Source organism: Pseudomonas sp. LBUM1659 (assembly GCF_059716045.1).
In genome coordinates, this window is sequence record NZ_CP166797.1 from 4217280 (window position 1) to 4678652 (window position 461373).

At 58.0% G+C, this 461373-nt stretch carries 400 protein-coding genes, 5 tRNA genes, 1 other RNA gene, 12 pseudogenes and 1 riboswitch (2 of these 419 running past the window's edge); of the genes and pseudogenes, 174 read left to right on the top strand and 244 right to left on the bottom strand.

The window, feature by feature from the left end; genetic code table 11:
• On the bottom strand, positions 1–851 hold the 5' portion of the coding sequence (locus ACA048_RS19115; protein ID WP_497625801.1) for a nucleobase:cation symporter-2 family protein. 667 nt of this gene lie to the left of the window's left edge; only the first 851 of its 1518 coding nucleotides appear in the window; it begins with the start codon at positions 849–851; the stop codon falls past the left edge of the window.
• 255 nt (positions 852–1106) lie between these two features.
• On the opposite strand from ACA048_RS19115, the gene ACA048_RS19120 reads away from it, so the two are divergent.
• Both ACA048_RS19120 and ACA048_RS19125 read left to right on the top strand, forming a co-directional pair.
• The gene (locus ACA048_RS19120) at positions 1107–1388 is read left to right on the top strand and encodes a BrnT family toxin (protein ID WP_497625802.1); all 282 of its coding nucleotides are present in this window, start codon (positions 1107–1109) and stop codon (positions 1386–1388) included.
• 3 nt (positions 1389–1391) lie between these two features.
• On the top strand, positions 1392–1724 hold the full coding sequence (locus ACA048_RS19125) for a BrnA antitoxin family protein (protein WP_497625803.1): 333 nt from the start codon (positions 1392–1394) through the stop codon (positions 1722–1724).
• Positions 1725–1758: 34 nt separating this feature from the next.
• On the opposite strand, the gene ACA048_RS19130 is transcribed toward ACA048_RS19125, so the two are convergent.
• The 3 genes from ACA048_RS19130 to ACA048_RS19140 form a co-directional block, all read right to left on the bottom strand.
• A complete protein-coding gene (locus ACA048_RS19130; RefSeq protein WP_497625804.1) occupies positions 1759–2586 on the bottom strand; it encodes an arylamine N-acetyltransferase family protein in 828 nt (275 codons plus the stop codon).
• Between the two features lie 111 nt (positions 2587–2697).
• A complete protein-coding gene (xth, locus tag ACA048_RS19135; protein WP_497625805.1) occupies positions 2698–3492 on the bottom strand; it encodes an exodeoxyribonuclease III in 795 nt (264 codons plus the stop codon).
• A 350-nt stretch (positions 3493–3842) separates the two neighbouring features.
• Entirely contained in the window at positions 3843–5249 is a 1407-nt protein-coding gene (locus ACA048_RS19140; RefSeq protein ID WP_497625806.1) for a DUF1254 domain-containing protein, read from the bottom strand.
• A 251-nt stretch (positions 5250–5500) separates the two neighbouring features.
• Between ACA048_RS19140 and ACA048_RS19145 the strand changes: the two genes are divergently transcribed.
• Together ACA048_RS19145 and ACA048_RS19150 are read left to right on the top strand one after the other, a co-directional pair.
• A complete protein-coding gene (locus ACA048_RS19145) occupies positions 5501–5968 on the top strand; it encodes a hypothetical protein (protein WP_497625807.1) in 468 nt (155 codons plus the stop codon).
• A 57-nt stretch (positions 5969–6025) separates the two neighbouring features.
• A complete protein-coding gene (locus ACA048_RS19150; RefSeq protein WP_497625808.1) occupies positions 6026–7000 on the top strand; it encodes an alpha/beta hydrolase in 975 nt (324 codons plus the stop codon).
• On the opposite strand, the gene ACA048_RS19155 is transcribed toward ACA048_RS19150, so the two are convergent.
• Positions 7001–8731, bottom strand: coding sequence for a L,D-transpeptidase family protein (locus ACA048_RS19155; RefSeq protein ID WP_497625809.1), 1731 nt, complete (start codon positions 8729–8731; stop codon positions 7001–7003). It lies immediately after the preceding gene.
• An 81-nt stretch (positions 8732–8812) separates the two neighbouring features.
• Between ACA048_RS19155 and ACA048_RS19160 the strand changes: the two genes are divergently transcribed.
• Together ACA048_RS19160 and ACA048_RS19165 are read left to right on the top strand one after the other, a co-directional pair.
• Positions 8813–9517, top strand: coding sequence for a murein L,D-transpeptidase catalytic domain family protein (locus tag ACA048_RS19160; RefSeq protein ID WP_497625810.1), 705 nt, complete (start codon positions 8813–8815; stop codon positions 9515–9517).
• A gap of 190 nt (positions 9518–9707) precedes the next feature.
• Positions 9708–10493 carry a transporter substrate-binding domain-containing protein gene (locus ACA048_RS19165; RefSeq protein ID WP_497625811.1) on the top strand — a complete coding sequence of 262 codons (786 nt, stop codon included), beginning with the start codon at positions 9708–9710 and terminating at the stop codon, positions 10491–10493.
• A 117-nt stretch (positions 10494–10610) separates the two neighbouring features.
• On the opposite strand, the gene ACA048_RS19170 is transcribed toward ACA048_RS19165, so the two are convergent.
• The 3 genes and pseudogenes from ACA048_RS19170 to ACA048_RS19180 all read right to left on the bottom strand — a co-directional run.
• Positions 10611–10829: a hypothetical protein gene (locus tag ACA048_RS19170; RefSeq protein ID WP_497625812.1), complete on the bottom strand. Its 219-nt coding sequence runs from the start codon at positions 10827–10829 to the stop codon at positions 10611–10613.
• A 143-nt stretch (positions 10830–10972) separates the two neighbouring features.
• Positions 10973–11276, bottom strand: a pseudogene (locus ACA048_RS19175) (hypothetical protein).
• A 36-nt stretch (positions 11277–11312) separates the two neighbouring features.
• A pseudogene (locus tag ACA048_RS19180) lies at positions 11313–11477 on the bottom strand (DUF6124 family protein); the annotation flags it as partial.
• Positions 11478–11490: 13 nt separating this feature from the next.
• On the opposite strand from ACA048_RS19180, the gene ACA048_RS19185 reads away from it, so the two are divergent.
• Together ACA048_RS19185 and ACA048_RS19190 are read left to right on the top strand one after the other, a co-directional pair.
• Positions 11491–11745, top strand: coding sequence for a DUF4145 domain-containing protein (locus ACA048_RS19185; RefSeq protein WP_497629898.1), 255 nt, complete (start codon positions 11491–11493; stop codon positions 11743–11745).
• 37 nt (positions 11746–11782) lie between these two features.
• Positions 11783–11944 (top strand): hypothetical protein, encoded by a 162-nt coding sequence (locus ACA048_RS19190; RefSeq protein WP_497625813.1) that lies wholly within the window; start codon positions 11783–11785, stop codon positions 11942–11944.
• A 3-nt stretch (positions 11945–11947) separates the two neighbouring features.
• On the opposite strand, the gene ACA048_RS19195 is transcribed toward ACA048_RS19190, so the two are convergent.
• A complete protein-coding gene (locus ACA048_RS19195) occupies positions 11948–13387 on the bottom strand; it encodes a serralysin family metalloprotease (protein WP_497625814.1) in 1440 nt (479 codons plus the stop codon).
• A gap of 1085 nt (positions 13388–14472) precedes the next feature.
• Between ACA048_RS19195 and ACA048_RS19200 the strand changes: the two genes are divergently transcribed.
• From ACA048_RS19200 to ACA048_RS19220, 5 genes are all read left to right on the top strand, one after another.
• Positions 14473–15396 carry a hypothetical protein gene (locus tag ACA048_RS19200; protein ID WP_497625815.1) on the top strand — a complete coding sequence of 308 codons (924 nt, stop codon included), beginning with the start codon at positions 14473–14475 and terminating at the stop codon, positions 15394–15396.
• A gap of 3 nt (positions 15397–15399) precedes the next feature.
• Complete coding sequence (locus ACA048_RS19205) at positions 15400–15828, top strand: hypothetical protein (RefSeq protein ID WP_497625816.1); 429 nt, start codon at positions 15400–15402, stop codon at positions 15826–15828.
• Complete coding sequence (locus ACA048_RS19210; protein ID WP_497625817.1) at positions 15825–16826, top strand: hypothetical protein; 1002 nt, start codon at positions 15825–15827, stop codon at positions 16824–16826. Before ACA048_RS19205 ends, ACA048_RS19210 begins: the two co-directional genes overlap by 4 nt.
• Before the next feature lie 783 nt (positions 16827–17609).
• Positions 17610–18629, top strand: a complete 1020-nt coding sequence (locus tag ACA048_RS19215) for a hypothetical protein (RefSeq protein ID WP_497625818.1) — start codon at positions 17610–17612, stop codon at positions 18627–18629.
• Between the two features lie 154 nt (positions 18630–18783).
• Entirely contained in the window at positions 18784–19584 is an 801-nt protein-coding gene (locus tag ACA048_RS19220) for an RHS repeat-associated core domain-containing protein (protein WP_497625819.1), read from the top strand.
• A 106-nt stretch (positions 19585–19690) separates the two neighbouring features.
• Here the strand turns inward: ACA048_RS19220 and ACA048_RS19225 are convergent.
• Positions 19691–19795 (bottom strand): annotated as a pseudogene (locus tag ACA048_RS19225) (integrase); the annotation flags it as partial.
• A 102-nt stretch (positions 19796–19897) separates the two neighbouring features.
• Between ACA048_RS19225 and dusA the strand changes: the two are divergent.
• A complete protein-coding gene (gene dusA / locus ACA048_RS19230) occupies positions 19898–20917 on the top strand; it encodes a tRNA dihydrouridine(20/20a) synthase DusA (protein WP_497625820.1) in 1020 nt (339 codons plus the stop codon).
• 178 nt (positions 20918–21095) lie between these two features.
• Entirely contained in the window at positions 21096–22022 is a 927-nt protein-coding gene (gene tal, locus ACA048_RS19235) for a transaldolase (RefSeq protein WP_497625821.1), read from the top strand.
• 247 nt (positions 22023–22269) lie between these two features.
• Here the strand turns inward: tal and rssC are convergent, their stop codons facing one another.
• Positions 22270–22752 carry an anti-sigma factor antagonist RssC gene (gene rssC, locus ACA048_RS19240; protein ID WP_046026968.1) on the bottom strand — a complete coding sequence of 161 codons (483 nt, stop codon included), beginning with the start codon at positions 22750–22752 and terminating at the stop codon, positions 22270–22272.
• Positions 22749–23933, bottom strand: coding sequence for a two-component system response regulator RssB (gene rssB, locus ACA048_RS19245; RefSeq protein ID WP_497625823.1), 1185 nt, complete (start codon positions 23931–23933; stop codon positions 22749–22751). Before rssB ends, rssC begins: the two co-directional genes overlap by 4 nt.
• A 267-nt stretch (positions 23934–24200) precedes the next feature.
• On the opposite strand from rssB, the gene ACA048_RS19250 reads away from it, so the two are divergent.
• A complete protein-coding gene (locus tag ACA048_RS19250) occupies positions 24201–24509 on the top strand; it encodes a PilZ domain-containing protein (protein ID WP_497629899.1) in 309 nt (102 codons plus the stop codon).
• Between the two features lie 60 nt (positions 24510–24569).
• On the opposite strand, the gene ACA048_RS19255 is transcribed toward ACA048_RS19250, so the two are convergent.
• Positions 24570–25259 (bottom strand): MlaA family lipoprotein, encoded by a 690-nt coding sequence (locus tag ACA048_RS19255; protein WP_497625824.1) that lies wholly within the window; start codon positions 25257–25259, stop codon positions 24570–24572.
• Positions 25260–25461: 202 nt separating this feature from the next.
• On the opposite strand from ACA048_RS19255, the gene pcrP reads away from it, so the two are divergent.
• A complete protein-coding gene (gene pcrP, locus ACA048_RS19260) occupies positions 25462–26082 on the top strand; it encodes an HAD superfamily inactivated hydrolase PcrP (RefSeq protein WP_497625825.1) in 621 nt (206 codons plus the stop codon).
• Between the two features lie 109 nt (positions 26083–26191).
• Positions 26192–26455, top strand: a complete 264-nt coding sequence (locus ACA048_RS19265) for a DUF4404 family protein (protein ID WP_497625826.1) — start codon at positions 26192–26194, stop codon at positions 26453–26455.
• Between the two features lie 171 nt (positions 26456–26626).
• Here ACA048_RS19265 and queF read toward each other — a convergent pair whose 3' ends face one another.
• Both queF and copI read right to left on the bottom strand, forming a co-directional pair.
• Entirely contained in the window at positions 26627–27457 is an 831-nt protein-coding gene (queF, locus tag ACA048_RS19270) for an NADPH-dependent 7-cyano-7-deazaguanine reductase QueF (RefSeq protein WP_497625827.1), read from the bottom strand.
• Positions 27458–27518: 61 nt separating this feature from the next.
• On the bottom strand, positions 27519–28043 hold the full coding sequence (gene copI, locus ACA048_RS19275; RefSeq protein WP_497625828.1) for a copper-resistant cuproprotein CopI: 525 nt from the start codon (positions 28041–28043) through the stop codon (positions 27519–27521).
• Between the two features lie 155 nt (positions 28044–28198).
• On the opposite strand from copI, the gene ACA048_RS19280 reads away from it, so the two are divergent.
• Together ACA048_RS19280 and ACA048_RS19285 are read left to right on the top strand one after the other, a co-directional pair.
• Positions 28199–28879, top strand: a complete 681-nt coding sequence (locus ACA048_RS19280; protein WP_497625830.1) for a heavy metal response regulator transcription factor — start codon at positions 28199–28201, stop codon at positions 28877–28879.
• On the top strand, positions 28879–30228 hold the full coding sequence (locus tag ACA048_RS19285; RefSeq protein WP_497625831.1) for a heavy metal sensor histidine kinase: 1350 nt from the start codon (positions 28879–28881) through the stop codon (positions 30226–30228). The genes ACA048_RS19280 and ACA048_RS19285 overlap by 1 nt, the downstream gene beginning before the upstream one ends.
• A gap of 124 nt (positions 30229–30352) precedes the next feature.
• On the opposite strand, the gene ACA048_RS19290 is transcribed toward ACA048_RS19285, so the two are convergent.
• The 3 genes from ACA048_RS19290 to ACA048_RS19300 form a co-directional block, all read right to left on the bottom strand.
• On the bottom strand, positions 30353–31597 hold the full coding sequence (locus tag ACA048_RS19290) for a lipoprotein-releasing ABC transporter permease subunit (RefSeq protein WP_223511657.1): 1245 nt from the start codon (positions 31595–31597) through the stop codon (positions 30353–30355).
• 65 nt (positions 31598–31662) lie between these two features.
• Positions 31663–32346, bottom strand: coding sequence for a lipoprotein-releasing ABC transporter ATP-binding protein LolD (gene lolD, locus ACA048_RS19295; RefSeq protein ID WP_167360488.1), 684 nt, complete (start codon positions 32344–32346; stop codon positions 31663–31665).
• Between the two features lie 7 nt (positions 32347–32353).
• Complete coding sequence (locus ACA048_RS19300; RefSeq protein WP_497625832.1) at positions 32354–33604, bottom strand: lipoprotein-releasing ABC transporter permease subunit; 1251 nt, start codon at positions 33602–33604, stop codon at positions 32354–32356.
• Between the two features lie 94 nt (positions 33605–33698).
• Between ACA048_RS19300 and ACA048_RS19305 the strand changes: the two genes are divergently transcribed.
• Entirely contained in the window at positions 33699–34277 is a 579-nt protein-coding gene (locus tag ACA048_RS19305) for a PilZ domain-containing protein (RefSeq protein ID WP_497625833.1), read from the top strand.
• 14 nt (positions 34278–34291) lie between these two features.
• Positions 34292–35014: a glycerophosphodiester phosphodiesterase gene (locus ACA048_RS19310; protein WP_497625835.1), complete on the top strand. Its 723-nt coding sequence runs from the start codon at positions 34292–34294 to the stop codon at positions 35012–35014.
• Between the two features lie 42 nt (positions 35015–35056).
• Here ACA048_RS19310 and sthA read toward each other — a convergent pair whose 3' ends face one another.
• Positions 35057–36451 carry a Si-specific NAD(P)(+) transhydrogenase gene (sthA, locus tag ACA048_RS19315; protein WP_007984277.1) on the bottom strand — a complete coding sequence of 465 codons (1395 nt, stop codon included), beginning with the start codon at positions 36449–36451 and terminating at the stop codon, positions 35057–35059.
• Between the two features lie 208 nt (positions 36452–36659).
• Positions 36660–37646 carry an FAD:protein FMN transferase gene (locus ACA048_RS19320; protein ID WP_497629900.1) on the bottom strand — a complete coding sequence of 329 codons (987 nt, stop codon included), beginning with the start codon at positions 37644–37646 and terminating at the stop codon, positions 36660–36662.
• A 118-nt stretch (positions 37647–37764) separates the two neighbouring features.
• On the opposite strand from ACA048_RS19320, the pseudogene ACA048_RS19325 reads away from it, so the two are divergent.
• A pseudogene (locus tag ACA048_RS19325) lies at positions 37765–37929 on the top strand (citrate-proton symporter); the annotation flags it as partial.
• A 105-nt stretch (positions 37930–38034) separates the two neighbouring features.
• Here ACA048_RS19325 and ACA048_RS19330 read toward each other — a convergent pair.
• From ACA048_RS19330 to ACA048_RS19350, 5 genes are all read right to left on the bottom strand, one after another.
• Positions 38035–39444 carry an efflux transporter outer membrane subunit gene (locus tag ACA048_RS19330; protein ID WP_497625836.1) on the bottom strand — a complete coding sequence of 470 codons (1410 nt, stop codon included), beginning with the start codon at positions 39442–39444 and terminating at the stop codon, positions 38035–38037.
• Positions 39445–39483: 39 nt separating this feature from the next.
• A complete protein-coding gene (locus ACA048_RS19335) occupies positions 39484–41634 on the bottom strand; it encodes a glycosyltransferase family 2 protein (RefSeq protein WP_497625837.1) in 2151 nt (716 codons plus the stop codon).
• 1 nt (position 41635) lies between these two features.
• The gene (locus ACA048_RS19340; RefSeq protein ID WP_497625838.1) at positions 41636–42880 is read right to left on the bottom strand and encodes a hypothetical protein; all 1245 of its coding nucleotides are present in this window, start codon (positions 42878–42880) and stop codon (positions 41636–41638) included.
• Entirely contained in the window at positions 42877–44082 is a 1206-nt protein-coding gene (locus ACA048_RS19345; RefSeq protein WP_497625839.1) for an HlyD family secretion protein, read from the bottom strand. Before ACA048_RS19345 ends, ACA048_RS19340 begins: the two co-directional genes overlap by 4 nt.
• Positions 44083–44609: 527 nt before the next feature.
• Positions 44610–46073 (bottom strand): glyceraldehyde-3-phosphate dehydrogenase, encoded by a 1464-nt coding sequence (locus ACA048_RS19350; RefSeq protein WP_223511665.1) that lies wholly within the window; start codon positions 46071–46073, stop codon positions 44610–44612.
• A 363-nt stretch (positions 46074–46436) separates the two neighbouring features.
• Here ACA048_RS19350 and mfd point away from each other — a divergent pair, with 363 nt between their 5' ends.
• The 3 genes from mfd to ACA048_RS19365 are packed head-to-tail and all read left to right on the top strand — an operon-like array spanning position 46437 to position 53168.
• Positions 46437–49886: a transcription-repair coupling factor gene (gene mfd / locus ACA048_RS19355; RefSeq protein ID WP_007943657.1), complete on the top strand. Its 3450-nt coding sequence runs from the start codon at positions 46437–46439 to the stop codon at positions 49884–49886.
• 10 nt (positions 49887–49896) lie between these two features.
• Complete coding sequence (locus ACA048_RS19360; RefSeq protein ID WP_497625840.1) at positions 49897–50463, top strand: CsiV family protein; 567 nt, start codon at positions 49897–49899, stop codon at positions 50461–50463.
• An 11-nt stretch (positions 50464–50474) separates the two neighbouring features.
• Positions 50475–53168: an SNF2-related protein gene (locus ACA048_RS19365; protein WP_497625841.1), complete on the top strand. Its 2694-nt coding sequence runs from the start codon at positions 50475–50477 to the stop codon at positions 53166–53168.
• Between the two features lie 145 nt (positions 53169–53313).
• Here ACA048_RS19365 and ACA048_RS19370 read toward each other — a convergent pair.
• From ACA048_RS19370 to ACA048_RS19385, 4 genes and pseudogenes are all read right to left on the bottom strand, one after another.
• A pseudogene (locus tag ACA048_RS19370) lies at positions 53314–56609 on the bottom strand (DEAD/DEAH box helicase).
• 44 nt (positions 56610–56653) lie between these two features.
• Positions 56654–57391 (bottom strand): S-methyl-5'-thioinosine phosphorylase, encoded by a 738-nt coding sequence (locus ACA048_RS19375; protein WP_497625843.1) that lies wholly within the window; start codon positions 57389–57391, stop codon positions 56654–56656.
• A 13-nt stretch (positions 57392–57404) separates the two neighbouring features.
• The gene (nagZ, locus tag ACA048_RS19380; protein WP_497625844.1) at positions 57405–58415 is read right to left on the bottom strand and encodes a beta-N-acetylhexosaminidase; all 1011 of its coding nucleotides are present in this window, start codon (positions 58413–58415) and stop codon (positions 57405–57407) included.
• 158 nt (positions 58416–58573) lie between these two features.
• Positions 58574–59281: a TetR/AcrR family transcriptional regulator gene (locus tag ACA048_RS19385; RefSeq protein ID WP_489333371.1), complete on the bottom strand. Its 708-nt coding sequence runs from the start codon at positions 59279–59281 to the stop codon at positions 58574–58576.
• Positions 59282–59510: 229 nt separating this feature from the next.
• Here ACA048_RS19385 and lexA point away from each other — a divergent pair, with 229 nt between their 5' ends.
• Positions 59511–60119, top strand: a complete 609-nt coding sequence (gene lexA, locus ACA048_RS19390) for a transcriptional repressor LexA (protein WP_007944149.1) — start codon at positions 59511–59513, stop codon at positions 60117–60119.
• A gap of 10 nt (positions 60120–60129) precedes the next feature.
• Positions 60130–60603: an SOS-induced cell division inhibitor SulA gene (gene sulA / locus ACA048_RS19395; protein WP_497625846.1), complete on the top strand. Its 474-nt coding sequence runs from the start codon at positions 60130–60132 to the stop codon at positions 60601–60603.
• A 91-nt stretch (positions 60604–60694) separates the two neighbouring features.
• Here sulA and ACA048_RS19400 read toward each other — a convergent pair whose 3' ends face one another.
• The 7 genes from ACA048_RS19400 to ACA048_RS19430 all read right to left on the bottom strand — a co-directional run bounded on the left by ACA048_RS19400 (position 60695) and on the right by ACA048_RS19430 (position 69150).
• A complete protein-coding gene (locus ACA048_RS19400; protein WP_497629901.1) occupies positions 60695–60928 on the bottom strand; it encodes a hypothetical protein in 234 nt (77 codons plus the stop codon).
• A 152-nt stretch (positions 60929–61080) separates the two neighbouring features.
• Positions 61081–61605: a DUF6586 family protein gene (locus tag ACA048_RS19405; RefSeq protein WP_497625847.1), complete on the bottom strand. Its 525-nt coding sequence runs from the start codon at positions 61603–61605 to the stop codon at positions 61081–61083.
• 139 nt (positions 61606–61744) lie between these two features.
• Positions 61745–64372 carry a type I DNA topoisomerase gene (gene topA / locus ACA048_RS19410; RefSeq protein WP_497625848.1) on the bottom strand — a complete coding sequence of 876 codons (2628 nt, stop codon included), beginning with the start codon at positions 64370–64372 and terminating at the stop codon, positions 61745–61747.
• Positions 64373–64486: 114 nt separating this feature from the next.
• Entirely contained in the window at positions 64487–64723 is a 237-nt protein-coding gene (locus ACA048_RS19415) for a DUF1653 domain-containing protein (protein WP_497625849.1), read from the bottom strand.
• A 99-nt stretch (positions 64724–64822) separates the two neighbouring features.
• Complete coding sequence (gene fadA, locus ACA048_RS19420; RefSeq protein ID WP_008007076.1) at positions 64823–65998, bottom strand: acetyl-CoA C-acyltransferase FadA; 1176 nt, start codon at positions 65996–65998, stop codon at positions 64823–64825.
• 29 nt (positions 65999–66027) lie between these two features.
• Complete coding sequence (gene fadB / locus ACA048_RS19425) at positions 66028–68175, bottom strand: fatty acid oxidation complex subunit alpha FadB (RefSeq protein ID WP_497625850.1); 2148 nt, start codon at positions 68173–68175, stop codon at positions 66028–66030.
• Between the two features lie 537 nt (positions 68176–68712).
• Positions 68713–69150, bottom strand: coding sequence for a hypothetical protein (locus ACA048_RS19430; protein ID WP_497625851.1), 438 nt, complete (start codon positions 69148–69150; stop codon positions 68713–68715).
• Between the two features lie 104 nt (positions 69151–69254).
• Between ACA048_RS19430 and ACA048_RS19435 the strand changes: the two genes are divergently transcribed.
• Positions 69255–69692 carry a universal stress protein gene (locus ACA048_RS19435; RefSeq protein WP_497625852.1) on the top strand — a complete coding sequence of 146 codons (438 nt, stop codon included), beginning with the start codon at positions 69255–69257 and terminating at the stop codon, positions 69690–69692.
• A 191-nt stretch (positions 69693–69883) separates the two neighbouring features.
• Here the strand turns inward: ACA048_RS19435 and ACA048_RS19440 are convergent, their stop codons facing one another.
• Complete coding sequence (locus tag ACA048_RS19440; RefSeq protein WP_497625853.1) at positions 69884–71803, bottom strand: ATP-binding cassette domain-containing protein; 1920 nt, start codon at positions 71801–71803, stop codon at positions 69884–69886.
• A 213-nt stretch (positions 71804–72016) separates the two neighbouring features.
• Here ACA048_RS19440 and ACA048_RS19445 point away from each other — a divergent pair, with 213 nt between their 5' ends.
• On the top strand, positions 72017–73945 hold the full coding sequence (locus tag ACA048_RS19445; RefSeq protein ID WP_497625855.1) for a transglycosylase SLT domain-containing protein: 1929 nt from the start codon (positions 72017–72019) through the stop codon (positions 73943–73945).
• Between the two features lie 70 nt (positions 73946–74015).
• On the opposite strand, the pseudogene ACA048_RS19450 reads toward ACA048_RS19445, so the two are convergent.
• Both ACA048_RS19450 and ACA048_RS19455 read right to left on the bottom strand, forming a co-directional pair.
• Positions 74016–75049 (bottom strand): annotated as a pseudogene (locus ACA048_RS19450) (Fic family protein).
• A 67-nt stretch (positions 75050–75116) separates the two neighbouring features.
• Positions 75117–76892 carry an ABC transporter transmembrane domain-containing protein gene (locus ACA048_RS19455; protein WP_497629902.1) on the bottom strand — a complete coding sequence of 592 codons (1776 nt, stop codon included), beginning with the start codon at positions 76890–76892 and terminating at the stop codon, positions 75117–75119.
• Between the two features lie 246 nt (positions 76893–77138).
• Here ACA048_RS19455 and ACA048_RS19460 point away from each other — a divergent pair, with 246 nt between their 5' ends.
• Entirely contained in the window at positions 77139–77318 is a 180-nt protein-coding gene (locus tag ACA048_RS19460; RefSeq protein WP_497625856.1) for a PA1571 family protein, read from the top strand.
• Positions 77319–77484: 166 nt separating this feature from the next.
• Here ACA048_RS19460 and pdxB read toward each other — a convergent pair whose 3' ends face one another.
• On the bottom strand, positions 77485–78627 hold the full coding sequence (gene pdxB / locus ACA048_RS19465) for a 4-phosphoerythronate dehydrogenase PdxB (RefSeq protein ID WP_497625857.1): 1143 nt from the start codon (positions 78625–78627) through the stop codon (positions 77485–77487).
• Positions 78628–78837: 210 nt separating this feature from the next.
• Here pdxB and ACA048_RS19470 point away from each other — a divergent pair, with 210 nt between their 5' ends.
• Positions 78838–80247, top strand: a complete 1410-nt coding sequence (locus ACA048_RS19470; RefSeq protein WP_497625858.1) for an MATE family efflux transporter — start codon at positions 78838–78840, stop codon at positions 80245–80247.
• Here ACA048_RS19470 and tusA read toward each other — a convergent pair.
• Positions 80244–80495: a sulfurtransferase TusA gene (gene tusA, locus ACA048_RS19475; RefSeq protein WP_007945068.1), complete on the bottom strand. Its 252-nt coding sequence runs from the start codon at positions 80493–80495 to the stop codon at positions 80244–80246. The two genes, ACA048_RS19470 and tusA, sit on opposite strands and share 4 nt — an antisense overlap.
• Before the next feature lie 191 nt (positions 80496–80686).
• Positions 80687–81760: a 23S rRNA (cytidine(2498)-2'-O)-methyltransferase RlmM gene (gene rlmM, locus ACA048_RS19480; protein WP_223511694.1), complete on the bottom strand. Its 1074-nt coding sequence runs from the start codon at positions 81758–81760 to the stop codon at positions 80687–80689.
• Positions 81761–81982: 222 nt separating this feature from the next.
• On the opposite strand from rlmM, the gene acnA reads away from it, so the two are divergent.
• From acnA to ACA048_RS19515, 7 genes are all read left to right on the top strand, one after another.
• Positions 81983–84724 (top strand): aconitate hydratase AcnA, encoded by a 2742-nt coding sequence (gene acnA / locus ACA048_RS19485; RefSeq protein ID WP_497625860.1) that lies wholly within the window; start codon positions 81983–81985, stop codon positions 84722–84724.
• A gap of 2216 nt (positions 84725–86940) precedes the next feature.
• Positions 86941–87732, top strand: coding sequence for a CPBP family intramembrane glutamic endopeptidase (locus ACA048_RS19490; protein ID WP_497625861.1), 792 nt, complete (start codon positions 86941–86943; stop codon positions 87730–87732).
• 241 nt (positions 87733–87973) lie between these two features.
• Positions 87974–88768, top strand: a complete 795-nt coding sequence (locus ACA048_RS19495) for an ABC transporter permease (protein ID WP_497625862.1) — start codon at positions 87974–87976, stop codon at positions 88766–88768.
• A gap of 13 nt (positions 88769–88781) precedes the next feature.
• The gene (locus ACA048_RS19500; RefSeq protein ID WP_497625863.1) at positions 88782–89435 is read left to right on the top strand and encodes an ABC transporter ATP-binding protein; all 654 of its coding nucleotides are present in this window, start codon (positions 88782–88784) and stop codon (positions 89433–89435) included.
• Between the two features lie 47 nt (positions 89436–89482).
• Entirely contained in the window at positions 89483–90589 is a 1107-nt protein-coding gene (locus tag ACA048_RS19505) for a KpsE/RkpR family capsule polysaccharide export protein (RefSeq protein WP_497625864.1), read from the top strand.
• A gap of 40 nt (positions 90590–90629) precedes the next feature.
• A complete protein-coding gene (locus ACA048_RS19510) occupies positions 90630–91697 on the top strand; it encodes a polysaccharide biosynthesis/export family protein (RefSeq protein ID WP_497625865.1) in 1068 nt (355 codons plus the stop codon).
• Between the two features lie 80 nt (positions 91698–91777).
• Positions 91778–95491, top strand: a complete 3714-nt coding sequence (locus tag ACA048_RS19515; protein ID WP_497625866.1) for a CDP-glycerol glycerophosphotransferase family protein — start codon at positions 91778–91780, stop codon at positions 95489–95491.
• A 1638-nt stretch (positions 95492–97129) separates the two neighbouring features.
• On the opposite strand, the gene ACA048_RS19520 is transcribed toward ACA048_RS19515, so the two are convergent.
• The 9 genes and pseudogenes from ACA048_RS19520 to ACA048_RS19560 all read right to left on the bottom strand — a co-directional run bounded on the left by ACA048_RS19520 (position 97130) and on the right by ACA048_RS19560 (position 106411).
• Complete coding sequence (locus ACA048_RS19520; RefSeq protein ID WP_497625867.1) at positions 97130–97843, bottom strand: acyltransferase; 714 nt, start codon at positions 97841–97843, stop codon at positions 97130–97132.
• Between the two features lie 364 nt (positions 97844–98207).
• Positions 98208–98917: pseudogene (locus ACA048_RS19525) on the bottom strand (transposase); the annotation flags it as partial.
• Positions 98918–98975: 58 nt separating this feature from the next.
• Positions 98976–99179 (bottom strand): IS66 family insertion sequence element accessory protein TnpB, encoded by a 204-nt coding sequence (gene tnpB / locus ACA048_RS19530; protein ID WP_497629903.1) that lies wholly within the window; start codon positions 99177–99179, stop codon positions 98976–98978.
• A gap of 372 nt (positions 99180–99551) precedes the next feature.
• On the bottom strand, positions 99552–100391 hold the full coding sequence (galU, locus tag ACA048_RS19535) for a UTP--glucose-1-phosphate uridylyltransferase GalU (RefSeq protein WP_497625868.1): 840 nt from the start codon (positions 100389–100391) through the stop codon (positions 99552–99554).
• Positions 100392–100535: 144 nt separating this feature from the next.
• The gene (locus ACA048_RS19540) at positions 100536–101939 is read right to left on the bottom strand and encodes a glycosyltransferase family 2 protein (RefSeq protein WP_497625869.1); all 1404 of its coding nucleotides are present in this window, start codon (positions 101937–101939) and stop codon (positions 100536–100538) included.
• Positions 101940–102031: 92 nt separating this feature from the next.
• On the bottom strand, positions 102032–103549 hold the full coding sequence (locus ACA048_RS19545; protein WP_497625870.1) for a stealth conserved region 3 domain-containing protein: 1518 nt from the start codon (positions 103547–103549) through the stop codon (positions 102032–102034).
• The gene (locus tag ACA048_RS19550) at positions 103542–104555 is read right to left on the bottom strand and encodes a galactosyltransferase-related protein (RefSeq protein ID WP_497625871.1); all 1014 of its coding nucleotides are present in this window, start codon (positions 104553–104555) and stop codon (positions 103542–103544) included. The genes ACA048_RS19545 and ACA048_RS19550 overlap by 8 nt, the downstream gene beginning before the upstream one ends.
• An 89-nt stretch (positions 104556–104644) precedes the next feature.
• On the bottom strand, positions 104645–105580 hold the full coding sequence (locus tag ACA048_RS19555) for a KpsF/GutQ family sugar-phosphate isomerase (RefSeq protein WP_497625872.1): 936 nt from the start codon (positions 105578–105580) through the stop codon (positions 104645–104647).
• 33 nt (positions 105581–105613) lie between these two features.
• Positions 105614–106411, bottom strand: coding sequence for a S1/P1 nuclease (locus ACA048_RS19560; protein ID WP_497625873.1), 798 nt, complete (start codon positions 106409–106411; stop codon positions 105614–105616).
• A gap of 331 nt (positions 106412–106742) precedes the next feature.
• Between ACA048_RS19560 and ACA048_RS19565 the strand changes: the two genes are divergently transcribed.
• The 8 genes from ACA048_RS19565 (at position 106743) to ACA048_RS19600 (ending at position 117850) form a co-directional block, all read left to right on the top strand.
• Entirely contained in the window at positions 106743–107804 is a 1062-nt protein-coding gene (locus tag ACA048_RS19565) for a phosphotransferase family protein (RefSeq protein WP_497625874.1), read from the top strand.
• Positions 107805–108098: 294 nt separating this feature from the next.
• On the top strand, positions 108099–110126 hold the full coding sequence (locus ACA048_RS19570) for a capsule polysaccharide biogenesis protein (protein ID WP_497625875.1): 2028 nt from the start codon (positions 108099–108101) through the stop codon (positions 110124–110126).
• A 32-nt stretch (positions 110127–110158) separates the two neighbouring features.
• Positions 110159–111385 (top strand): capsule polysaccharide biogenesis protein, encoded by a 1227-nt coding sequence (locus ACA048_RS19575; RefSeq protein WP_497625876.1) that lies wholly within the window; start codon positions 110159–110161, stop codon positions 111383–111385.
• Complete coding sequence (locus tag ACA048_RS19580) at positions 111382–112158, top strand: SDR family NAD(P)-dependent oxidoreductase (protein WP_497625877.1); 777 nt, start codon at positions 111382–111384, stop codon at positions 112156–112158. Before ACA048_RS19575 ends, ACA048_RS19580 begins: the two co-directional genes overlap by 4 nt.
• Positions 112151–113704 (top strand): LTA synthase family protein, encoded by a 1554-nt coding sequence (locus ACA048_RS19585; protein WP_497625879.1) that lies wholly within the window; start codon positions 112151–112153, stop codon positions 113702–113704. The genes ACA048_RS19580 and ACA048_RS19585 overlap by 8 nt, the downstream gene beginning before the upstream one ends.
• Positions 113701–114306, top strand: a complete 606-nt coding sequence (locus ACA048_RS19590; protein WP_497625880.1) for a GNAT family N-acetyltransferase — start codon at positions 113701–113703, stop codon at positions 114304–114306. The genes ACA048_RS19585 and ACA048_RS19590 overlap by 4 nt, the downstream gene beginning before the upstream one ends.
• 11 nt (positions 114307–114317) lie before the next feature.
• Entirely contained in the window at positions 114318–115769 is a 1452-nt protein-coding gene (locus ACA048_RS19595; RefSeq protein WP_497625881.1) for a capsular polysaccharide export protein, LipB/KpsS family, read from the top strand.
• A 1622-nt stretch (positions 115770–117391) separates the two neighbouring features.
• Positions 117392–117850 carry an REP-associated tyrosine transposase gene (locus tag ACA048_RS19600; RefSeq protein WP_497625882.1) on the top strand — a complete coding sequence of 153 codons (459 nt, stop codon included), beginning with the start codon at positions 117392–117394 and terminating at the stop codon, positions 117848–117850.
• A gap of 51 nt (positions 117851–117901) precedes the next feature.
• On the opposite strand, the gene ACA048_RS19605 is transcribed toward ACA048_RS19600, so the two are convergent.
• Together ACA048_RS19605 and ACA048_RS19610 are read right to left on the bottom strand one after the other, a co-directional pair.
• Positions 117902–119251, bottom strand: coding sequence for an aminotransferase class I/II-fold pyridoxal phosphate-dependent enzyme (locus ACA048_RS19605; RefSeq protein WP_497625884.1), 1350 nt, complete (start codon positions 119249–119251; stop codon positions 117902–117904).
• Positions 119252–119259: 8 nt separating this feature from the next.
• Entirely contained in the window at positions 119260–126822 is a 7563-nt protein-coding gene (locus ACA048_RS19610) for an SDR family NAD(P)-dependent oxidoreductase (protein WP_497625885.1), read from the bottom strand.
• Positions 126823–127143: 321 nt separating this feature from the next.
• On the opposite strand from ACA048_RS19610, the gene ACA048_RS19615 reads away from it, so the two are divergent.
• Positions 127144–128709, top strand: coding sequence for a methyl-accepting chemotaxis protein (locus tag ACA048_RS19615; RefSeq protein ID WP_497625886.1), 1566 nt, complete (start codon positions 127144–127146; stop codon positions 128707–128709).
• A gap of 203 nt (positions 128710–128912) precedes the next feature.
• Here the strand turns inward: ACA048_RS19615 and ACA048_RS19620 are convergent, their stop codons facing one another.
• Entirely contained in the window at positions 128913–129590 is a 678-nt protein-coding gene (locus tag ACA048_RS19620) for an alpha/beta family hydrolase (RefSeq protein ID WP_497625887.1), read from the bottom strand.
• A 111-nt stretch (positions 129591–129701) separates the two neighbouring features.
• Here ACA048_RS19620 and ccoN (ACA048_RS19625) point away from each other — a divergent pair, with 111 nt between their 5' ends.
• The 18 genes from ccoN (ACA048_RS19625) (at position 129702) to ACA048_RS19710 (ending at position 146241) form a co-directional block, all read left to right on the top strand.
• Positions 129702–131126, top strand: coding sequence for a cytochrome-c oxidase, cbb3-type subunit I (ccoN, locus tag ACA048_RS19625; RefSeq protein ID WP_497625888.1), 1425 nt, complete (start codon positions 129702–129704; stop codon positions 131124–131126).
• A gap of 10 nt (positions 131127–131136) precedes the next feature.
• Complete coding sequence (ccoO, locus tag ACA048_RS19630) at positions 131137–131745, top strand: cytochrome-c oxidase, cbb3-type subunit II (protein WP_027921705.1); 609 nt, start codon at positions 131137–131139, stop codon at positions 131743–131745.
• A gap of 3 nt (positions 131746–131748) precedes the next feature.
• The gene (locus ACA048_RS19635; protein ID WP_497625889.1) at positions 131749–131964 is read left to right on the top strand and encodes a cbb3-type cytochrome oxidase subunit 3; all 216 of its coding nucleotides are present in this window, start codon (positions 131749–131751) and stop codon (positions 131962–131964) included.
• Positions 131961–132914 (top strand): cytochrome-c oxidase, cbb3-type subunit III, encoded by a 954-nt coding sequence (gene ccoP, locus ACA048_RS19640; protein WP_497625891.1) that lies wholly within the window; start codon positions 131961–131963, stop codon positions 132912–132914. Before ACA048_RS19635 ends, ccoP (ACA048_RS19640) begins: the two co-directional genes overlap by 4 nt.
• Before the next feature lie 480 nt (positions 132915–133394).
• Positions 133395–134837, top strand: a complete 1443-nt coding sequence (ccoN, locus tag ACA048_RS19645; RefSeq protein ID WP_497625892.1) for a cytochrome-c oxidase, cbb3-type subunit I — start codon at positions 133395–133397, stop codon at positions 134835–134837.
• On the top strand, positions 134837–135445 hold the full coding sequence (gene ccoO / locus ACA048_RS19650; RefSeq protein WP_497625894.1) for a cytochrome-c oxidase, cbb3-type subunit II: 609 nt from the start codon (positions 134837–134839) through the stop codon (positions 135443–135445). The genes ccoN (ACA048_RS19645) and ccoO (ACA048_RS19650) overlap by 1 nt, the downstream gene beginning before the upstream one ends.
• A 5-nt stretch (positions 135446–135450) precedes the next feature.
• A complete protein-coding gene (locus ACA048_RS19655) occupies positions 135451–135636 on the top strand; it encodes a CcoQ/FixQ family Cbb3-type cytochrome c oxidase assembly chaperone (RefSeq protein WP_003175465.1) in 186 nt (61 codons plus the stop codon).
• On the top strand, positions 135633–136616 hold the full coding sequence (gene ccoP, locus ACA048_RS19660) for a cytochrome-c oxidase, cbb3-type subunit III (protein WP_497625896.1): 984 nt from the start codon (positions 135633–135635) through the stop codon (positions 136614–136616). Before ACA048_RS19655 ends, ccoP (ACA048_RS19660) begins: the two co-directional genes overlap by 4 nt.
• A 176-nt stretch (positions 136617–136792) precedes the next feature.
• Entirely contained in the window at positions 136793–137047 is a 255-nt protein-coding gene (locus ACA048_RS19665) for a type II toxin-antitoxin system Phd/YefM family antitoxin (protein ID WP_497629904.1), read from the top strand.
• On the top strand, positions 137047–137457 hold the full coding sequence (locus ACA048_RS19670; protein ID WP_497625898.1) for a type II toxin-antitoxin system VapC family toxin: 411 nt from the start codon (positions 137047–137049) through the stop codon (positions 137455–137457). The genes ACA048_RS19665 and ACA048_RS19670 overlap by 1 nt, the downstream gene beginning before the upstream one ends.
• A 205-nt stretch (positions 137458–137662) precedes the next feature.
• On the top strand, positions 137663–139078 hold the full coding sequence (gene ccoG, locus ACA048_RS19675; protein WP_497625900.1) for a cytochrome c oxidase accessory protein CcoG: 1416 nt from the start codon (positions 137663–137665) through the stop codon (positions 139076–139078).
• 11 nt (positions 139079–139089) lie between these two features.
• Positions 139090–139629: a FixH family protein gene (locus tag ACA048_RS19680; protein ID WP_497625902.1), complete on the top strand. Its 540-nt coding sequence runs from the start codon at positions 139090–139092 to the stop codon at positions 139627–139629.
• A 147-nt stretch (positions 139630–139776) separates the two neighbouring features.
• Positions 139777–142227, top strand: a complete 2451-nt coding sequence (locus ACA048_RS19685) for a heavy metal translocating P-type ATPase (RefSeq protein WP_497625903.1) — start codon at positions 139777–139779, stop codon at positions 142225–142227.
• A gap of 25 nt (positions 142228–142252) precedes the next feature.
• Positions 142253–142471 (top strand): cbb3-type cytochrome oxidase assembly protein CcoS, encoded by a 219-nt coding sequence (gene ccoS, locus ACA048_RS19690; protein ID WP_497625904.1) that lies wholly within the window; start codon positions 142253–142255, stop codon positions 142469–142471.
• The gene (locus ACA048_RS19695; protein WP_497625906.1) at positions 142464–143147 is read left to right on the top strand and encodes a sulfite exporter TauE/SafE family protein; all 684 of its coding nucleotides are present in this window, start codon (positions 142464–142466) and stop codon (positions 143145–143147) included. Before ccoS ends, ACA048_RS19695 begins: the two co-directional genes overlap by 8 nt.
• Before the next feature lie 192 nt (positions 143148–143339).
• Positions 143340–144722 carry an oxygen-independent coproporphyrinogen III oxidase gene (gene hemN, locus ACA048_RS19700; RefSeq protein WP_497629905.1) on the top strand — a complete coding sequence of 461 codons (1383 nt, stop codon included), beginning with the start codon at positions 143340–143342 and terminating at the stop codon, positions 144720–144722.
• A gap of 156 nt (positions 144723–144878) precedes the next feature.
• Entirely contained in the window at positions 144879–145613 is a 735-nt protein-coding gene (gene fnr / locus ACA048_RS19705) for a fumarate/nitrate reduction transcriptional regulator Fnr (RefSeq protein ID WP_223511748.1), read from the top strand.
• Between the two features lie 79 nt (positions 145614–145692).
• Entirely contained in the window at positions 145693–146241 is a 549-nt protein-coding gene (locus tag ACA048_RS19710; protein ID WP_449644301.1) for an adenine phosphoribosyltransferase, read from the top strand.
• A 138-nt stretch (positions 146242–146379) separates the two neighbouring features.
• Here ACA048_RS19710 and ACA048_RS19715 read toward each other — a convergent pair whose 3' ends face one another.
• The 5 genes from ACA048_RS19715 to dnaX all read right to left on the bottom strand — a co-directional run bounded on the left by ACA048_RS19715 (position 146380) and on the right by dnaX (position 152143).
• Positions 146380–147528 carry an acyl-CoA dehydrogenase family protein gene (locus ACA048_RS19715; protein ID WP_497625909.1) on the bottom strand — a complete coding sequence of 383 codons (1149 nt, stop codon included), beginning with the start codon at positions 147526–147528 and terminating at the stop codon, positions 146380–146382.
• 183 nt (positions 147529–147711) lie between these two features.
• Positions 147712–148314, bottom strand: coding sequence for a recombination mediator RecR (gene recR / locus ACA048_RS19720; RefSeq protein WP_497625910.1), 603 nt, complete (start codon positions 148312–148314; stop codon positions 147712–147714).
• A 65-nt stretch (positions 148315–148379) separates the two neighbouring features.
• Entirely contained in the window at positions 148380–149414 is a 1035-nt protein-coding gene (curA, locus tag ACA048_RS19725) for an NADPH-dependent curcumin/dihydrocurcumin reductase (protein WP_497625911.1), read from the bottom strand.
• 263 nt (positions 149415–149677) lie between these two features.
• Positions 149678–150016 carry a YbaB/EbfC family nucleoid-associated protein gene (locus ACA048_RS19730; protein ID WP_497625912.1) on the bottom strand — a complete coding sequence of 113 codons (339 nt, stop codon included), beginning with the start codon at positions 150014–150016 and terminating at the stop codon, positions 149678–149680.
• A gap of 66 nt (positions 150017–150082) precedes the next feature.
• Complete coding sequence (gene dnaX, locus ACA048_RS19735) at positions 150083–152143, bottom strand: DNA polymerase III subunit gamma/tau (protein ID WP_497625913.1); 2061 nt, start codon at positions 152141–152143, stop codon at positions 150083–150085.
• 143 nt (positions 152144–152286) lie between these two features.
• On the opposite strand from dnaX, the gene ACA048_RS19740 reads away from it, so the two are divergent.
• Entirely contained in the window at positions 152287–153054 is a 768-nt protein-coding gene (locus ACA048_RS19740; RefSeq protein ID WP_497625914.1) for a substrate-binding periplasmic protein, read from the top strand.
• A 121-nt stretch (positions 153055–153175) separates the two neighbouring features.
• Here ACA048_RS19740 and ffs read toward each other — a convergent pair.
• The 6 genes from ffs to ACA048_RS19770 form a co-directional block, all read right to left on the bottom strand.
• Positions 153176–153272, bottom strand: an RNA gene (gene ffs, locus ACA048_RS19745) — signal recognition particle sRNA small type.
• Between the two features lie 134 nt (positions 153273–153406).
• Positions 153407–154573, bottom strand: a complete 1167-nt coding sequence (locus ACA048_RS19750; protein WP_497625915.1) for a zinc-binding metallopeptidase family protein — start codon at positions 154571–154573, stop codon at positions 153407–153409.
• A 154-nt stretch (positions 154574–154727) separates the two neighbouring features.
• The gene (gene ligA / locus ACA048_RS19755; RefSeq protein WP_497625916.1) at positions 154728–157085 is read right to left on the bottom strand and encodes an NAD-dependent DNA ligase LigA; all 2358 of its coding nucleotides are present in this window, start codon (positions 157083–157085) and stop codon (positions 154728–154730) included.
• Positions 157086–157251: 166 nt separating this feature from the next.
• Entirely contained in the window at positions 157252–158106 is an 855-nt protein-coding gene (gene zipA, locus ACA048_RS19760) for a cell division protein ZipA (RefSeq protein WP_497625917.1), read from the bottom strand.
• A 258-nt stretch (positions 158107–158364) separates the two neighbouring features.
• Positions 158365–161853, bottom strand: a complete 3489-nt coding sequence (gene smc, locus ACA048_RS19765; protein ID WP_497625918.1) for a chromosome segregation protein SMC — start codon at positions 161851–161853, stop codon at positions 158365–158367.
• 2 nt (positions 161854–161855) lie between these two features.
• Positions 161856–162515: a GntR family transcriptional regulator gene (locus tag ACA048_RS19770; RefSeq protein WP_497625919.1), complete on the bottom strand. Its 660-nt coding sequence runs from the start codon at positions 162513–162515 to the stop codon at positions 161856–161858.
• Positions 162516–162781: 266 nt separating this feature from the next.
• Between ACA048_RS19770 and xdhA the strand changes: the two genes are divergently transcribed.
• From xdhA to guaD, 4 genes are all read left to right on the top strand, one after another.
• Positions 162782–164236 carry a xanthine dehydrogenase small subunit gene (gene xdhA, locus ACA048_RS19775; RefSeq protein ID WP_497625920.1) on the top strand — a complete coding sequence of 485 codons (1455 nt, stop codon included), beginning with the start codon at positions 162782–162784 and terminating at the stop codon, positions 164234–164236.
• Positions 164229–166628 (top strand): xanthine dehydrogenase molybdopterin binding subunit, encoded by a 2400-nt coding sequence (gene xdhB, locus ACA048_RS19780; protein WP_497625921.1) that lies wholly within the window; start codon positions 164229–164231, stop codon positions 166626–166628. Before xdhA ends, xdhB begins: the two co-directional genes overlap by 8 nt.
• A gap of 140 nt (positions 166629–166768) precedes the next feature.
• Positions 166769–167614 carry a xanthine dehydrogenase accessory protein XdhC gene (gene xdhC, locus ACA048_RS19785; RefSeq protein WP_497625922.1) on the top strand — a complete coding sequence of 282 codons (846 nt, stop codon included), beginning with the start codon at positions 166769–166771 and terminating at the stop codon, positions 167612–167614.
• Positions 167615–167622: 8 nt separating this feature from the next.
• Positions 167623–168927: a guanine deaminase gene (guaD, locus tag ACA048_RS19790; RefSeq protein ID WP_497625923.1), complete on the top strand. Its 1305-nt coding sequence runs from the start codon at positions 167623–167625 to the stop codon at positions 168925–168927.
• Positions 168928–169018: 91 nt separating this feature from the next.
• Here the strand turns inward: guaD and ACA048_RS19795 are convergent, their stop codons facing one another.
• A complete protein-coding gene (locus ACA048_RS19795; RefSeq protein WP_497625924.1) occupies positions 169019–169783 on the bottom strand; it encodes a GntR family transcriptional regulator in 765 nt (254 codons plus the stop codon).
• Positions 169784–170138: 355 nt separating this feature from the next.
• On the opposite strand from ACA048_RS19795, the gene ACA048_RS19800 reads away from it, so the two are divergent.
• A complete protein-coding gene (locus ACA048_RS19800; protein WP_497625925.1) occupies positions 170139–171332 on the top strand; it encodes a benzoate/H(+) symporter BenE family transporter in 1194 nt (397 codons plus the stop codon).
• A 127-nt stretch (positions 171333–171459) separates the two neighbouring features.
• On the opposite strand, the gene ACA048_RS19805 is transcribed toward ACA048_RS19800, so the two are convergent.
• Entirely contained in the window at positions 171460–171804 is a 345-nt protein-coding gene (locus ACA048_RS19805; protein WP_007896965.1) for a YggL family protein, read from the bottom strand.
• A 234-nt stretch (positions 171805–172038) separates the two neighbouring features.
• On the opposite strand from ACA048_RS19805, the gene dacB reads away from it, so the two are divergent.
• Positions 172039–173499, top strand: coding sequence for a D-alanyl-D-alanine carboxypeptidase/D-alanyl-D-alanine endopeptidase (gene dacB / locus ACA048_RS19810; RefSeq protein WP_497625926.1), 1461 nt, complete (start codon positions 172039–172041; stop codon positions 173497–173499).
• Between the two features lie 88 nt (positions 173500–173587).
• Here the strand turns inward: dacB and ACA048_RS19815 are convergent, their stop codons facing one another.
• Complete coding sequence (locus tag ACA048_RS19815) at positions 173588–175987, bottom strand: sensor domain-containing diguanylate cyclase (RefSeq protein ID WP_497625927.1); 2400 nt, start codon at positions 175985–175987, stop codon at positions 173588–173590.
• A gap of 140 nt (positions 175988–176127) precedes the next feature.
• Positions 176128–178398, bottom strand: a complete 2271-nt coding sequence (gene rlmKL / locus ACA048_RS19820; RefSeq protein ID WP_497625928.1) for a bifunctional 23S rRNA (guanine(2069)-N(7))-methyltransferase RlmK/23S rRNA (guanine(2445)-N(2))-methyltransferase RlmL — start codon at positions 178396–178398, stop codon at positions 176128–176130.
• A gap of 528 nt (positions 178399–178926) precedes the next feature.
• Between rlmKL and rmf the strand changes: the two genes are divergently transcribed.
• On the top strand, positions 178927–179145 hold the full coding sequence (gene rmf, locus ACA048_RS19825; protein ID WP_007948532.1) for a ribosome modulation factor: 219 nt from the start codon (positions 178927–178929) through the stop codon (positions 179143–179145).
• A 479-nt stretch (positions 179146–179624) separates the two neighbouring features.
• Here rmf and ACA048_RS19830 read toward each other — a convergent pair whose 3' ends face one another.
• Positions 179625–180644 (bottom strand): quinone-dependent dihydroorotate dehydrogenase, encoded by a 1020-nt coding sequence (locus ACA048_RS19830; protein ID WP_497625929.1) that lies wholly within the window; start codon positions 180642–180644, stop codon positions 179625–179627.
• 226 nt (positions 180645–180870) lie between these two features.
• Between ACA048_RS19830 and ACA048_RS19835 the strand changes: the two genes are divergently transcribed.
• The 8 genes from ACA048_RS19835 (at position 180871) to cobA (ending at position 192476) form a co-directional block, all read left to right on the top strand.
• Positions 180871–182082 carry a CmpA/NrtA family ABC transporter substrate-binding protein gene (locus tag ACA048_RS19835; protein WP_497625930.1) on the top strand — a complete coding sequence of 404 codons (1212 nt, stop codon included), beginning with the start codon at positions 180871–180873 and terminating at the stop codon, positions 182080–182082.
• A gap of 14 nt (positions 182083–182096) precedes the next feature.
• A complete protein-coding gene (locus ACA048_RS19840) occupies positions 182097–182672 on the top strand; it encodes an ANTAR domain-containing response regulator (RefSeq protein ID WP_497625931.1) in 576 nt (191 codons plus the stop codon).
• Positions 182673–183005: 333 nt separating this feature from the next.
• Positions 183006–184217: a nitrate/nitrite transporter gene (locus tag ACA048_RS19845; protein WP_497625932.1), complete on the top strand. Its 1212-nt coding sequence runs from the start codon at positions 183006–183008 to the stop codon at positions 184215–184217.
• A 7-nt stretch (positions 184218–184224) separates the two neighbouring features.
• Positions 184225–185895 carry a bifunctional protein-serine/threonine kinase/phosphatase gene (locus ACA048_RS19850; RefSeq protein ID WP_497625933.1) on the top strand — a complete coding sequence of 557 codons (1671 nt, stop codon included), beginning with the start codon at positions 184225–184227 and terminating at the stop codon, positions 185893–185895.
• A gap of 321 nt (positions 185896–186216) precedes the next feature.
• The gene (gene nirB, locus ACA048_RS19855; protein WP_497625934.1) at positions 186217–188670 is read left to right on the top strand and encodes a nitrite reductase large subunit NirB; all 2454 of its coding nucleotides are present in this window, start codon (positions 186217–186219) and stop codon (positions 188668–188670) included.
• Positions 188667–188984 (top strand): nitrite reductase small subunit NirD, encoded by a 318-nt coding sequence (gene nirD, locus ACA048_RS19860; protein ID WP_223516719.1) that lies wholly within the window; start codon positions 188667–188669, stop codon positions 188982–188984. The genes nirB and nirD overlap by 4 nt, the downstream gene beginning before the upstream one ends.
• Complete coding sequence (locus ACA048_RS19865) at positions 188984–191701, top strand: nitrate reductase (protein ID WP_497625935.1); 2718 nt, start codon at positions 188984–188986, stop codon at positions 191699–191701. The genes nirD and ACA048_RS19865 overlap by 1 nt, the downstream gene beginning before the upstream one ends.
• A 10-nt stretch (positions 191702–191711) precedes the next feature.
• Positions 191712–192476, top strand: a complete 765-nt coding sequence (gene cobA, locus ACA048_RS19870; RefSeq protein WP_497625936.1) for a uroporphyrinogen-III C-methyltransferase — start codon at positions 191712–191714, stop codon at positions 192474–192476.
• Between the two features lie 85 nt (positions 192477–192561).
• Here the strand turns inward: cobA and ACA048_RS19875 are convergent, their stop codons facing one another.
• The 8 genes from ACA048_RS19875 to ppsA form a co-directional block, all read right to left on the bottom strand.
• Positions 192562–193605 (bottom strand): OmpA family protein, encoded by a 1044-nt coding sequence (locus tag ACA048_RS19875; RefSeq protein ID WP_497625937.1) that lies wholly within the window; start codon positions 193603–193605, stop codon positions 192562–192564.
• A 107-nt stretch (positions 193606–193712) separates the two neighbouring features.
• Positions 193713–194303 carry an RNA polymerase sigma factor SigX gene (gene sigX / locus ACA048_RS19880; RefSeq protein ID WP_477805146.1) on the bottom strand — a complete coding sequence of 197 codons (591 nt, stop codon included), beginning with the start codon at positions 194301–194303 and terminating at the stop codon, positions 193713–193715.
• Between the two features lie 87 nt (positions 194304–194390).
• Positions 194391–195215 carry a mechanosensitive ion channel family protein gene (locus ACA048_RS19885; protein WP_128606861.1) on the bottom strand — a complete coding sequence of 275 codons (825 nt, stop codon included), beginning with the start codon at positions 195213–195215 and terminating at the stop codon, positions 194391–194393.
• A 1-nt stretch (position 195216) separates the two neighbouring features.
• Positions 195217–195465 (bottom strand): hypothetical protein, encoded by a 249-nt coding sequence (locus ACA048_RS19890; RefSeq protein WP_007944521.1) that lies wholly within the window; start codon positions 195463–195465, stop codon positions 195217–195219.
• A gap of 63 nt (positions 195466–195528) precedes the next feature.
• Complete coding sequence (gene cmaX, locus ACA048_RS19895; RefSeq protein WP_497625938.1) at positions 195529–196524, bottom strand: divalent cation transporter CmaX; 996 nt, start codon at positions 196522–196524, stop codon at positions 195529–195531.
• A gap of 24 nt (positions 196525–196548) precedes the next feature.
• Positions 196549–197040, bottom strand: coding sequence for a ribonuclease E activity regulator RraA (gene rraA / locus ACA048_RS19900; RefSeq protein WP_497625939.1), 492 nt, complete (start codon positions 197038–197040; stop codon positions 196549–196551).
• Positions 197041–197160: 120 nt separating this feature from the next.
• Positions 197161–198150 (bottom strand): alpha/beta fold hydrolase, encoded by a 990-nt coding sequence (locus tag ACA048_RS19905; RefSeq protein ID WP_497625940.1) that lies wholly within the window; start codon positions 198148–198150, stop codon positions 197161–197163.
• Positions 198151–198242: 92 nt separating this feature from the next.
• Complete coding sequence (gene ppsA, locus ACA048_RS19910) at positions 198243–200618, bottom strand: phosphoenolpyruvate synthase (protein ID WP_497625941.1); 2376 nt, start codon at positions 200616–200618, stop codon at positions 198243–198245.
• 174 nt (positions 200619–200792) lie between these two features.
• Between ppsA and ppsR the strand changes: the two genes are divergently transcribed.
• Entirely contained in the window at positions 200793–201611 is an 819-nt protein-coding gene (gene ppsR, locus ACA048_RS19915) for a posphoenolpyruvate synthetase regulatory kinase/phosphorylase PpsR (protein ID WP_223516734.1), read from the top strand.
• 154 nt (positions 201612–201765) lie between these two features.
• Here ppsR and prpF read toward each other — a convergent pair whose 3' ends face one another.
• From prpF to ACA048_RS19940, 5 genes are all read right to left on the bottom strand, one after another.
• A complete protein-coding gene (gene prpF / locus ACA048_RS19920) occupies positions 201766–202956 on the bottom strand; it encodes a 2-methylaconitate cis-trans isomerase PrpF (RefSeq protein WP_497625942.1) in 1191 nt (396 codons plus the stop codon).
• Positions 202957–203022: 66 nt separating this feature from the next.
• A complete protein-coding gene (gene acnD, locus ACA048_RS19925) occupies positions 203023–205617 on the bottom strand; it encodes a Fe/S-dependent 2-methylisocitrate dehydratase AcnD (protein ID WP_497625943.1) in 2595 nt (864 codons plus the stop codon).
• A 204-nt stretch (positions 205618–205821) separates the two neighbouring features.
• Positions 205822–206949, bottom strand: a complete 1128-nt coding sequence (prpC, locus tag ACA048_RS19930) for a bifunctional 2-methylcitrate synthase/citrate synthase (RefSeq protein WP_497625944.1) — start codon at positions 206947–206949, stop codon at positions 205822–205824.
• A gap of 42 nt (positions 206950–206991) precedes the next feature.
• Positions 206992–207882 (bottom strand): methylisocitrate lyase, encoded by an 891-nt coding sequence (prpB, locus tag ACA048_RS19935; protein WP_027922545.1) that lies wholly within the window; start codon positions 207880–207882, stop codon positions 206992–206994.
• Complete coding sequence (locus tag ACA048_RS19940) at positions 207879–208595, bottom strand: FCD domain-containing protein (protein ID WP_494378030.1); 717 nt, start codon at positions 208593–208595, stop codon at positions 207879–207881. Before ACA048_RS19940 ends, prpB begins: the two co-directional genes overlap by 4 nt.
• Before the next feature lie 302 nt (positions 208596–208897).
• On the opposite strand from ACA048_RS19940, the gene rloA reads away from it, so the two are divergent.
• The 4 genes from rloA (at position 208898) to pabB (ending at position 213514) form a co-directional block, all read left to right on the top strand.
• Positions 208898–209434 carry a retropepsin-like aspartic peptidase RloA gene (gene rloA / locus ACA048_RS19945; protein ID WP_497625945.1) on the top strand — a complete coding sequence of 179 codons (537 nt, stop codon included), beginning with the start codon at positions 208898–208900 and terminating at the stop codon, positions 209432–209434.
• 5 nt (positions 209435–209439) lie between these two features.
• Complete coding sequence (rloB, locus tag ACA048_RS19950; protein ID WP_497625946.1) at positions 209440–210975, top strand: osmotic stress tolerance membrane protein RloB; 1536 nt, start codon at positions 209440–209442, stop codon at positions 210973–210975.
• Positions 210975–211961, top strand: coding sequence for an alpha-L-glutamate ligase-like protein (locus tag ACA048_RS19955; RefSeq protein WP_497625947.1), 987 nt, complete (start codon positions 210975–210977; stop codon positions 211959–211961). The genes rloB and ACA048_RS19955 overlap by 1 nt, the downstream gene beginning before the upstream one ends.
• A 215-nt stretch (positions 211962–212176) precedes the next feature.
• A complete protein-coding gene (pabB, locus tag ACA048_RS19960) occupies positions 212177–213514 on the top strand; it encodes an aminodeoxychorismate synthase component I (RefSeq protein WP_497625948.1) in 1338 nt (445 codons plus the stop codon).
• Between the two features lie 114 nt (positions 213515–213628).
• Here the strand turns inward: pabB and thrH are convergent, their stop codons facing one another.
• Positions 213629–214246, bottom strand: a complete 618-nt coding sequence (gene thrH / locus ACA048_RS19965; RefSeq protein ID WP_483840292.1) for a bifunctional phosphoserine phosphatase/homoserine phosphotransferase ThrH — start codon at positions 214244–214246, stop codon at positions 213629–213631.
• A 173-nt stretch (positions 214247–214419) separates the two neighbouring features.
• Between thrH and ACA048_RS19970 the strand changes: the two genes are divergently transcribed.
• On the top strand, positions 214420–215160 hold the full coding sequence (locus ACA048_RS19970) for a phosphoadenylyl-sulfate reductase (RefSeq protein ID WP_008027340.1): 741 nt from the start codon (positions 214420–214422) through the stop codon (positions 215158–215160).
• 182 nt (positions 215161–215342) lie between these two features.
• On the opposite strand, the gene ACA048_RS19975 is transcribed toward ACA048_RS19970, so the two are convergent.
• A complete protein-coding gene (locus tag ACA048_RS19975; RefSeq protein ID WP_497625949.1) occupies positions 215343–216266 on the bottom strand; it encodes a LysR family transcriptional regulator in 924 nt (307 codons plus the stop codon).
• A 124-nt stretch (positions 216267–216390) separates the two neighbouring features.
• On the opposite strand from ACA048_RS19975, the gene ACA048_RS19980 reads away from it, so the two are divergent.
• Complete coding sequence (locus ACA048_RS19980) at positions 216391–217137, top strand: 3-oxoacyl-ACP reductase family protein (protein WP_497625950.1); 747 nt, start codon at positions 216391–216393, stop codon at positions 217135–217137.
• A 114-nt stretch (positions 217138–217251) separates the two neighbouring features.
• On the opposite strand, the gene ACA048_RS19985 is transcribed toward ACA048_RS19980, so the two are convergent.
• Entirely contained in the window at positions 217252–217959 is a 708-nt protein-coding gene (locus tag ACA048_RS19985) for an HAD-IA family hydrolase (RefSeq protein ID WP_497625951.1), read from the bottom strand.
• Positions 217960–218210: 251 nt separating this feature from the next.
• On the opposite strand from ACA048_RS19985, the gene ACA048_RS19990 reads away from it, so the two are divergent.
• Together ACA048_RS19990 and ACA048_RS19995 are read left to right on the top strand one after the other, a co-directional pair.
• Entirely contained in the window at positions 218211–219560 is a 1350-nt protein-coding gene (locus ACA048_RS19990) for a hypothetical protein (RefSeq protein ID WP_497625952.1), read from the top strand.
• Positions 219561–219563: 3 nt separating this feature from the next.
• A pseudogene (locus ACA048_RS19995) lies at positions 219564–222832 on the top strand (RHS repeat-associated core domain-containing protein); the annotation flags it as partial.
• Between the two features lie 447 nt (positions 222833–223279).
• Here the strand turns inward: ACA048_RS19995 and ACA048_RS20000 are convergent.
• From ACA048_RS20000 to ACA048_RS20040, 9 genes are all read right to left on the bottom strand, one after another.
• Positions 223280–223492 (bottom strand): hypothetical protein, encoded by a 213-nt coding sequence (locus tag ACA048_RS20000; RefSeq protein ID WP_497625953.1) that lies wholly within the window; start codon positions 223490–223492, stop codon positions 223280–223282.
• A 105-nt stretch (positions 223493–223597) separates the two neighbouring features.
• Entirely contained in the window at positions 223598–223786 is a 189-nt protein-coding gene (locus ACA048_RS20005; protein WP_497625954.1) for a hypothetical protein, read from the bottom strand.
• Positions 223787–223910: 124 nt separating this feature from the next.
• The gene (locus tag ACA048_RS20010) at positions 223911–224387 is read right to left on the bottom strand and encodes a glycine zipper domain-containing protein (protein ID WP_497625955.1); all 477 of its coding nucleotides are present in this window, start codon (positions 224385–224387) and stop codon (positions 223911–223913) included.
• Between the two features lie 112 nt (positions 224388–224499).
• Positions 224500–224871 (bottom strand): bacteriocin, encoded by a 372-nt coding sequence (locus tag ACA048_RS20015; RefSeq protein ID WP_223516780.1) that lies wholly within the window; start codon positions 224869–224871, stop codon positions 224500–224502.
• Positions 224872–225206: 335 nt separating this feature from the next.
• Positions 225207–225395: a hypothetical protein gene (locus ACA048_RS20020; protein ID WP_452627509.1), complete on the bottom strand. Its 189-nt coding sequence runs from the start codon at positions 225393–225395 to the stop codon at positions 225207–225209.
• Positions 225396–225557: 162 nt separating this feature from the next.
• Positions 225558–225878: a YbjQ family protein gene (locus tag ACA048_RS20025; RefSeq protein ID WP_497625956.1), complete on the bottom strand. Its 321-nt coding sequence runs from the start codon at positions 225876–225878 to the stop codon at positions 225558–225560.
• Between the two features lie 27 nt (positions 225879–225905).
• Positions 225906–227198 carry a serine hydrolase domain-containing protein gene (locus ACA048_RS20030; RefSeq protein ID WP_497629906.1) on the bottom strand — a complete coding sequence of 431 codons (1293 nt, stop codon included), beginning with the start codon at positions 227196–227198 and terminating at the stop codon, positions 225906–225908.
• Between the two features lie 147 nt (positions 227199–227345).
• Positions 227346–227549: a hypothetical protein gene (locus ACA048_RS20035; protein ID WP_497625957.1), complete on the bottom strand. Its 204-nt coding sequence runs from the start codon at positions 227547–227549 to the stop codon at positions 227346–227348.
• Positions 227550–227850: 301 nt separating this feature from the next.
• A tRNA-Ser gene (locus ACA048_RS20040) sits at positions 227851–227940 on the bottom strand.
• A 478-nt stretch (positions 227941–228418) separates the two neighbouring features.
• Between ACA048_RS20040 and ACA048_RS20045 the strand changes: the two genes are divergently transcribed.
• On the top strand, positions 228419–229075 hold the full coding sequence (locus ACA048_RS20045; protein ID WP_497625958.1) for a hypothetical protein: 657 nt from the start codon (positions 228419–228421) through the stop codon (positions 229073–229075).
• Positions 229076–229328: 253 nt separating this feature from the next.
• Here the strand turns inward: ACA048_RS20045 and ACA048_RS20050 are convergent, their stop codons facing one another.
• The 3 genes from ACA048_RS20050 to ACA048_RS20060 form a co-directional block, all read right to left on the bottom strand.
• Positions 229329–229955, bottom strand: coding sequence for a hypothetical protein (locus ACA048_RS20050; protein WP_497625959.1), 627 nt, complete (start codon positions 229953–229955; stop codon positions 229329–229331).
• A gap of 77 nt (positions 229956–230032) precedes the next feature.
• On the bottom strand, positions 230033–231130 hold the full coding sequence (locus ACA048_RS20055; RefSeq protein ID WP_497625960.1) for a hypothetical protein: 1098 nt from the start codon (positions 231128–231130) through the stop codon (positions 230033–230035).
• Positions 231131–231212: 82 nt separating this feature from the next.
• Positions 231213–231797 carry a hypothetical protein gene (locus ACA048_RS20060; protein ID WP_497625961.1) on the bottom strand — a complete coding sequence of 195 codons (585 nt, stop codon included), beginning with the start codon at positions 231795–231797 and terminating at the stop codon, positions 231213–231215.
• A 14-nt stretch (positions 231798–231811) separates the two neighbouring features.
• Between ACA048_RS20060 and ACA048_RS20065 the strand changes: the two genes are divergently transcribed.
• The 3 genes from ACA048_RS20065 to ACA048_RS20075 all read left to right on the top strand — a co-directional run bounded on the left by ACA048_RS20065 (position 231812) and on the right by ACA048_RS20075 (position 235043).
• Positions 231812–232111 carry a hypothetical protein gene (locus ACA048_RS20065; protein WP_497625962.1) on the top strand — a complete coding sequence of 100 codons (300 nt, stop codon included), beginning with the start codon at positions 231812–231814 and terminating at the stop codon, positions 232109–232111.
• Between the two features lie 410 nt (positions 232112–232521).
• Positions 232522–234375: a PAAR domain-containing protein gene (locus ACA048_RS20070; protein WP_497625963.1), complete on the top strand. Its 1854-nt coding sequence runs from the start codon at positions 232522–232524 to the stop codon at positions 234373–234375.
• 11 nt (positions 234376–234386) lie between these two features.
• Complete coding sequence (locus tag ACA048_RS20075; RefSeq protein ID WP_497625964.1) at positions 234387–235043, top strand: DUF2931 family protein; 657 nt, start codon at positions 234387–234389, stop codon at positions 235041–235043.
• 114 nt (positions 235044–235157) lie between these two features.
• Here the strand turns inward: ACA048_RS20075 and ACA048_RS20080 are convergent, their stop codons facing one another.
• Positions 235158–235391 carry a hypothetical protein gene (locus tag ACA048_RS20080; RefSeq protein ID WP_497625965.1) on the bottom strand — a complete coding sequence of 78 codons (234 nt, stop codon included), beginning with the start codon at positions 235389–235391 and terminating at the stop codon, positions 235158–235160.
• Positions 235391–235627 (bottom strand): hypothetical protein, encoded by a 237-nt coding sequence (locus ACA048_RS20085; RefSeq protein WP_497625966.1) that lies wholly within the window; start codon positions 235625–235627, stop codon positions 235391–235393. Before ACA048_RS20085 ends, ACA048_RS20080 begins: the two co-directional genes overlap by 1 nt.
• An 87-nt stretch (positions 235628–235714) precedes the next feature.
• Between ACA048_RS20085 and ACA048_RS20090 the strand changes: the two genes are divergently transcribed.
• The 5 genes from ACA048_RS20090 (at position 235715) to ACA048_RS20110 (ending at position 239861) form a co-directional block, all read left to right on the top strand.
• A complete protein-coding gene (locus ACA048_RS20090; protein WP_497625967.1) occupies positions 235715–235954 on the top strand; it encodes a helix-turn-helix domain-containing protein in 240 nt (79 codons plus the stop codon).
• 8 nt (positions 235955–235962) lie between these two features.
• The gene (locus ACA048_RS20095) at positions 235963–237075 is read left to right on the top strand and encodes a phage integrase (protein ID WP_497625968.1); all 1113 of its coding nucleotides are present in this window, start codon (positions 235963–235965) and stop codon (positions 237073–237075) included.
• A gap of 41 nt (positions 237076–237116) precedes the next feature.
• On the top strand, positions 237117–237806 hold the full coding sequence (locus tag ACA048_RS20100; protein ID WP_497625969.1) for a crotonase/enoyl-CoA hydratase family protein: 690 nt from the start codon (positions 237117–237119) through the stop codon (positions 237804–237806).
• Positions 237807–238019: 213 nt separating this feature from the next.
• Positions 238020–238742, top strand: a complete 723-nt coding sequence (locus ACA048_RS20105; protein WP_497625970.1) for a lysophospholipid acyltransferase family protein — start codon at positions 238020–238022, stop codon at positions 238740–238742.
• Positions 238743–238889: 147 nt separating this feature from the next.
• Positions 238890–239861 (top strand): magnesium and cobalt transport protein CorA, encoded by a 972-nt coding sequence (locus ACA048_RS20110; protein ID WP_497625971.1) that lies wholly within the window; start codon positions 238890–238892, stop codon positions 239859–239861.
• 96 nt (positions 239862–239957) lie between these two features.
• Here the strand turns inward: ACA048_RS20110 and ACA048_RS20115 are convergent, their stop codons facing one another.
• The 3 genes from ACA048_RS20115 to ACA048_RS20125 all read right to left on the bottom strand — a co-directional run bounded on the left by ACA048_RS20115 (position 239958) and on the right by ACA048_RS20125 (position 244154).
• Positions 239958–240680, bottom strand: coding sequence for an amidotransferase (locus ACA048_RS20115; RefSeq protein WP_497625972.1), 723 nt, complete (start codon positions 240678–240680; stop codon positions 239958–239960).
• Between the two features lie 95 nt (positions 240681–240775).
• Entirely contained in the window at positions 240776–242920 is a 2145-nt protein-coding gene (locus tag ACA048_RS20120; protein ID WP_497625973.1) for a 3-hydroxyacyl-CoA dehydrogenase NAD-binding domain-containing protein, read from the bottom strand.
• 28 nt (positions 242921–242948) lie between these two features.
• The gene (locus ACA048_RS20125; RefSeq protein WP_497625974.1) at positions 242949–244154 is read right to left on the bottom strand and encodes an acetyl-CoA C-acetyltransferase; all 1206 of its coding nucleotides are present in this window, start codon (positions 244152–244154) and stop codon (positions 242949–242951) included.
• A gap of 595 nt (positions 244155–244749) precedes the next feature.
• Here ACA048_RS20125 and ACA048_RS20130 point away from each other — a divergent pair.
• Complete coding sequence (locus tag ACA048_RS20130) at positions 244750–245571, top strand: c-type cytochrome (protein ID WP_497625975.1); 822 nt, start codon at positions 244750–244752, stop codon at positions 245569–245571.
• Between the two features lie 119 nt (positions 245572–245690).
• Here ACA048_RS20130 and ACA048_RS20135 read toward each other — a convergent pair whose 3' ends face one another.
• The 9 genes from ACA048_RS20135 to ACA048_RS20175 form a co-directional block, all read right to left on the bottom strand.
• A complete protein-coding gene (locus ACA048_RS20135) occupies positions 245691–246500 on the bottom strand; it encodes a transglutaminase family protein (RefSeq protein ID WP_497625976.1) in 810 nt (269 codons plus the stop codon).
• Positions 246497–247447 (bottom strand): alpha-E domain-containing protein, encoded by a 951-nt coding sequence (locus tag ACA048_RS20140; protein WP_497625977.1) that lies wholly within the window; start codon positions 247445–247447, stop codon positions 246497–246499. Before ACA048_RS20140 ends, ACA048_RS20135 begins: the two co-directional genes overlap by 4 nt.
• 12 nt (positions 247448–247459) lie before the next feature.
• Entirely contained in the window at positions 247460–248869 is a 1410-nt protein-coding gene (locus ACA048_RS20145; protein WP_027922514.1) for a circularly permuted type 2 ATP-grasp protein, read from the bottom strand.
• A 393-nt stretch (positions 248870–249262) separates the two neighbouring features.
• On the bottom strand, positions 249263–249604 hold the full coding sequence (locus ACA048_RS20150; RefSeq protein ID WP_223518717.1) for a ribonuclease E inhibitor RraB: 342 nt from the start codon (positions 249602–249604) through the stop codon (positions 249263–249265).
• 213 nt (positions 249605–249817) lie between these two features.
• Positions 249818–250051, bottom strand: a complete 234-nt coding sequence (locus ACA048_RS20155) for a hypothetical protein (RefSeq protein WP_497625978.1) — start codon at positions 250049–250051, stop codon at positions 249818–249820.
• Between the two features lie 238 nt (positions 250052–250289).
• The gene (locus tag ACA048_RS20160; RefSeq protein ID WP_497625979.1) at positions 250290–250481 is read right to left on the bottom strand and encodes a PLDc N-terminal domain-containing protein; all 192 of its coding nucleotides are present in this window, start codon (positions 250479–250481) and stop codon (positions 250290–250292) included.
• Between the two features lie 79 nt (positions 250482–250560).
• On the bottom strand, positions 250561–251091 hold the full coding sequence (locus tag ACA048_RS20165; RefSeq protein ID WP_497625980.1) for a hypothetical protein: 531 nt from the start codon (positions 251089–251091) through the stop codon (positions 250561–250563).
• Between the two features lie 180 nt (positions 251092–251271).
• Positions 251272–251790, bottom strand: coding sequence for an ankyrin repeat domain-containing protein (locus ACA048_RS20170; RefSeq protein WP_497625981.1), 519 nt, complete (start codon positions 251788–251790; stop codon positions 251272–251274).
• Positions 251791–251886: 96 nt separating this feature from the next.
• The gene (locus tag ACA048_RS20175) at positions 251887–253725 is read right to left on the bottom strand and encodes a long-chain-acyl-CoA synthetase (protein ID WP_497625982.1); all 1839 of its coding nucleotides are present in this window, start codon (positions 253723–253725) and stop codon (positions 251887–251889) included.
• Positions 253726–254066: 341 nt separating this feature from the next.
• On the opposite strand from ACA048_RS20175, the gene ACA048_RS20180 reads away from it, so the two are divergent.
• Complete coding sequence (locus ACA048_RS20180) at positions 254067–254345, top strand: DUF3509 domain-containing protein (RefSeq protein ID WP_223518706.1); 279 nt, start codon at positions 254067–254069, stop codon at positions 254343–254345.
• Positions 254346–254469: 124 nt separating this feature from the next.
• On the opposite strand, the pseudogene ACA048_RS20185 reads toward ACA048_RS20180, so the two are convergent.
• The 4 genes and pseudogenes from ACA048_RS20185 to aroC form a co-directional block, all read right to left on the bottom strand.
• Positions 254470–254547 (bottom strand): annotated as a pseudogene (locus ACA048_RS20185) (acireductone synthase); the annotation flags it as partial.
• A 1-nt stretch (position 254548) separates the two neighbouring features.
• Positions 254549–255094, bottom strand: coding sequence for a 1,2-dihydroxy-3-keto-5-methylthiopentene dioxygenase (locus ACA048_RS20190; RefSeq protein ID WP_497625983.1), 546 nt, complete (start codon positions 255092–255094; stop codon positions 254549–254551).
• 118 nt (positions 255095–255212) lie between these two features.
• Positions 255213–256364, bottom strand: coding sequence for an MFS transporter (locus tag ACA048_RS20195; protein ID WP_497625984.1), 1152 nt, complete (start codon positions 256362–256364; stop codon positions 255213–255215).
• A gap of 28 nt (positions 256365–256392) precedes the next feature.
• Positions 256393–257484: a chorismate synthase gene (gene aroC / locus ACA048_RS20200; protein WP_497625985.1), complete on the bottom strand. Its 1092-nt coding sequence runs from the start codon at positions 257482–257484 to the stop codon at positions 256393–256395.
• A gap of 84 nt (positions 257485–257568) precedes the next feature.
• Here aroC and ACA048_RS20205 point away from each other — a divergent pair.
• Positions 257569–258568 (top strand): annotated as a pseudogene (locus tag ACA048_RS20205) (alpha/beta hydrolase).
• A 148-nt stretch (positions 258569–258716) separates the two neighbouring features.
• Positions 258717–259508 (top strand): hypothetical protein, encoded by a 792-nt coding sequence (locus ACA048_RS20210; protein ID WP_497625986.1) that lies wholly within the window; start codon positions 258717–258719, stop codon positions 259506–259508.
• Positions 259509–259550: 42 nt separating this feature from the next.
• On the opposite strand, the gene prmB is transcribed toward ACA048_RS20210, so the two are convergent.
• The gene (prmB, locus tag ACA048_RS20215) at positions 259551–260459 is read right to left on the bottom strand and encodes a 50S ribosomal protein L3 N(5)-glutamine methyltransferase (RefSeq protein ID WP_497625987.1); all 909 of its coding nucleotides are present in this window, start codon (positions 260457–260459) and stop codon (positions 259551–259553) included.
• 239 nt (positions 260460–260698) lie between these two features.
• On the opposite strand from prmB, the gene ACA048_RS20220 reads away from it, so the two are divergent.
• The 11 genes from ACA048_RS20220 to ACA048_RS20270 all read left to right on the top strand — a co-directional run bounded on the left by ACA048_RS20220 (position 260699) and on the right by ACA048_RS20270 (position 275710).
• Positions 260699–261289, top strand: coding sequence for a cysteine hydrolase family protein (locus ACA048_RS20220; RefSeq protein ID WP_497625988.1), 591 nt, complete (start codon positions 260699–260701; stop codon positions 261287–261289).
• Positions 261290–261419: 130 nt separating this feature from the next.
• Entirely contained in the window at positions 261420–261740 is a 321-nt protein-coding gene (locus tag ACA048_RS20225; RefSeq protein ID WP_497625989.1) for a hypothetical protein, read from the top strand.
• Between the two features lie 86 nt (positions 261741–261826).
• Positions 261827–262384 (top strand): Smr/MutS family protein, encoded by a 558-nt coding sequence (locus ACA048_RS20230; protein WP_497625990.1) that lies wholly within the window; start codon positions 261827–261829, stop codon positions 262382–262384.
• Positions 262385–262461: 77 nt separating this feature from the next.
• Entirely contained in the window at positions 262462–263007 is a 546-nt protein-coding gene (gene folE / locus ACA048_RS20235; RefSeq protein ID WP_003204506.1) for a GTP cyclohydrolase I FolE, read from the top strand.
• 104 nt (positions 263008–263111) lie between these two features.
• Positions 263112–263483: a glutathione S-transferase N-terminal domain-containing protein gene (locus ACA048_RS20240; protein ID WP_497625991.1), complete on the top strand. Its 372-nt coding sequence runs from the start codon at positions 263112–263114 to the stop codon at positions 263481–263483.
• A 537-nt stretch (positions 263484–264020) separates the two neighbouring features.
• Entirely contained in the window at positions 264021–265370 is a 1350-nt protein-coding gene (locus ACA048_RS20245; RefSeq protein WP_497625992.1) for an NCS2 family permease, read from the top strand.
• 65 nt (positions 265371–265435) lie between these two features.
• On the top strand, positions 265436–266065 hold the full coding sequence (locus ACA048_RS20250; RefSeq protein WP_497625993.1) for a LysE family translocator: 630 nt from the start codon (positions 265436–265438) through the stop codon (positions 266063–266065).
• 205 nt (positions 266066–266270) lie between these two features.
• Complete coding sequence (locus ACA048_RS20255; RefSeq protein WP_497625994.1) at positions 266271–269867, top strand: calcium-binding protein; 3597 nt, start codon at positions 266271–266273, stop codon at positions 269865–269867.
• Between the two features lie 242 nt (positions 269868–270109).
• On the top strand, positions 270110–271966 hold the full coding sequence (locus tag ACA048_RS20260; RefSeq protein ID WP_497625995.1) for a hypothetical protein: 1857 nt from the start codon (positions 270110–270112) through the stop codon (positions 271964–271966).
• A gap of 196 nt (positions 271967–272162) precedes the next feature.
• Positions 272163–274055 carry a hypothetical protein gene (locus ACA048_RS20265; protein ID WP_497625996.1) on the top strand — a complete coding sequence of 631 codons (1893 nt, stop codon included), beginning with the start codon at positions 272163–272165 and terminating at the stop codon, positions 274053–274055.
• Positions 274056–274105: 50 nt separating this feature from the next.
• The gene (locus tag ACA048_RS20270; protein WP_497625997.1) at positions 274106–275710 is read left to right on the top strand and encodes a hypothetical protein; all 1605 of its coding nucleotides are present in this window, start codon (positions 274106–274108) and stop codon (positions 275708–275710) included.
• Positions 275711–275862: 152 nt separating this feature from the next.
• On the opposite strand, the gene uraH is transcribed toward ACA048_RS20270, so the two are convergent.
• A complete protein-coding gene (uraH, locus tag ACA048_RS20275) occupies positions 275863–276216 on the bottom strand; it encodes a hydroxyisourate hydrolase (protein ID WP_497625998.1) in 354 nt (117 codons plus the stop codon).
• Between the two features lie 419 nt (positions 276217–276635).
• Here uraH and puuE point away from each other — a divergent pair, with 419 nt between their 5' ends.
• The 7 genes from puuE (at position 276636) to ACA048_RS20310 (ending at position 284026) form a co-directional block, all read left to right on the top strand.
• Entirely contained in the window at positions 276636–277562 is a 927-nt protein-coding gene (gene puuE / locus ACA048_RS20280) for an allantoinase PuuE (protein WP_452627548.1), read from the top strand.
• Positions 277559–278074 carry a 2-oxo-4-hydroxy-4-carboxy-5-ureidoimidazoline decarboxylase gene (uraD, locus tag ACA048_RS20285; protein WP_497625999.1) on the top strand — a complete coding sequence of 172 codons (516 nt, stop codon included), beginning with the start codon at positions 277559–277561 and terminating at the stop codon, positions 278072–278074. The genes puuE and uraD overlap by 4 nt, the downstream gene beginning before the upstream one ends.
• Positions 278075–278162: 88 nt before the next feature.
• Complete coding sequence (gene alc, locus ACA048_RS20290) at positions 278163–279158, top strand: allantoicase (RefSeq protein ID WP_223513943.1); 996 nt, start codon at positions 278163–278165, stop codon at positions 279156–279158.
• Positions 279159–279278: 120 nt separating this feature from the next.
• On the top strand, positions 279279–279782 hold the full coding sequence (locus ACA048_RS20295; protein ID WP_007944440.1) for an ureidoglycolate lyase: 504 nt from the start codon (positions 279279–279281) through the stop codon (positions 279780–279782).
• A 50-nt stretch (positions 279783–279832) separates the two neighbouring features.
• Complete coding sequence (locus tag ACA048_RS20300; protein ID WP_497626000.1) at positions 279833–281140, top strand: urate hydroxylase PuuD; 1308 nt, start codon at positions 279833–279835, stop codon at positions 281138–281140.
• 167 nt (positions 281141–281307) lie between these two features.
• A complete protein-coding gene (locus ACA048_RS20305; protein WP_497626001.1) occupies positions 281308–282666 on the top strand; it encodes a nucleobase:cation symporter-2 family protein in 1359 nt (452 codons plus the stop codon).
• A 574-nt stretch (positions 282667–283240) separates the two neighbouring features.
• Entirely contained in the window at positions 283241–284026 is a 786-nt protein-coding gene (locus tag ACA048_RS20310) for an outer membrane protein OmpK (protein ID WP_497626002.1), read from the top strand.
• A gap of 124 nt (positions 284027–284150) precedes the next feature.
• Here ACA048_RS20310 and ACA048_RS20315 read toward each other — a convergent pair whose 3' ends face one another.
• Positions 284151–285323 carry a patatin-like phospholipase family protein gene (locus tag ACA048_RS20315; RefSeq protein WP_497626003.1) on the bottom strand — a complete coding sequence of 391 codons (1173 nt, stop codon included), beginning with the start codon at positions 285321–285323 and terminating at the stop codon, positions 284151–284153.
• Between the two features lie 35 nt (positions 285324–285358).
• The gene (locus ACA048_RS20320) at positions 285359–286291 is read right to left on the bottom strand and encodes a lipid A biosynthesis lauroyl acyltransferase (RefSeq protein ID WP_497626004.1); all 933 of its coding nucleotides are present in this window, start codon (positions 286289–286291) and stop codon (positions 285359–285361) included.
• A 118-nt stretch (positions 286292–286409) separates the two neighbouring features.
• On the opposite strand from ACA048_RS20320, the gene minC reads away from it, so the two are divergent.
• From minC to ACA048_RS20355, 7 genes are all read left to right on the top strand, one after another.
• Entirely contained in the window at positions 286410–287147 is a 738-nt protein-coding gene (gene minC / locus ACA048_RS20325) for a septum site-determining protein MinC (protein WP_123434623.1), read from the top strand.
• Between the two features lie 200 nt (positions 287148–287347).
• Positions 287348–288160 (top strand): septum site-determining protein MinD, encoded by an 813-nt coding sequence (gene minD, locus ACA048_RS20330; RefSeq protein ID WP_497626005.1) that lies wholly within the window; start codon positions 287348–287350, stop codon positions 288158–288160.
• Entirely contained in the window at positions 288160–288414 is a 255-nt protein-coding gene (gene minE, locus ACA048_RS20335) for a cell division topological specificity factor MinE (protein ID WP_007944431.1), read from the top strand. The genes minD and minE overlap by 1 nt, the downstream gene beginning before the upstream one ends.
• A gap of 180 nt (positions 288415–288594) precedes the next feature.
• Positions 288595–289230 (top strand): RluA family pseudouridine synthase, encoded by a 636-nt coding sequence (locus ACA048_RS20340; RefSeq protein WP_497626006.1) that lies wholly within the window; start codon positions 288595–288597, stop codon positions 289228–289230.
• 187 nt (positions 289231–289417) lie between these two features.
• Positions 289418–290707, top strand: a complete 1290-nt coding sequence (locus ACA048_RS20345; RefSeq protein ID WP_497626007.1) for a M18 family aminopeptidase — start codon at positions 289418–289420, stop codon at positions 290705–290707.
• Positions 290708–290929: 222 nt separating this feature from the next.
• The gene (locus tag ACA048_RS20350) at positions 290930–291097 is read left to right on the top strand and encodes a hypothetical protein (protein WP_497629951.1); all 168 of its coding nucleotides are present in this window, start codon (positions 290930–290932) and stop codon (positions 291095–291097) included.
• A 77-nt stretch (positions 291098–291174) separates the two neighbouring features.
• Positions 291175–293331, top strand: a complete 2157-nt coding sequence (locus tag ACA048_RS20355; RefSeq protein WP_497626008.1) for a mechanosensitive ion channel family protein — start codon at positions 291175–291177, stop codon at positions 293329–293331.
• A gap of 33 nt (positions 293332–293364) precedes the next feature.
• Here the strand turns inward: ACA048_RS20355 and ACA048_RS20360 are convergent, their stop codons facing one another.
• Positions 293365–294078, bottom strand: coding sequence for a UTRA domain-containing protein (locus ACA048_RS20360; protein WP_497626009.1), 714 nt, complete (start codon positions 294076–294078; stop codon positions 293365–293367).
• Between the two features lie 361 nt (positions 294079–294439).
• Between ACA048_RS20360 and ACA048_RS20365 the strand changes: the two genes are divergently transcribed.
• From ACA048_RS20365 to ACA048_RS20390, 6 genes are all read left to right on the top strand, one after another.
• Entirely contained in the window at positions 294440–295504 is a 1065-nt protein-coding gene (locus ACA048_RS20365) for an ABC transporter substrate-binding protein (RefSeq protein ID WP_497626010.1), read from the top strand.
• Positions 295505–295641: 137 nt separating this feature from the next.
• On the top strand, positions 295642–296448 hold the full coding sequence (locus ACA048_RS20370) for an alkaline phosphatase family protein (RefSeq protein ID WP_497626011.1): 807 nt from the start codon (positions 295642–295644) through the stop codon (positions 296446–296448).
• Complete coding sequence (locus ACA048_RS20375; RefSeq protein ID WP_497626012.1) at positions 296445–297290, top strand: ABC transporter permease; 846 nt, start codon at positions 296445–296447, stop codon at positions 297288–297290. Before ACA048_RS20370 ends, ACA048_RS20375 begins: the two co-directional genes overlap by 4 nt.
• Positions 297277–298077: an ABC transporter permease gene (locus ACA048_RS20380; RefSeq protein WP_497626013.1), complete on the top strand. Its 801-nt coding sequence runs from the start codon at positions 297277–297279 to the stop codon at positions 298075–298077. Before ACA048_RS20375 ends, ACA048_RS20380 begins: the two co-directional genes overlap by 14 nt.
• A complete protein-coding gene (locus tag ACA048_RS20385; RefSeq protein WP_497626014.1) occupies positions 298074–299063 on the top strand; it encodes an ABC transporter ATP-binding protein in 990 nt (329 codons plus the stop codon). Before ACA048_RS20380 ends, ACA048_RS20385 begins: the two co-directional genes overlap by 4 nt.
• Positions 299064–299097: 34 nt before the next feature.
• On the top strand, positions 299098–299751 hold the full coding sequence (locus ACA048_RS20390; RefSeq protein ID WP_497626015.1) for an HAD family hydrolase: 654 nt from the start codon (positions 299098–299100) through the stop codon (positions 299749–299751).
• Positions 299752–299860: 109 nt separating this feature from the next.
• Here ACA048_RS20390 and ACA048_RS20395 read toward each other — a convergent pair whose 3' ends face one another.
• Positions 299861–300823 carry a zinc-binding dehydrogenase gene (locus tag ACA048_RS20395; RefSeq protein ID WP_497626016.1) on the bottom strand — a complete coding sequence of 321 codons (963 nt, stop codon included), beginning with the start codon at positions 300821–300823 and terminating at the stop codon, positions 299861–299863.
• A gap of 139 nt (positions 300824–300962) precedes the next feature.
• Here ACA048_RS20395 and ACA048_RS20400 point away from each other — a divergent pair, with 139 nt between their 5' ends.
• On the top strand, positions 300963–303044 hold the full coding sequence (locus ACA048_RS20400; protein ID WP_497629907.1) for a carboxy terminal-processing peptidase: 2082 nt from the start codon (positions 300963–300965) through the stop codon (positions 303042–303044).
• A 148-nt stretch (positions 303045–303192) separates the two neighbouring features.
• A complete protein-coding gene (locus ACA048_RS20405; RefSeq protein ID WP_497626017.1) occupies positions 303193–304983 on the top strand; it encodes a bifunctional diguanylate cyclase/phosphodiesterase in 1791 nt (596 codons plus the stop codon).
• Between the two features lie 139 nt (positions 304984–305122).
• Here the strand turns inward: ACA048_RS20405 and ACA048_RS20410 are convergent, their stop codons facing one another.
• From ACA048_RS20410 to bamJ, 10 genes and pseudogenes are all read right to left on the bottom strand, one after another.
• A complete protein-coding gene (locus ACA048_RS20410; protein ID WP_497626018.1) occupies positions 305123–305449 on the bottom strand; it encodes a hypothetical protein in 327 nt (108 codons plus the stop codon).
• Positions 305450–305806: 357 nt separating this feature from the next.
• Positions 305807–306073: a hypothetical protein gene (locus ACA048_RS20415; RefSeq protein WP_497626019.1), complete on the bottom strand. Its 267-nt coding sequence runs from the start codon at positions 306071–306073 to the stop codon at positions 305807–305809.
• Between the two features lie 145 nt (positions 306074–306218).
• Positions 306219–306563: pseudogene (locus tag ACA048_RS20420) on the bottom strand (UCP019853 family protein); the annotation flags it as partial.
• Between the two features lie 163 nt (positions 306564–306726).
• Positions 306727–307044 (bottom strand): hypothetical protein, encoded by a 318-nt coding sequence (locus ACA048_RS20425; protein ID WP_497626020.1) that lies wholly within the window; start codon positions 307042–307044, stop codon positions 306727–306729.
• Positions 307041–311693, bottom strand: a complete 4653-nt coding sequence (locus ACA048_RS20430; RefSeq protein ID WP_497626021.1) for an RHS repeat-associated core domain-containing protein — start codon at positions 311691–311693, stop codon at positions 307041–307043. The genes ACA048_RS20425 and ACA048_RS20430 overlap by 4 nt, the downstream gene beginning before the upstream one ends.
• A 239-nt stretch (positions 311694–311932) precedes the next feature.
• Complete coding sequence (locus ACA048_RS20435) at positions 311933–312340, bottom strand: SEL1-like repeat protein (RefSeq protein ID WP_497626022.1); 408 nt, start codon at positions 312338–312340, stop codon at positions 311933–311935.
• Positions 312341–312712: a hypothetical protein gene (locus tag ACA048_RS20440; protein WP_347911314.1), complete on the bottom strand. Its 372-nt coding sequence runs from the start codon at positions 312710–312712 to the stop codon at positions 312341–312343.
• On the bottom strand, positions 312709–313050 hold the full coding sequence (locus ACA048_RS20445) for a helix-turn-helix domain-containing protein (protein WP_497626023.1): 342 nt from the start codon (positions 313048–313050) through the stop codon (positions 312709–312711). Before ACA048_RS20445 ends, ACA048_RS20440 begins: the two co-directional genes overlap by 4 nt.
• A gap of 104 nt (positions 313051–313154) precedes the next feature.
• Entirely contained in the window at positions 313155–313619 is a 465-nt protein-coding gene (locus tag ACA048_RS20450; RefSeq protein ID WP_497626024.1) for a YkvA family protein, read from the bottom strand.
• A 293-nt stretch (positions 313620–313912) separates the two neighbouring features.
• On the bottom strand, positions 313913–314626 hold the full coding sequence (bamJ, locus tag ACA048_RS20455; protein ID WP_497626025.1) for a BamJ family beta-barrel-assembly machinery protein: 714 nt from the start codon (positions 314624–314626) through the stop codon (positions 313913–313915).
• A 270-nt stretch (positions 314627–314896) separates the two neighbouring features.
• Here bamJ and ACA048_RS20460 point away from each other — a divergent pair, with 270 nt between their 5' ends.
• A complete protein-coding gene (locus ACA048_RS20460; protein ID WP_497626026.1) occupies positions 314897–316705 on the top strand; it encodes a di-heme-cytochrome C peroxidase in 1809 nt (602 codons plus the stop codon).
• Entirely contained in the window at positions 316702–317835 is a 1134-nt protein-coding gene (locus ACA048_RS20465) for a catalase family protein (RefSeq protein WP_497626027.1), read from the top strand. Before ACA048_RS20460 ends, ACA048_RS20465 begins: the two co-directional genes overlap by 4 nt.
• 143 nt (positions 317836–317978) lie before the next feature.
• On the opposite strand, the gene ACA048_RS20470 is transcribed toward ACA048_RS20465, so the two are convergent.
• The 4 genes from ACA048_RS20470 to ACA048_RS20485 form a co-directional block, all read right to left on the bottom strand.
• Positions 317979–318055, bottom strand: a tRNA-Asp gene (locus ACA048_RS20470).
• Between the two features lie 15 nt (positions 318056–318070).
• Positions 318071–318146 (bottom strand) — tRNA-Val (locus tag ACA048_RS20475).
• A gap of 199 nt (positions 318147–318345) precedes the next feature.
• Positions 318346–318422 (bottom strand) — tRNA-Asp (locus ACA048_RS20480).
• Positions 318423–318441: 19 nt separating this feature from the next.
• Positions 318442–318517, bottom strand: a tRNA-Val gene (locus tag ACA048_RS20485).
• Between the two features lie 161 nt (positions 318518–318678).
• On the opposite strand from ACA048_RS20485, the gene rdgC reads away from it, so the two are divergent.
• From rdgC to sugE, 3 genes are all read left to right on the top strand, one after another.
• Positions 318679–319599, top strand: a complete 921-nt coding sequence (gene rdgC, locus ACA048_RS20490; protein WP_497626028.1) for a recombination-associated protein RdgC — start codon at positions 318679–318681, stop codon at positions 319597–319599.
• A 145-nt stretch (positions 319600–319744) separates the two neighbouring features.
• Complete coding sequence (locus tag ACA048_RS20495; RefSeq protein WP_497626029.1) at positions 319745–320710, top strand: bile acid:sodium symporter family protein; 966 nt, start codon at positions 319745–319747, stop codon at positions 320708–320710.
• Between the two features lie 119 nt (positions 320711–320829).
• A complete protein-coding gene (gene sugE / locus ACA048_RS20500) occupies positions 320830–321144 on the top strand; it encodes a quaternary ammonium compound efflux SMR transporter SugE (protein ID WP_007945200.1) in 315 nt (104 codons plus the stop codon).
• Positions 321145–321307: 163 nt separating this feature from the next.
• Here sugE and ACA048_RS20505 read toward each other — a convergent pair whose 3' ends face one another.
• The 4 genes from ACA048_RS20505 to ACA048_RS20520 form a co-directional block, all read right to left on the bottom strand.
• Positions 321308–323182 (bottom strand): MFS transporter, encoded by a 1875-nt coding sequence (locus ACA048_RS20505; RefSeq protein ID WP_497626030.1) that lies wholly within the window; start codon positions 323180–323182, stop codon positions 321308–321310.
• 98 nt (positions 323183–323280) lie between these two features.
• Positions 323281–324432 carry a TDT family transporter gene (locus ACA048_RS20510; protein ID WP_497626031.1) on the bottom strand — a complete coding sequence of 384 codons (1152 nt, stop codon included), beginning with the start codon at positions 324430–324432 and terminating at the stop codon, positions 323281–323283.
• A gap of 76 nt (positions 324433–324508) precedes the next feature.
• Complete coding sequence (locus tag ACA048_RS20515; RefSeq protein WP_497626032.1) at positions 324509–324850, bottom strand: cupin domain-containing protein; 342 nt, start codon at positions 324848–324850, stop codon at positions 324509–324511.
• Between the two features lie 42 nt (positions 324851–324892).
• Positions 324893–326086 (bottom strand): MFS transporter, encoded by a 1194-nt coding sequence (locus ACA048_RS20520; RefSeq protein ID WP_497626033.1) that lies wholly within the window; start codon positions 326084–326086, stop codon positions 324893–324895.
• Positions 326087–326239: 153 nt separating this feature from the next.
• Here ACA048_RS20520 and ACA048_RS20525 point away from each other — a divergent pair, with 153 nt between their 5' ends.
• Positions 326240–326776 (top strand): TetR/AcrR family transcriptional regulator, encoded by a 537-nt coding sequence (locus tag ACA048_RS20525; protein ID WP_497626034.1) that lies wholly within the window; start codon positions 326240–326242, stop codon positions 326774–326776.
• Between the two features lie 136 nt (positions 326777–326912).
• Positions 326913–330383, top strand: a complete 3471-nt coding sequence (locus ACA048_RS20530; RefSeq protein ID WP_497626035.1) for a hybrid sensor histidine kinase/response regulator — start codon at positions 326913–326915, stop codon at positions 330381–330383.
• A gap of 114 nt (positions 330384–330497) precedes the next feature.
• Here the strand turns inward: ACA048_RS20530 and ACA048_RS20535 are convergent, their stop codons facing one another.
• Both ACA048_RS20535 and ACA048_RS20540 read right to left on the bottom strand, forming a co-directional pair.
• Complete coding sequence (locus tag ACA048_RS20535) at positions 330498–331841, bottom strand: DNA recombination protein RmuC (protein WP_497629908.1); 1344 nt, start codon at positions 331839–331841, stop codon at positions 330498–330500.
• Positions 331842–332037: 196 nt separating this feature from the next.
• Positions 332038–332361: a sel1 repeat family protein gene (locus tag ACA048_RS20540; RefSeq protein ID WP_497626036.1), complete on the bottom strand. Its 324-nt coding sequence runs from the start codon at positions 332359–332361 to the stop codon at positions 332038–332040.
• Positions 332362–333313: 952 nt separating this feature from the next.
• Here ACA048_RS20540 and ACA048_RS20545 point away from each other — a divergent pair.
• The 3 genes from ACA048_RS20545 to ACA048_RS20555 all read left to right on the top strand — a co-directional run bounded on the left by ACA048_RS20545 (position 333314) and on the right by ACA048_RS20555 (position 335714).
• Positions 333314–333538, top strand: a complete 225-nt coding sequence (locus ACA048_RS20545) for a hypothetical protein (RefSeq protein WP_007945191.1) — start codon at positions 333314–333316, stop codon at positions 333536–333538.
• A 276-nt stretch (positions 333539–333814) separates the two neighbouring features.
• Complete coding sequence (locus tag ACA048_RS20550; protein WP_150778613.1) at positions 333815–334297, top strand: hypothetical protein; 483 nt, start codon at positions 333815–333817, stop codon at positions 334295–334297.
• A gap of 145 nt (positions 334298–334442) precedes the next feature.
• Positions 334443–335714, top strand: a complete 1272-nt coding sequence (locus ACA048_RS20555) for an OmpP1/FadL family transporter (RefSeq protein ID WP_497626037.1) — start codon at positions 334443–334445, stop codon at positions 335712–335714.
• Positions 335715–335803: 89 nt separating this feature from the next.
• On the opposite strand, the gene ACA048_RS20560 is transcribed toward ACA048_RS20555, so the two are convergent.
• The 14 genes from ACA048_RS20560 to cobO all read right to left on the bottom strand — a co-directional run bounded on the left by ACA048_RS20560 (position 335804) and on the right by cobO (position 347368).
• Positions 335804–336355 carry a glutathione peroxidase gene (locus ACA048_RS20560; RefSeq protein WP_497626038.1) on the bottom strand — a complete coding sequence of 184 codons (552 nt, stop codon included), beginning with the start codon at positions 336353–336355 and terminating at the stop codon, positions 335804–335806.
• Between the two features lie 55 nt (positions 336356–336410).
• A complete protein-coding gene (locus ACA048_RS20565; protein ID WP_497626039.1) occupies positions 336411–336533 on the bottom strand; it encodes a hypothetical protein in 123 nt (40 codons plus the stop codon).
• Complete coding sequence (locus tag ACA048_RS20570; protein ID WP_497626040.1) at positions 336530–337738, bottom strand: MFS transporter; 1209 nt, start codon at positions 337736–337738, stop codon at positions 336530–336532. The genes ACA048_RS20565 and ACA048_RS20570 overlap by 4 nt, the downstream gene beginning before the upstream one ends.
• Before the next feature lie 53 nt (positions 337739–337791).
• Positions 337792–338196 carry a MarR family winged helix-turn-helix transcriptional regulator gene (locus ACA048_RS20575; protein WP_140670571.1) on the bottom strand — a complete coding sequence of 135 codons (405 nt, stop codon included), beginning with the start codon at positions 338194–338196 and terminating at the stop codon, positions 337792–337794.
• Between the two features lie 193 nt (positions 338197–338389).
• Complete coding sequence (locus tag ACA048_RS20580) at positions 338390–339121, bottom strand: adenosylcobinamide-GDP ribazoletransferase (RefSeq protein ID WP_497626041.1); 732 nt, start codon at positions 339119–339121, stop codon at positions 338390–338392.
• Positions 339122–339123: 2 nt separating this feature from the next.
• Positions 339124–339699 (bottom strand): alpha-ribazole phosphatase family protein, encoded by a 576-nt coding sequence (cobC, locus tag ACA048_RS20585; protein ID WP_497626042.1) that lies wholly within the window; start codon positions 339697–339699, stop codon positions 339124–339126.
• Positions 339696–340751, bottom strand: coding sequence for a nicotinate-nucleotide--dimethylbenzimidazole phosphoribosyltransferase (gene cobT, locus ACA048_RS20590; protein ID WP_497626043.1), 1056 nt, complete (start codon positions 340749–340751; stop codon positions 339696–339698). Before cobT ends, cobC begins: the two co-directional genes overlap by 4 nt.
• The gene (gene cobU / locus ACA048_RS20595; RefSeq protein WP_497626044.1) at positions 340748–341269 is read right to left on the bottom strand and encodes a bifunctional adenosylcobinamide kinase/adenosylcobinamide-phosphate guanylyltransferase; all 522 of its coding nucleotides are present in this window, start codon (positions 341267–341269) and stop codon (positions 340748–340750) included. Before cobU ends, cobT begins: the two co-directional genes overlap by 4 nt.
• A 123-nt stretch (positions 341270–341392) precedes the next feature.
• On the bottom strand, positions 341393–342844 hold the full coding sequence (locus tag ACA048_RS20600; protein ID WP_497626045.1) for a cobyric acid synthase: 1452 nt from the start codon (positions 342842–342844) through the stop codon (positions 341393–341395).
• Positions 342841–343833, bottom strand: a complete 993-nt coding sequence (gene cobD, locus ACA048_RS20605) for a threonine-phosphate decarboxylase CobD (RefSeq protein ID WP_497626046.1) — start codon at positions 343831–343833, stop codon at positions 342841–342843. Before cobD ends, ACA048_RS20600 begins: the two co-directional genes overlap by 4 nt.
• A complete protein-coding gene (gene cbiB, locus ACA048_RS20610; protein ID WP_497626047.1) occupies positions 343826–344734 on the bottom strand; it encodes an adenosylcobinamide-phosphate synthase CbiB in 909 nt (302 codons plus the stop codon). The genes cobD and cbiB overlap by 8 nt, the downstream gene beginning before the upstream one ends.
• Positions 344731–345381 (bottom strand): 5,6-dimethylbenzimidazole synthase, encoded by a 651-nt coding sequence (gene bluB, locus ACA048_RS20615; protein ID WP_497626048.1) that lies wholly within the window; start codon positions 345379–345381, stop codon positions 344731–344733. Before bluB ends, cbiB begins: the two co-directional genes overlap by 4 nt.
• Positions 345378–346760 carry a cobyrinic acid a,c-diamide synthase CobB gene (locus ACA048_RS20620; RefSeq protein WP_497626049.1) on the bottom strand — a complete coding sequence of 461 codons (1383 nt, stop codon included), beginning with the start codon at positions 346758–346760 and terminating at the stop codon, positions 345378–345380. Before ACA048_RS20620 ends, bluB begins: the two co-directional genes overlap by 4 nt.
• Positions 346757–347368: a cob(I)yrinic acid a,c-diamide adenosyltransferase gene (gene cobO / locus ACA048_RS20625; protein WP_497626050.1), complete on the bottom strand. Its 612-nt coding sequence runs from the start codon at positions 347366–347368 to the stop codon at positions 346757–346759. Before cobO ends, ACA048_RS20620 begins: the two co-directional genes overlap by 4 nt.
• 81 nt (positions 347369–347449) lie before the next feature.
• Positions 347450–347684: riboswitch (cobalamin riboswitch) on the bottom strand.
• A 157-nt stretch (positions 347685–347841) separates the two neighbouring features.
• On the opposite strand from cobO, the gene ACA048_RS20630 reads away from it, so the two are divergent.
• Both ACA048_RS20630 and ACA048_RS20635 read left to right on the top strand, forming a co-directional pair.
• The gene (locus ACA048_RS20630) at positions 347842–348426 is read left to right on the top strand and encodes a hypothetical protein (RefSeq protein ID WP_497626051.1); all 585 of its coding nucleotides are present in this window, start codon (positions 347842–347844) and stop codon (positions 348424–348426) included.
• A 67-nt stretch (positions 348427–348493) separates the two neighbouring features.
• The gene (locus ACA048_RS20635; protein ID WP_497626052.1) at positions 348494–349807 is read left to right on the top strand and encodes a PQQ-dependent sugar dehydrogenase; all 1314 of its coding nucleotides are present in this window, start codon (positions 348494–348496) and stop codon (positions 349805–349807) included.
• Between the two features lie 79 nt (positions 349808–349886).
• On the opposite strand, the gene ACA048_RS20640 is transcribed toward ACA048_RS20635, so the two are convergent.
• The 5 genes from ACA048_RS20640 to ACA048_RS20660 all read right to left on the bottom strand — a co-directional run bounded on the left by ACA048_RS20640 (position 349887) and on the right by ACA048_RS20660 (position 354563).
• Positions 349887–350420, bottom strand: coding sequence for a C40 family peptidase (locus tag ACA048_RS20640; RefSeq protein WP_497626053.1), 534 nt, complete (start codon positions 350418–350420; stop codon positions 349887–349889).
• A gap of 165 nt (positions 350421–350585) precedes the next feature.
• Positions 350586–351212 (bottom strand): C40 family peptidase, encoded by a 627-nt coding sequence (locus ACA048_RS20645; RefSeq protein ID WP_497626054.1) that lies wholly within the window; start codon positions 351210–351212, stop codon positions 350586–350588.
• A 242-nt stretch (positions 351213–351454) separates the two neighbouring features.
• Positions 351455–352159, bottom strand: coding sequence for a DnaA regulatory inactivator Hda (gene hda, locus ACA048_RS20650; RefSeq protein WP_010456804.1), 705 nt, complete (start codon positions 352157–352159; stop codon positions 351455–351457).
• 242 nt (positions 352160–352401) lie between these two features.
• Positions 352402–353463, bottom strand: a complete 1062-nt coding sequence (locus ACA048_RS20655; RefSeq protein ID WP_497626055.1) for an AI-2E family transporter — start codon at positions 353461–353463, stop codon at positions 352402–352404.
• A 38-nt stretch (positions 353464–353501) separates the two neighbouring features.
• Positions 353502–354563 carry a DUF2066 domain-containing protein gene (locus ACA048_RS20660; protein ID WP_497626056.1) on the bottom strand — a complete coding sequence of 354 codons (1062 nt, stop codon included), beginning with the start codon at positions 354561–354563 and terminating at the stop codon, positions 353502–353504.
• A gap of 371 nt (positions 354564–354934) precedes the next feature.
• On the opposite strand from ACA048_RS20660, the gene purM reads away from it, so the two are divergent.
• The 3 genes from purM to ACA048_RS20675 are packed head-to-tail and all read left to right on the top strand — an operon-like array spanning position 354935 to position 357377.
• Positions 354935–355993, top strand: a complete 1059-nt coding sequence (purM, locus tag ACA048_RS20665) for a phosphoribosylformylglycinamidine cyclo-ligase (RefSeq protein ID WP_008013877.1) — start codon at positions 354935–354937, stop codon at positions 355991–355993.
• Between the two features lie 11 nt (positions 355994–356004).
• Positions 356005–356655: a phosphoribosylglycinamide formyltransferase gene (gene purN / locus ACA048_RS20670; RefSeq protein WP_497626057.1), complete on the top strand. Its 651-nt coding sequence runs from the start codon at positions 356005–356007 to the stop codon at positions 356653–356655.
• 8 nt (positions 356656–356663) lie between these two features.
• Positions 356664–357377: a DUF3108 domain-containing protein gene (locus ACA048_RS20675; protein WP_497626058.1), complete on the top strand. Its 714-nt coding sequence runs from the start codon at positions 356664–356666 to the stop codon at positions 357375–357377.
• Between the two features lie 64 nt (positions 357378–357441).
• Here the strand turns inward: ACA048_RS20675 and ACA048_RS20680 are convergent, their stop codons facing one another.
• Complete coding sequence (locus tag ACA048_RS20680) at positions 357442–358617, bottom strand: trans-sulfuration enzyme family protein (protein ID WP_497626059.1); 1176 nt, start codon at positions 358615–358617, stop codon at positions 357442–357444.
• Positions 358614–359990, bottom strand: coding sequence for a pyridoxal-phosphate dependent enzyme (locus tag ACA048_RS20685; protein ID WP_497626060.1), 1377 nt, complete (start codon positions 359988–359990; stop codon positions 358614–358616). The genes ACA048_RS20680 and ACA048_RS20685 overlap by 4 nt, the downstream gene beginning before the upstream one ends.
• A 261-nt stretch (positions 359991–360251) precedes the next feature.
• On the opposite strand from ACA048_RS20685, the gene ACA048_RS20690 reads away from it, so the two are divergent.
• Both ACA048_RS20690 and ACA048_RS20695 read left to right on the top strand, forming a co-directional pair.
• The gene (locus ACA048_RS20690; protein ID WP_497626061.1) at positions 360252–360668 is read left to right on the top strand and encodes an OsmC family protein; all 417 of its coding nucleotides are present in this window, start codon (positions 360252–360254) and stop codon (positions 360666–360668) included.
• Between the two features lie 61 nt (positions 360669–360729).
• Complete coding sequence (locus ACA048_RS20695; RefSeq protein ID WP_497626062.1) at positions 360730–361593, top strand: pirin family protein; 864 nt, start codon at positions 360730–360732, stop codon at positions 361591–361593.
• Between the two features lie 88 nt (positions 361594–361681).
• On the opposite strand, the gene htpG is transcribed toward ACA048_RS20695, so the two are convergent.
• From htpG to ACA048_RS20710, 3 genes are all read right to left on the bottom strand, one after another.
• A complete protein-coding gene (htpG, locus tag ACA048_RS20700) occupies positions 361682–363586 on the bottom strand; it encodes a molecular chaperone HtpG (RefSeq protein ID WP_497626063.1) in 1905 nt (634 codons plus the stop codon).
• 81 nt (positions 363587–363667) lie between these two features.
• Positions 363668–364120: a PaaI family thioesterase gene (locus ACA048_RS20705; protein ID WP_497626064.1), complete on the bottom strand. Its 453-nt coding sequence runs from the start codon at positions 364118–364120 to the stop codon at positions 363668–363670.
• Positions 364117–364593 (bottom strand): PaaI family thioesterase, encoded by a 477-nt coding sequence (locus ACA048_RS20710; RefSeq protein WP_497626065.1) that lies wholly within the window; start codon positions 364591–364593, stop codon positions 364117–364119. Before ACA048_RS20710 ends, ACA048_RS20705 begins: the two co-directional genes overlap by 4 nt.
• 156 nt (positions 364594–364749) lie before the next feature.
• On the opposite strand from ACA048_RS20710, the gene ACA048_RS20715 reads away from it, so the two are divergent.
• A complete protein-coding gene (locus ACA048_RS20715) occupies positions 364750–365007 on the top strand; it encodes a hypothetical protein (protein WP_223514140.1) in 258 nt (85 codons plus the stop codon).
• A 67-nt stretch (positions 365008–365074) separates the two neighbouring features.
• Here ACA048_RS20715 and ACA048_RS20720 read toward each other — a convergent pair whose 3' ends face one another.
• The 12 genes from ACA048_RS20720 to sdhC all read right to left on the bottom strand — a co-directional run bounded on the left by ACA048_RS20720 (position 365075) and on the right by sdhC (position 379479).
• Positions 365075–365476, bottom strand: coding sequence for an MAPEG family protein (locus ACA048_RS20720; RefSeq protein WP_497626066.1), 402 nt, complete (start codon positions 365474–365476; stop codon positions 365075–365077).
• On the bottom strand, positions 365476–366213 hold the full coding sequence (locus ACA048_RS20725) for a DUF599 domain-containing protein (protein WP_497626067.1): 738 nt from the start codon (positions 366211–366213) through the stop codon (positions 365476–365478). Before ACA048_RS20725 ends, ACA048_RS20720 begins: the two co-directional genes overlap by 1 nt.
• A 234-nt stretch (positions 366214–366447) precedes the next feature.
• Positions 366448–367761, bottom strand: coding sequence for a branched-chain amino acid transport system II carrier protein (brnQ, locus tag ACA048_RS20730; RefSeq protein WP_007945145.1), 1314 nt, complete (start codon positions 367759–367761; stop codon positions 366448–366450).
• Between the two features lie 338 nt (positions 367762–368099).
• Complete coding sequence (gene sucD / locus ACA048_RS20735) at positions 368100–368981, bottom strand: succinate--CoA ligase subunit alpha (RefSeq protein WP_223514145.1); 882 nt, start codon at positions 368979–368981, stop codon at positions 368100–368102.
• Positions 368981–370147, bottom strand: coding sequence for an ADP-forming succinate--CoA ligase subunit beta (sucC, locus tag ACA048_RS20740; RefSeq protein ID WP_007898980.1), 1167 nt, complete (start codon positions 370145–370147; stop codon positions 368981–368983). The genes sucD and sucC overlap by 1 nt, the downstream gene beginning before the upstream one ends.
• Positions 370148–370343: 196 nt before the next feature.
• Entirely contained in the window at positions 370344–371780 is a 1437-nt protein-coding gene (gene lpdA, locus ACA048_RS20745; protein WP_497626068.1) for a dihydrolipoyl dehydrogenase, read from the bottom strand.
• Positions 371781–371876: 96 nt separating this feature from the next.
• Positions 371877–373097 carry a 2-oxoglutarate dehydrogenase complex dihydrolipoyllysine-residue succinyltransferase gene (gene odhB / locus ACA048_RS20750; protein WP_497626069.1) on the bottom strand — a complete coding sequence of 407 codons (1221 nt, stop codon included), beginning with the start codon at positions 373095–373097 and terminating at the stop codon, positions 371877–371879.
• A gap of 42 nt (positions 373098–373139) precedes the next feature.
• A complete protein-coding gene (locus ACA048_RS20755; RefSeq protein ID WP_497626070.1) occupies positions 373140–375971 on the bottom strand; it encodes a 2-oxoglutarate dehydrogenase E1 component in 2832 nt (943 codons plus the stop codon).
• A 276-nt stretch (positions 375972–376247) separates the two neighbouring features.
• Positions 376248–376952 (bottom strand): succinate dehydrogenase iron-sulfur subunit, encoded by a 705-nt coding sequence (locus ACA048_RS20760; protein ID WP_223514152.1) that lies wholly within the window; start codon positions 376950–376952, stop codon positions 376248–376250.
• Between the two features lie 11 nt (positions 376953–376963).
• Positions 376964–378739 (bottom strand): succinate dehydrogenase flavoprotein subunit, encoded by a 1776-nt coding sequence (gene sdhA / locus ACA048_RS20765; protein ID WP_452627609.1) that lies wholly within the window; start codon positions 378737–378739, stop codon positions 376964–376966.
• A 3-nt stretch (positions 378740–378742) separates the two neighbouring features.
• Positions 378743–379111 carry a succinate dehydrogenase, hydrophobic membrane anchor protein gene (sdhD, locus tag ACA048_RS20770; RefSeq protein WP_497626071.1) on the bottom strand — a complete coding sequence of 123 codons (369 nt, stop codon included), beginning with the start codon at positions 379109–379111 and terminating at the stop codon, positions 378743–378745.
• Positions 379105–379479 (bottom strand): succinate dehydrogenase, cytochrome b556 subunit, encoded by a 375-nt coding sequence (gene sdhC, locus ACA048_RS20775; protein WP_477804218.1) that lies wholly within the window; start codon positions 379477–379479, stop codon positions 379105–379107. The genes sdhD and sdhC overlap by 7 nt, the downstream gene beginning before the upstream one ends.
• 363 nt (positions 379480–379842) lie before the next feature.
• Between sdhC and gltA the strand changes: the two genes are divergently transcribed.
• Positions 379843–381132: a citrate synthase gene (gene gltA / locus ACA048_RS20780; protein WP_017337241.1), complete on the top strand. Its 1290-nt coding sequence runs from the start codon at positions 379843–379845 to the stop codon at positions 381130–381132.
• A gap of 224 nt (positions 381133–381356) precedes the next feature.
• On the opposite strand, the gene ACA048_RS20785 is transcribed toward gltA, so the two are convergent.
• From ACA048_RS20785 to ACA048_RS20795, 3 genes are all read right to left on the bottom strand, one after another.
• Positions 381357–383015, bottom strand: coding sequence for a cation acetate symporter (locus ACA048_RS20785; protein WP_497626072.1), 1659 nt, complete (start codon positions 383013–383015; stop codon positions 381357–381359).
• Positions 383012–383323, bottom strand: a complete 312-nt coding sequence (locus ACA048_RS20790) for a DUF485 domain-containing protein (RefSeq protein WP_497626073.1) — start codon at positions 383321–383323, stop codon at positions 383012–383014. The genes ACA048_RS20785 and ACA048_RS20790 overlap by 4 nt, the downstream gene beginning before the upstream one ends.
• 251 nt (positions 383324–383574) lie before the next feature.
• Entirely contained in the window at positions 383575–384426 is an 852-nt protein-coding gene (locus ACA048_RS20795) for a glycine betaine ABC transporter substrate-binding protein (RefSeq protein WP_497626074.1), read from the bottom strand.
• 299 nt (positions 384427–384725) lie between these two features.
• On the opposite strand from ACA048_RS20795, the gene ACA048_RS20800 reads away from it, so the two are divergent.
• A complete protein-coding gene (locus ACA048_RS20800) occupies positions 384726–386321 on the top strand; it encodes a glycoside hydrolase family 17 protein (RefSeq protein ID WP_497626075.1) in 1596 nt (531 codons plus the stop codon).
• A 114-nt stretch (positions 386322–386435) separates the two neighbouring features.
• Here the strand turns inward: ACA048_RS20800 and ACA048_RS20805 are convergent, their stop codons facing one another.
• Positions 386436–386804: a hypothetical protein gene (locus ACA048_RS20805; RefSeq protein ID WP_497626076.1), complete on the bottom strand. Its 369-nt coding sequence runs from the start codon at positions 386802–386804 to the stop codon at positions 386436–386438.
• A gap of 223 nt (positions 386805–387027) precedes the next feature.
• Here ACA048_RS20805 and ACA048_RS20810 point away from each other — a divergent pair, with 223 nt between their 5' ends.
• Together ACA048_RS20810 and ACA048_RS20815 are read left to right on the top strand one after the other, a co-directional pair.
• Positions 387028–388326 carry a serine/threonine protein kinase gene (locus ACA048_RS20810; RefSeq protein WP_497626077.1) on the top strand — a complete coding sequence of 433 codons (1299 nt, stop codon included), beginning with the start codon at positions 387028–387030 and terminating at the stop codon, positions 388324–388326.
• Complete coding sequence (locus ACA048_RS20815) at positions 388319–389107, top strand: MlaA family lipoprotein (RefSeq protein ID WP_497626078.1); 789 nt, start codon at positions 388319–388321, stop codon at positions 389105–389107. Before ACA048_RS20810 ends, ACA048_RS20815 begins: the two co-directional genes overlap by 8 nt.
• Before the next feature lie 178 nt (positions 389108–389285).
• Here the strand turns inward: ACA048_RS20815 and ACA048_RS20820 are convergent, their stop codons facing one another.
• On the bottom strand, positions 389286–390200 hold the full coding sequence (locus ACA048_RS20820) for a DUF808 domain-containing protein (protein ID WP_497626079.1): 915 nt from the start codon (positions 390198–390200) through the stop codon (positions 389286–389288).
• A gap of 134 nt (positions 390201–390334) precedes the next feature.
• Between ACA048_RS20820 and ACA048_RS20825 the strand changes: the two genes are divergently transcribed.
• On the top strand, positions 390335–390943 hold the full coding sequence (locus ACA048_RS20825; protein ID WP_497626080.1) for a TetR/AcrR family transcriptional regulator: 609 nt from the start codon (positions 390335–390337) through the stop codon (positions 390941–390943).
• Between the two features lie 116 nt (positions 390944–391059).
• On the opposite strand, the pseudogene ACA048_RS20830 reads toward ACA048_RS20825, so the two are convergent.
• Together ACA048_RS20830 and ACA048_RS20835 are read right to left on the bottom strand one after the other, a co-directional pair.
• Positions 391060–391518, bottom strand: a pseudogene (locus tag ACA048_RS20830) (REP-associated tyrosine transposase).
• Between the two features lie 197 nt (positions 391519–391715).
• Positions 391716–392156, bottom strand: a complete 441-nt coding sequence (locus tag ACA048_RS20835; protein WP_497626081.1) for a GlcG/HbpS family heme-binding protein — start codon at positions 392154–392156, stop codon at positions 391716–391718.
• 267 nt (positions 392157–392423) lie between these two features.
• Here ACA048_RS20835 and gcl point away from each other — a divergent pair, with 267 nt between their 5' ends.
• The 8 genes from gcl (at position 392424) to ACA048_RS20875 (ending at position 401985) form a co-directional block, all read left to right on the top strand.
• On the top strand, positions 392424–394199 hold the full coding sequence (gene gcl, locus ACA048_RS20840) for a glyoxylate carboligase (RefSeq protein WP_497626082.1): 1776 nt from the start codon (positions 392424–392426) through the stop codon (positions 394197–394199).
• A 126-nt stretch (positions 394200–394325) separates the two neighbouring features.
• Positions 394326–395108 carry a hydroxypyruvate isomerase gene (gene hyi, locus ACA048_RS20845; protein WP_497626083.1) on the top strand — a complete coding sequence of 261 codons (783 nt, stop codon included), beginning with the start codon at positions 394326–394328 and terminating at the stop codon, positions 395106–395108.
• A gap of 156 nt (positions 395109–395264) precedes the next feature.
• Entirely contained in the window at positions 395265–396155 is an 891-nt protein-coding gene (locus ACA048_RS20850; RefSeq protein ID WP_497626084.1) for a 2-hydroxy-3-oxopropionate reductase, read from the top strand.
• A gap of 174 nt (positions 396156–396329) precedes the next feature.
• Entirely contained in the window at positions 396330–397610 is a 1281-nt protein-coding gene (locus ACA048_RS20855) for a glycerate kinase type-2 family protein (protein WP_497629909.1), read from the top strand.
• Positions 397600–399015: a pyruvate kinase gene (gene pyk, locus ACA048_RS20860; RefSeq protein WP_497626085.1), complete on the top strand. Its 1416-nt coding sequence runs from the start codon at positions 397600–397602 to the stop codon at positions 399013–399015. Before ACA048_RS20855 ends, pyk begins: the two co-directional genes overlap by 11 nt.
• A gap of 117 nt (positions 399016–399132) precedes the next feature.
• On the top strand, positions 399133–400047 hold the full coding sequence (locus ACA048_RS20865; protein WP_497626086.1) for an urea transporter: 915 nt from the start codon (positions 399133–399135) through the stop codon (positions 400045–400047).
• A 21-nt stretch (positions 400048–400068) separates the two neighbouring features.
• On the top strand, positions 400069–400893 hold the full coding sequence (locus ACA048_RS20870; protein WP_497626087.1) for an ion transporter: 825 nt from the start codon (positions 400069–400071) through the stop codon (positions 400891–400893).
• A gap of 93 nt (positions 400894–400986) precedes the next feature.
• The gene (locus ACA048_RS20875) at positions 400987–401985 is read left to right on the top strand and encodes a sulfate ABC transporter substrate-binding protein (RefSeq protein ID WP_497626088.1); all 999 of its coding nucleotides are present in this window, start codon (positions 400987–400989) and stop codon (positions 401983–401985) included.
• Between the two features lie 193 nt (positions 401986–402178).
• On the opposite strand, the gene ACA048_RS20880 is transcribed toward ACA048_RS20875, so the two are convergent.
• On the bottom strand, positions 402179–402808 hold the full coding sequence (locus ACA048_RS20880) for a hypothetical protein (RefSeq protein WP_497626089.1): 630 nt from the start codon (positions 402806–402808) through the stop codon (positions 402179–402181).
• A 226-nt stretch (positions 402809–403034) separates the two neighbouring features.
• Here ACA048_RS20880 and ACA048_RS20885 point away from each other — a divergent pair, with 226 nt between their 5' ends.
• Positions 403035–404240, top strand: coding sequence for an MFS transporter (locus ACA048_RS20885; protein WP_497626090.1), 1206 nt, complete (start codon positions 403035–403037; stop codon positions 404238–404240).
• Between the two features lie 67 nt (positions 404241–404307).
• On the opposite strand, the gene ACA048_RS20890 is transcribed toward ACA048_RS20885, so the two are convergent.
• Together ACA048_RS20890 and ACA048_RS20895 are read right to left on the bottom strand one after the other, a co-directional pair.
• Positions 404308–404712: a type II toxin-antitoxin system HicB family antitoxin gene (locus tag ACA048_RS20890; RefSeq protein ID WP_497626091.1), complete on the bottom strand. Its 405-nt coding sequence runs from the start codon at positions 404710–404712 to the stop codon at positions 404308–404310.
• Positions 404712–404924 carry a type II toxin-antitoxin system HicA family toxin gene (locus ACA048_RS20895; protein WP_497626092.1) on the bottom strand — a complete coding sequence of 71 codons (213 nt, stop codon included), beginning with the start codon at positions 404922–404924 and terminating at the stop codon, positions 404712–404714. The genes ACA048_RS20890 and ACA048_RS20895 overlap by 1 nt, the downstream gene beginning before the upstream one ends.
• A gap of 277 nt (positions 404925–405201) precedes the next feature.
• On the opposite strand from ACA048_RS20895, the gene ACA048_RS20900 reads away from it, so the two are divergent.
• Positions 405202–405921 carry an SDR family oxidoreductase gene (locus tag ACA048_RS20900; RefSeq protein WP_497626093.1) on the top strand — a complete coding sequence of 240 codons (720 nt, stop codon included), beginning with the start codon at positions 405202–405204 and terminating at the stop codon, positions 405919–405921.
• A gap of 85 nt (positions 405922–406006) precedes the next feature.
• Here the strand turns inward: ACA048_RS20900 and ACA048_RS20905 are convergent, their stop codons facing one another.
• From ACA048_RS20905 to ccmA, 10 genes are all read right to left on the bottom strand, one after another.
• Positions 406007–406411 (bottom strand): hypothetical protein, encoded by a 405-nt coding sequence (locus ACA048_RS20905; protein ID WP_497626094.1) that lies wholly within the window; start codon positions 406409–406411, stop codon positions 406007–406009.
• Positions 406412–406425: 14 nt separating this feature from the next.
• A complete protein-coding gene (gene ccmI, locus ACA048_RS20910; RefSeq protein WP_497626095.1) occupies positions 406426–407628 on the bottom strand; it encodes a c-type cytochrome biogenesis protein CcmI in 1203 nt (400 codons plus the stop codon).
• Positions 407621–408094 (bottom strand): cytochrome c-type biogenesis protein, encoded by a 474-nt coding sequence (locus tag ACA048_RS20915; protein ID WP_477790894.1) that lies wholly within the window; start codon positions 408092–408094, stop codon positions 407621–407623. Before ACA048_RS20915 ends, ccmI begins: the two co-directional genes overlap by 8 nt.
• Entirely contained in the window at positions 408091–408627 is a 537-nt protein-coding gene (locus ACA048_RS20920; RefSeq protein ID WP_497626096.1) for a DsbE family thiol:disulfide interchange protein, read from the bottom strand. The genes ACA048_RS20915 and ACA048_RS20920 overlap by 4 nt, the downstream gene beginning before the upstream one ends.
• Positions 408624–410612 carry a heme lyase CcmF/NrfE family subunit gene (locus tag ACA048_RS20925; RefSeq protein WP_497626097.1) on the bottom strand — a complete coding sequence of 663 codons (1989 nt, stop codon included), beginning with the start codon at positions 410610–410612 and terminating at the stop codon, positions 408624–408626. The genes ACA048_RS20920 and ACA048_RS20925 overlap by 4 nt, the downstream gene beginning before the upstream one ends.
• 3 nt (positions 410613–410615) lie before the next feature.
• Positions 410616–411071 (bottom strand): cytochrome c maturation protein CcmE, encoded by a 456-nt coding sequence (gene ccmE / locus ACA048_RS20930; RefSeq protein WP_489333609.1) that lies wholly within the window; start codon positions 411069–411071, stop codon positions 410616–410618.
• A complete protein-coding gene (ccmD, locus tag ACA048_RS20935) occupies positions 411068–411244 on the bottom strand; it encodes a heme exporter protein CcmD (RefSeq protein WP_008145547.1) in 177 nt (58 codons plus the stop codon). Before ccmD ends, ccmE begins: the two co-directional genes overlap by 4 nt.
• Positions 411241–411996 carry a heme ABC transporter permease gene (locus tag ACA048_RS20940; RefSeq protein ID WP_007946756.1) on the bottom strand — a complete coding sequence of 252 codons (756 nt, stop codon included), beginning with the start codon at positions 411994–411996 and terminating at the stop codon, positions 411241–411243. The genes ccmD and ACA048_RS20940 overlap by 4 nt, the downstream gene beginning before the upstream one ends.
• A 72-nt stretch (positions 411997–412068) precedes the next feature.
• Entirely contained in the window at positions 412069–412737 is a 669-nt protein-coding gene (gene ccmB / locus ACA048_RS20945; protein WP_007946758.1) for a heme exporter protein CcmB, read from the bottom strand.
• Positions 412734–413369 carry a cytochrome c biogenesis heme-transporting ATPase CcmA gene (gene ccmA / locus ACA048_RS20950; RefSeq protein WP_497626098.1) on the bottom strand — a complete coding sequence of 212 codons (636 nt, stop codon included), beginning with the start codon at positions 413367–413369 and terminating at the stop codon, positions 412734–412736. Before ccmA ends, ccmB begins: the two co-directional genes overlap by 4 nt.
• Positions 413370–413566: 197 nt before the next feature.
• On the opposite strand from ccmA, the gene fliK reads away from it, so the two are divergent.
• On the top strand, positions 413567–415150 hold the full coding sequence (gene fliK / locus ACA048_RS20955) for a flagellar hook-length control protein FliK (protein WP_497626099.1): 1584 nt from the start codon (positions 413567–413569) through the stop codon (positions 415148–415150).
• On the top strand, positions 415147–415476 hold the full coding sequence (locus ACA048_RS20960) for an EscU/YscU/HrcU family type III secretion system export apparatus switch protein (RefSeq protein ID WP_497626100.1): 330 nt from the start codon (positions 415147–415149) through the stop codon (positions 415474–415476). The genes fliK and ACA048_RS20960 overlap by 4 nt, the downstream gene beginning before the upstream one ends.
• 146 nt (positions 415477–415622) lie before the next feature.
• Here the strand turns inward: ACA048_RS20960 and ACA048_RS20965 are convergent, their stop codons facing one another.
• The 15 genes from ACA048_RS20965 to ACA048_RS21035 all read right to left on the bottom strand — a co-directional run bounded on the left by ACA048_RS20965 (position 415623) and on the right by ACA048_RS21035 (position 430794).
• Positions 415623–416015 carry a DUF2802 domain-containing protein gene (locus ACA048_RS20965; RefSeq protein ID WP_223517105.1) on the bottom strand — a complete coding sequence of 131 codons (393 nt, stop codon included), beginning with the start codon at positions 416013–416015 and terminating at the stop codon, positions 415623–415625.
• Entirely contained in the window at positions 416016–416501 is a 486-nt protein-coding gene (locus ACA048_RS20970) for a chemotaxis protein CheW (RefSeq protein WP_007946765.1), read from the bottom strand. It lies immediately after the preceding gene.
• A 72-nt stretch (positions 416502–416573) separates the two neighbouring features.
• A complete protein-coding gene (locus ACA048_RS20975) occupies positions 416574–417455 on the bottom strand; it encodes a CheW domain-containing protein (RefSeq protein ID WP_497626101.1) in 882 nt (293 codons plus the stop codon).
• A 27-nt stretch (positions 417456–417482) separates the two neighbouring features.
• A complete protein-coding gene (locus tag ACA048_RS20980; protein WP_497626102.1) occupies positions 417483–418271 on the bottom strand; it encodes a ParA family protein in 789 nt (262 codons plus the stop codon).
• A gap of 43 nt (positions 418272–418314) precedes the next feature.
• Positions 418315–419205 carry a flagellar motor protein MotD gene (gene motD, locus ACA048_RS20985; RefSeq protein ID WP_477795271.1) on the bottom strand — a complete coding sequence of 297 codons (891 nt, stop codon included), beginning with the start codon at positions 419203–419205 and terminating at the stop codon, positions 418315–418317.
• Between the two features lie 15 nt (positions 419206–419220).
• Positions 419221–419961: a flagellar motor protein gene (locus ACA048_RS20990; RefSeq protein WP_223517097.1), complete on the bottom strand. Its 741-nt coding sequence runs from the start codon at positions 419959–419961 to the stop codon at positions 419221–419223.
• Positions 419961–421106, bottom strand: coding sequence for a protein-glutamate methylesterase/protein-glutamine glutaminase (locus tag ACA048_RS20995; RefSeq protein WP_497626103.1), 1146 nt, complete (start codon positions 421104–421106; stop codon positions 419961–419963). The genes ACA048_RS20990 and ACA048_RS20995 overlap by 1 nt, the downstream gene beginning before the upstream one ends.
• A 49-nt stretch (positions 421107–421155) precedes the next feature.
• Entirely contained in the window at positions 421156–423408 is a 2253-nt protein-coding gene (locus ACA048_RS21000) for a chemotaxis protein CheA (RefSeq protein ID WP_497626104.1), read from the bottom strand.
• A gap of 62 nt (positions 423409–423470) precedes the next feature.
• Positions 423471–424259, bottom strand: coding sequence for a protein phosphatase CheZ (locus ACA048_RS21005; RefSeq protein WP_497626105.1), 789 nt, complete (start codon positions 424257–424259; stop codon positions 423471–423473).
• Positions 424260–424278: 19 nt separating this feature from the next.
• Entirely contained in the window at positions 424279–424650 is a 372-nt protein-coding gene (locus ACA048_RS21010) for a chemotaxis response regulator CheY (protein WP_024012118.1), read from the bottom strand.
• A gap of 167 nt (positions 424651–424817) precedes the next feature.
• Positions 424818–425558 (bottom strand): RNA polymerase sigma factor FliA, encoded by a 741-nt coding sequence (gene fliA, locus ACA048_RS21015; RefSeq protein ID WP_223517089.1) that lies wholly within the window; start codon positions 425556–425558, stop codon positions 424818–424820.
• Positions 425555–426385, bottom strand: a complete 831-nt coding sequence (fleN, locus tag ACA048_RS21020) for a flagellar synthesis regulator FleN (protein ID WP_003222917.1) — start codon at positions 426383–426385, stop codon at positions 425555–425557. The genes fliA and fleN overlap by 4 nt, the downstream gene beginning before the upstream one ends.
• Before the next feature lie 116 nt (positions 426386–426501).
• The gene (gene flhF, locus ACA048_RS21025) at positions 426502–427836 is read right to left on the bottom strand and encodes a flagellar biosynthesis GTPase FlhF (RefSeq protein ID WP_497626106.1); all 1335 of its coding nucleotides are present in this window, start codon (positions 427834–427836) and stop codon (positions 426502–426504) included.
• An 11-nt stretch (positions 427837–427847) separates the two neighbouring features.
• Complete coding sequence (flhA, locus tag ACA048_RS21030) at positions 427848–429977, bottom strand: flagellar biosynthesis protein FlhA (protein ID WP_497626107.1); 2130 nt, start codon at positions 429975–429977, stop codon at positions 427848–427850.
• Between the two features lie 151 nt (positions 429978–430128).
• On the bottom strand, positions 430129–430794 hold the full coding sequence (locus tag ACA048_RS21035) for a hypothetical protein (protein WP_497626108.1): 666 nt from the start codon (positions 430792–430794) through the stop codon (positions 430129–430131).
• Between the two features lie 340 nt (positions 430795–431134).
• Between ACA048_RS21035 and ACA048_RS21040 the strand changes: the two genes are divergently transcribed.
• Together ACA048_RS21040 and ACA048_RS21045 are read left to right on the top strand one after the other, a co-directional pair.
• Entirely contained in the window at positions 431135–431707 is a 573-nt protein-coding gene (locus tag ACA048_RS21040; protein ID WP_497626109.1) for a hypothetical protein, read from the top strand.
• 27 nt (positions 431708–431734) lie between these two features.
• Positions 431735–432208 carry a hypothetical protein gene (locus ACA048_RS21045; protein WP_497626110.1) on the top strand — a complete coding sequence of 158 codons (474 nt, stop codon included), beginning with the start codon at positions 431735–431737 and terminating at the stop codon, positions 432206–432208.
• A gap of 46 nt (positions 432209–432254) precedes the next feature.
• On the opposite strand, the gene flhB is transcribed toward ACA048_RS21045, so the two are convergent.
• From flhB to pseG, 31 genes are all read right to left on the bottom strand, one after another.
• Complete coding sequence (gene flhB, locus ACA048_RS21050; protein ID WP_497626111.1) at positions 432255–433394, bottom strand: flagellar biosynthesis protein FlhB; 1140 nt, start codon at positions 433392–433394, stop codon at positions 432255–432257.
• Between the two features lie 3 nt (positions 433395–433397).
• Positions 433398–434183: a flagellar biosynthetic protein FliR gene (fliR, locus tag ACA048_RS21055; protein ID WP_497626112.1), complete on the bottom strand. Its 786-nt coding sequence runs from the start codon at positions 434181–434183 to the stop codon at positions 433398–433400.
• Between the two features lie 3 nt (positions 434184–434186).
• Positions 434187–434456: a flagellar biosynthesis protein FliQ gene (fliQ, locus tag ACA048_RS21060; protein WP_007948918.1), complete on the bottom strand. Its 270-nt coding sequence runs from the start codon at positions 434454–434456 to the stop codon at positions 434187–434189.
• Complete coding sequence (fliP, locus tag ACA048_RS21065) at positions 434453–435211, bottom strand: flagellar type III secretion system pore protein FliP (RefSeq protein WP_027922366.1); 759 nt, start codon at positions 435209–435211, stop codon at positions 434453–434455. Before fliP ends, fliQ begins: the two co-directional genes overlap by 4 nt.
• A complete protein-coding gene (fliO, locus tag ACA048_RS21070; protein WP_497626113.1) occupies positions 435211–435657 on the bottom strand; it encodes a flagellar biosynthetic protein FliO in 447 nt (148 codons plus the stop codon). The genes fliP and fliO overlap by 1 nt, the downstream gene beginning before the upstream one ends.
• Complete coding sequence (gene fliN, locus ACA048_RS21075) at positions 435658–436116, bottom strand: flagellar motor switch protein FliN (protein ID WP_411741852.1); 459 nt, start codon at positions 436114–436116, stop codon at positions 435658–435660.
• A gap of 68 nt (positions 436117–436184) precedes the next feature.
• Positions 436185–437153 carry a flagellar motor switch protein FliM gene (gene fliM, locus ACA048_RS21080; RefSeq protein WP_452627671.1) on the bottom strand — a complete coding sequence of 323 codons (969 nt, stop codon included), beginning with the start codon at positions 437151–437153 and terminating at the stop codon, positions 436185–436187.
• A gap of 9 nt (positions 437154–437162) precedes the next feature.
• Complete coding sequence (gene fliL / locus ACA048_RS21085; protein WP_497626114.1) at positions 437163–437660, bottom strand: flagellar basal body-associated protein FliL; 498 nt, start codon at positions 437658–437660, stop codon at positions 437163–437165.
• Positions 437661–437885: 225 nt separating this feature from the next.
• On the bottom strand, positions 437886–439175 hold the full coding sequence (locus tag ACA048_RS21090; RefSeq protein WP_497626115.1) for a flagellar hook-length control protein FliK: 1290 nt from the start codon (positions 439173–439175) through the stop codon (positions 437886–437888).
• A gap of 105 nt (positions 439176–439280) precedes the next feature.
• A complete protein-coding gene (locus ACA048_RS21095) occupies positions 439281–439628 on the bottom strand; it encodes an Hpt domain-containing protein (protein WP_497626116.1) in 348 nt (115 codons plus the stop codon).
• Positions 439629–439659: 31 nt separating this feature from the next.
• Positions 439660–441366, bottom strand: a complete 1707-nt coding sequence (locus ACA048_RS21100) for an ATP-binding SpoIIE family protein phosphatase (RefSeq protein WP_497626117.1) — start codon at positions 441364–441366, stop codon at positions 439660–439662.
• A 5-nt stretch (positions 441367–441371) separates the two neighbouring features.
• Positions 441372–441677, bottom strand: a complete 306-nt coding sequence (locus tag ACA048_RS21105; RefSeq protein WP_497626118.1) for an STAS domain-containing protein — start codon at positions 441675–441677, stop codon at positions 441372–441374.
• Between the two features lie 81 nt (positions 441678–441758).
• Positions 441759–442208 (bottom strand): flagellar export protein FliJ, encoded by a 450-nt coding sequence (gene fliJ / locus ACA048_RS21110; RefSeq protein ID WP_497626119.1) that lies wholly within the window; start codon positions 442206–442208, stop codon positions 441759–441761.
• Between the two features lie 6 nt (positions 442209–442214).
• Positions 442215–443573: a flagellar protein export ATPase FliI gene (gene fliI, locus ACA048_RS21115; protein WP_497626120.1), complete on the bottom strand. Its 1359-nt coding sequence runs from the start codon at positions 443571–443573 to the stop codon at positions 442215–442217.
• A complete protein-coding gene (fliH, locus tag ACA048_RS21120; protein ID WP_497626121.1) occupies positions 443563–444372 on the bottom strand; it encodes a flagellar assembly protein FliH in 810 nt (269 codons plus the stop codon). The genes fliI and fliH overlap by 11 nt, the downstream gene beginning before the upstream one ends.
• Before the next feature lie 7 nt (positions 444373–444379).
• Positions 444380–445399 carry a flagellar motor switch protein FliG gene (gene fliG / locus ACA048_RS21125; protein WP_497626122.1) on the bottom strand — a complete coding sequence of 340 codons (1020 nt, stop codon included), beginning with the start codon at positions 445397–445399 and terminating at the stop codon, positions 444380–444382.
• Positions 445392–447173, bottom strand: a complete 1782-nt coding sequence (gene fliF, locus ACA048_RS21130) for a flagellar basal-body MS-ring/collar protein FliF (protein WP_497626123.1) — start codon at positions 447171–447173, stop codon at positions 445392–445394. The genes fliG and fliF overlap by 8 nt, the downstream gene beginning before the upstream one ends.
• Before the next feature lie 14 nt (positions 447174–447187).
• Entirely contained in the window at positions 447188–447517 is a 330-nt protein-coding gene (gene fliE, locus ACA048_RS21135) for a flagellar hook-basal body complex protein FliE (protein ID WP_007948901.1), read from the bottom strand.
• A gap of 236 nt (positions 447518–447753) precedes the next feature.
• Positions 447754–449139, bottom strand: a complete 1386-nt coding sequence (locus ACA048_RS21140) for a sigma-54-dependent transcriptional regulator (protein WP_497626124.1) — start codon at positions 449137–449139, stop codon at positions 447754–447756.
• A 5-nt stretch (positions 449140–449144) separates the two neighbouring features.
• Positions 449145–450368, bottom strand: coding sequence for a sensor histidine kinase (locus tag ACA048_RS21145; RefSeq protein WP_497626125.1), 1224 nt, complete (start codon positions 450366–450368; stop codon positions 449145–449147).
• A 110-nt stretch (positions 450369–450478) separates the two neighbouring features.
• A complete protein-coding gene (locus tag ACA048_RS21150) occupies positions 450479–451954 on the bottom strand; it encodes a sigma-54 dependent transcriptional regulator (protein WP_497626126.1) in 1476 nt (491 codons plus the stop codon).
• A gap of 173 nt (positions 451955–452127) precedes the next feature.
• Positions 452128–452424, bottom strand: coding sequence for a flagellar protein FliT (gene fliT / locus ACA048_RS21155; RefSeq protein ID WP_497626127.1), 297 nt, complete (start codon positions 452422–452424; stop codon positions 452128–452130).
• Positions 452425–452434: 10 nt separating this feature from the next.
• Positions 452435–452830 (bottom strand): flagellar export chaperone FliS, encoded by a 396-nt coding sequence (gene fliS, locus ACA048_RS21160; protein WP_497626128.1) that lies wholly within the window; start codon positions 452828–452830, stop codon positions 452435–452437.
• Positions 452831–452956: 126 nt separating this feature from the next.
• Positions 452957–454405 (bottom strand): flagellar filament capping protein FliD, encoded by a 1449-nt coding sequence (gene fliD / locus ACA048_RS21165; RefSeq protein WP_497626129.1) that lies wholly within the window; start codon positions 454403–454405, stop codon positions 452957–452959.
• An 82-nt stretch (positions 454406–454487) separates the two neighbouring features.
• The gene (locus ACA048_RS21170; RefSeq protein WP_497626130.1) at positions 454488–454856 is read right to left on the bottom strand and encodes a flagellar protein FlaG; all 369 of its coding nucleotides are present in this window, start codon (positions 454854–454856) and stop codon (positions 454488–454490) included.
• A gap of 71 nt (positions 454857–454927) precedes the next feature.
• Positions 454928–455773, bottom strand: coding sequence for a flagellin domain-containing protein (locus tag ACA048_RS21175; RefSeq protein WP_497626131.1), 846 nt, complete (start codon positions 455771–455773; stop codon positions 454928–454930).
• A 253-nt stretch (positions 455774–456026) separates the two neighbouring features.
• On the bottom strand, positions 456027–456296 hold the full coding sequence (locus tag ACA048_RS21180) for a hypothetical protein (RefSeq protein ID WP_497626132.1): 270 nt from the start codon (positions 456294–456296) through the stop codon (positions 456027–456029).
• Positions 456293–457585 carry a motility associated factor glycosyltransferase family protein gene (locus tag ACA048_RS21185; protein ID WP_497626133.1) on the bottom strand — a complete coding sequence of 431 codons (1293 nt, stop codon included), beginning with the start codon at positions 457583–457585 and terminating at the stop codon, positions 456293–456295. Before ACA048_RS21185 ends, ACA048_RS21180 begins: the two co-directional genes overlap by 4 nt.
• 96 nt (positions 457586–457681) lie before the next feature.
• Positions 457682–458608: a ketoacyl-ACP synthase III gene (locus ACA048_RS21190; protein ID WP_497626134.1), complete on the bottom strand. Its 927-nt coding sequence runs from the start codon at positions 458606–458608 to the stop codon at positions 457682–457684.
• A gap of 228 nt (positions 458609–458836) precedes the next feature.
• Positions 458837–459889 (bottom strand): pseudaminic acid synthase, encoded by a 1053-nt coding sequence (pseI, locus tag ACA048_RS21195; RefSeq protein ID WP_497626135.1) that lies wholly within the window; start codon positions 459887–459889, stop codon positions 458837–458839.
• Positions 459882–461373, bottom strand: the 3' portion of a protein-coding gene (gene pseG / locus ACA048_RS21200; protein WP_497626136.1) for a UDP-2,4-diacetamido-2,4,6-trideoxy-beta-L-altropyranose hydrolase. Its footprint extends 14 nt past the window's final position; the window shows 1492 of its 1506 coding nt (coding positions 15–1506); the start codon falls outside the window, past its right edge; it ends in the stop codon at positions 459882–459884. The genes pseI and pseG overlap by 8 nt, the downstream gene beginning before the upstream one ends.

Below are 461373 nucleotides of genomic sequence, written 5' to 3' on the forward strand. Positions count from 1 at the left end.
CCCAGGCGTTTGGAGTCGACTTTGGTGCCGATGATTTCACCGACGGCGAGGATGTCCGCCGAGGTTTCCACCAGCGTCACCATCACCACGATGCACATCGACAGGATGGCGGCGAAGTGGAAGGTCGGCATGCCGAAATGGAACGGCGTCGGGAAGCCGAACATCGGGCCCTGGGTGACAGACGAGAAGTCTGCCATGCCGAGGAACACCGCGATGATTGTGCCGATGACCATCGCCAGCAGGATCGACAATCGAGAGATGGTCGCGCTGCCGATCTTGCTCAATAGCAGGACCAACACCAGCGTCACCGCCGCCAAGCCGATGTTCGCCATACTGCCGAAGTCCGGCGCATGACTGTTGCCGCCCATGGCCCAGCGCGCGGCCACCGGCATGAGCGTCAGGCCGATGGTGGTGATCACAATGCCCGTGACCAGCGGCGGGAAGAACTTGGTGATGCGCGAGAACACCGGCGTGATCAACAAGCCAATCAACGATGCGGCAATCACCGCCCCGAGAATCGACTGAAACCCGCCCTCCCCACCACTGCTGACAATCGCCACCATGGTCGCGACACCAGAGAACGATACGCCCTGTACCAGCGGCAACTGACAACCGAAAAACGGTAAACCAAGGGTCTGGAGTAACGTCGCCAGCCCCCCTGCAAACAATGAAGCAGCAATCAACAAACCGATGTCCGCCGGCGAGAGCCCGGCCGCCTGACCGATGATCAAAGGCACCGCGACGATGCCGCCGTACATGGTCAGAACATGTTGCAGGCCGTAAGCCATATTCGCGCCGATTCCAAGGTTTTCATCCTCAGGCCGTTGGTGTGAAACATGGGGCGTTTTCATGGTTGGGGGGTTCCCTGGTTTTTGTTATGCGCACACTGTATTCAAGACCGAGGACAAATGTCTATAGAGTTGTATACAACTTATCATTCAGATTATGACCAGTTGTTCATTTCGCCCTTGGCTGTGCGGCTTTCCTCCCCTCAAAACTTTTGAAATACATCCTGACGCGGCCCTTCCACATTCCCCACTAGGCTTTGGCATTCCCAGCGACCGCCGGTACGGTCGCCTCTCGCTTATACATATAAAGTATGCATAATGAAGCCATTCGAAATTCAGTTTCACAAGGCAAAAAACGCAGCCAACAAATTAAAGCGCCAGGGCATTAGCCTTTCAGAAACAGAGCCGGTTTTCTGGGACGAGCGAGCGCTTACGCTCCAAGACCACCACCATGATGAAGAGCGGTGGATCATCATGGGGATGGATGCCAAGGGTCGCTTGTTGGTCGTTGCGTATACCTATCGAGATCCGAATTTCGTTCGAATCATTTCCGCGCGCATCGCTACCAAAAACGAGCGCCGACGGTACATGGAGGATTGACCGATGAAAGACGAATACGACTTCAGCAATGCCAAGCGTGGGGCTGTTGCCTCCAGCAAAGGCAAAACCAGAATCACCATCATGCTCGATGATGCCGTCATAGAGGCGGCTCGCTCACTCGCCGAAAGCGAGGGATTTGGCTATCAGACAGTGATCAATAACACCTTGCGTCAGGCGCTGCTCAATCACAGGGAAACAACCGCCGAGCTCGACCCGCGTGCCGCTTTCGCGAATGCCGGACATTTCAAAGAAGGGATAACCGCCTCAGAGCTGAAGAACCTCGAAAAAAAATTATCCGAGGTGCTCAGTGAAATTCATCGAGTGATGGCGCCTTGAGTTCTCCCCCTGTGGAGTCTCAAAAAACGCGGGCTCAGTCTGGGCGGACCAACCGCTCAAGCACCTGCTTCAAACCCTCATGTTCCGGCACCCGGATCCCGAACTCATCCTTCAGCAACCCGATCAGCTCACCCACATCCACCACCTGCCGCCGTTCGCTTTCGCGACCGACCCGATGTATTGCAAAACTGCCGTTGTTCAGCGTACGGCGCCAGCCCTCCCCGGTCCGGGCAACCATCAGTTGCCGAGCAAACGACGACTCGGGATGGGTCGAGACGTACCAGTTGCCGACGGTGTAATCGATGTCTTCCTGGCGTTGCAGGTCGAAGATGTACATTGCCCGCCACTCGCCACCGACATTGGCCCGCAGGGTGTAACCATCTTCGTGCCGTTCAATGCGATACGGTTCATGGGGTGTGAGTTGCTCGGCTTCGGTATCGAGTATCAGCGGTGCGGTGGGGACCATGCCGCCGAAGCCGACGTCAGTGATGTAGCGCACGCCGTCCAGAGTGACCAGGCTCAAGCGGTGCGTGCGAGCGGTCCACGCGCCTTCGGGCTGGCCCATCACTACCCGGCCGGTGATGCCGCGAGCGTCGAACCCTAATGCCTGAAGCAACGCCAGGAACAGGTTGTTGAGCTCATAGCAGTAACCACCTCGACCGTCGTACAGGACTTTTTGCTCGATGGATGGCAAGTCAATCAGCACCGGTTCGCCCGACAACGTGGTTAGGTTTTCGAACGCGAATTCACCGGTGTGGCGCAGTTGCAGCTGGCGCAGGGTTTCCAGGGTCGGCGCCGGGGGCGCGTCGAAGCCCAGACGCTGTAAATATAACGAAAGGCGGGTCAGGCGTGGCTCGCTCATTGCTCAGTCCTTATGCATGGGCCGCGGATCTCTCCGCCGATGGTCGCCATGTATAAGGGATAAAGCAGTACAACTGACAATTGATTTCGCCAATCACCGCTCTCATCAATGTCAATGTCGCTTGCGCGAGCTCACGCGAATCCACGTCGGCGCGTGATCACTGGCATGCGGCTCATTGCGCACCCAGGCATCGACCCCCGCCTCTTGCAGATACGGACTCAGCGCCGGGTTCAACAACAGGTGATCGATGCGCAGCCCGGAATTTTTCTGCCAGTGTTGTCGGAAATAATCCCAGAACGTGTAAAGCCGATCCTGCGGGTACAGATGGCGCAGGGAGTCAGTCCAGCCCTGATCCAGCAAGCGCTGATAACACTCGCGGCTTTGCGGTTGCAGCAACGCATCCTTGAGCCAGGAACGTGTGTTGTAGATGTCCAGATCAGTGGGCACCACGTTGTAGTCACCCGCCAGCACCACCGGATGCTCGCTGCTTTGCAGATCCTTGGCATAAGCGATCAGCCGCTCGAACCACGCCAGTTTGTAATCGAACTTCGGCCCCGGCTGCGGGTTGCCATTGGGCAGGTACAGACACCCCTCCAGCACGCCGTGCACCGCCGCTTCCAGATAGCGACTGTGGGTATCCGTGTCGTCACCCGGCAAACCGCGTCGACTCTCCAAAGGTTGCGCATCTCGCGCCAGAATCGCCACCCCGTTCCATGACGACTGGCCCTGCCAGATGGCGCCGTAACCGGCCGCTTCAAGTTCTGCGACTGGAAAGGCCGTGTCGACCGACTTGAGCTCCTGCAAACACGCGATGTCCGGTTTCTCCTGTTCTAGCCACGCCAGCAGATTGGGAAGACGCGCTCGCAGGCCGTTGACATTGAAGGTGGCGATTTTCAGGTTCTTCATGGTCCGACGCTCGCTTCGGATTGGCGGTATCCAGTTGTGACCGAAGTGCGTGACGACAGTTGCCGTGGCGAACGCAGCAGGCGATTAAAGGCGTCGGGGCGGGCCGACTACCACATTGAATGGGGCCATCGTTTGAAGCCACCGACCACTCGTCATCCAACCGGCACCAACCACCCCGCCCTTCCAACAGCGGTTCGAACATGTCAACCGACCACACTCCCGGCACGCCTCCGGCCGGTAATAACTCGGGCGCAGGCGGAAGAACCGGAGGTGCCGGGGGTGGAACCGGCAGCTGAATGAATAAAAACAGGCCATTAAGCAGTTCATGGCCTGCTTTCGCTACAAGTCCATCACACTCGTTTGACCGCGGGCGGGTTCCACTTACCGGTCAACGCCTCGGATTTCGGGCCGTACAAGCGCATGGTCAGGTTGAACGCACCTTTGGGTGCGGGAAGCCAATTGGCCTCAAGGTCTTTGCCGGGGCTTTCGTTCTGGAAATAGAGGTCCAGGGAACCGTCGGCGTTGGTCTTGAACGGCATCCAGCTACTGACCGCAAAACGGTTGAGTGTATTGCCCACCTGGAACCCTTCCGGATCGTACAACGTGATCGACCAGAAAGCGTTCACCGGTGGTACCTCACTTTTATCGAAATGCAGCACGTATTTGTTTGCGCCATCGAGTGGCTTGCCCTGCTCATCGCCCATGTTCAGCGGATAAATGGCATCCTCGGGTAAGTTCGCCCCCAACCCGACCTGCGCCAGGATCGCGCGCTTAAGGTAGTAGTTGCCATAGACGCCCATGGTGTCGGTGTTCATCGACCAGCCGTTGACCACAGGAGCGAGCGTGGCAACCTTCCATTTCATCAGCGTTTGCGCTTCCGCGGGCACGGTTTGCAGCGCGGCTTTAACGGCCGAATCCAGTGCCTCGATGTTGAACGATTTGCCCACCTCGATACCGATGCGTTGCATCTGCGCCAGAATCGGCTGGTCGGTAAGATGAGGCGGATGCATTTTGAGCAACTCGGCGGCGTAGGCAAAGTAATTGGCGGCCGACATCGTATCGACCTGAATCTTCGGCGGCGTTTTCATGTCCACCGTCGGGTCGATTTTCACAGTGACCGGTTCAGCTTTTTTACCCAGCTGCGACAACGGCGTCACGGTGTAGCCCGCCTGAATGGTGTGCACCGCTGCGTAGTCGGCTTCCCCGTCAGTCTGGGTCCGACCGATGATCCAGACGAAAGGCGTCGGTGCCGGCAAATGGCTCAATCCGGCCGGCACCGTTCCGGTCCAGCCCGGCGGTGTCACCAGAAACTGACTGGCCTGCGTGCCAGTCGTGCGCCAACCAGGCGACGCGAAAACGTCGCTCCACATGTCGAGCATCGGCAACAGATAAAAGCGCCCCGCCGTGTCCGGCGCGGAAATCACCAATGGCTCTTTAGTCAAGTCGAGCCAGGCGATGGAATACAGCGTATCGAAGTTCGGTCGCACCACACCTCTGAAACTCGCGGATGGGTACTGCGGCACACTCACAAACATGTTCATCGGGCCTTTACCGAATTCCTTGCCGGGTTCGATATTGGTGAACTGCTTGCGGGTGATGTCCATGGTCAGCAGCGGATAAAAATACAGGTAGGCCTCAACGCCAATGGCATGCGCCTCTTCGGGCGTGACTTTCGGTTGAGCCTGACTGGCCAGGGGAAAAACGGCCGCGGCCGCAAGCGTTAGAGCAACGGCTGTCAATGCTTGAGTAATCAACATTTAGGCGATCGTCCTTGCGATGGGGAGCGCTGCCGGGGTCGGCAGAGCTAACGGAACTCTAGACGATCGATTCAGTAAGAACTGACAGGCGGACGACCGGTTGTCGGGGTGTGGCCAGTCTGAAATAGCACTGAATAGTCGTTAATGCGCTTGGACACCGCAATGAATGGACCTGTGGATATGATCCAAGGCAAAACCCGGATAGCGCTGAAAGAGCTACGATTACTCTTACATCATGATAAGGAATCGACATGAGTAAGGCAGACGAGCTCGCCACGAAGTTGAAACACACCGGGGCTACCCGCGCCGAACAGGCAATCGACAGCTGGCCGAGCCAGGTTTACGAACTGTATCGCCAAATCGAGCACTGGCTGCTGCCGCTGACCGAGGTCGGTCTGGTCTTGCGGCACAATCCCACACACGTATTCGAGAGCGATCCGGAAGGGGAAACGTTCGACTATGCCATCGACCAACTGGTGATCGAAGGCAATGACCACAACCTGACTTTCGACCCGGTCGCGCGCTTCACCGACGATGGTGAGGGCCGTGTAGAGATTCATTCCAAAGGCCAAGAGCTCGCATTGCTGCGTACTGTCGGCGAGCATGGCGAGACGCATTGGTGGTTACAGGTCATCGAGCAGGCAGGACAACAACTGGATGCGGTGGCGATGACGGAGAACAATTTGCTTTCGGTCGTGCAGGAAGGTTTGGAGCTTTGAGGCTAACCTCCTATTCGACCCTCGACTGTGTTCGACCAACAGCACAGGACAACATGCATGGACAGTTTTGTTTTGGGCACACGCGCCAAGGTTTCTGGTCAGAGCAGGTTTGGTAATCGCACCGGCGCCGTTTCATATTTGAAAGTGCCCAGTGGCGCCACCGAGCCCGCCCCCTCAGACCAGGTAAGTACCGTCAAACAGTGGCTGGATCTGATCGTCCAACAAGCGAACCCTCCAGGCACCAAACCCGGAAAAGAACTGGATATTGTTTTTTTCGTCCATGGCTACAACACCGATTCAAAAGAAGCACTCAGGCGTCAGCGACTGGTCGAGAGCGAACTGAAAAAACGCAAATACAACTGCATGGTTATCGGCTTCGACTGGCCAAGTGCAGGCAGCGCTGAACTGTATCTATATGACCGTTCGCAAGCTCAGGAAGCAGCCACGCTGTTAGTGACCGGTGGCATCATCCCGTTTGCCAACTACACGCTAAAAGACTGCCCCATAAACATCCATATCATGGCGCACTCCATGGGTGCCTTCGTGGTGCGTGAGGCGGTACGCGCGGTCGATAAAACTCGCAATGCGGAACTGGCCAATGACTGGCGCATCGGTCAACTGGTGTTGTTTGCGGCGGATATCTCCTCCGAGTGCTTTGAGCTCAACAACTCGGACATGATTCCGATCTTTAACCACTGCGGCCGACTGACAAACTACTTCAGTGGTTACGATGAAGCGCTGGCCGTTTCAAATGTCAAAAACATAGACATCAGCTCGCGCGTCGGACGCGTTGGCATGCCGACTGATACGCCGGCGCACGAAAAGGCCGTCGATGTTGATTGCGGACCGCGTTACAAGGCTGTCCCGAAAAGAAAATTCAAGATCATCGACGGCATGATTTCCCACTCCTGGTATCTGGAGGATCCGGTCTGGTACGACGATCTCGCCTATACCCTGCAAGGGCAAGTTGACCGTAACTCCATCCCGACTCGGATCTGGGTCAGTAAAAATGACTTTATCTTGAAAACCTGACTACCCGCCCGCCCCCAAAGCCGCATGCAAATCCAGCACCGGCAATGTCGAAGGCCGGTTCAACGCCCGCAACACTGGCGCATCGTAGCCATACACATCTGGCTTGAATGCCACTCGCCCGCCACTCTCCAGATCCACCGTCCAGTACGCCAACAACACCGGCACTTTCACCGGAAGCGAGATGTTCTGGGTCTTGCCATTGGCCAATTGTTTTTGAATGCCGGCGCTGTTCCATTTAACCGGGTCGTTGAACAACAGTTCCACCAATTGCAGCGGGTTCTCTACGCGGATGCAGCCCGAACTGGTCGCGCGCACAGTTTTGGCAAACAACTCGCGGTGCGGTGTGTCGTGGAGGTAAATCGCATAGTCGTTGGGGAAGCGGATCACTACCTGGCCCAACGAGCTGTCAGGGCCGGCATCCTGGCGCAGGGTAAGCCCGCGCGGATTGCTCCAGTCAACGGATGACGGGTCGAGCGCATTGCCTTCTCGATCAAGTACTCGTATGCGGTTGTTGGCCAGGTAGCCGGGATTGGCCTGAACTTTGGGCAGCACGTCTTCCTTGAGGATCGTCGGCGGCACAGTCCAGGTCGGGTTAAACGTGATGTAGGTGATCTGTGCCTGAAAAATCGGTGTATTTCGAGCTGTTTTACCCACTTGCACTCGGGAGCGCCAGATCGGCTGGCCATCGCGGTACATCGCCACCTTGTAGCCGGCGATATCGACGATCACGAATGTGCCCTGCAGTTTATAAAGCAGCCAGCGCGCCCGCTCCATGTTCACCCGTACCTGGTCGATGCGCGCCTCAACAGGCACATTCAGCGCCTCCAGCGTAGTTGCCCCCGCCACACCATCCGCGCCAAGGTATTGCTCGGTCTGATACTTCTTCACCGCAGCGGTGACGGCGCCGTCGTACTTCGTGCCGCGGCCTAATCGCGGATCAAGAAAGCCTGCCGCGACCATCCTCGCGCGCAGCTGTGCGACAGCGGGTTCGTCCATGCCGGGCTTGAGCGAATGGTCTACAGCAACTTTCGGCCAGCCGCCTCTGTCCCGAACACCGCGCAGTTGCGCCAATGCCTGACGCAGACGCTCGTACACCGCTTCTTGCGGCGGTGCCAGTGCAAAAGCACTCGCCACGTCGTGATTGTCGAGTGCCGCGAAGAAGGCGTTGAAGTCGTCACGGGGGTCGACGCCGTTCGAGTCAAAATTCCAGTGATTGTCGAGCCGCGAAGGGTCGACCTTGCCGCGCCGCAACTGCTGCAGCGCGGTAATAAAGGTGTGGGTGGTTGCGATATCAAACGCTGCCCGCTGCTCAGTCGTGGCGGTCAAAGCGAGTACTGAAGGCTGTGTCCGGACAATTTCTTCAATATGGAAATCCGCCGGGTTCAAACCGTCGGCCTGCGTGTCGTTCAAGCTTTTGATCAACTGCGCGACATCGCTGTCATTCGTCCACGCCGCGCGATAGGCGCGATGGGTATAAAAATCCATGACAAGACGGCTGACATCCACCCGCCGATTGCGCTTTGAAGTGAGCAATGGCGGAAACGCGGTTTTCAGAGGCGCAAGCGAGGCCTGAATCGTTTGAGCGACGTTGTCGCCCGGTGCAGCGCCCATAACGGCGTTCGGCGCAGTTGCCGGCTCAATCGGCGAAGTTTCGGCAACCGCTGCACCGCTGATCAGAAAGCCCATAAAAAGAATGCGGCTTATGACGAATAACCTTGTTAATTGCACCATAGATAATCCCTAATCTCCCGCATTCACCAGCTAGCTTCCCACGCACTGCTAGACTCGAACTTAACATGATGAGACATCTATATGGCGTTACTACGTTTTGGCCTTCCAATCGCGGCCCTGTTACTGACTGCAATGTCCGTACCATCAGCTTACGCCGATTCGCTTGCCGCCGCCCTCGTCAAAGCAGCGCCCACTGCCGACGCCAAGGTCATTGACCTGGCGGTCCGCGCTTCAAAATGCAGCATCGCTCAAGGCGCAGCCCCTGTCCAAAGGCTTGCTGTCATCGACTATTCCCTGCCTTCGACCGAACAACGGTTGTGGGTGTTCGATCTGAAGAAACGCAAATTACTGTTCCATGAACTGGTAGCCCACGGGCGCAACACCGGCGAGAACATGGCCGTTAACTTCTCTAATAAAAACGAAAGCTTTGCCACCAGCCTCGGCTTGTACCGCACGCAGTCAAGTTATGTCGGGCAAAACGGCTACTCGCTGCGCATGGAAGGGCTGGAACCGGGCTTCAACGACAACGCGTTTGACCGGGCGATCGTGATTCACGGAGCACCGTATGTCAGCCCGATGCTGGCCCGCGTGAATGGACGGATTGGCAGAAGCCTCGGTTGTCCGGCAGTCAGGCCGGCGATTGCGCATCGGCTGATTGATTCGATGAAAGATGGGCAGCTGTTGTTCTCCTACTACCCGGATCAGCGTTGGTTGAAGACTTCTTCTTATATCAATTGTGGAAGTGAGACCGTTGCGTCGGCGTCCAAACAAACTATTCGCAAGTAAGTAGCGCATGGACCTGTAAAAGCCGTAATCCCTACCTCGTCTTCTGAAAGGTTGCTCTCGTTAGCCTCGCCGTCAACTTCGTAGCGGCGAGACTCAAGCCCCTGGACGCATTTAGTGTTTATTATCCGTTCGGGGACGGCTCTGCATTACCGATTAGCCGATGGGATTCCATCTAAAAAGTCCGAGAACAATGAAGAATATCAAAATCACAATAATGCTCGGTGGTCTGCTCGCTTTATCGTTTGGCGTTGAGGCGGAACCATCACATCTGGACAGCGTCATCCAGCAGAGCCAACTTCGCGTGTGCACCACAGGCGACTACAAACCCTACACTTACAAAGCCGAAAACGGCGAATACTCAGGCATCGACATCGCCATGGCCCAGTCACTGGCGGACAGCCTGGGCGTCAAGGTTGAATGGGTGCAGACCACCTGGAAAACCCTGATGCCTGACATGCTGGCGGGTAAGTGCGACATCGGCATGGGCGGGATCTCCGTCACCTTGGAGCGCCAGAAAAAAGCCTTCTTCAGCACCACGCTAGACGTCGATGGCAAAATCCCGCTAGTGCGCTGTGAAGAGCAAGCGCTGTACCAAACCGTCGAACAAATTAACCAGCCCTCGGTGCGCCTGGTTGAACCGGCGGGCGGTACTAACGAAGCGTTTGTCCACGCCTTCTTGCCCAAGGCACAACTTAGCCTTCACGACAACGTGACCATCTTTCAGCAGCTGCTGGATAAAAAGGCTGACGTGATGATTACCGATGCGTCGGAAGCGCTGTACCAGCAGAAACTCAAACCCGGCTTGTGCGCGGTTAACCCGAGTCAGTTTATGCAGTATGGGGAAAAGGCTTACCTGCTGCCGCGCGACGACATGACTTGGAAGTTGTATGTCGATCAGTGGCTGCATTTGGCCAAGGTGACGGGCAAATATCAAAAAGTCCTGAGTCAATGGATAGCGACGCCCGAGACTAAATAGCCGCTAGATTGTCCCCCGTACCAGCTGGCGAAGCCTGCGTCCGACTGCGCAGCAGTCGCCACCCCAAAGTGCACGGCACATCAGGCAAAACGCAAGACGGCGGAAACACTTCCGCCGTTAATCGCCGTGCAACAAACCCGAACTGTACTCGCCGAAACTGTTACCGAGCGCACTGCCATGAAAATTCAACTTACTAGGGCTGTTGGTGGGCCCTGGACCAAAGCCGGCAGACGGCAGGGTGGCTTCCGAGTAATCGTTATAGGGGCTCACACCCGAACAGGCGCTCAGCAGCAACGCACCACCGATTAGTACGACTTTGACGAGATTCGAGATCATTTGTCAGTTCCCTGTGGGATGGAAGCTCGGTGATACGCGCTTGAGTCGTGATCTTAGGCGGCGATTTCGGGGGACATTGTGAAACTTTGCGGGGTGACAGCATTGGTTCAGCTAGGGCGGTTTCTGGATGAGAAAAAAGGGCGTTACCTCAGGAACGCCCTTTTCTGTTTAGAGCCGCGACGCCTAAACCTGCGCCTGCAATCGCCGCCCACTACATCCATCAAATCACAGCCATCACGCAACGGAATCGCCAGCACCCGCGCGAAGTCTTGCAGTGCAACGCGTCGCGACTGAGGCCGTCGCCTAGGGAAAGGTTTCCAGCAGTTGCGTCACCGTGCGGATGCGGTACGCGGCGGTGTCGTGCAACACGTCGATGGGTGCTTCGGTGTCGATCAGCAACGACGGGATGGTGCAGTCGATGCCGGTGATCGGCATATATCGAGCCATGGTTTGGAGCTCCAATAGATAAACGAGCGTGACCGCTTAGGCGTTGCTGGCGGATGGAACTTCAGACGCGCCCTCGGGCGGGTCGAGATCGTCCAGTGCTCGATTTATCAATAGCTCACCGATGACTGCCAGTTGCTGGATTGAGAGAGCCAGGCTGCGGTTTGAGCCTTCGAGTTTGCATGCAAGATCAGTGGTTATGCCCGCCAATCCTGATATGCCTGAGGACATTCGCAGAGACTACGATGAAGCCAGCGCGATTTTTGAGTTATCTCCACGCGATGCAGCCGCACGGATCCACTTAGGAATTCAAAAGCTGTGCAAGGATCTCGGTCAACCGAGGGAGAACATAAACAAGGACATTGGTGCACTCGTGGCTGGTGATTTAGATGCACGACTTCAACAGGCACTCGACGCCATCAGGGTCATCGGGAACAATGCGGTCCACCCCGGACAGATCGAAATCAGATGAACGAAATCCAAGAACTGAAAGACCGTAGGGGGAAACGGTGTCCTGTCTTTCATGGGGCTCGTTCATCGCCGGCGTGAACCTGGTGGTGGGGATGTTGTGCCTGCATGAAACCAAGGATGTGGACAAAAAAGGTCCGTCCATGTTGGCCATGGAGGGACCTTCCTTACAAGAGAGCGAAGTGGTTGCTCTCTTGTATTGAGGCTTACGCCACGATATCCATCATCGCAGCCTGGCCCACCGTGCCCACGGCAAAGCCCGCAACACCCATGCCGTCAAGGTCGACATACAGGCTTGTCTGGTTGGTTTCAGCGAAGTAAGTCAGGACCGCATCACCCGCATTGCCGGTGAAGCCGCTGACGAAGTTCAGCATTGCACCACCTGAAGCGAACTGCGCGAGGCCTGACAGATCGATCTTGTCCTGACCACTGGTGAAGTCCATGATCCAGTCTGGTGCGTTGTAGTGTGTATCGCTGACAGCACCAAACACAAAGGTGTCCGCCCCCGCACCACCCCACAAGGTATCGCCACCACCACCGCCGTAGAGAATGTCGTTACCGGCTCCGCCTTCCAGCAGGTTGGCCACCGCGTTGCCGATCAGCAGATCATTTCCTGAACCGCCGAGAGCGGCTTCCACCGTCACGCCCTGAGCAATCGAGACGTTGCCCACCAGGCCGCCAACATCGGAAAACGAGCCCTCGTTGAGGTTGATCTTCTGGTTCTGGGTGAAACCGGAGAAATCCAGCGTGTCGTTGCCACCGCCATCCCACACCGAGAACACCACTTTGGAGGCCGCCGACGTCGCGCTGTAGAAGTCGCGATCGGCGTTGGAATTAAAGCCGTACACGGTGTTATCGGCACGGGTCTCCATATTGGCCCCGTAGAGTTTTTGCACGGCGGCGATGTCGTCCATCAACGGTGCCGAGGCATAGGCGCCGCTGCCGTCCTTGCTGAAGTTCTGGTTGGTGTTGCTTTCGCTCCAGTAGCTCATCAAGCTGTAGCCGCGCGTGTCTTGCGCGTAGGTTACGTCGTTATAGGTCGGGTTACCGTTACCCGCGTTATAAACGCCAGGATGGGACAGGCCCAGGCTGTGGCCGATTTCATGGGTCAGTGTCTGCCGACCATAGTTGCCATGGTCCGGGGTCTTGTTGACCTGATACTGATCGTTGATCAGGTACCACGACTGACCGTCGTAGCTGCTGCCCGACGGTAGATACGCAAAGGCGGCGCCACCGGTGCTGACGTTGTAGTTGCCGAAACTCAGGTTACCGTCACCGTGCCCCGCGCCTTGCGTGAACGTCACGTTGGCCACGTCCGACCACGATTGCAATGCGAGTATTGCCTGGGCTTTCTGCTGCGCGCTGAACTCGCTGAAATCCCCCAGTCGCGAGTCGTAATTGGAGGGCGCGGAGGTCATGAAACTGAAATCCAGCTCGATCTTGCCATTGCCGTCCTTGTCGTGCCAGGACATGTTTTTGCGCAGGATCGAATCGGCCGCCTGGTCGGCAGTGAACGACGGTTTGCCGTTGATCAGCTCCGAGCCACCACGGTCGTACAAATGGCTGAAGGCATCGACCTGGCTCGAGGCCGAACTGACCTGGCTCGAGGCCTCCATCACTGTTTCTTTTGCTTTTGCCTGTGACATTGCTCACATCCTTGCTTCAAGTAGTCAATTGCGACAGACCACGACAACCCCTTCGCGAGATCGTCCTATCACTCGCCCTGTTGAAGGCGAAACCAAACTGACACAGTTTCAAGCAGCACAGCAATTGAATTTTTAGATGGTGCTACAGACACGGAGAGCCTGACGCGACGGATGAGTGAAGTGGGCCTGACCATCAACGAAGAAAAGTCGAAGATTGTCTACATCGACGAGCTTCACCTTTCTCGGATAGACGTCAAAGTGCGAACCCTTAGAAGTTCAAAGGACGAACTTTTTCGCAAGTGCATACCGGTGGCGTCGATGAAGGTAGCGCGCAGAACAGTAGGGTCGATCACACACTGACGCATCCATCTATCTAACGCTATTTTTCTGCAACGATCGAATTTAAACTTGTTATCCAGAAGCCATAAAAATCAGCACAAAAAGCCAATATTATGAGCGTTTTTTACAATCAAAAAATTCGCACCCCTGATATAAATAAAGTGTTAGTTGTCACCCAGAACATCTATTGAATAGCTCCTTCAATCAGCGAAACCAGTTAAAAGGTCTATCCAGAGTGATTCCTCACAGCAATCAAGCGCTAAAACAACATAAAGGAAAAGATAGTAAGCCGCGCAACCTAGGGGGGCATTCGATGAGACCTCGGACAAAGGAGTATATCCATTGAAGAAAGACTGACGCGGGTAGCACTTCCTTAAGCAGAGTGTTGTTAAGCCTTTTTCGGAAGGTCTTTCTGACGTACTTACCAATCATTCTTGGGTTGCCAGCAGACACTTGAGCACTACGGCCTTCGCGTTTACTGATGGTGGCCGAGCGTACTCGACTCTCAGTTCGGCTTATCCTTCAGAAAAGTTATTATAAGAGCGACGCACAAATAGATTAAGGTCAACCATGCACACTTGCACAGCCTACCACATTAAAAACACTTCGACTTAGAGAAAGTCTGAACCCACTATCAATCGACTCGAGGCATTCTGACAAACAATTATTACATACTGCAAGCCATGTCGGCTGGATGGCGCTCTCGAACCGTTACTCTTAATGCAAACCAATTAAAAGGTATTTAAATGAGCAATCAAAACAACATCTTACCACGACCAAATTTATACACGCCTGCCAACAAGCTATCACACTTAAAATCCGGAGTTGACAGCCGAACAGGCAATTTTCAGGCTTCGGTAGTTCTAGGAACCGTTGTTAGCGGGATTCAGGAGCCTGCAGCATTCAGCCTTACTTTGCTCTTGGGAACATCAGTCCACATTACGAGCAAGCTCATATCAGGAGCGACCTCACAAAACGCAATTGAGTTCGGATTCAATATTCCTAAAATAGTTATAGACACTGAAACCCCTACCTTGTCAAAAATCTATTTCTCAAGCGGAGAAGTAGATGAACTGGTTTATAACGCAACGCAAAACACATTAACAACACGCTACCACAAAGCCAATACTCTAAAAATAGAGCGTTATCGCCACACCACAGATACAGACCGTACTCAGGGGTACAAAGTCTCTTACAAGGATGGGCGCATTGAATACTATAACAGTGCGTGGCGTATTACCCACATGTACTCAGCCTCTGGGGCTGGTCTGTGGTTCGAATATGGCGAGGGATTGATTCCCCTGCAAAAGGTTCGCAATGAAGACAACAGCAATTATATTGAGTGGAGCGCCCGAGACCTCCCTGGAGGAGGCGTGGGTGAAAAACCAGTAACAGTAACCGAACTCATGGATGGCATCTCTACGATCACAAAATACGACTTAAAGTTGCGAGAGGAAAGCTCTATTCCATTCAATCAAATTTACTATATTTCACGAGTAAGCATGCCCAACGACTTTGGGCGCTGGATAGAGTTTGAATATCGTAAGCCGCCCTCGTGTAACTATTATGTGTTTTCAGGTATTAGCACCCCTCTGGGGCTATATCAAGTGGTTGCGCATTTTGGTACACCTCGTCGATTCAGCGATGAAATAAATTATCCTGTCGTATAGCGTTTGCAGGAGCAAAATATTTTTGGATTTAGAGTTAACACCTACGACATCGCCGAAATAAACTACGAATACAGCGCCAATGCAAATTACACTGGTTACTTTTCCGGAGACACGCAGACAGCGGGCATTGACAATTGCGTACAACGAAGTGACGAATATCGTTATTCCAGCTGGGAGAACTATTCGGACAGGTGCATAAAACGCACTTACAACAGATTCCACTTATTGGTTGAAGAGGTTATGACTGCCAAGCCGGAAAGTTTGAGCACCAGTATTACCACCACTTACACCTATCCCTTGACTGTCGGAAACATTGACAGCCAACCCGCTAATTTTTCATTTTGGACTCAAAAAACCACCCGCTATGCGAAGGGTGATTCCAGCCGTACCGTCACAGAGGCTCGTGAGCACGACAGTTATGGAAAAATTTGATATCTGAAACACAAGACTCTGGCATTAAGCAGACAAATTCATATTACCCAGGCGACTCAACAGAAAGCCAAGGCTGCCCACCAAGCCCAGTTTTTATCCGTCATTTAAAAAAATCTACAACCACACCCGACCCGTCCGCAGAACATCAGTCCAACGCTAAAACACTTGAGTATTCCTACACTCAGATCAATGGACGCACACATTCAAACCCCATAACCGGATCATTGACATCTCCGTATATGGCGTTGCTATCTAAAGAAAAAACAAATGGTCTCGTTATTAGAGAAAACACATACCGAACAGCGATTGACAACCTATCGTTACTTGGGGTATTGATTAGCAGTCGAGCGTCATCACCCAATCTTACAAATACAACAAATTACAACTGGGACCTAAATGACCATCGCGTACTAGTAACCACTTCGCAGGTTGTTCAATCCGCGGGAGAAAGCCAAATTTCATCGGGTGGAAGTATCAAGTATAGCCCTTCGTCCGGACGAGTGTATCAAGAAGTATCTCCCTTTGGTGCAATCACCAGATACACCTATAACGACAAAGGTTTTTTGACTCAGAAAACCAGTTATGCCGATACAGCCCAGCAAGAAACAGAAACCTATCAATTCACCTACTGGACAACCCCTTTTAGAGATAATCCGGAAACCTTAAATACCGAAAACACTATCTGGGCGAATGTTATGACCACACGCAATAGTGTGGGCATGGTGAAACACGATTTTTTAAATCGAGACGGACTAATCATCTATGAAGGCTATGCGATACCTGGAGGCATTGATACCGAGATCGGGAATTTAGATTTTTCTAAAATTTCCCGAGTCGTTGAGTATGATCGGACCGGACCCGCGATAGTAATGGCAGTCGATGCTTACTATGACTTTATAGAGGGCGACGAAGAAACCTCTTCCATAACAGAGATCACCGAATTCGAATACATTTTGGGTCAATTGACGCGAACTGTGCATCCGAACGGAGACATATGATTTTGCTGAAACCCCTCCAGGCATTCAGAAAAGCTCAAACAACAGCGATATGGTCTATCGAGAGCGCCATGACAAATACGGGCAAGTAAAAGATCAATTCGTACTTTATCCAACTATCCCGAACGCATTGAACACATCGCTTAAACAAAACACTTACGATGGCTTGGGTCGCTTGGTAATGACGATAGCAGCCTTTGATCAGAGTTTTACGCGCTTTCAGCTGGACGACCTTGATCGCGTAACAAGCAGCACATTCAAAAATGATGTTACTACCTATGAATATAGCTCTCACCTCCCCACTATGGATATGCCGGTACGTGTGAGTGGAGCCGTTAATGGTGTATCTGCCGTCGTGGCCTCACGAACTTTGACGGGTTCGGTCGGATAACCACTCAGGTTGCCCCGGGTGCTGACTCCGTTATAAATACCGTAACCGAACAATATACCTATGACTCTAATATGGCAGAGCAACCGTCGGTGATTACGCTAAATTCAGGTCGCATTGACAATAGCTACGATCCTTTAACCCGGGCGTTGTTGAGTTCGAGCAACACGGGAATTGCCAACTCAAACAGTGCCTGCTCGTATGTGTTTGATCCAGTTACCAAACAACTACAGTCGAGCACAAGCACTATATTCGGCAATCTGTGGTGCACTCACACCTATAGTCACAACGTGTTTGGGGCCCCGACCGGAGAGGACATAACTTACACTCAAGGCCAAAATGTACTGCGCGCATCCACAACAAAAACGTACTCGGCATTTTCAAAGTGTCTGAAAAGCATGGAGTTTAGCTTTCGCTTCAACAACGTGCTGGCATCGGTGTTCTACAAGTACGATAGTATCGGGAGAGTGAACCAGCTAGATTGCCAACTGGGCTCATTTGGTACAGTCAAAGCAAAAATTCAATATAGCAGCTCGGCACTGGGAGGAGGTAAAATAAGTCAAATTGAACTTAAGGTCGATCGTTTCCTAGATCCTGCTCTGGAGATGAAACTGAACATTGAGTACGGAAGTTCTGGCTTTGAGCAGCTCAGAACTTACCTTGTCAATCAAACCACCATATTGCAGCATAGCGAGCAGCACTTTTCCAGTGGGTTCCTGTCCAGCACTGAAATGACGCGCCCTCTCTCACCGGCGGTAAACAAGGATTATGCATATAGAAATAAGAGTTTAAGGACATCAGAGACGGTCATTTCGGACAACTCCAGCGAAATCCAATATGACACTAACGGCTTTTTTCGGTTCGGCTCTATTACTGCGCCTTCCTCCGTCACGAATTACAGCTATCAGAGTGATCGGGTTCAGTCAGTAACGGAAACCTCTCTGGCAGGTTCGCCATTGAGCAGTCAGCGCTATACCTACAACGCCAATGGCAACGTCTCTAAAATCAACGATATTGAAACGCTGACGTACAACGCTTCCAATCAGCTAACCAAATTTTCAACCACCTCGGATCCCACCCCTTCAACTGAATACAAATACTTCTACAATCCAGATGGTCAACTCGCGCAGGTATTATCTGAGAACGAAAGTATTACGTATATTTATGATGATGACGTATTGACGGGAGAAATTTTCATCATCGGCACTACAAAAGTAGAGACGCTTTACCTTCGGGCCAATGGCGTGCTGTTGGGGCGTTATATCAAAAAGGCAAATACTGAAGAATTGGAACTCTTTGGTGTTGATCCATCAAGCACGGTTCTCTGTGCGCATACGTACTCGGACCAAGGTATTGAACTTCGTCATGAGCACTATGACTATACGGACTTTGGCGAACGCAGCATACGGAGCTCATGATAATCAATCATCAGTCCGCTTGATTGACTGATGCTTTGCCGCGAACGTAGTTGCTTGGCTGCACACACAGATCATTAGCTTCTCGATTTCACGCGCTTGTGTGCCAGCCTTACTTTATTCGATAACACTATTACCGAATTCTTCTGGAGACACCATGAACAATAACTCGACACCTCCTTCTTCGTTACTCAACTCAGCAACCGTCACCACAGTGACTCAATCGCCCCTTTCGGCGGCAAAAAGTTCAATTGGGTTCAAGGGATATTTATTGGACCACGTCAGTCGTTGTTATTATTTGGGTAACGGCTATCGGTTGTATGATCCACGGATGAGGGTATTTTACTCTCCAGACAGCTTGAGCCCGTTTGGAGTGGCAGGGATCAATCGTTACCAATATTGCAACCTTGATCCGGTTAACTTTAAAGACCCTTCTGGACATGTGCCTATTTTAATTGTCGCATTGATTGCTACCGCCATTAGCGCGGCGTTATCGGCAAGTGCAATTGGGGTTAATTTGGGGGCAAAGTACTATCGTACTTCGGACTTGGAATACGCTGATAAACTGGATCGTGTTGCTCTCGGCCTGGATGTTGCTGCAGTTCTATTTGGTTTGGTCGGGATTGGAGCTGCATTAAAAGCCCCTCGCGCATTGCAAGTTGCCCATCGAGCAAGTCGAGCGGGCGTTTCAGCTTATTATACTACTCGCCGAGGCGTTGTAACCTTTCGTGCTGGAGCCCGTGCTTTTACACAAAATTCCCGTATTTCAGGGCCAGGAGTCAGTGCGATAAATTTCAACTATCAGAGCGGACTTCCTGCATTATTGAATGGCCTCTTTGCAAGGGCGCCCGGCGTTTCTCCGTTGATTAAGGTAGGGGGTATTGTGACAGGGAAGTCTATCCTGTCTGCAGCAGTAGGAGGATACTTTGTCGGAAAGCACCGACTGTCCGACAACTAGTATTTTATTTTTATAATAACTTTCCCGCCAGCCCTGTGAGACCATCGCCTCACAGGGCTGGCGGTGTTTTGTTCAAGATTCCCCCTTTCAACGAGGAACATCCGCATGTTTGGCTTTCCTGATAAACTGTCTTCCCGTCCCGATTGATCCGTATCTGCGCCGTGTAGGCCGTCGAGTTGTCCTTGCGCTTACGTGAAGTGATCGTGCCCATTTCCAGTTGCTACATTGCTGAAGTCGATTGCTACATTGTAGCAACCGACTTCGAAAAACAAGGAAAAATGGGTAAAAACCGCTGTATAAAAGATCAGTATCAATGAATTTCGAAAAACCTGAAGCGCCCGTAAATAATAGCCATGCCCGTTCTGAGCCGTCTCGCCGCTTCAGTGTGGCCCCGATGATGGATTGGACTGATAGACATTGCCGTTTTTTCCTACGCCTATTGTCGAAAAACGCCCTCCTCTACACCGAAATGGTCACTACCGGCGCGCTGCTCAACGGTGATCACGACCGTTTCCTGCGTCACAACGAAGCCGAACACCCGCTCGCCCTGCAACTCGGTGGCAGTGTCCCCCTCGACCTGGCCGCCTGCGCCCGCATGGCCCAGGACCACGGCTACGACGAGGTGAACCTCAACGTCGGCTGCCCCAGTGATCGTGTTCAGAACAATATGATCGGCGCGTGCCTGATGGGGCATCCGCAGTTGGTGGCTGATTGTGTGAAGGCGATGCGTGATGCGGTGTCGATTCAGGTGACGGTGAAGCACCGTATCGGGATTAATGGGCGGGACAGTTACGAGCAGTTGTGTGATTTCGTCGGTACGGTTCGGGATGCCGGGTGTACGAGTTTTACGGTGCATGCGCGGATTGCGATTCTGGAGGGGTTGTCGCCGAAGGAGAACCGCGACATTCCGCCCCTGCGTTATGACGTGGCGGCGCAATTGAAGACTGATTTTCCGGACCTGGAGATTATTCTCAACGGTGGGATCAAGACGCTGGAGGCCTGTCACGAGCATTTGCAGACGTTTGACGGTGTGATGTTGGGCCGTGAGGCGTATCACAATCCTTATGTGATGGCTGAGGTGGATCAGCAGCTGTTCGGCAGCACGGCACCGGTGATCACTCGGGCCGAGGCGCTGGCGCAGTTGCGGCCTTATATCGCCGCGCACATCGATGCGGGTGGTTCGATGCACCATATCACCCGGCATGTGCTGGGACTGGGCACCGGTTTCCCGGGGGCGCGCAAGTTTCGGCAGTTATTGTCGGTGGATATTCATAAGGCTAAAGAGCCTTTGGTGTTGCTGGATCAGGCGGCGGAGTTGTTGGAGGGGCGCTAACAGTCGCCCGGGTTGAACCTGTGCGCTGATTTGGCATCGTATTTACCGATACCCCGCCCCGCCATTCAAACAGCCGTTTTCAGGTTGTTGCCGCTGGGGCCATCGATACGTACATGCGCCCTTGAGTGGCTGTCAGCGCTCGGGTAATGTCATTAGACCCACAGGACAGAGCACGCCCATGACTTCCAAGCTGGAACAACTTAAACAAATGACCACCGTGGTTGCCGATACAGGCGACTTCGAAGCGATCGCTCGCGTGAAACCGGTGGACGCCACCACCAACCCTTCCCTGCTGCTCAAAGCCGCAGCTATCCCTGCGTATGCGGAGTTGCTGAATGCTTGCGTTCACGACTGCAAAGGCGATGTGGGCCTGGCCAGCGACCGTTTTGGTGTTGCGGTCGGGCAAGAGATCTTGAAGGTTGTACCGGGCCGTATTTCCACCGAAGTGGATGCACGCCTGTCGTTCGACACTGACGCCGTATTGAAGCGTGCGCACCGTCTGATCGAGTTGTACGACAAGGCCGGCATTGGCCATGACCGCGTGCTGATCAAGATCGCCTCCACCTGGGAAGGTATCCGCGCAGCAGAGACGCTGGAAAAAGAAGGCATCCAGACCAACCTGACTCTGTTGTTCTCATTTGCTCAGGCGGCGGCGTGTGCGGATGCGGGTGTGTTCCTGATTTCGCCGTTTGTGGGCAGGATTTACGACTGGTACAAGAAAGCCAACGGCAACGACTACATCGGCGCGGATGATCCGGGCGTGCAGTCGGTGACGCGGATTTACAACTACTACAAGGCCAATGACTACAAGACTGTGGTGATGGGCGCCAGCTTCCGTAACCTGAGCCAGATCGAGCAGTTGGCGGGTTGTGATCGCCTGACCATCAGCCCGGACCTGCTGGAGAAGCTGGCGGCCGATTCTGGCAAACTGGAGCGCAAGCTGGCGCCTGGGCATGCCGGTGAAGCGCGCCTGAGCTTGAATGAAGCGCAGTTCCGTTGGTTGTCCAACGAGGATGCGATGGCGACTGAGAAACTGGCTGAGGGTATTCGTCAGTTTTCTCGGGATCAGGAGAAGCTTGAGGCGTTGTTGCAGGCCAAGCTGTGATCTAGTTCAAGGCAATGCAATGCAAAAAAGGGCAAACCTTGGTGGGTTCGCCCTTTTTTACGCGTTGAATTTGGGTTTGGACGGCTGCTCGCGTAGGGATGTGGCGGATCTGAGGGCCCCATCGCGGGCAAGCCCGGCTCCTACAGGGGTTCTGTGGTGGGTCGCGATAGTGTTTACGACTGAGGCTTATGTGGGAGCTGGCTTGCCTGCGATGGGGCCCGCAAGACCCACATCACTTTAAGCCTAATCAGTGTCGCTCGAGCGCATTCACCAGGTCATGGAACGCTTCACGATTGGAATCGTTCAGGCCCATGAGGATTTTGTGTGCTTCGAGGACTTTGATCCGCACCACTTCTTCGGACTGGTCCTGGTCTGGCAGGTCGTCCAGGCATTCCGGGCACGGCACAGGCTGGTCAACAATGTTGAACACTTGCTCGAAACCCATGGATTCCAGCAGACGGGTGATGTCTTCGTGGGTGGTGACGACGGTCGGCAGCAGGCCGACCTTCTGCCGCGACAGGATCGACAATTTGGCCAGCAGGCCAAGGGTGGTGCTGTCGATGCTGCGGGTTTCGGTCAGATCGATCACGATCGCGTTGAAGTTCAACGCGGTGAAGATCCGATCAATAGTCGCATCCAACGCCGAACACAGGGTCAGGCGAACTTCACCGACGAATTTCAGGACGAAGGTGCCGTCCTGCTCGGCGAACTGGATTCTACCGGTACTCATTGAAGATTCCTGCTCAACACCAACAGGGCGATATCATCCGGCATCTCCCCAAGCGTGGCCAATCCAAAAACCTGCCGCAGCCCATCCAGGGTGCCGCCCGCAGCCTTGACCCGTTGGGGCAACGCCGCTTCTTTTTCTTTGAGTGTGGGTTCTGGCAAAAGGTCCAGAATGCCATCAGACATCAGCGTCAGGCTGAACGTCGGCGGCAGCTCCAGCACGTGGTCTTCGTAGGTGGCTTCATTAAAGAGGCCCACCGGCAGACCGCGCCCTTCCAGATAACGAACACTGTCTGGCGTGTACAACACAGGCAACGGCAAATGACCACCGATGCTATAGGTCAACAAACCTGTCTCCTCGTCGATGACTCCACCGACCATTGTGACGTGTTTACCCAGCTTACAACTGATCAGGCCTCGGTTGATATGACCAAGGACCTCTGAAGGCTTGAATTCCGGCAATGTGCCGCTGCGCTTGGATTCGAACAGCAAGCGTGTGGTCATGAACTTCAGCAGCACGGTAACGAAGGCTGAAGAGGCGCCATGCCCGGAAACGTCTGCCAGGTAGAACGCTACCCGACGCTCGTCGACCCGAAAGTAGTCAACAAAATCACCCGACAGGTACAGCGACGGGATGATCTGGTGCGCAAATTGGAACTCGTCGATGGTCCAGGGGCTGACCGGCAGCATGTTCATCTGCACTTGGCGACCGGCGTTCTGGTCTTCCTGGAGCAGGTTCAGGCTGGCGGCGAGTTCACGGTTGGCCTTCTCCAGCTTCTCGCGGTAGCGCTGGTTTTCCAGCAGCAGACGCGCGCGATCCAGGGCTCGGCGCACAGAATGCTCGAGCACAGCCAGATCTTCGAGAGGCTTGATCAGGTAATCCGCAGCTCCCAGGCGCAGCGCCTCGACCGCGTCGTTCATCACGCCGGCACCCGAGACCACAATCACAGGGGTTTGCGGAGACCGCTCAGTGACCTGGCGGATAAGTTCGAGTCCGCCCATCTGCGGCATGCGCAGATCGCAGATGACCAAGTCGGGCTTGTCTTGCTCGAATACCTGAAGACCCTGCTGGCCATTGCTGGCCTGCAGGACACTGAAACCACTGTCTTCCAAATAGGCCGCGAGACTCGCGCGCACTACTTCGTCATCATCGATTATCAGCAGCGTGGCACTGGTTTTTGGCATGTGGGCAAACGGCGCCAGAATTAGGTTGGCGTAGCAGGCAGGGGCTTTAGCCCGGCTCACACTACTGGATTCGCTTTCTAGCCACTCTGTTGCACCGTTTTCGAGCGTCTGCCCTACTCACACGTACATCAGAGGTGCCCTTCTAAGGCGCAGACGGTACTCCCATCCGCGGGGCGTTTCAAGCTCACGCCGATGGTCGCTTGGCGTCTTTATTTGTCAAATCACCGAGAGTTATAAGAACAGACAAATCCGTAACCCAATGGAAGGATCGAGCCCACGAGTCAAACCGGTCGGGACTACAACGAAAAGCGCGACTTCTTCCGCATGCGAGTCGATGCCGAGGTGTCGTTGATTCATGAGGGCGATGAGGTTTCAGCCGTCTGCATCGACCTTTCCAGCAGTGGCATGCGGGTTGAAGCGAAGCGTGAATTCAACGTCGGCGACCGGCTCAACGTGCGCATCGACTCTGATCACGCCGCATTAAAAGCCCTTGAGGCCGACACCGAGGTGGTGTGGGTGAAGTCAGTGGACCGTGATGTTCAGAAACTCGGGCTTACAATCTTGAAGATGAAATAAGCCGGATCCATACGAAAGAAGGCGGCTCAATGGCCGCCTTCTTCGTATTACTGATCGAGATTAAAAATCGTCTTCGACCTGGCCGTCTTTGACTTTGAATTCGCGGTTCTGCAAGTACGCATTACGAATGAAGGTGTATTTGTCACCGGTGATCAGTTTCTCGCTCGACAGCAAGCTGGCGCGCGTGTCGACGACGTTCAGGCCGAAGACCGAGTTACGCACTGGTACGTCATTGATGTACGGGTACGGACTGGTGTAGCTGTCGACGACCTTGGAAGGCGCATCACGCACGGTACTAGGGCCCAGCAATGGCAGCACCACGTAAGGACCGCTACCGACCCCCCAATAGCCGAGGGTTTGACCGAAGTCTTCGTCGTTGCGGTGCAGTCCCATCTTGGTGCCCACATCGAAAAAGCCCAGCAGGCCGAACGTGGTGTTGAAGATGATGCGTGCCGTATCAGTACCTGCGGCGGTCGGTTTAACCTGCAAAATGTTGTTCACCAGGTTGGTGACATCACCGACGTTGCGGAACATGTTGTGGATGCCGTCTTCCAGAAACTGCGGCGTTATGAACTCATAGCCCTGAGCAACAGGCTTGAGTGCATAAGTGTCGATCACATCATTGAACTTGAAGATCGGACGGTTAACGCTTTCCCAAGGGTCATCTTCCGAAGCAGCCTGAGCCACAAACGGAACCAGCAGCACGCTGGCACACACACAAAGCTGAGCGAGATGATTGCTCCAGCGCATAGAAAAACTCCTTGGCTTTTTACTGGCGCGGGCACTCGGCCCGGGCGTTAAGCTAGTTAGTATAAGACGGAAAAGCCGCTTAATGCAGCATCGCGCGCATTCGCCTACAGATGAATCTGTCCTATTTGAGAGCGTTTCACATCAATGTCACTCAACTGTCACTGACGCGGCATAGCCTTGTCACTATTTCAGGGACGTTGATATGCCAAACGCTGAAGCCATGCCCATTGCAGCACCCAGTTTGACCGCCATCTTGTTCGGCCTCAGTGGTTGCCTGGTGGATTTCGGCGCCCGGACGCGCCAATACGGGGTTTATTCTGCGGAGCACGCCGAGGCCACTCCCGGTGCGCTGGACAGCCTGCGCAGTTTGCAGCGCCAGCAAATTCCCTGCGCCTGGCTCGATGAATTACCCCCCGCCCTCAGCCAATCCCTGGCCGTGACCCTGCCTTCCTGGATCAGCTCTTCGCAACACCCTGCAACAATCAACCCATGGCCCGCTCCGAACGCTTGTTGGCAAGCCCTGATGGCGATGAATGTAGAACGTCTGGATGGCTGCGTGCTGGTCAGCGGCGAACCGCGGTTGCTGCAATCGGGCCTGAATGCCGGGTTGTGGACGATTGGCCTGGCGTCCTGCGGCTCGCTCTGCGGCCTCGCGCCCAGCGAATGGCATGCGTTAAGTCAAAAGGAACGCGAGCATTTGCGCGGCAAGGCGACGGTGCAGCTATTCGGTTTGGGCGTGCATTCGGTGATCGATCATCTGGGCGAACTCGACACCTGCCTGGCCGATATCAGCCTGCGCCGGCTCAAGGGCGAAAAGCCCTGACCGAGATCATGCAGGTTGCGCGCAAGTGGATTAATCTAAAGGTCAGCCATAGACCTTTGGCGCGAGGCTGCGGTCTATGCCAGTGCCTATCGATAAAAGGAAGAACGCCATGCCTGCCCGCGAACTGCAAGAACAGCTCAATACTCTGCGCGAGCAATTGGAACAGAACCCACCGCTCTCCGAAGCCGAGCGCGAAGATCTGCACGCACTGATGAAACAGATCGAACTGGAACTTGAACTGGAAACTAAAACCCAGAATGTCAACCTCGCCGACAATGTGAACCGGGCCGTCGAGCGCTTCGAGATTGAACACCCGACCCTTGCCGGCACTTTGCGCAACATAGTGCAAGCCTTGGGCAACATGGGGATCTGAACCCGCCAGATACGAAAAAGCCCCGCTATCACTAGCGGGGCTTTTTCATATCCGGGATTTGTATGCAATCCCCTGTGGGGGCGAGCCTGCTCGCGATAGCTGAGTGTCAGGCGACATCAATGTTGAATGATTCACCGCATTCGCGAACAAGCTCGCTCCTACAAGGGTTCTTTATTGACGGACCAGGCGGTGGTTCGGAAGCTGAACAGTCTCGGTGCTGCGATATGGATTGATATCCAATCCGCCACGGCGCACATAACGCGCATACACCGTCAATTTCTCCGGTTTCAACAACCGCTGCAAGTCGAGGAAAATCCGCTCCACGCACTGTTCATGAAAATCCGAGTGCTGACGGAAGCTCACGATGTATTCCAACAAACTCGCGTGATCCAACGCCGAGCCGCGGTATTCCACCGCCACGCTGCCCCAGTCCGGCTGACTGGTGACCGGGCAGTTGGATTTGAGCAAATGGCTGTGCACGCTCTCTTCGACAATGCGCGACTCATCGCAACGCAGCAATTGCGGACTCGGATGCTCGTAGTTGCTGACGCTGATGTCCAGATCATCGATGCATACGCCCGGCAACGCCACGACGCCTTCGGCTTCAACGTCTTTGAGACTGCGAATGAGCACGCCGACCGGTTTGCCGGCGGCGGCCGACAGGTCTTTCGCCAACGTCGCTTCAAGGCTCGCGGTATCGGCAAACGGCGTCTGATTCAGCGAGTTCAGGTACAGCTTGAACGACTTCGATTCGATGATGTTCGGCGAGTCCGCCGGGATGCTGAACTCGCCAATCGCCACCACGGGCTTGCCGGACGGCAACAGCCACGACAGCTCGAAGCAGTTCCAGAAATCCACGCCTTTATACGGCAGGGTTTCAGCCGTCAGGCCCAGTTCGGCCCATTTCGCAGTGCGCGGAATCGGGAACAGCAAGGACGGCGTGTAAGTGGCGATGTATTCGCTGGATTTGCCCAGCGGCGAGTGTTCGGCTGCGGGATGCATGGCGGAAACCTGACTGAAGAATCAGCGGATTCTACCAGCCTTTGCGCCCGCCATTGAGTGCTTACTGACTGACAGTCAACTTACCGACCATGCCAGCCTGATAATGGCCAGGGATGTTGCAGGCAAATTCCAGGCTGGTGGCCTTGGTGAAGGTCCAGGTCAGTTCTGCTGTTTTGCCCGGCTCGACGAGAACGCTATTCGGATCGTCGTGTTTCATCGATCCATGATCCATGCCAGCCATCGAACCGTGGTCCATTTCCTTCATGCCTGTAGGCGTCAGCATGCCGCTCTGCTGCATTTGCAACATTTCTTGCTGGTGTTTGGCATGCATCGCCGGGTCCCCCAGGTTGAATTCGTGCAACAACTGGCCTTTATTCACCAGCACAAAGCGAACCGTCTCACCGGCCTTGATCTCGATGGCCTTGGGAGCGAACGACATATCACCCATCACCACTTCAATACTGCGAGTCGCCTTGGCTGCCGTAGCGGGTTGGCCGAAGTCGTAGGTCTGCGCCGGGGCAGCCCACACCGGCGAACTCAACACCAACAAACACACCACCCGCAGCAAAGATTTGCGCAAAAACATCGTCGTACTCCAACAAGATAAGGTTCAGCCTGTGGAAAACTCTAAACTGCTGCCACTGCCCGCAACCTGACAGCCAGATTACAACTTTGTCAGGTTGATCTGTATTCACGCTGCCCACGGTATAAATCGTTCGTTCCATTTACCTAGAGTTGCCCATGAAACTGCTGATCGTCGAAGACCAACCGAAAACCGGCCACTACCTGCGCCAAGGCCTGAGCGAGGCCGGTTTCAACGCCGAACTGGTGGCCGACGGCAGCACCGGGCAACAACTGGCGCTGAGCGGTGACTACGCGCTGTTGATTCTCGACGTGATGTTGCCCGGCCGCGATGGCTGGCAGATTCTGCAAGCGGTGCGCGGCGCCGGTCTCGACACGCCGGTACTTTTTCTGACCGCGCGAGACGCCGTGGAAGACCGCGTTCATGGTCTGGAACTGGGTGCCGATGATTACCTGGTCAAACCGTTCGCCTTCTCCGAACTGCTGGCCCGGGTCCGCAGTCTCTTGCGTCGCGGCAGCACCACGCCACAGGAAACCAGTTTGCTACTGGCTGATTTGCGCCTGGACTTGATCCGCCGTCGAGTTGAGCGCAGCGGTCAACGCATCGACCTGACCGCCAAGGAATTCGCCCTGCTGGAAATGCTCCTGCGTCGCCAGGGCGAAGTCTTGCCCAAATCGCTGATCGCCTCTCAGGTCTGGGACATGAATTTCGACAGCGACACCAATGTGATCGAAGTCGCGATCCGTCGTTTGCGCCTGAAGATCGACGATGAATTCCCCAACAAATTGATCCACACCGTGCGCGGCATGGGTTACGTCCTTGAAGAGCGCTCAGCCTGATGCGGAGTCTTTCGTTAAGCAGCCGTCTGGCGTTGCTGTTTGCGGCCTGTACGGCGGTGGTTTCGCTGTTCGCCGGGGTGTTGTTCAGCCGCGCCAGTGAAGCGCACTTCGTCGAACTCGATCAGCAGCTGCTGGACGGCAAGTTGATTGGTTTACGCCGGGCACTTCACGATATTCAATCCAGTGACAGCCAAATCAGACTCGCGGAGGAATTGAGCCGCCAGGCCGATTTGTCGCTGCGCATTACCGGCAGCGATGGCCAGCGCTGGTACGACAGTTCGGCGCAGCTGCCGGACAAACTCCCGCAAAAACCGGGTTTATCGACCCTGAACGACGACGGCACCGACTACCGCGTGTTGAATGCGCCGTTGTTCGTCGACAAACCTGACTCCCCACAACTGACCTTGTTGCTGGACATCACCCATCACCAGCACTTTCTGCAACGCATGCAGCATCTGATCTGGCTGACCGTTGGGTTGTCAGCCTTGGCCACGGCCCTGCTCGGGGCTTGGGCGGCGCGCAGCGGGTTGCGTCCGTTGCGACGCATGAGTGCGATCGCCCGCGGTGTTTCGGCGCAATCACTGAATGCGCGTCTGCCCGAAGAGAACATGCCGCCAGAGCTCGCAGAAATGTCCCATAGCTTCAATGCCATGCTCGGACGCCTTGACGACTCTTTTCAACGACTCTCGGCGTTCTCCGCTGACATCGCCCATGAACTGCGCACGCCGCTGTCCAACCTGCTGACCCACACACAGGTCACCCTCACCCGCCCCCGGCCCATCGAGGATTACCGCGAGGCGCTGCACAGTAACCTCGAAGAGCTGCAATGGATGGCGCAACTGGTCAACGACATGTTGTACCTGGCCAAGGCGGATCACGGGCTACTGACGCCCAAGCGTGAACCGCTGGAACTGGCGGCAGAAGCGGATGTGTTGCTGGAGTTTTTTGCGCCATTGGCGGAAGACGCTCGGGTGACGCTAAGTCGGGAAGGTCATGCCCGGATTGGGGGTGACCGCAGCATGTTGCGGCGGGCGCTTTCCAATTTGCTGGATAACGCGTTGCGGTTTACGCCGGCCGAGGGTGTGGTTCGGGTGCTGATTGTTGATCAGGTTAAAGGGTTGCATTTGACGGTTGAAAACAGCGGCGATGGAATTGACGGAGCATTGCTGCCGCGATTGTTTGACCGGTTTTATCGAGCCGATCCGGCGCGCCAGGAAGGCAGCAGTGAGCATGCAGGGTTGGGGCTGGCGATTACTCAGTCGATTGTTCGTGCCCATGGTGGGCAGATTCGTTGCGAATCGGAGAATGGGTGGACGCGGTTTGTGATTGAATTGCCAAAGATAGATTGAGGCCAGCAGTTTCGGCCTCATCGCGAGCAGGCTCGCTCCCACAATGTCCGAGTTGAATCACACATTTTGTGATCGACTCCAAACCCTGTGGGAGTGAGCCTGCTCGCGATAGCGGTGTAACGGCTTACGAATACCGCAATGCGTGCGCCGGCTCGATCTTCGCCGCACGCCACGCCGGATACACGGTGGCAAGGAAGCTCAAGATAAACCCCGCCGAGCAAATCAACAGCACATCCGCGCCCTGCAATTCCGAAGGCAGGTTGCTGACGAAATACACATCAGAACTGAAGATGTGCTGCCCACTCACCCGCTCAATCCAGCCCACCAGTTCACTGACGTTCAACGCCGCAATCACCCCAAGCACGCCGCCGATCAAGGTCCCGACAACCCCGATCACTGTCCCCTGGACCATGAAGATCGCCATGATCTGCCCCGGCGTGGCGCCGATGGTGCGCAGGATCGCGATGTCCGCGCCCTTGTCGTTCACCACCATGATCAAGGTCGCGATGATGTTGAACGCCGCCACCGCGACAATCATCAGCAACAGCAGACCGATCATGGTTTTTTCCATTTTCATGGCGCTGAACAGACTGCCTTGGGTATGGGTCCAGTCGTCAGCCTTGTATGCGGCGCCCAAACTGCTGGCGATGTCGCTCGATACTTGCGGCGCGGCGTACAAATCTTTCACTGCCAGACGCACGCTCTGTACCTGATTCGGTTCCCAATGCTGCATCTGCGCGGCATCGGCGACGTGGATCAACGCCATCGAACCGTCCAGTTCAGCACCGACCTTGAACACACCAACAACGTTGAGGCGCTGCATGCGCGGGGTAATCCCGCCCGGTGCGGTACTGACTTCCGGCACGATCAGGGTGAGCTTGTCGCCGACGTTCAAACGAAAACGGCGCGCCGTGATCTCTCCGATCACCACACCGAATTCACCAGGTTTCAAGGCATCAAGACGCCCCTGAACAATGTGCTGGGCAACGATCGACACCTTGCCTTCCTGTGCCGGGTCGACGCCGCTGACCTGGATCGGCTGCATCGTGCCCTTGTAAGACAGCATGCCTTCCATCTCGGTGAACGGCACAGCCGCCGTCACTTGCGGGTTTTTCATCGCGGCCGCTGCGACAGGCTGCCAATCGTCGATCGGGTTCACGCCGACGATGGTCGCGTGCGGCACCATGCCGAGGATGCGCGAGCTCATTTCGCGCTGAAAACCGTTCATGACCGACAACACCACAATCATTGCCAGCACGCCGAGGGCGAGGCCGATCATCGAAGTCATCGAGATGAAGGAAACAAAGCGATTGCGGCGCTTGGCGCGGGTATAGCGCGCGCCGATGAAGATCGATAACGGTCTGAACATTCGCTGGGGCACCGTATAAAAATAAAAGACCCGGCGTACCGTCTGGTACGTCGGGTTTTGCTCAATCAGATGGGCGTCAGGCAACCTTCCTGCAAATGCAGGACGCGATCCATCTGGCGGGCCAGGTTCATGTCGTGGGTCACCACCAGGAACGCGGTGCGCATCGACGTGCTGAGTTCCAGCATCAAATCCTGAATGCCTTGGGCGGTATGGGAGTCGAGGTTGCCGGTCGGCTCGTCGAGCATCACCAGGCCCGGCTTGTTCACCAGGGCACGGGCAATGGCCACGCGCTGACGTTCGCCACCGGACAATTCAGACGGTTTGTGCTCCAGACGATGACCCAGCCCTACCCGCTCCAGCAATGCCGTGGCGCGCTGACGCGCTTCCGGGATCGCAGTTTTGCCGATCAGCAACGGCATGCAGACGTTTTCCAGCGCGGTGAATTCCGGCAGCAAGTGGTGGAACTGGTACACGAACCCGAGGGAACGGTTACGGAGCAAGCCGCGATTTTTCTCACTCAATGCCGAAAGCTCTTCGCCGTCGAGCCAGACGCTGCCCTTGGTCGGCGTATCGAGACCGCCCAACAGGTTGAGCAAGGTACTTTTGCCCGAACCCGAGGTGCCGACAATGGCCACGCGCTCGCCTGGGTGTAACTCCAGTTGCAGACCGGCCAGGACTTCAACCGACTCCGGGCCTTCCTCATAGGATTTGCCCAGGTTGCGGCAGCTCAAGATTGCTTTATCACTCATGCCCGACTCACTCATAACGTAGCGCCTCCGCAGGCTGGGTGCGCGCGGCACGCCAGGCTGGATACAGGGTGGCGAGGAAACTCAGGACCAACGCGGCGCCGCAGACCATCAAGACGTCCTGGCTCTGCACTTGCGACGGCAGGTAATCAATGAAGTACACGTCGGCGTTGAGAAATTTATGGCCGATCAGGCCTTCGAGGGCCGAGATCGCGGCACTGACGTTCAACGCAGCGAAAATCCCGACCACGGCGCCAATCAGCGTCCCGACCACCCCGATGACGGTGCCCTGCACCATGAAGATCGCCATGATCGTGCGCGGCGTGGCGCCCAGGGTACGCAATATTGCGATGTCGCCCTTCTTGTCGTTCACCACCATCACCAGTGTGGAAATGATGTTGAACGCGGCAACGGCGACGATCAGCAGCAACAGCAGACCGATCATGGCTTTTTCCATGCGGATCGCCTGATATAGATTGCCATGGGTGCGCGTCCAGTCGCGGGCGTAGAAATGGTCTTCGCCGAGCTGCTGGGCGATGCTCCATGCGGTGCGCGGCGCCTGGAACAGGTCGTCGAACTTCAGGCGAATGCCCTGCACCTGATCCGGCTTCCAGCGGTGCAGCCTGGCCAGATCCTGCAAGTTGGTGATGCCCAGATAACCATCCAGCTCACCGGCGCCGACATGGAAGATGCCGACCACGGTAAAGCGTTTTATGCGCGGGAACATGCCGGCCGGGGTCACGGTGACTTCCGGGGCGACAAACGTCAGCTTGTCGCCGATGACGGCGCCGAGCTTGGCTGCTGCCTTGTCGCCGATGACGATACCGAACTCACCCGGGACCAGATCGTCGAGTTTGCCCTGCTGCATGAAGTTATCAATGATCGAGACGTTGCGCTCCAGCGCAGGATCGATGGCATTGAGCAGGACTTTGGAGACTTTGCCGTTATTGGTCAGCAAACCCTGCATCTGAGTGAACGGCGCCACGGCCGTCACTTGCGAGTTCTTCTTGACCTTGGCAGCCAGGCTTTGCCAGTCACTGATCGGCTCACCGGACTCGATGGTCGCGTGGGGCACCATGCCCAGCACGCGGGTGCGCATCTCATGATCGAAGCCGTTCATGACCGACAGCACGACAATCATCACCACCACGCCGAGGGCGAGTCCGATCATCGAAGTCAGGGAAATGAACGACACAAAATGATTGCGACGCTTTGCACGGGTATAACGCGTGCCAATAAATACGAAGAGAGGTCTGAACATGTCGGGGCTTGTTCGGAGGGAAAAGGAACGTCCTTGTGGCGGGGGTCGATAACCAGCTTTACACTCAGACCACCGCCGCTACCATGGGTTCGCCATGTCGACATTAGATGAAGAAGATCGCCGCGAATACTACCGTATCGAGGACACGATCGCACTGGAAATTCGGACCCTGTCAGCTCCCGAGGCCGCAGGCCAGGAAGTGTTGCAGGATGCTTCTCCACTGTTCAATTTGCTCAGCGAGCTGCACCTGAGCGAATTCGAGTCGCAACACCTGTTACGCCAGATCAGTGAACGCGACCGGAACCTCGCGGCGTTCCTGAAATCCCAGAACAAACGCATCGATTTACTGAGCCAGGTGATCGCAATTACTGTGCTTGGGCAGATCGACGAGCCGCAGCCGGTGGTCATTTCCGAAGGCGGCATCGAGTTCCTGCATCCGACGCCTATTGCCGTGGGCGCGCACCTGTCGGTCAAGCTGGTGCTGATGCCGCAAGCCCTCGGCCTGTTGCTGCGAGCCCGCGTCATCCATTGCGACCGCAAGGCTGACAGTTTTGATGTCGGCACCGAGTTCGAACGCCCGACCGATGCTCAGCGGCAGTTGCTGGCCCGTTACATTTTGCAGAAGCAGGCCCAGGAACGACGACTGGCCCGTGTAAACGAATCAGGCATTTAATTTAAGGAAGAACCGTGACCCTCATCTACGGCCATCGCGGCGCCAAGGGCGAAGCACCGGAAAACACCCTGACCAGCTTTCAGGAATGCCTCAAGCACGGCGTTCGTCGTTGCGAGCTGGACCTGCACCTGTCCATGGACAACGAGTTGATGGTCATCCACGACCCGACACTCAAGCGCACCACCGACCGGCGCGGCAAGGTCGTCGAGCATACGACGGCCGAACTGGTGACTTATGACGCGCGCAACGGCGGCCCAGGCTGGATCAAACCCTGCCCGATCCCGACGCTGGAAGCATTGTTCGAGAAGTGCGACTTCGATCACTGGCAACTGGAAGTCAAAAGCGCCTCACGCACCCGAGCTGCCACTACCGTGCTGGCGATTCGTGAAATGGCTCAGCGTTTCGGCCTGCTCGACAAGGTCACGATCACCTCAAGTTCACGCGAAGTGCTCAAAGCTGCGCTGGACCTGGTGCCGGACGTGTCTCGCGGACTGGTGGCCGAATACGCCTGGCTCGACCCGCTGAAGGTCGCGCAAAGCTATGGCTGTGAAATTCTGGCGTTGAACTGGACCCTGTGTACGCCAGAACGCCTGCAGAAGGCGCAGCGTCAGGGGCTGCATGTGTCGGTGTGGACAGTCAACGAGCCCGCGCTAATGCGCAGACTCGCCGACTTCGGCGTTGACAGCCTGATTACAGACTTTCCCGGTTTGGCCAGCGCCACGCTCGAGAATTGCTGAAATCGGTCTCCCCGGCCGGCTCAGGCCACCGGCCGGAGCCGCTCAAAAAAGCCGGTTGAGGCCATCGTATGCCGCTACCCGATAGGCTTCGGCCATGGTCGGGTAGTTGAACGTCGTGTTGACGAAATACTTCAACGTATTCAGCTCGCCCGGCTGGTTCATGATCGCCTGACCGATGTGCACGATCTCCGACGCCTGATAACCGAAGCAGTGTACGCCCAGCACTTCCAGGGTTTCGCGGTGGAACAGGATCTTCAGCATGCCTTGCGGCTCGCCTGCGATTTGTGCACGCGCCATGCTCTTGAAGAACGCCTTGCCCACTTCGTACGGCACCTTGGCCTGGGTCAGCTCCTGCTCGTTCTTGCCGATCGAGCTGATCTCCGGAATGGTGTAGATGCCGGTCGGCACATCATTCACGAAGCGCCAGCTACCGTTATCCACGATGCTGCCAGCGGCGGAACGACCCTGGTCATGCGCGGCACTCGCCAGGCTCGGCCAGCCAATCACGTCACCGGCACCGTAAATATTCGGTACGCAGGTGCGGTAGGCTTCATCCACTTCGATCTGGCCACGGCTGTTGACCTTCACGCCGATGTTTTCCAGACCCAACTGATCGGTGTTACCGGTACGGCCGTTGCACCAGAGCAAGGCATCGGCCTTGATCTTCTTGCCGGACTTGAGGTGCAGGATCACACCGTTGTCCACGCCTTCGACGCGGTCGTAGTCTTCGTTGTGACGGACCGTGATGTTGTTGTTGCTGAAGTGGTAGCTCAACGCCTGGGAAATTTCCGAGTCGAGGAAGCTCAGCAACTGACCGCGGTTATCCACCAGCTCAACCAGAACACCCAGACCACTGAAGATCGAGGCGTACTCGCAACCGATCACGCCAGCGCCGTAAACGATGAGTTTGCGCGGAGTGTGGCCGAGGCTGAGGATGGTGTCGCTATCGTAGATACGCGGGTGGTGGAAATCGATGTCCGCCGGGCGATAAGGACGCGAGCCGGTGGCGATGATAATGTGCTTGGCGACCAGCTTTTCGACCACTCCGTTGGCGCAGACCACTTCGATGGTTTGCTCGTCGGCGAAACTGCCGGTGCCGAAAAATACGTCGACACGGTTACGGGCGTAGTAGCCAGTGCGCGAAGCGACTTGTTTGGAAATGACTTTCTCGGCGCTTTTCAGTACGTCCGGGAACGAGAACCAGCGCGGCTCACCAATGGCCCGGAACATCGGGTTGGTGTTGAACTGCATGATCTGCCGGACCGAGTGACGCAGTGCCTTGGACGGGATGGTACCCAAGTGAGTGCAGTTGCCGCCGACCTGACGACGGCTATCGACCATCGCCACCTTGCGCCCTGCTTTGGCGGCGTTCATTGCCGCGCCTTCTCCCGCCGGGCCGGAACCCAGCACCACCACGTCGTAGTTGTAGACAGCCATGCGTACTCCTCAGAACAGGCCGCGGCGCCATCGGCACCCTGCGGCTAAATCACGCCGATCTGTGGCGTGAAGGAACAATTTGGGGTCAATGCAGAACCCGGACACAGTCTATAGAAGCGTCAACGCCGCGCACATTAACCCTTGGTCGCGTCGTAGGCTAGTTTTGCCTGCACTACAACGCCAGTCTTCAGCGCTTGAATCGCTGCCATCACTCGGTTTTACCGCCACTGAGGCGTTCAAAAGCCTGATTGGTTCGTGTGACGAAACCTGTATCGGCACGAATCACAAAGAATGCACCGATGTCATGCGCCTGGGCATAGTCCCAACCCCGTTCAGGGCCGAGAATCAGCAGCAGCGTCGATAGTCCATCGGCCATCAGCGCTGAAGGATGAATCACCGTGACTGACGTCAGGGTGTGTAGGACAGGCGCACCGGTACGGGCATCGAAGGTGTGGGAATAACGCCGCCCGCCTTGCTCGAAATAATTGCGATAGTCGCCGGACGTGGACAGTCCAAAACCGTCGACCGCAATGATGCGCTCGGCCACTTGCCGGTCATCCCGAGGCTCTTCCAGGGCAATACGCCACGGCGAGCCGTCAAGCTTCCGGCCGGCAGCCTTGAGTTCGCCGGTGACTTCGACCAGATAGTCGTGGATGCCCGCTTGATCAAGTTTTGCGGCAATAGTGTCGACGGTATATCCGGCAGCAATGCTGTTGAAGTCAACCTCGACGGCGGCGTCCTTACACAGCTGATCACCGTCGATACGCAGATGGCCATGACCGACACGCTGCCGTACTTCGGCAAGCGCTTCGGCTGTCGGGACTTTTTCTTCACGGGCCTGCGGACCAAAGCCCCAGAGATTGAGCAACGGCTCTACCGTCAAATCGTAGGAACCTTCACTTTGTTTGGACAGCTGTTCACCGACGCGGACCAATTCGAGGATCGGCGCGGGCATTGCCAGACAGCGGTTAGCGGGTAAATCGTTGAAGCGCTCGATGTCCGAGTCGCTGCGGTAAGTCGACATTTGCTGGTCGACGTCAGCGAGGATCCTTTCGACCTGCGCGCGGACATCTGTCGGGGCAGGCAGACCCACGTGGTGCAGGTATTTGATCGAATAAGTGCTGCCCATGGTCGGGCCGCCGAAGCTTTCCATGGAATTGCCGCTGCCGCAGCCGGACAACATACCAATCAACATCGCGAGCCCCACACGCTGCCAATTCAAACCCACACTCCTTGAAAAGTCTCCTGACACAACGCCAAGGCCGGCCATTATGCGATAGAAATGTGGTCTGCCCGTAAATCGTAATTCGCTGTGCACTTATCTGATTCACGTGCCGGACAACAAGGCAGCACCGGGGATCTGGCTGAGTGGCGCAGCGGTGTTGGGGTTGGGGTTGATCGCGACGCTGGTGCTGTTCCGGGGCAACAAGCATGAGTTGCGGACTGCGCAAGCGGCAGTCGTCGGCGGCACTCGATAGATCGCCATCGCGAGCAGGCTCGCTCCCCCATTTGATCTGTGCCGTTCACAGAATCCCTGTGGGAGCGAGCCTGCTCGCGATGAGGCCCGCAAAATCACCACAACTCTAACGATCCGCCATCTTCAACGACTGACTCCACCCGCCCCCCAGCGCCTTGTACAGCGTCACCTGATTAATCTCCCGCGCCAATTCCAGCTGCGCCCATTTCTGCTGCGCATCGAACAACGAACGCTGGGCATCCATGGTGGAAAAATAGCTGTCCAGCCCCGCCTCGAAGCGCAGGCGCGATTGCCGGTAGGCTTCCTGATAATCGCCCACCAGTTTTTTCTGGAACTCGACTTGCGTGAGCATTTCCTGCCGCGCATTCAGCGCATCGGCCGCCTCGCGAAAGGCATTCTGCACCGTGGCTTCATACGCCGCTGCCCGCCCATCGAAACGCGCATGACTGGCATCTACCTGCGCCCTGCGCCCTCCACCATCGATCAACGGCAATGAACCCGCCAGAGCCACCGACCAGAACTCGGCCGGGCCACTGAGCAATCGGGAAAAATCGCCGGTCAGGCTGCCCAGCGCCGAGGTCAGGGAAAAGGTCGGGAAGTACGCGGTCCGCGCCGCGCCGATATCGGCGTTGGCGGCGCGCAACTGGGCCTCGGCGGACATGATGTCAGGCCGCCGCTCAACCAGCGCCGACGGTAACCCCGCCGGCACGTCCAGCGTCGCCAATTGCTCCCCCAACACACCCGTGGGTAACAAGCCCAGCGGCACCGGTTGGCCGACCAGCACGCGCAAAGCGTTGGTGTTCTGCGCCACTTGCATGCGATAGGTGTTGACCTGCACCGCCGCCGTGTTGGTTTGCGCATCGGCCTGGTGAACGTCGATTCGGGCACTGGAGCCGAGGTTGTAGCTCTTGCGCAACAGTTGTCCGTAGCGGTCTTGGGATTGGTAAGTGTTCTGCGCGAGATCAAGCAGATGTTGATTGGCCTTGAGGCTCAACCAGGTACTGGCGACTTCGCCGATCAGCGCCAGGCGCGCCGTTTGGTAATCCGCTTCGGAGGCCTCGAAACGCGCCCCTGCGGCATTGCGTTGACTGCGCAGGCGGCCGAACAGGTCCAACTCGTACGAGGTAAAACCACCGGTGGCCTGAAAAGTGTTGGCGATGCTGCCGGCCGTATCGCCACCGCCCGGCGTGCGCACCAATGGCGGCAGTTTGCTGCGCCCGGCGTACGTGTCGATGCCAATCGTAGGAAAAAGCCCGGACTGCGCACTGTCATAACCGGCCCGCGCTTCTTCCACGCTGGCCGCGAACTGACGCAGACTTCGGTTGTTGGCCAACGCCATTTCGATCAGTTGGCGCAGGCGGTCATCGACCACAAAACCGCGCCAGTCTTTATCGAACGCCTGCTTGCCGCTGCAACACTCACCCGCCGTATTGGCCGGCCACTGTTGATCGATCGGCGCATCGGGTTTTTCGTAGGTCGGCTCCAGCGAACAACCACCGAGCAACAGCAAAGACATGAAACATGACGTGGATAAGCAACTGTTCATAGCGCGCACCTAAAAACGCTGGCCGAGCAAAGCTCGCAAGGGAGAAAGAAGCAACGTCCACAGGCCTGAGCGACCGACACTGATGTACGGCAGTGGTTGTTTGCGCGCGCGGACACTGACCGGCCGCCAACGAGGTGGCGAGACGTAGGACGGAGCCTTGACCGGCGTGGGAGCGCGCGGCGCCAGGCGTTTTTCCCCGAGTAACGATCGCTGCAGCAAGGTGCTGAAGGCTTGGCCCGGCTCGGCTTTGCTGACGACGTTGATCGTTGCATCACTGAACAGTCGCGCAATCAGACGCCGCCGCAGCGCTTCATCGAGATCGGCAAACCGCAAGCCCAAACGGTCGTCGCCGTGATTGCGCATGACTTCCACGTCTAGCCAACCTAGCTTGTCGATCCACACTTGGCCGCACAGCCCCGGTTTGATTGAGGAGGCGAAGGCACAAGTCAAGGACATGCCACTGAGGGAAATGTCCACCAGGCGACCGGGCAGGACTTTGCCCCCGAAGCGAAACCCGGTGGGTTTGTCGAACGGAAAACGCTCCTCGCCGTGCAACCGTGGCCGGTCGACGCACGTCACCAGCGTCGCCAGGTTGTAGATCAGCGCAACCACAGTCCAGCAGAGGTTGAACAGCATGTTGCCGTCGAACGCAGCCGCCGTGCTGATGGCGATGTAAGCGCCAATCTGCGAAAACAGGGTCAAGGCAAAAAAGAACCCGAACAACTTCCAGTGGACCATCGTTTTCGTCCGGTCCAGGCCCTTGGCGGTGACTTTGAACGGCCGCCCGAACGGCCGGATCATGGCGCTGGCAATGGTGGCCGTCACGGCCAGTGAAGCAACGATCTGCGTGACCTCGGTGAAAATCGGCAAGGTGCGCCGGTCCGTCACCCACGTCCCGTAACCCCAGAACGCAATCAGCGCCGGCATGCCGAAGGCGAGGAAGTCCATCGGGTTGGCGTAGAACCCGGCGATGCCGAAGTACCAATACAGCACCGGCGACACCAGCATCATCAAAATGAACGGCTTGGAAAACCAGTGCATCAGCCCATGCAGGTAGTGCAAGCGGTCATTGAGCGTGTACCCGCCGCCGCGCAACGGCCCATCCTTGAGCAGCGCCACCTGGATCGTTCCCAGGCACCAGCGCCCGCGCTGATTGATGTACTCGGTCAAGCCTTCGGCAGACAGACCGATCGACAAACGCTCGTTCAGCCAACGGGTGACGTAGCCTTTTTGCAACAGTCGGTAGGTGGTGTAGATGTCTTCGCAGACTGAACCTGTAGGAAAACCGCCGATTTCGTTGATCAAATCGCGCCGCACCACAAAGGACGTACCGACGCAGAACGCCGCATCCCAGCCATCCTTCGCCGGTTGAAACACATCGAAGAACACCCGTTGCTCATCCACCCAGCAGGCAGACGTGCCGAGGTTGTGCTGAATCGGATCGGGGTTGTAGTAGAACTGCGGCGTCTGTACCAGGCCGACCTTCGGGTCGTCGAACAACCCCAGGGTGCGCATGAGGATGGGTTGCTGCGGCGCAAAGTCGGCATCAAGCACCAGAATGTACGGCGAATTGCTGCCGGCCGCCGACTGGCGCAAACCGTTGTTCAGATTGCCGGCCTTGGCGTGGGCATTGTCGGGACGACGCGCGTACTGCACGCCGACCTCGGCGCAGTAGTCGCGCAACCAGTCGCGGCGAGTATCGTCGAGCACCCAAATGGTGAAATTCGGGTAATCGATGGCCTGGGCGGCAATAATGGTTTTTTCGAGGATTTCCAGGCCCTCGTTATAGGTAGCGATGAACACATCCACTCCCGGCACGTTCGCGCCTTGCGCACGCAACCGTCGCTCACCGGCATCCGCGTCCTTGCTGTGGTCCGAGCGACAGAGCATGACGACGATGGAAAATAGCGTGTAACCAATCGCCAGCATTTCAAAAAACAAAAAGGCATACGCCCAGACCGTGGCAAACCCGGAATGGCCGTCGGGCAAGGTGTCGCGAATTCGCCAGGCGGCGTAGTTGACCAGCAACAACGCCGTGATGCCGCCGAACCCCGCACGCGCAGCCCATTGGTCCCGATGCGTCAGGCAGGTGAACAAAATCACCGCCGCCAGCGTCCAGAAATTGATTTGCAACAGTTGCAGCGAGTCCAGTGCCTGCATGTCAGTCAACCTCTAGCGAACCGGTAAAGGGATTGACGCCGGTGGCCGCAATCGCCGCCCACGCCGTGGCGCCCAAGTGAGGCAGGTGGTAATAGAAAAAGTCATTGGTGAGCGAGTCCGGGCCGATGGCCAATCCTGTACTGATGCGCGGTGCCGGGGTTGCAAACAGCCAACCGTTGCCGGCCTCCTGGGCGAGCAGCACGCTCCACAGGGGCTGGGCCTTGTCGCCCAAGCCACTCAATTGCGCGACGGCCGCCGCCTGGGCGGTGCCTTCGGTCCATAGGCCATCGGGGTCGCGGTTGAAGCCGTAGCCGTCACCCGACCTGTGGGCGCGATCAATGAACGCGAAGACCCGGCGCCAATCCTTCGGTGGATCGTGCAAGGCAATCAACGGCCAGATCTGCGCGTCCAGCCCGGAGCGCACCCGATCAGAGGTTTGGCCGTCCGCGCCGGTACCGATCAGGAAGCGCCCTTCCCCGGTATCCCACTGGCTCGACACAAACTGCCGGGCAATCCGTGCCTGCTTCGCCGACTCCTGATCCGGCGCCGCCGCATCGAGCGCCGACCAGGCGGCCGCCAGATCGACGTTGTGCTCGGTGGACTTCCAGTTCTGCTGGACCTGTTTGGAAAAGTATCCGTAGAAGCCACCACTGAACCCGGCCGGGGATTGACCGCCGTAGGTGTTTTTCTGCGACCACTGCAGGACTTTTCGTGCCGCCTCAAGGTAGGACGCCTCGCCGCTTTGGCGAAAAGCCTCAAGCAACGCCAACGCCGCCCACGCCTGATTACCGGTGGCGCTGCTGACTTGATAGGCATCCTGATTCCAGGCGTTGCGTTCGATGCTCCAATACCCCGGCAACTTCATCGACGGCGCCTTCACCGGCCCCGCAGCATAGGCATTGCGCAGCCGCCCGTCCTGATACTCCGGATCGTGCTGAGTGGCGAACGCCAGCGCATCGGCAATCCGCCGCGCCGATTCGGCCTTGCCACAGGCAAACAAGGCGATGCTCGCCAAGGCATTGTCGTAAGTAAACGCCACGCCTTGCAGGGCGAGGATCGGTACCGGATGCCCTTGCAGCGGTGGATAACTGGCCACCAATACCGGACCTGCCGGCTGTGACGTCACCGCCTGATCCAGCGCCGCGCAGGTCATCGCCGCCAATTGCGGCCGGGCTTGCGCCGCCAGTGCGCACGCCCCGCTACCGATCAGCATCAGCCCCACCACCCCTCGCAAAAAAAATCTCATGGTCGCGACACCTCGGCGCTGGCCCACAATCCAGGATTGCAGGTCATGGCTCGCTGGCTCTGCGTGAGGTCAGCGGCAAAGGTCCCGACCACGTATACCGAGTTTTGCTCGGCATACGGGAACGGCACGCTGTAGGTGTTGGCGCGAATGTCCGAAGCGCTGGACAACAACTGCACCACGTTGGCCTTGAGCGGCTCATTCAAGCCGCGGATCTTCACGGTGAGCACGCTGTCGCGGTCAATCTTGCTCGCCATGCGTTCGGGGAACACCGCAATCACATAGCTTTGCGCGCAATCGGTGGCACGCAGCAAAGTCGAGCCGGCCTGCACCAGCGTGCCCTGAGGCGCCAGCAACTCCTGAACGGTACCGGGCGAAAATGCCACGACGTCGTAGCCGGCCATCAAGTTGACCCGGCTCTGCTCGGTGTCAATCAGTTGGTTGAGGTTGTCGAGCTCCTGTTGATAAGTCGCCCGGTTGCGCGCCTGGTTCTCCAGACTGAGTTTCAGTGTGGTCATCTGCGCGCTGAGGTCGAACATGCGCAATTGATCAGGGTCGAGGTACACCTGTTTGTTCGCTGCACTGACGTCGCCATCAGTGATCCGCAACTGCGAGCGCACGGACTCGGCGGCGCCTTGCAACGAAGCCAACTGCGCTTTCGACGAAGCAACCACCGCACCACTCACCGCGCCCTGGACGAACAACTCCAGATTGCGCTCGACCGTTTCCTGGGCATCCATCAAGCGTGCGCTGGCGGCGCTGTTTTCGGCTTTCAGGGCTTTTTGGGTGAAGAGCTGACGGGTATGAAACGCCGCCTGGTATTGCTCACTGGTTTTCTCCAGTTCCTCGTAATAGCGCTGATCGTGTTCAGCCTGGCTGGCCGAGGACGACAGCTGTTGCTCCAGGGTCAGGCGTCGGGTTTGCAGGGTGAGTAAGGTTTCCTGATTCGCTCGCGGGTTTTCCACCACCGCGATTTTCTCCCCTTGGGTGAACGTCGCGCCGGGTTTGACCGCCAACGAACTCACCACACCATCGATCGGTGTGGTCAGCAAAATCACTGGCGCATTCAAAATCGCCCGTGTGGCAGAGGCCGATACCAGTGGCATAAGCAGGGTCGACAGCAACAACCAGACGATGAATCCAAGGACCCCCAAACCCACCAGGCGTGGCAACAATGACAATAACTTCGAGCGTTCTTCTGCCATGTTTGGCTCTCCCTATAAACCAACCGCAAATAAGTCAGGCAAGCGCTGGCCGTGACCACGAAACACTTTTGGCAGGGTGAGCAAAACAAATTGATTCTACGGCCGACAACTAAGCCGACAGCGTTTATTGGGCTTTTATAGTGATGTGAGCAGGAATGGGATTCCTGTCTTTTTGGAGAGTTGCTATGTAACGCAGTAATGACAAGACTACAAAGCCCGATGCAGAGCGGGCGTTGTCATTGGCGACACTAGATTCAGCGCCGAAGAGTGTCAAGCATTCGGCTCAAACAATTAAATGACGTCAAATATGTACCGCACGACAAATTGGATCCAGATCAACTACCGAGCATCCTTCAGCAGACAACTTGTTATTTTATTGGAGTTTTTTATTTTTAATAATTAAATGAACTTTGTATCTATTTTTAGATAATTATTAATTTTCGACAAGACAGATTAAAAAGATATAAGTAACCCGCAAACAAAAACGCCCCGACCAAAGTCGGGGCGTTTTCATGTGTAGCTAACGCTTAGCGCGGGAATGCTGGCGGGTTTACACCGGCCATGTCTTCCATCACGCGTACAACCTGGCAGCTGTAACCGAATTCGTTGTCGTACCAAACGTACAGAACAACGCGGTTGTCTTGGCTGATGGTCGCTTCAGCGTCCACAACGCCTGCGTGGCGCGAGCCAACGAAGTCGGTGGAAACCACTTCCTGCGAGTTGACGTAATCGATTTGCTTATGCAGATCGGAGTGCAACGCCATGTAGCGCAGGTACTCGTTCATCTCTTCGCGGGTAGCGGCTTTCTCAAGGTTCAGGTTGAGAATGGCCATCGACACGTTTGGCGTCGGAACGCGGATCGCGTTACCGGTCAACTTGCCGGCCAGCTCAGGCAGTGCCTTGGCAGCAGCAGTGGCAGCACCGGTTTCGGTGATTACCATGTTCAGCGCGGCGCTACGGCCACGGCGATCGCCTTTGTGGAAGTTGTCGATCAGGTTCTGGTCGTTGGTGTACGAGTGAACGGTTTCAACGTGACCATTAATGATGCCGAACTTGTCGTTCACAGCTTTCAGCACCGGCACGATGGCGTTGGTGGTGCAGGAAGCGGCAGAAACGATCTTGTCGTCAGCGGTGATTTCACCGTGGTTGATGCCGTGAACGATGTTCTTCAGCTTGCCTTTACCCGGCGCGGTCAGAACAACGCGGTCGATACCCGGGCAAGCCAGGTGTTGGCCCAGGCCATCGGCGTCACGCCATACACCAGTGTTGTCCACCAGCAGTGCGTCTTTGATGCCGTACTGGGTGTAATCCACCTCAGTCGGGTTTTTCGCGTAGATAACCTGGATCAGGTTGCCGTTGGCGGTGATGGTGCTGTTGGCTTCATCAATGGTGATGGTGCCATCGAACGGACCATGAACCGAGTCACGACGCAGCAGGCTTGCACGCTTGACCAGATCGTTCTCGGCGCCCTTGCGGACAACGATGGCGCGCAGACGCAGGCCGTCGCCACCACCGGTTTTCTCGATCAGGATGCGCGCCAGCAGACGGCCGATACGACCGAAGCCGTACAGGACAACGTCGGTGCCTTTGCGAGCGGCAACGTTCTGCTGACCAACCACGTCAGCCAGTTCTTCACGGACGAACTGCTCGGCAGTACGACCTTTGCCTTCGGCCTTGAACTTGACCGCAAGCTTGCCCAGGTCTACCGAAGCGGCGCCGAGCTTGAGCTCGCTCATCGCTTTGAGCAGCGGGAATGTTTCGTGGACGGACAATTCACTGTCATCGGACTGACGATGACGAGCAAAGCGGTGAGCTTTGAGAATCGCAATGACTGAACGGTTGATCAGGCTGCGGCCATAGATCGAGCTCACCACGTTGTTATTGCGGTAGAGCTGACCGATAAGCGGAATCATCGCTTCTGCGAGTGCTTCACGGTCGATCCATTCACCAAGACACTGGTCGGGCTTCTGAGTCACGGGAACCTTCCACATGTAGGGGCAGAAAAAAGGGGCTACATTATGCCGCCGACTCCCTCCCGTAGCAATGCGCGCTTGTCGTGCGATCCGTAACAATTTTCTGTTCAAAAAAATTACGCCCCGCTAAAGCCCAATAAAACCGGGGCTTGCAGCGCAGTCAATTTTTTGGAGACAACGCTACCTTGTCCGAAACCCTCCGTAACACCGGTTGGTTTTACCACTACATATCCAGCCATTTTCAGTAAAAAACCGGCGGATCTTGTCTTTACCACTACATTTCGTCAAACCTGCGTAATAGACACAGTCTGCAACTGACAGGCGGCACCCGGGACCGCTACAATTACCGACTTTGTCGCAACGCTTGGAGCTCAACCTTCCGTGCCCGTTCTGCGTCTACCGCTTCTCCCTGCCGCGGCAGGTAAACAGCACTGGGGCAACCTGCCCGGTGCCGCCCTCAGCCTGGCCATCGCCGAGGCTGCCAGCGCTGCCAAGCGCTTTACCCTGCTGCTGACCGCCGACAGCCAAAGTGCCGAACGGCTGGAACAGGAGCTGAGTTTCTTCGCCCCGGATTTGCCCGTGTTGCACTTCCCGGACTGGGAAACCCTGCCCTACGATTTGTTTTCGCCGCACCAGGACATTATTTCCCAGCGCATCGCCGCCCTTTACAGGCTGCCGGAACTGAGCCATGGCGTGCTGGTGGTGCCGATCACCACGGCCCTGCATCGCCTGGCGCCGACCAAGTTCCTGCTGGGCAGCAGCCTGGTGCTAGACGTTGGCCAGAAGCTCGATGTCGAACAAATGCGCACCCGGCTCGAAGCCAGCGGCTATCGCTACGTCGACACGGTGTACGAGCATGGCGAGTTCACTGTGCGCGGTTCGCTGATCGATCTGTTCCCGATGGGCAGCAAACTGCCCTTCCGCATCGACCTGTTCGATGACGAAATCGAGACGCTGCGGACATTCGATCCGGAAAACCAGCGCTCTATCGATAAAGTCGACACCGTCCGCTTGCTGCCAGCGCGTGAATTCCCACTGCAAAAAGACGCGGTCACCCGCTTCAAGGCACGCTTTCGCGAGCGCTTCGACGTCGACTTCCGCCGCTGCCCGATCTTTCAGGATCTGAGCAGCGGGATTACACCGGCCGGCATCGAGTACTACCTGCCGCTGTTCTTCGACGAAACCTCCACGCTGTTCGATTACCTGCCGCAGGACACGCAAGTGTTTTCCCTGCCGGGCATCGAGCAGGCGGCGGAGAATTTCTGGAACGACGTGCGCAATCGTTATGAAGAACGCCGTGTCGACCCGTCCCGTCCTTTATTACCGCCTGCCGAGTTGTTCCTGCCGGTGGAGGATTGCTTTGCCCGCCTGAAAAGCTGGCCGCGTGTGGTTGCCAGCCAACAGGACGTGGAAACCGGTGTCGGCCGCGAACGTTTCCCGGCGCGGGAACTGCCGAACCTGGCCATCGAAGCCAAGGCCACTCAGCCACTGGCAGCGCTGGCCGGCTTCCTCGACGAATTCCCCGGACGTGTGCTATTCACCGCCGAGTCAGCGGGTCGTCGCGAAGTGCTGCTGGAATTGCTCGAACGCCTGAAGCTGCGGCCGAAAACCGTCGACAGCTGGCCAGACTTCGTCGCGAGCAAGGAGCGTCTGGCAATCACCATCGCCCCGCTCGATGAAGGCCTGGTACTCGATAATCCGGCCTTGGCGCTGGTGGCCGAAAGCCCGTTGTTTGGTCAACGCGTGATGCAGCGTCGTCGCCGCGAAAAACGCGCCGACGCCAACAATGATGCAGTCATCAAGAACCTCACCGAACTGCGCGAAGGCGCGCCGGTGGTGCACATCGATCACGGCGTCGGTCGCTACCTCGGGCTGGCGACACTGGAAATCGACGATCAGGCCGCCGAATTCCTCACGCTGCAATACGCCGAAGGCGCCAAGCTGTACGTGCCGGTGGCCAACCTGCACCTGATCGCGCGTTACACCGGCAGCGACGATGCCTTGGCCCCGCTGCACCGCCTCGGTTCCGAAACCTGGCAAAAAGCCAAACGCAAAGCCGCCGAACAGGTGCGCGACGTCGCCGCAGAATTGCTCGACATTTATGCCCGTCGCGCCGCCCGCGAAGGCTATGCCTTCGAAGATCCGAAAGCTGACTACGCGACGTTCAGCGCCGGTTTCCCGTTCGAAGAAACCCCGGACCAGCAAACCACCATCGATGCGGTACGCGCCGACATGCTCGCGCCGAAGCCTATGGACCGGCTGGTTTGCGGCGACGTCGGTTTCGGCAAGACCGAAGTAGCGATGCGCGCAGCTTTCATTGCGGTGCATGGCGGTCGTCAGGTGGCGATTCTGGTGCCGACCACCCTGCTCGCCCAACAGCATTACAACAGCTTCCGCGACCGTTTCGCCGACTGGCCGGTGACTGTGGAAGTGATGAGCCGCTTCAAGTCGACCAAGGAAGTGAACGCCGCCGTCGCGGACCTCGCCGAAGGCAAGATCGACATCGTGATCGGTACGCATAAGCTGCTGCAAGACGACGTGAAGATAAAAAACCTCGGGCTGGTGATCATCGACGAAGAGCACCGTTTTGGTGTACGTCAGAAGGAACAACTCAAGGCGCTGCGCAGTGAAGTCGACATTCTCACCCTGACTGCCACGCCAATTCCGCGCACGCTGAACATGGCGGTGTCGGGCATGCGTGACCTATCGATTATCGCCACCCCGCCGGCCCGTCGCCTGTCGGTGCGGACCTTCGTCATGGAGCAGAACAAGAGCACGGTCAAAGAGGCCCTGCTGCGTGAGTTGCTGCGTGGCGGCCAGGTTTACTACCTGCACAACGACGTGAAAACCATCGAGAAATGCGCCGCCGACCTCGCCGAACTGGTGCCGGAAGCGCGGATCGGCATCGGCCACGGGCAGATGCGCGAGCGTGAGCTCGAACAGGTGATGAGCGACTTCTACCACAAGCGCTTTAACGTGTTGATCGCCTCGACCATCATCGAGACCGGCATCGACGTGCCGAGCGCCAACACCATCATCATCGAGCGTGCCGACAAGTTCGGCCTGGCGCAGTTGCACCAGTTGCGCGGTCGTGTCGGTCGCAGTCACCACCAGGCTTATGCGTACCTGCTGACACCGCCGCGCCAGCAAATCACCCCGGATGCGGAAAAGCGTCTGGAAGCGATCGCCAACACCCAGGACCTCGGCGCAGGCTTCGTGCTGGCGACCAACGACCTGGAAATCCGTGGCGCTGGCGAGCTGTTGGGCGATGGTCAGAGCGGGCAGATCCAGGCGGTTGGCTTTACGCTGTACATGGAAATGCTCGAGCGCGCGGTGAAGTCGATCCGCAAGGGCGAGCAGCCGAACCTTGATCAGCCGCTGGGCGGTGGTCCGGAAGTCAACCTGCGCGTACCGGCGTTGATTCCCGAAGACTATTTGCCAGACGTTCACGCTCGATTGATTCTCTACAAACGCATCGCGTCGGCCACCGATGAAGACGGCCTCAAAGATCTGCAAGTAGAAATGATCGACCGTTTCGGCCTGCTACCAGAGCCGACCAAGAACCTGATCCGCATCACGGCGCTGAAGTTGCAGGCTGAATTGCTGGGCATCAAGAAAGTCGACGGCGGCCCGCAAGGTGGCCGCATCGAGTTTGCGGCACAGACGCCGGTCGACCCGCTGACACTGATCAAACTGATTCAGGGCCAGCCCAAACGCTATAAATTCGAAGGCGCCACGATGTTTAAATTCATGGTGCCGATGGAGCGTTCGGAAGAACGCTTTAATACTGTAGAGGCGCTGCTTGAGCTCCTTATCCCGAAAACTGCTTGAAGGACGCCGCATGCGCCTGTTTCGCTCATTGCCCCTGCTTATAACGCTGCTCGCACCCACGGCGTTTGCCGATGATCTGTATCAGATTGAAATGATTCTGGTCCGGCAAAACGCCGTGCCCGCCATCGTCAGTCGCGCGGCACCGGAAGACTGGGCCGCCGGCGCCCAACCCATCAGCAAGGACAGCCTGCGCACGCCAAGCCTGAATGGCGAGGTGGAAAAATTGACCGCCAGCAATGAATACACCGTATTGCTGCACAAGGCCTGGCAACAGAACCTGGGCGAAGAAACCAGCAAAGTCGCGATCAGCGATGGCACGGAACAGTTCGGCCAGTTCCCGATCGAGGGTACTTTGAACCTGAAACTGGGGCGTTTCACCGACGTCGACGCCGATTTCTGGGTCAACCAGATCGACGCCAACGGCATGGTCACCGCCAGCGAGCGCCTCAAGCAAGAAAGCCACACCAAGAACGGCCAGCTGAACTTCCTCGACAACGGCCATCTCGGCCTGTTGATCAAGATCACCTCGCTCACCGCCCCTGCGCCTCGGCCAGTCCCCGATGAAATTCCGGACTGATTGAAGTCCCTATGCCCCCGACCCTGAGCAAACCCCTGGCACCTTCATGGGTCAGCCGATTCAAGGAACAAAGCCTGGAGCGTGGCCGCCGCTACGCGCTGGAGAATCGCGTCAGGATCGTCGAGGTCGGTGACGCTACGATCACCGCTGCGTGCGAAGGCTCGGGCGGTAATGTTTACCGTCAGACCATTCGCCTGCGTGAGTCGGCCAAAGCCACCTTGCTGATGGTCGACGCGACCTGCACCTGCCCGGTTCACAGCAACTGCAAACATTGCGCGGCGGTGTTGCTGAAGGTGCAAGACACGCTGGCCTACCCCGCGGCTGCGCAAGATGCCGATCTTCTGGAAAAACTTCAGGCCGTACTGGAAAACCGCGGTCCGAAAGCACCGCCGCAAGTGCTTGTGGATAACGTTCAACCGGTGCCGCGCCTGTGGTTGGCGAGCATCGAGTTCAGCGCCTTTGAACCGCGCAACGGCAAGATGCAGCGCTACATTCAGCATCGTGCGGCACTGTCTTTCAGCTATCTGGATGAATACGTTTCTGGACAAAAGAACGCCGACATTCTGATCCGCCAGGAAACCCAGACCCTGCGGATAAAACGTCACCCGGATATCGAACAGACCTACAGGGAACAGTTACGAATCCTCGGCTTCAAGATTGCCACCCGACAAAGCAAAGCCTTGCCGGAAAGCGCCGGCGAACTTTACGAGATGGTCAACGACAGTGCGTGGCTGACGTTCACCCTTAATGAATTGCCGAAGTTGCGCACCCAGGGCTGGGAGTTGCAGATCGACGAAGAATTCGGTTTCGACCTGACCGCCGTGGACGATTGGTACGCCACTGTCGAGCAGGTTCCGGAGCGCGACTGGTTTGATCTGGAACTGGGGATCATCGTCAACGGCGAGCGCCTGAGTTTGCTGCCGATCCTGTTGAACCTGATGCGCTCGCACACTGAAATTCTCAATCCGGAACGCCTCGCCCGACGTCGCGACGACGAGTTGATTCTGGTGAACATCCCCAATCGCCCGAACTCCGAGTACGGCCCGCTGCAAGTCGCCCTGCCCTTCGGCCGCTTAAAGCCCGTGCTAGCAACGCTCGGCGAGTTCTATCTGCAGGCGCCCGGCGAAACCACGTTGCGCCTGAGCAAGGCCGACGCCACGCGCCTGAATCCGCTGGAAGACTTGCCGCTGCTCTGGGAAGGTGGCGAACAGATCCGCACTTTTGCCCAGCGCTTGCGCGACATCAAGGACTACACCGCAACCGCACCCGAAGGCCTGAACGCAATCCTGCGCCCCTATCAGCTCGAGGGCTTGAGCTGGATGCAGTCGTTGCGGCAACTGGAGGTCGGCGGGATTCTCGCGGACGACATGGGCCTGGGTAAAACCCTACAAACCCTGGCGCATGTTCTCACTGAGAAAGCGGCTGGACGCCTCGATCGGCCGTGCATGGTGGTGATGCCCACCAGCCTGATTCCGAACTGGCTCGACGAAGCAGCGCACTTCACGCCGCAACTCAAAGTGCTGGCGCTGTACGGCGCCAGTCGCAAAAAACACTTCGATAATCTGGCCGACTACGACTTGATCCTGACCACCTATGCGCTGCTGCCCAAGGATGTCGAACGCCTAGCCGCGCAGCCTTTGCATGTGCTGGTGCTGGATGAAGCGCAATACATCAAAAACCCCAACAGCAAGGCGGCACAGGCGGCGCGCGAACTGAATGCGCGCCAGCGCCTATGCCTGAGTGGTACGCCGCTGGAAAACCACCTGGGTGAGTTGTGGTCATTGTTTCACTTCCTGCTGCCGGGCTGGCTTGGCGATGTGAAAAGCTTCAACCGCGATTACCGTGTGCCGATTGAAAAGCGCGCCAGCGAAGTCAGACTTCAACACCTCAACGGTCGGATCAAACCGTTTCTGCTGCGCAGGACCAAGGAACAGGTCGCGACGGAATTGCCGCCGAAGACTGAAATCATTCACTGGGTCGAACTCAACGAAGCGCAGCGCGACGTGTACGAAACCATGCGCCTGGCGATGGACAAGAAAGTCCGCGACGAGATCACCCGCAAAGGCGTGGCGCGCAGCCAGATCATCATTCTTGAGGCGCTATTGAAACTGCGTCAGGTGTGCTGTGATTTGCGCTTGGTCAACGATGCCGTCCTGCCGACTCGCGGCAGCACCTCGGGCAAGCTCGACAGCTTGATGGAAATGCTTGATGAGTTGTTCGAGGAGGGTCGGCGGATTCTGTTGTTCTCGCAATTCACGTCGATGTTGGCGTTAATCGAGGTTGAACTGAAGAAACGTGGCGTTGAGTACGCACTGCTGACCGGACAGACCCGCGATCGACGCGCACCGGTGAAAGACTTTCAGAGCGGCAAGCGTCAGATTTTTCTCATCAGTTTGAAGGCCGGCGGTGTTGGATTGAACCTGACCGAAGCGGATACGGTGATTCATTACGATCCGTGGTGGAACCCGGCGACGGAGAATCAGGCAACTGACCGGGCATACCGTATCGGGCAGGAGAAGCCGGTATTCGTCTACAAGATGATTGCCCGGGGCACGGTCGAAGAGAAGATTCAGCATCTTCAAAAAGAAAAATCCGACCTGGCCGCCGGTGTTCTGGATGGACGCAAGACCGGGGACTGGAAGTTGCAGAGTGATGATATTGAAGCGCTGTTTGCGCCGTTGCCGGATAAGCTGGAAAAAGGCTGAGGCTTTTGTTGCCAGATACATTGCCATCGCGAGCAGGCTCGCTCCCACATTTGGATCTGTGTTTGCCCACCCTGATGGGAACGCCATAGACCTACTGTGGGAGCGAGCCTGCTCGCGAAAGGGCCATCACTGAAGAAACCCACTGTCAGGACTTGGAGTTGGGCAGCGGCGCAAACAGCGCCTCAATTTCAGTCTGCTCAAGCTTCCATCCTCCGGTCGTCCCACCTTCAAGCACAGCACCCGCCAGAGCGGCCTTCTCCTGCTGCAAAGCCTGAATTTTCTCCTCCACTGTGCCCCGAGCAATAAGCTTGTAAACAAACACCGGTTTGTTTTGCCCAATCCTGTAGGCACGATCGGTCGCCTGATTCTCCACCGCAGGGTTCCACCATGGATCGAAATGGATCACCGTGTCCGCCGCTGTCAGATTCAGACCTGTACCGCCGGCTTTCAGACTGATCAGAAACAGCGGTACTTTACCGCTCTGGAAGTCTTTGACCGGCGTGCGCCGATCCGTCGTATCACCGGTCAACAACGAGTAACCGAGACCACGCGGCGCAACTCCTCCTCAATCAATGCGAGCATCGAAGTAAACTGCGAAAACAGTAAAATCTTGCGGCCTTCACTGAGCAACTCTTCCAGCATCTCCATCAAGCTGACCAGTTTCCCACTGCCAGAACGGAGGACCTTTGCCGTGAGCGGCGTTTTGATCAGGCGCAGATCGCAGCACACCTGACGCAGCTTGAGTAACGCGTCAAGGATGATGATTTGACTACGTCCAACGCCATTGAGGGCTATTTCGTCACGCACCTTCTTGTCCATCGCGACGCGAACGGTTTCATACACATCCCGCTGCCCATCGCTGAGATCAACCCAATGCACAATCTCGGTTTTTGGCGGTAATTCGGTTGCTACCTGGTCTTTCTTGCGACGAAGCAGAAAGGGTTTTATCCGAGCCGTCAGATGTTGCATCCGCTCACTATTTGCGTGTTTCTCGATCGGCGTGCGGTAGTCGCGATTGAAGGTTTTGCTGTCGCCAAGCCAACCTGGCAGTAAAAAGTGAAACTGGGACCACAGTTCGCCGAGGTGGTTTTCCAGCGGCGTGCCAGATAAACACAGTCGCTGACGGGCCTGTAGGTCGCGGGCTGCCTGAGCAGCTTTACTGACCGGGTTCTTGATGTTCTGCGCCTCATCGAGAATCAGCACACTCCAGACTTGTTGATGCAAAACTTCTAGATCCCTAGGCAGCAGCGCGTAGGTGGTCAACACCAAATCGTATTCAGCAAGACTGGCGAAATCTTTTTGCCGGGCGGAGCCATGCAGCGCCAGAACCTTCAATTGCGGGGTAAAGCGCGCCGCTTCGTCGAGCCAGTTCGGAATCAGGCTGGTTGGCATTACGGCCAGCGCCGGAAGATCAAGTCGCCCGGCCTGCTTTTCCGTCAGCAAATGCGCCAGGGTTTGCAGGGTTTTCCCCAGCCCCATGTCGTCGCCCAGGATGCCGCCGACCTCTAACTCGCGAAGGGTTTGCATCCAGTTCAGGCCTTCGAGCTGATACGGTCGCAGTGTCGCCTTGAGACCCACAGGCGCCGGGACTTGAACATGGGTCGACTCGCGCAATCGTTGCGCAAAACTGCGCAGTCGCTCGCCGCCCTGCCAGACCAGCGGAACGCCTTCCAGCAAACTCAGGCGCGCGGCATCCGGAGCACTCAAGCGCAACGAATCGCCCTGATGCGATCCCAGATACAACTCGCCCAGGGTGGCCATCAGCGGCTTGATCCGGCCATAGGGCAGCGCGACTTTGCTTCGGAGCTTGCCACCTGAATTTCCGACGCCAAGTTCGATCAGCAGTTGTTCATCATCGTTACGTTGAGCCAGGCTTTCGGGGTCCATCAACTGTGGCTGGCTACGCAGCAAATGCAGCAGTATCGGCAGCAGGCTGTGACGCTCGCCATTGACGACGATCCCCAATTGCAGATCGAACCACTGGTGCCCCGACTCTTCCTCGACCTCGGCATACCACTCTTCCACTGGCTGCAAGTTGAAGTGAAAGTTATCGCTGATATCGATCAGCCAGTTTTTCGCCCGCAGTGCCGGGACCCCGTCCTGCGCAAAGGCAAGCCAGGCGGTATCATCCGGCAGGGTGAACATTTCGCCTGGACGGTCCAGGCTGCTTTTACGCGTAGCCTTTCTAAAACCGTGTTTTTGCAGGGCCTGGCGCAAGGCTTTTTCGGCGGCGGGGTTGCGCTGGATACGCTGGGTTTCCGTCCCGGAAAGGATCAACACTTCCGGGTTCCGGTCCGACGTCTGATGGCCGTTGTAGGTAAACACCAATGCCGCACGGTGCTCTGGCTCGTGCTGCCAGCGGATGTAGCGCTTGCCGCTGGCGAGGGTCAGGTGAGCCTCAGGAAAAATGCCGTCGATGATCCGCTCTGTCAGCGCATGGGGTGCCGGAGCTACCCGCGTCGCGGCGCTCATCCGAAGGCTGAACTGCATCGCCTGCCGCGCCGGAATATCGGGAGCCAAGGACAAGTGGCAAGCCAGCTTTTCGTCGAGTTCACTGAACAGTGGTCCAATTTGCAGACGCTCGCGGTCCAGGTAGTACAAGGGTTCCAGGGCCAGGATCGTTTCCACCGAGGCTTCGTCGCTACCCCATTGCGGGCGAAAACTGCCGTTGGCCTGTTCGGCCCAGATAAATTGGCCGGTTCTTCTCATTCCTGGCGTTAAAGGTTGTGGCTGTTCGAGATCGAGGAATAGGCGCGAAGTTCGCAACAGCATTTCAATAAGTTCAGCGCCACTGCTGCCTTCCAGGGGATAGCCGGCGTAATAGGCATGATGGGAGTGAACAGCGACCAACAGCCTGGCGATGCGCAGATCCAGTTCAGTCAAGTAACCGGGTTGCCGAATAAGCGTATCCGACAGCGAGTACACCGATTTGATGTCTTGCAGGTGGCTGTCCTTGAGCTGACGGGCCTTGAAAATTTCCAGCGTCCATTTCCTGGCAGTGGGCGTTGCCCGAAGTTTGTAAAACAGGCGCGTACTCGTTACCTGCGCCGGCTTATCGGAGGCATTGCTTGCAGAAGGAATTCCGTCAAGCCAGCGCTCCAGTTCACGGTTCAGGTGAACAGGGTCAGAACTGTCAGGCGCCACGACCGGTAGGTCCTGCAAGTGATAAATAACGGTTGCGCAATGTTTGCAATCAATCACTACGGGGCATGAGCAAGAGCAGTCCAGCTCAAAATCGCCATTGGCATCTTCAATCAGTTCGATGTGCTGTTCGTAGACGTTGCCTTCAGAGCCCCTGCAGGTCGCCCGAACCAACACATCATCAAGCTCGAGGATTTTCACCCGATGCTCATGGGCGTATCTACGCGCTTTGTCGAGGGCACGATGACTGAACTCATCCGCCCATGGCAGCTGTTGAAGTTTCTCGATGATTGCCGACATACACTCGATGCTTATTAAAATGAATCAATGATGGTCTTGTACACTTAGCCTTTTAGCATTCGCGCCAACGTCGACTTAACCTTCCCCATCCCATCATGCAGCGCCTGCTCGATCTCGGCCATGGTAATCACTGCTGTGGACTTGCCCGCCGCCGGGTTCACCACTAGCGCCAGACACGCATAATCCAGTCCCAGTTCACGCGCCAGTGCCGCTTCCGGCATGCCGGTCATGCCCACGATGTCGCAGCCGTCACGCTCAAGACGCGCGATTTCAGCGACGGTTTCCAGCCGAGGGCCCTGGGTGCAGGCGTACACGCCATGACTGCTGTAACCCACGCCTTCAGCGGCCAGCGCCGCGATCAGCTGCTGACGCAGCGGCTCGCTGTAGGGATAGCTGAAATCGATGTGGGTGACGTGTTCCAGATCTTCGGCGAAATAGGTGTGTTCGCGACCGCTGGTGTAATCGATCAGTTGATGTGGCACGCAGAAATGCCCGGTGCCCATCGCCGTATGAATCCCGCCAACGGCGTTGACGGCCAGAATCGCTTTCGCGCCGGCCTGCTTCAATGCCCAGAGGTTGGCGCGATAGTTCACCTGATGCGGCGGGAAACGGTGCGGATGACCATGACGCGCGAGGAACAGCACTTCCTTGCCAGCGTATTCACCGATCTGCACTACAGCCGAGGGTGCACCGTAAGGCGTGTCCACAACCAGTGACTGGCGAATGCTCAGGCCTTCGAGTTGAGTCAGGCCGGTGCCACCGATAATCGCGTAAACCGTCATGACTCCAAAGTCCTTATTCGATCAGTTGAGCGTCTTTGAGCGCGCCGACAGCCGCCAGCCAGCGTGGGTTTTGACGGTATTCGATATTGGCGTATGACTGGCCGCGCATCCGCGCAATACGCTCGGACGGTTTGATCTTCAGGCGCTGGGCTGCGCTCAGCGCCAGTTCCGCAGCGGCGCGGTCGTTGCACACCAGACCCATGTCGCAGCCGGCGGTCAGTGCGGCTTCGATACGGCTGGCGGCATCGCCGACCACATGAGCACCCGCCATCGACAGGTCATCGCTGAAGATCACGCCATCGAATTGCAGCTCGCCGCGAAGGATGTCCTGCAACCAGCGGCGGGAGAAGCCGGCAGGCTGGGAGTCGACTTGCGGGTAAATAACGTGGGCCGGCATGACGGCGGCCAGTTGCTTGCTCAGCTTGGCGAACGGCACCAAGTCGTTGGCGCGGATTTCGTCGAGACTACGCTCGTCATTCGGAATGGCTACGTGGGAATCCGCCTCAGCCCAGCCATGACCGGGGAAATGTTTGCCGGTGGCGGCCATGCCGGCAATGTTCATGCCACGGATGAATGCACCGGCCAGCAGCGCTGCGCGCTCCGGATCACCTTCGAACGAACGGGTCCCGACAACAGCGCTGCGCTGGTAATCCAGATCCAGCACCGGAGCGAAACTGAGGTCGAGACCGACGGCCAGCACTTCGGTGGCCATGATCCAGCCACACTGCTCAGCCAGGTATTCGGCGTTCGGATTGTCAGCGATGGCGCGCATGGCTGGCAGTCGCACGAAGCCTTGGCGCAAACGCTGAACGCGGCCGCCTTCCTGGTCCACCGCGAGCAACAGATCCGGACGAATGGCGCGAATCGCGGCGCTCAACTCGCGCACTTGGCGCGGGTTTTCAATGTTGCGGGCAAAAATGATCAAGCCGCCCACTTCAGGCTGGCGCAACAATTGGCGATCTTCGGCCGTCAACCAAGTACCGGCGACGTCCACCATCAACGAGCCTTGCAGGCCAGCAGTCATAGAGATTCCTTGAGAACGAGAAACCCGGCCCGCGCGCATGCACCACCTTGGGCAATGCCCGGCAGGTCGGCGATACAAATGGGGGACGGGTTCAGAACGAGAGTCGGCATGGGCGGCTAGCTTAGCGGATGTCAGCAGCCGCGCCCACCCGTGCGCGGTTAAACCTTGGCGGCAGCCGAGGCGGACTTGCTACGTGGACGCAGCTGCGCGGTGGCCATGGTCGTGTCGGTCACGCCGGTTTCAGCACGCATGCCCGCGGCCAGGAACGGCACCATCAAGCGCATCACCTGCTCAATGGAGGTGTTGACGCCGAAATCGGTCTCGGCAATCGCGCGCAGGGCCTTGATCCCCGACATGCTGAACGCCGCAGCACCCAGCATGAAGTGCACGCGCCAGAACAACTCGATCGGAGGGATACGTGGCGCGGCTTCGTTGACCAGCATCATGTACCGGCGGAACACTTTGCCGTACATGTCTTCCAGATAACGACGCAAGTGGCCCTGGCTCTGACTGAACGCCAGACCCAGCAGACGCATAAAGATGGAAAGGTCGTTGCCACTACGCGGCTGCACGACAAGGGCTTGCTCGACGAGGATTTCCAGCAGCTCTTCAAGTGTCGGCTTGTTTTCAGGCTTGGCCTGACGCCGCTCCAGCTCTTTATCGAGGCTAATGCAGAAAGGCCCGAGAAAGCGCGAAAAGACGGCTTGAATCAATGCCTTCTTGGAGCCGAAGTGATAGTTCACCGCCGCCAGATTCACACCGGCCTTGCTGGTGATCAGACGCAACGAGGTTTCAGCGAAACCTTTTTCCGCGAACAACTGCTCGGCAGCATCGAGAATGCGTTCAACGGTTTCCGACTGGGCCATGACTACTCCGCCTGACAAACACTTGTTTGAAACATACGTTTCAGCCTGTGTATTGTCAAGCTTGGCCGTTTGTTTTGGGAATGGTCGGTCAGCTATTTAACCACACAACGACAAAGCTTCAAGCGGCAGACAGATCGACCGTCCGGCGGCCTGCAAAAAAAGGGGCATTGCCAAGAAGTTTTCACTGTATATAATCCCAGTCACTGTATAAAAAGACAGAGCGATCAAAATGCTAAAGCTGACGCCACGCCAAGCAGAGATTCTGGCCTTCATCAAACGCTGCCTCGAAGACAACGGCTACCCGCCGACCCGCGCGGAAATCGCTCAGGAACTGGGTTTCAAGTCGCCCAACGCGGCAGAAGAACACCTGAAGGCGCTGGCCCGCAAAGGCGCCATCGAGATGACCCCGGGCGCTTCCCGCGGTATTCGTATTCCAGGCTTCGAAGCCAAGGCCGACGAGTCCACCCTGCCGATCATTGGCCGAGTGGCGGCGGGTGCTCCAATTCTGGCCCAACAGCACATCGAAGAGTCCTGCAACATCAACCCTGCTTTCTTCCATCCGCGCGCCGACTATTTACTGCGTGTTCATGGCATGAGCATGAAGGACGTCGGTATTTTCGACGGAGACCTTCTGGCCGTGCACACCACGCGTGAAGCCCGTAACGGCCAGATCGTGGTCGCGCGAATCGGCGACGAAGTGACGGTCAAGCGCTTCAAGCGTGATGGCAGCAAGGTCTGGTTGATTGCCGAAAACCCTGAATTTGCCCCTATCGAAGTTAACCTGAAAGATCAGGAACTGGTGATTGAAGGCTTGAGCGTCGGCGTGATTCGCCGCTAAAGGAGGCTTTATGCAGTTCCCACACACATCACAGCAAGCCCAACTGCCGCTGTTCGAGGCGTTCATGGCGCAACCCCTGGCGCCGATTCTGAAAGACGTGGTCGAGTCGCCGTGGAGCGCCGAGCCCGAAGTCTTCAGTGAGCTGTCGCTACGAGGTGCAGCCGGGAACTGCCTGAACCTTCTGGCACCGATTCTCAGAGAGCTGAGTCAGGACCAGGACGCACGCTGGCTGACATTGATTGCTCCACCCGCGAGCTTGACCCAAACCTGGCTACGGGACGCCGGCCTTAACCGCGAACGCATTTTGCTGCTGCAACCTCGCGGCACTCAGAGCGCCCAACAGTTGACTTGCGAAGCCTTGCGCCTGGGCCGCAGCCACACGGTGGTCAGCTGGCTGAACCCATTGAACACGACTTCACGGCAACAGCTGATCAGCGCCGCCCGAACCGGGGACGCACAGAGCTTGAATATTCGATTGGGCTAACTGAGTAACAATGCGCGCATTGAACTGCGCAGGGCTTCTCCAAGGATAGAGAAGCCGGCCTGTAGCGATTCCCATAAACCGATGGGCGGGATCAGTGAAGGACGCGAGAACCCTGATCGTTATCAAATTCGCCTTCAACCAGGCGTCCTGCCATCTGAACGCCGACGCTCAACATCGCCTTGGCGACTTCCACGTACTGACCTTGCAGGAACGCTTTGGCATCCTCGGAGAAATCCAAAGTAACCAGAGAACCCTCGTCCTCGGCCCTGCGTAGCTCGATACGGCCGTCTGGTAACTCGACAATTTCTAGAAAGGACGTTGGCATAAAGGTTTGTTCTCCACGAAAGGCGGGGATTATATAGGCATCGGTCAGGCTTCGCTCGGCAACTTGACCAGATGTCATGGCAAGTAAATATCTTTTTGCACTCATCCCTGATCGGACACCCCGTCGGGGCATCCGCCCTACCGCTTAATCCTTCAGCACTCGTTCAACCCTTCGCGAAACCGGATCGCCAGCCCCTTGAGGTTCTGGCGCCAGCTTTCCAACTCTTCCCGACTTAACTCTGCAGGCGCTTCCTCGTCATCCAGGTTAACGGCAAGGATCAGCGGCTGTGTCACGTCGCCTTTAGGTTTGTGCGGGATGCGGGGTGGATGAAACAGCGCCGCATGGGCCGCCAACAGCTTGGCCAGCCAGGTTTCAGGGTTTTGCGCGAGCTCGACCATCTCAGCCATTTCAGGAATCGCGATGGCTTCGAGGGCTTCACGAGTCAGCAACAACTCAACCCGAGGTGCATTGGCCTGCGGTAGCCGATAGAACCCGGCGATTTCATGACACAACCCCAGTAGGGCACCGTACAGGTGAAACAACGCCGATTCGCGACCCGCCTGGATCAGCGCCAGAGAGTTCATTGCCCGCCCCTCTTCGGCCCTGGCGAGCGCCTCCAGCGACAGACCGGCGAAATAAATCTTCTGATTGGTACGGGTATAGAGTTCGTGGGCCATGACGGCAGCCTCCACAACGAAATAATTGCTTCACACAGGTCGGACAGTGTCGTGGATCACCTCCACCTCCCGCAAGCACAAAACAAAAAGGCCGCATGAAAACCCGAGGGTTGTCATGCGGCCTTTTGTGTACAGCGCTTTAAGCTTTGGCTGCAGGGCGCTTGTCTTCAACCTTCCACTTGCCGCCGTCGTAGTACGCCTTCCAGCCAGTCGGCTTACCGTCGACTTCTGTCTGCACATACTGCTCTTTGGTCTTGCGGCTATAACGGATCACCGCAGGGAGACCGTCCGGATCTTTCTTCGGCGCTTCGCAGAGGAAGTGGTACTTCGGATCGATCTCATCCTTGTGCGGCACAATTTCCATGACCAGCGGAGCACGGGTCTCGCGGTTTTTCGGGAATTGGCTGGCCGCCAGGAACAGGCCAGAAGCACCGTCGCGCAGGATGTAGGTGTCGTTGACCTTTTCGCATTTCAGCTCAGGCATCTTCACCGGGTCCATTTTCGGCGGCGCTGCGTCACCGCTCTTCAGCAGCTTGCGGGTGTTCTTGCACGTCGCGTTGGTGCAACCGAAGAACTTGCCGAAACGGCCGGTCTTGAGCTGCATCTCGCTGCCGCACTTGTCACATTCCAGGCTGGGACCTTCATAGCCTTTGATGCGATAGGTTCCCTCTTCGATTTCGTAGCCAGAGCAATCCGGGTTGTTACCGCAGATGTGCAGCTTGCGCTTCTCGTCGAGCAGGTAAGCGTCCATCGCCGTGCTGCAAATCGGGCAGCGGTGCTTGCCACGCAGAACCAGCGACTCGGACTCACCTTCGTCGTCCGCGGCGATTTCATCACCCGGCACCAGATTGACGGTGGCCTTGCAGCGCTCTTTCGGCGGCAGGCTATAGCCCGAACAGCCGAGGAACACGCCCGTCGAGGCCGTACGAATCTGCATCGGACGGCCGCAGGTCAGGCACGGAATGTCGGTCATGACCGGCTGGTTGGCGCGCATGCCATTTTCTGCACTTTCGGCGACTTCGAGTTTCTTCTTGAAGTCACCGTAGAACTCGTCCAGCACGTTTTTCCAGTCGCGCTCGCCTTGGGCTACGTCATCGAGGTTCTCTTCCATGCCGGCGGTGAAGCCGTAGTCCATGAGGTTGGAGAAGCTCTCGGACAGACGCTCGGTGACGATGTCACCCATCTTTTCCGAATAGAAACGACGGTTGTGCAGCGCAACGTAGCCGCGATCCTGGATGGTCGAAATGATCGCCGCGTAGGTCGAAGGACGACCGATGCCGCGTTTTTCCATTTCTTTAACCAGGCTCGCTTCCGAGTAGCGCGCAGGCGGTTTGGTGAAGTGCTGGGTCGGATCAAGCTTGATCAGCTTCATCGCATCGCCCTGAGCCATGTCCGGCAACACATCGTCGTCGCCCGGCTTGGCAATTTGCGGCATGACGCGGGTATAACCGTCGAACTTGAGGATGCGGCCCTTGGCGCGCAGCTCGAAATCGCCAGCGCCGACGGTGACGGTGGTCGACAGGTATTGCGCCGGCAGCATCTGGCAAGCGAGGAACTGGCGCCAGATCAGCTCGTAGAGCCGCTCTGCATCACGCTCCATACCCGACAGCTTGCTTGGCTCGGTGTTGGCGTCGGAGGGACGAATCGCTTCGTGAGCCTCTTGTGCGCCTTCCTTGCTGCTGTAGACGTTCGGGGTTTCCGGCAGGTACTTCTTGCCGAATTCGCCTTCAATATAAGTACGCGCCATCGTCACGGCATCGGCCGAGAGGTTGGTGGAGTCAGTACGCATGTAAGTGATGTAGCCGGCCTCGTACAGACGCTGGGCCATCATCATGGTTTTCTTCACGCCGAAGCCCAGGCGATTGCTCGCAGCCTGTTGCAACGTGGAGGTGATGAATGGGGCCGACGGCTTGCTGCTGGTCGGCTTGTCTTCACGCTTGACGATGCTGTAGCTGGAAGCCTTGAGCTTTTCCAGCGCGGCCATGGCCTGGGTTTCGTTGAGCGGCTTGAAGGCTTCGCCTTTCTCGCGAGCCACGTCAAAGCGCACAGTCGCGCCCTTGGCGGTACCGAGGTCAGCGTGGACTTCCCAGTATTCTTCCGGGTTGAAAGCGCGGATTTCACGTTCGCGCTCAACCACCAGTTTTACCGCCACCGACTGCACGCGACCGGCGGACAGACCCCGGGCGATCTTGGCCCACAGCAGCGGTGAAACCATGTAACCCACAACGCGGTCGAGGAAACGACGCGCCTGTTGGGCGTTTACACGGTCGATGTCCAGCTCGCCCGGCTTGGAGAAAGCTTCCTGAATCGCCTTCTTGGTGATTTCGTTGAACACCACGCGCTTGTAGCGGCTGTCGTCACCACCGATGGCTTCGCGCAGGTGCCAGGCAATGGCTTCCCCCTCGCGATCCAAGTCGGTTGCGAGATAGATGGTGTCAGCATCTTTGGCGAGCCGGCGCAGCTCCTCGATGACTTTTTCCTTACCCGGGAGGATCTCGTACTTGGCTTTCCAGCCATGATCGGGATCGACGCCCATGCGCGAGACCAGCTGCTTGCGCGCTTTCTCCTTCGGCGTGAGCACCGGACCTTCACCCGCGGCGGCCTTGCCGCGCTTGGCGGCTGGCTCTTTGCTGGCGCTAGCCGAACCGCTGGTGGGCAGGTCTCGGATATGGCCGATACTCGACTTCACCACGTATTGGTTACCCAGATACTTGTTGATGGTCTTGGCCTTAGCCGGGGATTCCACAATGACCAGCGATTTGCCCATGGATCAGAAAATTCCTGAATTCTAGAAGTGAAAGGCGGTTGGCGCCTGACGCGGCACCGCTATATATAGTGGCTACAAGGTGAGGTCAAGCGCAGGGTTTTGCGCGCACTCAGCTTAAGCCTTGGAAAAAAGGCTCGGTTCGGCTTGCACCAAAGCAAAGCGTGGCACCTGTTCGCCGTCAACCTCGACCGACTCCAGGAACATGCTCAAGGGGCGCACCCAAAAGCCGTAATCGCCATACAGGGCTTGGTAGAAGACCACTTCCTCTTCGGTTTCCGAATGCCGCGCAACAGCGAATACGCGGTACTGCGGACCTTTGTAATGTTCGTAGAGCCCAGGTTGTATCGGCATGCTTTGGCCCTCACTCAAATCTTTTCAAAATAAAAACAAAAATAAATTCAGAAAAACAAAAACCGGGGCACTTGGCCCCGGCTTCCGTCAACGGAACGCTTAAACGCGTTCGAAGACGGTGGAGATGCCTTGGCCGAGACCAATGCACATGGTAGCCACCCCGAAGGTGCCGCCATTTTGCTTCATCACGTTCAACAGCGTGCCGGAGATACGTGCACCGGAGCAACCGAATGGGTGACCCAGGGCGATCGCGCCGCCGTGCAGGTTAACCTTCTCGTTCATCTTGTCGAGCACTTTCAGATCTTTCAGCACTGGCAGGGCCTGTGCGGCGAAAGCTTCGTTGAGCTCAAAGAAGTCGATATCGTTAATACCAAGGCCCGCGCGCTTCAGTGCTTTTTGTGTAGCCGGTACTGGACCATAGCCCATGATTGCCGGATCCACACCTGCCACTGCCATCGAACGAATCACCGCCATAGGCTGGATGCCCAGGTCCTGTGCACGCTGCGCCGACATCACGATCATGCACGAAGCACCGTCAGTGATCTGCGACGAGGTACCGGCTGTCACGGTGCCGCCCTTCGGATTAAAAGCCGGCTTCAAAGCCGCCAGGCTTTCCAGGGTGGTTTCCGGACGAATGGTCTCGTCGTAGTCGAACAGTTTCAGGAAACCATTCTCATCGTAGCCCTGCATCGGGATGATTTCGTCTTTGAACTTGCCCTCCAGCGTCGCTTTATGAGCGAGCTGGTGGGAGCGCACGCCGAAAGCGTCCTGTTGTTCGCGAGTGATGCCGTGCATTTTGCCCAGCATTTCAGCGGTCAAGCCCATCATGCCCGAGGCTTTCGCCGCGTACAGGGACATGTGCGGGTTCGGATCGACACCGTGCATCATGCTCACGTGGCCCATGTGCTCGACGCCGCCGACGACGAACACGTCACCGTTGCCGGTCATGATCGCTTGCGCAGCAGTGTGCAATGCGCTCATCGACGACCCACACAGGCGGCTGACGGTCTGACCGGCAGCCGTGTGCGGGATCTGAGTCATCAGGGACGCCATGCGGGCGATGTTCCAGCCCTGCTCCAGGGTCTGGTTTACACAGCCCCAGATCACATCTTCGACTTCGCTCGGGTCGACCTTGACGTTGCGTTCCAGCAATTTGCTGATCAGGTGCGCCGACATATCTTCGGCGCGGGTGTTGCGGTGCATGCCGCCCTTGGAGCGGCCCATCGGAGTACGACCGAAGTCGACAATCACGACGTCTCTAGGATTCAAGCTCATAAGTTCACTCTCACTCTAGTTGGGGGCGCTTAACCGAAGAAGCTCTGGCCGTTTTTGGCCATTTCGCGCAGCTTCGCGGTCGGGTGGTACAGCGCGCCCAAATCAGCGTACTGGTCAGCCAGGGCAACGAACTCGGCAACACCGATCGAATCGATGTAGCGCAGTGCACCGCCACGGAATGGAGGGAAACCAATACCGTAGACCAGACCCATGTCGGCTTCGGCAGCGGTTTCAACAATGCCGTCTTCCAGGCAACGCACGGTTTCCAGGCACAGCGGGATCATCATCCAGTTGATGATGTCTTCGTCAGTGACTTCACGCTGCTCGTAAACGATCGGCTTGAGCACTTCCAGTACCGAAGGATCGACGACTTTTTTCTGCTTGCCGCGCTTGTCGGTCTCGTAGGCGTAGAAGCCCTTGCCATTTTTCTGGCCCAGGCGCTTGGCTTCGTAGAGCACGTCGACAGCCGAACGACGGTCGTCTTTCATGCGGTCCGGGAAGCCTTCAGCCATGACGTCACGACCGTGGTGACCGGTGTCGATGCCGACCACGTCCATCAGGTATGCCGGGCCCATTGGCCAGCCGAATTTTTCCATGATCTTGTCGATACGGACAAAGTCCACACCGGCGCTGACCAGCTTGGCGAAACCGCCGAAGTACGGGAACAGAACGCGGTTGACCAGGAAGCCCGGGCAGTCGTTGACGACGATCGGGTTCTTGCCCATTTTCTTGGCGTAGGCAACGGTGGTAGCAACGGCCACATCGCTGGACTTCTCGCCACGAATCACTTCAACCAGCGGCATCATGTGCACCGGGTTGAAGAAGTGCATGCCGACGAAGTTTTCCGGGCGCTTGAGGGCTTTGGCCAGCAAGGTGATGGAAATGGTCGAGGTGTTGGACGCGAGGATGGTGTCCTCTTTGACCTTGTCTTCCACTTCTGCCAGCACGGCTTGCTTGACCTTAGGGTTCTCGACGACTGCTTCAACCACCAGATCCACGTGACCGAAATCACCGTAGGAGAGGGTCGGACGAATGCCGTTGAGCACTTCAGCCATTTTCGCGGCGGTCATACGACCTTTATCAACGCGACCGACCAGCAGCTTGGCGGCTTCAGCCAGGCCTTGCTCGATGCCGTGCTCGTTGATGTCCTTCATCAGGATCGGCGTACCTTTGGAGGCCGACTGATAAGCGATACCGCCACCCATGATGCCGGCGCCCAATACGGCAGCCTGCTTCACGTCTTTAGCGATTTCGTCGTAGGCCTTGGCCTTTTTCTTCAGTTCCTGATCGTTCAGGAACAGACCGATCAAGCTCTGCGCGGCAGAGGTCTTGGCCAGTTTGACGAAACCTGCAGCTTCGACTTCCAGCGCTTTGTCGCGACCGAAGTTCGCGGCTTTCTGGATGGCCTTGATCGCTTCAACCGGCGCCGGGTAGTTCGGGCCAGCTTGACCGGCCACGAAACCTTTGGCGGTTTCGAAAGCCATCATTTGCTCGATGGCATTCAGCTTCAGCTTTTCCAGCTTCGGTTGACGCTTGGCCTTGTAATCAAATTCGCCGGAAATGGCGCGCTTGATCAGCTCCAGAGCTGCTTCTTGCAGCTTTTCAGGAGCAACCACTGCGTCCACTGCGCCGACTTTCAGCGCGTCTTCAGGACGATTTTCCTTGCCGGCGGCAATCCACTCGATGGCATTGTCGGCACCGATGAGACGCGGCAGACGCACAGTACCGCCGAAGCCTGGGTAGATGCCCAGTTTGACTTCCGGCAGACCAATCTTGGCATTGGTGGACATGACGCGGTAGTCCGCTGCCAGGCACATTTCCAGACCACCACCCAGGGCGATGCCGTTGATTGCCGCGACAGTCGGGACGTTGAGGTCTTCGAAATCGCTGAAAATCTTGTTGGCTTCCAGATTGCCAGCAACGAGCTCGGCATCAGGCAGCTTGAAGTTTTCGACAAATTCGGTGATGTCGGCGCCGACGATGAACACGTCCTTGCCACTGCTGACGATCACGCCCTTGATCGAAGCATCTGCCTTGATGGTGTCAACAGCCTGACGCAGTTCGTTCAGGGTTAGACGGTTGAACTTGTTGACGGACTCACCCTTGAGGTCGAATTTCAATTCGACGATGCCACTTTCAAGAGCCTTAACCGTGATGGCTTTACCTTCGTAAATCATCAACTGATCTCCACGATATGGAAGCTGAACAGTACACGTCGGACGCAGGCGAATGGCTCGGCAGGACGTTAAACGTCAATGCTACGCCAATCCACCCGGCACACCCGCCAACGCGATAGTCGGGATTCTGTAGGAGCGGTCTGAAATACAAACGCTCAATTCATACGCCCGTTTGATTTGGGTACGCCACCTTCACGGAATTTCCGACAATTGTCAATCGCCCAAAATACGGGTTGAAACGCGACTTTGCGGTCACTTCCGTACTGCGAAGATCTACAACACACGAATGGATGCAAGTTCATTCATAGAATCAATAGTTAGAAAATTCGCCCTAATTCGCTGCAGCCCGCGTTTAACAAGCTACGCTGGCACGAACCCGAAGAAAAAATATGAACGCGTTTGGCGAATGCCCTGCGTAAGAACAGCCCTACAGCGAATTACCGGCCTGCCTGGCCAACCCCAGCCCGATGATGATGTCGGGCTTTTTATTGTCTGTCTGCGCCATTACGTGCCATTGCAGCGCGAAATATCCTCGGCTTACGCCAGCGCTTTCAGCACCGAGTCAATGTCTTGCAAAACCGAAGCCTCGCCCTTCTCGCCCCAATACAGGGTGATCATCTGCTTGTCCGCCTCGACCTTGTAGACGTTGGCTGGCAACTTTTCGAAATGATTGAGTAGCGATCGATCCTCGCAAACCTCCTGCCACTGATTCACCCATACACCCGGCGATTTTTGCCAGTAACTCCAGCACGCAGGCTGATTGCCACGGCGCGGCCGATGGTACTGCGCGCAAGGGCTCGGCGGCTCCTGACTCAGCCAATGCGGCCACTCTTGAGGCGCCAACTGCATGGCCAGGCCGATACGTCGCGCCTCCATGCGCAGGGCCATTCGCCCGCTCTGACCACGAGACGGCCGCAACCATACCAGCGGGCTCAGCACCACCAGCAGGATTGACACCACTATCCAGACCGTCATATCTGTACTCCCGATTCTTGATGGGCGCTTTGGGTCACTTTGAAACCAATGCGCTTGAAACCAGCCATACTTACCAATATTGCAATCCTCAGGAGGAGCACCTCATGCCCTACAACCATATCCTGGTCGCTGTAGATCTAACCGAAGAGTGCGACCCTGTAATCCACCGCGCTCGCGAGTTGTCGGTGAGCAACGGGGCGAAGTTGTCCCTGGTGCACATTGTCGAGCCAATGGCCATGGCCTTTGGCGGCGACGTCCCCATGGACCTGTCACAACTGCAACAACAGCAGTTCGATCAGGCCAAGGAGCGACTGGACCGGCTGATCGTGAAATATCCGGAATTCACCAAGGAATACAGTCACCTCACCTACGGCCAGCCGCGCCAGGAGATTCATCACCTGGCCAAGGAACAGACTTGCGACCTGATCGTGGTGGGCAGCCATGGTCGACACGGCCTGGCATTGCTGCTGGGCTCGACCGCCAATGACGTACTGCACGGCGCGCCTTGCGACGTGCTCGCGGTGCACCTCATAAAACGCTGAAACACGGAACCTGTGGGAGCCGAGCTTGCTCGCGATGGCGGCCTGTCAGTCCCATAGATATTGACTGACAGGGCCTCATCGCGAGCAAGCTCGGCTCCTACAGGAGATCTACAGCGACCAGTAGATTGCATTCCATACGAAAAGCCCGGCGCCCATCTCTGGACGCCGGGCTTTTTTTGTTACTGGATCAATCAGGCATCCAGTTCGGCCCAACGCTCGACCATCACGTCGAGCTCAGCCTGCAACTGCTCCAACTGAGTAATCACAGCAGCCGACTCGGCAGCAGGTCGCTGATAGAAACCGGCATCAGCCATTTGCGCTTCAACCGCAGCAATCTGCTGTTCCATGGCTTCGATCTGGCCCGGCAACATTTCCAGCTCACGCTGCAACTTGTAGCTGAGCTTCTTCTTTGCCACTGGCGCTTCAACAGCCGCAACGACAGGCGCAGCTTCAGCTGTCACAACTGCGGAGGTCAGGTCGGCTTTACCGGACTTGCTCTCGGTCACGCCCAGCAGGCGCGGCGAGCCGCCCTGACGCAACCAGTCCTGATAACCACCGACGTATTCACGAACCTTGCCTTCACCTTCAAAGACCAAGGTGCTGGTGACCACGTTGTCGAGGAACGCCCGGTCGTGACTGACCATCAGCACGGTGCCGTTGAAGGTCAGCAGCACCTCTTCCAGCAGCTCGAGGGTTTCAACGTCGAGGTCGTTGGTCGGTTCGTCGAGGACCAGCAGGTTCGCCGGCTTGCTGAACAGTTTGGCCAGCAACAGACGGGCACGCTCACCACCGGACAGCGCCTTGACCGGTGTTCGGGCACGCTGCGGACTGAACAGGAAGTCGCCGAGGTAGCTCAGCACGTGACGGCTCTGCCCATCGATATCGATGAAGTCGCGACCTTCGGCGACGTTGTCGATGACGGTTTTTTCCAGGTCCAGCTGATGGCGCAATTGGTCGAAGTAGGCCACGTCGATGCGCGTCCCCTCTTCCACTGTGCCGCTGGTTGGCTGCAGACCGCTGAGCATCAGCTTCAGCAGTGTGGTCTTGCCGGTACCGTTGGCGCCGAGCAGACCGATGCGGTCGCCGCGCGTCAGGACCATGGAGAAATCCTTGATCAGGAACGGGCCGCCCGGGTGAGCAAAGCTCACATTCTCGAGGACCATTACCTGCTTGCCGGACTTGTCTGCGGTGTCCAGCTGAATGTTGGCCTTGCCGGTGCGCTCGCGACGCTCGCTACGCTCTACGCGCAACGCTTTCAGTGCGCGAACACGGCCTTCGTTACGGGTGCGACGCGCCTTGATGCCCTGGCGGATCCAGACTTCTTCCTGGGCCAGCTTCTTGTCGAACAGCGCATTGGCGGTTTCTTCAGCCGCCAGCGACGCTTCTTTGTGCACGAGGAAACTGGCGTAGTCGCCGTTCCAGTCGATCAGGCCGCCGCGATCCAGTTCGAGGATGCGGGTCGCGAGGTTTTGCAGGAATGAACGGTCGTGCGTGATGAACAGCACGGCGCCCTGGAAATCCTTCAGCGCTTCTTCGAGCCAGGCGATTGCACCGATGTCCAGGTGGTTGGTCGGTTCGTCGAGCAGCAGCAGGTCCGGTTCGGAAACCAGCGCCTGAGCCAGCAGGACGCGACGACGCCAGCCGCCGGACAATTCGGCGAGGGTCTTGTCGGCGGGCAACTGCAGACGGCTCAGCGTGCTGTCGACCAATTGCTGCAAACGCCAGCCATCGCGGGCTTCGAGGTCGTGCTGGACGTGCATCAGCTTGTCCAGGTCGGCGTCGGTGACGATGTTCTGGCTCAGGTGGTGATACTGCGCGAGCAGCTCGCCCACACCGTCCAGGCCTTCGGCAACCACGTCGAATACGGTCCGCTCGTCGGCTACCGGCAATTCTTGCGGCAATTCGCCAATCTTGAGGCCGGGTGCGCGCCAAACGGAGCCCTCATCGGGCTTCTGGTCGCCCTTGACGAGCTTCATCATGCTGGACTTGCCAGTGCCATTACGGCCGATGATGCACACCCGCTCACCACGGGCGATCTGCCAGGACACCTTGTCCAACAACGGCATAGCGCCGAAAGCAAGGGACACATCGCTGAATTTGAGCAGGGTCATGAGCTTCTCCAAAAACCGGGCGCGCATTCTACCTGACTTGAGGCTTCAGAAGGCCGGCAATTTCACTCTCGAAGCACTCTGCATAACAAATGTTGCGAACTTATGCCGACGGGCCCGCAAAGCTTTCGCCCGTTGCTGGCAAAAGGCTAAGCTACAGATTATTCAGTGCGGGCATTGCCCGCACTTGTCATGATTTCTCTGCCCGGATGTCTCATGCGCAGTCGCCTTTTCAGTCTTTTATCTTGTCTGCTTCTTTCTGCCACTGCCTTTCAGTCAGCCCAGGCAGTGGACCTGTCCACCCAACGCCAGTATTACGATGAAGCCAAGCGTGCCTTGGCCAAGGGCGATTCCGGTCCTTATTTTCGTTACAGCCAGGCCCTCAGTGATTACCCGTTGGAGCCGTACCTGGCCTATGACGAGTTGACTGCTCGCCTGAAAACCGCCAGCAATGCCGAAATCGAGAAATTCCTCGCCGAACACGGTGACCTGCCGCAAGCCAACTGGATGAAATTGCGTTGGCTGCGGTGGCTGGCAGAGCGTGGCGACTGGGCGACCTTCGTCAAGTATTACGACCCCAAGCTCAACTTCACCGAACTGGACTGCCTGAATGCGCAGTACCAGATCACCCACAATCAGAAGGCCGAGGGTTATGCCAACGCCAACAAACTGTGGCTGACTGGCAAATCCCAACCGGAAGCTTGCGACGCGCTGTTCGGACTATGGGCTGCCGAAGGTCAACTGACCGAGCAAAAACGTTGGGAACGCACCAAACTCGCCGCCCAGGCTCGCAATTATCCGCTGGCAAACAGCCTCGTTAACGGTCTGACCACCCTCGCCCCGCGCGGTCGGCTGCTGATTGATGTGGCGCAAAAACCCGAACTGCTCAACCAGCCTTCGCGCTTCACCCCGGCTGACGAACCGATGTCCGACGTGGTCAGCCTCGGCCTGCGCCGCCTGGCCAAACAAGACCCGGACAAGGCCATGGCCCTCCTCGACGGTTATGCCAGCAGCATGCACTTCTCCCGCGATGAAAAAGTGGCGATCGCCCGGGAAATAGGACTGACCCTCGCACGACGTTTCGACAGCCGCGCACTGGACGTGATGATCAAGTACGACCCGGAACTGCGCGACAACACCGTGTCCGAATGGCGTCTGCGGTTGTTGTTGCGCCTGGGCCGTTGGGACGATGCCAATCAGTTGACCCGGCGCGTGCCGCAGGACCTGGCGACCACCAATCGCTGGCGCTACTGGCAGGCACGCAGCCTTGAACTGGCCCAGCCGCAGAGCACGGAAGTGCAAGCACTTTATAAAAACCTCGCTCGCGAGCGTGACTTCTATGGTTTCCTCGCCGCTGATCGCTCGCAATCCCCGTATTCGCTGGTCAATAAACCGCTGGTGTTAAGCCAGGCGCTGATCAACAAAGTGCGCAACACACCGGGCGTTCGCCGCGCCCTGGAATTCCACGCTCGCGGGCAGATCGTCGATGGTCGCCGCGAGTGGTATCACGTCAGCCGACACTTCAGCCGTGACGAAATGGTTGCCCAGGCAAAACTGGCCTATGACCTGAAATGGTATTTCCCGGCGATCCGCACTATCAGCCAGGCACAGTACTGGGACGATCTGGACATCCGCTTCCCGATGGCCTACCGCGAACCGATGGTCCGTGAAGCCAAAATCCGCGGCCTGCATCCAAGCTGGGTGTTCGCCATCACTCGCCAGGAAAGCGCCTTCATGGCTGACGCCCGTTCTGGCGTCGGCGCCAGTGGCCTGATGCAACTGATGCCCGCCACCGCCAAGGAAACCGCACGCAAGTTCAGCATCCCGCTGGCCTCGCCGCAGCAAGTGCTGGACCCGGATAAAAACATTCAGCTTGGCGCCGCGTACCTGAGCCAGGTCCACGCCCAGTTCAACGGCAACCGCGTCCTCGCCTCCGCTGCCTACAACGCCGGCCCCGGCCGCGTGCGCCAGTGGCTGCGCGGCGCAGACCATCTGAGCTTCGACGTCTGGGTGGAAAGCATCCCGTTCGACGAAACCCGTCAATATGTGCAGAACGTGCTGTCGTATTCGGTGATTTACGGCCAGAAGCTCAACTCGCCACAGCCTCTGGTGGATTGGCATGAGCGGTATTTTGACGATCAGTGATCGGATGTTGAAGCACTAAAAAATGCCCGCATCGGTTGATGTGGGCATTTTTTATTCGAGTCCGGAACATCTACGTCGATTTGAGCTGGGCGGCAGTTTGTTTGCCATGCTGAGTCAGACGATATTTTTGAGCCGGACTGCTTGGCGACTCTGGGTTGGTCATTTCAATTAAGTCGGCAGTCAATGCGGGCCTGAGATAGTTTGCGCGAAAGGTCGCCTTATGAGCCAAACCGACCTCCGCCATTAAGGCGCTGATTTTAAGCGGACCCTTAACATGTAGCGCAGAAAGCAACTTCCCTACTGGGTCGGTTACTGGGTCGGTTACTGGGTCGGTTACTGACTCAGCCAAGGCTGCTTCCTCAAGCGCAAGAATCAGCGCTTGCAACATGAACTCGACAAAGGCGTCGATTCAGCCAACTGATCAGCTGCCGACAATGCGGCGTAATAGGCGTCCTGCTGCTCTCGTATTACTGCCTCGACGGGCAAATAAGCCAATACCGGTCGCCACTGGCTGAGTATCAAGGTTTGCCAGAGTCGCCCCATCCGCCCATTCCCGTCCGCGAAGGGATGGATAAACTCGAACTCGTAGTGGAACACGCAGCTGACGATCAATGGATGCCAATCCGATTCGCCAAGCCATGCCAGCAAATCGTCCAACAAGTGGGAAACGCGACTCGGCGGCGGCGCCATGTGGACCAACTTCTCGCCACGGTAAATGCCCACACCGGCTCGGCGAATCTGCCCGCAGTCGTCAATCAATCCGCACATTACCAACTTATGCGCCCGAAGCAGGTCGGACCGGCTGCTTGACTGCCACTGCGGCATGGCTTCATAAGCCGCAAATGCGTTACGCACTTCCTGGATTTCTCGCGGCAAGCCAAGTACCCGTCGCCCCGCCAGAACAGCAGTCACCTGCTCAATACTAAGCGTGTTGTTCTCGATCGCCAAAGAAGCCTGAATCGTACGAATTCGATTACCACGGCGCAACTGAGGCGTCTGCGGTTGCTCATCCACAGCCGTAAGCTGACCAATTAGCTCACTGATTTCAGCGACCAATGCCAGCATTCTGGTGGTCAGGGTCAAGGGTGGTTGATAACGACTCATATCCTTACCAGACTCGCAACTGAGGTCGACATAATGCCCGAATACGCACGTATTCAGCAGTGATCATTCACGCAGCCTCATGCCCATCACTAAACTGCAACGCCGCCAGCCTTGCATACAATGCATTGCTCGCAATCAACGCTTGATGCGTCCCCACCGCCACCAACTTCCCCTGATCCATCACCGCTATCCGGTCAGCGTTTTTCACGGTGGCCAAACGGTGGGCGATGACCAGCGTGGTGCGGTTTTTCATCAGGCTTGGCAGGGCCTGCTGGATCAAGTGTTCGCTTTGAGCATCGAGGGCGCTGGTGGCTTCGTCGAGCAACAGGATCGGCGCGTCCACCAACAACGCCCGGGCGATGGCCAGGCGTTGACGCTGACCGCCGGATAGACCGAGGCCACCGTCGCCCAGATGCGTCTGGTAACCGTTGGGCATTTGCTCGATGAAGTCGTGGGCGTAGGCGATTTTTGCCGCTTCCTGAACCTGGGCCAAGGTGGCGCTCGGGTTGCCGTAGCGGATGTTCTCTTCGATGCTGCCGAAAAACAGCGCCGGGTTTTGCGAGACCAATGCGAAGCAGCGGCGCAGATCGAGCGGATCAAGGTGAGTCAGCGGCACGCCATCCAGCAGAATCTGTCCGGCGGCCGGATCATAAAAGCGCAGCAGCAGGTCATACACCGTGGATTTTCCGGCCCCGGAGGGCCCCACCAGCGCGAGGGTTTCACCCGCATTAATGGTCAGACTCAAGCCATTGACGGCGAAGCTTTCCGGCCGCGAGGGGTAGAAAAAACGTACGTCTTGCAGAACCAGATCGCCCTTCACCCGCTCCGGCAAGGTCACCAGACCGGTGGTCGGCGACTGGATGATGTTTTCCGAACGCAGCAATTCGGCAATCCGCTCGGCCGCGCCCGCTGCGCGCTGCAACTCGCCGATCACTTCGCTCAAGGTGCCGAAGGCGCTGCCGACGATCAGGCTGTAGAAGACAAACGCCGCCAGTTCACCCGCCGAGATCCGCCCGGCAATCACATCCATGCCGCCGACCCACAGCATGACGCCCACCGCGCCCAGCACCAGCACGATCACCAGCGTAATCAGCCAGGCGCGCTGGAAGATGCGTTTACGCGCAGTGTTGAACGCTTCTTCCACCGTCACGGCAAAACGCTGCTCATCCTGAACCTGATGGTTGTAGGCCTGCACGGTCTTGATCTGACTGAGGGTTTCGGAGACGTAGCTGCCGATATCAGCGATCCGGTCTTGACTGAGACGCGACAGGTTGCGCACCCGGCGGCCGAAAATCAGGATCGGAGCGATGACCAACGGCAAGGCGACGACCACGATGCTGGTGAGTTTGGGATTGGTGATAAACAGCAACACAATCCCCCCGATGACCATCAGCAAATTGCGCAAAAACAGCGACAACGAAGAGCCGATCACCGATTGCAGCAACGTTGTATCGGCGGTCAGCCGCGACTGGATCTCGGAGCTGCGATTGTTTTCGTAGAAGCCCGGATGCAGGTAGACAAGGTGGTTGAACACTTGTCGGCGGATGTCCGCGACCACGCGTTCGCCGATCCACGACACCAGATAAAAACGCGCGAAGGTGCCAATCGCCAGTCCCACCACCAGCACCATGAACAAGCCGATGGACTGATTGAGCAAGTGCGGTGACTGGGTCATGAACCCCTGATCTACCAGCAGGCGAATGCCCTGCCCCATCGACAAGGTAATGCCGGCGGTGACAATCAACGCGAGCAAGGCGCCAAAGGCTTGCCAGCGATAGGGCGCAAGAAAGCGCAGGGTCAGGCGGATCGCGCGGCGGTGACGGGCAGAGAGCATCGCAGTTATCCAGGTATGCCAATGAAAGGGCCAGCCTACACTGTCAGACGCAAAACCCTGTAAATCACAATGAGTCAGGTTAATTATGACCGCGACGACTAGTCTCTAGACGCTATTGGTCTAAAGTCCGGGTAGCAAGGTTTTTAAATTTCTGGTGGACTGACGTTACCGCCTGGGAAAGATCGCAGGGAGTTGTCATAGCCCGGTCACCTGGCGGTTGTAAAGTAGGCACACAACCTGATGAGGAGACAGGCCATGTCCTTGCAAAACAGCAGCGTAGACAAGATTCAAGTGATCCGCACACAGCCCGACCAGTCTCTGGGTTGCTCGATTATCGATGCCGATGGGCGTGAAGTACCGATCACTGAAGATATGATCCAGTGCGCTTGCCGCGAATTGGAACAGCGATTGGTCCAGCCTGCCGAACAAAAGTGATATAGCCACCGTCTTCTTGACCCGGCCCCCGTTGGCCGGGTTTTTTATGGGTGCTTAACCGGAAATTGCGGTGAGGCCATCGCTGGCAAGCCAGGCTCCTACAGGTTTTGAGTCGCTCAAAACCTGTAGGAGCCTGGCTTGCCAGCGATTGGGGCCGACTCGCTCTCTATACAGCCGAAGCCCCCAGCGCCGCCACAATCCTCTGCAACTGAGCCGACTCCCCCTCAATCCGCACCTGCAACCCATCAATCTCTCGCCGCTGCGGATAATGCTTGCGCAGCGCATCAAACGCCGCACGCTGCTCATTCACATTGCCTACCAGGCTGCGCCGAAAATCCGCATCGTCACGGCGCGGGTCGTACACGCCACGGCACAACATGGCCAACGCCCACGCCGGATCAGTCTGCGCATGCAGAGTCACGTGCGACAACCACGGCGCCGGCAATAAATCACTGAGGCTGATGTCGGCCGGGTGCCCGAGAAAATCGCAATACGCCTGATAAATTTGCGCCGTCCCGCGCTGTCTCCCTTCAAGGCTGTACCCGGCAATGTGCGGTGTCGCCAGCACACACAACTCAGCCAGCGCCACGTCGACCTCAGGTTCGCCTTCCCACACGTCGAGCACCGCTTGCAGGTCTTCGCGCTCAAGCAGCACCTGACGCAGGGCGGCGTTATCGACCACCGGGCCACGACTGGCATTGATCAGCCACGTGCCAGGCTTGAGCTGGTTCAAGCGTTTTTTATCGAGCAGATGCCAGGTCGACTGCGCGCCGTGCTTCTTTAAAGGGGTGTGCAGACTGATAACGTCGCATTGCTCAATGATCTGTTCGAGGCTGACAAAATCACCGCCTTCAGCTGCTTGCCGGGGCGGATCGCACACCAGTACTTTCCAGCCAAGGCCTTGCAGGGCCTTGACGAGACGACCGCCGACTTGGCCAGCACCGACCACGCCATACGTGCGTTGAGTCAGGTCGGCGCCTTCGATTTCAGCCAGGGTCAGCAGGCTGCCGAGCACGTAATCGACAACGCCCCGGGCATTGCAGCCGGGTGCGCTGGACCAGCTGATTCCATTTTGTTGAAAGTAATCCAGGTCCAGGTGATCAGTGCCGATGGTGCAAGTGCCGACAAAACGCACGTTGCTGCCTTCGAGCAAGGCACGATTGACGTTGGTCACTGAGCGGACCAGCAGCACATCGGCGTGTTCGACGGTGGCGCGATCGATGGAACGTCCCGATACCCGGCGGATTTCACCGAAACCTGAGAAGAAGGCATCGAGCAGCGGGATATTTTCGTCGGCAACAATCAGCATGGCAGGCTCCTTTGGGGGATCGGCAGTGTAGGCGCAGATGCCTATAGTGAGCCAGTGAGCATTAACACCACCAAGCCCCCTCGCCACAATGGTGCCTGGCGTGACATTGGATTGTTGATTACAAATCCCTAACACAGGACTTTTCCTGACCACTGCGTCAGCGCGTAGAATGCGTCGCCTTGCGCATTAACACCTTTGGACGTTTCGCCTTTGAATTCCGTGACTGACCGCCCTGCCGCTACCGCCCTCACCCGCCCGGCCCGGGTTCGCCTTGAGCTGAAAAACCTGCTCACCCTGGCGCTGCCGATCATGATCGCGCAACTGGCCACCACCGCCATGGGCTTCGTCGATGCGGTGATGGCGGGCCGGGTCGGGCCTCGCGATCTGGCGGCGGTCGCGCTGGGCAACTCAATCTGGGTGCCGGTGTTTCTGCTGATGACCGGCACCTTGCTGGCCACCACGCCAAAAGTCGCCCAGCGTTTTGGCGCCGGTACTCACAGTGAAATCGGCCCGATTGTGCGTCAGGCCCTTTGGCTGGCCCTGGTGGTAGGTTTGCTGGCAACCTTCATGCTGTTTAGCGCCGAGCCGATCCTGCACTTCATGAAGGTTGATCCCGAATTGATCGGCCCGTGCATGCAGTACCTGCACGGCATCGCCAGCGGTTTGCCCGCCGTCGCCCTCTACCATGTGTTGCGCTGTTTCAGTGATGGCCTGGGCCGTACGCGCCCGGCGATGGTGCTTGGCCTGTGTGGGCTGGCGCTGAACATTCCACTGAATTACATCTTCATCTATGGCCACTTCGGCGTACCCGCCATGGGCGGTGTCGGCTGCGGCTGGGCCACGGCGATTGTGATGTGGGTGATGGCTTTGGGCATGGCCGGCTGGGAACGCTGGGCGCCGGCTTATCAGTCGAGTCAGTTGTTCAGCCGTTTTGACTGGCCACAATGGTCGGTGATCAAACGCTTGCTGGGCATTGGCCTGCCGATCGGCATCGCGGTGTTCGCCGAGTCGAGCATCTTTGCGGTGATCGCGCTGCTGATCGGCAGCCTCGGCGCCACGGTGGTAGCCGGGCACCAGATTGCCCTGAACTTCAGTTCGCTGGTGTTCATGATCCCTTACTCCCTCGGCATGGCAGTGACCGTGCGGGTCGGCCAGGCCCTCGGTCGTCAGGAGCCACGCGAGGCACGTTTCGCCGCAGGTGTCGGCATGGGCACGGCGCTGGCTTATGCCTGCCTTTCCGCGAGCTTGATGCTGATGCTGCGTGAGCCGATTGCAGCGATCTACACGGCTGACCCGACGGTGATTCAAGTGGCCGCGATGCTGATCGTGTACTCGGCGCTGTTCCAGTTTTCCGATGCCATTCAGGTGACGGCAGCCGGCGCATTGCGCGGTTACCAGGACACACGAGTGACGATGATCCTGACGCTGTTCGCTTACTGGGGGATTGGTTTGCCGGTGGGTTACGCGCTGGGCATGACCGATTGGTTCGGCGCGCCAAGCGGCCCGAGCGGGCTGTGGCAAGGTTTGATCGTGGGCTTGAGCTGCGCGGCGCTGATGCTGTCGATCCGCCTGGCACGCAGTGCACGCAAACGGATCCGCATCAGTCATTCGGCGGGTTAAGCGAGCTTCTTGCGAATCCAGTACAGGTAGGTGCCCGCCTCTTCGTGCTGCGCCACCAGTTCGTGGTCAAGAAACACGCAGAACTTGGGAATGTCGCGACGGGTCGACGGGTCGGTCGCGATCACCTTGAGCAGGCCGCCGGGCACCAGGTCACGGATGTGCTGGTGCAGCATCATGACCGGTTCCGGGCAGTTGAGGCCGGTGGCGTCGAGGGTGCCGTCTACCGGCGTATCAAGCATTTCACTCATGATTAACTCCTGAAACTGGCCGGCATTGTCGCGCATTGCCGGGTTTAACGTCATCTGTGGTGGACACCGTACCTGTGGGAGCGCGCTTGCTCCGGGCGGCGTTCCGACGATTGCAATCGATCAGCCAGCACAGATGCTGAATGTGATGACCCCATCGCGAGCAGGCTCGCTCCTACAGGGGGTCGCGTCAATCAGCGGGATTTCGGTTTTTTTACGTCGAGCCGGCGCAGGTGGCAGGTCACTTCTTCACGGTCGTGATACAGCTGCTTGCAGCCAATCTCGACCCGGATGCCGCGCTCCTTGAAGCCGTCGGCGATGCGTTCCAGCAATCGTTTCACTTCGGCGTAACGCTGTTTCATCGGCAGTTTGAGGTTGACCACCGCTTCTCGGCAATGGCCCTCGCCAATCCACTCTTCCAGCATCGCGGCGTTACGCGCTGGCTTTTCGACGATGTCGCAGACCATCCAGTCCACCGGCTGCCGGGGCTTGAAGGTAAAACCGTCCGCCATCAAGTGTTGCACCAAACCGGTGTCCATCAGGCTTTCAGCCATCGGGCCGTTGTCGATGGCCGTCACCAGCATGCCCCGATTGACCAGTTGCCAGGTCCAGCCGCCGGGTGCAGCGCCCAAGTCTACGCCGGTCATGTCACTGTGCAGACGCTCATCCCACTGATCACGCGGGATGAAGTGATGCCAGGCCTCTTCCAGTTTCAGCGTCGAGCGGCTTGGCGCCTCACGCGGGAACTTCAGGCGTGGAATGCCCATCGGCCACATCGCCGAGTTATTCGACTCGGCCAGGCCCATGAACACTTCGCGACCGCTCTTGAAGGTCAGCAGCAGACGCGGTTTGTGCGCATCTTCCACCAGTTTGCCGGCGGCCATCAGCGCCTTGCGCAGGTGACCTTCAAACTTCTTGCAGAAGTTCGACAGCTCCTTGCCATCATTGGTATCGACCATTTCCAGCCACAGGCTGCCGCACAGCGGAAAGTCCGCCATGTGCGCGAGGATCACACTGATGCGATCGGTTTCCGGCAGATCGATGAAGATCCCGCGCGCCCATTGGCGCGGGAAGATCAGGTCGGCGAAACGTTGGCCACGCATCAGGCGCTCGGCGCCGTCTTCTTCAGTGCAGATAAACTCGGCGCAGGCACTGGCGGTTTTGGCCTTGGCATAACCGGCCACGTTCAGACGTGCAGCGTGTTCGGCTATCTCGGAACAGACTTCGCCTTCGAAGCCCGGCCGGCAATGCATAAAGAGGGTGTTCATTCTTACTCCTGGGCAGATGGCGAGACATTCAACCACTGCGCGATGCCCAGACTTGCGTTGAAGCAAAGCCTGTCACGAAAACCGGCGCATGATAGCCGAGTTCGCAACGTTGGACTTAACCATAGAGTCCAGTAATTAGCCTTAACGTCCAAACAGGACTAGGTTAAATGCTCTATCTGTCCCGCCAGTCCGCAGTCGTGCGGACCCAAAGGAGTCATTTCAATGCCGTCTCTCGATAGCCTGAAAACCCTTAAAACCCTGCAAGTCGACGACAAGACCTACCACTATTTCAGTCTGCCCGAGGCGGCCAAGAGCCTCGGTGATCTCGACCCATTGCCCATGTCGTTGAAAGTGCTGCTGGAAAACCTGCTGCGCTGGGAGGACGAAAAAACCGTCACCGGCGCCGACCTCAAGGCGATTGCCGCGTGGCTCAAGGAGCGTCGCTCCGACCGGGAAATTCAGTACCGTCCCGCTCGCGTATTAATGCAGGACTTTACCGGGGTTCCCGCCGTGGTCGACCTGGCCGCCATGCGCGCCGCCATGGCCAAGGCCGGCGGCGATCCGCAACGCATCAATCCGCTGTCGCCGGTGGATTTGGTGATCGACCATTCGGTGATGGTCGACAAGTTTGCCAGTTCAAGCGCCTTCGAACAGAACGTCGACATCGAAATGCAGCGCAACGGTGAGCGTTACGCCTTTTTGCGCTGGGGCCAGAGCGCCTTTCACAACTTCTGCGTCGTGCCGCCGGGCACCGGGATTTGCCATCAGGTCAACCTCGAATACCTTGGCCGCACGGTCTGGACCAAGGACGAGGACGGCCGCACCTATGCCTTCCCCGACACCCTGGTCGGCACTGATTCCCACACCACCATGATCAACGGCCTCGGCGTGCTCGGCTGGGGTGTCGGCGGGATCGAAGCGGAAGCGGCGATGCTCGGCCAACCGGTGTCGATGCTGATCCCCGAAGTGATCGGTTTCAAACTCACCGGCAAGCTCAAGGAAGGCATCACCGCCACCGACCTGGTGCTGACCGTCACGCAGATGCTGCGCAAGAAAGGCGTGGTCGGCAAATTTGTCGAATTCTACGGCGACGGCCTCGCCGACCTGCCGCTGGCCGACCGCGCGACCATCGCCAACATGGCCCCGGAATATGGCGCCACCTGCGGCTTCTTCCCGGTGGACGACGTGACGCTGGAGTATTTGCGCCTGTCCGGCCGGCCGGCCGAAGTGGTCAAACTGGTCGAGGCCTATACCAAAGCCCAAGGCTTGTGGCGCTTGCCAGGCAAGGAACCAGTGTTCACCGACAGCCTCGCACTGGACATGGCCACAGTCGAAGCCAGCCTTGCCGGGCCAAAGCGCCCACAAGATCGGGTGTCGTTGCCGAATGTCGCGCAGGCGTTCAGCGACTTTCTGGGCCTGCAATTCAAACCCACCAGCAAGGAAGAGGGCCGCCTGGAAAGTGAGGGCGGTGGCGGCGTCGCCGTGGGCAACGCCGATCTGGCCGGTGAAATCGACTTCGAGTCCGAAGGCCATACCTATCGCCTGAAAAACGGCGCGGTGGTGATTGCCGCGATCACGTCCTGCACCAACACCTCCAACCCGAGCGTGATGATGGCGGCAGGTCTGGTGGCGAAAAAGGCTGTGGAAAAAGGCCTGAAACGCAAACCGTGGGTCAAGACGTCCCTGGCCCCCGGTTCAAAAGTCGTCACCGACTATTACAAGGCGGCCGGCCTGACTCAGTACCTCGATGAACTCGGCTTTGCCTTGGTCGGCTACGGTTGCACCACCTGCATCGGTAACTCCGGGCCTTTACCTGAACCGATCGAAAAAGCCATCCAGAAAGCCGATCTCGCCGTGGCCTCGGTGTTGTCCGGCAACCGCAACTTTGAAGGCCGCGTACATCCGTTGGTGAAAACCAACTGGCTGGCCTCCCCGCCCTTGGTCGTCGCCTATGCGCTGGCCGGCACGGTGCGCATCGACATCAGCAGTGAACCGCTGGGCAACGACAAGGAAGGCAACCCGGTGTACTTGCGCGACATCTGGCCGAGCAGCAAAGAAATTGCCGACTCGGTGAATCAGGTCAACACCGCCATGTTCCACAAGGAGTACGCCGAAGTGTTTGCCGGCGACGAGCAATGGCAAGCCATCCAGGTGCCGCAAGCGGCGACCTACGTGTGGCAGGACGATTCGACCTACATCCAGCATCCGCCCTTCTTCGATGACATCGGCGGCCCACCGCCTGTGGTCAAGGACGTCGTCGGGGCCAGAGTGCTTGCGCTGCTGGGCGACTCGGTGACCACCGACCACATCTCCCCCGCCGGCAATATCAAGGCCGACAGCCCGGCCGGCCAGTACTTGCGCGACAAAGGGGTGGAACCGCGCGACTTCAACTCCTACGGCTCGCGTCGTGGCAACCATGAAGTGATGATGCGCGGCACCTTCGCCAACATCCGTATCCGCAATGAAATGCTCGGCGGCGAGGAAGGCGGCAACACCTTCTATATGCCCACTATGGAGAAAATGTCGATCTATGACGCGGCCATGCGATATCAAGCCTCGGGCACGCCGCTGGTGGTGATTGCCGGCCAGGAATACGGCACCGGCTCAAGCCGCGACTGGGCGGCCAAGGGCACCAATCTGCTGGGCGTGAAAGCGGTCATCGCCGAAAGCTTCGAACGCATCCACCGCTCCAACCTGGTCGGCATGGGCGTGTTGCCGCTGCAGTTCAAACTGGATCAGAACCGCAAAAGCCTGAACCTGACAGGCAAGGAAACGCTGGATATCCTCGGTTTGACCGGCGTAGCGCTGACGCCGAGGATGAACCTGACACTTGTGATCACCCGTGAAGATGGCAGCCGCGAGAAAATCGAGGTGCTGTGCCGGATCGATACGCTCAATGAAGTGGAGTACTTCAAGTCAGGCGGGATCCTGCATTACGTGTTGCGGCAGCTAATCGCGTCCTGACGAACAGCAAACTTGTAGGAGCTGGCTTGCCAGCGAAGGCGGCCTCGCGACGTGCGGCGTCAATGAGAACGCCTTCGCCGGCAAGCCGGCTCCTACGGGGTTTGTGTGGTCCACAAAATCAAGGTGAGTACACGTTTTTTGTAGGAGCTGGCTTGCCAGCGAAGGCGGCCTCGCGACGTACTGCGTCAATGAGGACGCCTTCGCCGGCAAGCCGGCTCCTACGGGTTTTGTGTGGTCCACAAAATCAAGGTGAGTACACGTTTTTGTAGGAGCTGGCTTGCCAGCGAAGGCGGCCTCGCGACGTACTGCGTCAATGAGGACGCCTTCGCCGGCAAGCCGGCTCCTACGGGTTTTGTGTGGTCCACAAAATCAGGGTGAGTACACGTTTTTTGTAGGAGCTGGCTTGCCAGCGAAGGGGGCCGTGCGACGTGCGGCGGTAATGAGGACGCCTTCGCCGGCAAGCCGGCTCCTACGGGGTTTGTGTGGTCCACAAAATCAAGGTGAGTACACGTTTTTTGTAGGAGCTGGCTTGCCAGCGAAGGGGGCCGTGCGACGTGCAGCGGTAATGAGGACGCCTTCGCCGGCAAGCCGGCTCCTACGGGGTTTGTGTGGTCCACAAAATCAAGGTGAGTACACGTTTTTTGTAGGAGCTGGCTTGCCAGCGAAGGCGGCCTCGCGACGTACTGCGTCAATGAGGACGCCTTCGCCGGCAAGCCGGCTCCTACGGGGTTTGTGTGGTCCACAAAATCAAGGTGCGTACGGATTTTTGTAGGAGCTGGCTTGCCAGCGAAGGGGGCCGTGCGACGTGCGGCGGTAATGAGGACGCCTTCGCCGGCAAGCCGGCTCCTACGGGGTTTGTGTGGTCCACAAAATCAAGGTGCGTACGGATTTTTGTAGGAGCTGGCTTGCCAGCGAAGGCGGCCTCGCGACGTGCGGCGGCAATGAGGACGCCTTCGCCGGCAAGCCGGCTCCTACGGGTTTTGTGTGGTCCACAAAATCAAGGTGAGTACACGTTTTTGTAGGAGCTGGCTTGCCAGCGAAGGCGGCCTCGCGACGTACTGCGTCAATGAGGACGCCTTCGCCGGCAAGCCGGCTCCTACGGGGTTTGTGTGGTCCACAAAATCAAGGTGCGTACGGATTTTTGTAGGAGCTGGCTTGCCAGCGAAGGGGGCCGTGCGACGTGCAGCGGTAATGAGAACGCCTTCGCCGGCAAGCCGGCTCCTACGGGTTTTGTGTGGTCCACAAAATCAAGGTGCGTACGGATTTTTGTAGGAGCTGGCTTGCCAGCGAAGGCGGCCTCGCGACGTGCCGCGGTAATGAGGACGCCTTCGCCGGCAAGCCGGCTCCTACGGGGTTTGTGTGGTCCACAAAATCAGGGTGAGTACACGTTTTTTGTAGGAGCTGGCTTGCCAGCGAAGGCGGCCTCGCGACGTGCCGCGGTAATGAGGACGCCTTCGCCGGCAAGCCGGCTCCTACGGGGTTTGTGTGGTCCACAAAATCAAGGTGAGTACACGTTTTTTGTAGGAGCTGGCTTGCCAGCGAAGGCGGCCGTGCGACGTGCGGCGTCAATGAGAACGCCTTCGCCGGCAAGCCGGCTCCTACGGGGTTTGTGTGGTCCACAAAATCAAGGTGAGTACACGTTTTTTGTAGGAGCTGGCTTGCCAGCGAAGGCGGCCGTGCGACGTGCGGCGTCAATGAGAACGCCTTCGCCGGCAAGCCGGCTCCTACGGGGTTTGTGTGGTCCACAAAATCAGGGTGAGTACACGTTTTTTGTAGGAGCTGGCTTGCCAGCGAAGGTCTCTAACGATAACGCGCGCCTACAGACAGAACGCAGCGCTGTTAAGTCTATCGCCGGCACGCCGCCCTTTGTATAAAGAGCCGGAATCTCGCGGTACCGAGACTAGCACTCGGTATCCCCTACAATCCTGAAATGCTCAACCCAGCCATTGATCGAAGTCACAACAACCATAAGCGCCGCCAGTATCAACAACGTCACGCCAACAACAGGCCAATTCATCATGCGCATCCCCAGGGTCAGGAAAATCCGGCAGAGCGCCATTCAAGTGAATGTCAGGCACCTGTAAAAAATATTCACAAGTTCAGTTCTACACACCGCATGTTATGGAAAAAAGTCAGTTCCTTTATTGCTGATCCACGGGCATTCCTGCCTAAATGCCCTGCATAAGGTAGTCTCGCCAGTCAATCAGGATGACCCCATGCTCGTACTGCCCTGGCCGTACCTGACCCTCCTCTCTGCCGGCTATGTCCTGGCACTCACCTACGGACAACTAACGGCACAGGCGATCATTGCGATCATTCTGCTGCTACTCGCCGGTTTTGCCACCCGGCAACACCACTACCGCTACGGCCGCTATGTCGGTCATATCCTTTTCATCCTCCTGGCACTCGCTTTGGCACTCCATTGGTGGCCGGGGTTTTACAACGCCAGGATGATCGACAACGAGCGCTTTACCGAGGACGCCGTAGCGTTCTCGATGAACCTCAACCTGGACAAACCACTGATAGGCTTCTGGCTGCTACTCGTCTGCCCGTGGATCGTCGCCCCCCATTCGTTAACACAGACATTAAAGACCAGCGCGCTGGCCATCAGCCTGACAGCACTCGCCACACTTGGTGGAGCCTGGCTGCTGGGGATCGTCGAGTGGTCACCGAAATGGCCGGAACAGTCATGGCTGTGGATAAACAACAACCTGCTGCTGGTGACATTAGTAGAAGAGGCCCTGTTTCGTGGCTACCTGCAAGGCGGCCTGAGCTGGCGCCTCCAACACCTGGCCTATGGCGAACACCTTGCCCTGCTGATCGCTTCGCTCCTGTTCGGGCTGGCCCATTGGGGTGCGGGCTGGGAATGGGTATTGCTGGCAAGCCTGGCCGGTGCCGGTTATGGACTGGCCTATCGCTCCGGCGGATTGGCGGCGGCCATCGCCACCCACTTCGGAATTAATTTGTTGCACTTCGGACTGTTTACCTACCCGATGCTGGCCGGCTGATTCACCGCGGGAGCGCACCTCCCCCAGCACCTGACCGAGTGGGGACCCCCTTCAAAATGTCCTGAACGTTGGCAAAATCAGCCGATCATCGGTAGGGAACTACGCAGCTTGACTCCTGTCATCCCCAGCGTTTAACCTCCCGCCCCACGAATGGAAGCGATTTGTCCTACAGCGACAGATAGTCCTCTAAAAATGAATTGAAGCAACGCGTTTACCGCGCCGTTGTGCTGTGCGGTAAATCATGCTCAAGCCCCGCTCCCCCCTGCAAATCAAAAAATCCGTCATTTTTGCGTTGGTGTTGCGTGAAGCGCGTTCGCGTTTTGGCGAACGTCGTATGGGCGCTATCTGGACGCTGATCGAGCCGATTTCTCACCTGTTGATTCTTAGTTTGCTGTTCGGCCTGCTCCGTGGCCGCACTGTGGCCAGCATCGACTACCCCGTTTTTGTACTGGTCGGTCTCGCCCCCTTCCTGCTGTTCCGCAACACCGCCTTGCGTCTGATGAACAGTCCCAAGGAAAACCGCTCGCTATTTGCTTATAAACAAATCAAGCCTCTTGACACTTTTATTGCCCGAGTACTGGTGGAATTCAGCATTTCAGCGACTGTGTACGCCATTCTGGTGTTCGGTTTCGCCTGGTATGGTTTCGATGTGTCGATCAAATCGCCCATCGAGTGGATGCTAACCATTCTGTTGGGGTTATTGTTTTCTTTTGGCCTGGGCATGCTGTTGTCGCTGATCGCCCATGCCATGCCCAGCAGCACGCTGTTTCTACGGATGATGTTTTTCCCGCTGTATTTTATATCCGGCGTACTCATCCCCGCCGCCTACCTGCCGCAAGCCATGCTGCCGCTGCTGCTGCTCAATCCCTTCCTGCACCTGCTGGAATTGATTCGCGCCGAAATCTTCCCGCACTACGTTCCAGTCGACGGCGTTTCGGTGCACTACGTGATCGCCTTCACCCTGGTCTTGCTGTTCGTCTCCCTGGGCACGTATCGGGTTCGTCGACTGCATTTGATCTCCACCAAGAACGGCTAACCGCAGGCTTCCCGTGTTCGAGCTCAGAAATCTCACCAAGTCGTACCTGACCCCCAAGGGTCGCCGCCACGTGTTTCGTGACCTGTCACTGAAGATCCCCGCCGGCAAGAACATCGGCCTGATCGGCCGCAACGGCGCAGGCAAGTCGACCTTGATGCGCTTGCTGGGCGGCGCCGACGTGCCGGACTCCGGCACCATCGTCACCGATAAAAGTGTTTCCTGGCCCGTGGGCTTGTCCGGCGGTTTCCAGGGCAGCATGACCGGCCGGGAAAACATCAAGTTTGTCAGCCGGGTCTACGGTGCGGTAGGCGATGCCATGCGTCAGAAAGTCAGCTATGTCGAAGACTTTGCAGAAATCGGCAGCTGGATCGACGAACCGGTCAAGACCTACTCCTCCGGCATGCGCTCGCGCCTGGCCTTTGGCCTGAGCATGGCCTTCGACTTCGACTACTACCTGATCGACGAAGTGATGTCGGTGGGTGATGCCCAGTTCAAGCGCAAATGCGCTGACGTGTTTGAAGCACGCCTGCAGAAATCCAAGGTGGTGCTGGTTTCCCACAGCATGCCCGAAATCAAAAAGCTCTGTGACGTCGTACTGCTGGTACGCGATGGCGGGGTACAGATCTATGACGATGTCGATGAAGGCATCAAGGCCTACAACACCTGATCACCTGACCGTGGCGTGATTGTTTTATTTCAAGGATGCAAGTGCATATGAGCAGTACGGGTAAATTCAAGGGCTGGCGCCTGACGCTGGGGCTAATCGTAGTACCGATGGTACTGGCCATCGTCTACTACAGCTTTTTTGCCGTGGACCGCTATGTCAGCTCCGCGCAAGTCGTGGTGCGTCAGGAGGGCAACAATTCTGGCGCTCAACTCCCAGGCTTGAGCATGCTGCTCAGCGGCACCAATCCGGCGTCCCGGGAAGAGACCCTGTACCTGCGCGAATACATTGTGTCGATGGACATGATGCAACTGCTGGAAGATCGCCTGCACTGGGTCGAGCAATACAGCAAGCAACGCAACGACCCTTTCTTCTGGCTGGACAAAGACACCGAGCGTGAGGATTTGCTCAAGTACTACCAGCGCATGGTGTCGGCTCATTACGACGAAACTACTGGCCTGCTGAAAGTGGAAGTACAAGCTTTCAGCCCGGAACTGGCTGAGCAGATGGTCAAGACCATTTTGGAAGCCAGCGAGCACTTCGTGAACGAAGTTTCCCACAGCATCGCCCGCGAGCAGATGCGCTTTGCCCAAGGCGAACTGGAAGGCGCTAAAAAGAATTACACCAAACGCAAAGAAGAACTGCTGAGCTTCCAGAACCGCAACAAGGTACTGGACGGTAAAAGCTCGGCTCTCGGCCGCGCCAGCATCATCGACACGCTGGAAGGCGAGCACTCCAAAGAGCGCGCCGTACTCACCCAAATGCTCTACAAACTTCGCCCGGATTCACCGCAGGTCAAGCAACAACAGCAACGCGTAGACGCCATTCGCGAACAGCTGAGTGCCGAAAAACGCCTGCTGGTCTCCGCGCCTGACGGCGACCAGCTCAACGTCGTAGCCTCGCGCTTCCAGCAACTGACCTTGGACGCCGGCATCGCCGAAGAAACCTACAAGACCGCCGTTGCCGCACTCGACAACGCACGCATCGAAGCCAGCAAGAAAATCCGCACCCTGGTCACCGTGGTCAGCCCGAACACCCCGCAGATGGCCCTGTACCCAGAGCGCCTGTACAACCTTGCAACCATCTTCCTGGCCCTGCTGCTGCTCTACGGTATTGCCCGCTTCCTTATTGCATCGATCGAGGATCATCGTGATTAAATCCATTTCTGGCCTGCCCCTTCGCCCCCTGAACGTGAGCATGCGAAACAGCGCTGTTGCGGGTTTGATGCTGGTGACTCTGACACTGGCAGGGTGCGGTGGCACCTTGTCCGGCGCGGGCCCGTACAAAGGCGATATCGAAAGCAAAAGCCAAAGCACTGCGTATGACTTGGTGGACATCAACGCCAACACCATTGCGCCGTTCATGCGCCCAGCCGCCAAACCGGCCAAAGCTCAAATCTCCAGCCCGCTGGCGCAAAGTGTGCGCCTGATGGGCGGTGACGTAATCAACGTCCTGATCACCGACAACGCTCCGGAAGGCAGCGGCCTGTTCGCCCCGCTCTCGACGGGCGGCACTCAGCTCAAAGTGCGCATCGACGACAAGGGGATGATCTCCTTGCCGTACGTTGGTCATCAATTTGTTGCTGGTATGACTTTGATTCAGGTCGAAGACATGATTCGCCAGAAGCTCAAAGGTGTGACCACTGACGTGCAAGTGCACGTTGATCTGGTTGGCGATCTGTCTGGCTCGGTGCTGGTAGCGGGCGCAGTAAAAGCCCCTGGGCGCTTTTCCACCCTGCAAGGCCCCTTGACCTTGCTTGACGCTGTTAACCAGGCTGGTGGTCCAGTGATGGAACCGCACTTGGTCAATGTGACCGTGCGCAATGGATCTCAAACCGACACCTTCAACTACGAAGATGTGCTGGCCGGTAATAACTTTGTTCTGAAGCCTAATTCTGAAGTGGTTCTGGACCGTGCGCGTCAACGCTTTGTTGCGATGGGTGCCGTGGGTGAGCCCGGCCTGCACGACCTACCCTCTCAGAACGCGAGTCTGTTGGATGCACTGGGCTCCGTTGGTGGGTTGAAAGAGTCCAACGCAAACCCACAAGGCGTATTCGTATTCCGTATGGGTGAAGGGGCAAATGCCAAACCTACCGTTATGCGTATTGATATGCGTGACCCGGCCGCTATCTTCTACGCCCGCCAAGTCATGGTGAAACCGGACGACACTATCTATGTGACAAATGCTGCGGTGTATGAATGGCAAAAAATTATTGGGCCTATAGTACAGACGATGGTGTTGGGTCGTGCAGTAGACGCTTACTAAGCATTTTTTAATTTCACCAAGGTAGGTTAATACCTTGGCTTTTTTATGGCAGAAAAAAATTGAAATCACGAAAAAACAGCTTGGCAAGGTTTGCCAGTAAAAAAGCCGAAATCAATACGCCCGAACCAGAAAGCACTGAAGTGATCCCTCCGACACTCAAGAAAAATGCTACACGCAAATACTCTATTGTAACAGCCGCTTACAACGTCGAAGCGTATCTTGACGAATTCCTTACTAGCGTCTCAGAACAGTCTGTCGATTTTGAAAATTGCATTGAAGTCATCCTTGTTGACGATGGATCACAAGATGAAACTGCAAATATCGCAGCGACGTGGACAAGTCGCCACCCAAAAAATATTAGATACATCTATCAACCGAACGCTGGACAAGGTGCCGCGCGAAACAATGGGCTGACCTACGCCACAAATGAGTGGGTCACCTTTATAGATTCCGACGATCTTTTGTCCATCGACTATTTCGAATCCATCGATAAATTTATTGACTCCAACACCACAGAACTTAAAGCAATTTGCGCCAACTTCATTTTTTATTATGAGGATAAAAAAGAACTTAGCGACACTCACCCACTGAAGTTCAGATTTGCAAACGGCAACGTAACGCTGCCAATTTCCGAACCTGGCAGAAATATCGCGCTAAACGTCAACGCCGTATTCTTCAAGCGCGCAAGACTCATCAAAAGCGGTCTTCAATTCAATCCCCTAGTGAAACCTGGTTTTGAGGACAGCTTATTTGTAAACAGCTACCTACTTGGAGCTTTCAAGGGGAAAGTTGGCTACTGCGCAGACGCCAAGTACATTTACAGAAAACGCGATAATGGCACGTCGACGTTAGATACCGCGTGGCAGCATCCAGGCCGTTATGATCATCAACTGCGCCTAGGTTCTCTTGGGCTGATCGAAAAAAGTATCGCACTTCTGGGGCGCGTCCCAACTTTTATCCAGCGCGTAGCGATGTATGACATCGCCTGGCATATCAATAAAATCATCAGGTTCGACTCCGACATTCGCAGTCTGAGCCAGTCTCAACTTGATAATTATAAGTTGTTGATACGCCAGATATTCAGCCATATCGAACAAGATACGCTGATGAATTTCGAACTGGCTGGGATGTGGTTCTTCCAAAAACTTGGCCTAGTTGCTAAATACAAGGGATACGTCCCGAACTTCAACATTAGCTACATTGATGACTACGACAAAACTAAAAACCTTGTCAAAATCAAATACTTCACGCCCATTGAAAATATTGACGAACAAGTATTCCTAGATAATGAAATCGTCGTTCCTACTTACAGCAAAACGCGAATCCACCGCTTCTTCGACGAACCATTTCTCCACGAAAGAATTCTATGGTTGCAACTGGGGGACGGGAACAAATTTCGCATCACCACCCAAAATAAACCAACAAGGATTACGTTACGAGGAAAACAGTTCAAAGACGACGTTCCAGTCGAGTTAATTTATCGCGCATTCGACAAAAAACCTTTGGACGAGTCCGGTTTTTCCGAAGAAACCATGGAGATTCGCAGAATAGCTTGCGAACCGACTATGGTTAACAAGTTTGGTGGCAGTTGGCTTTTGATGGACCGGGATCATCATGCGGATGATAATGCGGAACACTTGTACCGCCATCTTGCAAAACATCATCCAGAGATAAAAGTATTCTTCGTACTACATGAAGACAGCGCCGACTTCGAGCGCCTGACTCTCGAAGGCTTTAACTTAATTGCATTCGATAGCATTGAGCATAAAGCGGCCTTGATCAACTGTGCACATTTTATCTCTTCCCACGCAGACAATTATATTTTCTCAGAAATCACAAAAAAGAATTTTGGTGATCTGCTGAACTATAAGTTCACGTTCTTGCAGCACGGCGTAATCCATAATGATTTGTCAGTCTGGCTAAACTCTAAAACAATCGACTGCTTTATTACCTCGACTCGAGACGAGTTCAACTCCATTTCCGGCACTGGCCCTTACCAGTTCTCCAGAAAAGAAGTGGCCCTCACTGGACTCCCACGTCACGATATGTTTTACGACGACAAGAACTCCAACAGTTCAACAATTTTGATTATGCCAACCTGGCGAAACAACATCGTCGGCGCCCCTATCGGCAATAGTAACATCAGAGAGATCAACCCAGCGTTCTCCGAAACTGAGTATCTCCGCCACTGGAAGAACCTACTAAACTGCCAAACACTCAAAGATCTCGCTCACAATGGCAAAAACAAAATAGTTTTTGCGCCACACGTCAACATCAAACCTTACGTCCTGAATTTTGAGTGCCCCGAGCACATTGAAGTTTGGAAAAGCGATGAATCCGATTCGATTCAAACGCTATTCAAAACCTCGAAAATAATGATCACTGACTATTCATCTGTTGCTTTTGATATGGCAGCTATGAACAAACCAGTGATCTACTATCAATTTGACGAATCAGAGTTCTTGTCCAGCCATACAAGTCGGCCAGGTTACTTTGACTACCGCAGGGACGGATTCGGTCCTGTATGTTCAAGTCAGATGGAAGTAGAGGGCTATATTGAGAATCTGCTCAACCCTAGCAGCGAAGAATCCAAACTCTATACTGCTCGATGCGAAAGCACTTTCGTCTTTGATGATGGCAACAACTGTCTTCGCACCGTAGAGGCAATTAAGAAACTTGACCGCAACGTCATCGAGAAAACCCACGAGTACGCTGCCCACATTGAAACGGGTATGTCTGCCATGGCCATCAACAACTGGAATTTGGCTGTGCACTGCCTGGAGGAAGCCATCGCCCCCCCATCGCAACCAGACGTCAGTGTATTTGTTGGACTGATAAAGTCACTTCAGGAACTAGGTCACTACCAACGATCCCTGGAGGTCTTGGAGTATGCAGCGACTATCCACGAAAGCAGTGAAGAACTCAACAGCTTCAAATTGCAAACCATTTTCATGGTGCTCCCAATCAGCGAAGCGATCACCATATATGAAGAAACTATAAATACGGCACCACCCAAAAGCCTACCAACTCCGATGGTCGCAAACGCTGTAAACTATTACCTCGCACAAGGTTTACGCGCAAAGGCAATGGAGCAGTTTGGCTTCGCCGACAACGAATCTCATCCAGATTTAATCCGTTGCAAAGCAACCATTGCAACGGAAGATGGCGACTGGGAAAATGCCGCAGGCCTTTGGAATGAAGTAACCCGAACGCATTCGACCGAAGAGCATCGCCGAAATCTGTTTGAAGCGCAGTTTAACTCTGGCTTTTTCCAAGAGTGTATGGTCACGCTTAAACAAATGCGGGACACCCAAGATCTAGGAGAGCTTAACCTCATTGCCGGGGAAGTGTTTTACCAAAATTCCAAATGGGCAGATGCTTGCAAATACTGGACGCTAGCCATCCAATCTAACCGGCTGCAACCGGATACATGGTTGAAACTAGCGAGAGCACAACGTCGCGCTGGCAGTCCAGAACTAGCCAAAGAAGCCTTGATGAATGGATTGGAATCCACAGATGAGCGCTTCAAGCTGCAAGAGACCTCTTTGGTACATCTCGCGCTGGGTAACTGGGATGAAGCCATCGATAGTTTCAATCATTTCCTTTCGAGAAAAGACCTTAAGCCTAACAAGGATGCCCGACTGGATCTGGCTTATGCATTGCACCGATCAGGGAACACCCTAGCTGCCGAAAAAAAACTTGCTGAGTACAATAATAGATTTGGTGAAGATAGTCGCAGCATCAAAATACTGTCCGACATTAAGCAGGGTCACTTTGGACAAGTAGCGCGTTAAACTATCAAAGGCGCGGGAAGTGACTCTTCCCGCGTCCTGGATAGTTATTAAAGCCTATCAACGTAGTTTCCGTGGGAATCGACGCTTTTATGTAAGCATAAAACGTCACTGAATATTTTATCTACTATAGTTTCGTTGGATTTTTCCCAACGGCCACTCGATATTTTGTTTAAGTCCATTCATTTATGTAAAGCTGCCCCACAGGCTGCAGGATAATTTTTGGCCATGCTGATCGCGGAACCTTGGCTGATCGACTGGTCTACAAAGCCCTTAGCTCTTTTTCTCACAGCCATGTTGTAGGCGAGAAAATCAGTAGCACAGCAATCACTAATTCATCACTTATAAATATTGTTTTTGAAAGAGCTAAGACGAAGTTATTGCTTCTTCTGGATACTGTTATATGGCCCAGACTTCGAGTCTACTCTCAAAGCACTTGACACTTCTCGCTAACGACAAGTCGCCGCGGTACTTTATTTATTGCATATACTTAACAGCAATCGATTCCAAAAGACTCAATAAAAAACAAGTTATACCCCGTGAACTCAGCAAAGAATATTTGCTTTTTCGCAAGAACTTTTTGCATATCTCAATTCTTTCTTCAACAACCTTTATGCATAATCAGGCGGATTCGAGCCTTGAAGGGCATGATTACGAAGACTTTGACTTTATGATCTAACTTGCTCGGCATCATAAATCAATATCACCAAACCGTTCATTTTTCCCTAATTAACCATCTCAATCACCGCTGTTTGCATCTGGATACCGGCGAGAGCTGGGCAGATAGTGCCTGCCCATTTTATTAAAATAAGATTTTGAATATCATCTACACCACACAAAACCCAAGACATCAAATTATTATGAAGCCCGGACAAAAAAACTCGAAATTGTCAAAAATAAACATCAAGAATTAGCTATCGGCGGTGAAGAGACCGCTACATTAATTGAAGACTTCATCAGATTGCGCTCAAACAACAATCAACTGATTTCACATATTTCCGCACTGCTCTAAAACAAACTAGGACACGTGGACAGATACGAAATATTTAAACACCGATTAAGGTTTTTAATCAATAACCAAGAAGCCTAAAGCTACAAAAAGTTGAAAAAGTTGAAAAAGTTGAAAAAGTTTATTAGCTATCCCTATTTTTCTATGACATGTTTCGCAAGTGCGTATTCAAAGGAGTATCGCCGGCGGTGCTTCAAAAGACTGCGCAGACTACCATTGGCACCGCTAACACCATTATTACGACACTGTTCGGGTCTGTTCTGTCTTCGGCACCTATGCCCATATTCAGATGCTTACGAATGTAAGCTGGTAGGCCCACTCGGTTGGGCGCAGCAACCGCTAATGCCTTGTCCAGTAACGTAGCCTTGCAGTTTCAGGTCGCTGAGTTGTTATGGCATTGACGGAGCATTTGGCGGTGCTGTAACAGCAGCTAGGCGGCGCTGATACTGGTAAAGCCATTTCTATGGCATTCGCTATGAGGAAGCCATGGCGCTATAGGCTGCGTTGTGCCGCCGAGCCGGCGCCAAGATGACTAAGAATTCAGCGATAAATTAGCCTCGCTTGAAGCTAGCCTGAAACTTTTGGAAAGCGACGAATATTCGGGTATTTAGAGAGGAGGCTAGAGGTATTGACTACTCTTTCACCTCGCTGCACAACCCGAGAGGAGGGTTATCAATTGTTTCATGCCAAAAAGCAGATTTTTTTATCGTCGAGGCATCCGGTTTGAAGTATGGCTTCGCCAGATTCAAGTGCGGGCGCTCCCATGCGATATCTTTCCGGACAACTTTCGCCGGCGTTCCAGCTATGATGCAGTTGTTAGGGAATACACCTTTGACTACGCTCGCATAACCCACTACCGAGCCATCACCTATTTCGGTCCCACCTAGAATTGCTGCGCGAACACCCAGCCAAACGTGCTTGCCAATACGGATAGATTTCGGCATGTTGATACGTTCCCCCGTTTTTACATTGAAAATAGGGTGTGCGTCATCTGCTCTGATTTCATTGTGAGAGGCGATCATACAGTCTTCGCCGATTTCCACAGTGGAATATTCCGCTGTGGATATATAACAACCATACGTGCAAGTTACTCCATCTGCAATTACTACCTTGCAATGATGGCCGATACGAATATTACCCTTATAATAGTTTTTCCCGAATTCGCAATACCCACTGTCGCAATCGAACATTATTGTTAGCGCGGTTGGTCTTGCGCCATCTTTCAGAACTAGCTTGTTGTTGCTGCCACGGAATATAACCTTGACATTATTATCGAGCGGTTGAACACATTCGATTACATTTCCGTTTTCGTCTGAATAGTTAAAAATTTTGTCGAGCTCTACCATGACCTGCCTCAATTTAAGTTTGCATATCGGGTAGGATACGACAATCATAAAAGCATCTCAAGGCGGGCAACTTTTGCCCAATTTATGATGTTTTACCTGGAAATAAAGCACATGCGCATCACTCGTGGGCAGTTTTAAGCAGTTTTGGAAAATGCGCCGCAATGGCGTGCGAGGGAGGGTGCTACTCTGGCGGCACTTCCACCCCGAACAGCCGACGGTTCACTCCATACCAAGCCTTCGCCAGACTTTCCCGATGGATTTACCCCCTTCCGAAATGAACGCTTACCGCGTTTGCGAGTGGTTCCAGGTGAGTGACGTGACTGGCGCCACTCAGCGCGCCGTGTCCGCTCTCTTTTTGCCTGGCCAACAGGCTGTCGCGCATTAAATTCAGCAGCGGCTGGAAGTGCTCGCCGCACTGGATAACCCAGCGAGCTAGGGTCTGACGCGGGATATCGATGCCATGGCGAGCTAGTACTTTTCCAAAGCGGTGAAGCGGTAAGCTTTCCACGTACTTGGTCATTAGCATCGCCAGAACGCTTTGGCTGACCATGCTTTTTTCAATCAGCTGAGCCGGCTTGACCGCAGTGACCGATGCCGATTCGCAGTCGCGGCAGCCGTAGACTTTACGAACGTGCTTGACCACCCGGACTGCATCGGCACGATTTCAAGATGCTCGCTGACTTCCTCGCTAATGGCGTGTTTGCGGCAGCCGCAGCCGTAGACGCAAATCAGTTCATGCTCGAGAAGTTCGTGGATGACTTCGATACGTGGTAGGTCAGCGGGCAGCAGCTTGCGTTTGCCACGGTGCTTGGCGGGTGCGAAAAGCTCTTCTTCAGCGTCTTCGCCGACAGGCTCGGCGATGCTTTCCGCTTCGTTGAAAAGGGTTAGCTGTGGCGTGGCCGGATCGGCTGTTTGCTCGGACTTGCGCCCGAACAGACGCTGGCGCAGCAGTACGTTCTCTTCTTCAAGATAAACAATACTGCCCTTGCTGGACTCGCGCTCAAGCAACATTTGCTCTAGCAATTGCTTGAGCAGCGCAGGGTCGTCAGGAAGATCTTTGGGCATCGATATCATGCCCTGGATTATACCGAATCAGGCCACGAATCGCGGCGTCAAAACCTGATGCGGACGGTTACGCCAGAGATCGAAACCGTCGAGCATCCAGTTGAGTTCCTGAACAGTAAGGACGAGCCTCGTCGCCAGCATTAGGCGATGTTTTGAATCGTTCGGACTCTAGGCGTTTGAGCCAAAGGTAGAAGCCGTTGCGCTCCCAGTTCAAAATCTTCACGCGGTTGCGCGGTTTATTGAGGAAAACGAAAAGTACGGAGTCAAACACGGCGACCTTGATGTCCAACTCGACCAGTGCACCAAGACCATCAATTTATTTTCGGAAGTCGACGGATTTAGGGTAGAGATAGACTTTTTCGACTTTGGCGTCGGGTCGTATCATGGCGGATGGGCACCGGAAAGAAATTGGAAGCACACCATCCGGCAGTAGCTAAGCGCTTTGAATGTGGGGTTCAGGGAGCGCTTACGTTTGTTCGAAGCAGTCAAGTGCCCTATGCATGGCTGCACCACGCACTTGAACGCTTCCCGCTGGCGATCCTCGGTAAAAGATTACGAGGTGCTGCGGCCGTGGAACTGCCCGTCGGCTTGGTCAACTAAGCGCCCTGCCCACTTTTCGGTTGGCAGGCTCCATGGAGTATTATCAATACGCCTTGCCAGTCTTATAAAAGTTCTCAAAGCAGAAGTTGGTCGCATCGATGTAACCTTCAGCGCCACCGCAGTCGAAACGCTTGCCCTTGAACTTGTAGGCAATCACGCAACCGTTTTTCGCCTGCTTCATCAGCGCATCGGTGATTTGAATCTCGCCACCTTTGCCAGGCTCGGTTTGCTTGATCAGCTCGAAGATGTCAGGCGTCAGGATGTAACGACCGATAATCGCCAGGTTCGACGGAGCGTCTTCCGGGGCCGGCTTCTCGACCATGTTGCGTACACGGTACAGGTCATCAGCGATCAACTCGCCGGCGATCACGCCGTACTTGTTGGTTTCCTGCGGATCCACTTCCTGAATCGCGACGATGGTGCAGCGGTACTGCTCGTACAGCTTGACCATCTGGGTCAGTACGCCGTCGCCTTCGAGGTTGACGCACAAGTCGTCCGCCAGCACCACGGCAAACGGCTCGTCACCGATCAGCGGGCGGCCAGTCAGGATCGCGTGGCCAAGGCCTTTCATTTCGGTCTGACGGGTGTAGGAGAACGAGCACTCGTCTAGCAGCTTGCGGATGCCAACCAGGTATTTTTCCTTGTCGGTGCCCTTGATCTGGTTTTCCAGCTCATAGCTGATGTCGAAGTGGTCTTCGAGGGCGCGCTTGCCGCGACCGGTGACGATGGAGATTTCGTTCAGGCCAGCGTCCAGTGCTTCTTCGACGCCGTACTGGATCAGTGGCTTGTTCACCACCGGCAGCATTTCTTTGGGCATGGCTTTAGTCGCTGGCAGGAAGCGAGTACCGTATCCGGCTGCAGGGAACAAACATTTTTTAATCATAAAAATCCTTTAACGAACAATCAATACGGACACTATGCATCTTAACTATCAGACTAAAACTTAACAACATCAAAACCAAACCAAAAACCCAACAATTCGAATTCAAAAACAAAAACAGTTGCACCCACACTCAATAAAACTTAATTAAGCACGAAGAGCATCGGAAACAAACTTTCTTCGTTTATTTGCAGAGTCCGCCACCCTTTTCAAAAAATCAGCATCGCAAGACTCCGCGAAAACTTTCAGGTAATCACTTTTTGGTGATACCAAGTGAGCATACAGGGCATCAAGGAACTGTTTATAAATTTTGTACTTTGAAAATTTTAAACTACCAATCACCCTCACCACTTCCAACGACGGGGCTTTGGCTAAAGTATCAATAAATATTGAAAAGACATGCTCCTCAGCTTCCGGACAGTACTTAACCAGCAGCTCTACAGATTTATTGCCACAGGGCCAATCCACCTTAGAGAACACATGAGAGGAGCGCGAGCCCACTACTGACAACCTGAACTCCTCAGAAAACAAATCTCGCCACTTCGTTTTGACTATAAACACATGAGCCCCATGGCTACCAGGCTTAGTATCAACCATCGTTTCCTTTTGCGAAGAGTTGGTAACTCGAATCTTACAGCTTGAATCCGATCTTAGACCATGGACAACTCCAAAAATCCAGTCTTTATTTACTGCAATCAACTCGATTTTCGCGCTATCAACTATTTTTTCAACAGCCGATAATTTCCCCTGAGCCTCACTCAAGTAGCGTTGAACAGCAACAACTTGCATATTCGCGCCGGAATGCTCATGTACCTGGCTGTGATACCTATCGAATTCAGCTATGTTTTTCAGTTCTTGCTGAGCACGATCCGCTTTCGGCAAGGAGCGTCTCCGAACCCACTCCTCTCTAGACTTAGTGTAATAGTGATGCATAACTGCACGACCAAAAGAAGATGATTTAAATTTGATCGGCATCGACTGATTCCAGTCAGCAACGGATAAAGTATTGTCTAGATAAACACCGGAAAACAAATCGCAAATATGTGTTCGCATATTATAGGTGTTTTTTGGGGAAAACATTGTCTTTACCACAGGAGATGTTTTTTTCTCACACTTTTTAAACCGTTCAACAACCAAATTTTTCGATGGAACTTCACATCCACTGGAACCAAACACAAGCCAAGGAAACGCAATAGCACCAACATTATCATGTAGGCGTTCGGCATCAACAAGCAGTTCTTTTACCGTAGCATCTTTGACGACTAGAAACTCATCCAGATCGCAAATCAACACATAATCAAACTCTGCCGAAAAGTTCTCTATGAAATGTCCATACGCATCTCTTTGTGGTGGAATCCCTTCTCGCCTAGGCCAATGGACCCGGGTTATCTCACCGATACAGTCAAGGGCCGCCAATAGTTCCGAGGTTCCATCATCGCTAACGTTGTCATAAATAAATACCGAATCAAAGCCAGCAGTCTTATAATAAGAAACCCACTCCTCAACATAATCAACTTCATTTCTACAAATCGCACAAACCGCAATCTTCAAAATACTTACCTTATTCAGATAGGACCTCAAAAGAATTATTCAAAACTTTTGCACCTAAAACTTATTTGCCGCTTCGAAAGGTTGATCACACACTAGCGATCAACCTTCCGCTCCCAAGCGGCTGATTCAGTCAATCGTAAATTAAAAAATCTGGATGTTTTTTCTTTGTAATGCTCATTCGTTGCGCTACCGTCGCCATCGTTAAAGCACAAAACCTTATACTTATAGGCATGTTTCCCTACAATTTTCTCAACATTGGTCGGGCGGACTATCAGACTTGAAAATTCACCTTTAACTGCACGACCACTGGCAAAAGCATAATGATGATAAAAAAACGAAGTCACATTAACATCGCTTAACGAACGACGTTTAGCATTTCGCGTTAACTCGATGATCTCCGGAAACTTATCTTCGATCTCTTGCAAGATTGTCTTTTTTAGCGCATAGGGCACATGGCGATGCAAACACCTGGCCTCATAGTCCGAGAAAACCGTCTTCAACAACTCTTTGGAGTTGTTGGCGGCCGCAAGGTAATCCAGTGACTTATCCCTTCCCGCTTTTGAATCAACCATCCCATAGGGCTCCAGATAAGCCACGGAACGCCCTATCTCATCAAAAAAATCGCGAGGCAAACAAGGCTGATTGAGCACAAAATCATCGTTCAGATAAAGGAAATTCTCTGAGAGTTCAGGAATACGGTGTAAGCACGCCTCGATGGCATGGGAGTTAAACGTCGGAAGCATCGACTCAGTTGGAAATATCTCTTCGTGCTTTATCCAGACAATTTTAGAGTGTTCCTTCATCCATTCAGGCTGACTGCAATTTGAAACAACAAATATCCGATTTATCCACGGCGCGAATTTATTCAGCGACCTCAATGAATATCGTAATTCATCGTTTGATGTATATCTATCCGGGTCAAATTTATCGGAAGGATATGTTGACGCCCACAAAGCTTGCCAGTCTGCATCTGCATGACTTACCCATGTATAAACAGCATCTACGGGGGTCGTATAACCGCAACCTAATGGAGCGCCACTGTAAATCGCATCAAGCTCTTTAGCCTGAAATTTTCTAATCAATGCAGAGGAGGAGCGAACGTTTGCCAACCCATCGCCATCAATGTCGTATTGATATATGCGCAACACATATAACACACCGAACTGATTACTCATTTCCAATACAAAATCTGGCCGGGAACATAGGTCGCCCCCTACAACTCGGACGTCAAGTTTCTCCCCGACCCCACATCTAGAGTTATAAGAGCCGTTCACTGTATAGATAGTCACACTCATTGACAGTGACTCTTTCAAGAGACTCACGACATCAAGTAGCCCATACAAATGACCAGACCAAATCAGCAGGCTGTTTTTATCGCTACCATCCTCCGCCCCATACCCTGCTCCCATTGTAAGGCGCAAATACTCTTGCACCCCAATCTTTTGAACCATCTCTATATCGACGACGGCAGACGATACAAAAATTTCTGTTTTTTCTCGAACAGTCTGCTCGGCCTCTTTGAACACGCGCTTTCGAAACATGTCATAAAAAAACAGATTCGGGTCCTTGATGAACTTACGAATTTTCTTGAACCGCTGAACTTTACTCATTTAATAAAAACCTTAACCGCCGCCGAAAAGTGTCAAATCGATCGACATGACCTGGCTTATTATCAAAAAGGATTCCGTAATCGCTTACGTCGATATATTTTTCTGCGCACAATTGGCTAAAACCCGATATCAAAGTCGGATCGCCGACTGTCGTTCCTAAAACTTTATGTTTATGCAGCGAGACGAAAAGTTCGTAATTCTTCTTGCGCGCAGCCTGATATCCCTCGACATCGGGACGCTCATGAAAAATGTGAAATGCAAGGTCTTTTTCAAGCAGAGCCTCAAAACAGGTCTCGCCAAGATAGCGTCGAAACCCACGGGCAAACAGAGGGGACCTGGCGGTTTTGTCTAGCAGCATGTCCGGGGATTTTTCCAGAGCACCGTGAAGATCAGCGAGGCGCATCATGAAGTCAAAATCTTCATACCCATGTCCCGAGAAAGCTTCATTGAAGCCCTTCAGGAGGGAGTAGTCCTTGCTACGCATGACAATTACAGACGAAGGGCTGGCGAGGTGTAAAAATTCCTTCCGCGAAAAATTAAAAAACCGCTTTCTTAGCTGTTTTACATCAATTTTTGATCGCGTCAGATCGCGGGACCCTTTCTTCGTTAGATAAAGGCACGGCAACATGTAAAACGGTCGCTCTTGCGAATCAACCTTGTCTCTGTATTTTTCGATCAGCGCGAAATCGGGCCAGATATCAACGTCCAACAGTGTCAAAAACTCATCCGTCACGTGCTTGAATGCTTCATTACGAAGCAAAGCCGCATTCACATTTCCCGTGTAAAAGGGCTTCGAGACGGTGAAGGCGCCTTTGCACTTTCTGATAACAAGCTTGAACAGCCTGTCCACCCACATGCCGCGATCATTGTGAGCAAAGATGATTTTGACGTTTGCACGGTTTGCAGCCACGGCCATCTGACGCGCCTTGGAGATGATATCCAAGGGGCGGTGCACCAAATCCAGCGGCACGATAGCGGTAATGTTGCGCTTGGTTGTCTCTGACAATGTTCAACACTCTTTGGTCTTGCTTGACCGACTAAATCCAACACCCCTGCCCTCATTAGTGCAGTGAGCAGGGTTAAATATCTGTTAATTCAGTCAAATATCTCGACAATCCCAACCACTTCGCCGCTTTCATCATCCATCACTGGCAAAGCCCGGATCTTGTGAGCCAGCATATAAGCCTCTGCCTCGGACAATTGTGCAGACGCTTTTACCGTGTGTGGGCTTGATGTCAGGAACGCCTCGACATTCTCATTGACGACACCTGGATTGCCCAGCAATGCACGGCGAAGGTCACCATCGGTGACAATGCCGTCGAGTTTGTCGTTTTCCATGACCAGGGTAAGCCCAAGGCGGCTTGACGTCATGACCAACAGGCAGTCATGGAACGAGGTGTTGCGGGTCACCTTAGGGATATTGGTGTGCATCACATCACTGACGCGGGTCAGAAGTTTTCGGCCGAGGCTGCCACCCGGGTGGTAGCGAGCGAAGTCCATCGGCTTGAAGTCGAGTGCGGCGATCAGCGCTACGGCAAGCGCATCTCCCATGGCCATGGTCGCGAGTGTCGAAGTCGTTGGGGCGAGGTTGTTCGGACAAACTTCGCGCTCCACGGAAATATCGAGCCAGATGTCGGCATGCCTGGCCAGGGTTGATTGGCCGTTACCGGTCATGGCGATAATTTTGTTGCCGAAAGACTTCAGGCTCGGGATCAGCTTGACGACCTCTTCGGTTTCGCCACTGTATGAGATCAGGATCAGCACATCACTCGGCTTGAGCATGCCGAGATCACCATGAAAGGCTTCAGCCGGGTGCAGGAAGAGACTAGGCGTACCGGTTGAGGCAAACGTAGCGACCATTTTCTTGCCGATAAGACCGGACTTACCCATGCCGCAGACTGCCGCACGCCCCTTGCAACCCAGAATGAGCTCCACTGCACGCTGAAATTCACCGTCCAGGCGTTCTGCAAGTTGGCTGATAGCTTGCGCCTGAGCGCTGAGTGCATCTTTAGCAATTGGGAGGTGATTCATGGAAAACCATTGGTCCTTGGTTAGGTGGCACGCCTACATGGATGTGTGCGGAGCGTCCAACACCTGATTCAGTAATTTGCCCAACCGAAGTCCGGCATCGGTGAGTCTAGTTTTGACCACCGGAGAGATATCTTTCAAATAGCTCTTTGGCAACGTCATCATCGACGTCGAGTCGGCACGCTGTAGGTTGTCGCCATAGATGTAGGTCTTGGCAATATCATGACTTTCCATTGCCCATTGTTCAGGCGTGCGCTGGGGAACACTCGGGTTGCCAGCCAGGAGAGAAGATGCCAACTCCGCAGGAGGCATTTTCAATGATCGGACAGAAATGGTGTCCCAGACCTTATGAAGCGTGTACTCACGCGTTCCAAGCTGGACCTTCACTCCGCCGGTTTCCTTGATGGCATGTAATGGTTGGTGGATGTCACCGACATAGTGCACTAAGAATTTCAGCGCCCTCAATCGATCAGCTGCTGGCGCGTCTTTCTGACCAAGGATGGCTTCAAATCGCTCTATCCCATAAACCACGCACTTGCCTTTGCGATCGCAGTCACGCTTTGGGTCATAAGCCGTGGCGTCAAAAGGAATACGGACGGCGTGACTGATCAGCCCAGGCTCAGTGCCCTTGATTTGATCCGCCCAAGAGGCGACGTCCGCCAGACTTGTTGCGCCTTCCAGAGCCAATAACTGCCGAACCTCGGCTTTAGCTACCGGGTCCAGCCTGGACTCAGCGATCATGGCTACTGTTCTATGCCCTTCGACACCCCAGGCCAATACGCTTGACGCATGAATAGTCAGGAGGGCGAAAACGATGTGCTTGATTCTCAACATTGACCTCCCTTGACTCCTGCGCAGGATCGACGAGGCAATTGACTTGCCAGCGGGCCGATTCATGACGGCAGCGATCGCTCCTTGATTCGAGTGGCGCGTATGTTAACGGTTGAGTGGCCAGCATGGAACGTTGATGTGTGAGCTTTCCGATTAACGCAAAGCAATGATCCTGATTTCTGTGCCGCCACATCCATGACCATGGCAATCAGCAGGCAGAGTCCGTAATATCGCGCCTCGTTTGATCGGTCCTTACGCTTTTGGGCACAGCCTGCTCTGGGTACGGCTTACCTTATCCGATCAAGATTCAAGCGGTTGTTGACAGTTGGAGCCCATGAATACCGAATCAAAGAACCAAGAAATATTGGGTCGCAACAATGTCTTCTGGTGGAGCCAGGCCAGCCTGAAAAAACGCTTGAGGCATGTACTCGGTCACGCGCTGGATGATTACAGCATTACCACCTCGGACATGGACTCCAACGCCTCGTTCGTCAACTATGTACATCATCACCGCCTGACTCATCGACAGACTGGCGTCACGCTGGATGTAGTCGAAAAATCGATTCGCAAATTACTCGGCATCTCTAGCCTGGAATCGCGCTTCCATCGCGAGGGCAACGTGCTGGCTAACAGTAACCACTTCCAACACCCGCAATGCCTGGGAGTTATCGAAACACCTTGGGAAAGCCTGATCTACACTCGCTTTGTCCGGGGGAAAGCACCACGCATGGGCAAAATTGCGACGCAAATTGGCCAAGGCATCGCAGAAATTGAGCATCTCACCAATCTGCACCTGGAACCTGAGAACTGGCAACAACGCTATCGGTTTTGGGAAATGGATTTTTTTCGTCCGTGGTATTTGTTGCGTTGGCGCTTCAATTTTGTGCGTTACCTGCCCTCCCTCAGCGAGCTGCCCACCGACGATGCGCGCTTTCAAGGCCTCAAAGAGCGGCTATTAAGTTTGCAACCAGCGCTGAACCTCGCAAAAAACCGTGCCAACAATAGCCCCCGCTGCTTTTGCCACATGGATTACCTGGCCAAGAATTTCTTTTCTTCGCACGGTAGATTCCAGATGATCGACTGGAGTGAGGTGAAAGTCGGCCGGATCGGGTTTGATGGGGGCGCGTACCTGAGTGCCATTTTCCGACAGGAAGACATGGCACGCTTCACAAGAATCCGCATGTATTTCCTGCGCTCCTATATAGCAGCGCTGGACGAGCGCTTCGATGCGCAGATCGCCTTACACAATATGGATTACTTTTTCCTGCAAAACTCTCTCTGGCACTTCTTGCGCCCCAAGACGATTGCCGACTATCAGCAACGGGGCAAACTGGATCTGCTGCACGAGAAATATGAGTACTTGCTGGAAAAAGGGACCCTCGCCGGCGACGCATGACGTGAAATCGTTATCGCTGGCGAGCTAGCTGTTAATAACAAAGCAAAGCAATTGTCAATCTCGCCGACACCCAGGAAGAAAGCCGCTCATCGGACTATTTACACGGTTACAGGCGTCGAAAATATGCGCTCACACAAGATGTGAAAAAACCGTACTGTTTGTCATATTTTTGTGAATCGCAACGTGCCATTTGTATTATCATCCGCTGCAAATTCTACTAAGCATCATCGTCAGGTTCGCATTGATTTGCGCCTGACGGACTAGTGCGCCCGTTATGGATATCCGCTGTCTTTTATGGACAATGTCGCTTCAAACCGCCGGACTTTGCTGATTCTGTCCAAAGGCGCGCAACAGATCCCCACACTCCCTGCCCTGCTGCCTGAGTATCGGCTGCTGTGTGGCGCGGTGCGCGACATTGCCCAGGCCGATGAGGTTCTCGCGTGGGGCCGCAAACCCAGTGCGATGCGTGCCCAAGAGGCCGCTGAAACTGCCGGTTTGCCGCTGCTCACCGTCGAAGACGGCTTTCTGCGCTCGGTGGGCCTGGGCGCCGAAGACCCGCCGCTGTCGTTGATCGTCGACCCGCTGGGCATCTACTACGACGCCACCGCTCCTTCTCGCCTGGAACAACTGGTTCCCGTGCCGCTCACAGAAGCACAGATACTGCGCGCCCGCGCCTTGCAAGCAAGCTGGTGTGAAGAGCGCGTGTCCAAATACAACGGCGCCCGCATCGAAGCCTGCACATTGCCGCAGCCGTGCGTGCTGGTGGCGGATCAGACCCGCGGTGATGCCTCACTGCAAGGCGCCACCGTTGCCGATTTCGAGCGCATGCTCGAAGCCGCGCTTGCCCGACACCCGCAAAGCACGGTGGTGGTCAAGGTTCACCCGGACGTGGTGGCCGGTCGCAAGCAAGGTCACTTTGACTTGGCGGCGCTGCGCAAGCACCCACGGGTTCACCTGATCAGCCATAACGTTCACCCGGCCGAACTGCTGCCCGCCGTGCAGGCTGCGTACGTGATGACTTCGCAACTGGGTTTCGATGCCTTGCTGTGGGGGGTGCAGGTGTACACCTTTGGCATGCCGTTCTATGCCGGCTGGGGTCTGACCGATGATGCCCTGCCCGCTCCCGAGCGACGCCAACCCGTCAGCCTTGAACAATTGCTGCATGCCGCGCTGGTGGAATACCCGCGCTACGTCGACCCGGAAACGGGCGCGCCCTGCCAACCCGAGACCGTGCTGGCCTGGCTCGGCCTGCAACGGCGGATGCGCAGTCGGCTGCCGCAAGATTTGCAAATGGTCGGTTTCAGCAAGTGGAAGCAACCGCTGGTGTTGGACTTTTTCAATGGTTCATCGATTCGGTTCCTCGGTCGCTTTTCCCGTCGTCGCATTGCGCCGGTCATCACTTGGGGTTGCCAGCACGATGCGCCGTTGACCCAAAAAGTCGGTAGCCACCTCGGCCGAGTCGAAGACGGCTTCCTGCGCTCCGTCGGCCTGGGCGCGAAGAAAACCCGTCCATTGTCCTGGGTGTTCGATGACCTGGGCATTTACTACGACGCCACCCGTCCTTCGCGCCTGGAACATCTCTTGCAGCACGAACCGTGCAGTCCGGGTTTATTGCAACGGGCAGCGGCCCTGCGCGAAGCGATCTGCGCTGCCGGAGTGACCAAATACAACCTGCCCGGCACCACGTGGAAACGTCCCGCCGGTGTCGAGCGGGTGATTCTGGTAGCGGGTCAGGTCGAGTCCGACGCCTCGATTCGCTACGGCGCGCACCGTATCCGACGCAACATTGATTTGCTCAAGGCGGTGCGCGAGCACCATCCGCTGGCATGGCTGTTGTACAAGCCACACCCGGAAGTGCTGGCCGGCACACGCGAAGCAGGCATTGATGAAGAGCGCACCAGTGATTGGTGCAATCAGGTGGTGGGCGATGTGCCGTTCCATGAGCTGTTGACTGAAGTGGATGAAGTGCATGTGCTGACCTCGCAATCGGGTTTCGAAGCCTTGTTGCGCGGCGTGCCCGTGACCACCTACGGCCAGCCGTTTTATGCCGGCTGGGGTTTGACCCGGGACAAGGGCCTGAGCCCGGACGTCCAGGCGCGCCGCACCCGGCGCCTGAGCCTGGACGAACTGGTGGCCGCGACCCTGATCCGCTACCCGACCTATGTCAGTCGCATTACTAAAAAATTCACGACTCCCGAACGTACGTTAGTCGAGATTCAAAATTGGGATGAAGTACCTACACATGGAAAACGTCCAACATGGCGAGAGATGATCCAGCGTTTGCTCCTCACCGCTTTGAGACCACGCCCAAAAAACTCGTAGTTCCTGTCGAGCGCTCCCCACGCCCGGTATCGGTGAAACCGCGCAACTCGTTCCTGTTCCTGCAGGGCGTCAGTTCGCCGTTTTTTGCGCGCCTGGTACAGGCTCTGCGGTCCGAGGGACAGTTGGTCAAGTCGGTCAACTTCAACATGGGCGACACCCTGTACGGCAGCGGCGCGCGCGTATTTTATTCGGCGCGCCCCGAGCAGCTGATGGATTTCTACAGCCAATGCTTCAGGGCGGACCACATTACCGACGTGGTGCTGTTTGGCGACTGCCGTCCGGTGCATCAGCCGGCGGTGGAGCTGGCCAGGTCGCTGGGCATTCGCGTGCACGTGTTCGAAGAAGGTTACTTCCGCCCCTACTGGATCACCCTTGAGCGCAACGGTGTGAACAATCACTCGCTGCTGCCGCGTGATCCGGACTGGTATCGGGAAGTGGGCAAGTACATCCCCCGCTATCACAACGGCAATTCGTTCCGCCTGTCCTTTGCCTCAAGGGCCCTGCACGATGTGATGTACCACGTCGGTGGCGCACTGAACAAAGTGGTGTTTCCCCACTACAAAACCCACGCGCCGTACAACGCGGCGGTGGAGTATGCGGGCTACATTCGCCAGGGCCTTCGCCTGGTCAGTGCCAAGGGCCGCGATTCCGAGGTGATCAGTCAAGTGGCGCACAATCGCTATCGCACGTTCCTGTTGCCTCTGCAGCTGGACAGCGACGCGCAGATCCGTGATCACTCGCCGTTCAAACACATGAAGGATGTGCTGAAGCATGTATTGGGTTCCTTCGCCCGCCATGCCGGCAGTGACGCGCGCCTGGTGGTCAAGAACCATCCGTTGACCCCGGGCATCATCAACTACCACCGAATCACCCGGCGCATTGCCCACAAATACGGCATTGCCGATCGGGTGGACTTCCTCGAAAGCGGTCACATGCCGACATTGCTGTCGCATGTCGCGGGCGTGGTCACCGTCAACAGCACCGTGGGCGGTTCGTCGCTGATGCACAGCGTGCCAACCATCGCCCTCAGCGACCCGATCTACAACCTCAAGGGACTCACCCACCAGGGCAGCCTCGACGATTTCTGGCACACTCCGGAACCGCCTGACCCTACGCTGTTCCAGCGTTTTCGCAGCACGGTGATTCACACCACTCAGGTCAATGGCGGCTTCTATACGCGCTGCGGTATCGACATGGCCGTGAACAACTCGCTGGAAGTACTGATGGCCAAAACCTCGCGGATTGAACGCTACTTATGACGCTGCAAAAAAACCCTCGCTGCATCCTGATCACCGGTGCCACAGGTGGCATCGGCGGCGCACTGGCGCCCGCCTATGCAGCGCCCGGCGTGACATTGATTTTGCAAGGCCGGCGCACCGAGCGCCTGGAAGAAATGGCCGAGCAGTGTCGCACTGCCGGCGCCCGGGTCATCCTCCACGCCCTGGACGTGCAGGACCTGGAGGCCGTGCGTGAATGGATCAGCCGGATCAGCGAAACCGAGCAGCCGGACCTGATCATTGTCGGAGCCGGGCTCAACACCGCGAGCGGCCCGAATGCCGAGGATGAAGATTGGGCGTTGTCTCAGGCGGTGATCGAAGTCAACGTCATGGCCGCCATTGCCACCGTACAAGCGGCGTTGCCGGCGATGCGCGCACGCAAGCACGGGCAGATCGCGCTGTTCAGCTCCCTCGCCGGCTGGCGCGGGCTGCCGGCCACGCCGAGCTACAGCGCCAGTAAAGCGGCAATAAAGGCATACGGCGAATCCATGCGCGACCTGGTGGCCGCTGACGGCGTGCGGATCAATGTGATCATGCCCGGTTATGTTGAATCGAAAATGTGCTTTGAAATGCCGGGACCGAAACCGCTGCTGTGGAACCCGGACAAAGCCGCGCAGCGGATTCGCCGGGGCCTGGCAGCCAATCAGGCGCGAATCAGTTTCCCCTTCCCTTTGAACCTCGGATGCTGGGCCCTGGGCGTGATTCCCCCACGGATGTCTTCTGTAATTTTGCGATGGCTGGACTACGGTGCCTGACTTTTTTCACAGCGCTTTCACCTGGGTCATCCTGGGTGGATTTTTGCTCTCCTGCGCCATCGAAGCGCTGCTGGTTCCCAGGCCCGCCTTGCGCCGACCGCTGCGCAGCTGGCTGCTGCATGCCGGGGCATGGTTATTCTCGGTTGCCCTGCTTTATGGCCTGACCGGACGCCCGTATTTCAGTGCTGTGAATGTGCTGGCCATCTGGACGCTGATCGTGCTGGTGAGCAATTCGAAGTATCACTCGTTGCGCGAACCCTTTGTGTGCGCGGACTTTGAGTATTTCAGCGACGCCGTGCGTTTCCCGCGTCTGTACCTGCCCTTCTTCGGCATCGGCAAAACCATTGTGCTGGCGTTGGCCTTTGTCGCCTACCTGGCCTGCGGATTGTATTTCGAGGCCGCCGCCAGTGATGCGTTGGCAACCGCGGCCATGGCACTGGTCTGTGCCGTGGTGGTACTGACCATCGGCGCATTGAAACCACTTCAACCGAGCTACGATGCCAGCCTGGATTTACGCCGCTGGGGATTGGCCGCCAGTTTGTGGACTTACTTTTGCGCAGCCCGGCGCAAGGTGCCCATCGACACACTGGACTCGCCTTTTGCGATCAGTGCGCAATCGATTCGTAACCCTTCTGGCGAGGCCCTGCCTGACCTGGTCTCGGTGCAAAGCGAATCGTTTTTCGATGTTCGCAAATTGTGGCCCGGCATCCGCGAGCAGGTACTGAGCCAATACGATGTGCTGCGCAACGAAGCCAGGGCCCATGGGCGCCTGAAAGTCGCGGCCTGGGGTGCGAATACCGTACGCACCGAGTTCGCCTTCCTGACCGGGATTGCCGGCGACAGGCTGGGCGTTCATCGCTTCAATCCTTATCGCCACCTGGCCCGCCAGGGGTTGCCAAGCATCGCCGCCGAAATGAAGCGCCGGGGTTATCGCACCGTGTGCGTTCACCCTTACGCGGGTAGCTTTTATGGCCGTGACCGCGTTCTGCCGGCACTGGGTTTCGATGAGTTCATCGATGTGCGCAGCTTCAATGACGGGCAAAAGGCCGGACCTTTTATTGGCGATTGTGCCGTGGCAGACAAGATCATCGAACTGCTCGACGACAGCGCGCGCACCCAGCCCTTGTATATCCACGCCGTAACAATGGAGAACCATGGACCGCTGCAGCTGGAGCAGGTTGAAGCGGCCGAGTTGCCAAACTGGTTCGATCGTCCGCTGCCCGACGGCCTGCGAGACTTGGCGCCTTATCTGCGTCACCTGAGCAATGCTGATCGGATGCTCGGCAAGTTGCGCGAATACCTGCTGGCCAGCCCGACATCTACCGGGCTGTGTTTCTTCGGCGACCATGTGCCTATTCTCCCGGATGTGTATACCGCCTTGGGCGCACCCGATGGCGATACTGATTACTTCATCTGGTCCAATCAGGCTCTGTCTTCCAACGCGCCCCGGCCAATAGGCGTGGAACAGTTGGCCAAGGCCTTCGTCGACCATCTGAACAGCCGCCAGCAATCCGTCGGGAAAGCGAGCCCGGACTGCAACCCATGACTGACATCGCCCCCTTGCAGATTGCCCTCGGTTCCAGCTTGCCGGAACCTGATGAGTCAATCGCGCAGATGATCACTTCGGGCCGCAATTCGCTGGCCTTCTTTCTCGGCGATGAAGCTTGCCGCTATCGGCTGCTGGCCGATTCAATCAACTGGGACCGGATCCTGATCGCCCGCCGCGATTGCACCACCGTTGGCTATGCCGCCTTCAAACATCATCGACGCGGGCCATTTTCACCCGGTCTCAGGCCTTTTTTGCGCGAATTTGGCCGGTGTCAGGGCGTATTGCGCTACCTGCTGTTTGCGATTACCGAAGGTCGCGAGTGGTACTACGGCTTTTATCTCTATGGCCTGCATGTGATCAAGCATGCACGTCATCAGGGCATTGCCAGTTCACTGCTGGCCGCGACCTTTGATCAGGCCCGGCAAGCCGGCTATGACCGGGTAGAGCTGGAGGTTCAGGTGAAAAATGTGAGGGCCCAGCGGCTCTATGCGCATATGGGATTCACCCGGATCCGGACCACTCCGGTGAATTGGCTTGGCCGCCTGCTGCCCTTCCCCGCCGTGATCAACATGCGTCGCTCGATGACATCCCAGCCATGAGCGGTAACGAAATGAGTCGATCAGTTCCCCTTGAGTCATTGGTGGAAGGCCCCGGCTGGGTGGGCATCATGTCGCAGTGGGTGATGTGGAAAGTCCATCACTTGGGTGAGTTTCTCGACCCCGAAGGACCACCCTACTGGTTGTGGAGTCGCGGCCAACAACGGCCCGAAGGTTTGAAGGCGATTTCGGGGATCGGCTACAAAAGCTCGTCCGACCATGCCCGGGTATTGTGCAAACGCTGGGGCATTCCTTATGTGGCGCTGGAGGACGGCTTTCTGCGCTCCTCTTCGCTGGGGGTGGAAGGCGATACGCCGATGTCGATGGTGGTTGATCCCATCGGCATCCACTACCTGTCCGATCGTCCGTCACTGCTGGAAAACATTCTACAAACCCCGCACACCTTGACGGCTGCGGAGTTGGCAACCGCCCAAGCGTTGATTGCCCTGATGCGCAGCAGCGGGATAGGCAAATACAACAACGCCCCGGATTTGAGCGATGACGACGCCCTTGGCCGCGACAAACCGCTCATCCTGGTGGTGGACCAGACCTACGGTGACTTTTCCATTCCTGGCGGCGGACTTTGCGAAGCGGACTTTATCCGCATGCTCGATGCGGCGCTGGCGGAAAACCCCGATGCGGACGTGCGGGTGCGGATTCACCCTGACTGCATCAACGGCCACAAGAAAAGCTGCCTGCTCGACGCCGCCCTTGCACGGGGCGTAGCGCTGGAGAACCGCCACGTATCCTGGGCCTCACTGGCGGGCCGGGCCCGACGCGTGTATGTCGGCACCAGCCAGGCCGGACTGGAAGCGTTGATTCAGGGTGTACCGGTGACTTGTTTCGGGCTGCCGTTCTACGCCGGCTGGGGGCTGACCGATGATCGCTTACCGATCCCGCGACGCCAGGCCCGGCCCACGCTGGAGCAACTGGTGGCCGCCGCCTACATTCGCTACTGCCGCTATGTGGACCCATTGACCGATCAGCGCTGCGACGTGATGACCGTGGCCCGGCAACTGGCCCGGCAAAAACAACACGACAGCCAGTTCGCCGGCGCATTGACCGTGCTTGGCGTGCCTCGGCGCCGGCAACCGGCAATCCGCCGCTTGCTCGACAGCCGTTGGGGCCGCGTGAAATTCACCCAAAATAGCGCCGACCTGATGACGGCCGTGGCGCGCGAAGACGGCAAGGTGTTGGTGTGGAGCCCCCATGAACCCAGCGATCTGTCATCACGTGCCGCAGCACGGGGCGTACCGCTGTGGCGAATCCGCCCGGATAACGCAACAGCCAGCTTGATCCTCGAGCGTTACGATGGCGATGTACAACAACTGGTGCAAGTCCGTGGCATGCCCTGTAGCCAACAGCAGGCGCTGGAACACCGCGCGCAAAACACTCCAGGCCTGATCGAAAACTGCCCGCGTTATCGGCAAATTCGCCGCTACCTCAAAGGCATGTTCCCGCTATAACCCCTGTAGGAGCCGGCTTGCCGGCGAAGGCGTCCCCATTGGCGCCGCACGTCGCAAGACCGCCTTCGCTGGCAAGCCAGCTCCTACAAAATCACCGTGCAGGCCATCATTTTTCGGACGCCACCAACCCCGTGCACATCCTCATTTTGTGGACGACACAAGCCCCGTGCACACCCTCATTTTGTGGATGACACAAAACCCGTAGGAGCCGGCTTGCCGGCGAAGGCGTCCCCATTGGCGCCGCACGTCGCAAGACCGCCTTCGCTGGCAAGCCAGCTCCTACAAAATCACCGTGCAGGCCATCATTTTTCGGACGCCACCAACCCCGTGCACATCCTCATTTTGTGGACGACACAAGCCCCGTGCACACCCTCATTTTGTGGATGACACAAAACCCGTAGGAGCCGGCTTGCCGGCGAAGGCGTCCCCATTGGCGCCGCACGTCGCAAGACCGCCTTCGCTGGCAAGCCAGCTCCTACAAAATCACCGTGCAGGCCATCATTTTTCGGACGCCACCAACCCCGTGCACATCCTCATTTTGTGGACGACACAAGCCCCGTGCACGCCCTCATTTTGTGGATGACACAAAACCCGTAGGAGCCGGCTTGCCGGCGAAGGCGTCCCCATTGGCGCCGCACGTCGCAAGACCGCCTTCGCTGGCAAGCCAGCTCCTACAAAATCACCGTGCAGGCCATCATTTTTCGGACGCCACCAACCCCGTGCACATCCTCATTTTGTGGACGACACAAGCCCCGTGCACGCCCTCATTTTGTGGATGACACAAAACCCGTAGGAGCTGGCTTGCCGGCGAAGGCGTCCCCATTGGCGCCGCACGTCGCAAGGCCGCCTTCGCTGGCAAGCCAGCTCCTACAAAATCACCGCGCATGCCAACATTTTTCGGACGCCACCAACCCCGTGCACATCCTCATTTTGTGGACGACACAAGCCCCGTGCACACCCTCATTTTGTGGATGACACAAAACCCGTGGGAGCCGGCTTGCCGGCGAAGGCGTCCCCATTGGCGCCGCACGTCGCAAGACCGCCTTCGCTGGCAAGCCAGCTCCTACAAAATCACCGTGCAGGCCATCATTTTTCGGACGCCACCAACCCCGTGCACATCCTCATTTTGTGGACGACACAAGCCCCGTGCACACCCTCATTTTGTGGATGACACAAAACCCGTGGGAGCCGGCTTGCCGGCGAAGGCGTCCCCATTGGCGCCGCACGTCGCAAGACCGCCTTCGCTGGCAAGCCAGCTCCTACAAAATCACCGCGCATGCCAACATTTTTCGGACGCCACCAACCCCGTGCACATCCTCATTTTGTGGACGACACAAGCCCCGTGCACGCCCTCATTTTGTGGATGACACAAAACCCGTAGGAGCTGGCTTGCCGGCGAAGGCGTCCCCATTGGCGCCGCACGTCGCAAGGCCGCCTTCGCTGGCAAGCCAGCTCCTACAAAAAACGTGTACTCACCCTGATTTTGTGGACCACACCAACCCCGTAGGAGCCGGCTTGCCGGCGAAGGCGGTGGCCTGTACACATCCGGTTCCAAACTTTTACGACGTTCCATCAGCTACGCCCTAGCCTTACCCTTTCAACCTATACAGGAGGGCAAAGGATTGCCTACTCGTTCCCACGCCAACCATCTGCGCACCGGTCGCCATTCCCAGGCCGGACAAATCTACCTGCTCACTGCCGTGACCCACCTGCGTGAACCTGTGTTCAGCGACTGGCGAGCGGGACGTTTGGTGGTGGATCAGTTTCGTCTGGCCATGAAAGAAGGACGGGCAGATTCCCTTGCCTGGGTGGTAATGCCCGACCATTTTCACTGGCTGGTCGAACTCCAGAACAGCACGCTGCCGGAGTTGATGCTTGCAACCAAATCTCGCAGCGCGAGAGAGATCAATGCCTACCTGGGTCGCTCAGGCCGATTTTGGCAAAAAGGCTTCCATGATCGCGCCATCCGCCACGAAGAAAATCTGTTGACGGTGGCCCGTTACATCATCGCCAACCCATTGCGCGCCGACCTGGTCAGGCGCGTTCATGATTATCCGCTGTGGGATGCTATATGGCTGTAGAGGTTGACTCGCCGGCGAAGGCACGCCGCATCGATCTTCTGGCTGCTCGTCTTAGAGCTTTCGCAGTTCCTGCGCAACGATGGCGACGGTTTCGGCTATTTGCTCCGAGGTGTGCAGGCATGACACGAAAAAGCGCACGCGCGCCGACTTCTCGGGCACCGCCGGATGCAAGATGGGTTGGGCATTGATTCCACGACGGGACAACGCGCTGGACAATTGGGTCGCCTTGAGCGAACTGCCGGTGATGACCGGAACTACCGCCAGACCGGTGCTGGTGCCGGTGTCCAGGCCTGCTTCCCTGGCAAGTTCGAGGAATTGCCTGCCACGCGCCTGCAAGGTGGCGACGCGCTCGCCATCTTCTGGCAGGCAACGCAGCGCCGCTAATGCTGCCGCCGCCACCGATGGCGGCATGCCGACACTGTAGAGAAAGCCCGGGGCCAGGAATTTGAGATGTTCCACCAGCGCCGACTCACCGGCGATGTAACCACCGCAACTGGCCAGGCTTTTACTCAAGGTGCCCATCCAGATATCCACGTCACTGCCGGCCAGGCCGAAATGCTCACGGATGCCTTTGCCGGTCTGCCCCATGACGCCCAGCGAATGAGCTTCATCGACCATCAGCAATACCTGATGCTTGTTCCTGAGTTCGACGAAACGAGGCAAATCCGGGAAATCACCATCCATGCTGTAGATGCCTTCAAGCACCACCAACACCCGCTCGAAATGCTGGCGCTGATCGCTCAGCACACGATCGACCGCTTCCCAATCGTTATGGGCAAAACTCAGGCGCCGGGCACCGGACAACTGAATGCCCTGCAGCACGCTGTTATGAATCAGCTCATCATGCAGAATCAGGTCCCGCGGACCGAACAAGTAGCCAATGGTCGTCACGTTCGTCGCATGACCACTGACGAAGGTAATGGCGTCGTCCACTTCATAGAGGCGAGCCAGTTCCTGCTCCAGCTCGCGATGAATCGGACGATCGCCCGACACCGGACGACTGGCCGATACCGACGTTCCATATTGATCAATGGCGGCCTTGGCGGCCTCGGCGACAACCGGGTGTCCTGAGTAGCCCAGGTAGTTATAGCTCGCGAAGTTCACGTAACGGTTACCGTCCATGACGGTTTCGGCTCCCGCCAACCCTTCGTGCAACTTGAAGAACGGATTGGCCAGGCCAAAACGCGCGGCGCCGTCGAGCATGATCCGTAACTGCTGATAGCCGGGGAACTGGTCAAATCGGCAGAATTGCCCGAACCCCTCGCGCTGAGCGCTTTTGAGACCCTCCAGCGATGGGCTTGGTACGCCATCGCCGGTCTTGCGCAGACGCCGTTCCAGAGCCTGTTGGATCAGCTTGTCTTTCATCGAAGCGGCAAGCTTGGGCGAGGTTTTATGGGTCATGGTCCGGATCAATTAATCAAGCGTGAAAGTTTGGAATCCTGAGCGTCGAGACCCGCGCTCAACTGCGCGACTTCGTCACGGGAAATGTCGACGCCATGACGTGAAAACGTTTCGCTCGCCAGAGGCTGCAGTTTATTGTCGGCATCCGGTTGCGCATCGCCTTGCTGATTACCGCGCAGGAGTTCAAGGATTCGAACGGTGATCTTGCCGATGTTCGACGCTTCACTCAGCTCCATGACCGGCAGACGAACACCAAAGCGCTCCTCGACCGCCACCACCAGTTCGACACTCATCAACGAGTCCAGACCCAATTCTTGAAGCGGTCGGGTGGCGTCCAGTTTACTGGTGGGTAAACGAAGGATTTCGCTGATTTCCTGCTTGAGCATTTCACTGAACAGCTCGATCAGCTCAGGGTCATCCATTTCGGCCAATAGCCGCTGAATATCGTCGGCATCGCTTTCTTCGTCCTGCTCACCACCGTGCAACCTGGCCAGTTCATTGAACTTGGGCGAGCCGGCTGCCGGCAGGAAGCGCGACAGCGCCTTCCAGTCCAGCTCCAGCACGCCTAGCCCCGAACGACGCTGCAACAGCAAACGCTCCAGGGTCTGCAGCGCCGCTTGCGATTGCAAGGCTGCACCGCCCATGCGACTTTGCAGAGCGTCCTTGATGTCCTGATTGCGAGCTAGGAAGCCCGCGTCATCGATGGCCCCCCAGAGCACGCTAGTGGCCGGCAACCCCAGCGCCAGGCGATGGCGCGCCAGTGCTTCGAGCCAATGGTTGGCGGCAACGTAGTTGGCCTGCCCCGGATTACCGAACAGGGTGGTTGCCGAGGAGAACAGCACGAAAAAGTCCAGTGGCAAACGGGCCGTCAACTCATGCAGGTACTGCGCACCCTTGGCCTTGGGCTCCAGGACGCGCTGCAGTTGTTCGCGGGTCAAATTGCGGATCAAACCGTCATCGAACACCGTTGCCGCATGCACCACGCCACGCAATGGCTGACCGCTGGCGTCAATGCGCGCCATGACAGACGCCAGTTGCGCGCGGTCGGTGATGTCACAGGCCAGCGCCTGGACCTCGATACCTTGCTCGCGCCACAGCGCCAACAAGGGTTGCGCCTCCTCCGTCGCGGCGCCACGACGACCTAGCAGGACCAGATGACGAGCGCCTTTTTCCACCAGCCATTGCGCGCTGCGCAGGCCAAAACCGCTGAGGCCGCCGGTAATCAGGTAGCTGGCGTTCGCGGCCAGGGTCAACTCCGCTGCTGGCGCGACCGACGTCGCGACAACGCCCTGGATCGGCGTGCGATACGTCACGACAATCTTGCCGATCTGACGTGCCTGCTGCATGTAGCGGAACGCTTCGACCACTTCATTGGCATCGAAGGCGCGGTAGGGCAACGGGCTCAGAACGCCCTCGCCGAACAGCTCCATCATTTCGCCGAACAGCCGACGGGTCAGCTGCGGACGCTCGCTCATCAGTTGGTCGGCGTCGATACCGAAGTAGCTGATGTTATTGCGGAAAGGTCGCAGACCGATTTTGGTGTTCTGGTAGAAGTCGCGCTTGCCCAGTTCGAGGAACCGGCCAAACGGCTTGAGTACCCGAAGATTGCGATTGATCGCCTCGCCCGCCAGCGAGTTGAGTACCACATCCACGCCGCGGCCATCGGTGATGGCCAGGATGTCTTCGGCATACGCCAACGAACGCGAGTCAAAGATATGCTCGACGCCCATCAGCCGCAGGAAATCGCGCTTTTCGTCGCTGCCCGCGGTGGCATAGATTTCGGCACCGCACCATTTGGCAATCTGGATCGCGGCAATACCCACGCCGCCCGCTGCACCGTGAATCAGGATCTTTTCTCCCGGCTCAAGGCGCGCCAAGTGATGCACCGCGTAGTACACAGTGAAGAAGGTACTCGGGATGGTCGCCGCTGCCTCGAAAGACATACCGTCAGGAATGCGTGCCACCGCATTGGCGTTGGTGACCAGACGATTGGCGAAGCTTGACGGTCCGAAGCCGACGACTCGGTCGCCCGGCTGGAAATCGCCTTCGACCAGCGCGCCTTTATCCCGCACCACGCCAGCAAACTCGAAGCCAAGCGTCGGTCCCGAGAAGCCGTTTTCGATCGCTTCATCGGACAGCAGGCCCAACGCGTACATGACATCGCGGAAGTTGAGACCCGTCGCCTGAACCTCAATATCCAGTTCGTCGTCAGCCGGCACCCGTGGCGCTCGTGCTTCCCAGCGCAAGTGGCGCAACTGCCCCGGCAAATCGAACCCGAGCTTGACCTGCGTCGGCGTATCCAGCGCGGCATTAAGCGACACCTCATCGGGCTGGATTCGCAGCCGTGCGACATAACGATCGCCCGCCGCACTGATCGCCAGTTCGGTTTCTTGATCAGCGTTGAGCAGTGCCTCAGCCAGATGCTCGACACCGGCACCCATCGCCAGATCGAGTAGACGGACACGGCAGCCGACAGCTTCGTTACTCAGGGTCCGACCGAAGCCCCACAAGGCCGCGTCGGCGATGTCCGGCACAGTCGCTTCCGGCCGGGCGCCTTGCGGCAGCAGATGAACAGCGGCGCCGGAGGTCAGCAACCAGCAATCGGCGGCGATGCCGGCCGACTCACAGGCCTGAGTGATGGCTGCAGCGAGCATGCACCGATCCGCCTGCGCATCCAGCCCTTGGGAGGCGAACAAACCAGCGAGCATCACAATGTGCTGAGGCGCCGCCGCCTCCTCAATCAACTGTTGCGCCAGCACCACTGCCGAGCCCGGTGCGAGCACTGCGGCGTCCTGGCCTTGCTCGCGCAAGACCGACGCCAGTGCCTGGGCAAATGGCCCTTCCGGCCCTTGCTCGTCGGCAACCAGCAACCAGCGATGACGCGGATACTCGGTAGCAACCGCGAGGGTCTTCATCTCATTTTTGGCGGCCACCAATAGATAACTGCCGGATGCCGAATCCGGAATAAACTCCAGCGGCCCGGATACCGTCAGGCCATGGCGCCGCAGTTCCTGCTGCCAGAAGCCCGGCGTCTGTTGCACCGATAGCGCCTGCTGCCCCTGGCGGGCCAGCCACCAGGAAGGTTCGGCGCCGAAGGTGAAGTCGGCCCAACGTGCAGGATGTTGCGCGAGCAGCAGCACTTCGCCATTGGCACACAACCTTGCGGCACCCTGTTGCAGGCCTTGACTGAGCGCTTCCAGCGGTGCCAGATCAGTGGCAACGAGGACCAGATCGAAACAGTTCGCCGGCACCCGGGGGACTTTTTCCGCATCTTCCAGGTTCAGCACCTGTAGATCCGGGAAGTCAGTCTGGAGCATCGACGACGCTTCAATGTTCTGTGCCACGTACTGATAATCGACCCGATCAAAATCCAGCCCGACACACAGATCAGCCGCCAAAGGCGCGCCCTCGAAGCCAAGCTCGAGAATACGCAAGCGCTGCCCGTCAGGCAGAGCGCTCAAGCGTTGCGCAATGTGCTCTCGCAGACCGCCCAGCAATGCGTAGTGGCCGGACGCTCCGAGCACCAGGCGGGTCAATACGGCAGGCGTGGTTTCCCTCGGCAAAAGTTGCGCAAGACTCATCTGCCCGCTGATCAGCTCCAGCAGGTGCATGCCGATGCGGCCAACCGAATGAATGATCTGGAAGTGCTCGGGATAACTGCGGAACAGTTCCTGCCAGATGTCCTGTGCACTTGAGCGTTCACCCTGGTCGGCCAATTGCCAGGCGTCGTTGCCGACCGTGACCAGGCTGCCATCCTCTATGGCTTGATCCAGCAAATGGTCAAGATAACTGCCGGATTCCCAAGTGGCGTACTGCTGCCGCGTCAGTTGACCGCCGAGTTTCTCGACGGCTTCGAGCAGGAAGCTGCCGCACAGGCCTTCAAGCAATGGGTCGATTTCATTGGCATACCGGACCAACCCGTGATCACCCGCAAGAGTGCCAAGGTGCTGCTGCAGCTTCACCTGCAGCTGTGAACCGGCCATTGGCATGGCACGCTCATTGGCGGGATAGGGTTTGGCAACCCCGACAAAGTCCGCCAGCTTGATGTCGCCACTGCGATCCTTGTGCAGTCGTACCCCACGAAAACGCGCGTCCTTGATGCAGATGACCGCATGGCCTTGGGCATCGAACAGCGTGAAATCCGCCAGCAACGAATGCTCTGAGCGTTTCACCAGGGTGACCTGGGCCAGGCAAGGCGCAAGACTGCCGGCAGCAAAGCAGATGCGCCCCAGTTTCACCGGGATAAAGGCCAGGTCTTTACGGCACCCGGCATCCTGGCTCAATAGTTGGGTGATCAATTGGAAAGCACCGTCCAGCAGCGCCGGGTGCAGATTCAGAGTGTTCAGTTCGGCCTCGATCAGCGCCGGGACCGTCAAGCGCGCCAATACCTGGTTGCCCTCGATCCAGCCAGCCTCGACCACTTGATAAGCCGGACCATAATTCAGGCCGACGGCCCGGGTCAGCGCCAGGTGCCCGGACGCATTGAAATCCGGCGCACGCGTCGGCAGGGCCGGGGCGGCGCAGGCCAGCATGCTGCCGCGTGCTTCACCCGGAAGCCTGGCAATTACATGCTGCGCCCACGGCTCAGCCTGGGCGGTGGTGCGCGACACGATGGAAACCGTTCCGTCACTGCTATCGATAGTTACGCGGACTTTTTTGCTGAAATCCGGATGCAGCAAGAGTGGGCTGTGAATTTCCAGCTCTTCGATTTCAACAAACTCGCCGGGTTGATACTGCAATGCGGCTGCCAGCGCGAGTTCGGTGAAACCCGCCCCCGGGAACAACACCGAATCGCCCACCCGGTGGTCACCGAGCGACGGGAACAGTTGCGTATCCAGACGGTTGTCCCAGGTGAACTCGTGCTCGGGCAGCGGGTAACCCAACAGCGGGTGGACGCGTTCACGGTGCAGGTTGCCGCTTGACTCGGGCGAGTCGGCAAGCCAGTGACGTTCGCGCTGCCAGGCGTAATTGGGCAGTTGCACGAAACGCCCGACCTCGGGAAACACGCATTGCAGATCGATGTCGACACCGGCGATCAGCACTTTCGCCAGCGTGCGATCGATCAAGTGTGAGGTTTGCTCACCGCGCAGCACCGTCGGGATCACGACACCGTCCAGTTCCTGACGGGTCAGTGCGTCGGCCACATAGGCGCGCAGGATCGGATGCGGCCCGACCTCCACGAAGACGTTGTAGCCCTGCTCGACGAGGGCCTCACTGGCAGACTGGAACAGCACCGGACAACGAATGTTTTTCCACCAGTATTCGGCGTCCAGATATTCGCCAGCCAACAGGTCGCCGGTCACGGTCGAATACATTGGAATACGAGCAGGCCCCGGGACGATGCTGCTCAAGGCTTCGACCACCTGATCGGCAATCACATCCATCGCCGGCGAGTGGAACGCGTAATCGAGTCCCAGGCGACGAGCAAAAACCTGACGCTCGGTCAGTGCATGCTCCAGGCGCTCCAATGCAGCCGGTAGACCGGCGACGGTTGCCCCTTTGAAACTGTTGTCGCCGGCGACCACCAGCTCGTTGTCCAGGCCAAGCGTCTGCAACAGGTTCGCGGTCTCTGCACCCGACAAGCCGACCGCCGACATATTGCCGCAGCCCTTGGTCAAGCCTTGCAGGCGACTGCGATGGTAGATCACGGCGGTGGCGTCGCTCAGCGTCAGCGCCCCGCACGCCCAGGCGGCAGCGACTTCACCCACGCTGTGGCCAATGACGGCCACCGGCACGACGCCTTTTTCGGCCAGCATGCGGGTAACCCCCACCTGCAATGCAAACAGCGCTGGCTGTGCAAATTCAGTCAGTTGATAACGGTCTTCGCCCAGCTCCCCCGCCAGTTCGGCGATCAACGAATAACCGGCCAGCGGTTGGAAAATCGCGTCCAGATCGGCAACTGCCTGATGGAACAGCGGGTCGGCCAGCAATGACTTGCCCATGCCCTGCCACTGCGATCCATTACCGGAGAAAACAAACACAGGTCCTTTGGCCTGATCCAGGGCGCGACCACTTTCCAGCACCGTCGACAACGCCGGAACACCGGGTTCCGTGGCGAAATCCAGGAGTGCCTGAGCGCTGTCCTGAGCCTGCGCACCGAACACCACAACCCGTTGCGGGTGCAGTTCGCGGCGCACCAGCGACTGATAGGCAACATCATAAAGGCTTGCCGCGTCCGGCACGGACATGAATTGCGCGAGCTGTTCACACTGGGCCGCCAGGGCGGTGCTGTCCTTGGCAGAAACCACCAGCGGCACGAAGTGTTGCGTTGGGCTCGGGGCTTGTGTTGCCTGCGGCGGGCTTTCCAGAATCACGTGGGCGTTGGCCCCGCCGAAACCGAAGGAGTTAACCCCGACCACCAGTTTTCCACTGGATTTGAGGGCCAGGGTTTCGGTGACCACACTCAGGTTGAGATCGGCGAAAGGAATATTCGGATTGAGCTTCTTGATGCCAATGGTGGCCGGCACCTTGCGTTCGATCACACAGTGCAGCGCTTTCATCAGGCCGGCGACGCCGGAGGCAGCCTCAAGGTGGCCGATGTTGCTTTTGATCGAGCCGATCAGGAGTGGCTGATCCGCCGGGCGTTGCTGACCCAGTGCCTCACCGATGGCCTGGCTCTCGATTGGATCGCCGACTGGCGTACCCGTGCCGTGAGCCTCCAGGTAATCGATATCTGCCGCATCAATGCCCGCTGTGTCGTAGGCCTGTTTCATCAGGGCAATCTGCGCATCTGCACTCGGCAGGGTCAGAGTCGATTTGCGCCCATCGGTATTGGCCGCACTGCCGGCAACGACCGCGAGGATCTGGTTGCCACACTCGATCGCTTTGTCGTAATCCTTCAGATAGAACAGCCCGGCGCCCTCGGAACGGACATAGCCGTCCGCAGACTCATCGAACACATGGCATTGCCCGGTGCGCGACAGCATTGAAGCCTTGGAAAAGATCAGGAAGCCGAAAGGATGCAGGTGCAGGCTGACCCCACCGGTAATCGCCTGTTCGATATCGCCGTTCTGAATGGCCTGGCAAGCCTGGTGAAAAGCGATCAGGGAAGAAGAGCACGCCGTGTCGATGGCCATGCTCGGACCTTGCAGGTCATAGAAAAAAGACAACCGGTTGGCCGCGATGCTGTTGGTATTACCGGTGGCGGTGGCGGCGTCGATCATCGACAGGTCATGGGCCAGACGGTAGCCGTAGTCGACACTGGCAATGCCCAGGTAAACACCGCAATTGCTACCACGCAGGCTCGACGGTTTGACGCCGGCGTTCTCGAACACTTCCCAGCCTAGCTCCAGCAACAATCGTTGCTGAGGGTCCATGACCGCCGCTTCACGAGGCGAGATATTGAAGAATCCGGCGTCGAACGTCGAAATATCGCCCAGGGATCCGGAAGCAAAGGTGTAGGACGTTGCAGGGTTTGCTTTGTCCGGGTGCAGGTATTCGTCTTTAGACCAGCGCGAAGAATCCACCTGGGTAATAAAGCTCTGCCTATCTAGCAGGTGCGGCCAAAAAGTTGCAGAAGTAGAGCCTGGAAACCGGAGAGACGTCCCTATGATTGCAACTTTTTTACGCATTGAAGCAAATCCTTTAATCCCCAGCCCTTTTCCAAGCTGAACAACAAACAAATTCTATTAATGTAAATGCTGGAAATCCGGCTGCACCTTGAGTGCTATCTACTGATCCAACCGCGAACGTAGGAATAATCCTACACAAAAGCGCGACAGATCATACGCATGCATCGCCTCAAGGGGAACCTGAAAGCCCAATTTCCGGACGGATCGACCTTCACCCACGCTGCGAAGTTGCAACACCCGAGGTCAGGTTCTGCAAAAAAATCCTCATCAAATTCGCGACGCGGCCGACAACGCTTGAAAGCCTTGCGGATTGACATAGCCATGCGTAACAACCAGCCCATTACCCAACGCGAACGAACCTTTCCGGCTCAGCAACGGTTGATTTCCACCACCGATGCCAAGGGCGTGATCACCTACTGCAACGACGCGTTCGTCGAAATCAGCGGGTTTTCTCGTGAGGAGCTGATCCGTGCACCGCACAACCTGGTCCGCCACCCCGACGTTCCTGCGGCGGTGTTCGCGCACATGTGGGGCATGCTGAAACAAGGCTTGCCATGGATGGGCATCGTCAAGAATCGCTGCAAGAGCGGTGATTACTATTGGGTGAACGCCTACGTGACACCGGTTTTCGATGGCAACCAGGTGATCGGTTACGAGTCGGTGCGGATCAAACCCACCGCCGAACAGATCCAGCGTGCCGAAGCACTCTACCAACGCATCAACCAGGGCAAGTCCGCCATTCCATCGACTGATAAATGGCTGCCGGTGCTTCAGGATTGGCTGCCGTTCATTCTGGTCAGCCAGGTGAGTTTCATGATCGGCGCCTCGCTTTCGTCGCAGTGGGGCTTTGCCCTGGCCGCAGGCCTGTCGGTGCCATTGGGCCTGATAGGCTTGAGCTGGCAACAGCGTGGACTCAAGCGTCTGCTGCGCCTGGCCGAACAGACCACGTCCGACCCGCTGATCGCGCAGATGTACACCGACAGCCGTGGCGCCCAGGCGCAACTGGAAATGTCGATCCTCAGCCAGGAAGCCCGCCTGAAAACCTGCCTGACCCGTCTGCAGGACACCGCCGAGCACCTGACCGAGCAAGCGAAGCAATCCGACGCCCTGGCGCACAACAGCTCCAGCGGCCTGGAACGTCAGCGCGTCGAAACCGAACAAGTGGCCACCGCCGTCAACCAGATGGCCGCTACCACTCAGGAAGTCGCCAGCCACGTACAGCGCACCGCCGACGCCACCCAGGAAGCCAATCGCCTGACCGGTCGCGGCCGCGACATCGCCGGGGAAACCCGCGAAGCCATTCAGCGCCTGTCGGTGGTGGTGGGTGAAACCGGCCTGACCGTGACCCAACTGGCCAAGGACAGCGACGAAATCGGCGGCGTGGTCGATGTGATCAAAGGCATCGCCGACCAGACCAACCTGCTGGCCTTGAACGCCGCCATCGAAGCGGCCCGCGCTGGAGAAATGGGCCGTGGTTTTGCGGTGGTGGCGGACGAAGTTCGCCAACTGGCGCAGCGCACCAGCGAATCCACCGGACAGATCCACGCCCTGATCGCCAAGCTGCAGCAAACGGCGAGTACGGCGGTGCAAACCATGGAAGCCGGGCATCGTCAGGCGGAAGAAGGCGTGGCGCGGGTACTGGAAGCGGATCAGGCATTGGTGGGCATCAGCGAAGCGGTGGCCAACATCACCGACATGACCACCCAGATCGCTGCGGCGACTGAAGAGCAAAGTGCGGTGGCCGAGGAAATCAGCCGCAACATCAGCAACATCTCGCACTTGGCGGATCAGACGTCAGAACAGGCTCAACACTCGGCGTTGTTGAGTGAAGAGCTGACCAAAACCGCGAATACCCAGTATTCGTTGGTGGAGCGGTTTAACCGCTGATTGTTGCTGGATAGAAAAAACCCGGACAGTGAAAGCTTCCGGGTTTTTTATTGCCAATATGAAAGCTATGTCGCCTGCCATGGCTCTTCGCGGGCAAGCCCGCTCCTACAGGGGGCTTGCTGTGAACACAAATTCGGGGGCTCCAGAGATCTAATGTAGGAGCGGGCTTGCCCGCGAAGAGGCCGGGACTGGCACTGCAATTCTCACTGAAGGAAGGAAGCAACCTTGCGCGCCGCAGCCGCCAAATGCTGCTCATGCGTAAACCCCGAAACCTTCAACGGCTTCAAGTCATGATCCCCCGCCGCCAGCCAGAACACCTCGATCCCCGGTGCCAACGTGTAAGCCTCCACCGCCTCACGGTTGCCTAGCGCATCGCGCTCACCTTGCACAATCAGCGTCCGCGTCTTCAACCTGGCCAAATGCTCAACCCGAGGCTTTTCCGGTTTGCCGACGGCATAAAACGGATACCCCAGACACACCAGCGCATCAGCGCCCAACTCATCCGCCAGCAAACTCGCCATCCGCCCGCCCATGGACTTGCCGCCGATGGCCAGAGGCCCAGTGACATGGCGTCGCACCTGGGCATACACCTCACGCCAGCACTCCAGCAGTTTCGGGGCTGGATTGGGTGGTCGTTTACCCCCATCAATGCGCCGTTGCGCCATGTACGGAAACTCGAAGCGCACCACGTTGACGCCTTGATCGGCAAGGCGTGCAGCCATGTCGTTCATCCAGCCACTGTCCATCGGCGCGCCGGCACCGTGCGCGAGGATCAGCGTCGCCGATGCCGGCGCTCCAGCTGCATTCCACAACCATCCGTGATCCCGCACGCACTGCGCCCATTGATCCCCGTCAATACTGGCCTTGTGCTGTTTGTCCATGCTTGCCTCGCTTTTAGTCTGCCTATAACTCCAGGCGAAGGGAGCGTCTGCCTTGCGCGGCTAACTCGCGAAGGCGGGCCTTCACTTCGGCTGAACCGTGGATGGGGAACCATGAACACTTCTATCAGTACCGCCTACAACTACAAGGTGGTCCGCCAATTCGCCATTATGACGGTGGTGTGGGGCATCGTCGGCATGGGGCTCGGGGTTTTTCTCGCGGCCCAGTTGGTCTGGCCCGAACTCAACTTCAATTTGCCGTGGACCAGTTTCGGGCGGTTGCGCCCGCTGCACACCAACGCCGTGATCTTCGCGTTCGGCGGTTGCGCCTTGTTTGCCAGTTCGTTCTATTCGGTGCAACGCACCTGCCAGTCCCAACTGTTTGCACCGAAAATCGCCGCGTTCTGCTTCTGGGGATGGCAGTTGGTGATCCTGTTGGCGGCCATCACCTTGCCCCTGGGTTACACCAGTTCCAAGGAATACGCCGAGCTGGAATGGCCGATCGACATCCTGATCACCATCGTCTGGGTCGCCTACGCCATCGTGTTCTTCGGCACACTGGTCAAGCGCAAGACCAAACACATCTATGTCGGTAACTGGTTCTTCGGTGCGTTCATCGTCACCGTGGCGATTCTGCACATCGTCAACAACATTGAGCTGCCGGTGAGTTTCACCAAGTCCTACTCGGTATACGCAGGTGCAACCGATGCCATGGTGCAGTGGTGGTACGGCCACAACGCCGTGGGCTTTTTCCTCACCGCCGGTTTCCTCGGGATGATGTACTACTTCGTGCCGAAACAGGCCGAGCGGCCGGTGTATTCCTATCGCCTGTCCATCGTGCACTTCTGGGCGCTGATCACCCTGTACATCTGGGCCGGTCCGCACCATTTGCACTACACCGCGCTGCCGGACTGGGCACAGTCGCTGGGCATGGTGATGTCTTTGATCCTGTTGGCACCCAGCTGGGGCGGGATGATCAACGGGATGATGACGCTCTCGGGCGCCTGGCATAAGTTGCGCAGCGACCCGATCCTGCGCTTCCTCGTGGTGTCGCTGGCGTTCTACGGCATGTCGACCTTCGAAGGGCCGATGATGGCCATCAAAACGGTCAACGCCCTCTCCCACTACACCGACTGGACCATCGGCCACGTTCACGCCGGGGCACTCGGCTGGGTGGCGATGATTTCCATCGGCGCGCTGTACCACATGATCCCGAAAGTCTTTGGCCGCGAGCAGATGTACAGCGTCGGCCTGATCAACGCGCACTTCTGGCTCGCGACCATCGGCACCGTGCTGTACATCGCGTCCATGTGGGTCAACGGCATCGCCCAGGGCCTGATGTGGCGCGCGATCAACGAAGACGGCACGCTGACTTACTCCTTCGTCGAAACCCTGGTGGCCAGCCACCCAGGCTTCATCGTGCGGCTGGTGGGCGGGGCGATCTTCCTCAGCGGCATGTTCCTGATGGCTTACAACACCTGGCGCACCGTACGGGCCTCGCAGCCTGTCGACGTCGCCGCTGCCGCGCAGATGGCTTGAGGAGTCCGCCATGAAACACGAAACAATCGAGAAAAACGTCGGCCTGTTGTTGCTGTTGATGGTGCTGGCCGTGAGCATCGGCGGTCTGACCCAGATCGTCCCGCTGTTCTTTCAGGACGTGACCAATAAACCGGTGGAAGGCATGAAGCCCTACACCGCGCTGCAACTGGAAGGTCGCGACATTTACATCCGCGAAGGTTGCGTCGGTTGCCACTCGCAAATGATTCGCCCATTCCGTGCCGAGACTGAACGCTACGGCCACTACTCGGTCGCCGGTGAAAGCGTCTGGGATCACCCGTTCCTGTGGGGTTCCAAGCGCACCGGGCCGGACCTGGCACGAGTCGGCGGTCGCTACTCGGAAGACTGGCATCGCGCGCACTTGTACAACCCGCGCAACGTGGTGCCGGAATCGAAAATGCCCGCCTATCCATGGCTGGTGGCCAATCAACTCGACAGCAGCCACACCGAAACCAAGATCCGCGCCATGCGCACCTTGGGAGTGCCTTACACCGACGATGACATCGCCGGGGCAACCGCTTCGCTCAAGGGCAAGACCGAAATGGACGCCCTGGTGGCCTACCTGCAAGTGCTCGGCACTGCCATCAAGAGCAAGAGGTGAGCCATGCCCATGTCTTTTATAGAGAGCGGAATGAGCAGTGGAATGATCCGAGGCCTGGGCACGGTCGTGGTGTTTGTGGCCTTCGTCGGCCTGACGCTGTGGGTGTTCAACAGCAAGCGCAACCCGGAATTTGCCGAAGCGCGCCTGCTGCCGTTCGCCGACGAACCGAAACCCGATGACACCACCCAAGAACCTGCAACAAGGAGTACCCGGCCATGACCACTTTCTGGAGTACGTGGATCTGCGTACTGACCATCGGCAGCCTGATCGGCCTGACCTGGCTGCTGATCGCCACCCGCAAGGGCGAAACCAAGGGCAGCGTCGACCAGACCATGGGGCACAGCTTCGACGGCATCGAGGAATACGACAACCCGTTGCCGCGGTGGTGGTTCATGTTGTTCGCCGGCACGCTGGTGTTTGCCGTGGGTTATCTGATCCTTTATCCGGGCCTGGGCAACTGGAAAGGTATTTTGCCAGGCTATGAAAACGGCTGGACCGGCGTGCATGAGTGGGAAAAGGAAATGGATAAGGCCGACTTCAAGTTCGGTCCGATCTTCGCCAAATTCGCCGCCATGCCGGTAGAAGAAGTGGCCAAGGACCCGCAAGCGCTGAAAATGGGCGGCCGCCTGTTCGCATCCAACTGCTCGGTCTGCCACGGCTCGGATGCCAAGGGCGCCTTTGGCTTCCCGAACCTGGCGGACAGCGATTGGCGCTGGGGCAGCGACGCCCAAATGATCAAAACCACGATCATGGGCGGTCGCATGGCGGCGATGCCGGCCTGGGGTGAAATCCTCGGAGAGGCCGGGGTGAAGAATGTCGCGGCGTACGTACGCCATGACCTGGCTGGCCTGCCGTTGCCTGCCGACAGCGGCGCCGACTTGCAAGCCGGACAGCAACTGTTCAGCACCACCTGCGTCGCCTGTCATGGGGCAAACGGCCAGGGCACTGAAGCCATGGGCGCGCCGAATCTGACGCACCCGGTCGGCTTTATTTACGGTACAAGCCTGGCGCAACTGCAACAGACCATTCGCCATGGCCGCCAGGGCCATATGCCGGCGCAGAACGAATTGCTCGGCAACGACAAAGTGCAATTGCTGGCGGCTTACGTGTACAGCCTGTCCCACGGTGCCGGCACCGAGCGTTTGCAGGCTGAAGGCAAAACCGAATAATCCTCGGCCGCTCTGCTGCCGCATTCTCCCGGATGCGGCAGTTCCCTGCTCCTTTGCGACCCATTGTCGCACCCTCCTCTTGCTCTTTCTTTCGGTTCACCAGATTCGGGTCTAAGCTTGCTCGGTGCGGACTGCATGAGCCGGTTCCAGGTCGTTTTTAGCTGATGTGTTCGACGATTCTGTTCGATGACAAGCTGCAAAGGCTGGTAATTACCGGCTGTCGCGCCAATTGCCGTCGGTCACTCGATCGTTGCGTTTGAACACGTCCCGTTACAACTGACCGGACCCCCTCACCATTTTCACCGCTGCGACATTTTTCCCTTGGGCGATTTTGTCCTTACGCGGCGCATGGAAAGGCCGCAGAATCAGCTTTAGAAAGCCTTGACCGGGGTCAAGGCGCGTTGCAATGACCCCCTGCTTTCTCCATACTTGCGGCCGATTTTTACTCCTAATAAAACACCCAAACCGTGGAACCTTAGAATGAGCACAGCAATCAGTCCGACTGCTTATAACTATAAGGTAGTCCGCCAGTTCGCCATCATGACGGTGGTCTGGGGGATCCTTGGCATGGGGCTCGGTGTCTTCATCGCCTCACAGCTTGTATGGCCGGAATTGAACTTCGGTCTGCCGTGGACGACTTTTGGACGCTTACGCCCGTTGCACACCAACCTGGTGATTTTCGCCTTCGGTGGTTGTGCACTGTTTGCCACTTCTTATTACGTCGTGCAGCGAACCTGCCAAACGCGACTGATTTCCGACAGCCTCGCGGCCTTCCACTTCTGGGGATGGCAAGCGGTGATCGTCGGTGCCGGCATTACTTTGCCGCTGGGCTACACAACCAGCAAGGAATACGCAGAGCTGGAATGGCCTCTGGCTATTTTGCTGGCCATTGTCTGGATCGTTTACGCGCTGGTGTTCTTCGGCACCATCATGAAGCGCAAGACCAAGCACATCTATGTCGGTAACTGGTTCTACGGCGCGTTCATCGTCGTGACCGCGATGCTGCACATCGTCAACCACATGTCGCTGCCGGTCAGCCTGTTCAAGTCCTACTCGGCTTACGCCGGTGCGACTGACGCAATGATCCAGTGGTGGTACGGCCACAACGCCGTAGGCTTCTTCCTGACCACCGGCTTCCTGGGGATGATGTACTACTTCGTTCCGAAGCAGGCCGAGCGTCCGATCTACTCCTATCGCCTGTCTATCGTGCACTTCTGGGCGCTGATCACCCTGTACATCTGGGCCGGCCCGCACCACCTGCACTACACCGCTCTGCCGGACTGGGCTCAGTCGCTGGGCATGGCAATGTCGATCATCCTGCTGGCACCCAGCTGGGGCGGCATGATCAACGGCATGATGACCCTCTCGGGCGCCTGGCATAAGCTGCGCACCGACCCGATCCTGCGCTTCCTGGTCGTGTCGCTGGCGTTCTACGGCATGTCGACCTTCGAAGGCCCGATGATGGCCATCAAGACCGTCAACTCGCTGTCTCACTACACCGACTGGACCATTGGCCACGTACACGCCGGCGCCTTGGGCTGGGTAGCGATGATCTCGATCGGCGCGATCTACCACATGATCCCGAAACTGTTCGGTCGCCCGCAGATGCACAGCGTCGGCCTGATCAACACGCACTTCTGGCTCGCGACCATCGGTACCGTTCTGTACATCGCTTCGATGTGGGTCAACGGCATCACCCAGGGTCTGATGTGGCGTGCAATCAACGATGACGGCACCCTCACCTACTCGTTCGTCGAAGCGCTGCAAGCCAGCCACCCTGGTTTCATCGTTCGCGCCCTGGGCGGTGCGTTCTTTGCCAGCGGCATGCTGTTCATGGCCTACAACGTATGGCGGACCGTACGCGCCTCGAACCCGGCAGAGGCCAAAGCCGCCGAACAGATCGCTGTAGTTGGAGCTCACTGATGAAGCATGAAACAGTCGAGAAGAATATTGGCCTGCTGGCCTTCTTCATGGTTATCGCCGTCAGCATCGGCGGCCTGACCCAGATCGTTCCGCTGTTTTTCCAGGACGTCACCAACAAGCCGGTCGAAGGCATGAAGCCGCGCCCCGCCCTTGAACTGGAAGGCCGCGATATCTACATCGCCAACGGTTGTGTCGGCTGCCACTCGCAGATGATCCGCCCGTTCCGTGCTGAAACCGAACGTTACGGCCACTACTCGGTCGCCGGTGAAAGTGTCTGGGACCACCCGTTCCTCTGGGGTTCCAAGCGTACCGGTCCGGACCTGGCCCGTGTTGGCGGTCGTTACTCCGATGACTGGCAGCGTGCGCATTTGTACAACCCGCGCAACGTGGTGCCTGAGTCGGTAATGCCGGCTTACCCGTTCCTCGTGGAAAACAAGCTCGACGGCAAAGACACCGCCAAGAAAATGGAAGTTTTGCGCGCGCTCGGCGTCCCTTACACCGACGAAGACATCGCCGGTGCCAAGGATGCTGTGAAGGGCAAAACCGAAATGGACGCGCTGGTGGCCTACCTGCAAGGCCTGGGCACCATCATCAAAAGCAAACGGTGATTTAGATGGATATCGGGATGATTCGTGGCCTGGGCACCGTTGTTGTGATGGTGGCCTTCATCGGTCTGGCGTTGTGGGTGTTCAGCCCCAAGCGCAAGTCGGAGTTTGAAGACGCGACCTTGCTGCCTTTCGCGGATGATCCCGAAGCCATCAAGCACGTCGAGCAAGCTTCTAGGAGTAACAAAGAATGACTACGTTCTGGAGTCTGTACGTCACAGTCCTCACTCTTGGCACCATCTTCGCCATGGGCTGGCTGCTGCTGTCTACCCGTAAGGGTCAGCGCATCGAGCAGACGGAAGATACGGTTGGACACTCCTTCGACGGGATCGAGGAGTACGACAACCCACTGCCAAAATGGTGGTTCATGCTGTTCGTGGGCACCATCATCTTCGCATTGGGCTATCTGGTGTTGTACCCGGGCCTGGGCAACTGGAAAGGCTTGCTGCCGGGTTACAACTACCTCGATACCGAGAAGCAGACCGCGTTCGCCAACGGCCAGACCGGCTGGACCGGCGTTCACGAGTGGGAAAAGGAAATGGCCAAGTCGGACGCCAAGTTCGGCCCGATCTTCGCCAAGTTCGCTTCCATGCCGATCGAAGAAGTCGCCAAAGACCCGCAAGCCCTGAAGATGGGTGGCCGTCTGTTTGCCTCCAACTGCTCGGTCTGCCACGGTTCCGACGCCAAGGGCGCTTACGGTTTCCCTAACCTGACTGACGCTGATTGGCGTTGGGGCGGCGAAGCACAAACCATCAAGACCACCATCATGGGCGGCCGCCATGCGGTCATGCCGGCATGGGCTGAAGTGATTGGCGAGCAAGGCGTTTCCGACGTTGCAGCGTTTGTACTGACCAACCTCGATGGCCGCAAACTGCCGGAAGGCGCCAAGGCTGACCCGGTTGCCGGCCAGAAGCTGTTCGCTGCCAACTGCGTGGCCTGCCACGGTCCGGAAGGCAAAGGTACGCCAGCGATGGGCGCACCGAACCTGACTCACCCGAGTGCGTTCATCTACGGTTCGAGCTTCGCTCAACTGCAGCAGACCATCCGTTACGGCCGTCAGGGCCAGATGCCTGCGCAAGAACAGCTGCAAGGCAACGACAAGGTTCACCTGCTGGCCGCTTACGTCTACAGCCTCTCTCAAGGTGAGAAAGCACCGGCGGCAGACGCCCAGTAAGGCACACGCTTAAGGCAACAAAAAAACGGCCCCGCCAATGAAGATTGGCGGGGCCGTTTTATTTCAATCGCATTAATACAGCGACCGATGGTAGCGCTCTGCATCCCTTCTGAGGTGGCCTGACAACCTGCCGAGTAGTAACGTTTCTACAAAGCACTTTCAGGAGGGCGCACATGATGGCCATCACCACCATTTCCAGCCGTGAATTCAATCAGGACACAAGTAGTGCCAAAAAAGCCACGCTTCAGGGGCCGGTTATCATCACCGACCGTGGCAGACCTGCCCACGTACTGCTAAGCATTGAGGAGTACCAAAAACTGACCGGCATCAACGCAAACATTGTCGACCTGTTGGTGATGCCGGAAGCGGCAGACATCGAGTTCGACACCGAGCGTACCGTCATCAATCATCGACCCGTGGACCTGTCCTGATGTTCTTGCTCGACACCAACGTAATATCGGAACTACGCAAACCCCAGGCAGACGCAAACGTCGTCGCCTGGGCCAAAAGTATCATCGCCCCACGAATGTTTATTTCAGCCATTACCTTGAAGGAACTGGAGACCGGGGTCCTGCGAATGGAGCGGCGCGATCCCGTCCAGGGAAAGGTATTGCGCACCTGGCTAAAGCGACACGTGATACCGGCCTTCGATGCCAGAATCCTGCCGATCGATGCCGCCGTGGCATTGCGCTGTGCCAGCCTGCATGTTCCGGACCGCGCCAACGAAAGCGATACCCTGATCGCTGCGACGGCACTCGTTCACGGGCTTACAGTGGTCACCCGTAACACCAGCGCCTTTCAATCCAGCGGTGTTGCGCTGATCAACCCATGGGACGAATGAACCCGCCGCCCTGCAAAACCGTCCATAATTCACAAGTCAATTGATACAAGTCATTACACCGTCAGTTGATTTCCACCAACGTGACCAAAGGTCGCACCCTTGCGCTAGAGCTTCAGGCGTATCATTGCGCCACTGCAACACCCTTTTTTGACCGCGGTTGGCATGTACTGACCGGGGCAATTTTCCACTGCCGTGGGATGCAACGATGAGCAACCAGATTCCGGTACACGACGTCACTCCGCCCGCCAAAGACGCAAACAAAAGCGTCGACCTCTACGCCTCTCGAGAAAAGATCTACACCCGCGCTTTCACGGGCCTGTTCCGCAATCTGCGAATGATGGGCGGCGCCTTTTTGTTTCTGTTGTATTTCGGCACGGTCTGGTTGAACTGGGGCGGTCATCAAGCCGTCTGGTGGAACCTGCCGGAGCGTAAATTCTTTATTTTTGGTGCAACGTTCTGGCCTCAGGATTTTATCCTGCTGTCGGGGATTTTGATTATCAGTGCCTTTGGCCTGTTCTTCATTACGGTGTACGCCGGTCGCGTCTGGTGTGGTTATACCTGCCCGCAAAGCGTCTGGACGTGGATTTTCATGTGGTGCGAAAAAGTCACCGAAGGCGACCGCAACCAACGCATCAAGCTCGATAAAGCGCCGATGAGCGCCAACAAATTGCTGCGTAAATTCAGCAAGCATTCGATGTGGTTGTTGATCGGTTTTGTGACTGGCCTGACCTTCGTCGGCTATTTCTCGCCGATCCGCGAACTGGTGTTCGACTTCTTCACCGGCGAAGCGGATGGCTGGTCGTATTTCTGGGTTGGTTTCTTCACCCTCGCCACCTACGGCAACGCCGGCTGGTTGCGTGAGCAGGTGTGCATTTACATGTGCCCGTACGCTCGTTTCCAGAGCGTGATGTTCGACAAGGACACGCTGATCGTCTCCTACGATCCACGTCGTGGCGAGTCCCGTGGCCCGCGCAAGAAAGGCATCGACTACAAGGCACAAGGCCTGGGCGACTGCATCGATTGCACCATGTGCGTCCAGGTCTGCCCGACCGGCATCGACATCCGCGACGGCCTGCAAATCGAGTGCATCGGGTGCGCCGCCTGTATCGACGCCTGCGATGCCATCATGGACAAGATGGACTACCCGCGCGGCCTGATCAGCTACACCACCGAGCACAACCTGTCCGGGCAAAAAACCCATAAACTGCGCCCGCGCCTGATTGGCTATGCCGTGGTGCTGCTGGCGATGATTTCGTTGTTGATCACCGCGTTCTTCATGCGTTCGCTGGTCGGTTTCGACGTCAGTAAAGACCGCGTGCTGTATCGCGAGAATGCCGAAGGCCGGATCGAAAACGTCTACAGCTTGAAAATCATGAACAAAGACCAGCGCGACCACACCTATGTGCTGGAGGCCACCGGTTTGCCAGACCTCAAGCTGCAAGGCAAGCGCGAGATCAAAGTAGCCGCCGGGGAAATTTTCAGCCAGCCGGTGGAGCTGTCCAGCGCACCGGAAAAACTGCCATCGAGCACCAACGAGGTGAAATTCATCCTCAAGGATGCCGATGACGACAGCATTCACGTTGAAGCCAAGAGCCGATTCATCGGCCCACAAATTCGTTGAGAGAAGTGATCATGCCCGCAGCATCTGCCGCAAGTCCCTGGTACAAGCACCTTTGGCCGTGGATCATCATCGGGATTCTGGCCTGTTCGGTGACCCTGACCTTGTCCATGGTGACCATCGCGGTGAATAACCCGGACAACCTGGTGAATGACAACTACTACGAGGCTGGCAAAGGCATCAACCGCTCACTTGACCGTGAATTGCTGGCCCAGACCCTGCAACTGCGCGCCAGTGTTCATCTGGATGGCGTAACCGGCGAAGTCGACCTGCACCTGAGCGGCAACAGCCAGCCGAAAACCCTCGAGCTGAACCTGATCTCGCCGACGCAGCCGGAGAAGGATCGCAAAATCACCCTCGCCCACAGTGATACAGAACAGGGCCGCTACATTGGTCAACTGAGCGACAAGATCGAAGGCCGGCGCTTTGTAGAGCTGCTGGGGGTCGAGGGTGACAAGACCTGGCGCATGTTCGAAGAAGAACCGGTCAGCCATGACAAAGACCTGCTACTGGGCGATGAACCGCTGCGAGGCGCCGAAGACCTGAAAAAGTAAGCCTTACCCTGATCGTTCCCGCGCTCTGCGTGGGAACGCAGCCAGGGGACGCTCCGCGTCCCAGCCGAAGCGGACGTGGAGCGTCCGGGGAGGCATTCCCACGCAGAGCGTGGGAACGATCATCGAACAACACCCTGTGAAAACCCCATGACCACTCCAACCCCCTGCTACCACTGCGCCCTGCCCGTCCCGGCCGGCAGCCGCTTCACCGCTGCGGTCCTGGGTGATACCCGCGAGTTTTGCTGCCCGGGTTGCCAGGCGGTGGCCGAAGCTATCGTGGCGGGTGGGCTGGAAAGCTATTACCAGCATCGCAGCGAGTCATCGGCCAACCCCGAAGCCTTGCCGGTGCAGTTGGTGGACGAACTGGCGCTGTATGACCGCGCCGACGTTCAGGCACCGTTCGTGCGCCACGACGGCGACCTCGCCGAAACCACCCTGTTGATGGAAGGCATCAGCTGCGCCGCGTGCGGCTGGTTGATCGAGAAACACCTGCGCGGTTTGCCAGCGGTGGCCGAAGCGCGCCTCAACCTGTCCAATCATCGCTTGCACGTACGCTGGGCCGACGCGCAATTGCCGTTGAGCCAAGTCCTCAGTGAGTTGCGCCATATCGGTTACGCCGCCCACCCTTATCAAGCAGACCGCGCCAGCGAACAACTGGCCAGCGAAAACCGTCTGGCCCTGCGTCAACTCGGTGTCGCCGGGCTGCTATGGTTCCAGGCGATGATGGCGACCATGGCCACCTGGCCGGAATTCAACATCGACCTCAGCCCCGAAATGCACACTATTCTGCGCTGGGTCGCGCTGTTTCTGACCACACCGATTGTGTTCTACAGTTGCGCACCTTTTTTCAAAGGCGCAATGCGCGACCTGCGCACCCGCCACCTGACCATGGACGTTTCGGTCTCACTGGCGATTGGCAGCGCCTACCTCGCCGGGATCTGGACTTCGATCAGCGGCGTCGGTGAACTGTATTTTGATGCGGTCGGGATGTTTGCGCTGTTTCTGCTCGCCGGCCGCTATCTGGAACGCCGAGCCCGCGAGCGCACCGCCGCCGCTACCGCACAACTGGTCAACCTGCTGCCCGCTTCATGCCTGCGCCTGAGCACTGATGGCCAAAGCGAACGGATCCTGCTCAGCGAGTTACGTGTGGGCGATCAGGTGCTGGTTCACCCTGGTGCGATTCTGCCGGCGGACGGCAAGATTCTCGATGGCCAGTCGAGCATCGACGAGTCGCTGCTGACCGGCGAATACCTGCCGCAACCGCGAACGCCCGGCGATGCGGTGACCGCCGGCACACTGAACGTTGAAGGGGCGTTGACGGTGCAAGTGTTGGCACTGGGCCAGGACACGCGACTGTCCGCCATTGTCCGCCTGCTGGACCGCGCGCAAGCCGAAAAGCCGCGCCTGGCGGAAATCGCCGACCGTGCCGCGCAGTGGTTTTTGCTGTTGTCGTTGATTGCCGCTGCTGCCATTGGCCTGTTGTGGTGGGAACTCGACTCATCGCGAGCCTTCTGGATTGTGCTGGCCATGCTCGTCGCCACCTGCCCGTGCGCTTTGTCCCTCGCGACGCCAACCGCGCTGACCGCCGCCACCGGCACGCTGCACAAACTCGGTCTGTTGCTGACGCGCGGTCATGTGCTGGAAGGCCTGAACCAGATCGACACGGTGATCTTCGACAAAACCGGAACCCTCACTGAAGGTCGTCTGGCGTTGCGTTCAATCCGCCCCCTTGGCGCACTCGACAGTGACCGCTGCCTGAGCTTGGCTGCTGCGCTGGAAAACCGCTCTGAACACCCGATCGCCCGCGCCTTTGGCCGCGCGCCACTGGCCGCCGAAGAAGTCCACAGCACGCCGGGGTTGGGTCTTGAAGGCCTGGTCGGCGGCCAACGATTGCGAATTGGCCAGCCAGGTTTTGTCTGCGAACTCAGTGGGGCAGCCGTGCCCTTGATGCCTGATGAAGCGGGCCAATGGTTGCTGCTCGGCGACAGTCAGGGGCCTCTGGCGTGGTTTGTCCTCGATGACCGTTTGCGCGCCGATGCCCCGGCGTTGCTGCAAGCCTGCAAGGCGCGGGGCTGGCGAACACTGCTGCTGTCCGGCGACAGCTCGCCGATGGTCGCCAGCGTCGCCGCCGAGTTGGACATCGACGAGGCCCGTGGCGGTTTACGTCCGGACGATAAACTGCAGGTCCTGCAACAACTGCACAAGGAAGGCCGCAAGGTGTTGATGCTCGGTGACGGGGTCAACGACGTGCCGGTGCTGGCCGCTGCCGACATCAGCGTGGCGATGGGCTCGGCCACCGATCTGGCGAAAACCAGCGCCGATGCCGTGTTACTGTCCAACCGCCTCGACGCGCTGGTGCAAGCCTTCAGTTTGGCGCGGCGAACCCGTCGGATTATCATCGAGAACCTGCTGTGGGCCGGGTTGTACAATGGCCTCATGTTGCCGTTCGCTGCCCTGGGCTGGATTACGCCCGTCTGGGCCGCTGTCGGCATGTCGATCAGTTCGTTGACCGTGGTGCTGAACGCCCTGCGCCTGACTCGCCTGCCGAGCATGCCGGCCGCCTCTGCCACGCCAGAAACCCGCCCGCTGCCGGCCTGAGCCGGCGCGGGCATGGAGTCCACCCATGCCAGCTCTATACGTGATGATCCCGGCCGCATTGCTGCTCGTGGCCATCGCTGTCTACATCTTCTTCTGGGCAGTAGACAGCGGTCAGTACGACGACCTCGACGGCCCGGCCCACAGCATTCTGTTTGACGATCAGGACCCGGCCCACACAGCAGCGGTCGACGAAGCCAGCGGCCATCCGGCCAAGCCGGATGACAAGGCGCCGCCTCATGCTTGAATTGGCGCCACTGCTAGTGTCTGCGGTAATTCTCGGCTTGCTCGGGGGCGGCCATTGCCTGGGCATGTGCGGCGGTTTGATGGGCGCGCTGACCCTGGCGATTCCCAAGGAACAACGCAGCCGGCGCTTTCGACTGCTACTGGCTTACAACCTGGGAAGAATCCTCAGCTATGCCACGGCCGGTCTGCTGATCGGCCTGGCGGGCTGGGCCGTGGCCAACAGCCCGGCAGCCATGTTTATGCGGGTCATCGCCGGTTTGCTGCTGATCACCATGGGCCTGTACCTCGCCGGCTGGTGGAGCGGCCTGACCCGCATCGAAAGCCTGGGTCGCGGCCTGTGGCGGCATATCCAGCCGGTCGCCAACACATTGCTGCCGGTGTCGAGCCTGCCCCGCGCCTTGCTGCTGGGTGCGCTTTGGGGCTGGCTGCCGTGTGGGTTGGTTTACAGCACGTTGTTGTGGTCGGCCAGCCAGGGCAATGCATTGGACAGTGCGCTGTTGATGCTCGCCTTCGGACTAGGCACCTGGCCAGTGCTGCTCGCCACGGGTCTGGCGGCTGAGCGGGTGACGGCGCTGTTACGCAAACGCAGCGTGCGCATGGCTGGTGGGTTGCTGGTGATGCTGTTCGGCATCTGGACCTTGCCGGGGCCGCATCAGCATTGGCTTATGGGGCATTAGATCGACGCCCCCCCTATCGCGAGCAGGCTCCACAGGGGTTTTGTGTGGGAGCGAGCCGGCTCCGGGCGGCGTTCCGACGATGAGGTTGCACCGAACACGCAGATCTTGACCTTGACACAAATCAACATGCCCCACCGTCCCGCCCCCTAGACTCGCAGACACTGCCAGCCTATCCGGGGGAATGCCCGCATGATGCTCGACGCCATTCGTTGGGACACCGATCTGATCCGCCGTTATGACCTGGCGGGACCGCGTTACACCTCTTACCCGACCGCGATGCAATTCAACAGTCAGGTCGGCTCGTTCGACCTGTTCCACGCGCTGCGCGACAGCCGCAAGGCCATGCGCCCGTTGTCGCTGTACGTGCACGTGCCGTTTTGCGCGAACATTTGCTACTACTGTGCCTGCCACAAAGTGATCACCAAGGACCGTGGCCGTGCCCTGCCCTACTTGCAGCGCCTTGAGCAGGAAATTCAGCTGATCGCCTGTCACCTCGACCCGGCGCAGAAGGTCGAGCAATTGCACTTCGGCGGCGGCACCCCGACGTTTCTCAGCCACGATGAACTGCGCCAGTTGATGGCTCAATTACGCAAAAGCTTCAACTTGCTGGACGACGACTCCGGCGACTACGGCATCGAAATCGATCCTCGCGAAGCCGATTGGTCGACCATGGGTTTGTTGCGCGAATTGGGCTTCAACCGCGTCAGCATTGGCCTGCAAGACCTCGACCCGGCGGTGCAACGGGCGGTCAATCGCCTGCAAAGCCTGGAAGAAACCCGTGCCGTGATCGACGCCGCCCGGACCCTGCAATTTCGTTCGATCAACATCGATCTGATCTATGGCTTGCCCAGGCAGACGCCCGAAAACTTCGCCCGCACGGTCGATGAAGTCATCAGCCTGCAACCGGATCGGCTCTCGGTGTTCAATTACGCGCACTTGCCGGAACGCTTCATGCCGCAGCGACGCATCAACAGCGACGAACTGCCAACGCCAGCGCAGAAGCTGGAAATGCTCCAGCGCACCATCGAACAACTGACCGCGGCCGGCTACCGCTACATCGGCATGGACCACTTTGCCCTGCCCGACGACGAACTGGCGATTGCCCAGGAAGAATCGACCCTGCAACGCAACTTTCAGGGCTACACCACCCACGGGCATTGCGATTTGATCGGTTTGGGGGTGTCAGCCATCAGCCAGATAGGTGATCTGTACTGCCAGAACACCACCGACCTGGCTCAATACCAGAACGCCCTGGACGCGGCTCAACTGGCCACGAGCCGAGGCCTGGTGTGTAACGCCGATGACCGATTGCGACGGGCGGTGATACAGCAGCTGATCTGTAATTTCAGCCTGGAATTCGTCGAGATCGAAGAGGCTTTCAACATCGACTTTCGCGGTTACTTCGGCCAACTGTGGCCGCAGCTTCAGACCATGGCCAATGACGACTTGATCACGCTCGACAACGATCAAATCACCGTTCTGCCGGCCGGTCGTTTGCTGGTGCGGTCGGTGTGCATGGTATTTGATGCCTATCTGCAACAGCTCAACCACCAACGGTTTTCCCGGGTGATCTAACGTTTCATCGTCATGGAGGCGGATTTCAACACTCGCACAAGACAGCCAAACACCACCGTATATCGTGACAGGACAATATCTGCACAAACTGGCCCGAACGCCCTCCCCTGGGTTACCCTTACGTCTTATGTGTGTTTTCCCACAAGGATTGAAGAAATGTCCGAGCCAGTCAAACTGCGCGCTCATAACCAGGCACATTGCAAGGATTGCAGCCTCGCCCCCTTGTGTTTACCGCTGTCTCTGAACCTGGAAGACATGGATGCGCTGGACGACATCGTCAAACGTGGCCGCCCGCTGAAAAAAGGCGAGTTCCTGTTTCGCCAGGGCGACACCTTCGATTGCGTCTACGCAGTACGCTCCGGCGCCCTCAAGACGTTCAGCCTGAGCGACAGTGGTGAAGAGCAACTCACCGGCTTCCACCTGCCGAGTGAACTGGTCGGCCTGTCGGGCATGGACACCGAAAAGCATCCCGTGTCGGCGCAAGCGCTGGAAACGACCTCGGTGTGCGAAATCCCTTTCGACCGCCTCGACGAACTGGCCCTGCAACTGCCGCAACTGCGCCGCCAGTTGATGCGCGTCATGAGCCGCGAGATTCGTGAAGATCAACAAATGATGTTGCTGCTGTCGAAAAAAACCGCCGACGAGCGCATTGCCACGTTCCTGGTCAACCTGTCAGCACGTTTTCGCGCACGCGGCTTCTCGGCCAACCAGTTCCGCCTGAGCATGTCGCGCAACGAAATCGGCAATTACCTGGGGCTGGCGGTCGAAACCGTGTCCCGGGTCTTCACCCGATTCCAGCAAAACGAATTGATCGCTGCCGAAGGCAAGGAAATCCATATCCTCGACCCGATCCAGCTCTGCGCGTTGGCTGGCGGCTCTGTCGAAGGCTGATTGCAACCATTGCGGCTGAGCGAAACCGTTCAGCCGCCGTTATACTGCGACGTTTGCAGCCTGCCAGGATTCTTCGACTATGGCCTTCGACTCCTTCGACATCAAATCCCTGATCCGCCCCGTGATCGACTTTCCCAAGCCAGGCGTGATCTTTCGTGACATCACCCCGTTGTTCCAATCGCCCACGGCCCTGCGCCTGGTGATGGACAGCTTTGCCCATCGCTACGTCGAAGCCGATTTCACCCACATCGGGGCGATGGATGCCCGTGGCTTCCTGATCGGTTCGGTGCTGGCGTATCAGTTGAACAAGCCGCTGGTGCTGTTCCGCAAGCAAGGCAAACTGCCGGCCGACGTGTTGGCCGAGGGTTACGCGACCGAGTACGGCGAAGCGTTCCTCGAAGTGCATGCCGACAGCCTGTGCGAAGGCGATTCGGTGGTGATGTTCGATGACCTGATCGCTACGGGCGGCACGCTGATTGCGGCGGCGAACCTGATTCGGCGCATGGGGGCGCGGGTTCATGAAGCGGCGGCGATTATTGACCTGCCGGAGTTGGGCGGGTCGCAGCGGCTGGAAGACATGGGGATTCCGACGTTCTGCCTGACGCAGTTTGCGTTATCCGATAAGTAAGGCGGCGTCTGTACTGACGCCATCGCGGGCAAGCCCGGCTCCCACAGTGATCTATGTCGTATACGCGATTTGTGTCCGGCGGCAGCCCCCTGTGGGAGCCGAGCTTGCTCGCGATGACGTCAGCCGCTACACCGCCAATTAAAGCCCCATCTGCTTACTGATAATCTCGTTCATCACTTCCCGCGTCCCGCCACCAATCGACAGAATCCGGTTATCCCTGTACAGCCGCTCTACCAGGCTTTCGCGCATGTAACCCAATCCCCCCAAGATCTGCACCGCGTCGTTAACGATCCGGTCCGCCGTGTCGGTGGCAAAGTTCTTGGCCATCGAAATTTCCTTGATCACACTCTGCCCCGCCGCCATTTTCGCCGCTTGGCGATAAGTAAATTCCCGGGACACTTCCAGCGCTGTCGCCATCTCGGCGAGGCGGTGTTTGAGCACCTGGAACTTGCCGATGGGTTTACCGAAGGCTTCACGCTGGCGCGCCCATTTCAGGCTCTCCTCCAGCGCAAGCTGCGCGGTCATGTTAGCCATCAGCGCCAGCGCCAGCCGCTCACCCTGAAAGTTGCCCATGATGCAGGCGAAGCCCATGTTTTCTGCGCCGATCAGATTGCCGACTGGCACCCGGCAATCGTCAAAAAACAATTCGGCTGTGTCCGACGCCCACCAGCCCATTTTTTTCAACTGACGGCCGACTGTGAAACCGGGCGTGCCCTTCTCGATCAACAACAGGCTGATGCCGCCAAAACCCGGCTCGCCGGTGCGCACCGCAACGGTGTAGAAATCGGCACGAACGCCGCTGGTGATAAAGGTTTTGCTACCGCTGACCCGGTAGAAGTCGCCGTCACGCACGGCACGGGTTTGCAGGTTGGCGACGTCGGACCCGCCGCTGGGTTCGGTGACGGCCAGGGCGCTGATCTTCTCGCCGGACAACACCTGTGGCACGACACGATCGCGGATTTCGGGCTTGGCCCACTTGAGTATGGGTGGCAGGCCGATGTCCAGCGAACCGAGACCGGCCACGAGTCCGCCAGAGCCACAGCGCATCAGCTCTTCGCTGGCGGCGACCTTGGCGAACAGATCACCTTGGTGACTGCCACCCAGCGCTTCGGGGTAACCAATGCCCAGAATCCCGGCGGCACCGGCCTTGAGATAGAGCTCACGGGGAAAGCTTTCAGCTTCCTCCCACTGATCAATGTCCGGGAGAATTTCACGCTCGACGAAACGTCTGACGCTGTCGCGGACCAATTGGTGGCTGGGATCGAAGTATTCCTGAAAGGCAGGCATCGGCGAACTCCACTGAAGGTTCAGCGACGTTAACCGAGCGCTTGCTTGGTTTTCAACAGGATTGTGTGAATCAGGGAGACCGAGGCGCGCCCTTCGCGAGCAAGCCCGCTCCCACATTTGATCTCCAGCGAATACAAATCAAATGTGGGAGCGGGCTTGCTCGCGAAGGCATCAGTTCAAGCGCTACAAGGCAATAGGCTTACGCCCGGCAAACGAATGCGCCAGCGTCCCGCCATCCACCAGCTCCAGCTCACCCCCCAACGGCACGCCATGGGCAATGCGCGAGGCAACCAGACCTTTATTGCTGAGCAGCTGCGCGATGTAATGCGCCGTCGCCTCACCTTCCACGGTCGGGTTGGTCGCGAGAATGACTTCAGTGAACGTGCCCGCCTCTTCGATCCGAGTCATCAGTTGCGGGATACCAATCGCCTCAGGCCCGAGCCCATCAAGCGGCGACAAATGCCCCTTGAGCACAAAGTAACGACCACGAAACCCGGTCTGCTCCACCGCATAGACATCCATCGGCCCTTCCACCACACACAACAAGGTGTCGTCGCGACGGGTATCCGCGCACTGCGGGCAAAGGTCGTCTTCGGTCAGCGTGCGGCACAACCGGCAGTGACCCACCCCTTCCATGGCCTGGCTCAAGGCCGACGCCAGTCGCGAACCACCGCTGCGATCACGTTCAAGCAGTTGCAGCGCCATGCGCTGGGCGGTTTTCTGACCTACACCCGGCAAAATTCGCAGGGCATCGATCAGTTGGCGAATCAAAGGGCTGAAGCTCATGGGGAAACGTCCGACAAAACAACGAGACGCGGTTTATACCCGCGCCTCTCTTTAGCGTCAAATACTCAGTCTTGCGCGACCCGCACCACCAGTTTGCCGAAGTTACGCCCTTCCAGCAGACCGATGAACGCTTCGGGCGCCTGCTCCAGGCCATCGACCACGTCTTCGCGGAACTTCACCTTGCCGTCGCGGACCCACGGCGCCATGGCACTGACGAACTCCGGCTGACGGTCACCGTAGTCGTCGAACACGATGAAGCCCTGAATCCGCACGCGTTTGGTCAAAAGCGTCCGTTGCAATTGCGGCAGGCGATCCGGGCCGGTCGGTGCTTCGTGGGCGTTGTAGGAAGCGATCAGGCCGCACAGCGGAATCCGCGCCCTGGCATTGAGCAGCGGCACTACTGCGTCGAACACCTTGCCGCCGACGTTCTCGTAGTAAATGTCGATACCGTTGGAGCACGCCTGCGCCAACTCATCGGCAAAGTTCGGGCTCTTGTGGTCAACGCATGCATCAAAGCCTAATTCGTCGACGACATAACGGCATTTTTCCGCACCACCGGCTACACCGACCACGCGCAGGCCCTTGATCTTCGCCACCTGCCCGACCACCGAACCCACCGCGCCGGACGCCGCCGCGACCACCAGGGTTTCACCGGCCTTTGGCTGACCGATGTCCATCAGGCCCATATAGGCCGTCATGCCCGGCATACCCAGTACACCCAAGGCCATCGACGGGCTTGGCAGCCCGGACGGTACCGGGATGATGTTGCGACCGTCGCTGAGGCTGTGGCTCTGCCAGCCGGTGGAACCGACGACCACATCACCTTCCTGGAATTTTGGATTCAACGAGCGTTCGACCCGACTGACAGCGCCGCCGGTCATGACCTCGCCAATTTCGACGGGGGCGGCGTAGGACGGCGCATCACTCATGCGCCCCCGCATGTACGGGTCAAGCGACAGGTAAAGGGTCTTGAGCAGGACCTGGCCGTCAGCGAGGTCCGGCAGCGCTTCCCTTTCCAGGCGGAAATTCTCCGGCGTCGGCGCGCCTACCGGGCGGGACGCCAGGACGATACGTTGGTTGAGGGTCAATGCTTGTGGCATGTGAGCGTCTCCTTTTATCGAGAATTGGGCGGTATAGGGGAGCAGACCTTTGTGGCGGTGTCGGGTTCGATGTTTCGTCAGCTGTACTGAGGCGACTTCATCGCTGGCAAGCCAGGCTCCTACAGCGATCACCTGAATCCTGTGGGAGCCTGGCTTGCCAGCGATGGCGACCTCAAGGCATCACACTTGTAACAGGCAAAAACAAAAATGCCAGGCGCGATGCCTGGCATTTTTTTGTAGCTCATCCGACGCGCTTTAGCGAATCAGAATGGCAGTTTCATGCCCGGCGGCAGTTGCATGCCAGCGGTCATGCTGCCCATTTTGTCCTGGCTGTTGGCTTCGATCTTGCGCACGGCATCGTTGACGGCGGCGGCGACGACGGCCTCCAGCATCTCTTTGTCGTCTTCGCTCAGGCCTTCAACCAGGCTCGGGTCAATGGTCACGCTCTTGACGTCGTGACGACCGGTCATCACCACGGTGACCATATCGCCACCCGCTTTACCGATGACTTCGGCGTTGGCCAGCTCTTCCTGCATCTTGGCCATTTTTTCCTGCATCTGCTGTGCCTGCTTCATCAGGCCGGCCATGCCACCTTTCATCATGGGAATCACCTCAAAAGTACTTGGATTAAACAGCGTCCGGCCCTTTTGACCGAACGCCTTCAGTTATTAGCCCTGACTGACCAGAGCGTCGACAGGTTCAATAGTATCGTTACGGATCACCGCACCGAACTGTTGCATCATTTGCTGGATGAACGGATCGCCGTGGATCGACTCTTCCGCCTCGCGCTGACGGTTGGCACGGCGTCGGGATGCAGCCTGGGCCGGGGTCTCCTGCTCGGGCTTGATCAGCTCCATGCTCAGGGTCAGTGTGCGCCCGTGAAACTGGTTCAGCGCATCGTTGAGGCGACGCTGCTGGGTCGCGTTGAACAAGGCGCTGTGGGCCGGGTCCAGGTGCATCAGCCAGTGATCGCCCTCGACGGAAATCAGTGTGCAGTTGGCGGCGATGCTGCCCGTCATGCCGGAGATTGGCAGTTTCGGGAACAGCTCCAGCCATTGCGCCGCCAGACCGGTGGCCGGCATCGCAGCCGGTTCCGGTTCGGGCTCCGGCGCGGGTTCGGCGGCATGTTCGCTGGCCAGTTCATCGAGGTAACTGTAGGCCGAATCCATGTCTGGCTCGATGTAGTCCTCATCCAGCGGCGGTTCGTCGTCCTGGTCCATGCCCGGCGTGGCGGCATCGACGTCGGCAACGGACGGTTCCGGGATCGGCGCAGCAGCCCATTCCGGCGCATCCGGTACCGCGCTGTCCGGCGTTGGCAACGGCATTGGCGGCAATTCGGGCTGCTCGCCAGCGGTTTCCAGTACTGGCTCGACGGCGGGTTGCTGCACGATTTCGGGCGTGACCGGGTCATTCCACGGCAGGTCGACAACTTCCTCGACCGCTACGGGCTCAACCACAGGTTCAGACACGACAACGGGTGCCACCGGTTCAGGTTCCGGTGCGGGAACTGGAACTGGAGCAGGTGCAACTACCGCAGCGACTACCGGCGTAACAACTGGCGCGGCAGCCACTGAATTGGCGGAATCAACTGTGGCCTGGCTGATCCCCACTGGCTTTAGCGGTTGCCTCGGGGCGTCCGCGGTGTCTGCCGGGCGGAAGGCGAGCATCCGCAGCAGCACCATTTCAAAACCACCACGCGGGTCCGGTGCCAGCGGCAAATCACGACGGCCGATCAGGCCCATCTGGTAATAAAACTGCACGTCTTCGGCCGGCAACGCCTGGGCCAGCGCCAGCACCCGGTCACGGTCGCCGTGACCGTTGTCGACGCCTTCAGGCAAGGCCTGGGCGATGGCGACTCGGTGCAGCACGTTGAGAATTTCCGAGAGTACGCCGTTCCAGTCCGGGCCTTGTTCGGCCAGATGACGGACACCTTCGAGCAACGCTTTGGCATCACCTTCAATCAACGCATGCAGAACGTCGTAGACCTGACCGTGATCCAGCGTACCGAGCATCGCCCGCACGTCGGCAGCCATGACCTTGCCTTCACCGAAGGCGATGGCCTGGTCGGTGAGACTCATGGCGTCGCGCATCGAGCCATCGGCGGCACGACCCAGCAGCCACAGCGCGTCGTCTTCGAACGGCACGTTCTCGACCCCCAGCACGTGGGTCAAATGCTCGACCACACGTTCCGGGGTCATGTTCTTCAGGGAAAATTGCAGGCACCGCGACAGAATGGTTGCAGGAAGTTTCTGCGGGTCGGTCGTCGCCAGGATGAACTTGACGTAGGGTGGCGGCTCTTCGAGGGTTTTCAACAGCGCATTGAAGGAATGGCTGGAGAGCATGTGCACTTCGTCGATCAGGTAGACCTTGAAGCGACCGCGGCTCGGGGCGTACTGCACGTTGTCGAGCAGCTCGCGGGTGTCCTCGACCTTGGTCCGGCTCGCGGCGTCGATCTCGATCAGGTCGACAAAGCGCCCCTCATCGATTTCGCGGCACACCGAGCACTCACCGCACGGCGTCGAAGTGATACCTGTTTCACAGTTCAGGCATTTGGCGATGATGCGCGCGATGGTAGTCTTGCCGACCCCGCGCGTACCGGTAAACAGGTAGGCGTGGTGCAACCGCTGGCTGTCCAAGGCATTGATCAGAGCCTTGAGCACATGGGTCTGGCCGACCATTTCGCGGAACGAGCGCGGACGCCATTTACGTGCAAGAACCTGATAACTCATCGAAAACCGTCGCAACGAAGGAACAGAAGCGGCTAATGCTAGCGGAGCAAGGGCAAAATTGCATCCGGTGTGCTCGTCTAATCTGGCTAAGCTGCACTTTCGGGGCTTTAATCGGCTCGGGTTTCAGAGGTACCGGAGCGTTTATGCGTTGTGCCTTGGGGGCATTGCTATGGATAAGCCTGAACGTCGCCGCTGCCGAAGCGCCGTTGCGTTTTGTCGTGCCCGACAGTTGGGCGATGCCGATGGTGCAATTGGATCACGGCCGCCCGACCCAAGGCATTCTGTATGACGTAATGCTCAGTCTCGCCACCCAGGTCGGTGTGCCAGCCGAATTTCATGTACTGCCCCGGGCGCGGGTGCAAAACGCCATGGAACACGGCGAGGTCGATGTGCGTTGCTATGCCGCCCAGTCCTGGCTACCCAATCAGTCCGGTGACTACTTCTGGAGCATTCCGCTATGGCGTCAGCACGACGTGCTGATCGGTCTGCCAGAATCGCCAGACTCGATAACGCCAGCCAATTTGCCTCGGCAACCTGTCGGCACGGTGCTCGGCTATAGCTATCCGACGCTGCAACCCTTGTTCGATGCCAACCGCCTGCACCGCGAAGATGCACGCAATCAGGAACAAGTGCTGGAAAAACTCCACGCAGGGCGCTATCGCTATGCCGCGGGCAATCAATGGACACTGGACTGGTTCAATCAGCGTCTGCTGGGCGACAGGCAATTGAAAGCCGTGGCGGTGTTGCAGGAACAGAATGTCGGCTGCTACGTGCGCAACGACCCCAAGGTGCCGGTGCAGCGCATTCTGCGCACGTTGTTGCGGATGAAAATGTCGGGGGAGATTGATGACATTGTTAGCCTGTATATCGGCAATGAGTCATCCAACGTGGCGGTGAGCAAGGCTTATTGATGTTCGTTCTGAAAATCGGAAACGACGAAAAACCACCCTGGAGATAATCCATGGCAGAACGATAAAACGGTATTTTCAGATAGATACGCGCGAGAGGGTTCGCGCTGCGTTATGGAGGCAACCCCACCAGCCACACCCCGGCACACAATGTCACCGCTGCGGCTGCTCCCTTCCAGGCCTGACCGGGTTCACGGTTGATCGTTGCGGGGGGACCGATGGGGTCACCATAACGACGCTCACCTGACGGCGAGCCGCGCCATTGTACCTATCTGAGTCGAAGTTACAACCGTTGGCGCGGATTAAAAAATATGAGCGGCTTCAAGGACATGCAAAGTCTTCGGTACACCGCAGTCTACAGGTCCTGCAACACCTCATCCGCCCTGCCGCCTTCTTGCTGGATCACCAGGTGAATGAAGTGCAGCTTGGCGATCACGGCTGGCGGCAGGACGAACGGATAGAAATCCGGCTGTCCCATGCTGCGTGACAGTTCATTGAGCATCCCCGCCAGTTCGATCCACGCCTTGACGAACGCCAGAAACGCCGCGCCGCCCGGATGCTGCGGATCGTAGAGCGTGCTCGACGGAAATGGCAGGCAATCGAAATCCATTTCCCGCGCACTCATGCCAAACCCGAGAGCGGTGTCCACCGCATCCATCATGTGCAGGTAATGCGCCCAGGTTTCCGCCCAGTCTTCCCACGGGTGCATGGTCGCGTAGGCGCTGACGCACTGCTGTTGCCAGTCGAGCGGCGCGCCTTGCTGGTAATGCCGTTCCAGCGCCTCTGCGTAACTGGAGCGCTCGTCACCGAACAGTCCGCGGAACGGTTCCAGCCAATGGCTGTTGGCGATCAGCCGGTCCCAGTAGTAATGCCCGACCTCATGACGAAAATGCCCGAGCAACGTGCGATAGGGCTCGTGCATCTGCACCCGGACCTGCTCGCGGTGCGCGTCATCGGCTTCTTTGATGTCGAGAGTGATCAGGCCATTCGCGTGACCGGTGGTTGGTGATTTGCCTTCGAGGTCGATACCGATGAAATCAAACGCCAGACCGGTTTCTTCGTCGACGGTTTTTGGAATCACCTGCAAACCCAGGCTGACCAACTGCGCGACGAGACGCCGCTTGGCCGTTTCCACCTTGCACCAGCGGTCGTGGTTTTCCGGAATCGACAGGTCAGGGATGGTGTGATTCAGGCTACAGGCGATGCAGAGCGCATCGTGGTCATTGGCCGGGAGCAGCCAGTTGCACGCGGCCGGGGAATCGAGGTTGGCGCAACGGCGGAACACACCGGCTGGCGGGTCGACATCGAGCCGCCAGGTATCTGCCTGCACACCCGGTTGCAGCGACGACAAGCGACTCTGTTCGGGTTGATAACCCAGCGCCGCGGAACAGGCCAGGCACTGGCTGTTGCGAAAGAACAGCGACTGCCCGCAGCGGCATTGCCAGACCTTGCTGTTGCGCGAGCTTTCAGCGATGAAGGGCGCGGCGATGCGCGAGCTGAGCTGTTCGAAGAAGCGGTACATGGCGATCTCTCCCTGGGGCTTGCCAAGACTAGATCATTCTCCGGTGAAGATCGTTCCCACCTCTTGTGAGAAGACTGAGATCGCCTTCGCTGGCAAGCCAGCTCCTACAAGGATCGCGTAAACCCTGTAGGAGCTGGCTTGCCAGCGAAGGACATCACACCGAAATATCGTGCTTACGCAGAAATTCGACAAACGCTTCCTCATCAAGCACTTTCAACCCCAGCTCATTAGCCTTGGCCAACTTGGAACCAGCCCCCGGCCCCGCCACCACGCAATGGGTCTTGGCTGACACCGAACCCGCCACCTTGGCACCCAGGCTTTCGAGTTTGTCCTTGGCGATGTCGCGGCTCATCAATTCCAGCGAACCGGTCAGCACCCAGGTCTGCCCTGCCAGTGGCAAGCCTTCGACGACTTTTTTCTCGCTCTGCCAGTGCATGCCAAAATCGCGCAGCTGCTTCTCGGCAGCCTCGGCGAGCTGGCGATTGTCCTCGACCGCAAAAAACTCGCGAACCGAATTGGCCTGTTTCTCCGGCAGCGCCTGACGCATGTCCAGCCAATCGGCGTTCATCACCGCTTCAAGCGAACCAAACTTGTCCGCCAGCTTCTGCGCACCACCCGGCCCTACCGAAGGGATGTGCAGTTTGTCGAGGAGTCCGCCCAGCGTGGTGCTTGCAGCAAATTCGGCGCCAAGCTCGCCTTGATCCTGAATCTGCAAGCCGTGCTTGAGCAGTTCTTCGATCACTTGCTGGTTATGCGCATCTTCAAAGAAGCTGTGGATCTCGTGAGCCACTTCCAGACCAACGTCCGGCAAGTAGGTGAGCACGTGCGGCAATGCCTGCTGAACCCGCTCCAATGAGCCTAGAGAGCGCGCCAGCACCTTGGCCGTCTCTTCGCCGACATCGGGAATCCCAAGGGCATAGATAAACCGCGCCAGGCTCGGCTTTTTGCTGTCTTCGATGGCACTCAGCAGCTTGTTGCTCGACACCTCGGCAAACCCTTCCAGATCGACAATGTCGTCGAACTTCAGGGCATACAAGTCAGCCGGCGAACTCACCAAACCTTCGTCGACCAACTGCTCGACGCTCTTGTCCCCCAGGCCCTCGATATCCATCGCGCGACGGGAAACGAAGTGAATGATCGCCTGCTTGAGCTGCGCACCACACGCCAGACGACCGACACAACGGTACACCGCGCCCTCGCTGACGGTCTCGCGACCTTTGCTGCGCTTGACCAGTTGCGTGCGCTCGACCTGCGAACCGCACACTGGGCACTGCTCGGGAATCTGTACCGGGCGAGCATCTTCCGGTCGGCGCTCAAGCACCACTTGCACCACTTGGGGAATCACGTCACCCGCGCGACGGATGATCACCGTATCGCCGATCATCAGGCCCAGACGAGCAACCTCATCCATGTTGTGCAAGGTCGCATTGGCCACGGTGACACCGGCCACCTTGACCGGTTTCAAACGCGCCACCGGCGTGACGGCGCCGGTACGACCGACCTGGAACTCGACGTCGAGCAGCTCGGTGAGTTCTTCCATGGCCGGGAATTTGTGCGCGATCGCCCAGCGCGGCTCACGAGCGCGGAAACCCAGTTCCCGCTGGGAGGCGATGCTGTTGACCTTGAACACCACGCCGTCGATTTCGTACGCCAGCCCATTACGACGCTCACCGATGTCGCGGTAGTAATCCAGGCATTCGTCGATGCCGTGCGCCAGCTTCAGTTCATGACTGATCGGCATGCCCCACACCTGGAGCTGCTTGAGATTACCAATGTGCGTGTCGGCAATGTCCGCCGAAATCTGGCCGATGCCGTAGCAGCAGAATTCCAGCGGGCGGTTGGCGGTTATCTTTGAATCCAGTTGGCGCAAGCTGCCGGCTGCCGCATTACGCGGGTTGGCGAAGGTCTTGCCGCCGACTTCCAGCTGCGTGGCATTGAGCCGTTCGAAACCGGCTTTGGACATGAACACTTCGCCGCGCACTTCCAGGGTCGCGGGCCAGCCAGTGCCGTGCAGCTTGAGCGGGATGTTGCGCACGGTGCGCACGTTGACGCTGATGTCTTCGCCAGTGGTGCCGTCGCCGCGCGTGGCGCCGCGTACCAGCACGCCGTCCTGATACATCAGGCTGACCGCCAGGCCATCGAGCTTGGGTTCGCAGCTGTATTCCACCGCCGCACCGCCTCCGAACAGATCACCGGCCGGCAAATCCAGGCCTTCCGTCACCCGGCGATCGAACTCGCGCATGTCGGTTTCTTCGAAGGCGTTGCCGAGGCTGAGCATCGGTACTTCGTGACGCACCTGAGTGAATGCCGACAACGCCGCGCTGCCCACGCGCTGGGTCGGCGAATCGCTGGTGATCAGTTCGGGGTTAGCCGCTTCAAGGGCCTTGAGCTCGTGGAACAAACGGTCGTATTCGGCGTCCGGGATGCTTGGTTCATCCAGTACGTGATAACGATAGTTGTGCTGATCCAGCTCAGCGCGCAGCTCTAGAATGCGGTTTTTGGCGGCGGTCATGGGTGTTCTCTCATAAAGCAAAAGAGCAGCCGAGGCTGCTCAATCTGTTAAATCATTGTAGGAGCACGGCTTGCCGGCGATGGCTTCTTTGAGATCGCCATCGCGAGCAAGCTCGGCTCCTACAGGGTACGGGAGACGCGGCGCAGCCCCCCATACGTTGCCAATTTCAGCGCTTCTGGGTCAACGCGCGACGTTCGAACTCAACAATGCGCTGACGGTAGTGCTCAATCGTCTGGGCGGTCAACACGCTGCGCTGGTCGTCTTTCAGTTCGCCGTTCAGCTCCTGGGACAGTTTGCGCGCCGCAGCCACCATCACGTCGAAGGCTTGCTTGGGATGACGCGGGCCTGGCAGACCGAGGAAAAAGCTCACGGCCGGGGTGCTGAAGTGATCGATGTCATCCAGATCAAAGACACCCGGCTTGACCGCATTGGCCATGGAAAACAGAACTTCGCCATTTCCGGCCATGCTTTCGTGACGGTGGAAAATGTCCATTTCACCGAAGCGCAAACCGCTTTCCAGAATGTTCTGCAACAGCGCCGGGCCTTTGAAACCGGCGGCGTCACGGCAGATCACGCTGATCACCAGCACTTCTTCAGCGTGTGGATGATCTTTTTCGCTGACGGCTGGCGAGGCCTTGGTGTCATCCGGGAAATCGTCGTCACGGCTGCTGAAGCTCGGGCCGCCGTCCAGGTCCAGGCTGAGGTTCATGTCGCCCTGGGAAGGCTCGCCATGGCCACGCTTGCCGCGTTTGGAACCCGATTCACGCGGTTCACGGGCAGGCATGCTCACCGACGGCAGATCGTGCTCGTCCAGTTGTGGTTCTTTCTGCGTATCCAATACACGGTGCGGGCCCAACAGCTCGGCGCCGGCGTCCTCTTCCGGTAAATTGGACAAACTTCGGTCAAGACGGAATTTCAGTTTTCCCTTGCCGCCGCGCATCCGGCGCCAGCCATCAAAAAGAATACCGGCAATGACAATAATGCCGATGACGATCAGCCACTCGCGCAGACCGATTTCCATGTAATCCCGTGCCTCTATAAAAAATGCTGAAAAATAAGAGGTTTACAACCTGTAAACCGCTTTAAAACGTGGCGCCAACTCTATGTTCTGACAGGCGTTTTGCCCACGTATACGAAAAATTGACATTAAACTAGCACGACCAAAGGCAACTTTACACCGTCTGCCACCAAGGCTTGAGCGAATATGTCGATTGGCCAGCAAGTAGAGGCAAGTAAAAACTTCCTACACCCCCGCAATACTTACCCTACAAACGCCAACTCAGGCATCCACCATCGCCATCGCCTCCTCGACATCCACGGCCACCAGTCGCGAACAACCCGGTTCGTGCATCGTTACACCCATCAGCTGTTCGGCCATTTCCATGGCGATCTTGTTGTGGGTGATATAAATGAACTGCACCGTTTGCGACATTTCTTTTACCAGCCGTGCGTAGCGTCCAACGTTAGCGTCATCCAGTGGCGCGTCAACTTCATCGAGCATGCAGAACGGCGCCGGGTTCAACTTGAAGATTGCAAAAACCAGAGCCAAAGCAGTCAGGGCTTTTTCGCCGCCGGAGAGTAAATGGATGGTGCTGTTCTTCTTCCCTGGCGGCTGCGCCATGATCGTTACCCCTGTATCGAGTAGATCTTCGCCCGTCAGTTCCAAATACGCGCGTCCTCCACCGAAAACTTTTGGGAAAAGTGCCTGTAAACCGCCATTGATCTGATCAAAGGTATCTTTGAAACGGTTACGGGTTTCCTTGTCGATCTTGCGAATCACGTTCTCGAGCGTGTCCAGTGCTTCTACCAGATCGTCGTTCTGCGCATCCAGATAACGCTTACGCTCGGATTGTTGCTGGTATTCGTCAATGGCTGCCAGGTTGATTGCACCGAGACGCTGAATGCGCGCGGCGATACGTTCAAGTTCTTCTTCGGCATCCTTCTCATTGGCTTCAGCAGTCAGCGTGGCGAGCACGCCGTGCAGGTCGTAGCCGTCTTCGTGCAATTGGTCTTCGAGCGTCTTGCGGCGCACGGTCAGGGCTTGCCATTCCATGCGCTGGGTTTCCATCTGGCCGCGAATCAACTGCGACTGCTGCTCGGCCTGGTTACGCCGTTTCTCGGCATCGCGCAGTTCGCGATCGGCGTCTTCCAGGGCGATCTGCGCGGTCTTGAGTTCTTCATCGACGGTCATGCGTTTGTCGAGCAGCTCTTCAAGCTTCAGCCGCAACTCTTCCAGCGGCGCCTCGCCCTCCTCCAGATTGAGGCTGAGCTGTTCGCGTTTTTCGGTCAGGCGCTCGGACTGCATTTCCAGCCGCTCCAGCGCCTGCCGCGTCGAGTCGTGTTGCGCCTTCAGCGAACCGAGGCGCACGGCTAATTGATGCGCGTGGTCCTTGTGCTGCCGGGCTTCCTGACGCACCCGATCCAGTCGCTCGCGCAAGCTGTCGCGCTGGGCCAGCAGCAATTCACGCTGCTCGGTGTCCAGCGCCATGGCGTCGAGGGCTTCCTGCAATTGCAGGCGCGCTTCGCCGATGCTCTCGTGTTCCAGCGTGCGTTGTTCGCTCAGCTCGGCGAGCTCTTCGTCGAGGCGCTTACGGCGCAGCGTCAGCTGCTCTGCCTTGGCTTTGCCAGCGGATAGCTGAGCTTTCAATTCACCTTGCTGTCGCGCTTCGTCTTGCAGCAAACGGCGCAGGTGTTCGCGACCGTTTTCCTGCTGACGCTGTTGCGCCCTGAGATTTTGAAGTTGGGTTTCCAGGGTTTCGACCGTGGCTTCGCGCTCTTCACGCTCCTCGGTCAAGCGCTGGATTTCCTGGCCGCGCGCCAGCACACCGCTTTCGGCTTCGCTGGCCCGACGCACGCGTAAAAAGTGCCGACCGACCCAGTAACCATCACGACTAATCAAGCTCTGCCCGGCCGTCAATTGACCGCGCAGCGCCAACGCCTGTTCGAGGTTGTCGACCGGTTTGACCTGCCCCAGCCACGGTGACAAATCGATCTGCGCCTCAACCTTGCCGAGCAAGCTGCCCGGCACGCGCACGCCATCACTGGCGGGGCTGAGCAAACGCAAATCGCCTTGGGCAAAACCGGCCAGATCGAAGTCGCCGAAGTCATCCACCAGCACCGCTTGCAGGTCGGCGCCGAGCACGGTTTCTACCGCCAGCTCCCAACCCGCTTCAACCTTCAAGCCTTCGGCCAGGCGCGGACGATCCGCCAGATGTTGTTCGCGCAACCATTCGGCGGTACCGGTGCCCGGATCGAGCGCGGCTTGCTGCAAAGCTTCAAGGGACGCGAGACGACCGTTGAGGCGCTGCAAATCGCCTTGCGCCTGCTGCTGATTGTGCAGGGCTAATTGCAGCTCCTGACGCAATTGTTCAAGGCGTTCGACCTGCGCCTCTTCGCTGGCCTGCAAATCCTCAAGCGTGGCTTCACTGGCCGCCAGTTGCTCACTGAGCTCCATGATCGCCGCGTCTTCCGGGTCCGCCGAGAGCAACGCGCGTTCTTCGCCGAGGCGCTTCTGGCGGTCGGCCAGACGCTCCATGCTGGTTTCCAGCTGCTGGATGCGTGACTGCTGCACTTCGGATTGGCGACGTGGTTCGGCGGCGGTCAGGTTGAACGTGTCCCACTGCTCCTGCCAGCCGTGCATGGTGGTTTCGGATTCTTCAAGCGCGGCGGCGGCTTCTTCGGCGGCGGCGCTGGTGACCTCCTGTTCCGGCGTGAGCATGTCGAGCTCTTCGCCGAGGGTCAGCAACAGCGTGCGGTCGTGGCCCAGGTGAGACTCGGTTTCCAGGCGTGCACGCTCGGCTTCTTTCAAATCGTCCTGCAGCTGGCGCAGGCGTTGCTGGCCGTGCTGGATGCTCTGCTCGACCCGGGCGATGTCGCCGCCGACCGAATAGAAGCGCCCTTGCACCAGATTGAAGCGCTCGGACAGGTCATGGTGCCCGTCCCGGAAGCGTTCGATGGCGGCATCGGCGTTGCGTTGCTCGGCGACCAACGCTTCGAAGGTGACTTCCTGATTGCCGATCACCGCTTCGCGCTGACCGACCTGTTCGTTCAACGCCTGCCAGCGTAAGGCTGACAACTGAGCCTTGAGCTGGCGCTCTTCGCCTTTGTATTCCTGATACTTCTTCGCGGCCTCGGCCTGGCGGTGCAGGCGCTCAAGCTGACGCTCAAGCTCTTCGCGCAGGTCAGTCAGGCGCGCGAGGTTTTCGTGGGTGCGACGGATGCGGTTTTCAGTCTCGCGCCGGCGCTCCTTGTACTTGGAGATGCCCGCCGCTTCTTCGATAAAGTTGCGCAGGTCTTCGGGCTTGGACTCGATCAGCTTGGAGATCATCCCCTGCTCGATGATCGAGTAGCTGCGCGGGCCCAGGCCCGTCCCCAGAAAGATGTCGGTGATATCGCGACGGCGGCATTTGGTGCCGTTGAGGTAATAGGTGGTCTGGCTGTCGCGGGTCACTTTGCGGCGAATGGAAATTTCCGCATAAGCGGCGTATTCGCCGAGCAGGGTGCCGTCGGAGTTGTCGAACACCAGCTCGATGCTGGCCTGGCTCACCGGTTTACGGCTGGTCGAGCCGTTGAAGATGACGTCGGTCATCGACTCGCCGCGCAAGTTCTTGGCCGAGCTTTCGCCCATCACCCAGCGCACGGCGTCGATGATGTTCGACTTGCCGCAACCATTGGGCCCGACCACTGCCGCCATGTTGCTGGGGAAGTTCACCGTGGTCGGATCGACGAAGGATTTGAACCCCGCCAGCTTGATGCACTTGAGCCGCACGCTTAAGCGTCCGTCAGGGCAGAAACCACCAGATCGCAACTGCGCTGGCCGTAAGCCGTCAGCACTTCGCGGATCTGCGCAAAGTCACGGTCCAGGACCGCGGCGAGCAGGCGTTCGAACAGTTCAAGGAATTCGCTCATCGAGGCCTTGCGCTGGTCCAGGGCGAGGAAATACGCGCGGCTCATGGCCGGCTGCAGATTCTCGACGGTTTCCTGCAAGTACGGATTGTTGGCGAACGGATACGCGGCGCGCATCACATTGAAGCTGTCGTCGACGAAGGTGCGGATGTCCTGACGCTCGTAACTGGCGGCCAGGCGCTGCTGGATCTGCACGAACGGCGCCATGTCGGCCTGGGTTTTCCAGCCGTTGGCCACGGCATTGCCGAGCAGAATGTACAGCTCGCTCATCAGCGCGCACAGGCTCTGCACCTTGTGCGCCGTGAGTTCAGTGACATGGGCGCCCCTTCGCGGCAGGATCGCAATCAGGTGGCGACGCTCAAGGATCAGCAAGGCTTCACGGACCGAGCCGCGGCTGACATTGAGCGCCAGCGTGACCTTCTGTTCCTGAATGCGCTCCCCGGGCTTCATTTCGCCGCGAATGATGCGTTCGGCGAGGTGGTGAGCAATTTGCTCGGCGAGGCTGTCCGGCGCCTTGAACGTCATGGTTGTCCTTCGAACTCTTCGATCTGCACAAGCGGCGCAGTGTAACCCACTTGATAGGTCATGGCGCAGGGCCCACTCGGCGGTTTTGGCACGATTCAAGCAAAAAAGCAGGCGTGTGCGTGAGGGTCAATACTGAAGAAATGAAGTGTTCGTCGACAAAATGCTATTTCCTGACCTTTAAGTCAGAAAATCATTGACCGAAAAGTCAGACCTGCTAAATTCGGTTCAAGTCGGTTAACAACAATAATGAGTCTGCGAGGCCTTCCGTGATCCAGTTTTTACTTAACCAGGAACTCCGTAGCGAGCACGCCCTGGACCCAAACCTGACCGTGCTCAACTATCTGCGCGACCATGTGGGCAAACCCGGCACCAAAGAAGGCTGCGCCAGCGGTGACTGCGGCGCCTGCACCGTGGTGGTCGGCGAGTTGCAAACGGATGACGATGGCCGCGAACACATTCGTTATCGCAGCCTCAATTCGTGCCTGACGTTTGTGTCGTCACTGCACGGCAAACAACTGATCAGCGTTGAAGACCTCAAACACCAAGGCGAACTGCACAGCGTGCAAAAAGCCATGGTCGAGTGCCACGGTTCGCAATGCGGTTTCTGCACCCCGGGCTTCGTGATGTCGCTGTTTGCCCTGCAAAAGAACAGCGATGCACCGGACCAACACAAAGCCCACGAAGCGCTGGCCGGCAATCTTTGCCGTTGCACCGGTTATCGGCCGATTCTGCAAGCTGCCGAGCAATCCTGCTGCGGCAAGCAACCGGACCAGTTCGATGCGCGCGAAGCCGACACCATCGCGCGCCTGAAAGCCATTGCCCCCACGTCCATTGGCGAACTCAACAGCGGCGACAAGCGCTGTCTGGTGCCGCTGACCGTCGCTGACCTGGCCGACCTCTATGACGCTTATCCACAAGCCCGCCTGCTGGCCGGTGGTACAGACCTGGCGCTGGAAGTCACGCAGTTCCACCGCACCTTGCCGGTGATGATTTACGTCGGCAACGTGGCCGAGATGAAGCGCATCGAGCGTTTTGACGATCGCCTGGAAATCGGCGCTGCCACCGCCCTCTCCGATTGCTACGAAGCGTTGAACGCCGAGTACCCGGACTTCGGTGAACTGCTGCAACGTTTTGCGTCTCTGCAGATCCGCAACCAAGGCACCCTCGGCGGCAACATCGGCAACGCCTCGCCCATCGGTGACTCGCCTCCCCTGCTGATTGCTCTCGGCGCGCAGATCGTCCTGTGCAAAGGCGAAACCCGGCGCACCCTGGCCCTGGAAGATTACTTCATCGATTACCGGGTCACCGCGCGCCAGGAAAGCGAGTTCATCGAGAAGATTATCGTGCCGCGTGCCAGCGCCGAACAACTGTTCCGCGCCTACAAGGTGTCCAAGCGTCTGGACGATGACATCTCCGCCGTTTGCGCCGCCTTCAATATCCGCCTGGAAAACGGCGTGATCGCCGATGCCCGCGTGGCCTTCGGCGGCATGGCGGCCATTGCGAAACGTGCCAGCGCCTGCGAAACCGTATTGCTCGGTGCGCCGTTCAATCACGCCACCGTCGAACGCGCCTGCGCCGCACTGGCGGAAGATTTCACCCCGCTGTCGGACTTCCGCGCCAGCAAGGAATACCGCCTGCTCAGCGCGCAAAACCTGCTGCGCAAATACTTCATCGAACTGCAAACACCGCACATCGAGACTCGGGTGACCGCTTATGTCTAATCATCACGCTGTAGAGAAGACCCAAGCCGAACTGGCTGAACTGTTCGCCAAGGACCTGACCACCGGTGTCGGCCGCAGCGTCAAGCACGACAGCGCCGCCAAACACGTGTCCGGTGAAGCGCAGTACATCGACGACCGCCTGGAGTTTCCGAACCAGCTGCACGTTTATGCACGCTTGTCGGACCGCGCCCACGCGAAAATCATCAGCATCGACACCAAGCCGTGCTACGCCTTCGAAGGCGTACGCATCGCCATCACCCACGAAGACGTGCCGGGTCTGAAAGACATTGGCCCGCTGTTGCCAGGCGACCCGCTGCTGGCCATTGATGATGTGCAGTTCGTCGGTCAGCCGGTGCTCGCCGTTGCGGCGAAAGACCTCGAAACCGCACGCAAGGCCGCCATGGCCGCGATCATCGAATACGAAGATCTGGAGCCGGTGCTGGACGTGGTCGAAGCCCTGCGCAAACGCCACTTCGTGCTCGACAGTCACACGCATCAGCGCGGCGATTCTGCGGGAGCCTTGGCAGCGGCCGAACATCGCATCCAGGGCACGCTGCACATCGGCGGCCAGGAACATTTCTACCTTGAAACCCAGATCTCTTCGGTGATGCCAACTGAAGACGGCGGGATGATCGTCTACTGCTCGACGCAGAACCCGACCGAAGTGCAGAAGCTCGTCGCCGAAGTGCTCGACGTATCGATGAACAAAATCGTCGTCGACATGCGCCGCATGGGCGGTGGTTTCGGCGGTAAGGAAACTCAGGCAGCAAGTCCTGCGTGCCTGTGCGCCGTGATCGCGCACCTCACCGGTCAACCGACCAAAATGCGCCTGCCACGCGTTGAAGACATGCTGATGACCGGCAAGCGTCACCCGTTCTACGTCGAGTACGACGTTGGCTTCGACAGCACCGGTCGCCTGCACGGCATTGCCCTGGAACTGGCCGGGAACTGTGGTTGCTCGCCGGACCTGTCGGCGTCGATTGTCGACCGCGCGATGTTCCACGCCGACAACTCGTACTACCTGGGTGATGCGACCATCAACGGTCATCGCTGCAAGACCAACACCGCCTCGAACACTGCGTATCGTGGCTTCGGCGGCCCGCAAGGCATGGTCGCGATCGAAGAAGTGATGGACGCGATTGCCCGCCATCTGGCCCTCGATCCACTGGCAGTACGCAAGGCCAACTACTACGGCAAGACCGAGCGTAATGTCACGCATTACTACCAGACCGTCGAGCACAACATGCTCGAAGAAATGACCGCAGAACTGGAAGAAAGCAGCCAGTACTTTGAGCGCCGCGAAGCGATTCGTCGCTACAACGCCAACAGCCCGATCCTGAAAAAAGGTTTGGCGCTGACCCCGGTAAAATTCGGTATTTCCTTCACCGCCAGCTTCCTCAACCAGGCCGGCGCGCTGATCCACGTCTACACCGACGGCAGCATCCATCTGAACCATGGCGGCACCGAAATGGGCCAGGGTCTGAATACCAAAGTCGCGCAAGTCGTGGCCGAAGTGTTCCAGGTGGAAATGGACCGCGTGCAGATCACCGCGACCAACACCGACAAGGTGCCGAACACTTCGCCAACGGCGGCGTCCAGCGGTGCCGACCTGAACGGTAAAGCGGCACAGAACGCGGCTGAAATCATCAAAAAACGCCTGGTCGAATTTGCCGCACGGCACTACAAGGTCAGCGAAGAAGACGTGGAATTCCATAACGGTCACGTGCGGGTCCGCGATCACATCCTGACGTTTGAAGCGCTGATCCAGCAGGCGTATTTCGCTCAGGTGTCGCTGTCGAGCACCGGGTTCTACAAGACCCCGAAAATTTTCTACGACCGCAGCCAGGCGCGGGGTCGGCCGTTCTACTACTACGCCTTTGGCGCAGCGTGCTGCGAGGTGATCGTCGACACCCTGACCGGCGAATACAAAATGCTGCGCACCGACATTCTCCACGACGTCGGCGCCTCGCTGAACCCGGCCATCGACATCGGTCAGGTCGAGGGTGGATTCATCCAGGGCATGGGCTGGCTGACCATGGAAGAACTGGTGTGGAACAACAAGGGCAAACTGATGACCAACGGCCCGGCCAGCTACAAGATCCCGGCCGTGGCGGACATGCCGCTGGACCTGCGGGTGAAGCTGGTGGAAAACCGCAAAAACCCGGAAGACACGGTGTTCCATTCCAAGGCTGTGGGTGAGCCGCCGTTCATGCTGGGCATTGCGTCGTGGTGTGCGATCAAGGACGCCGTGGCGAGCCTCGGTGACTACAAGCATCAACCGAAAATCGATGCGCCGGCAACGCCGGAGCGGGTGTTGTGGGGCTGTGAGCAGATGCGGCAGTTGAAGGTGGCGAAGGCTGTTGAGGCTGAAACCGAGTTGGCTTCTCTCTAGGACCGCGTCGCCTGGTTCGCTGGCAAGCCAGCTCCTACAGATGGGCGGTGATTCGCGTTAATGTGAACGACGCAATCCCTGTAGGAGCTGGCTTGCCAGCGAAGAGGCCCGAACAGACAACAGAGATGTTGAGGTGAAACATGTACAACTGGATCGACGCCCTCGCCGACCTGCAATCGCGGGGTGAACCCTGCGTGTTGGTGACCATCATCGAAGAGCTCGGCTCGACGCCGCGCAATGCCGGTTCGAAGATGGTCATCAGCGCCACCCAGACCTTTGACACCATCGGTGGCGGGCATCTGGAATACAAGGCCATGCAGATCGCCCGCGACTTGCTCACCAGCGGCAAACAGGACACGCACCTGGAGCGCTTCAGCCTCGGCGCCAGCCTTGGCCAGTGCTGCGGCGGCGCGACGGTGTTGCTGTTCGAACCGATGGGCCAGGTCCAGGCGCAGATCGCCGTATTCGGCGCCGGTCACGTTGGCCGCGCACTGGTGCCACTGCTCGCCAGCCTGCCTTGCCGGGTACGCTGGATCGATTCGCGGGAAGACGAATTCCCTGAACAGCTCCCCCACGGCGTGCGCAAGATTGTCAGCGAAGAACCGGTAGATGAAATCGACGACCTGCCCGCCGGCAGCTACTGCATCGTCATGACCCACAATCACCAGCTCGACCTCGAACTCACCGCCGCGATCCTCAAGCGCAACGACTTTGCCTACTTCGGCCTGATCGGTTCGAAGACCAAACGGGTGAAGTTTGAACATCGTCTTCGTGATCGCGGTTTCGACAACAGCGTTGTGCAACGCATGCGTTGCCCAATGGGCATCGGCGAGGTCAAAGGCAAGTTGCCTGTGGAAATCGCCATTTCCATCGCTGGCGAAATCATCGCCACCTACAACGCGAATTTCGGCCAGCAAACCGCCAGCGCCGGATCATCGATTGCCAAACTGCTGCCTGCTTCACGCCGCAGTCAAGCCTCTAATTGAGAACTACCATGCCTTTGACTCGCAAAGCCTACCGTGCCGCCATCCTGCACAGCATTGCCGACCCCGCCGAAGTCGGGATCGAAGCCTCGTACGAGTATTTCGAAGACGGCTTGCTGGTAGTCGATAACGGCCAGATCAGTGCGCTCGGCCACGCCAGCGACTTGCTGCCGACGCTGCCGGCCGATATCGAGATCACTCATTATCAGGATGCGTTGATCACACCGGGCCTCATCGATACCCACATCCATTTGCCGCAAACCGGCATGGTCGGCGCCTTCGGCGAGCAACTGCTGGACTGGCTCAACACCTACACCTTCCCGTGCGAACGCCAGTTCGCCGACAAGGCTCATGCCGATGAAGTTGCCGACATTTTCATCAAAGAACTGCTACGCAACGGCACCACCACCGCGCTGGTGTTCGGCAGTGTGCATCCGCAATCAGTGAACTCGTTCTTCGAGGCCGCCGAACAGCTGGACCTGCGGATGATCGCCGGCAAGGTGATGATGGACCGCAATGCGCCGGACTACCTGACCGACACCGCCGAATCCAGCTACGTCGAAAGCAAGGCGCTGATCGAACGCTGGCACGGCAAGGGCCGCTTGCACTACGCCGTTACCCCGCGTTTCGCCCCGACCAGCACCCCGGAACAACTGACCCTTGCCGGCCAGTTGCTGAGTGAATACCCGGACCTGTACATGCAGACCCACATCAGTGAAAACCTGAAAGAAGTCGAGTGGGTCAAAGAGCTGTTCCCGGAACGCAAAGGCTACCTGGACGTTTACGATCACTACCAATTGCTGGGCGAGCGCTCGGTGTTTGCCCATGGCGTGCACCTGTGCGACGACGAGTGCGCACGACTGGCGGAAACCGGTTCGGCCATCGCCTTCTGCCCGACGTCGAACTTCTTCCTCGGCAGCGGTTTGTTCAATCTGCCGATGGCCGAGAAACACAAACTGAATGTCGGCCTGGGTACAGATGTTGGCGGCGGCACCAGTTTTTCACTGCTGCAAACCCTGAACGAAGCGTACAAAGTCATGCAGTTGCAAGGTGCGCGGTTGAGCCCGTTCAAGTCGCTGTACCTGGCCACGCTCGGCGGTGCGCGAGCGCTGCGACTGGAAGACAAGATCGGCACGCTGAAACCGGGCACCGATGCGGACTTCCTGGTGCTGGACTACAACGCCACACCACTGCTGAGCTATCGCTTGAAGCAGGCGAACAACATTGCCGAGACGTTGTTTGTGTTGATGACGCTGGGGGATGACCGCACTGTTCTACAGACGTACGCGGCGGGGAATCTGGTGCATCAGCGCTGAGTTTTTCCGGGCATAAAAAATCCCCCGCACTCTACAGTCCGGGGGATTTTTATTGCCTGTCCAATTGCCTTCGCGAGCAACTCGGTCTGAATTAAAGCTTGGCGGCCGGCCGCCCTGGCTTCTTGGTCTGCAACAAATGCGAGAACACCGCGTGCAAATCATCCGACGCACTTTCTTCGTTCAGGTTGAGTTTGCTGTCGATGTGATCCATATGATGCATCATCAAACTCACCGCCAGCTCACCGTTGCGCGCTTCGATGGCGTCGATCAACTGGGTGTGTTCGTCGTAGGAACAGTGCGAACGGTTGCCACTTTCGTACTGGGCGATGATCAACGAAGTCTGCGACACCAGGCTGCGCTGGAAGCTGATCAGGGGAGCATTCTTCGCTGCTTCAGCGAGTTTCAGGTGGAATTCACCCGACAGACGAATGCCGGCACCGCGATCGCCCCGGGAGAAGCTGTCGCGCTCATCGTTGACCATCTGCCGCAACTCGGAGAGTTCCTCAGCGGTCGCGTGTTGCACCGCCAACTCAGTGATCGCCCGCTCCACCAGACGACGCGCAAGGAACACCTGACGGGCCTCTTCGACACTCGGGCTGGCGACGACCGCGCCACGGTTCGGTCGCAGCAGCACGACGCCTTCATGGGCAAGGCGCGACAGCGCGCGGCGAATGATGGTGCGACTGACCCCGAAAATTTCCCCCAGCGCTTCTTCGCTCAACTTGGTGCCGGGCGCCAGGCGCTGTTCGAGGATGGCCTCGAAGATATGCGCGTAGACAATATCGTCCTGGGTACCGCTGCGACCGGCTTTACCTGCTCGCGGTTGTTTCTTTAGGGGCTGCAACTGTTCGTTCATGGGCACTCGAGTCGGGAGAACTGCGGCGAATTGACGGTGACTGTAATACGGCACAGTGGGTCGCTGGCAAGTATCGCGTAAAAAACACGGCGATTGTACACAATGGATGGTGGCAACACGACTGTACGGCTGTTTGTCGCTTCCGCTGTATTGCAACGATCCGCTACGTTTGAGTTTAGGCTTGAACCCGGAATCCGCAGCCTGAACGCGATCCCTGCAGGAGCGGAGTTTGCTCGCGATGGCGTCCGGCCAGTCAACACATGTGTCGATTGACCCACCGCCATCGCGAGCAAGTTCGGCTCCTACAGGGTTCAGCGGCGTTTCGGACATCTTTATCAGAAGGAACACTGCTGTCATGAACGACGTCACGCACACGCAGCTCCGACCATTGGCCGACACCTCGCCATCGGCCATCGTCGCCGGGTTTATCGCGATGATGACCGGTTACACCAGCTCTCTGGTGCTGATGTTCCAGGCCGGACAAGCGGCTGGCCTGACCAGCGGACAAATTTCGTCGTGGATCTGGGCGATCTCGATTGGCATGGCCGTGTGCTCGATTGGCCTGTCTTTGCGTTATCGCACCCCCATCACGATTGCCTGGTCGACTCCCGGTGCCGCGTTGCTGATCACCAGCCTGGGCGGTGTGAGTTACGGCGAGGCCATCGGCGCCTACATCACGTGTGCGGTGCTGGTGACCATCTGTGGCTTGACCGGCAGCTTCGAACGGCTGGTGAAGAAGATTCCGGCGTCCCTGGCTGCGGCCCTGCTGGCGGGGATTCTGTTCAAGATCGGCAGCGAGATTTTCGTCGCCGCCCAGCATCGCACCGGGCTAGTGCTGGGCATGTTCTTCACGTATCTGCTGGTCAAGCGCCTGTCGCCACGTTATGCCGTATTGGCCGCGCTGTTGATCGGTACTGCTTTGTCAGGGTTCATGGGGCTGCTGGATTTCAGTGGTTTCCATCTGGAAGTGGCGACGCCGGTCTGGACCACGCCGCACTTCTCCCTGGCCGCGACCATCAGCATCGGCATTCCGCTGTTCGTGGTGGCCATGACCTCGCAGAACATGCCGGGCATCGCCGTTCTGCGCGCCGACGGTTATAACGTGCCGGCTTCACCGCTGATCACCACTACTGGCATCGCCTCGCTGCTACTGGCACCGTTCGGTTCCCACGGGATCAACCTGGCGGCCATCAGCGCAGCGATCTGCACCGGGCCGCATGCCCATGAAGATCGCAACAAGCGCTACACGGCCGCCGTCTGGTGCGGGATTTTCTACGGGATCGCAGGGGTATTCGGCGCGACGCTGGCGGCGTTGTTTGCCGCGTTGCCGAAGGAGTTGGTGCTGTCGATTGCAGCGCTGGCGCTGTTCGGCTCGATCATCAATGGCTTGAGCATCGCAATGACCGAGGTGAAGGAACGTGAAGCAGCGCTGATCACCTTTATGGTCACGGCGTCGGGGCTGACGCTGTTTTCCATCGGTTCGGCGTTTTGGGGGATTGTGGCGGGGGTGTTGACGCTGTTGATTTTGAATTGGCGTAAAGCCCTGTAGGAGCAAGGCTTGCCCGCGATGGCGATCTCAGGTACGCCATCGCGGGCAAGGACTGGGCGTCCCCCCGGCTCCTACAAAAAGCAGGCATAAAAAAACGGCGACCCTTGGGTCGCCGTTTTTTATAACATCAAGCTACCGGATTGATCGGCTTTTCCGGGTACCAGACGTCGATCAGCGGGCTGACGGTTGCTTCAGTCAGTTCGCTGCGGCCTTTGAGCCAGGCTTCAACAGCAGCACGCTGCTCTTCGGATACCGAGCCACGCTTCTGCAGACAAACCAGACCGAAGTCGTCGCCGCCAACATAGCCCAGACCGTTGGCTTCCATGGCTTCTTTCAGGAACGCGTCGAGGAAAGCATCAATGGCTTCATCAGCCAAATCTTCTTTGAAATCCAGGTTCAGTTCGAAACCCAGCTCTTGAAATTCATCGACGCACAGTTTTTTGCGCAGACGCTGGGAACGGTTAGTCGCCATTGGAACAATCCTCAAAAGTAATAACGGGCGGCACTTTAGCAGTTTAAGCCACTAATTGCCCGACTCTCTGGGGTGCATGTCTGACCGCTGGTAAAAAAATAGCGATTTAGAGGGGTATGGCACGGCACACGACTTCAAGCCTTGGGGCATAATGCCGACACTTTCATGACCACTGAGGGATTTTATCGCCATGCCCTCGTTTTTTCCCCCCTCGCCCGTAGGGTTTTATTGCACATGATCAAGTCTTTGCGTCCATTGCTGCTGGCCAGTTTCATTCTTCCTCTGGCCCTTTGCGTTTCCGCCGCCCCGATCAACACCGCGCTCTCGCCCAACGTCGAAAAAGCCCTCAAGGCCAGTAAACTGCAGGACAGCGCCCTGTCGCTGGTAATGATCCCGCTCACCGGCCCAGGCACCCCGACCGTTTTCAACGCTGACGTCTCGGTCAATCCGGCCTCGACCATGAAGCTGGTCACCACGTATGCCGCGCTGGAAATGCTCGGCCCGAACCATCAGTGGAAAACCGAGTTCTACACCGATGGCACCCTCAGCGCAGGCATCCTCAACGGCAACCTCTACCTCAAGGGTGGCGGCGATCCTAAGCTGAACATGGAAAAACTCTGGCTGCTGATGCGCGATTTGCGCGCCAACGGCGTGACGCAAATCACCGGCGACCTGGTGCTGGACCGCAATTTTTTCACTCAACCGCAATTGCCCGAGTTCAATGATGATGGCAACGACGAGAACAAGCCGTTCCTGGTCAAGCCCGACTCGCTGATGGTCAACCTCAAGGCCCTGCGCTTTGTGGCGCGCAACGACAACGGCCGGGTGCTGGTGTCGGTGGAACCGCCGATTGCCAGCATCCATATCGAAAATCAGGTCAAAGCCGTCAATTCCAAGCAATGCACCGCAGGCGTACGTTACAACCCGGTGACCCAGGCCGATGGCAGCATGACCGTGACGGTCGGTGGCCAGTTGGGCGATGGTTGCAGCTCCCAGACGTACCTGTCGCTGCTTGACCACGCGACTTACACCGCAGGCGCTGTGCGGGCCATCTGGAAAGAACTGGGCGGCAGCATTCAGGGCAAGGATGTGTTGGCGCCTACTCCAAGCGGTGCAAAATTGCTGGCCCGGGCTTACTCGCCGGACCTGGCGGAAATCATCCGCGACATCAACAAATACAGTAACAACACCATGGCTCAGCAACTGTTCCTGAGCCTGGGGCAGAAGTTCCGCACCGATGCCGACGGTGATGATGCCAAAGCCGCGCAGCGTGTGGTCCGTCAGTGGCTGGCGAAGAAAGGCATCACGGCGCCGCACCTGGTGATGGAGAACGGTTCCGGTCTGTCCCGCTCCGAACGCGTCAGCGCCCGTGAAATGGCAGCCATGCTTCAAGCGGCATGGCACAGCCCGTATGCCGCCGAGTTCATCAGCTCAATGCCAATTGCCGGCACCGACGGCACCATGCGCAAACGCCTGAAGACCACCGCGATGCGCGGCGAAGCCCACGTCAAGACGGGCACTCTGAACACTGTACGCGCCATCTCCGGCTTCAGCCGAGACGTCAATGGCAACACCTGGGCAGTGGTGGCGATCCTTAACGACAAGGCACCGTTTGGCGCGTCTTCGGTACTGGATCAGGTGCTGCTGGACCTGTATCGCCAGCCGAAACTGCCGGAAACTGCTTCGGTGCTCTAACTCGATCTACAGTTCACCGGAAATCAAATGTGGGAGCGGCGGTGCGACGATTCGACTTGCTCGCTCCCACAAGGGACCGCGCACAGCTTTAGATTTTCTGCGCCTCAACCCGATCCCGCCCAGCCAGCTTCGCCGCATAAACCCCTGAGTCTGCCCGCAGCAACAGCGCATCCGCGCCCTCCCCGACGCGCCAACTGGCAATCCCGAAACTCGCGGTGACGAACCCGACGCCGTCGATCGGTGAACTGCGCAGCCCTTGCCACAACTGCAAGGCCAGCACTTGAGCCTGCTCGCTGTCGGTGTCCGGGCAGAGCACCATGAATTCTTCACCCCCGAGGCGACAGAACACATCCGTGCGCCGCAGCCGATGACCGATACGCTCGCACACGGCCCGCAATACCCGATCCCCCACGGCATGGCCATGCTGGTCGTTGATGCGTTTGAAGTGGTCGATGTCGAGCATGATCACCGACAACTCGCCCCCTCCACGCTGGACCCGAACCATTTCGGTGGTCAGGCGTTCCTGGAAATAGCGGCGGTTGTGGATCCCGGTCAGCGAATCGGTGATCGACAGCGCGCGCAACTCTTCTTCCACGCGTTTCAAGTCGGAGATGTCGGAAATGTAGCCATGCCAGAGCACGCCGCCACCGGGCAGCTCTTCAGGGGTCGCCTCACCACGAACCCAGCGCAGGCCGCGTATGGGCAACTGAACGCGGTATTCCTCGCGCCACGGGCTAAGGGTGTCCGCTGACGCCCGGATCGAGGCACGGACCCGAGTCGAGTCCTGTGGATGAATGCGCGTGAAGATCGATTCGGCATTGAGCAGCATCACATCCGGTTCGAGCTCGTAGATCTCACGAATACCGTCGCTGGCATAGATCACACTGAAGCGACCGTCGAATTCCATCTTGAATTGATAGATGCCGCCGGGCACATGGGCACTGAGTTTTTTCAACAACAGGTCCCGCGCCGCCAGCGCCTCATGGACGCGTTTGCGTTCGGTAATGTCGATGCAGATCGCCAGATGACCGACCCACAGACCTTGCTCATCGAGCACCGGGGTCGCGAGCATGTTCACCGCCAAATGGCTGCCATCGCGGCGCATCAGCGTCCACTCCCGCGCCTCGTGCCCGCCCTCTTCGCCCCCTTTGACCAACATCGCCTGACTGGTCGGAATCGGTTTGCCATACCGCGCACTCAACTCCGCCGCGCGCTCCACCAACTCCCGGTGCAAGTGCAGGTTTTCCAGGGTCATGTGCCCCACGACCTCGACGCTGGCGTAACCCAGCATCTGCTCGGCACCGGCGTTGAACGTATTGATGATCCCGCGCAGGTCGGTGGCGATGATCGCCACCTGAGTTGCCGCATTCAGCACAGCACGCAACTGTCCGTGAGCGCCACGTAACTCCTGCTCGCGGGCACGTAACTCCTCGGTCCGCTGCTCCACCATTTTCAGCGCGCGCTGACGCTGACTGACCAACACGTACAACAACACACTGAGCAGCAGACTGAGCAACCCGCCCAGCACCATCAGGGTCTTCACCGAGGAATGGTTGGCCTTTATAAAGGCTTCGCTCGGCGTGATGTCGACTTGATAATCGTGATCGGCCAGTCGCAACAGCCGGCTCGCGGACAAATGACTGGCTGCAGGTCCGTTGAAGGATTCGAAAAGCGCTTCGTGCTGCTCGCCGACCGACAAGTCGAGAATGCGCACCGAGAGATAGTCGCGCATGGAATCCGGCAATCCCTCTGCCAGTAACTGGCGCATGCTGATCACTGCCATGACATAACCGAAGGGTTTTACCCCCGTAATGCTTGGCGTGTTGCGCATCATCACCGGCGCTACCAGCAGCACGCCACGCGCATAGGCCGGCTCGATACTGACCAGATGCATCGGCTGCGACACCGCCATGGCGCCCAGTCTGTCCGCCCGTTCAACGGTTGATCGACGCATCGATTCGGTCAGCAAGTCGTAACCCAGCAGCGAGCCCAGTCGACTTTGCGTCTGACTGTAAAGCACCGCCACGTATTCATCGCGGCCAGCGGCCAATTGCAGTTGACCGTTGCCGTCAAGTTCACGAATGGTGAAGTCGCGCAATCCCTCTTCCCGCGCCTTGCGCTCGAATTCCGCGCGCTCGGCACGCGTCACTCGCGCCGCGAATTCATAGGCTTGAGTCCGGTGCAACAGGGCTTGGGTGTAACCGTCGAACTCCTCGCGGGAGACCGAACTGGAATTGGAGAAAAACCGGCGCAGGCCGTCGAGGCGCTGCTCCTGGTCTACGAAACGTTCTTCAATGCGGCTAAAACGCTCACTGGCCAGCAGCTGGAAACGTTGCTTGAGTTGATGGTGGAACACATTGAGCGTTGACCAGGCGAGTATCCCCGTAAGAACACCACCCATAATCAACACCAGCAGCGCGACCAGCCAGGCCGAGGCATCTTCGCTGATAATACCCAGGATCCTGGGGCGCACGGCGTGCAACGACATAGACGCAACTCAAAACGCCAGGTGCGGGAAACCCATTGGCCATGAGAAGAGTTATAGCTATTAGCCACTAATTTGACCAGCACTGAAAGAATCCAAAGAGCCTTTAAAAATCAAGGCTCTGTGGATCCACCGTTCAGGTGTCAACGTGCAGTGATTTTCCAGGCACGGTGGATCTTGCCGTTACGGGCGAAATCCGGGTCGATGGTCTGTGCGGTGATTTCTTCAACGGCATAACGCTCGGTGAGGTTTTCCTCAAGGACGAACTTGCGGAAGTTGTTGGAGAAATACAACACACCACCGGGTGCCAGACGCGCCATGGCCAAGTCGATCAACTGCACCTGGTCGCGTTGCACGTCGAAGATCCCTTCCATGCGCTTGGAGTTAGAGAACGTCGGCGGGTCGATGAAAATCAGGTCGTATTCGTCACGGCAGGCGTCGAGCCAAGCCATCACATCGCCCTGTTCCAGACGGTTCTTGTCAGAGAAACCGTTCAGCGACAGATTACGTCGCGCCCAGTCCAGGTAGGTTTTCGACAGGTCGACGCTGGTGGTGGTGCGTGCGCCGCCCTTGGCCGCGTGAACACTGGCCGTCGCGGTGTAGCAATACAGATTGAGGAAGCGCTTGCCGGCCGCCTCTTTCTGAATGCGCATGCGCATCGGGCGGTGATCGAGGAACAGCCCGGTGTCGAGGTAGTCGGTGAGGTTGACCAGCAGCTTCACGCCACCTTCATTGACCTCGACGAACTTGCCCTGCGCGGCCTGACGCTCGTACTGCTTGGTGCCGCTCTGACGCTCGCGACGCTTGACCACCACGCGGCTCTTGTCGATGTTCAGGGCCTGCGGAATGGCGGCCAGGGCATCGAACATGCGGGCCGAGGCTTTTTCCGGATCGATGGATTTCGGCGCCGCGTATTCCTGGACGTGGACCCAATCCTGATACAGGTCGATAGCCATGGAATACTCCGGCATGTCGGCATCGTAGACGCGATAGCAATCGATGCCTTCGCGCTTGACCCACTTGCCCAGTGCCTTCAGATTTTTTTGCAGGCGATTGGCAAACATCTGCCCGCCTTCGCTCAAGCGCGGTTGCTCGATCACCACCGGGGCCGGTTTGATCGGGTTGCCGTTCTTGTTGTACTTCTCGTACTTGCCCGGCACCACATCGTTGCCGGCGACTTCGACTTCCGCCTGCTCGCGCTCGACCTGGCGTTGTTCCGGGGTGCGACGCTCGCCCGTGACGAACTGGTCTGGCGTAACCTTGATCAGCAGCAGCTTGCACGGCAGCGCGCCATTCCAGAACGAGTACTGCTTGTGGCTACGAATGCCCATGCGCTTGCCCAGGTCCGGCGCGCCGGTGAACACCGCGGCCTCCCAGTTCAGGCAGGCCTGACGCAGACGCTCGCCGAGGTTCTGATAGAGGTAGAGCAAACTCGCTTCGTCACCCAGACGTTCGCCGTAGGGAGGGTTGCAGATCACCAGGCCTTTCTGGTTCTGGTCCGGACGCGGCTCAAAGGTACCGACTTCGCCCTGGTAGATCTTGATCCACTCGCTCAGGCCGGCACGCTCAACGTTGTTGCGGCCCGGTTGAATCAGGCGCGGGTCGGCTTCGTAACCGCGAATCCACAGCGGTGGCTTGGCCAGGCCGGCCGCGCAACGCTCAGTGGCTTCTTCGTGAAGCTTCTTCCACAGCGCCGGGACATGGCCAAGCCAATGGGTAAAGCCCCACTGCTCGCGACGCAGGTTCGGCGCCATGTCGGCGGCGATCATCGCGGCTTCGACCAGGAACGTACCGACACCGCACATCGGGTCAGCCAGCGCGCCGCCTTCGGCTGCAATGCGTGGCCAGCCGGATCGGATCAGGATCGCGGCCGCGAGGTTTTCCTTCAGCGGTGCCGCGCCTTGCTGCAAGCGATAACCACGCTGGTGCAGGCTGTGGCCGGACAGGTCGAGGGAAAGAATCGCTTCCCCACGGTCCAGGCGCAGGTGAATGCGCAGGTCCGGGTTGAGTTTATCGATCGACGGACGGTCGCCTTGCGGGGTGCGCAGTTTGTCGACGATGGCGTCTTTGACTTTCAAAGCGCCAAAGTGGGTGTTGTCGATACCCGAGCCATGGCCGCTGAACTCGACGGCCAAGGTGCCGGCGTTGAGCATGTGGTCTTGCCACTCGATGTCCAGCACGCCGTGGTAAAGGTCTTCGGCGTCCTTCATCGGGAAACGCTTGAGCACCAGCAACACCCGGTTCGCCAGACGCGACCACAGGCACAGGCGGTAAGCGGTTTCCATGGTCGCCATGCCGCGCACGGCAGAGGTGTGCTCACGTGCTTCTTCAAGGCCAAGCCCGACGGCTTCCTCGATCAGAAGGCCTTCAAGGCCTTTGGGGCAAGTGAGGAAGATTTCGAATTGATCGGACATTGGATTTTCAGAGCCTTTAGCTAAGTGAACCGACAACGCATTGCCGGTCCGGATTTCAATCAGGCGCTTTTCTAAAAGAGCGCCCGCGTGGCACGAAGGTGTGCCGTCCCACCTGTGCTGCTCAGGTTAGAAGAGCTTAGATGCACAGGCAGATAAAAAAGTTGATGCAACAAAATGTCATAAGTCGACCCTTCGTCGAATAATGCTCCCACGCAACAGAAGTCATTCTCACTAAGGATTAACCCCATCATCCTGCGGGGGGCCGATCATACAGGGCTTTACCAACAAACACGGGGCAAACATCGTGTTACTTATGGCCATAGCATCTTTATCGTTACGTTCTTATGACAAAACGATCATTCCCTCGATGTGACGCATTGGTTAGAACTCAACACAGGTTGACGCCGCAACGGCGTCAACACCTTGGCTCGCGACGCCGGCAGCGGGCCCCAACGGCAGAGTTTTTTCTGCCAGACCTCGATTGAGGTCTACGCGATGAATACAGTCAACAAGTGAGGGCAACACCCTATGAGAAGACTTAAGCGTGATCCGTTGGAAAGAGCATTTTTGCGCGGATATCAATATGGCGTTGGTGGCAAATCCCGTGAGCTTTGCCCATTTACTCTACCGTCAGTACGCCAAGCCTGGATTAACGGCTGGCGCGAGGGACGCGGCGACAACTGGGACGGTATGACCGGCACTGCGGGAATCCACAGACTCAACGAACTTCACGCCGTCGGCAATTAATTACAGGGCCTGACACTCCGACACGACAATCTGATGACTGACTGAATTAACCACGCACGTCCCATCCGGACGGCGGGCTTCGGCCCAGGGGCTCCTTCGAGGAGCCCTTTTTTATGTCTGATCTCTGGCTAAACACAATCCCTTGCAGGAGCCCGGCTTGCTGGCGATAGCGTCCTTGAGATCGCCATCGCCGGCAAGCCGGGCTCCTACAGGGGGTTAGCGCAAGGCTGCGATGGCGTCCTTGAGATCGCCATCGCCGGCAAGCCGGGCTCCTACAGGGGGTTAGCGCAAGGCTGCGATAGCGTCCTTGAGATCGCCATCGCCGGCAAGCTGGGCTCCTACAGGGGGTTAGCGCAAGGCTGCGATAGCGTCCTTGAGATCGCCATCGCCGGCAAGCCGGGCTCCTACAGGGGGTTAGCGCAAGGCTGCGATGGCGTCCTTGAGATCGCCATCGCCGGCAAGCCGGGCTCCACAGGGGGTTAGCGCAGTGCTGCGATGGCGTCTACCGACTCACGAATCAACGCCGGGCCTTTGTAGATAAAGCCGGAGTAGATCTGCACCAGGCTCGCACCCGCCGCGATTTTCTCGGCCGCGTGTTTGCCTTCGGTGATGCCGCCCACGGCGATGATCGGCAAGCGACCTGCCAGTTCCGTCGCCAGCACTTTCACAGTGTTAGTGCTCTTGTCGCGAACCGGTGCGCCGGACAGGCCACCCGCCTCGTCACCGTATTCCATGCCTTCGACGCCAACACGGCTCAGGGTGGTGTTGGTGGCGATCACCGCGTCCATCCCGGTTTCAATCAGCGCTTGTGCGACTTGTGCGGTTTCTTCGTCGGTCATGTCCGGCGCGATCTTGATCGCCAGCGGGACATGTTTGCCGTGACGCAACGCCAGTTCCGCGCGGCGCGTGGCCAGATCAGCGAGCAACTGCTTGAGCGAATCGCCGAACTGCAGACTGCGCAGGCCCGGGGTGTTGGGCGAGCTGACATTGACCGTCACGTAGCTGGCGTGGGCGTAGACCTTGTCCAGGCAAATCAGGTAATCGTCGACCGCGCGCTCAACCGGGGTGTCGAAGTTCTTGCCGATGTTGATGCCCAGCACGCCTTTGTACTTGGCCGCCGCCACGCGGGCCAGCAGGTGATCGACGCCGAGGTTGTTGAACCCCATGCGGTTGATGATCGCCTCGGCTTCCGGCAGACGGAAAATCCGTGGTTTCGGGTTACCCGGCTGCGGGCGCGGGGTGATGGTGCCGATTTCGACAAAACCAAAACCCAGTTGAGCGAATCCGTCGATGGCCGCGCCGTTCTTGTCCAGACCGGCCGCCAAACCCACCGGGTTCGGGAAATCCAGGCCCATGACCGACACCGGCATTTTCGCCGGGGCCTTGCACAACAAGCCGTTGAGGCCCAAACGCCCGCCCGCGCCGATCAGGTCCAGGGACAGATCGTGGGAGGTTTCCGGGGAAAGTTTGAACAACATCTGACGGGCCAGGGTGTACATGGGCGGGTTTGACTCTGGGCTGAAAAGTGGCGGCAATTATAGCCGGGCATCGGGTTGCAGGCGAGGCGCGCGATGAAATCAACGAACGATGGCATATGCCTTGCACCGTCACAGGTATCAGCACTCATGCCAATGGCGGGATGGGTCGAAAGACAACGGCGTCGTCACTGGCCCTTGCTCTGGCAAGCGGCTCGGTACGGCGTTTTTTTATGCAAGGTGCCTGACGATGATTGAAGTTCCAGCCAACCCTCTGGCGTGGGTCAATGGCAGCGATGCCCCGGAAAAGACCGACATCAATCTCGGTTTCATGGCCTTGAGCGATTGCGCCTCGGTGGTGGTCGCCGCGACCCAGGGGTTCGCCCAGCCCTATGGCCTGACCCTGAACCTCAAGCGCCAGTCGTCCTGGGCCAACCTGCGGGACAAACTGGTCAGCGGCGAACTCGACGCCGCCCACAGCCTTTACGGCCTGATTTATGCGGTTCACCTGGGCATCGGCGGTGTGGCCCCGACCGACATGGCCGTGCTGATGGGCCTGAACCAGAACGGCCAGAGCATCAATCTTTCCCACGGTTTGCAGGCGTTGGGCGTGACCAGTCCTGAAGCACTCGACCGCCATGTGCACCAAACTCGCCCAAAACTTACCTTCGCCCAGACATTTCCCACCGGCACCCACGCCATGTGGCTGTATTACTGGCTGGCGAGCCAGGGCATACATCCATTGCAGGATGTCGACAGCGTAGTGGTGCCGCCGCCGCAAATGGTCGCGCACCTGCAAGCCGGGCGTATCGACGGTTTTTGTGTCGGGGAACCTTGGTCCGCCAGCGCGGTGCAACAGAATCTCGGCTTTACCCTGGCGACAACCCAGACCATCTGGCCCGATCACCCGGAAAAAGTCCTCGGCTGCACCCGTGCCTTTGTCGAGCAGTACCCCAACACCGCGCGGGCTTTGGTGATGGCGACCCTGGAAGCCAGCCGGTTTATCGAGCAAAGCACGGAAAATCGCCGCAGCACCGCACAACTGTTGAGCGCGCCCGACTACCTCGATGCGGCCCTCGACTGCATCGAACCGCGCCTGCTGGGCGATTACGCTGACGGTCTGGGCCATCGCTGGCAAGACCCGCACGCGTTGCGCTTCCATGCCGGCGGCGAGGTCAACGTGCCTTACCTGTCCGACGGCATGTGGTTCATGACCCAGTTCCGGCGCTGGGGATTGTTGCGCGACGATCCGGATTACCTCGGCGTGGCCCGCCAGATCCAGCAATTGGCGTTGTACCGCGAAGCCGCCAGCGCTGTCGGAGTCGCCGCCCAGTATCAGGACATGCGCAGCAGCCAGTTGATCGACGGCAAAGTCTGGGACGGTTCCGACCCGGCCGGTTATGCCCACAGTTTCAAGTTGCACGCCCTGAGCGACAGCTCGCACCGATTCGCCCAGCGCTGACAGGAGACTGCGAAATGCTGCGTATCCTGCTGATCAATGACACCGCGAAGAAAGTCGGTCGATTGAAAGCCGCCCTGACCGAAGCCGGGTTCGAGGTGATCGACGAATCGGGCCTGACCATCGACCTGCCCGAGCGCGTCGAAACGGTGCGTCCGGACGTGATCCTGATCGATACCGAGTCACCGAGCCGCGATGTGTTGGAACAAGTGGTGCTGGTGACCCGCGACCAGCCACGACCGATCGTCATGTTTACCGATGAGCACGACCCCGGCGTGATGCGTCAAGCGATCAAGTCCGGGGTCAGTGCCTACATCGTCGAAGGCATTCACGCACAGCGCTTGCAGCCGATTCTCGACGTCGCCATGGCGCGGTTTGAAAGTGATCAGGCCCTGCGCGCCCAACTGCATGCCCGCGATCAGCAATTGGCTGAACGCAAGCGCATCGAGCTGGCCAAGGGGCTGTTGATGAAGATGAAAAATTGCAATGAGGAAGAGGCTTACACCCTGATGCGCCGCCAGGCGATGAGCCGGCAGCAGAAGTTGATCCAGGTGGCGGAGCAGATTATTGCCATGAGTGAGTTGCTGGGCTGAGGACGCCATCGCGGGCAAGCCTTGCTCCTACAGGTTTGTGTCGTTCGCCGGATTTAATTCGCCACCAATCCTGTAGGAGCAAGGCTTGCCCGCGATGGCCGCGACTCTATCCCGAGTGTTGGCACAAATCTGGCTAAGTAATCACCACAGGTAACCAACGGCGGTTGCCCCACCTACGACAAAGACGTCGCTCACCCCATTTGCCCCTGGCGAATCGGGTGGCGGCGTTTTTTCGTTTTGGCCCCACAGCCCGGGGCCGGTGGTGCGGCCCTTAGGCGCCCCACCTGCTAGCTCATGACTCCTTCTCGAGACTCTTCACAGCTGAGGTGCGCGATGAATTCAAGCTTCTGGAAATCCGGCCATACGCCAACACTGTTTGCGGCCTTTCTCTATTTCGACCTGAGTTTCATGGTCTGGTACCTGCTCGGCCCGTTGGCCGTGCAGATCGCCGCGGACCTACACCTGACCACCCAACAGCGCGGGCTGGTGGTGGCCACGCCGATTCTGGCCGGTGCCGTACTGCGCTTTATCATGGGCATGCTGGCGGATCGTCTGTCGCCAAAAACTGCTGGGGTGATTGGTCAGGTAATTGTTATCTGCGCGCTGTTCGGCGCGTGGAAACTCGGGATTCACAGCTACGAACAAGCGCTGGTGCTGGGCCTGTTCCTCGGCATGGCCGGTGCGTCCTTTGCCGTTGCCCTGCCGCTGGCCTCGCAATGGTATCCGCCGCAACATCAGGGCAAAGCCATGGGCATTGCCGGCGCTGGCAACTCGGGCACGGTGCTCGCCGCGCTGATCGCCCCGGTATTGGCGGCCGCGTTCGGCTGGAGCAACGTGTTCGGCTTCGCCCTGATCCCGCTGATCCTGACCCTGATCGTCTTCGCCTGGCTGGCGAAAAACGCACCTGAGCGGCCGAAAGCCAAGTCCATGGCCGACTACTTCAAAGCCCTGGGCGACCGCGACAGCTGGTGGTTCATGTTTTTCTACAGCGTGACCTTCGGCGGCTTCATCGGCCTGGCCAGCGCCCTGCCCGGCTACTTCAACGACCAATACGGCCTGAGCCCGGTCGCGGCCGGTTACTACACGGCGGCCTGCGTGTTTGGCGGCAGCCTGATGCGTCCATTGGGCGGCGCGCTGGCGGACCGTTTCGGCGGTATTCGCACGTTGCTGGCGATGTACACGGTGGCGGCAATCTGTATCGCGGTGGTCGGTTTCAATCTGCCGAGTTCATACGCGGCACTGGCGCTTTTCGTCTGCACCATGCTCGGGTTGGGCGCAGGTAACGGCGCGGTTTTCCAATTGGTGCCGCAGCGCTTTCGTCGGGAGATCGGTGTGATGACCGGTTTGATCGGCATGGCCGGCGGTATCGGTGGCTTCGCGCTGGCGGCAGGCATGGGCGCGATCAAGCAAAGCACTGGCAGCTATCAACTGGCCTTGTGGTTGTTCGCCAGCCTCGGCGTTCTGGCCTGGTTCGGTCTGCACGGGGTGAAACGTCGCTGGAGAACCACCTGGGGTTCGGCTGCCGTGACGGCGGCTCGGGTTTAAAACCTCGATGAGCCTGCAACTGAGCTTTGCCCACGCCAGCGCCACCGGCCCGCGGGAGGAAAATCAGGATGCCCTGCGCCTGGTGACGCCGGCCCCGGCGCTGGCGGTCAGCAAGGGGTACTTGTTCGCCATTGCCGACGGGGTCAGCCAATGCGCCGACGGCGGGCTCGCGGCCCGTTCGACCTTGCAGGCCCTGGCGCTGGACTATTACGCCACCCCACAAACCTGGGGCGTCGCTCAAGCATTGGACCGCTTGCTGCTGGCGCAAAACCGCTGGTTGCAGGCCAACGGTGGCGGACAACCGTTGCTGACCACCGTCAGTGCTTTGGTCATGCGCGGCAGGCGTTTTACCTTGGCCCATGTAGGAGATTGCCGGGTGTATCGCTGGCACGCGGACCAGTTGCAGCGCGTCAGTGAGGATCATGTCTGGGACCAACCGGGCATGCAGCATGTGCTCAAGCGTGCGCTGGGGCTGGATCAACATCTGGTGCTGGATTTTCTCGATGGTGAATTGCGCCTGAATGAGAGTTTCGTGCTGCTCAGCGACGGCATCTGGGCCGTGCTGGGCGACACCGCCATTGCCGCCATTCTGCGAGATCAACCCGATCTGGACAGTGCGGCACACACCTTGGTCAATGCCGCGCACTTGGCCGGCAGCCAAGACAATGCAAGCGCCCTGCTGGTGCGGGTCGACGCCTTGGGTGAAACGAGCATTGGGGATGCGCTGATTCATTTACAGCAATGGCCATTGCCACCAGCGCTGAAACCCGGTCAAACCTTCGAAGGCTGGCACGTTGAAGGGACACTCGGCCAGAGCCAGCAATCACTGCTCTATCGGGTTCGCGACGGACAACAGCAACCCTGGCTGTTGAAAACCTTGCCCGCGGCGCTGCACGACGATCACTTGGCCGGGCAAGCGTTGCTGTCGGAGGAATGGTTTCTCAAGCGTGTGGCCGGACGGAATTTTCCTGAAGTCCATGCCGCCAGCCAGCGTCAGCATTTGTACTATGTAATGCGCGAATATTCCGGCACGACGCTGGCAGACCTGCACGCCAGTGTCGGATCTTTGCCGCTGGCGCAATGGCAAGATCTGGCCGAGCGCTTGCTTCGCGCGGTTGGCCTGTTGCATCGGCGGCAAATTTTGCATCGCGACATCAAACCGGAAAACCTGTTGCTCGGTGTTGACGGCGAATTGCGTCTGCTGGATTTCGGCCTCGCGTATTGCTCCGGTTTGTCAGAGGATCAAGCGTCTACCCTGCCTGGAACGCCCAGTTTCATCGCGCCTGAAGCCTTTCGCGGGGACATCCCGACGCCGCAACAGGATCTGTACGCGGTAGGCGTGACGCTGTATTTCCTGCTGACCGGGCATTACCCCTACGGTGAAATCGAAGCGTTCCAGCGACCACGGTTTGGTGTACCGGTCAGCGCCAGTCGCTATCGGCCGGATTTGCCGGAATGGATTGCGCAATGTCTGGAACGTGCCGTTGTGGCGGATCCGGGTCAGCGGTTTGAAACAGCGGAAGAATGGTTACTGCTGCTGGAACAGGGCGAGCGGCGCAGCTTGAGCGTGCGGCCCAAACCGTTGATGGAGCGTGAGCCATTGAAAGTGTGGCGGACAATGGCATTGGTATCGTTGCTGTTAAATCTGGTGCTGCTGGTTTTGGTTTTTCACGACTGACACACATCCCTGTAAAAGTCGCGCCAATTGCGAGCATCGTGCATTGATTCGGGGCGAAAACGCTCCTTTCACATTTCAAGTCTTCGACAAAGCCCAATAAAACCGGCCACCTGAAGCACTTGGCACAACCACTGCATTACCCTTTTCACCACACATAAAGCCCGGCCTTCAACGACGAAGGTTGCGCTTCCCGAGAGAACGGGACCAGGACAAAGGCGTCCTCGCTAGGCAACTAGCGGGACGCCTTTTTTGTTTGCGCAAAATTTGTCGAGCCAGACCTGAAGCCCTGATGAGGCAGGTCGGAGCTCCCCGGAGAACCTGATGAAAAAACTAAAACTGGTGATGATCGGCAACGGCATGGCCGGGGTTCGCACCCTGGAAGAACTGCTCAAGCTGAGTAATGAGCTCTACGACATCACGGTCTTCGGCGCCGAACCCCATACCAACTACAACCGCATCCTGCTGTCGCCGGTACTGGCCGGTGAGCAGACGTTCGAAGAGATCGTGCTCAACGACCTCGACTGGTACCTGGACAACAACATCAAGCTGTTGCTCAACCGCAAAGTGGTGGAGATCGACCGGGTCAAACGTCGTGTCATCGCCGAAGACGGCAGCGAGGCTGAATATGATCGGCTGCTGATCGCCACCGGCTCGACCCCGTTCATTCTGCCAATCCCCGGCAACACTTTGCAGGGTGTGATCGGCTACCGCGACATCGCCGACACTCAGGCGATGATCAACACCGCCAAGACCCATAAACACGCCGTCGTCATCGGCGGTGGTTTGCTCGGTCTGGAAGCCGCGAACGGCCTGATGCTGCGCGGCATGCACGTGACCGTGGTGCACCTCGGCGAATGGCTGCTGGAGCGCCAACTCGACAAGACCAGTGGCCAGTTGTTGCAAACCGCCCTGGAAGCACGCGGCCTGCACTTTCGCCTGTGCGAACAAACCCAGGCCCTGCACGATGCCGGTAATGGCCGGGTCGGGTCGGTTGAATTCAAGAACGGCGACATCATTCCCGCCGACCTGGTGGTAATGGCCGCCGGCATTCGCCCCAATACCGAGCTCGCGGAAAAATCCGGCATTCCCTGCAATCGCGGGATTCTGGTCAACGACACGATGCAAACCTACGACCCACGGGTCTACGCCATCGGTGAATGCGCCAGCCATCGCGGCATCGCCTACGGCCTGGTCGCGCCGCTGTTCGAGCAAGCCAAGGTCTGCGCCAATCACCTCGCACAATTGGGCTTCGCCCGTTATCAAGGCTCGGTGACGTCGACCAAACTGAAAGTCACCGGCATTGACCTGTTCTCCGCCGGCGACTTCATGGGCGGCGAAGGCACGGAAACCATCACCCTCTCCGACCCGATCGGCGGGGTCTACAAAAAACTGGTGATCAAGGATGACGTGCTGGTCGGCGCCTGTCTGTACGGCGATACGGCAGATGGCGGCTGGTATTTCCGGCAGATTCGTGAGAATCACGCCATTGGCGAGATCCGCGATCACCTGATGTTTGGTGAAAACGCGTTGGGCGACGTAGGACATCAGGGTCAGGATAAAGCCATGAGCATGGCCGACACCGCCGAAGTCTGCGGCTGCAATGGCGTGTGCAAAGGCACCATCGTCAAGGCAATCCAGGAGCACGGACTGTTCAGTGTCGACGAGGTGAAAAAACACACCAAGGCTGCCAGCTCTTGCGGTTCCTGCGCCGGCCTCGTCGAGCAGATCCTGATCAACACCGTGGGCGGCGCGGCAGACGTCAAACCGAAAAGCGAAAAAGCCATCTGCGGTTGCAGCGACCTCAACCATGGGCAAATCCGCCAAGCCATCCGCGATCAGCATTTACTGACGATCGCCGGGACCATCAGCTACTTGAACTGGCGCACCCCGAACGGCTGCGCCACTTGCCGCCCGGCGCTCAACTACTACCTGATTTCCACCTGGCCGGGGGAAGCCAAGGACGACCCGCAATCGCGCCTGATCAACGAACGCGCCCACGCCAACATTCAGAAAGACGGCACCTACTCGGTTGTCCCGCGGATGTGGGGTGGTGTGACCAACCCTTCGGAATTGCGACGCATCGCCGACGTCGCCGACAAGTACAACGTACCGATGGTCAAGGTCACCGGCGGTCAGCGCATCGATTTACTGGGAATCAAGAAACAGGATCTGCCGGGCGTCTGGAAGGACCTCGACATGCCGTCCGGCCACGCCTACGGCAAATCCATCCGCACCGTGAAAACCTGCGTCGGCAGTGAGTTCTGCCGTTTCGGCACGCAGAATTCCACGCAGTTGGGCATCGAACTGGAGCATGACCTGTTCAACATGTGGTCGCCGCACAAAGTGAAACTGGCGGTCTCCGGTTGCCCACGCAATTGTTCGGAAGCGGGCATCAAGGACGTAGGCATCATCGGTGTCGACTCCGGCTGGGAGATGTACATCGGCGGCAACGGCGGGATCAAAACCGAAGTCGCCGAGTTCTTCGTGAAACTGAAAACCGCTGAAGAGGTGCGCGAATACAACGGCGCGTTCTTGCAGCTCTATCGCGAAGAGGCCTTCTACCTCGAGCGCACCGTGCATTACCTGCAACGGGTCGGCATGGAGCACATCAAAAAAGCCGTGCTGGAAGACCCGGAGCGACGCAAGGCGCTCAATGATCGCCTGCAATTCTCTCTGTCGTTCGAACAGGATCCGTGGAAAGAACGCATTGAACAGCCGCTGCTGAAAAAAGAATTCGACGTCATTCCCGTGAAAAACCTGGAGGTGCTGGCATGAACTGGCTGGATATCTGCGCACTGGAAGAGATCAACGCCTTGGGCTCGCGGATCATCGCCGGCCCAAAAGGTGACATCGCGATTTTTCGTACCAGCGACGATGAGGTTTTCGCCCTCGACGACCGCTGCCCGCACAAGGGCGGGCCGCTGTCCCAAGGCTTGATCTATGGCAAGCGTGTGGCCTGCCCGCTGCACAACTGGCAGATCGATCTGGAAACCGGTGAAGCCCAGGCCCCGGACATCGGCTGCGCCCATCACCACCCGGCGCGGGTCGAAAATGGCCGAGTGATGCTGGCCCTGCGGGATGCAGGCTGATGGACCGTCAGATCACCGCGTCCACCTGCTGCTACTGCGGGGTCGGCTGTGGCGTGCTGATCGAGCATGACGGCGAGCGCATCCTCGGCGTCAGCGGCGATCCGGCACACCCGGCCAACTTCGGCAAATTGTGCAGCAAGGGATCAACCCTGCATTTGACCGGCGACTTGACGGCGCGGGCGTTGTACCCGCAATTGCGCCTCGGCAAAGGCCTGGCGCGTGGCCGCACCGACTGGGACACCGCCCTCGATCATGCCGCCAGCGTTTTTGCCCAAACCATTGCCGAGCACGGCCCGGACAGCGTGGCGTTCTACATTTCCGGGCAGTTGCTGACCGAGGATTACTACGCCTTCAATAAACTGGCGCGAGCGCTGGTGGGCACTAATAACATCGACAGCAATTCGCGGCTGTGCATGTCCTCGGCGGTGGTCGGCTACAAGCGCAGCCTGGGCGCCGATGCGCCGCCGTGCAGCTATGAAGACCTGGAACTGAGCGATTGCGTGATGATCGTCGGCAGCAACATGGCCTACGCCCACCCGGTACTGTTTCGCCGCCTCGAAGAAGCCAAATCCCGCCGACCACAGATGAAAGTCATCGTCATCGACCCGCGTCGCACCGACACTTGCGATTTGGCTGACCTGCACCTGGCGATTCTTCCGGGGACCGATGTCGCCTTGTTCCATGGGATTTTGCACCTGCTGCTGTGGGAAGACTGGGTCGACCGCGACTACATCAAGGCTCATACCGAAGGCCTGGCTGAGCTGAAGAGCCTGGTGCGCGATTACACACCGCAGATGGTGTCGCAGTTGTGCGGAATCAGTATTGAACAACTGCAGCAATGCGCTGAGTGGGTCGGTACTTCACCGAGTTTTCTGTCGTTGTGGTGCATGGGGCTGAACCAGTCCACCGCCGGCAGCGCAAAAAACAGCGCACTGATCAATTTACACCTGGCGACCGGGCAAATTGGCCGTCCGGGTGCAGGACCTTTCTCGTTGACCGGTCAGCCAAATGCCATGGGCGGGCGCGAAACTGGCAGTCTGTCCAACCTGCTGCCGGGGCATCGCGACGCCGCCAATGCGCAGCACCGTGCCGAGGTGGCGGCTTACTGGGGCGTTGATCACCTGCCTGAAAACCCGGGGCTGAGCGCGATCGAGTTGTTTGAGCAGGTAAGCAGCGGAAAGATCAAAGCCTTGTGGATCGCGTGTACCAACCCCGCGCAGTCCCTACCCGATCAGACTGCCGTGCGCGCTGCTTTGGTGACCTGCCCATTCGTGGTGTTGCAGGAGGCGTTCCGCACCACCGAAACCGCTGCGTTCGCCGATCTGCTGCTGCCCGCCGCCAGTTGGGGGGAAAAAGACGGCACGGTCACCAACTCCGAGCGACGGATTTCCCACGTCCGCCGGGCGATCGTCGCACCGGGTGAAGCGCGTCCTGACTGGGCGATCACGGTGGATTTCGCACAGCGTCTGGAGAAACGTCTGCGCCCGGAAGCGGCCAGCCTGTTTGCTTTTGAAACCCCGGCGCAGGTCTTCGACGAATACAAACAGCTGACGCGCGGCCGCGATCTGGATTTGTCTGGAATCAGCCACGCGCTAATCGACAAAATCGGTCCGCAACAATGGCCTTTTACTACGGGCTCTAGCGCAGGCACCGCCCGGTTGTATCTGGATGGTATTTTCCCGACTGCCAGTGGCCGTGCGCATTTCGTGGCCGATCCGTATCGCGCCGCCAAGGAACAACGAGATGCACGCTTCCCGCTGACGCTGATCACCGGTCGCCTGCGCGATCAATGGCACGGTATGAGCCGCACCGGCACCGCGGCGCAGCTGTTCGGCCATGTCAGCGAAGCCGTGTTGAGCCTGCACCCCGATGAACTGCGCCGGCATCGCCTGCAAACGGGCGATCTGATCAGCCTGAAAAGCCGACGCGGCGCAGTGATCGTGCCGGTGACCAGTGATGACAGTGTGCGTCCGGGCCAAGCCTTTTTGCCGATGCATTTTGGTGACCGCTTTCTTAAGGGTGGCATAAACACCCTCACGCTCCCCGCCTTCGACCCTTTGTCGAAACAACCGGAGCTTAAACACAGTGGCGTACGCCTCGAACCGGTCCAATTGCCTTGGCACCTTTTCGCGCTGATTGAGGGCGATGTCCAACAGCACTTTGAGACTCTACGCCCCCTCTGCGAGACGTTTTCCTACGTCAGCCTCAGCCTTGCTGGCCGTGAGCGCCCTGCGCTGCTGATACGCGCTGCCAGCCCCACCGCGCCAGATCCGCAACTGCTACGGGAAATCGATCAATGCCTGGGGCTCAATGAGGGCCCGGTCCTGGCCTACGACGACCCACGACGCTCCATCGGTAAGCGGGTGCGGATCGAAAACGGCCGGATCACTACGATCCGTTTGGCGGGTGAAACCCTCGCCCGACACTGGCTGCAGAACCTCTGGCTCGAAGGTCGCGCCGATCAACAGCTACGGCGCTGGCTGCTCGCGCCACTGAGTGCCCCGCCGGGCCAGGTCGACGCCGAAGCGACCGGCAACAAAACCCTGTGCAACTGCAAAAACGTCAGCCAAAACGCGGTCTGCACCGGCATTCGTCGTGGCCTGGACTTGCAGGGGTTGAAACAAGAATTGGGCTGCGGCACGCAATGCGGTTCCTGCGTCCCGGAAATCAAGCGTTTGCTGGCCGCCACCGCGCAGCCGCAAGCCGCCATCTCGTGAGGAAAACACTATGAGCGCAAAAGTCTGGCTGGTGGGTGCGGGTCCCGGTGACCCTGAATTGCTGACGCTCAAAGCCGTTCGGGCGTTGAGAGAAGCGGATGTGGTGCTGATCGACGATCTGGTCAACGACGCGGTGCTGGAGCACTGCTGCGGCGCGCGGATTATTCCTGTGGGTAAGCGCGGTGGCTGTCGCTCTACTCCGCAAGAATTCATTCATCGTTTGATGTTGCGTTATGCCCGTCACGGCAAATGCGTGGTTCGGCTCAAGGGTGGCGACCCGTGCATCTTCGGGCGTGGGGGTGAAGAAGCACAGTGGTTGCGCGAACGTGGTGTCGAGGTTGAGCTGGTCAATGGCATCACTGCCGGGCTGGCTGGCGCGACGCAATGCGATATTCCGCTAACCCTGCGCGGCGTGGCACGAGGGGTAACGCTGGTGACCGCCCACACTCAGGATGGCAGCAGCCTTAACTGGCAGGCGCTGGCCCAAGGTGGCACGACACTGGTGATCTACATGGGTGTGGCAAAGCTCAGCGAGATCCGTGAGCAACTGCTGGCTGGCGCAATGGCAGCCGATACGCCGGTAGCGATGATTGAAAATGCATCGTTGCCGCATCAACGGGAATGCCGGAGCAGCTTAAAGGCGATGGAGGCAGATGCCTGTGCCTTCGAACTGAAAAGCCCGGCCATCCTGGTGATTGGCGCGGTCGCAACCTACGGAACTAGATCCTTGTGGGAGCGTGGCTTGCCCGCGATGACGGCCGATCAATCAGCGTAAAACTGACTGAATCACCCCATTTCACCAAATCGCAGACAAAGAAAAGCCCGGCCTAAGCCGGGCTTTTCTCAGAGCTGCGGGCTAATTACTTAGCTTGAGCTTCAACCTGCGCTTCTACGCGACGGTTTACAGCACGACCTTCAGCGGTATCGTTGTTAGCAACTGGGCGGGATTCGCCGTAGCCAACAGACTGAACGCGAGTCGATTCAACACCGTACTGGTTGGTCAGAACTTGCTTAACGGCGTTTGCACGACGCTCGGACAGTTTCTGGTTGTAAGCGTCAGGACCGACGTTGTCAGTGTGACCTTCAACAGTAGTGCTGGTGGCTGGGTACTGCTTCATGAAATCAGCCAGGTTCTTGATGTCAGCGTAGCTGTTTGGCTTGACTACCGACTTGTCGAAGTCGAATTTCACGTCCAGCTCAACACGAACAACTTCAGCAACTGCCGGGCAGCCATCAGCGTCAACAGTTACGTTGGCTGGGGTGTCTGGGCACTTGTCAACGTTGTCGCACACGCCATCGTTGTCGCTGTCGGAGCAGACTTCTGGAGCTGGAGCAGCAGCGACTGGCTTGTTGCCGCCACCGAAGTTCACACCCAGACCGATGGATGGGATGTAGTCCCAACGGCCGTTGTCCAGTTTGTAGTCAGCTTCTACGCCAGCACGGGCGAAGACGTTTTCAACGAAGTAGTACTTAACGCCAGCGCCAGCAGTCAGAAAAGTCGACTGGTCACGACCGGTGTGGCCGTCAGCGGCTACGTTGGTCATGCTGCCGTGCTTAACACCACCTTGAACGTAAGGACGCAGAGCGTCGCCAGCGTTGTTGAAGTGGTATTGAGCGTTCAGACCTTCGTAGTCACCGCGGATTTTCTGAGAACCAGTACCGTTGTTCGAACGGGTGTAGTTGTCCGCGTTGTAGGTCAGGTTGATAGAAACGTCGTCGGTCCAGAAGTAACCGATGGAGGCGCCAGGAGTGTAGCCGTCTTCAACGTTGTTAACGCTGTCGTTGTACTTTTTCCCGTAGTTGAGCTCGCCTTCAACTGCGCCTTGGCCTTGTGCCAGAACGCCGAACGAAGTAGCGGCAATAAGAGTACCAATGGCCAAGCCCAAGGTGTTTTTCAGTTTCATCCGTTAAATCCCCATCTGGTGATTGTAAAGCAGTCCCTCAAACCGGGGGACAACTCGGCGGCTAGTCTATCAGAACTAGCCTACACGTAAGAGATATTTGCGCTGAACTAAGTTTCAGCACTGCCTGCAAATTTCTCACGCAATTTATCAAGAGCACGTTTGTACCGCATTTTTGTCGCACTCAAACCCATATGCATGATATCCGCGATCTCTTGAAATTCCAGCTCTGCGACAAAACGTAGCACCAGAATTTCCCGGTCAATCGGGTTTACATACACCAGCCAGCGATCAAGTCCACCCTTATCCTCAGGTTTCGGCATCTTCTCGTCAGATGCTTCCTCGAGGGGGTCCAGACTCAAGGCGTCCATCAAGCGACGCTTTCGCCGTTCCTTTCGATACTGTGTGATGCATTCGTTGTACGTGATGCTATATAGCCACGTCTTGAACTTCGATTTCCCCTCGAAGTTCTTCAAGCCATATAACACCTTCAGCATCACTTCCTGACAGACATCGTCTGCGTCGCGATCGTTCCCAAGGTATCGGGCACAAACGTTAAATAATGTTCGCTGGTAACGCCGCATCAATTCTTCATAGGCGCGTGTTACGTGAAACAGCTCGGTATGCGAGCGCGCGACCAACTCCTCATCAGAGAGCTCGCGGGGGTCGTAGCGCGTGGAGAGCGATTGAGCTTTATTCAAAACAAGTCGGGCCGACAGTCAGGTCAATGTCCGCCGCAGCCCTTTCAGGGCATTTTGCGGCGGCATACGTTAGCAGGGTTTGCCGGGTTAGCGGCTACTTACATGCTGCTCCAGGAGAATCCGATTCGAGAGAGAGACTAGCTCACCCTCATCGGTCAGCAATGTAGTTTTAACCGTGCCGATCTCTTCGATCTGCCCCTCAACCTCGCCAATACGCACTTGTTGCCCAACCTGGTAGAGCTCACGCACATAGATTCCCGCAAGAATCTGACCGGCGATTTCCCGGCTTCCCAACCCCATGGCCAGCGCAACCGCCAGACCAACGGTAATCAATACAATGACGATCACATGGTTGAGCAGGTCTGTCTTGACCTCCAATTGGCTGATCGCAACCGAAATACTGATGATAATCACCAGCCCTTGCGCAATTCGTCCCAACCCTGAAGCGTAGTCCAGTCCTACGCCTTCTGCTGCGCCGCGCACCAATCCATTGGCCAGTTGCGCCAGCAAAACACCCACCAGCAACACCAGCGCCGCGCCGAATACCTTCGGCAAATACAGAGCCAGCATATCCAGCGTAGCTGAAACTCGCTCAAGTCCGAGAGATTCTGCGGCAGAAACCAGAAAAATCAGCAGAACGAACCAATAGACAATTTTGCCAATCAGGGTCGAGATCGGTACTTGAAGACCGGCGCGGGACAACAGCTTAGTCAGCCCGGTGCCGCCCATCAGGCGATCGAGCCCCAGCTTGGCGAGCAACTTGGACAATAAAGTGTCCAAAAGTTTCGCCACGACGAAACCCAACAGCAGCACAACCAGTGCGCCGAACAGGTTCGGAATGAAGTTCGCAACCTTGGTCCATAACGCAGTCATTGCAGTGACGAGGCTCTGAGTCCAGAGATCAAGTTCCATATTAATCAGCCTTATCAGCAGTGCGAACGGTAGGTTTACGGTGACGGGACACCGGCGAGACGTGGGCCGAGCCGTTATTGAGGGCAATCATCAGCGCGGGCAACCAGCGACCCAGCAGGCTGAACAGATCACCAGCGCCGACCTGGCGGTTGGCGGTTTTCAGTACACGCCCAAGACACGCGTCGTCGTCCCGGGTGGACGGTGATGCATTGAGCATGTCGCGCAAAGACTGTTCAAACGGATCGTGCATACGCACCTCTCGTGATGTCTGTGAAAGACGCGGTCAAATTTGCTCGGGTCACATGACTCATTCTCAGACCCAGCGCAAACGTCGAAATAACCACCACTGCCCGAGCGCCACCGAGACCATCATCAGGCACGCAATCAGGAAGCCATAGGGACTGGCAGAGAACGGAATGCCACCCACGTTGATCCCCAAAAGACCGGTCAGAAAACTCATCGGCAAAAAGATCCCGGTGATGATCCCGAAACGGTACATCGTGCGGTTCATGCGCACGCTCAAGCGTCTGTCTTCTGCCTCAAGGACCAGTCCCACCCGCTCCCGGGTCAACTCCAGCTCCTCCAGGTAGCGGGTCAGACTGTTGTTCAATTCGTTCCAGTAATCGCCATCGTCTTCGACAAACCAGGGCAGTTTGATCCGCGTCAGTTGTCCGAAAATATCACGCTGTGGCGCAAGGAATCGTTTCAGCGCGGCGGCTCTGCGACGAATCTGCAAAATGGCGCCGTGCTCGGGAGTATACCGTTCGTCGGCATCCAGTTTTTCTTCTTCCTCGTCGACCACTTCCGAGAGGCAACTGACCAGATCCTGCACTTTGTTGGTGAGGTACTGCGCCATATACAGGACGAGTTCGGAGGCGGTTTTCGGCCCTTTGCCATCGGTGAGTTGCGCCAGCAATTCATCGGTTGCGCGCAAGGGTCGCAGACGCAAGGAGATAACGCGCTGGGCCGAGGCGAAGATTCGCACCGAGACCATGTCTTCCGGTTCTGCGCCGGGATTCAAATTGACCCCACGCAAAAATAGCAGCAGTTCGCTGTCCGAAAGCTGTAGAAGACGCGGTCGGGTGTTTTCTTCGAGCAAGAGGTCACAGCTGAATTCACTCAGACCGCTGGATTTACGCAGCCAGGTCTGGGTTTGCGGATGACTGCGATCCCAGTGCAGCCATAGGCTTTCATGGGCCTGTAGCTGCAAGTCGTCGAGCTCAGTCCGGGCTATCGAACGCGCACCGCCTTTACCGTCCAGCACCAGGGCATGCACCAGGCCCCACTGCGCGTTTTCTTCCTCGAACATCCGCATCCCTTTGTTGGTGTTGGCTTATTCAGGCATTTTCAGCGGGCTTGGCGAAATGATCACGCCGTTATTGTCCGCATAAATGTAATGGCCCGGATGGAACGTCACGCCCGCAAAGGTCACCGCTACGTTGAGATCGCCGATACCGCGCTTGTCGGTTTTCATCGGATGGCTGGCCAACGCCTGAACACCAAGATCGGTTTGTGCAATGACGTCGACGTCACGGATGCAACCGTAGATCACCAGCCCTTCCCAACCGTTTTTCGCGGCTTTCTCGGCAATCATGTCGCCCAGCAGCGCACGACGCAGGGAACCGCCACCGTCGACCACCAACACCTTGCCATTGCCCTTGAGCTCGGCTTGTTCCTTGACCAGCGAGTTGTCTTCGAAGCACTTGATGGTCACGATTTCGCCGCCGAAAGAATCACGGCCACCAAAATTGCTGAACATCGGTTCCAGCACCTGCACCAGCTCCGGATAGGTGTCGCACAGGTCAGGCGTGAGGTAATGGTTCATCGAGAAACTCCTGTAAAGAGGAAGACAATCGAGGGTGTCGAACGTGACCAAAATAGCTCAATGCGTCATATCTTAGCCGCAAGCCGAACAGAGCGGAATGCCCTTGTTAGAGCATCGGGCTCAAACTGCCGTGGCCAGATCCGGCTTGTCGCCCATCAAAGGTGTCTGTTGATCGCCCAGCCAACGCGCCACCAACGGCCAGACTTCGGCTTGAGCGGCTTTGCTGACCAGCATTTCAACGTGACCAAAATTGTCGCCAAAGCCCTGTTCGCGACCGAGGTTGATGAATTGCTTGTGCTCGGAACCTATCTGGTCGAACAGTTTGCGGCACGCCCACGCCGGGTCCTGATGATCGCCAACAGCGCTCACGGCCAACACCGGCATGGAAACGCTGGCCAAGCCGGCCCACCAGTCCTTGTCGGCATCGCCGAATCGCCCAAACAAGCCGTACCAGCGCATGCTTTCCAGGGCCAGACCAATCGGCTCGTCCTCCGGGCCGCGCTTGAGCCGGGATCCCGACAGCTGTGCAAAGCGTTTGAGAATAAAACGCCCGCTCCATTCCACCGGTGGAATTTTCAATGGCCAGTAGGTCCGGCTGACCTGCACCCCAAAGAAGGCCGCAGACGCCACCACAGGCTCTCCGATGTACTCACCGCCCAACGCCGCTGCCAGCGTGATTCCGCCCAGTGAGTGACCGATCCAGTGCGGAACCTGACCGCTTTGCTCACGCACAAACGCGCCAATGGCAGGCAGATCGTAACGAGCGTAATCGGCGACACGGTTCTTGCGGTAGTCCTGGTTACGCTGGGACAGGCCATGGCCGCGCATTTCCGGGATCCACACGTCGAATCCCAGACGCGTCAGGTAAGCACCCAACCCCAGCCCTTTCGGGGAAAACCAGAAGCGCCGATTGGAGAAGCTGCCGTGCAAAAGAATCACCGGCACACCGCGCCCCGCCGGTCCATCGGCCATGCCCAGCCGGGTAACGGCCAGCTCGACGCTAGGGTCCGGGCTGTTGGCCGGTTTCAATCGATAAACATCTTCGCTCAGATCGCCGCGTCGTTCGGCGCTGATCAGGGCGACAGGAAATAGGTTGCTGCTGCTTTGCATAATGCTCTTGCACAAAAAAGGGCGGCATCCAATTGGAGCCCGCCCTACTTGAGTCTTAAAGCCCCGGCCACTTGACCGGGGCTTCATTCACATCAAGCCGAAGTCTGACCTTCAGCCAGGAAGAACCAGGTTTCCAGTACGGAATCGGGGTTCAAAGAAACGCTTTCGATGCCCTGCTCCATCAGCCACTTGGCCAGGTCCGGGTGGTCCGAAGGGCCCTGACCGCAAATGCCGATGTATTTGCCAGCCTTGTTACAGGCCTGAATGGCGTTTGCCAGCAGCTTCTTGACCGCTGGATTACGCTCGTCGAACAGGTGAGCGATGATCCCGGAGTCACGGTCCAGGCCCAGCGTCAGCTGAGTCAGGTCGTTGGAACCAATCGAGAAGCCGTCGAAGAATTCGAGGAACTCTTCAGCGAGGATCGCGTTGGATGGCAATTCGCACATCATGATGATGCGCAGACCGTTCTCGCCGCGGGCCAGGCCATTTTCGGCCAACAGATCGATCACCTGGCTCGCTTCACCCAGGGTGCGAACGAACGGCACCATGATTTCAACGTTGGTCAGGCCCATCTCGTTGCGCACGCGTTTGAGGGCGCGGCATTCGAGTTCGAAGCAATCGCGGAACGCTTCGCTGATGTAACGCGAAGCACCACGGAAGCCCAGCATCGGGTTTTCTTCTTCCGGCTCGTAGAGCTTGCCGCCGATCAGGTTCGCGTATTCGTTGGACTTGAAGTCCGACAGACGCACGATAACTTTTTTCGGCGTGAACGCTGCAGCAAGGGTGCTGATGCCTTCGACCAGCTTGTCGACGTAGAAGTCGACCGGGTCGTTGTAACCGGCGATGCGTTTGTCGACGCTGTCCTTGATGTCTTGCGGCAGACCGTCGTAGTTCAACAGCGCTTTCGGGTGAACGCCGATCATGCGGTTAATGATGAATTCCAGACGGGCCAGGCCCACACCTGCGTTCGGCAGTTGTGCAAAGTCGAAGGCGCGGTCCGGGTTGCCGACGTTCATCATGATCTTGAACGGCAGGTCCGGCATGGCATCGACGGAGTTTTTCTTGATGTCGAAGCCCAGTTCGCCTTCGAAGATGTAACCGGTGTCGCCTTCAGCGCAGGAAACAGTCACGCCCTGGCCGTCTTTCAACAGCTGAGTGGCGTTGCCGCAACCGACCACGGCCGGGATGCCCAGTTCGCGAGCGATGATCGCCGCGTGGCAAGTACGACCGCCACGGTTCGTGACGATGGCGCTGGCCCGTTTCATGACCGGCTCCCAATCCGGGTCGGTCATGTCGGAAACCAGAACGTCGCCCGGCTGGACTTTGTCCATCTCGGACACGTCCTTGATGATGCGGACCTTGCCGGCGCCGATGCGCTGGCCGATGGCGCGACCTTCAACCAGCACGGTGCCGGTTTCTTTCAACAGGTAACGCTCCATGACGTTGGCCTGGGTGCGGCTCTTCACGGTTTCAGGGCGGGCCTGAACGATGTAGAGCTTGCCGTCGTCGCCGTCTTTGGCCCACTCGATGTCCATCGGGCACTTGTAGTGCTTTTCGATGATCATCGCTTGCTTGGCCAGTTCGCTGACTTCGGCATCGCTCAGGCAGAAACGAGCGCGATCCGCCTTGTCGACGTCGATGGTCTTGACCGATTTGCCGGCCGTGGCGACTTCGCCGTAGATCATCTTGATGGCTTTGCTGCCCAGATTGCGGCGCAGGATAGCTGGACGACCGGCGGCCAGCGTGCCTTTGTGCACGTAGAACTCATCCGGGTTTACCGCGCCTTGTACGACGGTTTCACCCAGGCCGTAGGCGCCGGTGATGAACACCACGTCACGGAAACCCGACTCGGTGTCGAGGGTGAACATCACGCCGGCCGTGCCGGTTTCGGAGCGGACCATGCGCTGAACACCAGCCGACAGAGCCACCAGCTTGTGGTCGAAGCCCTGGTGGACGCGGTAGGAAATCGCACGGTCGTTAAACAGCGAAGCGAACACCTCTTTGGCGGCGCGAATAACGTTTTCGACACCACGGATGTTCAGGAAAGTTTCCTGCTGACCGGCAAAGGACGCGTCCGGCAAGTCTTCGGCAGTAGCGGAAGAGCGCACGGCCACAGCCATGTCAGGGTTGCCGGCCGACAGCGCGGCGAACGCAATGCGGATCTCGGCGTTGAGCTTCTCGGGGAACTCGGCTTCCATGATCCATTGACGGATCTGAGCGCCGGTACGGGCCAGGGCGTTGACATCGTCGACATCCAGGGCGTCGAGGGCGGCGTGGATCTGATCGTTGAGGCCGCTCAGTTCCAGAAAATCACGATAAGCCTGAGCTGTCGTGGCGAAGCCACCGGGCACCGATACACCGGCACCTGCAAGGTTACTGATCATCTCGCCCAGGGATGCGTTCTTGCCCCCTACGTGCTCTACATCATGGACGCCGAGCTTATCGAGGGAAACTACGTACTCTACCAAGGTGATCTCTCCACTAACTGTGTTGGAAAAGCTCAGAAGCCGGCTGCTCAAAGGAGCGTTTGCCAGCTGTATGGCCTGGACCTGGAAAATAAGTGAGAATGCGGGCCACTGGCGGCCGACAAACCGCGCCTATCATATCCAAGATTCGTCATTAGCTTAAGGCCCAAGGTGCAAATGAAACGATCTGCTTTCTTTATTTCCGACGGTACCGGCATCACGGCCGAAACCCTGGGTCAAAGCCTCCTGGCGCAGTTCGAAAACATTACCTTTAGCAAATTCACGCGACCGTACATCGATAACGTGGATAAAGCGCGGGCCATGGTACAACAAATCAACAAAGCCGCTGAAACCGACGGCTTCCGGCCGATTATTTTCGACACCATCGTCAATCAGGACATCCGTGAGATCCTCGCGACCTCCAATGGTTTCATGATCGACATTTTCTCGACGTTCCTGGCACCGCTTGAGCAGGAATTGACCGAGCATTCTTCTTACACCGTGGGCAAATCCCATTCCATCGGCGCCAACACCAATTACATGGAACGCATCGAGGCGGTGAACTTCGCCCTCGACAACGACGATGGCGCACGCACGCACTACTACGACAAGGCCGATTTGATCCTGGTCGGCGTGTCGCGTTGCGGCAAGACCCCGACCTGTCTGTACATGGCCATGCAATTCGGCATCCGCGCGGCCAACTACCCGCTGACCGAAGACGACATGGAACGCCTGACCCTGCCAAGCGCCCTGCGCGCCCATCAGCACAAGCTGTTTGGCCTGACCATCGACCCGGACCGCCTTACCGCGATCCGCAACGAGCGCAAGCCCAACAGCCGTTATTCAAGCTATGCACAGTGCGAGTTTGAAGTGCGCGAGGTGGAAAACCTGTTCCGCCGCGAGAACATTGCCCATATCAATTCCACGCATTTTTCGGTGGAAGAGATTTCCGCGAAAATCCTCGTGGAGAAAGGGGTGGAGCGGCGGTTCAAGTAACTCTGCGCCGCCTGTCCTACCGCCATCGTGGGCAAGCCACGCTCCTACAGGAGAACGTATGCCAAATGTGGGAGCGTGGCTTGCCCGCGATGAACGATCACACGGCCTCAGCCAATGCCCCCAAGCTCGGCCCTACAGGGGGTTGGTGTCCGGGCTAGAACGAATCGCCCGGTACGCGGACGAACCCTTCCATCAATACCCGCGCACTGCGGCTCATGATGGCTTTGTTCACGACCCACTCCCCGTTGACCTGACTGGCCTCGGCGCCAACACGCAACGTGCCGGACGGATGGCCAAAGCGCACTGCGTTGCGTTCAACACCGCCTGCCGCGAGGTTCACCAACGTGCCGGTAATCGCCGCTGCCGTGCCAATCGCCACAGCCGCCGTGCCCATCATCGCGTGGTGCAATTTGCCCATCGACAAGGCACGTACCAGCAGGTCGATATCCCCCGCCGCAATCGCCTTGCCGCTGGACGACACGTAGTCCGCCGGCTTGGCCACGAAGGCCACCTTAGGGGTGTGCTGACGCTTGGCCGCTTCGTCGAGGTTCGAAATCAGGCCCATGCGCAGTGCGCCATAAGCACGAATCGCCTCGAACATCGCCAGCGCTTTCGGATCGCTGTTGATCGCGCCCTGCAATTCGGTGCCGGTGTAACCGATGTCCTCGGCATTGACGAAAATCGTCGGGATACCGGCATTGATCATGGTCGCCTTGAAGGTTCCGACGCCGGGTACTTCGAGGTCGTCCACCAGGTTGCCGGTAGGGAACATCGAACCGCCGCCGCCCTCTTCTTCCGCCGCCGGGTCCATGAATTCGACCTGTACTTCGGCGGCCGGGAAGGTCACGCCATCAAGTTCGAAATCACCGGTTTCCTGCACTTCACCGTTGGTGATCGGCACATGAGCAATGATGGTCTTGCCAATGTTGGCTTGCCACACACGAACCACGGCCACGCCGTTGTACGGGATGCGGCTGGCGTCGACCAGACCATTGCTGATGGCGAACGAACCGACCGCCGCCGTCAGGTTGCCGCAGTTGCCGCTCCAGTCGACGAAAGGCTTGTCGATGGACACTTGACCGAACAGGTAATCAACGTCGTGATCAGCCTTGAGGCTTTTCGACAGGATCACGGTTTTGCTGGTGCTGGAGGTTGCGCCGCCCATACCGTCGATTTGCTTGTCGTACGGATCGGGGCTGCCGATCACGCGCAGCAACAAGGCATCGCGGGCCGGGCCGGGAATTTGTGCCACTTCGGGCAGGTCTTTCAGGCTGAAAAACACGCCCTTGCTGGTGCCGCCACGCATGTAGGTGGCAGGGATTTTGATCTGAGCTGCGTGAGCCATGTGCTCGTTACTCCTTACCTTGAAAACAGACACGGGACTTAAAGTCCCGTGTCCGTACAGCGTGTGTCAGACGGCGACTGCCGATTCTTCGAGGAAGTCCTGGGCAAAGCGTTGCAACACGCCGCCGGCTTCGTAGATCGACACTTCTTCAGCGGTGTCGAGGCGGCAGATCACCGGCACATCGACGCGTTCGCCATTCTTGCGATGGATCACCAGCGTCAGTTCGGCGCGCGGTGTGCGCTCGCCGATCACGTCGTAGGTTTCACTGCCGTCGATGGCCAGGGTGTGACGGTTGGTGCCGGCTTTGAATTCCAGCGGCAACACGCCCATGCCCACCAGGTTGGTGCGGTGAATGCGCTCGAAACCTTCAGCGGCAATCGCTTCCACACCCGCCAGACGCACGCCCTTCGCTGCCCAGTCGCGGGACGAACCCTGACCGTAGTCGGCGCCGGCAATGATAATCAGCGGCTGCTTGCGTTCCATGTAGGTTTCAATGGCTTCCCACATGCGCATGACCTTGCCTTCCGGCTCGACACGCGCCAACGAACCTTGTTTGACCTTGCCGTTTTCCAGAACCATTTCGTTGAACAGTTTCGGGTTGGCGAAGGTGGCACGCTGCGCAGTCAGATGGTCACCACGGTGAGTCGCGTAAGAGTTGAAGTCCTCTTCCGGCAGGCCCATTTTCGCCAGGTATTCACCGGCGGCGCTGTCCAGCATGATCGCGTTCGACGGCGACAGGTGATCGGTAGTGATGTTGTCCGGCAGCACTGCCAACGGGCGCATGCCCTTGAGCGGACGTGCCCCGGCCAACGCGCCTTCCCAGTACGGCGGACGGCGGATGTAGGTGCTCATCTCGCGCCAGTCGTACAGCGGCGCAACTTTCGGGCCGGTGTCTTCGTGGATGGCGAACATCGGGATGTAGACCTGACGGAACTGCTCCGGCTTCACCGATGCCTTGACCACGGCGTCGATTTCTTCGTCGCTTGGCCAGATGTCTTTCAGGCGGATTTCCTTGCCATCGACCACGGCCAGCACATCTTTTTCGATGTCGAAACGGATGGTCCCGGCGATGGCATAAGCAACCACCAGCGGCGGCGAAGCAAGGAACGCTTGCTTGGCGTACGGGTGGATCCGGCCGTCAAAGTTGCGGTTACCGGACAGTACAGCGGTGGCGTACAGGTCGCGGTCGATGATCTCTTGCTGGATCACCGGGTCCAGTGCGCCAGACATGCCGTTGCAGGTGGTGCAGGCGAAAGCGACGACACCGAAGCCCAGCTGTTCCAGTTCGACGGTCAGACCGGCTTCATCCAGGTACAGAGCGACGGTTTTCGAACCCGGTGCCAGGGACGATTTCACCCATGGCTTGCGGGTCAAGCCGAGCTTGTTGGCGTTACGCGCCAGCAGGCCGGCAGCGATCACGTTGCGCGGGTTGCTGGTGTTGGTGCAGCTGGTGATGGCAGCAATGATCACCGCGCCGTCCGGCATTTGGCCAGGCACGTCGTCCCACTGGCCGGAAATCCCTTTGGCGGCCAAATCGGAAACCGCCACGCGGGCGTGCGGGTTGCTCGGGCCGGCCATGTTGCGCACCACGGTGGACAGGTCGAAGGTCAAGCCGCGCTCGTATTGCGCACCCTTCAGGCTGTCGGCCCACAGGCCGGTGGTCTTGGCGTAGTGCTCGACCAGTTGCACCTGGTCGTCTTCACGGCCGGTGAGTTTGAGGTAGTCGATGGTCTGTTGGTCGATGTAGAACATCGCGGCAGTAGCGCCGTATTCCGGGGCCATGTTGGAAATGGTTGCGCGGTCGCCCAGGGTCAGCGCGGCGGCGCCCTCACCGAAGAACTCCAGCCATGCGCCCACGACTTTTTGCTTGCGCAGAAATTCGGTCAACGCCAGCACCATGTCGGTGGCGGTGATGCCCGGTTGCAGCTTGCCGGTCAATTCAACACCGACGCTTTCCGGCAGACGCATCCAGGAGGCACGACCGAGCATCACGCTCTCGGCTTCGAGACCACCCACACCGATGGCGATCACGCCCAAGGCATCAACGTGCGGGGTGTGGCTGTCGGTGCCGACGCAGGTGTCGGGGAACGCCACGCCGTCACGTACCTGGATCACCGGAGACATTTTCTCCAGGTTGATCTGGTGCATGATGCCGTTGCCTGGCGGAATCACGTCGACGTTCTTGAACGCCTTCTTGGTCCAGTTGATGAAGTGGAAACGGTCTTCGTTGCGACGGTCTTCGATGGCGCGGTTCTTCTCGAACGCCTCCGGATCAAAACCACCGCGCTCGACGGCCAGGGAGTGGTCGACGATCAATTGGGTCGGCACCACCGGGTTCACTTGCGCCGGATCACCGCCTTGCAGGGCGATGGCATCACGCAGGCCGGCGAGGTCGACGAGCGCGGTCTGACCGAGAATGTCGTGACACACCACGCGGGCCGGGAACCACGGGAAGTCGAGGTCGCGCTTGCGTTCGATGAATTGCTTCAGGGAATCGGTGAGCGTGGCCGGGTCGCAGCGACGCACAAGGTTTTCCGCCAGCACGCGCGAGGTGTACGGCAGGGTGTCGTAGGCGCCAGGGGCAATGGCTTCGACTGCCGCGCGGACGTCGAAGTAATCCAGATGGCTGCCGGGCAGCTGTTTGCGAAATTCTGTGTTCATCGTCAGGACTCGGTCACGGTAATTACAAAGGGTGGGGCCTGGTACAGCCCTGAATTCAAACCAGCCTCTGTAGGAGCCGAGCTTGCTCGCGATAGCGGTGTGTCAGTCAACATCACTATTGATTGTCAGTCCGTCATCGCGAGCAAGCTCGGCTCCTACAGGGTCACCGGTTCATTCAGTGACCTGCGCAGGCATCCCCACCATTCAGCGTTGTTCGATTGGCACGAACTTGCGCTGTTCAGCGCCGACGTACTCGGCGCTCGGGCGGATGATGCGGTTGTTGGCACGTTGTTCGAACACGTGGGCAGCCCAACCGGTCAGGCGCGAGCAGACGAAAATCGGTGTGAACAACTTGGTCGGAATGCCCATGAAGTGGTACGCCGAGGCATGGTAGAAGTCGGCGTTCGGGAACAGTTTCTTTTGCTCCCACATGGTCTTGTCGATGGCTTCGGAGACCGGGAACAAGACCTTGTCGCCCACTTCGTCAGCGAGTTTTTTCGACCAGCCCTTGATCACTTCGTTGCGCGGATCGTTGTCCTTATAGATCGCGTGACCGAAGCCCATGATCTTGTCTTTACGCTCGAGCATGCCGAGGGTGCCTTCGATCGCCGCTTCAGGCGAGCTGAAGCGCTCGATCATTTCCATCGCCGCTTCGTTGGCGCCGCCGTGCAGCGGGCCACGCAGCGAGCCGATAGCGGCGGTGATGCAGGAAAACAGATCCGACAGCGTGGAAGCGCAAACGCGAGCAGTGAACGTCGACGCGTTGAACTCGTGCTCTGCGTAGAGGATCAGCGAAACGTTCATCACCTTGACGTGCAACTCGCTCGGTTTTTCACCGTGCAGCAGGTGCAGGAAATGGCCACCGATAGACTGCTCGTCAGTGACGCAGCTGATGCGCTTGCCGTCGTGGCTGAAGCGATACCAGTAGGTCATGATCGCCGGGAACGCGGCCAGCAGACGGTCGGTTTTGTCGTGTTGCTCGGAGAAATCGCTCTCCGGCTCCAGGTTGCCCAGGAACGAGCAGCCGGTGCGCATCACGTCCATCGGGTGGGCGTCGGCGGGGATGCGTTCCAGCACTTCTTTCAAGGCTTGCGGCAAGTCACGCAGCTTGCTCAGCTTACTGACGTAGGCGTCCAGTTGCGCTTGGCTCGGCAGTTCGCCGTACAGCAGCAGGTAGGCGACTTCTTCGAACTGAGCGTCAGCCGCCAGTTCACGAACGTCGTAGCCACGATAGGTCAGGCCTGCGCCCGACTGGCCCACGGTGGACAGTGCGGTTTGCCCGGCCACCTGGCCACGGAGTCCGGCGCCACTGAGTACTTTTGCTTCGGCCATTTCTGCCTCCAATTTCTTGAATTTATTAGGGAGTTATTCGACTTACTTCTTCGCGGCGAACAGCGCATCGAGCTTCTGCTCGAAGGTGTGGTAGTCGATGCGATCGTAAAGCTCCATGCGCGTCTGCATGGTGTCGATGACGTTCTGTTGCGTGCCGTCGCGGCGGATCGCGGTGTAGACGTTTTCCGCGGCTTTGTTCATCGCCCGGAAAGCGGACAGCGGGTACAGCACCAGCGATACATCAGCACCGGCCAGTTGCTCGGTGGTGTACAGCGGCGTTGCGCCGAATTCGGTGATGTTGGCCAGGATCGGCGCTTTCACGCGGCTGGCGAACAGCTTGTACATGTCCAGTTCGGTGATGGCTTCCGGGAAAATCATGTCGGCGCCGGCTTCAATGCACGCAGCAGCGCGATCCAGGGCAGACTCCAGACCTTCGACCGCCAGGGCGTCGGTACGCGCCATGATCACGAAGCTGTCATCGGTACGCGCATCCACGGCCGCTTTGATGCGGTCGACCATTTCCTGCAACGACACGATTTCTTTGTTTGGACGGTGGCCGCAACGCTTGGCGCCGACCTGGTCTTCGATGTGAACGGCGGCAGCGCCGAACTTGATCATCGACTTCACGGTACGGGCGACGTTGAACGCCGAGGAACCGAAACCGGTGTCCACATCCACCAGCAGCGGCAAGTCGCAGACGTCGGTGATACGACGCACGTCGGTCAGCACGTCATCCAGGCCAGTGATGCCCAGGTCCGGCACGCCGAGGGAGCCGGCAGCTACCCCGCCACCCGACAGGTAAATCGCTTTGAAACCGGCGCGCTTGGCCAGCAACGCGTGATTGGCGTTGATCGCGCCGACCACTTGCAATGGATGCTCGCTGGCGACCGCATCGCGGAAACGCTGGCCTGGAGTGCTCTTGTTCAAACTCATGACTCACCTCGTTTGGCTGTCGGGTTAGCGCCGTCCTGGTAATGACGGGCGATATTGCGTTTGGAGGCGCCGATGTGACGGCGCATCAACAACTCGGCCAGCTCACCGTCACGGTCGGCGATGGCATCGAGAATTCGGTGGTGCTCGGCAAACGCCTGATGCGGGCGATTAGGCGTGGTGGAAAACTGGATGCGGTACATGCGCACCAATTGATACAGCTCGCCGCAGAGCATTTGCGTCAGGGTGCGGTTACCGCTGCCCTGGATAATCCGGTAGTGGAAGTCGAAATCGCCTTCCTGCTGGTAGTACCCTCGTCCGGCCTGAAACGCTTCGTCACGCTCGTGGGTTTCGAGGACGCGGCGCAGTTCGTCGATTTCTTCGAGCGTCATGCGCTCGGCGGCCAGGCGGCAAGCCATGCCTTCAAGGGATTCACGGATTTCGTAGAGCTCAAGCAGCTCGGCATGGTTCAGCGACACCACCCGTGCCCCGACATGCGGGATGCGTACCAGCAGGCGCTGGCCTTCCAGGCGATGGATCGCTTCACGCAGCGGCCCGCGGCTGATGCCATAGGTGCGCGCCAGTTCCGGCTCGGAGATCTTGCTGCCCGGGGCGATCTCGCCCTTGACGATGGCCGCTTGAATACGCCGAAAGACGTTTTCGGAAAGTGTCTCCGAATCGTCTTGGGCAGTGAGCGGGGGATCCAGTTGACCCAACATATTGTCGACACCTTGAAAGCTGATTCCGCAAAAACTAGCGAAAACAGGCTGCGCAGTCAAAGGTTAATTCGATATTGTCGACAATCGTCTAATAACCGGCCGCACCCTAACAAAGCAGCACAGTGGTTTATAGCCGCCTGCCAGCGCTGGCGCCATCAAACCACCGTGCTAGAATGCCGCCCGCATTTGTTTGTGGCATCTGCACTGCTTGTCATAAATAGCTGACAGGCATACGAGGGAGCTTGTGCAGCAATGCCAGGGCCTTGAATTGAAGTACGGACCGCTGCGCGCCAGGATTTATGAGACTCAAGCCCTTCCCGACATTCCTTTATCTACTTTGCCTGCCCGGTTTTGCCGCGGCAGGGGAAAAGACGGTGTACGGCCTCAACGAGTACGCGTCACTGGATGGCATCAACCTTGAAGTCGCGGCCAAACTCGACACCGGGGCGAAGACCGCTTCACTGAGTGCCCGCGACATCAAACGCTTCAAACGCAATGGCGAGTCCTGGGTGCGCTTTTACCTGGCCATCGACGCCGCCCATTCGCACCCGATCGAACGCCCTCTGGCCCGGGTCAGCAAGATCAAGCGCCGGGCCGGTGACTACGACCCGGAAGAAGGCAAGAAGTACACGGCCCGCCCGGTGATCGAACTGGACATTTGCATGGGTTCGGCTTTACGCAGCATCGAAGTGAACCTGACCGACCGCAGCGCTTTCCAATACCCGTTGTTGATCGGCTCCGAAGCGCTCAAACGCTTCGACGCGCTGGTCGACCCCAGTCTTAAATACGCTGCTGGCAAACCCGCCTGCGCCACCGAAGCTCATACCGCAGAGTAATTCCAATGCGCTCTCTTAACCTCCATCTGAAAATGCTGATCGCCATCCTCGTGGTGCTGGGCATTTCAGTTACGGCCTATCAGATCTTCGTGCTCGGCATTCCCGTGACCGAAGACGCCACCGACGACTTGTGGAACATCGACGCCAAGGTCGAGTTCGTCGCCAGTGCCAAAGACCCGGTCAAGATCCAGATGTTCGTGCCGCCGCTGAGCCGCGACTTCGTCAGTCTCAACGAGAGTTTCATCTCCAATAATTACGGTGTGGCGGTGAACCGGGTCGACGGCAACCGCAAGGTCACCTGGTCGGCGCGCCGGGCCAAGGGCAACCAGACACTGTATTACCGCCTGGTGCTGACCAAGCGTTACTCCGGCGAAAAATCCAAAGTCAAAGGCCCGACCTTCCGCGACAGTATCGCCGTCGAAGGCCCGGAAAAAATCGCTGCCGAAGCCCTGCTCGCGCCGATTCGCCAGCACTCGGCCGACGTCGAAACGTTCATTGGTGAGGCGATCAAGCGGGTCAACAACCTCAGCGACGACAATGTGAAACTGCTGCTGGCTGGTGATCCGTCCAGCGCGAACAAAGCCAAAATCGTCGAGCTGGTACTGTCCATCGCCCACGTGCCGGTGGAAAAGGTCCACACCATTCGTCTGGTGGCCGACCAGCCGCAAGTGCCTGAACTGTGGTTGCGCAGCTTCAACGGCACTGACTGGCTGTACTTCAACCCGGAATCCGGTGAACAAGGCCTGCCGACCGACCGTTTGCTGTGGTGGACCGGCGACGAAAACCTGATCACGGTCGATGGCGGCAAAAAAGCCAGCGTGACTTTCAGCCTGAACAACAGCGAAATGAACGCCATTCGCCTGGCCAAGCTGACCGATGAAAACACCGACGCCAACTTCCTCGAATACTCGCTGTACGGCCTGCCGCTGCAAACCCAGCAGACGTTCATGATCATGGTGATGATCCCGATTGGCGTGCTAGTGATTCTGATCTTGCGCAACCTGATCGGCATTCAGACACTCGGCACCTTTACCCCGGTGCTGATCGCCCTCGCCTTCCGCGAAACCCAGCTCGGCTTCGGTATCGTGCTGTTTACGATCATCACGGCGCTGGGGCTCTCGCTGCGCTCCTACCTGGAACACCTGAAGCTGCAAATGCTGCCGAGGCTGTCGGTGGTGCTGACCTTCGTGGTGGTACTGATTGCGGCCATCAGCCTGTTCAGCCATAAACTCGGCCTGGAACGCGGGCTGTCGGTGGCGCTGTTCCCGATGGTAATTCTGACGATGACCATCGAACGCCTGTCGATTACCTGGGAAGAACGCGGCTCGGGCCATGCCATGAAAGTGGCCGTCGGAACCCTGTTCGCCGCGTCCCTGGCGCACTTGATCATGACCGTGCCGGAGCTGGTGTACTTCGTGTTCACCTTCCCGGCGATCCTGCTGATCCTGGTGGGCTTCATGCTGGCAATGGGTCGCTATCGCGGCTACCGCCTGACCGAACTGGTGCGTTTCAAGGCGTTCCTGAAGAAGGCTGACGCCTGATGTTCGGTTTCTGGAAGACCTGGAAGGCCCTGGAAGCCCGGGGCATCATGGGCATCAACCGGCGTAACGCCGACTACGTGCTCAAGTACAACAAGCGCAGCCTGTACCCGATCGTCGATGACAAGATCATCACCAAGGAACGCGCCATTGCTGCCGGCATTCACGTGCCGGAATTGTATGGCGTGATTTCTACCGAGAAGGAAATCGATAACCTCGACGAGATCGTCGGCGGGCGCACCGACTTCGTGATCAAACCGGCCCAGGGCGCGGGCGGTGACGGCATCATTGTGATTGTCGACCGTTTCGAGGGCCGCTACCGCACGGTGTCCGGCAAGATCATCAGTCATGAGGAAATCGAGCACCATGTCTCAAGCATCCTCACCGGCCTGTATTCCCTGGGCGGTCACCGCGACCGCGCGCTGATCGAATACCGGGTGATCCCGGACCAAATCTTCAAAAGCATCAGCTATGAAGGCGTGCCGGACATTCGCATCATCGTGCTGATGGGCTACCCGGTGATGGCCATGTTGCGCTTGCCAACCCGGCAATCCGGCGGCAAGGCCAACCTGCACCAGGGCGCCATCGGCGTCGGCGTCGACCTCGCGACCGGCGAGACACTGCGCGGTACGTGGCTGAACAACATCATCACCAAACACCCGGACACCACCAACGCCGTCGATGGCGTGCAACTGCCCTACTGGGACGGTTTCATGAAACTCGCTGCCGGCTGTTATGAGCTGTGCGGACTGGGTTACATCGGTGTCGACATGGTCCTGGACCAGGAAAAAGGCCCGTTGATCCTTGAGCTCAATGCCCGGCCGGGGTTGAACATTCAGATTGCCAACGATTGCGGGCTGACCTTGCGCACGCATGCGGTTGAAGCGCGACTGGAAGAATTGAAGGCTCGCGGGGTTACCGAGACGGTGAAAGAGCGAGTGGAGTTTGTTCAGGAAATGTTTGGGCATATTCCGGCGGTTGAGGGCTGATCCAATACCGAGCCGCGGCCATCGCGAGCAGGCTCAGCTCCTACAAGAACGCGCTAAACCCTGTAGGAGCCGAGCTTGCTCGCGATAGCGGTCGAACAGTCACCAGCTCTCTCAACCCTGCCGCCAACCTGCCAATCCCCGACATCCCCTCTAGGAGCAAATCCTGCAGAGGTCTACAATCGCCACCCCGCCTCGATGGCCGATCTTCCCCGCCCATGTTGACCTGTTCCGTACACCCGCTCCCTTATCGCGCCAACCCCGCCGAGTACTTCGCGGCGATTCGTCATGCTCCCGGCGCCGTGCTGCTCGACAGTGGCCGGCCAAGTGCCGAGCGTGGCCGTTTTGATCTGCTCAGCGCCTGGCCGCTGGAGCAATTGGCGGTGCTGCCTGACGAAAGCGGCAGCGATTTCCTGCAACGCCTGCGCGACCATCTGACACGACTCGGTGAAGCGGCTGTTCCTAATGAACTGCCCTTCGCCGGCGGCCTGATCGGTTATCTGAGCTACGACTTCGGTCGGCACCTGGAGCATCTGCCGAGCCAGGCGCAAGACGATCTGCAATTACCCGACGCGCGTTTCGGGTTGTATGACTGGGCCTTGATCAGCGATCACCACTTGAAGACCAGTCAACTGGTGTTTCACCCGTCGTTGATCGAAAGCGAACGCCAGCGTCTGATCACGCTGTTCAGCCAGCCGACCGCTGAGGCCGTTGAACCCTTCACACTGAAAGCGCCGATGAGTGCCGATCTGAGCGCCGACGAGTATCGACGGGCGCTGGAACGTATTCAAAACTACATTCAGGCTGGCGATTGCTATCAGGTCAACTTCGCCCAGCGTTTCCGGGCTGAGTGCCAAGGCGATCCATGGGCTGCGTATGTCGCGCTGCGAGCCGCGTGCCCAACACCCTTTTCCGGTTTCCAGAGCCTGTCCGATGGCGGCGCGGTGCTGAGCCTGTCCCCGGAGCGCTTCGTCAAAGTCAGCGAACGTCATGTGGAAACCCGCCCAATCAAAGGCACCCGCCCGCGCGGCCTGACCGCAGCCGAAGATGCCGCGAACGCCGCCGAACTGCTGGCCAGCCCCAAGGACCGCGCGGAAAACTTGATGATTGTCGACCTGCTGCGCAATGACTTGGGCCGTACCTGTCGCATCGGTTCGGTGCGAGTGCCGGAGCTGTTCAGCCTGGAAAGTTATCCAAACGTGCATCACTTGGTGAGCAGCGTGACCGGTGAACTGGCGGATGACCGGGATGCGCTGGACCTGATCGCCGGCAGTTTCCCCGGCGGCTCGATCACCGGCGCGCCGAAGATTCGTGCGATGCAGATCATTGATGAGCTGGAGCCGACCCGGCGCGGCTTGTACTGCGGGTCACTGCTGTATCTGGATGTGCGTGGCGAGATGGACAGTTCCATCGCGATTCGCAGCTTGCTGGTCAAGGATGGGCAGGTGTGTTGCTGGGGCGGTGGCGGGATCGTCGCCGATTCCGAATGGCAGGCCGAGTATCAGGAATCGATTACCAAGGTGAAGGTCCTGCTCGATACCCTTCAAAACCTCTAAAGCCGAGCTTTTGTGGCGAGGGAGCTTGCTCCCGCTCGGCTGCGTAGCGGTCGCCTGTTTTTAGGGCCGCTTCGCGCCCCAGCGGGAGCAAGTTCCCTCGCCACAAGGATTTGTTTACAGGCTCAAAGCCCGATTCGAAGCCTTGATGAACTCCTGCTTCAGCTCTTCAAACGTATGCACCGCCGGGAACTGCGGGAACTCGCGAATCACATTGTCCGGCGCATGGAACAGAATCCCCGCATCCGCCTCACCCAGCATCGTGGTGTCATTGTAAGAATCCCCCGCCGCGATCACCCGGTAGTAAAGGCTCTTGAAGGCCAAAACCGACTGACGCTTGGGATCTTTCTGACGCAACTGATAGCTGGTCACCCGACCGGAATCGTCGGTAATCAGACGATGGCAGAGCAACGTCGGGAAGCCCAGTTGACGCATCAACGGCTGCGAAAACTCGTAGAACGTGTCTGACAGAATCACCACCTGAAAACGCTCGCGCAGCCAGTTGACGAACTCAATGGCGCCATCGAGTGGCTTGAGCGTGGCAATCACTTCCTGAATGTCGGCGAGTTTCAAGCCGTGTTCGTCGAGGATTCGCAGGCGTTGCTTCATCAGCACGTCATAGTCGGGAATGTCCCGAGTGGTGGCCCGGAGCGATTCGATCCCGGTTTTTTCGGCGAAAGCGATCCAGATTTCCGGGACCAGTACACCTTCAAGATCCAGACAGGCAATTTCCACAAGACACTCCCATTTGTATTGATTATTGAGTCGAGCAAGCAAAAAGACTGCCGAACTCTAGCGATTCGGGCTGACCGGCGCAACGCAGAGGTGGCGCCAGCGGCTGCAGGATTTTGTTACCATCGCAGCCATATAGAGCGCCCAGCGCCACCGACCTGTAGGAAGCCGCCCTGATGAGCCCAACGTTCGACGTCGTGGAACTCGCCACGACCTATGCCAATAAATCCGCCCAGGACATCCTGAAACTGGCGTTCGCCGAGTTTGGCGATGACTTGTGGATATCTTTCAGCGGCGCCGAAGACGTGGTGCTGGTAGACATGGCCTGGAAGCTGAACAAGAACGTCAAGGTGTTCAGCCTCGACACCGGCCGCTTGCACCCGGAAACCTACCGCTTCATCGATCAGGTGCGTGAGCACTACAAGATCGACATCGAATTGGTGTCGCCGGACTACACGAAACTTGAACCGTTCGTGAAGGAAAAAGGCCTGTTCAGCTTCTACAAGGACGGCCATGGCGAATGCTGCGGCATCCGCAAGATCGAACCGTTGCGCCGCAAGTTGTCCGGCGTCACGGCTTGGGCCACCGGTCAGCGCCGCGACCAGAGCCCCGGCACCCGCAGCGCCGTCGCCGTGCTGGAAATCGATACCGCGTTCTCTACACCCGAACGCACCCTGTACAAATTCAACCCGCTGGCGCAAATGACCAGCGAAGAGATCTGGGGCTACATCCGCATGCTGGAGCTGCCCTACAACAGCCTGCATGAGCGCGGGTTCATTAGCATTGGCTGCGAACCGTGCACCCGGCCAGTGCTGCCGAATCAGCATGAACGCGAAGGTCGCTGGTGGTGGGAAGAGGCAACGCAGAAAGAATGCGGGTTGCATGCGGGCAACATCATCAGCAAGTCCAAGGCCTGAGCCCCAGCGTTGTGATATCCCCGGTGAGAGTACTTTATTGGCTGGCCGGGGCGATTGGGGCAGTAGACCGCGTTATCGTTTATCGCGGGCAAGCCACGCTCACAATGGATTTTCGGCGCTCACAAATCCCCTGTGGGAGCCGGGCTTGCCCGCGATGCCAGCATCTCGGTCCCAAGCCGAACTCAAACCGCACTAAACCGCTGCCCCAACCCCTGCTCCGCAAACTGCTCAATGATGAAATCCACGAACGCCCGGGTCTTGCCCGGCAACAGTTTGTGTTCCGCGTAATAGATCGAAATGTTGCCATCGTCGACGTACCAGTCCGGCAGCACTCGTTGCAGCTTCCCGCTCTCCAGATAACCCGAAGCGAACGGCATGCTCACCAGCGCAATCCCCAGCCCTTGGGCCGCCGTCGCGCACGCGGCTTCCGAATCGCTCATGGTCATCCGCGCCTTCAGCGTCAACGGACTGTGCTGCTGCGTGCGACTGGTCAACTGCCAGGAACGCACCCGGCCGGTCTGCGGCGAACGAATCAGAATGCCATCGTGGTGCTTGAGATGATCGGGCTCGACGATGACGTCGTGCGCCTCCAGATACCCGGCTGACGCCACCAACACCCGATGCGCCGGTGTCAGCTTGCGCGCCACCACGCCTTGGGGCAGTTCGAAACCGCCGCCGATGGCCGCGTCGAACCCCTGCGCGATCAAATCGACCTGACGGTTATCGAAGTGCCAATCCGGATTGATCGCCGGATACCGCCGCAGAAACTCTCCCAACAACGGCACGATATACAAACGCCCGAACACCGTACCCATGCTGACCTTCAACGTCCCCGCCGGTCGCCCTTCGGCGCTGGCCAGATTGGCGACGGCATTCTGGATCGTGTGCAGACTGGAACTGACCTCGCCGAGAAACAGCTGACCGGCCTCCGTCAACGTCAAGCTGCGGGTGCTGCGTTGAAACAACCGCACACCGAGCCGTGCCTCAAGTTTTGCAACACTCTTGCCCACAGCGGCCGGGGTCAGGCTCAAGCGCCGGGCAGCTTCGGCAAAGCTGCCGACCTCGGCGCTGCGCACGAAGCATTCGATACTGCTGAAGGTTTCCATAAGCGCCACTATAAACTTTGGGTTTACACAGACTATCGCAATTGCCGTCTACTCAGCGTGTAATCCTCAATCGATACTAGGCTCCATCAACCGAGGCATCCGCCTCGGGACTTTGGAGATCGATATGACTACTCAGAACCTCAGCGGCAAAGTGGCGTTGATCCAAGGCGGATCCCGCGGCATCGGCGCAGCCATCGTCAAACGCCTGGCCGCTGAAGGCGCAACTGTTGCCTTCACTTACATCAGCTCCACCAGTAAAGCCGAAGAGTTGCAAAACAGCATCATCACCAACGGCGGCAAAGCCCTGGCCATCAAGGCGGACAGCGCCGACGCCGAGGCCATTCGCAGCGCCGTGAGCGCTACCGTCAAAGCTTTCGGTCGCCTGGATATCCTGGTCAACAACGCCGGCGTGCTGGCCGTTGCCCCCCTGGAAGATTTCAAACTCGAAGACTTCGACCAGACCCTCGCCATCAACGTGCGCAGCGTGTTCATCGCCACCCAGGCCGCCGCCACACACATGACCGAGGGCGGTCGCATCATCAACATCGGCAGCACCAACGCCGACCGCATGCCCTTCGCCGGTGGTGGCCCGTACGCCATGAGCAAAGCGGCGCTGGTCGGCCTTACCAAAGGCCTGGCCCGCGACCTCGGCCCACGCGGCATCACCATCAACAATGTGCAGCCCGGCCCGGTCGACACCGACATGAACCCGGCCGACGGTGACTTCGCTGAAAGCCTGATCCCGTTGATGGCAGTGGGTCGTTACGGCAAAGCCGAAGAAATCGCCAGCTTCGTTGCCTACCTTGTCGGTCCCGAAGCCGGCTACATCACGGGTGCCAGCCTGACCATCGACGGTGGTTTCGGCGCCTGATGAGCTAGACGCAATCAAAAGGTGGGAGCGAGCCTGCTCGCGATGACGATGCGTCAGGCAACATTCATGTCGTCTGACCTATCGCTTTCGCGAGCAGGCTCGTTCCCACATTTGTCAGCTGTTGCGTTGAGCCCATTCCAGCGCAGGCAAGCCGCAAGCGCTCGGCGTGAACGCCTTCAGCGTACGAAGAATCCCATCGGCATGTGCGTATTTTTCGTCCGCCATGGCCGCGTCCGGGATCGCTATCGCAGTCATCCCCGCTGCTTTCGCCGCGGTGACACCAAACGGTGAATCTTCAAACACCAGGCAGTCCTCAGGCGCAACGCCAAGGCGCCGCGCTGCCGTGAGGAAGATATCCGGTGCCGGCTTGGCTGCGCCTACTTCCGGGTCATCGGCCGTCACGATGAAGTCGAACAGCGCAAACCAGTCACGGTGCAACGTGGTTTTTTGACCGAATGACTGACGCGAAGAACTGGTGCCCACTGCAATCGGAATATTGTTGGCCTTCAAGTGCCGCACCAGTTCCTCTGCACCCGGCATCGCCAGAGCTGTAGGAAAGCGCTCGCGCATCAGCGGCTCACGGATCACCAGGAACTCTTCGGCGGTGATCGGCAGATCGAGCGCCTCGACCACGTAACGCGCCAGATCACCGGCACCGCGACCGATAATATTTTGCTTGATGCTCCAGTCAAAAACCCGACCGTAACGCGCGGCGATCAGGGACGTGACCTCGGTATAAATGCCCTCGGTGTCCAGCAACAAGCCGTCCATGTCGAAAATCACAGCCTTGATCGGGCCGAACTGATTGAGCGGTGCATTCATCGCATCGGATCCGTTTTCTAATGACATCCCAGAGGCGGCTCAAATACGGCCGGGTCCGTGATCGATTAAAGGATTCAGCAGCATAGCGAGCGCGGCTGATGTTGGGCAACGGGCAATGCCTGCCCGTTACAAAAATGCTGGTCGTCATTTAGCGATTTTCCCTGCATAAAACGCCTCCTTTCCCGACTTCTTTACCCGCTGATCCCAAGCAAAGTCTCGCGCTCACATTTGATCTGCGCGAGGGACTGCGAATGTTCGTACCTGACAAGGTAGTGGCCTTGAATAACGCCATCGGGCTGCTGGTGGTCGCTGCCATGGACCCCGGGCAGCCAGACGTCAAAGCACTGCTCGCAGACTTTCGGCTGTGCCTCAACGACTACGACGCCTGGGCGCAGATTTTCTGGACCGGCAAGGCGCTGGATATCGAGCAGGTATTCAAGGTCGGCAACGAAGTCCGGCTGGTCGCCCCAAAACATTCCACCACACAGGTCAGCGCAACCGTCGCGGCGCGTCCGGCCAGCGGCCCGTTGACGCTGGTGCACATGTTCGACGCGGCAAGGTTCGTGCCGATTGGCAATACGCCGGTGATGCTGGAGCCGTTGAACGCTGACGGCACCTTTGGAGAGCCGGTTAACCACGAGATCGGCCCCAGCGGCATCCTCGAAATTCCCGAGTGCGAGCGCGGTCAGCGTTACCGCATCACCTTCTTTCCGAATGTTTCCACTGACCATGTCAAAGCGTTGTACGCCTCGTATCAAGGTGTCATCGACGACCTGGAAGGTTGGCTGCGCAATGAGTGGTCGAGCGAATTCGAACCGTCATGGGCAGCGTATTCCGAGGCCGAATTCATCAGGCGCTACGGCCTGCTGCAACAAGCTGACTGGCTCGGTTGCGAGAACTCGCTGAATGGTTTGTGGGACGACGTGAAGCAGATTTACGAGCTGATCACGGACCTGCAAGCCAACAGCGAAAAGCTCCTTGAATACCTGACCGAGACCGAACTTGAAACGCTGTTGAAGGCCTCGGCTGAATCGATTGCCAATCTGTTGTTGGTGTTGAGTGACGAGCCGTTGATGTTCATCCATCTCGCGGCGTTCACCAGTTGGCTGCGGATGATGCCACCGCAGCACATCGCCGAGGTCGTGGCGGAAATTCGTACAGGGATATTGATCGGATTCCTGCTCGCATGCGCTACAGGTCCTCTGGGACTGACGTCCGGCATCAGCGCCAGGGTGCTGAGCAAAATCAAATCGGTGCGAGCGCGCAAATGGCTGGCTGCCGCGAGTTTGCGGCTGGCCGCCCAATCCGACCTGACACCCCATGCGGGTGTACTCAAACCCCTCGCGCTCAACATCCGGACTGCTCCGTTGAACCCTGCGCTTGCGGTGCCGCAGCAGATCAGTGCGGGCTCTACACCGATTGTGTTGGTCAACAACCCGGTCGCCATTGCTCGCAACAAGTCCGCAGCCAAAACCCGCCTGGGCCGGCACGAACAACGGAATGATGCCCCCAAGCAGGCGAAAAACCCCAACGGCGACAGCGCCGACTGCTCTCAACTGACCTGCACCAATGGCTGCCCGGTGTCGATGGTCACCGGCTAAGAGTTGCTGACCCTGGACGATGGATCGCTCAACGGTTTGCTGCCGTTTGCGTTCACCCGGTTGTACCGAACCAGCGCTGTGGACATCGATTGCGGGCTGGGCTGGGGCTGGAGTCATTCGCTGGCGCATCGGTTAGAGCTGGACGCAGAGCACGTCGTCTGGATCGACCATGAAAACCGCCGCACGACGTTTCCGCGGCCCAGTCAGGAACGCCCGGCCATTCACAACAGCCTGTCCCGGACCGCGATTTATCTCGGGCATCAGCCTGAAGAGCTAGTCCTCGTCCTGGCTGGCGAGACGGTGCGCTTTTATCACTTTCGCAATGGGCGGCTGACCGCGATCAGCGACGCATACAACAACCGATTGCACGTCACCCGTGACCTTCTGGATCGCATTCAGCGCCTCGACAACGGTGCGGGTCGTTCGCTGCTGTTGCGTTACGAGCGCCGGCACATCATCGCTGTCGAGTATCAGTCGTTCCACCCTGCCGACACTGCGGATGACACCTGGCGCACAGAGCAAACGCTGATCGCCTACCGCTACGACGCCCGACAGCGACTGATTGAAGCGACCAATGCCGCCGGGGAAAGCGAACGGTACGACTACGACGACCAACACGTGATTCTCCAACGACAACTGGCCGGTGGGGCGAGTTTCTTCTGGGAGTGGGAACGGTCCGGAAAAGCCGCCCGATGCATTCGGCACTGGGCGTCGTTCGCGCAAATGGATACGCGCTATGCCTGGGACGACAACAGCGCAGTACTGGTTAAAAACGTCGATGGCAGCGAGGAAGTGTATGTCCATGACAACACGGCGCGGTTGGTGCGCCGGGTTGAGGCGGATGGCGCCGAGCGCCTCAAGACGTATGACCACAAGGGTCAGCTGATTGCCGAACAGGGGCCGCGCTGGGGGCAATTACTCAATACCGCTACGACGACATCGGGCGGCTGATTGCGCTGATTTCACCTGAAGATGAGCCAACCTCCTACGAGTACCGCAACGGTTTCCTGCATGCGTGCTATCGCGGCAAAGCGGTATGGAAATATCAACGCAACGCTCAGGGCGATGTTACCGAGGCCATCGATCCCGACGGCCAGATCACCCACCACCACTACGACGCTCAAGGACGACTGCTGTCGATCCGTTATCCGGACAGCAGTCGTCATGTTTTCGTTCGGGATGCTATCGGGCAACTGATCGAGGAAACCCTGCCGAACGGCGGACCGCGGCGGTTTTCCTACGATGTTCTGGGACGGCAAATTACCCGTCAGGACGAACACGGTGCTGTCACTCACTACCAGTGGGACGCCGTTGGCCGACTGATTCAGACAATTCTTCCTACTGGCGCCAGCCGAGCCTTCAGCTACAACGCCTACGGCAAGATCACCGCCGAACGCGATGAGCTGGGCCGGATCACGCGTTTTGAGTACGACGATGACCTGCACCTGGTCAGTCGCCGGATCAACCCCGACGGCACACAACTTCGTTATCGTTATGACAACGCACGGCTGCTGCTGAGCGAAATAGAGAACGAGTCCGGCGAACGCCATCAGCTGGACTACACGCCCAGTGGATTGATCCGACACGAAAGCGGGTTTGACGGTCGACGCACCGCGTACGCCTACGACCTCAATGGCCATCTGCTGGAGAAAACCGAGTTCGGCGATGACGGCTCGCAGCTGATAACCCGTTATCAACGGGACTCGGCCGGTCGCCTGCTGATCAAAACCCTGCCCGACGGCATCAAGGTCGAATACCACTACGACAGCCTGGGTCGTTTGGTCAGCGTCGATGACAACCACGATCACCCACTGGAATTCGAATACGACACTCAGAACCGGCTGATCACTGACCACCAGAGTTGGGCCACGCTGCGTTATGGCTACGACGCTTGCGGCCGACTCAGCCACCTGCGCCTGCCAGACAACAGCAAACTGGCTTACCACCGCGCCAAGGGTGGCGCACTGACCGCCATCGACCTTAACGGCACACGTCTTACGAGCCACACCTATCAATTCGGCCGTGAGTTGCAGCGCCAGCAAGGCTTGTTACACAGCCAGTACGAGCACGACGAACAAGGTCGTCTGAAAGCCCACGCGGTCAGCCAACATCAGCAATCGATATATCGACGCGACTTCGCCTACAGCGCCAACGGCAATCTCGACACCATCGCTGACACTCGGCACGGCCAACGCAACTATCAATACGATCCCCTGAACCGCCTGATCCGCGTTCGCCACTCCCGCGATCAATACCCCGAAAACTTCGCCCACGATCCGGCCGGCAACCTGCTGATGCAGGATCGCCCCGGCCCGTCCGCCGTCAAAGGCAATCGCCTGTTGATGCAAGGCGACCGGCACTTCGACTACGACGCCTTCGGCAACCTGATCCGCGAACGCCGAGGCTCTGCGCAAAAACTCGTCACCGAATACCGCTACGACTGCCAGCACCGACTCATCGGCGCCACCTTGCCCAACGGCACCAGCGCGACCTACCGCTACGACGCCTTCGGTCGCCGTATCAGCAAAACCGTCGACGGCAAAACCACCGAGTTTTTCTGGCAAGGCGACCACCTCATCGCCGAACACAGCCAGGACCACCATCGCAGCTACCTTTACGAACCCGGCACCTTCCGCCCACTCGCCATGCTCGACGGCAAAGGCCCGCGCCAGGCCTGCCCGTTCTACTACCAACTCGACCACCTCGGCACCCCACAAGAACTCACCGATTACAGCGGCGACATCATCTGGGCCGCGCAATACACCGCCTACGGCCGCCTGGCTCGACTGAACCGCGATACACATCAAGTTCTGGATCAACCGTTGAGGTTTCAAGGGCAGTACTTCGATGCGGAGACGGGGCTGCATTACAACCGGCATCGTTATTACAACCCGGATCTTGGACGGTATCTGACACCGGATCCGAGTGGGTTGGCGGGCGGTATAAACGGGTATCAGTACACGCGGAACCCGACGGGGTGGGTTGATCCGTTGGAGTTGAGTGGGTGTCCTGGAGCGGATGGGTGCAAGAGGCCGGCGTTTGGGGATGAGGATCCGGCGGGGAAGGTTAAGGTTGATGAGGGAGAAGTAACACTCCCCGTACCTACCATTAAGGCTGAATATCTCTATCGCGGTGATTTGAAGCATCCTGATGAAATATTCAGAGCAGGATTTAAGAGCAAAGGGGAAAGCCGTGACCTACTGCTTCATTCTATCGACAGCGATGATCCTCCAAGCAATTTCATCAGCACATCACCATCCCGGCGTACGGCCATCTAGGGGACAAGGAGCTCAACCACCCGAACCGTCTTTACTACTCATTCCTCGGCCTGCACTCCCAGAATTCGAACCACCTCCAGTTCCACTCATCTCGGAGCTATCAAAACGACCAGATCCTGCAGCCCCACTCCCCGCCCCCAACCTCGTGCTGCTCCCATTAGCATCACCACCATTCCCGCTGTTAATAGAACCAGGCGGCAACGCATTACCATTCGCACAATTCGCATTCATTTCGGTATACGGAGGCATTCCGCCTTTATCCACAGGAGCATCATTCCCGTTGGATTGAGCAACGGCGGTCAATGAACTGATCGACAATAGCCCTGCAATGATCAGGGCTGTGAGCTTTGAACTGATTATGGTGTATCTCCTTTAAAAGGTGCATACCAGATCTGGCAGCGCTCATTTTTTAAAGTTGCCGCACAAACGACCAGCGGCTTTTCAGCTGGGTTCGCCCGAGTAATCATCGCCGGCAATGTCCGGATCCTCAGGATCCGCCTCGACATCACCACGCTTCACATCATCAGCTGGCACCTGCTCCACCGCCGTATCGTCATCCGGCGGACGTTGATCGCGACTCAACGAGTCGGTCGGTGAAGGCAGCGGATACTCAGGGGTGTCGTCGGTATCAGTGTCTTTCGGATCTGCGTTCATAAGCACCTCTCGAAGGGCTTGAAAATCAGGCCCTAATACTTCGAGGGGGTGAAGCAGGGGAGTGTTCGATCAGAGAGACGATCGGTCGAAGCGCGGCAACAAGGATCAATCTTCGTCTTCGTCTTCGCCCTCTTCTTCGTACTCGAGGTTCCCCACATCGCCCGCGTCATCAGAATCGTTGAGCGGCACCGTGGCGTCGTCCATTAGCGAACCTGGATCCTCTTTGCCGGGGTCATTGATGAACGGAAGCCCACTCGGCCCTTTTTGTTCGTTGCCTTCGGTTTCAGGCGTCATGGCATGCCTCGCAATCCTTGGGTGTGTATGAAGTTCGAAACTGCCTGCGGCCAATCGTTCCGGCTTGCGGAATACGGATACGAAAAACCCGGCGCGAGGCCGGGTTTTTCCACTCGATTGCGAGTTAGTGATGTTTGTTTTTGTGTTTATTCTTGTGCTTGTGGCCACCACCGGAATGGGAACTGCCATGATCATTGTCGTCGTTGCCCAGGTTGTTGCCGACGCCACCACCTGCTGCACCACCAAGACCGGCACCGATGGTCGAACCGGTAGAGCCGCCGAGACTGTTGCCAATTACCGAGCCGCCTGCCGCTCCCAAGCCACCGCCAATTGCCGCTTCATTGCGACTGCCCTTGTTTGCCCCGACTGCGCTCCCTGCCGCGCCGCCGACACCGGCGCCAATGGCTGCGCCCGTGCTGCCGCCCAATTGTCCGCCGACGACGTTACCCAACGCACCACCCAGGCCGCCGCCCACTGCAGCGGTGCCGTCGTTGGCTGCCATTGCTCCTTGAGCCATCAACAGTCCAACCACAAACGCGGACAGCGCCAAACGTCGAGCACTTACGTTTCTAGTCTTTTTGCCGTTGTTAACCGGTGTCATAGGACGCCTCGTGTTCTTCTGGGGTATATGGGCTTGGAGACTTTGTTTAAAAAATCGTTCATAAACGAAAAAGCCCGGCATTCAACCGGGCTCATCAGCGGATCGATCAGGATCAATGACGCTTGTGACCTTTGCCCAGGTTGCTGCCTACGCCGCCGCCCAACGCACCACCCAAACCTGCACCGATGGTGGAGCCGCTCTTGCCGCCCAGGCTGTGGCCGATCATCGAACCACCGGCTGCACCAACACCGCCACCAATGGCGGCTTCAGTACGACGGCCTTTAGGCGCCGCAACAGCACTGCCGGCTGCGCCCGCTACGCCAGCACCAATTGCTGCGCCGGTGCTGCCGCCCATGCTCTGGCCGACCACATTACCCAGCGCGCCACCCAGACCGCCGCCGATCGCGGCGGTGCCATCACTGGCAGCCATCGCACCTTGAGCAACCAGAAGCCCAAGAACCAGAGCAGGTAGTGTTAAACGCATGACGAAAACCTCAAAAACAGGGGAAAAAAGAAAGCCGGGCATTGAATGCTGTAACGCAGTAAACGTCCACAAAAAATCATCCGCACTTCGCAATTAGCGACAGTTGGACAGCTTTTGTGGAAAAGGTTTTATGACAGGCGAAAAAAAGCCCGCTGGGGAACGGGCCAGGGTACTGCTTTCTAACGGATGGCTTGAGCCTACGGGCGATACTGTGAAAAGTTTGTGAAAAATAAAGGGAGCGTCATGACCGAGCGCCTGAGGTCCGGTTTTGAATCGCTAATCGATACTGCGAAAATGAAAACCCCGCTCGAAGGCAGGGTCTGTCCAGTTAACAGTTACTTCCTGGAAGGCGCCGCCACTTTTGGCAGAAATTTCGCCTTTGGGCCTCTGGGCGTCGTCGATTTCACTTTGCTGATCTGGACCGGGTCTTCCCCAAAGCCCGCCACATACTCGGTCTGGCCACAATTAACGCAATTGTTGATCGGAAATTCAGCCCCGTCGTCTTCGATATACGGATCAGCCATACCTCTTCCCCTCTCAAAAGGGTCGACACCGGCAAAGCCCTTTGCCTGAAAAATATCGACCGCAAGGCTTTTGAGACTAGCCGGTCATTACCGGACTTGTAATTCAGAATTTCGCATGCCCGACGAGTGGCCCGCACTCAACGCGCGATCACACAGAATGGATCACCTCAGTTTGACCGCTGTCCCTGTCACAAAAACCACCACCATCCCACCCTTGCCAGCGGGCATGCTGATCTCAAAATCGAGCCCCACCACCGCGTCTGCCTGAAGCGCCCGCGCCCGTTCCTTGATCTCGTCAGTCGCTTGAATCCGCGCCTCCTTCAGCGCCCGCTCCAATGTCTGAGAACGCCCCCCGAAAAAATCCCGCATCCCGGCGAACACGTCACGGATAACGTTAATACCCTGCACTGACTCGGCACTGACAATGTCCAGGTAAGCGGTAATTTGCCGGCCTTCTATGGCGTGGGTTGTGGTGGTGATCATGGGGATTCCTTCTTGATAAACAGTGGATCAAGGCAACTTGGACAGATAGGCGGCCAACGCATCAAACGCCGGTATCGTCACCGGATCATTCGCCGAATTACTCGCAACCGGGTGCGAGGCGTAGCGAACAATTACCATCTCGGCTCTCGGGTCGACATAGATGCGCTGACCATGAACGCCGCGCGCCATGAATGCCCCGCCCTCCTTGTCCGTCACCCACCCCATCGAGCGGTAACTCCAACCCTTCAACAGGTCATAACCGGCCTTGGCAAAAACCTGCTTGTCGCCGCCACGGCGGATGTCATACACGACGGCTTTGGGCACGATCTGCTGACCGTTGAACCGGCCATCATTGCGCAGCATCTCCCCAAAGCGGGCGAGGTCACGCAAGCCAGTGTTCAAGCCACCGCCAGCAAACGGCGTGCCGATGGAGTCCACCGTGAAATAGGCATCCTGCTCGGCGCCCAAGCGACTCCAGATGCGCTCCGACAATAACTGCGCAACGTTACGGCCGGTCGCTCGAGCGATGATCCAGCCGAGGACATCGGTGTTGACGGTCCTATAGCCAAACGCGCTGCCGTGTTCACCTTGCAGTTGAACGGTCTGCAAAAACTGGTAGTAACTTCGCGGCCCGGTGTAGACCTTTGGCTTGGGCAATGGGCTGCCAGCTTTTGCGTGAGCCCAGACTTCGGCGTTCGGGTCGGCATAGTCTTCGCTGTATTTGAGCGCGGTTGTCATATCGAGGACCTGACGCACCGTGGCACTGCCGAACGCAGAAGCCGCCAATTCGGGAACGTAATCGGCAACAGGCTTGTTCGCATCGATCTGCCCTTCAGCCACCAACATCGCGCCGAGCGTGCCGACCACAGATTTGGTCACCGACATCGCCGCGTGTTGGCCTTCGGGTTTCAGTACGCCGAAGTAACGCTCATAAACAACCTTGCCCCTGTGCATCACCACAATCCCGTCGGTGTAAGTGGTCGCGAGGGATTGATTCCAGGTCATCGACTGCGTTGCGCCGAGCGGCGTGAAGCTGAGGGCGTCAATATCGTTGCGAAGCGCGGAAATAAGCGGCACCGGGTCGCCCAAGCCTCGTGAAACGTTAATCGTCGGCATCAGCTGCCGGAAGTTCGAGACACTCCAACGCATCGCCGGGAACTGGAAATAGCTGCCGTCTTCGAAACGCACAGTGCGATCGGCAGGAGGTGGCGAGCCGACCATCCAGCCAAGTTTTGCGGGGTCGCTGGCTTCGGCGTCGGGGAATGTTGTTGCGGTGGCGAGTGATGACACGGCACACGCCAACACCGCAGTGATGGACATGACATTGCGACGATGAACAGCGCAAGGGTGGGACATGGTGTCGATTCCGTTCGAGGGGTCCGGCAGTCTAACAGGTGGGTGGCGAGGCTGAAGATCGGGCTTTTCAAGGAACTGAAGAGGTCGTACCGGATGGGAAAAAATCAGGCGTTAAAGAAGTTTAATCAACACCGCAGTGACGGTTGCTACCGTACCAATCAGCCCAATGGCTATCGCCACCGGATACCAAAAGGTTTCACGGGTCATCTTGCCCGCCTCGGCACTCAGCTTGCCCGCTTCAGCATTCAGCTTGCGCTGCTCAGCGAGCAACTTGATGATCTCTACGTGGACCTTTTCGAGTCCAGCCTGTTTCATGGTCATTTCCTGCATAACACGCGTAACTGCATTCCGAATGAAGGGGGAGCCGTCATATGTGCTGCCCTTTCATCTTGAACCCGAAGGCACAAAACGAAAACCTCTTATCGAGATGGCTCATTTGAGACGCTAAACCTTGTAGACGCCCCAATCACCTGGCTTTCCAGCACTACTTCCCACAAGCCAGCGACTTGTCCTACATAAATTTCAGAAACGACAGCGCCACTCTCAAAACCTAGACACCAGAAACCACAAAACCCCTGATTTCTCTCGAAATCAGGGGTTCTGGTTACATCGAATTTGGCGGTGAAGGAGAGATTCGAACTCTCGATACAATTTCTTGTATACACACTTTCCAGGCGTGCTCCTTAAGCCACTCGGACACTTCACCGTATCTCGTCAAACAAGTTCTGTCTGTCGAGGCGCGCTAATGTAGTCGAAACCTTTTCCGATGGCAAATTTTTTTTGCAGAATTTTCATGCGCTTAGCGTTTTAGTCATTCCGGCGGGTTGCTGTCCATGGCAAACCTGCCAATCTCCGGCTTCGCGCCCTCTTCTATATAGAGGGGAATGTGCGGCGGGTGTGGCGGGCCACGCTTGTCCGGCGGGGAAAGGGTGACTGGCGGGTCAGTCACAGCGCTTTACCTGACGTGCCGCGGTGGGTAACGTCTGCCTCAACTTTCATACAAGGAATAGCGTCATGAGTGAGTTGATTTCCTACCAGCCCATCACCCTAACGCTCGTTACGCCACATCCATGATCACGGCGCCTTTGGGGATATTTTCTACCACTCTCTGAAAATATTCTCGCAGGAGGTGGACAGTATGTGGACACTCTGGCGTTCCGCGACACCCACACAGGATTGCCCCCATGTCCCGAAAGCCCGCATCGACAGGATCGGCGAAAGAAATTTATCTGGAGAAGATGACCGAATGCTCTATGCGATTACGTGCGAGCGAGGCCTTCTTGAAGAATTTCCAGGTGAGCGGCTCGCCCCCTGAAGCTGATGCTGCAATTCTTCAACTGAAAAAGTCTATGGAAGCAATAGCCTTCGCGTCGATTGCGCCACACAAAGTGCGGTACGAGGAGTTTCGCTCCAGATGTGAAGATCAGCCTGACTTCACCAAGGATTATCGTGCGACCAAAATCTTGCAGATTTTGAGCAAGATCAATTCTGACTTCTACCCTACCCCGTTGATTCCTGCGGTCCGCCAGCCTGACGGCTCGTGGTTCTTTGATCGTAGGAACGAGGGAGTACTGTCGAAAAAACGCTTTGTAAAAATCTACGATCGCCTTGGCCGGCACCTTCACTCGGCAAACCTATGGAGCAAACACGACGGCTTTGATTTGTTGATCAGTGAGCTATCCAACATTATTAACGAGTCGTTTGCACTCATAGAGACTCACATGACGACAATCCAGACCCCTGAATTTAATGGAGTCTGGGTCGTTAAGGTGCCCCGAGAAGGCGTCCCTGAACTAATCACTGGCGAGGCCCAAGGAGAGTTTTGTGTATCGAGTAAATAGCTCTACTCATCATCCAGATCTTCAGGCCGGACCCTGATGATCGTTGCGCACTCCCCGTCAAGTCGAACTGACACACCGTTCGGGGTGACAGTTCCTACGACGGTTCCGTACGGTTCTTCCCAGGGTCGTCGTTGCAATACCTTTTCTCTAGGCACGCTCACTCGCTTGCCTGCTCGAATTTTGCTGATGTCCACTCGACCTCCTTCACTTGATGAAAATTGAGCTGATCAAAACCGTCCAATGATTGCGAATCCTATCCCGAGGTAATCGTCGAATGAATTTTTGCTTGTCGCTCGGCACGCCGTCGATCCGCTTCGGCCGTCTTAGCCAAATAACCGAGGAAAGCTTCTTTAGGCTCGTAATACCCAGCTCGTTCAGGTGACGGGATTTTATATTTATCGCAAAGCGACTCGATCAGCGCCATAGCGCTCAAACCCAGCTTGGATAGTGACTCGATGCGGTAGGAATAATACTCGTCAAAATCCGGAGGTGAAGCATACTCGTGACAGGACGACATCCCCTCCATGACCGCGTCTAAGCGACTTGGCATCGACATCACGTCGTACATTAGCTTAGCCGGCAACGCTCGGTAATCCCCCTCCTGAGGCAGAGAAAACTGAGGGTTAGGGACCGCGTTCCGAGTGTATCCCTGCTCATCGGTGTACGTCTGATCGTTAACCGCCGAGTAGCAATCCCCCACAAACTTTTCCAAAACCAAGACTAATCGGATGCCAAGGTGTTGTGCCTCCAACTCGCGTTTTTTTCCTGAAACTCGGGCCTCCTTTGCCCATCCGAGTAAAAACACCAGTAGCTGTCCCGTGATAGCTATCAAACCGCCTAGTGCGACCTTGCCAACATCCGAAGCAAAAAACTCCCACACTTTAACTCTCCAGCGTTCGTCTATAGGTCGAAGTGCAAGCAAAAAAACATATTGCTGAAAACCAACTTATCCTCGCCCTACAAATATGTCGGCTCCCCCCAATCCCCAAGGTTGGGTGAACGTTTTAATGGATTGCCGCGAGCAGCATAAATTTCATCTTGGGCAAGATTTAGTATTCGGGACTTGACGTAATATTTGGCAACCGGAGTTAGCGACTCATACCATTCAGGAGAAATTGCAATATTTTCGCTGAGATCGAGCGCAGCATGTATTACCGCTTTTGTGGGCGCCCCTGATTGGGCTAGAGAATCGAAAAATTTCAAAGGAGCGTTATTCGCTGTGTCCAACCACGAAAAAACAGCTGCACTACCATTTTTAACGGGAATAATCGAAACCATTGCATGTGACAACTCTGCGTATTTGTCTGACATATCTTGAAGTCGATTGCCGTTCAAATCCGCTGACGGTTGAAACGCGAAAGAAGCCACAACTGACGGCGACTCTGGGAAAACAATTGCGCGAGATACAAGCCGACCCCAGTCCTTAGCCACCAACAACTTATCCAACTCGCTTTTTAGCGCCTCGATCTCTGATGCTCCGGAAAGAACCTCAGAAAGATATTGCTCCGCCATTTCTGTATATGCGATTTCTTCTTTTATGCCATGCATGGCAGCAAATTGCTCTAGCGTAGGAAACGACTCATGCTGTTTACGTTTGAAGTAGCTTTCGCGTGCCACAGCTCGGTAAGCAAGCATAAAGAGCTGTTCTGGGCTAAATTCGATTGGACGTGTTTCTATGCATGCAAAAAGATCGCGATCATGCGCCCGACAGAATCCGTTAAAAACTGACACATCCCTTAAGCCATGGAGTTCCAGACTCAAAGGAAATTTCGTTCGATCGTTACTAACGCTTTTTTTGATAGCGTAAACGCAACCTTCTCTTGATATAGGTCTTAGAAAAGCTTCGAGAGATAGAGTGTGCGCCGAGACTATTGGTCCTTCATGGCACTCGTGGGGTGCCAAGCAAACCTTAGTCTGATAAAGCTTGTTGAACGCAGCAATTTTCTGACCGACAACTCTTCGCCGACCAGCAACTTTCTGCTTTTCTTCCCTTTCACGATCTAACGCTTCCTTAACGCGATCTGCTTTTGTTCCGCGTAACTTCGCCTGCCCCATTAACCATCTCCAAATGCAAATATCGCAAATGGGATTGCAGCTACAATCCCACCTGTACTCTGAAACAATTCACACACTGATACTAAAGAGCACCAATAATTGCAGAGGCCAGCGAGCTAATACTTGCTAAATGCGGAAGCGCCCCTAACAACACTGAAATAACTGTCTTGCTAGGTTTTGGCAACGCCAATTGCGACTCTACACTATCTAATATTTCTGAGGCATCCTTCTTTTGTCTTGCATCGTCAATACTATCAACTATCTGCCTAAGAGCCCCAACGTACTCCTGTAGTTCTCCACCTATGCTTACAGTATTTACCGAGTTATCGACAGAATCATTGTTGATACGTGCATTGTGACCCGTAATATTATAAGTAATAGAATGAGCACGCTGCTTAGCCTCTGGCAATCCGAGCTTTCTCACCTTCATTTGATAATGAGCATTGATGCCATGAAAAGCCTCATGAAAGCCCGGATCAATAACATCAAAAGTCTCCACGCCCCCGTTGGACATTTTCCGTTCGATTAAGTCTTTTGGCTCTACAAGAACATCTGAGCGATCCAGAAAGATCTCACCGGACTGGACACTTGCTTTTAGGTTTTCGAAAACCTCGCCAGTGCTTTTTCTTATGGTGATTGTATCGGTCATAAAATCTGCGAATGACATGTGGCGCTCCGTGCATGTTAATTGAGGCTGATGTCACATTGCCCGAGTGTGCTTTTATCCGCAAGGTGCCGGTGAAGCGCCGAGAAATACGCGAAGCCTCATCTCGCAAGTCCCTGCCGTGGGGTTCGCACTTTTTGCTCTTTAGGTACGATGCGGCAAAAACAGCTCAGTACCACTATAAAAATTCGCTCGCATCAGGATTTTCGAGTTTTCGATCAACAAAAAGGGAGCTTCTCTGCGCTTTCTTCCTAGATACCCTATTCGTCCTGGGTGAAGTGATGTTTCATTTCCTTGCAAAATCGCTCACAAAATGAATACCCCCCACCGCACCAAATCCCGCAGCCAGCTTGGGTCAAACGGCTTTTTTCACCATATATATGTTTTCGCAAAAAAAATGTGTAGAACCCGTCGGCGGGAGGGGGAAAAGTGCGTTCCTTGCCTTCGTTTTCTTCTCGCAAGAGTTTTCCTGTGTAGGACAGAAGACCGTGCAATGGGGATGCACATGCACCGAAGCATGCAGACACTGAGCGAGGACGAACCGTCCCGTATCGCGCACAGGGCGCTGTCGTCGAGTTAGGGCCACTACCGGCCGGCCCGGCGACTTTGGCTGAATAGCAATCACAGAGTGATGGGTGTTAGTCGCGAGCGTCAGGGAATACCTGATTGCTTTCTACAAGGAGTGTCAGCATGGTGCTGCCTCTGAATATTGATATGGAAGTCAACAATGTCCGGCAAACCTGCTGCACGTAAGAGCGATGCTGTGAGCTGTCCCCGCTGTGGTGGAACCGCCATCGAATCCGGCTCACCCAATGTGTTTTTTGATGGTCTGCCAGCTGCTCGGGTAACAGACTGCACCACCTGCGGCAGTGTCTTGACCATGGCCGCCATGTCCTCGGTACAGATCAATGGTCACGCCGCCCTGGTCACCGGTTCGCAAGGTAGCCACGGTGACACCATCACGGGCGGGTCATCGACCATCATCATCGGCAACAGCTTCACCCCTGCACCTATTTCGCCGGTTAGCCCGATGCCTGCTCACCTTGTTCAACCGGTCAGCTTGCAGCCCCCCGTTATTGCCCCTTCGCCCACGCCACCGCCGGCCGCTGCTGCTGACGATTCGGTTTTAGAGGAGGAAGAAGAGGAGGAGGAGCTGGAGGAAGAACAGCCTGTGGATATCACGCTGCGCATCGGCGTGTTCTTTGATGGCACGCTAAACAATGCCAATAACGGCGTGTTGGGGCTGTTGTGCGGCGCTGTCCATCCCATCAAGCCCGAAGACCGGGATCCGTCATGCAAACCGTACATGGCTGATCCAGACAGTAGCTATGCAGGTGATGAAACAAACGTCAAAAAGCTCAGTAGTTTGTATTTTTCTCCTGACAAAGCTCAAAAAACTGGCGAGCAGAATCAGCTGTTTCGAATGCTCTACATTGACGGTATAGGCACGTCGTCCGGTGAAGCAGATAGCATGCTGGGTGCCGGCATGGGACGGGGCGCGTCGGGCGTGAGCGCCAAAGTAGAGGGGACCTTTAGTAAAATAGGCAGAGTCATCTTCGAATTCGCCCAAACCAACCCAACCGCTAAAATCACCAACCTAACGTTCGACACTTTTGGGTTCAGCCGAGGTGCTGCGGCTGCACGCCACTTTGCCAATGAGGTGGCTCTAGGTCAGCAAGGCCCCCTGGGGCAAACCATCAAGATGTTCCGACGTGCGTTTTACGAAACATTCAGCGGTGAATACCAACGCGATATCAACATGGGCTTTATCGGATTGTTTGATACCGTGCCGTCAGTCGGCGGCTTGGCCAATTTGGGCTATGTACGCAGCCAAACAGCCCCAGGGCTCAAACTGTACCTGCCTCGCAGCTTGTTCCCCAATGTCGTCCAATTGTCTGCCCGAGATGAAATCCGCGCCAACTTCGCATTGACCCGAGTCAAACCCGACCACCTGGAAATCACATTGCCTGGTGTGCACTCGGACCTTGGCGGTGGGTATTTTCCTGAATCCGAAGAAAACCTGCTGATCAGTCCGATGCAGGCGCTGGATGTGCCCGCCACCACGGACGTGAAATACACCTCGATTTATCGCGATGCGCAAAAGGTGAAGGCTCAGTGGGAGGCCAAAGGTTGGCCGTCCGAGATGCTGGAGATCGTGACCCCCTATGTTCGGAGCTTGCCTCCCTCTCAGCAAGACCGCTTGAACCCTTACAAGCGCGTCTACGCGGCGTTGCAGCTCAAGCGCCCCGTACGAGGTGAATTGTCGCGGGTTTACCTACGGGTCATGTACGAGCTGGCCAAGCAACGGGGTGTGCGATTTAAGCGCCTTGATGAGCAGTATTCGACCTATACCATCCCAGCGGAACTTCAGGCACTGTGTGACCGCTTTGTTGCGGGTGACTACAGTACAACGCCCGCCGAGGAGCAACTGCTCAAGTTGCGGTACATTCACACCTCGGCCAACTGGAACCCACCGACAATCCTGCAAGGTTCAGCGCCTCGAACCAGTGCGGGTTTACTCTACTTTAATGCCCCGACTACGGACGGGATCCGTGTCCAACATCCCCATGTACCCGACTAGGAGTCACGGATATGCGAACATTATGGATCTTGCTGGGGGCTCTGTTGATGAGCGGTTGCCAAGCGTCAGGCCAGTCCTGGGGACGTTCGGATCCCGACGCTGGACCGTGGGCGTTGGGTTTCGTCACTCCTTATGCAATGGATGGCTGGGTTGAGGACAGCGCCACTGTCGATGTCGATGGGAACCTGTACCGTCGGATTGGCAGCGGTTGGGCATCTCAGGGCGGTAAAAACGGCGCTGAGGGCGCCCGTGGGTGGACTGTGAAAGGCGGCGGCTCCGAAAGAGATGTCAGGGATGCCAAGCTTCCGGTGCGGATCTATGTTCGCTGGCAGTCATTAGCCGAGCCCCAAACCTATCAAGGCTGGATTGAGATACCGGAGAGTGCACGACAAGTCATGCGGAAAGCACTGACGCAAAACTGTCTAAGTGCCCCCGAAGCGGACGCACTCCCCAAAAGTGCGTCCGTACGATTTGGCCTTGCACCAGGCGGTGTGGTGCAAGTCTGGGTACTTGATGAGTGTATGCATGCGGTAAAAGTCGCACGCGGCCAAGCCGAAATAGAGCCCAAGGGGCCTAATTTAGGACTCTCCCATGGAAGCTATTTCCCTTTGGACGAAGACTCTAAACGCTACATCGAGAAAAACGGTATCCCCTACGGAAGCTGGTGAAGCACCGTAGGTTCAGCCCGCCCATTGGCGGGCTTTTACTATTCGGTGATTGGCTTCAACAGGCCTGACAGCTGGCTGGTCATCGCTCCCGCCGCACTGAATTCCGCCGCATTGTCAGGCGGCGGACTGGCCCCATGGACATGCTCCGCGAGATGTGAATTCAACAAAGGGCTTTTCGCGGCTGATGAACAACTCACGTTTGCCACAGCGTGGGCACTTCCCCTTTTGAAAAGACTTTGCGGTGATGCTCAGGAAGTCGAGTTCGCGGTCGTTTTCCAGAGCCGGAACTACGTCGTCGCGATAAATCTTGTCGAAGACTTCACGGTCGAATGGCATGCGCTGCCCCATCACGCCGCACCTTTTGCATTCTTGGCTCTACCGCCCAGAACGCGCTCGGCCTGTTCAGCGGCTTCAATAGCCAAATAAATCATGTTGACGAACACGGTCCCTTTTTCACCTGGTTGCTTTTCTCTGACCAGAATCATTCCTTGATCAATTTTGTGGCGAACTGAGCGCTCAGTTAGACCCGCACGCCGAGCAAACTCAGTAGGGGTCACATATGGCGTGTCGATGGTGATCTGCATTTGTTAAGCTCCGTGGAACATTTTCTGAAATGGTGTACGTTCGCGACCAAAGTCATGGTCGCGAACGTACACCTGTCAAGGGGAGCTATGGAGCTTTTTGAAAAGCTAAAAGAGATTCGCCTGAGCGAAGGCCTGACACAGGCCGAGTTGTGTGAGGCGCTTGGGATCAATCTTTCGACGTGGAAAAGCTACGAGTTGAATCGTAGAAGTGCGATCAGCTCGCTTGAGCTTTTTAAGCTCACGAAGCATCCGCGCTTTATGAAATATGCGTTGTGGTTAGTAACGGATACCACCTGTCCCCAGTGCGGGCAGATCAGTCCGGTCTAGACAACACCATGTCGATAAAAAAAATAGATTCCGGCGAATGGCTCGTGGACTGTCGACCGGATGGACGCGCGGGCGCGCGCGTTCGGAAAAAATTCCGAACCAAAAACGAAGCGATGGTTTACGAGCGCCGCTTGATGGGGGACGGTGCCAAAGGCGAGTTTGAAAAGAAGCCCAAACAAGACGAACGCCGGCTTTCAGACCTCGTTGCTCTATGGTTCAGGCTCCACGGCTGCCACCTCAAGAGAGGTGAGAAATGCCTAGCCTTTCTTGAGCGCATGGTCAAAAACCTGGGCGATCCTCGGGCTTCTGACTTCACCGCGAGTAGCTTCACCCAGTACCGATCAGATCGACTTGCCGGCAAATGGGGCCGCGCAATGGTAGACGAGTCTGGTAAACGGAACGGAGCCACTGCGCCAATCACAGCGAACACGGCAAATCACGAACTGAGCTACCTACGTGCCGTGTTCAACGAGCTGGAACGCTTGGGGGAGTGGCAAGGTGAAAACCCCTTGTCCAAGGTCCGGGCCTTGAAGTTCGATCAAAGTGAGATGGCCTATCTATCCAACGAACAAATATCGCTGCTGCTGTCGCGACTGGACGAAGAAGAATCAGACGTCAGTGCCATCGCACGCGTCTGCCTTTCTACTGGCGCACGGTGGGCAGAAGCGGCGAATCTGGAGCCAGGGCAAGTGAGGGACGGTCGTATTCAATTCACTCGAACGAAGTCAGCCAAGAACTGCACAGTTCCAATCACGCCGGTGCTAGAGAAATTGCTTACAGAGTCTATGCCGTTCAAGTCGTCATACCGGCAAACCTGGTACACCTTTGCCGACGTCGTAAACGAATTAGACCTTGGCTTACCGAAGGGCCAGGTCACGCATGTCCTGCGTCATACCTTTGCCAGTCACTACATGATGAACGGCGGAGACATCCTCACATTGCAGCGGGTGCTTGGACATTCAACACTGGAAATGACTATCCGCTATGCCCACTTCAGCCCTGGCCACCTTGCAGAGGTGGTCAATTTGAACCCTCTCGCTGTCAACCGCGGACACTTTGTGGACACTACGCAAAGAAAAGCGGAACAACCTCAACACGAGCAAATCAATCAAACCCTTTAAATTAAAGGGCTTTAGCTAACTAAAAACAAAAGGAACACAACATGAGTGAACTGATTTCCTACCATCTCGAAGACGGTATCGCGACCCTGACCTTGAGCAATGGCAAGGTCAATGCCATCTCGCCCGACGTGATTGCTGCGTTTAACGCTGCGCTGGATCAGGCGGTGACTGATCGTGCGGTGGTGATCATTACCGGCACGCCCGGGATTTTGTCGGGTGGTTACGACTTGAAGGTGATGACGTCCGGCCCTAAAGAAGCGGTGGCGTTGGTCACTGCCGGTTCGACCCTGGCCCGTCGCCTGCTGTCTCACCCGTTCCCGGTGATCGTGGCGTGCCCTGGGCATGCTGTGGCCAAGGGTGCGTTCCTGCTGTTGTCGGCGGATTACCGCATTGGTGTCGAGGGCCCGTTCAGCATTGGTCTGAACGAAGTGCAGATCGGCATGACCATGCACCACGCCGGTATCGAGATCGCACGTGATCGTCTGCGCAAGTCGGCGTTCCACCGCTCTGTGATCAATGGTGAGATGTTTAACCCGCAGAGCGCAGTGGATGCCGGTTTCCTCGACGTGGTGGTGTCGGCCGAAGAGTTGCAAGGCGCAGCGCTGGCGGCGGCTCGTCAGTTGAAGAAGATCAACATGACCGCGCACAAGAACACCAAGCTGAAAGTACGCAAGGCGTTGCTGGAGACGCTGGACAACGCGATCATCCTGGACCAGGAGCATTTGGGTTAAGCCCAAACTTGCTGAACCGGAAAGCCCGACCGTCGTGTCGGGCTCTTTCTTACGCGCCGCGTTGAAAAGTCTGTAACCGCTCTAGAACGCGTCTGACCAACAAGTCAGAAACATGCTCACAAACATCACCTTTATCCCCCTCTTTAGTGGCAATTGCCGAAAACAGTGCACATCCGTACACTGCGCCACCTTTTGTACCGGTGGGGCCTGCAAATGCTGTTTGTGTTTCGTATGTTCTTGATGGGCCTACACTTTATTCTGGCCGGTGTGCTTGGGGTGATTCTGGGCCTGTGTCGCCCGTTCAACCCGGACAACAGCCGTTTGTGCGCACGTCTGTATGCGTGGCCGGCGATGTGTATTTTGCGTTTACGGGTGAAGACCGATGTCGCGCCATTGATGAACATGCCAGACAGCTGCGTGATCGTCGCTAATCACCAGTCCAACTACGACTTGTTTGTGTTCGGCAACGTGGTGCCCCGCCGCACCGTATGCATCGGCAAGAAAAGCCTTAAGTGGGTGCCACTGTTCGGGCAGCTGTTCTGGCTGGCCGGTAACGTGCTGATCGACCGCGGCAATGCGCAAAAGGCGCGCCAGGCGATGCTGACCACCACGCACACCTTGCAGCATGAAGACACTTCGATCTGGGTCTTCCCGGAAGGCACGCGCAACCTTGGCGAAGAGTTGCTGCCGTTCAAGAAAGGCGCGTTCCAGATGGCAATTGCTGCCGGCGTGCCGATCGTGCCAGTGTGTGTCAGCAGTTACGTCAAACACATGCGATTGAACCGTTGGCGCAGTGGGAGAATTCTGATTCGCTCGTTGCCTGCGATTCCGACAGCGGGATTGAGCCTGGACGACATGTCCATGCTGATGGATCAGTGCCGCGAGCAGATGCGCGAGTGCATCGCTTCGATGGATCGGCAACTGCAAGCTGCGTAAAAGGAAACCCGCCTGGTGCGGGTTTTCTTTTACCCGCGAACTTCTCCCTTCGAACTCTGCAGAGTTCGCTCACTCTCAAACAGCAGACAAGGCTAAGCTGAAGATTGCCTGCCACTGCCATCTGCTAATAAGAAGTGAACCTGAATCATGGGTAGAGTTGTTGCTGCTGCCGTTTACAGCGCTGGTAAGAAAGTCACCAATATCACCCTCGACGAAGGCGCTGCCTGGGCTGCAAAGCCTGGCCACTTTGTCTGGATCGGCCTTGAAGAGCCGAACGCCCAGGAACTGGCCAACCTGCAACGCCAGTTCAACCTGCATGAACTGGCCATCGAAGATGCCCTGGAAAAGCACAGCCGACCGAAGCTCGAAACGTTCGGCGATGCACTGTTTATCGTCACGTATTCGCCGATTCGTAACGAAGGCAAACTGGAGTTCATCGAGACTCATATCTTTGCCGGCAACGGTTACATCATTACCGCACGCAATGGCCACTCGGCGTCCTACGCCTATGTCCGACAGCGTTGTGAGGCGCGTCCCTTGTTACTTGAGCACGGGGAAGATTTCGTCCTCTATGCCATCCTCGATTTCGTGATTGAAAACTACCAGCCGATGGGCGAAGCGATCCATGCCGAGATCGATGAGCTGGAACGCAACGTGTTGTGCAGTGCGCTGAATGAACATGACATCCAGAAACTTCACGGCCTGCGCCGCGACGTATTGCGTCTGCGTCGTTATGCGGCGCCGATGGTGGAGATCGGTGAGGAGCTGCAGAAGCTGAGCTTCCCGTTCATCGACAAGAACATGCGCCCGTACTTCCGTGATGTGCAGATTCACGTGACGCGGCAGATGGAAGACCTGACAACCCTGGCGGACATTGCCAGCCAGACGATTGAGATTGGAGTGCTGCTGGAAGCTTCACGCCAGAGCGTGGTGCAGCGCAAGTTTGCGGCGTGGGCAGCGATTTTGGCGTTTCCGACGGCGGTGGCCGGGATTTACGGGATGAACTTCCAGAACATGCCCGAGCTGGCGTGGCAATACGGGTATTTTGGGGTGCTGGGGTTTATTGTGATGGGATGCACAGGGTTGTGGGCAAGTTTCAAGAAATCGGGGTGGTTGTAACGGCTTGCTTACCTGTAGCGAGGGGGGCTTGTGTGGCGAGGGGGCTTGCCCCCTCACCACAGCAAGCTCCCTCGCCACAGGTTTCGTGTCAGCCCGTTAAACCGTTTCTGGCTTGTGCGCCACAAACCGCATCATCCACTCCGCAACGGTAGCGCCATGATGCTCATGCTCAAGGCTGGCCACGCCTTTGGAGTAGATTTGCTCGCCCAACGCTTGTTGACGGATGTCCAGCAGCGCGCGCGAATAATCGTGAATGAACTCCGGATGCCCCTGGAAGCACAGCACTTGATCGTTGATGTGGTAAGCGGCGAACGGGCAGAAATCGCTGGAAGCGATGACCGTGGCGTTTTCCGGTAGCGAGGTCACCTGATCCTGGTGGCTGATCAACAAGGTCAACTCTTCCCTGACCGGGCTCATCCACGGCGCCTTGGCGGCGAGTTTGTAGCTGTGGGTGCCGACGCCCCAGCCTTGGGTTGCACGCTCGCTTTTGCCGCCCAGCAACAGCGCCAGCAACTGATGGCCGAAACACACGCCCAGCAGTTTGTCGCCGCGCTCGTAGCGGGTCAGCAAGTAGGTCTTGAGGGTTTCGATCCACGGGTCGGTGCCGAAAGAGTCGGCCTTGCTGCCGGTGACCAGATAAGCGTCGAAGTTCAGCTCATCGCTTGGGTATTCGCCCTGCATCACGTTATAGACCGTGAACTCTGCCGCGATAGGTTGCTGCGAAAACAGGTGTTTGAACATCTGCCCGTAGCCCTGATATTGGTCGACCAATTCTGGACGCAGGATGTCGGTTTCCAGAATGCAGATGCGTAACGACATAAAAAATACCTGACACGTGATGGGAATAATGCACACCCCAGAGCCTGCCTCGAAACACCGTTCCAAGGCAAGCCCCGAGAGGCGTCACCGGTCCCTTAAAACGCCTCCCCTTTAGCGGCTTTTTCCAGCAACAAGGCCGGCGGATTGAAGCGCTCACCATACTGCGCGGCCAAGTATTGGGCGCGGGCGACGAAGTCTTGCACGCCGTACTGATTGATGAATTGCAACGCACCGCCGGTCCAGGCCGCAAAACCGATGCCGAAGATCGAGCCGACGTTCGCGTCTGCCGTCGACGTCAACACGCCCTCCTCCACACAGCGAACGGTCTCGATGGCTTGCACGAACAGCAGGCGATCACGCACATCCTTTGGCGAAATCTGCCCGTCAGGCCTCTCGAATCGGCTTTTCAGCGCTGGCCACAGATGTTTCTGGCCAGCGGCCGGGTATTCGTAGAAACCGCCGCCTGCCGCTTTACCGGGCCGTTTGTATTCGTTGAGCAGCAAGTCGATCACGGCAAACGCCGGGTGCTCTGGCAAAGGTTTCCCTTCTGCTTGCAGGTCTTTAGCCGTTTGCTGGCGGATATGGCTCATGAGGCTGAGGGAAACTTCGTCAGAGATAGCCAGAGGCCCAATGGGCATGCCCGCCTTTCGCGCTTCGGTTTCGATCATCGGCGCGCTGACGCCTTCGCCGAGCATGGCGATGCCTTCGTTGGTGAAAGTGCCGAATACCCGCGAAGTAAAGAAACCGCGACTGTCGTTGACCACAATCGGGGTTTTCTTGATTTGCAGGACGAAATCAAACCCGCGAGCCAGCGTTTCGTCGCTGGTGTGGGCGCCTTTGATGATTTCCACCAACGGCATTTTTTCCACGGGACTGAAGAAGTGCAGTCCAATGAATTTGCTCTGATCCGGCACCGCAGTGGCCAGGCCGCTGATTGGCAAGGTCGAGGTATTTGAGGCAATCACCGCAGCCGGGCCGACGACTTTTTGCGCGGCCGACGAGACCTTGGCCTTGAGCTCACGGTCCTCGAATACCGCCTCGATGATCAAATCGCAACCGGCCAGGTCCGCATCGCTTTCGGTGGTGCGGATCCGCGCCAGAATCGCTTCACGCTGCTCGGCAATCATCTGGCCCCGCGCGACTTTCTTGTCCAGCAGCGCTGCCGAATGGGCCTTGCCCTTCTCTGCTGCTGCCAGGGTGATGTCCTTGAGCACCACCTCGATGCCCGCCGATGCGCTGACAAACGCGATGCCCGCGCCCATCATCCCGGCGCCGAGCACCCCGACTTTTTGCGTCAAGTAGGGGGAGAAACCCTGAGGCCGCGAGCCGCCGGCATTGATTTCGTTGAGCTGGAACCAGAACGTGCCGATCAGGTTTTTCGAGATTTGGCCGGTGGTCAATTCGGTGAAGTAACGGGTTTCAATCAGGTGCGCGGTGTCGAAATCCACCTGAGCACCTTCAACCGCCGCACAGAGGATTTTTTCCGGCGCGGGCATGCAGCCTTGGGTTTTGCTGCGCAGGATCGACGGCGCGATGGCGAGCATTTGCGCGACTTTCGGGTTCGACGGCGTACCGCCCGGGATCTGATAACCCTTCACGTCCCAGCGCTGAATTGCCGTTGCGTTGGCCAGAATCCAGGCCCGTGCCTTGCTCAGCAATTCGTCAGGATTTTTCGCCAACTCGTCAATCAAGCCGGCCTGTAACGCCTGTTGTGGTCGGACTTTTTTGCCTTCGAGCAGGTACGGCAAGGATTTCTCAATCCCCAGCATCCGCACCATGCGCACCACCCCGCCGCCCCCCGGCAACAGGCCAAGGGTGACTTCCGGCAGGCCGAGTTGAACGGCCGGATTGTCCAGCGCCACGCGGTGATGGCACGCCAGACAAATTTCCCAGCCGCCGCCCAATGCTGCGCCGTTAATCGCGGCCACCACCGGTTTGCCAAGGGTTTCCAGGGTGCGCAATTGTCCCTTAAGCGTCAGCACCATGTCGTAGAACGCTTTGGCTTCGTGTTTGCCGACCTTGATCAGTTCATTGAGGTCGCCGCCGGCGAAGAACGTCTTCTTCGCCGAAGTGATGATGACCCCGGCAATGCTGTCCTTTTCAGCGACCAGGCGGGCCACGCAGGCGGCCATGGCTTCGCGGTAGACCGCGTTCATAGTGTTGGCGCTCTGGCCCGGCAAGTCGATGGTCAGGACGACGATCTGGTCCTGACCTTTTTCGTAACGAATGGCTTCAGTCATGAACATGTTTCCTTTGATAGTCGGGGGCTCAGAGGCGTTCGATGATGGTGGCAATGCCCATGCCGCCGCCGACACACAGCGTCGCGAGGCCATAGCGCAGGCGTCGGGTTTCCAGCTCATCGAGCAGCGTGCCGAGAATCGCGCACCCCGTGGCGCCCAGCGGGTGGCCCATGGCGATGGAACCGCCGTTGACGTTGACTTTGTCCGGGTCGACGGCCATGTCCTTGATGAATTTGAGCACCACCGAGGCAAACGCTTCATTGACTTCGAACAGGTCGATGTCCTCAACCCGCAGGCCGGCCTTGGCCAGAGCTTTACGGGTGGCCGGCGCGGGGCCGGTGAGCATGATGGTAGGGTCGGTGCTGGTGACCGCCGTGGCGACGATCCGCGCCCGTGGCTGCAAGCCCAGCGCCCGCCCCTTGGCTTCGGAACCGATCAGCATCAGCGCGGCGCCATCGACAATCCCGGAACTGTTGCCCGGCGTGTGAACGTGATTGATCCGTTCGACATGGCTGTAGACGCGCAACGCCGTGGCGTCGAAGCCCATCTGCCCCATCATCTCGAAGCTCGGCTTGAGCTTGCCCAAGCCTTCCAGGGTGGAGTCGGCGCGAATGAACTCATCGTGATCGAGCAGGATGATGCCGTTCTGATCCTGCACCGGCACCAGTGACTTGTTGAACGAACCGTTCGCCCGCGCCCGCGCTGCTTTCTGTTGCGAGTGCAGCGCGTAGGCATCGACGTCCTGGCGGCTGAAACCTTCAAGGGTGGCGATCAGGTCAGCGCCCACGCCCTGCGGGGTGAAATGGCTGTGCAGATTGGTCTCCGGGTCCAGCGCCCAGGCCCCGCCGTCACTGCCCATTGGCACGCGGGACATCGACTCGACACCGCCGACCACCACCAGGTCTTCGAAACCGGAGCGCACTTTCATCGCGCCGAGGTTCACCGCCTCAAGGCCCGAAGCGCAAAAACGGTTGATCTGCACACCCGCGACGCTGACGTCCCAATCCGCCACTTGGGTCGCGGTCTTGGCGATATCGGAGCCTTGATCACCAATAGGCGTCACGCAGCCGAGCACAACATCATCGACCTGGCTGGTATCGAGCGAGGTGCGCTGTTGCAGCGCCGTCAGCAACCCGGCCACCAGATTGACCGGTTTGACGCTGTGCAGGGCGCCATCGGCCTTGCCTTTGCCGCGGGGCGTGCGTAACGCATCGAATATCAAAGCTTGGGTCATGACGTCCTCGAACCTGGGCAGTGAGTAAATACTGAGCACTCACTCTTATGCCGAGCCGCCGCGGATTCAATGACCGCAGCGCTCACAGACGTTGACGGACACGCTCAGACGGACGGTAGTGAACAATGGGATTCACCGATTCAGGACACGGAGCTGTCTAGCAAAAGGGCGCCCAAGAAGCTGGCAATAGGCCTCATGACTTTTTTATAGCTTTTTATGCAAGTCCCATACGAAATAGATCTAAACCACGGGTGACGTGGGCTCTAAGGTGAAGTGTACGAAGTTGTCGTCGGGTTTTGCCGAGGCGCTCGTCTGACAGGAAGTGCAACGCTCTGCCGTCATGGAGATATGCAGGCAGGCATCAGGAAATAACAAAAAAGGCGGTCAAGCCATGTTCAAACATTCGAAAGTACGTCAAGCCGGGCTCATTCTTTTCGCTACCACGCTGTTGTTGATTTTGCCGAATCTGACCAAGGTGATTGGCTAGTCGGTAAAAAAATACGGCGTCAGGTATTTATATCGTCATTCTAAAAATGTGACTGGCTCGCTACCCGAGCCAGCGTGGGTGTGCCAACCTTTGTGGCACTTTCACGACATGGATGGCGATCTATTGAAAACGCTCAGTCTGATCGGGGCCTTGCTGTTCAGCACGCCTCTGTTTGCCGCACAGCTGAACCTTGAGCTGGGCGCGAGCAGTCGCACCTGGCAGACCGAGGAGCTGCTCAAGCACCCGCAACTCCAGACCCTGCGCATTGCTGACGACGTTTCCTACAAACGGGAAATGAGTTATCAAGCGGTGCCGCTGGCGGCGTTGTTGACCGGCATCAAGCCAGCTGACCATCTGCAAGCCGTGGCGCTGGACGGATTCGCCGCCGAGTTGGCCGCTGCACCGTTGCTCAACACCCAGGGTGCGCAGGCTTGGTTGGCGATTGAAGACCCAGCCAAACCGTGGCCAGCGTTGTCTGAAGGCAAGCCGAGTGCCGGGCCGTTTTATCTGGTCTGGACGGATCCTCAAGCGGGCAATATCAGCCCCGAGCAATGGCCGTTCCAAGTGGCGAGCATCAAGCGTATGGCACCGGTGGCCGAACGTTTCCCTGCCCTGCTGCCGGATCCGGCCTTGAAAGCGGACAATCCAGTCAATCAAGGTTTTGCGTTGTTTCAAAAGAACTGCCTGGCGTGCCATCGACTGAACGGTGCCGGGGATGCGCAGTTCGGGCCGGATCTGAATATTCCGTATAACCCGACCGAGTATTTTGGGGCGGACTTCCTGAAGCGGTATATCCGTGATCCGCAAGGCTTGCGCCAGTGGCCGCAGGCGAAGATGCCGGGGTTTACCGCGCAGGTATTACCGGAGGGGGATCTGGACATGCTGGTGGGGTATTTGAAGCACATGGCCGGGCGCAAGGTTAAACCCTGACACCCATCCCCCCTGAGTGAGCCTGCTCGCGATAGCGGTCTTCCAGTCAGCAAATCTGTGACTGACACACCGCTATCGCGAGCAGGCTCACTCCTATAAGGGATTTGTGACGCTGCTGATTATTGTTGCTGGACAGAGATAACCGGCATCGGCGTTGGCGACACAAACACCTTTGCATGCATCTGCTCGCACCCGCCGCCCCGGCGCATCCCGCGGACCGGGCAGGCATCCAGGTAATCCAGGCCAACCGCCAGTTTCAAGTGGCGCTCCGGACGAGCCAGTTCATTGGTCACGTCAAAGCTGTACCAGGCATCATCGAGCCAGGCTTCTGCCCAGGCATGGCTGGCCAGGTGTTCGCTGTTCTCGCTGTACAGATAACCGGACACATAACGCGACGCAATGCCCAGGCTGCGCGCACAGGCGAGAAAGGCATGGGTGTGGTCCTGACAGACGCCTGAACGCCCGGCGAAGGCCTGAGCCGCGCTGGTGTCGACTTCGGTTGAGCCCGGCGTGTAGGTCATATGTTGGTTAAGGCCATGCATCAAGTCGATCAGCGCGGTGCGATCCCGACGTGTCTTGCATTCCTTTTGCGCGAACGCTCGCAACGCTTCGTCGGCTTCGGTCAGGCGGGTGAAACGCAAAAACGGCAGCGCCGACTGGCTTTCATGCTCGGCTTCGCGCAGTTCGTCGATATCGACCTGGCCACGGGCGCCGATGATGATTGCCTCGTGCGGCTCGTCCATGGTCAGCACGTGCAATATGTTGCCGAACGGATCGAGTTGCGCGCGTACCGGGCGCGGCAGGTCAAGCTGCCAGCTGAGCACGTGCTGACGCTCGCTGTCGTGGGGTGTCAGTCGCAGGTACTGGATGCTCGCCCGCACCTGATCTTCATAGTGATAGGTGGTTTCGTGGCTAATGGAAAGTCTCATGCAGCCTCCAGGTAAGAACTGTGAATGGCGTTGCCCAACTGGCGCACCAGCGGGATGAACTCGGTCAGCCAGGCGTGCAGGCCTTCGTCGAGAATTTCGTTGATGCCGGTGTAGCGCAGGCGCGCGTCTATCTCAGCGGCCAGGCGTTGTGCCGGACGACCGTTAGCCCCCGGCAGGCTGGCGAGGATCTGGTCGATTTCCTCCGTGCAGGCACGCAAGGAGCGCGGCACATCGGCCCGCAGCAACAGCAACTCAGCCACATGCCGGGCACCGGGGGCGTCGCGGTAGATCTCGGTGTACGCCTCGAACGACGACAGCGCACGAAGCAATGCGCTCCACTGATAATAGGCGTGCGCCGTACTGTCACTGACGGCTTCGGCTTGATCGCCGGCCATTTCGTAGCGAGCGTCGAGCAGGCGCAGCGTGTTGTCAGCCCTTTCGATAAATGTTCCCAGACGAATGAAGCGGAACGCATCGTTACGCATGATGGTGCCGTAGGACGCGCCCCGAAACAGGTGGGAACGTTCCTTGATCCATTCGCAAAAACGGCTCATGCCGTAGCGGCTCAAACCCTGTTCGGCAATCCCGCGAATCTCCAGCCAGGTGGCGTTGATGTTTTCCCACATGTCGGCGGTGATTCGCCCACGCACAGCATGGGCACTGGCCCGCGCCGAACCGAGGCAGCTGTAAATGCTGGCCGGATTGGCCGCGTCCAAGGCAAAGAAATGCAGTAGCCGTTCGGCATGCAGCTCGCCGTGGCGCTCCAGATAATCGTCCAGCGTGCCGGTAATCAGCAACGGCATGGCGAGTTCGTGCAGCCCGTCACCGCGGCCATCCTGTGGCATCAGCGACAGCGAATAACTGATGTCGAGCATCCGTGCGAGGTTTTCCGCTCGCTCCAGGTAACGCGACATCCAATACAAATCCGAGGCAGTTCTACTTAGCATGGCAAGCTTCCTTCAATCCTCGACCACCCAGGTGTCCTTGGTTCCGCCACCCTGGGATGAATTCACCACCAGAGAGCCTTCACGCAGGGCGACACGGGTCAAACCGCCGGGCACAACCCGGGTTTCGCGGCCAGACAATACAAACGGACGCAGGTCGATGTGGCGTGGGGCGATGCCGTTTTCGACAAAGGTTGGACAGGTCGACAGGGACAACGTCGGTTGCGCGATGTACGCGTGCGGCTTGGCTTTGATCCGCGCGCGGAACGACTCGATTTCCGCCGCCGTCGCCGCCGGCCCGACCAGCATTCCGTAACCGCCGGAGCCTTGGGTTTCCTTGACCACCAAATCGGGAAGATTGGCCAGCACGTGGGACAGTTCAGATGGGTTGCGGCACTGAAATGTCGGCACGTTTTTCAGGATCGGTTCTTCGTCGAGGTAGAAACGGATCATGTCGGTGACAAACGGATACACCGACTTGTCGTCCGCGACCCCGGTGCCGATGGCATTCGCCAGCACCACGTTGCCGGAGCGGTACGATGACAGCAGGCCCGGAACACCCAGCATCGAATCCGGATTGAACGCGAGCGGGTCGAGGAATGCATCGTCGAGGCGACGGTAGATCACATCGACGGCTTTCGGCCCGTCTGTGGTGCGCATGAACACTTTGTCATCGCGCACGAACAGGTCCGCGCCTTCCACCAGTTCAACGCCCATCTCTCGGGCCAAAAAGGCATGCTCGAAAAACGCGCTGTTGAAGCGACCCGGCGTTAACACCACCACGCTCGGATTGTCGATCGGGCTGGAACTTTTCAGGGTATCCAGGAGCAAATTCGGATAGTGATCGATGGGGGCAATGCGCTGCGCCGCGAACAGTTCGGGAAACAGCCGCATCATCATCTTGCGATCTTCGAGCATGTAGCTCACGCCGCTGGGTGTACGCAGGTTGTCTTCGAGCACGTAGTACGTGCCGTCGCCGTCGCGCACCAGATCGACGCCAGAGATGTGCGAATAGATATCCCGATGCAGATCCAGCCCTTGCATTGCCAACTGGTATTGCTCGTTGGCCAGCACTTGCTCGGCAGGAATGATGCCCGCCTTGATGATGCGCTGCTCGTGATAGAGGTCGGCAAGGAACATGTTCAATGCCTTGACCCGCTGAATGCAGCCGCGCTCGACGACCCGCCATTCACTGGCAGGGATGCTGCGAGGGATTGTATCGAAGGGAATCAGGCGCTCTGTCCCCTGCTCGTCCCCATAGAGCGTAAAAGTAATCCCGGCGCGATGAAACAACAGATCGGCCTCGCGTCGCCGTTGTGCCAAAAGCTCGTCAGGCGTTTCGGCCAGCCAACGGGCAAACTCCCGATAATGCGGGCGGACCTGACCGCCGGCATCGTACATTTCATCAAAATAGGTGCGGATCATGCCGTACTCCTTGTCACCCGGACATCTAGGCTTCGCAAGGCCCGTGCCATCGGCATAAACGCTTTTATATCAATCAGTTGGAAATCAACACCGTTAATACCGCACCAATCCTGTGCAGCAAACGCCCCAACTTGATTGCCCCCGCTTCATTACAAGGCGACGTCGTCGCCTATCACCAGCATAGTCAGAGTTGATTTCACTGCCCGCCCGCCGGTGCGGATAATCCGCGCATTCGCTGAAAAACAGTCCGAACTTCCCTTTAGCCGCCTGCTCAGGCGGTTTTTTTTGCGCCGGATTCTTGTTTCAGGATTTTGCCAGAAAGGTTTTGCCGCCCCATAAACTAAAACGGCCAACCCGAAGGTCAGCCGTTAGCGAGTGTCACTGTTCATAAGATTATGCGAGTAGCCCTCGTACCTCCTGCTTGACGCCCCATCCTTCAATGATCCCGCCCAGAGGCTCGACCACGGCCTCAAAACATTGCTCAAAATCGCCGATGTCATCGTAAGTGGCGTACATGACTTTGCTCAGTTCGAGCGCCCATGCGCCGTCGTCGCGCACACTGATTTGCGCATTCAAGGACTCACCACGGTAATGACCTGCTGCTCTGCGGGCCCGCTCCTCGTCGGGAAAAATGGCGTAGAACTCGATGGGATGGAATCTTGAAAAATCGAAACCGCCTTCTTTCATGCGGCGCAGCACCGAGCTGCTGATGTCTTCTTGATAGGCTGTGCTCATGAAACGTCCCCCTCATAGTGATGGATAGACTTTCCGTATTCCCGGCACGCGCAACCGAGTGGTGCGAGCGATGCGGCAACCTCGTTGCCGGTGGGAAGCAAGCATGTAGCTGACAAGACCAGACCTTAGCGATCCGTTCGCTGATCTCGATTGCAGAGTAGCCTCAAGAGAGAGCCGCTGCCAAGGCCTGGATGAGAATGTGACAGGAGATGTTCAGATTGGCGTGATGCCGAGGATTTGTATGCTGTTCTGAGTTTTAAGACTTTTTGCGGTCGCATCGGGAGTTCGCCCTTCCAGATCGTTCAGATCCAGTTCGGCGGCGACAGGAAGGAGTCGGGCCTTGATGAGTTTGGCAGCTTGCTCGTTGTCCGGGCACTCGTCGCACTCAAAGACTTCATCGACTGTTTCACCGTGATCATCCACGAAAGTGATCTTCCACTTTTGCATCAGTGCCTCCTCGATAAAACCCATGGATGGGCTTACAAGCATCTGGACTTTTTCGCGGGCTGTTCGTTCAACGGATTGCCACGTTCTTGCATGAAAAAACAGGCCCCGTGAGGGAGCGAGCCGGCTCCGGGCGGCGTTCCGACGAAAGCGGACTTTCAGTCAGTAAATTTGTGACTGATACACCGCTTTCGCGGGCAAGCCCGCTACTACAGGGAATGTACCGACCTTCAGGTCTGAGTCAGATCCGTACGTCAGCCCGCGGCCCGGTGATAGCCCAGATGATCAGCCCCAGCACCGGCAAGCACGCGATCAACAGCACCCAGATGACTTTCATCCCGGTGGTGGCGCCACTTTTAAACACGTTGATGATGGCCCAGATATCCAGAACGAAAATGATCAAGGCAATCAGACTGTTGAACGTAGAACCCATGGTGACGCTCCCTAAGAGTAATTTGCACTCTTAGGATAGCCGCCCAATGCCAGGGTTCCGATTTATTACTGGGTTAACGTCAGATATGGATCGCCACTTTCAAGGCTTCCAGGGATGGCGCAGCGGCGATGCCGACCTCGGAGCACAGCTCCAGCACGCGCGGCACGTCGTTGCCGTAGACCAGCACCACTTGCAGCTCGTCGTCGAGCAACTGGCTGAAGTTCATCAGCGTGTAGCCGCCGTTTTCCTTGTTCATGCTGCCCATTTGCACCTGAATGCGGTTGAGCGCGGTCAGGGCTTCGGTTTTGGCCAGTTGCTTGGGTTTGATATTGAAATCAACTCCAGGACCGAACGAAGCGACGATCTGGGCGAACAGGTCCACGTAAGTGTCGGCCTGGAACAGCACCGTCTCCGGCAGACTGCCGACAACCACCCATTCGCCCAAGGGGATCGGAAACGTATCGTCGTAGTTGATATCCGGGTTGACCTTCAGAAAAGCTTCAGGATCAGCGTAAGCCTGAGCCGCTTCGTCAGCGACCTTCAGGATTTCGTCATCGCTCATGCACCCGGAGCTGATTTTGCTGATGAGTTCGACGAGTGCGGCTTTCATGAGGTGGATCCTGTAGCGAATGAATTTTGAGGGCGAGAAGGATAGCGCATTCGCAGGAAGTTACCGAGCAGGCTTAGACCTGTGGTGAGGGGTTGCCTGTTGTTTGGGAGCTACCTGTGGCGAGGGAGCAAGCTCCCTCGCCACAGAATCTCCTGAATACAAAAATCCCTGCCAGGCGGATCAGCCGAGCAGTTTTTCCAGCTGGGCGATGGTGTCGGTGGCGCCGAGGGTTTTCGCGGCATCGAGTGCCGAGACGCCGTTGGCGTCCTTGGCTTTCGGATCTGCGTCTTTGCTGATCAGGTAGTCGACGATTTCGACACGGTTGAACATCGCCGCCATCATCAGCGCGGTACGGCCATCAAACGATGAACCTTCCACTTGCGCGCCGCCCTCTACCAAGGCCTTGACCACCGCCAGGTCGCCCTTGAATGCGGCACCGGCGATCGGGCTTTGGCCGTTGTCGTTGCGGATTTCCGGATCGGCCTTGTGTTCGAGCAGGACTTTCACGGTATCCACGTGGCCATGGTAAGCGGCCAGCATCAGCAAGGTGTCGCCCTTGTGGTTACGCAGGTTGGGCGGCAGGCCTTTGGTCAGCAGCGCAGCCATCATGGCCGCATCGCCCTCGCGCGCCTTGTTGAAGACCTGTTCGGCAAATTCAGCGGCTTCTTCGGGGGTCATCTGGCGGCTTTGGTCTGACATCGGGGGCTCCCTGTTCGGTTATTCGCAAAGCCGACAGTTTCCCGAGCGGCCCCCACGCTGTCACTTGTTTTTTCTCAAGGGCCACCATAGGCACATTCAATAGCGGTACTTGCCGCCGTGAATATCCGCCAGCACCTGCTCGGTGACCTGCACGTAGGTCTGGGTACCGGGCAGCCAGGCGTAGATCGGATCGTCGCCGGTTTTGCCGGGGTCGAAGGCTTCGTCCTTGAGCCGGGTCTTCTGGTATTTGAAGGTACCGGTGGTTTCCATTTTCACTTTCACCCGCAAAAACAGCGGCACCGCATAGGCCGGCATTTGCTGGCGAGCAAAATCCAGTAACTCGCTGAAATCCAGGGTAGCCAGGGATTCGGCGGGGGTAATCGCGGCCATGCCGGCACGCCCGTTGGTGTTTTGGACTTCGACGCCATACGCCACGGCTTCTGCGATGTGCGGATGTTGCAGGAGGATGTTTTCCACTTCCGTGGTCGAGACGTTTTCGCCCTTCCAGCGGTAGGTGTCGCCCAAACGGTCGACGAATTGCGCATGGCCGAAACCAATGTTGCGCAGCAGGTCTCCGGTGTTGAAGTAACGATCACCCTTCTTGAACACGTCATGCAGCACGACTTTTTCGGTCTTTTGCGGATCGGTGTAACCGTCCAGCGGCGCCTTGTCGTCGATTCTCGCCAGCAACAAGCCCTGTGCGCCTTTGGCCACCTTTTTCATGAAACCCTTGGCGTTGCGAATCGGCTGGCCGCTGTCGTGGTCGTAGGCCACCAATTCCCAGGCCATCAGCGAGAATCCAATGGTGTGGTCAAAATTGAGAATGTTGGTGAAGCCGATATTGCCGTCGCTGGCCGCATACAGTTCACAGATATGGTTGACGCCGAAACGGGTCTTGAAGGCGTTCCACGCGCCGGGCCGCAAACCGTTGCCGATCATCTTTGTCACGCCGTGTTGGCTATCTTCGGCGCTGGGTGGTTGATCCACCAGATAGCGACACAGTTCGCCGACGTAGCCGAGAGTGGTCACGTGGTATTTGCGTACGTCTTTCCAGAACTGGCTGGCGCTGAATTTGCGGCGGATGGCAAACCCCGAGGCGCCGCTGATGGCCGAGCCCCAGCACACGCAGAGCCCGGTGGCGTGATACAGCGGCAAGGTGCAATAGACGATGTCGTGGGGCTGCATGTCCAGGGCGATCAGGCCGAAACTGGCGGAACTGCGCATCCAGCGCCCGTGCTTGAAGACGCCGGCCTTGGGCAAACCTGTGGTGCCCGAGGTGTAGATATAGAAACAAGGATCGTCGAAAAAAACCTGCTGGCTGCTGGCTGGATTGTCGTCGAGCGCGTCGACACTGGCCGTCATCAGGTTGACGAAGCCGTCGGGCGCAATGCCCGGATGGTTGTAGGTGGCTTGATCGGCGACGCACCAGGTTCGCGCCGGGGCGATGAACACCCGTTCGCGGACTTGCGAAAACGCCGGGACCAATTCGCCGCCGACAATGATCGCTACCGGGGCCACCAGGTTCAGGCTGTGCGCGAGGGTATCGCGAGTCTGCGAGGTGTTGAGCAACGCGCTGATCGCGCCGACCTTGGCCACCGCCAGGATTGTCACCAGCAGTTCCGGGCGGTTCTCGATGAAGACCGCGACCACGTCGCCCTTGCCGATGCCTTGGGCAATCAGATGATGAGCGATGCGGTTGGCCCATCGATTGACCTGTGTATATGTCAGCGCCACGTCGTCCTGCAGTAACGCGGGGCCATCGGGATTGCGCAACGTCGCCTGTTCGAAACACCAGCCCAGGCCACACGGTTGGGTCGGATCCTTGACGTTGGCAACTTTCAGGCCCTTCACCACGCGGGGAATGGCTCTGGCGATCGTCGGTAGTTTGCGGAGCATCATGCCCCAGGTAATCGTGTCGTTCGGCCTGCGTTTCATGCGTGCTCCCGCTGGTTTTTTTATTGTCGGGCGGCGTTCTTTGAGCTCGAAAATACGTCAGCGGTTCTTGGGCTGTACACGCGGTTTTTGCAATGTTTTGTATCCGCATCCCGGACAGACGAACGATGAACCCCGACCTGCCGATTGGTTCCATCTAACCAGCAACGATCTTTCAAAATGCAGGATGCACGATGGCCATTCATGCAGAATGCACGAAAGCATAAATCCTGTAAAAACATAAACTATTGATTTATAAGGTTTTTAACAATATCGGATACTGGCACAATCGCTGCAACTACCTCTCCATGCTTGCCAATCATGTGCATACGGAGCTGATAGACATGAACCTGATCCAAGAAAAATTTTCTTCCCTGTTCTCCAACTTCGAAGTGACCACTCAAGCGCGTCCTGACGGCGGGATTCTGCTGACCCTGCGCAGCACCGAAGGCCGGGTGTTCAAGCGTTCGATTTCCTATCAGCAATTGCATGCTGGCGATCAGTTGTCGTGGGTGATCAGTGCGATTCGTCGTGACCTTGCGGAACAGGCCAGTGAACTGCCGCAGATCTCCATGTTGCAAAGCCAGCAACGGTTTGCTTTGCCGACTTATCACACGGCGTAAATCGTCCAGTGCTTAAACAAACAGGCCGTGAGGGCTTTCGCTTCACGGCCTGAATGGTTTCTGGCATTGCACAATCCATGTAGGGGCGAGCTTCCTCGCTCCTATAGAGTTATGTGCCTTGATCTTAAAAAGTTGAAAGATAGATCCGCGCAAAACTGTCGACGGTCACATGCCCTGCCAACTCCCCACCTTCTCGCGCCAGTTCAGTCCTCAAGACGCGGGAAGCGGCTCGCGATGTCTTCGCCGGTGAAGTTGGCCACCCAGCCTTCAGGATTATTGAACAGACGGATCGCCACAAAATGGGGATGTTCGCCCATGTCAAACCAATGCGGCGTACCGGCCGGCACCGAGATCAGGTCGTTCTTTTCGCAGAGCACCGCGTAGACGTAATCGTCGATGTGCAAGGTAAACAAGCCACGGCCAGCAACGAAAAATCTGACGAGGTCTTCGCCATGACGGTGTTCGTCGAGGAACTCGGCGCGCAGTTCGGCTTTTTGCGGGTGATCACTGTTCACGCTGATAACGTCGACGGTGAGGTAACCGCGTTCGGTCATCAGTTTGTCGATTTGTTCCTGATACGCGGCGATCACTTCTTCCTGACTGGCGCCGGGCTGGATTTTCGCCGCCGCTTGCCAGCGGTCGAAACGCACGCCCTGCTCGGCCAGGGTCGAGGCGATGTCTTCGAAATGGGTCAGCACCTTGTTCGGCAGGTCAGGGCTTGAGACGTGGTAAACGGACAGGCTGCTCATCAGGGCAACTCCTTAACGGTTCATGCTTTACGGTTAAAGAGCGCGCGCGTCTTCAACTCGCACTCGAAAAAATTCAATGGCCTCGATCTGCCCTGGACGAGGTGTCCTCGGGTAAGGCTCATGGCCTGTCCTCTTGCAGTCGTGTGGCAATGATAACGGCTGCCGCCAGGGATGCGACGCTTGCAATACTAAAGGTCAATGGGGCGCCGAGGGCAGTCCAGCTGTAACCGGAGTACAACGCGCCCAAAGCGCCGCCGGTGCCGGCCAGTGCCGCGTATAACGCCTGGCCCTGCCCCTGCTGACGGGCGCCAAAGCTAAGTTGCACAAACTGAATGGCAGCCGCGTGAAAGCTGCCAAAGGTGGCCGCATGCAGCACTTGGGCGAACAGCAACACCCAAAGAAACTCGGCAAACGAACCGAGCAGTACCCAGCGCAAGGCGGCCAGCAGGAAACTCGCCAACAGCACCCGGCGCACCGAGAACCGCGCGAGGATTCGGGTCATGGCCAGAAACATCAACACTTCGGCGACCACGCCGACCGCCCAGAGCATGCCGATCACGCCTCGGCTATAGCCGAGACGTTCCAGGTGCAAAGTCAAAAACGTGTAATAAGGCCCGTGGCTCATTTGCATCAACGCCACGCAGCCATAAAACGCCAGGACGCCGGGGCTGCGCAATTGCTTGAGAAAACCGTCACCCGCCAGCCGCTCACCCTGAGCCGGTTGGGCATTGGGCACCCACAGGCTGCTGACGACGATACCGGCCATGATCAACACCAATGCCACCGGATAGATGTCGAGGCTCAGCCATTCGAACAATCGGCCAAGCAAAACCACGGTGATGATGAAACCGATGGAACCCCACAAGCGGATCTGGCTGTAGCGCGAGGTCTGCCCTTTCAGGTGCGCCAGGGTGATCACTTCGAACTGCGGCAATACCGCGTGCCAGAAGAACGCGTGCAGCGCCATGACCATTGCCAGCCAGGCGTAGGTCTTGCTGACGAAAATCAGCGAAAACGTCAATAACGTACACACCGCACCGAAGCGCACGATGGCCAGCCGTCGGCCGGTGTAGTCACCCAACCAGCCCCAGATGTTCGGCGCGACGCAGCGCATCAGCATCGGGATCGCCACCAGTTCGCCGATCCGCGCGCTGGAAAAGCCCAGGTGATCGAAGTACAGCGCCAGAAACGGCGCCGTCGAACCGAGCAAGGCGAAATAGAACAGATAGAAACTGGAGAGCCGCCAGTACGGGAGCGCCGCTGCCGTCATCAGACTGCAGCGGCTGTCAGGTCAGCCATTAAAGCTGACCCAGCACCGGGGTGCTCACGCGCACATCGGCGTTCTGCCCACGGTGACGCAAAAGGTGATCCATCAGCACGATGGCCATCATCGCTTCAGCGATTGGCGTGGCACGAATGCCGACGCACGGGTCGTGACGGCCTTTGGTGATGACTTCCACCGGGTTGCCATTGATGTCGATGGAGCGCCCCGGCGTGGTGATGCTCGACGTCGGCTTCAGCGCCAGGTGCGCGACGATCGGCTGACCGGACGAAATGCCGCCCAGAATGCCGCCGGAATTGTTGCTGAGGAAACCTTCCGGAGTCATTTCGTCGCGATGTTCGGTGCCGCGCTGGGCGACGCTGGCGAAACCGGCGCCGATTTCCACGCCTTTCACTGCGTTGATGCTCATCAGCGCATGGGCCAGTTCGGCGTCGAGGCGGTCGAAAATCGGCTCGCCCAGGCCTGGCATCACACCCTCAGCCACCACGGTGATTTTCGCACCGACTGAATCCTGATCGCGACGCAGCTGGTCCATATAGGCTTCCAGCTCCGGGACTTTGTCCGGGTCAGGGCTGAAGAAGGCGTTTTCTTCCACCGAATCCCAGGTCTTGAACGGGATCTCAATCGGGCCGAGCTGGCTCATGTAGCCGCGAATGACGATGCCTTGCGTCGCCAGGTACTTTTTCGCAATCGCCCCGGCGGCCACGCGCATGGCGGTTTCCCGGGCCGAGCTGCGACCGCCGCCACGGTAATCACGCTCACCGTATTTATGATGGTAGGTGTAGTCGGCATGGGCGGGACGGAACAGATCCTTGATCGCCGAGTAGTCCTTGGACTTCTGGTCGGTGTTGCGGATCAGCAGGCCAATGGAGCAACCGGTGGTGCGACCTTCGAACACGCCGGAAAGGATTTCGACTTCGTCGGCTTCCTGGCGTTGCGTGGTGTGGCGGCTGGTGCCGGGCTTGCGGCGGTCCAGATCACGCTGCAGATCGTCCAGGGAAATCTCCAGCCCCGGCGGGCAGCCGTCGACAATGGCGACCAACGCCGGGCCATGGCTTTCGCCCGCGGTGGTGACAGTGAACAGCTTGCCGTAGGTATTGCCGGACATGCAGGACGCTCCGTGAAATAGAACCTGAATACGTAATGCGCGCCAGTATACGCAGGCTACCCGAGTAGTTCATCCTCGAACCTTATGGGTGCCGGTGAGTCCAAACGGCATCTTTGTGAATGATGGCGTGATGATGCTGCGAGTTTTAGCCTTGAGCCTGACCCTGTTTACCGGCTTTGTGCAGGCCACCGTCCTGCAACGACCCGTCACCCTGGATACCGGCACCGGTGAGCTTTTCGGCTCGCTGTTGCTGCCCAAGTCCGACAATCCTGTGCCGGTTGTCCTGATCATTTCCGGCTCAGGTCCTACGGATCGGGACGGCAATAACACCGACGGCGGACGCAACGACAGCCTCAAACGGCTGGCCTGGGTGCTGGCCAAGCACAACATCGCCAGCGTGCGTTACGATAAACGCGGGGTCGCGGCGAGTCTTGCCGCCACGCCGGACGAACGAAATCTGTCGGTTGAAGCCTATGTGGCTGATGCGCAAGCCTGGGGCAAGAAGCTGAAAAGTGATCCGCGTTTCGGCCCGCTGATTCTGCTCGGTCACAGCGAAGGTGCCTTGATTGCTACCCTGGCGGCGCCGAGTGTGGATGCTGCGGCGGTCATCTCCCTGTCCGGCAGCGCTCGCCCGGTCGATCAGGTGTTGCGCCAACAATTGAGCAATCAACTGCCTCCGGCGCTGATGCAACGCAGTAATGAGCTGCTCGACACCCTCAAGACCGGCCACACCGACGACAACGTGCCACCGCCATTGCAGGGGATATTCCGCCCGAGTGTGCAGCCGTACCTGATTTCGCTGTTCCGCCAGGATCCGGCAGCGGCATTTGCCCGATTGAAGATGCCGGCGCTGATCATTCAGGGCAGCAACGACATTCAGGTCGGTGTCGGTGACGCCAGGCTGCTGAAGGCCGCCAAACCCGACGCCGAACTAGCGCTGATCGAAGGCATGAATCACGTCATGCGCATCGTGCCCAACGATGTAAAACGCCAATTGGCCTCTTATAAAGATCCACAATTGCCGCTGGCTGCCGAACTTGGCACACGAATCCTCGGGTTTATTGACGGACTTCGCACCCGTTAAGTGCTGCCGGGGGCGTTCTCAACCAGCTTTCACGCGTGAAAACTGGTTGAGAACGCCCCCAGGCCCTCCAGTCCTGTCAAAAACGGCCGATAAGCCTTTGTCGCCAGCGCACTGGCTGGTGGCAGGGCTTGGACAGGATCTCGCCGTTATGACTGATACCCAGACTTCACCCGACACCACCGCTGAACAAGACGCACCTCCAGCGGTTGAGCTGCCGTGGGCGGACGTCCACGTCGAGCACCACAAGATGCTTCGTCTGGCGCCGCTGAAAACCGACCGCAACACCGGCGGGCGGCCCCTGCGCTTTGTCGAATTCGGCTATGCCGAACGCCACAGCACGGATCAAAGCCTGATGCGCATGAGCATCACCCTGCCCGCTCAGCGTGTGCGCAAAGAACAGAATCATCTGGACGTGTGGGTCGACCACACCACCAAAAGCGTGCATTTCGGGCCCGACAGTGGCCTGCAGATTGAACCGATGAACCGTGGCATCGGCCGCTACATGGCCGCTCAAGGGATCACCTGGGCGAAGAAACGCTGGTCTGGTTACACCGTCGACGGCATGGACCTGAACAACAAAGATGCGCTGAACGAAGACACCCGCCTACGCCGCGATCACTTTCTCGGGGCCCATGGTTTTGAGGTGGTGTATGCCGATGCCCAGCATTTGAAGGGCCGCGTCGAAGCCGTACGGATCGGCGACCTGTCGGGCGACTGGAACACCGAAAAGCTGCAACTGGTGGAAATCCTCGAAGCCGCGCAGATGCTTCAGCAGGCCGAACAGAACCTGGCCGAGCAGGAAGTGAAGCTGCAGACGCACGAAGAAAAAGTCAGCAAATACAGGCAAGAAGACGCCGGGCTGCGCTTTACCATTACGTGCCTGGTGGCGTTTGCGGTGTTTCAGGCGGGGTTGTTGATCTGGATTGCTACGCATCGCTAACTGATCGTTCCCACGCTCTGCGTGGGAACGATCATTGCGGAGTCAGACGCGGGAAGCGAACAGGGCCTGATGATCGCGGCACTGCTCAGCCGTCAACATGAACACCCCATGCCCGCCACGCTCGAAATCGAGCCAGGCGAAATCGACTTCCGGGTACAACGCCTCGACGTGAACCTGGCTGTTGCCCACTTCGACAATCAGCAAGCCCTTCTCGGTCAGATGATCAGCGGCTTCAGCGAGCATGCGACGCACCAGGTTCAAACCATCATCACCACAGGCCAGCCCCAGCTCCGGCTCGTGCTGATACTCGTCCGGCATATCGGCGAAATCTTCCGCATCGACGTAGGGCGGGTTCGACACGATCAGGTCGAAACGTTGACCCGGCAAGCCATCAAACCCATCGCCCTGAACGGTGTACACCCGCTCATCGACACCGTGACGCTCAATGTTCTGATTGGCCACTTCCAGCGCTTCGAACGACAGGTCGGCCAGTACCACTTCGGCGTTCTGGAATTCATAGGCACAGGCGATGCCGATGCAACCGGAACCGGTGCAGAGGTCGAGAATGCGTGCCGGCTCTGCACCCAACCAAGGCTCGAAACGTTTTTCGATCAGCTCGCCAATCGGTGAACGCGGGATCAGCACACGCTCGTCGACGATGAACGACATGCCACAAAACCACGCTTCACCCAGTAAGTAGGCAGTCGGAATACGTTCTTCGATGCGACGCTTGAGCAAACGCTGCAAATTGACCAGCTCATCTTCTTCCAACGCGCAGTCAAGGTAGCTGTCAGCTATTTCCCACGGTAAGTGCAAGGCGCCCAACACCAGTTGACGGGCTTCATCCCAGGCGTTGTCAGTCCCATGGCCGAAAAACAGATCCTCCCCATGGAAGCGGCTGACGGCCCAACGAATATGGTCACGCAGGGTACGAAGTCGGGAAGTGATCACGGCGGCAAACTCCAGAAAAAACGACTGGCGATTCTAACAGCCAAAACGCGCCCCGACGACGCAGGAAAAACACCGGACCAGATGTAGGACCCTTCCCTTTTTACCGCTGGCTATTGAACAAAACGAGCAAACTGACAAGGCTGCAAGCCAGTAAAGACGACATCTACAATAGTAGCGATTCACAGAAACGCTCAGCCAGAGGACAATGGCGCAAAAGCCCCACTCCAAGGAGCCCCAGAATGTCCGTTCCAAAAACGATGTTTCAACTCAGCGGCCGCGGTTACGCAGCAGCCAATCTGAGCCATGCGACCCTTGTCATCATCGATGCACAGAAGGAGTACCTCAGCGGTCCGCTGGCCCTGAGCGGCATGGACGCTGCCGTCGCGAACATCAAGCAATTGCTGGCGGCTGCCCGCGCGGCCGGCCGCACCATCGTGCATGTACGCCACCTCGGCACGGTCGGCGGGCTGTTCGACCCACAAGGCGAGCGCGGTGAGTTCATCCCTGGCCTTGAGCCACTGGCCAACGAAACCATCATCGGCAAATTGCTGCCAAGTGCATTCCACGGCACTGAACTGGCAAAGCGCCTGGAGGACCTCGGCGCCCTTGACCTGATCGTCTGCGGCTTCATGAGTCACTCCAGTGTCAGCACCACGGTGCGCGCTGCGAAGAATCTGGGTTTCCGTTGCACGCTGGTGGAAGACGCCTGTGCCACGCGCGATTTACCTTACAAGGGCGGCGTGTTGAGCGCCGAACACGTTCAACAGACCGAAATGGCGATCATGGCGGACAACTTCGCCACGCTCGCGCTCACTCACGATCTGATTTGATCGGCCCTTGATGAGCGGCCAATACTGCCGCTCATCCGCAAAAGTCACCCATTTGCCGCAATTGTCTTAGCCTCAGGAACATCCCGGTCAACTCCCGGTCGAAGGGCCGATACCCATTGAGGAGGTCGGAATGAAGTTATCCGATGGTTTTGACGCTCGCCGCTTGCGGCCCAAAGGCCAACGCAACTGGCGTTTTCGAATTGGCGCCGCGTTTGCCGCGTTGCTGGCAACGTGCGGTGTCTTGCTCGCCATGGCCGCTGCCGCCAGCCTGTTTGGCCACGTACCCGCGCTGGGCGAACTGAACACCAGCCGGATCGGTGCAGCAGTGATTCTGGCGGTCGGCCTGTTCCTGCTGTACCTCGGTGTGTGGCTTTGGCGTCGGTGCCGACGCCGTTCGCGCCAGTCGCGCGGGCTGAACATGTCTCCGCACCTGATGAAAAAACACGACTGAACAGTAGACCCGGTATTTGCCGGGCCTCAATTGTTATGGATAGCGCCTCGACTTGGGTAAACTGGCCGCCCTTCGCGGAGGCTGACATGCAAGACAACGATTTTTCCCTGTTCAAAAGTGCGATCCAAGGCGTCAAGCCGATCAAGCACGATCGCGCCGAAACCGGCAAACCCAAGGCCGACCGCGCGCAAATTGCCAAGCTGCGTCAAGCCGCGACCATTCGCACCGATGCCACCACCGTGGATGGGCTGTCCGATCAGTTCGTCATCGATGTCGGCCCGGAAGACGAGTTGATGTGGGCCCGTGACGGGGTTCAGGAAAGCCAGATGCGCAAACTCAAGGTCGGTCAGATTCCGTTCGAGGGCAGCCTCGATCTGCACGGCATGAGTGTGGAAAAAGCGCGAGAAACCCTCTGGGCCTTTCTGGCCGAAGCGACCAAATTCGAAATTCGCTGCGTGCGCGTCACCCACGGCAAAGCCGTGCGTCTGGACGGCAAGCGGCCGATGATCAAAAGTCACGTCAACACCTGGCTGCGCCAACACCCACAGGTGCTCGGCTTCACCTCGTGCCAGGCCAAACATGGCGGCGCCGGAGCGGTGTATGTGATGCTCAAACGCACCATGATGGAAGGTCGTGACGAGTAAAGCTGTCGCGTCATGCTTGCAGCGCCGTGTTTGCCACCGTACCCTTGCCCTTTGCGAAAATCCCCACAGGTAGTTTCATGTCCCTGGAACAGAATTACACGGCCATCCTTGGTCAACTTGGCGAGGACGTCTCCCGCGAGGGCCTGCTCGACACGCCAAAACGTGCCGCCAAAGCCATGCAGTACCTCTGCCGCGGTTATGAACAGACGCTGGAAGAGGTCACCAACGGTGCCTTGTTCAGCTCCGACAACAGCGAAATGGTGCTGGTCAAGGACATCGAGTTGTACTCGTTGTGCGAACACCACCTGCTGCCGTTCATCGGCAAGGCGCATGTCGCCTACATCCCGAGCGGCAAAGTGCTGGGCCTGTCGAAAGTGGCGCGAATCGTCGACATGTACGCCCGCCGCCTGCAGATCCAGGAAAACCTCAGCCGCCAGATCGCGGATGCGGTCCAGCAAGTCACCGGCGCCTTGGGCGTTGCGGTGGTGATCGAGGCCAAGCACATGTGCATGATGATGCGCGGTGTGGAGAAACAGAATTCGTCGATGATCACCTCGGTGATGCTCGGTGAGTTCCGCGAAAACGCGGCCACCCGCAGCGAGTTTCTCAGCCTGATCAAGTAATGTGTAGCACGAAGAAAACCGGCATTCATCGCCGGTTTTTTTTCGTCTGCAAAAAATCAGGTAAGCTGCGCGCCCTTCTTCATTCGCACCGTGAGGCTTTCAACGTGTTCGTAAAAGCGCTTCGTGTCGGCCTTGGCCAACTGATCATCTTCATCGACTTCCTGACTCGTCCCGGCAAGAAGCAACGCCCCGCCGAGGCTCAGGCCAAGGTCAACTCAGCTGCCAAAGACCTGACTCTGTATCAATTCCACGCCTGCCCGTTTTGCGTGAAGACCCGCCGTACCCTGCGCCGTCTGAATGTTCCGGTGGCGTTGCGTGACGCGAAAAACAGCGAACAGGATCGCCATACCCTGCTGGAGCAAGGTGGCAAGATCAAGGTGCCGTGCCTGCGCATCGAAGAGAACGGTCAAACGACCTGGATGTATGAGTCCAAGGTGATCATTGATTATCTGGATAAGCGTTTCGCGGCAGCCTGATGGTTTTTGCGGTGTTCTGATGGACGCCATCGCGAGCAGGCTCGCTCCCACAGTTGATCGCATACTCCTGTGGGAGCGGCGGTGCGACGATTCGACTTGCCCGATGGGGTCAGTAAAGCCACCACAAATTTCAGTCAAATATAAACCGGCCCAATGACCGATTTATTTGTTTTTGCCCCCCCCACAGGCTGCTTTAGCGTCCCGGACTGAACCTTTGGATCGGCCGGTTTGACGCCATCGCGGGCAAGCCACGCTCCCACAGTTGATCGCATTCCCCTGAAAGAACCCAGTCACCTGTGGGAGCGTGGCTTGCCCGCGATGGCGTCCTTCCTGTCGATATATTCCTATCGCCAAATATCCAGCCGACAAAACAGAAAACATTATTTGCTTTTTTTGTATACAAAAGCATAATCCACTTCGTGCGAGTTCTTGACCAACCGGTCAACAAATTCGCAAGTGCCTTGCCTCAAAGGGCCGCTGCCACCCTCATGGGTCCGGTCCTGGAAATAACAATAAAACTCTTGAGGAGTACTCGCTGTGGAAAGCCGCAAATCCGAAGCATCGACGCTGGATCTTTCGCCGCCATTAAGCAATGGCTTGCTTGAGCGCATCTTCAAACTCAGCTTGCATGGCACCACGGTGAAGACCGAGCTGATTGCCGGTCTGACAACCTTCATCACGATGGCTTACATCATCTTCGTCAACCCCAACATCATGGCCGACGCCGGGATTGATCACGGTGCCGCGTTTGTCGCGACCTGCATCGCGGCTGCACTGGGTTGCCTGTTGATGGGCCTCTACGCCAACTGGCCCGTCGGCCTGGCGCCGGGCATGGGCTTGAACGCTTTCTTCACCTACACCGTGGTCGGCACCATGGGCTACAACTGGGAAACCGCCCTCGGTGCGGTATTTGTGTCCGGTGTGTTGTTCATGATCCTGACCTTTTCGCGGATCCGCGAATGGCTGCTCAACAGCATTCCAGTGAGCCTGCGCTTCGCCATGGGCGCCGGCGTCGGTTTGTTTCTGGGGCTGATCGGTTTGAAAACCGCGGGCATTGTCGTCGATAGCCCGGCGACCCTGATCAAGCTCGGTTCTCTGCGCGAACCCGGCCCGCTGCTCGCCGCCGTTTGCTTCCTGATGATCGCCATCCTCAGCTATCACAAAGTGTTCGGCGCAATCCTCATCAGCATCATCACCGTCACCCTGGCAGGCTGGGGCCTGGGCCTGGTGCACTACGAGGGCATCATGTCGGCCCCGCCGAGCCTGGCCCCGACCTGGATGGCCATGAATCTGGCCGGTGTCTTCAACGTCAGCATGATCAGCGTGGTCCTGGCCTTCCTTTTTGTGCACATGTTCGACACCGCCGGCACTCTGATGGGTGTGGCCCAGCGCGCCAATCTGGTCGGCGCAGACGGCCGGATCGAAAACCTCTCCCGCGCCATGAAAGCCGACAGTGCTTCCAGCGTCTTTGGTGCGGTGGTGGGTGTTCCACCGGTCACCAGTTACGTTGAAAGTGCCGCAGGCGTTGCGGCGGGTGGTCGGACCGGGCTTACCGCCGTGACCGTGGGTGTGCTATTTATTGCCGCGATGTTCTTCGCACCACTGGCCGGTATGATCCCGGCCTATGCAACCGCCGGCGCGCTGATTTATGTGGCGATGCTGATGATGGGCGGTATGAAGCACATCGAATGGGACGAAGCGACCGACAGCATTCCGGCCATCGTGACCGCGATCATGATGCCGCTGACCTTTTCGGTCGCCGATGGCATCGCGCTGGGTTTCATTACCTACGTGGCACTCAAAGCCGGTACCGGTAAATACAAGGAAATCTCCGTCAGCTTGTGGGTGCTTTGCGCGATCTTCATCGCCAAGTTCATTTTCTTGTAAGCCGCACACGTTTCAAAACAGCCTCACCCCACCGGGTGGGGCTTTTGCACAAATGGAGGAAAGTGATGAGTCTGGAAACCTGGCTGCTGTTCGGCGGCGCTGCGCTGGTGGTGATCCTGATCCCGGGTCCCCTGTCGTTGCTGATGATCAGCAACAGTCTGAATTACGGTTTGCGCCGTTCTTACCCCGCGTTTCTCGGTGGCGTGATTGCATCGATCTGCTTGCTCAGTGCCTCGGCGCTGGGTCTGGGCGCATTACTGCTGGCGTCTGAACAGCTGTTTAGTGCGTTGAAAATCGTTGGCGCGTTGTACCTGTTCTATCTCGCCTGGCAGAGCTGGCAGCAATCGCGTCTGCCGTCGGTGGGTGCAGAAGTGCCTCAGGTGGCGCCAGTGCCGCGCTTTCGCGCACTGTTTGGCCGCGCGTTTGTATTAGGTGCGAGTAATCCGAAAGACATTCTGTTCTTTGCAGCCTTCCTGCCGCAGTTTCTCAGCGCCGAGCAGCCGTTCCTGCCGCAGTTGCTGGTGATGATTGCTACCTGGACCGCGCTGGATCTGCTGTGCAAATTGGCTTATGGGCTGGGTGCGCATGGTGCCGCGCGGTACCTGCGCAGTGGCAAGGGGCAGAGCTGGTTTAATCGGATCAGTGCGGGATTGTTCAGCGGCGCCGGGGTTGCCTCGTTATTGAGCAATCATTAACACTATCAACTCATATCCTTATCTTGTAGTCGTTAACAATTCAGCTGAAATCCTATCTAACAAGTTGTGCGACCAAGGACGGCGTCGCAACTTACCTGAAATATAACGCAATACGCGAAGCCAATATTTACTTTCGGGAAACTGCGAACACCTACTAATATGGCGCTGCAATCTCGCACACAACTCCAAGACAAGGATGTCTCCTATGGCTATTCCCCTGCAACCACCCGACTCAGATAATTACAATACCGTCGAGATTACGGATATTGGGTTAGACCCAAACGAACTTTCACCTTCGACTATCGATTTTGAAAGTGATGACGCGCAAAAAACTAAAAACCCAAAAAACTACCAAGCTCAGCTTAAAGTGGCGGACGAGCTGTTCGGCCCTCTTAAAATAGGTTCATTCTTCGTCACGCGACGCGCACTGGATGTACTGGGCGCGACAACAAATGGTCAACCATTGAATGGGCACAATACTTTTTTCCGTCACCCCAAACGTTCATTTATCAATTCATTACAGCTTGACCCTGTTCTAATTGAAGCACGTATGCAGTCAACCCATACAGCAGATGACTATACATTACCTTCGTTGTTGTTCGAGATTGCAACCCAGCGCCCGTTAACAGCCCTCCCCCTGTTAAAGGATGTTCCTGTCACGCTATCTGAACAAAATCACTACCAACACAAACTGGACAAACTGCTGAAGTCGGCACAAAAGCTGGATATTCGCCACACGAACCTTCCTGACAGCACCCCTCAATGGGCAAACCGTATAAAAAGCAGCAGCATGGTGAGTATGGGAACCGGGCTTCAGGCCTTCGGACTCTACAGCGGCCTGCGTGGGTTGCAAGATGCCATCAGCCGAAAAGACGAAGGAGAGGTTGTATTCAACAGCCTCAGTATTACCGCAGAGTTTTCATCGATAGCTGTCGAACTGGCTGTCGCCAAACGAGCAAAATACATGATCGAAGCGGGTCAAAACGCCTACAAGGATTTTGCCAAAACCCGTTTTGGGGTTCGATTGGGACGGGGGGGAGGCCTGATAGCAAGTGCCTTGACTTTACCCTTCGATATTATCTCTGCGGTTAAATCCTTTAACAGTGCAGCAGGCGCCACCGGCAAAGAAGCCCTGGACCACTATGTCAGCGCAGGCTTGAGCGTGACCAGTGCAGCAATGACATTGATATTAGGTGCCGCCGCCCTGGCAGGCTTTTCGTTCGTGGGGCCGGTGGGTCTGGCGGCAGGGCTGCTTCTAGTCGCGGGGTCACAGATCTATGCGGCAGTACGCGTGGTGGATGACATTGACGATTATATCGAGCTCACTGCCCACGAGCGCCTCCGCACAGGCTGGTTCGCCTTCTGGGGAGTCAGTCCTGACCAAAGCATTCAAGATCGTCACGCAATTACCAAATCGTCGGTTGAACACGCGAAGATATTACAAAAAACCGCCAGGAAACTACTGGATGGCAAATTAAAGGATAGTACAGAGGTCATCGTAAACGGTAAGTTCGAGGTAGAACTTAAGCCGACACAGGTAAGGCAGTACGATTGGGACGCACAACAATATATCTATAAGACTGTAGCAAAACCCCAGGTTATCGACGGGAACGACATGATTGATGCTCGAGCCGGCGTTACAGTTGACATGCCTGGTGCGGAGTTTGGAACACCCGGAGAGAATAAAGGGGCTTTGTGGTTTATCGGCGGCGGACAAGACGCTGTCCGTGGAATAGGAAAAAAGCCCAACCGATTCTATTACGGCGCTGGCATCAAAAACCTGACGGGGGGTGAAAAAGACGATGAGTTCATCTTCGAAGGCGCCGCTGAACTGCTAAAAAATGGTCCAAAGGACTCCTTACCGACGACATTGTATGGAGGCTCGGGCAGCGACACGTTAGTACTGGACGGCGATTATCCGGAGCCCAACAAACAACGACTTGGCTATCACATCGACTTGAATGATGGTCGACTGTCCATCATCAGCTACGACAGCGCCAACAAAAACCGCTGGAATTACCGGCACACGCTGTTAGAGAGCATTGAAAACGTTGAGACCCTGGAGGGCGCGAAAAGTGAAGTCATTGGCACCGACGGGCCGAACATTATCAAGGCTCGCGGCTTTGATACCATTCAGGCGGGTGGCGGTGATGACCAAATTTATTTGTTCAACCGTCACGGCTCGGCTGTCGGAGGTGCTGGCAAAGATCACTACGCTATTGCACACAAATCCGGCGGCGTCTCTATTACCGAGGATGGCATCGATGAAAGTGTCATTGCCCTGGATTGGAGAATGGACCTGATAAAAAGCTGGAGAGTAGAAAACCAGCAATTGGTCATTACCTCGGGTTTCGATACTGATGATAGGAGAGAGAGAGATGTTTATATAAAAGAGGTTTATCAAAAAGCCGGCAACCTGCGCCAACTACAAAACAACAAGCTGACATTTATTACAAAAGACGGATTCCACTTAACTCCTGAACTCCCTGAGACGCTCGAGAATGATGACACTACGGATATTCAGGTTGTCATTTCCCAACAAGGGGCACTGCATAACCCAATCATACTGACCCAACCAGAATGTACGATCCCCCATGGCAGAAATACGAGCTATTGCGTTTCGAGACTTAATGAGCAAACAACATTCCACGTTAAGCAGCCCAGTCGCAACACGCTTACCACCCTTTACCTGGATTACGCCAGTGATGAACTGACCCGTGTCGAAGCTTATTATTATGCGGATCTCAGAAAAGGACAGGAGTTCGACCGCATTATGTATGCGGATTGTGGCCTGACGTTTCACTTCGACAGCAAGCAATTAGTCATCAAAAATCTGGCGCAATCCTACACCGGCGGAGACGGCAGAATCACAAGCCGAATAATTCGCCCCGACACCACTTTGAATCACCATTTTTTATTGATCATGAACGATGGGGTTTCCTATCGTCTCTCGCAACCTCGATTGCCCGACAGTGTGTTTGTAAACATTGACTTTGAAATAGTCGGCTCCATGAGGTGGACAAGCGAGGTTCCGCTTCCTCTGATACCCAGAGATGGAACGCATATTTATCGCAAGCCTTTCGACAATGAAGCGTACACGTTGGGCACAAGGGACAACTGCGTACACATCCAGGCTTCCCCCGAGCAGACAGCTATCGAAAATCTGACAGGTGAAGGTGCAAAGTACCTTGTTCACCTCAGCCCTGGCCTTACATTGCGCATTGCGACCCCCGGAGCACTGGCCGATGCCACTCCCCGACTCCCCTTTGCCTCCAGGTGGGAATTTGACGCAACTCAACTGGGCGAGGTTACGATCCAGCTGATGAATAATCGGCTAGTCCTTGGGCATACGGTGATTCATCTCCCAGTCTATAAAAGCCCCGAAGACCTCATTGATGAAATAAGTGTCATCACTGCATCTGGCATTATTTACAGTGTTGACCTTGTTTTTGAAACCGTGCAAATGGATTCGTTAGACGGACGCTATTGCAAAAATTACTCAGACCTCAGTGTATCAATACCCGAGGACCTGGAATCATCCGACACCAATGAACTTCCCGTTCGAAACATGGCGATGAAAGACGCCCCCCTAGGCACCCTTACCTTCAATCTGTCGACACGGCGCTGGATTCTGGATACCGATGAGTCTCGAACTGTCCAGTACGCAGACCTGATGAAACTCAACCGGTGTCAACACCAGTTAGAACATTGTCATGAACTGATGGAGTTCGGTGCCAACCAATCTCCCCCTGTCAGTGCGACCAACTTACGAGCACTGATGGATGCCTGCAAAATCTTATAACATCTACTGAATACTCCACGACGTCGCAACTCGACCTAACGGCGAAATTTTTTGTATAAAATGCTTCTCCCGCTATAAATATATAGTGCACTTCGAACACCGAATCATCCGAAACTAACGCCTGTAAACATCAGACGCCACGCATTTTCACGAGTGTTGTTCCGACAATGACTCTTTCGTCTTCATACAGGTGAACTTCCTGAATCAGCCATCCACTTGATTATTTATAGGAACTTTTAAATATGGCTAAACCGCCCAAGAAAGTGACCAACGCTCACCCGGCCGACTCTTCGTCGACACCGCCAAGAACCTCGCAAGGGGAAGAAGTGGTCAGAGGCGATCGTCCGGTCCAGCCTGATTTGCGTCGGCTGGCGGGAGAACCAGAGCCTGACTTGCGTATTTCGACCAACCCGCCAAGTGACACTCCTCATCATCAGCCAGTGGTCGTCACCGAGATGCCCGGCAGGGAAACGATCACCCACCCCGCCGACCTGGTTTCCTGGCCCCGGGATCAGATCGGTCAACTAATTCACATCGGCGACTCAGGGCTCTATATGAGCAAAGCGCAAGTGATGTATGCCGACGTTGAGAACGCCGGGCTCGGTCGGGTTGAACTCAATGCGAAAGGACATTATCAGGTTCATTTTCCGTTTGCGGCGGACTATCCGGGCCCGGTTCTGAAAAAAATCCCAAGCAAGGCACAGTGGCAATTTTTAGAACCTTGGCCTGCTCCCCCAGCCGGAGGTTCGAACACAAACATTTCGGTTGTCGATGCTCCTTTAATCCCCATAAAGCCAGCTGCGAGTCAGAAACTACCCGCCGCCGATACACTCGGAATACGCTGGTATAACCAAAAAAGCTATGTCGATGTAATCGACGAGGGCACAGTGCTGGTTGTCCAGGGCGTGAATGGAGACTATCAGGCGACCTCCTCGCGGGAGCTGACGCCGTCCGGTCCCGCACTGGAAAGAATTGGAGTCACACTACTCTGGAGACGTAAATCGGCCAGTGCCAGGCCGGCGCAGAAACGCAACATCCCTGCACATTCCTCATCTTCTGAAGATTCCGGAGCAGGTCCCGCCAAGCGTTCTCGAACGGACGAAAGCCGTTATACATCTGCCAATGCCCCCGTCACATCAGATTTCAATCCGTACCTATGGGCCTCATGGGGAACAATAGCGAAACCTGAGGCCGTCGTATCCGTTCAGGTAGGCCAGCTTCACTTTCAAATTGTGCCCCAGGGACAATTTCCCTATCCGCTCGTGACCTATCTCCAGCATCCCGACTTCACCCCCGCTCGCTTCGAAGTTTTCGAAAAAATGCTGGTGGAGTCGCCAGGGTTACAGCCGGTTGCCGCCATCCGCGACAGCACGAGTAGCCCATGGAAAGTTCAAGGCAGCGTTCGTCAATTCGATAGACCTCTAACGCAGACTGTCATGGATTCATTCCAGGACTTTTCGGTTCATACCTCGCGGGCCATCGCCAAGCGCCTGTTTGAGCGCTCTGGTCATTCCGAGATCATCATCCAGGATGGATTGTCCGCGACAGCGGTGACCCTTCGTCACTGGAAGGACAAATCACCCTTGTTCATTCCTGAACTCGAAAACCCGGTGGATTTGTTGCCTGTTGCTCCACGCACCGGCCCTTCCGGGACGTTCATTTCCACACGACCACCTACACCGCATGATCCGTTGCAACGGCTGGACTTCACTCTTCAGCGATATCCCGTTGAGTGGGCTCGTTACATTGAGCAGCGATCTGATTACAACCTGAAACTTCTACTGAATAAGGTACTCAGCAACAACGGGTACGAAGTGTTTCCTTTTATAAATGCTCCATGGAGCTCAACACTGATATTCAAACGTGCAAACCATGACAAAATTTACTTTCTCAAGCTGGGTCTTGCCGAGGGAGATTATATTGAACTCAAAACAACGGCCCCGGAGTTAGCCGACCCAAAACTGGCCAATAAGATCGGCAACAACGCTTACCAGGCACTGATGACTGCTGACACGCAGGGCAATATTGTATGGCTTGTCGGTGGCGCGCAATCAACTCCTGAAGGATGGCAATCCGCATTTATCATGAGGGAACGTTGAAAGCCGCCCAACACACCAACTTCATCACGCACAGACACGAATTACCAGACACTCAATTTCGATATCTTTTTTCAGGGCACACATTCGTCTTAGAGATTCAAAGCACACACATTTAAAACGGCACGCGAAGTTACAAGCCCAACACAGACTCTATTTTCGCGCGCCATTAATTTGCCTTGATTAAAGCACTATCATTTTGCTCAAACAGCACTTAAATATTAATTGGAACCTGACCATGGCCAAACGTCCAAAACCCATCAATTCGAAAGCAGCAGATTCGCCCACGCATCCAGGATCAACACCTGAATCCAGTTCGATCAGGGGCGATCATTCCGGTATATCCGGCAGATCTGCCTTTGACATAGAGCAAGCGCCCGGCACCGGCGCGTCGACTGATTCACCGGATATAGCCCCTCGCCAGACGATTGTCGTGACTGACATACCTGTAAGCGGGGCTGGCGCTGTTGCAACGGCCTCCAACCTGACTTCCTGGCCTCGTCACCAGATCGATCAACTCTTTCGGATCCACGACACTGGGCTCTTCATGAGTGCCGAGCAAAAGCTCTACGCGGATACTGGGGCAGAAGGACTATTCAGAATCGAGCCCAATGCGAAAGGCGAATACCAGGTGCCCCTTCCCTTCGCCCCTGATCAGCCCGGCCCGATTCTCGCAAAAATCCCTGGCGAGCCGCGGTGGCGAATCGAGCGACAGGGACTGGATACAGCGGTAAACGGCAAAACTGTATTCATGCAGCCCTCCGATGCCTCTGCAAAGCAAACGCTGCAGGTCATTCTACCGTCACTTGCCGATAAGCTGACCAAGGCCGATGCGAAGGGGCTCCGTTACGACAAGTTGAAGAGAACTTATGTCGATGTCGTGGAAGAAGGCACCGTACTGGTCCGTAAAAATGTGAAGCGTGAGTATCAGGCGACCACCAACAGCGAGTTGGTCCCGTCGGGACCTGTGCTTGAAAGCATCGAAGGATTGACTCTTTGGCAACGTACGCCACAACACCCTGTACGGTCTTCAGGCACAGACGACTCAGGCCCTGGTCCGAACAAGCGCCCTCGCCTCGGCGATGATATCGAACCTGCCGAAACAGAAGCGAACATCACCCCTGTTACCGCCACAACCACTACGAACCCTTATCTTTGGGCATCCTGGGGAAAAATAACTAAACCCCATGCAGTGGAATCCATTCAGATAGGCCAGCTCTACTACCCTATCGTGCCCCAGGGTCCGCTGGCCGATAAACTGCCGTTCGCTTTTATTCAGCACCCTAAGTTTGCGCCCTCGCGCTTTGAGCCATTCGAACGCATGTTGCAAGAAGCACCTGAACTGCAACCGGTATTGACTTATCGTACCGGCCAGGACCCGCAGAAGGTGAACGGAGCGCAGCCCGTCTTCATAAAACCGCTGACCCGGTATGTGGCCGATACATTCAAACACTTTACGGATCAAACATCGCGGGTCGTCGCCAAGCAATTATTCGAACTTTCCAGTGATGCCGGGGAAATCAACGGCAGCGGCATCGCACGCATGATGCAGACCTTACGCCACTGGGAAGGTACATCGTCAATGGGGGTTTCTAGAGTAGGAGACCCGCTGGATATGTTGCCCGTCAATCCAAGTAGAGAAGTGTCCAGGCGCATCGTTTCTTTACTCGTACCAGACTCTGTAAAGCACTTACAGCAACTGAACTTCAACGCTTCGCACCACTGGAATGTTTACGCAAACGACCCGTCGGCGAAGAGCCTGAAGACCATGTTCATCAACCTCCTCAACGAAAGCGGTTACGACGCCTCGACTCCAGGGGGTGCGACCATTCTCCATACACTGATTTTCAAGCGTCCCAGCCACCCTAAGGTTTATTTCTTGAAACTGGGACGAGTGGCGACTGATGACATCGAAATCAGGACTCCGTTGACACCAGAACTTGATGATCCTCTGTTGAAAAATCAGATGAACGCCGAGATGCACCAGACATTAGTTGCTGCCAATGCACGAAATGATCTGGTGTGGTTGATAGGTGGTGTTCAGCAGCTGCCGGCAAAAATCCCTTCCATTTTTATTATCAGAGACCGTTGATACGGCTTTTCGCATCAGGCATTAAAAATTACTCAATTGGAACAATCTTAATGAAACGCCCAAAAATCAAAAACACCAATACTCCCGATACTCCGTCTATATCTACCAGAATTGCACCAGGAGACGACTCCGTCCGGATCGACCGCTTCCGCACGATCGGCAGATCCGGATTCGACGTAGAACAAACGCCCGACACTCAGCCCTCGACTGGTTCCTCCGATGCCGCGCCTCGACAGACCGTTGTGGTTACCGACATACCTGGCCGCACTCTCGGCCCAGTCTTCGATACGCCCGTGCGGTCTGAAACACTGGTGATCATCGAGCCCGAACTGGCCGTAAAGCTGACTGCAGCGGACCCAGCCTCGGGATTGCGTTACGACAAGCTGAAAAGAACCTATGTCGATGTCGCAGAAGAAGGCACCGTGATGGTTCGCAAAAATGCAGACGGCGTGTATCAGGCGACCTCATCCAGGGAATTGAACCCGTCCGGACCGTTGCTTGAACCCATTGAAGGAATGATGTTCTGGGAGCGGAGGCCACAAGCTACCCAGCCAGTGGATGAGGATTTCGGTCCAGGCCCCAGCAAGCGTTCTCGCCCCGAGGAGACAATTGATCCGTCCAATACTGGACTGGGGACCACCCGAGTGGCCTTCGACTCCAAACCGGATCCCATTCCATGGGAAGCCTGGGGTGAAATGACAAAGCCTGACTACGGCTCATCCATTCAGATCGGTCGCCTGCACTATAAGACGATGCCCATTACCACCGCTTACGGCTATAAACCACAAGCCCCCGTTTACATTCAGCATCCGGAATTTGCGCCTTCCATCTTTGCAACCTTCGAACGAATGTTGTCCGAGCAACCCGAAAAACAACCCATCAAGGCCATCCCCATTGGTGAGAATAGCTGGCAAGTAGTAGAGGGCGACACGCGCCTCTTCGAAAAACCACTGTCCCACTCAGTCGCCGAAACATTCAAAGACTTTACGGATTACACGTCATGGGGCGTTGCCAAACATTTACTGGAAGGTCATAAAATTCACCAAGACTATTCAACGGCCCAGATAACGTATCAGATATATAACACCCAAATGTCAGAAGCTATTCAAACGCTTCGTTACTGGAAAGGCGATACAGCGGTCAGTGCACCTCGACGCGAAAACCCCTTGGACATGTTGCTGATTTCCTTACACAGGAATAAAAACCTGCAAAGAAATAGAGTAGATATACAGCACCCTCTGAACATGAATGGGCTGTATCGGCTGGACTTTGACACTCGGCGTTTCCCGATGGAATGGAGTCATTACAAAGCTGATCCGTCCGACTTTAACCTCAGGCGCCTCTTTGGTGCCTTGCTCGTGCGTAATGGCTACGAAGTCTTCCCACTGACCCAAATACATACAGATCCGGTATTGGTATTCAAGCGCGTTAATCACGACAAGGTTTACGCCGTGAACCTGCGTGTCGTGATCGGCGATCACTATGAATCGGGTAACCCCCCCGCGCCTACCAACAGAGCTTTAGGCGCAAGGGTCGGTCATGAGGCACAGGACGCGATGATTAGCGCTGACACCCATGACAACCTGATTTGGCTAACAGGCGGAATTCAAAAAATCGATTCTCAAGAATACGTGTTCATCATTCGGGAATACTGAGACACACCCCTGGGCCTTTCACGGACTGCTCCGTGACAGGCCCGCTCAAACAGGCTTGCTCGTAACGAAAAAAAGCCCGCAGTGTGAGCGGGCGAAAGACCAAAGAAGCTATATGCGCAGTCGCTTCCAGGTTGAGGCAGCTGCTTGGGGGATCAGCTGCCGCGGTAGGTGGAATAGCTATACGGCGAAATCAGCAACGGCACATGGTAGTGATCCTGTTCCGCAGAGATGCCGAAACGCAGCACCACTACATCGAGAAACGCCGGCTCCGGCAGCTGAACGCCACGGGTGCGGTAGTAGTCGCCCGCATGAAACTGAACCTGATAGACCCCGGTACGGTAGTCATCGCCCTGCAGCAGCGGTGCATCGACACGGCCGTCGCTATTGGTGATCGCGCTGGCGACCAATTCCAGCTGCGAGCCTTCAACGCGGTACAACTCGACCTTGATCGAGCTGCCCGGGCAACCGTGTGCAGCGTCCAAAACGTGTGTAGTCAAACGTCCCATTGATTCTGCGCGCCTGCCTGCGTAGAGCAGTCAGACCTCGCGCCTCCCGAAGTCAGTTAAAAAGGAGACCGCACCGATTCGGAGCACGAATCACTGCGGCGAGCGATTGATTAAGACACTTTTCAAAAAAATTGTACACAATTAAAACGACATATTTACCGCCATGCCCGCCAGTCGGGAATTTGCAGCGAATTTCCGCCACACCATAAGATCAGCGGACCCTCTATCCTTTAGCTGATCACTCAGGCAGGTTTCTTGCAATACCAGTCATTCATGACAGTTCGCGAAAAATGCAAAAAATCAGGCTTACAAAGTGAATATAAAGTTGTATACAATCAGCCCATCGCTGTGACGCCAGCCTGACTCTCATCGCCAAGGCGCCACACAACCTGTCAACACGAATAAGAAGGAAGACTGCAGTGAGCGCTGACTACCCACGCGACCTGATCGGTTACGGCAGTAACCCTCCTCACCCACACTGGCCGGGCAATGCCCGCATCGCCTTGTCTTTCGTACTCAATTACGAAGAAGGCGGCGAGCGCAATATCCTGCACGGTGATAAAGAGTCCGAAGCCTTCCTCTCTGAAATGGTCTCGGCGCAGCCGTTGCAAGGCGAGCGCAACATGAGCATGGAATCCCTTTACGAGTATGGCAGCCGTGCCGGCGTGTGGCGGATTCTGAAACTGTTCAAGGAATTCGATATTCCGTTGACCATCTTCGCCGTCGCCATGGCCGCCCAGCGCCACCCGGATGTGATACGCGCGATGGTCGATGCCGGTCATGAGATTTGCAGCCACGGTTATCGCTGGATCGACTACCAGTACATGGACGCAGCGCAGGAACGCGAGCACATGCTCGAAGCGATCCGCATCCTCACCGAAATCACTGGTGAGCGCCCACTGGGCTGGTACACCGGCCGCACCGGCCCGAACACCCGTCGCCTGGTGATGGAAGAAGGCGGTTTCCTCTACGACTGCGACACCTACGACGACGACCTGCCCTACTGGGAACCGAACAACCCGACCGGCAAGCCGCACCTGGTGATCCCGTACACCCTGGACACCAATGACATGCGCTTCACCCAGGTCCAGGGTTTCAACAAGGGCGACGATTTCTTCGAATACCTCAAGGACGCCTTCGATGTGCTTTACGCTGAAGGCGCCGAAGCACCGAAGATGCTCTCGATCGGCCTGCACTGCCGCCTGATCGGCCGTCCGGCGCGTCTGGCGTCGCTCAAGCGCTTTATCGAATACGCTAAAAGTCATGAACAGGTGTGGTTCAGCCGTCGCGTCGACATCGCGCGTCACTGGCACGAAACCCACCCATTCCAAGGGGCCGCGAAATGAGCACCTTTCAAACCGTCAAACCTTCAAGTTTGAGCCGCGATGCATTCGTCGCAGCCTTTGACGACATCTACGAACATTCGCCATGGGTGGCCGAAAAGGCCTTCGACCTGGGCCAGGACGCGTCGATCGACGAGATCGAAACCCTGCACCAGCGCATGAGCGACATTCTGTTGAGCGCCGATCACGCAAGCCAGCTGGCTTTGATCAACGCTCACCCGGACCTGGCAGGCCGTGCGGCCGTCCAGGGCCAACTGACCGAAGCCAGCACCAATGAACAGGCTGGCGCCGGTATTCACCAATGCACGGCCGAAGAGTTCCAGCGCTTCACCGAGCTGAACGACGCCTACAAAGCCAAGTTCAAGTTTCCCTTCATCATGGCGGTAAAAGGCAGCAACCGGCATCAGATCCTCGCGGCGTTCGAAACGCGCATTCACAACTCGGTCGACACCGAATTCAAATGCGCGCTGGCGGAGATCAACAAGATCGCCCTGTTCCGTTTACTGACCCTATAGCGCGCCTTGCCCCAGCGACATTGAACGCAGACATCGCCCAGGGCACTGCAAGCATCCCAAGCCAACTTATTAAAGGCAGACAAGAAGAATGAAAGCTCACGCCGTACCTTTCGAGAAGTTCGTCAACCTGGCCGACGCCCGTCTGGGCACCAAAATCATCTCGGTCACCGATGACTGGTTCGCTGATGCCAACCGCCTGTTCCAGCCGACCCCGGCTGTGTGGAAAGAAGGCGTGTTCGATGACAACGGCAAGTGGATGGACGGCTGGGAGTCGCGCCGCAAGCGCTTCGAAGGCTACGACAGCGCGGTGATCCGCCTCGGCGTGCCGGGTTCGATCAAAGGCGTTGATATCGACACTTCATTCTTCACCGGCAACTTCCCGCCGTCGGCCTCCCTGGAAGCCTGTTTCCTGGCTGAAGGCGAACCGACTGAAAACACCCAGTGGGTTGAAGTGCTGTCCGCTGTAGAGCTGCAAGGCAACAGCCACCACTTCCACGAAATCAATAACGATCAGGCGTTCAGCCACCTGCGCTTCAACATCTACCCGGATGGCGGCGTGGCCCGTCTGCGTGTGTATGGCGTTCCGCACCGCGACTGGTCGGCCGTCGGCGACAATGAGCAAATCGACCTGGCCGCAGCCCTCAACGGTGGCCGCGCCCTCGCCTGCTCCGACGAACACTTCGGTCGCATGAGCAACATCCTCAACCCGGGCCGTGGCATCAACATGGGCGACGGCTGGGAAACCGCACGTCGTCGCACCCCGGGCAATGACTGGGTAATCGTCGCGCTGGGCCATGCCGGTGAAGTCGAGAAAGTCATCGTCGACACCCTGCACTTCAAGGGCAACTATCCGGACACTTGCTCGATCCAGGGCGCGTTCGTGAAGGGCGGCACCGACAGCCAGATCGAAACCCAATCGCTGTTCTGGCGCGAACTGCTGCCGGCGCAGAAACTGGAAATGCACGCCGAACACACCTTCGCCGAACAGATCAAGGCGCTCGGGCCAATCACCCACATCCGCCTGAACGTGTTCCCGGATGGTGGTGTGAGCCGCCTGCGCGTCCTCGGCAAGGTCGCAAAATAAGCGCTGAAGAAAACCTGTAGGAGCACAGCTTGCTGGCGATGGCGCCAGTGAGGCCCCATCGCCGGCAAGCCGTGCTCCTACAAAAGCAACACATCGACGAATTTGGATAAGAAGACCAGCATGCGCACACTAACGATTGAACCGCTGACCAAAGAAGCCTTCGCCCCTTTCGGTGACGTGATCGAAACCGACGGCAGCGATCACTTCATGATCAACAACGGTTCGACCATGCGCTTCCATAAACTGGCGACGGTGCAAACCGCCACGCCAGAGGACAACGCGATCATCAGCATCTTCCGCGCCGACGCGCAGGACATGCCGCTGACCGTCAGCATGCTGGAGCGTCACCCGCTGGGCAGCCAGGCGTTTATTCCGCTGCTCGGCAACCCTTTTCTGATCGTGGTCGCGCCACTTGGCGATGAACCTGTATCAGGCTTGGTCCGCGCCTTCGTCACCAACGGCAGGCAGGGCATTAATTACCATCGCGGCGTCTGGCACCACCCGGTGCTGACGATCGAAAAGCGGGATGACTTCCTGGTGGTTGATCGCAGTGGCACAGGCAATAACTGCGATGAGCATTTTTTCAAAGAGGATGAGCGTTTGGTCCTCGCCCCCCACCAATAAGAGAAGGTCTGATCACTCGACAACAGAGTGACAGGCGAGAGGTAAAGACTGTGGAAGCACATCTGTTTGAATGGCTGAACCTGAGCGTGCGCTGGGTTCACATGATTACTGGCGTGGCCTGGATCGGCGCGTCGTTCTATTTCGTCTGGCTGGAAAACAACCTCAATCGGGTCAACCCGAAAAGCGGGCTGGCGGGCGATTTGTGGGCGATCCACGGCGGCGGTATCTACCACCTGGAAAAATACAAACTGGCCCCACCGACCATGCCGGACAACCTGCACTGGTTCAAATGGGAAGCCTATTTCACCTGGATGTCGGGCGTCGCGCTGCTGTGCGTGGTGTTCTACTCCAACCCGACGCTCTACCTGCTGGCACCGGGCAGTAGTCTGACGGGTCCTGAAGGTGTTCTGTTGGGTATCGGCTCGCTGTTCGTCGGCTGGTTCGTCTACTCCTTCCTGTGCGACTCGGCCCTGGGCAAACGCCCTGCCCTGCTCGGCTTCATCCTGTTCGTGCTGATCATTGGCGCCGCATACGGCTTCAGCAAAGTGTTCAGCGGTCGGGGTGCTTACCTGCACGTCGGCGCGATCATCGGCACCATCATGGTCGGCAACGTGTTCCGCATCATCATGCCGGCGCAACGCGCACTGGTGGCGGCGATTGCCGAGAACCGCACGCCCGATCCGGCGCTGCCGGCCAAAGGCCTGCTGCGTTCGCGTCACAACAACTACTTCACCTTGCCGGTGCTGTTCATCATGATCAGTAACCACTTCCCGAGTACTTACGGCAGCCAATACAACTGGCTGATCCTGGCCGGGATCGCGGTGCTGGCGGTGTTGGTGCGTCACTACTTCAACACCCGTCATGACAGCCACAAGTTTGCCTGGACGCTGCCAGTGGCAGCGGTGGGCATGATCAGCCTGGCTTACGTCACCGGCCCTGCGCCAATGACCAGCCCGGAAGTGGCCAAGGCGCCTGCGAAGATCGAGTACCAGCCGCTGCCGGAAACCGCAGTGGGCGGTGGCTTGAAACCGGCTGAAGCAGCACCGGCGGCAGCGGCAGCGCCCGCAGCAGCACCAGCTCAGGCGTCCAATGCAGGCCCGGGGTTCGATAAGGTACACAGCGTGATTCAGGAGCGTTGCGCGGTTTGCCACTCGGCCAAACCGACCAGCCCACTGTTCAGCGCGGCCCCTGCCGGTGTGATGTTCGACACCCCCGAGCAGATCCGCCAGAACGCCCCGCGCATCCAGGCTCAGGCCGTTACCAGCCAGATCATGCCTCTGGGCAACATCACGCAGATGACCCAGCAGGAACGTGACCTGATTGGTGCCTGGATTGTTCAGGGCGCTCAGACCAACTGATTCACCGCTAAAAGCATCGCGGGCAAGCCTTGCTCCTACAGATTTAAGTCGTTCACAGATGATGCATCCGACTCAAAACCCGTAGGAGCAAGGCTTGCCCGCGATTGGCCGCGCTGCGACCTACCAGATGCAAATAATCAGAAGAATAAAAAGATCCGAGGTGTTGCATGTCCGAGCTATCCGCAGCGCGCATCCCCGACGCACCCGCCATTCAGCGTTTGCCCCTTTTGCAACTGATCCTGGTCGGTCTGCAACATGTTTTGCTGATGTACGGCGGCGCCATCGCGGTCCCGCTGATCATCGGACAGGCCGCAGGCCTGAGTCGTGAAGAAATCGCCTTTCTGATTAACGCCGACCTGCTGGTCGCCGGCATCGCCACCATCGTCCAGTCGCTGGGCATTGGCCCGCTGGGCATCCGCATGCCAGTGATGATGGGCGCCAGTTTCGCCGCGGTCGGCAGCATGGTCGCCATGGCCGGCATGCCCGGTATCGGTCTGCAAGGGATCTTTGGCGCGACCATCGCCGCCGGGTTCTTCGGCATGCTCATCGCCCCGTTCATGTCCAAAGTCGTTCGCTTCTTCCCGCCTCTGGTGACCGGCACGGTCATCACCTCGATTGGTTTGTCGTTGTTCCCCGTGGCCGTGAACTGGGCCGGCGGTGGTGCCGGCGCCACCGAATTCGGTTCGCCGATTTACCTGACCATTGCTGCGCTGGTGCTGGGCACCATATTGCTAGTGCACCGTTTCATGCGCGGTTTCTGGGTCAATATTTCAGTGCTGATCGGCATGTGCCTGGGCTACGTGCTGTGCGGCCTGATCGGCATGGTCGACCTCAGCGGCATGGCACAAGCGCCGTGGCTGCAATTCGTCACCCCGCTGCATTTCGGCATGCCCAAGTTTGAGCTCGCGCCGATACTTTCAATGTGCCTGGTGGTGGTGATCATATTCGTCGAGTCCACCGGGATGTTCCTCGCCCTGGGCAAAATCACCGGCCAGGACGTCTGCCCACGGATGCTGCGTCGCGGCTTGCTGTGTGATGCCGGTGCCTCGTTTTTCGCCGGGTTCTTCAACACCTTCACCCACTCCTCTTTTGCGCAGAACATCGGCCTGGTGCAAATGACGGGGGTGCGTTGCCGTTCGGTGACCATCGTCGCAGGCGGATTGCTCATTGTGTTGAGCCTGCTGCCGAAAGCGGCGTTTCTGGTGGCCTCGATTCCCCCAGCGGTGCTGGGCGGCGCGGCCATTGCGATGTTCGGCATGGTTGCCGCCACCGGGATCAAGATTCTTCAGGAAGCCGACATCGGTGACCGTCGCAACCAGTTGCTGGTGGCGGTGAGCATCGGCATGGGCCTGATTCCAGTGGTGCGCCCGGAGTTCTTCGCCCACCTGCCACTGTGGATGAGCCCCATCACCCACAGCGGCATCGCCATGGCCACGATCAGCGCCCTGACGCTGAACCTGCTGTTCAACATTCTTGGTGGCGCCGAACGCGCGGCCATCAACGACGGCACCGCTCACACGCACTGACTCAGACGAGCACAAAACCGGTGAGAGCGAGCCTGCTCGCGATGACGGCATGACATTCAACACTTGTGTTGAATGACCCGACGCTTTCGCGAGCAAGCCCGCTCCTACAGGGGGGTTGCCTGCGCCTCAACAATAAAAACAAGAGGAAGCAACAGATGGTCTTCACCCACTCAAGCCCGTCGTTTAACGACGATGGGCCAAGCGCCGCCAACCATGCCCCACACCTGTCGTCGGTGCGCTGTTGCGGGGCACTTGAGACCTGGCCAAGTAGTCAGTATTCTCCGCGGCCGCCTGAATCCGCGTTAAAAAAAAGCCCGGATATAATTTCTGACCAGAAAGCCAACTTATCTCGGCTCTGGACGGTACCAAGGCACTCATTACCCCCTCTCAATCGACTGTTTTTGAGCAGCCGAGCGGGAGTTTTTTTGTTTTTTGAAAGCCTTGGCGCAGCTCTTGCTAAGAGCATAAAGCTGACCGACCGGATGATTTTTTACCGCTACAGATAGAGGCGCCACACCAGAGCGCCGAACTTAAAAAAATAACGTGGAATCACCAACTTTTTGGGAGCAACCGAATGAAACGTACGTGCACTAGCCTGATGCTGGCAGGATCAATGCTGGCCGGGGGGCAGGCCATGGCCGGCGACTTGCTGCAATGGCAGACCAATAGCCTGACTTACCTGTACGGTAAGGATTTCCAGGTCAACCCGCGCATTCAGCAGACGGTGACCTTCGAACACGCCGATGGCTGGAAATACGGCGACAACTTCTTCTTCATCGACAAGATCTTCTACAACGGCAAGGAAGACGCGTTCGCCGGCGACAACACCCACTATGGTGAAATCAGCCCGCGCTTGTCGTTTAACAAGATTTTCGACCAGAAGCTGGAGTTCGGCCCGATCAAAGACGTCCTGCTGGCCATGACCTATGAATTCGGCGAAGACGACACCGAGTCGTACCTGATCGGTCCGGGTTTCGACCTGGCGATCCCTGGCTTCGACTACTTCCAGTTGAACTTCTACAACCGTCACTCCGAAGGCGGCCGCCCGGGTGACAATATCTGGCAGGTCTCTCCGGTCTGGTCCTACACCATCCCGGCGGGCAGCTCGGACGTGGTGATCGACGGCTTCATGGACTGGGTGGTCGACAACGACGTGAACAAAGAAGGCGAATACCACGCCAACCTGCACTTCAACCCACAGGTCAAATACGACCTGGGCAAGGCACTGAAGCTGGGCGCCAAGCAGTTGTACGTCGGTGTCGAGTATGACTACTGGAAAAACAAGTACGGCATCGAAGACAGCCAGGGCTTCAAGACTGATCAGAGCGCGACCAGCCTCCTGGTCAAGGTTCACTTCTGATCTGGCTGTAAGTGGCGTCTGCAAGGACGCCATCGCGGGCACGCCACGCCCCCACAGTAGATCTTTGTCGTACTAGGGATCCCTGTGGGAGCGTGGCGTGCCCGCGATGGCCTCACCACCAATATCAAGCAGTAACCACAGTCTCCGCCAACCCAAGAAACCGGCAAAGCTCCCCACGCTTGGCCAACGCATCCCGTCGCCCCAGATCAATCAACTCGCTGCAATACCCCGCCTCGAACAACAGATAACTCAACACCCCCGCCCCGCTGGTCTTGGTCGCCCCCGGCCCGCGCAGGAACAGGCGCAGTGCCGCCGGCAATTCCTGACGATGCCGCGCCGCAATCTCATCGATCGGCTGACTCGGCGAAATCACCAGCACCTCCACCGGCGCCACGCCCAGCGCACGGGTCGGAGTACCGTCGGGCATCAAGTGACTGAACTGATTCAGACGCTGCAACAACTCGATGTCGCTTTCCAGGCTGTCAATGAACGTACTGTTGAGCATGTGCCCGCCAATCTGTGCCAGCGTCGGCTGTTGCCCGGTATAGGCGCGTTGCAGCGGTTGCTGCGGGTCGACGCCGCGCGGGTTGCCGCTGACGCCCACCACCAGCACCCGAGTGGCGCCCAGGTGCAGGGCCGGGCTGATCGGGGCGGATTGGCGCACCGCACCGTCACCGAAGTATTCCTCGCCGATTTTCACCGGGGCGAACAGCAGCGGAATGGCGGAACTGGCCAGCAAATGGTCGACACTCAATTGGGTTGGGACGCCGATGCGCCGGTGGCGTAACCAAGATTCGATAGTGCCGCCACCCTGATAGAACGTGACAGCCTGCCCGGACTCATAGCCGAACGCCGTCACCGCCACCGCCTGCAACTGCTTCTGGGCAATGGATTCGGCGATGCCCGCCATGTTCAGTTTGTCGTTGAGCAATCCGCGCAGCGGCGAACTGTTGAGCAAGGCCACCGGCACGTGAGCGCCAAGACCCAGCAAACTGTGACTGACAAACCGGCTGGCCTGACTGATGACGCCGGGCCAGTCGCTGCGCAACACACGATGGCTGCGAAAGCCCTGCCAGAATGCGGTCAAACGCTCGATGGCACCGCGAAAATCCATCGCGCCACTGGCGAGGCTGACCGCATTGATCGCCCCGGCCGAGGTGCCGACGATCACCGGAAACGGATTGCTTGCCCCCACCGGCAACAATTCGGCAATCGCCGCCAGCACGCCTACCTGATACGCCGCCCGAGCCCCGCCGCCGGAAAGAATCAACCCTGTAACCGGTTCTGCAGGACTCATCGCAACACTCCATGGCGCTTAAAGGAATCGGTGACTCAACCGCGTTTTTTGTACAGCTTGGGTTCGCCCGGTGGGCGGCTCTTGAAGCGGCGATGGGCCCAGAGGTATTGCTCCGGGCATTCACGCAAGGCGCTTTCCACCCACTGATTGATGCGAATGCAATCGGCTTCTTCGGTTTCGCCGGGGAAACCTTCGAGCGGCGCATGAATCACCAGGCGATAACCGCTGCCATCGGCCAGGCGCTCCTGAGTGAACGGCACCACCAACGCCTTGCCCAGACGCGCAAACTTGCTGGTGGCGGTCACGGTGGCCGCCTGAATGCCGAACAGCGGCACGAAAATGCTTTGTTTGGCGCCGTAGTCCTGATCCGGTGCGTACCAGATCGCTCGGCCGGCGCGCAGCAATTTGAGCATGCCGCGCACATCGTCGCGCTCCACCGCCAGCGAATCGAGGTTGTGCCGCTCACGACCACGGCGCTGGACATAGTCGAACAGCGGATTCTTGTGCTCGCGGTACATGCCGTCGATGGTGTGCTGCTGCCCCAGCAGCGCCGCGCCGATTTCCAGCGTGGTGAAATGCACCGCCATCAGGATCACGCCCTTGCCGTCTTGCTGAGCCTTTTTCAGGTGCTCCAGCCCTTCGACATGGGCCAGTTTGGCCAGACGCTGACGCGACCACCACCAGCTCATGGCCATTTCGAAGAAGGCGATGCCGGTGGAGGCAAAGTTTTCCTTGAGCAGGCGCTTGCGCTCGGCGGCGGACTTTTCAGGGAAACACAGCTCAAGGTTGCGCTTGGCAATGCGCCGTCGGTCGCCGGCCACCCGATACATCCCGGCACCGAGCAGGCGACCAATAAACAGCAACGCCGGATACGGCAACTGAACAATCAGCCACAACAGCCCCAAGCCACACCACAGCGGCCAGAAACGCGGCATAAGAAATGTTTTTCGAAAACGCGGGCGATCCATTAAAGGTTCCGGAAAGACAATGGCCGCGCATTCTACATCGTTCGACCCGGCTTGCGGCTTGCGGGCGTTCTCGTTATAAGTCTCGGCACTTTTAGTGACAAGCCGTTGTATGCCGACCATGAGCCAAACCGAACCGCAAGACCAGGATCCCGTGTTCCAGTTGAAGGGCAGCATGCTCGCCATTACGGTGCTGGAACTGGCCCGCAACGACCTCGAGAACCTTGATCGGCAACTGGCCGCCAAGGTCGCTCAGGCGCCTAACTTTTTCAGCAACGCGCCGCTGGTGCTGGCCCTGGACAAGCTCCCGGCCAGCGAAGGCGCGGTGGATTTGCCCGGCCTGATGCGCGTCTGCCGCCAGCATGGCTTGCGCACCCTGGCCATCCGCGCCAGCCGCATCGAAGACATCGCGGCCGCCATTGCGGTCGATCTGCCCGTGCTGCCGCCGTCCGGCGCCCGTGAACGTGCGCTTGACCCGCTCGAAGGTCAGGTGAAGAAAAAACCGGAAAAACCGCCGGAACCGACCATCAAACCGACGAAAATCATCACGTCGCCCGTGCGCGGTGGTCAGCAGATTTACGCCCAGGGTTGCGATTTGGTGGTGATTTCGTCGGTCAGCCCGGGGGCGGAACTTCTCGCCGATGGCAATATCCATGTATACGGCCCTATGCGCGGTCGTGTATTGGCCGGCGTCAAAGGCGACACGAAAGCCAGGATTTTTTGTCAGCAAATGAGCGCTGAACTGGTGTCCATCGCTGGCCACTACAAGGTCTCCGAAGATCTGCGCCGCGATCCTTTGTGGGGTGCGGGCGTACAAGTCAGCCTGTCCGGCGACGTGTTGAACATCATTCGGCTTTAACGGATACTGCCGCATTTTCCAAACATCTCTAAAACGTAGCGAAAACGGCTCAAACGAAGTAGGAAAACGGCCACAAGCAGTGTTTACCGGAGGTAAGCCCCGCCCAAAGCCGGATTTCAGCCAAGGCTGTCCGACTGCAGTAGTTTTCAGAAGATGTTTTTCAGGGGCTAAAAGTCCTTTTTCCTTAGGGGTGAAACACCTTGGCCAAGATTCTCGTGGTTACATCCGGCAAGGGTGGTGTGGGTAAGACCACCACCAGCGCCGCTATCGGTACCGGCCTCGCTCTGCGTGGTCACAAAACAGTAATCGTCGACTTCGACGTCGGCCTGCGTAACCTTGACCTGATCATGGGTTGCGAGCGTCGTGTGGTGTATGACTTCGTCAACGTGGTCAACGGCGAAGCCAACCTGCAACAAGCCCTGATCAAAGACAAGCGCCTGGAAAACCTCTACGTCCTGGCCGCCAGTCAAACCCGCGACAAAGACGCGCTGACCCAGGAAGGCGTGGAAAAAGTCCTGATGGAGCTCAAGGAACAATTTGAGTTCGTGGTCTGCGACTCCCCGGCGGGTATCGAAAAAGGCGCCCACCTGGCCATGTACTTCGCTGATGAAGCGATTATCGTGACCAACCCGGAAGTGTCCTCGGTTCGTGACTCGGACCGTATGTTGGGCCTGCTGGCCAGCAAGTCGCGCCGCGCTGAAAAAGGCGAAGAGCCAATCAAGGAACACTTGCTGCTGACCCGCTACAACCCGCAACGCGTCAGCGATGGCGAAATGCTCGGCGTCGAAGACGTCAAAGAAATTCTGGCTGTCGCCCTGCTGGGTGTGATTCCGGAATCGCAAGCGGTGCTCAAGGCCTCCAACTCCGGTGTGCCGGTGATTCTCGACGACCAAAGCGACGCCGGTCAGGCGTACAGCGATGCCGTCGATCGTCTGCTGGGCAAAACCGTGGAACATCGTTTCCTCGATGTCACGAAGAAGGGATTCTTCGAGCGCCTGTTTGGAGGTAGGTAATGAACATTTTTGACTTCTTTCGTGCCAACAAGAAGCCAAGTACTGCCTCGGTAGCGAAAGAGCGTCTACAGATCATCGTGGCGCATGAACGCGGCCAACGCAGTACGCCGGACTACTTGCCAGCCTTGCAGAAGGAATTGGTGGAAGTGATCCGCAAGTACGTCAATATCGGGTCCGATGACGTGCACGTCGCACTGGAAAACCAGGGCAGCTGCTCGATTCTGGAACTCAATATCACCCTGCCAGATCGTTAATCGATCCAGCGGGAGCCACGGCGGCCCGGAACCTGCCTTTGTAGGAGCCGAGCTTGCTCGCGATGACGGTTTTACATTCAACGACGATGTTGAATGACCAACCGCTATCGCGAGCAAGCTCGGCTCCTACAGGGTGCGAGGTTCTGAGCCGCCGTTAGCGTTTGTTACGAGGCTGTTTCAATGCCGTTGTCCAACGTCCACATCATCCATCAGGACGCCGCCGTACTGGTGGTGAACAAACCGACCCTGTTGCTCTCCGTCCCTGGCCGGGCTGACGACAACAAGGATTGCCTGATTACCCGCCTGCAAGAAAACGGCTACCCGGAAGCGCGAATCGTCCATCGCCTGGACTGGGAAACCTCCGGCATCATTCTTCTGGCCCGCGATCCGGACACTCATCGCGAGCTGTCTCGGCAATTTCACGACCGCGAAACCGAAAAAGCCTACACAGCGCTGTGCTGGGGTCAGCCGGAACTGGACAGCGGCAGTATCGACCTGCCACTGCGCTATGATCCGCCGACCAAGCCACGCCATGTGGTCGACCATGAATTCGGCAAGCACGCCCTGACCTTCTGGCGTGTGCTGGAACGCTGTGGCGACTGGTGCCGCGTCGAGCTGACGCCGATCACCGGCCGCTCGCACCAACTGCGCGTGCACATGCTCTCCATCGGCCACCCGCTACTGGGTGACGGGCTCTATGCCCACGAGCAAGCCCTGGCCGCATGGCCGCGTCTGTGCCTGCACGCCAGCATGCTCAGCTTCACCCACCCTCAAACCGGCGAACGCTTGCGCTTCGAGTGCTCGGCACCGTTCTGACAGCCAATGCTTAATCTGTAGGAGTGAGCCTGCTCGCGATAGCGGTCTACCCGTCGACATCCATGTTGCCTGATACACCGCTATCGCGAGCAGGCTTCTCCCTGCAAGTGATTGTCCACACCCGCAGCCCACCGCCCATTCTCTGACCAATACGTTAAACTGGCGCCACTGCTGTCTGGAGCTTCTTATGCGCGAAGAGTTGAACCAAGGCCTGATCGACTTCCTCAAGGCCTCCCCTACCCCATTCCATGCCACTGCCAGCCTTGTTCAACGCCTGGAAGCGGCGGGCTTCATGCGCCTTGACGAGCGCGAGCCCTGGACCACCGAAGCCAACGGTCGTTACTACGTCACCCGTAATGACTCCTCCATCGTCGCGATCAAGATGGGGCGTCATTCACCGCTGCATGGCGGTATTCGCCTCGTAGGCGCGCACACCGACAGCCCTTGCCTGCGGGTCAAACCTCAGCCTGAGCTTCAGCGTCAGGGTTTCTGGCAATTGGGCGTCGAAGTCTATGGCGGAGCGTTGCTGGCGCCGTGGTTCGACCGTGACCTGTCCCTCGCCGGCCGCGTGACTTTCCGCCGCGATGGCAAGGTCGAAAGCCAGTTGATCGACTTCAAGGCGCCGATCGCGACCATTCCGAACCTGGCGATTCACCTTAACCGTGAAGCCAACATGGGCTGGGCAATCAATGCGCAGACCGAATTGCCGCCGATTCTCGCGCAATTCGCCGGTGACGAGCGCGTGGACTTCCGCGCCGTGCTCACCAACCAGCTGGCACTGGAACATGGCTTGAACGCCGACGTCGTGCTTGATTACGAGTTGAGTTTCTACGACACCCAAAGCGCTGCGGTCATCGGCCTGCATGGTGACTTCATCTCCGGTGCGCGCCTGGATAACCTGCTGTCGTGCTACGCCGGTCTGCAAGCACTGCTGACTACCGAAACTGACGAAACCTGTGTGCTGGTCTGCAACGATCACGAAGAAGTCGGTTCCTGTTCGGCGTGCGGCGCTGATGGCCCGATGCTGGAGCAGACGTTGCGTCGCCTGCTGCCTGAAGGTGACGAATTCGTGCGTACCATTCAGAAGTCCCTGCTGGTTTCGGCCGACAACGCCCACGGCGTACACCCCAACTATGCCGACAAGCACGACGCCAACCACGGCCCGAAACTCAACGCCGGCCCGGTGATCAAGGTCAACAGCAACCAGCGCTACGCCACCAACAGCGAAACCGCCGGCTTCTTCCGTCATCTGTGCATGGCCGAGGAAGTACCGGTGCAAAGCTTTGTGGTACGCAGCGACATGGGCTGTGGCTCGACCATCGGCCCGATAACAGCCAGCCACCTGGGCGTGCGCACCGTGGACATCGGCCTGCCGACGTTCGCCATGCACTCGATCCGTGAACTGTGCGGCAGCCATGACCTGGCGCACCTGGTCAAAGTGCTGAGTGCGTTCTACGCCTGCCAGGAATTGCCTTAATCCAGATGTTGTGAGGGACTTATGTGGCGAGGGAGCTTGCTCCCGCGGGCCGGTCCGCGCTCGGGCGAAGCGGCCCCAAAAAGGGGAGTGCTACGCACTCCCGCGGGAGCAAGCTCTCTCGCCACAATGTCACGCAGCACACATGATCTGCATCAACAACCATCACCCAAAAGCCACCTAGACTTAAATTAACCTGCTGACAAGGCCGTCTCCATGATCTCGATGTCTTCGTTTCACGCCATGCTGATCCCGATCCTCGTCGGGATGATCATGCTGGCAATCGGCTTCAACTTTCGCGACAAAAACGCCGGTGTATTTGCCATGTGGATTGGCATGCTGACCATTTTCGGCACGGTGATTTTCAAGATCCTCGCCAAACTCAACGAATAAATCCTCCCCCTGACTCGCATTGATTTAGACGGGCTCGTACACTCGGTCGATCCGCTCATCCCGAGGTTGACCGCCTAGTGCTCGCCCGTCTTTTCGCCCTGCCGTGTTTCTTCCTTGTCTGCCTCATGACGTTGCTGTCGATGGCGCCTGCCCAGGCGGCGGGTTTGCCGAGCCTGCTCGGCAGTTCGACGAAAGCCCAGCCCGAGGCGCAAGAACCGTTGGGCCAATCGCTGGATGAAGTCATCAAGTCGCTGGAAAACGATCAGCAGCGCAGCAAACTGCTGGCCGACCTGAAGAAACTGCGCGACGCCACCAAAAAGGCGCAACCCGCCGCCGAAGAAGGCGTGCTGGGACTGATCGGCGGTACGCTGGCCACGTTCGAAAAGCAATTCTCCGGCGCTGATAGCCCGCTTACCCGCTGGTCTGACGAACTCGCGCTGGCCAGGGACGAACTGACAGCATTAATGATGCCGGCCAGTGAGTGGCTGCCGATCATCTTCGCATTCGCCATGATCCTGATGGTCTGGAGCCTGCTTGCCGCGGCCCTGATCTGGGTCAGTCACCGGGTACGCACGCGCTTCGGCCTGACCGAAGAACTGCCGCAACACCCCAAGGCGCTGGACATGTTGCGCTTCGCCCTGCGCAAGCTCGGGCCATGGATGATCGCCCTGGTGATCACCGTCTACATGAGCTACGCCCTGCCCTCGTCACTGGGCAAAAGCCTGGCCATGGTGCTGGCTTACGCGTTGGTGGTCGGCACCTGTTTTTCGGCGATCTGCGTGATCGCGTTCTCCCTGCTCGATGGCCCGCACCGCCACCGCGCCTTGTATATCCTGCGGCACCAGGCCTTTCGGCCGTTGTGGTTGATCGGCAGTTTCGCCGCGTTTGGTGAGGCGCTGAACGATCCACGACTGGTCGCCGGTCTTGGCAGTCACCTGGCGCACACGGCGGCGACGGCTGCCAACGTGCTGGCCGCGATTTCTACCGGGCTGTTTATCTTGCGGTTCCGCCGACCGATCGCGCACTTGATCCGCAATCAGCCGCTGTCCCGGCGCCTGACCCGACGCGCCCTGAGCGATACCATCGAAATTCTTGGCACCTTCTGGTACGTCCCGGCACTGGTGCTGGTAGCCGTCTCGCTGTTCGCCACGTTCGTCTCGGCGGGTGACACCAGCACCGCATTGCGGCAGTCGCTGATCTGCACCGTGTTGCTGGTGTTGAGCATGGTCATCAATGGGCTGGTACGGCGCCACGCCCTGAAACCGCAACGCGGTGTGAAGCGCCACGCCCTGTATTCGGAACGCCTGAAGAACTTTTTCTACACCCTCGTCCACCTGCTGGTGTGGTTGGCGTTCATTGAACTTGGCCTGCGGGTCTGGGGCATGTCGCTGATCACGTTCACCGAAGGTGAAGGCCATGAGGTCAGCGTCAAACTGTTCAGCCTCGCTGGCACGCTGATTTTCGCCTGGCTGATCTGGATCCTCAGCGACACCGCCGTGCACCTCGCGCTCACCCGCTCACGCAAAGGCCTGGCCAATACCCGCGCGCAGACGATGATGCCGTTGATCCGCAACGTGTTGTTCGTTGCGATTTTCATTGTCGCGCTGATCGTCGCGCTGGCGAACATGGGCATGAACGTTACGCCATTGCTGGCCGGTGCCGGCGTGATCGGTCTGGCCATCGGTTTTGGTGCACAGTCGCTGGTGGCCGACTTGATCACCGGTCTGTTCATCATCATCGAAGACTCCCTGGCCATCGATGATTACGTGGACGTCGGCGGCCACCTGGGCACCGTCGAAGGGCTGACCATCCGCACCGTGCGCCTGCGGGACATCGACGGCATCGTCCACACCATTCCGTTCAGCGAAATCAAAAGCATCAAGAACTACTCACGGGAATTCGGCTACGCGATTTTCCGGGTGGCAGTGCCGTCCGACATGGACATTGATAGCGCGATCAAACTGATGCGCGAAGTCGGTCAGAAAATGCGTACCGACCCGCTGCAACGTCGCAATATCTGGTCACCGCTGGAGATCCAGGGTGTCGAGAGTTTCGAGTCCGGCAACGCGATCCTTCGCGCCCGGTTCAAAACTGCGCCGATCAAGCAGTGGGAGGTTTCACGCGCGTTCAATCTGTCGCTCAAGCGGCATTTGGATGAGGCGGGGCTCGACCTTGCGATGCCACGCATGAGTGTTCAGGTTGCTACGGCTACCGGTGGACCGCAGAAGGAATAGCCTGCTCGCGATAGGGTCGACGCGGTTTCTGCGCTAAACCACATCCACCCCGACATGAATTGCATCATGGCGCCAGAACTCCAGGTCACAGTCGATCAGCCGCTCATGCTGATCGTAGTTGACCCGGGCAATGCGCAAACCCGGGCTGCCCACCGAGACGCGTAACGCGGCGGCCGCATCCACCGAAAGCGACGTCGGCACTATTTCGAAACGCACCCGCCCGTAGTGCAAATCGTAATGCCGTGCGTATAACTCGGTGATCGACTGATTCAAATCGAACTCGAGAATCCCCGGAAAATACTGCGGATTCAAATAGTGCTCCACGTACAGCACCAGCCGCTCATCAATGCGCCGTGCGCGGCAAATCTGGATCACGCTCGACAGCGCCGGCAACTGCAACCACGCGCACACCGCGGCTGAGGCGGGTTGCAACCGCGCCGAAATCACTTCGGTGGACGGCACACGCCCCTGCGCGCTGACCATCGCGTGAAAGTGACTGCGCTGCATCAGGTTATAGGCCAGGCGCGGTGGCGAAACGAACCAGCCACGGCGCTCTTCGCGATAAATCTGCCCCTGCGCTTCCAGCTGCAACAACGCCTCGCGCACGGTAATCCGTGTAGTCCCGAACAACTCACTGAGCTTGCGCTCGGCCGGTAGTTTGCTGCCGGACGCCAACAAACCGTGGTCGAGCTGCTCCTGCAAGACCTGACCAATGGCCGTCACCGCTTTCGTTGCCTCATCACGCATCAACGTTACCTATCTGGACTAGACCAGCGCTGTTTCGGAGCAGAACCGCGCGGTAAAACCGATTCATCGACATCCTGCAAGCGTAGGCAATGCAGATGACTGATCGATGACAAAGCAACCCAACGGTCATTCCCATGGTCGCCGCAAACCTTGCAATACATCGGCCGAGCCCCTTGCACACAGGGTCTTTACCCATGGTCTACGCTTACCGAGCACCTGCCAATACCGGGCAAATAACTGTGCTGCCGGGCGATCACCGACATGAAAGTGTCATCGACGCCGCCTAAATTGGCTCAGGTATTGCTGACCTAGACCAACACAACCGCAATCGCAGCGTTGAAAACGCCCAAAGGAGCTTCGGATGAAAAAGCTTTTCCTGGCATCACTTTTAGGCTCGACCATTGCCATGTGCACCGCCGCCATGGCGGCTGACAATTTGAAAACCCTCGAAGCCGCTGCGAAAGCGGAAGGCGCAGTCAACAGCGTCGGCATGCCCGATGACTGGGCCAACTGGAAAGGCACTTGGGAAGACCTGGCCAAAACCTATGGCCTCAAGCACATCGACACCGACATGAGCTCGGCCCAGGAAATCGCCAAGTTCGCCGCTGAAAAAGACAACGCCAGCGCTGACATCGGCGACGTGGGTGCAGCCTTTGGCCCGATCGCGGTCAAGCAAGGCGTGGTGCAACCTTACAAGCCTACGACCTGGGATCAGGTTCCGGCCTGGGCCAAGGACAAGGACGGCAACTGGGCGCTGGCCTACACCGGCTCCATCGCGTTTATCATCAACAAAAAACTGCTGCACGGTTCCGAAGCACCCACCAAATGGGCTGACCTCAAGGGCGGCAAATATAAGGTCTCCATCGGCGACGTGAGCACCGCGGCCCAGGCGGCCAACGGCGTACTGGCAGCGGCTTTGGCCAATGGCGGTAACGAGGCAAACCTTGATCCAGCCCTGAAACTGTTCGCAGAAATCGCCAAACAGGGTCGCCTGTCGATGGCCAACCCGACGATTGCCACCATGGAAAAGGGTGAAATCGAAGTCGGCGTGGTCTGGGACTTCAACGGTCTGAGCTACAAGGCCAAGATGGCCAATCCGGATGACTACGTCGTGCTGATTCCTTCCGATGGTTCGGTGATTTCCGGTTACACCACCATCATCAACAAATACGCGAAAAACCCGAACGCCGCCAAGCTGACCCGCGAATACATCTTCAGCGACGCCGGCCAGATCAACTTGGCAAAAGGCAACGCGCGTCCGATCCGTGCCGAACACCTGACCCTGCCTGCCGACATCAAGGCCAAGCTGCTGCCTAACGAGCAGTACAAAAATGTCACGCCGATCAAAGACGCCGATGCATGGGAAAAGACCTCCAAAGCCCTTCCTCAGAAGTGGCAGGAAGAAGTCATCATCAATATGCAGTAATGATGCACCCCTTGTAGGAGCAAGGCTTGCCCGCGATGGCTTCACCTCGGTCACCTGACAGACCGAGTTGACCGCATCGCGAGCAAGCTTTGCTCCCACAGGTGTTTTGAATTTCTGTTCTTGCGGAGTTTCAGCCCATGAAGCACAACGTCATCCTTGTCGTGCTCGACGGTCTCAACCACGAAGTTGCGCGCCACACCATGGGGCACCTGCAGGCCTACGTCGGTGCAGGGCGCGCCGCGCTCTACAAACTGGAGTGCGAACTGCCGTCCCTGTCCCGTCCACTCTACGAATGCATTCTCACCGGCGTTCCGCCCATCGAGAGCGGCATCGTTCACAACAACGTCTCGCGCCTGTCCAACCAGCGCAGCATTTATCACTACGCCACGGACGCCGGCCTGAAAACCGCCGCAGCGGCGTATCACTGGGTCAGCGAGCTGTATAACCGTTCGCCGTTTGTTGCTGCACGGGATCGTCACACCGACGACGAAGCCCTGCCGATCCAGCACGGTCACTTCTACTGGAACGACCACTACCCGGATTCGCACCTGTTCGCCGACGCCGAAAGCCTGCGCCTGCGTCATGCGCCGAATTTTCTATTGATCCACCCGATGAACATCGACGACGCCGGGCACAAGCACGGCCTCGACACCCCGCAATACCGAAACAGCGCCCGCACGGTCGACATCATCCTGGCTGACTATCTGCGCACCTGGCTCGACGCCGGCTATCAGGTGCTGGTGACCGCCGACCACGGCATGAACAACGACCGCTCCCACAACGGCCTGTTGCCGGAAGAACGCGAAGTGCCGCTGTTTGTCCTCGGTGACGCGTTCAGTCTCAACCCCGACGCCACGCCGAAACAGACCGACATCTGCGGCACGGTCTGCGAACTGCTGGGCGTGGCCCACGACAAACCTGTGTGCGGGGAGCTGCTCAAGTGAATGCCAATACCCGTGGCAAGTGGTTGGCAGCCTTGTGCCTTGTGCCCTTCACCCTGTTTTTTATCGTGTTCGAAATCGCCCCGCTGGTCTGGGTGATGATTAACAGTCTGCAATCGGAAGAGTTCGGCTGGGGGCTGACCAACTTCACCAAGATCTTCAATTCAAAGTTCTACTTGCAAGCGATCCAGTACAGCCTCGAGATCAGTTTCTGGTCCAGCGTATTCGGGATCATTATCGCAGTGCTTGGTGCTTACTCCCTGCGCCGGGTCGACTCGAAACTGCGCAACTTCGTCAACGCGTTCGCCAACATGACCAGCAACTTCGCCGGCGTGCCCCTGGCCTTCGCGTTCATCATTCTGCTGGGCTTCAACGGCAGCTTCACCATCATGCTCAAGCAGGCCGGGATCATTCAGGATTTCAACCTGTACTCGAAAACCGGGCTGATCATTCTCTACACCTACTTCCAGATCCCGCTCGGCGTGTTGCTGCTCTACCCAGCCTTCGACGCCTTGCGCGAAGACTGGCGCGAGTCCGCCGAATTGCTCGGCGCCAACGGCTGGCAGTTCTGGCGGCACATCGGTTTGCCGGTGCTGACGCCGGCGTTGCTCGGTACGTTTGTGATCCTGCTGGCCAACGCTCTTGGCGCTTACGCGACGGTTTACGCGTTGACCACCGGGAACTTCAACGTGATGACCATCCGCATCGCGGCGATGGTGTCCGGCGATATTTCCCTGGACCCGAACCTCGCCAGTGCCCTGGCGGTGGTGCTGGTGGCATTGATGACCCTGGTGACCCTCGTGCATCAGCTGCTGTTGAAGAGGAGCTACCATGTCTCGCGCTGAACTGGGCCCTGTCGGTGTCTATCACCGCGTCGTGGTGTACCTGCTGTTTGCCATTCTGTTGTTGCCGCTGTTCGGGACGCTGATCTACTCGATCTCCAGCAGTTGGTCGGCGACCATCCTGCCCAGCGGTTTTACCTTCAAGTGGTACATCCAGCTGTGGAGCGACCCGCGCTTCCTCGATGCGTTCGGCCAGTCACTGCTGGTCTGCGTCGGCTCGTTGATCTTGTCGGTGGTGCTGATTCTGCCGTTGCTGTTTGTGGTGCATTACCACTTCCCGAAACTCGACGCCCTGATGAACATTCTGATCCTGCTGCCCTTCGCGGTGCCGCCAGTGGTGTCGTCAGTGGGGCTGTTGCAGCTCTACGGTTCCGGACCGTTCGCGATGGTGGGTACACCGTGGATTCTGATTGGCTGCTACTTCACGATTGCGTTGCCGTTCATGTACCGGGCGATCACCAACAACCTGCAAGCGATCAACCTGCGCGACCTGATGGACGCCGCACAACTGCTCGGCGCCAGCACCTGGCAAGCGGCGTTCCTGGTGGTGCTGCCGAACCTGCGCAAGGGCTTGATGGTGGCGTTGCTGCTGTCGTTCTCGTTCCTGTTCGGTGAGTTCGTGTTCGCCAACATCCTCGTCGGCACCCGCTACGAAACCCTGCAGGTCTACCTCAATAACATGCGTAACAGCAGCGGCCACTTCACCAGTGCACTGGTGATTTCCTATTTCTTCTTTGTGCTGGTTATGACCTGGGCGGCCAATATCTTGAACAAGGACAAAAGCGAATGAGCTATGTCAGCGTCCAACACCTGCAGAAAAACTACTCAGGTACGACGGTATTCAGCGACATCAACTGCGAAATCCAGAAAGGTGAGTTCGTCACCCTGCTCGGCCCGTCAGGTTGCGGCAAATCCACGCTGTTGCGTTGCATTGCCGGCCTGACGTCGGTCGACGGCGGCAAGATTCTACTGGAGGGTCAGGACCTTGTTCCATTGAGCCCGCAGAAACGCGGGATCGGCATGGTCTTTCAGAGTTATGCACTGTTCCCGAACATGACCGTGGAACAAAACATCGCCTTTGGCCTGCGGATGCAAAAGGTCAACGCCGACGACAGCCAAAGGCGCGTTGCCGAAGTGCTCAAGCTGGTGGAACTGAACGACTTCGCCGCGCGGTTCCCTCATCAACTGTCGGGGGGGCAGTGCCAGCGTGTGGCCCTCGCCCGCTCGCTGGTGACCCGGCCACGGCTGTTGCTGCTGGATGAACCGCTGTCGGCCCTCGACGCACGAATTCGCAAGCACTTGCGCGAACAGATCCGTCAGATCCAGCGCGAATTGGGCCTGACCACAATCTTCGTCACACACGATCAGGAAGAAGCGCTGACCATGTCTGACCGGATTTTCCTGATGAATCAGGGAAAGATCGTACAAAGCGGCGACGCCGAAACCCTGTACACCGCGCCGGTGGATGTGTTTGCTGCCGGCTTTATCGGCAACTACAACTTGCTGGATGCCGAGAGCGCGTCGAAGCTGCTGCAACGGCCGATCAGCCACCGCATTGCGATTCGCCCGGAAGCCATCGAGCTGAGCCTGAACGGTCAACTGGACGCCCAAGTGCGCAGCCACAGCTTGCTTGGCAACGTGATTCGTTATCGGGTCGAAGCCCGCGGCGTGGAATTGGTGGTAGATGTACTGAACCGCTCGGCGGCCGACCTGCATCCCGATGGTCAGCGTCTGGCGCTATCCATCGATCCGACGGCCCTCTGTGAGGTAGCCTGATGCCCTTGCTGATGTTAAAGAGAGAACTGCACTGATGGCCCTGGCAATTTTTGATCTGGATGAAACCTTGATCCACGGCGACTGCGCCACCCTCTGGAGCGAGCAAATGGGCCGCTTGGGCTGGGTCGACCCTGAGTCGTTCATGCGGCAGAACAATGACCTGATGGACGCTTACAGCCACGGCAAGTTGCGCATGGAAGAGTACATGGAGTTCAGCCTCGAGCCGATGATCGGCAGGACGCCTGAAGAGGTCGATCACCTGGTTGGACCATGGGTTGAAGACTTCATCGAGCCGATCATCTTCAGTGACGCCACCAAAGCCATCGCCGCTCACCGCAAGGCTGGCGACCGGATTCTCGTGATCTCGGCGTCCGGCACGCACCTGGTGCGGCCGATTGCCGAACGCCTGGGCATCGACGAGATTCTCGGTATCGAACTGGAAGTCGCGCATGGGGTGTATAGCGGCCACACCGTTGGCACGCTGACCTACCGCGAAGGCAAGATCACCCGTCTACTGGAATGGTTGGATGCGGAAGAAGAAAACCTCGAAGGCGCGAGCTTTTATTCCGACTCACGTAACGATTTACCGCTACTTCTGAAGGTGGATTTCCCACATGTGGTAAACCCCGACCCGGTCCTGCTTGATCACGCCGAAAAAGCCGGCTGGCCGATCCATCTCTGGAAGTAACAAATCCCCCCTGTAGGGTCATGGCTTGCCCGCGATAAACGATGACGCGGTTTGACAAACACACCGCGTCGCCTGAATCGCGGGCAAGCCACGCTCCTACAGGTTCGTGTCAAACCAGGCTTTCGTCGATCACCAATACCAATTTCCCCGCGACGGTATTGCTCGCCAACTCCGCAAACGCCGCTTCGGCATCCTTGATCGGGAAAGTCTTGGCCAATTGCGGGCTCAAGCGTCCTTCGGCAAACAACGGCCAGACATACTGGCTCAGATCACTGAACAAATCCGCCTTGAACTGCTCGTCGCGGCTGCGCAAGGTCGAGCCCAGCAGTTGCACGCGCTTGGCCAGCACTTGCGCGAGGTCCAGTTGCGCATCGCGCCCGCCCATCAGGCCGATCAATACCCAGCGGCCATCGAGCGCCAGCATTTTCAGATTCAGCGCAGCGTAGTTGCCACCGACCGGATCGAGGATCACATCGAAAGGCCCCAGGTCACGCAAGCTGTCCAGGTTCCCAGTGCGCACAACACCGCCCTGGGCTCCCAGCGCTTCGCAATAGGCCAACCGCTCGGCGGAACCGACGCTGACCCAGCACGGGTTACCAAACGCCTTGCACAGCTGAATGGCAGCTGAACCAATTCCACTTGCTCCGGCGTGCAGAAGAACTTTCTCACCCGGCTTGAGCGCAGCGAGCTGAAATAAATTCAGCCAGACGGTCGCATACACTTCGGGCAACGCTGCCGCCTCGACCAAGGACAGACCGTCGGGAACCGGTAACACATGCCGTCCGTCGACAACTACCTCTTCGGCCATCCCACCCCCGGCCAGCAAGGCGCAAACTCGATCACCGACCTGCCAGGAAGACCCCGCGCCTACCTCGCTGATCACCCCTGAACACTCAAGACCCAGTACTTGACTGGCTCCCGGCGGGGGTGGATAGAGGCCCGCTTTCTGTAACAAATCGGCACGATTGAGTCCTGCTGCCGCCACTCGGATACGAACTTGTCCTACATCACATGCAGGACTGGGCTCTTCAAGCCACTCCACTTGACCTTCAACGCCTTGCAATGCTTTCACAGTGCCTCCATAGTGAGTCTGGACTGAGCCCGTATCTGTAGCGCCGGGCTTTCTTGCATTATGCGACCGGTTCTCGTGGATCCGGCGACTTCAAAGACGGCCTAATATGCGTGATCAATTGTCCCCGCGTCGAATCAGCATGAAGCATTTTTTCCCTGGCACCGCCCTAGCCCTCTTCATCGGTATCGGCCTGTTGCCGCTATCGACCAATACGTTTGCAGCCAATAGCTGGGACAAGCTTCAGCCTGATCGTGACGAAGTAATCGCCAGTCTGAACGTCGTCGAATTGCTCAAGCGCCATCACTACAGCAAGCCGCCGCTCGATGACGCGCGCTCCGTGATCATCTACGACAGCTATCTCAAGCTGTTGGACCCGTCGCGCAGCTACTTCATGGCCAGCGACATTGCCGAATTCGACAAATGGAAAACCGAGTTTGACGATTTCCTCAAAAGCGGCGACCTGAACGCCGGGTTCACCATCTACAAGCGCTACCTGGACCGCGTCAAGGCGCGTCTGGACTTCGCCCTTGCAGAGTTGAACAAAGGCGTCGACAAGATCGACTTCACCACCAAGGAATCTTTGCTGATCGACCGCAAGGACGCACCTTGGCTCAAATCCACTGCAGAACTCAACGACCTGTGGCGCAAACGCGTCAAGGACGAAGTGCTGCGGCAGAAGATCGCGGGCAAGGACTCCAAGCAAATTCAGGAAACCTTGATCAAGCGCTACAAGAACCAGTTGGCGCGTCTGGACCAGACCCGTGCGGAAGACATCTTCCAGGCGTACATCAATACCTTCGCCATGTCCTACGACCCGCACACCAACTATCTGTCGCCCGATAACGCGGAAAACTTCGACATCAACATGAGCCTGTCCCTGGAGGGCATCGGCGCCGTGTTGCAGAGCGACAACGACCAGGTAAAAGTCGTGCGTCTGGTGCCTGCCGGCCCGGCCGACAAGACCAAAATGGTTGCCCCTGCCGACAAGATCATCGGCGTTGCCCAAGGCAACAAAGAGATGGTCGACGTGGTCGGCTGGCGCCTGGACGAAGTGGTCAAACTGATCCGTGGTCCGAAAGGCACCGTCGTGCGCCTGGAAGTCATTCCGGCCAGCAATGCGCCGAACGACCAGACCTCCAAAATCGTGCCGATTACCCGCGAAGCGGTGAAGCTTGAAGACCAGGCGGTGAAGAAGTCGGTCCTCAACCTGAAACAGGATGGCAAGGACTACAAGCTCGGCGTCATCGAGATTCCGGCCTTCTACCTCGACTTCAAGGCTTTCCGTGCCGGCGATCCGGACTACAAGAGCACCACGCGCGACGTCAAGAAACTGTTGACCGAATTGCAGAAAGACAAGGTCGACGGCGTGGTCATCGACCTGCGCAACAATGGCGGCGGTTCCTTGCAGGAAGCCACCGAGCTGACCAGTCTGTTCATCGACAAGGGACCTACCGTCCTGGTGCGTAACGCCGATGGCCGGGTCGATGTACTGGAAGATGAAAACCCGGGCGCCTTCTACAAAGGCCCGATGGCGTTGCTGGTCAACCGCTTGTCCGCTTCGGCTTCGGAGATTTTTGCCGGCGCGATGCAGGATTACCACCGCGCGTTGATCATCGGCGGCCAGACCTTCGGTAAAGGCACCGTGCAGACCATTCAGCCGCTGAATCATGGCGAACTGAAACTGACTCTGGCCAAGTTCTACCGGGTTTCCGGCCAGAGCACCCAGCATCAGGGTGTACTGCCAGACATCGATTACCCATCGATCATCGACACCAAGGAAATCGGCGAAAGCGCCCTGCCGGAAGCCATGCCATGGGATACCATCAAGCCGGCCATCAAGCCTGCGGTTGATCCGTTCAAGCCGTACATCACGCAGCTCAAGTCCGAGCATGACGCACGCTCGGCCAAAGACGCGGAGTTCGTGTTTATCCGCGACAAGCTGGCCTTGGCACAGAAGTTGATGGATGAAAAAACCGTCAGCCTCAACGAAGTGGAGCGTCGGGCGCAGCACACCGACATCGAAGCCAAACAGCTGGTGATGGAAAACATCCGTCGCAAGGCCAAAGGCGAAGAACCCCTCAAAGAGCTGAAGAAAGAAGACGAGGACGCCATCGCGGCCGAGCCGGACAAGACCAAGCCAGAAGACGACGCGTATCTGAGCGAGGCCGGTCGGATCCTGCTGGACTACCTGAAACTCAACAGCGCCGTCGCCAAGCACTAAGTTGTTACAAGCAAGATGATGGCAATTTAATGCTGATGCTCTCCGGAACGTCATCAAACAGTCATCGTTCTGTCGTGAAATAAGGGACTGGGAGCACCTCTTTAACAAGAGTCTGCTCCCAGTCCTTTTTTATCGCCCAGAGATTGCCATGACCACGACAGAACAGCTGAGTGCCTTGAGTTCCATACTGGCTCAAAGCGGTTTGCACAGCCTGTTCCAGCCGATCATTTCCCTTTCCGAGCGACGTATTGTCGGCTATGAAGCCCTCACCCGTGGTCCCTCGAACAGCCCGCTGCACGCCCCCCTCGCATTATTCTCGGTGGCCCGCCAGGCGGGTCGGTTGAGCGAACTGGAAATCTCTTGTCGTGAAAGTGCTTGCCGACGTTTCAACGAGCATCAACTGCCGGGCAAATTGTTCCTCAACGTTTCCCCGGAATCCCTGCTTGAGGCTGCTCACCAACCCGGTCGCACCCTGCAACTGCTGCAGGATTTCGGCATTGCGCCGAGCCAGGTGGTAATCGAACTCACCGAACAGACCCCGACGGACGACTTCCAGTTGCTGCAAAACGCACTGCATCATTATCGGGCGATGGGATTTTCCATTGCGCTGGATGATCTGGGCGCGGGGTATTCAAGCTTGAGATTGTGGTCCGAACTGCGCCCGGATTACGTGAAGATCGATCGACACTTCATCGACGGCATTCACCAGGACGCGCTCAAACGCGAGTTTGTCGGCTCGATCCTGCAAATCGCCAAAGCCTCGCGGGCTCAAGTGATTGCCGAAGGCATTGAATTGCAGGAAGAGCTCGCGGTGCTGACCGAGATGGGCGTTGATCTGGTCCAGGGCTATCTGCTGTGCCGCCCTCAGGAACATCCGCCCACGGATGCTCGCCACCTGATGCCCAAACACGACAGCAGCGCCGTGGCACTGAATGACGAAGCCAACGATCTCAGCCCACTGCTTAACGATCAACCGGCCGTGGCACGCGACACACCGACCGCCACCGTGCTGGAAGCTTTCCGCCGTCAGGCCAACCTGAATTCCCTGGCGGTGCTCGACGAACAGGGCCAGCCCTGCGGCATCGTTCACCGACATTCGTTCTCAGACGCCCTGCTCAAGCCGTTTGCCACCGACCTGTTCGCCCGCAAACCAATCAGCCGCTTGATGAGCGACGACTTTCTCGCCGTGGAAATGAGCCAGTCTCTGCAACAGGTCAGCCGCCTGATCACCAGCCGCGCACGCCAACGTATTGAAGAAGACTTCATCATCACCCTCAATGGTGGCTATCTGGGATTGGGTCGGGTCATTGATGTACTCAAGCTGATTACCGAACTGAAAATCCAGCAAGCCCGTTACGCCAACCCACTGACCCTGTTGCCCGGCAACGTACCGATCCAGCAATGCCTGACGCGGTTGCTGCAACAGGAACGGGAGTCGGTGATCTGCTACGTCGACATCGACAGCTTCAAACCCTTCAACGACATCTACGGCTACGGCCGCGGGGATGAAGTCCTACTCTGTCTGGCGCAATGCCTGAACGATCGCGTCGACCCGTCCCGCGACTTCGTCGGCCATATCGGCGGTGATGACTTCCTGCTGGTGCTCGGCCCGGAAGACTGGCGCAAACGTTTGAACCAGTTGCTGGACGATTTCCATAGCCAATGCCGACGTTTCTACCGCAGTGAACACCTGGAAGCCGGGTGCTTTATCGCGCCGAATCGTCAGGGGGTGCGGCAGGAGTTCCCGCTGCTGTCATTGTCGATCGGCGTAGTGCATCTGCATCCAGAGACCTGTGGACAACTCGATGCGAGCCAGCTGGCGGAGATGGCATCTCAGGCCAAACACCACGCCAAGAATGTGTCGGGGTATAGCGTGCATGTGATTGATAGTTTGGCGGTGCCTGAAAGAGAAGATTTATTGCTTGAAGGGCACCGCTGAATGGTCTGACGCCTTAGCGGGCAAGCTCGCTCCTACATTGACCGCTTACTTCTGGAAATACTCGGTTAAATGTAGGAGCGGGCTTGCCCGCGAAGAGGCCCGATCAGGCAGCCCAAATGTTGAGCCTGATCCTCAATTTCTAAACCTCAGAAGATCGAGCCCGCAACCGCCGCCCCAGCACATCCAGCACGTCACAACCATCGCGCAATGGAATGGCACAGAGCAAGGCAAAGTCACTGAGGATAAAGGATTCGCACTCGACCGAACCACGCATCGACATGTTCTCCAGCACTTGGGTTACAGCTCGAATTCGGTAGCTGGCAGCGTCATATAAAACATCGAGCGGCGCGTGGGTATCGACGAACAGCGTGGGCATGTCGGTGCAGTTGCTGGTGAGGGCCAGGAAGAGGTTTTGGGGATGGGGGATTGGTTTTTCGTTGGGAGGGTCGGGGTGAAGATTTTTCATAATTGAAACCTCTGGTAGTAAACGGTCGCTACCATCGGCCTTCCTACAAGCTTGGGTGGCAGCTATGCACGGGGTAGGAATATCGAGACCAGAGAACTCGACCACACCGAAGCGTGCCCGCGCACAGCCGCCGCAACTGATCTTACGGACGCATGTTGATGGCCGCAATTCAGGTGTCGACGCCGAAGCGTCCTCTCTAGTCTTGAAGGGTTCCTACACCCCGCCACTGAATTTTCAGTGACCACCAGAGACTATCGATGGAAAACATTTCGCACCAGTTCATGGAAACCGATACAAGTTGAAGGAAACTTCCGACGAGCTTGCCCGGAAATTTCGCTTCCGTTTCACAAACGTCGTCTACCAAGTGGATTGATCTTCAAGACTGGTTTTTTGAAGATCTTCTTTCCACTCCACAGTTGCCAATCGAAAAACATCTTCGAAAAAAGCTCTGGTGTTCTCCATTTCATCCCAACCGCAAGGAAAAGACGAATATTCTTCAGGGTCATACGCCAGCAGCGACTGAAAATCATATTTTTCATCCTGAAGAGCTTCCTCTAAACTCTTATAAATCAAAAATTTGTGCAGGTATGACTTTCTTGTAGGCAAGCAGTATTTAAGTATCATCTCTTCTCAGCCGGGTCATTAGGATCAAGCTTTTCAAGAGCTTCCCCTAGCGTTTCTTCACGATCATAAATGTCAACTCCCCCCCCAAAATGCGGGTGTCGGGAGGTATGGTTGCCCATCATCTGGATCAATAAACATTTCCCACCTATTTAATTGGATATAGTGAACAAAAGGGGACAAATTTATTTACCCTGCGGAAATTTCGCAATTTCCGTAAGAAAGACACGTCTATTCGATCTACCTGAATTTTTACAAATCGCCCGTTCAGACGAGGATAATCGTAGTGAATTTCCTGATCCGAAAAATCAACAAAAGATCGAGACACGCCTCCATCCAAATACCCATAAAGCGCGCATGAAAATCCGCCATTTTTCATTTCTAGCAGTGTAGTGATTGGCTCCTCTACCGCAGCAACAACAACATCGTTGTCGGAAAACACCAAATCGAACTCCACTTCATAGGCTTCTCCCACTTCAATTTTTGATGGGCAGTAGCTTGCGAAGTACTAGCCTTTAACTCGCAACAAGACCTCGTCTTCAACCACTGGGCCTACTGCCAGCACTACGGCTTCATATCTCTTAGTCATTCGCTGGCCTCACTACCTTATCGCGAACATTACCCCTTATCAAAAGCGGAACAGATTTATTTATTTTTTAATCACACTTTTCAACAGTGTATCCGCTAGCCACTACTGTCAAAACAATGTTGCACTCGCGAGCACAAGTGAAGCAGAAGTTTAGCCCGACTTCCGAAGAGTCAATCATAAGCAACTCCTGCGACAACGACGTCACATCCATCACAAACATCTCTGAAATCTCCGCGCCTATTGCCCCAACAGATTTCATACCTAAAACATTTTCAAAGGTAATGATCCATCGTTTTTCCTGCCAATCTAGAAACTCTACAAAAACGCGCTCGTGCTCACATGTCATTTTTTCAATGGTGCCGTCTGAAACTGGAAATTCTGTCATTTTGAAATACCTGGATGTTTCTCACCGGCAACAAAGCCAGTTCCGTGACCGAGTTGATAGCCGTCAGGCTTGACCTTGATAACAGCCTTCTTTTTATCCGCCTGACTCCAACTTAAATAATTAGGTTTAAGCTCCAAATGATAGTGCTCACCATGATGCCTCGCATTAAATGGCCCAGCATCTCCGGGATGACTTTCAAATCTAATAATAGTGTCCGCGTTAGGTCGCCACGTCATTCTTTGACTTCCATGTTGAGTCTGTGAAATTTGGGGCTGGACGCCTAACACTTCCGTAAGCTCGTTTGGATCTTCAGGAAATTGAGTGTAAGCCTTCGGCAGCGCGGGCTCACCCTCATCAACCTTAACCCCAGTCGTATTACCCGGCGCGCCACACCCAGCCTTACCCGACTGCGGACAGTTCCCGCTCAACCCCAACGGATCAACCCACCCCGTCGGATTCGGCGTGTACTGGTACTGATTCAGCCCACCCGCCAACTTGATCGGGTCCGGCGTCAGGTACCGTCCAACCTGCGGATCATAGTACCGATGCCGGTTGTAGTGCAGGCCGCTCTCGGCGTCGAAGTACTGCCCCTGAAACCGTAGCGGCTGCTCAAGCTGTTCGCCCCCGCCGAACGCCAGATGCGTGACTTTGCCGTAGGCGTTGTACTTCGCCGACCAGACAATCTCGCCACCAAAATCGGTCAGTTCCTGCGGCGTGCCGAGGTGGTCGAGTTGGTAGTAAAACGGGCAGGCCTTGCGCGGGCCTTTGCCGTCGAGCATCGCCAACGGGCGGAAGCTGCCGGGTTCGTAGACGTAGCTGCGGTGGTGTTCGCGGCTGCTTTCGGCGATGAGGTTATCGCCTTGCCAGAAGAACTCGGTGGTGTGGCCGTCGACGGTTTTGGCGATGCGGCGGCCGAAGGCGTCGTAGCGGTAGCTGGCGCAGCGGCCATCCGGGGTGGTGACGCCGATCAGGCGGTGCTGGCAGTCGTAGCGGTATTCGGTGACGAGTTTTTGCACGGTGCCGCGGCGTTCGCGGATGAGGTTGCCGAAGGCGTCGTAGTCGTAGTGGCGGTCGCCTTGCATGAGCAGGCGATTGCCCTGCACTTTCGCGGCGCCGGGGCGGTCCTGCATCAGCAGGTTGCCGGCCGGGTCGTGGGCGAAGGATTCCGGTGGGGTGTCGCGGGTGTGGCGCACGCGGGTCAGGCGGTTGAGCGGGTCGTAGATGTAGTTGCGCTGGCCGTGGCGGGTGTCGGCGATGCTGTCGAGGTTGCCGTTGGTGCTGTAGGCATAGTCGCGGCGATACAGCGGTTGTTGCTGTTGGCTGACCGCGTGAGCCTGCAGACGCCCCTGATCGTCGTAGGCATAGTCGCTGAGCAACTGGCCTTGTTGGCGTTGCTGCTCACGCCCGAAGGCAAATTGGTGACTGGTAAGCCGCGCGCCGTTGAGGTCGATGGCGGTCAGCGCGCCGCCCTTGGCGTGGTGGTAGTCGAGTTTGCTGCCGTCCGGCAGGCGCAGGCGCTTGAGTTGGCCGCAGGCGTCATAGCCATAACGCAGGGTGCCCCAGCCCTGATGTTCGGTGATCAGCCGGTCCTGTTGGTCGTATTCGAATTCCAGCGGATGGTCATGGCCGTCGTCGACACCGATCAGACGGCCGAGGCTGTCGTAGCGGTATTCGACCTTGATGCCGTCGGGTAGCGTCTTGAACAGCAACCGCCCCGCCGGGTCCCGCTCGTAAGCGGTGATCAGCTGCGAACCGTCAGCACCGAACTCGGTTTTCTCCAGCAGCTGACCATTGAGGTCGTAGGCGTACGCCGTACGTTGGCCGTCGAAACCGGTTTCCTGTCGGATCAATCCGCCGGGTGTGTAGTCCAGCCGATATTGCTCGCCGGATTCGTTTTCGATTTCCGTGAGTAACAGCTGCGCGTTGTCGTAGCGGTATTGCAGCTGGGTGCCGTCGGCATTGAACCGGCGGCTGACCAGGTGCAGATCGTCGAGGTATTCGTAGCGCGTGATGCGGCCGAGTTCGTCGCGTTCTGCGGTGATTTTTCCGTAGGCGTTGTAGCTGTAGGCGCGGCTCGCCCCAGTGGGAAGGATCGTCTGGATCAGTCGGCCGACGGCATCCCATTGCGACTTGGTGACGGCGCCGTGTTCGTCCTGACGGGTAATCTGCCGCCCCAAGGCATCGTAGGAAAAGCGCCGCTGCCCACCGTCCGGCAGCGTTTCCTCAAGCAGTTGCCCCAAGCCATTCCAGACGAAGACATGCCGACTGGTGTCCGGATAACGGATCGACAGCAGCTGGCCTTTGTCGTCGTAGTGGTAATGGGTGATTTGGCCGTCGGGGTCAGTTGCTTCGGTGATGTCCCCCTGAGCATTGCGCTGCCAGGTCCAGACCGCTTTACCGCGATAGCGTGCGTGCAGGAAACCGTTGCGGTACTCGTAGGCCGTCGGCTCGTCTTCTGGCGGAATCAGCGCGACAAGGCGACCGACTTTGTCGTAACGGTATTCGGTGACGGCGCCGAGCGGATCCTGTTCGGCAACCAGCCGCCCCTGATCGTCGTAGGCCTTGAGCTGTTCGCCGCCATCCAGTTCGACCTTGCGCACCAGCCGCGCCCGCTCGTCGTGGACGTAAACCTCTTCGCTGCCGTCGAGGTTGTGCACGGTGACACTGCCCGCGTCATCCCAGACATAGCGCGCGTCCATCTGCGCAAACGAGGCCCAGTGGCGGATGCAGCGCGCCGCTTTGCCGGACCGTTCCCACTCCCAGAAGAAACTCGCCCCACCGGCCAGTTGCCGCTGGAGGATCACGTGTTGGTCGTCGTAGTCGTAGCGTTCGCTTTCGCCGGCGGCGTTGCTCGCTTCGATCAGTTGCGCGCGTTCGTCGTAGGCATAACTGACCAGGGTTTGCTCGGTCTTCCAGCACGCCTCGAGGGTCGGCGCCGGAACAAACACCTGGTAGTCGATGGCGACCAGATGGCTGCGTTCATAGCGCAAACACAAGGCGCGGCCTGCGCCGTTGTCGAGGCGCTGGATGCGGTCCTGGCGGTCGCGGCTGATGCGCAGGCGGTTGTCGTAGGCGTCGCTGATCGCCGTGAGTCGACCGTTGCGAAAGTGATAAAACTGCGCGTCGTCACCGGCCTGGGCGAGGATCAGTTCTTCGGGTTCAGCCCCGAGATAAATCGCTGCGTGCGACGAGCTGTTGTGAATGGCCGGGCGTTCAGCGGACGGCAGCGGGAACGTGGTGCGACGGTTTTCGTGGTCGATCCAGATGACGCTGTCGCCGTCGATTTCCAGGTGATGGGAGAGCGAATGGCTCCAGCCGAAACCGAGGCCGCAATCGATCTCGGCGGCACTGGTGCGATAGAGCCGGGTGAAGTCGAACGGCAGGACGCCGTCCAGAGAACCGTCGGTGAGGGTCAGCAGTTCTTCGCCGGTGACCATCGACACCGGGCATTTGTTGGTCGCGGTTTTAGCAGCGAAGTCGGTGCTGTCGCCGTTGGGATTTTTCGCCTGATCCGGGACGTTGTCGTGGTGTTCGTTTTGCTTGAGCGTGGTGTTGCGTTTGGCATCCCAGCGCAGTTGCATGCGGCCTTTTTTGAGGCCCGATGCGACACCGCGCGCGGCGACGGTTTTGTAACGATCGACGTAGGAAATGAAGCTGTTAATGATCGTGAAGATCGCTTTGACGAAACCCAATACGGCGCTGACGATCCGGGCGCCATAGTGGGCAAGACGCATCCCCAGATAGGCAACGCCCGCCCCCGCACCGGCGAAAGTCAGGACAATCCCGATCAGAATATCGATGAGCAACTGCACCACGGCCGTTGAAACCGCTTCGGCCGTTTTACCGGCGACCTCGCTGGGTGGCAGCATTTCCAGCCACAGGCTGGCGGTGCGCAACAACAAACACAGCGCCGCTTCGTCGCTCGCCAGCAGCTGAACCTTCTCCATCGCGGCCGGGAATTTTTCAGCCAGTTCGGCCAAGTGGTCCGCACCGCTGCCCAACCTTCCAACGAACTTACGGGGATCCTTGAGAATGTCCGACAGTAGGCTGAGGCTGTCCCACACTCCGACCACCGCCGCCCAGCTCCCGGCGCGCATTCCGTTACCGGCGGCCGCAAAGGTCGATTGCGACCACTGCGGTTTAAACCCTGCCCACTCACCGCGCAGCCAGCCGTCCAATTCTTTGGTCAGGCCGTCATAAGAGGAGAAAAGGTCTTCGATTTGCGTCGGGGTAACTTCGCTGTGAACATGAATTCGGTAGAACTTGCCGGGAGTCCCTTCGAACTGTCCTTTTCCGTTTTCATCGAGCGAAACCGGTGTGCTCTCGCCGCCATCAACAGCAATCACATCAACCGAAATATTCCCCAACGGAATGTCATAAACCGACTCAAACTTGCTCTCGATCTCCAGAATCCCGCCGTCTGGACACCGCGCAACACTGGATAAAAATTCATCGTCGCCACTGCTCACCGCAGTCGTCGTATTACCGAGTTTTATCACCCGCTCCATGCCCATCAGCGACGGTAAGTCAGCCGCACGACTGGCTTGGTCCGCCTTCTGGTTAAACCAATGCTTCAGCTGTTCGCGGTAAAGCGTCAGCGTGTCCGGAAAACTGTCTAGTTCCTGCTCGATGCGGGCGATGTGGGTCATCAACGCACCGAACGGCATGGAGTGGAGTGAAAAATCGGGTCGAACATGAGCAATCCCTCGCGCAGAAAATGGGGCGCGCGAGACTTTGCAGGGGATCAGTCAGGAAAGAAGTCAGAGAAGTAGGCGATGCCTGTAGGGAAAATCCTTAAATATGCATCAACAAACAACAAGCCGGCCAAAACGCAAACGTGGCGTGAGGTTTCCCTCACGCCACGTTTTTTATCAGACAACTATTAGAATTACTGCGCAGGACCACGAGCCGCCAACTCTTTCAGCTTGAGTTCAGCCAACGGATGCCCGGCCTTGGCGGCCATATCCCACCAGCGAGCGGCCTCAAGCGGATCCGGCGCCTTGCTCGGTGTTCCTGCCAGGCTGATCACCCCCACCTGATACGCCGCTTTCCCATCGCCCGCCAGCGCCGCCAGGCGCAGCAATCGCACGCCCTCCTCGCGAGCACCAAGGCCGACGCCGCGAAAGGTCAGGATGTGGCCATAGAAGCTTTGAGCGCCGACGTCACCCAGGTTGGCCATGCGGGCAAACTGGCCTTCGAGCCAGTGCCAGCCCCGCGGCTGGCGCACAAACCATGACCAGTGAAACAATCGACGAGCCAGCCAGTAACCGGCCCGGGCCTTGAGCTTTAAAAACACTCAGGCCTCTGCCGATTCGGGGTATTCGTATTCAAACACCCGCACCACTTCCGACGCATGCCAGGACGCGGCGGCGACACCGTCAGACGGCCCGGAGAAACGCCCCAGACGCTCGACACATTCGAAGAAGCCGGTGCGCGGCAGGCGGCTGGCACCCTGGCTGATCACCAGCGAGCTGCGCAGTGGCTGCTCGGCTCTGGCGTCCAGCGCGGCCAGATGTTCGAGTGCAGCGGTCAAAGTTTGCATGGCTGGCGTGGGCAATTGCAAACGCTCGAGCAATGCGCGATAGGTCAAAAGATGGCGCTGACGACGCGCCTGGTCCAGTTCACCGAGTAATCCGTCCCAATGGTGACGACTGATGCGTACGCTCACGATTCATCCCTCCACCCTGGCACCGTCAATTCCCAAGCCAGGCTGCGGCGAATCGCAGCGTCGGGTTGACGCTCGCCACTTTCAATCAAGGCCAGATAAGACGGGCTGATGCCTACCGTGCGGGCCAGCGCCTCAATGGCGATGCCCTTCCCTTCGCGCAAACTGCGTAGTTGATCCAGACCCGGAAGAATCTGGTCTGGCGGTGCCGCGTGACGCACTGGCGCGTCGGGCGCCGGTTGCTCGTTAATGCCTGCTGCTTTCAGTAGAGCCTGATATTGAGCCCACGGTAAAACTGCATACTCGGGCTCGCCTTCGCGTGTGATTATCTGAATATCCATGACTTCCCCGTAGGACAACGACACTTAGCGAGTCGGCACTTTTCCCTAGAAGTGTAATCCTAACAGCGGCCAAGGTCGCGCGGGGGTATGAATAAAGGGGATTCTCAATCGGTCCGGTTCTTTTTCGGGCTCTGGAGCCGAAGTTGTTCCGCGGTATCGGGCAAACGCTCGACTACTGCCAACTTTTCCGGCACCTGACGCTTGCGCCAGGCGCGGAAGGCATTGAGTTCGTCGTCGAGCACCGTCATCAGCCAGGCCAGCACGGCGATGTCGTCTAGCATGCCAAACAAGGGGAGGAAATCCGGAATGGCATCCACCGGACTGAGGAAGTACATCAGGCCTGCGACCACCGAAATCAGCGCCTTCGGGCTGATGGCACGGTACTCCCCACGCCAGTAGGCCAGGCACAGTGCCTGCAACAAGCGCAGATCCTCTTTAATCTTGCCCAGGCGATAACCCTGACTCGCACCTTTACTGGCGACGGCGAACAGCAGTGTCGGCAAGCGCCCGCGCGCGAGCAGGCGCCCGGCGAGTGGCAAGAATCGAGCGAAACTCCAGGGTGCTTTCATCATTCCTCCCACTGAAATGTTATCCACACAAATTGTGGATAACCTTGTGAACAGAGCTTCTTTTCACGGCTGAAAGCCCCGTTTCATAAGGGTCCAGTTCAAATCGGGCGTTTTTTACTCACATAAAAAAACCCAATATTTCATTGACTTGGAGCGCCGGCACCGCTAGCAAGGGGGTCCTCAATGGCTATGACTCCAGCGTACCGCAACCGTTCGCTTTGTTTACCCCTGCTGAACGCCTGATGCAACAACGCCCCGCATAAGCGAGGCGTTGATGTCAAAGTAGACGCTGATTACTTGGCGGCGTCTTCTTTGGCTGGATCTTTGATCGCCAGCAGTTCCAGGTCGAATACCAGCACCGAGTTGGCTGGAATCGCCGGGCTTGGGCTTTGGGCGCCGTAGGCCAATTCACTAGGGATGTACAGTTTGTACTTCTCACCTACGTGCATCAGTTGCAGGCCTTCGACCCAACCCGGAATCACACCGCTGACAGGCAGATCGATCGGGCTGCCGCGCTCGACGGAACTGTCGAAAACGGTACCGTTGGTCAGCTTGCCGGTGTAGTGAACAGTCACTACATCAGTCGACTTAGGCTGTGGGCCATCGGCTTTCTTTTCCACTTCGTATTGCAAGCCCGAAGCGGTGGTCACTACGCCGGCTTTCTTGGCGTTGTCTTCGAGGAACTTCTTGCCGGCAGCTGCCGACTCTTCGCTCATCTTGGCCATACGCTCTTCAGCACGCTTTTGCAGGGCGGCGAAGGCTTCGACCAGCTCCTCGTCTTTGAGCTTCTGCTCTTTTTTGCCGACGGCGTCTTCGATGCCCTGGGCTACGGCTTTGGAATCCAGGTCATCCATGCCTTCCTGAGCCAGGCTTTTGCCCATGTTCAGGCCAATACCGTAGGAAGCTTTTTGCGCCGGAGTTTTCAGCTCAACGCTGGTCTGCGAATCACAACCCGCAAGTACCAAGCTAACCAGGGCCACCGCCGCTGCCAACCGATGCTGTTTCATGCTATTTCCTTGTTCATGCGCCTAAAGGGCAATCGAGTAAAGCCGCGAGCTTATCAGGCGGCCACGACCAATGGCTACTGGGATGAGAGCAGGATTCTCCTGATAAGTTCAGGTGTTTTAACTCATTTCAGCATTGGCTGCATGAAGCTTCTGTCATCTTTTGCCTACAACAGCTGATCCTGTATCCCACAACATCTGGCGTAATGGCCTCTTGCCGCACCTCGGTGCGCTGAGACATAAGAGAGCCACAAATCAACAAGGAAGTTTATCGTGCGCCTCTTATTTCGCCTGCTGATGCTGACCGCTGTGCTGTTGGGACTGGGCCTCGTCGTGGTTCTGTACTACGTCGCCAATCCAAAATTACCGACCTGGTTACCCGCGCAGCAGGTGCATTACCTGGAGCAGTGGAGCGCTGAAGACCGCCAGACTTACTACTTCACCCCCCAAGGCACTCAGGTCAAAGGCTTGCGCTATGACTGGTTCACCGCCCTGGAACTGCCCTTCTCCCAGCAACGATTCGCTTCGCCCGACTACCTCGCTCGCTTTGGCTTCCTGATCGACCCCGGCCAGAAGCCCGCGCCAATCAATCCTGGCAATTTACCCGCAGGCTTTGCCCGTCACCAAAACCCCGGCAGTCAGGACGAATTTCTGGACATCACGTGCGCTGCTTGCCACACCGGTGAATTGCGCTTCAACGGCCAGGCGATCCGCATTGACGGCGGCTCGGCGCAACATGTTTTGCCTTCCAGTGTTCCTACGTTGAAAGGGGGCAGTTTCGGGCAAGCGCTGGTCGCCAGTCTGACCTCGACTTACCTGAACCCCTGGAAATTCGAACGCTTCGCTCGCAACGTGCTGGCCGAGAACTACGACGCCCGGCACCTACAATTGCGCAAGGACGTAAAAGCGTCTCTCGATACTTTCGTGAAAGTTGCCTGGAACGATACTCACCGCGGGCTCTACCCCACCGAAGAAGGACCGGGCCGTACCGACGCCTTCGGACGCATCGCCAACGCCACGTTCGGCGATGCGATTTCAGCTGACAACTACCGCGTGGCCAATGCCCCGGTGGATTACCCGCAACTGTGGGACATGTGGACGTTTGACTGGGTGCAGTGGAACGGTTCGGCGCAACAACCCATGGCTCGCAACATCGGCGAGTCCTTGGGGGTGGGCGCCACGCTAGCTTTCTTCGATGCCAACGGCCAACCGCTCAAAGGTGATGAGCGCTACCCGTCGAGTGTCCGATTGCACGAATTGCACCAGATCGAACAAACCCTGCAACGGCTCAAACCACCCGCCTGGCCTGAAGCGCTGCTCGGTGCTGTCGACAAGCCGTTGGCGGCCAAAGGTCGCGATCTGTTCAGAGAAAACTGCGCCGGCTGCCATACACCATACGCGGGCGAAAGTGGCGGACGCTGGGTACAACATTTGAAAATGTTCCCGGTCGATTTCATTGGCACAGACCCGGGGGCCGCGAACAACATTGCTGACCATCGTTTCGACCTTTCCGCCCTGCGATGGGATCTGGCAGAGCTCAAACAGATGGATGTGCATTTGCAGCCGACACCCACTGAAGCGCTGGATTTGAGCAAGTTGTCTTCGGCCAAAGGGTTGGCCTACATCACCGCTTTCGTCGGAAATCGCGCCTACCGTGATGCGAACATTCCTACAGCGGAACAACCCGCAATGAATGGCTTCGGCCTGCCGATTGGCGTGCGTGAGTTGCGCGCCTACAAGGCACGCCCCCTGGCGGGGGTTTGGGCGACAGCACCGTTTCTGCACAACGGCTCAGTACCGAGCCTTTATCAATTGCTCTCGCCTCAGGATGAACGCGCCACCACCTTCTATAAAGGCACGTTCGAGTACGACCCCCAACACCTTGGCTATCGCACCGAGGCCTTCACCAATGGCTTCGTGTTCGACACGCGCATCACCGGCAATCACAACGGCGGTCATGAGTTCCGTGCCGGCAAGCGCGGCAACGGCGTAATTGGCCGCTTGCTGCAACCGGAGGAACGCTGGGCGCTGCTTGAGTACCTGAAAGTATTGGGCGGCCCCCTGGAGGCACAATTGCCATGAGCATACTCTGGATGCGCTTTGGCGCGATTCTCGGCAAGTCCCTTCTGTGGTTGCTGGGCCTTGGAGTCCTCGGCTGGGCGCTGGCCACGGCGTGGCTTGCCTGGCAGCACAGCGGACCGGTTTCGGCGCAAGAACTGATACCGGACGGCGAAGCCGCCATGACCCAGGACGTCATCCAAACCGCGGTGCGCATCGTCGATCAACACCGGGAAAGTACCCGCTACCTGCGCGACGCCCATGCCAAGGCCCATGGCTGCGTGAAAGCCGAGGTTCAGGTGTTGCCGGATCTTTCGGAAGCACTGCGCCAAGGTGTGTTCAGCGAACCCGGCAAAACCTGGCAAGCGACGATGCGTCTGTCCAACGGCAACGCGTATCCGCAGTTCGACAGTATTCGCGATGCCCGGGGCATGGCGATCAAATTGCACGATGTGCCCGGCAAGCAACTGCTCGCCGATCAACAGCGCCGCGGTGAACAGGACTTTGTGATGTTCAACCATCCAAATTTCTTCGTCAGCGATGTCGCCGAGTACCGTCAGAATGTGGCGGCTCAGGCTGACGGCAAGAAGCTGACGGCGTTTTTTCCTGGCTGGGACCCGCGCACCTGGCAGATTCGCCATCTGTTTATCGCCCTGGCGACACTTTCCATCGCACCGGAAACCCCGACACAGACGACTTACTTTTCGGTTTCGCCCTACAAGTTCGGTGAAGCCAATGCCAAATTCCGGGTAATGCCGGACCCGGATAGCTGCCCGACCTATACCCTGCCCACACAAAACCAGAAACTGCCTAATTTCTTGCGCAATGCACTGAACCAGCAATTGTCGACCGACCGGATGCCAGCCTGCTTCGTCCTGCAGATTCAGCGCCAGGACCCGAGCCAATACATGCCCATCGAAGACACCAGCATCGAATGGAGCGAAAACGATGCGCCGTTCGAGACGGTCGCGCGAATCAAACTGCCGGCTCAGGACTTCGATACACCGGCGCTGAACCTGCAATGCGACAACCAGTCGTTCAACCCCTGGTTCGGTCTTGAGGCCCATCGACCGATTGGGGGCATCAATCGTCTGCGCAAAGCGGTGTATGAAGCCGTGAGCGATTACCGCCACAGTCGCAATGCTGAGCAATAAGCCAGCAAAAACGAAAAAAGCGGCCCGAAGGTCGCTTTCTCAATGAAAATCGGGGATTTGCCAAACTCCAGACGGCAGAAAGCCCGCATTAAGCGGGCTTTCTGTGGGGTGACCTGGCGTTCAGCGTTCCAGGTGACCGAATATGGCGCAGCGGACGGGACTCGAACCCGCGACCCCCGGCGTGACAGGCCGGTATTCTAACCGACTGAACTACCGCTGCGCGTAGCGTTGAAAGTGGTGGGTGATGACGGGATCGAACCGCCGACATTCTGCTTGTAAGGCAGACGCTCTCCCAGCTGAGCTAATCACCCTTTACCTTCGTTGCGGGGCACATTATGCCACAGGTTTTTGTAAAGTGTTGATTTAATTGAATAATTTTTCAAATAAATCCGAAAACCGGTGAAACGATGCAACCTGCAGGAACAACGGACAATCTACAGACAGAAAAAAACCCGCGTTAGCGGGCTTTTCCGTGGTGACCTGGCGTTCAGCGTTCCAGGTAACCGAATATGGCGCAGCGGACGGGACTCGAACCCGCGACCCCCGGCGTGACAGGCCGGTATTCTAACCGACTGAACTACCGCTGCGCGTAACACTGAATGCGAATGGTGGGTGATGACGGGATCGAACCGCCGACATTCTGCTTGTAAGGCAGACGCTCTCCCAGCTGAGCTAATCACCCTTCACGTTCGGTGTGGCGCGCATTCTACGGAGCGTCCTCACCTCTGGCAAGCACTTTTTTAAATAATTTTCTCAGGCCTTCCAAAGGCTTAGCGAAGGGTTGGCCTATGGCGCCGCGAAGAGAATAATGCCCCCCTTTGTATATAAGGAGAGACTTACCCCATGTGGTTCAAAAACCTGCTTATCTATCGCCTGACCCAAGATCTGCCTGTTGATGCCGAGGCGTTGGAAACTGCACTGACCACCAAACTGGCGCGTCCATGTGCAAGCCAGGAGTTGACCACCTACGGTTTCGTCGCGCCATTCGGCAAGGGCGAAGATGCACCGCTGGTTCACGTCAGTGGCGACTTCCTGCTGGTCTCTGCGCGTAAAGAAGAACGCATTCTGCCCGGCAGCGTCGTGCGTGACGCGGTGAAGGAAAAGGTCGACGAGATAGAAGCCGAGCAAATGCGCAAGGTCTATAAGAAGGAGCGCGACCAGATCAAGGATGAAATCATCCAGGCTTTCCTGCCGCGCGCCTTTATTCGTCGCTCCTCGACTTTCGCCGCCATCGCGCCGAAACAGGGCCTGATCCTGGTCAACTCGGCCAGCCCGAAACGTGCCGAAGACTTGCTGTCCACCCTGCGTGAAGTGATCGGCACCCTGCCGGTACGTCCGCTGACCGTAAAAATGTCGCCGACCGCAACCATGACTGAATGGGTCACCACCCAGAAAGCCGCGGACGATTTCTTTGTGCTGGACGAATGCGAGCTGCGTGATACCCACGAAGACGGCGGGATCGTGCGTTGCAAGCGTCAGGACCTGACCAGCGAAGAAATCCAGCTGCACCTGAGCACCGGTAAAGTGGTCACTCAGCTGTCGCTGGCCTGGCAAGACAAGCTGTCTTTCGTGCTCGACGACAAGATGGTGGTCAAGCGCCTGAAGTTCGAAGACCTGCTGCAAGACCAGGCAGAACAGGACGGTGGCGAAGAAGCCCTGGGCCAACTGGACGCCAGTTTCACCCTGATGATGCTGACCTTCGGCGACTTCCTGCCGGCGCTGGTTGAAGCGTTGGGCGGCGAAGAGACTCCGCAAGGGATCTAAAGCCTTGTGATCTCAATGTGGGAGCGAGCCTGCTCGCGAAAGCGGATTATCAGTCGACATCGAGGTTGACTGTGATAACGCAATCGCGAGCAGGCTCACTCCCACATTGGTTTTTGTGGTGTTAATCAATAATAAGGATCACGCCATGCGCGCACTCGCTGCATTAAGCCGCTTTGTCGGCAACACTTTCGCTTACTGGGTACTGATTTTCGCGGTCGTGGCCTTCCTGCAACCGGCGTGGTTCATCGGCCTCAAAGGCGCGATCGTGCCGCTGCTGGGGCTAGTGATGTTCGGCATGGGCCTGACCCTCAAACTTGAAGACTTCGCCGAAGTCGCCCGCCATCCATGGCGCGTAGCCTTGGGCGTGGTTGCACATTTCGTGATCATGCCCGGCATGGCGTGGTTGCTCTGCCAGGCGTTTCACCTGCCACCGGAAATCGCCGTCGGTGTGATTCTGGTCGGTTGCTGCCCAAGCGGCACCTCCTCGAACGTGATGACGTGGCTGGCGCGCGGCGATCTGGCCCTGTCGGTGGCCATTGCCGCCGTCACCACCCTCCTCGCCCCGCTGCTGACCCCTGCGTTGATCTGGCTGCTGGCGTCGGCCTGGTTGCCGGTGTCCTTCATGGAGCTGTTCTGGTCGATTCTGCAAGTGGTGCTGTTGCCGATCATCCTGGGCGTGGTGGCTCAACGTGTACTGGGTGCCAGGGTTCGCCACGCGGTGGAAGTTTTGCCGCTGATCTCGGTGGTGAGCATCGTGATCATCGTCACCGCCGTGGTGGCCGCCAGCCAGGCGAAGATTGCCGAGTCCGGCCTGCTCATCTTGGCGGTGGTGATGCTACACAACAGCTTCGGGTATCTGCTGGGCTACTTCACCGGGCGCCTGTTCAAGCTGCCATTGGCCCAACGTAAATCGCTTGCGCTGGAAGTCGGCATGCAAAACTCCGGGCTGGGTGCCGCGCTGGCCAGTGCACACTTCTCGCCGCTGGCGGCGGTGCCGAGTGCTTTGTTCAGCGTGTGGCACAACATTTCCGGGGCGCTGCTCTCGACGTATTTCCGGCGAATGAGCGAGAAACAAGACCGGGAACTGGCGACACAGCAAGTGGCTGACTGAGCTGAAAACTTGATCCCCGGGTTAATGATGGGCACTCTATGGCGCAACGCGAGGACGACCTCGCGGCTCGATCGAGTCATTAATCTGGGGACGACCCCGTCAATCGATGGAGGTCTTTCATGTCCTGGATCATCTTGTTTTTCGCCGGTCTGTTCGAAGTTGGCTGGGCCGTTGGCCTGAAGTACACCGACGGTTTCAGCCGCCCTCTGCCTACCGCACTGACCGTTGCGGCCATGGCGGTCAGCCTTGGTTTGCTGGGCCTTGCAATGAAGGAATTGCCGCTGGGCACAGCCTATGCGATCTGGACGGGCGTGGGTGCGGTCGGCACAGTGATCGCCGGGATCATTCTGTTTGGTGAATCGATGGCGCTGTTTCGGCTGGCCAGCGTGGCGTTGATTATTGCCGGGTTGGTGGGCCTTAAGGTCAGCGCTTAAACCACTGACCTCATCGCGGGCAAGCCTAGCTCCCACAGGATTGATGGCGTCATCGCGGGCAAGCCCGGCTCCCACTGGATTGCTGGAGTGCCCACAATCTGTGGCGCACCAAAAAACCTGTGGGAGCCGGGCTTGCCCGCGATGACGCCATAAAAATCACCGACTACCTGACGGCACCACGCAAATCCCCCACCAACACCTGCAACTTCGCCGGCTCCGCCGCTTCAACCGCCACAGCCGGCCCCGCCACCAACGTCACCCGCGACCACAACCGACGAAACAGTCCCTTGCCCGGATCACGACTGAAGAAACTCCCCCACAACCCCTGCAGCGCCAGCGGAATGACCGGCACCGGTGTCTCTTCAAGAATCCGCGTCAACCCGCCCTTGAACTCGTCGATCTCACCATCGGCGGTCAACTTGCCCTCGGGGAAGATGCACACCAGCTCACCATCCTTCAGATACTGCGCAATCCGCTTGAAGGCTCTTTCGTAGATTTGAATGTCTTCCTGACGCCCCGCGATCGGAATCGTCCCGGCCGTGCGAAAGATAAAGTTCAGCACCGGCAGGTTGTAGATTTTGTAGTACATGACAAAGCGAATCGGCCGACGCACTGCGCCGCCAATCAGCAGCGCATCGACAAATGACACGTGATTGCACACCAGCAGCGCCGCGCCTTCATCGGGAATCAGCTCAAGATTGCGGTGCTCCACGCGGTACATGGAGTGGCTGAGCAGCCAGATCATGAAGCGCATGCTGAATTCGGGGACGATCTTGAAGATGTACGCGTTGACACCGATGTTCAGCAGCGACACCACCAGAAATAGCTGCGGAATCGACAGTTTGACCAGGCTCAACAAGATGATCGAGACAATCGCCGACACCACCATGAACAGCGCGTTGAGAATGTTGTTGGCGGCAATCACTCGCGCCCGCTCGTTCTCGGCGGTGCGCGACTGGATCAGTGCATACAGCGGTACGATGTAGAAACCACCAAATATCCCCAAGCCAAGGATGTCCATCAGCACCAGCCAGGTGTGACCAAACCCGAGGACTTCGACCCAGCCATGGCCCGTCACACTGTCCGGAATTCCGCCGGAATGCCACCACAGCAGCAAGCCAAATACGGTCAAGCCGAACGAGCCGAACGGCACCAGGCCAATCTCGACTTTGCGCCCGGAGAGTTTCTCACACAGCATTGAACCGAGCGCGATACCCACCGAGAACACCGTCAGAATCAACGTCACCACGGTTTCGTCGCCGTGCATCCACTCTTTGGCATAGGCCGGGATCTGCGTCAGATAAATCGCCCCGATAAACCAGAACCACGAGTTGCCGACAATCGAACGCGACACTGCCGGGGTCTGCCCAAGACCCAACTTCAAGGTGACCCAGGACTGGCTGAAAATGTTCCAGTTCAGGCGCATTTGCGGTGAAGACGCCGCCGCCCGTGGAATGCTGCAACTGGCCAGGTAGCCGAGCACGGCAACGCAGATGATCGCGCCGGAGACGATAGCCGCGTAATGACTGGACGACATCATGATCCCCGCGCCGATGGTCCCCGCGAGAATCGCCAGGAAGGTGCCCATCTCCACCAGCCCGTTGCCGCCGATCAGCTCTTCTTCGCGCAGGGCCTGGGGCAGGATCGAGTATTTCACCGGCCCGAACAGCGCCGAGTGGGTGCCCATGGCAAACAGCGCCACCAGCATCAACGACAGATGGTTAAAGATGAAACCGACGGCGCCGACCGCCATGATGAAGATTTCGCCGAGCTTGATCAGACGGATCAGGCGGTCCTTGGCAAACTTCTCACCAAACTGACCGGCCAGTGCCGAGAACAAAAAGAACGGCAGGATGAACAGCAGCGCGCAGAGGTTGACCCAGATCGAACGGTCACCGTCGAGGGTCAGCTTGTACAAAATGGCGAGGATCAACGACTGCTTGAAGAGGTTGTCGTTGAACGCCCCGAGGGACTGGGTGACGAAAAACGGCAGGAAGCGCCGGGTGCGCAGCAAGGTGAACTGTGAGGGGTGACTCATCTTCCATGTGTCCCTGATGTTGGGTAGCGAGTGGTGTGGATACTGATGTTGGAATGTCGAACGGCGATCCAGGCCACACACTACCTAATCTTTGCAGGTTATTTCTTTAATCCTGCAATGCACGGCGACACGAACAGTTCGCCACGCCACGCGCCTTGCAGCGTCCGACGGGCAACGATCAGCCACATCACCGACAGCAGCGTCACCAGCACACCGCCAAAGACACTGAAAAACGTCAGGCTCAAAGTGCTGGCCAGTTTCAACGTCGCCAGCGAATAGACGCCCAACGGGAAGGTAAACCCCCACCAGCCGAGGTTGAACGGGATGCCACCGCGCAGGTAACGCAAGGTAATCAGCACCGCGATCAGCATCCACCACAGCCCAAACCCCCACAACGTGATCCCGGCCACCAACCCCAGGCCGGCGGCGATTTCACCGATACCCGGCAGGCCGTTGGCGGCGAAGATGGCCGGTGCGTCTGCCCCCAGCAGCAACATGCCAAGTGCCCCGGTGCCAATCGGGCCCAACGCCAGCCAACTGGAGGCTGCCATGTTTTCGTGGGGCAGTTTATGCAGCGCCATGCGCAGCAACAGGATCGTCAGAATGCTGAAGGCTACCGGCAGGGAAAAGGCCCAGAGCACGTAACTCGTCACCAGCACCACCAGTTGCGAATGGGCATCCGCCAAGTGCGGCGCCAGCAAGCCACCGCTGGCAGCGACGACTTCTGCGGCCACCACCGGCAACAACCAAACGGCGGTCATTTGGTCGATGCTGTGTTCCTGACGAGTGAACATCATGTAGGGAATCAGTACGCCGCACGCCAGAGACATCGCCACATCCAGCCACCAGAGCATTTCGACGACATGAATCACACCGTCACCCCAGCGTGGCAGCCCAAACACCAGAAAACCGTTAATGATGGTCGCGAGGCCCATGGGAATGGTGCCGAAGAACATCGACACCGTCGAATGGCCGAAAATTCGCCGGGCTTCGTCAAAGAACAGCACCCAGCGTGCCGCGTACACGGCGGTGAACAGCACGAACAGGAAAATATTGAATAGCCACAACCCTTCGGCGAACACACGCAACCCGGGGATGGCGAGGGGCAATTGCGCCAGCGCCAGCGCGAGCACCCCGGTGCCCATGGTCGCGGCGAACCAGTTGGGCGTGAATTGACGAATGACTTCACGCGGGGGGTGCAAGTGGCTGAACGGTTTGATACCGGCTTTGACGCTGTGGGTGCATGTCATGGCGAACTCCTGGTCCTCTGGTGAGGTGGAGCCCATGGTAGAACTGAATCGAATATCTATATAACGGGTAATATCTCTATAAGTTATCTGTTTTGTAGATATAGCGTCGGATACTGCCTTCCGATTCGATTACCAACACCCGCGCAGCGCCCTTCGGATGCGCTACATGCTCGGTGCCAACGGATGCATAAAAGATATCGCCGACGTCCAAAAGCGCGGCCTTCTCGATGCCATCTTCGCGATAACGCATTTGCACCTGGCCATCCAGCACCACAAACACTTCCTGACCATCGTTGACGTGCCATTTGTAAGGCTGGTCCGTCCAGTGCAAACGGGTGGTGATGCCGTTCATGTTGGCAATGTCCAGCGCGCCCCAGGCACGCTCAGCGGTGAAGGATTTGCTGCGGATGATCTTCATGGGGCGGTCCGTCGAAATGAATGGCGAGGCCAAGGCTAGCGATCAACGCACCTCAGCGCCACAGGCTTTCAACGAGCGCTGACGCATCAAGGCCAGTAAAGCGCCAACGCAGAGCACGATCAGCACGGCGCCGTAACCGTCGGTGGTCGCGACCAGGCCGAAGGTTCGCGTCAGGTTCCCCGCCAGCAACGACGGCAAACAGAACGCCAGGTAACTGAGCACATAAAACGCCGACATCAGACCCGCACGTTCATGGGGTAGAGCTAACGGCACCAGACTACGCACGGCACCGAGAAAACCAGCGCCGAAACCGCAGCCGGCGACGAGCGTGCCGAGGAAAAATAACGGCACGCTGGCGCTGTGAACACCCAGTAAAACCAGGACGATCCCTGTCGGCAACAGACTCGCACCCAACTGTAGCGCCAGTGCGGAGGGGCGATTGCGCAAGGTGAAAATCATCAACGCCCCCGTCACCGTCAGCGCGGCGACAGTCGAGCCGGCAATCAGGTTCGAGGTGGAACCGGTGGCCGTGCGCACCAACGACGGCGCCAGGGACGCATAAAAACCGCCGAGCGCCCACGTCGCGGTATTGAGCGGCAATACCCGCCATAAGGTGGTACGCGCCTGAACCGGTACATGCAGGGTCGGTCGCAATGACGCCCATGCTCCAGGCTGTCGCGACACACGTTCCGGCAAACGCCAGATATACAACGCCTGCAACGCAAACACGATGAGCAGCAGCCAATAGGTTAAATGCAACGGTGCCGGTGCAAATTCAGCGAGCAAACCGCTGCCCAAACCACCCAGAGCCATGCCGAGCAACGGCGCAACGCTGTTGATCAGCGGCCCTTGCTGGCGGTCTGTGTCCAATAGCGTTGCACTGAGCACGGCGGTCGCCATGCCGGTGGCAAAGCCTTGCAACAGCCGGGCACTGATCAGCCAAGCGACGCTGTCAGCGTGGGTAAACAGCAGCATCGCCAGGATATTCAGCATCACAGCCGTGAAAATCACTGGTTTGCGCCCAAGGTAATCCGACAGCGAACCGACTGTCAGCAGCGCAGCCAGCAGGCTGAAGGCGTAGACACCGAAAATCAGGGTAAGGGTCGCGGCCGAGAAGTGCAGCTGCTCCTGGTACAAGAGATACAACGGCGTCGGTGCCGTGGAAGCCGCCAGAAAACTGAGTAAAGTGATCGCCAGAAACCACAGGCTTGCACGATTTGAACGAGAACTGGACATCCGCACACTCCACAAAAGCTAATTTTTTGCTTTTGCGGAGTGTGCTACCGGCTGGCGCTTAAAGCAAATTCTTTGTGTTAAGGTCCGGTGCATGGCTTTTAGAGGCGGGCTTTTGCCTTTACAGCAAGTCTCGGCAAGAACAGGAAACTGGTAATGACAGGCCCCACTTTACGTCCCGGCGGCCGCAGCGCCCGGGTGCAGGAATCGATTCACAAGGCTGTGCGCGAATTGCTCGAAGAGCAGGACCGCGCCAGCGTGACCGTGCCGCAAATCGCCGCGCGTGCGGGGGTTACGCCTTCGACCATTTATCGGCGCTGGGGTGATTTATCGGCATTGCTGGCGGACGTCGCTATCGCCCGCATGCAACCGGAAACCGAGTCAGCCAATACCGGCAGCCTGTCGGGCGACGTGAAAGCGTGGGCGGAACAGTACCTGGACGAAATGAGCTCCGAACCCGGTCGCAACATGCTGCGCGACGTGCAAGCGAGCCTCAAACCGAGCTATTGCGCGACGATCATTGGCGGGCAGTTACAGATGATTCTGGATCGTTATCCGAATCAGCCCACACCCAGTGTCGATCGGCTGATCAACATGGTGGCGGCCCCTATCGTGTTTCGAATCCTGTTTTCCGAGGCGCCGCTGGAGGCTGAGGAATTGCATCGGTTGATCGGGATTTCGCTGAATCAGTGAGGCCGATAATCAAACTGATTCAAAGCCTGCGACACCCCGCCATGCCACGACCTTGGTCGACACTGACTAACCGAGGCGGTCGTGCGAGACTGTCTGACCGGGCGGGAGTCCCGGATGTCTTTTGTCTGGAGTTCCCATGTCGCTGTCCAGCGGGCTGATCGCCGCCGTCGCCCTGGCCTATATGGCCATCATGTTCGCCATCGCCTTTTACGGTGACCGTCGCAGCACGCCGTTGCCGCCGCGAATGCGCGCGTGGGTGTACAGCCTGTCGCTGGCGGTCTATTGCTCCAGCTGGACATTCTTCGGCGCCGTGGGCCAGGCGGCGGAACAGCTTTGGTCTTTCCTGCCGATCTACCTTGGACCAATCCTGCTGCTGGTGGGCGCGCCGTGGGTCCTGCAAAAAATGGTAATGATCAGCAAGCAGGAAAACATCACCTCCATCGCCGACTTTATCGCTGCCCGTTACGGCAAATCCCAGTCACTGGCGGTGGTGGTGGCCCTGATCTGTCTGGTCGGCGTGTTGCCCTACATCGCTTTGCAGCTCAAGGGCATTGTGCTCGGGGTGAACTTGCTGATTGGCGCGGGCGCCGACGCCATGGGGGTTCGCGCCCAGGACACGGCGTTGATTGTGTCGCTGGTGCTGGCGCTGTTCACCATTGTCTTCGGTACCCGCAACCTCGATGCCACGGAACACCACCGTGGCATGGTGCTGGCCATCGCGTTTGAATCACTGGTCAAGCTGTTCGCGTTTCTCGCCGTCGGCGCGTTCGTCACGTTCGGCCTTTACGACGGGTTCGACGACCTGTTCGACCAAGCCATGCTCGCCCCCCGCCTCGAAGAATACTGGAAGGAAACCATCAACTGGCCCTCGATGGTGGTGCAGACGGGCGTAGCGATGATGGCGATCATCTGCCTGCCCCGGCAGTTCCACGTGACGGTGGTGGAAAACATTGATCCTCAGGATTTGCGCCTGGCCAAATGGGTGTTCCCGGCCTACCTGGCGTTGGCGGCGTTGTTTGTCGTACCGATCGCCCTCGCCGGTCAGATGCTGCTGCCCAGTTCGGTATTGCCGGACTCTTTCGTCATCAGTTTGCCGCTGGCCCAGTCCCACCCTGCCCTCGCCTTGCTGGCGTTTATCGGCGGCGCCTCGGCGGCGACCGGCATGGTGATTGTTGCCAGCGTGGCGTTGTCGACCATGGTGTCCAACGACATGCTGTTGCCGTGGTTGCTGCGACGCAACAACGCCGAGCGACCGTTCGAAGTGTTTCGTCATTGGATGCTCTCGGTGCGCCGCGTCAGCATCGTAGTGATTTTGCTGCTGGCCTACGTCAGTTATCGCCTGTTGGGCTCGACCGCCAGCCTGGCAACCATCGGCCAGATCGCCTTTGCCGCCGTGACGCAATTGGCCCCGGCCATGCTCGGTGCGCTGTATTGGAAGCAGGCCAACCGTCGCGGCGTATTCGCCGGGCTCGCTGCCGGGACGTTCCTGTGGTTTTACACGCTGATCTTGCCGATTGCTGCCCGAAGCCTCGGCTGGTCGCTGGACAGCTTCCCGGGGCTGGCATGGCTGCACAGCAACCCACTGCACCTGCCGATCACGCCACTGACCCAAGGCGTAGTGCTGTCGCTGGCCGGCAACTTCACATTGTTTGCCTGGGTGTCGGTGTTGTCGCGCACGCGGGTGTCGGAGCACTGGCAGGCGGGCCGTTTCATCGGTCAGGAAATCAGCGCACGCCCCAGCGCACGCTCGATGCTGGCGGTGCAAATCGACGATCTGCTGCAACTGGCCGCACGATTCGTCGGCGAAGAGCGCGCGCGTCAGAGCTTCATCCGCTTCGCCTACCGCCAGGGCAAAGGCTTCAACCCGAATCAAAACGCCGACGGCGAATGGATCGCCCACACCGAACGCTTGCTGGCGGGTGTACTCGGCGCTTCTTCGACGCGCGCGGTGGTAAAAGCCGCCATCGAAGGTCGGGAAATGCAGCTGGAGGATGTAGTCAGAATCGCCGATGAGGCGTCGGAAGTGCTGCAGTTCAACCGGGCCTTGCTGCAAGGTGCCATCGAAAACATCACCCAAGGCATCAGCGTGGTCGACCAGTCACTGAAACTGGTGGCCTGGAACCGACGCTATCTGGAGCTGTTCAACTATCCGGACGGATTGATCAGTGTCGGGCGGCCGATTGCCGACATCATTCGCTACAACGCCGAGCGTGGCCTATGCGGCGCCGGTGAAGCCGAAGTGCATGTGGCCCGCCGCCTGCACTGGATGCGCCAGGGCCGTGCCCATACCTCTGAACGACTGTTCCCCAACGGACGGGTGATCGAGCTGATCGGCAATCCGATGCCCGGGGGGGGATTCGTCATGAGTTTCACCGACATCACCGCGTTCCGCGAAGCCGAACAAGCGCTGACCGAAGCCAACGAAGGCCTGGAGCAACGGGTGGCCGAGCGCACTCACGAATTGTCGCAACTCAACGTCGCATTGACCGAAGCCAAGGGCACCGCCGAGTCCGCCAACCAGTCGAAAACCCGCTTTCTGGCTGCGGTCAGTCACGATTTGATGCAGCCGCTGAACGCTGCGCGCCTGTTCTCCGCCGCGTTGTCCCACCAGGACGATGGCTTGTCTGGCGAGGCGCAGAAACTGGTCCATCACCTGGACAGTTCGTTGCGTTCGGCAGAGGACTTGATCAGCGACCTGCTGGACATTTCCCGCCTGGAAAACGGCAAGATCAACCCAGACCCGAAGCCCTTCGCGCTCAACGAACTGTTTGACACCCTCGGTGCGGAATTCAAGGCGCAGGCTCAGGAGCAAGGGCTGGCCTTCCGGGTTCGCAGCAGCACGTTGCGGGTCGACAGCGACATCAAACTGCTGCGACGGATCCTGCAAAACTTCCTGACCAATGCGTTCCGCTACGCCAAAGGGCCGGTGTTGCTGGGCGTTCGGCGGCGCAAGGATGAACTGTGCCTTGAGGTCTGGGACCGCGGACCGGGTATTGCGGAAGACAAACTGCAGGTGATTTTCGAAGAATTCAAACGCCTCGACAGCCACCAGACTCGCGCCGAGAAAGGTTTGGGGTTGGGCCTGGCGATTGCCGATGGTTTGTGTCGCGTGCTGGGTCACACGCTGCGCGTACGTTCCTGGCCGGGGCGCGGCAGTGTGTTCAGCGTCAGCGTGCCGCTGGCCCAGGCACAAACCGTGGCGCCGACCCAGCCCACCGAACTCAACGGCCATGTGGTGAGCGGCGTGCAGGTGCTGTGCATCGATAATGAAGACAGCATCCTGATCGGCATGAACAGCCTGCTGACGCGCTGGGGTTGCCAGGTCTGGACGGCGCGTAACCGGGAGGAATGTGCAGCGCTGCTCAACAACGGTATGCGTCCGCAATTGGCGCTGGTGGATTACCACCTGGACCATGGCGAAACCGGGACCGAGCTGATGGCGTGGTTGCGCACTCAACTGGGGGAACCGGTGCCGGGGGTGGTGATCAGCGCCGATGGCCGGCCCGAGACGGTGGCGCAAGTGCATGCGGCGGGACTGGATTATTTGACCAAACCGGTGAAGCCGGCGGCGTTAAGGGCGCTGTTGAGTCGGCATTTGCCGTTGTAGCGCGGCAGGTTTTAGCCTTTTAGGGGGGCTTCTGCCGCCATCGCGAGCGGGCTCGCTCCCACAGGGTTCTGTGCAATTCATGTGGGAGCGAGCCTGCTCGCGATGCTTTTCGGGTTACTCCGGTAACTCGGCCAAGCCATCCACATCAGTCATCGCCCGCTCCAGCAAGTCTGCCGGCAAGCTCTTGCTCGCTCGCGCGCCGAGCAATTTCAGTTGCTCGCTGCGACTGACCAGATTACCGCGGCCTTCTGTCAGCTTGTTGCGCGCAGAGCTGTAGGCTTTGTCCAGTTGCTGCAAGCGATTGCCGACTTCGTCCAGGTCCTGAATAAACAACACGAACTTGTCGTACAGCCACCCGGCACGCTCGGCGATTTCCCGGGCGTTCTGGCTCTGGCGCTCCTGTTTCCAAAGGCTGTCGATGACTCGTAGCGTGGCCAATAACGTGGTGGGGCTGACGATCACGATGTTGCGGTCGAACGCCTCCTGGAACAGCGTCGGCTCCGCCTGCAAGGCGGCGGAAAACGCCGCTTCGATTGGCACGAAGAGCAACACGAAATCCAGACTGTGCAAGCCGTCGAGTCGTTTGTAATCCTTGCCGGCCAGGCCTTTGACGTGATTGCGCAGCGACAGCACGTGCTGCTTGATGGCGATCTCGCCGATGGTGTCGTCTTCGGCCGCCACGTATTGCTGATAGGCCGTCAGGCTGACTTTGGAGTCGACTACCACCTGCTTGTCGCCCGGCAGGTAAATAATCACATCCGGCTGGAAGCGCTCACCGTCCGGGCCTTTGAGATTGACTTGGGTCTGGTACTCACGGCCCTTCTCCAGACCCGCGTGTTCAAGCACTCGCTCAAGAATCAGCTCGCCCCAGTTGCCCTGGGTTTTCTGCCCTTTGAGGGCGCGCGTGAGGTTGGTGGCTTCGTCGCTCAGGCGCAGGTTCAGCTGTTGCAGGCGCTCCAGTTCCTTGGCCAGCGAAAAACGCTCGCGAGCTTCGGCCTGATAACTTTCCTCGACGCGCTTTTCGAAGGACTGAATGCGTTCTTTCAAAGGATCGAGCAACTGGCCCAGCCGCTGCTGACTGGTTTCGGCAAAGCGCTGCTCACGCTCGTCGAAAATCTTGCCCGCCAGCTCGGCAAACTGTGCCCGCAACTCGTCTCGCGAACCTTGCAGATCACTGAGACGCTGCTGATGGCTTTCCTGTTGCTCGCGCAGCTCGGCGCTGAGTGAGGCCGCCTGCGTGTCCAGGCGACGCAGCTCAGCTTCTTTACCGGCACGCTCAATGTTCCAGGCGTGAGCCGCGTCGCGGGCATCGTCGCGTTCGATTTGCAGCAGTTCGACTTCACGGCGCGCAGCCGCGAGGTCTGCCTGTCTGGCGGCGTTAGCTTGGCTCAGATCACCGATTTCATCGCGACTGGCGTCGAGTTGGGCATTCAAACCGTCCTGCGCCAGTTGGGCCATGGCCAGACGCTCTTGCAGAAGTGCCACCCCGGCTTGCGAGACGCTCGCACGGCGCTGAATTTGCCAGGCCAGTACCAGCAACGGCAGGCCAGCGCCCGCCAGACCGAGTAAGAGGCTGGTCAAGTCCATAGCCATAGGGATTCCCGTCGATGAAATAAAGCTTGAAGGTTAACCAAGGCAACCAGACTTGGACAGCTCAGTCTTCGATCAGCCCCAGTTCCTGTTGGGCGCGCGCGTCCCCTGCTCGCGCGGCCTGGCGCAGCAGATCCTGACCAATGCGCCGATCACGGGCATTGCCGCATTCGCGGCACATCAATTGTCCGAGGCGGCTTTGCGCGGCCACGACGCCTTCACGGGCAGGCTGTTTGAGCAAGCGTCCGGCGAAGTGCTTGATGTTGGGGTTATCCCCGAGACGCGGACTGTCCAGCAGCCACTCGGCCACGCGCATCGAAAAGCGCTTGGGTGGGGTCATATTGGGAGGTGTGGAGGGAGCAGCGATTGATACTGAGCGAAACTTCATAAAGCACTGTGGGACAGATCGGAAGGCGCGCCACTCTACTCTTTTTTTCTTACAGGTAAAGCTTGAAAAAACCCGGCACGCCCGTGCTAGAGCAAGCGCTCGGGACAATCCACAGAAGCTGTGGATAACTCAGTGGACAACCGTCCTTGAACTCGCGCAAAGCCCTGTGGAATGGGGCTCGCAGTCAAACTGACGATTTTTTCACCAGTGAAAAAAAGCGATGTTTTTCATTGACTTAAATTTTCAATACAGGCACCCACTGCGGCCGAGCCCTGAATGACAGCGGGGTTACAGTTAGCTCGACTTATGTGCACAACTACCTTCGAGGCGGTTATATGTGCACACTTTTTCGGCGCATATTTGCGTGCCTTATGGGGATAAAACCGGGAAACCCCCGATCCAGGCAGATCGCGGTCCGATGAACGACCGCAACCACCGGTCGGAATGTGAGCAATTGCAGGACGCGCGCCCCATGCATATTTATCTTTTTTTGCTAACGCACTTCCATTCTCATATTCAATCCGTTAGTATCCGCGGCGTTAGTACCAAGCTGAAAGTCAATTCTGGTCGAACAAATCCTCGCGGTCAGCCTTCCCTCAAGAGAAGCCTCCACCGACAAAACAGGATCGACCACCTCGATGGTTTCCAGGTAAACCTTGCGCCAACACAGCCTTCGAACAAATGCGAAGGGTGTTGCGAAGCTCACTTACTCTGACCGAACCAGCCTGCAAATTGATCAGGATCTTCACCCCGGGCCCAGAACCTTTGCCCTTGATGTGTTGCCTGCCCTCCTAAGTACCTACCTGCCAGCCCAAGCGCGCCAATTATCAGCGCTTCAAACTGGCTGCTTTGTTCCAGTCGGGTTCTTCGTTCGACCAATGGTGGTCGTCGTCGCTGGAACGTTTTAATTTTGCACGGCTCTTATCCGTGTCGCTTGTAGGAACACCCAATAATGACTACTCAAATCCATACCCAGGATGCAATCCGCACCCTAACCAACGCTTTTGCACCAATGAACTGCCTGATCATGGCTGCTCGCAAAGGCTGCTTCAGTTTCACTCTGGTCAACGAACACGGCATCGCTCGTCACAGCGAACGCCTGTACCCCGATCAATACTCCAGCGCAGAACCGCTGCAGGCCGTGATCGAGCGTACCCGCCAGGCATTGATTGCCTGAGACGCCAGAAAAACTGAAAAACCCAAAAGCCCTGCTCAAAAAGCGGGGCTTTTTATTGCCCGTTATTTCTCATTTCGCCGACAGCCGCTAAGCACTAACCGATATAACAGTTATAACTCGAAGCTGGAAATATTTTAAAAACAGACCTTTACGGCGCGAATATGACACTACACTTCAACTCAAGCGGCTTGATCCGCTTCCGGCGAGCCTGATTCGATCCACCGCTGCCAACGCTACCCTCAGGTATCGCCGCCTACTTCAAGTTTCGAGGGCTTTATGGGTATCGCTGCCAGCGAACTGTGCCGTTATGTGATTCGTCCGACATTGATTTACCTCGGACGCCATAGCGCAACTGCCGAATCCTTACTGCTGGGCATCGCCGCCAGTCAGTCAGCCCTTGGCTCCGCCCTGCACGACCGCCGCGGACACGGTCTCTACCGAATCGCCGAACCCCGCCACCAGGCACTTTGGGATCACTATCTGGCACTGGACCCCGAACGGGCGAGCCTTGTCCGTGGCCTGGCCAGCCAACATGCCTTTCTCAGCGGACCGCACCTGGAATTGACCGTTAACCTGCGATACGCCACTGCCATCGCCTGGCTGCTGGTAGAAGAACAGAACACCCCCCTCCCCGCCGCCGATGATTTGTTAGGCATGGCCCGCATCTGGCGTCAGACTTTTCAGCCTCAAGGGCGTCTGCGCGATTTCACCAGCGCCTGGCAAACCTGTGTTTCACCCCTGAATCAGGTCGCTTGCTGACCCACCAGTCTCACAAGATCGTGCAATCGGTCGTCAACCTGGTCTGATTGTCCTACAAACCGCTCTAACTCAAGGCATTCAGCCTATGGCGCTGGGACGAAAATGTTGGTAATTTTCGCCCCGGTGATCACCTCGAGTTCGAATAATGAAAAAAGTAATGCTCAAAACCACCCTTAGCCTCGCCGTTACCCTGGCGTCCACCCAGATCTTTGCAAGTGGCTTTGCCATTAACGAACAAAGTATCAGCGGGATGGGTACAGGTTTTGCCGGGCGATCTTCCTCTGCTGATGACGCAAGTACAATTTTTGGCAACCCTGCCGGCATGTCCCGCATCAAGCGCGAACAAGTCACCGGCGGTCTTGCGATGATCGACGCACACACTGACATCAGCGACGCAAGCTCCTTCCCGAACGGCGGCAGCAACGACGGCGACATGGTTCCGTTCATCGCCGTACCTATGGGCTACTACGTCAAGCCAATCGACGACAAGTGGGCCTTCGGTATTGGCGTGTACGCACCGTTCGGTCTGGTAACCGACTACGAAAACAACTTTGCCGGTCGTTACTTCGGCAGCAAGAGCGAAGTAAAAATCGCCACCCTGCAACCGACTGTCAGCTACGCCTTCAACGACAAGGTTTCCATCGGTTTCGGTCCGACCATCAACCGCATCGACGGCACCCTGGAATCGAACCTGTCGATCACCCAGGCCCAGCCAGACGGCAAGGTCAAGATCACCGGTGACGACACCGCGCTGGGCTACAACATCGGCGTGCTGGTTCAAGCGACCGACAGCACTCGCGTCGGCCTGACCTACCACTCAAAAGTGAAGTACAAGCTCGAAGGCAACACCAAGGTCAACTACAACGTACTGGGCCTGATCGGCCAGAACCCGAATCAGAAATACGACGCGTCGCTGGACCTGACCACGCCTGAATCGGTGGACTTCTCGGTCACTCACCAGCTCAACGACCAGTGGACTCTTTACGCAGGCAGCACCTGGACTCGCTGGAGCCGCCTGAAAGAAATCACCGTCGAAAACAGTGGTGTTCCAACCGTCCTGAACGGCCAATTCGGTACCATCACCGAAGAACAGAACTGGCACGACACCTGGGCTCACGCCATCGGCGCGGCCTACCAGCTGAACAAACAATGGGTACTGCGTGGCGGCCTGTCCATTGACCAGGCACCGACCAACAACGTCGACCGTTCCCCACGCATCCCGACGGGCGATCGCAAGGCGTTCAGCCTGGGCGCCGGTTGGAGCCCTACCGACGACCTGACCATCGACCTGGCGTATTCGTACCTGCGCGAACAGTCGGTCAAGGTCAACAACAGCAACGACCGTGGTCAGAGCTACAACGCCAAGTATGAAAACTCGGCGAACGGTTTCGGTCTCGGTGCGACCTACCGCTTCTGATGATTCACGGCGAGCCTGAACCACTCGCCGGCTGAATCAAAAAAGCCCCGCTCTCTGGTACAGAGGCGGGGCTTTTTAGTGGGCGTTGATCAGGGTTGGGAAGCCAGGGCTTGCTCCACCGCTGCAATGAACTCGGGATCATCGGGTTTGGTCAGGCTGGAAAAATTGGCAATGACCTTGCCCTTGCGATCGACTACGTATTTGTAGAAATTCCATTTCGGCGCACTGGTCTGTTTGGCGAGAACCTTGAACAGGTGCGTCGCGTCTTCGCCTCGCACTTTCTGCGGCTCGGTCATGGTGAAGGTCACGCCGTAGTTCACGTAACAGACCTTGGCGGTCTCGGCGGTGTCCTTGGACTCTTGCTTGAAGTCATTCGACGGAACGCCAATCACCTCCAGCCCCTGCCCCTTGAAACGCTGATTGAGCGCCTCAAGGCTCTTGAACTGTGGGGCGAAACCGCAGTGGCTCGCGGTATTGACTACAACCAGCGGTTTACCCTCATACCGTTGGCACAGATCGATGGTTTCCTTGGCGCGCAGCTTTTGCAATGAACCTTGTAGCAGCTCAGGGCACTCGGCTGCCTGGGCCAGCCCGGTAAATGCAATCAGCAACGCGGGAACTGCAATCCAGCGCTTCAACATGTCGGTGCATCCTTGATAAGTCGTCAAAAACGAAGTTACTCGCCCTCGCCACTCGCTAGCAAGCACCCATGCCCAACTGCATCAGCGCCAGCCCGCCCTGATGCCAGCCCCACCACGACAACGCCAGCAGCAAGGCGCAGGCGGCCGCTACAGCGATCCGCGGCCAAAGACGGTTCATATCGCACTCATCTGTGATTGCAGCCGCGCTACCGGCCGCTCACGCACCGGCCAGTTCAGGGCAGCTGCCAACAGGCTCAAGAGAATTGCCACTTGCCAGATCAAGTCATAGCTCCCGGTTCGGTCATACACCACCCCGCCCAACCAGCCGCCGAGAAAGGAGCCGAGCTGGTGAAACAGGAAAACAATCCCACCGAGCATGGACAGGTTTCGCACACCGAACAAGGTCGCCACGGTGCCGTTGGTCAACGGCACCGTCGACAGCCACAGAAACCCCATGGCCATGCCGAACAGGTACGCCGTTGTCGTCGTCACCGGCGCCCACAGGAACAGCGCAATCACCACCGCCCGCAGCAAGTACAAACCGGTCAGCAAGCGCGGTTTCGACATACGCCCACCGAGCCAGCCGGCGGTATATGTACCGAAGATGTTGAACAACCCGATCAGCGCCAACACCGTGGTGCCGACGGTGGCCGGAAGGTGTTGATCGACCAGATAAGCCGGCAAATGCACGCCGATGAACACCACTTGGAAACCGCACACGAAGAAGCCGAACGCCAACAACCAAAACCCCGAGTGAGAGCAAGCTTCATGTAGCGCTTCGGAGAGAGTTTGTTCATGGCCGAGGACCGGCAACGGCTTGTCCTTGAGCATGCTCACCAGCGGCACGATCAACGCCACCAACAAGCCCAGCACCAGCAACGCGGCGGACCAGCCGAGCCAAGCGATCAAGCCCAACGTGCCCGGCAACATCGCGAACTGACCGAACGAACCGGCGGCACTGGCGATGCCCATACCCATGCTGCGCTTCTCAGGCGGCACCGCACGGCCGACCACGCCGAGGATCACCGAAAACGAGGTGCCGGACAGGCCGATGCCGATCAACAGGCCGGCACTCAGGGACAATGTCACGGCGGAATCAGACAGCCCCATGAACACCAGGCCCAGGGCATACAGCACGCCACCAATCAGCACCACTTTCGCCGCACCGAAGCGGTCGGCCAGCGCACCGGTGAAGGGCTGCGCCAGGCCCCAGATCAGATTCTGCAAAGCGATGGCAAACGCAAACGTCTCACGCCCCCAGCCGAACTCGGCACTCATCGGCGCCAGAAACAGCCCAAAGCCGTGACGCACGCCCAAAGACAACGCAAGGATCAGCGCACTCCCCAACAACACCCAACCGCAAGTACGCCACATCGATGTCATTTCTTATTCTCCGGTAGCGGGTATATACCCGCTTAAGATCGGAAAAACCGGCTTCAGGCCAGTTCATCCAGCAGTCTCAGCAAGGTTTCACGTTTTTCGGCGCCCAGTCGGTCAATCAACCGTTGTTGAGCCGCTTCCCAGGCCGGCAAGGCCGCTGCCAGGCGTTCAGCGCCCGCCTCGGTCAGTCGGACGATGCGATTACGCATGTCCTCGCCCTCGACCAGCATTACCAGCCCCTCGCCTTCCAGCACCCGCAAATTGCGCCCGAGGGTGCTGCGGTCCAGCCCCATGGCTTCGGCGAGGGTGGAAATACTCGGTTGATCCAGACGCTGCAAATTGCACAGCAAAGAATACTGGGCAACGTTGATCCCGAAGCCGTCGAGAGCGCCGTCGTAATGCCTGCTGACGCCACGGGCGGCGCGACGCAGGTTGATGCATAAACATTGGGAGTCGAGCATGGTGCGTGTATATACCCGCGGTTGTGTTAAATCAAGTTACAGATGGGTTTAATCAGACGTTTGGGAGTGACTGGCAGACCGCCTTCGCGAGCAAGCCCGCTCCCACATTCGACCGCATTCTCTCTGGAGGACTCGGTTAAATGTGGGAGCGGGCTTGCTCGCGAAGGGGCCAACACATCCTACCCACAAAGCATCAGACCAACGCCAATCCTACCAGCACTGCCATCTCCAGCAACTCCAGCATCGCGCCGGCCGTGTCTCCTGTCGTCCCACCCAATCGACGCAACATCAACTGCCGCAGCCACACAAAAACCACTGCTGCCAGCACAAGCGCCCAAACACCGCTGAGCCCCGCAATCAGCACACACGCCACCGCACTGACCACCAACACCTGTTTACCCGCCAATCGCGGCAGATAATCAGCCAGCGCCTGCCCCAGCCCGCCAGCACGTACATACGGTGTAGTCAGGAACAAACCCAGCATCGCACCGCGGCCAATCAGCGGAACAATGATCAGGACAATACTGTGCTGTTGCTCGATCAACGCCAGCAACGCCGCGAACTTCAGCAACAACACCAACACCAGCGTTACCACGGCAATCGGTCCGCTGCGCGGGTCTTTCATGATCGTCAGCGTACGTTCCCGGTCGCCAAATCCGCCGAGCCATGCGTCGGCGCTATCGGCCAGTCCGTCCAGGTGCAACGCGCCGCTGAGCAAGACCCAAACTGTCAGCAATAACGCGGCATGCAGCAACAATGGCGTGCCCAGCAACAGCCAGTTCAACGCCCACAGGATCGCGCCGAACAGCAGCCCCACCAGCGGATAAAACAGCAGTGAGCGGCCCAATTCCTGAGGCGTCGGCATGCCGGGCAGTCGAATCGGCAGACTGCTCAAAAATTGCAGGGCGATCCAGAATGGCAGCATGGTCAGATCGCTTCCTTGAGCATGACGCCGGGTTCGACGCTCAACGAAAACAGCGAGCCATGAGCGACTTCGACGTTGAGCAACTGCTCCCGCGGCAGCCCCCGCGCCTGAGCCAGCAACAAACGCATGACCCCACCATGGCTGATCAACAGAATCCGCTCACCAGCATAGGCGACAACCAGTCGCTCAATGGCCGCCACTACCCGCTTGGAAAAGTCCGCCACCCGCTCACCGTCCGGCGGCGTAAACGAATAAGGATCAGCCCAGAACAGGCCCAATGCGTCGGCATCAGTTTCCATCAACGCCGCCGCGCTCTGCCCTTCCCAGGCACCAAAGTGCAGTTCTTGCAGGTCTTTTTCCAAGTGCACCGGCAAACCCAGTTGCGCGCCGAGCTCTTCGGCAAACCGCGCGCAACGCTGCAAGGGTGAGCTGACCAAACGATCCCATGGCCCCTGCTCAATCATCGCCGCGCGCATCTGCTCCCAGCCTTTTGCGGTCAGTGCGTCATCGAGACTGCCGCGCAACCCGCCACCGAGTTCGGTCTCGCCATGTCGCAACAGGTCCAGACGCAACGTCATGCCGGACGGTCCGCAACGGCCGCTTCGGCGAAGGTCGCCATCTGCCCGTGAAGGTCGCAGGCCAGTCGCAACAACGGCACGGCCAACGCCGCACCGCTGCCCTCGCCCAGGCGCAGCCCAAGATCCAGCAACGGTTCGGCGTCCAGGGTTTCCAGCACATGACGATGGCCAGGCTCGGCGCCGCGATGACCGAACAGCTGCCACTCACGACAATCAGGATTCAAACGCACCGCCACCAATGCCGCGACGCTGCAAATGAACCCATCGACCAGCACCGCCACGCCATCCTGCGCACACGCCAGATACGCGCCAACCAGCGCGGCAATTTCAAAGCCGCCAAAATTGAAGAGAGTCTGCAAAGCGTCCCCGCGCTGAGCACCGTGCAGCGCCAACGCACGCTCGATGACCTGAGCCTTGTGGCTGACACCCGCCGCGTCCAGACCAGTCCCCGGCCCGGCCAGATGCACCACCGGGCAATCGAGCAAGGCACAGGCCAATGCACTGGCTGCGGTGGTGTTGCCGATGCCCATTTCGCCGCCGATAAACAATTGAGCCCCGGCTGCGATGGCGCGATGCACGCTGTCACGACCGGCCTGCAAAGCGAGTTCACCCTGGGCCGCCGTCATGGCCGGGCCTTTGACGAAATTCGCCGTGCCGGCGCCGATGTTCAAGTGACGCACACCAGGCAGATTCAAGGTCGGTGTGACCGTGCCCAGATCCACCACCTCAAGGGAAGCGCCCAACTGTCGCGCCAATACACTGATCGCCGCACCGCCGTTGACGAAGTTGTGCAGCATCTGCCCGGTGACTTCCTGAGGAAACGCCGACACCCCTTCAGCCACGACACCATGGTCACCGGCAAAAATCGCGATCCACAAGTGATCCAGACTCGGCTTGACCTGCCCCTGCAACCCGGCCAATTGCACCGCCACCGATTCCAGTCGGCCGAGGGAGCCGGCAGGCTTGGTCAGTTGCTGTTGACGCGCCTGCGCCTGTTCGACGGCTTGCGCATTGATCGGTTTGCACGGGTTCAGCCACCAGGATCGAGTCATAACGCAGTTCCTTTCAAAGTCAGGGGCAGGCCAGCGACGGTCAGGACGACACGCTGGCAGCGCTCGGCCAACGCTTGATGCAGCCAACCGGCTTCATCGACGTAACGGCGAGTCAATTCGCCCAGCGGCACGACCCCCATTCCGGTCTCGTTGCTGACAAAAATGATTTCACCCGGCAACGAGGCCAGGCTGTCCAACAGCGCTTCGCGTTCAGCGTTGATGCGTTCGGCGTCATCAAGCATCAGCAGATTGGTCATCCACAGCGTCAAGCAATCCACCAGCAGGCAACGGTTGGCGCGGGCGGTTTCGCGCAGGACGCGGGCGAGTTCGATCGGTTCTTCGATCAATGCCCACTCGGCGGGGCGCCGGGCGCGGTGATGGGCGACGCGGTCGTTCATTTCGCCGTCCAGCGGTTGGCTCGTGGCGATGTAGGTCACCGCCAACCGGCTGTCGGTGGCGAGTTTTTCGGCCAGACGACTTTTGCCGGAGCGGGCGCCGCCGAGGATGAGTTGGAGCATTGTTTATTCCTTAAAATCATCGGTGAGGCGGCTGACCTCTTCGCGGGCAAGCCCAGCTCCTACAGTTGATTGCGATAACCCTGTAGGAGCGGGCTCGCCCGCGAAGAGGCCAGAACAATCACCTCAGAAACCACAGAGCTCACGCAACAGCCGCGTATCCAGATGCTGTTCCACCAAATCCGCCAGCCGCTCGATATCGCGCTCGCGCAATGCGTGGTAATCGACTTCCTGCACATTCTGCAATCCCGCCCAGCGCAGCAATGCACTGCACGCCGCCGGCGATTCAAACAGGCCATGCAGGTACGTGCCGAAAATCTGTCCATCCACACTTTGCGCACCATCGCAGCGACCATCGTCCAACTGCACAGCGGCGTTTTCCAACGCCGGCCCGGTGGTCACGCCCGCATGGATTTCATAGCCGCTGACAGCCGCATCTTCCAGGGCCAAACGCCCGCGCACATTGCGCAATTGCTTCTCTTCTTCGAGCTGTGTTTCGAACGCCAGCAACCCCAGACCGGCACTGGAACCCGGTGCGCCTTCCAGACCCAACGGGTCATGCACGTGCTCACCGAGCATTTGCAAACCACCGCAAATCCCCAGCACTTTGCCGCCATAACGCAGATGGCGACTGATCGCCGAATCCCAGCCATTGCCCCGCAAATACGCGAGGTCGCTGCGCACGCTTTTCGAGCCGGGCAGGATGATCAGGTCGGCCGGCGGAATCGCCTGACCGGGGCCGATGAATTGCAGGTCCACTTGCGGATGCAGGCGCAGTGGATCGAAATCGGTGTGGTTGCTGATTCGCGGCAACACTGGCACCACGACTTTCAGCACCTGGTCGGCCTTGTCGATCTGGCGCTGATCGATGCCGTCTTCGGCCTCCAGGTGCAGATCCATCACGTACGGCAGGACGCCGATCACCGGTTTGCCGGTGCGCTCTTCGAGCCAATCGAGGCCGGGTTGCAGCAAGGCGATGTCGCCGCGAAAACGATTGATGATGAAGCCTTTGATGCGCGCCTGTTCGGTCGGCGACAGTAACTCCAAAGTGCCCACCAGATGCGCAAAAACTCCGCCGCGATTAATGTCGGCAATCAGCACCACCGGGCAATCCACCGCTTCGGCAAAGCCCATGTTGGCAATATCGCCGGCCCGCAGATTGATCTCGGCGGGCGAGCCCGCGCCTTCGACCATTACCAGCGGATACGCCGCACTCAAGCGTTCATGGGAGGCCAGCACCGCTTGCATGGCGATGGCTTTGTAGTCGTGATAGGCAACGGCGTTCATCGTCGTGACCGCGCGACCATGAATGATCACTTGAGCGCCGGTGTCGCTGTTGGGCTTGAGCAGCACCGGGTTCATGTCGGTGTGCGGTTCAAGGTTGGCGGCTTGAGCCTGCACGGCTTGCGCGCGACCGATTTCACCACCGTCAGCGGTCACCGCGCTGTTGAGCGCCATGTTCTGCGGCTTGAACGGCACGACACGCACGCCCTGGCGCACCACCCAGCGACACAGCGCCGTCACCAGCGTGCTTTTACCGGCGTCGGACGTAGTGCCCTGCACCATCAATGTGCTCATTGGGCTTCCTTGACGTAGGTTTCAAAGGCTTGCGCCAGGCGTGTCCAGTCCGCTTCGTCAGCGGGCAAGCCAAAACGAAGGCCGCTGTTGTGTGGGAACAAGCGCAGCAATATTCCCTGCCGAGCCATGAACACATACAGTTGCTCCGCTTGATCGGTGATCAGCCATTGGAACAAGGCGCATCCGCCCTGCGGCTTGAATCCGAACTGCTCAAGCAGCCGCACCAGACGCTCGCGGGCTATTTCGCTGCGCTGTCGTTGGCGGGCGTGACCTTCGGTGTCCAGCAGACAGGCCTGGCCAATCACACGGGTCGGCCCGCTGACCGCCCACGGCCCCACTTGCTCGGCGAGCAAGTTGAGCAGTTTGCGTTCGGCGAGTACAAAACCCAATCGCACGCCGGCCAGACCGAAAAACTTGCCGAACGAACGCAATACAATCAAGCCGACCATGTGGGTAAACGGCGCCACACTCAACTGCGGCGTGTTGTCCATGAACGCCTCGTCCACCACCAGCCAGCCACCGCGCGAGGCCAGTCGGGTGTGCCAGTCGAGCAGACGACTCGGGGTCAGGCTCAAACCGGTCGGGTTGTTCGGGTTGACCACCACCAGCACGTCGAGGCTGTCGATAAAGAAGTCGACTTCCTGCTCCAGCACCTCACGTACGATGTAGCCGCAGCGTCGCCAGGCTTCAGCGTGTTCGGCGTAGCACGGCGACAGCACGCCGACCTTGCCGGCACGCCGCAAACGCGGAAGTAGCTGGATGGCCATTTGCGAACCGGCCACCGGCAGCACTTGAGTGGCGCTGTAATAGTCGCAGGCCGCCTGCTCCAGGCCGTCTCCGGATTCCGGCAAACGTGCCCAGGCGCGTAACGGGATGTCGGGAACCGGAAATGGCCAGGGCGCCAGGCCGCTGGATAAGTCGAGCCAATCGGCTTCTGCAATGCCGTATTCGCGCGCCGCCTTGCGCAATCGGCCACCGTGCTCAAGCATAGAATTCAGCCCCCACGCAGAGAATCAGCAACCATAACCATACCCCGCGCTGAACCAATTGCCAGCCACGGTCAATGGAATCGGGATCCGCCGGCACGCCTTCGCCCAGTTGCGGACGCTGATGCACTTCACCGTGATAAATCGCCGACCCACCCAACTCGACGCCCAATGCACCGGCGCCCGCCGCCATCACCGGGCCGGCATTCGGGCTGTCCCAGGTGGGGGCTTGGATTCGCCAGCATTTCAACGCCAGGCGGGTTTTTCCCAGTAGCGCGTAGGTCAACGCCACCAAGCGTGCGGGAATGTAGTTGAGGACGTCGTCGATCTTCGCCGCCGCCCAGCCGAATCGTTCGAAGCGTTCATTGCGATAACCCCACATCGCATCCAGCGTGTTGCTCAAACGGTAGAGCACCACACCGGGCGCACCGGCCACGGCAAACCAGAACAGCGCAGCGAACACCGCATCGCTGCCGTTCTCCAGAACTGACTCGGTGGCCGCACGGGCGACTTCGGTTTTATCCAGTTCACTGGTCTGGCGACTGACCAGATAACCCACGCGTGTACGCGCTTCTTCCAGGTCATCACTGCGCAGGGCCTTGGCCACCGGTCCGACGTGCTCACCGAGGCTGCGCATGCCAAGGGCGCAATACAGCGCGAGAATCTCAACGACCCAACCCACATAAGGCGCCCAGGACAATGCCGTTGCGAGTAAGGTCAGCGGCAGCACCGCCAGCACCCACGCGGTGACGCCATGGCTGCGCCAGCCTCGACCACCGCCGTTGAATCGTTGCTCGATGCGCTCGGCAAAACGGCCGAACGCCACCAGCGGATGCCAGCGTTTGGGCTCACCCAGCAGCGCGTCCAGCGCAACCGCGGCGACACTCAATAACGCCACACTCATTGACTCACTCCCCAATAGTTTTCATACAGCAATTCGCTAAGCGGACGCGCTTGCGCCCAGCCTTCGAGTACCAGCATCGGCGCCGGATAGAATGCCTTGACCGGCCCCAGACAAAGAACCGCCAACGGCTTGGCCCCGACTGGCAAACCCAGCAGGTCCGCCAGCGCTTGCGGCTCGAACAGCGACACCCAGCCCATGCCCAGACCTTCGGCGCGGGAGGCCAGCCACAGGTTCTGGATTGCGCAGGACAACGAGGCCATGTCCATTTCCGGCAAGGTGCGACGGCCGAAGATGTGACGCTCGCGATCATCCATCAGCGCGGCGACCAGCACCTCGGCGCAGTCACTGATGCCTTCGACCTTGAGCTTCATGAATTCATCGGTGCGCTCGCCAAGGGCTTCGGCGGTGCGGATGCGTTCTTCTTCCACCAGCGACCGGATCTTGCCGCGCAAGGTTCGGTCGCTGATGCGGATGAAACGCCAGGGCTGCATCAGGCCGACACTGGGTGCCTGGTGTGCGGCTTCGAGCAGGCGTCGCAATAGTTCGGGCTCGACGGTGCCGCCGCTGAAGTGACGCATGTCGCGGCGTTCGGCGATGGCGCGGTAGACCGCTGCGCGTTCGGCTTCGCAGAATGCGTTGTCGCTCATGGCCTCTTCGCGAGCAGGCTCGCTCCTACAGGGTTCAGGTGATCCGATGTAGGAGTGAGCCTGCTCGCGTTGGCGGCCTCAAGGTCAGGCGCAAACAATGCGGCTATAGCAGCGGGATTGGATGGGAAGTAAAAATGCACATAAGAAGCCGTCATCCGCCCCTCACGATAAACCGCCTCCGCACCCCGCCCGCCATTCGGGCTCAGGCCACGCGCAATCGGCTCAAGTTCGGTACTGGTCAGCGAATGGTGATACGTGTGCCCACGCAACGCACCTTCCGGCAGTTCGACCGCTTGCAACGCCAACGCAGCCAGACGCTTTTGCATCACCGCATCGCCTTTGAGCAAACCCGCCAGTTCGGCGCGAGTGCCTTCGACATCAGTCAACGAGTCGAGCAGATACAACATGCCGCCACATTCGGCCAACAGCGGTTTACCCGCCGCATGGTGTGCGCGAATTGCATTAAGCATCGAGGTGTTTTGAGACAGCGCCACATGGTGCAATTCCGGATAACCGCCTGGCAGATAAAGGCTGTCAGCCTCCGGTAATTCGCTATCGCGGATCGGCGAGAAGAACGACAGCTCGGCACCCATGGCTCGCAACAAATCCAGGCTCGCGCCGTAGGTGAACGCGAACGCTTCATCACGGCCCACAGCAATTCGCACACCTGCGAGCAACGGTTCGGCAGCGATCACATCAGGTGCGGCAAAGTCCACTGCAGGTGGCAGCGCTACTTCGCAACTGCTGGCCAACGCATCGGCCGCCGCATCGAGGCGCAGATCGAGATCATTCAGCTCACTGGCCTGAACCAGACCCAAGTGACGACTCGGCAATTCGATCCCGGTTTCCCGCGACAAAGCACCGTACCAGCGCAAACCTTGCGTCAGGCTGCCTTCGAGCAATTGCGCGTGACGCAAGGTGCCAACCCGGTTGGCCAACACGCCGGCAAACGGCAAATCCGGCTGATACGTCGCCAAGCCCAACGCCAACGCACCAAAGGTTTGGGCCATGGCAGTGCCGTCGATCACAGCGAGTACCGGCACACCAAAGTGCCGCGCCAGGTCGGCGCTGGACGGCGTACCATCGAACAGCCCCATGACACCTTCGATGAGGATCAAGTCCGCCTCACCGGCCGCCTCCCACAACAGTCGACGACTTTCCTGCTCGCCGACCATCCACATGTCCAGTTGATACACCGGCGCACCGCTGGCGCGCTCGAGAATCATCGGATCGAGAAAGTCCGGGCCGCATTTGAACACGCGCACCTTGCGCCCCTGATTGCGATGCAAACGGGCCAGGGCTGCGGTGACGGTGGTCTTGCCCTGACCGGAGGCCGGCGCGGCAATCAGTACCGCTGGGCAATGACGTGGTTGATTCACAGCTCCACGCCTTTCTGCGCTTTGATCCCAGCCTGGAACGCGTGTTTGATCACGCCCATGTCGGTGACAGTGTCGGCCAGTTCAATCATTTCCGGCTTGGCGCCGCGACCGGTCACCACCACGTGCTGCATCGGCGGGCGCGCCTGCAAATCGCTGAGCACCTGATCGAGGTCGAGGTAGCCGTGCTTGAGGGCGATGTTCAGCTCATCGAGCACCACCAGACCGATGGACGGATCGCTGAGCAATTCACGGGACACCGCCCAGGCGGCTTCGGCGGCGGCAATGTCACGCTGGCGGTCCTGGGTTTCCCAGGTGAAGCCCTCGCCCATGACATGGAAACGCACTTGCTCCGTGAAACGACGGAAGAACAGTTCTTCGCCGGTGCTGTTGCGGCCCTTGATGAACTGCACCACACCGCATTGCATGCCGTGGCCCATGGACCGGGCGAGCATGCCGAATGCCGAACTGCTTTTGCCTTTACCGTTACCGGTCAGCACCAGCAGCAAGCCGCACTCGTTCGGGGAATTGGCGATGCGTTCGTCGATCACGGCTTTTTTGCGCTGCATGCGCGCCAAATGACGTTCGTCACGATCTGGGGTATCGGTCATGGGGGAGCTCTCCGTTGAGGCTGGATAACGGCGGGCAGGCACAAGAATAGACGGCAAGAAGCCTGGCATCGCCCACCGTGATGCCGCTGGATGAATCAGGCCGGTCTCCGGGCTCATGAGTGGCGATATGCCGGACTGCGCGCCTTCCCATGCCGAAAACAGACACAGTGGCTCAAGGCGCAGTCTTCACTCATTTACCGTTGCGGGGGCAGCGCCGGGATCGTAAGGATTCGTGGTTTGACGATAGTCACTCACCGGCTTCCCTGTTTCACTCTGTCGGCCAATGCCACAGAGCACCTGAAACAAGCCGCGAAGGTTAGAGGGTTGGGGGTGGAGCGTCAAATGAAGACAAAGCCGCGGTGAGCGATATACTGCCGCCGGCCAATTTACTGACGCCAATCTTGCAGCAAACGGCCAGCAGTGATATCAAAGAGCCACAACCCAACAACAACACAATTACAAGGGTGAGCAACATGCAAGGCATGATTATCAGCAATCCGAAGCTGGAATTCCTGCGACCGGTGCTGGAACGCTGGTTTGACTGTATCGACCGCTACCACACGATTCGCGGCGATAACGAAGCGCCTTACTGGCATGACGAAAAGGCCAACCTTGGCTTGCTCTCTACCGCTGCGTGGATGGCGGAAATGGTCACACTGCAAAACGCGCCGACCCGTAAACAAATCGAAGAAGGCGAACGCAACGCCCGCGCCGATCTGTTTATCGCGACCGCCGAAGAACGCGCCTATTTTCAAGCCACTCAACGCTGGCCCAAGGTCAACAGCCTGAACCTGACGCAGGCGCTGCAAGACATCACAGGCGACGCCAAACGCCTCAGCTACACCAGCGACCTGAAACTCGGCTGCCTGTTCGTTGCTCCGCAAAAAGCCCAGCAGAGCGCCACCCCGGAAGAACTTCAGGACATGGTCGACGACCTGCAAAAGGAGCACTGCTGCGCGGTGGCCTGGTATTTCCCCTACGCCTACCGCAAGTTGCGTAACGAAGCCGGCAACTATCACCCGGGCATCGCCGTCTTGTTCAAGGAAGCTCGCGGCTGACCGGTTGAACCATCGCACCGTTTATCTTCTCTATGAATAAGACACTGCATTCATAGGGAAGACCAGCATGCGCAAGTCTCCGCTCGTTCTCGTCATCGTGCTCGCCGGAGGGCTTGCCGCCTGCGGCGAAACCTCCAGCCTGCAAGTCTCCGACGGCACCGGCCCGTCACCCAAGCTGCCCGAACCGAATAAAACCCTGATCCCGACGGTGAACGTCGCTCAGGCGATCGGCTGGCCGGATGGCGCGAAACCCACCGCTGCCGCCGGGACCCAAGTGACTGCCTTTGCTGAAGGCCTCGATCACCCGCGCTGGCTCTACGTGCTACCCAACGGTGACGTGCTGGTGGCCGAAACCAACGCGCCGCCCAAACCCGATGACGGCAAAGGCATTCGTGGCTGGGTCATGGGCAAAGCCATGAGCCGCGCCGGTGCCACCGTTCCCAGCCCGAACCGCATCACGCTGCTGCGTGACAAGGACCACGACGGCATCGCCGAAACCCGCACGGTATTCCTGGAAAACCTCAATTCGCCCTTTGGCATGACGCTGGTGGGCAATGACCTGTACGTGGCCGACACCGACCGCTTGCTGCGTTTTCACTATGAAAGCGGTGCCACGGCGATCAAATCGCCGCCGATCAAAGTGGTGGATCTACCGGGGGGCACGCTAAATCATCACTGGACCAAAAACGTCATCGCCAGCAAGGACGGCAGCAAGCTGTACGTCACGGTGGGCTCCAACAGCAACGTCGGTGAAAACGGTCTGGACAAGGAAGAAGGCCGCGCGGCGATCTGGGAAGTGGACCGCGCCACCGGCAATCACCGAATATTCGCTTCCGGGATTCGCAATCCCAACGGCTTGGCCTGGGAGCCCCGCGGCGGCGCGCTGTGGACGGCGGTCAACGAGCGGGACGAGATCGGCAGCGACCTGGTGCCGGACTACATCACCTCGGTCAAGGATGGCGGATTCTATGGCTGGCCATTCAGCTACTACGGTCAACATGTCGACATTCGCGTCGAGCCGCAAAATCCGGACCTGGTGGCCAAGGCCATCAAGCCGGACTACGCGGTGGGTCCGCACACTGCATCGCTGGGCCTGACGTTCGCTGAAGGCAACACACTGCCCGCGCAATTCAAGGAAGGGGCTTTCATCGGCCAGCACGGCTCGTGGAACCGTAAACCGCGCAGTGGCTACAAAGTGATTTTCGTGCCGTTTGCGGGCGGCAAACCGAAGGGGCAACCGGTTGATGTGCTGACTGGTTTTCTCAATGAAGACGAAGAAGCCAGGGGCCGGCCGGTGGGCGTGGTGATCGATCAGCAGGGTGACTTGCTGGTGGCGGATGATGTGGGGAACAAGGTGTGGCGCGTGTCTGCCGCCAAATAGTCGCCCTCCTGCTCGCGATAGCAGTAGGCCAGTCACATTGATGCTGGATGAGCCGGCCTCATCGCGAACAAGCTTGCTCCTACGGATTGCGTGCCAGGTGCTGGGGCTGCAGAACGCGTTTGGCGCTCAGGTATGCCCTCTGCCAATAGGCTTTGGACAGACTGTCGAGCTTCACCGTGCCGCCAGTCGCCGGCGCATGCACGAAGCGGCCTTCGCCGACGTAAATCCCGGCATGGCTGACCTGAGAGCCACCGTTGGTGGCGAAGAAAATCAGGTCACCGGTTTGCAGGCCTTCCTTGCCCACATTGGCGGCTTGCATGCTGATCATCTCGCGCGTGGTACGCGGCAAGGAAATGCCGGCAACATCACGGTAAACGTAGCCGATCAACCCACTGCAATCGAAGCCCGAATCCGGCGTGTTGCCACCCCATCGATACGGCGTCCCCACCAGGCCGAGCGCGCGGAACAGCACGTCTTCTGCCTCAGGGGAAAAGGACTGCGGGTTACCGAAAATAATGGGCGCGCGAACCATCGGCGCAGGCGGGGTGCGGCTGGCGCAGGCGCTGAGCAGCGCTGCGAAGAACAGGAGTGCGAGGCGGGCCGACATCGTCATAAGCAGAACATCCTGATCTGGCTGCGGCTTTTTCTGCAGGGAGTGCAGAAAAGAAAACCGCCTGCGCGGGGCGCAGGCGGTTTGCCATCATTTATAGATCAGAATTCTAGCGGCTACACGGCAAACTTCAAGTAAGACTTTAACTTCGCCTTACAACTTGTACGTTTACTTGCGAGCGGTGACCACGGTCGGGGCCATCGCGAGGGCGCGCTTGGCTTCGATGAAGGTCTTGTTCCAGTAGCTGTCACCCAGGCTATCGATCCGGACGCCACCGCTTTTGCGGCTGCTGGAGTGGATGAACTGGTTATCACCCAGGTAGATTCCGGCGTGACTGACGCGGCCGCGACGACCGTTGGTGGCGAAGAACAGCAGATCGCCTGGCTTCAGCGCGCTGCGAGCTACCAGCGGTGCGTCCACGTTGATCATTTCGCGAGTGGAGCGTGGCAGGTTCATGCCCGCTTCTTCACGGAACAGATAACCGATGAAGCCGCTGCAATCGAAACCGGCTTCAGAGGTACCGCCGAAACGGTAACGGGTACCGATCAGGGACATGCCACGCTCTAGAATGCTGTCGGCCAGACCCGGAAGCTGGTACGACTTGCCGTCGGCAAAGTCGGCCAGTTCTTTATTGGTGGCCAATTCTTCCTGGAAAATAACGGAAGAAGATTGAGCGGTAACTGAATTTTTAACCTGCTGTTGTTGCTCTTGCTGGGACACTGGAGAGTGAGCAGCGCAACCGAACAACAGGGTGACGAGTGCGAGAGGCACGAGGGGTGCGAAGCGCTTTAGCATGGGCACGACCGTGGCTGATAGTTGTAAAGAAGCCGAGACTATGCCCGCTATCATCCTCATTTGCAAATTCAATCGAACTTTATGTGACTTATCGGTTTCGCGTTTACATCTAAGCGCTCAAGCCCGTTTTAGACGCTCGCGCAGCCTGCAGCCCTGTAGGAAAGCGGATCTACTGGCGCCTGAAATATGCCAAAACCCCTACCAGGCTTAGGTTTCACCAGGCTTTTGTTACCAGGCTTTTGTTACCAGCCCAGGGTTTCTTTCAGGAAGGGGATTGTCAGCTTGCGCTGAGCTTGAAGAGAGGCCTGATCGAGACGCTCAAGCAGCTCGAACAGCGCACTCATGCTGCGAGTACCGCGGGTCAAAATAAAATGCCCGACTTCATCGGTCAGGTGCAAGCCGCGACGCGATGCACGCAATTGCAAAGCGCGCAATTTGTCTTCATCGGAAAGCGGGCGCATCTGAAAGATCAGGGCCAGGGTCAAACGCGACTTCAAGTCCGCCAGCTTCACCGGCAATTCACGCGGTGATGTCGACGCGGCGATGAGCAGGCGACGACCGCTGTCGCGCAGACGATTGAACAGATGGAACAGCGCCTCTTCCCAATCCGCCCGACCGGCAACCGCCTGCAAATCATCCAGGCAGACCAGTTCGTATTGTTCGAGGTTATCGAGAATGGAGATGCCACGATCAAGCAGCTCGGCCAAAGGCAAGTAGACCGCCGGCTCCCCCAACTGCTCGAAGCGCAGGCAGGCCGCCTGCAACAAGTGCGTACGCCCTACCCCGTCCTTGCCCCAGAGATAAATCAGGCTTTCGGTCCACCCGGCGTCGGCTTCGCATAGCCGCTCGACATAGCCGAGTGCTGCGGCATTGGCGCCTGGGTAGTAATTGATAAAGGTAGCGTCATCACGCAGACGCACACCTAGGGGCAGCTGAATCGGTTTCATGCTGACTGAACAGTTCCAAGGGAACCGTTAGTGACCTCTGTGTAAAGTTTGCGAAGTTTATACCCGTGACGCTGGTCGCACAATGCGACAGACCACAAGCAAAATCAAAGGTTTGCGTTAACGCACTGGTTTCGTGACAGTTTTGTTGGCGGTGCATGTGACAGCCACACAGGGGATGCAGGCCAACCCGGCAATGACCCGGGTTGGCCGCGACGACCTTTCAACGAACCTTACCGCTTTGGCTAATCCGCACCGCTGTACATATCAGAATCTTTATATAAATCATTCACATGGCGCACCAACACCATGATTACCGCCGCCACCGGCAACGCCAGCAACACACCCGTGAAACCGAACAGCTCGCCGCCCGCCAGAATGGCAAAAATCACCGCCACCGGGTGCAGACCGATCCGGTCCCCTACCAACAATGGCGTGAGCACCATGCCCTCCAGCGCTTGCCCGACCATGAACACTGCGACAATGCCCAACATTGGGTAAAGGTCGCCACCGAACTGGAACAGTCCGGCAATCAGTGCCGTGCCAATCCCTATGACAAAGCCCATGTACGGCACGATCGCGGCCAGACCGGCAATTACACCGATCAAAAGTCCCAATTCCAACCCCACCAGCATCAGGCCCGCAGAGTAGATCACCCCCAGCGCCACCATCACCAGCAATTGCCCGCGCACGAATGCACCCAGCACTTCGTGGCATTCGTCAGCCAGCAACACAGCGCGCTCTTCGCGATCACGCGGTAACAGGCTGCGGACCTTCGCCATCATCAGATCCCAGTCCCGCAGCAGGTAAAAACTCACCACCGGGATCAACACCAGATTGGCCAACCAGCCAATCAACGCGAGACCGGACGCCGTGGCTTGGCTCAACACCACACCGACGATGTCACTGGTCTGCGTCATGTGTTCGCTGATCGCGGCCTTGAGCCTGTCAAATTTCCAGAAGCCTTCGGACAACCCGAACTTCGATTGCGCCCACGGCAGTGCGGTGTGTTGCAGCCAGTCGAGCATTTGCGGTGCCAACTCATACAAACGAAACAGTTGCTTGGCCAGCAGCGGCACCAACACCAGTAGCAGCGTGGTGAAAATCAGGGTGAACAGTGCGAATACCGCCACCACACCCCACGTCCTTGAAAGCCCGACCTTCTCCAGTCGATCCACCAGCGGATCGAACAGATAGGCCAGCAGCAGCGCCACCAGAAAAGGGGTCAGGATCGGATGCAACAGCCAGACAAACGCGCAGAGCAGAACCACTCCACCCAACCAGAACCAACGGCGCGTATCGGCCATGTACCACTCCATATGCATCTATATAAAGAAAGAAAACCTTACCAGCGGAAGCGCAATTGCGGCGTCGGTGCCGGGGCTGGCGCTACAGCAGGCGCCGAACCCTGCACCACAGGCATAACTGGCGCTACGGGCGTGACAGCTTCACCGGCCGGTACTTCCTGCAACTTCGCCAGCGACAACTGCGAGCGCAGCTGCTCAGCGCTGCCATTGACCCGATAAAGGATACGATCACCGCTGACACTTTGCAGACGCGCGCCAAACGGATCGAGCAATCGCCCCAGCGCCGCGTAACGCTCCAGGTTCATGCCCTGCACTTCCAGCAATTGCTCGCCCGAAGCACCGGGCTTGACGACAAACCGTGGCGCCAGCCGCTCGCTGACCGCCAGCATCACCGCATCGGCCACCGCGGCCTGATCCGCGCCTTGCACGCTGCCCGCTTCCTTCTTTTCGCCCATCCACAAATTCCATTTGGCCTGCCACTGTCCGCCCTCTTCCCGGGCATGCACCGCCAGCAAAGCGTCAGCGTTGTAACGTTCCGATGCTTTATGCAGAGGCGTCGCATCCGTACCTTCCAGCGTCGGCGCTGTAGCCACCAACTGCTCACTCAAATCCGCCAGCGGCAAGCGCAAGGGCAAGCCGCGGTGTTGCGCCGCTCGACGCAGAGGCGCGGCGCTGGCCTGACCATCGCCCACCAGGCTCGAACCTTCGGTGGAGTCGTTCAACCACCAGCCGAGGATCGATGGCCGATTCGCGCCCCACAACGACAGCCCCGCACGACGCAACGCCTGCTCGGTGGAGGCTGGGTCGAAGTCGACCTTTAGCACTTCCGGCGGCCCCGCCTCAAAGCCGTATTGACTGATGATCTGCTGCGGATCTTTGCGCAGGGCCGCCAAGCCCGGACTTTGCGCCGCCTTGGGATCGCCGGTCAGACGCAACACCAGCGTATCCAGTGCACGCTGGGTCGCTTGATCACGCTCCTCGGGCGCCTGACTGGTGACAGGCTCGCGCACTTGATAGAGACCTTTCACGGTTTCGGCATGACTGGCGAGACTGAAAAGGGACAAACAGCTCAAACACAAAAATCTGGAAAGAAAACGCATGGAAGATTCCTGACGACAAGAGCGGCTGGAACTGACCGCATGAAGGCATTGAGCAAGGCTATGACCATCACCTCGCGCAAAACATTCACCCGACCCCGATAAGTTTTTGACGCTGCCCTAACGATAGACGGTTAATCGCGATACCTTATACAGCCGCTAATACGGTCAATATCAATTTTTTTAATGGGATATGCCCCTGCTGTCGGCCTGAGGATGGCCGCTGCCCCTCAAGCCTGATAAAATCGCGCGCCTTCGCAGACCGGCAAAAGCCGGGTAGCCCGAATTTCGTGTGAGGCAATCGCCCCCCGTCGAATTCGGCGTCCCCGCTGGACTCGGTCGTTACCCCTGAATCCCCCCTAAAGGCCTGGATCATGAGCAAGCAACCCTCCCTGAGCTACAAGGACGCCGGTGTAGACATCGACGCCGGTGAAGCATTGGTCGAACGCATCAAGAGCGTCGCCAAGCGCACTGCGCGCCCGGAAGTCATGGGCGGCCTGGGCGGTTTCGGCGCCCTCTGCGAAATCCCGGCTGGCTACAAGCAGCCCGTACTGGTTTCCGGCACCGACGGTGTGGGCACCAAGCTGCGCCTGGCACTGAACCTGAACAAGCACGACAGCATCGGCATCGATCTGGTGGCCATGTGCGTGAACGACCTGGTGGTCTGCGGCGCTGAACCGCTGTTCTTCCTCGACTACTACGCTACCGGCAAACTCAACGTCGAAACCGCGACCCAAGTCGTGACCGGTATCGGCGCAGGCTGCGAACTGTCTGGCTGCTCCCTGGTCGGCGGCGAAACCGCTGAAATGCCTGGCATGTATGAAGGCGAAGACTACGACCTCGCCGGCTTCTGCGTCGGCGTCGTGGAAAAATCCGAAATCATCGACGGTTCGAAAGTCGCTGCCGGCGACGCCTTGCTCGCCCTGCCGTCTTCCGGCCCGCACTCCAACGGCTACTCGCTGATCCGCAAGATCATCGAAGTGTCGGGTGCCGATATCGAAAACATCCAGCTCGACGGCAAACCGCTGACCGACCTGCTGATGGCCCCGACCCGCATCTACGTGAAGCCGTTGCTCAAGCTGATCAAGGAAACCGGCGCTGTCAAAGCCATGGCCCACATCACCGGTGGCGGCCTGCTGGACAACATTCCGCGCGTTCTGCCAAAAGGCGCACAAGCGGTGGTTGACGTGGCGAGCTGGACCCGCCCTGCCGTGTTCGACTGGCTGCAAGAGAAAGGCAACGTCGACGAAAACGAAATGCACCGCGTGTTGAACTGCGGCGTGGGCATGGTGATCTGCGTCGCTCAAGAGCACGTTGAAACCGCATTGAACGTACTGCGTGAAGCCGGCGAACAGCCATGGGTCATCGGCCAGATCGCCACCGCTGCCGAAGGCGCGGCCCAGGTTGAACTGAAGAACCTCAAGGCACACTGATGCAAGAGCGGATGCCTAAGACCTGTGATGTCGTGGTGCTGTTGTCCGGCACCGGCAGTAACTTGCAGGCCTTGATCGACAGCACGCGGACCGGCGACAGCCCGGCCCGCATCGCTGCGGTGATTTCCAACCGCGCCGATGCTTATGGCCTGCAACGCGCCAGGGACGCGGGTATCGACACCCGCACCCTGGATCACAAGGCTTTCGAAGGCCGCGAGGCCTTCGATGCTGCACTGATCGAACTGATCGACGCGTTCAATCCCAAACTCGTGGTTCTGGCCGGTTTCATGCGCATTCTCAGCGCTGACTTCGTGCGCCATTACGCCGGTCGCCTGTTCAATATCCATCCGTCGCTGCTACCCAAATACAAAGGGTTACACACTCATCAGCGCGCGTTGGAGGCCGGCGACACCGAGCACGGCTGCTCCGTCCACTTCGTCACCGAGGAACTCGATGGCGGACCACTGGTCGTACAAGCAGTAATACCGGTAGAGTTGCAGGATTCGCCGCAGAGTCTGGCGCAGCGAGTCCATGCTCAGGAACACCTGATCTACCCGTTGGCTGTACGCTGGTTTGCCGAAGGTCGTTTATCACTCGGCGAACAAGGTGCTTTACTGGATGGGAAGTTACTCGCGGCCAGCGGCCACTTGATACGAACCTAGGAGATATTATGCGTCGCGCCCTGCTCTTCGCTTGCGCTCTGCTTGCCTTGCCCCTGGCACAGGCTTCGGAACTTCAACCTTTCTCCGCCAGCTACACCGCCGACTGGAAACAGCTGCCCATGAGCGGCACGGCTGAACGCAGCCTGGCCAAGGAAGCCAACGGCGTCTGGAAACTCAGCTTCAAGGCGTCGATGATGATCGCCAGCCTGACTGAAGAAAGCACCCTGACCGTGGACAAGGACACCCTGCTGCCTCTGTCCTACCGCTTTGAGCGCGGCGGCCTGGGTAAAGCCAAAAAGGTTGATCTGGATTTCGACTGGACCACCAAAATGGTCACCGGCACCGATCGTGGCGACCCGGTCAAGGTTCCACTGAACCGTGGAATGCTCGACAAGTCCACGTATCAGCTGGCCCTGCAGGAAGACGTCGCCGCCGGCAAAAAGAGCATGAACTATCAGGTCATCGATGGTGGCGAAGTCGATACCTATGACTTCCGCGTACTGGGTTCGGAAAAAGTCGACACCAAGGCCGGCAAGATCGATGCGATTAAAGTCGAGCGTGTGCGCGACCCGACACAAAACAAGCGCATTACCGTCCTGTGGTTTGCCAAGGACTGGGACTACCTGCTGGTCCGCTTGCAACAAGTTGAAACCGACGGCAAGGAGTACAACATCATGCTCCTCGACGGTACGGTCAACGGTAAAGCGGTCAAAGGCAGCTAAACCGGGCTCGACACGAAAATCCGGAATCCGATAAGGGTTCCGGATTTTTTTTGCCTGCTGGAACTCAAATCCGCGCCAGCGCCTGCGCCAGATCGGCGCGCAGGTCTTGGACATCTTCGACCCCCACGGACAATCGCACCAGCGCATCGCCGATGCCCAGTTGCGCACGGGTGTCGGCGGGGATGGTGGCGTGGGTCATGATCGCCGGGTGCTCGATCAGGCTTTCCACCCCGCCCAGGCTCTCCGCCAGCGCAAATATCTGCACACTTTCCAGAAAGCGTTTGGTACCCGCCAGGTCGCTGTTCAGATCGAGTGAAATCATCCCGCCGAAACCGTGCATCTGTTGCCGCGCCAGTTCGTGCTGCGGATGTGACGGCAGGCCCGGGTAATAAACGCGCGCCACCTGCGGCTGTTGTTCCAGCCATTGCGCCAACGCCAAGGCGTTGCTGCAGTGGCGCTCCATGCGCAATGCCAGGGTTTTCACACCGCGCAGGGTGAGGAAGGCGTCAAACGGCCCGGCGATGGCGCCCACTGCGTTTTGCAGAAAGCCCAGTCGCTCGCGCAGCTCCGCGTTCTGCCCGACCACCGCGATGCCGCCGATCACGTCGGAGTGGCCGTTCAAATACTTGGTGGTCGAATGCACCACAACATCGAAACCCAGTTCCAGCGGGCGCTGGATCCATGGGCTAGCGAAGGTGTTGTCGGCCACACAAATGATGCCGCGCTGGCGACAGAGGCGTGCGATGGCGGCGAGGTCAGTGAGGCGCAGCAATGGATTGCTCGGCGTCTCGACGCAGACCATTCGTGTGTCGTCCTGCAGCGCTGCTTCGAAGGCCGCCAGGTCCGTCAGATCGACAAAGCTGAAACGATGCCCGGCGCTGCGCCGACGCACCTTGTCGAACAGGCGAAACGTACCGCCATACAAATCATTGCCCGAGACGATATGCGAATCGGCATCGAGCAATTCGAGCACCGTGGAAATCGCCGCCAGCCCGGACGCGAACGCAAAGGCCTGGGTGCCCCCTTCGAGATCCGCCACGCAGCGCTCCAGCGCCCAGCGCGTCGGGTTGTGCGAGCGCCCGTAGTCGAGACCTTTGTGCACGCCTGGGCTTTGCTGCAAATAGGTGGAGTTGGCGTAAATCGGCGGCATCAACGCCCCGGTGGAAGGGTCCGGCGCCTGCCCGGCATGGATCACGCGGGTGGCAAATCCATGTGGCGCAGCCTCTTTATCGTGACTCATTTCAGGGATCTCCGTAGATGATTGAGTAGATCGACGCGGGTAATCAGTCCGTGGAAGCCCGAGGCATCGGCAATGATCGCCACCAGCCCACGGTCGAGTTCCGCCTGCAACTGCGCCAGACTGGCAGCGGCAGGCAGGGTTTGCAGCTTGTCGGTCATCGCGCTGGCCACCGCCAAACGAAAGTGCGAGGCATCCTGGTGCACCCCCAGCAGAATGTCGGACTCGTCGATCACGCCGACCAGCCGCTGGCCGTCCACCAGCACCGGCAGTTGTGACACGTCCGCCAGGCGCATGCGCTGGAAAGCGGTCAGCAGCGTGTCGTCAGGGCCCACGCTGATCACTCGACCATCCTCGAAACGGCGCGAGATCAAGTCGCGAAGATCGCCGTAGTGCTTGTACTGCAACAGGCCCTGATCGTTCATCCACTGATCGTTGTAAACCTTCGACAGGTAGCGCGTGCCGGTGTCGCAGACAAAACTCACGACCCGTTTCGGCTCGGTTTGCTCGCGACAGTATCGCAGCGCCGCCGCCAGCAATGTGCCAGTCGATGAGCCGCCGAGAATGCCTTCGGCGCGCAACAGTTGGCGGGCATGATCGAAGCTTTCTTCGTCGCTGATCGAATACGCGTGGCGCACGCTGGACAGGTCGGCAATCGAGGGAATGAAGTCTTCACCAATACCTTCCACCGCCCAGGAACCGGGGGTTGCGAGGGTGCCGCTGCGGCTGTATTCGGCCATCACCGAGCCGACCGGGTCGGCCAACACCATGACCAGATTCGGCTGCACACGGTTAAAGAAGCGGGTCAAGCCGGTCAACGTGCCGGCCGAACCGACGCCAACGACGATAGCATCCACATCATGCTGGGTTTGCGCCCAGATCTCTGGCGCGGTGCTGCATTCATGGGCCAGCGGGTTGGCCGGGTTGTTGAATTGATCGGCGAAGAAAGCGTCGGGAATCTCCTTTGCCAGCCGCGCGGCCACATCCTGGTAATACTCGGGATGGCCCTTGCCGACATCGGAGCGGGTGATGTGCACCTCGGCGCCCATCGCCTTGAGGTGCAAGACTTTTTCGGTGGACATCTTGTCGGGCACCACCAACACCACGCGATACCCCTTGGCACGCCCGACAAGGGCCAGGCCCAGACCGGTGTTGCCGGCAGTGGCCTCGACGATGGTGCCGCCGGGCTGCAGGCGACCATCGCGCTCGGCGGCGTCGATCATCGCCAGGCCGATGCGATCCTTGATCGATCCGCCGGGGTTTTGTGATTCGAGTTTGAGGAACAGCGTACACGGGCCGGTATCGAAACGACTGACACGCACCAGAGGCGTGTTACCAATCAGTTCAAGGACGGCGGGGCGGGATTCGTTGGGCATGTCTTCACCTTGCTATGGTTTTCGCGCTGGATGGACACCAACCTGCGGCGCGTCATTGTGTGACGGTCACAGGCATTACCTCGCTTGGACCATAGGCCGCGATGGCGTCATTCGCAACCGCGCGCGGCCGGCCGGTCACCCGGTATCCGCTCAACGAACGGGCATGCCCCCGCAAGAAAGTGGAACGCGCCGCTGGAGGAATGCTCTATAACTTCAAGGTCTTTTTTGACCGAACGAATTTTCCAGCCTGGGAGGCTTTCCATGACCGTTACCGTCAATACCGTTTCCGCCGAAGGTTTTCGCCATAGCGTTCAAATCGATGAACACGAACTGTTTGCCGACGTGCCGACTTCGTCAGGCGGTGAAGGCTCGGCACCAGAACCCCACGATTACTTCGATGCGGCGTTGGGGGCGTGCAAAGCCTTGACCCTGAAGATGTATGCCAAGAAGAAGGACATCCCGCTGACGGGTGTTACGGTCGAGGTCAAACGCGACAACAGCGAAGAGCAGAAAGGCAAGTACGCCCTGCACGTCAAACTGACCCTCAAGGGCGTGCTCACCGATGCTCAGCGCGAAGAACTGCACCGCGTGGCCGACCGCTGCCCGGTCCACAAGCTGATGACCACTACCGACGTCAGCATCGAAACCCACCTGTCCGAAGGTGCGTTCAGCCAATAGCGGCAAGGGCTGTGCAAGCGGGTTATGCTCCACGCATCACCCGCTCAGCCTGGAATGCAGCATGAACACTCCGCTCGTGATCCGCCCCCGCGTCGAAGATGTCGAAGGCCAGCCGATTCTTCGGCAGTTGCCGTCAGCCAAATGCCGCAGCGTTGGGCCTTTCGTGTTTTTCGACCACATGCTGGAAACCCGTTATGCGGCCGGCAAAGGCATGAACATCCGCCAGCATCCGCACATCGGCCTGTCGACCCTCACCTATCTGTTTGAAGGGCAGATCCAGCACAAGGACAGCCTCGGTTCCGATCAGGTGGTCAATACCGGGGATGTCAGCTGGATGACCGCCGGCAGTGCGATAGCCCATGTCGAGCGCACACCGCAGGCGTTGAAAGACAGCGGCTTTACGATGCACGGCTTGCAGATCTGGTTGGCATCGCCCAAAGAGCACGAACAGGGTCCGGGACACTACAGCCATCATCCGGCAAGCACTTTGCCGGTCAGCGATAACCTAGGCGTGAAGATCCGGATGATTGCCGGGTCAGGCTTTTGCCTGGAATCACCGGTGCCGGTGCTTTCTCCTACGTTGTACGCGGAGTTAAACCTGCAAACGGCGACCACGCTGCTGATTCCCACCGAGCATGAAGAGCGCGCGTTGTATGTCTTGAGCGGCGAAGCGCAACTGGATGGCGAGGCGTTGGAGCTGAATGCGCTGGTGGTGTTGCCTGCGGGGGAAGAGATGACATTGTTTGCCGAAAGCGACTTTCATGCCGTGCTGTTTGGCGGCGCACCGCTGGACGGGCCACGGCGGATCAACTGGAATTTTGTCGCGAGTGATCCGGCAGCCATCGATGAAGCACGCCGGCGCTGGGCGGCCGGGGATTGGCCGACGGTGCCGGGGGAAAGTGAGCGGATCGAACTGCCTCGGTAGACCTGATCATTCCCCCGCTCCGCGTGGGAACGATCAGGCTCATGCCTGAATGAAAAAACCCGCCGAAGCGGGTTTTTTTACAACGCAGTTAAACCGACAGTTCAACCAACAGCTTATTCAGACGGCGAACATACGCGGCCGGATCCTTCAAGCTGTCACCGGCAGCCAGTGCCGCCTGATCGAAGAGAATGTGCGACAGGTCGCCGAAACGCTCGTCGCTCTGCTCGTTGTCGAGCTTCTCGATCAGCGGGTGAGCCGGGTTGAATTCGAAGATTGGCTTCGAATCCGGGACCTTCTGACCACTGGCCTCCAGGATCTGACGCATCTGCATGCCCAGGTCCTGCTCGCCGATCGCCAGAATCGCCGGGGAATCAGTCAGACGGTGGGAAACCCGCACTTCAGCAACCGAGTCACCCAGTGCGGTTTTCAGACGCTCAACCAGACCTTCTTTGGACTTGGCGACTTCTTCCGCGGCTTTCTTATCCTCTTCCGAGTCCAGATTGCCCAGGTCCAGGTCACCGCGCGCCACGTCAACGAAGCTCTTGCCGTCGAAGTCGCTGAGGTAGCTCATCAGCCACTCGTCGATGCGATCGGTCAGCAACAGCACTTCGATGCCTTTCTTGCGGAAGACTTCCAGGTGCGGGCTGTTTTTGACTTGCGCGTAGGTTTCGCCGGTCAGGTAGTAGATCTTGTCCTGACCTTCCTTGGCGCGAGCCAGGTATTCGGCCAGGCCAACCACTTGCTCGCCTTCATCACCGCTGGTCGATGCGAAACGCAGCAGGCCAGCGATTTTCTCTTTGTTGGCGAAGTCTTCTGCCGGGCCTTCTTTCATGACCTGACCGAAGTTCTTCCAGAAGCTCTTGTATTGCTCAGGCTCGTTCTTCGCCAGTTTTTCCAGCATGTCCAGAACGCGCTTGGTCAGCGCCGACTTCATCGAATCGATGATCGGGTCTTTCTGCAGGATTTCCCGCGACACGTTCAGCGACAGGTCGTTGGAATCGACCACGCCTTTGATGAAGCGCAGGTACAGCGGCAGGAACGACTCGGCCTGATCCATGACGAACACACGCTGCACATACAGCTTCAGGCCTTTAGGGGCCTCACGCTGGTACAGGTCGAACGGAGCACGGGCCGGCACGTACAGCAGCGAGCTGTATTCGAGCTTGCCTTCGACCTTGTTGTGGCTCCAGCTCAGCGGGTTCTCGAAATCGTGAGCAACGTGCTTGTAGAACTCCTGATATTCCTCGTCCTTCACTTCAGTGCGAGGACGGGTCCACAGGGCGCTGGCGCGGTTGACGGTTTCCCATTCGGCAGCCGGCGTCTCTTCACCTTCAACGGCGGCTACTTCTTTTGGCAACTCGATCGGCAGAGCGATGTGGTCGGAGTACTTCTTGATAATGTTGCGCAGGCGCCAGCCATCGGCGAATTCGTCTTCACCGGACTTCAGGTGCAGGACGATGCGAGTGCCGCGCTCGGCTTTCTCAATGGTGGCAACTTCGAAATCGCCTTCGCCCTTGGACGACCAGTGCACGCCTTCGCTGGCCGCATCACCGGCACGACGGCTGAACACGTCGACTTTGTCGGCGACGATGAATGCAGAGTAGAAACCCACACCGAACTGACCGATCAGGTGCGAATCTTTCTTCTGATCGCCAGACAGATGTTTCATGAAGTCGGCAGTGCCGGATTTGGCGATGGTCCCCAGATGGGTGATCGCTTCTTCACGGTTCATGCCAACGCCATTGTCTTCGAGGGTGACGGTTTTGGCGTCCTTGTCGAAGCTCACACGGATTTTCAGTTCGGCGCCACCTTCCAGCAATTCAGGCTTGGACAGGGCTTCGAAACGTAATTTATCGACAGCGTCAGAGGCGTTCGAGATCAATTCGCGAAGGAAGATTTCCTTGTTGGAATACAGCGAATGGATCATGAGGTGCAGCAGTTGCTTCACCTCGGTCTGGAAGCCCAGGGTTTCCTTTTGAGTTTCCACACTCATGGTCATCAAACTCCAATCAGATGGCAGTGGCCGCGACCTTCAGGGTCGGCGGCGGGTTGTCATTCAAGTTGGGGGCTGTGTTCAGGATTTCAAGGGCTCTTCAATTTTGAAATGGCCGCGGGCCGTCGCAATGGGCTCGGATTCAGTACTTTGCCACGCAGTAACGGCCACGTTGGCGACCCGGCGCCCCTGTCGGCACACCTGACATTTGGCCCAGGTATCGCGAAACTGGCCGGCGCGCAGGTAATCGAGGGAGAAGTCGATGATTTTCGGTACCCCCGGTGAGCCGGTGAAAATCAGCAAATGCAGCGCGGCCGAGAGTTCCATGAACCCGGCAATCACGCCGCCATGAATCGCCGGCAATAAAGGGTTACCAATGTTGTCTTTGTTGGCTGGCAGGCGAAACAGCAGATCATCCCCCACCCGCGAACATTCGACGCCGATCAATTTGGCGTAAGGAATCAGGTGCAACAGTGACGCGTAGTTGCCCTCCTCGTGGGCCCGTTGCAGTTGTTCCTTGAAGGAATCGGTCATTGCGCACCTCCTGCGATGACGCCGCCAAAGTTTTTAGTGCCTTTGATGGCTTTACCCATGCGCATGAATGTACCGATGACATGCGCGATGGGGTGCTCGGGATCGTCTTGATAGGCGAACCCGCGAGCGAAGATCACGTCGGTAGTCACTCGGTAGCATTGGGCGAAACCGTAGACATCTTTATGCGGTTCGGCGGCATGCATGTAGTCGATGCGCAGATCGAGAGTCGGGCAGACCTCAAATTCAGGCAGCACGCACAGGGTCGACATGCCGCACGCCGTATCCATCAACGACGTCAGTGCACCACCGTGGATCACGCCGGTTTCCGGGTTGCCAACGATTTGCACGCTATACGGCAAGATGACCGTTAGTCCGTCGTTACTGGCGCTGTGCACCCGTAACCCGAGGACCTGACAATGCCTGAGTGCTGACAGGAATCGCGTCGCACGCTCAAAAACAGGGTTTTCGGCCATGTGATAAAAAACTCTAGTTAGTGGGGATCCGAAGTTTTGGAAAGACCAAAAAGCTCCTGACAAAAATTAACCAACATATTTGTGTGAAATGAGGAACTTATCATTACCAGCTGTGCTCGAAAGGCCAGTAGTTATTTCCATAAGGAGAAACACCCCATGCGTAAGACTTTAGCTATTGCCTTGATGTTGACCGCTTCCCTCGGTCTCGCTGCCTGCGATAAAAAATCCGAGGACAAAGCTCAAGATGCAACCAAACATGCTGAGCAAGCTCAGCAAGATATGAACAAAGCTCAGGATAAAGTGAACGACGCTGCGAAAGAAAACGCCGAAGCTGCCAAAGCTCAGGCTGAATCGAACAAAGCCGCCGCACAGGAAGCCGCACCAGCAGCTCCGACCGAAGCACCTAAAAACTAAAACAGTTTTTAGCGTGATAAAGAAAACCCGCCAAGTGCGGGTTTTCTTTTGCCTGACATTTGCTCCGTTAGAGCAAAACGCTTCTAAAACTCGGACTAAGCATCAGTAACAACGAACAGACGAAACCGACAAACCAGACCAAACTGCGCTGCCAGGTCAAATCACCCCAGTAACACAGTAAGTAGATAACGCGTGAGATCACAAAGATGATCGCCAGCAGGTCGATCAACCATCCTGCGGTTTGTGTGGTGTGGGCCATCAACACCCCCACCGCAAACAATATAAAGGCTTCAAAACAGTTTTGATGCGCAGCCACCGCACGGGCGCCGAAGCCGGTAAGTTGCGCCTGTTGCTGACGCGGCAGGTGATTGTTGTAACCGCCCTGCTCCTTCATCGCCTTGGCCACCGGCATGCGAGCCACATAAATCAGTAATGCACTGACGAACACACACCAGAACGGAATATTCATCAAGCGGCCTCTTTGTTTGCCTCGGGCAAGGGTGCCTCTGTAGGGGTATAGACCATCACGTCTAGAACGTCGGAATGAAACTCCCGGCGATACAACACCAGCACTACGCCGGCACTCATCAGCATGAACAGCCACGGACTGACAAACCAGGCCAGCATGGTCATGCCGAAGTAGTAGGAACGCAGGCCGAAGTTGAACTGGTTGGCTGCCATGGAGATGACCCGTGCCGCTCGGGCAGCGAAGGCTTTGCGTTCTTGTTCGGAAACGTGGCGCTCACCGACCATCGGCGCCGAGCCAATCAGAATTGCCGCAAAGTTGTACTGCCGCATGCACCAGCTGAAGGTGAAGAAGGCGTAGACAAACACCAGCGCCAGGCACAGCAATTTGATCTCGGACATGCCCAGGGACGCCTGCTGCACCATCGGGATATCCGCCAACAACGACACCGCCCTTTCAGAAGCACCGAGCACGGTGAGAATGCCGGCCAGAATAATCAAGGTGCTGGAGGCAAAAAACGAGGCGTTACGCTCCAGGTTGCCGACTACGCTGGCATCGGCGATGCGGTTGTCGCGTAGCAGCATGCGACGCATCCAGTCTTCACGGTACAGGTGCAACACACTGGCCAGGCACGCGGTGTCGCGGCCCTTCCACGAGGCATAACGTGTGTAACCGCCCCAGCAGATGACAAACCAGAGCGCGGCGAGGATGTGGATCAGGTTGGCGTGGATGAACGACATGCAGGTCCTTTTGATGTAAGGGCGAAATACTCGAAACCTTGTGGGAGCGAGCCTGCTCGCGATAGCGGTAGATCAGTCCACATAGAATCTCCCACATTGGAAATTTGCAAGGCTTCGACGTTAGCTTATGGAAAAAGGCACCGCATCACGCCCATAAAAAATGCCCCGTATCGATTGATACGGGGCATTTCTGTTTCAGCTTGATGACCCGCTTGTGGCAGGCCATTCAGCGACTTAAGCCAGCGCTTCTTCGCGCTTGCCCAGCAGGCGATCGCAAACCACTGCGACCACCAACGTCATGACCGCCGGCACCAGCCACGCCAGGCCCTGCTCGCTCAGCGGCAAGTGAGACAACTGAGTCGGCATCCAGTCCGCCAGACCCGCACCCTTGAGCGCGTCGATCATGCCGAAGAGGAACGACACCAGCATCACGGGACCGACGATGCGGCCCTGCTCATGCCAGAAGTCCTTGCAGAAGCTCAGCGCCACCAGGGCGATGCATGGCGGGTAAATCGCTGTCAGTACCGGGATCGAGAAGGCAATCAGCTTGGTGAGGCCCAGGTTGGACACCAGCAGGGAGAACACCGCCAGGATGATGACCAGCGTCTTGTAGGACAGTGGCAGCACGCGGCTGAAGTACTCGGCGCAGGCACAGGTCAGGCCGACCGCTGTCACCAGGCAGGCCAGCGAGATCAGCACCGCCAGGAAACCGCTGCCCAACGAACCAAAAGTGTGTTGAACATAAGCGTGCAATACCGCCGCGCCATTGGTCGCACCGGCGGCCACTTCATGGCTGCCCGAACCGAGGCGGAACAGGCTGACGTAAACCAGCGCCAGGCCCACGCCGGCAATCAGCCCGGCAATGATCGCGTAACGGGTAATCAGCACCGGCGATTCAACGCCACGGGAGCGGATCGCGTTAACGATGACGATCCCGAACACCAATGCGCCCAGGGTATCCATGGTCAGGTAACCATTGATGAAACCTTGAGAGAACGGTGCCGCGACGTATTCCGGCGTGGCCACGCCGATATCACCGGCTGGCAATGCGAACGCGGCGATGCCGAGCGCGGCCAGGGCGATGATCTTCAGCGGTGCGAGGAAACGCCCTACTGTATCCAGCAATCGGCCCGGGTAGAGCGAGATGAAGAACACGATCAGGAAGTACACCGAACTGTAGAGGAACAGCGCCAACGGGCTCTCGCCGGTCAGCGGCGCCAGGCCGACTTCGAACGATACGGTGGCGGTACGTGGCGTGGCGAACAACGGGCCGACGGCGAGGTAGCACGCGGCAGCCAGCAGACCACCGGCGATTTTGCCGATCGGACTGCTCAGGGCGTCCATCGCCCCGCCGACTTTCGCCAGCGCTACCACCGTGATCACCGGCAAACCGACTGCTGTGATCAGAAAGCCCAGCGCCGCCATCCAGACATTAGGCCCGGACTGCAAACCGACGATAGGCGGGAAGATGATGTTGCCCGCCCCGACAAACAGGGCAAACGTCATAAAACCAAGTGCCAGGATGTCCTGGCCTTTCAACACTTTCATTAAGGAAATACCACACTACTGAATCGGAATTTAGAGAGGGATTTCCCTTTGGGGTGAGGGAAATGCTGTCGATCCGTATAGGACTGACCCTTTAGCGCGTCACTGCCTTGTGGGCGGCGTTCGCAAAAATGGCGGCTAGCCTAACGAATTTGCCCGGCAAACGCACTGTTTGAGGGCGAACTATCCGATACGCGACGTTTCCGTGTCGCGTTTGCATATCTAATGTTCACAACTAAGCCCCCTCGCCACAAAAGCCTGCGGACAACTCAAGCGCCAGAAACAACAAAGGCCACCCGAAGGTGGCCTTTGTTTGGTGAAGCGTCAGCTAAGCGCGAGGCTTATTTGATCGCCCAACCGGTCAGCTCGGACAAAGCCTTGCCGATGTCTGCCAGCGAACGCACGGTTTTAACGCCTGCGTCTTCCAGGGCAGCAAACTTCTCGTCTGCAGTGCCTTTACCGCCAGAGATGATTGCGCCAGCATGGCCCATGCGCTTGCCCGCAGGGGCAGTCACACCAGCGATGTAGGAAACAACCGGCTTGGTCACGTTTGCCTTGATGTAGGCAGCCGCTTCTTCTTCAGCCGAACCGCCGATCTCACCGATCATTACGATCGCTTCGGTCTTCGGGTCTTCCTGGAACAGCTTCAGGATGTCGATGAAGTTCGAACCCGGGATCGGGTCACCGCCGATGCCGACGCAAGTCGACTGACCGAAACCGGCGTCAGTGGTTTGCTTCACAGCTTCGTAGGTCAGGGTGCCGGAACGGGAAACGATACCGACCTTGCCTGGCAAGTGAATGTGACCTGGCATGATGCCGATCTTGCATTCGCCTGGAGTGATCACGCCTGGGCAGTTAGGACCGATCAGGATTACACCCAGCTCGTCGCACTTGACCTTGGCATCCAGCATGTCCAGGGTAGGAATGCCTTCAGTGATGCAAACGATCAGCTTGATGCCGCCGAAGGCTGCTTCCAGGATGGAGTCCTTGCAGAAAGGAGCTGGAACGTAGATCACGCTGGCGGTGGCGCCAGTGGCAGCTACAGCGTCTTTCACGGTGTTGAACACTGGCAGACCCAGGTGCTCGGTGCCGCCTTTGCCCGGAGTTACGCCGCCAACCATCTTGGTGCCGTATTCGATGGCTTGCTGGGTGTGGAAACTACCTTGCGAACCGGTAATACCCTGGCAGATAACTTTGGTGTCTTTATTGATCAGGACGCTCATTATTTGCCCTCCGCAGCTTTAACGACTTGTTGAGCAGCGTCGGTCAGGCTGGTAGCAGCGATGATGTTCAAACCGCTTTCTGCCAGTACTTTAGCGCCCAGCTCAGCGTTGTTGCCTTCAAGGCGAACAACAACCGGGATTTTCACGCCGACTTCTTTCACAGCGCCGATGATGCCTTCGGCAATCATGTCGCAACGAACGATGCCGCCGAAGATGTTGACCAGTACTGCCGCGACGTTAGTGTCGGACAGGATGATCTTGAACGCTTCGGTAACGCGTTCTTTGGTAGCACCGCCGCCCACGTCGAGGAAGTTGGCTGGTTTGCCGCCATGCAGGTTGACGATGTCCATGGTACCCATGGCCAGGCCAGCACCGTTGACCATGCAACCGATGTTGCCTTCCAGTGCTACGTAGTTCAATTCGAACTTGGCAGCGTGCGCTTCGCGCGGATCGTCTTGCGACGGATCGTGGAAAGTCTTCAGCTTAGGCTGACGGTACATGGCGTTGGCGTCGATGTTGATCTTGGCATCGAGGCAATGCAGATCGCCGTCAGCCTTGATCACCAGCGGGTTCACTTCCAGCAGAGCCAGGTCGTGATCCTTGAACAGTTTGGCCAGACCTACGAAGATCTTGGCGAACTGAGCAACTTGCTTGCCTTCCAGACCCAGCTGGAATGCCAGCTCGCGACCCTGGAATGGCTGAGCGCCAACCAGTGGATCGATAGTGGCCTTGAGGATTTTCTCAGGGGTGTCGTGAGCGATTTTCTCGATGTCCACGCCACCTTCGGTGGAAGCCATGAACACGATACGACGGCTCGAACGGTCAACGACAGCGCCCAGGTACAGCTCTTTAGCGATATCAGTGCACGATTCAACCAGGATCTTGGTGACTGGCTGACCATTGGCGTCAGTCTGGTAAGTCACCAGACGCTTGCCCAGCCACTGCTGTGCGAATGCCTTAGCGTCTTCTTTGCTGCGAACCAGCTTGACGCCGCCCGCTTTACCGCGACCACCAGCGTGGACCTGGGCTTTGACAACCCACTCGGTGCCGCCGATTTTGTCGCAAGCTTCTGCTGCTGCTTCCGGGGTGTCTACTGCGTAACCGGTAGAAACTGGCAGGCCGTATTCAGCGAACAGCTGCTTACCCTGATACTCGTGAAGATTCATGCTTATTACCGTCTTCGTTAGGTACTGCGCATTCGGTGCTGCACTTGTTCAAGTGCCGCACCACCTGTGACTGCTGCTTGCGTAGCCTTTCCGGACAACCGGTGCAGCTACTCAAGACTGCGTCCAGCGGATATTCCGCGGTGAGTCTTGCATGCAAGGCTCACGACGGGCCATTCCGCCGTGGTTTCTTATTGTCTTAACGCTTCTTGCGGTTGGCGATGTGAATGGCGCCGCCATTCACTGCCAGAGCTGCTTCGTGCAAGGCTTCAGACAGGGTCGGATGGGAGAAAACCATCATGCCCAGGTCTTCAGCGCTGGTGCCGAATTCCATACCGATCGCGCCCTGCTGAACCAGTTCTGCAGCGCTCGGGCCAATCACGTGGACGCCCAATACGCGGTCAGTCTTGGCATCAGCGATGACTTTGACGAAACCGCCGGTGTCGTTGGCTGCCATGGCACGGCCACTGGCTGCGAACGGGAAGGTGCCAACGTTAACTTCAACGCCTTCAGCCTTCAAGGCCTGCTCGGTTTTACCGACCCACGCGATTTCCGGGTGAGTATAAATAACCGAAGGGATCAAGTCATAGTTCATCTGGGCTTTGTGGCCCTTGATGCGCTCAACGACCATGATGCCCTCTTCCGAGGCCTTGTGTGCCAGCATCATGCCGCGAACCACGTCGCCGATGGCGAAAACGCCCGGTACGGTAGTGGCGCAGTGATCGTCTACGTGCACGAAACCGCGCTCGTCGAGGGTCACGCCGCAATCAGCGGACAGCAGATCAGTGGTAACCGGACGGCGACCAACGGCTACGATCAGCTTGTCGAAAGTGATGTTCTGTTCGCCATTGGCATCGGTGTAGTTCACAACGACTTCGTTGCCGTTCACTTTGGAACCGGTAACGCGAGCGCCCAGCTTGATGTCCAGACCCTGTTTGGTCAGGGTTTTCAGCGCTTCCTTGGAGACGGCAGCATCAGCGGCCATCAGGAAGGTGTCCAGCGCTTCGAGAACGGTAACTTCTGCGCCCAGACGGGACCAGACCGAACCCAGTTCCAGACCGATAACGCCAGCGCCGATCACACCCAGGCGCTTAGGTACGGATTGGAATTCCAGCGCGCCAGTCGAATCGACGATCACATTCTGGTCAACCGGAGCCGGTGGAATGTCGATCGGACGCGAGCCTGGAGCCAGTATCACGTTTTCGGCTTCGATGATTTCTACCGAACCGTCAGGCTTGGTGACTTCAACTTTCTTACCGGCCAGCAGCTTGCCGTGACCTTCAATGGAGGTCACACCGTTCGCTTTGAACAGGGTGGCAACACCGGACGTCAGGCCTTTGACGATGTTGGCTTTACGGCCAACCATTGCTGCCACATCCATGGTCACGCCAGCGTGATTGATACCGTGGATAGCGAAGCCTTCTTTGGCTTCCTTGTACTTCCAGGAGCTGTCCAGCAGCGCCTTGGATGGAATGCAGCCGACGTTCAGGCACGTACCGCCAAGGGCCAGTTTGCCTTCCTTGTCGGTGTACTTCTCGATGCAGGCAGTCGTGAGGCCCAGTTGGGCTGCTTTGATGGCAGCTACGTAGCCGCCAGGGCCCGCGCCGATCACTACTACGTCAAATTTCTGCGACATTCAAAAAATCCTCTTTTTTGCAAGCTTGAAGCCGCAAGCCTCAAGCCAGACTGCCCTTTCGTGCAGCCTGGCGCTTGAAACCTGCGGCCGCTTCTATCAGATATCCAGCAACAAACGAGCCGGGTCTTCCAGCAGGTTCTTGATGGTAACCAGGAAGGTCACAGCTTCTTTGCCATCGATCAGACGGTGATCGTAGGACAGAGCCAGGTACATCATCGGACGGATAACGACCTGACCGTTGATCGCCATAGGACGCTGCAGAATGTTGTGCATGCCCAGGATAGCCGCTTGCGGCGGGTTGACGATCGGGGTCGACATCATCGAACCGAAAGTACCACCGTTGGTGATGGTGAACGTGCCGCCGGTCATTTCGTCCATCGACAGTTTGCCGTCACGGGCTTTCTTGCCGAAGGTAGCGATGCCGCCTTCGATTTCAGCCAGGCTCATCAGTTCGGCGTTACGCAGAACCGGTACAACCAGACCACGGTCGCTGGAAACAGCAACACCGACGTCGGCGTAGCCGTGGTAAACGATGTCAGCACCGTCGATCGAGGCGTTGACAGCCGGGAAGCGTTTCAGCGCTTCGGTGGCCGCTTTCACGAAGAACGACATGAAGCCCAGGCGTACGCCGTTGTGGGACTTCTCGAACAGGTCCTTGTACTTCGAACGCAGGGCCATGACTTCGGTCATGTCGACTTCGTTGAAGGTGGTCAGCATCGCCATGTTCGACTGAGCTTCTACCAGACGCTTGGCCACGGTAGCGCGAACGCGGGTCATCGGAACGCGCTTCTCGATGCGGTCGCCAGCGGCGAACACAGGAGCAGCGGCAGCTGGCGCGGCAGCCTTGGCAGGCGCGGCGGCCGGAGCGGCTTTCTTGGCAGCAACAGCAGCAACCACGTCTTCCTTGGTCACACGACCGCCTTTGCCAGTACCGGCAACGGAAGCGATGTTGATGCCGTTTTCTTCAGCCAGCTTGCGAGCAGCCGGTGCAGCAACAGGATCGTCTTCGCCTTCAACAGCTGGAGCAGCAGCTTGTGCAGCGGCCGGCGCAGCAGCGGCAGCCGGGGCAGCAGCAGCGCCGCCCGCTTCGATGGAGCCCAGGACTTCGTCGGACAGAACGGTGTCGCCTTCGTTCTTGACGATAGCGCCCAGCACGCCGTCAGCAGTGGCCAACACTTCCAGCACAACCTTGTCGGTTTCGATATCGACGATCAGGTCATCACGCTTGACGGCGTCGCCTGGTTTTTTGTGCCAGGTGGCAACGGTGCCATCGGCAACCGATTCCGGGAAAGTGGGGGCTTTGATTTCGATAGCCATTATCTGTGGGTCCTTAAATTCGGTTTCAGGTGCGCGAAGGCGTTAAACAGTAAAGGCGTCTTGCAGCAGTTTTTCTTGCTGCTCAGCGTGCATCGATGCGTAACCACAAGCAGGTGCAGCAGAAGCATCACGGCCGGCGTACTCGAGCACGAGTGCCTTGTTGTGATTGCCAACGATGCGGCGCATGTGATGCTGGCTGCAGTACCAGGCACCCTGGTTCATCGGCTCTTCCTGACACCAAACGATATGCTTGAGGTTGGTATAAGGAGCCAGGACTTCATTCAAGTCGTCCTCAGGGAATGGGTACAGCTGCTCGATACGCACGACGGCGATGTCGTCACGACCTTCGGCACGGCGTTTTTCCAGCAGGTCGTAGTAGACCTTGCCGCTACACAGAACAATGCGCTCGACCTTTTTCGGATCTTGAACATCGATTTCCGGGATAACGGTCTGGAACGAACCTTCGGCCAGATCTTCCAGGGTCGATATGGCCAGTTTATGACGCAGCAGCGACTTCGGAGTCAGAACGATCAATGGCTTGCGCAGCGGGCGAATCACCTGACGGCGCAGCAAGTGGTAGATCTGAGCCGGCGTGGTCGGTACGGCTACCTGAATGTTGTGCTCGGCGCACAGTTGCAGGTAACGCTCCAGACGAGCCGACGAGTGCTCCGGTCCCTGACCTTCATAACCGTGCGGCAGCAACATGGTCAGACCGCAGAGACGGCCCCACTTGTGCTCGCCACTGGTGATGAACTGGTCGATAACCACTTGGGCACCGTTGGCGAAGTCGCCGAACTGGGCTTCCCAGATCACCAGCGCCTCAGGCGTGGTGGTCGAATAACCGTATTCGAACGCCAGCACGGCTTCTTCGGACAGGAACGAATCGTACAGGTCGAAACGTGGTTGGCCCTTGTACAGGTTTTGCAGCGGGACGTAGGTACCCGCGTCTTTCTGGTTGTGCAAGACAGCGTGACGGTGCGAGAACGTACCGCGACCGATGTCTTGACCCGTCATGCGAATCGGGTGACCTTCGAACGCCAGGGTCGCGTACGCCATGGTTTCGGCGTAACCCCAGTTGATCGGCAGGCCGCCGGCTTGCATCTTCTGACGGTCTTCGTAGATTTTCGAGACCTGGCGCTGAACCACGAAGCCTTCCGGAATTTCCAGCAGCTTGGCGGACAGTTCCTGCAAGGTTTTCAGATCGAAACGCGTGTCGTGACGCGCGGTCCAGGCGTGGCCCAGATACGGACGCCAGTCCACGAACAACTCTTTGTTCGGCTCTTTGACCAGGCTTTTTACAACATGCAGACCGTTGTCCAAAGCATTGCGGTATTCGTCGACTTTCGCTTGAACACGCTCTGCGTCCAGCACACCGCCCTGAGTCAGACGATCGGCATACAGCTCACGGGTGGTGCGCTGTTTGGTGATCTGCTGATACATGATTGGCTGGGTGCCGCTTGGCTCGTCGGCCTCGTTGTGGCCACGACGACGGTAGCAGACCAGGTCGATCACCACGTCACGCTTGAACTGCATGCGGTAGTCGATGGCCAGCTGGGTCACGAACAACACGGCTTCCGGATCATCACCATTCACATGGAGGATCGGCGCCTGGATCATTTTCGCAACGTCGGTCGCGTACTCGGTGGAACGCGAGTCCAGCGGGTTGCTGATGGTGAAACCGACCTGGTTGTTGATCACGATGTGCACAGTGCCGCCGGTTTTGAAACCGCGGGTCTGCGACATCTGGAAGGTTTCCATCACCACGCCCTGACCGGCGAATGCCGCGTCACCGTGGATGGAAATCGGCAGAACCTTCTCACCGGTAGGGTCGTTACGACGATCCTGACGGGCGCGAACCGAACCCTCGACCACTGGAGAAACGATTTCCAGGTGGGAAGGGTTGAACGCCATGGCTAGGTGAACTTCACCGCCGGTGGTCATCACGTTGGACGAGAAGCCCTGGTGATACTTAACGTCACCGGAACCCAGCTCGACCTTCTTCTTGCCTTCGAACTCGTCGAACAACTCGCGCGGGTTCTTGCCGAAGGTGTTGACCAGCACGTTGAGACGGCCACGGTGGGCCATGCCGATGACGATTTCCTTGGTGCCGTAGGAACCGGAACGCTGGATCAGTTCGTCGAGCATCGGAATCAGGCTCTCGCCGCCTTCCAGACCGAAACGCTTGGTGCCCGGGTATTTGGTGCCCAGGTATTTTTCCAGACCTTCGCCGGCGGTGACGCGTTCGAGCAGGTGGCTCTTGATGTCGGCGGAGTACGTTGGACGGCCGCGCACGCTTTCCAGACGCTGCTGGAACCACTGGCGCTGCTCGGAATCGGTGATATGCGTAAATTCAGCGCCGATGGTGCGGCAATATGTCTGCTGCAACGCTTCGTGAATTTCGCGTAGGCTCGCTTCCTCTTTGCCGATAAACAGGTCGCCGGCACGGAAGATCGTATCAAGATCGGCATTGGTCAAGCCGTAATGATTGATCGACAGGTCTGCAGGTGCAGGACGCTGCCACAGCCCCAGCGGGTCAAGCTGGGCTGCCTGGTGGCCACGCATACGGTAGGCCTGGATCAATCGCAGCACTTCAACTTGCTTCTTCTCGTGCTCACTGCTCACGCTGCCGGCGGAAACCGGTTGGGCGCGGCGCTGGTTCTTTGCCAGCAAGACGAAATGATCGCGAATTGTGGAGTGCGAAACATCGGTAGCAGTGTTGCCGTCAGCCGGCAACTTCTGGAAGTAGGTGCGCCACTCTTCTGGCACAGCGTTAGGGTCGTGCAGGTAGAGCTCGTAGAGCTCTTCCACATAGGCAGCGTTACTACCAGATAGGTAGGCGCTGTTCCACATGCGCTGCATCACGCTTTCTTGCATGCTTGGTCACCCTCGGTTAGGGGAACACCACCGGCGTCGACACCGAGCACACTTGCAGAAGTCCGAATGCAGCGACCAAAACAAGCCACTTAGGATCACGCTGATAGTCCGGGTACCAGCCCGGATGCCCCTGCTTGTCTCATTTCTTCAAAATAAGAGCCGCAGCCTTGTAAGCTGCTGCTCAGGTTAAAACTACGGCGCCGGTTGAAGCCTGCGCCGTAGCATCTACGGGTACAGCGGTACTGCATTTACAACAGCCGGGTTACAACAGCTGAGTCACACGCCGCTTTGCAGCAGCATGTTACGTACGTGACCGATGGCCTTAGTCGGGTTCAGGCCTTTCGGACAGACGTTGACGCAGTTCATGATCCCGCGGCAGCGGAATACGCTGAACGGGTCATCCAGCGAAGCCAGACGCTCGGCAGTCTTGGTGTCGCGGCTGTCTGCCAGGAAGCGATACGCTTGCAGCAGAGCAGCTGGACCCAGGAACTTGTCCGGGTTCCACCAGAAGGACGGGCAAGAAGTCGAGCAGCAAGCGCACAGGATGCACTCGTACAGACCATCAAGCTTTTCACGCTCTTCCGGGGACTGCAGACGTTCGATGGCCGGAGCCGGCGTGTCGTTCTGCAGGAATGGCTTAACCTTCTCGTATTGCTTGTAGAAGATGCTCATATCAACGACCAGGTCACGGATAACCGGCAAACCTGGCAGAGGACGAACGATCAACTTGTTACCTTTTACGACAGCGGACAACGGCGTGACGCACGCCAGGCCGTTTTTGCCGTTGATGTTCATGCCGTCGGAACCGCAAACACCTTCACGGCAAGAGCGACGATAGGAGAAACCCTCGTCCTGCTCTTTGATCAGGGCCAGCACGTCCAGCACCATCAGGTCTTTACCACCGGTATCGACCTGGAATTCCTGCATGAACGGCGCAGCGTCCTGATCAGGGTTGTAGCGATAAACACTGACTTGCAACATGGCGGCCACCCTTAATAAGTCCGAATCTTAGGTTCAAAAGTCGGAACAGTCTTCGGCGAGAAGTTCACGGCGCGCTTGGTGACGCGCTTGTCACCCGGGAAGTACAGGGTGTGGCACAGCCAGTTTTCGTCGTCGCGGTCTTCGTAGTCTTCACGGGCGTGAGCGCCGCGGGACTCTTTGCGGATTTCTGCAGCGATGGCAGTGGCTTCGGCCACTTCCAGCAGGTTTTGCAGTTCCAGCGCTTCGATACGAGCAGTGTTGAACGCCTGGCTCTTATCGTTGATCTTGACGTTGGCGATACGACCACGCAGATCAGCCAGCTGGGCAATACCCTTCTGCATGTATTCGCCGGTACGGAACACACCGAAGTAGTTCTGCATGCAGCTTTGCAGTTCTTTACGCAGGGTAGCGACGTCTTCACCCTCGGTACGCGAGTTCAGGCCATCGAGACGCGCCAAGGCAGCGTCGATGTCGGACTGGCGAGGACGAGCGTAATCAACGCCTTCTTTCAGGGTCTGTTCCAGGAACAGGCCGGCGGCACGGCCGAATACCACCAGGTCGAGCAGCGAGTTGCCACCCAGACGGTTGGCACCGTGAACCGATACGCACGCCACTTCGCCTACTGCGAACAGGCCCGGGATGATCTGGTCAACGCCTTCAGCGTCCTGAGTGATTGCCTGACCATGAATGTTGGTCGGCACGCCGCCCATCATATAGTGGCAGGTTGGAACGACCGGAATCGGCGCCACGGCTGGATCGACGTGAGCGAAGGTCTTGGACAGTTCCATGATGCCTGGCAGACGACTGTGCAGAACGTCTTCACCGAGGTGATCGAGTTTCAGCATTACGTGGTCGCCATCCGGACCGCAACCGTTGCCGGCGATGATTTCTTTAACCATCGAGCGAGCAACAACGTCACGACCCGCCAGGTCTTTGGCGTTCGGAGCATAACGCTCCATGAAACGCTCGCCGTGCTTGTTGATCAGGTAACCGCCTTCACCGCGGCAGCCTTCAGTAACCAGTACACCGGCGCCGGCGATGCCGGTCGGGTGGAACTGCCACATTTCGATGTCTTGTACCGGCACGCCAGCACGAAGAGCCATGCCGACGCCGTCACCGGTGTTGATCAGCGCGTTGGTGGTGGACGAGTAGATACGGCCTGCACCGCCGGTCGCCAATACGGTGGCGTTAGCGCGGACGTAGGAAGTTTCGCCAGTCTCGATGCAGATGACGATCATGCCGACAAAGGCACCATCTTCGTTCTTCACCAGGTCGACGCCGTAGTATTCGTTGAGGAATACGGTGCCGGCCTTGAGGTTGGCCTGATACAGAGTGTGCAGCAGAGCGTGACCGGTACGGTCGGCAGCGGCGCATGTACGAGCAGCCTGGCCACCTTTACCGAAGTCTTTCGACTGACCGCCGAACGGACGCTGATAGATGCGACCCTGTTCAGTACGGGAGAACGGCAAGCCCATGTGCTCGAGTTCGAAAACGGCTTCCGGGCCTACGGAACACATGTATTCGATAGCGTCCTGGTCACCGATATAGTCGGAACCCTTGACGGTATCGTACATGTGCCAGCGCCAGTCATCGTTCGGATCTGCCGAGGCGATGGCGCAGGTGATGCCACCCTGGGCGGATACAGTGTGCGAACGAGTCGGGAAAACCTTGGTAACCACGGCAGTCTTGTGACCACCTTGCGCCAGCTGCAGAGCAGCGCGCATGCCAGCACCGCCGCCGCCAATGATGATGGCGTCGAACGAAAGCGTATTAACTGTAGTAGACATGAATCAGATACCCCAAAGAATCTGCACACCCCAGACGAAGTAGGCGAACATCGCGATGCCGCATACTGCCTGGAAGAGGAAACGTATTGCAGTCGCGGACTTGCCGAACGCCATTGGCGTCAGGTAGTCGGTCGCGATGGTCCACATGCCGACCCAGGCGTGAGCGCCGAGGGCAACGAGAGCCAGGAGACTGAAAATACGCATCCAGTTGCTTGCGAACAGTTCATGCCATTGGGCGTAGCCGAGGCCAGGATGGGCAACGACGTATCCGATCAGGAAAATGAAATAAGCCGCGAGAACGACCGCAGACACACGCTGTGCCATCCAGTCATAGAGGCCCGAACGCGACAGGTTCGTGACGTTAGTTACCATATCCAAACTCCTGCCAGAACGATTACCACCACGGAAACGGCGATAACGATTTTCGAGCCCAGTTTGCCGCCTTCAAGCGACTCGCCGATGCCCATATCCATGATCAAATGGCGCACACCGGCAACCAGGTGATACAGCAAGGCGGACAGGATGCCCCATGTCACTAGCTTGGCTAGCGGACTGGTCAGACACGCCTTCACCTGGCCAAAACCTTCTTCCGAGCTCAGCGACTTGTCCAATGCATAAAGCATGATGGCCAGGCTGACAAAGAGGATGATTCCGGAGATCCGGTGAAGAATGGACGTGTAAGCAGTGACTGGGAGTTTGATGGTCCTTAGGTCTAGGTTTACAGGTCGTTGGCTATTCACGGCTTTTTTTCACACTGAAGAGCCCCTAACAATCAGGGCAAAGTTGTTGGGGAGTGCACTGGTCAGGTACCCACCACCCAGGGAGTGCGACCCCCAATAAAGCAGGCCCAAAAGCCCCTGGCGGTCGGAGGCCGAGTATAGACAGTTAGGCTACTAATGACAACGCGTTCACCTTCCCCTAATAGCTGATTGCACAAGTTGGATAAAAGGCGTAAATGGCAGTCAATTTCGAGGAAAAAGTCCGGTTAAAGCCTTCTGGAGCAAGACTTTAGGCAAATTGACATTCGAATTTATCTCACTATAGTGGTGCGGGCCCTGCGTGGGGGGTCTGTCTGATGATTTCAAGCATAAATAGGAGGCCACATGGCTGACAAAAAAGCGCAGTTGATCATCGAGGGCGCAGCCCCCGTCGAGCTGCCCATTTTAACCGGCACCGTTGGTCCCGATGTTATCGATGTTCGGGGCCTGACGGCCACGGGCCGTTTCACCTTTGACCCTGGTTTCATGTCGACCGCTTCCTGCGAGTCGAAGATCACCTATATCGACGGCGACAACGGCATTCTGTTGCACCGCGGCTACCCGATCGAACAGCTGGCTGAAAAGTCGGACTACCTGGAAACCTGCTATCTGCTGCTCAACGGCGAATTGCCGACCGCAGAACAGAAGGCCCAGTTCGTCAGCACCGTCAAGAACCACACCATGGTTCACGAGCAGCTGAAGACCTTCTTCAACGGTTTCCGTCGCGACGCCCACCCGATGGCCGTCATGTGCGGCGTAGTCGGCGCCCTCTCGGCGTTCTACCACGACTCTCTCGACATCAATAACCCGCAGCATCGCGAAATTTCCGCGATCCGTCTGGTTGCCAAGATGCCGACGCTGGCAGCGATGGTTTACAAGTACTCCATGGGCCAACCCATGATGTACCCGCGCAACGACCTGACGTACGCGGAAAACTTCCTGCACATGATGTTCAACACCCCGTGCGAGATCAAACCGATCAGCCCGGTGCTCGCCAAGGCCATGGACCGGATCTTCATCCTCCATGCCGACCACGAGCAGAACGCATCGACTTCCACCGTACGTCTGGCCGGCTCTTCGGGTGCCAACCCGTTCGCCTGTATCGCCGCCGGCATCGCTGCACTGTGGGGCCCTGCCCACGGCGGCGCGAACGAAGCCGTTCTGACCATGCTTGATGAAATTGGCGATGTCTCGAACATCGACAAGTACATCGCCAAGGCCAAGGACAAGAACGATCCGTTCAAACTGATGGGCTTCGGTCACCGGGTTTACAAAAACCGTGACCCACGCGCTACCGTCATGAAACAGACCTGCGACGAAGTACTGAAAGAACTGGGCATCAACAACGATCCGCAACTCGAACTGGCCATGCGCCTGGAAGAGATCGCCCTGACCGACCCGTACTTCATCGAACGCTCGCTGTACCCGAACGTCGACTTCTACTCGGGGATCATCCTCAAGGCGATCGGCATTCCAACCAGCATGTTCACCGTCATCTTCGCCTTGGCGCGGACTGTCGGCTGGATCTCCCACTGGAAAGAAATGCTCTCCAGCCCGTACAAGATTGGCCGCCCGCGCCAGCTGTACACCGGCTACGAGTCGCGTGACATCACCAAGCTGGAAGACCGCAAATAAGACCTGTCTTGCGATAACGTGTTGGCTGCACCGGAAACGGCCTCTATTTATATAGAGGCCGTTTTTGTTTGTGCCCCCTTCAAGTCTAAACATACAAGCGAGCCTGCTCGCGATTGCGTCAGCCCTGACAACACACCTTTCAACCTGCGAACAAACAAAAATGCCCCGATCTCTCGACCGGGGCATTTCTGTTTAACGCAACTTACATAACCAAACCTGAAGCCTTAGTGCGAAACCGCCCCACTCGCCCCCAAACCAGTCTGCGAACGAACGAACTGAGGGAAGAACAGAGCCCGCTCTTTGTCAGCCGCGGTCGACTTGTCAGTGATCGAGAAGAACCAGATACCAACAAAGGCAATCGCCATCGAGAACAGCGCCGGGTATTCATACGGGAAGATCGCCTTCTCGTGATGGAGGATCTGAACCCAAATGGTTGGGCCAAGCACCATCAAGCCAACAGCACTTACCAGGCCCAACCAGCCGCCGATCATTGCACCGCGGGTGGTCAGATTTTTCCAGTACATGGAAAGCAGCAGCACCGGGAAGTTACAGCTCGCCGCGATGGAGAACGCCAGGCCCACCATGAACGCGATGTTCTGGCTTTCAAACAGAATGCCCAGGCCGATCGCCAACACGGCCAGTGCGATAGTGGTGATCTTCGAGACGCGAATTTCATCCTTGTCGTTCGCCTTGCCCTTCTTGATCACGCTGGCGTACAGGTCGTGAGACACCGCCGAAGCACCGGCCAGGGTCAAACCGGCCACTACGGCCAGAATGGTTGCAAACGCCACCGCCGAGATGAAGCCCAGGAAAATACTGCCGCCCACCGCGTTGGACAGATGCACCGCCGCCATGTTGTTGCCGCCCAACAGCGCGCCCGCCGCATCTTTGAACTCCGGATTGGTGCTGACCAGCAGGATCGCGCCGAAGCCAATGATGAACGTCAGGATGTAGAAGTAGCCAATGAAGCCGGTTGCATACAGCACGCTCTTGCGAGCTTCTTTTGCGTCGCTCACGGTGAAGAAGCGCATCAGAATGTGCGGCAGGCCAGCGGTACCGAACATCAGCGCAAGCCCTAAGGAGAACGCCGAGATCGGGTCTTTCACCAGACCGCCCGGGCTCATGATCGCTTCACCTTTAGGGTGAACCTTGATCGCCTCGGAAAACAGCATGTTGAAGTCGAAGTTGACGTGCTTCATGACCATCAGCGCCATGAACGAAGCACCGGACAGCAGCAGCACAGCCTTGATGATCTGCACCCATGTAGTCGCCAGCATGCCGCCGAACAACACATACATGCACATCAGGATACCGACCAGTATCACCGCAACGTAGTAGTCGAGACCGAACAGCAGCTGGATCAGCTTGCCGGCACCCACCATTTGCGCGATCAGGTAGAACGCCACCACCACCAGCGAACCGCAAGCGGACAGCGTGCGGATCTGGGTTTGCCCAAGGCGGTAGGACGCCACGTCGGCAAAGGTGTATTTACCCAGGTTACGCAGACGCTCGGCGATCAGGAACAGAATGATCGGCCAGCCCACCAGGAAGCCGATCGAGTAGATCAGGCCGTCGTAGCCAGAGGTGAACACCAGGGCGGAAATACCCAGGAAAGACGCCGCGGACATGTAGTCACCGGCAATCGCCAGACCGTTCTGGAAACCGGTGATCTTGCCGCCCGCCGCATAGTAGTCAGCTGCCGAGTTGTTTTTCTTGGAGGCCCAGTAAGTGATACACAAAGTCGCGCCGACGAACACCACGAACATCAAGATCGCAGCCACGTTCAGCGGTTGTTTAGTCACTGCACCGGTCAAGGCGTCAGCCGCCCAGGCCCCTGGTGCGAATGCTGCAACGCTCAATAGAGCCATTAGACGCCGGATCATTGCTGAGCCTCCTTGAGAATCGCATTGTTCAGGTCGTCGAATTCGCCATTGGCGCGTCGTACGTAGATTGCCGTCAGGACAAAGGCAGAGAGAATCAGCCCGACACCAATTGGTATTCCCCAGGTAATCGAAGACTCAGGGCTGATTTTCGCCCCCAGTACATGCGGCCCGTAAGCAATCATAAGGATGAATCCGGAGTAAAGCCCAAGCATGATCGCTGAAAGTATCCAGGCGAACTTTTCTCGCTTGCTAACCAGCTCCTTGAAGCGCGGGCTGTTTTGAATCGAGAGGTAAATGCTGTCGTTCATTGTTTTTATCCTCGCAGCACAGATTAAAGTTGGAACGCTATCCACTCTATGCGGCTGCGGAACAGGTTCCAGACGACCTTAGTCTTAGAACGACATGACAGTTTTGTTCCCTGTAGGAGCCCGGCTTGCCAGCGATGGCGATCTTGAGGCTGACATCGCCGGCAAGCCGGGCTCCTACAGAAAAGCAAAAGGCCGCTTGGCAGTAATGCCAAGCAGCCCTTTAAGGTGCTGACCAGACGCGTCAGCTCAAATCATTTGGTCCAATCGGCAACGCGCTCCGGGTGTTTGGCCACCCAATCTTTCGCAGCGGCTTCCGGCTTGGCGCCATCCTGAATCGCCAACATGACTTCGCCGATTTCGTCTTTCGACGCCCACTGGAAGTTTTTCAGGAACTTGGCCACTTCCGGCGCTTTGGTGGCGAGTTCTTTGCTGCCGATGTTATTTACAGTTTCAGCGGCGCCATAAACGCCTTTCGGATCGTCCAGGAAGCGCAGTTTCCACTTCGCAAACATCCAGTGCGGCACCCAACCGGTCACCGCGATGGATTCGTTTTTCTTCTCGGCACGGGTCAGCTCGGCAATCATGCCGGCGCCGGAACTGGCCTTGAGTTGATACCCGGTCAGGTCGTAGTCCTTGATGGCCTGTTCGGTCTTGAGCATCACGCCTGAACCGGCGTCGATGCCGACAATGCGATTTTTGAAGCTGTCGTCGGTTTTCAGATCGTCGATGGTTTTGGCCTTGACGTACTCCGGCACGATCAATCCGATTTTTGCATCTTTGAAGTTCGGACCGTAATCAACGACTTGATCCTTGTACTTGGTCCAATAATCACCGTGTGTCACCGGCAGCCAGGCCGACAACATGGCGTCGAGTTTGCCGGTGGCCACACCCTGCCACATGATCCCGGTAGCGACGGCTTGCAGCTTCACGTCATAACCCAGCTTCTGCTTGATCACCTCTGCCGCTACGTGAGTCGTCGCGACGCTGTCGGACCAACCGTCAACGTAACCGATGCTCAGGGTCTTGCTCTCGGCGCTGGCCATGGTGGAGCCAATCGCAAGTACCAGAGCGGCACCTGCGCCTAAAAGTCGTCGCATCTTCATCGTTACTTCCCCGAAAGTGCTGCGCTCGACGGATGCCGAGTCGCGTCAACGTATAGTTATGGTGCACAGCGCCCCCATCACGCCCACCGCAAACTCGTTCGAACATCAGCGTGATTTTCTATGAGAGCACTGATGCGTCGATAATCAACCTCAGGACAAATGCGACCTGCTCTACCAGCGACCTCAAGGCAGCGAGAAACGACATCAGAACGCCATAATTTTTGGCCAGCGCAAACACCCCGACCAATCCGCCCGAACTTTGCATGTCAAAGTTATGCGGGACACCTGATCTGTGGCAAATGCAGGTAACATGCGCGGCTTTGCTCCCAGACGGCCTGACCATGCCCGCAACATCACGTTTTCCTTTTTCTGCTTATTTATTCGCCTGCGTGCTGGGGCTGTTTGCCTTCGTCGGCTTCTGGTACGGCCTGGGCAAACCGGTGAACCTGCCGGACGTAGCGAGCGCGACGCACAAGCTGCAATGCGCCTCCTACACCCCGTTCGACAAGGATCAATCACCTTTCGATCAGCCGTTCAAATTGCGCCCGGAACGCATGGACGCCGACCTTGCGCTGCTCGCCAAAAGCTTCGAATGCATCCGCACCTATTCCATGACCGGTCTGGAGGCCATCCCTGATCTGGCACGCAAGCACGGTCTGAAACTGATGATTGGCGCTTGGGTCAACAGCAATCCGGTCGACACCGAGAAAGAGGTCGACCTGCTGATCGCCTCGGCGAATACCAACGCCGACGTGGTGACCGCGGTCATCGTCGGCAACGAAACCCTGCTGCGCAAAGAGGTCACCGGCTCGCAGCTGGCCAAGCTGATTAACAAAGTCAAAAGCCAGGTCAAACAGCCCGTCACTTATGCCGACGTCTGGGAATTCTGGCTCAAGCACCCGGAAATCGCCCCGGCGGTCGACTTCCTGACCATCCACTTGCTTCCGTACTGGGAAGATAACCCCTCGAACATCGACGCGGCCCTGCAACATGTGGCCGAAGTGCGTCAGGTGTTCGGCAACAAGTTCGCACCCAAAGACGTGATGATCGGGGAAACCGGCTGGCCGAGCGAAGGCCGTCAACGTGAGACCGCCCTGCCGAGCCGGGTCAATGAAGCCAAATTCATTCGCGGTTTTGTCGTCATGGCGGAACAGCAAGGCTGGCATTACAACCTGATCGAAGCCTTCGACCAGCCGTGGAAACGTGCCAGCGAAGGTGCGGTCGGCGGTTACTGGGGACTGTTCGACGCGGATCGTCAGGACAAGGGCGTACTGGCAGGTCCGGTGACTAACGTGCCGTACTGGTCGCAATGGCTCGCGGTGGGTGGCTTGATTTTCCTCGGCACGCTAATCCTCGGCGGTCGCGTTCGCAGCACTCGCGCGGCGCTTGTGCTGCCACTGCTCGGCGCGCTGGCGGCTTGCTCGATTGGCGCCTGGGGTGATCTGGCCCGGGTTACCACGCGGTTTGCGAGTGAATGGTTGTGGGTGGCGCTGCTGACGGCTTTGAATCTGCTGGTGCTGGCGCATGCAGCGCTGACGTTGAGCGCACGCACCGGTTGGCGTGAGCGGGCATTCAACACGCTGGAGCGTCGGGCTGGCTGGCTGCTCGCGACGGCGGGGTTTGCCGCGGCGGTGATGATGCTGGAGCTGGTGTTCGATCCGCGTTATCGCAGCTTCCCGAGCGTGGCATTTATCCTGCCGGCACTGGTTTACCTGTGCCGCCCGGTGAACGTGCCACGTCGGGAAATTGCGTTGCTGACCTTCATTATTGGCGCAGGCATTGCGCCGCAGCTGTACCGTGAAGGCTTGCAGAACCAGCAAGCCTGGGGTTGGGCGCTGGTGAGTGTACTAATGATTGCCGCGTTGTGGCGCAGTTTGCGGGTTCGCAAAGCTTAAATTCTCAGTGCGGCTGCCGGCCCCATCGCGAGCAGGCTCACTCCTACAATTAACCGCGTTTCTGCTGAAGAACCCGGTCAATGTGGGAGCGAGCCTGCTCGAGATGACTGACTATCAGGCGCCGCGGCGTTCCCTAACCAGACGCAACCCTGCAATCACCACCGCAAAAACAGCCAGCGTCGTGTTGTACAACGCCAACGCCGGAAACCCGAACACCAGCGCCAGCACCGCCAGCCACCACCCGGCACGGCCCGGCAGCACGAAGCCGAGCACAGCCGCCGCGATCGCCGCCCAGCCCAACACACTGAAGTGAATCATCAAGCCCAGGTTCGAACGAACCGCACATTCCCAGCGGCTCGCCTCGTCGACGCAGAGGCCCACCCACTGCGCATCCTCCATGAAGCCATAACGCGCGCCGTAACTGGCGGCCAGCCATAAAGGCAGCAAAACGAGCAGCAAAACCACGGGCAGACGGCGGGACATGAAACACTCCAATAGGCGAAAACGGCGGCCAGCTTAATCCCCCTTAAGCGGTATGCAAACGTGAGCAACATAAAACTGGTCACGAAATCGCTGCTAAGTGTATCGTCCAGCTACTATTACCCCGAAATAAGCCTCTTTGGTGCCGATGCGTGGCACTTTGGCGCAACCCCGATGGTCATAGCCTGCGAACTTCATTCGGCACCTTCTTCTAAGGGATCTAGTCATGCTCCGTTCCTTGCGCTTCGCCGCCCTCTTTGGCGGCCTTATATTGAGTGCGTCCGCACTGGCGGTCGATATCGACGCCGCCAGTTATGGCTACCCCATCACCAACCCGTTCGAGGCAACCATCGCCACGACACCTCCAGACCTGCGTCCGGAATTGCCACTGGACGCCGACATCAATCAGGACGATCGCACCATCACGCTGCGCCCGGAGCGTGCATTCGAACTGCCAGAGAACTTCTGGGCGGTGAAGAACCTTACCTACCGCATCGCTACGCAAGATAAACCCGCACCGCTGATCTTCCTGATTGCCGGCACCGGCGCACGCTATGACAGCAGCCTCAACGAATACCTGAAGAAGCTTTACTACCAGGCCGGCTACCACGTGGTGCAACTGTCGTCGCCGACCAGTTTCGACTTCATCAGCGCCGCTTCGCGCTTCGCGACGCCAGGCATCACCAAAGAAGACGCCGAAGACATGTACCGGGTGATGCAGGCCGTGCGGGCACAAAACCCGAAACTGCCGATCACCGATTACTACCTGACCGGTTACAGCCTGGGTGCACTGGACGCGGCGTTTGTCGCGCACCTGGACGAGACACGTCGCAGTTTCAACTTCAAGAAAGTCTTGCTGCTCAACCCGCCAGTCAATCTGTACACCTCGATCACCAACCTGGACAAGCTGGTCCAGACCGAGGTCAAGGGCATCAACAGCACCACCACGTTCTATGAGCTGGTACTGAACAAACTGACCCGCTACTTCCAGGAGAAAGGCTACATCGATCTCAACGATGCCCTGCTCTACGACTTCCAGCAGTCCAAGGAGCACCTGACCAATGAACAGTTGGCCATGCTGATCGGCACGTCGTTCCGCTTCTCGGCGGCCGACATTGCCTTCACCTCGGACCTGATCAACCGTCGCGGCCTGATCACGCCACCGAAGTTCCCGATCACCGATGGCACCAGCCTCACGCCATTCCTCAAGCGTGCGCTGCAGTGCGACTTCGACTGCTACATCGCTGAACAGCTCATCCCGATGTGGCGCGCCCGCACCGACGGCGGCAGCCTGCTGCAACTGATCGACCAGGTGAGCCTCTACGCCCTCAAGGACTACTTGCACAACAGCCCGAAAATCGCCGTCATGCACAACGCCGACGACGTGATCCTTGGCCCTGGCGACCTCGGCTTTCTGCGCAAGACTTTCGGCGATCGTTTGACCGTTTATCCATACGGCGGCCATTGCGGCAACCTTAACTACCGCGTCAACAGCGACGCCATGCTGGAGTTCTTCCGTGGCTAAATACCTCCTGCTAATTGCCGCGTTACTCTGTGCAGGCGTCGCCAATGCCGACAACAGCAAAGCCAACGCGCCTGTTGTGGTCGACAGTGACGGTTTCAAGGAACCGCTGAGCAAACTCAAATTCAACCCGGGACTGGATCAGCGCGAGTTCGAACGCTCGACGCTCAACGCGCTGGCCGTCTACGACCCGCTGGAAGAGTGGAACCGTCGGGTTTATCACTTCAACTACCGCTTCGATCAATGGGTGTTCCTGCCCGTAGTCGACGGCTATCGCTATATCACCCCAAGCTTCCTGCGCACCGGCGTCAGCAACTTCTTCAACAACCTCGGCGATGTGCCGAACCTTGTGAACAGCCTGTTGCAGTTCAAAGGCAAGCGCTCGATGGAAACCACCGGGCGCCTGCTGCTCAACACCACCATCGGCATCGCTGGCCTGTGGGACCCGGCCACCGCCATGGGCCTGCCACGCCAGAACGAAGACTTCGGTCAGACCCTGGGTTTCTACGGTGTACCGGGAGGCGCCTACCTGGTCTTGCCAATCCTCGGCCCTTCCAACATCCGCGACACAGGCGGACTGGCGGTCGATTTCACCGTAGAGTCGGCAATCAACTTCCTGAACGTTTCTGAAGTCAGCTCAAACCATCCTGAAGTCTGGATCCTGCGCGGCATCGACAAACGCAACCAGACCAACTTCCGTTATGGCCAGCTGAACTCCCCGTTCGAGTACGACAAAGTGCGGTTCGTGTACACCGAGGCGCGCAAGTTGCAGATCGCCGAGTAAATCCGGCGGCAACAAAAAAGGCCATCCGATGTGAGTCGAATGGCCTTTTTCATGCCTGTCGCAGATCTAATGTGGGAGCGAGCCTGCTCGCGAAAGCGGTGTATCAGTCAACATTGATGGCGACTGACACTGCCTCTTCGCGAGCAGGCTCACTCCCACATTTGGACGATGCCCGACTTTAGCCTTTCAGCGCTTTCCAGATTTTGCTGGCAACCATCACCCCCGCCAACACCACCGCACCCGCCACTACCCCCGCCACCGCATTCAGTAACGTTGGCACAATAAACCCGGCACCGCCCGCCCCCGCGCTGACGCTTTCGATCCAGTGATGAACCACCGGCACGCCGTGAGTCAGGATCCCGCCGCCCACCAGGAACATCGCTGCCGTACCAATCACCGACAGGCTTTTCATCAAGTACGGCGCTGCTCGCAAAATGACGCCGCCGATGCTTTTGGCCATCTGGCCCGGCTTTTGGGTCAACCACAAACCAAGGTCGTCGAGTTTGACGATGCCCGCCACCAAGCCATACACGCCGATGGTCATGACGACGGCAATGCCCGAGAGCACGATCACTTGCTGGGTCAGCGGGGCATCCGCCACGGTGCCGAGGGTGATGGCGATGATTTCTGCCGACAAGATGAAATCAGTACGCACCGCGCCCTTGATCTTGTCCTTCTCGAAGGCCACCAGATCGACTGCTGGATCCGCCACTGCTTCAACCAGCTCAGCATGTTCGGCCTGGTCCTCGGCCTTGCTGTGCAGGAATTTGTGCGCGAGTTTTTCGAAACCTTCAAAGCACAGGTACGCGCCGCCGACCATCAATAACGGGGTAACCAACCATGGAATGAACGCACTGATCGCCAATGCCGATGGCACCAGGATCAGTTTGTTGTAAAACGAGCCCTTGGCGACGGCCCAGACCACCGGGATTTCTCGCTCGGCGCGTACACCACTGACCTGCTGGGCGTTGAGCGCCAGATCGTCGCCGAGCACACCGGCGGTCTTCTTGGCGGCCAATTTGGTCATCAAAGCCACATCGTCGAGTACCGCGGCGATGTCATCGATCAGCACCAGCAAACTGCTTCCTGCCATGAATCAGGTTTCCTTCTTGAATGAATGCCAAGCAGCATAGCGCGGCGGCACGCCACACGGGGCATTCTTGAGCGCCGCGCGAGGCCGGTGATACCATGCGCAACCGCCAGAACAGGCAAGGAACCCCCTGGTTTATGAGCACTATCCGCGAGCGCAACAAAGAACTGATCCTGCGTGCCGCCAGTGAGGAATTTGCCGACAAGGGCTTCGCTGCGACCAAAACCAGTGACATCGCAGCCAAGGCGGGTTTGCCCAAGCCCAACGTCTACTACTACTTCAAATCCAAGGAAAACCTCTACCGCGAGGTCCTGGAAAGTATCATCGAGCCGATTCTGCAGGCCTCGACACCGTTCAACGCCGACGGTGAACCCAGCGAAGTGCTGAGCGGCTACATCCGCTCGAAAATCCGTATCTCTCGCGACTTGCCGTTCGCCTCCAAGGTATTCGCCAGCGAAATCATGCACGGCGCCCCACACCTGAGTCCTGATCTGGTCGAACAGCTCAACCGCCAGGCGAAGCACAATATCGACTGCATCCAGACCTGGATCGACCGCGGCCAGATCGCCGCCATCGACCCCAACCACCTGATGTTCAGCATCTGGGCCGCGACCCAGACCTATGCCGACTTTGACTGGCAGATCACCGCGATTACCGGCAAAGCCAAGCTGGATGACGCGGATTATGAGGCGGCGGCGCAGACGATTATTCGGTTGGTGCTCAAGGGGTGTGAGCCGGACAGATAGACCGCGGCGCTTCCTTCGCGAGCAAGCCCGCTCCGACACTCGACCGCGCTCTCCACTTGAAACTCGGTTAAATGTGGGAGCGGGCTTGCTCGCGAAGGGGGCGACTCGGTTACAAATCAAACCCAGATCGCATCCCACAACGGATAGTCGCCCAGCTTTTCAACCAGTCTCGCCCGCAATGGGTTGGCAACGACATACCGTGCAATCCTGACCAGGCTTTCTTCCTGTCGTAGCGAGTGATCATGAAAACCTTACTGCCACAGGCCTCCCTTTCTACCCGTCGCCGCATTGATTGATCGCGCAGTCAACGATTTGGTCTGGCACATCAACTCCCCGAGTGAACCTCGGTGCAGTTGTATCAGCCAGTGAAAATGGTCAGGCATCACGACGTAAGCCAAGGAATCGGCGAAGCCTTGTTCCTGCACTTTCCTGAATTGGTGCACAACCTTCCTGCCCAAGACATAGTCCCTGAAGACAGGTTCCCGTTTGAGTGTGTTGGCAGTCAGATGGCAGATCCGGTTTTGTTGAGCAAAACGACCGATTCGCAGGCGATGTGAAGCAAACAGTTCAGGCATTCCTTTGCCCTCCTCATAAGTAAGACATGAGAAGGCTAGACCGATGAATGCATGAGGGTAAGGCAGACTTTTAGCTAGATGTGTCTGTGAGGCCGCCTTCGCGAGCAAGCCCGCTCCCACACTGGATTTCTGCAACACCAAAGATCCACTGTAGAAGCCGGTCTGTTCGCGAAAGCGGTGGATCAATCACCCACTAATCAAGCCGTAACCCCAGCATCCGCCGTCAACCCCAGCGCCTCGATCGCAGTGATCGCACATTGCTCATCAACATCCGAAAGATCCCCGCTGATGCCAACCGCCCCCAGCACACCCCCCGCCTGATCCCGAATCAGCACGCCACCCGGTGCTGGCACCACGCTGCCCTGCCCCAGGCTATTAAGGGCCGCGATAAACGCCGGACGTTGTTGCGCATCCAGCGCCAGTAAGCGTGAGCCTTTGCCCAGTGCGATTGCGCCCCAGGCTTTGCCGATGGCGACCTGCGGGCGTAGCAGGCTGGCGCCGTCTTCGCGTTGCAGGGTGATCAGATGCCCGCCGGCATCCAGTACCGCAATGGTTAATGGAGCCGCCGAAATTGCACGCCCTGCAGAGAGGGCCTGGTTGATCAGGTTGACTGCGACTTTCAAGGTTAAAGCGCTCATGGTGCCGTCCTCATTTTGTTTTTCGGAAAGCCGTTGGACTGCGCCGTTGTGCCGCAGTCCGATGCAACAAATAGAACACAATGAGTTATTTTTTTGTATACAATAATTCTCGAAAAGTGCCACATGCGACGAAAAGCCACACAAGACGGGGCTTCAGACGAATGAAACAAGCGCTTGAGAAAATGGATTGACCTGCGCCGTCCGCCGTGAATACACTCTGCGCAAAGCCACTTGTATACAATTACAAAACGTAAGAGGCACAAAACCATGAGCAAAATGAGAGCAATCGAAGCCGCCGTTCTGGTGATGCGCCGTGAAGGGGTTGATACCGCTTTTGGCATCCCGGGCGCCGCGATCAACCCGCTGTACTCCGCCTTGCAGAAGGTCGGTGGCATCGATCACGTCCTCGCTCGCCACGTTGAAGGCGCCTCGCACATGGCCGAGGGTTACACCCGCACCAAGGCCGGCAACATTGGCGTGTGCATCGGCACTTCCGGCCCTGCCGGTACGGACATGGTCACCGGGCTCTACAGCGCCTCGGCGGACTCGATCCCAATCCTCTGCATTACCGGCCAGGCCCCCCGCGCCCGTATGCACAAGGAAGATTTCCAGGCCGTCGACATCACCACCATCGTCAAGCCAGTGACCAAGTGGGCAACCACGGTCATGGAACCGGGCCAGGTGCCTTACGCGTTCCAGAAAGCCTTCTACGAAATGCGCTCCGGCCGCCCAGGCCCGGTGCTGATCGACCTGCCGTTCGACGTGCAAATGGCGGAAATCGAGTTCGACATCGACGCTTACCAACCGCTGCCGCTGGCCAAGCCCACCGCTAACCGCGTGCAAATCGAGAAGGCCATGGCCATGCTCGATCAGGCTGAGCGTCCATTGCTGGTGGCCGGTGGCGGCATCATCAATGCAGACGCCAGCGACTTGCTGGTCGAGTTCGCCGAGCTGACCGGCATTCCAGTGATCCCGACCCTGATGGGCTGGGGCACCATCCCGGACGATCACCCGCTGATGGTAGGCATGGTCGGTCTGCAAACCTCGCACCGCTACGGCAACGCGACGATGCTCAAATCCGACGTGGTGTTGGGCGTCGGCAACCGTTGGGCTAACCGCCATACCGGCTCGATCGACGTGTACACCGAAGGTCGCAAGTTCATTCACGTCGACATCGAACCGACCCAGATCGGCCGCGTGTTCAACCCGGACCTGGGCATCGTGTCCGACGCTGCTGCCGCGCTGACCGTGTTCATCGAAGTCGCTCGCGAATGGCAAGCCGCCGGCAAGCTGAAGAACCGTAGTGCCTGGCTGCAAGACTGCCAGCAGCGCAAAGCCAGCCTGCAACGCAAGACTCACTTCGACAACGTGCCGGTCAAGCCGCAGCGCGTATATGAAGAGATGAACCAGGTGTTCGGCAAAGACACCTGCTACGTCAGCACCATTGGTCTGTCGCAAATTGCCGGCGCGCAGTTCCTGCACGTCTACAAGCCGCGTCACTGGATCAACTGCGGCCAGGCAGGTCCCTTGGGCTGGACCATTCCGGCGGCACTGGGCGTGGTCAAGGCGGACCCGACCCGTAAGGTCGTGGCGCTGTCGGGCGACTATGATTTCCAGTTCATGATCGAAGAGTTGGCAGTGGGCGCGCAGTTCAAACTGCCGTATATCCACGTCGTGGTAAACAATTCGTACCTGGGGCTGATTCGTCAGTCTCAGCGCGGTTTCGACATGGACTACTGCGTGCAACTGTCCTTCGATAACCTGAACGCTCCGGAACTCAACGGTTACGGTGTCGATCACGTCGCGGTGGCCGAAGGTCTCGGCTGCAAGGCACTGCGTGTGTTTGAACCGGATCAGATTCAACCTGCCCTGCGCAAAGCTCAGGAGCTGATCGAAGCGTTCAAGGTGCCGGTGATCGTCGAAATTATTCTGGAGCGCGTGACCAACATTTCAATGGGCACCGAGATCAACGCCATCAACGAATTCGAAGACCTGGCGCTGGTCGGCAACGATGCGCCAACGGCGATTTCGTTGCTCGATTGATGATCGTTCCCACGCTCCGCGTGGGAATGCAGCCCGGGACGCTCCGCGTCCCAAGCGGACGCAGAGCGTCCATAGAGGCATTCCCACGCAGAGCGTGGGAACGAGAACTTAAAACGGGAGACCACCATGCCGCGTTTCGCAGCCAACCTGTCCATGCTGTTCACTGAGCAGGATTTTCTTGCCCGTTTCGAAGCGGCCGCCAAAGCCGGCTTCAGTGGTGTCGAATACCTGTTCCCTTACGACTTCAGCTCCGCCGACATCAAAGCCAAGCTTGATGCCAACGGTCTGGCCCAAGTGCTGTTCAACCTGCCGGCCGGCGACTGGGCCAAGGGCGAACGCGGTATCGCGTGCCTGCCGGATCGGGTTGACGAGTTCCGCGCCGGTGTCGATCTGGCGATTGCTTATGCGCAAGTGCTGGGCAACACCCAGGTCAACTGCCTGGCCGGTATTCGTCCACAAGGCGTCGATGATGCCACCGTGGAAAAAACCTTCGTCGCCAACCTCAAGTACGCGGCCGACAAGCTGCAAGCGGCGGGCATCAAACTGGTGATGGAAGCGATCAACACCCGCGACATCCCGGGTTTCTACCTGAACAACACCGCGCAAGCCCTGTCGATTCGCGAACAGGTCGCCAGCGCCAACCTGTTCCTGCAATACGACATCTACCACATGCAAATCATGGAGGGCGACCTGGCCCGCACCATGCAATCGCACCTGGGCGAGATCAATCACATCCAGTTGGCCGACAACCCAGGGCGCAACGAACCGGGCACTGGTGAAATCAACTACCGCTTCCTGTTCGAGCACCTGGACCGCATCGGTTATCAGGGTTGGGTGGGTTGCGAATACAAGCCGCTGACCACCACTGAAGCAGGCCTGGGCTGGCTGAAAACCCACAACGCGATCTGACACAGATCCCCGTAGGAGCTGGCTTGCCAGCGAAGGCAATGTCACGGCCAATCAAAGAGGCTGGATGTGATGGCCTCTTCGCCGGCAAGCCGGCTCCTACAAAAGCAGTGCTCCCCTATTTGCTTGAAGCAGCAATAAAAACAAGAGGAATTTGTCATGGCTAAAATCGGATTTATCGGCACCGGCATCATGGGCCACCCAATGGCGTTGAACCTGCAGAAAGCCGGTCACAGCCTGTTCCTGTCGGCGCACCACGACGCCGCGCCTGCCGACCTGGTAGCCGCTGGCGCCATCGCCCTGGCGAACCCGAAAGAAGTCGCACAAGAAGCCGAATTCATCATCGTCATGGTGCCGGACACTCCGCAGGTCGATGACGTACTGTTCCGCGCCGACGGCGTTGCAGCCGGCGTCAGCAAAGGCAAAGTCGTCATCGACATGAGCTCGATCTCGCCCACCGCCACCAAAACCTTCGCGGCCAGGATCAATGAAAAAGGCGCGCAGTACCTCGACGCGCCAGTGTCTGGCGGCGAAGTCGGTGCCAAGGCTGCGAGCCTGAGCATCATGGTCGGCGGCGACGCAGATGCCTTCGAACGCGCCCTGCCGCTGTTCCAGGCCATGGGCAAGAACATCACCCTGGTGGGCGGTAACGGCGACGGTCAAACCGCCAAAGTGGCGAACCAGATCATCGTGGCGCTGAACATTCAGGCCGTGGCCGAAGCCCTGCTGTTCGCCTCGAAAAACGGCGCTGACCCGGCCAAGGTGCGTGAAGCGCTGATGGGCGGTTTCGCTTCCTCGAAGATTCTTGAAGTGCACGGCGAGCGCATGATCAAAGGCACCTTCGACCCAGGCTTCCGCATCAGCCTGCACCAGAAGGACCTGAACCTGGCCCTGCAAGGTGCCAAGGAGCTGAACATCAACCTGCCGAACACCGCCAACACCCAGCAAGTGTTCAGCACCTGCGCGGCCATCGGTGGCAGTAACTGGGACCACTCGGCGCTGATCAAGGGCCTGGAACACATGGCGAATTTCTCGATTCGCGATAAGTAAGCCCTGCGTTACAGAGGGCCTGACTGGCCCTCTGTGGGAGCAAGGCTTGCCCGCGATGGAATCGCCTCGGTGCAACAGAAACACCACACCGTCTGCATCGCGGGCAAGCCTTGCTCCTACAGGGATCGTGCACCGTTCGATAACTTCAATAACAAGAAACCCCGGGAGCCCGCCATGTCGGTCGATCCGCAACAATTCCTGCGCGAGCTGTTCGCTACAGCCATCGACGCTGCACATCCGCAGCAAGTCCTCGAAGCCCATTTGCCCAAAGATCGTAGCGGTCGGGTGATCGTCATCGGTGCCGGCAAAGCCGCCGCCGCCATGGCTCAGGTGGTCGAGCGTTGCTGGCAGGGTGAAGTGAGCGGGTTGGTGGTGACGCGTTACGGTCACGGCGCCCCGTGCGAAAAAATCGAAGTGGTCGAAGCGGCCCATCCGGTACCTGACGCGGCCGGTCAGGCCGTCGCCAAGCGTGTTTTTGAACTGGTCAGCAACCTGACCGAGGTCGACCGCGTGATCTTCCTGCTCTCGGGCGGCGGCTCCGCACTGCTGGCGCTGCCGGCGGCGGGCATCACCCTGGCCGACAAGCAATCAATCAACAAAGCCCTGCTCAAATCCGGCGCGACCATCGGCGAGATGAACTGCGTGCGCAAGCACCTCTCGGCGATCAAGGGCGGCCGCCTCGGCAAAGCCTGCTGGCCCGCCACTGTTTATACCTATGCGATTTCCGATGTGCCGGGCGACCTCGCCACGGTCATCGCTTCGGGACCGACCGTGGCCGACCCCAGCACTTCGGCTGAAGCGCTGGCGATCCTCAAGCGCTATGGCATCGAAGTTCCGGCCTCGGTGCGTAACTGGCTGCAAAGCCCGGAATCGGAGACGGTCAAACCCGGCGATCCGAGCCTCGCACGCAGTCATTTCCAGTTGATAGCCCGTCCACAACAGTCGCTTGAAGCGGCAGCGGTGAAAGCGCGGCAGGCCGGTTTCAGCCCGTTGATCCTCGGCGATCTGGAAGGCGAATCCCGCGAAGTGGCCAAGGTTCACGCCGGCATTGCGCGGCAAGTAGTCCTGCACGGTCAGCCATTGGCGGCGCCGTGCGTGATTCTGTCGGGCGGTGAAACCACCGTGACCGTGCGCGGCAATGGCCGTGGCGGGCGCAATGCCGAATTCCTGCTGAGCCTGACCGATAGCCTCAAAGGCTTGCCAGGCGTGTACGCGCTGGCTGGCGACACCGATGGCATCGACGGCTCCGAAGACAACGCCGGCGCAATCATGGCCCCGGACAGCTACGCCCGCGCCGCCGCCCTCGGTCTGAGCGCCAGCGATGAACTCGACAACAACAATGGCTACGGCTATTTCGAGGCGCTCGACGCACTGATCGTTACCGAGCCGACCCGCACCAACGTCAACGACTTCCGCGCCATTCTGATTCTCGAGAGCCCTAAACATGACGCCTGACAAGAAGGTTAAAATTCTCGCCACCCTCGGCCCTGCCACCGAAGGCATCGACGACATCCGCGAACTGGTGCAGGCCGGGGTCAACATTTTCCGCCTGAACTTCAGCCACGGTGATCACGCCGACCATGCGCAGCGCTACCAGTGGATTCGTGAAGTCGAGCGCCAGCTGAATTATCCGTTGGGCATTCTGATGGACCTGCAAGGCCCGAAACTGCGAGTCGGCAAATTTGCCGAAGGCAAGGTGCAACTGCATCGCGGTCAAGCCCTGCGTCTGGACCTGGACCCGACGCCAGGCGATGAACACCGCGTTAACCTGCCTCACCCGGAAATCATCGCGGCGCTGGAGCCGGGCATGGACCTGCTGCTGGACGACGGCAAGCTGCGTCTGCGCGTGGTCACCAAGTACTCCGACGCCATCGACACCACCGTGCTCAACGGCGGTGAACTGTCGGACCGTAAAGGCGTGAACGTGCCGCAAGCGGTGTTGGAGCTAAGCCCGCTGACCGCCAAGGATCGCCGTGATTTGAGCTTCGGTCTGGAGTTGGGTGTGGACTGGGTCGCGTTGTCGTTTGTACAACGTCCGCAAGATATCCGCGAAGCCCGCGAACTGATCGGCGACAAAGCGTTTTTGATGGCGAAAATCGAGAAGCCATCGGCGGTGACTCAGCTTCGCGAAATCGCTGAATTGAGCGACGCGATCATGGTTGCTCGCGGTGATCTGGGCGTCGAAGTGCCGGCCGAAAGCGTGCCGCAGATTCAGAAAAACATCATCAGCATCTGCCGTCAGCTCGGAAAACCCGTGGTGGTGGCGACGCAGATGCTGGAGTCGATGCGTTTCTCCCCGGCCCCGACCCGTGCCGAGGTCACCGACGTGGCCAACGCCGTGGCCGAAGGGGCGGATGCGGTGATGCTGTCGGCGGAAACCGCCTCAGGCGAATACCCGCTGGAAGCCGTGCAGATGATGAGCAAGATCATCCGCCAAGTGGAAAACGGTCCGGACTATCAGACGCAACTGGACGTGAGCCGGCCGAAAGCTGAGGCGACGGTTTCCGACGCGATCAGCTGTGCGATTCGTCGCATCAGCAATGTGCTGCCGGTGGCGGTGCTGGTGAACTACAGCGAGTCCGGCACGTCGAGTTTGCGCGCAGCGCGGGAACGGCCGACGGTGCCGATTCTTAACCTGACACCGAACCGGCAAACCGCTCGTCGCCTGACCGTGGCGTGGGGCGTGCACTCGGTGGTCAATGATCGGCTGCGACAAGTGGATGAAGTGTGCTCGACGGCGCTGGAGATTGCCCAGGCCCAGGGCATGGCCAAGCGTGGCGACACCCTATTGATCACCGCGGGTGTGCCGTTTGGGCAGCCGGGGTCGACTAACTCATTGCGCATTGAGACATTGATTTAGCGCCCATACCGGCCCCTTCGCTGGCAAGCCAGCTCCTACAGGGACAGCGCATTCCTGTAGGAGCTGGCTTGCCAGCGAAGAACGATTACACGGTCCCCCCTGACTCTCAGAACTAAAATGCCTGCCAACCACTTCAACACCCACTGCCCCGACTGGGCGACTGCCCTGCTCAACGGCTTCAGCCAGATATTCCTCCAGCGCCATCCGCTGTTGGGTCTGCTGTGCCTGTTGGCCATTCTGTTTACCGCGCCGGCGCTGCTCGGCGGGGCGCTGCTTGGTGGCGTCGCCGGATTGCTTACCGCGCAACGTCGCGGCTACGCCAAGGCTGATCGCCAGGCCGGGTTGTTCAGCTACAACGGCGTCCTGCTCGGCTTGTTGCTGAGCCTGTATTTCCCGTGGTCCGCCGTGCTGCCGCTGGTGATCATTGCCTGTGGCGGCCTGAGCGCGATGCTCACTCAACAGTGGCTCAAGCGCGCCCGGCTTAGCCAATACCTGCCCGCCTACACCGCGCCTTTCGTGGGGCTGAGCTGGTTGCTGCTGTGTTTCGCCACGCCCTCGACCAAGGCGCATTTGATCGAGATCAACACACTGAACATGCTCGCCGCACCACTCAAAGGTCTGGGCCAGGTGATGTTCCTCGGTCATCCGCTGGCCGGTGCGTTGATTGCCGCCGGTTTGCTGATCGCTGATCGTCGCGCATTCTGCTGGGCGTTGTTGGCGTCTGTTGCGGGCATGGGTTGGAGCCTGCTGCACCACGACTTCTACATCGGCCTGCTCGGCCTCGGTGGCTATAACGCCGTGCTCGCCGCCCTCGCCTTCAGCTCACAGCGCCAGCAGCCATGGCTGCCACTGGTCGGCATTGCATTAGCGCTGCTGCTGACGCCGATGTTTGCCGCTATCGGTCTGCCCACGCTGACCGCGCCATTCATCCTCGCCTGCTGGCTGATCCGTACGGCTGCTCAAGTGTTCGGAAAAGCGACGGGCGCCAGTGCGCCTTGCGCTCCTGGGGAGAATCAACCTAGGCTGCGCTGATTCCCGGTTCAGGCGTTTTCCATGGACAGCAGCAAAAATTGGCGTGAAGACCTTTACGTCATGATTTTCCAGAGCGACACCAAGGCGGGGCGGCGTTTCGACGGCACCCTGCTGTTGATCATTCTCGCCAGCATCATCATCGTGATGCTCGACAGCATCGACTCCATTCACCAGAACTACGCCGATGTGCTGGCGTATATCGAGTGGGGTTTCACCTTCGTCTTCGCTGTCGAATACATCCTGCGGTTGTATTGCTCACCCAAGCCGTGGCGCTACGCGTTCAGCTTCTATGGGCTGGTGGATTTGCTGGCCATCGTGCCCGGCATCCTCGCGCTGTATTACGCCGATGCGCAGTACCTGCTGATTATCCGGATCATTCGGATGCTGCGGATTTTCCGCGTGCTCAAGCTCAGCCCGTACCTCAAGCAAGCCAACTATCTGATGTCGGCATTGCGCGGCAGCAAACAGAAAATCGTAGTGTTTCTGGTCACCGTCTGCACCCTGGTCACGGTGTTCGGCACGCTGATGTACGTGATCGAGGGCCCGGAACACGGCTTCACCAGTATCCCCAAAGGCATCTATTGGGCGATTGTCACGCTGACCACCGTGGGCTTCGGCGACATCGTGCCGAAGACGCCGTTGGGTCAGGTGATTTCGTCGCTGGTGATGATCACCGGTTACTCGATCATCGCCGTGCCCACCGGGATTTTCACCGCTGAACTGGCCAACGCCATGCGCGGTGAGCAACTGCAACACGATTGCCCGGTGTGCAAGAAAAACAGCCACGAACACGGCGCGGCGTTCTGCTCGCGTTGCGGCAATGCACTGTTTAAGAAAATGGAATAAGCAAAGATCTTTTTAATCTTTAAAGGCCTATGCGCGCCCGGCTATAGTCGCTGGCAAATTGCCTCACTTTTAATTTAGAACAAGGACTGCGCAGTGAAAAAATTCTTTGGCGCCTCACTTCTGGCCGCTGGCCTGGCATTGACCAGCATGGCCCAGGCCGCACCGACGCTGCTCAACGTTTCCTACGACGTGATGCGCGACTTCTACAAGGACTACAACGCAGCCTTCCAGAAACACTGGCAAGCCGAACACAACGAAAACATCACCCTGCAGATGTCCTTCGGCGGTTCCAGCAAACAGGCGCGCTCGGTGATTGATGGCCTGCCGGCTGACGTCATCACCATGAACATGGCCACCGACATCAACGCCCTGGCGGACAACGGCAAACTGGTCCCGGAGAACTGGGTCACGCGCCTGCCGAACAACAGCGCGCCGTTCACTTCGGCCACTGTATTCATCGTCCGTAAAGGCAACCCGAAAGCCCTGAAAGACTGGCCGGACCTGCTCAAGGACGGCGTTCAGGTGATCGTGCCGAACCCGAAAACTTCAGGCAACGGTCGCTACACCTACCTGTCGGCCTGGGGTTATGTGCTGAAGAATGGCGGTGATGAGAACAAGGCCAAAGACTTCGTCGGCAAACTGTTCAAGCAAGCTCCGGTGCTGGACACCGGTGGTCGCGCAGCCACCACTACCTTCATGACCAACCAGATCGGCGACGTGCTGGTGACCTTCGAAAACGAAGCGGAAATGATTGCCCGCGAATTTGGTCGTGACCAGTTTGAAGTCATCTACCCAAGCGTTTCCGCTGAAGCGGAGCCGCCAGTGTCGGTGGTCGACAAAGTGGTCGACAAGAAAGGCACTCGTGCTGCGGCCGAGGAATACTTGAAATACCTGTGGTCGCCGGAAGGTCAGGAGATTGCGGCGGCGAACTACCTGCGCCCGCGTGACCCGGCGGTATTGGCCAAGTACACCGATCGATTCCCGAAAGTGGATTTTCTGTCGGTAGAGAAGACCTTTGGTGACTGGCGGACTGTGCAGAAGACTCACTTTAATGATGGCGGGATCTTTGATCAGATTTACACCGGGCAGTAATTTCCGAGTGCTATGAAAAAGGCGACCTGAGCAGGTCGCCTTTTTTGTGGCCGAACACAAATCCCAAGTTCACTGAAGATCCCCCTGTAGGAGTGAGCCTGCTCGCGATAGCGGTGTGTCAGTCGACATCAATGTTGAATGACATACCGCTATCGCGAGCAGGCTCACTCCTACAAGGGTTTGCGCCAAGACGTTACATCGGCGGTGTGACGCCATCCTTTCCCGCCGAGATCGATTGTGCGGTCAGCGTTCCGTCAGCGCTTTGCGTCACAAACGTCACGATCTTCACCCCCACCTTCAGCAAGCTGCGATCCCCCGGCATCAGGTTCACAATCGGCACATCCTCCGGCACCTGGATCTTCTGCTGCCCGCCCTTGTAGTTAACCGTCAACACTCGGCCATTGCTGACCACCAGATCGCCAACACTGCCATTGGTCATGCTGCTGCCCTTGACCAGATCAAACGGCCGATGCCCGTCGCCGCTGCCGGCCAGTTCCGGTGGAAAGACATGGACTTCCAGCGCCTTGAGGGTGCCATCTTCCTGAGAAATGGCGGCCGAGCCGATGTAGCTACCTGGTTTAATGTCTTCGATATTGGCCAGGGTGACGGCGCGGACTTTGGTGTCGTTGGTCAGGTTGATGACCACGTTTTCACCGCTGTTGGTGTGGACTTTCAACACGTCGGGGCTGACCCCGGTGATCTCGCCGCGAACACCAATGCGCAAGCCCGGTGCGTCGGCGGCTTGGGCCAGTCCTGCGCAAAACAAGGTGATCAGAGTCAGGGTTGAAGCGCCGCGAATCAGGTGACGGAACATCGCATTCATGGCAGTGCCTTCCAGTAATAAAACGCGAGGAGAGAACATAAGCACGCTATCGAACAGGATGTAAGTGAATGTATCATCCGCGCTCTATGTCCCGACGCAAGGCACTCGTCCCGCCCCGCGTCACTCATTGCGCAATGGAATGATTACTATCACTTCAATCCCTCTTCCGCCGTTTGGGCTTGCCGCTTAGCCTTCGCGCATTCCCTTTTGTTCAGAGAGATCCGTTATGAACCCAGCGACCCAGGTGCCTCACGGCGCCGCGACAATGACCAAAGGCATGATGCTGCTCTTCGCCTTTTGCTGCGGTGCCATTGTGGCCAATATTTACTACGCCCAGCCAATCATCGGCCTGATCGCGCCGGACATCGGCCTGACCAGCACCATGGCCAGCCTGATCGTTTCGCTGACCCAGATTGGCTATGCGCTGGGGCTGTTTTTCCTGGTGCCGCTGGGCGATTTGCTGGAGAACCGCCGACTGATGATCATCACCACCGTGGTGGCGATTGCGAGTTTGCTGGGCGCGGCGTTCACCGATCAGCCCAACGTATTTTTGCTGATCTCGTTGCTGGTGGGTTTCAGTTCGGTGTCAGTGCAGATCCTGATTCCACTGGCCGCGCATCTGGCACCGGAAGAATCTCGTGGCCGCGTGGTCGGCGGGATCATGGGCGGTTTGCTGCTGGGCATTCTGTTGGCTCGGCCGGTGTCCAGCGTAGTAGCTGACCACTTCGGCTGGCGCGCGATGTTTGTAATTGCAGCGCTATTAATGGCGGCGATCAGCATCGTGCTCGCGCTGACCATTCCCAAGCGCCAGCCTGATCACAGTGCTTCTTATGGGCAGTTGCTGGGGTCGCTGTGGACGCTGTTGCGCCAACAACCGATCTTGCGTCAGCGTGCGTTCTATCAGGGTTGCATGTTCGCCACGTTCAGCCTGTTCTGGACCGCCGTGCCGTTGGAACTCGCGCGCAACCATGGCCTGTCGCAAACCCAGATCGCGATCTTCGCTCTGGTCGGTGCCATCGGCGCCATCGCCGCGCCGATCGCCGGGCGACTGGCCGATGCTGGCCACACCCGCATCGCGTCCTTGCTGGCCCTGCTATTCGCCAGCCTGAGCTTTCTGCCGGCGTTCATTCATCCGCTCTACAGCGTGATTGGCCTGGCGGTGACCGGCGTGGTACTCGACTTCTGCGTGCAGATGAACATGGTCCTCGGCCAACGCGCGGTCTACGCCCTCGACGCCAAGAGCCGCAGCCGCCTGAATGCGCTGTATATGACCAGCATCTTCATCGGCGGCGCGTTCGGTTCCTCGGTGGCCAGCGCGGTGTATGAACACGGTGGCTGGTTGTGGATCGTGATAGCGGGGAGTGCGTTTGCGCTGTTGGCGTTGCTGCGGTTTTTGAGTGTTTCGCAGAAGGCTTCGTTGGCGACGGCTTAAGAAATCTAAAGTCTTGTGGGCAAGCTCTAGCGTCGAGCTTGCCCACAAGGGATGTGCCTCAGCTCACTCAGTGTCGAACCAACTTTTCCATTGCCGCATCTGCCAGAAAGGAAGAACGGCTTTTCACATTGTGCTCGCGCACATACCGGTCAATGCGTTGAATCACATAACCAGGAAGTGTCACGTTGACCTTCTCGGTTTTGCCCATATAGGGCGCGACGTCCAACTCCAGCATTCCCCAGCCCATATCGGCGAAGTCCGGATTCCCACGGTGAGCAGCCGCAGACGTAGGCATCGGTATTGACTCCCCGTCAGCCGCAATCTCCTGAAGCAGGATGTGCGCAATCTCGACCGCCGCCTTGTAGGCATCTTCAAACGTATCCCCGGCCGTTACTGCGCCTGGAATATCGGGGATCTGAATACCGATGGCGGTGTTCTCGTCGCCCCACTCGATACAGATTGGATATTGCATTATGGAACTCCTGCAAAACTGGCTCCCGGGCAGTACAGCCCGGCTCGCCTCCTGATGCTTTTGACCGTCCCGATCGGTAAATCCTTTTTCGGATGAGGGACGGGAATGGTGTACGGGTTGTAGGGGTGTTTGAAGATGTGATGACTTCCGGTAATCCGATCCAGTATCCATCCAGCCTCTTCCAACTCTTTAATCATTAGCCTGCTCTGCACCGATAGCCTCCTTGCTCAGGCCCAAACAAAAGTAACCCTAGGGTTATCTTTATTCAAGCGCAAAACTCCGGATCGCGACGCTCGGTTGTTTTACAGGGTGTGAATGCGGGCCACGGCATTCCCCACAAGAATGAATATTTTCGCTAAGCGTGATTCGTTACGCCAAGATCAACCCGGATTACACTCAGCGTCCTAGCCTGAAGCGAAGCTGGATGCGATTCGCGGCTAACCGATCAAATGCCGCCTGATCCGCGGCATGTTTTTCAAGGAGTGTGAAATGACCCGTCGTACCTTTCTCATCACCGGCGCCAGCAAAGGCATTGGCCGCGCGGTGGCCGAGCACCTGGATCGTGCCGGGCATCGAGTCGTCGGGATTGCCCGAACGCCTGACCTGACGTTCCCCGGCATTCTGTTTCCTCTGGATTTAAGCGACAGAGCGCTGACTCGGGAGGTGCTGGAGGATCTGGCCAGGACTTACGAATTTGATGGACTGGTGAATAACGTCGGCCTGGTCCGCCCGCAAGTGCTGGGGGAAATCGATCTCGACACATTCGACGATGTGATGCGGGTCAACCTCCATTCGGCGTTGCAGGCCACCCAGGCGCTGCTGCCAAACATGCGCGCCAAAGGCTGGGGTCGGGTGGTGAACATTTCCAGTCTGACGGTACTCGGGATCACCCAACGCACCGCGTATGCAGCGGCCAAAGCGGCGCTGATCAGTTTCACGCGATCGTGGGCACTGGAACTGGCCCAAACCGGCGTGACGGTGAACGCGGTGGCGCCGGGGCCGACTGAAACCGAACTGTTTCGCGCCAACAACCCGCCGGGCAGTGAAGGTGAAACGCGGTATCTGGCGGGAGTGCCGATGGGGCGTTTGGGGCAGCCGCAAGAGATCGCGGCGGCGATTGCGTTTTTGCTGTCCGAGCAGAGCGGGTTTATCACCGGCCAGACCTTGTTTGTCGACGGCGGCGCGTCCATCGGCAAAGCCGCGTTCTAACCTACAACACCGATCCCACAGGGTTTTGGGTTGAATCAGCTTTTTGAGTAAGCACAAAAAAGGCGACCCGAAGGTCGCCTTGGCGTTACTGCCCGAATTGCCGCCCCAACCCGCCCGGCACGCCGTGAATATCCGTGTCTTCCCACGGCCCGTTCGGGCTGATGGAACGGCTCCAGCCGTTGTTCCAGCGGTAGTAGGTGCGCTGGCGGTAGAAGGTGTTGGTCTGATCATCCAGCACATAGACGCCGAGCTTAGCATCCCAATGGCTGTTGCCACCCGGTGGTGGTGCGAAGCTGGCGGAGGTGCGTGGCATCGGTTTGGCGGGCTTGGCCGGGATGCCCGGTTTGCCTGGTGTCGGTGTTGGCGACGGTGTTGGTCTTGGCTGCGACGGCGGAATCGGCGGTGGCGACGTGGGCTCCGGCGGCTGGACCGCACATGCGCTTAACCCCAAAACCAGACTGAGCAGGGTGATACGAGCAATAGCGGTCATGTGGCGTTTTCCTGTTATTTATCCGGGCTGTCGATGGTCAGTGTCTGCGGCGCTGTGGTGCTGCTGGCCAAAGGCTGACTGCGACCGACCCATTCACCGGCAGTCGGTTGGCCGGCACGGGAGACGCGCGCAACCAGTTGGACTTCAGGATAGTTCGACAGTTTCAACTGCGGCATCATGGCGTCGGCATCACCCAGTTCGACGGTCACCGGCAAGTCGGCCACGGTCAGGCGTTTGGCCGCCAGCGGCGCGGGTGGGCCTGAAGTGGCGCGGACGAAGATGAATACGCTGTCGCCCGGTTGGACCTTGGCTTTGAGCGCTGGCGCCAGGTCTACGGTGACTTTCAGCAACGCTGCCGCTTTGGGCGCGGGTGCCTGAACAACCTTGCCACCGCTGGCTTCAAGTTTCTCGGTGGCCTTGGCAATACCGCCTTGCAGTGCGGCACGGGAGTTGTCGTTGGGCGGCAGTTGCTCTAGCAGGCGATTCCAATAGTCGATGGCGTCCTGATAACGCTGGCTTTCAAACGCCACGATGCCGAGCAGGCCCAGACTGGTGACTTCTTTCGGATCGGCTTTCAGCGCTTCATCAGTCAGCGCCTGAATCTTGTCCGACCACTTTTTGCCATCGGCGAAGTATTGGGCCTGAGCCCATTGGCCGAGCAGTTCCGGTTGACGACCGGCCAGGTTCACCGTGCGTTCGAAGATCTTCGCCGCGTCGCCAGGACGGTCCTGAGCCATGTACGTGCGACCGAGGAAATACAGGCCTTCAGCCGAGTCGGGCTGAGCGGCGACGGCGCGCTCCAGGCGACGGGTCATCTCTTCCATCGACTGTGGCGCCAGGGCGAATTCGCGGGTCAGCTCAACTTTGTCACTGGCACCGAAATGCAGGTACAAGCCAAGGCCGAGCACCGGAACCAGCACCGCCGCCAGCAACGGCAACGGTTTGCCCAGGCGAGTCACTCGCGGCGCTGCAACGCCTTCAGTGTCGGCGAGCAGCTCACGGGCCGCTTCGGCACGGCCGGTGTCCATTTGCGCGGCATCGAGCACGCCCTCTTCCTGCTGAGTCTGCAACTCAGCCACGCGCTCTTGATACAGCGCGACGTTCAGGGCAGTACGATCCTCTTCAAGTTGCGCGCGACGACCACGCAGAACCGGGATCAACAGAAAACTCAGGGCAACCAGAAGTAGCAGACCTGCAGCAAGCCAGAAATCAATCATTCTTGGTTTTATCCAACAGGTGGTCGAGGCGCTCACGCTCCTCGGCAGAAAGCGCGTCCGGGGTTTCAGCGCGTTGTACGCGACGACGGCGGACGATCACGGCGATGATCACAAAACCGCCCAGCAACAGGCCGGCCGGGCCGAACCAGAGCAGTGCCGTCTTGGCGTTGAGTGCGGGTTTGTAACGGACGAAATCACCGTAGCGGTCGACCATGAAGTCGATGATCTGCTGATTGTCCTTGCCCTCACCGAGCATGCGGAAGATCTCTTTGCGCAGGTCGGCGGCGATCGGCGCGTTGGAGTCGGCGATGTCCTGATTCTGGCACTTGGGGCAACGCAGTTCTTTGGTCAGCTCGCGAAAACGCTCGCGATCACCTTCTTTGGCGAACTCGTAGGTGTCGATGGCGGCGTGCGCCACGCCGGCCATGCTCAAGCCCAATACCGCTGCAGCTATCCAGCGCTTCATGGCTTGCCCTCATCGACCAGCGCCTGATACTTGGCCGCCAGTTTTTCGCGCCAGACCTGCTCGTCGATTACGCCGACAAACTTGTCACGGATGATGCCTTTGGCGTCGATGAAAAAGGTTTCCGGCGCGCCGTACACGCCGAGGTTCAGGCCAAGGGAGCCCGCATCGTCGCGGATGTCCAGCTGGTACGGGTTGTGAAATTCCTCCAGCCACTTCAAGGCATCAGCGTTGACGTCCTTGTAGTTGATGCCATAGATCACCACGCCCTGCTGGGCCAGTTTGTTCAGCACCGGGTGCTCGACCCGGCAGGAAATGCACCAGGTGCCCCAGACGTTGACCAGTGCCGGTTTACCAACAATGTCAGCCTTGGTCAGCGTCTTGTCACCTTGCACCGATGGCAGGGAAAACTCCGGGAACGGCTTGTTGATCATCGCCGAAGGCAACTCGGCCGGGTCGAGGTACAACCCGCGATACAGGAAAACAGCCACCACCAGAAAAATCACCAGTGGCAACAGCATCAACCAACGTCTCATGCAGCGGCTCCCGTCATGCCCAGTGCTTCACGCACGCGGCTTTGCACTTTGACCCGATAACGCCGATCCAGCGCCGCCAGCAATCCGCCGAAACCAGTCAGCAAGCCGCCGAACCAGATCCAGCGCACGAACGGTTTGACGTGAACGCGCACGGCCCAGGCGCCATCGCCCAGCGGTTCGCCGAGAGCTACATAGAGGTCGCGGGTGAAACCGGCGTCGATCCCGGCTTCGGTCATCACCGAGTTCTGCACGGTGTAGAGGCGTTTTTCCGGGTGCAGCACGCTGACTTCCTTGCCGTCGCGGATCACCCGGATGGTGCCCTTGTCAGAGGTGAAGTTCGGGCCTTCGAAGTGCTTGGCGCCTTCGAACACGAAGTGGTAACCGCCCAGATCCATGGACTCGCCCGGCGCCAGGCGCAGGTCACGCTCGGCACTGTTCTGGCTCGACAGCACGACGCCGAGCGCACACACGGCGATACCGAGGTGAGCGATCTGCATGCCCCAATAACTGCGGGTCAGGGTCGGCAGGCCTTTGATCAGACCTTTGTGGCGAGTCTTGTCGACAATGTCACGCACTCCGGCCAACAACACCCAGGCCGCGAGCATGAAGGTCGCGATGACTGCCCAGTTGAAATCGCCGTAAGCGACGCCGGCAATTACAGCCAGTGCAGCACTGCCCAGCAAGACCGGGGTGAGCATGCTCATCAGCCATTTGACCGGGGTGTCTTTCCAGCGCACCAGCATGCCGACCGCCATCACCATCATCAGCAACGCCATCAACGGAATGAACAGCGCGTTGAAGTACGGTGGGCCGACCGACAGCTTGGCGCCGGTCATCGCATCCAGAATCAGCGGGTACAAGGTACCGAGCAGGATCATCGAAGCGGCGACCACCAGCACCAGGTTGTTCCCCAGCAGCAGGGTTTCCCTGGACCAGAGGTTAAAGCCCACCTGGCTCTTGACCACCGGTGCGCGCAGGGCGAACAGCGTCAGCGAACCGCCGACCACAAACAGCAGGAAGATCAGGATGAACACACCGCGTTCAGGGTCGGACGCAAACGCGTGAACCGAGGTCAGCACGCCGGAACGCACGAGGAACGTGCCGAGCAAACTTAACGAGAACGCGGCAATGGCCAGCAGCACGGTCCAGCTCTTGAACACGCCACGTTTTTCCGTGACCGCCAACGAGTGAATCAGCGCCGTACCCACCAGCCAAGGCATGAAGGAGGCGTTTTCAACCGGGTCCCAGAACCACCAGCCACCCCAGCCGAGTTCGTAGTACGCCCACCACGAACCGAGGGTGATGCCGATGCCGAGAAACGCCCAGGCAACGATGGTCCAAGGACGCGACCAGCGCGCCCACGCCGCATCAAGGCGACCGCCCATCAACGCCGCGATGGCAAAAGCGAAGGCCACCGAGAAACCGACGTAACCCATGTACAGCATCGGCGGGTGCACGATCAGGCCGATGTCCTGCAGCAGCGGATTGAGGTCGGCGCCATCGCTGGGCATTTGCGGCAGGATGCGCTTGAACGGGTTGGAGGTGAGAATCAGGAACAGCAGGAAACCGGTGCTGATCATGCCCATCACGGCCAGTACCCGCGCCAGCATGACTTGCGGCAACTGTCGGGAGAACACCGACACCGCGAAGGTCCAGCCGCCAAGGATCAATGCCCACAGCAGCAATGACCCTTCGTGCGCGCCCCACACTGCGCTGAATTTGTAGTACCACGGCAAGGCGCTGTTGGAGTTGTTCGCGACGTAGGCGACCGAGAAGTCGTCGGCCATGAACGCGTACGTCAGGCACCCGAAGGCAAACACCAGAAAAGTGAACTGGCCCCAGGCAGCCGGCTGCGCGAGGCTCATCCACAAGCGGTCACCGCGCCAGGCACCGAGCAACGGCACCACGGCCTGAGCCACCGCGAAACACAGCGCCAGGATCATGGCCAGGTGGCCAAGCTCAGGGATAAAGATTCCCGATGTCATCAATTAACCCTCTTTGGCTTGTGTAGGCGCCGACTGGCCGCTGTCTTTCAGGGCCTTCGTCACTTCCGGCGGCATGTATTTCTCATCGTGTTTGGCCAGCACTTCGTCGGCCACCACCACACCGTCGGCGTTGATTTTGCCCAGAGCGACAATGCCCTGCCCTTCACGGAACAGGTCCGGAAGAATGCCGCGATAGGTGATGGTCACGGATTTATTGAAGTCGGTGACGATGAATTTCACGTCCAGCGAGTCGCCGGAACGTTGCAGCGAACCTTTCTCGACCATGCCGCCCGCCCGAATACGCGTGTCCTGCGGCGCTTCGCCATTGGCGATCTGGGTCGGGGTGTAAAACAGATTGATGTTCTGCTGCAGGGCGCTCAGGGCCAGCCCGACGGCAGCACCGACACCGACCAGAATCGCGAGAATGATGATAAGACGCTTTTTGCGCAGCGGATTCACTTGCCGTTCTCCCGGCGCAGACGACGCGCCTCTTGTTGCAGATACCGCTTGCGGGCCAGGATCGGCGCCGCCACGTTGAGGGCCAGGACCGCCAGGCAGATGCCATAGGCTGACCAGACATACAGGGCGTGATGGCCCATGGCGAGGAAGTCGCCGAATGAAGCAAAACTCATCGAGCGGCCTCCAGACTGTTCTGTACTTCGGCCTTGACCCAGCTGGCACGCGCTTCGCGCTTGAGCACTTCAAGACGCATGCGCAGCAACAGAACAGCACCGAAGAAACAGTAGAAGCCCAGCACCGTCAGTAGCAGAGGCAGCCACATTTCAGCCGGCATCGCCGGTTTTTCGGTGAGGGTGAAGGTCGCGCCCTGGTGCAGGGTGTTCCACCACTCCACCGAGTATTTAATGATCGGAATGTTGATCACACCGACAATCGCCAATACCGCGCAAGCCTTGGCGGCGCTGTCACGATTGCTGATGGCGTTGCCCAGCGCAATAAGACCGAAGTACAGAAACAGCAAAATAAGCATGGACGTCAGTCGTGCATCCCAGACCCACCACGAACCCCAGGTCGGTTTGCCCCAGATTGCGCCGGTGACCAGCGCCACGGCGGTCATCCAGGCACCGATAGGCGCCGCGCATTGCAGGGCGACGTCGGCCAGTTTCATCTTCCACACCAGTCCGACAATGCCGCACACGGCCAGCATCACGTAACAGGACTGCGCCAGCATCGCGGCGGGAACGTGGATATAGATGATGCGAAAGCTGTTGCCTTGCTGGTAGTCGGGCGGCGCGAAGGCCAAGCCCCAAACGACTCCCACGCCGATCAGCAGCAACGCCGCGACGCTCAGCCAGGGCAGGAGTTTGCCGCTGATGCCGTAAAACCATTTGGGCGAGCCGAGCTTGTGAAACCACGTCCAGTTCATACTGTTTCCATCACGGTTGCCCTTCGCTGTGAAGGGCTGGGTCTTTACTGGTCAAATTTTAACCAGACCTCATTATTCGCCGACGCTGATCTTCAGGCCAGCAGCTATTGCAAACGGTGTCAGGGTTATCGCCAGGGCGGTCAGGCTGCCAAGCCACAAGAGATAACCGGTCGCCGGCATGCCCTGCAAGGCTGCCTGCAAGGCGCCACTGCCGAGAATCAACACCGGGATGTACAACGGCAGAATCAGCAGTGCCAGCAACAGGCCACCTCGCTTCAATCCCACCGTCAGGGCTGCGCCCACCGCACCGAGCAGGCTCAGCACCGGTGTACCCAGCAATAAAGAAAGCAGCAACACCGGCAGACAAGCGGCAGGTAGACCGAGCATCAACGCCAGCAGTGGAGCGAGCAAAACCAGTGCCAGGCCAGAGAAGGCCCAGTGTGCCAGTACCTTGGCCAAAACCAGAAGAGGCAGAGGGTGCGACGAAAGGACCCACTGTTCAAGCGATCCGTCTTCGAAATCACTGCGGAAAAGCCCGTCCAGCGAGAGCAAAACCGATAAAAGAGCGGCCACCCAGACCAGTCCCGGAGACAAGGTTTGCAACAATTGAGCCTCGGGGCCGACTGCCAATGGGAACAGCGCCACCACGATGGCGAAGAATACCAGCGGATTGGCCAGTTCCGCAGGACGGCGGAACAACAAACGGGCCTCACGGGCGACCAACAGGCCGAAAACACTCATACGGCCCAATTCCCCAGATCAATGTCGCGATAGCCGACCGGCATCCGGGTCAGCGTGTGGTGCGTGGTCAACACGACCATGCCGCCCTGCTCGCAGTGTGCAGCCAGGTGTTCTTCGAGTTGCGCCACGCCTTGTTTGTCGAGCGCGGTGAACGGTTCATCGAGAATCCACAGCGGCGGGCTGTCCAGGTACAACCGCGCCAGCGCCACACGGCGATGCTGGCCAGCAGACAGCGTGTGGCAGGGAACATCCTCGAAACCGCGCAGTCCGACAGCAGCCAGCGCTTGCCAGATGGCCTCATGGGACGCCGGATGATGCAGGGCGCAGAGCCAGCTGAGGTTTTCCTCGGGGGTCAGCAGCTCCTTGATGCCGGCAGCATGACCGATCCACAGCAGGTTGCGCGCCAGCTCGAACCGTTGCTCATTGAGCGGCTGGCCGTTGAGCAGCACTTGACCGGCGGTCGGCTGCATCAGACCGCTCAGCAAGCGCAACAGGCTGGTCTTGCCACTGCCGTTGGGACCGCTGATTTGCACCATTTCGCCACTCGCCAGTCTCAAATCGAGATTTTCGAAGAGCAGCCGAAGGTCTCGCTCACAAGCGAGGGCAACGGTTTGCAGGACAGGGCTGGTCAAGGGATCACGGGCCTTTTGCGGTTCAAGTCGGCGGCGAGGCGGCCGCTAAAGAGATGCAGCATAGATGCATTGGCGGCTGGTTCTAGAGAGCGGCGTCAAACAATTGCAATGTTTTCGCCACTCCCCGAAAGACGGGCGGCATTATACATGCCATGCCCTACTCTAAAGCGTGCAATTTCCTCAGGTTGTGACCGCGTATGACAGGCGAAATGAACATCCTCCCACTGCCGCAGACCACGCCCGCGACTTCGCGACCGTTGGTGGTCAGTGGCGACCAGCTGAAGTTGCTGACGCCGATGGAGGGCCTGATCGCCGTCGGGCAGACCGCCAAGGCTGAAGTGCTGTCGCTCAAGCAGCAGGATCAGACCTTTCAACTGTTGCTCAAAGTCACCCTCGACAGCGGTCGCCAGAGCACGCTCCAGGCCACCAGCACTCAACCGCTGCCCCAAGGCACCCGCCTGGCGATCACTCAACCGTCGGCGAGCAACCTGGCCATCACCGTGCAACAGGCCAATGCCACAAGCGTCGCCACACTCACCCGCATCGACACCGCACAACTGCCGGTCGGTACCTTGTTGCAAGGCAAAGTGCTGACCTCGCAGGTGCTGCCACAGGTACCGGGGCAACCGACAGTGTTTCGCTCGATGGTGGGCCTGCTGAACACGGTGCTGAGCGGCAGCACACTGAGCATCGACAGCCCGACGCCCCTGCGCATCGGCACCTTGTTAAGTGCAATGGTGCAAGACACCCAGACGCTGAAATTCGTCCCGTTGAGCAGCCGCCAGGAACAATTGGCCGTGACGCAGCAACTGCTCAGCCAGCAAAATCGTCAAGGCTCGCTGGATGGCTTGATCAGAGCCCTGCAAAACCTGTCACCGCAGCCTTCGTCGGATCCAACCTCCAGCGACCTGCGCGTTGCCGTGGAAAAACTGCTCGCCGGTCTGCCGGATATTCAGCAACTGAGCACGCCAAAGGGCCTGGCTCAAGCGCTGGCCAACAGTGGCCTGTTCCTCGAAGCAAAACTGCTGACCGGGCAGAACCCGACGCTGGCCCCGGACATGAAAAGCGATTTGCTCAAGCTGATCGCGCAACTGACACCGGGGCTGCCGGCCAATACCAACCTCAACGCAATCATTGCCGCCAACACATTGGTGCAGGCAATGCCGAGTTTCGTGCGCAGCGCCCTCGGCATGCTCGGCCAGGTTAACGCCAAACCGCTGCCGACCCGTTTCCCGCTGCCCGAACGCCTGCTCCAAAGCCAGGACGGTGAAGGGGATCTGGAGCACTTGCTGCGTTTGGCGGCGGCCGCCGTTTCGCGCCTGCAAAGCCATCAACTGTCGAGTCTGGAACAAACCGGCGTGACAGACGACGGTCGCCTGCTCAGCACCTGGCAGCTGGAAATCCCGATGCGCAACTTGCAGGACATCGTGCCGTTGCAGGTCAAGTTCCAACGCGAAGAAGCCCCCGAGAAGGAACAACCGCACGAACGTCGCGACGAACATGAGCCGAAACAACCACTGTGGCGCGTCGACCTGGCGTTCGACATGGAGCCGCTGGGCCCGCTGCAGATTCAGGCGCAGTTGATCAAGGGCAGCCTGTCAAGCCAGCTGTGGGCTGAACGTCCGTACACCGCGAGCCTGATTGAAAACAACCTGGCCGGGCTGCGCGAACGCCTGCTGGCGTCGGGCCTGAACGTCGGCGATCTGGATTGCCACCTGGGCACACCACCACAAGGCCCTCAAACCCGTCTCGAACAACGCTGGGTCGACGAAACCGCATGAGAAACCCCGACGTCCCACGCCAGGCCATCGCCCTCAAATACGACGGCAGCCACGCCCCTACCCTCACGGCCAAGGGTGACGAAGAGCTGGCTGATGAGATTCTACGTCTCGCCCGCGACTGCGAAGTGCCGATCTACGAAAACCCTGAGCTGGTGAGGCTGCTGGCGAAGATGGAATTGGGGGACAGTATTCCCGAGGAGTTGTACCGCACGATTGCCGAGATAATTGCGTTTGCGTGGAATTTGAAGGGCAAGTTTCCGGCGGGGCATGATTCGGAGGTGGGAATGGTGGAGAAGGACATTACCGGTCGCGGGGATGATTACTGAGTTTTCGAGGACGCCATCGCGGGCAAGTCGAATTGTCGCACCGCCGCTCCCACAGGGTTCGCGGTGTTCACACTTTTTGTGTTCACCACCGTTCCCCTGTGGGAGCGAGCCTGCTCGCGAAAGCGATCTAAACCACCCCGCAAAAATCAGTTCTTGTGCAGCTTGCGCATCAACTCCGCCTCAGCCTGGGTCAACCCGCAGGACTGAGTCAGTTCATCAACCGTAGCGCCCATCCCCACCAGTCGCGCCGCCTGGGCAAACGACAGGCTCGTCGGGTCGCGCTGCTCCAGTTGAGCCAGTTTGTCCGGCAACGGGCGGACCACCGCGCGCAGTTCGTGCAGGTCTTCACCCATGCGCACGTTGCCGTTCTGGTAGTCGTCCACGCGTTTGGCCAGGTCTTTGATGCGCTGATCCCGTAGCGCATCGCCCTGAGCCTGTTGTGCGGCGATCAGTCGTTGACCGCGTATGTACGCCAGAAACATCGCCAGCGTGCCTGCCCAGAAGAGGAACAGGACAATGACCGCAACCTCAAGAATCAATCAGATGTTCTCCAGATCCGACCATTCTTCTTCGCTCATCATCTTGTCCAGCTCGACCAGGATCAGCAATTCGTTGTTCTTGTTGCACACGCCTTGAATGAACTTGGCGGACTCTTCGTTACCGACGTTTGGCGCGGTTTCGATTTCCGACTGACGCAGGTAAACCACTTCAGCCACGCTGTCGACCATGATCCCGACAACCTGCTTGTCGGCTTCGATGATGACGATACGGGTGTTGTCGCTGATCTCTGCGTTCATCAGGCCGAAGCGCTGACGGGTGTCGATCACGGTGACCACGTTACCGCGCAGGTTGATGATGCCCAGGACGTAGCTCGGAGCACCCGGAACCGGGGCGATTTCGGTGTAGCGCAGGACTTCCTGAACGCGCATCACGTTGATGCCGTAGGTTTCGTTGTCCAGCTTGAAGGTTACCCATTGCAGGATCGGATCTTCGGAACCCTTTGCAGCCGTCGCCTTATCATTCATACCCTGACCCCTCAAAAAACCGCCCTGGCGGTGTGTGTTCTGTACGTCGGCAGTCACTGCCGTCGCGTGTTTTTATGTTGGTTTGTGAGCCGGCTTTTTAATACTGCTCAGGTGCCTTGCGCCGCCACTGGCGATCAGCTCGGCCAGCGCGGAAACGTCGAGCAATGCACACATGTGTTCAATTACAGTGCCCGCCAGCCATGGCCGTTGACCACGGTGACTGCGCCATTTGATTTCGTTGGGGTCCAGGCGCAACGAGCGGCTGACTTGATGCACCGCCAGCCCCCACTCATAACCCTGAACCGAAATGACGTATTGCAGGCCCTGACGGAAATCATCGCGGTAGCGGTCAGGCATGACCCAACGCGCGGTGTCCAATACTTTCAGGTTGCCGGCCTGGCTCGGCAGAATCCCGAGGAACCATTCTGGCTGACCGAACAGCGGCGTCAGCTCGTGACCGGCCAAGGAATAAATCGACCCCAGGCACACCAATGGCACCGCCAGTGTCAGGCCGGCGACGTCGAACAACAGGCATTCGAAGGGCTCAGCGGCCCACAAAGGACGCCCATCAGTTTCCACCGCAGGCGCAGTGTTGCTCGGTGGCAAGTGAACGTCGACGACCGGCGACACCAACGTTTGCAGCAATGGTTCGACGGTCGATACCGGTGCCAGGACAGGTGCCGGCACGTCCATGACAGGCGCTGGCGCTTTGGCCTCGCAAGCAATCACAGGGGCAATTACCGGGGCTGCAACCACCGCCACAGGGCGCGCATCCCGGGCCTGCTCTTCGAGCACCGCCAACTGAAACTCATCCAGAGTTCTTTCTGGCTCGCCCACCTCGACTAGCGCTTCGATGAGCGGCGCCAACTCCTCGGTCGCGTCTTGCAGCAAGCCGTCCAGGTAATTCTGGAGCGCGAGTTGCGGGCGAGAGGTGATTTTCACCGGCCGATTCATTCAAGCACCCCGCAAGGAAGGTTCATCTCAAGCCACCTGCGCAACAGATTGCTGCACCAGCAAATGCTTGAGCAGCGCGCGGTAAGCGAGAACGCCGCGGCTCTTGCCGTCAAACTGCGAAGGCGTGAGCCCGGCCCTGCTCGCATCCCGCAAGCGGGTGTCGACCGGGATGTAGCCTTGCCAGATTTCTTCCGGGTATTTGTCGCGCAGCACCCGCAGGGTTCCGAGGGAAGCCTGGGTGCGGCGGTCGAACAAGGTCGGGATGACGGTGAACGGCAGCGCCTGCTTGCGCGAGCGGTTGATCATCGCCAGGGTGTTGACCATGCGTTCCAGACCTTTGACGGCCAGGTGCTCGGTCTGTACCGGGATCACCAACTGCTGGCTTGCCGCCAAGGCATTGACCATCAGTACGCCGAGCAACGGCGGGCTGTCGATCACGGCGTAATCGAAGTCTTGCCACAACTGCGCCAGGCTCTTGGCGATGACGAGGCCCAAACCACTTTGCCCCGGCGACTGACGCTCAAGCGTGGCCAGCGCGGTGCTGGAGGGCAACAGCGAAATGCTTTCGTGGCTGGTGGGCAACAACAACTGACCGGGCAAGCCCTGCGGCACACTGCCCTTGTGCAGGAACAAGTCGTAGCTGCTGTGTTCCAGGGTGTCGGGGTCGTAGCCGAAGTAGCTGGTCATGGAGCCGTGCGGGTCGAGATCGACCACAACCACGCGTTTGCCCGCCTCGGCCAGCAAACCGGCTAAAGCGATTGAGGAAGTGGTTTTACCAACACCACCCTTTTGATTGGCAACTGCCCAGACTCTCATTCGAATGTTTCCGCTCGGTCGACAGGGTAAACCGAGAAATAGCTCAACGTGTTAATGCGGGTGACGGAGAATTGACGGCACTCTCTCGTCCCGGCGACTTGAGCGGGGTTGGTGCAGTTTGTGTGCCAGCACGCTTCAATGCGGCGTCCGGTTGCGCATGAGCGGTACCGGTGCCGGTCAGGCTGCGGCGTACATCGAGATTGCGCGAAACCACCAGCACCACTCGACGGTTGCGAGCGCGGCCTTCAGCGGTGGCGTTGTTGGCCACCGGCTGGAATTCGCCGTATCCCACGGACGCCAGGCGCCCAGGGTTTACGCCCTGCATCGCCAGCATGCGCACGATGCTCGCGGAACGAGCCGAAGACAGTTCCCAGTTGGTCGGGTACTGCGCGGTGCGGATCGGCTGATCGTCGGTAAAGCCTTCGACATGAATCGGGTTGTCGAACGGTTTCAGGATCCGGGCCACCTTGTCGATGATGTTGAACGCGATGTCACTGGGCATTGCATCGCCACTGCCAAATAACAGGCTCGAATTGAGTTCGATCTCAACCCACAACTCATTGCCACGCACGGTCATCTGATTGGAACTGATCAGGTCACCGAACGCCGCGCTGATGTCATCGGCGATGCTTTTCAGCGGGTCGGTGGAGCCGGCGACACCGGCATCGACCTGCTCACTGTCTTTCACCAAGGGCTTGGCCGGCGTCACCGTCATCGGTCGCTCCTCACCAATCGGGATCGGCTTGAGGGAGCGATCCGCGTCGGTGAAGACCCCGATCAACGCTTGCGAGATGACTTTGTACTTGCCTTCGTTGATCGACGAGATCGAGTACATGACGACGAAGAACGCGAACAGCAACGTGATGAAGTCGGCATAGGAAACGAGCCAGCGTTCATGGTTTACATGTTCTTCAGGTTGCCGACGACGGGCCATAATCCATTACCCCCATCAATCCATGAAGCCCTGAAGCTTCAACTCAATAGAGCGAGGGTTTTCACCTTCGGCAATCGACAGGATCCCTTCCAGCAACATTTCCCGATAACGCGACTGGCGCAAGGCGACGGACTTGAGCTTGGCGGCAATCGGCAGCAACACCAGGTTGGCACTGGCCACGCCATAGATGGTGGCGACGAAGGCCACGGCAATGCCGCTGCCCAGTTGGCTCGGATCGGCCAGGTTGCCCATGACATGGATCAGGCCCATCACCGCACCGATGATGCCGATGGTCGGCGCGTAGCCACCCATGCTTTCGAAGACTTTGGCGGCTTCGATGTCGCGGCTTTCCTGGGTGTAGAAATCCACTTCGAGAATGCTGCGAATCGCTTCCGGTTCGGCACCGTCAACCAGCAGTTGCAAGCCTTTGCGCGAGTAGCTGTCGGGTTCGGCATCGGCCACCCCTTCCAGGCCGAGCAAACCTTCCTTGCGGGCAGTCAGGCTCCAGTTCACCACGCGATCAATGCCACCGGCCAGGTCAACGCGAGGCGGAAACAGAATCCAGCCAAGGATTTGCATGGCGCGCTTGAAGGCGCTCATCGGCGATTGCAGCAACGCTGCGCCGATGGTCCCACCAAGGACGATCAGCGCTGCCGGTCCGTTAGCCAGCGCCCCGAGGTGGCCGCCTTCAAGGTAGTTGCCGCCAATGATGGCGACGAACGCCATGATGATGCCGATAAGACTTAAAACATCCATCAGATACAGGCCTCAACCAGGTGCTTGCCAATATCTTCCAACCCGTAGATCGCGTCCGCGAGATCGGCTTTGACGATGGCCATCGGCATGCCGTAGATCACGCAACTGGCTTCATCCTGAGCCCAGACCGCACTGCCGCTATGCTTGAGCAGGCGAGCACCTTCGCGACCGTCGGCGCCCATGCCGGTCAGTACGACCGCCAGAACTTTGTCGCCGTAGGACTTGGCGGCCGAACCGAAGGTGATGTCCACGCTTGGTTTGTAATTCAGACGCTCGTCGCCCGGCAGGATTTTCACCGCGCCACGGCCGTCGATCATCATTTGCTTGCCACCCGGGGCCAGCAACGCCAGGCCAGGGCGCAGGATGTCGCCATCCTCGGCTTCCTTGACCCTGATGCGGCAGAGCTTGTCCAGGCGTTCGGCGAAGGCTTTGGTGAACGCCGCCGGCATGTGCTGGATCAACACGAGCGGCGCCGGGAAGTTGGCCGGCAACTGGGTCAGGACCCGTTGCAGCGCAACCGGACCGCCGGTGGACGTGCCGATGGCAACCAGTTTGTAGGCTTTGCGTTTCGGCGCGGGCGACGATGGGGCGGACGGCGCAGGGGCGTGCGTGCGAGCCGGTATCGGTGCCGGCGCGGGGCGCGACGGTGCGCTGCTGCTGTAACTGCTGACGCTTGCAGGCACAGGCGCTGGCGTCGGGACTGGCACGGCGACAGGGGCCGGAGCGCTGTAGGTATTGGCGCGCCGGTTACTGCGCGAAATGCTGAGAATCTTCTCGCACAGCAGTTGCTTGACCTTGTCCGGGTTACGGGAGATGTCTTCAAAATTCTTCGGCAGGAAATCGACGGCGCCGGCGTCCAGCGCATCGAGGGTGACCCGTGCGCCTTCGTGGGTCAGCGAGGAGAACATCAATACCGGCGTCGGGCAGCGCTGCATGATGTGTCGAACAGCCGTGATGCCATCCATCATGGGCATCTCGTAGTCCATGGTGATCACGTCCGGCTTGAGGGCCAGGGCCTGATCGATCGCCTCTTTTCCGTTGGTCGCCGTACCGACGACCTGGATATTCGAATCCGCTGAAAGAATTTCCGAGACGCGGCGGCGGAAAAACCCCGAATCGTCCACCACCAGGACTTTGACTGCCATAAACACTCCATTAGACGGAGCGAGGCTCAGTCGCCCCGCCCCACCAGAATCAAATACGCCGCGTGGCGTAACGCTTGAGCATGCTCGGAACATCGAGAATCAGCGCAATACGGCCGTCACCGGTGATGGTGGCGCCCGACATGCCCGGGGTTCCCTGGAGCATTTTGCCCAATGGCTTGATGACCACTTCTTCCTGGCCCACCAACTGATCGACAACAAAGCCGATCCGCTGTGTGCCCACCGAAAGGATCACCACATGGCCTTCGCGCTGCTCTTCGTGAGCGGCGGAGCTGACCAGCCAGCGCTTGAGGTAAAACAGTGGCAGCGCCTTGTCGCGCACGATCACCACTTCCTGGCCGTCCACCACGTTGGTGGTCGACAGGTCGAGGTGGAAGATCTCGTTGACGTTCACCAGCGGGAACGCAAACGCCTGGTTGCCGAGCATGACCATCAGCGTCGGCATGATCGCCAGGGTCAACGGAACCTTGATGACGATCTTCGAGCCCTGGCCCTTGGTCGAGTAGATATTGATCGAACCGTTGAGCTGGGAGATCTTGGTTTTCACCACGTCCATGCCCACGCCACGACCCGACACGTCGGAGATCTCGGTTTTGGTCGAGAACCCTGGCGCGAAAATCAGGTTGTAGCACTCGGTGTCGCTCAAGCGATCCGCTGCGTCCTTGTCCATCACACCGCGTTTTACCGCGATGGAGCGCAGGACATTCGGATCCATGCCTTTGCCGTCATCGGAAATCGAAAGCAGGATGTGGTCGCCTTCCTGTTCCGCCGCGAGGACCACCTTGCCGCCACGGGATTTGCCCGAGGCTTCGCGCTCTTCCGGCGACTCGATGCCGTGGTCGACCGCGTTGCGCACCAAGTGGACCAGCGGGTCGGCCAGGGCCTCGACGAGGTTCTTGTCGAGGTCGGTTTCTTCGCCGACCAGTTCCAGGTTGATTTCTTTCTTGAGCTGGCGAGCCAGGTCGCGAACCAGACGCGGGAAGCGCCCGAACACCTTCTTGATCGGTTGCATCCGGGTCTTCATGACCGCGGTTTGCAGGTCAGCCGTGACCACGTCGAGGTTCGATACAGCCTTGGACATGGCCTCATCAGCACTGTTGGCACCCAGGCGAACCAGGCGGTTACGCACCAGTACCAATTCACCCACCATGTTCATGATTTCGTCGAGGCGCGCGGTATCGACCCGCACCGTGGTCTCGGCTTCGCTGGCCGGTTTTTCCGGTGGCGGCGCGGCGGGGGCACGGGCCGGGGCCGGTGCAGCGGCGGCGACCGGTTTCGGCGTTTCGGCTTTCGGCTCAGGCGCCTTGGCAACCAGTGCCGGTGCCGGTGCGACTGCCTTGGCGACCGGGGCCGCGACGGAAGAGGTGGCAGAACCTGTGCCGACTTCGCTGAACTTGCCTTTGCCGTGCAATTCGTCGAGCAGCGCTTCGAACTCGTGATCGGAGATCAGATCGCCGCCCGCCGCGGCGGCTGTTGGCGCAGCCGGCACCGCCACCGAAGCAATGGCCGACTCCAGCGCATCCACCGCGAAGTTGCCTTTGCCGTGCAGCTGGTCGAGCAGTGCTTCAAATTCGTCGTCAGTAATGTCGGAGCTGTCGCCTGCTGCTTTCGGGGCAGCAGGTGCGGCTGGCGCAGCGACCACCGCATCGACAGCGAACTGGCCTTTACCGTGCAGCTGATCGAGCAACGACTCGAACTCGGCATCGGTGATTTCGTCGCTGGCTGCGGCATCGTTGACCGGCATTGGCGCGGTAACCGGCGCTTCGGCCTCAGCCTTGACGGCGTTGAGCGAGTCCAGCAGTTGTTCGAATTCGTTATCGGTGATGTCGTTCGATTCACTGTCAGCGGCAGGTGCTTGCGCCACTTCAGCAACCGATGCTTGTTCATCAGCTGTTTGCGGCTCGGCCAGACGGGCCAGAGCCGCCAGCAATTCAGGTGTCGCAGCCGTGACCGGGCTACGCTCGCGGACTTCGCCGAACATGCTGTTCACCGCGTCCAGCGCTTCAAGGACCACATCCATCAGTTCCGAATCAACGCGACGCTCACCCTTGCGCAGGATGTCGAACACGTTCTCGGCGATGTGGCAGCACTCCACCAGCTCGTTGAGCTGGAGGAAGCCAGCGCCCCCTTTTACAGTGTGAAAACCGCGAAAAATTGCATTGAGCAAGTCCGCATCATCCGGTCGGCTTTCCAGCTCGACCAGCTGTTCGGACAGTTGCTCTAGAATCTCGCCGGCCTCAACCAGGAAATCCTGAAGGATCTCTTCATCGGCGCCGAAGCTCATTAAGGGGGTGCTCCTGAGGTCTAAAAACCTAAAAAACCTAAAAAACCTAAAATGCTAAAACTCTAAAATCCTAGGCTGGATAACAAATCGTCCACATCGTCCTGACCGGACACAACGTCTTCTCTTTTATCGGCATGAATCTGCGGACCTTCACCCTGAGAGAGATGTTTTTGCGGATCTTTTTCAGCCAGCATCGATTCACGGTCATGTTCGATACCCGCAAAGCGGTCTACCTGGCTGGCCATGAGTACGAGCTTGAGCAGGTTGCTTTCAACTTCGGTGACCAATTGAGTCACGCGCTTGATGACCTGACCGGTGAGGTCCTGGTAATCCTGAGCCAGCAAAATGTCGTTCAGGTTGCTCGACACCCTGCGGTTGTCTTCGTTGCTGCGTGTCAGGAAACCGTCGATCCGGCGGGCCAGTTCGCGGAACTCTTCAGCGCCGACTTCGCGGCGCATGAACCGTCCCCAATCCGTGCTCAACGCCCGGGCTTCGTCAGCCAGGCTATTGACCAGCGGCGTGGCGTTTTCCACCAGGTCCATGGTGCGGTTGGCCGCGGCTTCGGTCAGCTTGACCACATATCCCAGACGCTCGGTGGCATCGGTGATCTGTGACACTTCCTCGGCTTGCGGCATGTGCGGGTCAATCTGGAAATTGACGATCGCGCTGTGCAGCTCGCGGGTGAGCTTGCCCACTTCCTGATACAGGCCGCGGTCACGGGTCTGATTGAGCTCATGGATCAATTGCACAGCATCGCCGAACCTGCCCTTTTCAAGGCTCGCGACCAGTTCGACGGCGTGTTTTTTCAGGGTCGATTCGAAATCGCCCTGGGATGATTCTTTATGCTCCATAGCTCCCCCGTGGCGCAGTTCAACCGATGCGTTCGAAAATCTTCTCGATTTTGTCTTTCAACGCCTGGGCCGTGAAGGGTTTGACCACATAGCCGTTTACACCGGCCTGGGCCGCTTCGATGATCTGCTCGCGCTTGGCTTCAGCGGTCACCATCAACACCGGCAGGTGCTTGAGTTTTTCATCGGCACGCACATGGCGCAGCAGATCGATACCGGTCATGCCAGGCATGTTCCAGTCCGTTACCAGAAAGTCGATGCTTCCGCTGTTGAGAACCGGAATGGCAGTAGTGCCATCGTCGGCCTCAACCGTGTTGGTGAACCCAAGGTCACGCAACAGGTTTTTTATGATCCGCCGCATCGTTGAGAAGTCATCAACGATGAGGATTTTCATGTTCTTGTCCAATTCGACCTCCAAGCAGACTTAAACGCGCCCAGCACCTGGACGCGCCATTTCAATCAATCCGGCAATGCATTCGATGACTGTCTGGAGCACAACAGATCGCGACCGGTGCCGTTCAAAACCACACCAGCCTCGTTCGCAGTGTCCCCACACTGCCTTCAGCGCGCTCGCCACTCCCCCAAACGCCCCCGCAAACGGGCCGCGCACTGGCTGTGTAACTGGCTGACCCGCGATTCGCTGACCCCCAGGACCTCACCGATTTCCTTGAGATTCAACTCTTCGTCGTAGTACAGCGCCAACACCAGTCGCTCACGCTCCGGCAAATTGGCAATCGCGTCCGCCAGCGCTGCCTGGAAGCGTTCATCTTCCAGATCGCGTGACGGCTCGAGATGAGCACTCGCGCCATCCTCGTGCAGCCCTTCGTGTTCGCCGTCCTGCAACAGATCGTCGAAACTGAATAAGCGGCTGCCCAGGGTGTCGTTCAAAATCCCGTAATAATCGTCGAGACTCAATTGGAGTTCGGCCGCAACCTCGTGATCTTTAGCGTCACGGCCGGTTTTAGCTTCAATAGAGCGAATTGCGTCACTGACCATGCGGGTATTTCGGTGGACCGAACGTGGTGCCCAGTCCCCCTTGCGCACTTCATCGAGCATGGCGCCGCGGATTCGTATGCCCGCGTACGTCTCGAAACTCGCGCCTTTGCTGGCGTCGTATTTGGTCGACACTTCAAGCAGGCCGATCATCCCGGCCTGGATCAGGTCTTCAACCTGGACACTGGCTGGCAGACGGGCCAGCAAGTGGTAAGCAATGCGTTTGACCAGTGGCGCGTAACGCTCGATCAGCTCGTACTGCGCGTCACGTGCCGACATCTTGTAGAGGTTATAGCCACTGGCTGTCATAGGACGGGTCCCGCGGTCTGCTGCACGAGCCGCTCGACAAAAAACTCCAGGTGCCCACGCGGGTTGGCAGGCAATGGCCAGGTATCGACTTTCTGCGCGATGGCCTTGAACGCCAGGGCGCACTTGGAACGCGGGAAGGCTTCATAAACGGCGCGTTGCTTCTGCACGGCCTTTCGCACGCTTTCGTCGTAAGGCACCGCGCCGACGTACTGCAGGGCGACGTCGAGGAAGCGATCGGTGACCTTGGTCAACTTGGCGAACAGGTTGCGACCTTCTTGCGGGCTCTGGGCCATGTTGGCCAGGACGCGGAAGCGGTTCATGCCGTAATCGCGGTTAAGCAGTTTGATCAGCGCGTAGGCGTCGGTAATCGAAGTCGGTTCGTCGCAGACCACCAGCAAGACTTCTTGCGCTGCACGAACGAAACTGACTACCGAGTCACCTATACCCGCGGCGGTGTCGATCACCAGGACGTCGAGGTTGTCGCCGATGTCGCTGAAGGCCTGGATCAGGCCGGCGTGTTGAGCCGGACTCAGGTGAACCATGCTCTGTGTGCCGGAGGCCGCCGGAACGATTCGAATACCGCCTGGGCCCTGCAACAGAACGTCGCGCAGCTCACAGCGGCCTTCGATCACGTCAGCCAGGGTCCGTTTGGGTGTCAGTCCCAGCAGGACGTCGACATTCGCCAGGCCCAGGTCAGCGTCCAACAACATGACGCGACGGCCGAGCTCGGCCAGGGCCAGTGACAAATTCACTGACACGTTAGTCTTGCCGACGCCACCTTTGCCGCCGGTCACCGCGATCACCTGTACGGGATGCATGCTGCCCATGTTATTTCTTTACCTTGTCTTGCATAGACGGAGGCCACATTACTGGCTGCGCGTTCGCTAAAGGAACAATGCATGGCAGGCCATCGATGTAGGTACAAAAACTATTCATTACTACCTTAGCCAACCTGCTTGGTCGGGCTGTGGTAAATATCAGCGAACATATCAGCCATGGCTTCTTCGCTGGGTTCTTCCTGCATTTGCACACTGACGGCGCGGCTGACCAACTGATGACGACGCGGCAGATGCAAATCATCCGGAATCCGCGGGCCATCGGTCAGATAGGCCACCGGCAACTCATGACTGATCGCCAGGCTTAACACCTCGCCCAGACTTGCCGTTTCATCCAGTTTAGTCAGGATGCAGCCAGCGAGCCCGCAACGCTTGTAACTATGATAAGCGGCCGTCAGAACCTGTTTCTGGCTGGTGGTTGCCAACACCAGATAATTTTTTGATTTGATGCCTCGTCCGGCCAGGCTTTCGAGTTGCATGCGCAGTGCCGGATCGCTGGCCTGAAGGCCCGCAGTATCAATCAACACCACGCGTTTGCGCAGCAGTGGTTCCAGCGCCTGAACCAGGGACTGCCCCGGATCGACGTGGGTCACCGACACATTGAGAATCCGCCCGAGCGTCTTGAGCTGCTCCTGGGCGCCAATGCGAAAGCTGTCCATGCTCACCAGCGCGATATTCTGCGCGCCGTACTTGAGCACGTAGCGGGCGGCGAGCTTGGCCAGGGTGGTGGTCTTGCCCATTCCGGCAGGACCGACCATGGCAATCACACCACCCTCTTCCAGTGGCTCGATTTCCGGTGTGGCGATCATCCGCGCCAAGTGCGCCAGCAACATGCGCCAAGCCTGACGAGGCTCATCAATGTCGGGAATCTTAGCCAATAAATCGCGGGACAACGGGCCGGACAGTCCAATACGTTGCAGGCGGCGCCAAAGGTTGGCCTGGGCCGGACGGCTGCCTTGCAGCTGATTCCAGGCCAGCGAGCCAAGTTGCACTTCCATCAGTTCACGCAGGCTATTGAGCTCGAAACGCATCGAGTCGAACGCACGTGGGTCAACGCCACCGGCGGCAGGTGCCGGGGCGGGTTCCACGCGACGCGGTTCGGCGTAGGTCGGTTCGATCAGCGGCTCGGCAGCGGTGAGTGGCAGGCCGGCGAACAACTGGCGATTGGTGGTCTTGTCGCCTTCGGTTTCGCCGTCGCCACGCAGGCTCAATTCGGCCTGTGCAGTCACGATGCGCGACTGGGTCTTGCGCAGCTCATCCTCGAGTTCCATGTTCGGAACACGCGGGGCCAGCGCCGACAATTTGTAATCCAGCGCAGCCGTCAACTCGACACCACCGGCAATCCGGCGATTGCCAATAATGGCGGCATCAGCGCCCAGCTCATCACGAACCAGCTTCATGGCCTGACGCATATCGGCGGCGAAAAAACGCTTAACTTGCATAAACCACTACCTCAGCCGTTGGGCCCTACTGTCGCAACGATGGTCACTTGCTTGTTGTCAGGAATTTCCTGGTAAGCCAACACATGCAAACCCGGGACTGCCAGTCGGCCGAATCGCGACAACATGGCGCGAACCGGGCCGGCCACCAGCAGAATCACCGGTTGACCTTGCATTTCCTGACGCTGCGCGGCATCGATCAACGAGCGCTGCAGTTTCTCAGCCATGCTTGGCTCCAGCAGAACGCCCTCCTCCGAGCCTTGTCCTGCCTTCTGAATACTATTGAGCAATATCTGTTCCAACCTTGGCTCCAGAGTGATCACTGGAAGCTCAGAGTCAGTGCCTACAATGCTTTGGACGATTGCGCGGGACACGCCGACGCGCACAGCGGCCACCAGAGCGGCAGTATCTTGACTCTTGGCGGCATTGTTGGCGATCGCCTCGGCGATGCTGCGAATGTCTCGCACGGGCACCTGCTCGGCCAGCAGCGCCTGCAACACCTTGAGCAACTGCGACAGCGAAACCACGCCCGGCACCAACTCCTCAGCCAATTTAGGCGAGCTTTTGGCCAGCAATTGCATGAGTTGCTGGACTTCTTCGTGACCGATCAGTTCGCTGGAGTGCTTGTACAGAATCTGGTTCAAGTGGGTGGCCACAACCGTACTGGCATCGACCACGGTGTAACCAAGGGATTGCGCCTGCGCGCGCTGGCTGATTTCGATCCAGACTGCCTCTAACCCGAAAGCCGGATCTTTGGCGGTTATGCCATTAAGCGTGCCGTAGACCTGCCCCGGGTTGATCGCCAATTCGCGATCCGGGTAAATCTCTGCTTCGGCAAGGATCACACCCATCAACGTGAGGCGATAGGCACTCGGCGCCAGGTCAAGGTTGTCACGGATATGCACAGTCGGCATCAAGAAGCCCAGGTCCTGGGACAGCTTCTTGCGCACGCCCTTGATCCGCGCCAGCAGTTGACCACCCTGATTGCGGTCCACCAGTGGAATCAGGCGATAGCCGACTTCCAGACCAATCATGTCGATCGGCGTCACGTCGTCCCAGCCAAGCTCTTTGGTTTCCATGGCGCGGGCCGGCGAAGGCAGCAGTTCCTGCTGACGCTTGACCTCTTGCTGGGCCTGGACCTCGACCACGTTCTGTTTCTTCCAGAACAGGTACGCACCACCGGCAGCCACAGCGGCCATGCTCAGGAAGGAGAAGTGCGGCATGCCCGGCACAAGGCCCATTACCGCCATCAAACCCGCTGCGACGGCCAGCGCTTTGGGCGAAGCGAACATCTGGCGGTTGATTTGCTTGCCCATGTCTTCCGAACCGGAAGCACGGGTCACCATGATCGCCGCCGCGGTGGACAACAGCAGTGATGGCAATTGCGCCACCAAACCGTCACCGATGGTCAGCAGCGCGTAAACCTTGCCGGCGTCGGCGAAGCTCATGTTGTGCTGGAAGATACCGACGGCGATGCCGCCAATCAGGTTGATGAACAGAATCAGCAGGCCGGCGATGGCGTCGCCGCGCACGAACTTGCTTGCACCGTCCATGGAACCGTAGAACTCGGCTTCCTGGGCGACTTCCATCCGGCGCAGCTTGGCCTGGTTCTGATCGATCAGGCCGGCGTTCAAATCGGCGTCGATTGCCATTTGCTTGCCGGGCATCGCATCGAGGGTGAAACGCGCGCTCACCTCGGAAATCCGCCCGGCACCCTTGGTCACCACGACGAAGTTGATGATCATCAAAATCGCGAAGACCACGATACCGACGACATAGTTACCGCCAATCACCACCTCACCGAAGGCCTGAATCACCTTGCCGGCAGCGGCGTGACCGTCCTGACCATGGAGCATCACCACCCGCGTGGAAGCCACGTTCAGCGCCAGCCGCAGCAGCGTCGCCACCAGCAGAATGGTCGGAAACACCGCAAAATCCAGTGGCCGCAAGGCGTACACGCACACCAGCAGCACGACGATGGACAAGGCAATGTTGAACGTGAAGAACACGTCGAGCAGGAACGGCGGCACCGGCAGCATCATCATGGCCAGCATGACCAGCAACAACAACGGCACACCCAGATTGCCCCGACTCAAGTCGGCAACGTTTGTGCGGGCAGTGTTGAATAACTGAGAGCGATCCACGGTTTTCCCCGTTCCTTTAAAGCAATCTTTTGACGCCTGAAGCAGGCGCAGGGCGGCTATTGCAAGAAGCCTTCCAACTTTTGCCAAGGCGGTAAACAGAGGGATCGATTGGGTTTTTGTTGTAGCTGCTGCCGAGGGAAGATTCGATTGATTAGCCCGCAGTCAGAACCTGTTTGTCAGTGATCGGACCAAAACTCAATGTTTTGCCATTGATGTAGCGTGCGCCCTTGAGTACTTCAACACCCTCGATGACAACTCGGTCTTCCTGCGTGTACATCAGCGTCACCATAGACACTGGCGTTACTATTTCAGGCCCCTTCTTGATTTGTACTATCAGGGTCAGCGCCCAATGGAAGGGAATAATCACAAGATCTTTGATCTCGATCTGGCGCACAGGATCTTCCCAACGAAAATCCTGCCTGGCCGTAATCAACAACAAATCTCCCTCAATTTTGAACTCGGGCCTGTGATATCGCCGCTCCATTGCGCCGCTGATCCAGCCTTCCATGTATGAATCCGGACTAATGAAGAGTTCGAAGAGCTTTGCGTTGTTGATGATTTTCCCGGCAGCACCGTTAAACGGACTGTAGGTATTGTGATAAGCCAACCCTCCCAATTCAGGACGAATCGCGTTACTCGGCTCTCCCAGATAGCCCGGAATGAAGACATTTGCCATCTGCACAAAATGCGTGAAATCCAGCTTCAATTTAAAAGTGACGGAGTAACCGATTGCGCGATCACGTGGATACGCTTCCAACGCTCCCGAGTCAAACTCCATCTCCATGCCTTGCAGCTTTTTAAACGGTTGCGCGTCCATGATTGCAGCCTCCAAGAGTGACACAGGCAGAGATCCCTGACGCTCGCACTGAATGATCAGAGCCGCTACAGAAGGGTCATTGCCGGGAGAATTACCAGGGGAATGACAGCACTTGAGAGCGCCGTTTGTCTACTGTCAGAACTAACAGGTGGTGCAGAGGCTTTGCCGGACGGCGTAATAAAAGTGCGAGACCGCTGGTCGCATCTGTCAGATCTGACAGTAGTCGGCACAGCACGTTGTTAAAGGCCAGATAAAGCAGCTCTTTAAACCGGGCAATATGCCGAACTGGAGAATCCTCATGCACTCAACGTCTACCACTCTAGACCCAGCAGGTCCGAAAGTGCTCGAAGCCTATGGTGCCGCCGGCGATCGACTCGACTTTAATAGCGTTTACCACGCCAAGTACATTACCGCCCAAGTCCCTTATTACACCGGTATGGCTCGAGGTCACACAGTTCGCATGACCTGGGAGAACCCTCGGCATGTCTATCATTCAGAGGTGGTGACCGTCGGTACGCCGGGGGTTATCAATATCCGTATTCCACGCATTGAAGTCATTGATGCCATCGGCCATACGGTCAAGGTTTACTTCACCGTGCGCACCGCACCAGCCACCCCACTGATTTATTCCAAACATCTGCTGTTGCGTATCGATCCCCTAGCGTTCGATCTAATTGCACCGACCCTGTCGAGCGATCAAAAAACCGTCAGTGTCAACTATGTAGGCATGGTGACCGACTACACCGTTCGCATACGCGCCACCGGCAAAACCACATCGGACAGCGACGAGCGAGATGTGCAGACGGGCGTTACTCCTATCTTCACACTCCCCGCTTATTGGATTGCGGAGAATCAGGGCATCGACACCCTGATCAATTACAGCGTTTACAAATCGGGCAGCGGGCAGAACTAGATGTTTTCGAAAGTATTGAGACTGAGAATGGGGGAAAGCGCACCGATCTTGTCCGAAAACTTTGATGACAAGCCAACACAGCTTATTACACAAGGTCAGCGAATCGAATTTCCCAGCATGGCAATCACATTTCTCTCAGGTATCGGAAGAATGGGAATCGTGGCACTTTCCATGACACCAGGACATCACCCGGATTTACCCGGAAAGCGTGCCGGACAACTATTGAATATCTGCTACCAGAATCAAGGAGCGCAGCGCTGCAGACTTGACCTTAAATCGGCCTACTCCAAGGTCAGCTTTTGGTACACGTGGGTAGATACCTCGCCCATAACAGCGTTTTATTACAACGCAGCCAATCAGTTGCTGGGGCAGCGTCAGTTTAGCCAAACTTTGTACGACGCTCATCTGCTCGAGTTTGCAGCGACGGGAATTACTCGAATTGAAATTCAAACCAGTGCGTCCGACTGGATTGGACTGGATCACTTTTTGTTCACGCCTTAAAAGACCATCACTCCCCGAGTGACCCGACACAGTCAAATAACGTTCATCAAGAATCGCGACGCAGATCCGGCGGAATCGGCAGGTCATCCTTGAGCGGCTCAGGCGGTTTGCCTTTGCCCGCACGGTGCTGGCGGATCTGGTAAACGTAAGCCAACACCTGAGCAACCGCCAGGTACAGCCCGCCAGGAATTTCCTGTTCCAGTTCAGTGGAGTAGTAGATCGAACGTGCAAGCGCTGGCGACTCGAGCAGCAGCACGTCATTGGCCGCGGCGATCTCACGGATTTTCAAGGCCAGGAAATCACTACCCTTGGCCAGCAGCACCGGCGCGCTGCCTTTATCCGGGTCGTACTTGAGCGCCACGGCGTAGTGCGTCGGGTTGGTAATGACCACGTCGGCTTCGGGGATAGCCGCCATCATCCGGCGCTGGGACATCTCGCGCTGCAACTGGCGAATGCGCTGCTTGACCTCGGGGCGCCCTTCCTGATCCTTGTGTTCGTCGCGCACTTCCTGCTTGGTCATCAGCAGTTTCTTGTGGCTCTCCCACAGCTGCACCGGCACGTCGACGGCGGCGATGATGATCAGCCCGCAGGCCATCCACAAGGTGCTCCAGCCGACCACTTGCAGGCTGTGAATGACCGCCATCTCCAGTGGCTCGTGCGCGATGCGCATCAAGTCGTCGATGTCGGAAGACAGCACGGCGAGTGCCACGCACAACACGATAAGAAACTTCGCCAACGCCTTGAGCAGCTCGACGAGGGCCTTGGCCGAGAACATTCGCTTGAGCCCCGCGCCAGGATTCATGCGACTGAATTTGGGCGCCATCGAGCCCGCCGCAAACAACCAGCCACCGAGGGAAATCGGACCGATCAACGAGGCCAACAGCAAGGTGATCATCACCGGCTGAATCGCCACCAGCGCAATCTGCCCCGAATGCAGCAGGAAAGTACCCATGTTGCGCTGATCCAGTATCACTTCCCGCGACAGGGTGAAGTTCATCCGCATCAGTTCCATCATCTCCTGTGCCAGTGCACCGCCGAAAATCAGCAGTGAGCCGGCACCGGCGAGCATGATCGCCAAGGTGTTGAGCTCCTTGGAGCGCGCTATCTCACCCTTGTCCCGGGAGTCCTTTTTGCGTTTCTCCGTGGGGTCTTCTGTTTTGTCCTGACCGCTTTCGCTCTCAGCCATGACTCAGCGCGCCCGTGCCAGTTCGCGTAAAAACTGCAGGGCCTCGGTGGCCAGCGGCTGATACTGATTAATGATGTCCGCCAGCCCGACCCAGACGATGAACAGCCCGAGCACCAGGGTCAGCGGGAAACCGATAGAGAAAATGTTCAGCTGCGGCGCGGCCCGAGTCATCACGCCGAACGCAATGTTGACCACCAATAGCGCCGTAATTGCTGGCAGCACCAGCAACAGCGCGGCACCCAGGACCCAGCCGAGTTTGCCGGCCAGCTCCCAGAAATGATTGACCATCAACCCGCTGCCGACCGGCATGGTGGTGAAGCTTTCAGTGAGGACTTCGAAGACCACCAGATGCCCGTTCATGGACAAGAACAACAGCGTCACCAGCATGGTGAAGAACTGCCCTATCACCGCCACGGAAACGCCGTTGGTGGGGTCGACCATCGAAGCGAAGCCCATGCCCATCTGAATGGAGACGATCTGCCCGGCGACCACGAAGGCCTGAAAGAACAGCTGCAAGGAAAAGCCCAGCACCGCGCCAATCAGGATCTGTTCGGCAATCAGCAGCAGCCCGCTCAAGTCCAGCGCATTGACCGATGGCATCGGCGGCAGGCCCGGCGCAATCACCACGGTGATCGCCAGCGCGAAGTACAAGCGCACACGCTTGGGCACCAGGGTCGTGCCGAACACCGGCATGACCATCAGCAGCGCGCCGATGCGAAACAGCGGCAACATGAACGTCGCCACCCAGGTACTGATCTGTGTGTCGGTCAGCTGCAACAGCGACGGCATGATTTAGCCAATGACCTGAGGAATACTGCCGTACAGCTGCAGGATGTATTCCATGAACGTCTGCACCAGCCACGGGCCGGCAACGATCAGCGTCACCAGCATGACCAGCAAGCGCGGCAGGAAGCTCAGGGTCTGTTCGTTGATCTGCGTAGCGGCCTGGAACATCGCCACTAACAGGCCGACCAACAGGCTGGGAATCACCAGCACGGCGACCATCATGGTGGTCAGCCACAGCGCTTCGCGAAAGATGTCTACCGCCACTTCCGGCGTCATGGCGACACACCGCCGAAGCTGCTCGCCAAAGTGCCGATGATCAACGCCCAGCCATCCACCAGCACGAACAGCATGATCTTGAATGGCAGGGAAATGATCAGCGGCGAGAGCATCATCATGCCCATCGCCATCAGCACGCTGGCTACGACGAGGTCGATGATCAGGAACGGAATGAAGATCATGAAGCCGATCTGGAACGCGGTTTTAAGCTCCGACGTGACAAACGCCGGTACCAGAATGGTCAGCGGCGCCTGATCCGGCGAGGCGATATCAGTACGCTTGGACAGGCGCATGAACAGCTCAAGATCGCTGCTGCGCGTCTGCGCCAGCATGAAGTCCTTGATGGGCACCTGAGCCTTGGCCACGGCATCCTGAGCGGTGAGTTTTTCCGCCAGATACGGCTGCAAGGCGTCCTGATTCACCCGGTCAAACACTGGCGCCATGATGAACAGCGTCAGAAACAGCGCCATGCCCGTGAGGATCTGGTTCGACGGCGTCTGCTGCAGGCCCAGGGCCTGGCGCAGGATCGAGAAGACGATGATGATCCGGGTGAAGCTGGTCATCAGCATGACGAACGCCGGAATGAAACTCAGCGCGGTCATGATCAGCAGGATTTGCAGGCTGACCGAATACTCCTGAGCGCCATTGGCGTTGGTGCCCAAGGTGATCGCCGGGATCGACAACGGATCGGCGGCGAACGCCAGCGGCGCGGCCAGCATCAGGGCCAGCGTCAAGACGATGCGTAACGCACCCATTACTTCTTATCCTTCTGATCCTTGCCGAGCATCTCCAATAGACGCTGGGCAAATTCCGGAGTCGTTTTTTCAGTACCGCCCGGCACTTGCACCGGCTCCTTGAGCACGTGCAGCGCGGTGATGGTGCCAGGGCTGAGGCCGAGCAGGATCTGCTCGTTGCCGACTTGCACCAGCATCAAACGGTCGCGAGGACCCAGCGCGCGGGAACCGATCAGTTCGATCACCTGCCCTTTGCCAGCCGGCCCAGCCTGCTGGACCCGGCGCAACAGCCAGGCGAGGAAGAAGATCAACCCCAGCACCAGCAGCAAGCCAAACACCAATTGCGTCAATTGCCCGGCCACACCACTGCTGACCGCCGGCGCGGCAGCCGCAGCAGCGGTCGCTAACGGCTCGGCAGCCAGCACACTGAACGGCATCGACAGCACAAACCCCAGAACCTTTTTCACTTAACGCAGCTTCTTGATGCGTTCGCTTGGGCTGATCACGTCGGTCAGGCGGATGCCGAACTTCTCGTTGACCACAACCACTTCGCCGTGAGCGATCAGCGTGCCGTTGACCAGTACGTCCAGCGGCTCGCCGGCCAGGCGATCCAGCTCGATCACCGACCCCTGGTTGAGTTGCAGCAGGTTACGGATGTTGATGTCCGTGCTGCCCACTTCCATGGAAATGGAAACCGGGATATCGAGGATCACGTCCAGGTTCGGACCTTCCAGGCTGACCGGATCTTTGCTTTTCGCCACGCTGCCGAACTCTTCCATCGGCAGACGGTTGGACGACGAACCAGCGCGATCAGCAGCCAGCAAGGCGTCGATATCGGCCTGACCGGCATCACCGGTTTCTTCCAGGGCCGCAGCCCACTCATCAGCCAGTGCCTGGTCGTCCATGGCGTTCATATCGTCGTTCATCATTTGTCCTCGGCGGGCAAAAATTCAGTGAGTAGCAGTCTGTTGAAACAAAGGGGGTTGAGCGCCGGTCAGTGGCGCTCGATCGGCTCGATCACTTGCAACGCGAGGTTGCCTTTGTGCGAGCCCATCTTGACCTTGAAGGCAGGCACGCCGTTGGCGCGCATGATCATTTCTTCCGGCATCTCGACCGGGATAATGTCCCCCGGCTGCATGTGCAGAATGTCGCGCAAGCGCAACTGGCGACGGGCAACCGTGGCACCGATCGGCACGTCGACATCCAGCACGTCCTGACGCAGGGCATTGACCCAGCGTTCGTCCTGATCGTCGAGGTCCGACTGGAAACCGGCGTCGAGCATTTCGCGCACGGGCTCGATCATCGAGTACGGCATGGTCACGTGCAGGTCGCCGCCACCGCCATCGAGTTCGATGTGGAACGTGGACACCACCACCGCTTCGCTCGGGCCGACGATGTTGGCCATGGCCGGGTTGACTTCCGAGTTGATGTACTCGAAGTTCACTTCCATGATTGCCTGCCAGGCTTCCTTCAAATCGACGAAGGCCTGCTCCAGCACCATGCGCACCACGCGCAGTTCGGTCGGGGTGAATTCACGCCCCTCGATCTTGGCGTGACGGCCGTCGCCGCCGAAGAAGTTATCCACCAGTTTGAACACCAGTTTGGCGTCGAGGATGAACAGTGCGGTACCGCGCAACGGCTTGATCTTGACCAGGTTGAGGCTGGTCGGTACGTACAGCGAGTGCACGTATTCGCCAAACTTCATCACCTGCACACCACCGACGGCAACGTCCGCCGAGCGGCGCAGCATGTTGAACATGCTGATGCGGGTGTAACGGGCGAAGCGCTCGTTGATCATCTCCAGGGTCGGCATGCGTCCGCGAACGATGCGATCCTGGCTGGTCAGGTCGTAGCTTTTGACGCTGCCGGGTTCAGCAACGTCATCGGTCTGTACCAGACCATCGTCGACGCCATGCAACAGCGCATCGATCTCATCCTGGGACAGCAGGTCCTGCACGGCCATGTCGTGTTCCTACTGCAGTACGAAATTAGTGAAAAGCAACTGTTCGATCACCACTTTGCCGAGCTCTTTCTGCGCCACTTCCTGCACGCTGGCCGTGGCCTTCTGACGCAACATCTCCTGGCCAATCGGCGTGGCCAGGGCAGTGAAATCCTGACCGGAGAACAGCATGACCAGGTTGTTGCGGATCACCGGCATGTGCACTTTGAGCGCTTCCAGATCGGCCTGATTGCGACCCTGCATGGTGATGCTCACCTGCATGTAGCGCTGACGGCCATTCTGGTTGAAGTTGGCCACGAAGGCCGGCGCCATGGGCTCAAAAATCGCTGGCTGCTTGCCGACCATGGCGGTTTCCACCGCGGCAGGCTTGCTCTGGGCGCTGTGCATGAAGAACCAGGTCGCCCCCACGGACAAGCCAATCGCCAGCAGCAAGGCCACCACGATCAAAATGATCAGCTTGATCTTGCCTTTGGTTGCGGGGTCTTTTACTGCTGCGTCGCTCTTCGCCATGCCAATAATCCGTCACTATTCGGGTTTTCACAGTCGCACGGCAAGGCAAGAGCAAGTGTTATGCCAGAAGTGTCGGGGGGATGCAGGGCGGGGATTTCAGAGAAACCACAAAAACAAATGTGGGAGCGAGCCTGCTCGCGATGAGGCAGCAACATTCAACATCTTCATTGACTGTTACACCGCTATCGCGAGCAGGCTCACTCCCACAAGGAGTTTTGCGTTTTATCAGGCGTAGTAGTCGACGGCGCTGGAGCCGATGACGCTGGTAGCGGTTGCCGCTACTTCTGCGACGGTCGGTGCGATCTCGTCATCCATGCCGTCTACGCGACCACCGCTGACGTTGGTGCGACCACCCTGTCCCTGTTGCGCCTGATCCTGCCCCTGGCCTTGCCAGCCACGCGACTGATCAGACACGTTGACGTCGACCTGCCCCATGCCCTGCTGCGTGAACATGTCACGCAGGCGATGCATTTGGCTGTCCAGCGCTTCGCGAACGCCTGGATGGGCGCTCATGAAGGTGACTTGGGTCTGCTGGTCCGGAACCATGTTCACCCGAATGTCGAGGCGACCCAACTCGGCCGGTTGCAACTGAATATCGGCCGCCTTGAGGTTGGCGCTGGAGAGGTACATGACGCGGTTGACCACTTCCTCCGTCCAGCCACTCTGATGCATTGCGATTGGCTGATTCACCGGCAACGCGTTGGCCGTCTTAGGTGTGGCCGCTTGAGTCAATGCCGCCAGACGGTTGGCGAAGTCATCGACACGGGTATCACTGCTGGCGGATTTCAGGTCTTTCAGGCCGTCATCGATCAGACCGCTGAACGCTTTCTCGTCGCCTTGACGGGTGCTGTCCTTGTCGGCTTGCACGTCGAGCATGTTCGCCATGCCGGCAGCAAAGCTCTGCGCCGAGGTCGGTTCGCTGTCAGCCTGGGCCTGGGTCGCAGATGCTTTGGGCTGGGCCTGGCTGGAAGCGGAAACGTGACCACTTTGCTCCATGGCCAAACGCACTGCTGGCAGTGCATCGAGCGGATCGGCTTCAGGATCGAAGTCGCTGTCGGAGGTTGCAGTGGCTGGCACCGAAACGGCAGCTACAGGCGCCGCGACCTGTGGTTGCGCTGCCGCCATCAAGGCGGGGGCAAGGGACGGATCCATTGGGGTGGTGTCGACCACCGGCGCCTCAATGGTATCCGGCGCGAGATCGCTGGCATCCTCGGCCGGCGCCGGTTTTTCGGCGGGCAAGGAGTTGCCGCTATCGGCAACCTCAAGTTCCGGGGCGGCAGCGTTGTCGCTGCTGACGTCGGATTTTGCGGTGCCTTGCGTAGCGGTGTCAGTTGCCGGCGTGGCGGATTTATTCGCGCCCGCAGCAGGCTTGTCCTGAGCCTGATTGGCATAAACCTTAGCGAAGCTGGACGCCTTGTCCCCGGGCTCAGCAGCCACCGCCAGGGTATTGGCGGAAACGGCGAGTGTCTTGGCCGCTGGGTTGGCCTGAGAAATTGAATGGGGGGTAACGGGCATAAAACGGTCTCCGCTGCACTGGGATCGTAGGTACAGTTGAGTGAATTGACTGCAAGGGTCGGGCCAGCATGACCAAAGCCGCATTAAAAGCACCGAATGGACGGATTACCCGGACAGAGATCGCTGCCTTTCAGCCTCATAAAGCGGTCGGATGATGGCGAATTCGCCGTCGATGTTTTGAACCAGTTTTTCAATCTCCGCCAAATTTTTTTGCTTGGCATGCTGCTCCAGCTCATGACACAGCGCAGCCAGGCGCACGGCGCCCATGTTGCTGCTGCTGCCCTTGAAACTGTGCGCAGTGGCACCTAACCGTTCGGCATCGTCAGCCTGGCGCAGCAGACTCAAGCGCTCTTCGGAATCGGCGAGAAAGGTATCGAGCAATTCTGGATACCCGTCTCCCATAATTTCCTGCAACGCGCTCAGCACGTCACAGTCCAGATGTGTGTCAGCCACTTGTTCACTCCTTGATCAAGAATGCCTGGGATTATGCCAGAGCTTCCCAGAAAAACTCCACGCGCGCACTGCGCCCCTCGTCAGACCAGCTCGCATTACGGCCCAACTGGCGGACAAGGCTGACGCCACGGCCCGAGAGACGGACATCATCAAGCGGTCGCTCCAGCACCCGCGCCACGTCAAAACCATTGCCACTGTCTTCAACCCGAACAGTCAGGCAACCACCCTTGCCTTCTGGCGTGACCTGCAAATGCACCCGCACATAACCGTCCTGCAATGCATCCAGCCGTTCATTGCGCTGAAGATAATAGCGCGCAAAGCCCGATGCATTGCGCTTGAGGCTTGAATCCAGACCCAGCACGCCGTGCTCCAGCGCATTGGAATACAGCTCGGCGAGCACACTGTAGAGCGCGCCGCTTTGAGCCCGCAACCCGTGAACCTCAAGCAGTAGCTGCAACAGGTAGGGCAACGGATTGAAACGCTTGAGGGTCGCGGCGCGGAACTCAAAACTGGCCGACCAGTCCAGCGGACAAGACTGGCCGCTGTCGGAGTACACCAGCGCAGGCGGGGTCAGTTGCGTCGCCTCCAGCAGACTGACCTCGACCATGCTCACGTCATCGCGGGCTTCGCCGCCAAAATCCCGCAGGGCCTGTTCGATTTCCTCGAAGAGTGCGTCAGGCTGACGATTGGCCGCAAACACCTGTCGCAACCGCTCCATGCCAAACAATTGTTCATCGCCATCACACGTGTCGATGACCCCGTCGGACAGCAGGAACACTCGATCCCCGACAGCCATCGGAAACACTTCGGTGCGGTCATCGAAGGTTTGCGGGCTCAGCACGCCCAGTGGCAGGTGACGCGCTGTCAGCGGCTTGCGCTCCCCCGTGGCGATAGTATGCAAATAGCCGTCCGGCATTCCGCCATTCCAGACTTCCACCGAACGTCGTTGAAAGCTCAAACACAGCAACGTGGCGCAGCAGAACATGTCCACCGGCAGGATGCGTTTGAGCTTGGCGTTCATCTCCCGCAGAGTTTCAGCCAGGCCGTAACCCTTGGCCGTCATGCCATAGAAAACTTCGGCCAGTGGCATGGCGCCCACGGCTGCTGGTAAACCATGGCCGGTGAAGTCCCCCAACAGCACATGCATATCGCCGGCCGGGGTGAAGGCGGCCAACAGCAGATCACCGTTGAACAGCGCGTAAGGCGATTGCAGGTAACGGATGTTCGGCGCACTCAGGCAGCCGGAATGCGCCACCTTGTCGAACACCGCCTTGGCCACCCGCTGCTCATTGAGCAAATACTCGTGATGTTTGGCGATCAGGTCACGCTGGTGCAGCACGGTGGCTTGCAAGCGGCGCAAGCGATCCATCGCCTTGATCTTGGCCGCCAGAATGACCGGGTTGTACGGCTTTGCCAGAAAGTCATCGCCGCCAGCCTCCAGGCATCGGGCCAAGGCTTCGCTTTCGGTGAGCGAGGTCAGGAAGATGATCGGCACCAGGGTTTCCCCGGCCAACAGCTTGATCTGCCGCGCCGCCTCGAAACCGTCCATCACCGGCATCATCGCGTCCATCAACACCAGGTGCGGCCGCTGCTGACGAAACGTTTCCACCGCCTCGGCACCATTGGCGGCGGTCAGCACTGCATGGCCCTGGCGTCGGACGATGCTCGACAGCAGCATGCGATCGGCCGCGCTGTCTTCGGCGATGAGGATCGTCAGGGGTTCGAGCGAAGAGGACATGGCGGTTATGCCACGTCGAAGATTTGTTCAAAGTTGGAGATGGCGAGAATTTTGCGCACATCTGCATTGGCGTTGGTCAAGGTGATTTCAGCATTCTCGCCACCCGCATGATCACGCAGCAACAACAGCATGCCGAGCGCGGAACTGTCGAGGTAAGTGGCATCCTTCAAGTTCACTTCGAAGGATTCAGGTTTTGGCTGAAGATTTTCGTAGGACTCACGAAATTCCTGATGCTTGGTGAAATCGAATCGTCCCTTGATCGAAATCGTCAGCTTTTTCCCATCCTGAGAGACTTCTTTATGGACTGTCATTTAACGGCTTCCTTGTCATTGGCTAACGTGCTGCACAAGGTTTAGCACTTGGGAGAGAGGGGAGCAAGGCGCAACGATTGTTCAATACGGATCATGCCTGGGCAAGCGCTGCGACAACTCATCCAGCAATTTCTGTTCGCGCTTGTCTTCCAACTGCTGCGCTTCATCTCTGTAACGCTGTACAAGTTTTCGCAAGCCTTCGACACGGGCGAACGCCTGTTGCCAGGTATCGCGCGCCTTGTCCAGGTTGTTCTGGTGCCAGTTCAGGCTCTGCCGCTGCTGATCGATGGCGGTACCCAGTTGCGCCAGAAAGCCTTGATACCCCAGTAACCACTGGCCGGAAACGCCACTGCTGCCGCGCACGATCCATTGTTCCTGGTATTCGAGGCGGAAGGCTTCAAGGTCGGCGAGCTTGCTTACTGCCACACGCACCTGGCCCTGAAAATGCCCGAGGCGCAGGACGGCGGTTTTCTCGGCCTTTTCGGCCATGTCCACCACCGGCGCCAGGCGCGCGGCTCGACTCACGGCCATGGTCGGTTAGCCGCCCGCTGCCGGAGCGAAGATGGAAGCGAGATGGTTGACGCTGGCGCCCATGCCGATGTTGTCGTTCAAACCCTGACGCAGGTAAGTGACCATGGCCGGCTGGAGCGAAATCGCGGTGTCGGTTTCACGATCACCGCCCGGCACATAAGCACCGACACTGATCAAATCACGACTCTGCTGATAGCGAGACCAGTACTGCTTGAACATCTGCGCGCGGGTCATGTGTTCCGGGCTGACCACCGACGGCATGACCCGGCTGATGGACGCCTCGATATCGATGGCCGGGTAATGACCCTCTTCAGCCAGTCGGCGGGACAACACGATGTGCCCGTCGAGCACGCCGCGCGCGGCATCGGCAATCGGGTCCTGCTGATCATCGCCTTCGGACAACACGGTGTAGAACGCCGTGATCGAACCACCGCCCTTCTCGGCGTTACCGGCGCGCTCCACCAGTTTTGGCAACTTGGCGAATACCGACGGCGGATACCCCTTGGTGGCCGGCGGTTCGCCAATGGCCAGGGCGATTTCCCGCTGGGCCTGGGCGAAACGAGTCAAGGAATCCATGAGCAACAGGACGTTCTTGCCCTTGTCGCGGAAATACTCGGCGATGCGCGTGCAGTACATCGCCGCGCGCAGACGCATCAGCGGCGCATCGTCCGCTGGCGACGCCACGACCACGGAACGCTTGAGCCCTTCTTCACCGAGGCTGTGCTCGATGAACTCCTTGACTTCGCGACCCCGCTCACCGATCAGCCCGACCACGATAATGTCGGCCTCGGTGAAGCGAGTCATCATGCCCAACAGCACCGATTTACCGACACCGGTACCGGCGAACAGCCCGAGCCGCTGGCCGCGACCGACCGTCAATAAACCGTTGATGGTGCGAATGCCCACATCCAGCGGTTCGCTGATCGGTTCACGCTTGAGCGGGTTGATGGTGGGACCATCCATCGACACCCAGTCTTCGGCTTTCATCCCGCCTTTGCCGTCCAGCGCACGACCGGCGCCATCGAGCACCCGACCCAGCATGCTCATGCCCATTGGCAAGCGGCCGGTATCGGCCAGCGGGACCACACGCGCACCGGGGGCAATGCCGGCAACGCTGCCAACAGGCATCAGAAAGACTTTGCTGCCGGAGAAACCCATGACCTCGGCTTCGACCTGCACCGGGTGATAACTGTCGTCGTTGATGACCATGCAGCGGCTGCCCATGGCAGCACGCAAGCCTTCAGCTTCGAGGGTCAGGCCGACCATGCGCAGCAAGCGGCCTTCCAGAACCGGTGCGCCGGCAAGCTCCGTGGCCTCGGCGTAACCACCCAGGCGCTTGGCGAAGCTGGTGCGATCAAGGCGCATCGGGGTCGTCCAGTTGCGGCTCGATCGGGGCCACAGCACACTTTTCGTCGACCGCCAGCTCCAGGTGCAGATCCGGTGCTGACGGGTGCAGCGCCTGATCGTGCAACTGATCAAGCAGCTTGGCCATGACTTGGGCGACGCGGGTTTCGACGGTGGCGTCGATGCGACTGTGTTCCGTTTCAACCCGGCAACCACCGGGCAACAACGACTCGTCTTCGACGATGCGCCAGGTTTCTTCATGGCGTTCGCGCAATGCTTTGACTTGTTCGAAGTCCTGCGGATTGATGTACAAGCGCACATTGCCCGCACCTAAAGGCAAGAGCTTGAGCGCTTCACGCATGACGTGTTCGATCTGCGTCGAGTCGATGGCCAGTTCGCGCTGAATCACTTGTTTGGTGATGTGCTGCACGAGGTCGACCATGGACCGCTCAATGAAGGTGTCCTGCTCGGCGATTGGCTCGAACAGGTTGACCATCAGTTGCTCAAGACCGGCAAGCTTCGGCGCCAGCGCCGTTTCAGCTTCCTGACGAACCTTGAGCGTGGTGCTGTGAAAACCTTCTTTCTCGCCCACGGCGAAGCCTTCGTTGTAGGCCTCCTGGCGAATCGCTTCGAGTTCTTCGAGGGTCAGTGGCTGGACTTCGTCCAGCGGCACTTCTTCCATCTGCGGTGGCTCGGGCTCAGGTTCAGGCTCGGGCTCTGGCACGAAAGGGTCGAAACTGGGCAGCGCCCAGACGTCGAAAGCGGCAACGTGCTTGCCACGAATCAGGTCGGTCTGGGACTCATCATGTTTAGACGACATAGTGACCTTAGATCATCTCTTCGCCGCCCTTCCCGCCGAGAACGATTTCTCCGGCTTCGGCCATACGGCGGGCAATGGTGAGGATTTCTTTCTGCGCGGTTTCCACATCGCTGACACGCACCGGGCCTTTGGCCTCGAGGTCGTCGCGCAACAGTTCGGCCGCCCGTTTGGACATGTTCTTGAAGATCTTTTCCTTGACGCCTTCGTCCGAACCCTTGAGGGCCAGCACCAGCACGTCGGAGGACACTTCGCGCAGCAACGCCTGAATCCCGCGGTCGTCGACATCGGACAGGTTGTTGAACACGAACATGAGGTCTTCGATCTGACCGGACAGGTCTTCGTCGACTTCGCGGATCGAGTCCATCAGCTGACCTTCGATCGAGCTGTCGAGGAAGTTCATGATGTCGGCCGCGCGCTTGATGCCCCCCAGGTTGGTACGCGAGGCATTCGAGTTGCCGGAGAACTGCTTCTCGAGAATCTGGTTGAGTTCTTTCAGGGCCGCCGGCTGTACGGTATTCAGCGAAGAGACCCGCAGAATAATGTCCAGTCGGACCTTGTGATCGAAGTTTCCGAGTACTTCACCGGCCTGATCCGGGTCGAGATACGCCACCACGATCGCCTGGATCTGTGGGTGCTCGTAACGGATCACGTCGGCGACGGCGCGCGGCTCCATCCACTTCAGGCTGTCGAGGCCACTGGTGTTGCCACCCAAGAGGATGCGGTCAATCAGCCCGTTGGCCTTTTCTTCGCCCAAGGCCTGGGTGAGCATTTTGCGCACGTAGTCGTCGGAGCCGACGCCCAGGCTGGTCTGGTCGCCGACGATGTCGACGAACTCGCTCATGACCTGCTCGACTTGCTCGCGGTGCACGTTGCCCATCTGGGCCATCGCTACACCCACGCGCTGAACCTCTTTAGGCCCCATGTGACGCAAAACCTGGGCAGCATCGGTCGAACCGAGGGACAGCAGCAGAATCGCGGCTTTGTCGACCTTGGACAGTTTGGCGGCAACGGCTCGGTTATCACTCATCTGCGTTAATCCACTCTTTCACGACCTGGGCCACGCGACCCGGGTCTTCTGCCACCAGACTCTTGATTGCATTCAACTGTGCGTCATAGCCTTCGCTCGGGCTTGGCAGCAGTATGCTTTGCGGGCCGCCGAGGCTGACGCGGTCGTTGGCCAGTTCGCCGTCCAGGCCACCCATGCCACCCAACTCGACGTCGCTGCCGAGCAGTTGCTTATCTTTGCCGCCGCCGGTGATGTTGTTGAGTACCGGACGCAGCACGCCGAATACCAGCACCAGGATGAACAAGACACCCAGCAATTGCTTGACGATGTCCCAGAACCACGGCTGCGAGTAGAACGGAATATCGGCAATCACTTCACCGCGTTCTGCGGAGAACGGCATGTTGATCACGCTGACGCTGTCGCCACGACTGGCATCGAAACCGACCGCGTCCTGCACCAGACGGGTGAAGCGCGCCAATTCATCGGCAGTCCACGGCGCGCGGGTGGTTTCGCCGTTGGCGGCGTTAACCTTGACCTGATCGTCCACCACCACCGACACGGACAGGCGATTCAGTCGGCCCTGCTGTTGCTTGGTGTGGCTGATGGAGCGGTCGAGTTCGAAGTTCTTGGTGGATTGTTGACGCTTGTCTGCCGGGTACGGCGCCAGCATGGGCTGACCGGTGGCAGGGTCCATGATTTGTTGACCGTTGGCATCGATCAACGGCTGACCGGGCTGCACCATGCCGGCTGAAGCGGCAGTGCCAGCGGTGGATTGCGGTGCCGAGGCTGGCGACGGCGGCTGGTTGCTCAAGGCACCCGGCACACCTTGCGGGCCATTGCTGGCGGTGCGTTGTTCGTTGACCGACTGCTCGCTGCGCAACGCCGGTTGATCCGGGTTGAACTGCTCGGAGGTTGACTCGACGGCGCTGAAATCGACGTCGGCTGACACTTCAGCTTTATAGCGATCGTTGCCAAGCACTGGTTGCAGGATGTTGTGCACGCGCTGGGTCAGCATGCTTTCCATGCGGCGGCTGTAATCGAATTGCTTGCCGGCCATGCTCAGCTCGGAGTTTTCCGCCTGATCCGACAGCAGGTTGCCCTTCTGGTCGACGACGGTGATCTGCGATTTGCTCAGTTCAGGAACACTGGTCGCGACCAGGTTGATGATCGCCACCACTTGACCGGGCTCGAGCGAACGACCGGAATACAGTTCAACCAGAACCGAAGCGCTCGGCTTGCGTTCGTCACGCACGAACACCGAACTTTTCGGAATCGCCAGGTGCACGCGAGCGCCCTTGACGTTGTTCAGGCTGGAAATGGTGCGCGCCAGTTCGCCTTCGAGGCCGCGACGATAACGGGTCGCTTCCATGAATTGGCTGGTCCCGAGGCCTTGGTCCTTGTCGAGGATTTCAAAGCCGATGTTGCCGTCGCTGGGAGTGACACCAGCCGCCGCGAGTTTCAGTCGCGCACGGGACAAATCATCAGCCTTGACCAGCAAAGCGCCAGAGTTCGGTTCAACGGTGTAAGGAATATCGGCGGAGGCCAGGGTATCCATGACCTGCTTGGCGTCCATACCGGCAAGGCTGCCATACAGAGGCCGGTAGTCCGGTTGCTGAGACCACAGCACCACGGCAAAACCAATCGCCACGCTCGCAGCCAAGCCGACCAACAGGCCCACCTGACGCAACATGGTCATCTCGGAGAGGTTTTCCAGGAAAGACAACCCAAACAGCGGCGGTTTGCCGTTTATTGGATTGACCTTGGCCGGAACGTTATCGGCGACTGCATCTGCCATGACTCAATTCGTCCTTAAACCGGCATCTGCATGATGTCTTGGTAAGCCTGAACCAGCTTGTTGCGCACTTGCGTCAACGCCTGGAAAGACACGCTAGCCTTCTGCGAGGAAATCATGACGTCCGTCAGGTCGACACCGCTCTTGCCGATCTCGAAAGCACTGGCCAACTGAGTGGACGCCTGCTGAGTGTCGTTCACTTTATTGACGGCTTGACCGAGCATGTCGGAAAAGCTGCTGCCACCCAGTTCAGGGACTGCGGCAGTCGATTTAGGCGCAGACATGGCATCCATTTGCATGGAACGCATATCCAGCATCAACCGATTAAATTCAATACCTTGGCTCATGATCTACTCTCGTTGACGACCCGCAATTTTTTGACACTCACTCGGCGGGTAGTGAGGTGTTAGCAACAAGGGTGCCAGCTCCGTGTTGCTCGGAACAAAAGCTCTCTGCGGACCTCACACAAACTTCTGTAGGAGCTGGCTTGCCAGCGAATCAATGGTGGCCGTGACGCCGACTTCGCAGGCAAGCCCGCTCCTACATGATTGTGTTGCAGCGTAAATGGTTGTTCGCCAAACCTTCAGGTGGCGAACAAACAGGCTTCCACATCCATTCCGGCATCGCGCATCTGCGCCAGCTTGTAGCGCAAAGTGCGCGGGCTGATGCCCAGTCGCTCGGCAGCGTCCTTGCGACGGCCGCGCTCAGAACGCAGGGTATCGATGATCATCTGGAATTCGCGGCGCCGCAGGTCATCGCCCAGTGCGCCAGCCGATTCAGCGTCAACTTCGACGGCACGTACCGGTGCGGCTACCCATGTTGGCAACGGCGCACACGCAACCGGCCCGGACAAACAGAAATCCTGCGGCTGGATCAAACCGCCCTGCTGCAGAATCAAGGCCCGCTGGATCGCATTGTCCAACTCACGCACATTGCCCGGCCATGGGTAACCGATCAGGCACGCCTGCGCTTCGGGCGACAGTCGCGCCGCTGCATGCTTCATTTTATTGACGTGTTTGGCCAACAGTCGCTCGGCCAGCGGCAGGATGTCCGCTGTGCGCTCGCGCAGCGGACGCCAGGCCAGCGGAAACACCGACAGCCGATAGTAAAGGTCCTCACGAAAACGCCCCGCCGCCACTTCGCCGGCCAGATCGCGGTTGGTGGTGGCCACGACCCGAATGTCCAGCGTGATCGTTTTGCGTGCGCCCACCCGCTCGACTTCACGCTCCTGCAAAACGCGCAGCAACTTGGCCTGAAGGCCGAGGGGCATTTCGGAAATTTCGTCGAGCAGAATCGTGCCACCATCAGCTTGTTCGAACTTGCCGGCCTGCGCTGAAATGGCGCCCGTGAACGAACCCTTTTCGTGACCGAACAACGTGGCTTCAAGCATGTTGTCGGGGATCGCTGCGCAGTTGATCGCAATAAATGGCTGACTGGCGCGATGGGAATGCTGGTGAATGTAGCGCGCCAACACTTCTTTGCCGGTGCCGGACTCGCCCGAGATCAGCACCGTGGAATCACTGCGTGCCACTCTCGCGGCCAACTCCAGCAACTGCGCGCTGGCCGGTTCGAACGCGATCGGTCCTTCGCCCTCGACCGTACCGAGATTGCCCAATGCATGACGCGCCACCAAATCAAGCAATGCCTTGGGCTCGAACGGTTTGACCAGATAGTCCGCCGCACCTTGGCGCATCGCATCAACTGCCCGTTCGACGGCACCATGGGCCGTCATCAGCAACACCGGCAATTGCGGCTGACGCGCCCGCAGCAAACCTAGCAGCTGGTGCCCGTCCATGCCCGGCATATTGACGTCACTGATCACCAGATTGAACGCCTCGACAGCCACTGCCGCCAACGCATCCTCTGCCGAACCCACCGCCTTGAAATCGTGCCCCGCCAACATCAGCGTATCGGCCAATGCTTCGCGTAGCGCGCGGTCATCCTCGACCAGTAAAACCTTGATTGCCATGCCTTTCATTCCACTCCCTGGGCACAGGGCTTTTCACCCGAAAAAAGCGGCAGAATCACTTGCGCACACGTGCCGCGACCCGGCCGCGAGCGCAGCTGCAATTCTCCCTGATGCGCACGCGCCACCGCCTTGACCACGGTCAGACCCAACCCGGTTCCAGTGGTTTTGGTGGTGAAAAACGGCTCCCCCAGACGTGCCAGCACGTGACTGTCGATGCCACTGCCGCTGTCACTGACGCACACGCGCAGGGTGTTTTCACGGGTAAAAAAGTGAACTTTCAAGCGGACATCGCCGGCACTCGCCTGAATCGCATTCTCGACCAGATTGAGGATCGCCCCGATCAGCGTGTCGCGATTACACAGCAACTCGCCTGCGTGACTGTCGCACTGCCAACGGACTGTCAGGTCTTGAACATGCGTCAGTGCTGCCGCTTGCAGCGATTGCATCAACTGTTTCGGCGTGATGCGGTCGGTCAGCGGCAGCTCGCCGCGCGCGAACACCAGCATGTCGCGAACCTGATGTTCCAGTTCATGCAAACGCTCTTTCAGGCGACCGGCAAAACGCTGCTGCGTGGCGACTGGCAGCTCTTGCTCAGCCAAGTGACTGGCATACAGCAAAGCAGCCGACAATGGCGTACGAATTTGATGAGCCAGCGAGGCGACCATTCGGCCGAGGGAAGACAAGCGTTCGTGACGGGCTAGCTGATCTTGCAGGTGACGGGTTTCAGTCAGGTCGTTCAGCAGCACCAACTGACCCGGCTCAGCGTCCAGCGAGCGAGTGGCAATCGACAGACGCCGACCGTCCTTGAGAGAGATTTCATGACCGTCGTCTTTGCGAGGCGCGAAACAACGGGCGATGACCTGGCGCCAAAGCTCACCTTCGAGCGGCAGACCGAGCAATTCACACGCCGCCGGGTTGGCTTCGCGCACAATGCCTTGGGCATCGATAACGATGACGCCGCCGGGTAACAGGTCGAGGAGATTTTGCAGACGATTAGCCAGGCGTTCTTTTTCCGCCAGCTCTTGCATGCGCTGCGCACTGACCACCGCCAACTCGCCCTTGAGCTCGGTGACCCGGGCTTCAAGCAGGCTGTAGGAGTCGGTCAATTGGCTCGACATCTGACTGAACAGCGCAAACGCCTGCTCAAGGCCAAGCCGGCTTGCCTGCTCTACGGACGACGGCTGTCCCGAAGCGTCAGGGACAGGAGACAACTGGGCGGCTTGGGGCATTGTGCTCTCTCGCTTGGCTGACCGTCAGTTAAACGGAACGTTGCGAGGGACATAGCAATACCCGTGCCTAAAAAAAACCGCCAAAAAATGAAGGACTTGAAAAACAGGCGTCAATCATCTGCCTGTTCATCACCGTCGCGACGGCTCATGCCGTACTTGCGCATCTTTTCCACCAGTGTGGTGCGACGAATACGCAGGCGTTCAGCAGCGCGCGCCACAATGCCATTGGCATCATCCAGCGCCTGCTGAATCAAGCCCTGCTCCAGACCACCGAGGTAGTCCTTCAGGTCCAGACCTTCCGGAGGCAGCATGGCAGTGGTGGTGAAGTCCGGGGAATGACCATTGATGGCCACCCGTTCTTCAAGATCACTGCGCAGGCTGTCGACCAACTGCTCGTCTTCGTCATCGACGTAGCGGAATTTCTTCGGCAACTCGACCACACCAATCACCCCGTACGGGTGCATGATCGCCATGCGCTCCACCAGGTTGGCAAGTTCGCGAACGTTGCCCGGCCAGCCGTGACGGCACAGTGACATGATCGCGGCGGAGTTGAAACGGATCGACCCGCGCTTCTCGTGCTCCATGCGCGAGATCAACTCGTTCATCAGCAACGGGATGTCTTCGACACGTTCGCGCAGGGGCGCCATCTCGATCGGGAACACGTTCAGGCGGTAATACAAGTCTTCGCGGAACGTGCCGACCTCGATCATGCTTTCGAGATTCTTGTGGGTCGCGGCAATGATGCGCACGTCGACGCTTTGGGTCTTGTTACTGCCCACGCGCTCGAAGGTGCGCTCCTGCAGGACACGCAGCAACTTGACCTGCATCGGCAGCGGCATGTCGCCGATTTCATCGAGAAACAGGGTGCCACCGTTGGCCAGCTCGAAACGCCCGGCACGACTGGTGATCGCCCCGGTGAAGGCGCCCTTCTCGTGGCCGAACAATTCGCTTTCCAGCAACTCGGCCGGGATCGCTCCGCAGTTGACCGGAACGAAGGGCGCGTCACGACGCCTGGAGTGATAGTGCAAGTTGCGTGCAACCACTTCCTTGCCGGTGCCGGACTCGCCAAGGATCAGTACGCTGGCGTCGGTGTCGGCCACTTGCTGCATCATCTGACGGACGTGTTGAATCGCCCGGCTGGTGCCGACAAGGCTGCGGAACAGATTAGGCTCACGGTGACGACCGCGCTCGCGGGCCTGGTCGTACATTTCGCGATAGACCTGGGCACGGTGCAGGGAGTCGAGCAATTTACTGTAGCTGGGTGGCATTTCCAGGGTCGACAGCACTCGACGACGCTGGTCTTCAGGCAAGTCAACGGAAGAATTATCGCCCATTAACAAAACCGGAAGGAACTCATCCCAGGTTGCGAGTGTCTTTAGCAAGCCCGTAAGTGCGCCGGGAGCATTAACCGTCCCGATGAGGACACAGATCACTTCACGACTTGATGACAAAGAGCCGACAGCCTGCTGCCAGTCATGGCTACCACAGGGTAAATTTTCCTCACCGAGAAAATTTAAAATCACCGCCAAATCGCGGCGGCGGACGCTATCGTCATCAATCAGCAGAATTTTGGTTTCACGCCACATGCAATAGCAACTTCCCTAGTCAACTCAATGCCCAAAATGCTGGGGCAAGCTAAACGCTTGCAGGCCTGATAGGCCTGAAGACGACTGAAATCTGGAACCAGCCACTAGTTAAGTCAAAAAACCGTGCACAGTCAAATTTATGGCGCACTATCATTGGATTAACTGAGGATTAACTAACCGAACAGATGGTAAACCTTTGCCGCGTTCTGTGCTTGATGGATCTGCGACATCTCATCAACTATCGCTTGCCTCTCCCCCGTCGCGGCCTCAAGAAGCTGCTTGTACACCCCCAGTAACTCCTCAAGGTTGTCGCGCAATGCGGCCTCGTCCACCGACGCTTCACTCAAGACATCTTCCATGCAGGATCGGCACGCCAGGTCCAACTCAGCGATGGCCTCCCAATTGCGCTCGGCCAATGCACCGACCAGGCCTTCGCGGGTGTGTTCGATTCGCTGCAATACAAGACTCATGGTGATCTCCTTAAAACTGCGGACCCGGCGCGGCAATACCATCCCAACCGTCTTTGACAGTACGAAGCAAATCAGCAACTTCGTCGAGAATCTCTGGATCGGTCTTGATGTTGGCTTCCGTCAGGCGCTTCATCATGTAGGTGTATAGCTTGTCCAGCTCACTCACAGACTCGACCGAATTCTCCAAGTCCAGACCTTCACGCAAGCCGCCGATGATCCCGATCGCCTTGCCGATGAAAATGCCTTTATTGGGGATATCCTTGCGCTCCATGGCACCCTTGGCCTGAGCGATACGATCCAGGCCGCCTTCCATAAGCATTTGCACCAGGCGATGGGGACTGGCTTCGGAAGTCTGGGCCTGAGCACCAATCTTCTGGTACTGCCGAAGGGCTAACATCGGGTTCATGCTGTACCTCATCAAAACTCTGCGATTCGTATAGCCAGTGTATCGACACGGCGTCAAAAATCTTTAATCCAAACCAAAAAAAGCCCGACAAGCGGAATCCGCTGCCGGGCTTTTGGCGCTTATGCGCTATGAGGCGTTTTTCTGCGCGTTCATCGCCTCGAACATCGAGGTGATGTTGCTGGCAGTTGCCTTGAGTTTGCCCACCAGGGAATCCATGTCGTTGTACTTCTTGGTCAGCACAGCAGTCAGCGTCTCTATACGGCGATCCAGCGCCGCCTGCTGGTTGGCAAGATTGGTTTTGACTTTGGCCAGGTTAGTCGAACGCGCATCGAGGATGCCTTCACTGCCAGTAACCGTATACGGCGTGATGGCCGTATTCATGCGTTCCAACAAGCCTTTGGCTGCATCACCGGTCGCAGTTGGATCACCGAGAAACAATTTCTGAACCTCACCACCAAGCTTCTGCGCATCCATCGCCTTGGAGAACTTGGTGCTGTCAAAGTCCAACGCACCTGTTTTCTGGTTGGTGGTAATCCCCAACTGCGAAAGAACCGTCAGCTTATCGCCTGCACCGGTACTGGTCAGCGGTTCACGGATCGACGCAAGAATGCCCCGAGCCAATGGGTCACCGGTCAATGCGGCGGCAATGGTCGGCTTGCCGTCATCATCCAGGGAGGGTTTGGTCAACGCAGTCACACTGCTGACAACCTTGTTGTAAGCATCGACAAAGGCCTGGATCGATGCTTTCAAACCGTCGCTGTTGGGCCCCACAGTCACGGTCGACGTTGCCCCAACGCCACCGGCGACCAAATTCAGGGTCAAGCCGGAAATGGCGGTGTCGGCAGTGTTGCTTTTGCTGGTAAGCGCCAGCCCATCGACAGAGAAGTTGGCATTCATCGCGAAGTCGCTAATCGCACCGGCCGAAGTCTCGTCAGGTGTTGCGCCCATCTGCTGACCCGCAAGGATTTCAAGACTGTCAATGCCGCTGAGCGTGATATCGGAACCGAAACCCGTCGTAGTAGACCCCATCACCAGACGCGAACCAAAGGAGTCGGTCACGATGTTGGCACTGAAACCATTGGCGCCTTGCTGGGTGTTGATTGCATCCCGAACCGATTGCAGCGTCGCGCCGGTCGGTATGTCGACAGTACGGGTAATGCCATTTTGAGTGATGCTGAGCGGACCTGCTCCCGAAATGGCGCTGGAAGGACCACCGGGGAACGCTGCTGTAGCCACTTTCGAAGACGTCGCCAGGTTGGTGACCTTAACGACATAAGTACCGTTGACCGCGGTATTGTTCGCCACCGCAGTAAGCACTTTGGAATCAGAAGATGTAGCGTTGAAGCCCAGGAACTGTGGGTTTTTCAGGTCGCCAAGATTCTTGATCGCTGTCTGAAAATTCGCCAGGACACTTTTGAGGCTACCAATACCGGAAATCTGCGCGGTATTGATGGTCGTCTGACGGTCGATCTGGTTCTGCTTGGCTGCTTTGTCGGCATTGACCAAGGCTTTGACAATAGCACCGGTATCAAGGCCAGAGCCTAAACCCGTGCCCGGTAGAATTGGACTTGCCATGCATATCTCCCTTCAGTGTGTCGCCGGTCTTTTGACCACTACAACGCCCAAAAGAACATAGCAACAATATTCATGCCAGCTGTCAGGCTTTCGCGCTGAACAGCAGATGGCTTGCATCATTCAAACTATTGGCCAGTCTCAGGACTTCTTCATTGGGGATTTGGCGAACCACCTCACCCGAGTCACTGGCAATAACCTTCACGATGACTTTGCCTGAAGGCTCGTCGATCGAGAACTCGAGATTGCGCTTGACCGACTGAACGAACTTTTCAATTTCCTGAACGGCCATCTTGAGTTTGTCCCGTTCGGATGCCGACTCTTTCGTTTGTTCATCCTTGACCGGCGCCACCACAAGGGCATCGGCTCGAGGCTTCTCCGCCGGTTTGTCAGCAACCGTCGTCGCCGGCTTCGCAGCTGGATAAGACAAGTTCAGCTTCACGCTCATATCCATGTCCATCACCTCTTAAAGTAAAAAGCGAGAGAGCACGACAAGCGCACTCCCCCGCCAAAACTCATCAACTATTACTGAAGCAGTTTCAGTACAGCGGATGGCAGTTGGTTGGCCTGAGCCAGAATTGCAGTCGACGCTTGTTGCAGAGTTTGTTGCTTGGTCAGTTGTGCAGTTTCAGCAGCGAAGTCGGTATCTTGTACGCGGCTCAGTGCAGCACCGGCGTTTTCGTTGATGTTTTGCAGGTTGGAAATGGTGGTCGAGAAACGGTTCTGAGCAGCACCCAAGTCAGCGCGAGTGGCGTTGATGTTTGCCAGAGCAGCGTCGATAGCCGAGATCGAAGCGTCAACGTTGGTGTGGTTGGTAGCGTTGTCCGTACCGGAGATAACGGTACCGGTCATGCCCAGGGCGCTGGCGTCGAAGCTGTCCGACAGGGTCAGGGTGATCTGGTTGTCAGAGGTAGTGTTCGAACCTACCTGGAACTCCATCGCACCAGCGGAACCGTCGATCAGCGCCTTACCGTTCAGGTTGGTCGACTGAGCGATACGGGTCAGCTCAGCGATCGACTGTTGGTATTCTTTGTCCAGCGCGGTACGGTCAGCAGTGCCGTTGGAGTCGTTACGCGATTGCAGTGCGATTTCACGCATACGCTGCAGAATGTTGCTCGACTCTTGCAGAGCGCCTTCAGCGGTCTGAGCGATCGAAACACCGTCGTTGGCGTTTTTGATAGCCATGGTCTGACCACGGATTTGCGAAGTCATACGGGTAGCGATCTGCAGGCCGGCGGCGTCGTCTTTAGCGCTGTTGATTTTCAGGCCGGAAGAAAGACGAGTCATCGAAGTCGACAGAGCGTCGGAAGCACGGTTCAGGTTCTTCTGAACATTCAGAGATGTCGTGTTGGTGTTTACTGTTAAAGCCATGACGAATTCCTCGTTGGTTGGGTACTGCGGCTTCCGGCCCTGGCAACCGCCCGGTATGGCCTAGATAACCTTCGTAATAGTTATCGTCGGGATTGCAACTTGCTTTAGGGGATTTTCGAAAATATTTGCCATCACGTTGCCACCCCCCGTAAACAAGGGACTTGACCATACTCAAACAGCGAAAAAATGATGCCATGGAAATGCCGGTGACAGGTTGGCGAAGACTCGCCCGCTCCGGCAGAAGAGAAATTGTTTAAAAGGACAGCGTGTCGGTCATCAGTTGGACCAGTTCGTATTCGAGGTAATCCGCCAGGGCGAGCCAGTTTTGTGCTTCCTGGCAATCGAGCATCAGGCTCAGCAAGAATACCCATTGCTGCTGAGCATCCTTTGACGCCTGTTCGAAGGACGCCTGCACCGGCGAGATCAGTTCGATCATCGTCAGCCCCGCTTCCACATCACGCCCCAGCCGAAACAACGCCGCACACTGCTGCGAACCGACAATAAAAGACTGCAGTTCGCTCATACCGTCAACTCCGGGTGAAACACCGTACCGGCGATCATCGCCCCTGCCCGGCTGCTGTTATAGAAACGCACCTGTGGATGGCCGGCGATAAATCGCTCCAGCTCACACAGGTAACTGCGAAAATTGAGCTGCGTCTTGATGCGCTGACCGTGACCATCCAGCACCCAGTGTTTGGCGGCGCCCAGTTGCGGCCCCAGGTCGCCATCGTTCCAGCCTGCATGGGTCTTGTCGCCAGGGAAGGCGAAATCGGCGCCGAACAACGTGATCTGCGCCGCGCCCATTTTCACCGCCAGGTCTGCCGCCGGATGAATCACGCTACCGCCGACATACAACTCGCCCCTGGGTATTTGCGAACGCAATGACTGGTAGATCGGGCTGGCGGAGTAACCGCTATAACGCGGCCCCAGCCAGGCTTCGAGCACTAAAGGATCGAGCATGGGCATGTAGACCAGTGTGATGCCAGCCGTATCTTCAGGCGGCAGGTGCCGAGCCGATATGCGCTGGTCAATGCTGACCACCACATCGGGACAGATGCCATTGTTGAGCAACGGGCGAAAGGCGGTATCGACGCAGATGAACAACGGTCGCTCAACCTGATTGCGAATCGCGCGCAAGGTCTCGACATGCAGCTCCAGACTTGGACCGGTGGCGATGACAAACACCTCCTGGCCCGGGCGTGAGCCGAACAACTCGGCCACGTCATGATCGGCTTGCAACAGGGCCAGACAGGCCTGCAAGCGTTCGATAATTTCAGGCGACCGCGGGTCGAATTCACGGTTATTGAAGGTCAGGTGGGTTTCGCTGATCAGCCGGTCGCGGATCTTTGCATTGAAGTCATCAGCCAGGACCAGTTCGGACGGCAAGGCAAAAAACGGCAACTGGATTTCCGGCAGGTCACCGGCATACATCAGTTCGACCCGCGGGTCGCCGAGCCACAGCTGTTGATCGAGCAGTTGCAGCACCAAGGCAAACACGGCGCCATTAAGAATATGCACGTACAGACGCTGCAGGCTGGCGCGTTCGAGTAACTCCAGTTGCAGATCACCAAGACCAGTGCCGTAAACATGCAACACAGGGCTATCGACCGACAAACTGTCAGCCTGAAGCCTGGCCTCGCGACTGCGATCATGGCGGCTGGTCAGTTGAATGCCATTGATGCTCAATGTCGAGCCTAGGCCTTCCACCAGATCAGCCTGCAACACGCTGGTGTCTTCAACCAGCAAGCGCACCGCCAAAGCTGGCCAGCGCCGCTGGATGACGTCGACGTTAGGCTCAAAGTACTCGCTCATGCAGCCTCGCTTTTAGTTCGGGCAAAAAAATAGCGCTCAAGATTACACCTTGAGCGCTATTTTTGTGTCTGGCTTTCTTTGACGCAAGCGTTGCCGTTACGGGCGATAGAGGATCGCCGAACCCCACGACAATCCAACGCCGAAACCGCTCAGCGCAACACGCTTCCAGCTGGAATCCAGTACGTGTTTTTCCAGCAGCAACGGAATGCTCGACGACACGGTATTACCGGTCTCGACCATGTCCTTGATGAACTTCTCCGGCTCGCCTTCGAAGCGGCGTGCCACAGCATCGACAATCGCCGCGCTGCCCTGGTGAATACAGAAGGCATCGATATCGTCAGCCGTCAACTGCGAATCGGCCAGCAGTTCATGCAAATGCGCCGGGACTTTGAGCAATGCAAAGTTGAACACCTGACGACCGTTCATGAAGAACACACCATCGGTCACTTTCAGGTGCGGCGCACCGGAACCGTCGGTGCCGAACTTGGCTTTGCCCAACTGCCAGGGTGCGTTTTCACCCATCCAGGTCGCGGTGGCGGCATCGCCGAACAGCATGGTGGTGTTGCGGTCTTCCGGGTCGACGATCTTGGAGTACGGATCGGCCGTGATCAGCAGGCCATTTTTCAGGCCGGCGGCTTCCATGAAGCCCTTGATCGCGTAGATGCCATACACGTAGCCGGAGCAGCCGAGGGAAATATCGAACGCCGCCACGGTGGTTGGCAGGCCGAGCTTGTCCTGAACGATGGCAGCGGTGTGTGGCAGGCCCTCTTCGTCACCGTTTTGGGTGACCACGATCAGCACGTCGACGGCTTCACGTTTCAAATCAGGGTTGTTGGCGAACAGCGCGTTAGCGGCTTCGACACACAGGTCCGACGTTTCCTGCCCGGCGTCTTTGCGCGGCAGGAAGGCCGAACCGATTTTACCGAGGATGAATTCTTCATCCTTTTCGAATTTTGCACCTTGTGCGTAATTGTCTATGCCGGCTACAGGAACGTAGCTCGCAATGCTTTTTATGCCAATCATTACGGCTTCCCAATAATAAACAGCCCAATACCACCGCTCGTAATGATTCGAGGGGCGCCGACAAACAGAGAAAAACGTCGCCCCGAAGCGACGACAGCGGGAAGAATAAAAGGCTATCACTGGGCCAATAACCGGCCAGGCGCCACCTTCCCGTTTAATACAATACAGTGAAGATGCGCGTTATGACTCGCAGGTCACGCTATTTTGCCGAATCAACCCGATAAGGTGTTACTCGACCAGCGACCAGTCCAGCGGGGTTCCACGTGCGATGGCGTGGCGGGCGCGGCGGCCCAGAAGGGTTTCAGCGTGTTTTGGGGCCAGCCCGAGGCCCGGGCGGATGGCGCGCAGATTGGCCATGGTAAAGGGCTCACCGGCGGCCATGTCTTGGGTGACATAGAGCGAGCGACGGTACACCAACGACTTGCGCTCGGCTTCACTGACGCCGTAATGCACCTGGCCCATCGCCTGCCAGGCGCGTTTTGTTTCGATCACCAGGCTTTCGAGTTCGGCCGGTTCCAGCGAGAAGCTGGCGTCTACGCCACCAGCGGCACGGTCGAGGGTGAAATGCTTCTCCACCACCGTCGCCCCCAGCGCCACCGCTGCCACGGAAACCCCGACACCCATGGAGTGATCGGACAAACCGACCTGGCAGCCAAACAATTCACGCAGATGAGGAATCGTGCGCACATTACTGTTGGCCGGGGTCGCGGGATAAGTGCTGGTGCACTTGAGCAGCACCAGGTCCTTGCAACCGGCTTCACGGGCGGCGCGTACGGTTTCATCGAGTTCGGCAATGCTGGCCATGCCGGTGGAGATGATCAACGGCTTGCCCGTGGCGGCGACCCGGCGAATCAGCGGCAGGTCGGTGTTCTCGAAACTGGCGATTTTGTAGGCTGGCACGTCGAGGCTTTCGAGGAAGTCGACGGCGGTGTCATCGAACGGCGTGGAGAATGCCAGCATCCCCAGTTCTTTGGCCCGGGCGAAAATGGGCGCATGCCATTCCCACGGTGTATGGGCCTTCTCGTACAACGCGTACAACGACGTTCCTGCCCACAGGCTGTTGGGGTCCTTGATGAAGAACTCGCCTTCGGACAGGTCCAGGGTCATGGTTTGAGCGGTATAGGTTTGCAGTTTCAAGGCATGGGCGCCGGCCTTGGCCGCCGCTTCGACGATACGCAACGCTATGTCCAGCGACTGATTATGGTTGCCACTCATCTCGGCGATGATGAAGGGCGGCGCGTCAGTACCGATCAAGCGGTTGCCGATCTTGAAACTAGTCATTGCGGTGATCCTTCAATACGCGCGTGAACGCGCAGGCACTCTGGGTGTAACCGGCATTGCGAAAGACCTTCAGCGACACCTGGTTAGCCGGTAACACCTGAGCGGTGATGGCCGTCAGTTGTGGCCAATGGACGGCGACGAACGCCTCGCCCCGAGCCAGTACCGCCCTGCCCCAGCCCAGACCGAAACGGCCTTCGAACAGAAAAATCGACACTTCGGCTTCAAAGCCGCGCAGGTCATAACGCACCACACCCACCGGGCCGTCATCCGCCTCGGCGATCAACAACAAGCGATGGTCATTACACAAGCTGGCAGTCAGCCAGTTTTGATGGGCTGACCAGTCAATGACGCCGGTCTCCAGCGCCCAACGTCGTACGGCCTCGGCGTTGCGTCCCTCGTACAACAACTGCGCATCGCCCAGGGTCGCCGGACGTATGTGTAAAACGGCACCGGCCAATGCGGCCGCCACGCGATGCGCACCTCGGCCATCGACCAATTGCCGAGAGCGTTCGGAAAGACTCTGGCGCAAGTCTTGATTGCCCGTGACAAAACCCACGGCCTGACGCAGTTGCTCAACGCTGACCTGCTCACGAGTCCCCAGGTAGACATGAGCGCCCGCCGTTGCCATCACTTCGCCGTTGGCCTGCTGATTATTCGACACCGCAATGCAAATCGTCGGCAGCCCCAGGGCCGCCCGCTCCCAACTGGTGCCGCCGCCGGCACCGACAAACAGGTCCGCCTCGGTCATCAACCGATAGAAGTCGCTGACAAAACTGTGCAAACGCCAGTTTGGACGATTGGCCGCCAGCGCCTGCATCTGCTCCCAGGCCGGGTTATCGGCACCGGCGACAAAATCGACCTCCAGGTTGTGGAAATCCGCCAGCGCCAACATCGCGTGGTGAGTCTGCATCGCGGCATCGAAACCACCGAAGTTCACCAGCACCCGCTTGGCCTGCGGTTTGATCTCGGTGGCCGGGCAGCAGAATTCATCTCGCAACATCGCAAAACGCGGGCCGAGCAAGGTTTGGCAATCCGGCGGCAGCAGCGAGGCGTAAGCCTCAGGCGTACCGGACAGGTTCTGATTGAGCAGCAGATCAACGCTGTAGGTGCGCGTCGCGAGGTCATCCACCGCTGCGATCCGGGGCGCCCAGCGCCGGGCTGCGTTTTGCCATTGATGATCAAGGCCATAATGGTCGACGATGATCCAGTCGAACGCCGGTTGGTTTTCCAGCGCCCGAGCCAACGCGTCGATGTCCGCTTGCCACGGCAGCATGGATTCGATGGCTTGTTGCGGGTCTTCATCGGCATAAAGGGCCGGCAGCGCAAAGGTTTCGAAGCCTTCGCTCGCCAGGACATCCAGTCGATGCCCCGGTAGCAGGCGACAGGCAAACGCAACGTGCGAACCCTGCTTGCGCAAAATCCTGGCCAGTGGCAACAAGCGTGCGATATGGCCGCTGCCAATGGTCGGCGAGGCGTCGGAACGA

Coding starts and splice junctions, on each gene's coding strand:
- ACA048_RS20555 (WP_497626037.1), top strand. CDS start 334,443: ATGAAAAAAGTAATGCTCAAAACCACCCTTAGCCTCGCCGTTACCCTG.
- ACA048_RS19490 (WP_497625861.1), top strand. CDS start 86,941: ATGCTCGTACTGCCCTGGCCGTACCTGACCCTCCTCTCTGCCGGCTAT.
- ACA048_RS20410 (WP_497626018.1), bottom strand. CDS start 305,449: ATGAAAAATCTTCACCCCGACCCTCCCAACGAAAAACCAATCCCCCAT.
- ACA048_RS19840 (WP_497625931.1), top strand. CDS start 182,097: ATGCTGCGTATCCTGCTGATCAATGACACCGCGAAGAAAGTCGGTCGA.
- ACA048_RS20015 (WP_223516780.1), bottom strand. CDS start 224,871: ATGCGTTTAACACTACCTGCTCTGGTTCTTGGGCTTCTGGTTGCTCAA.
- acnA (WP_497625860.1), top strand. CDS start 81,983: ATGCCGTCTCTCGATAGCCTGAAAACCCTTAAAACCCTGCAAGTCGAC.
- ACA048_RS20570 (WP_497626040.1), bottom strand. CDS start 337,738: ATGACATCGATGTGGCGTACTTGCGGTTGGGTGTTGTTGGGGAGTGCG.
- cobU (WP_497626044.1), bottom strand. CDS start 341,269: ATGCTCCAACTCATCCTCGGCGGCGCCCGCTCCGGCAAAAGTCGTCTG.
- rssB (WP_497625823.1), bottom strand. CDS start 23,933: ATGCCAAAAACCAGTGCCACGCTGCTGATAATCGATGATGACGAAGTA.
- ACA048_RS20210 (WP_497625986.1), top strand. CDS start 258,717: ATGACTGATACCCAGACTTCACCCGACACCACCGCTGAACAAGACGCA.
- ACA048_RS21100 (WP_497626117.1), bottom strand. CDS start 441,366: ATGTCCTCTTCGCTCGAACCCCTGACGATCCTCATCGCCGAAGACAGC.
- ACA048_RS19770 (WP_497625919.1), bottom strand. CDS start 162,515: ATGACGTTCAAGGCGCCGGACAGCCTCGCCGAGCAAATTGCTCACCAC.
- ACA048_RS19160 (WP_497625810.1), top strand. CDS start 8,813: ATGGCGTTACTACGTTTTGGCCTTCCAATCGCGGCCCTGTTACTGACT.
- recR (WP_497625910.1), bottom strand. CDS start 148,314: ATGAGCTTCAGCCCTTTGATTCGCCAACTGATCGATGCCCTGCGAATT.
- ACA048_RS20540 (WP_497626036.1), bottom strand. CDS start 332,361: ATGAAGTTTCGCTCAGTATCAATCGCTGCTCCCTCCACACCTCCCAAT.
- ACA048_RS19335 (WP_497625837.1), bottom strand. CDS start 41,634: ATGCAGGCACTGGACTCGCTGCAACTGTTGCAAATCAATTTCTGGACG.
- ACA048_RS20680 (WP_497626059.1), bottom strand. CDS start 358,617: ATGAGTCACGATAAAGAGGCTGCGCCACATGGATTTGCCACCCGCGTG.
- ACA048_RS19955 (WP_497625947.1), top strand. CDS start 210,975: ATGTTCGGTTTCTGGAAGACCTGGAAGGCCCTGGAAGCCCGGGGCATC.
- minC (WP_123434623.1), top strand. CDS start 286,410: ATGAGCCAAACCGAACCGCAAGACCAGGATCCCGTGTTCCAGTTGAAG.
- ACA048_RS21190 (WP_497626134.1), bottom strand. CDS start 458,608: ATGATTGGCATAAAAAGCATTGCGAGCTACGTTCCTGTAGCCGGCATA.
- ccoS (WP_497625904.1), top strand. CDS start 142,253: ATGCCAGCTCTATACGTGATGATCCCGGCCGCATTGCTGCTCGTGGCC.
- hyi (WP_497626083.1), top strand. CDS start 394,326: ATGCCGCGTTTCGCAGCCAACCTGTCCATGCTGTTCACTGAGCAGGAT.
- fliS (WP_497626128.1), bottom strand. CDS start 452,830: ATGAACCCGATGTTAGCCCTTCGGCAGTACCAGAAGATTGGTGCTCAG.
- acnD (WP_497625943.1), bottom strand. CDS start 205,617: ATGAACACAGAATTTCGCAAACAGCTGCCCGGCAGCCATCTGGATTAC.
- sugE (WP_007945200.1), top strand. CDS start 320,830: ATGTCCTGGATCATCTTGTTTTTCGCCGGTCTGTTCGAAGTTGGCTGG.
- ACA048_RS20380 (WP_497626013.1), top strand. CDS start 297,277: ATGTCTCGCGCTGAACTGGGCCCTGTCGGTGTCTATCACCGCGTCGTG.
- ACA048_RS19665 (WP_497629904.1), top strand. CDS start 136,793: ATGGCCATCACCACCATTTCCAGCCGTGAATTCAATCAGGACACAAGT.
- ACA048_RS20530 (WP_497626035.1), top strand. CDS start 326,913: ATGTCGCTGTCCAGCGGGCTGATCGCCGCCGTCGCCCTGGCCTATATG.
- ACA048_RS20710 (WP_497626065.1), bottom strand. CDS start 364,593: ATGGCCGAAAACCCTGTTTTTGAGCGTGCGACGCGATTCCTGTCAGCA.
- ACA048_RS19555 (WP_497625872.1), bottom strand. CDS start 105,580: ATGAATCACCTCCCAATTGCTAAAGATGCACTCAGCGCTCAGGCGCAA.
- ccoO (WP_497625894.1), top strand. CDS start 134,837: ATGAAGCATGAAACAGTCGAGAAGAATATTGGCCTGCTGGCCTTCTTC.
- ACA048_RS20790 (WP_497626073.1), bottom strand. CDS start 383,323: ATGAACGACAGCATTTACCTCTCGATTCAAAACAGCCCGCGCTTCAAG.
- ACA048_RS19685 (WP_497625903.1), top strand. CDS start 139,777: ATGACCACTCCAACCCCCTGCTACCACTGCGCCCTGCCCGTCCCGGCC.
- ACA048_RS19360 (WP_497625840.1), top strand. CDS start 49,897: ATGCGCCTGTTTCGCTCATTGCCCCTGCTTATAACGCTGCTCGCACCC.
- ACA048_RS19170 (WP_497625812.1), bottom strand. CDS start 10,829: ATGATCTCGAATCTCGTCAAAGTCGTACTAATCGGTGGTGCGTTGCTG.
- ACA048_RS19970 (WP_008027340.1), top strand. CDS start 214,420: ATGAGCCCAACGTTCGACGTCGTGGAACTCGCCACGACCTATGCCAAT.
- uraH (WP_497625998.1), bottom strand. CDS start 276,216: ATGGGACGTTTGACTACACACGTTTTGGACGCTGCACACGGTTGCCCG.
- gcl (WP_497626082.1), top strand. CDS start 392,424: ATGAGCAAAATGAGAGCAATCGAAGCCGCCGTTCTGGTGATGCGCCGT.
- fliM (WP_452627671.1), bottom strand. CDS start 437,153: ATGGCCGTGCAGGACCTGCTGTCCCAGGATGAGATCGATGCGCTGTTG.
- ACA048_RS19140 (WP_497625806.1), bottom strand. CDS start 5,249: ATGTTGATTACTCAAGCATTGACAGCCGTTGCTCTAACGCTTGCGGCC.
- ACA048_RS20760 (WP_223514152.1), bottom strand. CDS start 376,952: ATGTTGCAAGTCAGTGTTTATCGCTACAACCCTGATCAGGACGCTGCG.
- ACA048_RS21170 (WP_497626130.1), bottom strand. CDS start 454,856: ATGGATATGAGCGTGAAGCTGAACTTGTCTTATCCAGCTGCGAAGCCG.
- topA (WP_497625848.1), bottom strand. CDS start 64,372: ATGGGCAAATCGCTGGTCATTGTGGAATCCCCGGCTAAGGCCAAGACC.
- ACA048_RS19215 (WP_497625818.1), top strand. CDS start 17,610: ATGGAGTTTAGCTTTCGCTTCAACAACGTGCTGGCATCGGTGTTCTAC.
- ACA048_RS20520 (WP_497626033.1), bottom strand. CDS start 326,086: ATGTCCAGTTCTCGTTCAAATCGTGCAAGCCTGTGGTTTCTGGCGATC.
- ACA048_RS20905 (WP_497626094.1), bottom strand. CDS start 406,411: ATGACCGCTATTGCTCGTATCACCCTGCTCAGTCTGGTTTTGGGGTTA.
- ccoO (WP_027921705.1), top strand. CDS start 131,137: ATGAAACACGAAACAATCGAGAAAAACGTCGGCCTGTTGTTGCTGTTG.
- ACA048_RS21140 (WP_497626124.1), bottom strand. CDS start 449,139: ATGGCAATCAAGGTTTTACTGGTCGAGGATGACCGCGCGCTACGCGAA.
- uraD (WP_497625999.1), top strand. CDS start 277,559: ATGAGCACCTTTCAAACCGTCAAACCTTCAAGTTTGAGCCGCGATGCA.
- ACA048_RS20705 (WP_497626064.1), bottom strand. CDS start 364,120: ATGACCGATTCCTTCAAGGAACAACTGCAACGGGCCCACGAGGAGGGC.
- prpB (WP_027922545.1), bottom strand. CDS start 207,882: ATGAGTTTGAACAAGAGCACTCCAGGCCAGCGTTTCCGCGATGCGGTC.
- rlmKL (WP_497625928.1), bottom strand. CDS start 178,398: ATGTCCGATCAATTCGAAATCTTCCTCACTTGCCCCAAAGGCCTTGAA.
- ACA048_RS20005 (WP_497625954.1), bottom strand. CDS start 223,786: ATGACGCCTGAAACCGAAGGCAACGAACAAAAAGGGCCGAGTGGGCTT.
- fliK (WP_497626099.1), top strand. CDS start 413,567: ATGACAGGCGAAATGAACATCCTCCCACTGCCGCAGACCACGCCCGCG.
- dacB (WP_497625926.1), top strand. CDS start 172,039: ATGATCAAGTCTTTGCGTCCATTGCTGCTGGCCAGTTTCATTCTTCCT.
- ACA048_RS19300 (WP_497625832.1), bottom strand. CDS start 33,604: ATGTTCAGACCTCTCTTCGTATTTATTGGCACGCGTTATACCCGTGCA.
- nirD (WP_223516719.1), top strand. CDS start 188,667: ATGAACTGGCTGGATATCTGCGCACTGGAAGAGATCAACGCCTTGGGC.
- lexA (WP_007944149.1), top strand. CDS start 59,511: ATGCTAAAGCTGACGCCACGCCAAGCAGAGATTCTGGCCTTCATCAAA.
- ACA048_RS19980 (WP_497625950.1), top strand. CDS start 216,391: ATGACTACTCAGAACCTCAGCGGCAAAGTGGCGTTGATCCAAGGCGGA.
- ACA048_RS20870 (WP_497626087.1), top strand. CDS start 400,069: ATGGACAGCAGCAAAAATTGGCGTGAAGACCTTTACGTCATGATTTTC.
- ACA048_RS20385 (WP_497626014.1), top strand. CDS start 298,074: ATGAGCTATGTCAGCGTCCAACACCTGCAGAAAAACTACTCAGGTACG.
- ACA048_RS19305 (WP_497625833.1), top strand. CDS start 33,699: ATGTCGACATTAGATGAAGAAGATCGCCGCGAATACTACCGTATCGAG.
- ACA048_RS20000 (WP_497625953.1), bottom strand. CDS start 223,492: ATGAACGCAGATCCGAAAGACACTGATACCGACGACACCCCTGAGTAT.
- ACA048_RS19815 (WP_497625927.1), bottom strand. CDS start 175,987: ATGTCGTTGCACGCCGTGCGCCCCAGGATCCTGGGTATTATCAGCGAA.
- ACA048_RS20980 (WP_497626102.1), bottom strand. CDS start 418,271: ATGAGAGTCTGGGCAGTTGCCAATCAAAAGGGTGGTGTTGGTAAAACC.
- rloA (WP_497625945.1), top strand. CDS start 208,898: ATGAGACTCAAGCCCTTCCCGACATTCCTTTATCTACTTTGCCTGCCC.
- ACA048_RS20305 (WP_497626001.1), top strand. CDS start 281,308: ATGTCCGAGCTATCCGCAGCGCGCATCCCCGACGCACCCGCCATTCAG.
- sucD (WP_223514145.1), bottom strand. CDS start 368,981: ATGAGCGTCCTGATCAATAAAGACACCAAAGTTATCTGCCAGGGTATT.
- ACA048_RS19695 (WP_497625906.1), top strand. CDS start 142,464: ATGCTTGAATTGGCGCCACTGCTAGTGTCTGCGGTAATTCTCGGCTTG.
- ACA048_RS20195 (WP_497625984.1), bottom strand. CDS start 256,364: ATGACGGCAGCGGCGCTCCCGTACTGGCGGCTCTCCAGTTTCTATCTG.
- ACA048_RS19655 (WP_003175465.1), top strand. CDS start 135,451: ATGGATATCGGGATGATTCGTGGCCTGGGCACCGTTGTTGTGATGGTG.
- ccmI (WP_497626095.1), bottom strand. CDS start 407,628: ATGATTGATTTCTGGCTTGCTGCAGGTCTGCTACTTCTGGTTGCCCTG.
- ACA048_RS20560 (WP_497626038.1), bottom strand. CDS start 336,355: ATGTTGAAGCGCTGGATTGCAGTTCCCGCGTTGCTGATTGCATTTACC.
- ACA048_RS20925 (WP_497626097.1), bottom strand. CDS start 410,612: ATGACATCGGGAATCTTTATCCCTGAGCTTGGCCACCTGGCCATGATC.
- sthA (WP_007984277.1), bottom strand. CDS start 36,451: ATGGCTGTCTACAACTACGACGTGGTGGTGCTGGGTTCCGGCCCGGCG.
- ACA048_RS20130 (WP_497625975.1), top strand. CDS start 244,750: ATGGATGGCGATCTATTGAAAACGCTCAGTCTGATCGGGGCCTTGCTG.
- fliN (WP_411741852.1), bottom strand. CDS start 436,116: ATGAACGACGATATGAACGCCATGGACGACCAGGCACTGGCTGATGAG.
- ACA048_RS19865 (WP_497625935.1), top strand. CDS start 188,984: ATGGACCGTCAGATCACCGCGTCCACCTGCTGCTACTGCGGGGTCGGC.
- nirB (WP_497625934.1), top strand. CDS start 186,217: ATGAAAAAACTAAAACTGGTGATGATCGGCAACGGCATGGCCGGGGTT.
- ACA048_RS20115 (WP_497625972.1), bottom strand. CDS start 240,680: ATGTCGTTACGCATCTGCATTCTGGAAACCGACATCCTGCGTCCAGAA.
- ACA048_RS19405 (WP_497625847.1), bottom strand. CDS start 61,605: ATGGCCCACGAACTCTATACCCGTACCAATCAGAAGATTTATTTCGCC.
- dnaX (WP_497625913.1), bottom strand. CDS start 152,143: ATGAGTTATCAGGTTCTTGCACGTAAATGGCGTCCGCGCTCGTTCCGC.
- ccoN (WP_497625888.1), top strand. CDS start 129,702: ATGAACACTTCTATCAGTACCGCCTACAACTACAAGGTGGTCCGCCAA.
- ACA048_RS19520 (WP_497625867.1), bottom strand. CDS start 97,843: ATGGTAGAGCTCGACAAAATTTTTAACTATTCAGACGAAAACGGAAAT.
- ACA048_RS19350 (WP_223511665.1), bottom strand. CDS start 46,073: ATGTGGAAGGTTCCCGTGACTCAGAAGCCCGACCAGTGTCTTGGTGAA.
- ACA048_RS20020 (WP_452627509.1), bottom strand. CDS start 225,395: ATGGCTGATCCGTATATCGAAGACGACGGGGCTGAATTTCCGATCAAC.
- ACA048_RS20995 (WP_497626103.1), bottom strand. CDS start 421,106: ATGGCAGTCAAAGTCCTGGTGGTGGACGATTCGGGGTTTTTCCGCCGC.
- ACA048_RS19495 (WP_497625862.1), top strand. CDS start 87,974: ATGCTCAAGCCCCGCTCCCCCCTGCAAATCAAAAAATCCGTCATTTTT.
- cobA (WP_497625936.1), top strand. CDS start 191,712: ATGAGCGCAAAAGTCTGGCTGGTGGGTGCGGGTCCCGGTGACCCTGAA.
- ACA048_RS20445 (WP_497626023.1), bottom strand. CDS start 313,050: ATGGATATTCAGATAATCACACGCGAAGGCGAGCCCGAGTATGCAGTT.
- fliI (WP_497626120.1), bottom strand. CDS start 443,573: ATGCGCCTTGATCGCACCAGCTTCGCCAAGCGCCTGGGTGGTTACGCC.
- ACA048_RS20340 (WP_497626006.1), top strand. CDS start 288,595: ATGCCGTTGTCCAACGTCCACATCATCCATCAGGACGCCGCCGTACTG.
- ACA048_RS19445 (WP_497625855.1), top strand. CDS start 72,017: ATGCGCAGTCGCCTTTTCAGTCTTTTATCTTGTCTGCTTCTTTCTGCC.
- sdhD (WP_497626071.1), bottom strand. CDS start 379,111: ATGGTAACTAACGTCACGAACCTGTCGCGTTCGGGCCTCTATGACTGG.
- ACA048_RS20545 (WP_007945191.1), top strand. CDS start 333,314: ATGACTACTCAAATCCATACCCAGGATGCAATCCGCACCCTAACCAAC.
- queF (WP_497625827.1), bottom strand. CDS start 27,457: ATGCATCCCGCAGCCGAACACTCGCCGCTGGGCAAATCCAGCGAATAC.
- ACA048_RS20940 (WP_007946756.1), bottom strand. CDS start 411,996: ATGAACTGGACGTGGTTTCACAAGCTCGGCTCGCCCAAATGGTTTTAC.
- ACA048_RS20225 (WP_497625989.1), top strand. CDS start 261,420: ATGAAGTTATCCGATGGTTTTGACGCTCGCCGCTTGCGGCCCAAAGGC.
- ACA048_RS20640 (WP_497626053.1), bottom strand. CDS start 350,420: ATGACGATGTCGGCCCGCCTCGCACTCCTGTTCTTCGCAGCGCTGCTC.
- ACA048_RS19570 (WP_497625875.1), top strand. CDS start 108,099: ATGGACAATGTCGCTTCAAACCGCCGGACTTTGCTGATTCTGTCCAAA.
- ACA048_RS19195 (WP_497625814.1), bottom strand. CDS start 13,387: ATGTCACAGGCAAAAGCAAAAGAAACAGTGATGGAGGCCTCGAGCCAG.
- ACA048_RS19415 (WP_497625849.1), bottom strand. CDS start 64,723: ATGCCGATACAACCTGGGCTCTACGAACATTACAAAGGTCCGCAGTAC.
- ACA048_RS19830 (WP_497625929.1), bottom strand. CDS start 180,644: ATGTACACCCTGGCCCGTCAGATGTTGTTCAAACTTTCCCCGGAAACC.
- bamJ (WP_497626025.1), bottom strand. CDS start 314,626: ATGAAACAGCATCGGTTGGCAGCGGCGGTGGCCCTGGTTAGCTTGGTA.
- ACA048_RS19345 (WP_497625839.1), bottom strand. CDS start 44,082: ATGGCAGAAGAACGCTCGAAGTTATTGTCATTGTTGCCACGCCTGGTG.
- ACA048_RS21185 (WP_497626133.1), bottom strand. CDS start 457,585: ATGAGCGAGTACTTTGAGCCTAACGTCGACGTCATCCAGCGGCGCTGG.
- ACA048_RS20675 (WP_497626058.1), top strand. CDS start 356,664: ATGCGTCGCGCCCTGCTCTTCGCTTGCGCTCTGCTTGCCTTGCCCCTG.
- ACA048_RS20025 (WP_497625956.1), bottom strand. CDS start 225,878: ATGATCACCACCACAACCCACGCCATAGAAGGCCGGCAAATTACCGCT.
- ACA048_RS20430 (WP_497626021.1), bottom strand. CDS start 311,693: ATGACCCACATCGCCCGCATCGAGCAGGAACTAGACAGTTTTCCGGAC.
- ACA048_RS20630 (WP_497626051.1), top strand. CDS start 347,842: ATGCAAGGCATGATTATCAGCAATCCGAAGCTGGAATTCCTGCGACCG.
- ACA048_RS20150 (WP_223518717.1), bottom strand. CDS start 249,604: ATGAGCACAGCCTATCAAGAAGACATCAGCAGCTCGGTGCTGCGCCGC.
- ACA048_RS20465 (WP_497626027.1), top strand. CDS start 316,702: ATGAGCATACTCTGGATGCGCTTTGGCGCGATTCTCGGCAAGTCCCTT.
- ACA048_RS19635 (WP_497625889.1), top strand. CDS start 131,749: ATGCCCATGTCTTTTATAGAGAGCGGAATGAGCAGTGGAATGATCCGA.
- galU (WP_497625868.1), bottom strand. CDS start 100,391: ATGATTAAAAAATGTTTGTTCCCTGCAGCCGGATACGGTACTCGCTTC.
- lolD (WP_167360488.1), bottom strand. CDS start 32,346: ATGAGTGATAAAGCAATCTTGAGCTGCCGCAACCTGGGCAAATCCTAT.
- ACA048_RS20080 (WP_497625965.1), bottom strand. CDS start 235,391: ATGGGGCAGCGCATGCCATTCGACCGTGAAGTCTTCGACAAGATTTAT.
- htpG (WP_497626063.1), bottom strand. CDS start 363,586: ATGAGTGTGGAAACTCAAAAGGAAACCCTGGGCTTCCAGACCGAGGTG.
- ACA048_RS20295 (WP_007944440.1), top strand. CDS start 279,279: ATGCGCACACTAACGATTGAACCGCTGACCAAAGAAGCCTTCGCCCCT.
- ACA048_RS21090 (WP_497626115.1), bottom strand. CDS start 439,175: ATGCCCGTTACCCCCCATTCAATTTCTCAGGCCAACCCAGCGGCCAAG.
- ACA048_RS19680 (WP_497625902.1), top strand. CDS start 139,090: ATGCCCGCAGCATCTGCCGCAAGTCCCTGGTACAAGCACCTTTGGCCG.
- ACA048_RS19145 (WP_497625807.1), top strand. CDS start 5,501: ATGAGTAAGGCAGACGAGCTCGCCACGAAGTTGAAACACACCGGGGCT.
- ACA048_RS20035 (WP_497625957.1), bottom strand. CDS start 227,549: ATGAAACAGGCTGGACTCGAAAAGGTCCACGTAGAGATCATCAAGTTG.
- rraA (WP_497625939.1), bottom strand. CDS start 197,040: ATGAACCATTACCTCACGCCTGACCTGTGCGACACCTATCCGGAGCTG.
- odhB (WP_497626069.1), bottom strand. CDS start 373,097: ATGGCTATCGAAATCAAAGCCCCCACTTTCCCGGAATCGGTTGCCGAT.
- ACA048_RS20975 (WP_497626101.1), bottom strand. CDS start 417,455: ATGAATCGGCCGGTGAAAATCACCTCTCGCCCGCAACTCGCGCTCCAG.
- xdhC (WP_497625922.1), top strand. CDS start 166,769: ATGTACAACTGGATCGACGCCCTCGCCGACCTGCAATCGCGGGGTGAA.
- rdgC (WP_497626028.1), top strand. CDS start 318,679: ATGTGGTTCAAAAACCTGCTTATCTATCGCCTGACCCAAGATCTGCCT.
- ACA048_RS20550 (WP_150778613.1), top strand. CDS start 333,815: ATGGGTATCGCTGCCAGCGAACTGTGCCGTTATGTGATTCGTCCGACA.
- fliP (WP_027922366.1), bottom strand. CDS start 435,211: ATGGGTGCGTTACGCATCGTCTTGACGCTGGCCCTGATGCTGGCCGCG.
- dusA (WP_497625820.1), top strand. CDS start 19,898: ATGAATTTCGAAAAACCTGAAGCGCCCGTAAATAATAGCCATGCCCGT.
- ACA048_RS21145 (WP_497626125.1), bottom strand. CDS start 450,368: ATGCCCCAAGCCGCCCAGTTGTCTCCTGTCCCTGACGCTTCGGGACAG.
- cobT (WP_497626043.1), bottom strand. CDS start 340,751: ATGACTCGATCCTGGTGGCTGAACCCGTGCAAACCGATCAATGCGCAA.
- xdhB (WP_497625921.1), top strand. CDS start 164,229: ATGTCTAATCATCACGCTGTAGAGAAGACCCAAGCCGAACTGGCTGAA.
- ACA048_RS20350 (WP_497629951.1), top strand. CDS start 290,930: ATGTCTTCGTTTCACGCCATGCTGATCCCGATCCTCGTCGGGATGATC.
- ACA048_RS20360 (WP_497626009.1), bottom strand. CDS start 294,078: ATGCGTGATGAGGCAACGAAAGCGGTGACGGCCATTGGTCAGGTCTTG.
- ccoG (WP_497625900.1), top strand. CDS start 137,663: ATGAGCAACCAGATTCCGGTACACGACGTCACTCCGCCCGCCAAAGAC.
- minE (WP_007944431.1), top strand. CDS start 288,160: ATGAACATTTTTGACTTCTTTCGTGCCAACAAGAAGCCAAGTACTGCC.
- ACA048_RS19565 (WP_497625874.1), top strand. CDS start 106,743: ATGAATACCGAATCAAAGAACCAAGAAATATTGGGTCGCAACAATGTC.
- ACA048_RS20990 (WP_223517097.1), bottom strand. CDS start 419,961: ATGGATGTTTTAAGTCTTATCGGCATCATCATGGCGTTCGTCGCCATC.
- ACA048_RS19670 (WP_497625898.1), top strand. CDS start 137,047: ATGTTCTTGCTCGACACCAACGTAATATCGGAACTACGCAAACCCCAG.
- ACA048_RS20915 (WP_477790894.1), bottom strand. CDS start 408,094: ATGAAGCGCTGGATAGCTGCAGCGGTATTGGGCTTGAGCATGGCCGGC.
- sdhA (WP_452627609.1), bottom strand. CDS start 378,739: ATGTCTACTACAGTTAATACGCTTTCGTTCGACGCCATCATCATTGGC.
- ACA048_RS19595 (WP_497625881.1), top strand. CDS start 114,318: ATGAGTCGATCAGTTCCCCTTGAGTCATTGGTGGAAGGCCCCGGCTGG.
- ACA048_RS21105 (WP_497626118.1), bottom strand. CDS start 441,677: ATGACAGTCCATAAAGAAGTCTCTCAGGATGGGAAAAAGCTGACGATT.
- ACA048_RS20190 (WP_497625983.1), bottom strand. CDS start 255,094: ATGAGCAGCCTGTCCGTTTACCACGTCTCAAGCCCTGACCTGCCGAAC.
- ACA048_RS20900 (WP_497626093.1), top strand. CDS start 405,202: ATGACCCGTCGTACCTTTCTCATCACCGGCGCCAGCAAAGGCATTGGC.
- zipA (WP_497625917.1), bottom strand. CDS start 158,106: ATGGAAATCGGTCTGCGCGAGTGGCTGATCGTCATCGGCATTATTGTC.
- cobD (WP_497626046.1), bottom strand. CDS start 343,833: ATGCTTGAGCACGGTGGCCGATTGCGCAAGGCGGCGCGCGAATACGGC.
- ACA048_RS19905 (WP_497625940.1), bottom strand. CDS start 198,150: ATGCAAAGCAGCAGCAACCTATTTCCTGTCGCCCTGATCAGCGCCGAA.
- ACA048_RS20690 (WP_497626061.1), top strand. CDS start 360,252: ATGACCGTTACCGTCAATACCGTTTCCGCCGAAGGTTTTCGCCATAGC.
- fliL (WP_497626114.1), bottom strand. CDS start 437,660: ATGGCGAAGAGCGACGCAGCAGTAAAAGACCCCGCAACCAAAGGCAAG.
- rlmM (WP_223511694.1), bottom strand. CDS start 81,760: ATGAACACCCTCTTTATGCATTGCCGGCCGGGCTTCGAAGGCGAAGTC.
- ACA048_RS20255 (WP_497625994.1), top strand. CDS start 266,271: ATGGCTATTCCCCTGCAACCACCCGACTCAGATAATTACAATACCGTC.
- hda (WP_010456804.1), bottom strand. CDS start 352,159: ATGAAACCGATTCAGCTGCCCCTAGGTGTGCGTCTGCGTGATGACGCT.
- ACA048_RS20575 (WP_140670571.1), bottom strand. CDS start 338,196: ATGCTCGACTCCCAATGTTTATGCATCAACCTGCGTCGCGCCGCCCGT.
- ACA048_RS19800 (WP_497625925.1), top strand. CDS start 170,139: ATGAACGACGTCACGCACACGCAGCTCCGACCATTGGCCGACACCTCG.
- ACA048_RS20090 (WP_497625967.1), top strand. CDS start 235,715: ATGGAGCTTTTTGAAAAGCTAAAAGAGATTCGCCTGAGCGAAGGCCTG.
- ACA048_RS19505 (WP_497625864.1), top strand. CDS start 89,483: ATGAGCAGTACGGGTAAATTCAAGGGCTGGCGCCTGACGCTGGGGCTA.
- ACA048_RS20165 (WP_497625980.1), bottom strand. CDS start 251,091: ATGAAAGCCGCACTCGTCGAACTCATCAGCAAAATCAGCTCCGGGTGC.
- ACA048_RS20030 (WP_497629906.1), bottom strand. CDS start 227,198: ATGTCCATCACTGCGGTGTTGGCGTGTGCCGTGTCATCACTCGCCACC.
- ACA048_RS19975 (WP_497625949.1), bottom strand. CDS start 216,266: ATGGAAACCTTCAGCAGTATCGAATGCTTCGTGCGCAGCGCCGAGGTC.
- ACA048_RS19890 (WP_007944521.1), bottom strand. CDS start 195,465: ATGCACGATCCGTTTGAACAGTCTTTGCGCGACATGCTCAATGCATCA.
- ACA048_RS19375 (WP_497625843.1), bottom strand. CDS start 57,391: ATGACGGTTTACGCGATTATCGGTGGCACCGGCCTGACTCAACTCGAA.
- sulA (WP_497625846.1), top strand. CDS start 60,130: ATGCAGTTCCCACACACATCACAGCAAGCCCAACTGCCGCTGTTCGAG.
- ACA048_RS20010 (WP_497625955.1), bottom strand. CDS start 224,387: ATGACACCGGTTAACAACGGCAAAAAGACTAGAAACGTAAGTGCTCGA.
- ACA048_RS20315 (WP_497626003.1), bottom strand. CDS start 285,323: ATGAGTCCTGCAGAACCGGTTACAGGGTTGATTCTTTCCGGCGGCGGG.
- ACA048_RS20070 (WP_497625963.1), top strand. CDS start 232,522: ATGTCCGGCAAACCTGCTGCACGTAAGAGCGATGCTGTGAGCTGTCCC.
- ACA048_RS20405 (WP_497626017.1), top strand. CDS start 303,193: ATGACCACGACAGAACAGCTGAGTGCCTTGAGTTCCATACTGGCTCAA.
- cobC (WP_497626042.1), bottom strand. CDS start 339,699: ATGACGTTGCGTCTGGACCTGTTGCGACATGGCGAGACCGAACTCGGT.
- ACA048_RS20310 (WP_497626002.1), top strand. CDS start 283,241: ATGAAACGTACGTGCACTAGCCTGATGCTGGCAGGATCAATGCTGGCC.
- ACA048_RS20155 (WP_497625978.1), bottom strand. CDS start 250,051: ATGCAAAAGTGGAAGATCACTTTCGTGGATGATCACGGTGAAACAGTC.
- ACA048_RS20095 (WP_497625968.1), top strand. CDS start 235,963: ATGTCGATAAAAAAAATAGATTCCGGCGAATGGCTCGTGGACTGTCGA.
- ACA048_RS19120 (WP_497625802.1), top strand. CDS start 1,107: ATGAAGCCATTCGAAATTCAGTTTCACAAGGCAAAAAACGCAGCCAAC.
- ACA048_RS19835 (WP_497625930.1), top strand. CDS start 180,871: ATGATTGAAGTTCCAGCCAACCCTCTGGCGTGGGTCAATGGCAGCGAT.
- ACA048_RS21035 (WP_497626108.1), bottom strand. CDS start 430,794: ATGGACGCGCAACCGTTTAAAAAGCTGCAAGGCATGGAGATGGAGTTT.
- ACA048_RS19320 (WP_497629900.1), bottom strand. CDS start 37,646: ATGTTGATTGGTATGTTGTCCGGCTGCGGCAGCGGCAATTCCATGGAA.
- ACA048_RS21150 (WP_497626126.1), bottom strand. CDS start 451,954: ATGTGGCGTGAAACCAAAATTCTGCTGATTGATGACGATAGCGTCCGC.
- ACA048_RS20270 (WP_497625997.1), top strand. CDS start 274,106: ATGAAACGCCCAAAAATCAAAAACACCAATACTCCCGATACTCCGTCT.
- ACA048_RS20920 (WP_497626096.1), bottom strand. CDS start 408,627: ATGAGACGTTGGTTGATGCTGTTGCCACTGGTGATTTTTCTGGTGGTG.
- ACA048_RS21010 (WP_024012118.1), bottom strand. CDS start 424,650: ATGAAAATCCTCATCGTTGATGACTTCTCAACGATGCGGCGGATCATA.
- ACA048_RS21005 (WP_497626105.1), bottom strand. CDS start 424,259: ATGGAGCATAAAGAATCATCCCAGGGCGATTTCGAATCGACCCTGAAA.
- ACA048_RS20600 (WP_497626045.1), bottom strand. CDS start 342,844: ATGAGCACATTGATGGTGCAGGGCACTACGTCCGACGCCGGTAAAAGC.
- guaD (WP_497625923.1), top strand. CDS start 167,623: ATGCCTTTGACTCGCAAAGCCTACCGTGCCGCCATCCTGCACAGCATT.
- fliG (WP_497626122.1), bottom strand. CDS start 445,399: ATGAGTGATAACCGAGCCGTTGCCGCCAAACTGTCCAAGGTCGACAAA.
- rmf (WP_007948532.1), top strand. CDS start 178,927: ATGAGAAGACTTAAGCGTGATCCGTTGGAAAGAGCATTTTTGCGCGGA.
- fliD (WP_497626129.1), bottom strand. CDS start 454,405: ATGGCAAGTCCAATTCTACCGGGCACGGGTTTAGGCTCTGGCCTTGAT.
- ACA048_RS19130 (WP_497625804.1), bottom strand. CDS start 2,586: ATGAGCGAGCCACGCCTGACCCGCCTTTCGTTATATTTACAGCGTCTG.
- ACA048_RS19150 (WP_497625808.1), top strand. CDS start 6,026: ATGGACAGTTTTGTTTTGGGCACACGCGCCAAGGTTTCTGGTCAGAGC.
- folE (WP_003204506.1), top strand. CDS start 262,462: ATGTCCCTGGAACAGAATTACACGGCCATCCTTGGTCAACTTGGCGAG.
- ACA048_RS20525 (WP_497626034.1), top strand. CDS start 326,240: ATGACAGGCCCCACTTTACGTCCCGGCGGCCGCAGCGCCCGGGTGCAG.
- ACA048_RS21045 (WP_497626110.1), top strand. CDS start 431,735: ATGGGGGAAAGCGCACCGATCTTGTCCGAAAACTTTGATGACAAGCCA.
- ACA048_RS20125 (WP_497625974.1), bottom strand. CDS start 244,154: ATGACCCAAGCTTTGATATTCGATGCGTTACGCACGCCCCGCGGCAAA.
- ACA048_RS19610 (WP_497625885.1), bottom strand. CDS start 126,822: ATGCGTAAAAAAGTTGCAATCATAGGGACGTCTCTCCGGTTTCCAGGC.
- ACA048_RS20170 (WP_497625981.1), bottom strand. CDS start 251,790: ATGTCAGACCAAAGCCGCCAGATGACCCCCGAAGAAGCCGCTGAATTT.
- ACA048_RS19125 (WP_497625803.1), top strand. CDS start 1,392: ATGAAAGACGAATACGACTTCAGCAATGCCAAGCGTGGGGCTGTTGCC.
- gltA (WP_017337241.1), top strand. CDS start 379,843: ATGGCTGACAAAAAAGCGCAGTTGATCATCGAGGGCGCAGCCCCCGTC.
- ACA048_RS20450 (WP_497626024.1), bottom strand. CDS start 313,619: ATGAAAGCACCCTGGAGTTTCGCTCGATTCTTGCCACTCGCCGGGCGC.
- tal (WP_497625821.1), top strand. CDS start 21,096: ATGACTTCCAAGCTGGAACAACTTAAACAAATGACCACCGTGGTTGCC.
- ACA048_RS20695 (WP_497626062.1), top strand. CDS start 360,730: ATGAACACTCCGCTCGTGATCCGCCCCCGCGTCGAAGATGTCGAAGGC.
- ACA048_RS19340 (WP_497625838.1), bottom strand. CDS start 42,880: ATGAGATTTTTTTTGCGAGGGGTGGTGGGGCTGATGCTGATCGGTAGC.
- ACA048_RS20855 (WP_497629909.1), top strand. CDS start 396,330: ATGTCGGTCGATCCGCAACAATTCCTGCGCGAGCTGTTCGCTACAGCC.
- ACA048_RS19285 (WP_497625831.1), top strand. CDS start 28,879: ATGCGGAGTCTTTCGTTAAGCAGCCGTCTGGCGTTGCTGTTTGCGGCC.
- nagZ (WP_497625844.1), bottom strand. CDS start 58,415: ATGACTGCTGGCCTGCAAGGCTCGTTGATGGTGGACGTCGCCGGTACT.
- cmaX (WP_497625938.1), bottom strand. CDS start 196,524: ATGTTCGAGGAAGAAAACGCGCAGTGGGGCCTGGTGCATGCCCTGGTG.
- ACA048_RS20415 (WP_497626019.1), bottom strand. CDS start 306,073: ATGATACTTAAATACTGCTTGCCTACAAGAAAGTCATACCTGCACAAA.
- fliF (WP_497626123.1), bottom strand. CDS start 447,173: ATGGCAGATGCAGTCGCCGATAACGTTCCGGCCAAGGTCAATCCAATA.
- rloB (WP_497625946.1), top strand. CDS start 209,440: ATGCGCTCTCTTAACCTCCATCTGAAAATGCTGATCGCCATCCTCGTG.
- ccoN (WP_497625892.1), top strand. CDS start 133,395: ATGAGCACAGCAATCAGTCCGACTGCTTATAACTATAAGGTAGTCCGC.
- ACA048_RS20655 (WP_497626055.1), bottom strand. CDS start 353,463: ATGGCCGATACGCGCCGTTGGTTCTGGTTGGGTGGAGTGGTTCTGCTC.
- ACA048_RS20135 (WP_497625976.1), bottom strand. CDS start 246,500: ATGAGACTTTCCATTAGCCACGAAACCACCTATCACTATGAAGATCAG.
- ACA048_RS19330 (WP_497625836.1), bottom strand. CDS start 39,444: ATGTCTTTGCTGTTGCTCGGTGGTTGTTCGCTGGAGCCGACCTACGAA.
- ACA048_RS20390 (WP_497626015.1), top strand. CDS start 299,098: ATGGCCCTGGCAATTTTTGATCTGGATGAAACCTTGATCCACGGCGAC.
- ACA048_RS20785 (WP_497626072.1), bottom strand. CDS start 383,015: ATGATCCGGCGTCTAATGGCTCTATTGAGCGTTGCAGCATTCGCACCA.
- brnQ (WP_007945145.1), bottom strand. CDS start 367,761: ATGAAAGTGTTGAAAGGCCAGGACATCCTGGCACTTGGTTTTATGACG.
- ACA048_RS19715 (WP_497625909.1), bottom strand. CDS start 147,528: ATGCCTGCCTTTCAGGAATACTTCGATCCCAGCCACCAATTGGTCCGC.
- ACA048_RS19615 (WP_497625886.1), top strand. CDS start 127,144: ATGCGTAACAACCAGCCCATTACCCAACGCGAACGAACCTTTCCGGCT.
- ACA048_RS19605 (WP_497625884.1), bottom strand. CDS start 119,251: ATGACCCATAAAACCTCGCCCAAGCTTGCCGCTTCGATGAAAGACAAG.
- ACA048_RS20565 (WP_497626039.1), bottom strand. CDS start 336,533: ATGAACCGTCTTTGGCCGCGGATCGCTGTAGCGGCCGCCTGCGCCTTG.
- ACA048_RS19805 (WP_007896965.1), bottom strand. CDS start 171,804: ATGGCGACTAACCGTTCCCAGCGTCTGCGCAAAAAACTGTGCGTCGAT.
- ACA048_RS19850 (WP_497625933.1), top strand. CDS start 184,225: ATGAGCCTGCAACTGAGCTTTGCCCACGCCAGCGCCACCGGCCCGCGG.
- ACA048_RS21000 (WP_497626104.1), bottom strand. CDS start 423,408: ATGAGCTTCGGCGCCGATGAAGAGATCCTTCAGGATTTCCTGGTTGAG.
- ACA048_RS19750 (WP_497625915.1), bottom strand. CDS start 154,573: ATGTACCGCTTCTTCGAACAGCTCAGCTCGCGCATCGCCGCGCCCTTC.
- bluB (WP_497626048.1), bottom strand. CDS start 345,381: ATGAGCGACAACGCATTCTGCGAAGCCGAACGCGCAGCGGTCTACCGC.
- ACA048_RS19985 (WP_497625951.1), bottom strand. CDS start 217,959: ATGAATGCACCGCTCAATCAGTTCGGCCCGATCAAGGCTGTGATTTTC.
- prpC (WP_497625944.1), bottom strand. CDS start 206,949: ATGGCCGAAGCAAAAGTACTCAGTGGCGCCGGACTCCGTGGCCAGGTG.
- ACA048_RS19710 (WP_449644301.1), top strand. CDS start 145,693: ATGGCCTTCGACTCCTTCGACATCAAATCCCTGATCCGCCCCGTGATC.
- copI (WP_497625828.1), bottom strand. CDS start 28,043: ATGTTTTTGCGCAAATCTTTGCTGCGGGTGGTGTGTTTGTTGGTGTTG.
- fliT (WP_497626127.1), bottom strand. CDS start 452,424: ATGAGTCTTGTATTGCAGCGAATCGAACACACCCGCGAAGGCCTGGTC.
- alc (WP_223513943.1), top strand. CDS start 278,163: ATGAAAGCTCACGCCGTACCTTTCGAGAAGTTCGTCAACCTGGCCGAC.
- tusA (WP_007945068.1), bottom strand. CDS start 80,495: ATGAGTGAAATGCTTGATACGCCGGTAGACGGCACCCTCGACGCCACC.
- fnr (WP_223511748.1), top strand. CDS start 144,879: ATGTCCGAGCCAGTCAAACTGCGCGCTCATAACCAGGCACATTGCAAG.
- ACA048_RS19435 (WP_497625852.1), top strand. CDS start 69,255: ATGCCCTACAACCATATCCTGGTCGCTGTAGATCTAACCGAAGAGTGC.
- pdxB (WP_497625857.1), bottom strand. CDS start 78,627: ATGCTGATTGTTGCCGACGAAAATATCCCGCTGCTCGATGCCTTCTTC.
- pabB (WP_497625948.1), top strand. CDS start 212,177: ATGTTGACCTGTTCCGTACACCCGCTCCCTTATCGCGCCAACCCCGCC.
- ACA048_RS20055 (WP_497625960.1), bottom strand. CDS start 231,130: ATGGGGCAGGCGAAGTTACGCGGAACAAAAGCAGATCGCGTTAAGGAA.
- ACA048_RS20725 (WP_497626067.1), bottom strand. CDS start 366,213: ATGTCGTTCATCCACGCCAACCTGATCCACATCCTCGCCGCGCTCTGG.
- motD (WP_477795271.1), bottom strand. CDS start 419,205: ATGGCCCGTCGTCGGCAACCTGAAGAACATGTAAACCATGAACGCTGG.
- ACA048_RS20635 (WP_497626052.1), top strand. CDS start 348,494: ATGCGCAAGTCTCCGCTCGTTCTCGTCATCGTGCTCGCCGGAGGGCTT.
- ACA048_RS20850 (WP_497626084.1), top strand. CDS start 395,265: ATGGCTAAAATCGGATTTATCGGCACCGGCATCATGGGCCACCCAATG.
- ACA048_RS20160 (WP_497625979.1), bottom strand. CDS start 250,481: ATGGGTTCTACGTTCAACAGTCTGATTGCCTTGATCATTTTCGTTCTG.
- ACA048_RS19560 (WP_497625873.1), bottom strand. CDS start 106,411: ATGTTGAGAATCAAGCACATCGTTTTCGCCCTCCTGACTATTCATGCG.
- fliE (WP_007948901.1), bottom strand. CDS start 447,517: ATGAGCCAAGGTATTGAATTTAATCGGTTGATGCTGGATATGCGTTCC.
- sucC (WP_007898980.1), bottom strand. CDS start 370,147: ATGAATCTTCACGAGTATCAGGGTAAGCAGCTGTTCGCTGAATACGGC.
- purN (WP_497626057.1), top strand. CDS start 356,005: ATGCCTAAGACCTGTGATGTCGTGGTGCTGTTGTCCGGCACCGGCAGT.
- fliQ (WP_007948918.1), bottom strand. CDS start 434,456: ATGACGCCGGAAGTGGCGGTAGACATCTTTCGCGAAGCGCTGTGGCTG.
- ACA048_RS20510 (WP_497626031.1), bottom strand. CDS start 324,432: ATGACATGCACCCACAGCGTCAAAGCCGGTATCAAACCGTTCAGCCAC.
- pcrP (WP_497625825.1), top strand. CDS start 25,462: ATGCCAAACGCTGAAGCCATGCCCATTGCAGCACCCAGTTTGACCGCC.
- ACA048_RS19255 (WP_497625824.1), bottom strand. CDS start 25,259: ATGCGCTGGAGCAATCATCTCGCTCAGCTTTGTGTGTGTGCCAGCGTG.
- ACA048_RS20260 (WP_497625995.1), top strand. CDS start 270,110: ATGGCTAAACCGCCCAAGAAAGTGACCAACGCTCACCCGGCCGACTCT.
- ACA048_RS20825 (WP_497626080.1), top strand. CDS start 390,335: ATGAGCACTATCCGCGAGCGCAACAAAGAACTGATCCTGCGTGCCGCC.
- ACA048_RS20685 (WP_497626060.1), bottom strand. CDS start 359,990: ATGCCCAACGAATCCCGCCCCGCCGTCCTTGAACTGATTGGTAACACG.
- ACA048_RS20075 (WP_497625964.1), top strand. CDS start 234,387: ATGCGAACATTATGGATCTTGCTGGGGGCTCTGTTGATGAGCGGTTGC.
- curA (WP_497625911.1), bottom strand. CDS start 149,414: ATGCCACAAGCATTGACCCTCAACCAACGTATCGTCCTGGCGTCCCGC.
- ACA048_RS20835 (WP_497626081.1), bottom strand. CDS start 392,156: ATGAGCGCTTTAACCTTGAAAGTCGCAGTCAACCTGATCAACCAGGCC.
- ACA048_RS20755 (WP_497626070.1), bottom strand. CDS start 375,971: ATGCAAGAAAGCGTGATGCAGCGCATGTGGAACAGCGCCTACCTATCT.
- ACA048_RS19385 (WP_489333371.1), bottom strand. CDS start 59,281: ATGGCCCAGTCGGAAACCGTTGAACGCATTCTCGATGCTGCCGAGCAG.
- ACA048_RS20515 (WP_497626032.1), bottom strand. CDS start 324,850: ATGAAGATCATCCGCAGCAAATCCTTCACCGCTGAGCGTGCCTGGGGC.
- ACA048_RS20890 (WP_497626091.1), bottom strand. CDS start 404,712: ATGCAATATCCAATCTGTATCGAGTGGGGCGACGAGAACACCGCCATC.
- ACA048_RS20345 (WP_497626007.1), top strand. CDS start 289,418: ATGCGCGAAGAGTTGAACCAAGGCCTGATCGACTTCCTCAAGGCCTCC.
- ACA048_RS20720 (WP_497626066.1), bottom strand. CDS start 365,476: ATGAATATTCCGTTCTGGTGTGTGTTCGTCAGTGCATTACTGATTTAT.
- flhF (WP_497626106.1), bottom strand. CDS start 427,836: ATGCAAGTTAAGCGTTTTTTCGCCGCCGATATGCGTCAGGCCATGAAG.
- ACA048_RS20100 (WP_497625969.1), top strand. CDS start 237,117: ATGAGTGAACTGATTTCCTACCATCTCGAAGACGGTATCGCGACCCTG.
- ACA048_RS20060 (WP_497625961.1), bottom strand. CDS start 231,797: ATGTCATTCGCAGATTTTATGACCGATACAATCACCATAAGAAAAAGC.
- ACA048_RS19365 (WP_497625841.1), top strand. CDS start 50,475: ATGCCCCCGACCCTGAGCAAACCCCTGGCACCTTCATGGGTCAGCCGA.
- cbiB (WP_497626047.1), bottom strand. CDS start 344,734: ATGAGTGTGGCGTTATTGAGTGTCGCCGCGGTTGCGCTGGACGCGCTG.
- ACA048_RS20370 (WP_497626011.1), top strand. CDS start 295,642: ATGAAGCACAACGTCATCCTTGTCGTGCTCGACGGTCTCAACCACGAA.
- ACA048_RS19220 (WP_497625819.1), top strand. CDS start 18,784: ATGAACAATAACTCGACACCTCCTTCTTCGTTACTCAACTCAGCAACC.
- ACA048_RS20320 (WP_497626004.1), bottom strand. CDS start 286,291: ATGGATCGCCCGCGTTTTCGAAAAACATTTCTTATGCCGCGTTTCTGG.
- lpdA (WP_497626068.1), bottom strand. CDS start 371,780: ATGTCGCAGAAATTTGACGTAGTAGTGATCGGCGCGGGCCCTGGCGGC.
- ACA048_RS21175 (WP_497626131.1), bottom strand. CDS start 455,773: ATGGCTTTAACAGTAAACACCAACACGACATCTCTGAATGTTCAGAAG.
- fleN (WP_003222917.1), bottom strand. CDS start 426,385: ATGGGCAGCATGCATCCCGTACAGGTGATCGCGGTGACCGGCGGCAAA.
- ACA048_RS19400 (WP_497629901.1), bottom strand. CDS start 60,928: ATGCCAACGTCCTTTCTAGAAATTGTCGAGTTACCAGACGGCCGTATC.
- ccmB (WP_007946758.1), bottom strand. CDS start 412,737: ATGAGTGTTTTCGGCCTGTTGGTCGCCCGTGAGGCCCGTTTGTTGTTC.
- ACA048_RS20715 (WP_223514140.1), top strand. CDS start 364,750: ATGCGTAAGACTTTAGCTATTGCCTTGATGTTGACCGCTTCCCTCGGT.
- pseI (WP_497626135.1), bottom strand. CDS start 459,889: ATGACTAGTTTCAAGATCGGCAACCGCTTGATCGGTACTGACGCGCCG.
- ACA048_RS20580 (WP_497626041.1), bottom strand. CDS start 339,121: ATGCTGCCATTCTGGATCGCCCTGCAATTTTTGAGCAGTCTGCCGATT.
- ACA048_RS20145 (WP_027922514.1), bottom strand. CDS start 248,869: ATGATCCGCACCTATTTTGATGAAATGTACGATGCCGGCGGTCAGGTC.
- ACA048_RS21180 (WP_497626132.1), bottom strand. CDS start 456,296: ATGAGCGAACTGCAGTCTTTTATTGTCGGTTCGCAGCAGTGTGCGGCG.
- ACA048_RS19510 (WP_497625865.1), top strand. CDS start 90,630: ATGCGAAACAGCGCTGTTGCGGGTTTGATGCTGGTGACTCTGACACTG.
- ACA048_RS19875 (WP_497625937.1), bottom strand. CDS start 193,605: ATGAAACTGAAAAACACCTTGGGCTTGGCCATTGGTACTCTTATTGCC.
- ACA048_RS20180 (WP_223518706.1), top strand. CDS start 254,067: ATGAACCTGATCCAAGAAAAATTTTCTTCCCTGTTCTCCAACTTCGAA.
- fliH (WP_497626121.1), bottom strand. CDS start 444,372: ATGTCGTCTAAACATGATGAGTCCCAGACCGACCTGATTCGTGGCAAG.
- ACA048_RS19885 (WP_128606861.1), bottom strand. CDS start 195,215: ATGGAACTTGATCTCTGGACTCAGAGCCTCGTCACTGCAATGACTGCG.
- ACA048_RS19730 (WP_497625912.1), bottom strand. CDS start 150,016: ATGATGAAAGGTGGCATGGCCGGCCTGATGAAGCAGGCACAGCAGATG.
- ACA048_RS20250 (WP_497625993.1), top strand. CDS start 265,436: ATGAGTCTGGAAACCTGGCTGCTGTTCGGCGGCGCTGCGCTGGTGGTG.
- ACA048_RS20110 (WP_497625971.1), top strand. CDS start 238,890: ATGGGTAGAGTTGTTGCTGCTGCCGTTTACAGCGCTGGTAAGAAAGTC.
- ACA048_RS20120 (WP_497625973.1), bottom strand. CDS start 242,920: ATGACTGAAGCCATTCGTTACGAAAAAGGTCAGGACCAGATCGTCGTC.
- ACA048_RS20820 (WP_497626079.1), bottom strand. CDS start 390,200: ATGGCAGGAAGCAGTTTGCTGGTGCTGATCGATGACATCGCCGCGGTA.
- ACA048_RS20795 (WP_497626074.1), bottom strand. CDS start 384,426: ATGAAGATGCGACGACTTTTAGGCGCAGGTGCCGCTCTGGTACTTGCG.
- ACA048_RS19740 (WP_497625914.1), top strand. CDS start 152,287: ATGCGTTGTGCCTTGGGGGCATTGCTATGGATAAGCCTGAACGTCGCC.
- ACA048_RS20175 (WP_497625982.1), bottom strand. CDS start 253,725: ATGAAACGCAGGCCGAACGACACGATTACCTGGGGCATGATGCTCCGC.
- ccmD (WP_008145547.1), bottom strand. CDS start 411,244: ATGAGTTTTGCTTCATTCGGCGACTTCCTCGCCATGGGCCATCACGCC.
- ACA048_RS19845 (WP_497625932.1), top strand. CDS start 183,006: ATGAATTCAAGCTTCTGGAAATCCGGCCATACGCCAACACTGTTTGCG.
- pyk (WP_497626085.1), top strand. CDS start 397,600: ATGACGCCTGACAAGAAGGTTAAAATTCTCGCCACCCTCGGCCCTGCC.
- ACA048_RS20810 (WP_497626077.1), top strand. CDS start 387,028: ATGCTCCGTTCCTTGCGCTTCGCCGCCCTCTTTGGCGGCCTTATATTG.
- ACA048_RS20085 (WP_497625966.1), bottom strand. CDS start 235,627: ATGCAGATCACCATCGACACGCCATATGTGACCCCTACTGAGTTTGCT.
- ACA048_RS19620 (WP_497625887.1), bottom strand. CDS start 129,590: ATGGACAAACAGCACAAGGCCAGTATTGACGGGGATCAATGGGCGCAG.
- ACA048_RS20535 (WP_497629908.1), bottom strand. CDS start 331,841: ATGGCCCAACTGGCGCAGGACGGTTTGAATGCCCAACTCGACGCCAGT.
- ACA048_RS19265 (WP_497625826.1), top strand. CDS start 26,192: ATGCCTGCCCGCGAACTGCAAGAACAGCTCAATACTCTGCGCGAGCAA.
- fadB (WP_497625850.1), bottom strand. CDS start 68,175: ATGATTTACGAAGGTAAAGCCATCACGGTTAAGGCTCTTGAAAGTGGC.
- flhB (WP_497626111.1), bottom strand. CDS start 433,394: ATGGCTGAGAGCGAAAGCGGTCAGGACAAAACAGAAGACCCCACGGAG.
- ACA048_RS20400 (WP_497629907.1), top strand. CDS start 300,963: ATGAAGCATTTTTTCCCTGGCACCGCCCTAGCCCTCTTCATCGGTATC.
- ACA048_RS20045 (WP_497625958.1), top strand. CDS start 228,419: ATGTCCCGAAAGCCCGCATCGACAGGATCGGCGAAAGAAATTTATCTG.
- ACA048_RS20365 (WP_497626010.1), top strand. CDS start 294,440: ATGAAAAAGCTTTTCCTGGCATCACTTTTAGGCTCGACCATTGCCATG.
- ACA048_RS19280 (WP_497625830.1), top strand. CDS start 28,199: ATGAAACTGCTGATCGTCGAAGACCAACCGAAAACCGGCCACTACCTG.
- ACA048_RS19590 (WP_497625880.1), top strand. CDS start 113,701: ATGACTGACATCGCCCCCTTGCAGATTGCCCTCGGTTCCAGCTTGCCG.
- ACA048_RS19460 (WP_497625856.1), top strand. CDS start 77,139: ATGTCCTTGCAAAACAGCAGCGTAGACAAGATTCAAGTGATCCGCACA.
- ACA048_RS20885 (WP_497626090.1), top strand. CDS start 403,035: ATGAACCCAGCGACCCAGGTGCCTCACGGCGCCGCGACAATGACCAAA.
- ACA048_RS19990 (WP_497625952.1), top strand. CDS start 218,211: ATGTTCGTACCTGACAAGGTAGTGGCCTTGAATAACGCCATCGGGCTG.
- ACA048_RS20970 (WP_007946765.1), bottom strand. CDS start 416,501: ATGAATGATAAGGCGACGGCTGCAAAGGGTTCCGAAGATCCGATCCTG.
- ACA048_RS20505 (WP_497626030.1), bottom strand. CDS start 323,182: ATGAGTCACCCCTCACAGTTCACCTTGCTGCGCACCCGGCGCTTCCTG.
- aroC (WP_497625985.1), bottom strand. CDS start 257,484: ATGTCCGGCAATACCTACGGCAAGCTGTTCACTGTCACCACCGCGGGC.
- ACA048_RS19580 (WP_497625877.1), top strand. CDS start 111,382: ATGACGCTGCAAAAAAACCCTCGCTGCATCCTGATCACCGGTGCCACA.
- ACA048_RS19430 (WP_497625851.1), bottom strand. CDS start 69,150: ATGACGGTCTGGATAGTGGTGTCAATCCTGCTGGTGGTGCTGAGCCCG.
- rssC (WP_046026968.1), bottom strand. CDS start 22,752: ATGAGTACCGGTAGAATCCAGTTCGCCGAGCAGGACGGCACCTTCGTC.
- ACA048_RS20105 (WP_497625970.1), top strand. CDS start 238,020: ATGCTGTTTGTGTTTCGTATGTTCTTGATGGGCCTACACTTTATTCTG.
- ACA048_RS19200 (WP_497625815.1), top strand. CDS start 14,473: ATGAGCAATCAAAACAACATCTTACCACGACCAAATTTATACACGCCT.
- fliR (WP_497626112.1), bottom strand. CDS start 434,183: ATGCCGTCGCTGTTGCAGCTGACCGACACACAGATCAGTACCTGGGTG.
- ACA048_RS20425 (WP_497626020.1), bottom strand. CDS start 307,044: ATGACAGAATTTCCAGTTTCAGACGGCACCATTGAAAAAATGACATGT.
- ACA048_RS19290 (WP_223511657.1), bottom strand. CDS start 31,597: ATGTTCAGACCGTTATCGATCTTCATCGGCGCGCGCTATACCCGCGCC.
- ACA048_RS20865 (WP_497626086.1), top strand. CDS start 399,133: ATGCCTGCCAACCACTTCAACACCCACTGCCCCGACTGGGCGACTGCC.
- ACA048_RS19440 (WP_497625853.1), bottom strand. CDS start 71,803: ATGACCCTGCTCAAATTCAGCGATGTGTCCCTTGCTTTCGGCGCTATG.
- ACA048_RS20495 (WP_497626029.1), top strand. CDS start 319,745: ATGCGCGCACTCGCTGCATTAAGCCGCTTTGTCGGCAACACTTTCGCT.
- fadA (WP_008007076.1), bottom strand. CDS start 65,998: ATGAGCTTGAATCCTAGAGACGTCGTGATTGTCGACTTCGGTCGTACT.
- ccoP (WP_497625896.1), top strand. CDS start 135,633: ATGACTACGTTCTGGAGTCTGTACGTCACAGTCCTCACTCTTGGCACC.
- ACA048_RS20805 (WP_497626076.1), bottom strand. CDS start 386,804: ATGTCCCGCCGTCTGCCCGTGGTTTTGCTGCTCGTTTTGCTGCCTTTA.
- ACA048_RS19155 (WP_497625809.1), bottom strand. CDS start 8,731: ATGGTGCAATTAACAAGGTTATTCGTCATAAGCCGCATTCTTTTTATG.
- ppsR (WP_223516734.1), top strand. CDS start 200,793: ATGAAACGATCTGCTTTCTTTATTTCCGACGGTACCGGCATCACGGCC.
- xth (WP_497625805.1), bottom strand. CDS start 3,492: ATGAAGAACCTGAAAATCGCCACCTTCAATGTCAACGGCCTGCGAGCG.
- ligA (WP_497625916.1), bottom strand. CDS start 157,085: ATGACCGCCGCCAAAAACCGCATTCTAGAGCTGCGCGCTGAGCTGGAT.
- ACA048_RS19165 (WP_497625811.1), top strand. CDS start 9,708: ATGAAGAATATCAAAATCACAATAATGCTCGGTGGTCTGCTCGCTTTA.
- ACA048_RS20140 (WP_497625977.1), bottom strand. CDS start 247,447: ATGCTAAGTAGAACTGCCTCGGATTTGTATTGGATGTCGCGTTACCTG.
- ACA048_RS20065 (WP_497625962.1), top strand. CDS start 231,812: ATGTTAATTGAGGCTGATGTCACATTGCCCGAGTGTGCTTTTATCCGC.
- hemN (WP_497629905.1), top strand. CDS start 143,340: ATGCTCGACGCCATTCGTTGGGACACCGATCTGATCCGCCGTTATGAC.
- ACA048_RS19185 (WP_497629898.1), top strand. CDS start 11,491: ATGCCTGAGGACATTCGCAGAGACTACGATGAAGCCAGCGCGATTTTT.
- cobO (WP_497626050.1), bottom strand. CDS start 347,368: ATGACCGATACCCCAGATCGTGACGAACGTCATTTGGCGCGCATGCAG.
- ACA048_RS20960 (WP_497626100.1), top strand. CDS start 415,147: ATGAGAAACCCCGACGTCCCACGCCAGGCCATCGCCCTCAAATACGAC.
- prpF (WP_497625942.1), bottom strand. CDS start 202,956: ATGGCTCACGCAGCTCAGATCAAAATCCCTGCCACCTACATGCGTGGC.
- purM (WP_008013877.1), top strand. CDS start 354,935: ATGAGCAAGCAACCCTCCCTGAGCTACAAGGACGCCGGTGTAGACATC.
- ACA048_RS19795 (WP_497625924.1), bottom strand. CDS start 169,783: ATGAACGAACAGTTGCAGCCCCTAAAGAAACAACCGCGAGCAGGTAAA.
- ACA048_RS20220 (WP_497625988.1), top strand. CDS start 260,699: ATGTCCGTTCCAAAAACGATGTTTCAACTCAGCGGCCGCGGTTACGCA.
- ccoP (WP_497625891.1), top strand. CDS start 131,961: ATGACCACTTTCTGGAGTACGTGGATCTGCGTACTGACCATCGGCAGC.
- fliA (WP_223517089.1), bottom strand. CDS start 425,558: ATGACAGCCAGTGGCTATAACCTCTACAAGATGTCGGCACGTGACGCG.
- ACA048_RS20660 (WP_497626056.1), bottom strand. CDS start 354,563: ATGCGTTTTCTTTCCAGATTTTTGTGTTTGAGCTGTTTGTCCCTTTTC.
- ACA048_RS20230 (WP_497625990.1), top strand. CDS start 261,827: ATGCAAGACAACGATTTTTCCCTGTTCAAAAGTGCGATCCAAGGCGTC.
- ACA048_RS20800 (WP_497626075.1), top strand. CDS start 384,726: ATGCAGGTAACATGCGCGGCTTTGCTCCCAGACGGCCTGACCATGCCC.
- ACA048_RS20645 (WP_497626054.1), bottom strand. CDS start 351,212: ATGCTAAAGCGCTTCGCACCCCTCGTGCCTCTCGCACTCGTCACCCTG.
- ACA048_RS20880 (WP_497626089.1), bottom strand. CDS start 402,808: ATGAATGCGATGTTCCGTCACCTGATTCGCGGCGCTTCAACCCTGACT.
- fliJ (WP_497626119.1), bottom strand. CDS start 442,208: ATGGCCGTGAGTCGAGCCGCGCGCCTGGCGCCGGTGGTGGACATGGCC.
- ACA048_RS19545 (WP_497625870.1), bottom strand. CDS start 103,549: ATGAGTAAAGTTCAGCGGTTCAAGAAAATTCGTAAGTTCATCAAGGAC.